The sequence below is a fragment of the Escherichia albertii genome (genome assembly GCF_028622335.1).
GTDB classification, from domain to species: domain Bacteria; phylum Pseudomonadota; class Gammaproteobacteria; order Enterobacterales; family Enterobacteriaceae; genus Escherichia; species Escherichia albertii.
Window position 1 is genome coordinate 57,672 of record NZ_CP117568.1, and the last position, 461,373, is coordinate 519,044.

At 49.2% G+C, this 461,373-nt stretch carries 428 protein-coding genes, 4 tRNA genes, 3 other RNA genes, 15 pseudogenes and 1 other annotated feature (1 of these 451 cut by a window edge); of the genes and pseudogenes, 271 read left to right on the forward strand and 179 right to left on the reverse strand.

All coding sequences use genetic code 11. The features are described 5' to 3' along the window. From ldtD to gloC, 3 genes are all read left to right on the forward strand, one after another. Nucleotides 1–94: the 3' end of a L,D-transpeptidase gene (gene ldtD, locus PS053_RS00280; protein ID WP_256879333.1), read on the forward strand. Its footprint begins 1,754 nt before the window's first position; 94 of the gene's 1,848 nt are visible here — the last part of the coding sequence; its start codon lies off the left edge, out of view; its stop codon occupies nucleotides 92–94. A gap of 180 nt (nucleotides 95–274) precedes the next feature. Further along, on the forward strand, nucleotides 275–823 hold the full coding sequence (gene mepK, locus PS053_RS00285; protein WP_002462368.1) for a peptidoglycan L,D-endopeptidase MepK: 549 nt from the start codon (nucleotides 275–277) through the stop codon (nucleotides 821–823). A gap of 26 nt (nucleotides 824–849) precedes the next feature. Next, nucleotides 850–1,497, forward strand: coding sequence for a hydroxyacylglutathione hydrolase GloC (gene gloC / locus PS053_RS00290; protein WP_001109461.1), 648 nt, complete (start codon nucleotides 850–852; stop codon nucleotides 1,495–1,497). 221 nt (nucleotides 1,498–1,718) lie between these two features. On the opposite strand, the gene aspC is transcribed toward gloC, so the two are convergent. The 4 genes from aspC to pncB form a co-directional block, all read right to left on the reverse strand. Next, nucleotides 1,719–2,909 carry an aspartate transaminase gene (gene aspC, locus PS053_RS00295; RefSeq protein ID WP_000462676.1) on the reverse strand — a complete coding sequence of 397 codons (1,191 nt, stop codon included), beginning with the start codon at nucleotides 2,907–2,909 and terminating at the stop codon, nucleotides 1,719–1,721. Nucleotides 2,910–3,093: 184 nt separating this feature from the next. Next, the gene (ompF, locus tag PS053_RS00300; protein WP_000977903.1) at nucleotides 3,094–4,164 is read right to left on the reverse strand and encodes a porin OmpF; all 1,071 of its coding nucleotides are present in this window, start codon (nucleotides 4,162–4,164) and stop codon (nucleotides 3,094–3,096) included. Between the two features lie 603 nt (nucleotides 4,165–4,767). Continuing rightward, a complete protein-coding gene (gene asnS, locus PS053_RS00305) occupies nucleotides 4,768–6,168 on the reverse strand; it encodes an asparagine--tRNA ligase (protein ID WP_000117893.1) in 1,401 nt (466 codons plus the stop codon). A 168-nt stretch (nucleotides 6,169–6,336) separates the two neighbouring features. Continuing rightward, nucleotides 6,337–7,539, reverse strand: a complete 1,203-nt coding sequence (gene pncB, locus PS053_RS00310) for a nicotinate phosphoribosyltransferase (RefSeq protein ID WP_256879332.1) — start codon at nucleotides 7,537–7,539, stop codon at nucleotides 6,337–6,339. A gap of 265 nt (nucleotides 7,540–7,804) precedes the next feature. On the opposite strand from pncB, the gene pepN reads away from it, so the two are divergent. From pepN to zapC, 3 genes are all read left to right on the forward strand, one after another. Beyond that, nucleotides 7,805–10,417 (forward strand): aminopeptidase N, encoded by a 2,613-nt coding sequence (gene pepN / locus PS053_RS00315; RefSeq protein WP_273774550.1) that lies wholly within the window; start codon nucleotides 7,805–7,807, stop codon nucleotides 10,415–10,417. A 413-nt stretch (nucleotides 10,418–10,830) separates the two neighbouring features. Continuing rightward, nucleotides 10,831–11,841, forward strand: a complete 1,011-nt coding sequence (gene pyrD, locus PS053_RS00320; protein WP_002462366.1) for a quinone-dependent dihydroorotate dehydrogenase — start codon at nucleotides 10,831–10,833, stop codon at nucleotides 11,839–11,841. Between the two features lie 173 nt (nucleotides 11,842–12,014). After that, a complete protein-coding gene (gene zapC / locus PS053_RS00325; RefSeq protein ID WP_001220656.1) occupies nucleotides 12,015–12,557 on the forward strand; it encodes a cell division protein ZapC in 543 nt (180 codons plus the stop codon). Here zapC and PS053_RS00330 read toward each other — a convergent pair. Further along, a complete protein-coding gene (locus PS053_RS00330; RefSeq protein ID WP_059276948.1) occupies nucleotides 12,554–13,663 on the reverse strand; it encodes a YcbX family protein in 1,110 nt (369 codons plus the stop codon). The two genes, zapC and PS053_RS00330, sit on opposite strands and share 4 nt — an antisense overlap. 243 nt (nucleotides 13,664–13,906) lie before the next feature. On the opposite strand from PS053_RS00330, the gene rlmKL reads away from it, so the two are divergent. The 6 genes from rlmKL to rmf all read left to right on the forward strand — a co-directional run bounded on the left by rlmKL (nucleotide 13,907) and on the right by rmf (nucleotide 22,017). Further along, nucleotides 13,907–16,015 (forward strand): bifunctional 23S rRNA (guanine(2069)-N(7))-methyltransferase RlmK/23S rRNA (guanine(2445)-N(2))-methyltransferase RlmL, encoded by a 2,109-nt coding sequence (rlmKL, locus tag PS053_RS00335; protein ID WP_059225157.1) that lies wholly within the window; start codon nucleotides 13,907–13,909, stop codon nucleotides 16,013–16,015. A gap of 11 nt (nucleotides 16,016–16,026) precedes the next feature. Then, the gene (locus PS053_RS00340) at nucleotides 16,027–17,934 is read left to right on the forward strand and encodes an ABC transporter ATP-binding protein (protein WP_107192564.1); all 1,908 of its coding nucleotides are present in this window, start codon (nucleotides 16,027–16,029) and stop codon (nucleotides 17,932–17,934) included. Nucleotides 17,935–18,134: 200 nt separating this feature from the next. Continuing rightward, on the forward strand, nucleotides 18,135–19,388 hold the full coding sequence (gene pqiA / locus PS053_RS00345; protein WP_025237262.1) for a membrane integrity-associated transporter subunit PqiA: 1,254 nt from the start codon (nucleotides 18,135–18,137) through the stop codon (nucleotides 19,386–19,388). A gap of 4 nt (nucleotides 19,389–19,392) precedes the next feature. Further along, nucleotides 19,393–21,030 carry an intermembrane transport protein PqiB gene (gene pqiB / locus PS053_RS00350; RefSeq protein ID WP_000444171.1) on the forward strand — a complete coding sequence of 546 codons (1,638 nt, stop codon included), beginning with the start codon at nucleotides 19,393–19,395 and terminating at the stop codon, nucleotides 21,028–21,030. Beyond that, nucleotides 21,030–21,593: a membrane integrity-associated transporter subunit PqiC gene (pqiC, locus tag PS053_RS00355; RefSeq protein WP_000759093.1), complete on the forward strand. Its 564-nt coding sequence runs from the start codon at nucleotides 21,030–21,032 to the stop codon at nucleotides 21,591–21,593. The genes pqiB and pqiC overlap by 1 nt, the downstream gene beginning before the upstream one ends. 256 nt (nucleotides 21,594–21,849) lie before the next feature. Next, nucleotides 21,850–22,017, forward strand: coding sequence for a ribosome modulation factor (rmf, locus tag PS053_RS00360; protein ID WP_000828648.1), 168 nt, complete (start codon nucleotides 21,850–21,852; stop codon nucleotides 22,015–22,017). 68 nt (nucleotides 22,018–22,085) lie between these two features. On the opposite strand, the gene fabA is transcribed toward rmf, so the two are convergent. Then, the gene (gene fabA / locus PS053_RS00365; RefSeq protein WP_002462364.1) at nucleotides 22,086–22,604 is read right to left on the reverse strand and encodes a bifunctional 3-hydroxydecanoyl-ACP dehydratase/trans-2-decenoyl-ACP isomerase; all 519 of its coding nucleotides are present in this window, start codon (nucleotides 22,602–22,604) and stop codon (nucleotides 22,086–22,088) included. Nucleotides 22,605–22,672: 68 nt separating this feature from the next. Beyond that, a complete protein-coding gene (locus tag PS053_RS00370) occupies nucleotides 22,673–24,433 on the reverse strand; it encodes an AAA family ATPase (RefSeq protein WP_000156442.1) in 1,761 nt (586 codons plus the stop codon). 185 nt (nucleotides 24,434–24,618) lie between these two features. On the opposite strand from PS053_RS00370, the gene matP reads away from it, so the two are divergent. Both matP and tnpA (PS053_RS00380) read left to right on the forward strand, forming a co-directional pair. Continuing rightward, complete coding sequence (gene matP, locus PS053_RS00375) at nucleotides 24,619–25,071, forward strand: macrodomain Ter protein MatP (RefSeq protein ID WP_000877164.1); 453 nt, start codon at nucleotides 24,619–24,621, stop codon at nucleotides 25,069–25,071. 207 nt (nucleotides 25,072–25,278) lie between these two features. Further along, nucleotides 25,279–25,737, forward strand: coding sequence for an IS200/IS605-like element IS200C family transposase (gene tnpA / locus PS053_RS00380; protein WP_000526135.1), 459 nt, complete (start codon nucleotides 25,279–25,281; stop codon nucleotides 25,735–25,737). A gap of 119 nt (nucleotides 25,738–25,856) precedes the next feature. Here the strand turns inward: tnpA (PS053_RS00380) and ompA are convergent, their stop codons facing one another. Next, on the reverse strand, nucleotides 25,857–26,909 hold the full coding sequence (ompA, locus tag PS053_RS00385; RefSeq protein WP_024164823.1) for a porin OmpA: 1,053 nt from the start codon (nucleotides 26,907–26,909) through the stop codon (nucleotides 25,857–25,859). Nucleotides 26,910–27,264: 355 nt separating this feature from the next. Then, a complete protein-coding gene (sulA, locus tag PS053_RS00390) occupies nucleotides 27,265–27,774 on the reverse strand; it encodes an SOS-induced cell division inhibitor SulA (protein ID WP_000288703.1) in 510 nt (169 codons plus the stop codon). 217 nt (nucleotides 27,775–27,991) lie between these two features. Here sulA and PS053_RS00395 point away from each other — a divergent pair, with 217 nt between their 5' ends. Then, entirely contained in the window at nucleotides 27,992–28,621 is a 630-nt protein-coding gene (locus tag PS053_RS00395) for a TfoX/Sxy family DNA transformation protein (RefSeq protein ID WP_256879330.1), read from the forward strand. Here PS053_RS00395 and yccS read toward each other — a convergent pair. Beyond that, a complete protein-coding gene (gene yccS, locus PS053_RS00400) occupies nucleotides 28,581–30,746 on the reverse strand; it encodes a YccS family putative transporter (RefSeq protein ID WP_072248637.1) in 2,166 nt (721 codons plus the stop codon). The genes PS053_RS00395 and yccS overlap by 41 nt on opposite strands. 9 nt (nucleotides 30,747–30,755) lie before the next feature. Next, nucleotides 30,756–31,202: a YccF domain-containing protein gene (locus PS053_RS00405; protein WP_001261228.1), complete on the reverse strand. Its 447-nt coding sequence runs from the start codon at nucleotides 31,200–31,202 to the stop codon at nucleotides 30,756–30,758. 122 nt (nucleotides 31,203–31,324) lie between these two features. Here PS053_RS00405 and helD point away from each other — a divergent pair, with 122 nt between their 5' ends. Further along, complete coding sequence (gene helD / locus PS053_RS00410) at nucleotides 31,325–33,379, forward strand: DNA helicase IV (RefSeq protein WP_256879338.1); 2,055 nt, start codon at nucleotides 31,325–31,327, stop codon at nucleotides 33,377–33,379. A gap of 31 nt (nucleotides 33,380–33,410) precedes the next feature. Here the strand turns inward: helD and mgsA are convergent, their stop codons facing one another. Together mgsA and PS053_RS00420 are read right to left on the reverse strand one after the other, a co-directional pair. Next, entirely contained in the window at nucleotides 33,411–33,869 is a 459-nt protein-coding gene (gene mgsA, locus PS053_RS00415) for a methylglyoxal synthase (protein ID WP_000424182.1), read from the reverse strand. A 95-nt stretch (nucleotides 33,870–33,964) separates the two neighbouring features. Further along, complete coding sequence (locus PS053_RS00420) at nucleotides 33,965–34,627, reverse strand: DUF2057 family protein (RefSeq protein ID WP_000847777.1); 663 nt, start codon at nucleotides 34,625–34,627, stop codon at nucleotides 33,965–33,967. Nucleotides 34,628–34,799: 172 nt separating this feature from the next. Between PS053_RS00420 and PS053_RS00425 the strand changes: the two genes are divergently transcribed. Continuing rightward, nucleotides 34,800–35,213 carry a CoA-binding protein gene (locus tag PS053_RS00425; RefSeq protein ID WP_002462360.1) on the forward strand — a complete coding sequence of 138 codons (414 nt, stop codon included), beginning with the start codon at nucleotides 34,800–34,802 and terminating at the stop codon, nucleotides 35,211–35,213. 44 nt (nucleotides 35,214–35,257) lie between these two features. Here PS053_RS00425 and hspQ read toward each other — a convergent pair whose 3' ends face one another. Together hspQ and rlmI are read right to left on the reverse strand one after the other, a co-directional pair. Further along, a complete protein-coding gene (hspQ, locus tag PS053_RS00430) occupies nucleotides 35,258–35,575 on the reverse strand; it encodes a heat shock protein HspQ (RefSeq protein ID WP_001295356.1) in 318 nt (105 codons plus the stop codon). Between the two features lie 57 nt (nucleotides 35,576–35,632). Continuing rightward, entirely contained in the window at nucleotides 35,633–36,823 is a 1,191-nt protein-coding gene (gene rlmI / locus PS053_RS00435) for a 23S rRNA (cytosine(1962)-C(5))-methyltransferase RlmI (RefSeq protein ID WP_000116313.1), read from the reverse strand. Nucleotides 36,824–36,916: 93 nt separating this feature from the next. Between rlmI and yccX the strand changes: the two genes are divergently transcribed. After that, nucleotides 36,917–37,195: an acylphosphatase gene (gene yccX, locus PS053_RS00440; protein ID WP_000048219.1), complete on the forward strand. Its 279-nt coding sequence runs from the start codon at nucleotides 36,917–36,919 to the stop codon at nucleotides 37,193–37,195. Here yccX and tusE read toward each other — a convergent pair. The 3 genes from tusE to PS053_RS00455 all read right to left on the reverse strand — a co-directional run bounded on the left by tusE (nucleotide 37,192) and on the right by PS053_RS00455 (nucleotide 38,567). After that, a complete protein-coding gene (gene tusE / locus PS053_RS00445; RefSeq protein WP_024164819.1) occupies nucleotides 37,192–37,521 on the reverse strand; it encodes a sulfurtransferase TusE in 330 nt (109 codons plus the stop codon). The two genes, yccX and tusE, sit on opposite strands and share 4 nt — an antisense overlap. Before the next feature lie 91 nt (nucleotides 37,522–37,612). Continuing rightward, the gene (gene yccA / locus PS053_RS00450) at nucleotides 37,613–38,272 is read right to left on the reverse strand and encodes an FtsH protease modulator YccA (protein ID WP_000375136.1); all 660 of its coding nucleotides are present in this window, start codon (nucleotides 38,270–38,272) and stop codon (nucleotides 37,613–37,615) included. 207 nt (nucleotides 38,273–38,479) lie between these two features. Continuing rightward, nucleotides 38,480–38,567, reverse strand: a tRNA-Ser gene (locus tag PS053_RS00455). Between the two features lie 441 nt (nucleotides 38,568–39,008). On the opposite strand from PS053_RS00455, the gene hyaA reads away from it, so the two are divergent. From hyaA to PS053_RS00505, 10 genes are all read left to right on the forward strand, one after another. After that, on the forward strand, nucleotides 39,009–40,127 hold the full coding sequence (gene hyaA, locus PS053_RS00460; RefSeq protein ID WP_059272123.1) for a hydrogenase 1 small subunit: 1,119 nt from the start codon (nucleotides 39,009–39,011) through the stop codon (nucleotides 40,125–40,127). Further along, the gene (gene hyaB, locus PS053_RS00465) at nucleotides 40,124–41,917 is read left to right on the forward strand and encodes a Ni/Fe-hydrogenase large subunit (protein WP_256879329.1); all 1,794 of its coding nucleotides are present in this window, start codon (nucleotides 40,124–40,126) and stop codon (nucleotides 41,915–41,917) included. Before hyaA ends, hyaB begins: the two co-directional genes overlap by 4 nt. An 18-nt stretch (nucleotides 41,918–41,935) precedes the next feature. Next, a complete protein-coding gene (hyaC, locus tag PS053_RS00470) occupies nucleotides 41,936–42,643 on the forward strand; it encodes a Ni/Fe-hydrogenase b-type cytochrome subunit (RefSeq protein WP_001156755.1) in 708 nt (235 codons plus the stop codon). After that, nucleotides 42,640–43,227: a hydrogenase 1 maturation protease gene (gene hyaD, locus PS053_RS00475; protein WP_000004153.1), complete on the forward strand. Its 588-nt coding sequence runs from the start codon at nucleotides 42,640–42,642 to the stop codon at nucleotides 43,225–43,227. Before hyaC ends, hyaD begins: the two co-directional genes overlap by 4 nt. Further along, the gene (gene hyaE / locus PS053_RS00480) at nucleotides 43,224–43,622 is read left to right on the forward strand and encodes a hydrogenase-1 operon protein HyaE (protein ID WP_098401497.1); all 399 of its coding nucleotides are present in this window, start codon (nucleotides 43,224–43,226) and stop codon (nucleotides 43,620–43,622) included. Before hyaD ends, hyaE begins: the two co-directional genes overlap by 4 nt. Further along, complete coding sequence (locus PS053_RS00485) at nucleotides 43,619–44,473, forward strand: hydrogenase expression/formation protein (protein ID WP_000004924.1); 855 nt, start codon at nucleotides 43,619–43,621, stop codon at nucleotides 44,471–44,473. The genes hyaE and PS053_RS00485 overlap by 4 nt, the downstream gene beginning before the upstream one ends. 138 nt (nucleotides 44,474–44,611) lie before the next feature. Then, complete coding sequence (gene appC / locus PS053_RS00490; RefSeq protein WP_059218542.1) at nucleotides 44,612–46,156, forward strand: cytochrome bd-II oxidase subunit 1; 1,545 nt, start codon at nucleotides 44,612–44,614, stop codon at nucleotides 46,154–46,156. Nucleotides 46,157–46,167: 11 nt separating this feature from the next. Further along, the gene (gene appB, locus PS053_RS00495) at nucleotides 46,168–47,304 is read left to right on the forward strand and encodes a cytochrome d ubiquinol oxidase subunit II (protein WP_256879328.1); all 1,137 of its coding nucleotides are present in this window, start codon (nucleotides 46,168–46,170) and stop codon (nucleotides 47,302–47,304) included. 12 nt (nucleotides 47,305–47,316) lie between these two features. After that, complete coding sequence (cbdX, locus tag PS053_RS00500; protein ID WP_000270307.1) at nucleotides 47,317–47,409, forward strand: cytochrome bd-II oxidase subunit CbdX; 93 nt, start codon at nucleotides 47,317–47,319, stop codon at nucleotides 47,407–47,409. A 76-nt stretch (nucleotides 47,410–47,485) separates the two neighbouring features. Then, nucleotides 47,486–48,784 (forward strand): AppA family phytase/histidine-type acid phosphatase, encoded by a 1,299-nt coding sequence (locus PS053_RS00505; RefSeq protein WP_256879327.1) that lies wholly within the window; start codon nucleotides 47,486–47,488, stop codon nucleotides 48,782–48,784. A gap of 167 nt (nucleotides 48,785–48,951) precedes the next feature. On the opposite strand, the gene etk is transcribed toward PS053_RS00505, so the two are convergent. From etk to cspH, 8 genes are all read right to left on the reverse strand, one after another. Next, entirely contained in the window at nucleotides 48,952–51,132 is a 2,181-nt protein-coding gene (gene etk / locus PS053_RS00510; protein ID WP_059227708.1) for a tyrosine-protein kinase, read from the reverse strand. 19 nt (nucleotides 51,133–51,151) lie between these two features. Further along, nucleotides 51,152–51,598: a protein-tyrosine-phosphatase Etp gene (etp, locus tag PS053_RS00515; protein WP_002461908.1), complete on the reverse strand. Its 447-nt coding sequence runs from the start codon at nucleotides 51,596–51,598 to the stop codon at nucleotides 51,152–51,154. Beyond that, nucleotides 51,586–52,725 (reverse strand): polysaccharide export protein, encoded by a 1,140-nt coding sequence (locus tag PS053_RS00520; RefSeq protein WP_002461910.1) that lies wholly within the window; start codon nucleotides 52,723–52,725, stop codon nucleotides 51,586–51,588. Before PS053_RS00520 ends, etp begins: the two co-directional genes overlap by 13 nt. Nucleotides 52,726–52,770: 45 nt before the next feature. Next, on the reverse strand, nucleotides 52,771–54,867 hold the full coding sequence (locus PS053_RS00525; RefSeq protein WP_059272114.1) for a YjbH domain-containing protein: 2,097 nt from the start codon (nucleotides 54,865–54,867) through the stop codon (nucleotides 52,771–52,773). Next, complete coding sequence (locus PS053_RS00530; protein WP_001038024.1) at nucleotides 54,867–55,613, reverse strand: capsule biosynthesis GfcC family protein; 747 nt, start codon at nucleotides 55,611–55,613, stop codon at nucleotides 54,867–54,869. Before PS053_RS00530 ends, PS053_RS00525 begins: the two co-directional genes overlap by 1 nt. After that, a complete protein-coding gene (gene gfcB, locus PS053_RS00535) occupies nucleotides 55,610–56,254 on the reverse strand; it encodes a lipoprotein GfcB (RefSeq protein ID WP_001247613.1) in 645 nt (214 codons plus the stop codon). Before gfcB ends, PS053_RS00530 begins: the two co-directional genes overlap by 4 nt. A 106-nt stretch (nucleotides 56,255–56,360) precedes the next feature. Continuing rightward, nucleotides 56,361–56,645: a hypothetical protein gene (locus PS053_RS00540; protein ID WP_054410917.1), complete on the reverse strand. Its 285-nt coding sequence runs from the start codon at nucleotides 56,643–56,645 to the stop codon at nucleotides 56,361–56,363. Nucleotides 56,646–57,084: 439 nt separating this feature from the next. Then, a complete protein-coding gene (cspH, locus tag PS053_RS00545; protein WP_000087766.1) occupies nucleotides 57,085–57,297 on the reverse strand; it encodes a cold shock-like protein CspH in 213 nt (70 codons plus the stop codon). Between the two features lie 285 nt (nucleotides 57,298–57,582). On the opposite strand from cspH, the gene cspG reads away from it, so the two are divergent. The 4 genes from cspG to PS053_RS00565 are packed head-to-tail and all read left to right on the forward strand — an operon-like array spanning nucleotide 57,583 to nucleotide 58,362. Continuing rightward, nucleotides 57,583–57,795, forward strand: a complete 213-nt coding sequence (gene cspG / locus PS053_RS00550) for a cold shock protein CspG (protein ID WP_025237210.1) — start codon at nucleotides 57,583–57,585, stop codon at nucleotides 57,793–57,795. Between the two features lie 10 nt (nucleotides 57,796–57,805). Next, nucleotides 57,806–57,994: a cold shock small protein YmcF gene (gene ymcF / locus PS053_RS00555; RefSeq protein WP_071825312.1), complete on the forward strand. Its 189-nt coding sequence runs from the start codon at nucleotides 57,806–57,808 to the stop codon at nucleotides 57,992–57,994. Then, nucleotides 57,963–58,199: a cold-shock protein gene (locus tag PS053_RS00560; RefSeq protein WP_032274943.1), complete on the forward strand. Its 237-nt coding sequence runs from the start codon at nucleotides 57,963–57,965 to the stop codon at nucleotides 58,197–58,199. The genes ymcF and PS053_RS00560 overlap by 32 nt, the downstream gene beginning before the upstream one ends. Beyond that, nucleotides 58,189–58,362: a GnsA/GnsB family addiction module toxin gene (locus PS053_RS00565; protein ID WP_001019203.1), complete on the forward strand. Its 174-nt coding sequence runs from the start codon at nucleotides 58,189–58,191 to the stop codon at nucleotides 58,360–58,362. Before PS053_RS00560 ends, PS053_RS00565 begins: the two co-directional genes overlap by 11 nt. Nucleotides 58,363–58,410: 48 nt before the next feature. Here PS053_RS00565 and PS053_RS00570 read toward each other — a convergent pair whose 3' ends face one another. Continuing rightward, nucleotides 58,411–59,484, reverse strand: coding sequence for a 4Fe-4S binding protein (locus PS053_RS00570; RefSeq protein WP_256879326.1), 1,074 nt, complete (start codon nucleotides 59,482–59,484; stop codon nucleotides 58,411–58,413). 71 nt (nucleotides 59,485–59,555) lie between these two features. Further along, nucleotides 59,556–62,300 carry a TMAO reductase system sensor histidine kinase/response regulator TorS gene (gene torS, locus PS053_RS00575; protein WP_256879325.1) on the reverse strand — a complete coding sequence of 915 codons (2,745 nt, stop codon included), beginning with the start codon at nucleotides 62,298–62,300 and terminating at the stop codon, nucleotides 59,556–59,558. Between the two features lie 82 nt (nucleotides 62,301–62,382). Between torS and torT the strand changes: the two genes are divergently transcribed. Then, nucleotides 62,383–63,411, forward strand: a complete 1,029-nt coding sequence (gene torT / locus PS053_RS00580; protein ID WP_256879324.1) for a TMAO reductase system periplasmic protein TorT — start codon at nucleotides 62,383–62,385, stop codon at nucleotides 63,409–63,411. Here the strand turns inward: torT and torR are convergent. Beyond that, entirely contained in the window at nucleotides 63,384–64,076 is a 693-nt protein-coding gene (gene torR, locus PS053_RS00585; protein ID WP_001120133.1) for a two-component system response regulator TorR, read from the reverse strand. The two genes, torT and torR, sit on opposite strands and share 28 nt — an antisense overlap. 129 nt (nucleotides 64,077–64,205) lie before the next feature. Between torR and torC the strand changes: the two genes are divergently transcribed. From torC to torD, 3 genes are read left to right on the forward strand one after another with little or no spacing between them, the layout of a single operon-like run. After that, a complete protein-coding gene (torC, locus tag PS053_RS00590; RefSeq protein ID WP_256879323.1) occupies nucleotides 64,206–65,378 on the forward strand; it encodes a pentaheme c-type cytochrome TorC in 1,173 nt (390 codons plus the stop codon). Continuing rightward, nucleotides 65,378–67,924 (forward strand): trimethylamine-N-oxide reductase TorA, encoded by a 2,547-nt coding sequence (torA, locus tag PS053_RS00595; protein ID WP_208625456.1) that lies wholly within the window; start codon nucleotides 65,378–65,380, stop codon nucleotides 67,922–67,924. The genes torC and torA overlap by 1 nt, the downstream gene beginning before the upstream one ends. Next, the gene (torD, locus tag PS053_RS00600) at nucleotides 67,921–68,535 is read left to right on the forward strand and encodes a molecular chaperone TorD (RefSeq protein WP_204628597.1); all 615 of its coding nucleotides are present in this window, start codon (nucleotides 67,921–67,923) and stop codon (nucleotides 68,533–68,535) included. The genes torA and torD overlap by 4 nt, the downstream gene beginning before the upstream one ends. 135 nt (nucleotides 68,536–68,670) lie before the next feature. Here torD and cbpM read toward each other — a convergent pair whose 3' ends face one another. After that, nucleotides 68,671–68,976, reverse strand: a complete 306-nt coding sequence (cbpM, locus tag PS053_RS00605) for a chaperone modulator CbpM (protein WP_000024570.1) — start codon at nucleotides 68,974–68,976, stop codon at nucleotides 68,671–68,673. Beyond that, the gene (cbpA, locus tag PS053_RS00610) at nucleotides 68,969–69,895 is read right to left on the reverse strand and encodes a curved DNA-binding protein (RefSeq protein WP_000420632.1); all 927 of its coding nucleotides are present in this window, start codon (nucleotides 69,893–69,895) and stop codon (nucleotides 68,969–68,971) included. The genes cbpM and cbpA overlap by 8 nt, the downstream gene beginning before the upstream one ends. Nucleotides 69,896–70,162: 267 nt before the next feature. Between cbpA and PS053_RS00615 the strand changes: the two genes are divergently transcribed. Together PS053_RS00615 and agp are read left to right on the forward strand one after the other, a co-directional pair. After that, entirely contained in the window at nucleotides 70,163–71,332 is a 1,170-nt protein-coding gene (locus PS053_RS00615; protein WP_237579948.1) for a hypothetical protein, read from the forward strand. Between the two features lie 230 nt (nucleotides 71,333–71,562). Next, on the forward strand, nucleotides 71,563–72,804 hold the full coding sequence (gene agp / locus PS053_RS00620) for a bifunctional glucose-1-phosphatase/inositol phosphatase (protein ID WP_131109410.1): 1,242 nt from the start codon (nucleotides 71,563–71,565) through the stop codon (nucleotides 72,802–72,804). 218 nt (nucleotides 72,805–73,022) lie between these two features. Here the strand turns inward: agp and PS053_RS00625 are convergent, their stop codons facing one another. Together PS053_RS00625 and wrbA are read right to left on the reverse strand one after the other, a co-directional pair. Then, a complete protein-coding gene (locus tag PS053_RS00625) occupies nucleotides 73,023–73,250 on the reverse strand; it encodes a YccJ family protein (RefSeq protein WP_001143117.1) in 228 nt (75 codons plus the stop codon). Between the two features lie 20 nt (nucleotides 73,251–73,270). Further along, complete coding sequence (wrbA, locus tag PS053_RS00630) at nucleotides 73,271–73,867, reverse strand: NAD(P)H:quinone oxidoreductase (protein ID WP_001151441.1); 597 nt, start codon at nucleotides 73,865–73,867, stop codon at nucleotides 73,271–73,273. A gap of 360 nt (nucleotides 73,868–74,227) precedes the next feature. Here wrbA and PS053_RS00635 point away from each other — a divergent pair, with 360 nt between their 5' ends. Then, entirely contained in the window at nucleotides 74,228–74,401 is a 174-nt protein-coding gene (locus tag PS053_RS00635; RefSeq protein ID WP_001273660.1) for a con-10 family general stress protein, read from the forward strand. 211 nt (nucleotides 74,402–74,612) lie between these two features. Beyond that, a complete protein-coding gene (rutR, locus tag PS053_RS00640) occupies nucleotides 74,613–75,251 on the forward strand; it encodes an HTH-type transcriptional regulator RutR (RefSeq protein ID WP_010342910.1) in 639 nt (212 codons plus the stop codon). A 39-nt stretch (nucleotides 75,252–75,290) separates the two neighbouring features. On the opposite strand, the gene putA is transcribed toward rutR, so the two are convergent. Further along, on the reverse strand, nucleotides 75,291–79,253 hold the full coding sequence (gene putA / locus PS053_RS00645; protein WP_256879322.1) for a trifunctional transcriptional regulator/proline dehydrogenase/L-glutamate gamma-semialdehyde dehydrogenase: 3,963 nt from the start codon (nucleotides 79,251–79,253) through the stop codon (nucleotides 75,291–75,293). Nucleotides 79,254–79,310: 57 nt separating this feature from the next. On the opposite strand from putA, the gene PS053_RS00650 reads away from it, so the two are divergent. From PS053_RS00650 to PS053_RS00740, 21 genes and pseudogenes are all read left to right on the forward strand, one after another. Then, nucleotides 79,311–79,514, forward strand: a complete 204-nt coding sequence (locus tag PS053_RS00650) for a hypothetical protein (RefSeq protein ID WP_256879321.1) — start codon at nucleotides 79,311–79,313, stop codon at nucleotides 79,512–79,514. Nucleotides 79,515–79,671: 157 nt separating this feature from the next. Next, nucleotides 79,672–81,180 carry a sodium/proline symporter PutP gene (gene putP / locus PS053_RS00655; RefSeq protein ID WP_044709679.1) on the forward strand — a complete coding sequence of 503 codons (1,509 nt, stop codon included), beginning with the start codon at nucleotides 79,672–79,674 and terminating at the stop codon, nucleotides 81,178–81,180. 219 nt (nucleotides 81,181–81,399) lie between these two features. Further along, on the forward strand, nucleotides 81,400–82,230 hold the full coding sequence (efeU, locus tag PS053_RS00660) for an iron uptake transporter permease EfeU (protein WP_000497962.1): 831 nt from the start codon (nucleotides 81,400–81,402) through the stop codon (nucleotides 82,228–82,230). A gap of 57 nt (nucleotides 82,231–82,287) precedes the next feature. Continuing rightward, nucleotides 82,288–83,415 carry an iron uptake system protein EfeO gene (efeO, locus tag PS053_RS00665; protein WP_059276929.1) on the forward strand — a complete coding sequence of 376 codons (1,128 nt, stop codon included), beginning with the start codon at nucleotides 82,288–82,290 and terminating at the stop codon, nucleotides 83,413–83,415. A 5-nt stretch (nucleotides 83,416–83,420) separates the two neighbouring features. Continuing rightward, on the forward strand, nucleotides 83,421–84,692 hold the full coding sequence (gene efeB / locus PS053_RS00670) for an iron uptake transporter deferrochelatase/peroxidase subunit (RefSeq protein WP_256879320.1): 1,272 nt from the start codon (nucleotides 83,421–83,423) through the stop codon (nucleotides 84,690–84,692). 1,348 nt (nucleotides 84,693–86,040) lie between these two features. Next, the gene (gene phoH / locus PS053_RS00675; RefSeq protein WP_000533535.1) at nucleotides 86,041–86,829 is read left to right on the forward strand and encodes a phosphate starvation-inducible protein PhoH; all 789 of its coding nucleotides are present in this window, start codon (nucleotides 86,041–86,043) and stop codon (nucleotides 86,827–86,829) included. 99 nt (nucleotides 86,830–86,928) lie between these two features. Continuing rightward, nucleotides 86,929–87,165, forward strand: a pseudogene (locus PS053_RS00680) (DUF2726 domain-containing protein); the annotation flags it as partial. Between the two features lie 779 nt (nucleotides 87,166–87,944). Further along, nucleotides 87,945–88,535, forward strand: a pseudogene (locus PS053_RS00685) (POTRA domain-containing protein); the annotation flags it as partial. Further along, nucleotides 88,518–89,597 (forward strand): ShlB/FhaC/HecB family hemolysin secretion/activation protein, encoded by a 1,080-nt coding sequence (locus tag PS053_RS00690; RefSeq protein ID WP_231932512.1) that lies wholly within the window; start codon nucleotides 88,518–88,520, stop codon nucleotides 89,595–89,597. The pseudogene PS053_RS00685 and the gene PS053_RS00690, both read left to right, overlap by 18 nt. Nucleotides 89,598–89,606: 9 nt before the next feature. Next, the gene (locus tag PS053_RS00695) at nucleotides 89,607–90,134 is read left to right on the forward strand and encodes a toxin-activating lysine-acyltransferase (protein ID WP_054410868.1); all 528 of its coding nucleotides are present in this window, start codon (nucleotides 89,607–89,609) and stop codon (nucleotides 90,132–90,134) included. 15 nt (nucleotides 90,135–90,149) lie between these two features. Further along, nucleotides 90,150–91,334, forward strand: a pseudogene (locus PS053_RS23110) (two-partner secretion domain-containing protein); the annotation flags it as partial. 78 nt (nucleotides 91,335–91,412) lie between these two features. Then, nucleotides 91,413–91,823, forward strand: a pseudogene (locus PS053_RS23115) (hypothetical protein); the annotation flags it as partial. 165 nt (nucleotides 91,824–91,988) lie between these two features. After that, on the forward strand, nucleotides 91,989–99,215 hold the full coding sequence (locus tag PS053_RS00700) for a hemagglutinin repeat-containing protein (protein ID WP_370649599.1): 7,227 nt from the start codon (nucleotides 91,989–91,991) through the stop codon (nucleotides 99,213–99,215). Nucleotides 99,216–99,220: 5 nt separating this feature from the next. Beyond that, complete coding sequence (locus PS053_RS00705) at nucleotides 99,221–99,595, forward strand: CDI toxin immunity protein (RefSeq protein ID WP_096931281.1); 375 nt, start codon at nucleotides 99,221–99,223, stop codon at nucleotides 99,593–99,595. 186 nt (nucleotides 99,596–99,781) lie between these two features. Then, entirely contained in the window at nucleotides 99,782–100,240 is a 459-nt protein-coding gene (tnpA, locus tag PS053_RS00710; RefSeq protein ID WP_000526135.1) for an IS200/IS605-like element IS200C family transposase, read from the forward strand. A gap of 264 nt (nucleotides 100,241–100,504) precedes the next feature. Further along, nucleotides 100,505–101,356 (forward strand): annotated as a pseudogene (locus PS053_RS00715) (VENN motif pre-toxin domain-containing protein); the annotation flags it as partial. Further along, entirely contained in the window at nucleotides 101,343–101,579 is a 237-nt protein-coding gene (locus tag PS053_RS00720; protein ID WP_256879501.1) for a hypothetical protein, read from the forward strand. The pseudogene PS053_RS00715 and the gene PS053_RS00720, both read left to right, overlap by 14 nt. A gap of 105 nt (nucleotides 101,580–101,684) precedes the next feature. Beyond that, a complete protein-coding gene (locus PS053_RS00725; protein WP_256879500.1) occupies nucleotides 101,685–102,227 on the forward strand; it encodes a DUF769 domain-containing protein in 543 nt (180 codons plus the stop codon). Between the two features lie 3 nt (nucleotides 102,228–102,230). After that, the gene (locus PS053_RS00730) at nucleotides 102,231–102,566 is read left to right on the forward strand and encodes a DUF596 domain-containing protein (protein WP_059236530.1); all 336 of its coding nucleotides are present in this window, start codon (nucleotides 102,231–102,233) and stop codon (nucleotides 102,564–102,566) included. A gap of 12 nt (nucleotides 102,567–102,578) precedes the next feature. Then, nucleotides 102,579–103,192 (forward strand): annotated as a pseudogene (locus PS053_RS00735) (polymorphic toxin type 25 domain-containing protein); the annotation flags it as partial. Nucleotides 103,193–104,020: 828 nt separating this feature from the next. Next, nucleotides 104,021–104,578 (forward strand): Ail/Lom family outer membrane beta-barrel protein, encoded by a 558-nt coding sequence (locus PS053_RS00740; RefSeq protein WP_054410856.1) that lies wholly within the window; start codon nucleotides 104,021–104,023, stop codon nucleotides 104,576–104,578. A gap of 747 nt (nucleotides 104,579–105,325) precedes the next feature. Here the strand turns inward: PS053_RS00740 and PS053_RS00745 are convergent. Beyond that, a tRNA-Ser gene (locus PS053_RS00745) sits at nucleotides 105,326–105,413 on the reverse strand. Nucleotides 105,414–105,646: 233 nt separating this feature from the next. Between PS053_RS00745 and ghrA the strand changes: the two genes are divergently transcribed. The 4 genes from ghrA to PS053_RS00765 all read left to right on the forward strand — a co-directional run bounded on the left by ghrA (nucleotide 105,647) and on the right by PS053_RS00765 (nucleotide 108,556). Next, nucleotides 105,647–106,585: a glyoxylate/hydroxypyruvate reductase GhrA gene (ghrA, locus tag PS053_RS00750; protein ID WP_105197711.1), complete on the forward strand. Its 939-nt coding sequence runs from the start codon at nucleotides 105,647–105,649 to the stop codon at nucleotides 106,583–106,585. Nucleotides 106,586–106,656: 71 nt separating this feature from the next. After that, nucleotides 106,657–107,394, forward strand: coding sequence for a phosphatase (locus PS053_RS00755; RefSeq protein ID WP_000283677.1), 738 nt, complete (start codon nucleotides 106,657–106,659; stop codon nucleotides 107,392–107,394). Between the two features lie 23 nt (nucleotides 107,395–107,417). After that, the gene (gene ycdY, locus PS053_RS00760; protein WP_256879499.1) at nucleotides 107,418–107,972 is read left to right on the forward strand and encodes a molecular chaperone YcdY; all 555 of its coding nucleotides are present in this window, start codon (nucleotides 107,418–107,420) and stop codon (nucleotides 107,970–107,972) included. A 101-nt stretch (nucleotides 107,973–108,073) separates the two neighbouring features. After that, complete coding sequence (locus PS053_RS00765) at nucleotides 108,074–108,556, forward strand: DUF1097 domain-containing protein (protein ID WP_010343298.1); 483 nt, start codon at nucleotides 108,074–108,076, stop codon at nucleotides 108,554–108,556. A 54-nt stretch (nucleotides 108,557–108,610) separates the two neighbouring features. On the opposite strand, the gene csgG is transcribed toward PS053_RS00765, so the two are convergent. From csgG to csgD, 4 genes are read right to left on the reverse strand one after another with little or no spacing between them, the layout of a single operon-like run. After that, nucleotides 108,611–109,444, reverse strand: coding sequence for a curli production assembly/transport protein CsgG (gene csgG / locus PS053_RS00770; RefSeq protein ID WP_001189335.1), 834 nt, complete (start codon nucleotides 109,442–109,444; stop codon nucleotides 108,611–108,613). Nucleotides 109,445–109,470: 26 nt separating this feature from the next. Continuing rightward, nucleotides 109,471–109,887, reverse strand: a complete 417-nt coding sequence (gene csgF / locus PS053_RS00775; protein WP_001264080.1) for a curli production assembly/transport protein CsgF — start codon at nucleotides 109,885–109,887, stop codon at nucleotides 109,471–109,473. Between the two features lie 23 nt (nucleotides 109,888–109,910). Then, nucleotides 109,911–110,300: a curli production assembly/transport protein CsgE gene (gene csgE / locus PS053_RS00780; protein ID WP_000833292.1), complete on the reverse strand. Its 390-nt coding sequence runs from the start codon at nucleotides 110,298–110,300 to the stop codon at nucleotides 109,911–109,913. A gap of 4 nt (nucleotides 110,301–110,304) precedes the next feature. After that, nucleotides 110,305–110,955: a biofilm master transcriptional regulator CsgD gene (gene csgD / locus PS053_RS00785; RefSeq protein WP_000481486.1), complete on the reverse strand. Its 651-nt coding sequence runs from the start codon at nucleotides 110,953–110,955 to the stop codon at nucleotides 110,305–110,307. Nucleotides 110,956–111,710: 755 nt separating this feature from the next. Here csgD and csgB point away from each other — a divergent pair. From csgB to PS053_RS00815, 6 genes are all read left to right on the forward strand, one after another. After that, the gene (csgB, locus tag PS053_RS00790; protein ID WP_002461943.1) at nucleotides 111,711–112,166 is read left to right on the forward strand and encodes a curli minor subunit CsgB; all 456 of its coding nucleotides are present in this window, start codon (nucleotides 111,711–111,713) and stop codon (nucleotides 112,164–112,166) included. A gap of 40 nt (nucleotides 112,167–112,206) precedes the next feature. Beyond that, nucleotides 112,207–112,662, forward strand: a complete 456-nt coding sequence (gene csgA, locus PS053_RS00795) for a curli major subunit CsgA (protein WP_000771425.1) — start codon at nucleotides 112,207–112,209, stop codon at nucleotides 112,660–112,662. A gap of 59 nt (nucleotides 112,663–112,721) precedes the next feature. Continuing rightward, the gene (csgC, locus tag PS053_RS00800; RefSeq protein WP_000992826.1) at nucleotides 112,722–113,054 is read left to right on the forward strand and encodes a curli assembly chaperone CsgC; all 333 of its coding nucleotides are present in this window, start codon (nucleotides 112,722–112,724) and stop codon (nucleotides 113,052–113,054) included. A gap of 119 nt (nucleotides 113,055–113,173) precedes the next feature. After that, nucleotides 113,174–113,485, forward strand: a complete 312-nt coding sequence (locus tag PS053_RS00805) for a type 1 fimbrial protein (RefSeq protein WP_044712961.1) — start codon at nucleotides 113,174–113,176, stop codon at nucleotides 113,483–113,485. 95 nt (nucleotides 113,486–113,580) lie between these two features. Beyond that, nucleotides 113,581–114,114, forward strand: coding sequence for an O-acetyl-ADP-ribose deacetylase (gene ymdB, locus PS053_RS00810; RefSeq protein ID WP_025237194.1), 534 nt, complete (start codon nucleotides 113,581–113,583; stop codon nucleotides 114,112–114,114). Continuing rightward, nucleotides 114,056–115,537 (forward strand): phospholipase D family protein, encoded by a 1,482-nt coding sequence (locus tag PS053_RS00815; protein WP_256879498.1) that lies wholly within the window; start codon nucleotides 114,056–114,058, stop codon nucleotides 115,535–115,537. Before ymdB ends, PS053_RS00815 begins: the two co-directional genes overlap by 59 nt. A 7-nt stretch (nucleotides 115,538–115,544) precedes the next feature. Here the strand turns inward: PS053_RS00815 and mdoC are convergent, their stop codons facing one another. Beyond that, nucleotides 115,545–116,702, reverse strand: a complete 1,158-nt coding sequence (gene mdoC, locus PS053_RS00820; RefSeq protein ID WP_256879497.1) for a glucans biosynthesis protein MdoC — start codon at nucleotides 116,700–116,702, stop codon at nucleotides 115,545–115,547. A 393-nt stretch (nucleotides 116,703–117,095) separates the two neighbouring features. On the opposite strand from mdoC, the gene mdoG reads away from it, so the two are divergent. Together mdoG and mdoH are read left to right on the forward strand one after the other, a co-directional pair. Next, nucleotides 117,096–118,631, forward strand: coding sequence for a glucans biosynthesis protein MdoG (gene mdoG / locus PS053_RS00825; protein ID WP_072243501.1), 1,536 nt, complete (start codon nucleotides 117,096–117,098; stop codon nucleotides 118,629–118,631). Beyond that, nucleotides 118,624–121,167 carry a glucans biosynthesis glucosyltransferase MdoH gene (gene mdoH, locus PS053_RS00830; RefSeq protein WP_204628581.1) on the forward strand — a complete coding sequence of 848 codons (2,544 nt, stop codon included), beginning with the start codon at nucleotides 118,624–118,626 and terminating at the stop codon, nucleotides 121,165–121,167. The genes mdoG and mdoH overlap by 8 nt, the downstream gene beginning before the upstream one ends. A 206-nt stretch (nucleotides 121,168–121,373) precedes the next feature. Here mdoH and tnpA (PS053_RS00835) read toward each other — a convergent pair whose 3' ends face one another. Then, the gene (tnpA, locus tag PS053_RS00835) at nucleotides 121,374–121,832 is read right to left on the reverse strand and encodes an IS200/IS605-like element IS200C family transposase (protein ID WP_000526135.1); all 459 of its coding nucleotides are present in this window, start codon (nucleotides 121,830–121,832) and stop codon (nucleotides 121,374–121,376) included. A 193-nt stretch (nucleotides 121,833–122,025) separates the two neighbouring features. Here tnpA (PS053_RS00835) and PS053_RS00840 point away from each other — a divergent pair, with 193 nt between their 5' ends. Beyond that, nucleotides 122,026–122,253, forward strand: coding sequence for a YceK/YidQ family lipoprotein (locus tag PS053_RS00840; RefSeq protein WP_001211108.1), 228 nt, complete (start codon nucleotides 122,026–122,028; stop codon nucleotides 122,251–122,253). On the opposite strand, the gene PS053_RS00845 is transcribed toward PS053_RS00840, so the two are convergent. From PS053_RS00845 to PS053_RS00855, 3 genes are all read right to left on the reverse strand, one after another. After that, nucleotides 122,254–122,628, reverse strand: a complete 375-nt coding sequence (locus tag PS053_RS00845) for a MysB family protein (RefSeq protein WP_000180066.1) — start codon at nucleotides 122,626–122,628, stop codon at nucleotides 122,254–122,256. Between the two features lie 82 nt (nucleotides 122,629–122,710). Next, nucleotides 122,711–123,937, reverse strand: coding sequence for a multidrug efflux MFS transporter MdtG (mdtG, locus tag PS053_RS00850; RefSeq protein WP_024165453.1), 1,227 nt, complete (start codon nucleotides 123,935–123,937; stop codon nucleotides 122,711–122,713). A 177-nt stretch (nucleotides 123,938–124,114) separates the two neighbouring features. After that, complete coding sequence (locus PS053_RS00855) at nucleotides 124,115–125,035, reverse strand: Kdo(2)-lipid IV(A) acyltransferase (RefSeq protein WP_059227680.1); 921 nt, start codon at nucleotides 125,033–125,035, stop codon at nucleotides 124,115–124,117. Nucleotides 125,036–125,259: 224 nt separating this feature from the next. On the opposite strand from PS053_RS00855, the gene trhO reads away from it, so the two are divergent. Next, the gene (gene trhO / locus PS053_RS00860; RefSeq protein WP_256879470.1) at nucleotides 125,260–126,312 is read left to right on the forward strand and encodes an oxygen-dependent tRNA uridine(34) hydroxylase TrhO; all 1,053 of its coding nucleotides are present in this window, start codon (nucleotides 125,260–125,262) and stop codon (nucleotides 126,310–126,312) included. A 212-nt stretch (nucleotides 126,313–126,524) separates the two neighbouring features. On the opposite strand, the gene PS053_RS00865 is transcribed toward trhO, so the two are convergent. The 7 genes from PS053_RS00865 to mdtH all read right to left on the reverse strand — a co-directional run bounded on the left by PS053_RS00865 (nucleotide 126,525) and on the right by mdtH (nucleotide 131,876). Further along, nucleotides 126,525–126,638 carry a YceO family protein gene (locus PS053_RS00865; protein ID WP_001253741.1) on the reverse strand — a complete coding sequence of 38 codons (114 nt, stop codon included), beginning with the start codon at nucleotides 126,636–126,638 and terminating at the stop codon, nucleotides 126,525–126,527. A 47-nt stretch (nucleotides 126,639–126,685) separates the two neighbouring features. Further along, on the reverse strand, nucleotides 126,686–127,804 hold the full coding sequence (solA, locus tag PS053_RS00870; RefSeq protein ID WP_000872746.1) for an N-methyl-L-tryptophan oxidase: 1,119 nt from the start codon (nucleotides 127,802–127,804) through the stop codon (nucleotides 126,686–126,688). Nucleotides 127,805–127,918: 114 nt separating this feature from the next. Further along, nucleotides 127,919–128,173 (reverse strand): biofilm formation regulator BssS, encoded by a 255-nt coding sequence (gene bssS / locus PS053_RS00875; protein WP_000414438.1) that lies wholly within the window; start codon nucleotides 128,171–128,173, stop codon nucleotides 127,919–127,921. A gap of 288 nt (nucleotides 128,174–128,461) precedes the next feature. Beyond that, nucleotides 128,462–128,707, reverse strand: a complete 246-nt coding sequence (gene dinI / locus PS053_RS00880) for a DNA damage-inducible protein I (RefSeq protein WP_001217770.1) — start codon at nucleotides 128,705–128,707, stop codon at nucleotides 128,462–128,464. Nucleotides 128,708–128,780: 73 nt separating this feature from the next. Further along, nucleotides 128,781–129,827: a dihydroorotase gene (gene pyrC / locus PS053_RS00885; RefSeq protein WP_105197727.1), complete on the reverse strand. Its 1,047-nt coding sequence runs from the start codon at nucleotides 129,825–129,827 to the stop codon at nucleotides 128,781–128,783. Between the two features lie 105 nt (nucleotides 129,828–129,932). After that, on the reverse strand, nucleotides 129,933–130,493 hold the full coding sequence (locus PS053_RS00890) for a lipoprotein (RefSeq protein WP_002461965.1): 561 nt from the start codon (nucleotides 130,491–130,493) through the stop codon (nucleotides 129,933–129,935). A gap of 174 nt (nucleotides 130,494–130,667) precedes the next feature. Continuing rightward, the gene (gene mdtH / locus PS053_RS00895) at nucleotides 130,668–131,876 is read right to left on the reverse strand and encodes a multidrug efflux MFS transporter MdtH (protein WP_000092181.1); all 1,209 of its coding nucleotides are present in this window, start codon (nucleotides 131,874–131,876) and stop codon (nucleotides 130,668–130,670) included. Nucleotides 131,877–132,111: 235 nt separating this feature from the next. Here mdtH and rimJ point away from each other — a divergent pair, with 235 nt between their 5' ends. The 4 genes from rimJ to murJ all read left to right on the forward strand — a co-directional run bounded on the left by rimJ (nucleotide 132,112) and on the right by murJ (nucleotide 135,927). Then, nucleotides 132,112–132,696 carry a ribosomal protein S5-alanine N-acetyltransferase gene (gene rimJ / locus PS053_RS00900; protein ID WP_000468186.1) on the forward strand — a complete coding sequence of 195 codons (585 nt, stop codon included), beginning with the start codon at nucleotides 132,112–132,114 and terminating at the stop codon, nucleotides 132,694–132,696. A gap of 10 nt (nucleotides 132,697–132,706) precedes the next feature. Further along, nucleotides 132,707–133,354, forward strand: coding sequence for a YceH family protein (locus PS053_RS00905; RefSeq protein ID WP_113622798.1), 648 nt, complete (start codon nucleotides 132,707–132,709; stop codon nucleotides 133,352–133,354). Between the two features lies 1 nt (nucleotide 133,355). After that, on the forward strand, nucleotides 133,356–134,279 hold the full coding sequence (locus PS053_RS00910) for a Gfo/Idh/MocA family protein (RefSeq protein WP_059227672.1): 924 nt from the start codon (nucleotides 133,356–133,358) through the stop codon (nucleotides 134,277–134,279). Nucleotides 134,280–134,388: 109 nt separating this feature from the next. After that, entirely contained in the window at nucleotides 134,389–135,927 is a 1,539-nt protein-coding gene (gene murJ / locus PS053_RS00915; RefSeq protein ID WP_001050659.1) for a murein biosynthesis integral membrane protein MurJ, read from the forward strand. A 39-nt stretch (nucleotides 135,928–135,966) separates the two neighbouring features. On the opposite strand, the gene flgN is transcribed toward murJ, so the two are convergent. The 3 genes from flgN to flgA all read right to left on the reverse strand — a co-directional run bounded on the left by flgN (nucleotide 135,967) and on the right by flgA (nucleotide 137,416). Continuing rightward, complete coding sequence (flgN, locus tag PS053_RS00920; RefSeq protein ID WP_256879469.1) at nucleotides 135,967–136,383, reverse strand: flagella biosynthesis chaperone FlgN; 417 nt, start codon at nucleotides 136,381–136,383, stop codon at nucleotides 135,967–135,969. 4 nt (nucleotides 136,384–136,387) lie between these two features. Further along, nucleotides 136,388–136,681 carry a flagellar biosynthesis anti-sigma factor FlgM gene (flgM, locus tag PS053_RS00925; RefSeq protein ID WP_256879468.1) on the reverse strand — a complete coding sequence of 98 codons (294 nt, stop codon included), beginning with the start codon at nucleotides 136,679–136,681 and terminating at the stop codon, nucleotides 136,388–136,390. 75 nt (nucleotides 136,682–136,756) lie between these two features. Next, a complete protein-coding gene (gene flgA / locus PS053_RS00930) occupies nucleotides 136,757–137,416 on the reverse strand; it encodes a flagellar basal body P-ring formation chaperone FlgA (RefSeq protein WP_256879467.1) in 660 nt (219 codons plus the stop codon). 154 nt (nucleotides 137,417–137,570) lie between these two features. Here flgA and flgB point away from each other — a divergent pair, with 154 nt between their 5' ends. The 11 genes from flgB to flgL all read left to right on the forward strand — a co-directional run bounded on the left by flgB (nucleotide 137,571) and on the right by flgL (nucleotide 147,520). Then, nucleotides 137,571–137,987, forward strand: coding sequence for a flagellar basal body rod protein FlgB (gene flgB / locus PS053_RS00935; RefSeq protein ID WP_000884709.1), 417 nt, complete (start codon nucleotides 137,571–137,573; stop codon nucleotides 137,985–137,987). A gap of 3 nt (nucleotides 137,988–137,990) precedes the next feature. Further along, on the forward strand, nucleotides 137,991–138,395 hold the full coding sequence (flgC, locus tag PS053_RS00940; RefSeq protein WP_059217619.1) for a flagellar basal body rod protein FlgC: 405 nt from the start codon (nucleotides 137,991–137,993) through the stop codon (nucleotides 138,393–138,395). Between the two features lie 11 nt (nucleotides 138,396–138,406). After that, nucleotides 138,407–139,102 (forward strand): flagellar hook assembly protein FlgD, encoded by a 696-nt coding sequence (flgD, locus tag PS053_RS00945; protein ID WP_059227667.1) that lies wholly within the window; start codon nucleotides 138,407–138,409, stop codon nucleotides 139,100–139,102. Nucleotides 139,103–139,126: 24 nt separating this feature from the next. Beyond that, the gene (gene flgE, locus PS053_RS00950; RefSeq protein WP_256879466.1) at nucleotides 139,127–140,332 is read left to right on the forward strand and encodes a flagellar hook protein FlgE; all 1,206 of its coding nucleotides are present in this window, start codon (nucleotides 139,127–139,129) and stop codon (nucleotides 140,330–140,332) included. A 19-nt stretch (nucleotides 140,333–140,351) separates the two neighbouring features. Continuing rightward, entirely contained in the window at nucleotides 140,352–141,107 is a 756-nt protein-coding gene (flgF, locus tag PS053_RS00955; RefSeq protein WP_256879465.1) for a flagellar basal-body rod protein FlgF, read from the forward strand. A 153-nt stretch (nucleotides 141,108–141,260) separates the two neighbouring features. After that, nucleotides 141,261–142,043, forward strand: a complete 783-nt coding sequence (gene flgG, locus PS053_RS00960; protein ID WP_059257962.1) for a flagellar basal-body rod protein FlgG — start codon at nucleotides 141,261–141,263, stop codon at nucleotides 142,041–142,043. Between the two features lie 54 nt (nucleotides 142,044–142,097). After that, the gene (gene flgH, locus PS053_RS00965; RefSeq protein WP_054410822.1) at nucleotides 142,098–142,796 is read left to right on the forward strand and encodes a flagellar basal body L-ring protein FlgH; all 699 of its coding nucleotides are present in this window, start codon (nucleotides 142,098–142,100) and stop codon (nucleotides 142,794–142,796) included. Between the two features lie 11 nt (nucleotides 142,797–142,807). After that, nucleotides 142,808–143,905 (forward strand): flagellar basal body P-ring protein FlgI, encoded by a 1,098-nt coding sequence (flgI, locus tag PS053_RS00970; RefSeq protein WP_059257964.1) that lies wholly within the window; start codon nucleotides 142,808–142,810, stop codon nucleotides 143,903–143,905. Then, entirely contained in the window at nucleotides 143,905–144,846 is a 942-nt protein-coding gene (gene flgJ, locus PS053_RS00975) for a flagellar assembly peptidoglycan hydrolase FlgJ (protein WP_059257966.1), read from the forward strand. The genes flgI and flgJ overlap by 1 nt, the downstream gene beginning before the upstream one ends. A gap of 65 nt (nucleotides 144,847–144,911) precedes the next feature. Then, nucleotides 144,912–146,555 (forward strand): flagellar hook-associated protein FlgK, encoded by a 1,644-nt coding sequence (flgK, locus tag PS053_RS00980; protein ID WP_059257968.1) that lies wholly within the window; start codon nucleotides 144,912–144,914, stop codon nucleotides 146,553–146,555. Between the two features lie 11 nt (nucleotides 146,556–146,566). Next, nucleotides 146,567–147,520 carry a flagellar hook-associated protein FlgL gene (gene flgL / locus PS053_RS00985; RefSeq protein ID WP_059224887.1) on the forward strand — a complete coding sequence of 318 codons (954 nt, stop codon included), beginning with the start codon at nucleotides 146,567–146,569 and terminating at the stop codon, nucleotides 147,518–147,520. A gap of 197 nt (nucleotides 147,521–147,717) precedes the next feature. On the opposite strand, the gene rne is transcribed toward flgL, so the two are convergent. After that, nucleotides 147,718–150,927, reverse strand: coding sequence for a ribonuclease E (rne, locus tag PS053_RS00990; RefSeq protein ID WP_149540906.1), 3,210 nt, complete (start codon nucleotides 150,925–150,927; stop codon nucleotides 147,718–147,720). 572 nt (nucleotides 150,928–151,499) lie between these two features. Between rne and rluC the strand changes: the two genes are divergently transcribed. Then, the gene (gene rluC / locus PS053_RS00995) at nucleotides 151,500–152,459 is read left to right on the forward strand and encodes a 23S rRNA pseudouridine(955/2504/2580) synthase RluC (RefSeq protein WP_044709314.1); all 960 of its coding nucleotides are present in this window, start codon (nucleotides 151,500–151,502) and stop codon (nucleotides 152,457–152,459) included. A gap of 69 nt (nucleotides 152,460–152,528) precedes the next feature. Here rluC and yceF read toward each other — a convergent pair whose 3' ends face one another. Beyond that, nucleotides 152,529–153,113, reverse strand: coding sequence for a 7-methyl-GTP pyrophosphatase (gene yceF / locus PS053_RS01000; protein WP_000040070.1), 585 nt, complete (start codon nucleotides 153,111–153,113; stop codon nucleotides 152,529–152,531). 197 nt (nucleotides 153,114–153,310) lie between these two features. On the opposite strand from yceF, the gene yceD reads away from it, so the two are divergent. The 23 genes from yceD to PS053_RS01115 all read left to right on the forward strand — a co-directional run bounded on the left by yceD (nucleotide 153,311) and on the right by PS053_RS01115 (nucleotide 172,380). Next, nucleotides 153,311–153,832: a 23S rRNA accumulation protein YceD gene (yceD, locus tag PS053_RS01005; protein ID WP_025237171.1), complete on the forward strand. Its 522-nt coding sequence runs from the start codon at nucleotides 153,311–153,313 to the stop codon at nucleotides 153,830–153,832. Nucleotides 153,833–153,883: 51 nt separating this feature from the next. Next, nucleotides 153,884–154,057, forward strand: coding sequence for a 50S ribosomal protein L32 (gene rpmF / locus PS053_RS01010; protein WP_000290727.1), 174 nt, complete (start codon nucleotides 153,884–153,886; stop codon nucleotides 154,055–154,057). A gap of 80 nt (nucleotides 154,058–154,137) precedes the next feature. Next, complete coding sequence (gene plsX, locus PS053_RS01015; RefSeq protein ID WP_256879464.1) at nucleotides 154,138–155,208, forward strand: phosphate acyltransferase PlsX; 1,071 nt, start codon at nucleotides 154,138–154,140, stop codon at nucleotides 155,206–155,208. A 68-nt stretch (nucleotides 155,209–155,276) separates the two neighbouring features. Continuing rightward, a complete protein-coding gene (gene fabH, locus PS053_RS01020; protein WP_000288126.1) occupies nucleotides 155,277–156,230 on the forward strand; it encodes a beta-ketoacyl-ACP synthase III in 954 nt (317 codons plus the stop codon). A gap of 15 nt (nucleotides 156,231–156,245) precedes the next feature. Next, nucleotides 156,246–157,175, forward strand: coding sequence for an ACP S-malonyltransferase (gene fabD, locus PS053_RS01025; RefSeq protein ID WP_256879463.1), 930 nt, complete (start codon nucleotides 156,246–156,248; stop codon nucleotides 157,173–157,175). Between the two features lie 12 nt (nucleotides 157,176–157,187). Then, nucleotides 157,188–157,922, forward strand: a complete 735-nt coding sequence (gene fabG, locus PS053_RS01030) for a 3-oxoacyl-ACP reductase FabG (protein WP_001008531.1) — start codon at nucleotides 157,188–157,190, stop codon at nucleotides 157,920–157,922. A gap of 210 nt (nucleotides 157,923–158,132) precedes the next feature. Continuing rightward, nucleotides 158,133–158,369, forward strand: coding sequence for an acyl carrier protein (acpP, locus tag PS053_RS01035; RefSeq protein WP_000103754.1), 237 nt, complete (start codon nucleotides 158,133–158,135; stop codon nucleotides 158,367–158,369). A gap of 88 nt (nucleotides 158,370–158,457) precedes the next feature. Then, nucleotides 158,458–159,699, forward strand: a complete 1,242-nt coding sequence (gene fabF, locus PS053_RS01040; protein WP_000044662.1) for a beta-ketoacyl-ACP synthase II — start codon at nucleotides 158,458–158,460, stop codon at nucleotides 159,697–159,699. Between the two features lie 119 nt (nucleotides 159,700–159,818). Then, nucleotides 159,819–160,628 carry an aminodeoxychorismate lyase gene (gene pabC / locus PS053_RS01045; RefSeq protein ID WP_256879462.1) on the forward strand — a complete coding sequence of 270 codons (810 nt, stop codon included), beginning with the start codon at nucleotides 159,819–159,821 and terminating at the stop codon, nucleotides 160,626–160,628. A 2-nt stretch (nucleotides 160,629–160,630) separates the two neighbouring features. Further along, nucleotides 160,631–161,653: a cell division protein YceG gene (gene yceG, locus PS053_RS01050; RefSeq protein WP_204619080.1), complete on the forward strand. Its 1,023-nt coding sequence runs from the start codon at nucleotides 160,631–160,633 to the stop codon at nucleotides 161,651–161,653. Further along, complete coding sequence (tmk, locus tag PS053_RS01055) at nucleotides 161,643–162,284, forward strand: dTMP kinase (RefSeq protein WP_001256994.1); 642 nt, start codon at nucleotides 161,643–161,645, stop codon at nucleotides 162,282–162,284. Before yceG ends, tmk begins: the two co-directional genes overlap by 11 nt. Further along, a complete protein-coding gene (gene holB / locus PS053_RS01060; RefSeq protein WP_256879461.1) occupies nucleotides 162,281–163,285 on the forward strand; it encodes a DNA polymerase III subunit delta' in 1,005 nt (334 codons plus the stop codon). The genes tmk and holB overlap by 4 nt, the downstream gene beginning before the upstream one ends. A 10-nt stretch (nucleotides 163,286–163,295) precedes the next feature. Beyond that, nucleotides 163,296–164,093: a metal-dependent hydrolase gene (locus PS053_RS01065; protein ID WP_000480241.1), complete on the forward strand. Its 798-nt coding sequence runs from the start codon at nucleotides 163,296–163,298 to the stop codon at nucleotides 164,091–164,093. Between the two features lie 294 nt (nucleotides 164,094–164,387). Then, entirely contained in the window at nucleotides 164,388–165,821 is a 1,434-nt protein-coding gene (gene ptsG / locus PS053_RS01070; RefSeq protein ID WP_000475697.1) for a PTS glucose transporter subunit IIBC, read from the forward strand. Nucleotides 165,822–165,854: 33 nt separating this feature from the next. Further along, nucleotides 165,855–166,124, forward strand: coding sequence for a hypothetical protein (locus tag PS053_RS01075; protein WP_059224893.1), 270 nt, complete (start codon nucleotides 165,855–165,857; stop codon nucleotides 166,122–166,124). After that, nucleotides 166,102–166,461: a purine nucleoside phosphoramidase gene (gene hinT / locus PS053_RS01080; RefSeq protein WP_002461978.1), complete on the forward strand. Its 360-nt coding sequence runs from the start codon at nucleotides 166,102–166,104 to the stop codon at nucleotides 166,459–166,461. Before PS053_RS01075 ends, hinT begins: the two co-directional genes overlap by 23 nt. Nucleotides 166,462–166,463: 2 nt before the next feature. Next, nucleotides 166,464–166,841, forward strand: a complete 378-nt coding sequence (locus PS053_RS01085) for a YcfL family putative periplasmic lipoprotein (protein ID WP_001225302.1) — start codon at nucleotides 166,464–166,466, stop codon at nucleotides 166,839–166,841. 13 nt (nucleotides 166,842–166,854) lie between these two features. After that, nucleotides 166,855–167,496, forward strand: a complete 642-nt coding sequence (gene lpoB, locus PS053_RS01090; protein WP_059270067.1) for a penicillin-binding protein activator LpoB — start codon at nucleotides 166,855–166,857, stop codon at nucleotides 167,494–167,496. Continuing rightward, complete coding sequence (thiK, locus tag PS053_RS01095; RefSeq protein ID WP_256879460.1) at nucleotides 167,477–168,301, forward strand: thiamine kinase; 825 nt, start codon at nucleotides 167,477–167,479, stop codon at nucleotides 168,299–168,301. The genes lpoB and thiK overlap by 20 nt, the downstream gene beginning before the upstream one ends. Before the next feature lie 10 nt (nucleotides 168,302–168,311). Next, nucleotides 168,312–169,337: a beta-N-acetylhexosaminidase gene (nagZ, locus tag PS053_RS01100; protein ID WP_025237163.1), complete on the forward strand. Its 1,026-nt coding sequence runs from the start codon at nucleotides 168,312–168,314 to the stop codon at nucleotides 169,335–169,337. A 22-nt stretch (nucleotides 169,338–169,359) separates the two neighbouring features. Next, on the forward strand, nucleotides 169,360–169,902 hold the full coding sequence (ycfP, locus tag PS053_RS01105) for an alpha/beta hydrolase YcfP (protein WP_000587933.1): 543 nt from the start codon (nucleotides 169,360–169,362) through the stop codon (nucleotides 169,900–169,902). A 407-nt stretch (nucleotides 169,903–170,309) separates the two neighbouring features. Continuing rightward, nucleotides 170,310–171,614, forward strand: coding sequence for an NADH-quinone dehydrogenase (ndh, locus tag PS053_RS01110; protein ID WP_010331835.1), 1,305 nt, complete (start codon nucleotides 170,310–170,312; stop codon nucleotides 171,612–171,614). A 226-nt stretch (nucleotides 171,615–171,840) separates the two neighbouring features. Next, nucleotides 171,841–172,380, forward strand: coding sequence for a glycine zipper 2TM domain-containing protein (locus PS053_RS01115; protein ID WP_002461985.1), 540 nt, complete (start codon nucleotides 171,841–171,843; stop codon nucleotides 172,378–172,380). Nucleotides 172,381–172,439: 59 nt separating this feature from the next. Here PS053_RS01115 and comR read toward each other — a convergent pair whose 3' ends face one another. Next, entirely contained in the window at nucleotides 172,440–173,072 is a 633-nt protein-coding gene (gene comR / locus PS053_RS01120; protein WP_000963395.1) for a TetR family copper-responsive transcriptional repressor ComR, read from the reverse strand. A gap of 240 nt (nucleotides 173,073–173,312) precedes the next feature. Here comR and bhsA point away from each other — a divergent pair, with 240 nt between their 5' ends. Together bhsA and tnpA (PS053_RS01130) are read left to right on the forward strand one after the other, a co-directional pair. Further along, nucleotides 173,313–173,570: a multiple stress resistance protein BhsA gene (gene bhsA, locus PS053_RS01125; RefSeq protein ID WP_000800162.1), complete on the forward strand. Its 258-nt coding sequence runs from the start codon at nucleotides 173,313–173,315 to the stop codon at nucleotides 173,568–173,570. Nucleotides 173,571–173,784: 214 nt separating this feature from the next. Next, nucleotides 173,785–174,243, forward strand: coding sequence for an IS200/IS605-like element IS200C family transposase (tnpA, locus tag PS053_RS01130; RefSeq protein ID WP_000526135.1), 459 nt, complete (start codon nucleotides 173,785–173,787; stop codon nucleotides 174,241–174,243). Between the two features lie 119 nt (nucleotides 174,244–174,362). On the opposite strand, the gene ldtC is transcribed toward tnpA (PS053_RS01130), so the two are convergent. Next, the gene (gene ldtC, locus PS053_RS01135; RefSeq protein WP_000594307.1) at nucleotides 174,363–175,325 is read right to left on the reverse strand and encodes a L,D-transpeptidase LdtC; all 963 of its coding nucleotides are present in this window, start codon (nucleotides 175,323–175,325) and stop codon (nucleotides 174,363–174,365) included. 252 nt (nucleotides 175,326–175,577) lie between these two features. Continuing rightward, nucleotides 175,578–179,024 carry a transcription-repair coupling factor gene (gene mfd / locus PS053_RS01140; protein WP_054410795.1) on the reverse strand — a complete coding sequence of 1,149 codons (3,447 nt, stop codon included), beginning with the start codon at nucleotides 179,022–179,024 and terminating at the stop codon, nucleotides 175,578–175,580. A gap of 321 nt (nucleotides 179,025–179,345) precedes the next feature. Between mfd and lolC the strand changes: the two genes are divergently transcribed. Genes lolC through cobB form a run of 5 tightly spaced genes read left to right on the forward strand, consistent with a single transcriptional unit; the run spans nucleotide 179,346 to nucleotide 184,259 of the window. Further along, nucleotides 179,346–180,545: a lipoprotein-releasing ABC transporter permease subunit LolC gene (gene lolC, locus PS053_RS01145; protein WP_000284708.1), complete on the forward strand. Its 1,200-nt coding sequence runs from the start codon at nucleotides 179,346–179,348 to the stop codon at nucleotides 180,543–180,545. After that, on the forward strand, nucleotides 180,538–181,239 hold the full coding sequence (gene lolD / locus PS053_RS01150) for a lipoprotein-releasing ABC transporter ATP-binding protein LolD (protein WP_001059716.1): 702 nt from the start codon (nucleotides 180,538–180,540) through the stop codon (nucleotides 181,237–181,239). Before lolC ends, lolD begins: the two co-directional genes overlap by 8 nt. Then, the gene (gene lolE / locus PS053_RS01155; protein WP_001251383.1) at nucleotides 181,239–182,483 is read left to right on the forward strand and encodes a lipoprotein-releasing ABC transporter permease subunit LolE; all 1,245 of its coding nucleotides are present in this window, start codon (nucleotides 181,239–181,241) and stop codon (nucleotides 182,481–182,483) included. Before lolD ends, lolE begins: the two co-directional genes overlap by 1 nt. 27 nt (nucleotides 182,484–182,510) lie before the next feature. Further along, nucleotides 182,511–183,422: an N-acetylglucosamine kinase gene (gene nagK, locus PS053_RS01160; protein WP_000291317.1), complete on the forward strand. Its 912-nt coding sequence runs from the start codon at nucleotides 182,511–182,513 to the stop codon at nucleotides 183,420–183,422. Nucleotides 183,423–183,437: 15 nt separating this feature from the next. After that, nucleotides 183,438–184,259: a Sir2 family NAD+-dependent deacetylase gene (cobB, locus tag PS053_RS01165; RefSeq protein WP_059227642.1), complete on the forward strand. Its 822-nt coding sequence runs from the start codon at nucleotides 183,438–183,440 to the stop codon at nucleotides 184,257–184,259. Between the two features lie 137 nt (nucleotides 184,260–184,396). On the opposite strand, the gene PS053_RS01170 is transcribed toward cobB, so the two are convergent. Genes PS053_RS01170 through potA form a run of 6 tightly spaced genes read right to left on the reverse strand, consistent with a single transcriptional unit; the run spans nucleotide 184,397 to nucleotide 189,512 of the window. Continuing rightward, nucleotides 184,397–185,185 carry a TPM domain-containing protein gene (locus PS053_RS01170; protein WP_000720231.1) on the reverse strand — a complete coding sequence of 263 codons (789 nt, stop codon included), beginning with the start codon at nucleotides 185,183–185,185 and terminating at the stop codon, nucleotides 184,397–184,399. Continuing rightward, nucleotides 185,182–185,643, reverse strand: coding sequence for a DUF3592 domain-containing protein (locus PS053_RS01175; protein WP_002461997.1), 462 nt, complete (start codon nucleotides 185,641–185,643; stop codon nucleotides 185,182–185,184). The genes PS053_RS01170 and PS053_RS01175 overlap by 4 nt, the downstream gene beginning before the upstream one ends. 57 nt (nucleotides 185,644–185,700) lie before the next feature. Next, a complete protein-coding gene (gene potD, locus PS053_RS01180; protein WP_000759312.1) occupies nucleotides 185,701–186,747 on the reverse strand; it encodes a spermidine/putrescine ABC transporter substrate-binding protein PotD in 1,047 nt (348 codons plus the stop codon). After that, nucleotides 186,744–187,538, reverse strand: a complete 795-nt coding sequence (gene potC, locus PS053_RS01185; protein ID WP_000580318.1) for a spermidine/putrescine ABC transporter permease PotC — start codon at nucleotides 187,536–187,538, stop codon at nucleotides 186,744–186,746. The genes potD and potC overlap by 4 nt, the downstream gene beginning before the upstream one ends. After that, the gene (potB, locus tag PS053_RS01190; protein WP_000799421.1) at nucleotides 187,535–188,392 is read right to left on the reverse strand and encodes a spermidine/putrescine ABC transporter permease PotB; all 858 of its coding nucleotides are present in this window, start codon (nucleotides 188,390–188,392) and stop codon (nucleotides 187,535–187,537) included. The genes potC and potB overlap by 4 nt, the downstream gene beginning before the upstream one ends. Beyond that, entirely contained in the window at nucleotides 188,376–189,512 is a 1,137-nt protein-coding gene (potA, locus tag PS053_RS01195; RefSeq protein ID WP_000531605.1) for a spermidine/putrescine ABC transporter ATP-binding protein PotA, read from the reverse strand. Before potA ends, potB begins: the two co-directional genes overlap by 17 nt. 249 nt (nucleotides 189,513–189,761) lie before the next feature. Here potA and pepT point away from each other — a divergent pair, with 249 nt between their 5' ends. After that, complete coding sequence (gene pepT, locus PS053_RS01200) at nucleotides 189,762–190,991, forward strand: peptidase T (protein ID WP_025237152.1); 1,230 nt, start codon at nucleotides 189,762–189,764, stop codon at nucleotides 190,989–190,991. Between the two features lie 125 nt (nucleotides 190,992–191,116). On the opposite strand, the gene roxA is transcribed toward pepT, so the two are convergent. The 8 genes from roxA to rluE all read right to left on the reverse strand — a co-directional run bounded on the left by roxA (nucleotide 191,117) and on the right by rluE (nucleotide 198,947). Next, complete coding sequence (gene roxA, locus PS053_RS01205; protein WP_105175824.1) at nucleotides 191,117–192,238, reverse strand: [50S ribosomal protein L16]-arginine 3-hydroxylase; 1,122 nt, start codon at nucleotides 192,236–192,238, stop codon at nucleotides 191,117–191,119. A 75-nt stretch (nucleotides 192,239–192,313) separates the two neighbouring features. Further along, the gene (gene phoQ, locus PS053_RS01210) at nucleotides 192,314–193,774 is read right to left on the reverse strand and encodes a two-component system sensor histidine kinase PhoQ (RefSeq protein ID WP_000735428.1); all 1,461 of its coding nucleotides are present in this window, start codon (nucleotides 193,772–193,774) and stop codon (nucleotides 192,314–192,316) included. After that, nucleotides 193,774–194,445, reverse strand: a complete 672-nt coding sequence (gene phoP, locus PS053_RS01215; protein WP_001265484.1) for a two-component system response regulator PhoP — start codon at nucleotides 194,443–194,445, stop codon at nucleotides 193,774–193,776. Before phoP ends, phoQ begins: the two co-directional genes overlap by 1 nt. Before the next feature lie 167 nt (nucleotides 194,446–194,612). Further along, on the reverse strand, nucleotides 194,613–195,983 hold the full coding sequence (gene purB, locus PS053_RS01220; RefSeq protein WP_025237149.1) for an adenylosuccinate lyase: 1,371 nt from the start codon (nucleotides 195,981–195,983) through the stop codon (nucleotides 194,613–194,615). Nucleotides 195,984–195,986: 3 nt separating this feature from the next. Continuing rightward, a complete protein-coding gene (gene hflD / locus PS053_RS01225; RefSeq protein ID WP_024164967.1) occupies nucleotides 195,987–196,628 on the reverse strand; it encodes a high frequency lysogenization protein HflD in 642 nt (213 codons plus the stop codon). Nucleotides 196,629–196,662: 34 nt separating this feature from the next. Further along, nucleotides 196,663–197,769, reverse strand: coding sequence for a tRNA 2-thiouridine(34) synthase MnmA (mnmA, locus tag PS053_RS01230; RefSeq protein ID WP_001353282.1), 1,107 nt, complete (start codon nucleotides 197,767–197,769; stop codon nucleotides 196,663–196,665). A gap of 53 nt (nucleotides 197,770–197,822) precedes the next feature. Next, nucleotides 197,823–198,284, reverse strand: a complete 462-nt coding sequence (gene nudJ, locus PS053_RS01235) for a phosphatase NudJ (protein WP_000476091.1) — start codon at nucleotides 198,282–198,284, stop codon at nucleotides 197,823–197,825. A gap of 9 nt (nucleotides 198,285–198,293) precedes the next feature. Then, nucleotides 198,294–198,947, reverse strand: coding sequence for a 23S rRNA pseudouridine(2457) synthase RluE (gene rluE / locus PS053_RS01240; protein ID WP_256879471.1), 654 nt, complete (start codon nucleotides 198,945–198,947; stop codon nucleotides 198,294–198,296). 170 nt (nucleotides 198,948–199,117) lie between these two features. Between rluE and icd the strand changes: the two genes are divergently transcribed. Then, nucleotides 199,118–200,368 (forward strand): NADP-dependent isocitrate dehydrogenase, encoded by a 1,251-nt coding sequence (gene icd, locus PS053_RS01245; protein WP_000444501.1) that lies wholly within the window; start codon nucleotides 199,118–199,120, stop codon nucleotides 200,366–200,368. A gap of 122 nt (nucleotides 200,369–200,490) precedes the next feature. Here the strand turns inward: icd and PS053_RS01250 are convergent, their stop codons facing one another. Beyond that, nucleotides 200,491–201,411: an alpha/beta hydrolase gene (locus PS053_RS01250; RefSeq protein WP_059216632.1), complete on the reverse strand. Its 921-nt coding sequence runs from the start codon at nucleotides 201,409–201,411 to the stop codon at nucleotides 200,491–200,493. Between the two features lie 137 nt (nucleotides 201,412–201,548). On the opposite strand from PS053_RS01250, the gene pgrR reads away from it, so the two are divergent. The 5 genes and pseudogenes from pgrR to PS053_RS01275 all read left to right on the forward strand — a co-directional run. Further along, complete coding sequence (pgrR, locus tag PS053_RS01255) at nucleotides 201,549–202,448, forward strand: DNA-binding transcriptional regulator PgrR (protein ID WP_000817715.1); 900 nt, start codon at nucleotides 201,549–201,551, stop codon at nucleotides 202,446–202,448. A gap of 209 nt (nucleotides 202,449–202,657) precedes the next feature. After that, nucleotides 202,658–202,822: a YcgJ family protein gene (locus tag PS053_RS01260; protein WP_419669172.1), complete on the forward strand. Its 165-nt coding sequence runs from the start codon at nucleotides 202,658–202,660 to the stop codon at nucleotides 202,820–202,822. Between the two features lie 30 nt (nucleotides 202,823–202,852). Beyond that, nucleotides 202,853–202,996, forward strand: a complete 144-nt coding sequence (locus PS053_RS01265) for a lysis system i-spanin subunit Rz (protein ID WP_095573847.1) — start codon at nucleotides 202,853–202,855, stop codon at nucleotides 202,994–202,996. Nucleotides 202,997–203,033: 37 nt separating this feature from the next. After that, entirely contained in the window at nucleotides 203,034–203,420 is a 387-nt protein-coding gene (locus PS053_RS01270; protein WP_054413128.1) for a DUF6979 family protein, read from the forward strand. Between the two features lie 39 nt (nucleotides 203,421–203,459). Continuing rightward, nucleotides 203,460–203,582: pseudogene (locus PS053_RS01275) on the forward strand (tail fiber assembly protein); the annotation flags it as partial. Between the two features lie 17 nt (nucleotides 203,583–203,599). Here PS053_RS01275 and PS053_RS01280 read toward each other — a convergent pair. Then, a complete protein-coding gene (locus PS053_RS01280) occupies nucleotides 203,600–204,142 on the reverse strand; it encodes a serine acetyltransferase (protein WP_000350439.1) in 543 nt (180 codons plus the stop codon). 489 nt (nucleotides 204,143–204,631) lie between these two features. On the opposite strand from PS053_RS01280, the gene PS053_RS01285 reads away from it, so the two are divergent. Together PS053_RS01285 and PS053_RS01290 are read left to right on the forward strand one after the other, a co-directional pair. Continuing rightward, entirely contained in the window at nucleotides 204,632–205,222 is a 591-nt protein-coding gene (locus tag PS053_RS01285; RefSeq protein ID WP_059241914.1) for a T3SS effector NleG family protein, read from the forward strand. Between the two features lie 246 nt (nucleotides 205,223–205,468). Beyond that, complete coding sequence (locus PS053_RS01290; RefSeq protein WP_059235805.1) at nucleotides 205,469–206,131, forward strand: epoxyqueuosine reductase QueH; 663 nt, start codon at nucleotides 205,469–205,471, stop codon at nucleotides 206,129–206,131. A 215-nt stretch (nucleotides 206,132–206,346) separates the two neighbouring features. Here the strand turns inward: PS053_RS01290 and PS053_RS01295 are convergent, their stop codons facing one another. Further along, nucleotides 206,347–207,294, reverse strand: coding sequence for an omptin family outer membrane protease (locus PS053_RS01295; RefSeq protein ID WP_001242395.1), 948 nt, complete (start codon nucleotides 207,292–207,294; stop codon nucleotides 206,347–206,349). Nucleotides 207,295–208,230: 936 nt separating this feature from the next. On the opposite strand from PS053_RS01295, the gene ymgF reads away from it, so the two are divergent. Then, nucleotides 208,231–208,449, forward strand: a complete 219-nt coding sequence (gene ymgF / locus PS053_RS01300; protein WP_001065864.1) for a cell division-associated protein YmgF — start codon at nucleotides 208,231–208,233, stop codon at nucleotides 208,447–208,449. 213 nt (nucleotides 208,450–208,662) lie between these two features. On the opposite strand, the gene PS053_RS01305 is transcribed toward ymgF, so the two are convergent. The 3 genes and pseudogenes from PS053_RS01305 to PS053_RS01315 form a co-directional block, all read right to left on the reverse strand. Further along, complete coding sequence (locus tag PS053_RS01305; RefSeq protein ID WP_000979973.1) at nucleotides 208,663–208,998, reverse strand: YmgD family protein; 336 nt, start codon at nucleotides 208,996–208,998, stop codon at nucleotides 208,663–208,665. Between the two features lie 3 nt (nucleotides 208,999–209,001). Next, on the reverse strand, nucleotides 209,002–209,346 hold the full coding sequence (locus PS053_RS01310; RefSeq protein WP_000725791.1) for a YMGG-like glycine zipper-containing protein: 345 nt from the start codon (nucleotides 209,344–209,346) through the stop codon (nucleotides 209,002–209,004). A gap of 1 nt (nucleotide 209,347) precedes the next feature. Further along, nucleotides 209,348–209,482 (reverse strand): annotated as a pseudogene (locus PS053_RS01315) (hypothetical protein); the annotation flags it as partial. Between the two features lie 297 nt (nucleotides 209,483–209,779). On the opposite strand from PS053_RS01315, the gene PS053_RS01320 reads away from it, so the two are divergent. The 3 genes from PS053_RS01320 (at nucleotide 209,780) to tnpA (PS053_RS01330) (ending at nucleotide 215,024) form a co-directional block, all read left to right on the forward strand. Beyond that, nucleotides 209,780–209,884, forward strand: a complete 105-nt coding sequence (locus PS053_RS01320) for a hypothetical protein (RefSeq protein WP_000455704.1) — start codon at nucleotides 209,780–209,782, stop codon at nucleotides 209,882–209,884. Nucleotides 209,885–209,949: 65 nt separating this feature from the next. Then, nucleotides 209,950–214,377, forward strand: coding sequence for an autotransporter outer membrane beta-barrel domain-containing protein (locus PS053_RS01325; protein WP_107192253.1), 4,428 nt, complete (start codon nucleotides 209,950–209,952; stop codon nucleotides 214,375–214,377). Nucleotides 214,378–214,565: 188 nt separating this feature from the next. After that, nucleotides 214,566–215,024 (forward strand): IS200/IS605-like element IS200C family transposase, encoded by a 459-nt coding sequence (tnpA, locus tag PS053_RS01330; RefSeq protein ID WP_000526135.1) that lies wholly within the window; start codon nucleotides 214,566–214,568, stop codon nucleotides 215,022–215,024. Between the two features lie 450 nt (nucleotides 215,025–215,474). Here tnpA (PS053_RS01330) and minE read toward each other — a convergent pair whose 3' ends face one another. From minE to minC, 3 genes are read right to left on the reverse strand one after another with little or no spacing between them, the layout of a single operon-like run. Beyond that, nucleotides 215,475–215,741, reverse strand: coding sequence for a cell division topological specificity factor MinE (gene minE, locus PS053_RS01335; protein ID WP_001185665.1), 267 nt, complete (start codon nucleotides 215,739–215,741; stop codon nucleotides 215,475–215,477). 3 nt (nucleotides 215,742–215,744) lie between these two features. Next, complete coding sequence (gene minD / locus PS053_RS01340) at nucleotides 215,745–216,557, reverse strand: septum site-determining protein MinD (protein ID WP_000101044.1); 813 nt, start codon at nucleotides 216,555–216,557, stop codon at nucleotides 215,745–215,747. Nucleotides 216,558–216,580: 23 nt separating this feature from the next. Beyond that, nucleotides 216,581–217,270: a septum site-determining protein MinC gene (minC, locus tag PS053_RS01345; protein WP_002462028.1), complete on the reverse strand. Its 690-nt coding sequence runs from the start codon at nucleotides 217,268–217,270 to the stop codon at nucleotides 216,581–216,583. A gap of 125 nt (nucleotides 217,271–217,395) precedes the next feature. Between minC and PS053_RS01350 the strand changes: the two genes are divergently transcribed. The 3 genes from PS053_RS01350 (at nucleotide 217,396) to PS053_RS01360 (ending at nucleotide 218,958) form a co-directional block, all read left to right on the forward strand. Then, nucleotides 217,396–217,689, forward strand: coding sequence for a YcgL domain-containing protein (locus PS053_RS01350; protein WP_024164782.1), 294 nt, complete (start codon nucleotides 217,396–217,398; stop codon nucleotides 217,687–217,689). Nucleotides 217,690–217,760: 71 nt separating this feature from the next. Continuing rightward, on the forward strand, nucleotides 217,761–218,420 hold the full coding sequence (locus PS053_RS01355) for a fumarylacetoacetate hydrolase family protein (RefSeq protein WP_044717099.1): 660 nt from the start codon (nucleotides 217,761–217,763) through the stop codon (nucleotides 218,418–218,420). 91 nt (nucleotides 218,421–218,511) lie between these two features. Further along, the gene (locus tag PS053_RS01360) at nucleotides 218,512–218,958 is read left to right on the forward strand and encodes a YcgN family cysteine cluster protein (protein WP_024164783.1); all 447 of its coding nucleotides are present in this window, start codon (nucleotides 218,512–218,514) and stop codon (nucleotides 218,956–218,958) included. A 481-nt stretch (nucleotides 218,959–219,439) separates the two neighbouring features. Here the strand turns inward: PS053_RS01360 and ompC (PS053_RS01365) are convergent, their stop codons facing one another. Then, complete coding sequence (gene ompC, locus PS053_RS01365) at nucleotides 219,440–220,537, reverse strand: porin OmpC (protein ID WP_000737250.1); 1,098 nt, start codon at nucleotides 220,535–220,537, stop codon at nucleotides 219,440–219,442. A gap of 1,028 nt (nucleotides 220,538–221,565) precedes the next feature. Here ompC (PS053_RS01365) and tnpA (PS053_RS01370) point away from each other — a divergent pair. Further along, the gene (gene tnpA, locus PS053_RS01370; RefSeq protein WP_000526135.1) at nucleotides 221,566–222,024 is read left to right on the forward strand and encodes an IS200/IS605-like element IS200C family transposase; all 459 of its coding nucleotides are present in this window, start codon (nucleotides 221,566–221,568) and stop codon (nucleotides 222,022–222,024) included. A gap of 104 nt (nucleotides 222,025–222,128) precedes the next feature. Here the strand turns inward: tnpA (PS053_RS01370) and iss are convergent, their stop codons facing one another. Next, nucleotides 222,129–222,422 (reverse strand): increased serum survival lipoprotein Iss, encoded by a 294-nt coding sequence (gene iss / locus PS053_RS01375; protein WP_000738417.1) that lies wholly within the window; start codon nucleotides 222,420–222,422, stop codon nucleotides 222,129–222,131. Nucleotides 222,423–222,642: 220 nt separating this feature from the next. Then, nucleotides 222,643–223,044: a g-type lysoyme inhibitor PliG gene (gene pliG / locus PS053_RS01380; RefSeq protein WP_256879168.1), complete on the reverse strand. Its 402-nt coding sequence runs from the start codon at nucleotides 223,042–223,044 to the stop codon at nucleotides 222,643–222,645. Nucleotides 223,045–223,639: 595 nt separating this feature from the next. Between pliG and PS053_RS01385 the strand changes: the two genes are divergently transcribed. Next, entirely contained in the window at nucleotides 223,640–224,254 is a 615-nt protein-coding gene (locus PS053_RS01385; protein WP_001019911.1) for a YagU family protein, read from the forward strand. A 222-nt stretch (nucleotides 224,255–224,476) separates the two neighbouring features. On the opposite strand, the gene dsbB is transcribed toward PS053_RS01385, so the two are convergent. Both dsbB and nhaB read right to left on the reverse strand, forming a co-directional pair. Continuing rightward, on the reverse strand, nucleotides 224,477–225,007 hold the full coding sequence (gene dsbB, locus PS053_RS01390; protein WP_059214767.1) for a disulfide bond formation protein DsbB: 531 nt from the start codon (nucleotides 225,005–225,007) through the stop codon (nucleotides 224,477–224,479). Between the two features lie 145 nt (nucleotides 225,008–225,152). Next, nucleotides 225,153–226,694 carry a Na(+)/H(+) antiporter NhaB gene (gene nhaB, locus PS053_RS01395; RefSeq protein ID WP_000406418.1) on the reverse strand — a complete coding sequence of 514 codons (1,542 nt, stop codon included), beginning with the start codon at nucleotides 226,692–226,694 and terminating at the stop codon, nucleotides 225,153–225,155. 221 nt (nucleotides 226,695–226,915) lie between these two features. Between nhaB and fadR the strand changes: the two genes are divergently transcribed. After that, nucleotides 226,916–227,635 (forward strand): fatty acid metabolism transcriptional regulator FadR, encoded by a 720-nt coding sequence (gene fadR, locus PS053_RS01400; RefSeq protein WP_000234823.1) that lies wholly within the window; start codon nucleotides 226,916–226,918, stop codon nucleotides 227,633–227,635. 150 nt (nucleotides 227,636–227,785) lie between these two features. On the opposite strand, the gene PS053_RS01405 is transcribed toward fadR, so the two are convergent. Next, complete coding sequence (locus PS053_RS01405; protein WP_044707922.1) at nucleotides 227,786–229,318, reverse strand: SpoVR family protein; 1,533 nt, start codon at nucleotides 229,316–229,318, stop codon at nucleotides 227,786–227,788. Nucleotides 229,319–229,647: 329 nt separating this feature from the next. Between PS053_RS01405 and dadA the strand changes: the two genes are divergently transcribed. After that, nucleotides 229,648–230,946 carry a D-amino acid dehydrogenase gene (gene dadA / locus PS053_RS01410; protein WP_001266890.1) on the forward strand — a complete coding sequence of 433 codons (1,299 nt, stop codon included), beginning with the start codon at nucleotides 229,648–229,650 and terminating at the stop codon, nucleotides 230,944–230,946. Nucleotides 230,947–230,955: 9 nt separating this feature from the next. Continuing rightward, nucleotides 230,956–232,026 carry a catabolic alanine racemase DadX gene (gene dadX / locus PS053_RS01415; RefSeq protein WP_256879167.1) on the forward strand — a complete coding sequence of 357 codons (1,071 nt, stop codon included), beginning with the start codon at nucleotides 230,956–230,958 and terminating at the stop codon, nucleotides 232,024–232,026. 58 nt (nucleotides 232,027–232,084) lie between these two features. Here dadX and PS053_RS01420 read toward each other — a convergent pair whose 3' ends face one another. Continuing rightward, nucleotides 232,085–233,821, reverse strand: coding sequence for a potassium/proton antiporter (locus tag PS053_RS01420; protein WP_000338384.1), 1,737 nt, complete (start codon nucleotides 233,819–233,821; stop codon nucleotides 232,085–232,087). A gap of 95 nt (nucleotides 233,822–233,916) precedes the next feature. Next, a complete protein-coding gene (ldcA, locus tag PS053_RS01425; protein ID WP_000051544.1) occupies nucleotides 233,917–234,831 on the reverse strand; it encodes a muramoyltetrapeptide carboxypeptidase in 915 nt (304 codons plus the stop codon). 99 nt (nucleotides 234,832–234,930) lie between these two features. Between ldcA and emtA the strand changes: the two genes are divergently transcribed. Then, a complete protein-coding gene (gene emtA / locus PS053_RS01430; protein ID WP_002462038.1) occupies nucleotides 234,931–235,542 on the forward strand; it encodes a membrane-bound lytic murein transglycosylase EmtA in 612 nt (203 codons plus the stop codon). 1 nt (nucleotide 235,543) lies between these two features. Here the strand turns inward: emtA and ycgR are convergent, their stop codons facing one another. After that, on the reverse strand, nucleotides 235,544–236,278 hold the full coding sequence (gene ycgR, locus PS053_RS01435; protein WP_059239232.1) for a flagellar brake protein YcgR: 735 nt from the start codon (nucleotides 236,276–236,278) through the stop codon (nucleotides 235,544–235,546). A 200-nt stretch (nucleotides 236,279–236,478) separates the two neighbouring features. On the opposite strand from ycgR, the gene PS053_RS01440 reads away from it, so the two are divergent. Then, complete coding sequence (locus tag PS053_RS01440) at nucleotides 236,479–236,733, forward strand: GlsB/YeaQ/YmgE family stress response membrane protein (RefSeq protein WP_000511318.1); 255 nt, start codon at nucleotides 236,479–236,481, stop codon at nucleotides 236,731–236,733. Nucleotides 236,734–236,782: 49 nt separating this feature from the next. Here PS053_RS01440 and PS053_RS01445 read toward each other — a convergent pair whose 3' ends face one another. The 6 genes from PS053_RS01445 to PS053_RS01470 are packed head-to-tail and all read right to left on the reverse strand — an operon-like array spanning nucleotide 236,783 to nucleotide 243,215. Then, nucleotides 236,783–238,753: a TonB-dependent receptor plug domain-containing protein gene (locus PS053_RS01445; RefSeq protein WP_256879166.1), complete on the reverse strand. Its 1,971-nt coding sequence runs from the start codon at nucleotides 238,751–238,753 to the stop codon at nucleotides 236,783–236,785. A gap of 25 nt (nucleotides 238,754–238,778) precedes the next feature. Further along, complete coding sequence (modD, locus tag PS053_RS01450; RefSeq protein WP_000576811.1) at nucleotides 238,779–239,633, reverse strand: ModD protein; 855 nt, start codon at nucleotides 239,631–239,633, stop codon at nucleotides 238,779–238,781. After that, nucleotides 239,630–240,442 carry a class I SAM-dependent methyltransferase gene (locus PS053_RS01455; RefSeq protein WP_000904005.1) on the reverse strand — a complete coding sequence of 271 codons (813 nt, stop codon included), beginning with the start codon at nucleotides 240,440–240,442 and terminating at the stop codon, nucleotides 239,630–239,632. Before PS053_RS01455 ends, modD begins: the two co-directional genes overlap by 4 nt. Nucleotides 240,443–240,451: 9 nt before the next feature. After that, the gene (locus PS053_RS01460; RefSeq protein ID WP_059235795.1) at nucleotides 240,452–241,210 is read right to left on the reverse strand and encodes an ABC transporter ATP-binding protein; all 759 of its coding nucleotides are present in this window, start codon (nucleotides 241,208–241,210) and stop codon (nucleotides 240,452–240,454) included. Beyond that, on the reverse strand, nucleotides 241,207–242,193 hold the full coding sequence (locus PS053_RS01465) for a FecCD family ABC transporter permease (protein WP_001258316.1): 987 nt from the start codon (nucleotides 242,191–242,193) through the stop codon (nucleotides 241,207–241,209). The genes PS053_RS01460 and PS053_RS01465 overlap by 4 nt, the downstream gene beginning before the upstream one ends. Continuing rightward, nucleotides 242,193–243,215 (reverse strand): iron ABC transporter substrate-binding protein, encoded by a 1,023-nt coding sequence (locus tag PS053_RS01470; RefSeq protein WP_059235793.1) that lies wholly within the window; start codon nucleotides 243,213–243,215, stop codon nucleotides 242,193–242,195. The genes PS053_RS01465 and PS053_RS01470 overlap by 1 nt, the downstream gene beginning before the upstream one ends. A 1,081-nt stretch (nucleotides 243,216–244,296) precedes the next feature. Here PS053_RS01470 and PS053_RS23055 point away from each other — a divergent pair. After that, complete coding sequence (locus PS053_RS23055) at nucleotides 244,297–244,698, forward strand: hypothetical protein (protein ID WP_306294497.1); 402 nt, start codon at nucleotides 244,297–244,299, stop codon at nucleotides 244,696–244,698. A 74-nt stretch (nucleotides 244,699–244,772) separates the two neighbouring features. On the opposite strand, the gene PS053_RS01480 is transcribed toward PS053_RS23055, so the two are convergent. Further along, nucleotides 244,773–246,464, reverse strand: a complete 1,692-nt coding sequence (locus PS053_RS01480; RefSeq protein WP_000543066.1) for an alpha,alpha-trehalase — start codon at nucleotides 246,462–246,464, stop codon at nucleotides 244,773–244,775. Between PS053_RS01480 and PS053_RS01485 the strand changes: the two genes are divergently transcribed. Together PS053_RS01485 and PS053_RS01490 are read left to right on the forward strand one after the other, a co-directional pair. Further along, nucleotides 246,455–246,643, forward strand: a complete 189-nt coding sequence (locus PS053_RS01485) for a hypothetical protein (protein WP_072243487.1) — start codon at nucleotides 246,455–246,457, stop codon at nucleotides 246,641–246,643. The two genes, PS053_RS01480 and PS053_RS01485, sit on opposite strands and share 10 nt — an antisense overlap. Before the next feature lie 14 nt (nucleotides 246,644–246,657). Further along, nucleotides 246,658–246,996, forward strand: a pseudogene (locus PS053_RS01490) (helix-turn-helix domain-containing protein); the annotation flags it as partial. Between the two features lie 160 nt (nucleotides 246,997–247,156). On the opposite strand, the gene ychF reads toward PS053_RS01490, so the two are convergent. Together ychF and pth are read right to left on the reverse strand one after the other, a co-directional pair. Further along, nucleotides 247,157–248,248 (reverse strand): redox-regulated ATPase YchF, encoded by a 1,092-nt coding sequence (gene ychF, locus PS053_RS01495; RefSeq protein WP_000505869.1) that lies wholly within the window; start codon nucleotides 248,246–248,248, stop codon nucleotides 247,157–247,159. Between the two features lie 116 nt (nucleotides 248,249–248,364). Continuing rightward, the gene (gene pth, locus PS053_RS01500; RefSeq protein WP_085456167.1) at nucleotides 248,365–248,949 is read right to left on the reverse strand and encodes an aminoacyl-tRNA hydrolase; all 585 of its coding nucleotides are present in this window, start codon (nucleotides 248,947–248,949) and stop codon (nucleotides 248,365–248,367) included. Nucleotides 248,950–249,226: 277 nt separating this feature from the next. On the opposite strand from pth, the gene ychH reads away from it, so the two are divergent. Beyond that, entirely contained in the window at nucleotides 249,227–249,505 is a 279-nt protein-coding gene (gene ychH / locus PS053_RS01505) for a stress-induced protein YchH (protein WP_000823885.1), read from the forward strand. A 58-nt stretch (nucleotides 249,506–249,563) separates the two neighbouring features. On the opposite strand, the gene dauA is transcribed toward ychH, so the two are convergent. The 4 genes from dauA to lolB all read right to left on the reverse strand — a co-directional run bounded on the left by dauA (nucleotide 249,564) and on the right by lolB (nucleotide 253,940). Next, on the reverse strand, nucleotides 249,564–251,243 hold the full coding sequence (dauA, locus tag PS053_RS01510; protein ID WP_072243827.1) for a C4-dicarboxylic acid transporter DauA: 1,680 nt from the start codon (nucleotides 251,241–251,243) through the stop codon (nucleotides 249,564–249,566). Between the two features lie 124 nt (nucleotides 251,244–251,367). Then, nucleotides 251,368–252,315 (reverse strand): ribose-phosphate diphosphokinase, encoded by a 948-nt coding sequence (prs, locus tag PS053_RS01515; RefSeq protein ID WP_001298109.1) that lies wholly within the window; start codon nucleotides 252,313–252,315, stop codon nucleotides 251,368–251,370. 150 nt (nucleotides 252,316–252,465) lie between these two features. Then, complete coding sequence (gene ispE / locus PS053_RS01520) at nucleotides 252,466–253,317, reverse strand: 4-(cytidine 5'-diphospho)-2-C-methyl-D-erythritol kinase (protein ID WP_001260352.1); 852 nt, start codon at nucleotides 253,315–253,317, stop codon at nucleotides 252,466–252,468. Continuing rightward, nucleotides 253,317–253,940 (reverse strand): lipoprotein insertase outer membrane protein LolB, encoded by a 624-nt coding sequence (gene lolB, locus PS053_RS01525; protein WP_001130712.1) that lies wholly within the window; start codon nucleotides 253,938–253,940, stop codon nucleotides 253,317–253,319. Before lolB ends, ispE begins: the two co-directional genes overlap by 1 nt. A 213-nt stretch (nucleotides 253,941–254,153) precedes the next feature. Here lolB and hemA point away from each other — a divergent pair, with 213 nt between their 5' ends. Genes hemA through kdsA form a run of 6 tightly spaced genes read left to right on the forward strand, consistent with a single transcriptional unit; the run spans nucleotide 254,154 to nucleotide 259,460 of the window. Further along, complete coding sequence (gene hemA / locus PS053_RS01530; protein ID WP_256879164.1) at nucleotides 254,154–255,410, forward strand: glutamyl-tRNA reductase; 1,257 nt, start codon at nucleotides 254,154–254,156, stop codon at nucleotides 255,408–255,410. Nucleotides 255,411–255,452: 42 nt separating this feature from the next. Next, on the forward strand, nucleotides 255,453–256,535 hold the full coding sequence (gene prfA / locus PS053_RS01535; protein WP_025237121.1) for a peptide chain release factor 1: 1,083 nt from the start codon (nucleotides 255,453–255,455) through the stop codon (nucleotides 256,533–256,535). Next, nucleotides 256,535–257,368 carry a peptide chain release factor N(5)-glutamine methyltransferase gene (prmC, locus tag PS053_RS01540; RefSeq protein ID WP_000456443.1) on the forward strand — a complete coding sequence of 278 codons (834 nt, stop codon included), beginning with the start codon at nucleotides 256,535–256,537 and terminating at the stop codon, nucleotides 257,366–257,368. Before prfA ends, prmC begins: the two co-directional genes overlap by 1 nt. Further along, the gene (sirB2, locus tag PS053_RS01545) at nucleotides 257,365–257,757 is read left to right on the forward strand and encodes an invasion regulator SirB2 (RefSeq protein ID WP_000202424.1); all 393 of its coding nucleotides are present in this window, start codon (nucleotides 257,365–257,367) and stop codon (nucleotides 257,755–257,757) included. Before prmC ends, sirB2 begins: the two co-directional genes overlap by 4 nt. A gap of 3 nt (nucleotides 257,758–257,760) precedes the next feature. After that, nucleotides 257,761–258,570 carry an invasion regulator SirB1 gene (sirB1, locus tag PS053_RS01550; RefSeq protein ID WP_001257036.1) on the forward strand — a complete coding sequence of 270 codons (810 nt, stop codon included), beginning with the start codon at nucleotides 257,761–257,763 and terminating at the stop codon, nucleotides 258,568–258,570. A gap of 35 nt (nucleotides 258,571–258,605) precedes the next feature. After that, the gene (gene kdsA, locus PS053_RS01555; protein ID WP_000811072.1) at nucleotides 258,606–259,460 is read left to right on the forward strand and encodes a 3-deoxy-8-phosphooctulonate synthase; all 855 of its coding nucleotides are present in this window, start codon (nucleotides 258,606–258,608) and stop codon (nucleotides 259,458–259,460) included. Between the two features lie 163 nt (nucleotides 259,461–259,623). On the opposite strand, the gene PS053_RS01560 is transcribed toward kdsA, so the two are convergent. After that, entirely contained in the window at nucleotides 259,624–260,754 is a 1,131-nt protein-coding gene (locus tag PS053_RS01560) for a hypothetical protein (protein ID WP_000105541.1), read from the reverse strand. A 132-nt stretch (nucleotides 260,755–260,886) separates the two neighbouring features. On the opposite strand from PS053_RS01560, the gene PS053_RS01565 reads away from it, so the two are divergent. From PS053_RS01565 to PS053_RS01590, 6 genes are all read left to right on the forward strand, one after another. Then, entirely contained in the window at nucleotides 260,887–262,443 is a 1,557-nt protein-coding gene (locus tag PS053_RS01565; RefSeq protein ID WP_000694056.1) for a bifunctional metallophosphatase/5'-nucleotidase, read from the forward strand. A gap of 168 nt (nucleotides 262,444–262,611) precedes the next feature. Next, nucleotides 262,612–264,180 carry a bifunctional metallophosphatase/5'-nucleotidase gene (locus PS053_RS01570; RefSeq protein ID WP_025237117.1) on the forward strand — a complete coding sequence of 523 codons (1,569 nt, stop codon included), beginning with the start codon at nucleotides 262,612–262,614 and terminating at the stop codon, nucleotides 264,178–264,180. Between the two features lie 89 nt (nucleotides 264,181–264,269). Beyond that, nucleotides 264,270–265,832, forward strand: a complete 1,563-nt coding sequence (locus PS053_RS01575) for a bifunctional metallophosphatase/5'-nucleotidase (protein WP_059253264.1) — start codon at nucleotides 264,270–264,272, stop codon at nucleotides 265,830–265,832. 146 nt (nucleotides 265,833–265,978) lie between these two features. Further along, nucleotides 265,979–266,860, forward strand: a complete 882-nt coding sequence (locus PS053_RS01580) for a nucleoside-specific channel-forming protein Tsx (protein ID WP_098401715.1) — start codon at nucleotides 265,979–265,981, stop codon at nucleotides 266,858–266,860. Nucleotides 266,861–266,882: 22 nt separating this feature from the next. Then, nucleotides 266,883–268,493: a bifunctional metallophosphatase/5'-nucleotidase gene (locus PS053_RS01585; protein WP_256879163.1), complete on the forward strand. Its 1,611-nt coding sequence runs from the start codon at nucleotides 266,883–266,885 to the stop codon at nucleotides 268,491–268,493. An 89-nt stretch (nucleotides 268,494–268,582) separates the two neighbouring features. Continuing rightward, nucleotides 268,583–269,620, forward strand: coding sequence for a radical SAM protein (locus PS053_RS01590; RefSeq protein ID WP_256879162.1), 1,038 nt, complete (start codon nucleotides 268,583–268,585; stop codon nucleotides 269,618–269,620). Between the two features lie 71 nt (nucleotides 269,621–269,691). Here PS053_RS01590 and chaA read toward each other — a convergent pair whose 3' ends face one another. Next, on the reverse strand, nucleotides 269,692–270,792 hold the full coding sequence (gene chaA / locus PS053_RS01595; RefSeq protein ID WP_002462059.1) for a sodium-potassium/proton antiporter ChaA: 1,101 nt from the start codon (nucleotides 270,790–270,792) through the stop codon (nucleotides 269,692–269,694). A 271-nt stretch (nucleotides 270,793–271,063) separates the two neighbouring features. Here chaA and chaB point away from each other — a divergent pair. Together chaB and chaC are read left to right on the forward strand one after the other, a co-directional pair. Beyond that, a pseudogene (gene chaB, locus PS053_RS01600) lies at nucleotides 271,064–271,141 on the forward strand (cation transport regulator); the annotation flags it as partial. A 164-nt stretch (nucleotides 271,142–271,305) separates the two neighbouring features. Beyond that, entirely contained in the window at nucleotides 271,306–272,001 is a 696-nt protein-coding gene (gene chaC / locus PS053_RS01605; RefSeq protein WP_256879161.1) for a glutathione-specific gamma-glutamylcyclotransferase, read from the forward strand. A gap of 165 nt (nucleotides 272,002–272,166) precedes the next feature. Here the strand turns inward: chaC and ychN are convergent, their stop codons facing one another. From ychN to narX, 3 genes are all read right to left on the reverse strand, one after another. Then, nucleotides 272,167–272,520, reverse strand: a complete 354-nt coding sequence (gene ychN / locus PS053_RS01610) for a DsrE/F sulfur relay family protein YchN (protein WP_001169668.1) — start codon at nucleotides 272,518–272,520, stop codon at nucleotides 272,167–272,169. 301 nt (nucleotides 272,521–272,821) lie between these two features. Further along, nucleotides 272,822–273,472, reverse strand: a complete 651-nt coding sequence (gene narL / locus PS053_RS01615; protein WP_001064592.1) for a two-component system response regulator NarL — start codon at nucleotides 273,470–273,472, stop codon at nucleotides 272,822–272,824. Next, nucleotides 273,465–275,261, reverse strand: coding sequence for a nitrate/nitrite two-component system sensor histidine kinase NarX (narX, locus tag PS053_RS01620; RefSeq protein ID WP_000918087.1), 1,797 nt, complete (start codon nucleotides 275,259–275,261; stop codon nucleotides 273,465–273,467). The genes narL and narX overlap by 8 nt, the downstream gene beginning before the upstream one ends. Nucleotides 275,262–275,599: 338 nt before the next feature. On the opposite strand from narX, the gene narK reads away from it, so the two are divergent. The 12 genes from narK to PS053_RS01680 all read left to right on the forward strand — a co-directional run bounded on the left by narK (nucleotide 275,600) and on the right by PS053_RS01680 (nucleotide 291,215). Next, the gene (narK, locus tag PS053_RS01625; RefSeq protein ID WP_000019811.1) at nucleotides 275,600–276,991 is read left to right on the forward strand and encodes a nitrate transporter NarK; all 1,392 of its coding nucleotides are present in this window, start codon (nucleotides 275,600–275,602) and stop codon (nucleotides 276,989–276,991) included. Nucleotides 276,992–277,384: 393 nt separating this feature from the next. Next, nucleotides 277,385–281,128 (forward strand): nitrate reductase subunit alpha, encoded by a 3,744-nt coding sequence (locus PS053_RS01630; protein ID WP_000032864.1) that lies wholly within the window; start codon nucleotides 277,385–277,387, stop codon nucleotides 281,126–281,128. Further along, entirely contained in the window at nucleotides 281,125–282,663 is a 1,539-nt protein-coding gene (gene narH / locus PS053_RS01635; protein ID WP_000702660.1) for a nitrate reductase subunit beta, read from the forward strand. Before PS053_RS01630 ends, narH begins: the two co-directional genes overlap by 4 nt. Further along, nucleotides 282,660–283,370, forward strand: coding sequence for a nitrate reductase molybdenum cofactor assembly chaperone (gene narJ / locus PS053_RS01640; protein WP_000571711.1), 711 nt, complete (start codon nucleotides 282,660–282,662; stop codon nucleotides 283,368–283,370). Before narH ends, narJ begins: the two co-directional genes overlap by 4 nt. Then, nucleotides 283,370–284,047 (forward strand): respiratory nitrate reductase subunit gamma, encoded by a 678-nt coding sequence (gene narI, locus PS053_RS01645; protein WP_001160123.1) that lies wholly within the window; start codon nucleotides 283,370–283,372, stop codon nucleotides 284,045–284,047. The genes narJ and narI overlap by 1 nt, the downstream gene beginning before the upstream one ends. Nucleotides 284,048–284,309: 262 nt before the next feature. Beyond that, nucleotides 284,310–285,317, forward strand: coding sequence for a 3-oxoacyl-[acyl-carrier-protein] synthase III C-terminal domain-containing protein (locus PS053_RS01650; RefSeq protein WP_149452122.1), 1,008 nt, complete (start codon nucleotides 284,310–284,312; stop codon nucleotides 285,315–285,317). Continuing rightward, nucleotides 285,314–286,330, forward strand: coding sequence for an NAD-dependent epimerase/dehydratase family protein (locus tag PS053_RS01655; RefSeq protein WP_256879160.1), 1,017 nt, complete (start codon nucleotides 285,314–285,316; stop codon nucleotides 286,328–286,330). Before PS053_RS01650 ends, PS053_RS01655 begins: the two co-directional genes overlap by 4 nt. Next, a complete protein-coding gene (locus tag PS053_RS01660; protein ID WP_059216608.1) occupies nucleotides 286,308–287,114 on the forward strand; it encodes an MBL fold metallo-hydrolase in 807 nt (268 codons plus the stop codon). The genes PS053_RS01655 and PS053_RS01660 overlap by 23 nt, the downstream gene beginning before the upstream one ends. Further along, nucleotides 287,111–288,397: a F390 synthetase-related protein gene (locus PS053_RS01665; RefSeq protein ID WP_137648509.1), complete on the forward strand. Its 1,287-nt coding sequence runs from the start codon at nucleotides 287,111–287,113 to the stop codon at nucleotides 288,395–288,397. Before PS053_RS01660 ends, PS053_RS01665 begins: the two co-directional genes overlap by 4 nt. Next, nucleotides 288,394–289,011 carry a phosphatase PAP2 family protein gene (locus tag PS053_RS01670; RefSeq protein WP_059218382.1) on the forward strand — a complete coding sequence of 206 codons (618 nt, stop codon included), beginning with the start codon at nucleotides 288,394–288,396 and terminating at the stop codon, nucleotides 289,009–289,011. Before PS053_RS01665 ends, PS053_RS01670 begins: the two co-directional genes overlap by 4 nt. After that, nucleotides 289,004–290,131, forward strand: a complete 1,128-nt coding sequence (locus PS053_RS01675; RefSeq protein ID WP_149540882.1) for a sterol desaturase family protein — start codon at nucleotides 289,004–289,006, stop codon at nucleotides 290,129–290,131. The genes PS053_RS01670 and PS053_RS01675 overlap by 8 nt, the downstream gene beginning before the upstream one ends. Continuing rightward, on the forward strand, nucleotides 290,118–291,215 hold the full coding sequence (locus PS053_RS01680; protein WP_059224754.1) for a fatty acid desaturase family protein: 1,098 nt from the start codon (nucleotides 290,118–290,120) through the stop codon (nucleotides 291,213–291,215). The genes PS053_RS01675 and PS053_RS01680 overlap by 14 nt, the downstream gene beginning before the upstream one ends. Nucleotides 291,216–291,231: 16 nt before the next feature. Here the strand turns inward: PS053_RS01680 and PS053_RS01685 are convergent. The 7 genes from PS053_RS01685 to PS053_RS01715 all read right to left on the reverse strand — a co-directional run bounded on the left by PS053_RS01685 (nucleotide 291,232) and on the right by PS053_RS01715 (nucleotide 293,477). Continuing rightward, a non-coding RNA gene (locus PS053_RS01685) (RtT sRNA) lies at nucleotides 291,232–291,363 on the reverse strand. Nucleotides 291,364–291,410: 47 nt separating this feature from the next. Beyond that, nucleotides 291,411–291,542, reverse strand: a non-coding RNA gene (locus tag PS053_RS01690) — RtT sRNA. 47 nt (nucleotides 291,543–291,589) lie between these two features. Beyond that, nucleotides 291,590–291,674 (reverse strand) — tRNA-Tyr (locus PS053_RS01695). A 34-nt stretch (nucleotides 291,675–291,708) separates the two neighbouring features. Continuing rightward, nucleotides 291,709–291,840: non-coding RNA, RtT sRNA (locus PS053_RS01700), on the reverse strand. Nucleotides 291,841–291,883: 43 nt separating this feature from the next. Continuing rightward, nucleotides 291,884–291,968, reverse strand: a tRNA-Tyr gene (locus PS053_RS01705). A gap of 158 nt (nucleotides 291,969–292,126) precedes the next feature. Then, nucleotides 292,127–292,969, reverse strand: coding sequence for a formyltetrahydrofolate deformylase (gene purU / locus PS053_RS01710; RefSeq protein WP_000555864.1), 843 nt, complete (start codon nucleotides 292,967–292,969; stop codon nucleotides 292,127–292,129). Nucleotides 292,970–293,018: 49 nt separating this feature from the next. Further along, a complete protein-coding gene (locus tag PS053_RS01715) occupies nucleotides 293,019–293,477 on the reverse strand; it encodes a YchJ family protein (protein WP_042326249.1) in 459 nt (152 codons plus the stop codon). A gap of 112 nt (nucleotides 293,478–293,589) precedes the next feature. Between PS053_RS01715 and rssA the strand changes: the two genes are divergently transcribed. The 3 genes from rssA to galU all read left to right on the forward strand — a co-directional run bounded on the left by rssA (nucleotide 293,590) and on the right by galU (nucleotide 296,710). After that, a complete protein-coding gene (gene rssA / locus PS053_RS01720) occupies nucleotides 293,590–294,495 on the forward strand; it encodes a patatin-like phospholipase RssA (RefSeq protein ID WP_010342443.1) in 906 nt (301 codons plus the stop codon). 91 nt (nucleotides 294,496–294,586) lie between these two features. Next, a complete protein-coding gene (gene rssB, locus PS053_RS01725) occupies nucleotides 294,587–295,600 on the forward strand; it encodes a two-component system response regulator RssB (RefSeq protein WP_000193404.1) in 1,014 nt (337 codons plus the stop codon). Nucleotides 295,601–295,801: 201 nt separating this feature from the next. Continuing rightward, nucleotides 295,802–296,710 (forward strand): UTP--glucose-1-phosphate uridylyltransferase GalU, encoded by a 909-nt coding sequence (gene galU / locus PS053_RS01730; RefSeq protein ID WP_000719005.1) that lies wholly within the window; start codon nucleotides 295,802–295,804, stop codon nucleotides 296,708–296,710. Between the two features lie 140 nt (nucleotides 296,711–296,850). Here the strand turns inward: galU and hns are convergent, their stop codons facing one another. Further along, the gene (hns, locus tag PS053_RS01735) at nucleotides 296,851–297,264 is read right to left on the reverse strand and encodes a histone-like nucleoid-structuring protein H-NS (protein WP_001287386.1); all 414 of its coding nucleotides are present in this window, start codon (nucleotides 297,262–297,264) and stop codon (nucleotides 296,851–296,853) included. A gap of 600 nt (nucleotides 297,265–297,864) precedes the next feature. Here hns and tdk point away from each other — a divergent pair. After that, nucleotides 297,865–298,482: a thymidine kinase gene (tdk, locus tag PS053_RS01740; protein WP_010342439.1), complete on the forward strand. Its 618-nt coding sequence runs from the start codon at nucleotides 297,865–297,867 to the stop codon at nucleotides 298,480–298,482. Nucleotides 298,483–298,808: 326 nt separating this feature from the next. On the opposite strand, the gene adhE is transcribed toward tdk, so the two are convergent. Next, nucleotides 298,809–301,481: a bifunctional acetaldehyde-CoA/alcohol dehydrogenase gene (adhE, locus tag PS053_RS01745; protein ID WP_000301633.1), complete on the reverse strand. Its 2,673-nt coding sequence runs from the start codon at nucleotides 301,479–301,481 to the stop codon at nucleotides 298,809–298,811. 393 nt (nucleotides 301,482–301,874) lie between these two features. Here adhE and PS053_RS01750 point away from each other — a divergent pair, with 393 nt between their 5' ends. From PS053_RS01750 to PS053_RS01785, 8 genes are all read left to right on the forward strand, one after another. Further along, on the forward strand, nucleotides 301,875–301,928 hold the full coding sequence (locus PS053_RS01750) for a hypothetical protein (RefSeq protein ID WP_212741659.1): 54 nt from the start codon (nucleotides 301,875–301,877) through the stop codon (nucleotides 301,926–301,928). Between the two features lie 30 nt (nucleotides 301,929–301,958). After that, a complete protein-coding gene (gene ychE / locus PS053_RS01755; RefSeq protein WP_000616768.1) occupies nucleotides 301,959–302,606 on the forward strand; it encodes an NAAT family transporter YchE in 648 nt (215 codons plus the stop codon). Between the two features lie 733 nt (nucleotides 302,607–303,339). Next, a complete protein-coding gene (gene oppA, locus PS053_RS01760) occupies nucleotides 303,340–304,971 on the forward strand; it encodes an oligopeptide ABC transporter substrate-binding protein OppA (protein WP_024164896.1) in 1,632 nt (543 codons plus the stop codon). Nucleotides 304,972–305,056: 85 nt separating this feature from the next. Beyond that, nucleotides 305,057–305,977, forward strand: coding sequence for an oligopeptide ABC transporter permease OppB (oppB, locus tag PS053_RS01765; RefSeq protein ID WP_000911115.1), 921 nt, complete (start codon nucleotides 305,057–305,059; stop codon nucleotides 305,975–305,977). A gap of 14 nt (nucleotides 305,978–305,991) precedes the next feature. After that, nucleotides 305,992–306,900: an oligopeptide ABC transporter permease OppC gene (gene oppC, locus PS053_RS01770; RefSeq protein ID WP_000979655.1), complete on the forward strand. Its 909-nt coding sequence runs from the start codon at nucleotides 305,992–305,994 to the stop codon at nucleotides 306,898–306,900. A gap of 11 nt (nucleotides 306,901–306,911) precedes the next feature. Beyond that, complete coding sequence (gene oppD, locus PS053_RS01775; RefSeq protein ID WP_000110973.1) at nucleotides 306,912–307,925, forward strand: murein tripeptide/oligopeptide ABC transporter ATP-binding protein OppD; 1,014 nt, start codon at nucleotides 306,912–306,914, stop codon at nucleotides 307,923–307,925. After that, complete coding sequence (gene oppF / locus PS053_RS01780) at nucleotides 307,922–308,926, forward strand: murein tripeptide/oligopeptide ABC transporter ATP-binding protein OppF (RefSeq protein ID WP_000127844.1); 1,005 nt, start codon at nucleotides 307,922–307,924, stop codon at nucleotides 308,924–308,926. Before oppD ends, oppF begins: the two co-directional genes overlap by 4 nt. 52 nt (nucleotides 308,927–308,978) lie before the next feature. After that, entirely contained in the window at nucleotides 308,979–309,821 is an 843-nt protein-coding gene (locus PS053_RS01785) for a potassium channel family protein (protein WP_000807277.1), read from the forward strand. A gap of 51 nt (nucleotides 309,822–309,872) precedes the next feature. Here PS053_RS01785 and PS053_RS01790 read toward each other — a convergent pair whose 3' ends face one another. After that, nucleotides 309,873–310,202 carry an HI1450 family dsDNA-mimic protein gene (locus PS053_RS01790; protein ID WP_000366956.1) on the reverse strand — a complete coding sequence of 110 codons (330 nt, stop codon included), beginning with the start codon at nucleotides 310,200–310,202 and terminating at the stop codon, nucleotides 309,873–309,875. A gap of 34 nt (nucleotides 310,203–310,236) precedes the next feature. Continuing rightward, complete coding sequence (cls, locus tag PS053_RS01795) at nucleotides 310,237–311,697, reverse strand: cardiolipin synthase (RefSeq protein WP_000214524.1); 1,461 nt, start codon at nucleotides 311,695–311,697, stop codon at nucleotides 310,237–310,239. A gap of 142 nt (nucleotides 311,698–311,839) precedes the next feature. Between cls and PS053_RS01800 the strand changes: the two genes are divergently transcribed. After that, complete coding sequence (locus tag PS053_RS01800) at nucleotides 311,840–312,013, forward strand: YciY family protein (protein ID WP_123057730.1); 174 nt, start codon at nucleotides 311,840–311,842, stop codon at nucleotides 312,011–312,013. Nucleotides 312,014–312,067: 54 nt separating this feature from the next. Here PS053_RS01800 and kch read toward each other — a convergent pair whose 3' ends face one another. Beyond that, nucleotides 312,068–313,321 carry a voltage-gated potassium channel protein gene (gene kch, locus PS053_RS01805; protein WP_000020075.1) on the reverse strand — a complete coding sequence of 418 codons (1,254 nt, stop codon included), beginning with the start codon at nucleotides 313,319–313,321 and terminating at the stop codon, nucleotides 312,068–312,070. A 308-nt stretch (nucleotides 313,322–313,629) separates the two neighbouring features. After that, the gene (locus tag PS053_RS01810; RefSeq protein WP_000967596.1) at nucleotides 313,630–313,926 is read right to left on the reverse strand and encodes a YciI family protein; all 297 of its coding nucleotides are present in this window, start codon (nucleotides 313,924–313,926) and stop codon (nucleotides 313,630–313,632) included. A gap of 223 nt (nucleotides 313,927–314,149) precedes the next feature. Between PS053_RS01810 and tonB the strand changes: the two genes are divergently transcribed. After that, complete coding sequence (gene tonB / locus PS053_RS01815; RefSeq protein WP_002462094.1) at nucleotides 314,150–314,866, forward strand: TonB system transport protein TonB; 717 nt, start codon at nucleotides 314,150–314,152, stop codon at nucleotides 314,864–314,866. Between the two features lie 294 nt (nucleotides 314,867–315,160). After that, nucleotides 315,161–316,219 carry a glycosyltransferase family 9 protein gene (locus tag PS053_RS01820; RefSeq protein ID WP_000603134.1) on the forward strand — a complete coding sequence of 353 codons (1,059 nt, stop codon included), beginning with the start codon at nucleotides 315,161–315,163 and terminating at the stop codon, nucleotides 316,217–316,219. An 85-nt stretch (nucleotides 316,220–316,304) separates the two neighbouring features. On the opposite strand, the gene yciA is transcribed toward PS053_RS01820, so the two are convergent. The 4 genes from yciA to PS053_RS01840 all read right to left on the reverse strand — a co-directional run bounded on the left by yciA (nucleotide 316,305) and on the right by PS053_RS01840 (nucleotide 318,553). After that, the gene (gene yciA, locus PS053_RS01825) at nucleotides 316,305–316,703 is read right to left on the reverse strand and encodes an acyl-CoA thioester hydrolase YciA (protein WP_000108163.1); all 399 of its coding nucleotides are present in this window, start codon (nucleotides 316,701–316,703) and stop codon (nucleotides 316,305–316,307) included. A gap of 104 nt (nucleotides 316,704–316,807) precedes the next feature. Continuing rightward, nucleotides 316,808–317,347 carry a septation protein A gene (locus PS053_RS01830; RefSeq protein ID WP_000808675.1) on the reverse strand — a complete coding sequence of 180 codons (540 nt, stop codon included), beginning with the start codon at nucleotides 317,345–317,347 and terminating at the stop codon, nucleotides 316,808–316,810. Nucleotides 317,348–317,377: 30 nt separating this feature from the next. Then, on the reverse strand, nucleotides 317,378–318,121 hold the full coding sequence (locus tag PS053_RS01835; protein ID WP_000028554.1) for a YciC family protein: 744 nt from the start codon (nucleotides 318,119–318,121) through the stop codon (nucleotides 317,378–317,380). Nucleotides 318,122–318,148: 27 nt separating this feature from the next. After that, entirely contained in the window at nucleotides 318,149–318,553 is a 405-nt protein-coding gene (locus tag PS053_RS01840) for a YkgJ family cysteine cluster protein (protein ID WP_256879158.1), read from the reverse strand. Nucleotides 318,554–318,835: 282 nt separating this feature from the next. Here PS053_RS01840 and ompW point away from each other — a divergent pair, with 282 nt between their 5' ends. Beyond that, nucleotides 318,836–319,489: an outer membrane protein OmpW gene (gene ompW / locus PS053_RS01845; RefSeq protein ID WP_000737212.1), complete on the forward strand. Its 654-nt coding sequence runs from the start codon at nucleotides 318,836–318,838 to the stop codon at nucleotides 319,487–319,489. 50 nt (nucleotides 319,490–319,539) lie between these two features. On the opposite strand, the gene trpA is transcribed toward ompW, so the two are convergent. The 6 genes from trpA to trpL all read right to left on the reverse strand — a co-directional run bounded on the left by trpA (nucleotide 319,540) and on the right by trpL (nucleotide 326,206). Beyond that, a complete protein-coding gene (gene trpA / locus PS053_RS01850; protein WP_054410452.1) occupies nucleotides 319,540–320,346 on the reverse strand; it encodes a tryptophan synthase subunit alpha in 807 nt (268 codons plus the stop codon). Further along, complete coding sequence (gene trpB, locus PS053_RS01855; protein WP_256879157.1) at nucleotides 320,346–321,539, reverse strand: tryptophan synthase subunit beta; 1,194 nt, start codon at nucleotides 321,537–321,539, stop codon at nucleotides 320,346–320,348. The genes trpA and trpB overlap by 1 nt, the downstream gene beginning before the upstream one ends. A gap of 11 nt (nucleotides 321,540–321,550) precedes the next feature. Beyond that, nucleotides 321,551–322,912: a bifunctional indole-3-glycerol-phosphate synthase TrpC/phosphoribosylanthranilate isomerase TrpF gene (trpCF, locus tag PS053_RS01860; RefSeq protein WP_256879156.1), complete on the reverse strand. Its 1,362-nt coding sequence runs from the start codon at nucleotides 322,910–322,912 to the stop codon at nucleotides 321,551–321,553. Next, the gene (trpD, locus tag PS053_RS01865) at nucleotides 322,913–324,508 is read right to left on the reverse strand and encodes a bifunctional anthranilate synthase glutamate amidotransferase component TrpG/anthranilate phosphoribosyltransferase TrpD (RefSeq protein WP_025237097.1); all 1,596 of its coding nucleotides are present in this window, start codon (nucleotides 324,506–324,508) and stop codon (nucleotides 322,913–322,915) included. Further along, nucleotides 324,508–326,070: an anthranilate synthase component I gene (gene trpE, locus PS053_RS01870; RefSeq protein ID WP_137650757.1), complete on the reverse strand. Its 1,563-nt coding sequence runs from the start codon at nucleotides 326,068–326,070 to the stop codon at nucleotides 324,508–324,510. The genes trpD and trpE overlap by 1 nt, the downstream gene beginning before the upstream one ends. Nucleotides 326,071–326,091: 21 nt before the next feature. Continuing rightward, nucleotides 326,092–326,185 (reverse strand) — a sequence feature (Trp leader region). Next, complete coding sequence (gene trpL / locus PS053_RS01875; protein WP_001700591.1) at nucleotides 326,162–326,206, reverse strand: trp operon leader peptide; 45 nt, start codon at nucleotides 326,204–326,206, stop codon at nucleotides 326,162–326,164. Its footprint overlaps the feature before it by 24 nt. 137 nt (nucleotides 326,207–326,343) lie before the next feature. Here trpL and rnm point away from each other — a divergent pair, with 137 nt between their 5' ends. The 5 genes from rnm to PS053_RS01900 all read left to right on the forward strand — a co-directional run bounded on the left by rnm (nucleotide 326,344) and on the right by PS053_RS01900 (nucleotide 330,328). Beyond that, nucleotides 326,344–327,225: an RNase RNM gene (gene rnm, locus PS053_RS01880; RefSeq protein WP_256879155.1), complete on the forward strand. Its 882-nt coding sequence runs from the start codon at nucleotides 326,344–326,346 to the stop codon at nucleotides 327,223–327,225. Continuing rightward, entirely contained in the window at nucleotides 327,222–327,842 is a 621-nt protein-coding gene (locus PS053_RS01885) for an L-threonylcarbamoyladenylate synthase (protein ID WP_159386371.1), read from the forward strand. Before rnm ends, PS053_RS01885 begins: the two co-directional genes overlap by 4 nt. A gap of 100 nt (nucleotides 327,843–327,942) precedes the next feature. Next, on the forward strand, nucleotides 327,943–328,818 hold the full coding sequence (gene rluB, locus PS053_RS01890; protein ID WP_256879154.1) for a 23S rRNA pseudouridine(2605) synthase RluB: 876 nt from the start codon (nucleotides 327,943–327,945) through the stop codon (nucleotides 328,816–328,818). A 169-nt stretch (nucleotides 328,819–328,987) separates the two neighbouring features. Beyond that, nucleotides 328,988–330,010, forward strand: a complete 1,023-nt coding sequence (locus tag PS053_RS01895; protein ID WP_256879153.1) for an ATP-binding protein — start codon at nucleotides 328,988–328,990, stop codon at nucleotides 330,008–330,010. Between the two features lie 9 nt (nucleotides 330,011–330,019). Beyond that, nucleotides 330,020–330,328 carry a hypothetical protein gene (locus PS053_RS01900; protein WP_001000706.1) on the forward strand — a complete coding sequence of 103 codons (309 nt, stop codon included), beginning with the start codon at nucleotides 330,020–330,022 and terminating at the stop codon, nucleotides 330,326–330,328. A gap of 54 nt (nucleotides 330,329–330,382) precedes the next feature. Here the strand turns inward: PS053_RS01900 and cobO are convergent, their stop codons facing one another. Both cobO and PS053_RS01910 read right to left on the reverse strand, forming a co-directional pair. Continuing rightward, nucleotides 330,383–330,973, reverse strand: coding sequence for a cob(I)yrinic acid a,c-diamide adenosyltransferase (cobO, locus tag PS053_RS01905; protein ID WP_149478927.1), 591 nt, complete (start codon nucleotides 330,971–330,973; stop codon nucleotides 330,383–330,385). Further along, nucleotides 330,970–331,728, reverse strand: a complete 759-nt coding sequence (locus PS053_RS01910; RefSeq protein ID WP_256879152.1) for a YciK family oxidoreductase — start codon at nucleotides 331,726–331,728, stop codon at nucleotides 330,970–330,972. Before PS053_RS01910 ends, cobO begins: the two co-directional genes overlap by 4 nt. A 218-nt stretch (nucleotides 331,729–331,946) precedes the next feature. On the opposite strand from PS053_RS01910, the gene sohB reads away from it, so the two are divergent. Next, nucleotides 331,947–332,996, forward strand: coding sequence for a protease SohB (gene sohB / locus PS053_RS01915; RefSeq protein WP_000422076.1), 1,050 nt, complete (start codon nucleotides 331,947–331,949; stop codon nucleotides 332,994–332,996). 34 nt (nucleotides 332,997–333,030) lie between these two features. On the opposite strand, the gene PS053_RS01920 is transcribed toward sohB, so the two are convergent. After that, complete coding sequence (locus tag PS053_RS01920; protein WP_001031530.1) at nucleotides 333,031–333,282, reverse strand: YciN family protein; 252 nt, start codon at nucleotides 333,280–333,282, stop codon at nucleotides 333,031–333,033. Nucleotides 333,283–333,662: 380 nt separating this feature from the next. On the opposite strand from PS053_RS01920, the gene topA reads away from it, so the two are divergent. From topA to acnA, 3 genes are all read left to right on the forward strand, one after another. Then, on the forward strand, nucleotides 333,663–336,260 hold the full coding sequence (gene topA, locus PS053_RS01925) for a type I DNA topoisomerase (RefSeq protein WP_025237092.1): 2,598 nt from the start codon (nucleotides 333,663–333,665) through the stop codon (nucleotides 336,258–336,260). A gap of 210 nt (nucleotides 336,261–336,470) precedes the next feature. Then, the gene (gene cysB / locus PS053_RS01930) at nucleotides 336,471–337,445 is read left to right on the forward strand and encodes an HTH-type transcriptional regulator CysB (RefSeq protein WP_000776257.1); all 975 of its coding nucleotides are present in this window, start codon (nucleotides 336,471–336,473) and stop codon (nucleotides 337,443–337,445) included. A 259-nt stretch (nucleotides 337,446–337,704) separates the two neighbouring features. Beyond that, entirely contained in the window at nucleotides 337,705–340,380 is a 2,676-nt protein-coding gene (gene acnA / locus PS053_RS01935; RefSeq protein WP_256879151.1) for an aconitate hydratase AcnA, read from the forward strand. Nucleotides 340,381–340,442: 62 nt separating this feature from the next. Here acnA and ribA read toward each other — a convergent pair whose 3' ends face one another. After that, entirely contained in the window at nucleotides 340,443–341,033 is a 591-nt protein-coding gene (gene ribA, locus PS053_RS01940; protein WP_001176300.1) for a GTP cyclohydrolase II, read from the reverse strand. A 169-nt stretch (nucleotides 341,034–341,202) separates the two neighbouring features. Between ribA and pgpB the strand changes: the two genes are divergently transcribed. The 5 genes from pgpB to yciH all read left to right on the forward strand — a co-directional run bounded on the left by pgpB (nucleotide 341,203) and on the right by yciH (nucleotide 344,854). Next, nucleotides 341,203–341,967, forward strand: coding sequence for a phosphatidylglycerophosphatase B (gene pgpB, locus PS053_RS01945; RefSeq protein ID WP_001256520.1), 765 nt, complete (start codon nucleotides 341,203–341,205; stop codon nucleotides 341,965–341,967). A 148-nt stretch (nucleotides 341,968–342,115) separates the two neighbouring features. Further along, nucleotides 342,116–342,424 (forward strand): lipopolysaccharide assembly protein LapA, encoded by a 309-nt coding sequence (lapA, locus tag PS053_RS01950; protein WP_000876304.1) that lies wholly within the window; start codon nucleotides 342,116–342,118, stop codon nucleotides 342,422–342,424. Between the two features lie 6 nt (nucleotides 342,425–342,430). Beyond that, entirely contained in the window at nucleotides 342,431–343,600 is a 1,170-nt protein-coding gene (gene lapB / locus PS053_RS01955) for a lipopolysaccharide assembly protein LapB (protein WP_103053519.1), read from the forward strand. Nucleotides 343,601–343,790: 190 nt separating this feature from the next. Next, nucleotides 343,791–344,528, forward strand: coding sequence for an orotidine-5'-phosphate decarboxylase (pyrF, locus tag PS053_RS01960; RefSeq protein ID WP_000175533.1), 738 nt, complete (start codon nucleotides 343,791–343,793; stop codon nucleotides 344,526–344,528). Further along, nucleotides 344,528–344,854, forward strand: a complete 327-nt coding sequence (yciH, locus tag PS053_RS01965; RefSeq protein WP_010332626.1) for a stress response translation initiation inhibitor YciH — start codon at nucleotides 344,528–344,530, stop codon at nucleotides 344,852–344,854. The genes pyrF and yciH overlap by 1 nt, the downstream gene beginning before the upstream one ends. Nucleotides 344,855–344,978: 124 nt before the next feature. On the opposite strand, the gene osmB is transcribed toward yciH, so the two are convergent. From osmB to pdeR, 4 genes are all read right to left on the reverse strand, one after another. Beyond that, the gene (gene osmB, locus PS053_RS01970) at nucleotides 344,979–345,197 is read right to left on the reverse strand and encodes an osmotically-inducible lipoprotein OsmB (protein WP_000471009.1); all 219 of its coding nucleotides are present in this window, start codon (nucleotides 345,195–345,197) and stop codon (nucleotides 344,979–344,981) included. A 267-nt stretch (nucleotides 345,198–345,464) separates the two neighbouring features. After that, nucleotides 345,465–346,214 (reverse strand): DNA-binding transcriptional regulator YciT, encoded by a 750-nt coding sequence (yciT, locus tag PS053_RS01975; protein ID WP_001088633.1) that lies wholly within the window; start codon nucleotides 346,212–346,214, stop codon nucleotides 345,465–345,467. 88 nt (nucleotides 346,215–346,302) lie between these two features. Further along, a complete protein-coding gene (locus PS053_RS01980) occupies nucleotides 346,303–346,476 on the reverse strand; it encodes a YciZ family protein (RefSeq protein ID WP_001288320.1) in 174 nt (57 codons plus the stop codon). A gap of 146 nt (nucleotides 346,477–346,622) precedes the next feature. Next, nucleotides 346,623–348,608 carry a cyclic di-GMP phosphodiesterase gene (gene pdeR, locus PS053_RS01985; protein ID WP_059224324.1) on the reverse strand — a complete coding sequence of 662 codons (1,986 nt, stop codon included), beginning with the start codon at nucleotides 348,606–348,608 and terminating at the stop codon, nucleotides 346,623–346,625. A gap of 54 nt (nucleotides 348,609–348,662) precedes the next feature. Between pdeR and PS053_RS01990 the strand changes: the two are divergent. Further along, nucleotides 348,663–348,731: pseudogene (locus tag PS053_RS01990) on the forward strand (hypothetical protein); the annotation flags it as partial. Nucleotides 348,732–348,843: 112 nt separating this feature from the next. Here the strand turns inward: PS053_RS01990 and PS053_RS01995 are convergent. From PS053_RS01995 to fabI, 3 genes are all read right to left on the reverse strand, one after another. Further along, entirely contained in the window at nucleotides 348,844–350,778 is a 1,935-nt protein-coding gene (locus PS053_RS01995; protein WP_000484957.1) for an exoribonuclease II, read from the reverse strand. 67 nt (nucleotides 350,779–350,845) lie between these two features. Beyond that, a complete protein-coding gene (locus tag PS053_RS02000) occupies nucleotides 350,846–351,973 on the reverse strand; it encodes a CMD domain-containing protein (RefSeq protein WP_256921761.1) in 1,128 nt (375 codons plus the stop codon). Between the two features lie 143 nt (nucleotides 351,974–352,116). Continuing rightward, nucleotides 352,117–352,905: an enoyl-ACP reductase FabI gene (gene fabI, locus PS053_RS02005; protein WP_000506483.1), complete on the reverse strand. Its 789-nt coding sequence runs from the start codon at nucleotides 352,903–352,905 to the stop codon at nucleotides 352,117–352,119. A gap of 523 nt (nucleotides 352,906–353,428) precedes the next feature. Between fabI and PS053_RS02010 the strand changes: the two genes are divergently transcribed. From PS053_RS02010 to PS053_RS02030, 5 genes are all read left to right on the forward strand, one after another. Continuing rightward, complete coding sequence (locus PS053_RS02010; protein ID WP_025237084.1) at nucleotides 353,429–353,995, forward strand: TetR/AcrR family transcriptional regulator; 567 nt, start codon at nucleotides 353,429–353,431, stop codon at nucleotides 353,993–353,995. A 147-nt stretch (nucleotides 353,996–354,142) separates the two neighbouring features. Next, entirely contained in the window at nucleotides 354,143–355,264 is a 1,122-nt protein-coding gene (locus PS053_RS02015) for an efflux RND transporter periplasmic adaptor subunit (RefSeq protein WP_256879149.1), read from the forward strand. Continuing rightward, entirely contained in the window at nucleotides 355,264–358,371 is a 3,108-nt protein-coding gene (locus PS053_RS02020) for an efflux RND transporter permease subunit (protein ID WP_256879148.1), read from the forward strand. Before PS053_RS02015 ends, PS053_RS02020 begins: the two co-directional genes overlap by 1 nt. Before the next feature lie 3 nt (nucleotides 358,372–358,374). After that, nucleotides 358,375–359,748 (forward strand): efflux transporter outer membrane subunit, encoded by a 1,374-nt coding sequence (locus tag PS053_RS02025; protein ID WP_059269993.1) that lies wholly within the window; start codon nucleotides 358,375–358,377, stop codon nucleotides 359,746–359,748. 8 nt (nucleotides 359,749–359,756) lie between these two features. Continuing rightward, nucleotides 359,757–360,929: a multidrug effflux MFS transporter gene (locus PS053_RS02030; protein WP_059228670.1), complete on the forward strand. Its 1,173-nt coding sequence runs from the start codon at nucleotides 359,757–359,759 to the stop codon at nucleotides 360,927–360,929. A gap of 54 nt (nucleotides 360,930–360,983) precedes the next feature. Here PS053_RS02030 and sapF read toward each other — a convergent pair whose 3' ends face one another. The 3 genes from sapF to sapC are packed head-to-tail and all read right to left on the reverse strand — an operon-like array spanning nucleotide 360,984 to nucleotide 363,674. After that, nucleotides 360,984–361,790 (reverse strand): peptide ABC transporter ATP-binding protein SapF, encoded by an 807-nt coding sequence (gene sapF, locus PS053_RS02035; RefSeq protein ID WP_000573416.1) that lies wholly within the window; start codon nucleotides 361,788–361,790, stop codon nucleotides 360,984–360,986. Nucleotide 361,791: 1 nt separating this feature from the next. Next, nucleotides 361,792–362,784, reverse strand: a complete 993-nt coding sequence (sapD, locus tag PS053_RS02040; protein ID WP_001128851.1) for a peptide ABC transporter ATP-binding protein SapD — start codon at nucleotides 362,782–362,784, stop codon at nucleotides 361,792–361,794. After that, complete coding sequence (sapC, locus tag PS053_RS02045; RefSeq protein WP_098402040.1) at nucleotides 362,784–363,674, reverse strand: peptide ABC transporter permease SapC; 891 nt, start codon at nucleotides 363,672–363,674, stop codon at nucleotides 362,784–362,786. The genes sapD and sapC overlap by 1 nt, the downstream gene beginning before the upstream one ends. A 175-nt stretch (nucleotides 363,675–363,849) precedes the next feature. Here sapC and PS053_RS02050 point away from each other — a divergent pair, with 175 nt between their 5' ends. The 4 genes from PS053_RS02050 (at nucleotide 363,850) to PS053_RS02065 (ending at nucleotide 367,202) form a co-directional block, all read left to right on the forward strand. Further along, complete coding sequence (locus PS053_RS02050) at nucleotides 363,850–365,037, forward strand: tyrosine-type recombinase/integrase (RefSeq protein WP_059214817.1); 1,188 nt, start codon at nucleotides 363,850–363,852, stop codon at nucleotides 365,035–365,037. Nucleotides 365,038–365,239: 202 nt separating this feature from the next. Further along, nucleotides 365,240–365,572: a multidrug efflux SMR transporter EmrE gene (emrE, locus tag PS053_RS02055; RefSeq protein WP_001070449.1), complete on the forward strand. Its 333-nt coding sequence runs from the start codon at nucleotides 365,240–365,242 to the stop codon at nucleotides 365,570–365,572. Nucleotides 365,573–365,843: 271 nt separating this feature from the next. Next, nucleotides 365,844–366,395 carry a kinase inhibitor gene (locus PS053_RS02060; RefSeq protein WP_000734034.1) on the forward strand — a complete coding sequence of 184 codons (552 nt, stop codon included), beginning with the start codon at nucleotides 365,844–365,846 and terminating at the stop codon, nucleotides 366,393–366,395. Between the two features lie 9 nt (nucleotides 366,396–366,404). After that, nucleotides 366,405–367,202 carry an AraC family transcriptional regulator gene (locus tag PS053_RS02065; RefSeq protein ID WP_025237076.1) on the forward strand — a complete coding sequence of 266 codons (798 nt, stop codon included), beginning with the start codon at nucleotides 366,405–366,407 and terminating at the stop codon, nucleotides 367,200–367,202. Nucleotides 367,203–367,429: 227 nt separating this feature from the next. Here PS053_RS02065 and PS053_RS02070 read toward each other — a convergent pair whose 3' ends face one another. Both PS053_RS02070 and PS053_RS02075 read right to left on the reverse strand, forming a co-directional pair. Further along, nucleotides 367,430–368,572, reverse strand: coding sequence for an NADH-dependent flavin oxidoreductase (locus tag PS053_RS02070; RefSeq protein ID WP_256879147.1), 1,143 nt, complete (start codon nucleotides 368,570–368,572; stop codon nucleotides 367,430–367,432). Nucleotides 368,573–368,769: 197 nt separating this feature from the next. Further along, complete coding sequence (locus PS053_RS02075) at nucleotides 368,770–369,690, reverse strand: alpha/beta hydrolase (RefSeq protein WP_000860019.1); 921 nt, start codon at nucleotides 369,688–369,690, stop codon at nucleotides 368,770–368,772. A 160-nt stretch (nucleotides 369,691–369,850) separates the two neighbouring features. Between PS053_RS02075 and PS053_RS02080 the strand changes: the two genes are divergently transcribed. Continuing rightward, nucleotides 369,851–370,780, forward strand: a complete 930-nt coding sequence (locus tag PS053_RS02080; RefSeq protein ID WP_054410433.1) for a LysR family transcriptional regulator — start codon at nucleotides 369,851–369,853, stop codon at nucleotides 370,778–370,780. Between the two features lie 107 nt (nucleotides 370,781–370,887). Here the strand turns inward: PS053_RS02080 and sapB are convergent, their stop codons facing one another. From sapB to puuA, 6 genes are all read right to left on the reverse strand, one after another. Further along, on the reverse strand, nucleotides 370,888–371,853 hold the full coding sequence (sapB, locus tag PS053_RS02085; RefSeq protein ID WP_000583259.1) for a putrescine export ABC transporter permease SapB: 966 nt from the start codon (nucleotides 371,851–371,853) through the stop codon (nucleotides 370,888–370,890). Further along, nucleotides 371,850–373,493: an ABC transporter substrate-binding protein SapA gene (gene sapA / locus PS053_RS02090; RefSeq protein ID WP_025237073.1), complete on the reverse strand. Its 1,644-nt coding sequence runs from the start codon at nucleotides 373,491–373,493 to the stop codon at nucleotides 371,850–371,852. Before sapA ends, sapB begins: the two co-directional genes overlap by 4 nt. Nucleotides 373,494–373,824: 331 nt before the next feature. Further along, nucleotides 373,825–374,070 carry a YmjA family protein gene (locus tag PS053_RS02095; RefSeq protein WP_054410430.1) on the reverse strand — a complete coding sequence of 82 codons (246 nt, stop codon included), beginning with the start codon at nucleotides 374,068–374,070 and terminating at the stop codon, nucleotides 373,825–373,827. 132 nt (nucleotides 374,071–374,202) lie between these two features. Continuing rightward, nucleotides 374,203–375,588 carry a putrescine/proton symporter PuuP gene (gene puuP, locus PS053_RS02100; RefSeq protein ID WP_002462204.1) on the reverse strand — a complete coding sequence of 462 codons (1,386 nt, stop codon included), beginning with the start codon at nucleotides 375,586–375,588 and terminating at the stop codon, nucleotides 374,203–374,205. Next, the gene (locus PS053_RS02105) at nucleotides 375,578–375,742 is read right to left on the reverse strand and encodes a YmjE family protein (protein WP_123057729.1); all 165 of its coding nucleotides are present in this window, start codon (nucleotides 375,740–375,742) and stop codon (nucleotides 375,578–375,580) included. The genes puuP and PS053_RS02105 overlap by 11 nt, the downstream gene beginning before the upstream one ends. 150 nt (nucleotides 375,743–375,892) lie before the next feature. Further along, nucleotides 375,893–377,311, reverse strand: coding sequence for a glutamate-putrescine ligase (puuA, locus tag PS053_RS02110; protein WP_256879146.1), 1,419 nt, complete (start codon nucleotides 377,309–377,311; stop codon nucleotides 375,893–375,895). A 212-nt stretch (nucleotides 377,312–377,523) separates the two neighbouring features. Between puuA and puuD the strand changes: the two genes are divergently transcribed. From puuD to puuE, 5 genes are all read left to right on the forward strand, one after another. Further along, a complete protein-coding gene (gene puuD, locus PS053_RS02115; protein WP_010335967.1) occupies nucleotides 377,524–378,288 on the forward strand; it encodes a gamma-glutamyl-gamma-aminobutyrate hydrolase in 765 nt (254 codons plus the stop codon). 25 nt (nucleotides 378,289–378,313) lie between these two features. Next, nucleotides 378,314–378,871: an HTH-type transcriptional regulator PuuR gene (puuR, locus tag PS053_RS02120; protein WP_001278727.1), complete on the forward strand. Its 558-nt coding sequence runs from the start codon at nucleotides 378,314–378,316 to the stop codon at nucleotides 378,869–378,871. A 149-nt stretch (nucleotides 378,872–379,020) separates the two neighbouring features. Further along, nucleotides 379,021–380,508: an aldehyde dehydrogenase PuuC gene (puuC, locus tag PS053_RS02125; RefSeq protein WP_256879145.1), complete on the forward strand. Its 1,488-nt coding sequence runs from the start codon at nucleotides 379,021–379,023 to the stop codon at nucleotides 380,506–380,508. Between the two features lies 1 nt (nucleotide 380,509). Continuing rightward, nucleotides 380,510–381,790 (forward strand): gamma-glutamylputrescine oxidase, encoded by a 1,281-nt coding sequence (puuB, locus tag PS053_RS02130; protein ID WP_256879144.1) that lies wholly within the window; start codon nucleotides 380,510–380,512, stop codon nucleotides 381,788–381,790. Nucleotides 381,791–381,827: 37 nt separating this feature from the next. Next, on the forward strand, nucleotides 381,828–383,093 hold the full coding sequence (gene puuE / locus PS053_RS02135; RefSeq protein WP_256879143.1) for a 4-aminobutyrate transaminase: 1,266 nt from the start codon (nucleotides 381,828–381,830) through the stop codon (nucleotides 383,091–383,093). Between the two features lie 117 nt (nucleotides 383,094–383,210). On the opposite strand, the gene pspF is transcribed toward puuE, so the two are convergent. Then, nucleotides 383,211–384,188 (reverse strand): phage shock protein operon transcriptional activator, encoded by a 978-nt coding sequence (pspF, locus tag PS053_RS02140; RefSeq protein ID WP_059235782.1) that lies wholly within the window; start codon nucleotides 384,186–384,188, stop codon nucleotides 383,211–383,213. 166 nt (nucleotides 384,189–384,354) lie between these two features. Between pspF and pspA the strand changes: the two genes are divergently transcribed. The 8 genes from pspA (at nucleotide 384,355) to tyrR (ending at nucleotide 390,541) form a co-directional block, all read left to right on the forward strand. Further along, nucleotides 384,355–385,023 carry a phage shock protein PspA gene (pspA, locus tag PS053_RS02145; protein ID WP_098402029.1) on the forward strand — a complete coding sequence of 223 codons (669 nt, stop codon included), beginning with the start codon at nucleotides 384,355–384,357 and terminating at the stop codon, nucleotides 385,021–385,023. A gap of 53 nt (nucleotides 385,024–385,076) precedes the next feature. Next, entirely contained in the window at nucleotides 385,077–385,301 is a 225-nt protein-coding gene (gene pspB / locus PS053_RS02150) for an envelope stress response membrane protein PspB (RefSeq protein WP_256879142.1), read from the forward strand. Continuing rightward, nucleotides 385,301–385,660 carry an envelope stress response membrane protein PspC gene (gene pspC, locus PS053_RS02155; protein ID WP_000907393.1) on the forward strand — a complete coding sequence of 120 codons (360 nt, stop codon included), beginning with the start codon at nucleotides 385,301–385,303 and terminating at the stop codon, nucleotides 385,658–385,660. Before pspB ends, pspC begins: the two co-directional genes overlap by 1 nt. 8 nt (nucleotides 385,661–385,668) lie before the next feature. Continuing rightward, nucleotides 385,669–385,890, forward strand: coding sequence for a phage shock protein PspD (gene pspD, locus PS053_RS02160; RefSeq protein ID WP_010335992.1), 222 nt, complete (start codon nucleotides 385,669–385,671; stop codon nucleotides 385,888–385,890). Nucleotides 385,891–385,964: 74 nt separating this feature from the next. Next, nucleotides 385,965–386,279, forward strand: a complete 315-nt coding sequence (pspE, locus tag PS053_RS02165) for a thiosulfate sulfurtransferase PspE (protein WP_000473123.1) — start codon at nucleotides 385,965–385,967, stop codon at nucleotides 386,277–386,279. A 120-nt stretch (nucleotides 386,280–386,399) separates the two neighbouring features. Further along, nucleotides 386,400–387,797 (forward strand): YcjX family GTP-binding protein, encoded by a 1,398-nt coding sequence (locus tag PS053_RS02170; protein ID WP_000825752.1) that lies wholly within the window; start codon nucleotides 386,400–386,402, stop codon nucleotides 387,795–387,797. After that, complete coding sequence (locus PS053_RS02175; RefSeq protein ID WP_256879141.1) at nucleotides 387,794–388,852, forward strand: YcjF family protein; 1,059 nt, start codon at nucleotides 387,794–387,796, stop codon at nucleotides 388,850–388,852. The genes PS053_RS02170 and PS053_RS02175 overlap by 4 nt, the downstream gene beginning before the upstream one ends. A 147-nt stretch (nucleotides 388,853–388,999) precedes the next feature. Beyond that, complete coding sequence (gene tyrR, locus PS053_RS02180; protein WP_002462194.1) at nucleotides 389,000–390,541, forward strand: transcriptional regulator TyrR; 1,542 nt, start codon at nucleotides 389,000–389,002, stop codon at nucleotides 390,539–390,541. Nucleotides 390,542–390,582: 41 nt separating this feature from the next. Here tyrR and tpx read toward each other — a convergent pair whose 3' ends face one another. Next, nucleotides 390,583–391,089, reverse strand: coding sequence for a thiol peroxidase (gene tpx / locus PS053_RS02185; RefSeq protein ID WP_000084396.1), 507 nt, complete (start codon nucleotides 391,087–391,089; stop codon nucleotides 390,583–390,585). Nucleotides 391,090–391,207: 118 nt separating this feature from the next. Here tpx and ycjG point away from each other — a divergent pair, with 118 nt between their 5' ends. Next, nucleotides 391,208–392,173 (forward strand): L-Ala-D/L-Glu epimerase, encoded by a 966-nt coding sequence (gene ycjG, locus PS053_RS02190; RefSeq protein ID WP_256879140.1) that lies wholly within the window; start codon nucleotides 391,208–391,210, stop codon nucleotides 392,171–392,173. Here ycjG and mpaA read toward each other — a convergent pair. Continuing rightward, nucleotides 392,148–392,876, reverse strand: coding sequence for a murein tripeptide amidase MpaA (gene mpaA, locus PS053_RS02195; protein ID WP_059224283.1), 729 nt, complete (start codon nucleotides 392,874–392,876; stop codon nucleotides 392,148–392,150). The two genes, ycjG and mpaA, sit on opposite strands and share 26 nt — an antisense overlap. Before the next feature lie 182 nt (nucleotides 392,877–393,058). On the opposite strand from mpaA, the gene mppA reads away from it, so the two are divergent. Beyond that, on the forward strand, nucleotides 393,059–394,672 hold the full coding sequence (mppA, locus tag PS053_RS02200) for a murein tripeptide ABC transporter substrate-binding protein MppA (protein ID WP_256879139.1): 1,614 nt from the start codon (nucleotides 393,059–393,061) through the stop codon (nucleotides 394,670–394,672). 48 nt (nucleotides 394,673–394,720) lie between these two features. Here mppA and ynaI read toward each other — a convergent pair whose 3' ends face one another. Next, nucleotides 394,721–395,752, reverse strand: a complete 1,032-nt coding sequence (gene ynaI / locus PS053_RS02205) for a low conductance mechanosensitive channel YnaI (protein ID WP_000559909.1) — start codon at nucleotides 395,750–395,752, stop codon at nucleotides 394,721–394,723. 243 nt (nucleotides 395,753–395,995) lie between these two features. On the opposite strand from ynaI, the gene PS053_RS02210 reads away from it, so the two are divergent. After that, complete coding sequence (locus tag PS053_RS02210; protein WP_002462192.1) at nucleotides 395,996–396,253, forward strand: DUF2534 family protein; 258 nt, start codon at nucleotides 395,996–395,998, stop codon at nucleotides 396,251–396,253. A gap of 38 nt (nucleotides 396,254–396,291) precedes the next feature. Here the strand turns inward: PS053_RS02210 and uspE are convergent, their stop codons facing one another. The 4 genes and pseudogenes from uspE to PS053_RS02230 all read right to left on the reverse strand — a co-directional run. Further along, the gene (gene uspE / locus PS053_RS02215) at nucleotides 396,292–397,242 is read right to left on the reverse strand and encodes a universal stress protein UspE (protein WP_256879138.1); all 951 of its coding nucleotides are present in this window, start codon (nucleotides 397,240–397,242) and stop codon (nucleotides 396,292–396,294) included. A gap of 151 nt (nucleotides 397,243–397,393) precedes the next feature. Next, nucleotides 397,394–398,146, reverse strand: a complete 753-nt coding sequence (gene fnr, locus PS053_RS02220) for a fumarate/nitrate reduction transcriptional regulator Fnr (RefSeq protein ID WP_000611911.1) — start codon at nucleotides 398,144–398,146, stop codon at nucleotides 397,394–397,396. A gap of 194 nt (nucleotides 398,147–398,340) precedes the next feature. Beyond that, nucleotides 398,341–398,856, reverse strand: coding sequence for a methylated-DNA--[protein]-cysteine S-methyltransferase (gene ogt, locus PS053_RS02225; RefSeq protein ID WP_000916043.1), 516 nt, complete (start codon nucleotides 398,854–398,856; stop codon nucleotides 398,341–398,343). 10 nt (nucleotides 398,857–398,866) lie between these two features. Next, nucleotides 398,867–398,997: pseudogene (locus PS053_RS02230) on the reverse strand (AbgT family transporter); the annotation flags it as partial. Between the two features lie 588 nt (nucleotides 398,998–399,585). On the opposite strand from PS053_RS02230, the gene smrA reads away from it, so the two are divergent. Next, nucleotides 399,586–400,149: a DNA endonuclease SmrA gene (gene smrA, locus PS053_RS02235; RefSeq protein ID WP_256879137.1), complete on the forward strand. Its 564-nt coding sequence runs from the start codon at nucleotides 399,586–399,588 to the stop codon at nucleotides 400,147–400,149. Between the two features lie 30 nt (nucleotides 400,150–400,179). Here smrA and PS053_RS02240 read toward each other — a convergent pair whose 3' ends face one another. Next, nucleotides 400,180–401,412 (reverse strand): sensor domain-containing diguanylate cyclase, encoded by a 1,233-nt coding sequence (locus tag PS053_RS02240; RefSeq protein WP_044712356.1) that lies wholly within the window; start codon nucleotides 401,410–401,412, stop codon nucleotides 400,180–400,182. Between the two features lie 194 nt (nucleotides 401,413–401,606). Between PS053_RS02240 and PS053_RS02245 the strand changes: the two genes are divergently transcribed. The 4 genes from PS053_RS02245 to dbpA all read left to right on the forward strand — a co-directional run bounded on the left by PS053_RS02245 (nucleotide 401,607) and on the right by dbpA (nucleotide 404,502). Continuing rightward, on the forward strand, nucleotides 401,607–401,654 hold the full coding sequence (locus PS053_RS02245) for a hypothetical protein (protein WP_212741658.1): 48 nt from the start codon (nucleotides 401,607–401,609) through the stop codon (nucleotides 401,652–401,654). Between the two features lie 13 nt (nucleotides 401,655–401,667). Beyond that, the gene (gene zntB, locus PS053_RS02250; RefSeq protein WP_000387364.1) at nucleotides 401,668–402,651 is read left to right on the forward strand and encodes a zinc transporter ZntB; all 984 of its coding nucleotides are present in this window, start codon (nucleotides 401,668–401,670) and stop codon (nucleotides 402,649–402,651) included. Between the two features lie 274 nt (nucleotides 402,652–402,925). Beyond that, on the forward strand, nucleotides 402,926–403,099 hold the full coding sequence (gene ynaL, locus PS053_RS02255; RefSeq protein WP_032275239.1) for a proline-rich small protein YnaL: 174 nt from the start codon (nucleotides 402,926–402,928) through the stop codon (nucleotides 403,097–403,099). A gap of 29 nt (nucleotides 403,100–403,128) precedes the next feature. Next, nucleotides 403,129–404,502, forward strand: a complete 1,374-nt coding sequence (gene dbpA / locus PS053_RS02260) for an ATP-dependent RNA helicase DbpA (RefSeq protein WP_054410409.1) — start codon at nucleotides 403,129–403,131, stop codon at nucleotides 404,500–404,502. 102 nt (nucleotides 404,503–404,604) lie between these two features. On the opposite strand, the gene ttcA is transcribed toward dbpA, so the two are convergent. Both ttcA and PS053_RS02270 read right to left on the reverse strand, forming a co-directional pair. Further along, nucleotides 404,605–405,540, reverse strand: coding sequence for a tRNA 2-thiocytidine(32) synthetase TtcA (gene ttcA, locus PS053_RS02265; protein WP_001157380.1), 936 nt, complete (start codon nucleotides 405,538–405,540; stop codon nucleotides 404,605–404,607). Nucleotides 405,541–405,591: 51 nt separating this feature from the next. Beyond that, nucleotides 405,592–405,951 (reverse strand): annotated as a pseudogene (locus PS053_RS02270) (tyrosine-type recombinase/integrase); the annotation flags it as partial. Between the two features lie 86 nt (nucleotides 405,952–406,037). Between PS053_RS02270 and PS053_RS02275 the strand changes: the two are divergent. The 4 genes and pseudogenes from PS053_RS02275 (at nucleotide 406,038) to PS053_RS02290 (ending at nucleotide 409,961) form a co-directional block, all read left to right on the forward strand. Next, nucleotides 406,038–406,673, forward strand: coding sequence for a T3SS effector NleG family protein (locus tag PS053_RS02275; protein WP_072244032.1), 636 nt, complete (start codon nucleotides 406,038–406,040; stop codon nucleotides 406,671–406,673). 470 nt (nucleotides 406,674–407,143) lie between these two features. Continuing rightward, nucleotides 407,144–407,779, forward strand: a pseudogene (locus tag PS053_RS02280) (T3SS effector NleG family protein). 458 nt (nucleotides 407,780–408,237) lie between these two features. Next, the gene (locus PS053_RS02285) at nucleotides 408,238–408,678 is read left to right on the forward strand and encodes a hypothetical protein (protein WP_010340759.1); all 441 of its coding nucleotides are present in this window, start codon (nucleotides 408,238–408,240) and stop codon (nucleotides 408,676–408,678) included. Between the two features lie 1,037 nt (nucleotides 408,679–409,715). Continuing rightward, complete coding sequence (locus PS053_RS02290; protein ID WP_010340761.1) at nucleotides 409,716–409,961, forward strand: hypothetical protein; 246 nt, start codon at nucleotides 409,716–409,718, stop codon at nucleotides 409,959–409,961. A gap of 3 nt (nucleotides 409,962–409,964) precedes the next feature. Here PS053_RS02290 and uspF read toward each other — a convergent pair whose 3' ends face one another. The 3 genes from uspF to nifJ form a co-directional block, all read right to left on the reverse strand. After that, nucleotides 409,965–410,399 carry a universal stress protein UspF gene (gene uspF / locus PS053_RS02295; RefSeq protein WP_010340763.1) on the reverse strand — a complete coding sequence of 145 codons (435 nt, stop codon included), beginning with the start codon at nucleotides 410,397–410,399 and terminating at the stop codon, nucleotides 409,965–409,967. A gap of 140 nt (nucleotides 410,400–410,539) precedes the next feature. Then, nucleotides 410,540–411,658 carry a porin OmpC gene (gene ompC, locus PS053_RS02300; RefSeq protein WP_000836970.1) on the reverse strand — a complete coding sequence of 373 codons (1,119 nt, stop codon included), beginning with the start codon at nucleotides 411,656–411,658 and terminating at the stop codon, nucleotides 410,540–410,542. A 359-nt stretch (nucleotides 411,659–412,017) separates the two neighbouring features. Further along, nucleotides 412,018–415,542, reverse strand: a complete 3,525-nt coding sequence (gene nifJ, locus PS053_RS02305) for a pyruvate:ferredoxin (flavodoxin) oxidoreductase (RefSeq protein WP_256879136.1) — start codon at nucleotides 415,540–415,542, stop codon at nucleotides 412,018–412,020. A gap of 273 nt (nucleotides 415,543–415,815) precedes the next feature. On the opposite strand from nifJ, the gene PS053_RS02310 reads away from it, so the two are divergent. Then, nucleotides 415,816–416,082 (forward strand): putative hemolysin, encoded by a 267-nt coding sequence (locus PS053_RS02310; RefSeq protein ID WP_001200699.1) that lies wholly within the window; start codon nucleotides 415,816–415,818, stop codon nucleotides 416,080–416,082. Here PS053_RS02310 and hslJ read toward each other — a convergent pair. Both hslJ and ldhA read right to left on the reverse strand, forming a co-directional pair. After that, nucleotides 416,079–416,501 carry a heat shock protein HslJ gene (hslJ, locus tag PS053_RS02315; protein WP_002462185.1) on the reverse strand — a complete coding sequence of 141 codons (423 nt, stop codon included), beginning with the start codon at nucleotides 416,499–416,501 and terminating at the stop codon, nucleotides 416,079–416,081. The genes PS053_RS02310 and hslJ overlap by 4 nt on opposite strands. Nucleotides 416,502–416,611: 110 nt before the next feature. After that, nucleotides 416,612–417,601: a D-lactate dehydrogenase gene (ldhA, locus tag PS053_RS02320; protein WP_000762222.1), complete on the reverse strand. Its 990-nt coding sequence runs from the start codon at nucleotides 417,599–417,601 to the stop codon at nucleotides 416,612–416,614. 206 nt (nucleotides 417,602–417,807) lie between these two features. On the opposite strand from ldhA, the gene PS053_RS02325 reads away from it, so the two are divergent. The 5 genes from PS053_RS02325 (at nucleotide 417,808) to PS053_RS02345 (ending at nucleotide 424,405) form a co-directional block, all read left to right on the forward strand. After that, nucleotides 417,808–420,447, forward strand: coding sequence for a YdbH family protein (locus PS053_RS02325; RefSeq protein WP_256879135.1), 2,640 nt, complete (start codon nucleotides 417,808–417,810; stop codon nucleotides 420,445–420,447). Next, nucleotides 420,444–420,629 carry a YnbE family lipoprotein gene (locus PS053_RS02330; protein WP_000706308.1) on the forward strand — a complete coding sequence of 62 codons (186 nt, stop codon included), beginning with the start codon at nucleotides 420,444–420,446 and terminating at the stop codon, nucleotides 420,627–420,629. The genes PS053_RS02325 and PS053_RS02330 overlap by 4 nt, the downstream gene beginning before the upstream one ends. A gap of 7 nt (nucleotides 420,630–420,636) precedes the next feature. Continuing rightward, complete coding sequence (locus PS053_RS02335) at nucleotides 420,637–420,960, forward strand: YdbL family probable chaperone protein (protein WP_000722592.1); 324 nt, start codon at nucleotides 420,637–420,639, stop codon at nucleotides 420,958–420,960. A gap of 222 nt (nucleotides 420,961–421,182) precedes the next feature. Next, entirely contained in the window at nucleotides 421,183–422,043 is an 861-nt protein-coding gene (locus PS053_RS02340; RefSeq protein WP_256879134.1) for an aldo/keto reductase family oxidoreductase, read from the forward strand. A 55-nt stretch (nucleotides 422,044–422,098) separates the two neighbouring features. Next, nucleotides 422,099–424,405, forward strand: coding sequence for a DUF2773 domain-containing bactofilin (locus tag PS053_RS02345; protein ID WP_256879133.1), 2,307 nt, complete (start codon nucleotides 422,099–422,101; stop codon nucleotides 424,403–424,405). A 181-nt stretch (nucleotides 424,406–424,586) separates the two neighbouring features. Here the strand turns inward: PS053_RS02345 and azoR are convergent, their stop codons facing one another. Beyond that, complete coding sequence (azoR, locus tag PS053_RS02350; protein ID WP_059225236.1) at nucleotides 424,587–425,192, reverse strand: FMN-dependent NADH-azoreductase; 606 nt, start codon at nucleotides 425,190–425,192, stop codon at nucleotides 424,587–424,589. Between the two features lie 200 nt (nucleotides 425,193–425,392). Here azoR and hrpA point away from each other — a divergent pair, with 200 nt between their 5' ends. From hrpA to ydcF, 6 genes are all read left to right on the forward strand, one after another. Further along, nucleotides 425,393–429,295 carry an ATP-dependent RNA helicase HrpA gene (hrpA, locus tag PS053_RS02355; RefSeq protein WP_256921762.1) on the forward strand — a complete coding sequence of 1,301 codons (3,903 nt, stop codon included), beginning with the start codon at nucleotides 425,393–425,395 and terminating at the stop codon, nucleotides 429,293–429,295. A 223-nt stretch (nucleotides 429,296–429,518) separates the two neighbouring features. Further along, nucleotides 429,519–430,376, forward strand: a complete 858-nt coding sequence (locus PS053_RS02360; protein ID WP_256879131.1) for a DUF2262 domain-containing protein — start codon at nucleotides 429,519–429,521, stop codon at nucleotides 430,374–430,376. 139 nt (nucleotides 430,377–430,515) lie between these two features. Beyond that, nucleotides 430,516–430,863: a hypothetical protein gene (locus PS053_RS02365; protein ID WP_256879130.1), complete on the forward strand. Its 348-nt coding sequence runs from the start codon at nucleotides 430,516–430,518 to the stop codon at nucleotides 430,861–430,863. Continuing rightward, the gene (locus tag PS053_RS02370) at nucleotides 430,853–431,299 is read left to right on the forward strand and encodes a hypothetical protein (RefSeq protein ID WP_207610563.1); all 447 of its coding nucleotides are present in this window, start codon (nucleotides 430,853–430,855) and stop codon (nucleotides 431,297–431,299) included. Before PS053_RS02365 ends, PS053_RS02370 begins: the two co-directional genes overlap by 11 nt. 77 nt (nucleotides 431,300–431,376) lie before the next feature. Beyond that, nucleotides 431,377–431,754, forward strand: coding sequence for a hypothetical protein (locus PS053_RS02375; protein ID WP_001001239.1), 378 nt, complete (start codon nucleotides 431,377–431,379; stop codon nucleotides 431,752–431,754). 112 nt (nucleotides 431,755–431,866) lie between these two features. Next, the gene (gene ydcF / locus PS053_RS02380; RefSeq protein ID WP_059238828.1) at nucleotides 431,867–432,667 is read left to right on the forward strand and encodes a DUF218 domain-containing protein YdcF; all 801 of its coding nucleotides are present in this window, start codon (nucleotides 431,867–431,869) and stop codon (nucleotides 432,665–432,667) included. A 49-nt stretch (nucleotides 432,668–432,716) separates the two neighbouring features. On the opposite strand, the gene gap is transcribed toward ydcF, so the two are convergent. Continuing rightward, nucleotides 432,717–433,718, reverse strand: coding sequence for a type I glyceraldehyde-3-phosphate dehydrogenase (gene gap, locus PS053_RS02385; RefSeq protein WP_001033374.1), 1,002 nt, complete (start codon nucleotides 433,716–433,718; stop codon nucleotides 432,717–432,719). 189 nt (nucleotides 433,719–433,907) lie between these two features. On the opposite strand from gap, the gene cybB reads away from it, so the two are divergent. Next, the gene (cybB, locus tag PS053_RS02390; RefSeq protein ID WP_000428996.1) at nucleotides 433,908–434,438 is read left to right on the forward strand and encodes a cytochrome b561; all 531 of its coding nucleotides are present in this window, start codon (nucleotides 433,908–433,910) and stop codon (nucleotides 434,436–434,438) included. A gap of 339 nt (nucleotides 434,439–434,777) precedes the next feature. Here cybB and PS053_RS02395 read toward each other — a convergent pair whose 3' ends face one another. Further along, the gene (locus PS053_RS02395; protein ID WP_059218338.1) at nucleotides 434,778–435,701 is read right to left on the reverse strand and encodes a LysR substrate-binding domain-containing protein; all 924 of its coding nucleotides are present in this window, start codon (nucleotides 435,699–435,701) and stop codon (nucleotides 434,778–434,780) included. Nucleotides 435,702–435,917: 216 nt separating this feature from the next. Here PS053_RS02395 and hglS point away from each other — a divergent pair, with 216 nt between their 5' ends. The 4 genes from hglS (at nucleotide 435,918) to rimL (ending at nucleotide 440,091) form a co-directional block, all read left to right on the forward strand. Continuing rightward, nucleotides 435,918–437,261, forward strand: a complete 1,344-nt coding sequence (hglS, locus tag PS053_RS02400) for a 2-oxoadipate dioxygenase/decarboxylase HglS (protein ID WP_000013820.1) — start codon at nucleotides 435,918–435,920, stop codon at nucleotides 437,259–437,261. Nucleotides 437,262–437,485: 224 nt separating this feature from the next. After that, nucleotides 437,486–439,141 (forward strand): glucan biosynthesis protein OpgD, encoded by a 1,656-nt coding sequence (opgD, locus tag PS053_RS02405; RefSeq protein WP_000375933.1) that lies wholly within the window; start codon nucleotides 437,486–437,488, stop codon nucleotides 439,139–439,141. Nucleotides 439,142–439,278: 137 nt separating this feature from the next. Beyond that, the gene (locus PS053_RS02410) at nucleotides 439,279–439,503 is read left to right on the forward strand and encodes an HP1242/YdcH family protein (protein WP_002462169.1); all 225 of its coding nucleotides are present in this window, start codon (nucleotides 439,279–439,281) and stop codon (nucleotides 439,501–439,503) included. Nucleotides 439,504–439,551: 48 nt separating this feature from the next. After that, nucleotides 439,552–440,091, forward strand: a complete 540-nt coding sequence (gene rimL / locus PS053_RS02415) for a 50S ribosomal protein L7/L12-serine acetyltransferase (protein WP_137646881.1) — start codon at nucleotides 439,552–439,554, stop codon at nucleotides 440,089–440,091. Here rimL and ydcK read toward each other — a convergent pair. Continuing rightward, a complete protein-coding gene (gene ydcK / locus PS053_RS02420; RefSeq protein WP_001234011.1) occupies nucleotides 440,083–441,063 on the reverse strand; it encodes a YdcK family protein in 981 nt (326 codons plus the stop codon). The two genes, rimL and ydcK, sit on opposite strands and share 9 nt — an antisense overlap. Nucleotides 441,064–441,186: 123 nt before the next feature. On the opposite strand from ydcK, the gene tehA reads away from it, so the two are divergent. The 4 genes from tehA (at nucleotide 441,187) to rlhA (ending at nucleotide 445,926) form a co-directional block, all read left to right on the forward strand. Further along, nucleotides 441,187–442,179, forward strand: a complete 993-nt coding sequence (tehA, locus tag PS053_RS02425) for a dicarboxylate transporter/tellurite-resistance protein TehA (RefSeq protein WP_125060737.1) — start codon at nucleotides 441,187–441,189, stop codon at nucleotides 442,177–442,179. Next, complete coding sequence (gene tehB / locus PS053_RS02430; protein ID WP_000636987.1) at nucleotides 442,176–442,769, forward strand: tellurite resistance methyltransferase TehB; 594 nt, start codon at nucleotides 442,176–442,178, stop codon at nucleotides 442,767–442,769. The genes tehA and tehB overlap by 4 nt, the downstream gene beginning before the upstream one ends. A gap of 301 nt (nucleotides 442,770–443,070) precedes the next feature. Continuing rightward, nucleotides 443,071–443,739, forward strand: coding sequence for a DUF3313 domain-containing protein (locus PS053_RS02435; protein ID WP_059215890.1), 669 nt, complete (start codon nucleotides 443,071–443,073; stop codon nucleotides 443,737–443,739). Between the two features lie 225 nt (nucleotides 443,740–443,964). After that, nucleotides 443,965–445,926: a 23S rRNA 5-hydroxycytidine C2501 synthase gene (gene rlhA / locus PS053_RS02440; RefSeq protein WP_059216576.1), complete on the forward strand. Its 1,962-nt coding sequence runs from the start codon at nucleotides 443,965–443,967 to the stop codon at nucleotides 445,924–445,926. 106 nt (nucleotides 445,927–446,032) lie between these two features. Here rlhA and PS053_RS02445 read toward each other — a convergent pair whose 3' ends face one another. Continuing rightward, a complete protein-coding gene (locus PS053_RS02445) occupies nucleotides 446,033–446,263 on the reverse strand; it encodes a DUF2554 family protein (RefSeq protein ID WP_000457425.1) in 231 nt (76 codons plus the stop codon). Between the two features lie 308 nt (nucleotides 446,264–446,571). Here PS053_RS02445 and PS053_RS02450 point away from each other — a divergent pair, with 308 nt between their 5' ends. The 7 genes from PS053_RS02450 (at nucleotide 446,572) to PS053_RS02480 (ending at nucleotide 457,467) form a co-directional block, all read left to right on the forward strand. After that, complete coding sequence (locus PS053_RS02450; RefSeq protein ID WP_000760706.1) at nucleotides 446,572–447,981, forward strand: aminotransferase-like domain-containing protein; 1,410 nt, start codon at nucleotides 446,572–446,574, stop codon at nucleotides 447,979–447,981. Nucleotides 447,982–448,222: 241 nt separating this feature from the next. Then, on the forward strand, nucleotides 448,223–449,368 hold the full coding sequence (gene ydcS, locus PS053_RS02455) for a putative ABC transporter substrate-binding protein YdcS (RefSeq protein ID WP_000047411.1): 1,146 nt from the start codon (nucleotides 448,223–448,225) through the stop codon (nucleotides 449,366–449,368). A gap of 17 nt (nucleotides 449,369–449,385) precedes the next feature. Continuing rightward, nucleotides 449,386–450,399 (forward strand): ABC transporter ATP-binding protein, encoded by a 1,014-nt coding sequence (locus PS053_RS02460; RefSeq protein ID WP_059235713.1) that lies wholly within the window; start codon nucleotides 449,386–449,388, stop codon nucleotides 450,397–450,399. Beyond that, on the forward strand, nucleotides 450,400–451,341 hold the full coding sequence (locus tag PS053_RS02465) for an ABC transporter permease (RefSeq protein ID WP_001251333.1): 942 nt from the start codon (nucleotides 450,400–450,402) through the stop codon (nucleotides 451,339–451,341). Further along, complete coding sequence (locus PS053_RS02470; RefSeq protein WP_000555488.1) at nucleotides 451,331–452,125, forward strand: ABC transporter permease; 795 nt, start codon at nucleotides 451,331–451,333, stop codon at nucleotides 452,123–452,125. The genes PS053_RS02465 and PS053_RS02470 overlap by 11 nt, the downstream gene beginning before the upstream one ends. 21 nt (nucleotides 452,126–452,146) lie before the next feature. Then, on the forward strand, nucleotides 452,147–453,571 hold the full coding sequence (gene patD / locus PS053_RS02475) for an aminobutyraldehyde dehydrogenase (protein ID WP_256879129.1): 1,425 nt from the start codon (nucleotides 452,147–452,149) through the stop codon (nucleotides 453,569–453,571). 344 nt (nucleotides 453,572–453,915) lie between these two features. Further along, the gene (locus PS053_RS02480; RefSeq protein WP_273774627.1) at nucleotides 453,916–457,467 is read left to right on the forward strand and encodes an inverse autotransporter beta domain-containing protein; all 3,552 of its coding nucleotides are present in this window, start codon (nucleotides 453,916–453,918) and stop codon (nucleotides 457,465–457,467) included. Between the two features lie 129 nt (nucleotides 457,468–457,596). On the opposite strand, the gene yncL is transcribed toward PS053_RS02480, so the two are convergent. Beyond that, nucleotides 457,597–457,692 (reverse strand): stress response membrane protein YncL, encoded by a 96-nt coding sequence (gene yncL / locus PS053_RS02485; protein ID WP_071825194.1) that lies wholly within the window; start codon nucleotides 457,690–457,692, stop codon nucleotides 457,597–457,599. Between the two features lie 192 nt (nucleotides 457,693–457,884). On the opposite strand from yncL, the gene PS053_RS02490 reads away from it, so the two are divergent. Both PS053_RS02490 and ydcY read left to right on the forward strand, forming a co-directional pair. Then, a complete protein-coding gene (locus PS053_RS02490) occupies nucleotides 457,885–458,058 on the forward strand; it encodes a GhoT/OrtT family toxin (RefSeq protein WP_032278646.1) in 174 nt (57 codons plus the stop codon). An 85-nt stretch (nucleotides 458,059–458,143) separates the two neighbouring features. Next, nucleotides 458,144–458,377 carry a DUF2526 family protein YdcY gene (gene ydcY, locus PS053_RS02495; RefSeq protein WP_000018715.1) on the forward strand — a complete coding sequence of 78 codons (234 nt, stop codon included), beginning with the start codon at nucleotides 458,144–458,146 and terminating at the stop codon, nucleotides 458,375–458,377. Here the strand turns inward: ydcY and PS053_RS02500 are convergent, their stop codons facing one another. Together PS053_RS02500 and PS053_RS02505 are read right to left on the reverse strand one after the other, a co-directional pair. Further along, nucleotides 458,378–458,827: a DMT family transporter gene (locus tag PS053_RS02500; RefSeq protein ID WP_001016707.1), complete on the reverse strand. Its 450-nt coding sequence runs from the start codon at nucleotides 458,825–458,827 to the stop codon at nucleotides 458,378–458,380. Further along, entirely contained in the window at nucleotides 458,824–459,342 is a 519-nt protein-coding gene (locus PS053_RS02505; protein ID WP_000027568.1) for a GNAT family N-acetyltransferase, read from the reverse strand. Before PS053_RS02505 ends, PS053_RS02500 begins: the two co-directional genes overlap by 4 nt. Nucleotides 459,343–459,526: 184 nt before the next feature. Between PS053_RS02505 and PS053_RS02510 the strand changes: the two genes are divergently transcribed. Continuing rightward, nucleotides 459,527–460,564 carry an NADP-dependent oxidoreductase gene (locus PS053_RS02510; RefSeq protein WP_000531439.1) on the forward strand — a complete coding sequence of 346 codons (1,038 nt, stop codon included), beginning with the start codon at nucleotides 459,527–459,529 and terminating at the stop codon, nucleotides 460,562–460,564. Between the two features lie 50 nt (nucleotides 460,565–460,614). On the opposite strand, the pseudogene PS053_RS02515 reads toward PS053_RS02510, so the two are convergent. Further along, nucleotides 460,615–461,070 (reverse strand): annotated as a pseudogene (locus tag PS053_RS02515) (TonB-dependent receptor domain-containing protein); the annotation flags it as partial. Nucleotides 461,071–461,373: the final 303 nt, after the last annotated feature.

A 461,373-nucleotide genomic window follows, 5' to 3' on the forward strand; every position in this document is an offset into this window, starting at 1 on the left:
TCGTACCCAGTATCGAACAGATATTTACAATTATGATCTGCCTGCGCGATCCAGCTCGCAAATCGTATCGAAAGCGGAACAATTAATCAGGTAAATGAAGTAGTTCGGGAAAATCAGTTGTCGTAATAATTAGCATGATCGGGGGGAATTCTCTGCAGCCCCCGTCACTGCTGGGGTTGAGGCATCTTGACGTCTGCTTTATGGGCGGTTAAGGTGCCTCTTGTGCGCCAGAAGTGCATATAAACGATAACATTGACCTGTAGACTTGATTATCATGGACAAATTCGACGCTAATCGCCGCAAACTGCTGGCGCTTGGTGGCGTTGCACTGAGTGCCGCCATCTTGCCGACACCTGCATTTGCGACGCTCTCTACCCCACGACCGCGTATCTTGACACTTAATAATCTCCATACCGGAGAGTCAATTAAAGCGGAGTTTTTCGATGGCAGAGGCTATATTCAGGAAGAATTGGCTAAACTAAACCATTTTTTCCGTGATTTCCGCGCGAACAAAATAAAGTCCATCGACCCTGGATTATTCGACCAGTTATATCGCCTACAAGGTCTGCTGGGCACCCGCAAACCGGTGCAACTGATTTCCGGTTATCGCTCCATTGATACCAATAATGAATTACGCGCTCATAGCCGTGGGGTAGCGAAGAAAAGCTATCACACTAAAGGCCAGGCAATGGATTTTCATATTGAAGGTATCGCATTAAGCAATATTCGCAAAGCCGCGTTATCTATGCGCGCAGGTGGTGTAGGATATTACCCACGCAGTAACTTTGTGCATATTGATACCGGGCCAGCACGGCACTGGTAACAATCGCTTAACGAAACAGGGGCAGTATGAATTATCGTATTATTCCGGTCACCGCATTCTCCCAGAACTGTTCATTGATCTGGTGTGAGCAAACTCGCCTGGCTGCGCTGGTCGATCCTGGCGGCGATGCAGAAAAAATCAAACAGGAAGTGGATGCCAGTGGTTTGACGCTAATGCAAATTCTGTTGACGCATGGTCATCTGGATCACGTTGGCGCCGCGGCGGAACTGGCGCAACATTATGGCGTGCCGGTACTTGGCCCGGAAAAAGAAGATGAGTTCTGGCTACAGGGCTTGCCGGCACAAAGCCGCATGTTTGGTCTGGATGAGTGTCAGCCACTGACGCCGGATCGTTGGCTGAGCGAAGGCGATACCATCAGTATCGGGAATGTAACTTTACAGGTGTTACATTGTCCGGGGCACACGCCGGGTCACGTGGTTTTCTTTGATAATCAGTCAAAACTTCTGATTTCTGGCGACGTACTTTTCAAAGGTGGAGTTGGGCGCAGTGATTTCCCGCGTGGCGATCACAAGCAACTAATTTCCTCTATTAAAGATAAACTGCTGCCGCTTGGCGATGACGTGACTTTTATTCCAGGACATGGACCATTATCCACTCTCGGTTACGAGCGGTTGCATAATCCCTTCCTGCAAGATGAAATGCCCGTCTGGTAAAGACGCATAGAAAAGCCCGCTTTCGAAGCGAGCATGGACTTCTGGCAACGTGCGTTTTGTTTATGCCGGATGCAGCGCGAGCGCCTTATCCGGCCTACAAAATCGTGCAAATTCAAAATATTGCAGGGAACGCGTAGGCCTGATAAGCGTAGCGCATCAGGCAATGTTGCGTTTGTCATCAGTCTCAGCCCGCTTTCGCGGGCTTCATTGTTTTTAACGCTTTACAGTACAGCCACAATCGCTTCGCACAATGGTGCCATGTTATCTGGCGTCATCCCGGCCACGTTCACGCGACCAGAAGCAACCGCATACACGCCAAACTCTTCACGCAGACGCAATACCTGCTCTTTAGTCAGACCGCTAAAGGAGAACATGCCATTCTGTTTGGTGATAAAGCTGAAGTCGCGGTTTGCGCCTTTCTCTTGCAACGTGTTGACGAATAACTGGCGCATACGCTGAATACGCTGGCGCATATCGGTCAACTCTTGTTCCCAAATAGCACGCAAAGCGTCGTTACTCAGGATGGCGGCAACGACAGAAGCGCCGTGCGCTGGTGGGTTAGAGTAGTTAGCGCGAATCGCCGCTTTCATCTGACTGAATGCGCGATCGACCGTTTCACTATCCGCAGCAACCAGGGTGCAGGCGCCAACGCGTTCATTGTACAAACCAAAGTTTTTTGAGTAGGAGCTGGCGACAATCAGCTCTTTATGTAGAGCAGCAAAAGCGCGCAAGCCTTCAGCATCTTCTTCCAGACCACGAGCAAATCCCTGGTAAGCGAAGTCAAACAGTGGCAACCAACCTTTCTCAACGGAAAGTTGTGCCAGTGTTTGCCATTGTTCTAACGTAGGGTCGATGCCGGTTGGGTTATGGCAGCAGCCGTGGAACAGGACCACGTCGCCAGCCTGAGCTTCGTTCAGGCTGTTAATTAGGGCGTCGAAGTCCAGAGTGTGGTTTTCCGCATCGTAGTAAGCGTATTCACGTACTTCCAGACCCGCAGCGTTAAAGACGCTCTTATGGTTCGGCCAGCTAGGGTTGCTTACCCATACACGCTTAACGCTGGTATTTTTCGCCAGGAAATCAGCGGCCACGCGTAGCGCGCCAGTACCCCCCGGGGTCTGGGCTGTGCGAGCACGTTTGTCGTTGATCAGGGCGCTACCTTTACCAAACAGTAGTTCCTGGGTACAGCGACCAAATTCAGGGATACCGTCAATGCCGAGGTAGTTTTTGGTGGTTTCATTTTCGAGCAGATACTGTTCAGCTTTTTTTACGCTGGTTAGCACCGGGGTTTTACCCGTTTCATCTTTATAAACACCAATCCCGAGGTTAATTTTGCCGGGACGTTCATCGGCACGAAATAGATCAGCCAGGCCCAGAATCGGGTCGGCAGGAGCGGCAGTTATGTTCTCAAACATGACGAGGTTCCATTATGGTTACAGAAGGGAAGTCCGCTATCAGGGTAACGGGAGATTTACAAAATTCCAACTATTACTGGTGAAAACGCAGGCTGTTTTTGCAAGACGTGAGATTGCTCTGGAAGGCATAAAAAAAACAGGACCAACGTCCTGTTTTTTAGGCATTTAACAAAGAGGTGTGCTATTAGAACTGGTAAACAATACCGACAGCAACAGTATCATCGGAACCGACACCCAGTTTGTTGTCAGAATCGATTTGGTTAATTGCGTAGTCAACGTAGGTGGACATATTTTTGTTGAAGTAGTAGGTTGCGCCAACTTCAACGTAGTTCACCAGATCAACATCGCCGATGCCTTCTACATCTTTCGCTTTAGATTTGGTATAAGCGATGGATGGGCGCAGACCAAAGTCGAACTGGTATTGTGCAACTAACAGAATATCTTGCGTCTTGTTAGCAAAACCGCCTTTGATAGGGGTTGCGTTACGAGTTTCGCCGTAGTTAGCCGCCAGGTAGACGTTGTTTGCATCATACTTCAGACCAGTTGCCCACTGCTCTGCCTTTTTACCCTGGCCGAGAGGCTGAGCTTCCTGCAAGTTGGTACGGTCAGCAGCACCATACGCTCCCACGATACCAAAGCCTTCGTATTCATAGCTGATGGAGCCGCCTACACCGTCACCGTTAGAACGTCTTGCGGTATCGCGCTCGTTTTTGCCCAGGTATTGAACAGCGAAGTTCAGACCATCAACCAGACCAAAGAAGTTGGAGTTACGGTAGGTTGCAACGCCGCCTACGCGACCCACGAAGAAGTCATCGCTGTATGCAGTGTCACCACCGAATTCTGGCAGCATATCGGTGTAGCCCAATGCATCATAAACCACACCGTAGTTACGACCGTAATCAATAGAACCAACGTCAGCGAATTTCAGACCAGCAAACGCCAGACGTGTTTTGTTGCCATTCTGAGCATCGCTACCTTCTGAGTTGTTACCCTGGAAATTATATTCCCACTGACCATAACCGGTCAGATCGGAATTGATTTGAGTTTCCCCTTTAAAACCAAGACGGGCATAGGTCATGTCGCCGTTGCCGCCGTAACTGTTTTCACCGTTACCCTTGGAAAAATAGTGCAGACCAACAGCCTTGCCGTACAGATCCAGTTTGTTGCCATCTTTGTTATAGATTTCTGCAGCGTTTGCAGTACCCGCTACTAACAGAGCAGGCACGATCACTGCCAGAATATTGCGCTTCATCATTATTTATTACCCTCATGGTTTTTTTTATGACACCTGCCACTGCCGCCAATAAGTTTCGTCAATAAAAATTTACGGAACTATTGATGAAAGTTTGGTGTCTTTATGTGTCTGCAGGCATCTTTCCATTCAAACTAACGTTTCGCTACCGTGAAAGTGCTACAAATATAAAGATATGGTTACAAAAAGAAAAAACATGTAACTAAAAGTAAAATTTAAGGAACTTTGTGAACACCATCATATTTCTATAGGAGAGTGATGGTATTTACAGTAATTGGTATTTATTTATATGATTTTATTGTGTTTTTTGTAGGTGAAATGAAATTTTCTTTCTGATGATATCTTTCTGTGATGCTGATGAAATACACGTTCAGACATCTGGAGTGCCAAATAAAAGTATAAAAATTGTGCTATCAGATAAGAAATTACTAATCCGCAATAAGAATGTGGGTTATTTTCTGTGCGAAAATGTTGCGGAGTAATATTCCGTAACAGGAAGGTGTTTTTGGAAAGGTTGTAAATAGATTGCTTGACTTAACACACAGATAATTTGACAGAAGAAAATAAAAAAAGAGCCAGCAGGCGCTGGCTCCAGGAAAGGCTAAATTAGAAACTGGCGTTACGCGGAGTACGCGGGAACGGAATAACGTCACGCACGTTCTGTACGCCAGTTACGTAGGCAATCAGACGTTCAAAGCCAAGGCCGAAACCGGAATGCGGAACAGTACCGTAGCGACGCAGATCGCGATACCACCAGTAATCTTCCTTCTTCAGGCCCATCTCCAGCATACGCTCGTCCAGCACGTCCAGACGTTCTTCACGCTGGGAACCGCCGATGATTTCACCGATGCCCGGCGCCAGAACGTCCATTGCCGCAACGGTTTTACCGTCTTCGTTAAGGCGCATGTAGAACGCTTTAATATCTTTCGGATAGTTTTTCACAACAACCGGTGCTTTAAAGTGCTCTTCAGCCAGATAACGTTCATGCTCGGAAGAGAGGTCAACGCCCCAGTAAACCGGGTTTTCAAATTTCTTACCGCAGTTTTCGAGGATGGTTACCGCGTCGGTGTAATCAACCTGAGCGAAGTCAGCTTCAATGAAGCGCTCCAGACGTGAAATTGCATCTTTATCTACGCGTTCAGCGAAGAATTTCATGTCGTCAGCACGTTCTTCAAGAACGGCTTTAAAGACATATTTCAGCATCGCTTCTGCCAGACCGGCGATATCGTTCAGGTTAGCAAACGCCACTTCTGGCTCCAGCATCCAGAATTCCGCCAGATGGCGGCTGGTGTTGGAGTTTTCAGCACGGAAGGTCGGGCCAAAGGTATAGATTTTGGACAGCGCACAGGCATAGGTTTCGCCGTTCAACTGGCCGGATACGGTCAGGAAGGACTCTTTGCCGAAGAAATCTTTGTCGAAATCAACTTTGCCCTGATCGTTACGCGGCAAGTTTTCCAGATCCAGCGTTGATACGCGGAACATTTCGCCAGCGCCTTCGGTATCGGACGCAGTAATCAGCGGAGTCGAAACCCAGAAAAAACCCTGTTCGTTAAAGAAGCGATGAAGCGCTTGTGCCAGCGTGTGGCGAACGCGCGCTACGGCGCCGATCAGGTTGGTACGTGGACGCAGGTGCGCCACTTCACGCAGATATTCAATGCTGTGGCGTTTTGCCGCCATCGGGTAAGTGTCTGGATCTTCAACCCAACCAGCCACTTCAACGCTGCTGGCCTGGATTTCAAATTGTTGTCCCTGGCCCGGCGACGCCACGACTTTACCCGTTACAATGACCGAGCAGCCGGTGGTCAGACGCAGCACGTCTTCATTGTAATTGGGCAGAGAATTATTGATGACAGCCTGTACAGGATCAAAGCAGGAACCGTCATAAACGGCGAGGAAGGAGATGCCAGCTTTTGAATCTCGGCGGGTACGCACCCATCCGCGCACGGTGACTTCGCTGTCAACGGCTACGCGGCCCTGGAGTACGTCGGCTACAGGCACAACGCTCATAATATTCTCTCTGTTAATAGTCGGAAAAAATAAACACTTGTCCACCCGTAAATGGGGGGATACCTATGTTACCTGGCATCTGCAATCAGACAAGCAGAATTCGCAGATGGGACAAAAGATTTCGGAATTAAAGGTAAAAAAAGGGAGCCGAATAGCTCCCTGATGATATTAACTGGCTTTTTTAATATGCGGAAGGTCAAACGCTTTGCGCAGTGCGCGGACAAACGCTTTGTCATGGCAGATAGTTTTGCCAGGGCTGTCAGAAAGTTTCGCCACCGGTTTACCATTACACTCCACCAGCTTAATCACGATGTTCAGTGGTTTTACCTGTGGAATGTCGCAGGTAAGACGTGTCCCGATGCCAAAACTCAGTTGCACCCGGGATGCGAAGTGGCGATACAGTTCGACCGCTTTGCGTAAATCGAGATTGTCAGAGAAAACCAACGTTTTGCTCTGCGGATCAATCCCCAGCTTCTCATAATGAGCGATAGCTTTTTCGCCCCATTCCAGCGGATCGCCAGAATCATGACGCAGCCCCTGGTAACGACTGGCAAATTCCACGCCGAAATCACGTAAGAATGCATCCATGGTAATGCAATCGGTTAATGCAATGCCAAGTTGATTGGGATATTCCTCCAGCCAGGCAGCGAGCGCGGCGCGCTGACTGTTGGCAAGATCCAGGCTGATTTGCTGATGTGCCTGGAACCATTCATGAGCCTGTGTTCCCATTGGCGTCAGGGAAAGGCGGCGCGCCAGATCATAGTTGCTGGTGCCAACAAACCAGGATTCCTGTTGCAGACGTTTAACGATAGCTTCCTGGACTTCGCGCGAAAAACGACGGCGAGTGCCGAAATCCATCAGATGAAAGCGTGACATATCGAGATCGGCGGTTAATGCCGAGAAATCGATTAATTTGCTTTCCAGTGTGTCGAGAGCTTGCGCGACGTCGACCTGCGGTGAGCGATAGCGGTGCACCAGTTCGCTGATTACCGCCAACAACGGAACCTCCCAGAGGATAACTTCACGCCATGGGCCGGTTAAGCGAATATTCAGTTTACCGTTATCGTTGGTGACAGTGACCTGTTCCGGGTTAAAACGGAAATCACGCAACCAGTTGAGATAATCGGTCTTAAAGAAAGGCAGTGCTGAGAGCCACTGGTATTCATCATCCTGCAGGCGCAGGTGTTGCATCGCCTGAACCTGTTCACGAATAGCATCGGCATAAATACCCAGCAAATCGTCACCACGGCAACGAAACTCCGCCGCGACATGCACATCGTAGTAGTGATGAAACACGGCTTGCTGCATATGCAACTTATAAGCATCTGTATCCAGCAACGAGTGCAGAACAGGAGAAGCGAATTGTGTCATAGGTGCGCAGTAGCGTCCTCGTACGGGAGCGTTTAGTACAATAAACATCATCAGGAACTGCTGGAGTATACCTTGTTTCGCAATTTATTGAACCCTGATCACACCATATGCCACCTTTATGGTCGAGGGCATTTTGTGCCACATGTTATAGATATGTAGCAAAAAAAGTGCTTGTGTCTGAAAAGATGATGATTCTGCATAGCGGGATTTACGCAACAGGAATAGACTGAACACCGGATTCTATAAAAGATGCGAAAGGTTCTTTATGACTCAACAGCCACAAGCCAAATACCGTCACGATTATCGTGCGCCGGATTACCAGATTACTGATATTGACTTGACCTTTGACCTGGATGCTGAAAAGACGGTGGTTACCGCTGTCAGCCAGGCTGTCCGTCATGGCGCATCTGATGCTCCGCTTCGTCTTGACGGTGAAGACCTTAAACTGGTTTCTGTTCATATTAATGATGAGCCGTGGACCGCCTGGCGAGAAGAAGAGGGCGTTCTGATCATTAATCAATTGCCGGAACGTTTTACGCTCAAAATTGTTAATGAAATTAGCCCTGCGGCAAACACTGCGCTGGAAGGGCTTTATCAATCGGGCGATGCGCTTTGTACTCAGTGTGAAGCCGAAGGATTCCGCCATATTACGTACTATCTCGATCGCCCGGACGTGCTGGCGCGCTTTACTACCAAAATTATTGCCGATAAAACCAAATACCCGTTCCTGCTTTCCAATGGTAACCGTGTTGCGCAGGGTGAGCTGGAAAACGGGCGTCACTGGGTGCAGTGGCAAGATCCATTCCCGAAACCGTGCTACCTGTTTGCGTTGGTGGCTGGCGATTTTGATGTACTGCGCGACACCTTCACCACTCGCTCTGGTCGCGAAGTCGCGTTGGAGTTGTATGTCGATCGCGGTAACCTGGACCGTGCGCCGTGGGCGATGACTTCGTTGAAAAACTCCATGAAATGGGATGAAGAGCGCTTCGGTCTGGAGTATGACCTCGACATCTATATGATTGTTGCGGTGGACTTCTTCAACATGGGCGCGATGGAGAATAAAGGTCTGAATATCTTTAACTCCAAATATGTGCTGGCGCGTACCGACACTGCCACCGATAAAGATTACCTTGATATTGAACGCGTTATCGGCCACGAATATTTCCACAACTGGACCGGTAACCGTGTGACTTGCCGTGACTGGTTCCAGCTCAGCCTGAAAGAAGGCTTAACCGTGTTCCGCGATCAGGAATTCAGCTCTGATCTCGGTTCCCGTGCGGTTAACCGCATTAATAATGTGCGCACCATGCGTGGATTACAGTTTGCAGAAGACGCCAGCCCAATGGCGCATCCGATCCGCCCGGACATGGTCATTGAAATGAACAACTTTTATACCCTGACCGTCTACGAGAAGGGCGCGGAAGTGATTCGTATGATCCATACTCTGCTGGGTGAAGAAAACTTCCAGAAAGGGATGCAGCTTTATTTCGAGCGTCATGACGGCAGCGCGGCGACTTGTGACGACTTCGTCCAGGCGATGGAAGATGCGTCGAATGTCGATCTTTCCCATTTCCGCCGTTGGTACAGCCAGTCTGGCACGCCAATTGTTAGTGTTAAAGATGACTACAATCCAGAAACCGAACAGTACACCCTGACCATCAGTCAACGTACGCCAGCTACGCCGGATCAGGCTGAAAAACAGCCATTGCATATTCCATTCGCTATCGAACTTTATGACAACGAAGGCAAGGTGATCCCGTTGCAGAAAGGGGGGCATCCGGTCAATTCGGTACTGAATGTTACCCAGGCGGAACAGACATTTGTTTTTGATAATGTCTACTTCCAGCCAGTGCCTGCGCTGTTGTGCGAATTCTCCGCACCGGTGAAACTGGAATATAAGTGGAGCGATCAGCAACTGACCTTCCTGATGCGTCATGCGCGTAATGATTTTTCTCGCTGGGATGCGGCACAAAGCCTGCTGGCAACCTATATCAAGTTAAACGTTGTTCGTCATCAGCAAGGGCAGCCGCTGTCTCTGCCAGCACATGTTGCCGATGCTTTCCGCGCAGTACTCCTTGATGAGCTGATTGATCCGGCGCTGGCGGCGGAGATCCTGACGCTGCCTTCCGTGAATGAAATGGCGGAACTGTTCGATATTATTGATTCAATAGCCATTGCCGAAGTACGCGAAGCACTTACCCGGACTCTGGCGACTGAACTGGCGGATGAACTGCTGGCTATTTATAACGCGAATTACCAGCGCGAGTACCATGTTGAACATGAAGACATTGCGAAACGCGCTCTGCGTAATGCCTGCCTGCGCTTCCTTGCTTTTGGTGAAACACACCTGGCTGATGTGCTGGTGAGTAAGCAGTTCCACGAAGCGAACAATATGACCGATGCGCTGGCGGCGCTTTCGGCGGCGGTTGCTGCACAGTTGCCATGCCGCGACGCGCTGATGCAGGAGTACGATGATAAGTGGCATCACGACGGTCTGGTGATGGATAAATGGTTTATTCTGCAAGCCACCAGCCCGGCAGCGAATGTACTGGAGACAGTGCGTGGTCTGTTGCAACATCGTTCATTTACCATGAGTAACCCAAACCGCATCCGTTCGTTGATTGGCGCATTTGCGGGCAGCAACCCAGCAGCATTCCATGCCGAAGATGGCAGTGGTTATCAGTTCCTGGTGGAAATGCTTACCGACCTGAACAGCCGGAACCCACAAGTAGCTTCGCGCCTGATTGAACCGCTGATTCGCCTGAAACGTTACGATGCCAAACGTCAGGATAAAATGCGGGCGGCGCTGGAGCAGTTGAAAGGCCTGGAAAATCTCTCTGGCGATCTGTACGAGAAGATTACCAAAGCACTGGCTTGATACGAGTGAGCCAAAATGCCGGATGTGACGCTGATACGTCTTATCAGACCTGCTAATCTGTTGAAATTGCGAGTCTTTGTGGGGCAGGTAAGATGTTCACGCCGCATCCGACATATTAATCATGACGCCGGACGGGTCGTTCAGGGCGTCCACGCTGCATCATCCGATGCAGCGTTTTCGATTCCAGTTCAGCTAGCTGAATTGATCCTAACATAGCGACGCACCATCTCCTGCTATCTGCATCAATATTACGAATGTCCGTGCCTGGCGCCACCAGAAAGAAAAGCTTAAAAAGTATAAAAAAAGCGCAATAAGAAAACGTTTGCTATTTATTGCCGCAGGTCAATTCCCTTTTGCTCTGAACTCGCACATAATACGCCCCCGGTTTGCATACCGGGAATCCAGGAGAGTTCATGTACTACCCCTTCGTTCGTAAAGCCCTTTTTCAGCTCGATCCAGAGCGCGCTCATGAGTTTACTTTTCAGCAGTTGCGTCGTATTACCGGAACGCCGCTGGAGGCATTAATCCGGCAAAACGTTCCGGCGAAACCGGTTAGCTGCATGGGCCTGACGTTTAAAAACCCGCTTGGTCTGGCTGCTGGCCTTGATAAAGATGGCGAATGTATTGATGCGCTGGGAGCAATGGGATTTGGATCGATCGAGATCGGCACTGTCACCCCGCGCCCTCAGCCAGGTAATGATAAACCGCGTCTCTTCCGTCTGGTTGATGCTGAAGGTTTGATCAACCGCATGGGCTTTAATAATCTCGGCGTTGATAACCTCGTTGAGAATGTTAAAAAAGCCCATTACGACGGTGTTTTAGGGATTAATATCGGCAAAAATAAAGATACGCCGGTAGAACAAGGCAAAGATGACTATCTGATTTGTATGGAAAAAATCTATGCCTACGCGGGATATATCGCCATCAATATTTCATCGCCAAATACCCCAGGCTTACGTACCCTGCAATATGGTGAAGCCCTGGATGATTTATTAACTGCAATTAAAAATAAGCAAAATGATCTGCAAGCGATCCATCATAAATATGTTCCGATTGCAGTGAAGATCGCGCCGGATCTTTCTGAAGAAGAATTGATCCAGGTTGCTGATAGTTTAGTTCGTCATAATATTGATGGCGTCATTGCGACTAATACTACACTCGATCGTTCTTTAGTTCAGGGGATGAAAAATTGTGATCAAACAGGTGGGTTAAGTGGTCGTCCGTTACAATTAAAAAGCACGGAAATTATTCGCCGCTTGTCGCAGGAATTAAATGGGCGCTTACCGATCATCGGTGTGGGCGGTATTGACTCGGTAATTGCAGCTCGTGAGAAGATTGCAGCGGGTGCTTCACTGGTGCAAATTTATTCTGGTTTTATTTTTAAAGGTCCGCCGCTGATTAAAGAAATCGTTACCCATATCTAATTATTCCTTTCAATTTCTCTTTATAAGATAATCAGGGCTTTATTTTCAGCCCTGGTTGTTTTATATTCATTGTTGTTGCTTATTTAGACATTTTGTACTTTTCTTGTTGAGGTTATTAATCGAAGCGACAATGGAATATGTGGCGGTGAATTTATAGAGTAGGAGAGAGGCATATGAGAATTAAACCAGATGATAACTGGCGTTGGTATTACGATGAAGAGCATGATCGTATGATGCTTGATTTAGCCAATGGTATGCTATTTCGCTCACGTTTTGCTCGTAAAATGTTGACGCCGGATGCCTTTGCTCCTGCGGGATTTTGCGTTGATGACGCCGCGCTCTATTTTTCCTTTGAGGAAAAATGCCGCGATTTAGATTTATCCAAAGAACAAAAAGCCGAACTGGTACTCAATGCGCTAGTGGCAATTCGATATCTCAAACCACAAATGCCGAAAAGTTGGCATTTTGTTTCTCATGGGGAAATGTGGGCGCCGATGCCAGGTGATGCCGCCTGTGTCTGGTTGAGCGACACCAACGAACAAGTTAATTTACTGGTCGTTGAATCTGGTGAAAATGCTGCGCTATGTCTACTGGCGCAACCTTGCATAGTTATCGCCGGGCGCGCTATGCAACTGGGTGATGCCATCAAAATTATGAATGACAGACTAAGACCGCATATGAGTTATGACAGTCTCAGCCTTGAGCAAGCCGTTTAACTTTTCAGTTTCAGCGTAGTTTTCGGTACACAACTGCAACAAAGAATAGTCCCGTCGTCGTCCATGGCTGATTTTTTCAGTGGCGTGACTTCGCCCTCTAAAAGCTGAATGCGGCAACTTCCGCAAATGCCCGCACGGCAAGAATAGGGTATGCGAATTCCCTGATTTTCTAATTGTTCCAGCAATACCTGTTGGTTATTACCGCGAAATATTTGTCCCTGCCAGTTGATATCTACGTTTGCATCTGGTTGCTGCGTAGTAACGACAGTATCGTCTGTAGCAGCCGTGCCGTAGGTTTTTGACGGGGTAGTCGCCAGGATTTCCACCTTATCGCCAACACGAATAACGCCACTATTGCGGGCAATTAAATTCTGACCAAAATCGACATCGCCGTTATCTTGTGCGGTGCGAAAAGATTGCAGCGTTTTTAACGGTTCGCCAGCCGGGTGCTTTTGTCCTTTTTCTGGACTGATAGTCGTGAAAATACAACGGCTGCAGGGTTTCACTACATCAAATACTACGTCGCCTATCCGAATGATTTTCCAGGTATCTTCTTCCCATGCTGCTACGCCGGATACCACCAGATTCGGACGGAACTGCTCCATTTTGACGCTTGCCGGACAGCGTTGTTGAACATCGCGCAATGAGGCTTCATTAGCGAGCAGATAGGGATAGCCATCGGCAAAGGAAAGGGGAACGCTATTGTGGCGTTTTACGCGCCGCGTCATTTGTGGTCCTACCCAGCGTAGTTGAACCTCGCGGGAGAAAAATCCGCTTAACCATTTGTTGATCGCATCTGGCGCAATTCGCGCGGTAAAATGATTGCCCCACACTTCGGTTGGCGAATCCTGTATGGAGAAATCAGCAAAACGAACCCATACGCTGCTGCCATCAGGCGCGGTAAGGTGCAGGCCGTCATGTACCGGGGAAGGGGTAAAACGCACCATCTGCGGAACCTGACGGGCGGTAATAAATGTACCGTCGGGTTCTGTGACCATAAAGATGCGATCGAAGGCCAGACCGCTGACATCTGCCAGGGCATGTGTAAGACCAATGCCGCGCATCGATTTAACTGGATGAATAAAAAGCCGGGTTAATGTCGCCACGGTGCGGTCCTCAAATGAAAATAAGCCCTCAACTTTATGACATGACGCGCTTATTAGCTATAATGCGCAACAATTTTCTTAGCGCCTGTCTCATTAGGCTATTTTATTTGTCAGTTTAGCCCAGGGCAGTGCTCGAAATCCTCACGTACTTGTGTACGCTCCGGTTTCTCCGCGCTGTCCATGTCCAAACTGACTGCAACAATTACGCCTACTGCGGTAGGCTCTTAGAGTAAAAGTGACGATATGAATTCTCTGTTTGCCAGTACGGCCCGTGGGCTGGAAGAGCTGTTAAAAACTGAACTGGAAAATCTGGGGGCCGTTGAATGCCAGGTAGTTCAGGGCGGGGTCCACTTCAAGGGCGACACGCGGCTTGTTTACCAGAGCCTGATGTGGAGCCGTCTGGCCTCGCGTATTATGTTGCCGCTGGGTGAGTGTAAAGTTTACAGCGATTTAGATCTCTATCTCGGCGTGCAGGCGATCAACTGGACAGAGATGTTTAATCCTGGCGCGACCTTTGCAGTCCACTTCAGTGGTCTGAACGACACCATCCGCAACAGCCAGTATGGCGCGATGAAAGTTAAAGATGCGATCGTGGATGCATTTACCCGCAAAAATCTGCCGCGCCCAAATGTTGATCGCGATGCGCCAGATATCCGCGTGAACGTCTGGCTGCATAAAGAAACCGCCAGTATTGCTCTCGATTTAAGTGGTGATGGTTTGCACCTGCGTGGTTACCGTGATCGCGCGGGAATTGCACCGATCAAGGAAACTCTGGCGGCGGCTATTGTGATGCGTTCCGGCTGGCAGCCAGGTACACCACTGCTCGATCCGATGTGTGGTTCCGGTACGTTGCTGATTGAAGCGGCGATGCTGGCGACCGATCGCGCACCAGGCTTACATCGTGGGCGCTGGGGCTTTAACGGTTGGGCGCAGCATGACGAAGCTATCTGGCAGGAAGTGAAAGCCGAAGCGCAAACTCGCGCCCGAAAAGGTCTGGCTGAGTACAATTCTCATTTTTATGGTTCCGATAGCGATGCTCGGGTGATTCAACGTGCGCGCACTAACGCCCGCCTTGCCGGGATTGGCGAACTGATCACCTTTGAGGTGAAAGATGTCGCGCAACTGACCAATCCGCTGCCGAAAGGGCCATACGGTACAGTGTTAAGCAACCCGCCATATGGGGAACGTCTGGACAGCGAACCGGCGCTGATTGCGCTGCATAGCCTGCTGGGCCGAATCATGAAAAACCAGTTCGGCGGCTGGAATCTCTCTTTGTTCAGTGCTTCGCCGGATCTGTTAAGTTGCCTGCAATTGCGCGCCGACAAACAGTACAAAGCGAAAAACGGTCCGCTGGATTGCGTGCAGAAAAATTATCACGTCGCTGAAAGCACGCCAGACAGCAAACCGGCAATGGTGGCGGAAGACTACGCCAATCGTCTGCGTAAGAACCTCAAAAAGTTCGAGAAGTGGGCGCGTCAGGAAGGGGTTGAATGTTACCGCCTGTATGACGCCGATCTACCAGAATATAACGTTGCCGTTGACCGTTATGCCGACTGGGTGGTGGTGCAAGAGTATGCGCCGCCGAAAACCATTGATGCACACAAAGCGCGTCAGCGTCTGTTCGATATTATCGCAGCAACCATTTCGGTGCTGGGGATTGCGCCAAACAAACTGGTGCTTAAAACCCGTGAACGCCAGAAGGGCAAAAATCAGTATCAAAAACTGGGCGAGAAAGGAGAGTTTCTCGAAGTTACCGAATATAACGCTCACTTGTGGGTGAACCTGACGGATTATCTTGATACCGGTCTGTTCCTCGATCACCGTATCGCCCGTCGTATGCTGGGTCAGATGAGCAAAGGCAAAGATTTCCTCAATCTGTTCTCTTATACCGGCAGCGCTACCGTGCATGCGGGATTGGGTGGCGCGCGCACCACCACCACGGTGGATATGTCGCGTACCTATCTGGAGTGGGCGGAACGCAACCTGCGTCTTAACGGCTTAACCGGACGCGCGCATCGCTTAATTCAGGCGGATTGCCTGGCGTGGTTGCGCGATGCGAAAGAGCAGTTCGATCTGATTTTTATCGATCCGCCAACTTTCTCTAACTCAAAACGAATGGAAGATGCGTTTGATGTACAGCGCGATCATCTGGCGCTGATGAAAGATTTGAAGCGTCTGCTGCGTGCAGGTGGGACTATCATGTTCTCGAACAACAAACGTGGCTTCCGCATGGATCTCGACGGTCTGGCAAAACTGGGACTGAAAGCACAAGAAATTACGCAAAAAACGCTCTCTCAGGATTTTGCCCGTAACCGCCAGATCCACAACTGCTGGCTGATTACCGCAGCCTGAAAGGAATAGTAATGTCATTAATCAGTATGCATGGCGCCTGGCTGTCGTTCAGCGACGCGCCGCTTCTCGATAACGCAGAACTGCACATCGAAGATAACGAACGTGTTTGTCTGGTGGGCCGTAATGGCGCGGGCAAATCGACGTTAATGAAGATCCTCAACCGTGAACAGGGGCTGGATGACGGGCGCATTATTTACGAGCAAGATTTAATCGTTGCTCGTCTGCAACAAGATCCGCCGCGTAACGTTGAGGGGAGCGTTTATGATTTCGTTGCCGAAGGTATTGAGGAACAAGCGGAATACCTGAAACGCTATCACGATATCTCGCAATGGGTAATGAACGACCCGAGCGAGAAGAATCTCAACGAACTGGCGAAAGTACAGGAATTGCTGGATCACCATAACCTGTGGCAACTGGAAAACCGCATCAATGAAGTGCTGGCACAGCTTGGGTTAGATCCTAACGTTGCGTTGTCGTCACTTTCTGGCGGCTGGTTGCGCAAAGCGGCATTGGGACGCGCGCTGGTGAGTAATCCGCGCGTATTGTTGCTCGATGAGCCGACTAACCATCTTGATATCGAAACCATCGACTGGCTGGAAGGGTTCCTCAAAACCTTCAATGGGACGATTATTTTCATCTCCCACGACCGTTCGTTTATCCGCAATATGGCGACGCGCATTGTCGATCTCGATCGCGGCAAACTGGTGACCTACCCGGGGAATTACGACCAGTATCTGCTGGAAAAAGAAGAAGCCCTGCGTGTGGAAGAATTACAAAATGCCGAGTTTGATCGCAAACTGGCGCAGGAAGAAGTGTGGATCCGTCAGGGGATCAAAGCACGCCGTACCCGTAATGAAGGCCGCGTGCGCGCCCTGAAAGCGATGCGCCGTGAACGTAGCCAGCGCCGTGAGGTAATGGGCACGGCGAAGATGCAGGTGGAAGAGGCCAGCCGCTCCGGTAAGATCGTTTTCGAAATGGAAGACGTTTGCTACCAGGTTGACGGCAAGCAACTGGTGAAAGATTTTTCCGCTCAGGTACAACGTGGCGACAAAATTGCGCTGATTGGCCCAAACGGCTGCGGCAAAACCACCTTGTTGAAATTGATGCTCGGACAGATTCAGGCAGACAGTGGACACATTCATGTCGGCACGAAACTGGAAGTGGCTTATTTCGATCAGCATCGTGCGGAGCTTGATCCCGATAAAACGGTGATGGATAACCTCGCTGAAGGTAAACAGGAGGTGATGGTTAACGGTAAGCCGCGTCATGTACTGGGTTATTTGCAGGACTTTCTGTTCCACCCGAAACGGGCGATGACGCCAGTACGTGCGCTTTCCGGCGGGGAGCGCAACCGTCTGCTGTTGGCACGTCTGTTCCTCAAGCCAAGCAACTTACTGATTCTCGACGAACCAACTAACGACCTTGATGTCGAAACGCTGGAGCTGCTTGAAGAGCTAATTGACAGCTATCAGGGTACGGTACTGCTGGTCAGCCACGATCGCCAGTTTGTTGATAACACCGTGACGGAGTGCTGGATCTTCGAAGGCAATGGGAAAATTGGTCGTTATGTCGGTGGTTATCACGACGCACGCGGTCAGCAAGAACAGCATGTGGCGCTGAAACAACTTGCGGTGAAGAAAACCGAAGAAGTTGTTGTGTCGAAAGCAGAAACTGCAAAACGTAGCAGTAGCAAACTAAGCTATAAATTGCAGCGCGAATTAGAACAGCTACCACAACTGCTTGAGGATTTAGAAGCCAAACTGGAAGCTTTGCAGACGCAGGTGGCAGATGCCTCCTTTTTTAGCCAACCTCATGAGCATACGCAAAAAGTACTCGCTGATATGGCTGCTGCTGAGCAGGAACTGGAGCAGGCTTTTGAACGCTGGGAGTATCTTGAAGCGTTAAAAAATGGTGGTTGATCGCTAATCAATTGATTGAACGAAAGACGGCTGACAAAGACCAAACTGCCTGATGCGCTACGCTTATCAGGTCTGGGGGAACATCGCTTTATCGCGTTTCCCCGTTCTCCCTGGGCGGATATGCAGTCGTGTCGCATTCGGCATGAGAAACGGGCATTTTGTCAGCAATCTGTAGAATAGCGCATCATTAAGGAGTACCAATGTGCGAACATCATCATGCCGCGAAGCATATTCTGTGCTCGCAGTGTGACATGCTGGTGGCTTTACCCAGCCTTGAGCATGGTCAGAAAGCGGCATGTCCCCGGTGTGGCACAACGTTAACTGTGGCATGGGATGCACCCCGACAGCGTCCCACCGCTTATGCGTTGGCTGCATTGTTCATGCTGTTGCTGTCCAACTTGTTCCCTTTTGTGAATATGAATGTTGCGGGTGTAACCAGTGAGATTACGTTACTGGAAATCCCGAACGTGTTGTTTTCTGAGGACTATGCCAGTCTCGGCACTTTCTTCCTGCTGTTTGTGCAATTGGTTCCCGCCTTTTGCCTGATTACCATTCTGCTACTGGTAAATCGCGTTGAATTACCTGTCCGCGTAAAAGAGCAACTGGCACGGGTGCTGTTTCAACTCAAAACCTGGGGAATGGCGGAGATTTTCCTCGCTGGTGTGCTGGTCAGTTTTGTCAAACTGATGGCCTACGGCAGCATTGGCGTGGGCAGCAGTTTTCTGCCCTGGTGTTTATTTTGTGTGCTGCAACTGCGCGCTTTCCAGTGTGTTGATCGTCGCTGGCTATGGGATGATATCGCCCCGATGCCAGTGCTTAATCAGCCGCTAAAAGCGGGCGTCACAGGGATACGTCAGGGGCTACGCTCCTGCTCATGTTGTACAGCCATTCTTCCTGCCGATGTTCCAGTGTGCCCACGTTGTGGCACCAAAGGCTACGTTCGGCGTAGAAATAGTCTGCAATGGACACTGGCGCTGCTTGTTACGTCGATCATGCTGTATCTCCCGGCGAATATTTTGCCCATCATGGTGACCGATTTATTAGGCTCGAAGATGCCGTCGACTATTCTCGCAGGGGTTATTTTATTGTGGAGTGAAGGTTCTTATCCCGTCGCTGCAGTTATCTTTCTGGCCAGTATTATGGTGCCGACGTTAAAGATGATTGCGATTGGCTGGTTGTGCTGGGATGCAAAAGGTCACGGCAAGCGTGACAGTGAAAGAATGCATTTGATTTACGAAGTTGTTGAGTTTGTAGGCCGCTGGTCAATGATTGACGTTTTTGTTATCGCGGTGCTCTCGGCGCTGGTGCGTATGGGAGGCTTAATGAGTATTTATCCGGCAATGGGTGCATTAATGTTTGCTTTAGTCGTCATAATGACAATGTTTTCTGCAATGACATTTGATCCGCGTTTATCGTGGGATCGTCAACCAGATCCAGAGCATGAGGAGTCCTGACAGTATGGAATCTAAGAATGGGGAAGCCAAAATCCAGAAAGTGAAGAACTGGTCTCCCGTGTGGATATTTCCTATCGTCACGGCGCTTATAGGGGCCTGGGTTCTTTTTTATCATTACAGTCATCAGGGGCCAGAAGTCACCCTGATTACCGCGAATGCGGAAGGGATAGAAGGGGGCAAGACAACCATTAAAAGCCGCAGCGTTGATGTTGGCGTGGTCGAAAGCGCTACGCTTGCTGATGATTTAACGCATGTTGAAATTAAAGCGCGCCTCAACGCCGGTATGGAAAAACTGCTGCATAAAGATACTGTCTTTTGGGTGGTGAAACCGCAAATTGGGCGTGAAGGTATTAGCGGCCTGGGTACGCTGCTCTCTGGGGTTTATATCGAACTACAACCGGGGGCGAAAGGCAGCAAAATGGACAAATATGATTTGCTTGATTCACCGCCGCTGGCGCCGCCGGATGCTAAAGGGATTCGAATCATACTCGACAGTAAAAAAGCCGGGCAACTCACTGCAGGAGATCCGGTGCTTTTTCGTGGCTACCGTGTAGGGTCGGTGGAGACCAGCACCTTTGATACGCAAAAACGTAGTATCAGTTATCAATTGTTCATCAATGCGCCTTATGACCGTTTGGTGACCAGCAACGTTCGCTTCTGGAAAGACAGCGGCATTGCGGTTGATCTGACGTCAGCGGGAATGCGCGTGGAGATGGGGTCGCTGACAACTTTGCTAAGTGGTGGCGTCAGTTTCGACGTGCCGGAAGGCCTGGAGCAGGGGCAGCCTGTCGCGCCGAAAACCGCATTCGTTTTGTATGATGATCAGAAGGGCATTCAGGATTCACTGTATACCGATCACATTGATTATCTGATGTTCTTTAAAGATTCTGTTCGCGGCTTGCAGCCGGGGGCGCCAGTAGAATTTCGTGGTATTCGCCTGGGAACAGTAAGTAAAGTGCCTTTCTTTGCGCCGAATATGCGTCAGACATTTAACGATGATTATCGTATTCCGGTGCTTGTTCGTATTGAACCTGAGCGACTGAAAATGCAGCTTGGGGAAAACAAAGATGTGGTTGAGCACCTTGGGGAGCTGTTGAAACGAGGTTTACGTGGTTCGCTGAAGACCGGAAATCTGGTCACAGGGGCATTGTATGTTGATCTCGATTTCTATCCGAATACACCAGCGATAACCGGGGTACGTGAATTCGATGGCTATCAGATCATTCCGACCGTTAGCGGCGGTCTGGCGCAAATCCAGCAACGTTTGATGGAAGCTCTGGATAAGATCAACAAGCTGCCATTGAATCCGATGATTGAGCAGGCGACCAGTACGCTGTCGGAAAGCCAGCGGACGATGAAAAATCTGCAAGCCACGCTGGATAGTATGAATAAAATCCTGGCAAGCCAGTCTATGCAGCAGTTGCCGACAGATATTCAGTCGACATTGCGTGAACTGAATCGCAGTATGCAGGGCTTCCAGCCGGGTTCTGCGGCTTACAACAAGATGGTGGCGGATATGCAGCGTCTTGATCAGGTATTGCGTGAACTGCAACCGGTGCTGAAAACGCTCAACGAGAAGAGCAACGCGCTGGTATTTGAAGCGAAGGATAAGAAAGATCCAGAGCCGAAGAGGGCGAAATAATGAAAAAATGGCTAGTGACGATAGCGGCACTATGGCTGGCCGGATGCAGCTCCGGTGAGATCAACAAAAACTACTACCAGTTACCTGTTGTACAGGGCGGTACGCAAAGTACCGCCAGCCAGGGCAACCGACTGTTATGGGTGGAGCAGGTTGCGGTTCCTGATTATCTGGCGGGAAATGGCGTGGTGTATCAGACCAGTGATGTGAAATACGTTATTGCCAATAACAATCTGTGGGCCAGCCCGCTGGACCAACAGTTACGCAATACGCTGGTTGCCAATCTGAGCACGCAATTACCCGGTTGGGTGGTTGCTTCACAACCTCTGGGCAGCGCTCAGGATACGCTCAACGTGACGGTCACGGAGTTTAATGGTCGTTATGATGGTAAGGTTATCGTCAGCGGTGAGTGGCTGTTGAACCATCAGGGGCAACTGATAAAACGTCCATTCCGTCTGGAAGGCGTACAAAATCAGGATGGCTACGATGAAATGGTCAAAGCCCTGGCCAGTGCCTGGAATCAGGAAGCGGCGGCGATGGCGCAAGAGATTAAGCGTCTTCCCTGATTATAAAGATTTGTAAATATAACCGTCTCTGGCATGTTGCCCGAGGCGGTTTTTTTTGTTTATTTTATGGGGAAAAACTTGTTCCGCTTCACATTTTTTGTACAACCGACATGCCCGTGTAGCTCACAAATATGACAGTGGCGTGAATTTTGCGCATTGACGACAGTTATGATTCGCGGTATTGCTTAACTGTGATTGCACATTTAGTAATCACTGTTTTCTTTTCCACCAGAAACCAGTATGAGGGAAACGAGGCATGAAGAGACAAAAACGAGATCGCCTGGAACGGGCACATCAACGTGGTTATCAGGCCGGCATCGCCGGACGCTCAAAAGAAATGTGTCCCTATCAGACGCTGAATCAAAGGTCACAATGGCTGGGAGGCTGGCGAGAAGCCATGGCGGACAGGGTAGTAATGGCCTGATTCTGTCTCTTTAAAAAGAAACCTCCGCAGTGCGGAGGTTTCGCCTTTTACACGCAGCCTGATTTTAATCAGAATGCAGAAGTGTCCTGGAACAGACCTACTTTCAGGTCGTTGGCTGTGTAGATCAAGCGACCATCAACCAGAACTTCACCATCGGCCAGACCCATGATCAAGCGACGGTTAACAATACGTTTAAAGTGGATACGATAGGTCACTTTTTTCGCCGTCGGCAGAACCTGACCGGTGAATTTCACTTCGCCTACGCCCAGAGCGCGGCCTTTACCTTCGCCGCCCAGCCAGCCGAGGTAGAACCCTACTAACTGCCACATGGCATCCAGGCCCAGACATCCCGGCATTACCGGATCGCCGATGAAGTGGCAGCCGAAGAACCACAGATCTGGATTGATATCCAGCTCTGCTTCAACATACCCTTTGTTGAAGTTACCGCCAGTCTCGGTCATTTTGACCACCCGGTCCATCATCAGCATGTTCGGCGCTGGCAATTGCGGGCCTTTCGCACCAAACAGTTCTCCGCGACCAGAGGCAAGAAGGTCTTCTTTCGTATAGGATTCGCGTTTATCTACCATGTTCTCTGTAAGCCTTATTTTATTGAAGCACGCAGGATAGCTAACACGTGTACGCTGAACAAGTCCGATCAGTTCGGAATAAACCCGTTCAGCCAACGTAATGGCCATGGAAAACGGTGACGTCCTTCCTGCTGCGATGCTTGCGCGATACGTTCCTGGATAGTTTGCATCAGCGTCGTCTGGCCTTCGCCATCCCACACCAGATTTAATAATAGAGGTAGTGCATCAGTGACATCATCCACTGCCCAGATAGTGAATTTACCTTCCTCTACCGCCTTCACAAGTTCATTGTGAAGACTTAGATGGCGAACGTTAGCGGTAGGGATAATCACGCCTTGTTTACCGGTTAACTCACGCTGTTGGCAGATAGCGAAGAAACCTTCAATTTTCTCATTCAGGCCACCGACTGGCTGGGCGCGTCCAAACTGATCCACCGACCCGGTAATAGCAATACTTTGATTGACCGGGACATCGGCGAGGGCGCTGATCAGGGCGCAGAGTTCAGCCATTGAGGCGCTGTCACCGTCCACTTCGCTATATGATTGCTCAAACGTCAGCGAGGCCGAGAAGGGAATTTGTTGTTCAAGCTGCAGTTCCGACATCAGGAATGCCTGCATGATCATCATCCCTTTAGCGTGAATATTGCCGCCGAGCTCTGCTTTCCGCTCAATATCGGTAAATTCACCGTCGCCAATGTGTACAACACAACTAATACGAGAAGGCTCGCCAAAAGCGCGCGGATGTCCCGGAAATTCAACAACTGACAGGGCATTGATCTGCCCGACGCGTTCGCCTTCGGTTTCGATCAGGATCTGCTCCTGAAGAATTTCGTCTTGCATACGCTCAGCGAGGAAACCTTCGCGCCACTGTCGCTGTTGTAGCATTAAGTTTAGCTGTTCGCCGGTAAAGGTATCGCCTTCACACAGAGACGCGACTTCTTTGCACTGGCGAAGGATCCACTGCAGACTAAGCGGCAGCGTTTCTTGCTCACCGGTATAGCGGGCGGCTTCGCGGATAAGCACTGGCCAGGCATCAGCACCGGGCGCAGGCAGTTGGTTATGTTTAGCGGTAAAAGCAACCCAGCGACACCACTGGTTTACTGACTCGGCATCGACAATCTGCAGGGTATCTTCAAATTCGCTATAAATGACCTGCTCAGACAGATCCGGCTCCATCGCCTGAAAATCGGCCAGCGACTCGCGCTCGCCAACCAGAATGACTTTTAGCTTCAATGGCATTGAAGGAACGGAGACGGGGAGGGGACGAGACTCATCAAACGCGACCCAATCGAAGCGTTCACGGCTGACAATATTTTTCAGGCGCATCCACAGCAGAGGTTGTGCCAGCAGCGTGCGCAAAGAGATGATCAGAATGCCGCCATTTGCCTGATGTACCAGTCCCGGCTGTAAAGTAATGGCTCCATTAAACTGGCGCAGGCAGCCAAAGAGTTGTTCTGCCTCTACCCAATCAGCAGTGACGACTTGCGTTAATGTTGCAAAATTATCGTCAGTACTAACGGCATTACGTAACCGGATGGTGTGGCCGGAGATCTCATAGTGACCGCCCATCAGTTGGCCAGAGTCACCTTGTAGCGCGCTTGCAGCATCGGCAATGAGACTCAGGTACTCGGGCTCTTCCGGCGCCTTCGCCAGCATAAAAGAGGATGAAGCTCGAGTGTGCAGTAACTGTTCCAGCGCAAATTGCAGCCGCGGTTGAGTTTCGCTGAATAAAGGATCGTTTTCGTCAATAAAATGTGGCTGTGCAAATACTTCCTGATAACTTTCGGTATCAGGGATTAAGTCACGCCATGCAAGTTTCGTAATGGTCAAAGTTGATGTTTTTTAGTCTGTTGTCAAAGGTGCGATTATACCGTAACCGGCACTGCAGCACACGTAGAAAGCGTCGACAAAAGTTTTTGTATGCGCGCTAAAGTGCACAGGATAGAGATTCTTTTCATCACGCAGGTAAAAAGCTGATATTCTGTAAAGAGTTACACGGTAACATTGAGATCGCTATGAAATATCAACAACTTGAAAATCTTGAAAGTGGTTGGAAATGGAAGTATCTGGTGAAGAAGCACCGTGAAGGTGAGCTTATCACCCGGTACATCGAAGCCAGTGCCGCCCAGGAAGCCGTCGATGTGTTGCTATCGCTGGAGAACGAACCTGTGCTCGTAAATGGCTGGATTGACCAGCATATGAACCCGGAGCTGATCAATCGCATGAAGCAGACCATTCGAGCCAGACGAAAACGCCACTTTAACGCAGAACATCAGCATACGCGCAAGAAATCTATCGATTTGGAATTCATGGTCTGGCAACGTCTGGCTGGTCTTGCACAACGCCGCGGTAAAACGCTTTCCGAAACGATTGTCCAGCTGATTGAAGATGCGGAAAACAAAGAGAAATATGCAAATAAAATGTCTTCGCTAAAGCAAGATTTGCAGGCTCTACTGGGTAAGGAATAACCGACGAAAGTTATTTACTTTACTAAAGATGAAAAAAAACCCCGCGACAGCGGGGTTTTTTATTGTGCACAGAAAACCCCCAGCTAGGCTGGGGGTTCTGGAAAGCTTTCAGCTTTGAGCCAGTTATTAAAACCCCTTTTGATTTGTTAAAACACCTTGCGGTCTGGCAACTGCAAGTGTCAAACAAGAAATCAAAAGGGGGTCCCAATGGGGAACGAAAAGAGCTTAGCGCACACCCGATGGAACTGTAAATATCACATAGTTTTTGCGCCAAAATACCGAAGACAGGTGTTCTACAGAGAGAAGCGTAGAGCAATAGGCAGTATTTTGAGAAAGCTGTGTGAGTGGAAAAGCGTACGGATTCTGGAAGCTGAATGCTGTGCAGATCATATCCATATGCTTGTGGAGATCCCGCCCAAAATGAGCGTATCCGGCTTTATGGGATATCTGAAAGGGAAAAGCAGTCTGATGCTTTACGAGCAGTTTGGGGATTTGAAATTCAAATACAGGAACAGGGAGTTCTGGTGCAGAGGGTACTACGTCGATACGGTGGGTAAGAACACGGCGAAGATACAGGATTACATAAAGCACCAGCTTGAAGAGGATAAAATGGGAGAGCAGTTATCGATTCCCTATCCGGGCAGCCCGTTTACGGGCCGTAAGTAAGGAAGTTGGATGCAAATGTCAGATCGTGTGCGCCTGTTAGGGCGCGGCTGGTAAGAGAGCCTTACAGGCGCATTTGAAAAACCTCCGGCTATGCCGGAGGATATTTATTAGACGAGAACTTAAGCCTGCGGCTGAGTTACAACGTCTTTGATGCCTTTAACTTCGATCTCTACGCGACGATCCGGAGCCAGGCAGTCGATCAGTGCAGCGCGCTGTTTCACGTTGTCACAGGTGTTGCCAGTAACCGGGTTGGATTCGCCCATACCACGTGCGGAGATCTTGTCAGATGGGATACCTTTAGAGATCAGGTAATCAACGACGGACTGAGCACGACGCTCGGACAGACCCTGGTTGTAAGCGTCAGAACCGATACGGTCGGTGTAACCCAGAACAACTACGGAACCGTCTTTCGGATCCAGGTTGCTCAGCTGGCTGTACAGCTGATCCAGAGCAGCCTGACCTTCCGGTTTCAGGGTTGCTTTGTTGAAGTTGAACAGAACGTCAGACTTCAGAGTGAAGTGCTTGGTCTGTACTTCTGGAGCTGGAGCCGGAGCCGGAGCAACTACCGGAGCTGCTTCGCCCTGACCGAAACGATAGGAAACACCCAAGCTCAGCAGGCCGTTGTCCGGGCGAGTGCCGATGGTGTGAGCGTCACCGATGTTGTTGGTCCACTGGTATTCCAGACGGGTAGCGATTTCAGGAGTGATCGCGTACTCAACACCGCCAGCGAAGACCGGAGAAACGCCGGTGTCGTGGTCTTTAAAGGAAGCGCCACCAGGTACGTTAGCCTTGGTGTCTGCACGCCATACCATACCACCCAGACGAGTGTAGACGTCCAGATCGTCAGTGATTGGGTAACCCAGTTTAGCGGTCAGCTGAACGCCCTGAGCTTTGTATGCGCCATTGATGTTGTCGCCTTTGTACGGCATACGACCTAACCAGTCGTAACCCATTTCAAAGCCAACATACGGGTTAACCTGGTAACCACCAAAAGCACCTGCACCCAGTTGGTTTTCGTGGGTCGGACCATTGTTGTCGATGAAACCAGTGTCATGGAACTGGGACCAGCCCAGTTTAGCACCAGTGTACCAGGTGTTATCTTTCGGAGCGGCCTGCGCTACGGTAGCGAAACCAGCCAGTGCCACTGCAATCGCGATAGCTGTCTTTTTCATTTTTTGCGCCTCGTTATCATCCAAAATACGCCATGAATATCTCCAACGAGATAACACGGTTAAATCCTTCACCGGGGATCTGCTCAATATTAACTCTACCGATATCTTCGGCTTATGCCGAGCACCCCTGGCGATGTAAAGTCTACAACGTAGTTGAAAACTTACAAGTGTGAACTCCGTCAGGCATATGAAAAAAAAGACTTGTATAAGGTGCGTTTAACCTATTTTGTAAAAGAGCCATTGAGAAGAAAAATCGCGGAAACCGCTTCAGACAAGCCTCCGCACGGAAAATTAGTCACGACAGAAAGCATCCAGTGTGTGATAAAAAAAGTTCCAGGATTAATCCTAAATTTACTTAATGATACAAATTAGAATGAATTTTTAACCCGGAAAGTTGTCTCGTGGCGTGAGAAGAGGCACTTATCGGACGCATAATAAACCCCATTGCATTACCTTCGTTGGCAGCATCAACCAGCTCAGCATGCTCTTCTTCGGTCAGATCATCTGACAACCAACCGATCACCACACTGTAATTTCCTGTACGTAAAGCGCGAACCATTGACTCCACGGTGTGGCAAGGGGCAAGCTGACTCATCTGCATCACTTTAGTTAAGGGTAATCCAGCGGACTGAAACCACTCACGGCTTAGTTTTTGTTGCGGAGTTAACCAGAGCTGCCAACGCGATTGCTGACCGAGCTGCTGTAATAATGGTAAAAGCAGGAGTTGTGTCATCATGGGCTGATCTTCGCGATAGACAACTTCACTGATAAGCCCGGCTGTAGTGTTTTCCGTAGAGACACGCGCAATTTTACTTGCTGCGGATGAGAACGACGAAGAACGATGTGCATAGCCTGAAGTGTACATAATCAATCCAGCCCTGTGAGTTACTGTATGAATATACAGTACATCCAGCGACAACAAAGATCAACCCTATTTTCGGAAAGAGCCTCGCAATTTTTGTCGATGGTGACCCGAAAACTTAAATTAATCTTGCCCCTTGAGAATAAGTTGCCTATTTTCGTACTTAACGGATCCGTTAACGTGAATTATTCGTTTATGTTATGATTTTAAAAGGAATTTTATGAAAAGCCTCTCCTATAAGCGGATCTATAAGTCACAAGAATACCTTGCAACGTTAGGCACCATTGAATATCGATCGCTGTTTGGCAGTTACAGTTTGACGGTTAACGATACGGTATTTGCGATGGTTGCTGATGGTGAGTTGTATCTACGGGCTTGTGAACAAAGCGTACAGTACTGTGTAAAATATCCGCCAGTCTGGCTGACATATAAAAAGTGCGGCCGACCCGTGACTCTCAATTACTACCGGGTTGATGAAAGTCTATGGCGTAACCAACAGAAATTAGTTCGCTTGTCGAAATATTCCCTGGATGCTGCGCTGAAAGAGAAATGTACGCGCAACAATCTCCAGCGACTGAAAGATTTGCCGAATATGTCTTATCACCTGGAGTCGATTCTCGGTGAAGTGGGGATCAAGGATGTGCGGACTTTACGGATCCTTGGCGCAAAGATGTGCTGGTTGCGACTACGTCAGCATAATAGCCAGGTGACGGAGAAGATCTTATTCATGCTTGAAGGCGCAATTATTGATATTCATGAAGCAGCGCTCCCGGTGGCACGCCGCCAGGAGCTTGCTGAATGGGCTGAATCTATTGTGCCGAAACCGGAGTTTCCGACGGAACCTGAGTAATCCTGCGCTGCAGGCGACCAATTTCTGGCAACAATGCAATCAATAATCCAATTTGCTGTATGACCAGAGGTTCCTTGCTGTCTGCCCGTGGTTCAAGTTGCAGCATACGCTGCTTCAGGCCAGCTAATGCCAGATTGACGCGTTCTTCATCGGCAGGCTGATGATGTAGCGCGTCATCAACGTAACATACCGCGTCATCAAGAAACGCGAGGATTTGAGGATTAGTTAACTGTTCACGGTGAGCGCCGAGGGCAGAAATGTAGCTGGTGAATGTATGGTTGAGGCACAGTAAACGGAACGCGGCCTCGCGGATTTGCGGTGTGGCGTTCGGTTCACTGGACATATTCGATACCACAGAAGCCAGTTCGGCATCACGATTGTGAGCATCACGACGGGCGATACGATACGCCAGACGGTTATCGCGTCCCTGATGATATTGCTCAAGAATAGCGTCAAGATAACGGCAGTTAGCGTCAGTCGCACGCTCGAGCATCCGCGGTAGATTACGAAAACGCCAGTCTGGCCAGATATAGCTCACTGCTGCCCAGGCTATGGCGCAACCGATCAGCGTATCAACCACGCGAGGCAGCGCAACTTCAAAACCTTCGCCCAACAGGTTGAAGCACAGCAGAACCAACAGGGTGATGAACATAGTTGCATGCGCATATTGCACGTTGCGGAAAGCAAAAAAGAGCACGCCTGTAATGACCAGTAGTACCAGTTGTCCTTCCAGCGACGGAACAAACCACAGCACCGGGATGCCGATCGCAATACCTACCAGCGTGCCGATAATCCTTAATTTCAGGCGATGGCGCGTAGCGTTATAGTTTGGCTGGCAGACGAACAGGCTGGTCAGCAGGATCCAGTAGCCGTGGTTTATTCCTGTTATTTGAATGATGGCGTAGCCGACGCATAAGACCAGTGACATCCTGACCGCGTGACGGAAGAGGGCGGATTCCGGCGTAAAGTTACGGCTAAGACGCAGCCAGATATCACTTAGCCCGTGCGGGCTGTCGTCAGCAAGCTGGTTATCGGTATCGTTATGCGGCATTGCCTGGGCTTGCTCTGATTCAATCGTCGCCAGTTGAGCATCAATGGCGCGTAAGTTTGTCAGCAGAAATCCCAGTGCTTTTAGCAAATCAATCGGCGCGCCGTTATTGCGCATCCGCTCAAGCGCGGCGTCAATATGAGTGAAGGCGCGTTCAAAATGCGGATCGTGTTGATAAGGCTGGCGTAGCAAAATACAGCGTGACAGTTGCTGGCAAGCCTGGCCCTGCATCGACATCAGTCGCTGAAAGCGAAACAATACATCGCTGTGGCGAAAATGTTCGCGCAGCGTCTGGTACTGAATATGCGAAGAGCTGGCGCGCTCGTGGATATCTTGCGCCACAAAGTAGTAATGCAGAGTGCGTCGTGTTCCCCGTTGACCACGATCGCCACGTAGTCGCGTCAACAACGAGAGCTTTGTCTGATTCAGCGTTGCCATTAGTTGCCCGTTGGCAAGCGCTAAATCGTACAATGGCGCCTGGCTTTCATCTTCAATATCTGGATCAAACATGCGCGACTTGAGTTCCAGATATCGCGCAAGTTGTTCATAGCAACGCGCCAGGTTGTCCTGCAGCGGGCGGACAGGGAACAGTAGGTGACCGATAAGCGTCAGAACGTTGTACCAGATGGCACCGGCAAGTAGATATATCGGCTGCTGATACCAGTGTTCATACAGCGACGTACCCAGCATCGTGTAAATGGCGATGAGCAATGCGCCAAAAGCGATAGTCGCGTAGCGTTGACCCAGACCCCCGAGCAAAATAAAGCCGCTGGTGGAGAGCGTTAAGCCGATGGCAAACAGCCAGGGCCAGGGAAAAAGGAGTTCTACCGAGGCCGAAGCGATAAAAAAGCAGAACAGCGTAATGATGAGGTTACGCAGACGCCCCGCCAGTCGGTCATCAAGGTCGGTCAATGCTGCTGCAACCATACCGAGTGTGAGCGGAATGGTCAGTTTTACATCACCCAGCCACCACGGAAACGCAGTAGTACCGCAAAGCGCGATAAAAATGCGTGCGTAATACAGCCAGGTGCTGTTCCAGGTGTAGCGTTTGAGCAAAGGACTTAGCATAAAGGCCATAACGTTAGATTATTCGAAACGACGACGCGCATTCGCTTCACGCGCAGCACGAGCGGTTTCAACAGAAACCACACGACGGCCTACAGGCCACAGTGCAATAGCCGCAATTTTAAAGTTAGCAATGCCGACGGGAATACCGATGATGGTGAGACATTGCGCAATACCAGAGGCAATGTGCATTAAGCATAACCACCAGCCGAAGAAAATCAGCCAGAAAATATTCAGTATGGTACCGCCGGTATTGAGCAGTACGTTTTTGCCTGCCGGGTTCAGTTCATCGACATGAATCGCTTCATTGCCGTAGGGCAACAAAGAAAGCTTTGTGATTTCCCAGCAAGAACGCGTCAGTGGTAGGGTAAAAATCAGCACAATACTGACCAGGGTTGCCAGCAGCCAGGCCAGAGTTGTGGCAAATCCACCAAGCACAAAGTTCAGAATGTTCAAAACGGTACGCATAAAACCTCACTGTACTGTGGTTTTCTGTAATGGGCGGCAATTGTAACGTTTTTTTGGGCTGGAGCACGTTTTCTCTGACGGTTACACTGATAAGAAATAACATCGTGTGGATCTACAGAGTCATGGAACTGAAAGCGACAACTCTTGGCAAACGTCTGGCACAGCACCCTTATGATCGGGCGGTGATCCTTAATGCCGGGATAAAAGTTTCCGGCGATCGTCACGAATATATTATTCCATTCAACCAATTACTGGCGATTCATTGTAAGCGCGGCCTGGTATGGGGCGAGCTGGAGTTTGTACTGCCTGATGAAAAAGTGGTGCGTCTGCACGGCACCGAATGGGGCGAAACGCAGCGTTTTTACCATCATCTTGATGCCCACTGGCGGCGTTGGAGCGAAGAGATGAGTGAAATTGCCGCCGACGTTTTACAGCAACAACTGGATCTTATCGCCACGCGCACCGGAGGAAATAAGTGGCTGACGCGAGAGCAAACGACTGGCGTGCAGCAACAAATCCGCCAGGCTTTGTCGGCGCTGCCGTTGCCGGTAAACCGACTGGAAGAGTTTGATAACTGCCGTGAAGCGTGGCGCAAATGTCAGATCTGGCTGAAAGATATTGAAGGCGGTCGGCTGCAGCATAATCAGACATATACCGAAGCCATGCTTAACGAACATGCGGACTTTTTTCGTCAGGTTGAGTCTTCACCGCTTAACCCCGCTCAGGCCCGTGCTGTTGTTAATGGTGAGCACGCCTTATTAGTGCTCGCGGGAGCGGGAAGTGGAAAAACGTCGGTGTTGGTGGCGCGTGCGGGCTGGCTACTGGCGCGCGGCGAGGCATCCCCAGAGCAAATTTTATTGCTGGCGTTTGGGCGAAAAGCTGCTGAAGAGATGGACGATCGCATTCGTGAGCGACTACATACCGACGATATTACCGCGCGCACATTTCATTCACTGGCCCTGCATATTATTCAGCAAGGCAGTAAGAAAGTGCCGACAGTCAGCAAACTGGAGAATGACACCGCAGCTCGCCATGAACTCTTTATTAATGAGTGGCGCAAGCAATGTAGTGAAAAGAAAACACAGGCGAAAGGCTGGCGACAATGGCTGACGGAAGAAATGCAGTGGTCGGTACCAGAAGGTAATTTCTGGGACGATGAAAAATTGCAACGTCGTCTCGCATCTCGTCTTGATCGTTGGGTTGCTCTGATGCGGATGCACGGCGGCGCACAGGCGGAAATGATTGCCAGCGCGCCTGAAGAGATCCGCGACGTGTTCAGTAAACGAATCAAATTGATGGCTCCGTTATTGAAAGCCTGGAAGAGCGCGTTGAAGGCAGATAACGCCGTTGATTTTTCCGGTTTGATTCATCAGGCGATTGTGATCCTCGAAAAAGGCCGCTTTATCAGTCCGTGGAAACATATTCTGGTTGATGAATTTCAGGATATCTCACCGCAGCGCGCAGCGCTGTTGGCGGCGTTGCGTAAGCAAAACAGTCAGACGACGTTGTTTGCCGTTGGTGATGACTGGCAGGCGATTTATCGCTTCAGCGGTGCGCAAATGTCACTCACCACCGCCTTCCATGAAAACTTTGGTGAGGGCGATCGCTGTGATTTAGAGACGACTTATCGTTTCAACAGCCGTATTGGTGAGGTCGCGAACCGTTTTATTCAACAGAATCCCAATCAGTTGAAAAAGCCGCTGAACAGTTTGACTCATGGCGACAAGAAAGCTGTAACGCTTCTTGAAGAGAGCCAGCTTGATGCTTTGCTGGATAAGCTCTCAGGTTATGCCAAACCGGATGAGCGCATTCTGGTACTGGCGCGTTATCATCATCTGAAACCTGCCAGTCTGGAAAAAGCAGCGACGCGCTGGCCGAAGTTGCAAATTGACTTTATGACCATTCACGCCAGCAAAGGGCAACAGGCGGATTACGTCATCATTGTTGGTTTACAGGAAGGGAGTGATGGCTTCCCGGCTGCGGCGCGTGAGTCGATTATAGAAGAGGCGCTCCTGCCGCAGGTTGAAGATTTCCCTGATGCCGAAGAACGGCGATTAATGTATGTTGCGTTGACTCGCGCACGCCATCGGGTATGGGCGCTGTTCAACAAAGAGAATCCTTCTTCCTTTGTGGAAGTCCTGAAAAAACTGAGTGTGCCGGTAGCGAGAAAACCGTAAGAAACAGGCGGCGAGTGCCGCCTGTGCGAATTTACTTCAGACGTTCAGCAAGATAACGCTGATAGTCCGGGATCAGGATGTCCACTGCATCGTTGAAATGGGGTGACTGAATCAGGAAATCAGCCGTTGCCACATTGGTTGCGACCGGAATATTCCACACCGTTGCCAGACGTAGCAATGCTTTGACGTCGGGATCGTGTGGCACGGCGTTCAGCGGATCCCAGAAGAAAATCAACACATCAATTTTTCCTTCTGAAATCAATGCGCCCACTTGCTGATCGCCGCCCATTGGGCCGCTTAGCATGGCGTTAACGTTCATTCCGGTGGTGCGGGAAATTAAGTTGCCTGTGGTGCCCGTCGCATACAGTACGTGCTGCTCCAGTAACGGCTGGTGCCGCTCCACCCAGCTCATGAGCATTTGTTTGCAGTGATCATGGGCCACCAACGCAATATGCTTACGCGCTGGCAATGTGCGAGTCGTCAATTCCATAATTTACTTCCGTAGTTAGCTTTCCTACAGATTACTGTAAGCGTTTACCGCTGCAAGAGAAAGACCAAAAAAGCCTGCGCGCAGGCACAAAAATATCAGGAAGGTGGTTGTTTTTCAGCCCATTGCAGGAAAGTATTGCGCGTTTGCGGATCGGCTAGCTTAAACCAATATTTCAGTCGCTGTTCAGTGAGCACCTGTGACTGCGGTGGAATGGCGTCCAGCTCGGAAACGCCAGAAAGTAACGTGCTGTCGTCCGCCATCATGGTGGCAAATTGCGGTAGCGACGCGCGTTTCGCGGATTTGTTATAGCGCTCGACCTCCACTTCATAATCGATTGTTTTTGTTGTTGAAGTAATGACCAGAATGTCCAGTTTTACCGGAATCGGCGTTGCATCGCCATCAAGTAATTCGAGACGAGGCGCAACATCAAAATGATTAGCTTCTCGTTCATTCTCCAGTCGGGGCAGGCGAAAATTTACCTGGCTGATGAGCTGGGTATTAAAACTGACCACCAGCGGTGGGGAAATATACAGTCTTTCTTCATTAGCAGAAAGGTTAATGGTTTTTTCAACGCGAAAGACTAATTGATGTGGTCCATTATCCAGCTCGATGCTGTCAGCGCCGCGGAGCAGAGAACTGGAAACCTTCTTACCATCAAGCACCAGAAGATCAACATCGCTGGATAGCCGTAGCGTGGTGGCAAAAACGGTCACCGGCAAACATAATGCGATCAAGGTGGTCAAAATGCCGGTTTTCATAGATAGCTCCTGTCTAATGACCGCCTGAATAATAATGTATCAAAATTTTTCTTTAATCATACTTACTAACATATAGACATGTTTTCCGCTTTTGCTCTCATACATTTGTATTAGCTACATGGTTGGCATGTTGGGTTTGTCGTACACTTTGGTAAATAGTCTGGAGGAAATGATGAAAGAGACCGATATTGCAGCCATTTTAACGTCCACTCACACTATTGCGCTGGTAGGGGCAAGTGACAAACCCGATCGTCCAAGTTATCGCGTGATGAAATACCTGCTTGATCAGGGCTATCACGTCATTCCGGTCTCGCCTAAAGTCGCCGGTAAAACGCTGCTGGGTCAGCAGGGCTATGGCACGCTGGCGGAAGTGCCTGAAAAAGTCGATATGGTCGATGTCTTCCGTAATTCAGAAGCTGCCTGGGGTGTGACGCAGGAAGCTATCGCCATTGGCGCTAAAACCGTATGGATGCAGTTAGGGGTGATTAATGAGCAAGCGGCAGTTCTGGCGCGTGATGCCGGGTTACAGGTCGTAATGGATCGTTGCCCGGCCATTGAGATCCCTCGGCTGGGGCTGGCTAAATAAAAAATCCCCGGAAGGCAAAAACCTTCCGGGGATTTTTATCAGGATTAGTTACGCAGACGCGGCGCCTGGAGTTGTTTGCGGATAGTCTGCGCTAGCTCATCCATTGACGGTTGCTCTGGATGTTCATCCTGTAATTCGCTACTTAGCTGGGCTTCAGCCAGGTAGGTATGAACCGGTAGGCCGTTGTCATCCTCCATCACCACGTGATACCACGGAGCGGCGCGAAGCTCATCGTTTACCGCCAGCTCATCAGGCGACGGTTCAGAGAGCGAATAAACCGGGTCGATATCCACGACCACTCCGAGATAACCTAACAGGGAATGGCGGACCTGCTGGCCGATACCGAATTTGCTGGCAATCATAGTCACCTCCCGGGAAATCTTTTCCTTTGATATAAGGGTAAAATTCCACATTTCAAGTTACATGACGCGACAGGCAAACCCTTTCAGATATAGCCCTTCCGGGTAGGTGGCGATCACCGGATGATCGGCGGCCTGGCGGAACTGCTCTATAAATTGTACATCACGACCGGCATCAATTGCGGCGTCAGCGATGATTTTCTGAAATAAGTCGCTGGTCATCAGGCCGGAACAGGAGAACGTCAACAATACGCCGCCTTCATTCAATAACTGAATTGCCAGCATATTGATATCCTTGTAACCCCGACAGGCCCCCATCAATTGACTTTTGTTTTCGACAAACTTCGGCGGATCCATCACGATAACGTCAAACTTTTCGCCGCGATCGCGATAGGTGCGCAGTAACTTAAATACGTCATCGCGGACAAACTCCGCTTTGCTGAGATCCAGTTTGTTTAATTCAACGTTTTGCCGTGCAATATCCAGCGCTTCCTGCGAGGTATCCACGCTGACTACCTGGCTACAGCCGCCCATCAAGGCGGATACGGCGAACCCACCGGTATAAGAGAAACAGTTCAGCACGCGTTTATTTTCAACGTAGCGGCGTGTTGCCAGACGGCTGTCGCGCTGATCCAGGTAATAGCCCGTTTTGTGCCCGTGTTGAATGTCTACCAGTAGCTTCATGCCGTGTTCTTCAATCGGTAGCAGGGCAGGCGGCAGTTCTCCAGTCACTGGCCCCTGGGTCAGTTCCATTCCCTCTTTTTTGCGTACCGCCACGTCGCTGCGATCGTAAATCGCACAGTCCGGGTACAGCGTTTGCAGGGCGCTAATTAATGCCGCACGTTGATACTCCGCACCAGCGCTTAGCAGTTGCAGCACCAAAAAATGACCAAAGCGATCGATAGTAATGCCGGGCAGGCCATCTGACTCACCAGCGATTAAACGATAGCTGTCGAGTCCATCTTTTTGCGCCAGCCAGTCGCGCCACTTTTGCGCCTGCTGCAAACGACGGGTGAAAAAGGCAATGTCGATGGATTCCGAAGGATCGAAAGTCCAGACGCGCGCGCGGATTTGCGACGCAGGCGAATAAGCGCCGCGTGCTAACCATTTTCCCTGATGATCAACAATATCGATGGTTTCACCGAGGCTGGCTTTACCTTCCATACGGGCCACAGCACCGGAAAAGACCCACGGATGGCGACGAAGTAATGATTTTTCGCGCCCTTTGGCTAACACTAAACGTACACTCATAATTTACTATTCTGTCGATGCAAAGAAATGGGCGCCATTGTCCGGAGTTTTTCCCGGATTTGCAACGCGCCTATAAGGATAAGGAGCGTGGTGATGTCGAAAGTATGCATAATTGCCTGGATTTATGGTCGGGTTCAGGGGGTAGGTTTTCGCTATACCACCCAATATGAAGCCAAAAGGCTGGGCTTAACCGGTTACGCCAAAAATCTTGACGACGGCAGCGTGGAAGTCGTGGCCTGCGGGGAAGAAGGGCAGGTGGAAAAATTGATGCAGTGGTTAAAAAGTGGCGGTCCGCGTTCAGCGCGTGTAGAGCGCGTACTTAGCGAACCGCATCATCCTTCCGGGGAATTAACCGATTTTCGTATCCGTTAAATACATTTCACGGGCTTTGGCAGGCCAGCAATTTTGGTGGCTTGCTTAGCTGGACCTTTTGGAAACAGTCGGTACAGATAGCGGCTGTTTCCTTTTTCTTCGCCAAATTTATTCGCCATTGCTTTTACCAGCATACGAATTGCCGGAGAGGTATTAAATTCCAGGTAGAAATCACGTACAAAACGCACCACTTCCCAGTGTTCCGGCGACAGCGTAATTCCTTCTTTTTCTGCTATCACCACTGCCAGAGGTTCGCTCCACTGGCTGCTTTCTTTGAGATAGCCTTCGGTATCCGTTTCTATCTCTTTACCTTCAAACATCAGCATAATCATTTACTACCTTAATCAGACTGGCGGCAGTGTAACAAAAAACAAAGCCTCGCATAAAGCGAGGCTCGGTAAGTAAACCCGGACGAAATTAATCGCGGCTGGCGAAGCCCAGGATGCTCAACAGGCTGACGAAGATGTTGTACAGCGACACATATAAGCTCACAGTGGCACGAATGTAGTTCGTTTCACCGCCGTGGATGATGTTGCTGGTTTCAAACAAAATTGCGCCAGAGGAGATCAGAATGAATACCGCGCTGATCGCCAGATGCAGAGCAGGCAGTTGCAGGAAGATATTCGCTACCATCCCGATCAGGACAACAACAATACCCGCCATCAGCATACCGCCGAGGAAAGACATATCTTTGCGGGTGGTCAGCACGTATGCAGAGCAGCAGAAGAATACCAATGCCGTACCGCCCAGCGCCATCGCAATCACATCGCCCATTCCGGCAGACAAATAAGTATTCAGAATCGGGCCGAGGATATAACCGAGAAAACCGGTAAAGGCGAATGCGGAAATAATTCCGGTCGGCTTGTTGGCAGTTTTATAGGTCAGGAACATCAGACCATACATACCCACCAGCGTCAGAATCAGTCCCGGAGATGGCAGCATCAGCACCGTACTGGCTGTCGCGGTAATCGCAGAAAAAGCCAGTGTCAGGCTCAGCAGAAAATAGGTATTACGCAGCACCTTATGGGTACTAAGTAATGATGTACGGTCATGTGAAGAACTAACTATACGATCCATTGAGTCACTCTCTATGACAGGTGTAATTAATCAAGCAGCATAATGATTATGTGGGAAGGTACACAGAGGTTTTACCCATCTTTACGCATTTGATCTGGAACAGGTTTCGCACAGAATGGTTAAACCATTGAGCATGCTACAACAGCATGGTGATTTTGGCAGACAAAAGAAAAAGGGGTTAGCATTTAGCTAACCCCTTATCTTATTTGGCGGAAGCGCAGAGATTCGAACTCTGGAACCCTTTCGGGTCGCCGGTTTTCAAGACCGGTGCCTTCAACCGCTCGGCCACACTTCCGGGATGACGCGCACTATAAACATCCCGATGCGGCGTGTAAACCCCTAATGTGTTCGTTTGCCTGAAAAACAGCCAAAACTGCATTGATAGCGTGAAATAACAGCAATTTGGCGATTGCGTAGCCATAAAAAGCGGTTGTTGCGATGCCAGACGTGAATTATCAGTACAGCAACCTTTACTCCCTTCAGAACACGCCTGAACGAAAATAAGGTCTATTTTTATCGCAAAAAGATAAATCCATACAAACTGTGTTGTTTTGCGCAAAAAATTCACTACGCTTTATTAACATTACTTTCTGGCGACGTGCGCCAGTGCAGAAGGATGAGCTTTCGTTTTCAGCATCTCACGTGAAGCGATGGTTTGCCTTGCTACAGGGACGTCGCTTGCCGACCATAAGCGCCCGGTGTTCTGCCGGTGTCGCAAGGAGAAGAGACGTGCGATATGAATAACGAGGAAACATTTTACCAGTCCATGCGGCGTCAGGGGGTCACCCGGCGAAGTTTTCTTAAATATTGCAGTTTGGCTGCCACGTCGCTGGGATTAGGCGCGGGGATGGCACCGAAGATTGCCTGGGCGCTGGAGAATAAACCGCGCATTCCAGTGGTGTGGATCCACGGTCTGGAATGTACCTGCTGTACCGAATCTTTTATCCGTTCCGCCCATCCGCTGGCGAAGGATGTCATTCTTTCCCTTATCTCCCTCGATTACGACGATACTTTGATGGCCGCCGCCGGAACCCAGGCGGAAGAAGTCTTTGAAGACATCATCACGCAATACGATGGCAAATACATCCTCGCAGTAGAAGGTAACCCGCCGCTGGGCGAGCAGGGGATGTTCTGTATCAGCAGTGGTCGGCCATTTATTGAGAAACTCAAACGCGCCGCTGCCGGAGCCAGTGCGATTATCGCATGGGGGACCTGTGCTTCCTGGGGCTGCGTGCAGGCCGCGCGCCCCAATCCGACGCAGGCAACGCCTATCGACAAAGTTATTACCGACAAACCCATTATCAAAGTACCTGGCTGCCCGCCAATCCCGGATGTGATGAGCGCCATCATTACCTACATGGTGACGTTCGATCGTCTGCCGGATGTCGACAGAATGGGGCGTCCGTTGATGTTCTATGGTCAGCGAATCCACGATAAATGCTATCGCCGTGCTCACTTCGACGCAGGAGAGTTCGTCCAGAGCTGGGATGATGACGCTGCCCGTAAAGGTTACTGCCTGTACAAAATGGGCTGCAAAGGGCCGACCACCTATAACGCCTGTTCCTCTACCCGCTGGAACGATGGCGTTTCTTTCCCGATCCAGTCTGGTCATGGCTGCCTGGGCTGTGCTGAAAATGGTTTCTGGGATCGCGGTTCGTTCTACAGCCGCGTGGTCGATATTCCGCAAATGGGTACCCATTCCACCGCCGATACCATTGGCTTAACCGCGCTTGGCGTGGTGGCTGCGGCTGTTGGCGTGCATGCAGTCGCCAGCGCCGTTGACCAGCGCAGACGTCATAACCAGCAACCTACAGAAACCGAACACCAGCCAGGCAATGAGGATAAACAGGCATGAGCACTCAGTACGAAACTCAGGGGTACACCATCAATAATGCCGGACGCCGCCTGGTGGTTGACCCGATCACGCGCATCGAAGGCCACATGCGCTGTGAAGTGAATATTAACGATCAGAATGTGATCACCAACGCGGTCTCCTGCGGCACCATGTTTCGCGGGCTGGAGATCATCCTGCAAGGGCGCGACCCGCGCGATGCGTGGGCGTTCGTTGAACGTATCTGCGGCGTCTGTACCGGCGTACACGCCCTGGCTTCGGTCTATGCCATCGAAGATGCCATCGGCATTAAAGTGCCGGACAACGCCAATATCATCCGCAACATTATGCTGGCAACGCTCTGGTGCCACGATCACCTGGTGCACTTCTATCAGCTTGCCGGGATGGACTGGATTGATGTGTTAGATGCGCTGAAAGCCGATCCGCGGAAAACCTCCGAACTGGCGCAAAGCCTCTCCTCATGGCCAAAATCCTCCCCTGGCTATTTCTTTGACGTGCAAAACCGACTGAAGAAATTTGTTGAAGGCGGGCAGTTGGGGATTTTCCGCAACGGCTACTGGGGCCATCCACAGTACAAACTGCCGCCGGAAGCTAATCTGATGGGCTTTGCCCACTATCTCGAAGCTCTCGATTTCCAGCGTGAAATTGTCAAAATCCACGCGGTCTTTGGCGGTAAAAACCCTCATCCAAACTGGATTGTCGGTGGGATGCCGTGCGCCATTAACATTGATGAAAGCGGCGCGGTTGGGGCGGTCAATATGGAACGCCTGAATCTGGTGCAGTCGATCATTACCCGCACGGCGGACTTCATTAATAACGTGATGATCCCCGACGCCTTAGCCATCGGTCAGTTCAATAAACCATGGAGTGAAATCGGCACGGGGCTTTCTGATAAATGCGTCCTCAGTTACGGCGCATTCCCGGATATTGCCAATGACTTTAGCGAGAAAAGTCTGCTGATGCCTGGTGGCGCGGTGATTAACGGCGACTTCAACAATGTGCTGCCAGTGGATTTGGTTGATCCGCAGCAGGTGCAGGAGTTTGTCGATCATGCCTGGTATCGTTATCCCAACGATCAGGTCGGGCGTCATCCGTTCGATGGCATTACCGACCCGTGGTACAACCCTGGCGATGTCAAAGGCAGCGATACCAACATTCAGCAACTGAATGAACAGGAACGCTACTCGTGGATCAAAGCGCCACGCTGGCGCGGTCATGCGATGGAAGTGGGGCCGCTGGCGCGCACGCTAATTGCCTACCATAAAGGCGATGCTGCGACCGTGGAGTCGGTCGAGCGCATGATGTCGGCGCTGAACCTGCCACTTTCCGGCATCCAGTCGACATTGGGTCGCATTTTGTGTCGCGCGCACGAAGCACAGTGGGCCGCAGGTCAGTTGCAATACTTCTTCGACAAACTGATGACCAACCTGAAAAACGGCAATCTCGCCACCGCCTCCACTGAAAAATGGGAACCTGCAACCTGGCCGACAGAGTGCCGTGGTGTCGGCTTTACCGAAGCGCCGCGCGGGGCGTTAGGCCACTGGGCCGCGATTCGCGATGGCAAGATTGATCTCTATCAGTGCGTGGTGCCGACCACCTGGAACGCCAGCCCGCGCGATCCGAAAGGGCAGATTGGCGCCTATGAGGCCGCGCTGATGAACACCAAAATGGCGATCCCCGAGCAACCGCTGGAGATCCTGCGTACCTTACACAGCTTCGATCCGTGTCTGGCTTGTTCAACGCATGTACTGGGCGACGACGGCAGCGAGCTTATCTCCGTGCAGGTGCGTTAACAGCGAAGGAGAATCATCATGCAAGAGAAAAGCGACAACGTTGTCAGTCACTATGTGTTTGAAGCGCCAGTGCGGATCTGGCACTGGCTGACAGTGTTATGCATGGCGGTGTTGATGGTCACCGGTTACTTTATCGGCAAGCCGCTACCTTCCGTCAGCGGCGAGGCGACGTATCTGTTCTATATGGGCTACATCAGGTTAATTCACTTCAGCGCCGGGATGATTTTTACCGTGGTCTTGCTGATGCGGATTTACTGGGCGTTTGTCGGTAATCGTTACTCCCGTGAGCTTTTTATCGTGCCGATATGGCGCAAAAGCTGGTGGCAGGGCGTGTGGTATGAAATCCGCTGGTATCTGTTTCTGGCAAAACGTCCGAGTGCCGATATAGGTCATAACCCCATCGCCCAGGCGGCGATGTTCGGCTATTTCCTGATGTCCGTCTTTATGATCATCACCGGCTTTGCGCTGTACAGCGAGCACAGCCAGTACGCCATTTTTACCCCGTTCCGTTATGTGGTGGAGTTTTTCTACTGGACGGGCGGCAACTCAATGGACATTCACAGTTGGCATCGGCTGGGGATGTGGTTGATTGGCGCGTTTGTGATTGGTCATGTCTACATGGCGCTGCGTGAAGACATCATGTCTGACGACACGGTGATCTCCACGATGGTTAATGGTTACCGCAGTCATAAATTTGGCAAAATGAGCAACAAGGAGCGTTCATGAGCGAACGACGCATCGTGGTAATGGGGCTGGGCAACTTGCTGTGGGCTGATGAAGGTTTCGGCGTGCGGGTGGCTGAACGGTTGTATGCCCATTACCGCTGGCCTGAAGAGGTAGAAATTGTCGATGGCGGTACTCAAGGGCTTAACCTGTTGGGCTATGTCGAAAGCGCCAGTCATTTGTTGATCCTCGATGCTATTGATTATGGTCTGGAGCCCGGGGCATTACGCACTTATGCCGGAGAGCGCATTCCTGCTTACCTTAGCGCGAAGAAAATGAGCCTGCATCAGAACAGCTTCTCCGAAGTGCTGGCGCTGGCGGATATTCGAGGTCATCTTCCTGCACAAATCGCCCTTATCGGATTGCAACCCGCGATGCTCGACGACTACGGCGGTAGCCTGAGCGAACTGGCACGGGCGCAACTGCCCGCCGCGGAACAAGCGGCGCTGGCGCAACTGGCTGAGTGGGGAGTTGTGCCACAACTGGCTGAAGAGTCGCGTTGTCTCAATTATGACTGTCTGTCGATGGAAAATTACGAAGGCGTTCGCTTGCGCCAGTATCGGATGACGCTGGAGGAGCAGGGATGAACAACAACACGCCATTTAATATGTTGTGGCAACGAATGCTGGCGCGCGGCTGGACGCCAGTCACTGGAACAAGCCTTGACGACTGGCTTATGCAAGCGCCAGACGGCGTGGTGTTATTAAGCAGCGATCCGAAACGCACGCCAGAGGTCAGCGATAACCCGGTAATGATTGGCGAATTACTGCGCGAGTTTCCCGACTATACATGGCAGGTGGCGATTGCTGACCTTGAGCAGAGCGAAGCCATCGGCGATCGCTTTGGCGTATTTCGTTTTCCCGCCACACTGGTGTTTACCGGTGGTAGCTATCGCGGCGTGCTGAATGGTATTCACCCGTGGGCAGAGTGGGTGAGCCTGATGAGCGGGCTTGTCGCACAGCAACAGGAGCAAGCCTCATGAGTGAAACTTTTTTTCATCTGCTGGGACCTGGAACGCAACCGAACGATGACAGTTTCAGCATGAACCCGCTGCCAATTACCTGCCAGGTGAATGATGAACCGAGCATGGCGGCGCTGGAACGGTGTTCGCATAGTCCGCGGGTCATTGCGCTGTTAAACGATTTGCAAAAACAGCTAAGTCAACGCCAGCCGCCGCAGGGTGAAGTGTTAGCCGTTAACCTGTTAAATCTCAACGCCGATGAGCGTCACTTCATTAATACGCTTCTCGGGGAAGGGGAAGTCTCGGTGCGTATTCAGCATGCTGACGGTAGCGAAAGTGAAATTCAGGAAGCGATCTTCTGCGGGTTCTGGCGCGTACGCAAACGTCGCGATGCTCGATTGCAGGAAGACAGGCTGGAGGTAGGTCGCGCGCCACTGGTGTTGTTGCAGGCGACAACACAAAATACGCTACCGACGGATTCACTATTACCTCCTCCCATCGACGGTCTGATGAATGGTCTGCCGCTGGCCCATGAACTGCTGGCGCATGTGCGTAACCCTGATACGCAGCCACACAGTATCAATCTGACACAGTTGCCCATCAGCGAGGCTGACCGGGTTTTCCTCTCGCGTCTGTGCGGGCCGGGGAATATTCAGATTCGCACCGTTGGCTATGGCGAAAGCTATATCAACGCCACCGGATTACGCCATGTCTGGCATTTACGTTGTCTGGATACCTTAAAGGGCCCGTTGCTTGAGAGCTATGAGATCTGCCCAATACCGGAAGTCGTGCTGGCAGCGCCAGAAGATCTGGTCGATTCTACGCAACGATTGGGTGAGGTCTGTCGGTGGCTGGCGGAAAGCGCGCCGTAGTGAAAAACGGCGGCAAATATCGCTTTCAGTTCTATGAATATCGAAATTAGCGAAGATAACTACCCACAAACTATAAGGATAAAAGAGGGGATCTACTATTAATAAGCTATTTCCCTCTCTTCGCTTACAGGAGTTCGCATGTGGGATGTTATTGATTTATCGCGTTGGCAGTTTGCTCTGACCGCGCTGTACCATTTTTTATTCGTGCCACTTACTCTGGGGCTGATTTTTTTGCTGGCTATCATGGAAACCATATACGTGGTCACTGGCAAGATTATCTACCGCGATATGACGCGCTTCTGGGGTAAGCTCTTCGGTATCAACTTTGCTCTTGGCGTGGCGACTGGCCTGACGATGGAGTTTCAGTTTGGTACTAACTGGTCATTTTATTCTAACTATGTGGGCGACATTTTCGGCGCGCCGCTGGCGATGGAAGCTCTAATGGCCTTCTTCCTCGAATCCACCTTTGTTGGCTTGTTTTTCTTCGGCTGGCAACGTCTCAATAAATATCAACATCTGCTGGTCACCTGGCTGGTGGCGTTCGGTTCCAATATCTCCGCATTGTGGATTTTGAATGCCAATGGCTGGATGCAGTTCCCGACCGGCGCTCATTTCGATATCGACACTCTGCGCATGGAGATGACCAGCTTTAGCGATCTGGTCTTTAACCCCGTCAGCCAGGTGAAGTTTGTGCACACGGTGATGGCGGGCTACGTGACAGGAGCGATGTTCATTATGGCAATTAGCGCCTGGTATTTACTGCGCGGGCGGGAGCGCGATGTGGCGTTACGCTCGTTTGCTATCGGTTCCGTCTTTGGCACTCTGGCGATAATTGGCGCGCTGCAACTTGGAGACAGCTCTGCGTTTGAAGTTGCTCGTGTACAGCCGGTAAAACTGGCAGCGATGGAAGGGGAGTGGCAGACAGAACCTGCGCCAGCGCCGTTTCATCTCATTGCCTGGCCGGAGCAGGATCAAGAGCGCAATACCTTTGCCATCAAAATCCCCGCGCTGCTAGGGATCCTCGCCACTCACTCATTAGATAAGCCCGTGCCGGGGCTGAAAAATTTAATGGCTGAAACCTATCCACGCTTACAACGCGGACGTATGGCCTGGCTGCTAATGCAGGAGATATCGCAAGGCAATCATGAGCCGCATGTGTTGCAGGCGTTTCGTGAACTGGAAAACGATCTCGGTTACGGCATGCTGCTCTCCCGCTATGCGCCGGATATGAATCATGTCACTGCCGCACAGTATCAGGCAGCGATGCGAGGCGCTATCCCGCAGGTTGCTCCGGTATTCTGGAGCTTCCGTATCATGGTGGGCTGCGGCTCGCTGCTGCTACTGGTAATGCTGATTGCGCTTGTTCAGACACTGCGTGGCAAAATTGACCAGCATCGCTGGGTGCTAAAAATGGCGCTCTGGAGTCTGCCGCTACCGTGGATTGCCATTGAGGCCGGGTGGTTTATGACCGAATTTGGCCGCCAGCCGTGGGCGATTCAGGACATTTTACCAACATATTCCGCGCACTCTGCATTAACTACGGGTCAGTTGGCTTTCTCACTGATCATGATCGTCGGGCTTTATACCCTGTTCCTTATCGCCGAAGTCTACCTGATGCAGAAATATGCTCGCCTGGGGCCGAGTGCGATGCAGAGTGAACAACCCGCGCAGCAACAGGGGTAAAGGAGGGAGTCATGTTTGATTATGAGACATTACGGTTCATCTGGTGGTTACTGATGGGCGTGATTCTGGTGGTCTTTATGATCACCGACGGATTTGATATGGGGATCGGCTGTCTGCTACCGCTGGTTGCACGTGACGATGATGAACGTCGGGTAGTCATAAACAGCGTTGGCGCGCACTGGGAAGGCAACCAGGTCTGGCTGATCCTCGTAGGCGGAGCATTATTTGCCGCCTGGCCCAGAGTCTATGCCGCGGCGTTTTCCGGCTTTTATGTGGCAATGATTCTGGTTCTGTGCTCGCTGTTTTTTCGCCCGTTGGCTTTTGATTATCGCGGCAAAATCGCCGATGTGCGTTGGCGTAAAATGTGGGATGCCGGTCTGGTTATTGGCAGTCTGGTGCCGCCTGCGGTCTTTGGGATCGCATTCGGTAACTTGTTACTCGGCGTGCCATTTGCCTTTACACCGCAATTACGCGTGGAGTATCTCGGTACTTTCTGGCAGTTGCTTACACCATTCCCATTGCTGTGCGGCTTGCTCAGTCTGGGTATGGTGATTTTGCAGGGAGGCGTCTGGCTGCAACTTAAGACCGTCGGCGTCATTCACCTGCGCTCGCAACTGGCGACCAAACGCGCAGCGTTGCTGGTGATGTTGTGCTTTTTACTGGCGGGTTACTGGCTATGGGTCGGTATTGATGGCTTTGTGTTGCTCGCTCAGGATGTTAATGGTCCGTCGAATCCGTTAATGAAAATGGTCGCTGTACTGCCAGGTGCCTGGATGAATAATTTCATCGAATCGCCAGTATTGTGGCTTTTCCCGTTGCTGGGGTTCTTCTGCCCGTTGTTGACGGTGATGGCGATTTATCGGGGGCGCCCAGGATGGGGATTTCTGATGGCTTCATTAATGCAATTTGGCGTGATTTTCACTGCGGGCATCACGTTGTTCCCGTTTGTCATGCCCTCAAGCATCAGTCCAGTATCCAGTCTGACATTGTGGGACAGCACTTCCAGCCAGATGACGCTGAGCATTATGTTGGTCATCGTGCTGATATTTTTGCCCATTGTGTTGCTCTATACATTATGGAGCTACTACAAAATGTGGGGGCGTATGACGACAGAAACTCTCCGCCATCACGAAAACGAGCTGTACTAAGGAGCAGGAACGATGTGGTATTTACTCTGGTTCGTCGGCATTTTGTTGATGTGTTCACTCTCCACCGTAGTGTTAGTATGGCTGGAGCCACGTCTAAAAGGTTAACGAGCGTAGGTCTGATGTGACGCATCAAGCGTCGCATCAGACCTTAATGCGAAATATGCAAAACGGGAACCTGGCGATGAAAGCGATTTTGCTCCCTTTTTTTTCTCTTCTGCTTCCGTTAACACTGTCGCCTGCATACGCTCAGAATGAGCCGGAGCTAAAGCTGGAAAGTGTGGTGATTGTTAGCCGTCATGGCGTGCGTGCGCCAACCAAAGCAACATCACTCATGCAGGATGTCACCCCCGATGCATGGCCAACCTGGCCAGTAAAACTGGGCTGGCTGACGCCGCGCGGCGGCGAGCTGGTCTCTTATCTTGGGCATTACCAACGTCAGCGTCTGGTGGCTGATGGTTTGCTGGCAAAAAAGGGATGCCCGAAACCGGGGCAGGTCGCGATTATTGCCGATATTGACGAACGCACCCGTAAAACGGGCGAAGCTTTTGCAGCCGGACTGGCGCCCGGCTGTGTTCTTCCCGTACACACTCTGCCAGACACTTCCCGTCCCGACCCGTTGTTTAATCCCCTTAAAACCGGTATTTGCCAACTGGATAAGGCAAAGGTGACCGGGGCTATTCTCAACAGGGCAGGGGGATCGATAGCCGGATTCACTGAGCATAGGCAAACGGCATTTCGCGAACTGGAGCGGGTTCTGAATTTTTCTCAATCACGCTTGTGCCTCAAACGAGAGGAACAAGGCGAAAGTTGTTCGCTGACCCAGGTATTACCATCGGAACTCAACGTGAGTAGCGACAATGTCTCATTAACCGGAGCGGTAAGCCTGGCATCAATGCTGACAGAGATTTTTCTCCTGCAACAAGCACAAGGAATGCCACAGCCGGGTTGGGGGCGAATTACCGATTCACAGCAGTGGAATACCTTGTTAAGTCTGCATAATGCGCAATTTTATCTGCTACAACGTACGCCAGAAGTTGCCCGTAGTCGCGCCACGCCATTACTGGATTTGGTCCTGACAGCGTTGACCGCGCATGGCCTGAAAAAACAGAGCCATGGCGTAATGCTTCCGACGTCACTGTTGTTTATTGTCGGACACGATACCAATCTGGCGAATCTGGGCGGCGCGTTAGGGCTTAACTGGACGCTGCCAGGCCAGCCAGATAACACGCCGCCGGGTGGTGAACTGGTGTTTGAACGCTGGCGTCGGCTAAGTGATAACAGCCAGTGGATTCAGGTTTCTTTCGTCTTTCAGACTTTACAGCAGATGCGCGATAAAACACCGCTATCACTGAAAATACGGCCTGGAGAAGTAAAACTAACTCTTGCCGGATGTAAGGAAATAAACGCGCAGGGTATGTGTTCGCTGGTGGGTTTTACGCAAATAGTGAACAAAATGCGCATACCTGCGTGCAGTTTGTAATGCACAAAAAAGAGCATTCAGTTACCTGAATGCTCTGAGGCCGATGATAAACGTAGAATTGCCTGATGTGCCATGCTTATCAGGCCTACGTAATTCTGCAATATATTGATATAGCATTATTTTGTAGGCCGGATAAGGCGTGAGCGAAACGCGCTTTGCCCTCAGTTTTACTCTTTATCAGAGTAGCTATAACCGTAATAGTTATAGCCATAACCGTAGGCGGTGCTGGCGCGTTTAACCACACCGTTGAGGATTGCACCTTTAATATTGACGCCCGCCTGTTCCAGACGTTGCATCGACAAGGCTACCTCTTTGGCGGTGTTCAACGCAAAACGAGCGACCAGCAGGCTGGTACCGACATAACGGCCCACGACTGCGGCATCACTTACCGCCAGCATCGGCGGCGTATCGACAATCACCATATCGTAATGCTCGTTAGCCCATTCCAGTAGCTGGCGCATCCGATCGCGCATCAGCAGTTCCGACGGATTAGGCGGCACCTGACCACGGGTGATTACATCGAATCCCCCTTTGCCGAAAGACTGAATTACCTTACCGATTTCATCTTTGCCTGTCAGATATTCAGATAAACCATGCTCATTACTCACGTTAAACAGGTTATGCGAATAACCACGACGTAAGTCAGCATCGATGAATAACACTTTTTGATCGGACTGGGCTATCACCGCGGCCAGGGTTGAACTGACGAATGTTTTACCGCTGTCAGGCGTCGCACCGGTAATCATCAGGACATTATTCGCCGACTCCATCATGGCGAAGTGCAGACTGGTACGTAACGCACGCACAGCTTCCACGGCGAAATCCGCCGGGTTATCCACCGCCAGAAAGGGGATATTTTTCGTACGGTGACGTTGCTGATTCGAGAACCAGCTCTTCTTGCGCAGGCGCATACGCTTATCCAGCCACTCAGACATTGGGATGGTGGCATAAACGCTGATACCTTGCTCTTCCAGCTGTTCCGGCGCTTCCACACCACGACGCAACATGGCGCGTGCGAGCACGGCACCGACTGAAATAAACAGGCCGAGAATAAAACCAAGCACCACATTCAACGCTTTTTTCGGTTTTACCGGCTGCGGCTGAGTCACTGCCGGGTCGATAATCCGCACGTTACCAATCGCACTGGATTTCGAAATGCTTAACTCCTGCTGGCGGTTAAGCAATTGCAGATATACCGCGCGGCCCGCTTCCACGTCACGGCTTAAACGCAGAACTTCCTGCTGAGTGGAAGGCATTGCCGATACGCGTTTATTCAGGCGTTTACGCTCCTGCTCCAGCGTCTGGCGTTTTTCCAACAGCGCACGATAGGTCGGGTGATCTTTCTTATACAGCTGGGAGATCTCTGCCTCACGGAAAGTCAGCTCGTTGAGTTGATTATCAACATTAACAATCTGCTCAAGAACGGCTTTAGCCTCCAGGTTCAGGTCGACCGAATCACGTTGCTGACGATAGGCGTTCAGCTTTTCTTCCGCCTGATCCAGCTCACTACGTACTTGTGGTAACTGACGCTGCAGGAACTCAAGACTTTGTGAATCCTGCGCGGCCTGGCGTGCGATATTCTGCTGCAAATAATTGTTAGCGATGCTGTTCAGAATATGAGTGATCAGTTGCGGATCATCACCGGTCATGGTGAGTTCCAGCATCCCGCTTTCTTTACTGCGCTCGCTAACGGTAAAGGTTTCCTGCAGGGCGTTAATCGCTTCCAGTTCCGTGCGCTGACTCAGGATAAACTTCGTCCCCGGCTCAGCCTTCATGTCTGCGACGGTAAGTGCAATGCCGTCTTTTTCCACACGCTGGCCGATTGTGCCATTAACGGTGAAATCTTCACCTTCCAGCGTATAGTGACCGTTTTCCCCAACAGTCAGCGTCAGTTTCTGGTCCTGACCATTCAGTTGCGGGATATGCATCCAACTGATAGCCAGTTCACCTGGCTTCTCTTTGGTTAATCTCGCCCAACCACGACCGACGATCGGAAAGTACTTCTGCTCAACAATGTCACGCAGATTAAGCTCCGCAATGGTTTTGCCCAGAATCATACGTGATTGCAGTAGCTGGATTTCCGGCGCCGATTCGGGCGAGGAATTAGGGATCATATCGCTCAGGCCGCTAAGAATAGCGTTACCTTGTTTTTGCTCGACCTGTACCAACGTGTCCGCCTGATAAATCGGCGTACTGAGTAGCGAATAAGCGACGGCGATCAGCGTGAACAACGTTGTTACGCTAATGATCAACTTACGGTGATCCCATAATTCGCCGACCAGACGAAGCAGATCGATCTCATTTTCCTGAGTGCTACCTGGCGGCGTATTCATATTTTTAGTTGTCATCGTATTTTATAAACTCAAATTACCGGCTGAGGCGCTTCGCCCATTCCTGACTGGCGCGCTCCAACATACCGTAAACATGTTCAAATGCGTCCTGGCTTTTACGATAGGGATCCGGGATCTCTTTCTGTTCCAGCCATTGCCCAAAAAGCATTGTCTTCCCGCGCACCTCGGGAGCTATTGCGGTAACCTGAGCAATATGCTCTGACTCCATTGCCAGAATCAGATCGTAATTACGAGCCATCTCAGCGGTTAGCTTACGTCCGGCGTGTCCTTCGAGCGACACGCCATGATTAGCGGCAACATCTGCCGCTGTCGCATCGGCAGGGTGTTTTACCAGACCATGAATGCCTGCCGATTTGACTTTTACGCCCGGTAAGCGTTTACGCAGCAACCGTTCGCCAATCGGCGAACGGCAAATGTTGCCAGTGCACACAACCAGGATAGAGTTAAATTTTAGTTGGGCCATGTTTGAATCCACCGTGAAGTCTCTGTCAGGTCATGCACCCCGGAAATCGTCGGTACCAGCAGAGAAATCACACGGTTCCAACGAGCCAGAGGGGCAGTAGTGACATAAACAATGTCGTAAGGTTCAAGCTGGAATTCCGTTCCGAGTATCATTGCTGATGCGTCCTTCGCATTCAGCTGATAAATATTGGCGATTTTGCCATTCTGCTTGTTTTGCGTTGCACGAATAACAAAAATTCCCGTCGCGTCGGCGACATCCTGATTCATACCCTCGGCGTTGCCTAAGGCTTCCGCCAGCGTCATACCGCTGCGATCCATTTTGAGCGTACTCTGTTTACCCACTTCGCCCATCACGAAGACTTTCAGGTCATCGTTGCGCGGAATAAACAAAATATCGCCTGGATGCAGCAGTTTGTTCTGACGCAAGTCGCCACGCTGCATTAGCGCGTAGAGGTTGATTTTGGTTTTAACGCCATTCTGGGTTAACACGACATTGCGCCAGTCAGCATCAGCAGTCAGGCCGCCCGCGGCGTTAATCGCATCCATAATGGTCAGCGGGATATTGGTAATCGGCTGCTGACCGGATTTAGTCACTTCGCCGGTAACGTACGCTTTCTGCGAACGGAACGCCGCGACACTGACATCCACCTGCGGACTTTCAATCACTGCATCCAGACGCGCGGTAATTTCATTACGGACTTGAGTAAGGGTTTTCCCCGCTACTTTCAAGCGACCAATGTAGGGGTAGAAAATCGCGCCATCGGCGTTAACCCAGTTACCCGTATCGCTGGCGCTACGATATTGACCCGCTGGCGTGGTGAGTTCCGGGTGATCCCAGACGGTGACCATCAATACGTCGCCAATGCCGATGCGATATTCATAGTTCGCGATTTGCTGCTCAAGCTCCGGGTTAGCCTGCGACATAATCGGCTTTGCGCGTAGTTGATCAATCAGTCCTGGTGTGACGGGATAGATATTGACCATTTTGTCCAGATCATACTGGTTGTCAGGTAATTCGATGACATCCTTATTACTGGTCGATAAATTCTGACCAGGAACAAGGGTACATGCTGTTAAAGACAGAACAGCTAATGTCAGTACCGAAAATTTAAAAATGTTCTTTTTCATTGGTTTATATTTATCAGTCAATGTAACGTTATGAATCGTTTCAGGTTATTGTCCAACCGGTACTTCTCGCTCTGCCGTCATTGGATAGAGCTGGTATTTCCGTGAGAGCATTTGTCCACCGTCACGCGTCAATGGCGTCCATGAAATCGTCGCACGGTTGCGGTTAGGTCCAATGGTCATCAAGTCGAACGGAATCGAGATATAAAAACCTTTACTAAAGCCGCCTTCGCCGTAGTCATCTTTCGACACGTTACTGAGCGCCGCCCAGACACCTACCGCCACGCCGCTGTCAAAGCGTTTTGCTACGTCAATCGTTGCCCCTTTATCCTTCGCCAGATACTGACCAACGCTGAGTTTCATCAGCACGCCGTTAAGCGTCGGCGGATTCCAGTACGCCGTCACAAAACCTGTTGGCGTGGAATAATCGGTGAAGCGCATCATGTTGTCCCAGTCACGCTGCTTCACGTAGTTAACATCTACACCCAGCGCCCAACTGGCATCGAGCGGACGATAAAGCAGCTCGGAACCGACACCGGCATACATGGTTTCCAGATAGCCGCCATATACCTGGCCGTAGAATCCATTGCCCAGATCGGCAAAGTAGTTCGTCTGTAAGTTGTTGAGATAGACATCATTACGTACGTAATCGCGGATATGCGTACGTACGCGGGGCAGGGTAGAGTCCGCAGGTAACAACGACGACTTAAATTTGTCGTAGTTGTTGTAAATATTGGTGAAAATGCCGCCATCAAGCAGCAAATGATCGGTAAACCAGTAACGAGCGCTGGACATCAGACCCAACTGGAACATATAGAAATCTTCCGGCCCGCCCAGTGACTGTGACAACGTTGGATTGAAAGAATAACTAAAGCGGTCTTCGCGAATACGGTAACCGCGACCAAAGGCAGAAAGATCGGCTGCCTCAACACGCTGTTGTTGCAGTTGCTCTGGTTTACCTGGCGCAGTACCTGCCAACTGTTTACGCAGGCTGGCAACGTCGGTTTCAGTCGTCACCATCGCCATATGCTCACGTTTTTGCGTCACACTAATCTTCTCGACGCCCTGCGGAAGGTTATTCACCAGAATTCGATTAGCGCGATCGACCGCCTCGCGTGAGTCGCGGTATTTGTACTGCTCGCCGGACATATACAGCGTCTTATCGTGCAGTTGGATTTCCGGCGCTTCAAAACCTGCGTTGTACTTCAGCGCGGTAAGTTGGTTCGCCACTGTGGTGTACTGCAATCCTTCAGACTCCGGCGCAGGTTGATACGCCGGTTTTGGCGTATCGCGCAGGGCAGGGCGCAGATCGTTGAAGTTGGTCCGTAACGTGAAGCCAAACATCAACGTGTTGCCACGCTCATAGCTAAGGTTGAGATCTGCCCAGTTAGCGGCACGATACACGGCGCCGAAATTGAAATGACTTGCCTGCGGCAATTTACCCGCAAAATCATTCTGGTAATTGTTGCCGTCGTATTCGAGTTTCAGACGCAGAGGATTCCACGGCGTTTGATACTCGATACCGCCAAAAACAGAGGCTGGACCACGAAAGATATCGCTAAAACTGATATCTCCCGCATCGTGAGACTCCGCGCGATGGCAATATTTATCGCTTATCCGACAAAACGGGTTGGTAATATTGCCCGCATTACCGGCATAACCCCAGGCCATACCGAGAGTGAAATCGAACGGACCCGCTTGTTTGCTGGCGACCAGATATTCACCGTCAAACAAACCCGTACCCGCGATATCGCGTTTACCAAATGCCACTTGCGGCAGCCAGTAACCTTCTTCCCACAGACGAAGTTTAAAATCGAACGATTTGTCTTTATACGACTGGTCGCCGCTGAAATCTTCCCATTGGCTATATTTGCGCGTACGGACATCCGTATAACGAATGGTTCCCTCCAGCCACGGAAATAGCGCCACAGAAGTGGAGTAGAAACGGTACTGGTCGTTATCCCGGTAGTTGATGCTGAATTCACCTTCCGGCGCGATACGGGCATTAGGCATTTGCAACAGCCCGGTGCCGCCAAAGTCCGATTGCGAAGGGCCCACCGGATCAGGATAGGTTAATACTTCAGCATGACAGGCACTGGAGACGGCAATGGCCAGGCAGCTTAAAAGATAAGAGTTCTTCTTCATCAGTCAGGAACACGTTGCGTTAAAACAGACACAATCTGGTTATTTAAATCAGCATATTTTTCTGGGAGAACGTGCGTGGAAAAGCCCAACCAAAGCTGACTGCCTGGCGGTGGCTCAACATGTCTTTTATTCCACAAGGCGACGGGCGCGACGACAGTCTTGCCCTCCGGCGTAATAACGAAGACGTTATTGCTGTCAGCGCCCGCCAGACGGGGGTGATGTTGCAGATAATCTGCAACGCTACGGCCCGCCCGCCAAGGTAATTGACCGGCCCCGGAGACAGCGCCCAATAAGGTGATTGTGCTCGGGCGCTGTACGGCATAGAGCGCATAGTCGCCGACCAGTGGGCGATTACTGTCCTCATCCACACGCACAAAGTCAGGATCCAGTTCGACCGATAAGCGGCCTGTGATATTGAGATTGGTCAGTTGCTGACGAACGAATTTAATCGTTGCAGCCACATCGTCATCGGCTTCCGCTTCCCAGGAAGCCAGTTGCGCCATGACATGCTGGTAATCTTTATCGGCTTTGGCTTTTGCCGCAGAATCAGTCAGCAGAGCGCCAGGCCACCAGAGGCGATCGCGCAATTGTGGTTGCGTCACCAGTTGAGCTACGTTTTCCACCGACTCGACAGATAACGCCTGTTTCTCGCCCGGCAGATAGACGGTTACCGAGCCCTGCGCGAAGGCATGGGGCGTTATCACGTAAAGGACGCTGGCAATAAAATACGACGGTAATTTATTCATGGTGCGGGTTTAAGAAATGTCATTTCTACGGGAATTACCCCTGCGCCTAACATTTGCCGACTTTGACGAACCTGGCCAGTGGCCGAATCGACCCAGAATGTATTTTGCCAATGTCTTTCTGGCTGTGCGGAAGTAACGTCTTCCTGCCAGACATTGCACAGTACATTGCGACCAGCAATATTCAGCGTCTCTAATCCAGCAAAGGAAAACGTGGAGCTGACGGTCGCAGAGCGAAAATGGTTATCTTCGCTCCAGAGAATATCACGCGTCCAGCTGCTGCCATCTTTTAATGCCAGCGCATTACGCAATGGGTCCTGCTGATAGTTTGTCACTTCCTGCAGATTATTATTAAGTTTGACGGTTTTTAACAGACGTCCATTGTGGGTAACCAGCATGGCGTTATCCTGGGATAACCATTTGCTTTGTTCTTGTTCTATATATCCCAGTACCACAAATATTCTTTGCCCATCATTCAGGCGTAAATACATGGTGGAATAAGGCAACGCCTGGATCTGCTGATCCGCGATAGTGATGTCCTGATTATCGAAAAGACCGGCACGAAATGTATCAACCATACTTTGTTGACTGTGAGTACATCCCGTCAGAAATAGTGCGAAAATCGATAAAATAAGCGGGCGCACCTTTAATCCTTGAAAGGTTGGTTAAAAAAATGCAAATCTCCAGAACCCGGTGCGAATATCGCAACCGGGTCTTATTTAACTCAGTTTTCGGCGATTTTAGTCAGAATTAACGTGTAGACGTCGTGGTTGAGGTATTGTGAGAACCGCCATCGCCACTGTCATTAGCGGCTACTACCGCCAGGGCCGCCACACCAACAGCCGTTGCCACACCGGCAACAGTTGCAGTACCGACAGCGCCAGCAGCCACGCCGCCAGTTGTCGCAGTCGTTGTTGCGCTGGTAGTGCCTGCTGTCGTGCTTGCTTCAGCCCCGGTATCTGCTCCCGGCGCAGCAAACGCAGCTGGGGTGGTCAACATGAAGGCCATAAGGATTGCAGAAAGCTTGTGTTTCATAACTTTTCCTTTATTCATCGCATGGACAATACGTACGCTTGAGATCAGGATTGTCAACTTTAAGTATAACATCCTTGCGGAATCTCCCTTTCCGCATACACTCGGTACAATAAACCGCGAGTGGGAAAGGTGCGCAGAGGGAAATATAAGTTTGTGTAAAATTTCCCTCTGGAAATACGACTTGTGAGGATAAGATAAATCTTAGCAAAATACAAATTTAAGATAGGAAAATTGTTAAGAAAGCCATTTATTATTGCTGTTGATATAGTTTCTGTCGGTATTATGGTGGTTTGTCAAATAGAGTTTATAACGATTAACTCCGACGTATTCGGTTTTTTCATGTTAATTTCATTGTGAAAATATAACTCGACAAATAATTTCATTGAAAATTAATAAGCCATTTTTACCGGACAGTCAGGTTAAAAATGAAAGTGTCTGTTTAAGAAAGATAAACATTTGCCGCAGTGGGGCCGCGTAGACCATTAACACGACAAAACTCTACACGCACTCCTGGAATGAGCGTTTCTGCGTCGCGGAGACTTAATGCTGAAATATGAACCTGGACTTCTTTACGGCCGTCGGAGGGGATGATGAATCCTTTACCGCTTTTGCGATCAAAGGTTTTGACAATTCCTGTCATTTTACGGGACAAACAAATTCCTTACTGATAAATCTGCGCTGCACTATACGGTGTTAATAAAATAAAGCCAGTGATATTTAAGACCGCCGGATGGCTAAAATAAAATTTGCTTAATCTCATTTATCATGCGTTAATAACGGCGTCGGTTTGAAAGACAGACAGCATACAAAGTAGTTTACTAAAGCAGTTCTCATTATCAGGCATTATCCCCTTCTTTTGAGTCTCTCTCCTGAACACTAAGTAGTCTCTGTATTAAAGCCCTGTTTGCCGAAAGGCCCAAAATGAAGGAAGTAAAATATGTCTAATAAAATGACTGGTTTAGTAAAATGGTTTAACGCAGATAAAGGTTTCGGCTTTATCTCCCCATCTGATGGCTGCAAGGATGTTTTTGTTCATTTCACCGCCATTCAGAGCAATGAATTCCGCACGCTGAATGAAAATCAGAAAGTAGAATTCAGCATTGAGCAGGGACCGCGTGGACCTGCGGCAGCGAACGTCGTTACGCTCTGAGGTTACTGTTATTACTCAACATCTCCATTTCCACTGCCCATGTTGTCATGGTTCACAGTACCGCACATCGGCGTTCGATGTGACGGAGCGAAACCCTTTTGGCGCTAAGTGTATTTTCTGTAAATCAACGATGCTCACTTTTGATAACGTCGCTTTGCAAATACGTACTGACCAGGCGTCACTGGACTGCACAAAATAATATCAGGCTCCCTCGTGGAGCCTTTTTTACATCTGCACTCTTTCCCTTCAGTTCTGTATGTATAATGAACGATAACCTGTTGATTATTGAATCTTTCGGGGAGATGGCTTATAACATTTCTTACCTGACCAGGGTACCGGTAACCAACACCTTACTGGCGTGTTGCTGTCTTTTAAGACCAGAAGAGGTTAACAGTGAATATTGAAGAGCTAAAAAAACAAACTGAAACGGAAATTGCCGATTTTATTGCGCAAAAAATCGCCGAGCTGAACAAGAACACAGGGAAAGAAGTCTCTGAGATTCGCTTTACCGCACGGGAGAAAATGACCGGGCTGGAAAGTTATGATGTCAAAATCAAAATAATGTGATTTTGTGAACATCACCCCGAGTGAGGTGATGTTCCGCTAGTCGCTATTTTAGTGACCAATCATTGGCGCTTGTGGAATTAAACGCAGATACAACTCTTCCGGCACCGGGCTTTGCCATACGCCCGCATACATCGCGTACCCCATCACCGCAAACATAATCCCCAGGACCAATAACGTCATTAACCAGCCAGACAACGCAAAGGCTTTTTTATTTGCCGCAGGTTTTTGTAGCGAAAAGGCCAGGGTTGAGGCTACCGGACATGACTCCACGCAGGTCATACATCCGGTACATTCCACCGTACGTACCTGAATTAATTTATCGACCGGGATCCGCGACGGACAATTTTTCGCGCATTTTCCGCAGTCGATACAGCTTTCGGCATTGCGACGAATCTTAAAGGGGGATAATAGCGAGACGAGCCCCATTAACGCGCCATATGGACAGAGATATCGGCACCACGCATGACGAATAAACAGACTGGCAATTAGCAAAGTGATCACGCTGATTAACGTTGCTGTGCTCATATGGCGAAAGAAATTGAGCATTTTAACGTCCATCACCACGCTGTAGGGTGACAGCATAAAGTAGTGAATAGCCTGGGCAGGCATTAATAACGCGATATAAAGAAAAAAACTCAACAGCAAATATTTTATTCCCCGGAGTGGAATATCCAGCCAGCGGGGAAGGGCGAATTGCCGTCCGAACAGTTTTTTACCCACATCACCGATCAATTCAGAGAGCGTACCAATCGGGCATAGCCACGAACAAAACGCTTTTTTCAGCAACAGGCTGGTGATTAGAAATGCCACAAGCAATAGCATTGCAGCGGCGTGCACGGACGGTAACTGACCTGTTTCAAGGCTATATTTCAGATTCATCAGTCCGGCAATGGGTAGCCAGCCTTCGATGCCGCCAGGTCTGGCGACAAAAGGCGTATTTCCGGCGGTTTCGTAATATCGCACCCAGAACCAGAATGTGATGGCAATATAGATATTAATTGCTAACAGTAATAATTGCGTCGCTTTACGCCATGTTGTGGCATTGCGCCAGTCATTCCACGGTAATTTACCGCCCGTCGTACCTGGCCGCCGCTGCCAGCGGGTTCTTTTTTTCTCTGCCATGATTTTGCCAGTTCGTTAAGTTGCATACTAAATGCCACTATTCTAATTATTCTGAACTGGCTGATATTGATTCATATCGATTTATGGTCTTTCTTGTCCAGCCATTGTTCCAGAGCCGCGACACTATGCACAATTTCTTCACGCAGGGGGAGGGCTGTAAAGGGCTTTAGCTCCAGTTGTGCGCACAACCGACTGGCATCACGCATACCCAGACTGGCGCAACTGCTTTTTAACTGGTGCGCTATCCGTTTGATTTTCTCACCATCCTGAGTGGCGCGAGCGGCGTCTATTTCATCAAGAAGTGGCAGGGAGTGTTGCTGAAATAAATTCAGCCATTCTTTTATTTTTTCTGCACCCATCAGGCGGACATCTTCCATTAATTGCGAAGTATCAAGCGGCTGTTCATTCGTGGTTTGGCAGTGGAGATAGTGCGCGAGCAGTTGCCCCAATACCTCGCGTGATACCGGTTTGGGGATAATACCGCGAAACAGGGAACTGGTCCGCTGACGCAATGTTTCATCGATGACGTGGGCGCTAAAGCCAATCAGCACTAATGACGGATATTTCTCCGTCAATTGTCGGGCAAGCGTAATACCATCGATATCCGGCAAATCAAAATCCACCAGTGCGGCAGTAAACGATTCACTATTTTGTAACGCTTCTATGGCCTGAGCTGCATTTTCCGCCGTAGCTACCTGTGCGCCACTCGTGGTTAACATCTCAAGCGTAATTCGCTGAGTAAGCGGGTTATCTTCAATTAACAGCAAACGTAAACCATCCAGGCGTATTGTCTGATTGACTATTTTGGGGGCGGGCGCAGTGGCAACACGTAACGGCAAATGTAAGCAAAAACAGCTCCCTGTACCCGGCATGCTGGTGGCGGTCAGTTTGCCGCCCATCGCCTGGGCCAGACTGCTACTGATAGTCAGCCCCAGCCCGGTGCCGCCGCGTTTGCCGCTTACCTGAACAAATGGCTGGAAGATGTCCGTCAGTTTTGCAGGATCAATACCACAGCCGCTGTCTTCTACTTCCACCAGCCATTGCTTGCCATCAGTGCGGCTACGCAAGGTAATCCGCCCGCGGTCAGTAAAGCGCAGGGCATTGCTCAACAGATTGGTCATCACCTGACGAATGCGCCGCGGATCGCCCATTAATACAGGTGGCACATCGTCGGCAATTTCCGTTGTTAGTCTAATCGGGCGCCCCTTCACCCGGCCGTTCATTAATTGCAGGGTACTTTCCAGTAGCGGACGCGGTTCAAAAGGTTCATCGCTGACCGAAACATTCTTGCCACCTGCTTCGATAGCCGAATAATCGAGAATATCGTTAAGGATGGTCAGCAACGATTCGCCAGAGTCGGTAATCGCGCGCAAATCATCACGCTGGGCGTTAAGCGTCGGATTATCCGCCAGCAACTGCGCGGTGCCGAGAATACCGTACAGCGGTGTGCGGATCTCATGACTCATCGCCGCCAGAAACGCCGATTTTGCCTGGCTGGCTTTTTCTGCTTCCGCCCGCGCCTGTCGGTGTTCTACTACCAGTTCCTGCAATTCGGCAGTGCGTGCTTTGACCTGCGCCGCCAGCTGTTCGCGGTGGCGATTCAGCGCATGAACGCTGCTGCGAAACGCATCCATCAGCCGCCCGATAGTGTCCAGCTCCCGCACGCCTGCGGTTTCCGGGAAAGGGGAGTCGATATCACCGTCCAGCAACCGTTGCAGCGCCTGCGTTTGTTCGGCAAGGGGACGCGTGACTGAGCGATAAACCACGCGCCAGAGGATCAAAATCAGTGCGCAAAGAGAAACGACGCCCAGCAATAACAGGCTGTATTGCCCGCGTGCGCTGGCTTTTTCCAGATGCGCCAGTCCGTGCTGGTTGCGCAGCTCAATAGTGTCGACCAGTTGACTGACTTCGCTACTAAACTGTGCGAACTGGGCGATGTTATTCTGGGCGAGTGTTTGCAGGCGATTGCTAATTTCATTGTCCTGCTGATAAAGCGTCAGCAAATCGCTATATCGGCTAACGGTAGTTAACGTTATTGCTACCTGAGTACGAACACCCGGATCTTCAATGCGTATTTGCCGACGTTGCAGAATTTTCACCGCATTATTGAGCTGCTTTTCCAATGTTGGCGCATTTTTCTGGATCTGTTCCAACCCCAGATTCATCACCATCTGCTGCACCCGCAGGGCGCTAAGGCGCAGTTCATTCATCTGGTTAACATACTCAAGATCGATATCAATCAGCCGATCGAGTGCACTTTCTGCGGCCTGACGCTGATGTTGTTCGATCAAATCGTAAATCCCGGCCTGGGTCGCTCCGGCGGAGGTTGCCGCATTATTCGCCTGACCTTGCGCCAGGCGTGCGATTTCATCGGCGGCGGCGACTATCTGCTGACTGAGTTGCTGTTGTTGCTGGCGCAGTTGCAAACGCTGCCCCACCAGCTCCCCTTGTTGACGTAACGAACGGGAGATCTCCTGCTCCTGTTGTTCAATTGCGGTGGTGTCAAAACCTTGTTCCCGTAACGCTTGCAGCAACGCATTAATCTTCAGGCTTTGTGCGGTGAGCATTCGCCCTTGCGCCTGCCACATCTTTTCGTTATCGGCACTGGTCAGATTCTGCGCGGCGAAAAGTTCCCAGGCGCTGGCCTCGCTTAACTGGCGCGCCATATTCATGGTAGGAATCAATGCCTGAGTATTGTCTTTTTCCACCTGGCTGATAAAGCGCAGGTTGTACCATCCCACCAGGGTACTGGTCAGGGTTAACAGCGCCATCAGGGCAAAGCCCATCCACAGTCTTCGGGTCAGGGTTAAATTCACGGTCGGTGCACTTAAGGTGAAAAATGTTGAGTCACAAAGCGGAATGCATCTAGCATAAAGCCTTATTATTGATGAGGCTATCATGCGCGTACTGCTATTGTTACTTTTTTCCCTTTTCATGTTGCCGGCATTTTCGGCTGATAACCTGTTGCGCTGGCATGATGCACAGCATTTCACGGTGCAACCTGCTACGCCGCTTAAAGCCAAACGCGCATGGAAACTGTGCGCGCTTTATCCCAGCCTGAAAGATTCATACTGGTTATCGTTAAACTATGGTATGCAGGAGGCTGCTCGCCGCTACGGTGTGGATTTAAAAGTGCTGGAGGCAGGCGGCTACAGCCAGTTGGCTACCCAGCAAGCACAAATCGACCAGTGTAAACAGTGGGGCGCAGAGGCCATTTTGCTCGGTAGTAGCACGACGTCATTTCCCGAGCTGCAAAAGCAGGTAGCAAGTCTGCCGGTGATTGAACTGGTAAATGCTATTGATGCTCCCCAGGTGAAAAGCCGTGTTGGTGTGCCCTGGTTTCAGATGGGCTATCAACCAGGGCGATATCTGGTGCAATGGAGCCACGGAAAACCACTGAACGTGCTGTTGATGCCCGGTCCTGATAACGCCGGGGGCAGTAAGGAGATGGTAGAGGGTTTCCGCGCAGCCATTGCCGGAAGCCCGGTGCGTATTGTCGATATTGCACTCGGCGACAACGATATTGAAATCCAGCGTAACCTGTTGCAGGAGATGCTGGAGCGCCATCCAGAAATCGACGTCGTTGCCGGAACGGCCATTGCGGCAGAGGCGGCAATGGGTGAAGGGCGTAACCTGAAAACGCCGCTGACCGTGGTGTCGTTTTATCTTTCACATCAGGTGTATCGCGGACTAAAGCGGGGAAGAGTGATTATGGCTGCCAGCGATCAAATGGTCTGGCAGGGGGAACTGGCGGTTGAGCAGGCCATCAGGCAATTACAAGGACAATCGGTGTCTGATAATGTCAGCCCGCCGATTTTAGTCCTGACGCCGAAAAATGCCGACCGTGAACATATCCGCCGCTCGTTGTCGCCAGGGGGATTTCGTCCGGTCTATTATTATCAGCACACATCAGCGGCTAAGAAATAACCTTCGCCATGTTGCGTCACCAGTAAATCCGCGCTGAGTTTATGGCGTAAACGACGAATTAACACATCGACGGTGCGCAGGTCAGGGTTTTCCACCCGACGCGCAGAAAGCATACGCAGCAGACGTTCACGGCTGAGAATTTCGCCCGGATTGGTCACAAACGCCACCAGCATTTCATACTCTGCGCGAGTCAGTTTAATCGGCTCGCCATCCCGTTCCAGCGTATGGCGCGACACATTCAGGCAATAACCCGCAAAGCGATAGCAGTTGTCCTGAGTGAGCGGTTGCGCCTGTCGCGCGAGGTCGATGCGCCAGAGCAAGTTTTTCACCCGCACCACCAGTTCGCGCAGTTCCAGCGGTTTGGTAACGTAATCGTCTGCGCCCATTTCCAGGCCGACAATACGGTCAATCCGATCGCTACGTCCGGTAACCAGAATAATGCCCACCGTCGAACGTTCCCTCAGGGCGCGGGTTAACATCAGGCCATTTTCGTCGGGCAGATTAATATCCAGCAGAATTAAATCTACCGGCTGATTCTGCATAATTTCCCGCAGTCCGGCACCGCTCGCCGTAACAGAAACGGTATACCCCTCCTGAGTGAAGTAGGTTTGTAATCGCGCCTGGGTAACCGGCTCATCTTCAACAATAACAATGTGATGTGGCATCAGAGGGTTTTACTCATTCTGTTCATATCTGTTCATATTCTGCCGTAAGCCGTTCATCCTGACCAGTGCCGCTGTTCATATTTACTCATTAAGATCGCTTCACTAAACCATAATTTTACAGGGGCTATTATGCGGAAACTCTGGAACGCGCTACGCCGACCCAGTGCTCGTTGGTCGGTACTGGCGCTGGTCGCTATTGGGATTGTGATTGGCATCGCGTTGATTGTGTTGCCTCACATTGGGATAAAAGTCACCAGCACAACCGAATTTTGTGTCAGTTGCCACAGTATGCAACCGGTATATGAAGAATATAAACAATCGGTGCATTTTCAGAACGCCTCCGGTGTGCGAGCTGAATGCCATGACTGCCATATCCCGCCAGATATTCCAGGCATGGTGAAGCGTAAACTGGAAGCGAGCAACGACATCTACCAGACCTTTATTGCCCACTCCATTGATACACCTGAGAAATTCGAAGCCAAACGCGCGGAACTTGCTGAGCGTGAATGGGCGCGAATGAAAGAAAACAACTCGGCAACCTGCCGCTCCTGCCATAACTACGATGCGATGGATCATGCGAAGCAGCACCCGGAAGCGGCGCGTCAGATGAAGGTAGCCGCGAAAGATAACCAATCCTGCATCGACTGTCATAAAGGTATTGCCCACCAGTTGCCGGATATGAGTAGCGGTTTCCGTAAGCAGTTCGACGAGCTGCGCGCCAGCGCTAATGATAGTGGTGACTCGCTGTACTCCATTGATATCAAACCGATTTATGCAGCGAAAGGCGATAAAGAGGCGTCTGGTTCTCTGCTGCCTGCTTCGGAAGTGAAAGTCCTTAAACGTGACGGCGACTGGTTGCAAATTGAAATCACTGGCTGGACGGAAAGCGCAGGACGTCAGCGTGTACTCACCCAGTTCCCTGGCAAACGCATCTTTGTTGCCTCGATTCGTGGTGATGTGCAGCAGCAGGTGAAAACGCTGGAGAAAACCACCGTTGCCGACACCAATACCGAGTGGAGCAAGTTGCAGGCCAGTGCGTGGATGAAGAAAGGCGACATGGTGAACGATATCAAACCGATCTGGGCTTATGCGGATTCGCTGTACAACGGCACCTGTAACCAGTGCCACGGCGCACCGGAAATCGCCCACTTCGACGCTAACGGTTGGATCGGCACGCTCAACGGCATGATTGGCTTTACCAGCCTCGATAAACGTGAAGAACGCACCTTGCTGAAATATCTGCAAATGAATGCATCTGATACCGCAGGTAAGGCTCACGGCGATAAGAAGGAAGAAAAATAATGAACAATAACGATCTCTTTCAGGCATCACGTCGGCGTTTTCTGGCACAACTCGGCGGCTTAACCGTCGCCGGGATGCTGGGGCCGTCACTGCTAACGCCGCGTCGCGCGAATGCGGCGTTAGCAGCGACTGAGGCCGTTACCTCGAAAGAGGGCATTCTGACCGGATCGCACTGGGGGGCTATCCGTGCGACGGTGAAGGATGGTCGCTTTGTGGCGGCAAAACCGTTCGAACTGGATAAATATCCGTCGAAAATGATCGCCGGATTGCCGGATCATGTACACAACGTGGCGCGTATTCGTTACCCGATGGTACGCGTGGACTGGCTACGTAAGCGCCATCTGAGCGACACTTCCCAACGCGGTGATAACCGTTTTGTGCGCGTGAGTTGGGATGAAGCCCTCGACATGTTCTATGAAGAGCTGGAACGCGTGCAGAAAACGCACGGCCCGAGTGCCTTGCTGACCGCCAGTGGTTGGCAGTCGACGGGGATGTTCCATAATGCGTCGGGGATGTTGGCGAAAGCTATTGCTTTGCATGGTAATAGCGTTGGTACGGGCGGAGATTACTCTACCGGTGCTGCGCAGGTGATCCTGCCGCGTGTGGTCGGCTCGATGGAAGTGTATGAACAGCAAACCTCCTGGCCGCTGGTATTGCAGAACAGCAAAACCATTGTGCTGTGGGGCTCCGATTTGCTGAAAAACCAGCAGGCGAACTGGTGGTGCCCGGATCACGATGTTTATGAATATTACGCGCAGCTAAAAGCGAAAGTCGCCGCCGGTGAAATTGAGGTCATCAGCATCGATCCGGTCGTGACGTCAACTCACGAGTATCTGGGGCGCGAGCATGTGCAGCACATTGCGGTTAACCCGCAAACTGACGTGCCGCTGCAACTGGCGCTGGCGCATACGCTGTACAGCGAAAACCTGTACGACAAAAACTTTCTCGCTAACTACTGTGTGGGTTTTGAGCAGTTCCTGCCGTATCTGCTGGGCGAGAAAGATGGTCAGCCGAAAGATGCCGCATGGGCTGAAAAACTGACCGGCATTGATGCCGAAACCATTCGTGCGCTGGCACGGCAGATGGCGGCGCACAGAACGCAGATTATTGCTGGCTGGTGCGTACAGCGTATGCAGCACGGCGAACAGTGGGCGTGGATGATTGTGGTTCTGGCAGCGATGCTGGGGCAAATTGGCCTGCCCGGTGGTGGCTTTGGTTTTGGCTGGCACTATAACGGCGCAGGCACGCCGGGGCGTAAAGGCGTTATTTTGAGTGGTTTCTCCGGTTCTACGTCGATTCCGCCTGTTCACGACAACAGCGACTATAAAGGCTACAGCAGCACCATTCCGATTGCCCGTTTTGTTGATGCGATCCTCGAACCGGGGAAAGTCATCAACTGGAACGGTAAATCGGTAAAACTGCCGCCGCTGAAAATGTGTATTTTTGCCGGAACTAACCCGTTCCATCGCCATCAGCAGATCAACCGCATTATCGAAGGCTGGCGCAAACTGGAAACGGTCATCGCTATAGATAACCAGTGGACCTCAACCTGTCGTTTTGCCGATATTGTGCTGCCAGCAACCACGCAGTTTGAGCGTAACGATCTCGACCAGTATGGCAACCACTCCAACCGTGGCATTATCGCCATGAAACAGGTCGTGCCGCCGCAGTTTGAGGCGCGCAATGACTTTGATATTTTCCGCGAACTGTGCCGTCGCTTTAATCGCGAAGAAGCCTTTACCGAAGGGCTGGACGAAATGGGCTGGCTGAAACGCATCTGGCAGGAAGGTGTACAACAGGGCAAAGGACGCGGCGTTCATCTGCCAGCGTTTGATGACTTCTGGAATAACAAAGAGTACGTCGAGTTTGACCATCCGCAGATGTTTGTTCGCCATCAGGCATTCCGCGAAGATCCAGATCTCGAACCGCTGGGCACGCCGAGTGGCCTGATTGAGATTTACTCGAAAACCATCGCCGATATGAACTACGACGATTGTCAGGGGCACCCGATGTGGTTTGAGAAAATCGAACGCTCCCACGGTGGGCCCGGCTCGCAGAAGTATCCGTTGCATCTGCAATCGGTACACCCGGATTTTCGACTTCACTCGCAGTTATGTGAGTCTGAAACCCTGCGTCAGCAATATACGGTAGCGGGTAAAGAGCCAGTATTTATTAGTCCGCAGGATGCCAGCGCGCGCGGTATTCGTAACGGTGATGTGGTGCGTGTCTTTAACGCTCGTGGTCAGGTGTTGGCAGGGGCAGTGGTTTCTGACCGCTATGCACCCGGCGTGGTGCGAATTCACGAAGGAGCATGGTATGACCCGGACAAAGGCGGCGAGCCAGGGGCGCTATGCAAATACGGTAACCCCAACGTGTTGACCATCGACATCGGCACTTCTCAGCTGGCGCAGGCCACCAGTGCGCACACCACGCTGGTGGAAATTGAAAAATACACTGGAACAGTGGATCAGGTGACGGCGTTTAGCGGGCCAATAGAGATGGTGGCGCAGTGCGAATATGTTCCGGCGTCGCAGGTGAAATCATGACCACGCTGACAACACAACAGGTTGCCTGTGTTTACGCCTGGCTGGCGCAGTTGTTCTCCCGTGAACTGGACGATGAGCAACTGACGCAAATCGCCAGTGCGCAGATGGCTGAATGGTTTTCTTTGCTGAAAAGCGAGCCGACGCTGACTGCGGCTGTAAACGAACAGGAAGCTAAAATTGCCGCATTGATAGTACGTGATGACGCCCGTCTGGAGCTGGCCGCCGACTTTTGCGGTCTGTTTCTGATGACCGACAAGCAAGCAGCGCTGCCGTATGCTTCGGCCTATAAACAGGATGAGCAAGAGATTAAACGCTTGCTCGTTGAGGCGGGGATGGAAACCAGCGGCAATTTCAACGAACCGGCAGATCATCTGGCAATCTATCTGGAGTTGTTGAGTCATCTGCATTTTTCGCGGGGAGAGGGAACCGTTCCTGCGCGAAGAATCGACAGTTTGCGGCAGAAAACGCTGGCGGCGTTGTGGTCATGGCTGCCGGAGTTTGTTACGCGTTGCCGACAGTATGACAGCTTTGGTTTTTACGCAGCACTGGGTCAATTGCTGTTGGTACTGGTGGCGTGCGATAAGCAGGAGTCTCGCAGTTTGTCGGCCTGATAAGACGCGGCAGTCGTTGCATCAGGCACACTGGCGCAGCCGCCGGATGCGGCGTGAACGCCTTATCCGGCCTACAGGAACAGTGCTCTTTGTCGGCCTGATAAGACGCGTTAAGCGTCGCATCAGGCAACAAACTCACGGGTGAGCAACAAATCGGGAAAGCCGCTGGCGCAGCAGGCGGTTTTCCTGTTTCAGGTGCGCAATATCATCCATTAATGTCAACGCTACCGCGATCCCCGGCCAGTCCAGCGCCAGTTCCTGACGCAGCCTTACTGCCCGTTGCACCACAATGGCCGCATGGTCGTCAAACACCCAGGTCGTAGCCTGAATCTCGCGCGGTTCAACCACGCCCAAACCGACAATTTCATTCAACTCCTCTTCAGAAACGCCGGTATGCAGGCAAAATTCGGTAATGGTAAAAGTCACCGTAACATTAGCCATTATGCTTTCCCCAATCTTTGCGTGGATCAAAAGACGACTGGGCGTCTGCCAGTTGTTGCCACAGGGCGGCAGTATTTTCATCCGGTTTCGGCGGCATGACGATTTTCAGTACCGCATATAAGTCACCAGTTTGTTTTTTGCTCACCAGACCTTTGCCTTTAATACGCAATCGTTGCCCGGCCTGACTTCCTGCTGGGATCGTCAATAAAATACTTTCCTTCAGCGTTGGAACTGTGACTTTACTCCCCAGCGCCGCTTCCCACGGGCTAACAGGCACCACAATTTCCAGATCCTGACCGACAATATCAAACAACGGATGCGGGGCTATATGAATCACCAGCCACAGATCGCCATTTGGACCGCCGTTTTCGCCCGGCGTCCCCTGGCCTTTCAGGCGGATACGTTGACCATTGCCGACGCCTGCGGGGATCTTCACATTCAGTGTTTTCGGGATTTCCTGTTCGATCATGCCAAAGGCGTTATAGACGGGGAGCTTATAGCTGATGGTGCGCTTGTGCTCGCTAAGCGTTTCTTCAAGGAACACTGCCACTTCGATTTCAATATCGTGACCACGTGTGGCGGGGCGCTGGCGGCCCTGGCGAGCATGCTGACTGAAAATTGACGAGAAAATATCTTCAAAATCTTCGGCATTAAAATTCTGACCATCGGCATGCTGGAACTGACGGTTGAATTGCGGATCGTTGCGATGTTGCCACATCTGATCATATTCAGCGCGACGTTGTTCATCACTCAACACTTCCCAGGCTTCAGCGACCTCTTTGAAACGGGCTTCGGCATCCGGCTCTTTGCTGACATCAGGATGGTATTTACGGGCCAGTCGACGATAGGCGGTCTTGATTGTCTTGAGATCGTCCGTCGGTTTTACGCCCATGATGGCGTAATAATCCTTTAATTCCATAGCGTTATCTCGCGTAAATCAATACAAAATGAAGGAACCCCTGTAAGGTAGCTTCTCTAAGTTTAGGGTAATCCTCAAATTTTCATATGCCAACCCAGAATATATTATCTAAATCAATGAATGAGCGCGTTTCAGGAGTTGGGGGGAGTACAGTTTCTGAGCCATGCATGAAGTCAGCGTATGGTCAAATGAGCGATTATTGATAGTCTGTATGGTGATTCAGGTGTCTATTATATCACTATAAATCACTGTATAGAGGCAGACTAAATGGCGGTAGATAATACTCATTACAGCAATCGTTTTACTCCTGTGGAAATAGGAACGTTCATTAACGATCATCAACGTTTCGAAAAAAAAGATAATAATGTTTTTACTATATTAGTGAAATTTTTCAAATGTTTGTTCTCGCATAATTATAAGGAGGGGGTTGAAAATAACGAGTTGGTAAGAAAACACTTTCTAACAATGACCCAGGTTCATAATAATACATATCAGAGTGGTAATTATTATAATCGACATGAGAGAAACAGTTTTTCACTTCATTACTCTCCGGGAAATGAAACATTGTTTATTGAAGTTAACAGAAATCTTGAAGAGATTCATTTAGAACCAGAACAATGGGAACAATTTAAAAATTATCTTCGCAATGATATTTCAGATAATCCAGAAGAGGATTATCCAGATTTATTTTGTTTTGAAAATCGTAAAAACAATGACGCCGGGATAAAAGGCGCAGAATGTGCTCAAATAAATAATAGAGTATGGCAAAATAAACCCGAAGAAATAGAAAAGACAAACATTGCGTCGAGAGAAAACTCATCCAGTCGAGGTAAAATTATCGCGGAGTTAAACGATAAAAATGTAGAGATTAATTTTAACCATATCGAGGTGACGGGGGATGGCTATTGTATGTTCAGAGCAATACTTGCCATTCTTGACAAAGATTCATCATGGGCAGATAAAAATGTAAAAACTTCATCTGAAGTATATGGTAGTTTTGCCTCTGATATAGCTAATCTGAATCAGATAGCTGTCAACGTTTGTGAGGAGCTGGAAGGAATGGAGTTCTTTTTATCTGACTATCCTTTATTAGAGGATTTTGAAGAGAATGTTGTTAAGAAATGCTTTCGAGACAATGAGTGTGTAATTTATTCACCAACAGGAATATTTAATGCATGTTCTGTATCGGAAATGTCTATAGATGATAATTATTCAGACTATCTTTCCATATGGGCGAGTAGTTTTGCAGCCAAACTATTAGAACATTATGGTATTGTGATTAAAAAAATAGCTGATGACGGTACAGAGTTTTGGGAGGATCAAGATAAGTTAAACCATATAGACAATGGCTACGTATTAAATGTTAATGGAAATCACTATAATGTGAGGCTGCCGTTGGATATATTTCATACTGAAACCTGTCAGGCTGGTTATTAAAGCGCCAGGTCAGAGGGTCTGTTAATCACTGCAGAATATCTTGTGATAGCTATTCTTTTTGATGACGTTAACTAAATTTAAGCATGAGGTTAAGGTCACCATTCTTCATATCTGGAATGTTTTAAATTCAGATACAGTGATCAATATCCTTCATTTTGCGAACCACTTCCCGGAAAAATATCCTGTTTCTGCCACACTCTTAACAATTGATAACAAAAGAGGTGTCGGGAATGAAAAAAACGCTAATCGCCGCAGCAGTGGCAGGGATGGTTTTACTCTCTTCGAATGCCCAGGCGCAGACCGTGCCGGAAGGCTATCAACTACAGCAAATACTAATGATGAGTCGCCATAATTTACGTGCGCCGTTGGCAAATAATGGCAGCGTGCTGGAGCAGTCCACACCGAATAAGTGGCCGGAGTGGGATGTGCCCGGCGGGCAGCTCACCACTAAAGGCGGCGTGCTGGAGGTGTATATGGGCCATTACATGCGTGAATGGTTGGCGGAGCAGGGGATGGTGAAATCGGGCGAATGCCCGCCGCCAGATACTGTATACGCCTATGCTAACAGCCTGCAACGTACCGTGGCCACCGCACAGTTCTTTATCACTGGCGCGTTTCCGGGGTGTGATATTCCGGTACATCATCAGCCCAAAATGGGGACTATGGACCCAACTTTTAACCCGGTAATCACTGATGACTCAGCCGCATTTAGCCAGCAGGCGGTAGCGGCGATGGAAAAAGAACTCAGTAAACTCCAGCTTGCCGACAGTTATCAGTTACTGGAAAAAATTGTTAACTATCAAGATTCCCCTGCCTGTAAAGAGAAACAGCAATGTTCGCTGGTAGAAGGCAAAAATACCTTTAGCGCGAAGTATCAACAAGAACCGGGCGTTTCCGGGCCGCTAAAAGTGGGTAATTCGCTGGTCGATGCGTTTACTTTGCAATACTACGAAGGTTTCCCGATGGAGCAGGTCGCGTGGGGAGAAATCAAATCTGATCAGCAGTGGAAAGTGTTGTCGAAGCTGAAAAACGGCTACCAGGACAGCCTGTTTACCTCACCGGAAGTGGCGCGCAATGTTGCAAAACCGCTGGTGAGCTATATCGATAAAGCGCTGGTCACCGATCGCGCCAGCGCGCCGAAAATCACCGTTCTGGTGGGCCATGACTCTAACATTGCCTCATTATTGACTGCGCTGGATTTTAAACCGTATCAACTGCATGACCAGAACGAACGCACACCTATTGGCGGCAAAATCGTTTTCCAGCGTTGGCATGACAGTAAAGCCAATCGCGACCTGATGAAAATTGAATATGTTTATCAGAGTGCGGAACAGTTGCGCAATGCCGAGGCGTTAACGTTGCTGTCTCCGGCTCAGCGCGTGACGCTGGAATTAACAGGTTGCCCGACAGACGCTAATGGTTTTTGCCCGATAGATAAGTTTGATAGCGTGTTGAATGAGGCGGTGAAATAATAGAAAACTCCTCCGTGAGAAACGGGGGAAATGAGATTGATAACAAACGTTAGATTGCCTGATGCGCTACGCTTATCAGGCCTACCTGAGAATTGCAATATATTGAATTTTCACGATTATGTAGGCCGGATAAGGCGTTCACGCCGCATCTGGCATGGACAAAGCGTACTTTGTCAACAGTTTGAAACCTCCCCCGTCAGTTGCGGGGGAGCCTCTGGTTAAACGTTTTTACGTTCGATGGTCTGTTCGCCCCAAAAAAGCGAATCTTTATCCGTTTTGGCAAAGGCTTTGACGAGTACCTCATCATTACCTTCTTCCCAAATTTTTTCCGCCGTTTTTTCGTCGTACCCGGCAATTTCAAAAATGGCCTCGGCTATTTCTGGCGACGTATTACGCAGAGATGCCCATTCACCTACGTGATGAGCTTTCGCTTCTTGAGTTGGCATGCGTATCCTCCTGTTGAAGATTAGCCGTTAAGTTTGACTGCCAGACCAGCAACATATTCCCCCTGATAACGTGCGATCGACAGCTCTTCCTGGCTGGGCTGGCGTGAACCGTCACCGCCTGCGATGGTGGTTGCGCCATATGGCGTTCCGCCGCGAACCTGCGAAACGTCAAATAACTCCTGGGCCGCGTAGCCAATAGGAACAATTATCATGCCGTGGTGAGCAAGGGTCGTCCAGGTTGAAGTAATGGTCTGTTCCTGGCCGCCGCCGGTGCCGGTAGAGCTAAAAACGCTCGCCAGTTTGCCGTATAGCGCACCGGAAGCCCACAGGCCGCCAGTCTGATCCAGGAAGGTACGCATCTGCCCTGACATATTGCCAAAGCGGGTCGGAGTACCAAAAATAATGGCATCGTAATCTGCCAGTTCTTGCGGAGTTGCAACGGGGGCAGTTTGCGTTTTACCGCCTGCTTTTTCGAATAATTGCGGCTGCATGGTTTCCGGTACACGCTTAACGACAACTTCCGCGCCATCAACTTTGCTTGCACCTTCAGCGACTGCGCGCGCCATCGTTTCAATATGTCCGTACATAGAATAATAAAGCACCAGAACTTTAGCCATTTCTAACGACTCCTCGTGTTATCTCTATTCGTAGCGATTCGCTACCACATATTTAAAGATAAGACGTCCTTCCCAGAGTGCAAATTTCACAACCACTTATTTGATTTATAACAATTTTCACAAGCACGTAATTTTGTCGCAAAATGATACATTTTTATCTTATAGCGTTTTTTTAATTATAAGAGCGGCTTATAGAAGAATATTGGAAATGATATCTATTCTCGTTAATAAGCTGTTGCAGGATATTACCAAACGCGGATCAGCTGGCATACGTTCACTAAGCTTAGTCCCACGTAGCGAAAATATGGCAGTCGCCATACGCCGCGTTTAATCCATGCACTATGATGACGGAGGTCAGTAATGGCAAACCATCGAGGCGGTTCAGGCAATTTTGCAGAAGACCGCGAAAGAGCATCAGAAGCAGGTAAAAAAGGTGGACAGCACAGCGGGGGGAATTTTAAAAATGACCCGCAGCGCGCATCTGAAGCAGGAAAAAAAGGCGGCAAAAGCAGCCACGGCAAAAGCGGTAATTAGCCGGTCTAATCCAGAATGAATGCGTTTTGTTTGAGGCGCATCATTAAGCCACCACCGCCGGTCACTCCGGCGGTTTTTCGTTCTCCTTGTATCCTCACGTTAATACTTTTTTGCTTATTCCATCATTATTCATTCGTACTGTGAATGTTGATGGTCGAGGCATCGTGCTGATTTTGCTATCCTGTTGCCCATCGACAAGAGGGGAGAGCGCATGACGCAAGGCGCAGTGAAAACAACGGGTAAACGCTCGCGCGCGGTGAGCGCGAAGAAAAAAGCGATTCTTAGCGCGGCACTGGACACTTTTTCGCAATTTGGTTTTCACGGCACAAGGCTGGAGCAGATCGCAGAGTTGGCTGGCGTGTCAAAGACCAATCTGCTGTATTACTTCCCGTCGAAAGAGGCACTGTATATTGCGGTGTTGCGACAAATTCTTGATGTCTGGCTGGCGCCGTTAAAGGCGTTTCGTGAAGATTTCGCTCCGCTGGCGGCGATCGAAGAGTACATTCGTCTGAAGCTGGAAGTCTCCCGCGATTATCCGCAGGCTTCACGTCTGTTTTGTATGGAGATGCTGGCGGGCGCGCCGCTGCTAATGGATGAACTGACGGGCGATTTGAAAGCGTTAATTGACGAGAAATCGGCGCTGATTGCCGGTTGGGTCAAAAGCGGCAAGCTTGCGCCGATTGACCCACAGCATTTGATTTTTATGATTTGGGCTTCCACCCAACATTACGCTGATTTTGCTCCCCAGGTGGAGGCGGTGACAGGCGCGACGCTGCGCGATGAGGTGTTTTTCAATCAAACGGTTGAAAACGTACAGCGAATTATTATTGAAGGAATTCGACCACGTTAATGATGCCGGAGGAGGTAACAACATCCTCCGGCTACCTGCTTAACCGATCGTCATCAAACTGGCGTTACCCCCGGCAGCAGCGGTATTCACACTCAGCGAACGCTCGATATACAGCCGTTCCAGAAGGATATTGCTTTCTCCACGGGCGAAACCCTGCACCGAAATAATTGCGCCATCTCGCGCGGCAACCGCTTCACACAATGCGCGAAGCTGATCCGAATCACCGTGGAAGATAACTGCATCAAACGGTTGAGCGGTTATATTTTCCGCTTTCGCCAGTTGAATACGTTCGCTGACTGCCGATGGCAATGCCTTCACTAGCTGACGATGCAACGCGTCATCCGGCCACAGTACCCGGCTGCCCACTGCCAGCACGGCGGCGAGCTGAGTTAATGCATCCTGTTCATCGTCCGCAATACACAACACGCACTCACGCGGCAGCAGCGTCCAGGTGTTGCGCTCACCCGTCGGCCCTGGCAGCAATCGCTGTGTTCCTGCCTGCGCCAGCTCGCTATATTGCGTACATAACGCCTGCAATTCTGGACGGTTTGCCGCCCATTCCCGCAGTGCATTCAGTGGCTGAGTCAATGCGGTTTTCAACTGCGCATCGACCGGATACTCTGCATCCTGACGCGCGAGCGTCACCGCCAGCGCGCTTGCCGGGCGATTCGCCAGCAGGCGGTAGAGATAAAGCGGACCGCCTGCTTTCGGCCCGGTGCCGGACAACCCTTCGCCGCCGAATGGCTGTACCCCAACCACTGCGCCCACCATATTACGGTTAACATACAGATTACCGACATGCGCCGAGCCAGTGACCTGGGCAATGGTTTCATCAATACGCGTATGGACGCCGAGCGTCAGGCCATAGCCGGAAGCGTTAATCTGCTCGATTAATTCTGGTAGTTGATTACGGTTGTAGCGCACCACATGCAGCACCGGACCAAAGACCTCTTTTTGCAATTCGGCAAAATCATCCAGTTCGATCAGCGTCGGGGCGACAAAAGTACCGCTTTGCCATTCACGGGCATCTTCGCTGTTTTCCCGTACCGCCTGGAACACCGGGCGGCCTTTGCTACGCATGGTCTGAATATGATGCTCAATATTGGCTTTCGCTTCGTTATCAATCACCGGACCGATATCGGTGGCCAGGCGCCCCGGATTACCCATTCGGCACTCAGCCATTGCGCCGCGTAGCATTTTTAACGTGTGGTCGGCAATTTCATCTTGCAGACACAGCACACGCAGTGCCGAACAACGCTGGCCTGCGCTGTCAAAGGCCGAGGCCAGTACATCGACGACGACCTGCTCAGTCAGGGCGGAGGAGTCAACAATCATCGCGTTCATGCCGCCGGTTTCAGCGATGAGCGGAACAGGGCGGCCCTGTGCGTCCAGACGGCTGGCGATATTGCGTTGCAGTAATGTGGCGACTTCGGTTGAACCGGTAAACATCACCCCGCGCACGCGCTCATCGCCCGTCAGTTGCGCGCCCACGGTTTCACCCCGACCTGGCAGCAACTGCACTACGCCCGGCGGTACACCCGCTTCCAGCAAAATGGCGATCCCTTGCGCAGCAATCAGTGGCGTTTGTTCTGCCGGTTTTGCCAGTACGCTGTTACCTGCTGCCAGTGCGGCGGCAATCTGCCCGGTGAAAATCGCCAGCGGGAAGTTCCACGGACTGATACATACCACAGGCCCTAAGGGGCGATGGGTTTCGTTAGCGAAATCATCCCGCACCTGTCCGGCGTAGTAGTGGAGAAAGTCGACCGCTTCGCGTACTTCGGCAATGGCGTTACTGAAGGTTTTTCCGGCTTCACGCACCAGAATACCAATCAATTGCTGCATCTGGCTTTCCATCAGCACGGCAGCGCGGTGCAAAATCGCCGCACGTTCAGCCGGAGGAGTGGCAAACCAGATTGGCGCGTTATTGACGGCATTTTCCAGCGCTTGATCCACTTCACGTGGTGTGGCTTCACGAACGTAGCCAACAATATCTTTCGGTTCCGCCGGATTGATAACGGGCGACATTTCACCTGCCGCGACCGGTCGTTCCAGCATTGGCAAGGCCTGCCATTTTTGTAGTGCACTATTGAGCAGGGCAGAGGAGAGCGAGGCCAGTCGGTGTTCATTGGCAAGATCCAGCCCTGTCGAGTTGTCGCGCCCGTGGCCGTAAAGATCGCGCGGCAGGGGAATTTTCGGATGCGGTAATCCAGTTTGCCCTTCCTGTTGTGCCATTTTTTCTACGGCTGCGACCGGATCGGCAACCAGTTCATCTAGTGGCAAAGATGTATCGGCAATACGGTTAACAAACGACGTGTTGGCGCCGTTTTCCAGCAAGCGACGCACCAGGTACGCCAGCAGAGTTTCATGTGTACCAACCGGGGCATAAATACGACATGGTCGGTTAAGTTTGCCGTCGGCAACTTTCCCGGTGACCTGCTCATACAGTGGCTCGCCCATACCGTGCAGGCACTGGAACTCGTACTGACCCGGATAGTAGTTCTGACCCGCCAGTTGATAAATCGCCGCCAGCGTATGGGCGTTGTGCGTCGCGAACTGCGGATAAATTAAATTCGGCACCGCCAACAGCTTTTTGGCACAGGCGAGATAAGAAACGTCGGTATACACCTTGCGGGTATAAACCGGATAGCCTTCGAGGCCGTCTATTTGCGCACGCTTAATTTCGCTGTCCCAGTACGCGCCTTTCACCAGGCGAATCATCAGACGGCGACGGCTGCGGGTGGCGAGATCAATCAGGTAATCAATCACCAGTGGGCAACGTTTCTGGTAAGCCTGAATAACAAAACCGATGCCGTTCCAGCCTGTCAGTTCAGGCTCGAAACAGAGTTTTTCCAGCAGATCGAGGGAGATCTCCAGACGATCGGCCTCTTCGGCGTCAATATTGATACCAATATCGTACTGACGCGCCAGCAGGGTTAATGACTTCAGACGTGGATAAAGCTCGTCCATTACCCGGTCATACTGGGCGCGGCTGTAGCGCGGATGCAGCGCCGACAGCTTGATTGAAATGCCCGGACCTTCATAGATACCGCGACCGTTGGACGCTTTACCAATGGCGTGAATCGCCTGCTGATAGGAAACCATATACGCCTGTGCGTCCGCTGCGGTCAGTGCGGCTTCGCCCAGCATATCGTATGAGTAACGGAAACCTTTCTCTTCCAGCTTGCGGGCGTTGGCTAATGCTTCCGCGATGGTTTCGCCCGTGACGAACTGCTCGCCCATCAGGCGCATTGCCATATCCACGCCTTTGCGGATCAGTGGTTCGCCGCTCTTACCGATAATGCGGTTCAGCGAGCGGGAGAGGCTGGCTTCGTTATGGGTAGAAACCAGTTTGCCGGTAAACAGCAGCCCCCAGGTGGCGGCATTAACAAACAGTGACGGGCTACGACCAATGTGTGACTGCCAGTTACCATTGCTGATTTTGTCGCGAATTAGGGCGTCGCGGGTGGCTTTGTCGGGAATACGCAGCAATGCTTCCGCCAGACACATCAGCGCCACGCCTTCCTGCGATGACAGCGAAAACTCCTGCAATAACCCCTGAACCATGCCTGCGCGACCGCTGGCGGTTTTTTGATTACGCAGTTTATCTGCCAGCTGATACGCCAGTTTATGCGCCTGTTCTGCAACGGGGTGTGGCAGGCGAGCTTGTTCCAGCAACATGGAAACGGCTTCTGTTTCCGGGCGGCGATAGGCAGCGGTGATGGCGGCGCGGGAAACCGACTGGGGCAATATTTGCTCGGCAAAGTCGAGAAAAGGCTGATGGGGTTCATCCGCCGGATTCGGCGCTTCATCGCTCTCATTAGCTGCACCAGAAAGCAGCGCAGGCAACTCTGGTAGCGCATTGCCGTTTTCCAGTTGTTCAAGATAAGAAAAAATCGCCTGCTTAATTAACCAGTGCGGTGTGCGATCGATTCGTATCGCGGCTGACTTAATACGCTCACGCGTTGCGTCGTCCAGCTTAACCCCCATGGTGGTGGTTCCCATGCCATTACTCCTGTTGTTCTTAAAGGTATAGCGAAGTGTTGTTATGAAATATCTATTATGTTGCAACTTTGTGCAACCTTGTTAAATGTGACCTGTATTGCAAGCTTAAAAATGAATGAAATGTTAATAAAAGAAATCGATATGACGGGGAATAAAAAAATAATGCAGACTTTTTCTCTGCGGCAGTTAACATTTTTGAAAGGTGCAACCACGAAAAATGTGATGGAGTGCAACCTGATGAAAAATAGTATCGCTGGTTAATAAAATTTGATGTAAATGATATGTTAAATCGATTGTGAATACCCCGAGCTTCCGGCAGGATACGGTCGCCCTGGCATAAATAACACCATTACCTCGTTCCGGTAATGGCTATAACGGCGTTTCGACATTGCCGATAATAATTTTTTGGAGACTTTAGATGGCTATTAGCACACCGATGTTGGTGACATTCTGTGTCTATATCTTTGGCATGATATTGATTGGGTTTATCGCCTGGCGATCAACCAAAAATTTTGACGACTATATTCTGGGAGGACGCAGCCTTGGGCCATTTGTGACGGCATTATCGGCGGGCGCGTCAGATATGAGCGGCTGGTTATTAATGGGTCTGCCTGGCGCGGTATTTCTTTCCGGGATTTCCGAAAGCTGGATTGCTATTGGCCTGACATTAGGCGCATGGATTAACTGGAAACTGGTAGCCGGGCGATTGCGTGTACATACCGAATACAACAATAACGCCTTAACGCTGCCAGATTATTTCACCGGACGTTTTGAAGATAAAAGCCGTATTTTGCGTATTATTTCTGCGCTGGTTATTTTGCTGTTCTTCACTATTTATTGTGCCTCGGGCATTGTGGCAGGCGCTCGCCTGTTTGAAAGCACTTTCGGCATGAGCTATGAAACCGCACTGTGGGCGGGCGCGGCGGCAACCATCCTGTATACCTTTATCGGTGGTTTCCTTGCCGTCAGTTGGACTGATACCGTACAGGCCAGCCTGATGATTTTCGCCCTGATCCTGACGCCGGTGATTGTGATTATCAGCGTCGGCGGCTTTGGCGATTCGCTGGAAGTCATCAAACAAAAGAATATTGAAAACGTCGATATGCTCAAAGGACTGAACTTTGTCGCCATTATTTCTCTGATGGGCTGGGGACTGGGCTATTTCGGGCAACCGCATATTCTGGCGCGTTTTATGGCGGCGGACTCTCACCACAGCATTGTCCATGCGCGTCGTATTAGTATGACCTGGATGATCCTCTGCCTGGCAGGTGCGGTGGCGGTCGGTTTCTTCGGCATTGCATACTTTAACAATAATCCAGCGGTTGCCGGGGCGGTAAATCAGAACTCTGAACGCGTGTTTATCGAACTGGCGCAAATATTGTTTAACCCGTGGATTGCCGGGATTTTGTTGTCGGCGATTCTGGCGGCAGTGATGTCAACCTTAAGCTGCCAGTTGCTGGTGTGCTCCAGCGCGATTACTGAAGATCTGTATAAAGCGTTTCTGCGTAAACATGCCAGCCAACAAGAGCTGGTGTGGGTAGGCCGTGCGATGGTGCTGGTGGTAGCGTTGGTGGCTATCGCTCTGGCGGCGAACCCGGAAAACCGCGTGCTGGGTCTGGTGAGCTATGCGTGGGCAGGTTTTGGCGCGGCGTTTGGTCCGGTGGTGCTGTTCTCGGTGATGTGGTCACGCATGACGCGCAACGGTGCGCTGGCGGGGATGATCATTGGCGCACTGACCGTTATCGTCTGGAAACAGTTCGGCTGGCTGGGCCTGTACGAAATTATCCCAGGCTTTATCTTCGGCAGCGTTGGGATTGTGGTATTTAGTTTGCTGGATAAAGCTCCGTCAGCGGCGATGCAAAAACGTTTTGCCGAAGCTGACGCGCACTATCATTCGGTGCCGCCGTCACGGTTGCAGGAAAGCTAAGGGACGGCGTGTTACCAAAAATTCCACGTCATAACAGGAAGCAGGCAGAGGGCAATCAGTGATTGCCCTCTGCGTTTTCTCTCAAAATATTTTTACATTTTCTCATCATTATCACTACATTCTGCTTGTATTTTTCTTCGCCGTAATGATAATCGCTATCACTGCGATTTACTTTTCTTTGCATTGATTGACTCAGAAAAACGTTTAAGGGTGGGTGGCATGTTTGTTCCGTTTCTTATTATGTTGCGCGAAGGACTTGAAGCCGCGCTGATTGTCAGTTTGATTGCCAGCTATCTTAAGCGTACCCAGCGAGGCCGATGGATTGGTGTCATGTGGATTGGCGTGTTGCTTGCCGCTGCGTTGTGCCTGGGCTTGGGCATCCTCATTAATGAAACCACCGGCGAATTCCCACAAAAAGAACAGGAGCTGTTTGAAGGTATCGTGGCAGTGATCGCCGTGGTGATCCTCACCTGGATGGTTTTCTGGATGCGCAAAGTGTCGCGCAATGTCAAAGTACAACTGGAGCAGGCGGTCGATAGTGCATTACAGCGTGGAAATCATCATGGCTGGGCGCTGGTGATGATGGTTTTTTTTGCCGTTGCAAGGGAAGGACTGGAGTCGGTCTTTTTCCTGCTGGCGGCATTTCAACAAGATGTCGGGATTTGGCCGCCGCTCGGCGCAATGCTCGGTCTTGCCACTGCCGTGGTGCTTGGCTTCCTGCTCTACTGGGGCGGTATTCGCCTCAATCTTGGTGCATTTTTTAAATGGACCAGCCTGTTTATTCTCTTCGTCGCCGCAGGGCTGGCGGCTGGCGCCATTCGTGCATTTCATGAAGCTGGCCTGTGGAACCACTTCCAGGAAATCGCTTTCGATATGAGCGCGGTGCTCTCGACTCACTCTCTGTTCGGTACGCTGATGGAAGGTATTTTTGGTTATCAGGAAGCGCCGAGCGTCAGCGAAGTCGCCGTCTGGTTTATTTATCTCATCCCGGCGCTGGTGGCATTTGCTATGCCGCCACGTGCAGGGGCAACAGCGTCTCGCTCCGCATAACGAATACGACGCAAACTCTTGCTTAGTTACAACATACTTTAAAGGGATAGTCTCGTCATGACCATTAACTTCCGCCGTAACGCATTGCAGTTGAGCGTGGCTTCGCTGTTCTCTTCTGCTTTTATGGCTAACGCCGCTGATATTCCGCAGGTCAAAGTCACTGTGACAGATAAACAGTGCGAACCGATGACCATTACGGTTAACGCCGGGAAAACGCAATTTATCATTCAGAACCACAGCCAGAAGGCGCTGGAGTGGGAGATCCTCAAAGGCGTGATGGTGGTGGAAGAGCGGGAAAATATCGCCCCCGGTTTTAGCCAGAAGATGACGGCGAATTTACAGCCTGGCGAATACGATATGACCTGTGGTCTGCTGACTAACCCGAAAGGGAAGTTGATTGTCAAAGGCGAGGCGACTGCCGATGCAGCGCAAAGCGATGCGTTGTTAAGTCTTGGTGGTGCAATTACTGCATATAAAGCCTATGTCATGGCGGAAACCACGCAGCTGGTGACCGACACTAAGGCCTTTACCGACGCCATCAACGCTGGCGATATCGAAAAAGCGAAAGCGCTGTATGCGCCGACACGCCAGCACTACGAGCGTATTGAACCGATCGCTGAACTGTTCTCCGATCTGGATGGCAGCATTGATGCCCGTGAAGATGATTACGAGCAGAAAGCCGCCGATCCAAAATTCACCGGTTTCCACCGTCTGGAAAAAGCCTTGTTTGGTGACAACACCACCAAAGGGATGGATAAGTACGCCGACCAGCTTTATACCGATGTGGTTGAGTTGCAAAAACGTATTAGCGAACTGGCTTTTCCCCCCTCAAAAGTGGTCGGCGGTGCTGCCGGGCTGATTGAAGAAGTAGCCGCCAGCAAAATCAGCGGTGAAGAAGATCGCTACAGCCACACCGATCTGTGGGACTTCCAGGCTAACGTTGAAGGCTCGCAGAAAATTGTCGATTTACTGCGTCCACAACTGCAAAAAGCCAACCCGGAACTGCTGGCAAAAGTCGATGCTAATTTCAAAAAGGTCGATACCATTCTGGCGAAATACCGTACCAAAGACGGTTTTGAGACCTACGACAAATTGACCGATGCCGATCGTAACGCGCTGAAAGGGCCGATTACCGTGCTGGCGGAAGAGCTGGCACAACTTCGTGGTGTGCTGGGGCTGGATTAAGTGTTATGCAGTATGAAGATGAAAACGGCGTGAATGAACCGTCACGCCGACGTTTGCTGAAAGGAATTGGGGCACTGGCACTGGCGGGAGGTTGCCCGGTCGCTCATGCACAAAAACCGCAAAGTGCGCCGGGGACGCTTTCGCCGGATGCTCGTAATGAGAAACAGCCGTTTTATGGCGAACATCAGGCAGGGATTCTGACGCCGCAGCAGGCCGCAATGATGCTGGTAGCGTTTGATGTGCTTGCCAGCGATAAAGCCGATCTTGAGCGACTATTTCGCTTGCTGACCCAGCGGGTTGCTTTTCTGACTCAGGGCGGAGCGGCGCCAGAAACGCCAAATCCGCGTCTGCCACCACTCGACTCCGGCATTCTCGGCGGCTACATTGCACCCGATAATCTCACTATTACGTTATCGGTAGGCCACTCGTTGTTCGATGAGCGCTTTGGCCTTGCGTCGCAGATGCCGAAAAAATTGCAGAAGATGACGCGTTTTCCTAACGATTCGCTGGATGCCACGCTGTGTCATGGCGATGTGTTGCTACAGATTTGCGCCAATACTCAGGACACGGTTATCCATGCGCTGCGCGATATCATCAAACACACCCCGGATTTACTTAGCGTGCGCTGGAAGCGGGAAGGGTTTATTTCCGACCACGCAGCGCGTAGTAAAGGCAAAGAGACGCCGATTAATTTGCTGGGCTTCAAAGACGGTACCGCCAATCCCGACAGCCAGAATGCGAAGCTGATGCAAAAAGTGGTGTGGGTCACAGCAGATCAGCAGGAACCTGCCTGGGCTATCGGTGGTAGTTACCAGGCTGTGCGTTTGATTCAGTTTCGCGTTGAGTTTTGGGACCGCACGCCGCTGAAAGAGCAGCAGACGATTTTTGGTCGTGATAAGCAAACTGGCGCGCCACTGGGGATGCAGCACGAACATGATGTGCCGGATTATGCCAGCGATCCAGAAGGGAAGGTGATTGCGTTGGACAGTCATATCCGGCTGGCGAATCCCCGCACGCCGGAGAGCGAGTCCAGTCTGATGCTACGCCGTGGCTACAGCTATTCGCTGGGAGTCACCAATTCGGGGCAACTGGATATGGGGCTACTGTTTGTCTGTTATCAACATGATCTGGAAAAGGGCTTCCTGACGGTGCAAAAAAGGCTGAACGGCGAAGCGCTGGAGGAGTACGTCAAACCCATCGGCGGCGGTTATTTCTTTGCGTTACCGGGAGTGAAGGATACTGACGATTATCTGGGAAGGACGCTATTGCAGGTTTAATGTTTTTAGGCGGATAAGGCGTTCGTGCGCTGATGCCTGATGCGACGCTTGCGTGTCTTATCATGCCTACAATGGGTACCGGATTGGTAGGCTGGATAAGGCGTTTACGCCGCATCCGGCGTTCGTGCTCCGGTGCCTGATGCGACGCTTGCGCGTCTTATCAGGCCTACAATGGGTAGCGGATTGGTAGGCCGGATAAGGCGTTCACGCCGCATCCGGCGTTCGTGCTCCGGTGCCTGATGCGATGCTTGCGCGTCTTATCAGGCCTACAATGGGTAGCGGATCGGTAGGCTGGATAAGGCGTTTACGCCGCATCCGGCGTGCGTGCTCCGGTGCCTGATGCGATGCCTGCGTGCCTTATCATGCCTACAATGGGTACCGGATTGGTAGGCAGGATAAGGCGTTTACGCCGCATCCGGCGTTTGTGCTCCGGTGCCTGGTGTGACGCTTGCGTGTCTTATCATGCCTGCAATGGGTACCGGATCGGTAGGCTGGATAAGGCGTTTACGCCGCATCCGGCGTTCGTGCTCCGGTGCCTGATGCGACGCTTGCGCGTCTTATCATGCCTATAATGGGTACCGGATTGGTAGGCTGGATAAGGCGTTTACGCCGCATCCGGCGTTCGTGCTCCGGTGCCTGATGCGACGCTTGCGCGTCTTATCAGGCCTACAATGGGTACCGGATTGGTAAGCAGGATAAGGCGTTTACGCCGCATCCGGCGTTTGTGCTCCGGTGCCTGGTGTGACGCTTGCGTGTCTTATCATGCCTGCAATGGGTACCGGATCGGTAGGCTGGATAAGGCGTTCACGCCGCATCCGGCGTTCGTGCTCCGGTGCCTGATGCCAGGGGGCTTGCACCCTGACTGTGGGCAGGAGCACACAGATTTCGCCCCAAATTGCTCGCCACTGTCATCACACTGTCATCTTTCCGATAGAAACTAATGTCACTAAATTGGTGTTTTATAGCTAAATATAGGTAAATATATTGTTGCAATGAATGTGAGATATGTTGTACTTATTTAAGTAACAGCGGTAGTTCCCGACAGTGATATTCAGTCACTATGGAGATCGCGAATGATAACGTCCTGTTCTGGACAGGTTTTTGACAATCAACGCTCCACGATACGCGGAGATTTCTCCTCCGGTAGCCACTTCGTCACTCTGTATTTTCACCCACTTCCTTTCTTTATCTGTGTTACCGACGCCGTAAACGGTGCGCGTAGCCGTTTTCGGTGTTATTTCCGAAAGAAAACTATGGCTTACAAGGAAGCCAACCCTCTGATGTTCGTGCGCATAATCGTGCCGTCAACGGCACGTGTGATGAATACAAACAACTCAAGGTGCTCTCCATGGGAAGACAAAAAGCAGTGATCAAAGCTCGTCGCGAGGCAAAACGTGTGCTGAGACGAGATTCGCGCAGCCATAAACAGCGTGAAGAAGAATCGGTCACCTCGCTTGTGCAGATGAGCGGTGTAGAAGCCATTGGCATGGCTCGCGACAGTCGCGATACTTCGCCCATCCTCGCGCGAAATGAAGCGCAATTGCACTATCTGAAGGCTATTGAGAGTAAGCAACTGATATTTGCTACAGGTGAAGCCGGATGCGGCAAAACCTGGATCAGTGCGGCAAAAGCAGCAGAGGCCCTGATACATAAGGATGTCGACAGGATTATCGTCACCCGTCCAGTTCTGCAAGCCGATGAAGATCTTGGCTTCTTACCTGGCGATATCGCAGAAAAGTTTGCCCCTTATTTTCGCCCGGTCTATGACGTGCTGGTTCGGCGCTTAGGGGCTTCCTTTATGCAGTATTGCCTGCGACCGGAGATAGGGAAGGTAGAAATTGCGCCGTTCGCTTATATGCGAGGACGCACCTTTGAAAATGCAGTTGTCATTCTTGACGAAGCGCAGAATGTGACAGCCGCGCAAATGAAAATGTTTTTAACCCGCCTCGGGGAGAACGTGACGGTTATCGTCAACGGTGATATCACGCAATGCGATTTACCTCGCGGGGTACGCTCCGGCTTAAGTGACGCGCTGGAACGCTTTGAGGAAGATGAGATGGTTGGGATCGTCCGATTTGGAAAAGATGATTGCGTGCGTTCGGCGCTGTGCCAGCGGACGCTACGCGCTTACAGTTAATAAGGACCCCGTCTTCAAGGCCCGGGAAACCGGGCTTTGTATTATTTTACTAACAGAGGTGATTTGCGTACCGGGTTACCACTCCAGGTAATCTGAATAAATGGTATGGCAATAGATTATGTTCTGTTTTCAAAGAAGGGCAATAAAATAGTCTGTGTTATTAAACTGGATGATCCGAGTCATGAAAGGGTAGAGCGTATTATTCGGGATCGTTGGTTGAATACAATTATGACTTTTGCCCAGATACTTTTTGGACACGCTTCTGTCACTAAATTGGCGGAAATGCTTCTTGTCTGGGCTTCTCATCACGGGGAGGCGAGCAGTCTTCCTGAATAAAATTCCCTCTTTACCCTCAACACTGGTTACGGTGACAAGTGCATTATGATCGCCTCTGTGCCGCTGGCTTACCTTCGATAAACATCTTCAAACATAGATTTTTATAATACTAACAATTAATTAAATTTTATGTGATATCTCTGAGGCAGTCAGGCAACATTTTTTCTGAAGCTTTTATTAATATTATGTTTTTTATGTATATTTTTATCTTGTGGTATTTTGTTTTGTGATGTTCATTATTCATTGTTAGCTTTTATTTTTTACCTTTTTTAAACGTTTCTAAATCATCACGTAACGTTATTTTCAATGATTGAAATCAAAAATCGCGCTTTTCTGTGCTAACAAACTGTATTAAAAGCATTCACAGGAATAATTTTCTACTAGTTTATATTAACTATAGTTATAAATTTTGCGATGTGCTGTTTTTTCAGTATTAATTGGGATAATGAGCTGATTATTACGTTTTTTTTGATCAATGTATCTGTGTAATTGTGTTATCTCAGGTTATTATTCCATGGCAATCAAAACTAACCTCTCCAGGAATCCGTCGCTCCTTCACTCAGCGCTCCGGCGCTGGTTGATGTGAGTGAATTTCGGGAGGGCGGTAGCGTGCCATTGTTAAATATGGCGTGAGACATCGTCAGGAGGCTGGCGGGTGATTGTTGGCATAGAATAAATAAAAGGTTTTTCATGTGGTTGGAAAATTATGTCGCAGGGGCGTGACATCTGAAGAGCAAAACGTATTTCGGTTCTGTCCGTCCTTTTTATCTCTGACACTGATGTCTGTTTTATTATTGCCTTCATATCTTCAGGCAGTTGATGTCCGGCGTAGTGGAGATGACGCATTTATCATTCAGCAGCAGCGTCAGGAAGCTCTTGAACAACAACTGACGCCTTCAGCCCCTGATGTTCGCCTTTCTGCTCCTGGCTCTTTTGCCCGTAAGATTAATTTTCCTGTTGAAACGCCCTGTTTTCAGATTAAACAGACGGAACTGGAGGGGGCTGATGCGTTACCACACTGGTTGCCTTTACAAAAAATCGCCAACGGGGCGGTCGGGCATTGCCTGGGGGCGAAAGGAATTAATCTGCTGATGAGTACATTGCAGAACCGTCTGGTCGATTATGGTTATGTCACCACCCGGGTTCTGGCACCTTCGCAGGATTTAAAAAACGGTATCCTCCGGCTGGTTATTATTCCCGGTGTTGTGCGACATGTGCGTCTGACACCGGACAGTGATGACTATATTCGGTTGTATTCCTCATTCCCGGCACACGAAGGCTCTCTGCTGGATTTACGGGACATTGAGCAGGGGCTGGAGAATATGCAGCGACTGCCGGGTGTGCAGGCTGATATGGAAATTGTGCCTGGCGAGCAGCCAGGGGAAAGCGACATTCTTATTACCCGCAAACAGGATAAATACTGGCGACTGGGATTTTCTCTTGATGATTCCGGCACCCGCAGCACAGGGCGTTATCTCGGCGGCATAACATTTTATCTGGATAATCCTTTTTCCCTGAGTGACCTGCTGTATGTTTCTGCCACCCACAATTTTCCACATTACGGGGGAAAGGGGAGTAAAAACTACACCGGTCATTACTCTGTGCCTTTCGGCTACTGGCAGTTTTCCGTCACCGCCAGTGATTACGATTATCATCAGACGATAGCCGGTGATGTTGAGGATTATCAGTACAGTGGCGAGAGTCAGAATCTGGGCGTACAACTGAGCCGGGTGTTGCACCGTAATGGGGCGCAGAAAACGGTGCTGACTTACGACATTCAGGCTCGCAGATCACGCAACTACATTAATGATACGGAAATTCAGGTGCAACGCCGACAGACAGCAGCCTGGCGGATTGGACTGCAGCACCGTCATTATATTTCGCAGGCCACGCTGGATGCCGGCGTCAGCTGGCAACGGGGAACCCGTTGGTTTGGCGCACAGCCGGCACCGGAAGAAACATTCGGTGAGGCAACGGCGCTCAGTAAGATTCTGCAGATGAATGCATCCTTTAATTTGCCATTTACACTGGCAGAACAACCTTTTCATTATTCCTTCCAGTATCAGCGCCAGCTAAGCAATACCTCACTTACCCCACAGGAACAGTTCGCTATCGGCAACCGCTGGACGGTTCGTGGTTTTGACGGAGAACGAACGCTGAATGCCAGTAACGGCTGGTATATCCGCAATGATCTGGCGTGGCGTACGCCACTGCCGGAGCAGGAATTATATCTGGGAATGGATTACGGCGAGGTGGGCGGAGCCGGCAGTGAGTATCTGGTGGGGCGTCATCTGGCCGGCGGCGTTGTGGGGATGAGAGGGCAGTTGTTCAGTACGGATTATGACGTTTTCATCGGTCGCCCGTTTTCAAAACCGGCGGGTTTTATGACGAGTGATGTGACAGCCGGTTTTAATCTGTTCTGGAATTTCTGAGGAAAGCTCATGCGTAACGGGAAATATGACGTTCTGAGCCCCCTGTATTCCAGTGAGCCGGTCAATGAGGCGGAAGTGCTGGGGGCGGCAGTGTGGCTATGGATGCATTCTCCCCTGCATCGTGATGCGCCACTGCATACTTTGCCGGACCTGCTGTTGCCGGTGATTAAGCACCGACAGTATGTGGTGGCAACAGAGCTGGGGCGACCGATTTTCTTCATGAGTTATGCATGGCTCAGCCAGGATGCAGAGGCGCGTTATCTTACGCAGCCGGCAATTCTCATGCCTCAGTATGACTGGAACAGCGGTGATCGGATGTGGATCTGTGACTGGATTGCGCCTTTTGGACATACGCCGGATATGTGTCGTCTTATCCGGCAGGATATTTTTCCCCGTCTGTGCTGGCGTTCGTTATATCACCGGGGGCAGCAGACCGGGTTACGGGTGATGAATTTCAGTGGTACGCAAGTCAGTCGTGAAGAGGCGCGACGGTGGCGTGCACAGCACCCGCTTGCCGTTGATGTGCCGGAGAGATAAGTCAGGTTTATCAGAATGAACAGAAATTGTTACCGCGTCATATTTAATAAAGCTCGGGGGATGCTGATGGTGGTGGCAGATATTGCCCGTTCCGGTCGTGCCGGTTCGTCACCGTCTTCCCGTACAGGATATCCACGCAGGCAACGCATCTGCCGTGTCACGCCGCTTACATTCTCTCTGTGGCTGGCCTCGGGGATAGTGCATTCTGTCAGTGCTGCAGGCATTGTGGCAGACCATAACGCACCGGGACATCAGCAGCCCACTATTATGCAGACGGCCAACGGCACTCCGCAGATTAATATTCAGACGCCTTCTGCAGGCGGGGTTTCACATAACACATACAGTCAGTTTGATGTCAGTAACCATGGCGTCATTCTGAATAACTCACATAAAAATGTGCAGACTCAACTGGGTGGGATGGTGGCCGGGAACCCATGGCTGGCTAAGGGCGAAGCCAGAATAATTCTTAATGAGGTGAACAGTCGCAATCCCAGCCAGTTGAACGGTTTTGTTGAGGTCGCCGGGAAAAAGGCACAGGTGGTGATCGCGAACCCGGCCGGCATCAGTTGCGACGGGTGCGGTTTTATTAACGCGAACCGGGCCACGCTGACCACGGGGCAGCCACAGATGAAAAACGGTAGCCTGACCGGGTTCAATGTTGAGCGTGGTGAGATTCGGGTTACGGGCAAAGGGATGGATGCCTCGCGCACGGATTATACCGATATCATTGCCCGGTCTGTGAAGATTAATGCCGGTATCTGGGCGCAGGACCTGAAAGTCACCACCGGACGTAACAATGTGGATATCGCGCACGGGCAGATTGAGAAAAAAGCCGCAGATATATCTTCAAAGTCTCAGGTGGCGCTGGATGTGTCCAGCCTTGGTGGAATGTATGCCGGAAAAATTCGTCTTGTCGGTACGGAAACGGGGGTGGGTGTACGTAACGCCGGTCATATTGGTGCGCAGGCAGGGGCGGTTACCCTGACGGCTGACGGACGTATTGAGAACAGTGGCAGTATCAGTGCGAAAACGGATGTGCATCTGGCGACAACCCGGGAGCTGCATAACAGTGGTTCTGTTTATGCGGGGCAGGATACGCAGATACAGAGTGATGGTGCATTCACCCACACCGGTTCAGTGGCATCCCGTCGTGATACCCGTATTCAGGCTGCGCGCCTGACAGGGAGTGAGCGGAGCCTGCTGGCTGCCGGTGTAAAAGATGACGGGCGCCTGGCAAAAACGGGAGAATTGGTCATCAGTGCCTCTGGCGAACTGGCGGCACATGGACAGCTCCTGGCTGGCGGAAATATGCATCTTAAGGGAAAGGGGCTGGATTTAAGCAGTAGCCGGATACAGGGACAACATACTGAGCTGGATGCGACCAGCGGAAACCTGTCCACACAAAATGCGCAACTGAGTGCCGGTATCCTCTCTGCCCGGACTGTTGGGCAGTTCAGCAATAATGGCGGTACGATAAATGCTGACACTCTGCAGATATCGGCACAGAGCCTGTCAAATCATAAAGGCAAGCTGATTCAGACGGGAGCGGGGGACTTTTCACTGAGCCTGCCGGGAAGCGTGGATAACCGGGAAGGGCTGCTTGCGGCAAATGGCACGGTGCATCTGGATGCCCGGAGCCTTGATAATCGCAAGGGGAAAGTACAGGCGGCGCAGTCAGGCAACCTGCAGGTGAAGACAACCGACGCCGTGAATAACCGCCAGGGAAGTCTGATCGCCAGCCGTGACGTCCGTATTAACACACAGACGCTGAGTAACGATAACGGGCTGATTTCAGCCTCCACCGGGACGGGCAGGATAAAAACACAGCAGACTGTCAGCAATATGGAGGGACGAATGGAGTCTGCCGGAAGACTGGATATTTCGGCAGGGAGTCTGAATAACCGCAAGGGTGCAGTGGTGTCTGGCGAACTGGCGGTGACGCTGGATGGTGCGCTGGATAATACGTCCGGCAGACTGCTTTCACAGAAAACACTATCTGTGTCGGGCACTGAACTGGCTTCTGATAACGGGCTGATTCAGTCCGGCAGTGACATGACGCTGGATGTACAGAACGGGCTACTCAGTAATCGCAACACGAAGACACGGGGTGGTATCAGTAGCGCCGGTACCCTCACGGTGCGGGCCGGTATCCTGAATAACCAGCAGGGATTTATGGCGGGTCAGAAGGATATGACCCTGAACGCCGGAACGCTCGATAATCGTCAGGGTGTGCTGGGAAGCCAGACGTCACTGCGGGTATCATCCGACACGTTGATGAACCAGAAAGGGACTCTGAAGGCCGGGACGGATATGTGGCTGAGTGGCGGCGATGTCAGGAATCAGGAAGGGACACTTGCCGCTGGCGGAAACCTGAATGCTCGCCTGAATGTCCTGGAAAATCAGCAGGGGACGATGGTCAGTAACGGTAACAGTAGCCTGGAGGTCACCCGGTTTGGTAATCAGAGTGGCAGACTTGTGGCGCGACAATCACTGGCATTCACCGCGAAAGATATCAGCAATGATGCCAGTGGGCTGATACAGAGCGGAGCATCGTTGAATCTCCGTGCTGACACGCTGAGTAACCGTAACAGTGGCGACCGGGGCGGGGTTATCAGTCAGGGCCCGATGACACTGAATGCCGGAACACTGGACAACACCGTCGGTGTGCTTTTATCGGGAGATGCTCTGTCTCTGACCGCAGGCGTTGTTAACAATACATCAGGTCAGGTAGTGGCGAACGGTCTGCTTGGCTGGAACAGCCTGGCGCTGAACAATCAGTCCGGTCTTATTCAGGGGAAGGGTATCAGCATTAATACCGCAGGCCAGACGCTGGATAACAGACACGGTACGCTGAACAGCCTGCAGGAACTGACCGTCAGTACCGGAGCAATGGATAACCGGGGCGGAACCGTGGGCGCGAAAACGACGGGCGACCTGAGCACCACCTCGCTGGATAACCGTGATGGTGGTCGGCTGGTCAGTGAAGGTGAACTCTGTCTGCATACGGGAGGCCTGCAGAATAGCCACGGACAGGTACAGTCTGTGGGCGACATGCTGCTCGACAGTGTGCGGGGCGTTGTAGATAACGTTTCTGGTCTGATTCGCAGTGGTTCTGCCATTACGCTGAACGCCCTGCAGTTTATCAACCGTCACACGCTGAATACCGATCAGGGACTGGAAGCGCAGACGATACGTATCACGACGCAGGACCTTGATAACCAGGAGGGCAGTATTCTGGCAGACAGGGCGCTTACGGTTATGGCAGACAGGACGCTCAGTAATAATGACGGCGTGCTCTCTTCCGGCGCGACATTGTCTGTCAGTGGCCGTCAGCTGGCGTTTTCGAACCGTGACGGTGTGGTTAAGGCCGGGCAGTCAGTATCTGTGGATGCCGGTCAGCTTGGTGGTGACGGGAAACTGCTTTCGCTGGGCGATATGACGCTGAAAAGTAACACAACGTTCAGCAACAGTGGTCAGACTATTGCGAACGGAAACCTTACGCTTTCCGTTAATGGAGATGTCACTAATACCGGCAGCCTGCTGGCGGGCGGGCGGCTTGACCTGAACAGCACCCGCCTTGAAAACACAGAGAAAGGTGAAATCAGTGCCGGACAGACCAGGCTTAAAGTGACGGACACACTGCTGAACCGTGGGCTGATAGACGGGAAATATACCCGTCTTCAGGCGAACACCCTGACGAATTCCGGTACCGGGCGAATCTACGGCGATGCTGTCGGTGTCAGTGCTGCCACATTTAATAATCTGGAAGAAAATGGTGTGGCGGCGACGCTGGCCGGGCGTGAGCGTGTGGATCTGGGCGTTCAGACGCTGAATAACCGGACGCACAGTCTGATTTATAGTGCGGGAGATATGCATATCGGTGGTGGACTTGATGCGAGCGGAGCAACCATCGGTAAGGCCGATGTACTGAATAACCACAGTGCCACCATTGAAGCTGCCGGAAACCTGGCGCTGAGTGCCGGGCACATTAATAACGTGAATGACCATTTCACCACAGAGCGCGTGGTGGTCTCCACTGAAAAGGTAACGGAATATCAACTCAGAGGTTCAGATAAACGCTGGAGCGCTGGTGAACCGGGCGTTTATGTGGGTAACGATTCCAGTAACTCACTGAAAAAGCTGCATACACCGGAAGGCGCCAGAGATAAATTCACGCAGTACGATTACACCCGTACCGTAGAAGAAACCCGGGTAAAAGAATCTGACCCGGGAAAAATTCTGTCCGGTGCCGGCATGACGATTGTGGCAGACAAACTGCTTAATGATAAAAGTCAGGTTGTTGCAGGTGGTCTGCTGAATATGCGGGCCGGTGATGTGGAAAACGTCAGTATTAGCGGAGAGCGACATATTACGGATTCAGGGACATCCACGTATTACTACCGTATAAAAAAGAAGGGAACGGATAAGCAGGGGAAGAAAACTTCTGAATACACGCCACCCACCGTGATTCAGACCATCACGCTGAGGCCGGGGGAACTCACCAGCCATGGACAGATTCAGGGCAGCCAGGTCACGCTTTCTCCGCTGAAGCCACAGGGGACAGATGTACAGACAGGACAAGCCGGAAATGTGGATGCGACGGTAGCCGGTACTGACCGGATACCGCTTCGTCCGGTGGTGTCAGCCGGTGAACCAGTCATTCTGTTACCGGGGCAGCAGTTTGAAGTCAGTACGCCTCAGGGCAGTATCCATGTTGCCGGGCCGGATATCCGCCTGCCGGACAACAGTCTGTTTAAAACGAATCCGGCAGTGAATGTGCCATATCTGGTTGAAACGGACCCGCGTTTTACGAACCAGAAAAAGTGGTTGGGCAGTGATTACATGCAAAAGGCGTTTTCTCAGAATGGAGATAATATGCTCAAACGTCTGGGTGACGGCTTCTACGAGCAGCGCCTGATTCGTGAGCAGGTTGTCAACCTGACCGGGCAACGGTTCCTGGACGGATACGGCAGTGATGAAGAGCAGTTTAAGGCATTAATGGATACGGGTATTGCATTTGGTAAGCAATACAACCTGAAACCTGGTGTAGCACTGACCGCAGAGCAGATGGCGTTACTGACCAGTGATATTGTCTGGCTGGTTAACACCACGGTGACATTGCCGGATGGTAGCACGCAGACGGTTCAGGTGCCTCAGGTGTATGCCCGTGTAAAACCCGGTGATGTGAACAGTGCCGGTGCGCTGATTGCGGGCCGGGATATGGTGATGAAGCTGGATGGTGATCTGTTTAACAGCGGTAAACTGGCCGGGAAACAGGCCGTGCAGCTCAGTGCAGATAATATTCACAACCAGGTCGGCACCATTCAGGGAGCAAATGTCAGCCTGACGGCACGGACGGATATTAACAGTAGTGGTGGACTGCTGCAGGCTACGGACAGCCTGCTGGCGATGGCCGGACGGGATATCAGTCTGACCACCACCACTCGTACGGCACAGAGTGACGCCGGACAGAACCATTTTGAACGTACCAGCATCGACAGTGTGGCTGGCGTATATGTGCAGAATGACCAGGGCAGACTGGTGCTGCAGGCCGGACGGGACATAAACCTGACGGCAGCAACGGTGGTGAACCAGGGTAAGGACAGTCTGACGCAACTCAGTGCCGGCAGGGATATGACACTCTCCACAGTGACCACATCCGCGCAGGACAATATTATCTGGGATAAAAATAATCGTCTGTCGCAGGGCGCCACGCAGAGTACGGGCAGTACGCTTGTCGGTAACGGCGATGTCACGCTGACCGCCGGACGGGATATGACATCACAGGCGGCATCGCTGTCGGCTCAGAAAGGCCTGACCCTGATGGCTGGCCATGACGTGACGCTGACTGGTGCACAGAATACCCGCTCACTGGATGAATACCATAAAGTGACCGGCAGCAGCGGGATGTTATCGAAAACCACCACAACCACGCATGATGTCATTGACCGCCGGACCGTGACGGGCAGTGAACTGAGCGGAGATACGATCAGTATCGGCGCCGGACATAATCTGAACGTCACGGGCAGCAGTGTGGCCGGGGATAACCGTGTCTCCCTGGCTGCCGGAAATAACCTGAATATCGGTACGCTGACAGAAAGCAACCGTGAAACACACCTGAAACAGGAGAAAAAATCCGGACTGATGAGCTCTGGAGGTGTGGGATTCAGCATGGGCAGTCAGAGTCTGAAAGTCACGGACACCGCAACAGACACTACACAGAAAGGCAGCACGGTGGGGAGTGTTCACGGTGATGTTTCCCTTCAGGCAGGTAACCGGTTGACCGTCAACGGCTCTGACCTGATTGCCGGCAGGGATATGGCACTCAGTGGTAAGGAGGTCAGCATTACCGCCGCCACAGACCAGCATGTGCAGACGCATACGGTGGAGCAAAAAACCTCCGGTCTGACGCTTGCCCTGTCCGGCTCAGCGGGCAGCGCCCTGAACACGACGGTGGAGAGTGTGCAGGCGGCGAAATCTGCCGGAAACAGCCGGCTTGAAGCTCTGCAGGGGGTGAAGGCCGCGCTCTCAGGCGCTCAGGCCGTGCAGGCCGGACGACTGGCTGAAGCGCAGGGAACCAATGCCGGAAATAATAACACAGTGGGCGTCAGCCTCTCTTACGGCAGTCAGTCTTCGAAATCAGAACAACGGGCAGAGCAGACGGTGGCGAAGGGCAGTGCCCTGACCGCAGGTAATAACCTCAGTATTCAGGCCACTGGCTCCGGCGTGAAGGGCGTGGATGGTGACCTGACGATACAGGGCAGTCAGATAAAGGCTGGGAACAACGTTCTGCTGCAGGCAAACCGTGACGTGAATCTGGTATCAGCAGAAAACACGTCAAAGCTGGAGGGAAAGAACACATCCAGTGGCAGCAGTGTGGGTGTCGGTATCGGTGTGGGGCCCGGGGGGCCGGGGCTCAGTCTGTCTGCCAGTGTGAATCAGGGTAAGGGCAGTGAAAAAGGCAACGGAACCACCCATACGGAAACCACGGTGGATGCGGGAAAACAGCTGACCATTATCAGCGGGCGGGACACCACGCTTACCGGAGCGCAGGCTGGCGGTGAAACGGTGAAAGTGGATGCCGGTCATCATCTGACACTGACCAGTGAGCAGGACAGTGACCGTTATGACAGTAAACAGCAGAATGCCAGCGCCGGAGGCAGCTTCACTTTCGGGTCCATGAGCGGTTCGGCGAGTGTGAACCTCAGCCGGGATAAAATGCACAGTAACTACGACAGTGTGCAGGAGCAGACGGGGATTTTTGCCGGCAGGGGCGGGTTTGATGTCACTACCGGACAGCATACGCAACTGAACGGTGCGGTGATTGCGTCCACGGCAACGGCAGATAAAAACAGGCTGGATACCGGCACACTGGGCTTCAGTGACATTGAAAACCGGGCTGACTTTAAAACGGAACATCAGAGTACAGGGCTCAGTACCGGTGGCAGTGTTGCTGGAAATTTCCTAGGGAACATGGCAAACAATCTGCTGGTCGGTGCAAATCATGAAGGCCATGCGGACAGTACCACGCAGTCGGCAGTGTCTGCCGGGAATATCACCATCCGGGATACGCAGAGCCAGAAACAGGATGTGGCAGACCTGAACCGTGACGCAGCACATGCAAACCAGACGCTGTCCCCCATCTTTGACAGGGAAAAAGAGCAGCAGCGACTGCAGCAGGCGCAACTCATTGGTGAGATTGGTAACCAGGTGGCAGATATTGCCAGAACGGAAGGACAGATAGCCGGTGAGAAAGCGAAGCGGGACCCGGCAGCACTGAACCAGGCCCGTGCAGAGCTTGAGGCAGCAGGAAAACCGTACACGGAACAGGATGTGGCACAGCGGGCCTACAATAACGGTATGGCGGCCTCAGGTTTTGGAACGGGAGGCAAATACCAGCAGGCGATACAGGCCGCAACGGCAGCAGTACAGGGGCTGGCCGGCGGTAATCTGAGTGCAGCCCTGGCAGGTGGTGCAGCACCGTATCTGGCTGAAGTGGTAAAAACCATGACCACAGACCCGGTTACGGGTGAGGTGAATAAGGCTGCAAATGTGGCCGCCCATGCCGTGGTGAATGCCGCACTGGCGGTGGCACAGGGAAATAACGCTCTTGCCGGTGCTGCAGGTGCAGCCACCGGCGAGGTGGTGGGAATGATAGCCACACAGATGTACGGTAAGCCGGTGAGTGAACTGAGCGAGGCAGAGAAGCAGACGGTCTCGACACTGGCAACGGTTGCTGCTGGTCTGGCCGGTGGCCTGGTGGGAGACTCAGGGGGGGCAGCGGTAGCCGGCGCACAGGCGGGTAAGACGACTGTTGAGAATAACTATCTGAGCAGTAAGCAGATAGATGCTTGGTCCGCTGAAATGAAGTCCTGTCAGGCGAAAGGCGGTGACTGCGGCGGTATTATCAAAAAGTACGAAGAGTTGAGTACGGCACAGCAAAAGCAACTGATCAGTGACTGTGCAGCCAGCCCGGCAACCTGCCAGCAGAAATACGGTGATGTACTGACTGACAGTCTGGCGGTGAAGCAGGCAATAGATCGTGCTCTGGGTGAAGATATCCCGATCAAAATGGTCTACGATCTGACGGCGACTTTTGCGCAGCAAATGCAGGCTGAAGGGGTTGTCGCGACCAACAAAGTCTCGGAAGCACTCCAAGAAGAATACGGTTTGGATGCAGTTCAGGCGGGAATAGTCGCGAGCGCTGCGGCGTCAGCATTTGGGGGAATTAGTAAGGTTAAAGGGAATTCCCAGCCTAAAATTGAACAAATCCTCAAGCCAGAGAAAAACTGGGAAACTGCTCGAAACAAGGCATTGGATCTTGTAGGTAATTTAGGAGCGGACTCTAAGCCAGTTATCGGACGTTTGGAAGTCAGCGCTGGTAATGGGAAAGTCATAGGGCGGCAATCCAGCGACGGAAAAGTTGGTTGGCGTGTTGATTATGATCCTGAAAAAGGCACACACATCAATATATGGGATTACTCGCAGGGTAAAGGCCCTGGAAAAGCGGTGAAGCAAGTCATACCTTTTGAAGGCAATGAAAAGTCTTTTGAAACAATATTGAAACAGCTAAACAGGTAGAGCAAATGACTTTATTTGATGAGTGTCGGGAAGCACTGAGTGCTGATTTTAATATAGTAGAGGGGCTGGCTCAGCAGGAGGCTCTGGGCATTTTAAATAAGTACCCTCTCGCGAAAGGAAGTGTTACTTGGTCAGAGATCTGGCATTCTGATTATGAGAGTTTTGATGAGCTATTGAGTGCAAACTCTGTAAAAAACGATGACATGTTTGTCTTTGCAGATGATGCAAGTATTCCAGTTTTTAGGTCAAATCTAAGATTAATCGCTGAAAATATCTATGACGTAACAGCTTTATCGCCCAAATTATTCATTTTTAATGATGAAGTGATAATACAACCTTTATTCCCAACTGATATGTTCCGTTTAGGAATCAAGAAATAGTGGGAAAGCTCGCAAATCCCGGCCATTATGCCGGTATTTTTTTGTGCACAGAAAACCCCCAGCTAGGCTGGGGGTTCTGGAAAGCTTTCAGCTTTGAGCCAGTTATTAAAACCCCTTTTGATTTGTTAAAACACCTTGCGGTCTGGCAACTGCAAGTGTCAAACAAGAAATCAAAAGGGGGTCCCAATGGGGAACGAAAAGAGCTTAGCGCACACCCGATGGAACTGTAAATATCACATAGTTTTTGCGCCAAAATACCGAAGACAGGTGTTCTACAGAGAGAAGCGTAGAGCAATAGGCAGTATTTTGAGAAAGCTGTGTGAGTGGAAAAGCGTACGGATTCTGGAAGCTGAATGCTGTGCAGATCATATCCATATGCTTGTGGAGATCCCGCCCAAAATGAGCGTATCCGGCTTTATGGGATATCTGAAAGGGAAAAGCAGTCTGATGCTTTACGAGCAGTTTGGGGATTTGAAATTCAAATACAGGAACAGGGAGTTCTGGTGCAGAGGGTACTACGTCGATACGGTGGGTAAGAACACGGCGAAGATACAGGATTACATAAAGCACCAGCTTGAAGAGGATAAAATGGGAGAGCAGTTATCGATTCCCTATCCGGGCAGCCCGTTTACGGGCCGTAAGTAAGGAAGTTGGATGCAAATGTCAGATCGTGTGCGCCTGTTAGGGCGCGGCTGGTAAGAGAGCCTTACAGGCGCATTTGAAAAACCTCCGGCTATGCCGGAGGATATTTATTTGCGCGTCATCTGTCACAGCTTTACACGGTTTTTCTCTCAACAGCGGGACAGGGTAACAACGCAAAAAAAGTCCGTGGAGAAAATGCAACAAGGAAAATGCTATTTAACTAACTGAAATAACAGGAAAAAACTGGGTTAATCGCAGCAGCCTGCGTCGGAAAAAGTTGTTGTTGAGAATAACTTTCTGGGAGCGACATCTTCTGACAAACTGGATAAAGCCATTGAGAAAATCAAGAACGGCGATAAGACATTAGCCACTGCTAATGAGCTGATTAAGCTGGAAAATGCAGATAAACGTAGTGATGCTCTGGTATCCAAATTTAATAAAGATCCTTCACAATTAAACAGCGCAGAACGTGCTGAACTGGCAGCTTACTTGCGTGTATATGCTTCAGAAATGGAAAAGGAGTACGGTACAGCGGTGGCACAGGAGCTTGTTACCGGGTTACTGTCAGGACAGGACTATATAAAACGTAACCCTGATACTGAAGCAATGGTAAAGGCTCAAAGCATTATGAATACCTGGGGGTATCATAAATCTAATGCAAGTATTGGTGATGCTCCTTTGTTGTTTGGGGGAAGCGTACTGGGATTAACAGTGAAAGGTATGGCGACTAATGCAGCAATTGGTATCAGCGTAAACTCAGTTGCTCAGCTTGCTGGAAAAGATCCATTCAGTTATGTGGATGCGATAATGGCTGGGGTGACAGCTGCAGCTACAACCGGTAAAGGCATCATCGTCTCAACTCCCATCAATATGGGCGGTGCTGCAATCGGTAGTAGTATCAAGGGAGAAGATCCAACTAACTCAGTTATTGGTGCTGGAGTTGGCTCGATCTTCGGCGGTGGTATTGGAAAAATTGCTACAAAACAACTGAAACCGGTTATTAAAGAAGGTAGTGCTGAGGTAATTGGGGCAGTTACGGGGGCTGTCTCAGGAGAAGTTACTGGCAACCAAGTAAAAGATAAACTGGACAAGGTAGGGAATAAAAATGGGAGCAATTAACATGAAAGATTTGGTTAAGCTTATTTTTTTATGCATAGGCTTGATGTTCGCTACTGTAGTAATGGCCTATTTATTAGCGTCAGTAATTGTTTATTTTAAAATAAACACATTTGATTTCAATTGGAGTGAGGCTCTTCCTGATGCCTTCAGAGTGGGTGGAGTTGGTGGGACAATCCTTGGTTTAGGTCTCTGGATAAAAGCAAAACTACAAGAAAGAAAATAAGATGATAAATAAGTCGATAACAATCTCAGCTTTTTGACTGGGGGGGGGTGAAAACAATATGCTGAACGTGATCAGAGTCGCGATGGTACCCGGGGACCGGGGCATGTGCTGAATGGCGACAATACAGACGAAAACAAACAGCCGAATCTGGGCAAAGACGTAGCGAGTGCTACGGATAAGGATAAAGCTGAGCTTGGTGGTGCAGGTGCAGGAACACCGGGGGGATGGGGACCAGATAATGAAGAAAAAGCCCGTCATCAGGAGGTTCAGCAACAACGATTTGATGAACTGAGTAAAATATATGATAAAAGTCACCCGGCCGGAGAGTTAACGGTGGATGGGCAGACTATCAGGCAGAGTTCGGTAAGTAACCGTTATGGTACGACGAAAGTGTTTGAAAGCCAGAATCTGACGGATAAACAGATCCATAATTACGCACAACAGCTGGCAGGAGATATACCGCTGAAAGAGGTTCGGCCGGGGATCTATACTGCAAAGCTGAATAACGGAACATCGATCACGTTGCGGAATTTATCGTCGTCCCAAGAACAAACAGGTGCCAGATGGACTATTGATATAAAAGGAAATCCTCAGTTAGGAGAGCTTGCTAATAAATATAAAACTGGTATTGAAATTAAATTTAGGTGAAATATGTTAAGTGAAAATGAATTTGCAGAACTAACAGAAGCTTTAGAAGGTCGTAACCTGCAGGCAAATTGGTGGGCAACTGAAAGCTTCACAAGCGATTTCAGTATTAGAAGAAAAATTTTCTTCTGGATATTTGAGCGCCTTCTGAAAGAAGGGCGTATCAAACTGGCCAAGCACGGTAAGTTTCTGGAAGGAAGTGTTGACGAGCAGGTTGAGCGTTTTCGACAGGCATTTCCGAAAACAGAAGAAGAGATGGAAGACGGTATCTGGTTTTTTGATGAGAGCTGTCCGGGAGGAGCTGTCTGGGTGCTTGAAGATGGCTCTCTCGAATGGACCTGATAAGCAGACTAGCTGGTCGGTGCAAATCATGAAGTCTATGCAGACAACACCACACAGTCGGCAGTGTCTGCCGGGAATATCACCATCCGTGATACGCAGAGCCAGAAACAGGATGTGGCAGCCCATGCCGTGGTGAATGCTGCACTGGTGGTGGTCTGGTGGGCGACTCGGGGGCTTCAGCGGTAGCCGGAGCACAGTCGGGTAAGGCGACGGTTGAGAATAATGCGCTGTCTGAGCTTGTACCGCTTCGCGTACAGCAGGATACTTCTCTGGCTTTTGATCTCAGTGGTAAAGGGAGCGCTAACGATGAAATTAACAATGCGATAAATGTTTCTCATATTGGACCTTCATGGGGAACAACATATAAAGTACACCCGGTTGTTCAAGCTGGCGGTGATGTTTCTATCGGTACATATGGACATACTTATGCGATCAGTGCTGATGATAATCATGTGTCTATTAATGTCGGGGCAGGTGTCACATCATGGGGAGTATCAGGTAGTAAAGATGGCATAGGATTTTCATTTGGTGTTGGGCCATTTTGGGGGATCTGCGCGACTAAATTTGGTGACGTTGATGTTAATGGTAACACCACAGAGGAGTTATACCATCATGACTTCAACTGATTTCTATTTTTATGTGCTTCTATTTGTTTCTATATTTTTCATGTTTGTGTTTTTTGCTTTTTTTGTAAATTTTATATATAAAAAACTAGGGGGCGTTAAAGTAGGTCGGGATTCATTCCTGTTTTTCGATTATATGTTATTGGGTTCAGGGTGGAGATCTGATATTCCCTGTATATCAATGTTTCTCATTTTTCTTACTGGGGTGGCACAAGATTACATAAAAAACTATAGCCTTGAAAATCTGTATATAAACTCCTTGGTTTTTTTTGCTATTGTTCTATTTTTTTTATGGGGGATTTTTATCTGGGATAAGTTATAATAATGGAAAAAAGTAATGTTTTTTAGAGAACTTCTCTGGGGCGGGGGGATTGCTCCACGTTTTATAGCGTTATGGTTATCTCGATTATTATAAAAGGTAATAAAATATATATATGGTTGAGAATAACTCGCTCGGAGATGGATTTAAGTTGCCAAAATGACTGAGAAATTATGCTGCTGCAGCACAATCCTGGAATCAGTATACAGAAGCAAGTGCTCTGACACTGGAACAGAAGCTAGCAGAGCTGGATAAGCTGGCAAAAGGTGAGTTGCCAGATGATGGAGTTATCGCAGAAACAACCAGCGGAATATACCAATAGTTTGAGCCGGGCCAACCAGGCAATGAGAACAAAAACAGGGACAAGAAAAGTTATGTCAGAGCAACACATATTTTCATGGAATAAGTGTGCCCAATCATAGCGACTTCAGTCAGTGTGATTGAAGTCTGATAGTAGAAATATTAGCATTATTTTCATCAAAATAACTCTCATTAACAATGGAGATAATAAAATGAAAAAACTGTCTGTTATTTCAGCCATTATATTATCTGTGGCAAGCGGCTCTGTGCTGGCTGATAATCACTCATTTTCTGTCGGTTATGCACAGAGTAAAATTCAGGACTTCAAAAATATCAGAGGTGTAAACCTACAGTATCGGTATGAATGGGACTCTCCGATCAGTATTATGGGGAGCTTTTCCTGGATGAAGGGAGATGGCAATCAGCAATATCATTCATATGGTGATTCAATTAAAAACCAGGTTGACGCAAAATATTATTCATTGCTGACAGGACCTGTATATCGTATTAACGATTACGTGTCACTGTATGCAGCTGGCGGTGTAGCCCATGTTAAAGCTGACGGTAAGACATTATGGACAAATGTTGATGGTTATTTTGCCAGAGAAAATATTTCGGAAAAATCCACATCTTTTGCTTATAGTGCCGGCGTGATGATTAATCCGACAAATAATATTACAATTAATGCCGGATATGAAGGAACCAGAGCAAAACTGGGTGATAATTACTCAATTAATGGGTTCAATATTGGCGTGGGGTATCGCTTTTAATAAAGTAGTATGAACATGATAATGTTCATATCTGTTTTCTAATTATCAACCGATACATTACAGATAAAACGAAAATGTATCGGTTGTCATAATTTTTCTGTAATAAACTAATGTCGTCTATGACGGAACATCGTTATGAGAGTAATGTTTCGGGAAATCCACCTTGATATGTTCTTAGTGCGTGTCAGTGATGGCGTATGTAGCCTCAGACAATTACGCTTTGCTGTTTCCAGAAGACTCATTACCTGTGCCTCGCATTTTCCTGCCATCAGTGTACTGGTAAACACACTATCTGTCCCATAACAACCGGGCGGATGACGCGCTTCCATACATTGTTATCCAGGTAATGGAATATCATCCTCAGATTTTGATAATGTCAGTATTCGGTGAGGGGGGGGATTGACTCGCTTCGCTCGCCCTGCGGGCAGCCTGTTCACTGCGTTCGCGGTCTGTCCAACTGGCTGTCGCCAGTTGTCGAACCCCGGTCGGAGCTTCTCATCCCCCCGGATGTGTGCAACATGCGAAAAAAAAGCCCGTACTTTCGCACGAGCTTTTCTTTAGAAAATGGCGGTGAGGGGGGGATTGACTCGCTTCGCTCGCCCTGCGGGCAGCCCGTTCACTGCGTTCGCGGTCTGTCCAACTGGCTGTCGCCAGTTGTCGAACCCCGGTCGGAGCTTCTCATCCCCTCGGATGTGTGCAACATGCGAAAAAAAGCCCGTACTTTCGTACGAGCTCTTCTTTAGAAGATGGCGGTGAGGGGGGGATTCGAACCCCCGATACGTTGCCGTATACACACTTTCCAGGCGTGCTCCTTCAGCCACTCGGACACCTCACCATATTGTCGTTCCAGTGTCGCTGGAACGGGCGCTAATTTAGGGAAATCGTGCCCCAAGGTCAACTAACTTTTTCAAAAAATCGCGCGTTTATTCAAACTTCAATCAATATGTGGATTAAATAAACTAAATCTGCTTTTTTTGCCACCGGCAGGGGATTTGTTATGCTGGAGATCTTTGTAGATCATAACGATAAGTGCGAATAAATTTCGCGCAACGCTTCTCAGGAGTCAGTATGGATATCATCTTTTATCACCCAACGTTTGATACCCAATGGTGGGTTGATGCGCTGGGCAAAGCTATTCCTCAGGCAAAAGTCAGAGCATGGAAAAGTGGAGATAATGAATCTGCCGATTATGCTCTGGTCTGGCATCCTCCTGTTGAAATGCTGGCTGGGCGTGATCTTAAAGCGGTGTTCGCCCTCGGCGCAGGTGTTGATTCCATTTTGAGCAAGTTACAGGTACATCCTGAAATGCTGAAACCGTCAGTTCCGCTTTTCCGTCTGGAAGATACCGGTATGGGCGAGCAAATGCAGGAATATGCAGTCAGTCAGGTGCTTCATTGGTTCCGACGTTTTGACGATTATCGAATCCAGCAAAATTCTTCACATTGGCAACCTCTGCCTGAATATCATCGGGAAGATTTTACCATTGGCATCATGGGCGCAGGTGTGTTGGGCAGTAAAGTGGCACGGAGCTTACAAGTCTGGCGCTTTCCGTTGCGTTGCTGGAGTCGTAGCCATAAATCGTGGCCCGGTGTGCGAAGCTTTGCCGGACGTGATGAACTGGAGGCGTTTCTGAGCCAGTGCCGTGTGCTGATAAATCTGTTACCAAATACCCCTGAAACAGTTGGCATTATTAATCGACAATTATTAAATCAGTTACCGGATGGCGCGTATCTTCTCAATCTGGCTCGTGGCGTCCATGTTGTGGAAGATGACCTGATTGCAGCGTTGGATAGCGGTAAGATTAGGGGAGCAATGCTGGATGTTTTTAATCGAGAACCTTTACCGGCTGAAAGCCCGCTTTGGCAACATCCACGAGTGACGATAACGCCGCATGTTGCAGCTATAACCCGGCCCGCAGAAGCGGTGGCGTATATTTCACGCACTATTGTGCAGCTCGAAAGAGGAGAGGCGGTTAGCGGACAGGTCGACCGCGCCCGAGGCTATTAATCACGCCTTTCAACTAATAAAGCACCAGGATTCCTGCTATCCTTGGCGGGAATTGAACACAGGAGAGAGTTATGTATCCCGTCGACCTTCATATGCATACCGTTGCCAGTACACATGCATATAGTACATTAAGTGATTATATTGCCCAGGCCAAACAGAAGGGCATTAAACTTTTTGCGATTACCGATCATGGCCCGGATATGGAAGATGCGCCGCATCACTGGCATTTCATTAATATGCGTATCTGGCCGCGAGTGGTTGATGGGGTGGGGATCCTGCGTGGTATTGAAGCCAACATTAAAAATGTTGATGGTGAAATTGACTGTAGTGGCAAGATGTTTGAGTCGCTGGATCTGATTATCGCTGGTTTTCATGAACCGGTTTTCGCGCCACATGATAAAGCCACCAATACCCGGGCTATGATTGCGGCTATGGCTAGCGGGCATGTGCACATGGTCAGCCATCCAGGAAATCCAAAGTATCCGGTTGATTTTAAAGCTATTGCTGAGGCCGCTGCGGAATATCAGGTGGCGCTGGAAATCAATAATTCTTCATTCTTACATTCGCGTAAGGGGAGTGAGGATAACTGCCGTGCGGTTGCTGCTGCTGTACGCGATGCCGGGGGCTGGGTGGCATTAGGATCGGATTCTCACACTGCATTTACGATGGGGGAATTTGAAGAGTGCCGTAAAATTCTTGACGCAGTAGATTTTCCACAAGAGCGCATTTTGAATGTTTCTCCGCGCCGCTTGCTGAGTTTCCTTGAATCTCGCGGTATGTCGCCGATTGCGGAATTTGCTGACTTTTAATTGTTATTAACGGAAATATATTAATGAACGAGTTTTCTATCCTGTGTCGTGTGCTGGGGTCACTCTATTATCGCCAACCGCAGGACCCTTTGCTGGTTCCTCTGTTTACCCTGATTCGTGAGGGAAAACTGGCTGCGAACTGGCCGCTGGAACAGGATGAGTTACTGGCGCGTTTGCAGAAAAGCTGTGATATGACACAAATTTCTGCCGATTATAACGCGTTGTTTATCAGTGATGAATGCGCAGTACCTCCTTATCGCAGTGCATGGGTTGAAGGCGCGACGGAAGCGGAAGTACGTACGTTCCTTTCTGAGCGCGGAATGCCGTTAGCAGATACGCCGGCTGATCACATCGGTACCTTATTGCTTGCCGCTTCATGGTTGGAAGATCAGTCAACGGAAGATGAGAGCGAAGCTCTGGAAACGCTGTTCAGTGAGTATCTGTTGCCCTGGTGCGGCTCATTTCTTGGTAAAGTTGAGGCTCATGCGACTTCACCATTCTGGCGGACTATGGCGCCGCTGACTCGCGATGCCATCAGCGCAATGTGGGATGAGCTTGAGGAAGAATCAGTGGAGTGAATGTGATCTATGTCACTCATAATTGCAACTTATAATTAGCTGTTGCACAAAATGTGTGTTCGCTCTCATTCATAGCCGCGTTTTCTGCTATCATGCGCGGCATGAACATTCTTCTTTCTATTGCAATCACAACAGGCATTCTCTCCGGTATTTGGGGATGGGTGGCTGTTTCCCTGGGCTTACTAAGCTGGGCTGGCTTTCTGGGCTGTACTGCCTACTTTGCTTGCCCGCAAGGCGGCCTGAAAGGGCTGGCGATCTCCGCTGCAACGCTGCTCAGCGGCGTGGTGTGGGCGATGGTCATTATTTACGGTAGCGCGCAGGCTCCCCATCTGGAAATCCTCGGTTATGTTATAACCGGTATCGTGGCTTTTCTGATGTGTATTCAGGCCAAACAAACGTTACTGTCATTTGTTCCGGGCACTTTTATTGGCGCGTGTGCGACTTTCGCCGGACAGGGGGACTGGAAACTGGTGCTCTCTTCTCTGGCGCTTGGTCTGCTGTTTGGTTACGCGATGAAAAACAGCGGCCTTTGGCTGGCTGCGCGTAGTGCTAAGCCCGATCAGCAAATAAAAAATAAAGCGTGAGGGGCTCTCACGCTTTAGTTTGAAAAGCCGGATTAAAATTCCGGCTTTTTTGTATCAGGATTCTGGTGGTACTGACATATGGCGGTATTTCACAAGAATGTCATTTTGCCGTTCTGCTTTGTTCTGCAAATCCCACAGGCCGCGGTCGATACCGTCGTTAATCAGGAAAATAACACCCGTTTCGATAGCCGACATCAGGCAGAGCATAACCGGTTCATTAGAGGTATAACCCACTTCACCTTCCAGCAACCGCTGGTAGTCGATAAAGCGGAAGACTCCCGCCTGAACTTCATAAGAAAGAATCGTTTTACTGGTGTTCACCGAAGAGAGGACCTCTCCGGTACTCACATTGACGACGCGCAGGTTCACCGCAATCTGATCAAGTTGGTATTGCGTGTCGGCACCGATACCAAAATATCTTGCCCCAACGCCACCGGACTTAACGTTGCTTTCATAACCAATAATCGAACCTTCAACCATGATATTCGCTGCCGTCAGAGATTGAAGGGGGATGCGGTTATTGACAGCAACGGTGCCATTTTCTTGTGCTGCACGAATAATCTTGCGTTCGTTAAGCAGGTTTTGTAAGCCCTGACGCTCCAGCGGTATAAACCAGCGAGAATCTTTCAACGCCGTTACCAGCATTGCTGTGGCACTTTGTGGAACGGCAGTGGAGAAGTTACTCGCCGGGTAGGGTTTAAATTGCCCGGTTTCGTCCTGAATATTGTATACCGAGACAAAGATCTTACCTGTTGGCGCTGGCAAGTGGGTTAAATCTTTGTAGCTCTGAGCCCGTGGCATTAATGTTGGTTTGGCGGCTTCTTTTGGTGGGGCGGTTAAGCATCCGCTCAGCAACATGACTGCAACCAAAACAAATAAGCGCTGCATGATTATTTTCCTTATGAAGCTGGGGCTTAAAAATCGGTTGAGTTATTTTGTAAACCCGAAACCTGAATGGTCGAAGTTTTTCCGGTCTTACGATCTGTCACATTCAACTGTAATTGACCATCCCGGTTGGCAATGTCGACAATATAATCATTGGTCACCATGCGCCCCGGCTTGCCGGTATTAATATTGGACAGCAGTCCACCTAAAATTTGTGACTGAATGGCCTGAGTAAAGTTGTCTAATGCCGATGGCGTTTCGATGCCATAGTCATCGTTATAGCTCGGATCTTTGTACGAGTTCTGCGCCTGGGCGCTATTTAGTAAAAAAGCACCGTTATTCGGGTTACCACCAAAATTGGGATTACGGAACTGGAAGGTCATATTTCCTGCCCAACTTAATGGCGAAATAAGCATGAGTAGAACTACTGCATGTTTGACACGCATTGCAGCCTCCGAACAATTTTTATTTAAAATTCATCGTGCGCCAAATCGCCCGTGCTCAATAACGCCTGATTAATCTGGCGACGATTTAGTGCTTCTTCAGTTTGCGCCAGTGCAAAGACAACAGTTTTCTCGAAGTCTCTTTTCAACGGGAATAAAAATGTCTGGAAAATAACGTCCTGATTCACCGTTATTGTGATCCAACTTCCCCATCGTGCACTGGGTCTTTCGTTAATCGTTAAATTACCGGTGTAGTTACTTTCCCATTTATCACTAAAGGCACGATAAAAATCGTGGCCAATAGATGAAACAGTATGGTCAGTTAACAACCCCGGTACTTCCACCTCTACGGCGTGAAGATTCCCAGCGGCAAACAGAAATTCTGCTGCCACAATCCAGCGTAAATAACGTTTCATGGCTTTATCGCCTGAGGTTATCGTTTGCCCATGAGACCGCCTGAGTCCGGTTTTTTACAGCTATCTTCTTGAAAAGATTATAAAGATGTGTTTTTACCGTATTTTCACTAATGAACAATGAACGAGCGATCTCGTTATTAGAAGCGCCGATACGCAGCTTATTCAGGATCTCTTTTTCCCTATGAGTAAGGAGGGCTGATTCCGTGCTGTTATAACGATAGTTACCGGAGTGTGTAATCAGGTAACTGGCAAGCTTTTGCGTAAAGTAGCATTCACCGCGTAAGACGCCTTGCAACCCATTGACTACGCGTTCTTCATCTTCCATGGCATAAAAAACACCGTTGATATGAGGCCAGTTTTCAATGTCACGGTACGGGTAATCGTCCGGTGTGTTTAACAACAATGTTTTGATATTGTTGTTTTTTCTGCTTAACGTATCCTGCCAGTAATGGATGAGTTTTTTATCCGCTTCCATCATATCCAGCAGAATAATGCAACCAGAAGATATATCGTCCAGAGAACGTTGAATATTATGTAGTTTTCCTGCGATTGCCAGCGATTGTTTCAAATGCTGCAATAATGCTGTCGCCTGCAAGGATGGTTTAGTAATTAACAATAATGTATGACCATGAATACTATGGACTTCATTAAACATGATGAAACCCCGCTTTTTATTGATCGCACATCTGACAGCTACCCCTATAAAATAGAGGTACCAGAAGTACTGACAGATGCTGCACTGCTGTGTGTAGTAATAAATCAGCCCTAAATGGGTAAAATATAAAACTAATGGATTACATCTGATTTCAATCTAGCCATTACAAATCTTAAAGCAAGTGTTAAACGTGTAACAAAATGTAATCTCATATATTAAAATGTTAACAGTAAGGTTTTGTTGAGTTTAGAAATGATAGAAAAGTTGTACATTCTGATTTTACTGCACAATTTTAAAAAGTCATACAAATGATGCTAAGTTACTAATTATGCATGTTAAAATTATTTATTTATAGTTCTTCCGTTGCACAGTAATTTTTTATTTTTCCCTATGGCTCCCATGGATAAATTTTTGCTGTAAAAAGACGATGTTTGTCACGGCTTGTCAGAGAAACATATCAGACTCACCTTTGTAGACCACGAGGTGAGCCTGTCTGTTGATTTTTCGGCGCCAAGAAACCGGGATTTAAAAGTAAGCGAAATATTTTTTGCGTAAATAACAGCGTATTTACGCGATATTTAATACTTTGGTATGAACAATAAAATCAAAATACAACTTGTTGGTGAGTTATTTAAAATATTTCCGCAGACATACTTTCCATCGTAACGCGGCGTTAACAAAAAACGTTTTGCGTTAACAACCAAGTTGAAATGATTTAATTTTCTTAAATGTACGACCAGGTCCAGGGTGACAACATGAAAAACAAATTGTTATTTATGATGTTAACAATACTGGGTGCGCCTGGGATTGCAGCCGCAGCAGGTTATGATCTGGCTAACTCAGAATATAACTTTGCGGTAAATGAATTGAGCAAGTCTTCATTTAATCAGGCAGCCATAATTGGTCAAACTGGTGCTAATAATAGTGCACAGTTGCGGCAGGGAGGTTCCAAACTTTTGTCGGTTGTTTCGCAAGAAGGTAATAGCAACCGGGCAAAGATTGACCAAACAGGAGATTATAACTTTGCATATATTGATCAGGCGGGCAATGCCAACGATGCCAGTATTTCGCAAGGTGCATATGGTAATACTGCAATGATTATCCAGAAAGGTTCTGGTAATAAAGCAAATATTACTCAGTATGGTACTCAAAAAACGGCAATTGTAGTGCAGAGACAGTCGCAAATGGCTATTCGCGTGATACAACGTTAATTTCCATACGACTTTTAAATCAATCCGATGGGGGTTTTACATGAAACTTTTAAAAGTAGCAGCAATTGCAGCAATCGTATTCTCTGGTAGCGCTCTGGCAGGTTCTATTCCTCAGTACGGCGGCGGCGGCAACCACGGCGGTGGCGGTAATAACAGCGGCCCGAATTCAGAGTTGAATATTTATCAGTACGGTGGCGGTAACTCTGCTGTTGCTCTGCAAGCTGATGCCAGAAATTCCGATCTGACCATTACCCAGCACGGCGGCGGTAACGGTGCAGATGTTGGACAAGGTTCTGATGACAGCTCAATCGATCTGACTCAGCGTGGTTTCGGTAACAGCGCGACTCTTGATCAGTGGAATGGTAAAGATTCTACTATGACCGTTAAACAGTTCGGTGGCGGTAACGGTGCTGCTGTTGACCAGACTGCATCTAACTCCAGCGTTAACGTAACCCAGGTTGGCTTTGGCAACAACGCGACTGCCCATCAGTACTAATACAAAATTTGTATGACAGAAAACAGGGCGGAAGCCCTGTTTTTTTTCGGGAGAAGAAGATGAACGCGTTATTACTCCTTGCGGCACTTTCCAGCCAGATTACCTTTAATACGACCCAGCAAGGCGACATGTACACCATTGTTCCTGAAGTTACACTGACACAGTCTTGCTTGTGTCGGGTACAAATCATGTCTTTACGTGAAGGCAGTTCTGGACAAAGTCAGACGAAGCAAGAAAAGACCCTCTCATTGCCCGCTAATCAACCCATTGCTCTGACGAAGTTGAGTTTAAATATTTCCCCGGACGATCGCGTGAAAATTGTCGTGACGGTGTCCGATGGACAGTCGCTTCATTTATCACAACAATGGCCGCCCTCTTCAGGATCGTCTTAATACCCTGATATAGTGGATATTAAGTAAACTGGAAGAGAATGGTCTAATGCGAATCGGACAATCTGAATGCATGGACAACACAGCCTCAAGGATGATTAATCATTGAGGAAATATAAAAAATGTACAGATCGTTCTTAAATACCCTTATTCTCGGTAGCCTGTTTTTCTCTTTCTTTACAATCGCTGGTAACAATGTGCAAGGTGGTGTTATCTATTTTCGCGGCGAAATAGTGGAGCCCGCATGTGAACTCAGCGCTATGCATGTCCCCGTAAAAATAACCTGTATGCAGAATGGGGTCGTTCATACTCAATCTTATTCCGGTAAGGAACTTATGAGCGGCAAAGTTAAAAATGCACAAATTGCCTCGGTGAAAATGCAATACATTGATGAGCAAAAAAAGCTGGCGGTGATGAGCATCGAATATCACTAAGTTCCTGAACAACTCATGCTTACTGACAAGAAAAATGCGATTTCTCTAAAGCCCCTGCTATACACTTAAGAAACAAGAGAGTGTAAGGAGGCGTTATGAAATCGCGTATCCATGTTGTGCAGGGCGATATTACCAAACTTACCGTTGATGTTATTGTTAATGCGGCGAACCCATCATTAATGGGGGGCGGCGGCGTTGATGGCGCTATTCATCGTGCTGCCGGTCCTGCGTTGTTGGATGCCTGTTTAAAAGTACGCCAACTACAGGGCGATTGCCCTACGGGGCATGCAGTCATTACTCTTGCAGGCAGTCTTCCCGCTAAAGCTGTGGTGCATACCGTTGGACCTGTCTGGCGCGGCGGCGAACAAAATGAAGATCAACTATTGCAGGATGCTTATCTTAATAGTCTGCGGCTGGTAGCGGCGAATGGCTATGCGTCAGTGGCTTTTCCTGCCATTAGCACAGGGGTATACGGTTACCCACGCGCTGCGGCGGCTGAAATAGCCGTAAAAACTGTTGCGGAATTTATGAACCGTCACGCTTTACCTGAGCAGGTATACTTTGTCTGTTATGATGCTGAAAATGCCCACCTCTACGAAAGACTCCTTACCCAACAAGGCGATGAATGATTTACCCCGGCTAGCAAGTGCGGTGTTGCCACTGTGTTCGCAACATCCTGGACTGTGTGGCATTCTCCCCCTTGATAAAAGTCTGGATGCATTTGCTGCACGATATCGCCTCGCAGAGTTGGCGGAACATACGCTGGATGTTCAGTATTACATCTGGCAGGACGATATGTCGGGAAGGCTGCTATTTTCCGCTCTGTTGGCTGCGGCGAAGCGTGGCGTTCGCGTCCGTTTGTTGCTGGATGATAACAATACGCCGGGGCTTGATGGCATTTTACGTTTACTCGATAGCCACCCGCGCATTGAAGTCCGGCTTTTCAATCCTTTTTCGTTTCGTTTATTGCGTCCGCTTGGTTATCTCACTGACTTCTCTCGCCTCAATCGCCGTATGCACAATAAAAGCTTTACTGTTGATGGCGTGGTGACGCTGGTGGGCGGACGAAATATTGGTGATGCCTATTTTGGCGCAGGGGAAGAGCTCCTTTTTTCTGATTTAGATGTCATGGCTATAGGTCCGGTCGTAGAGGACGTTGCGGATGATTTTGTCCGTTACTGGTATTGCAAGTCAGTTTCACCACTGCAGCAGGTTCTGGATGTTGCCGAAGGTGAAATGGCGGATCGTATAGAACTGCCTGCATCCTGGAACAATGATCCCATCACGCAGCGTTATTTATGCAAACTGAGATCCAGCCCGTTAATGAATCAACTGGTTGAAGGAACTTTGCCGCTAATTTGGGCAAAAACGCGTTTGTTAAGCGATGATCCAGCAAAAGGAGAAGGTAAGGCAAAGCGCCATTCACTACTGCCGCAGCGCCTGTTTGATATCATGGGCTCACCCAGTGAACGCATCGATATTATTTCGGCCTATTTTGTGCCGACGCGCGCAGGCGTGGCGCAGTTACTACGAATGGTCAGAAGAGGAGTGAAAATTGCCATTTTAACTAACTCGCTGGCCGCCAATGACGTCGCGGTGGTACATGCCGGATACGCGCGCTGGCGTAAAAAACTGCTTCGCTATGGCGTTGAATTGTATGAACTTAAGCCAACGAGAGAACAAATCGGCACATTGCACGATCGCGGCATAACCGGTAATTCCGGTGCCAGCCTGCATGCTAAGACGTTTAGTATCGATGGCAAGACGGTGTTTATTGGTTCATTCAATTTCGACCCGCGTTCAACTTTGCTCAATACTGAAATGGGTTTTGTGATAGAGAGCGGGACACTGGCGCAATTAATCGATAAACGCTTTATTCAGAGTCAGTATGATGTGGCATGGCAGCTTCGTCTGGACCGTTGGGGGCGGATCAACTGGGTCGATCGTCATGGGAAGGAAGAGATTATCCTCAAAAAAGAACCCGCCACCGGTTTCTGGAAGCGGGTTATGGTCCGACTGGCGTCAATATTGCCCGTTGAATGGTTGTTGTAAGCGTTGCTTATTGGGCTGGCGCTTTATCATTTTCACGCTTCACGATCGGCTTGCCTGAGAACAAAAACTTCAACAATGGGATGCGTAAATGAATTTCGTACAGAATTATCGCAAGCCCCACCACGAATACCAGACCACAGAGAAAACCCAGCAGATTTGATGTGATATGCGGAGTAATGTATGCACCGAAAAACAGCGTTAATGGGTGGTGAACCAGGTAAATAAACAGCGATGCGTTTACAAAATAGGTTACTCGTGCCGACTGAAAATTAAGCAATCGGTGTCCAAAGGAGAAGACCACATTTACCATCCACAGGCCAAGTACCATCGTGATCACTGATTCGGTTTCATACATCCAGGCGTCGCCGCTGCCGTAGCGCTGGTTGAGTAAATAAGCGGCAAACGCCAATGCTGCAGCGAGTGTGCAGCCACGAGATGGCGTGGTAAACAAGGATTTAAGATTAGGGAAAATAAAAGCCAGAGCTCCCAAAATAAAGAATGGCAAATAAAATAACGTTTGCATGACAATAAAATTGAACATGCCGTCACTTAAAATAGGTGGATAAACAATAAAAATCGTTCTTCTTATTGCCGCATAACTGATTCCGAGGAATAAAAAAAGCAACGAAAGATTAATCATCGAGAATTTTTTATTCGCTTTATCAGATTTTTCTAAATTATTTCTGATGCGTTTAAATATCCATACGCAAATTGTCGTCATGACGACCAGAACTAACAAAAACCATAGGTGAGAAATTAATTCCCAGGCCAGCGTATTATATTTGTCATACAAGGATAGTTCGGGCCAGGTTTCCGCTTTGCCTTTGACATATTGCAACATAATGAATTGTGGCAAAGTGAGCAGGGGAATGGCCGTTAACATTGGGATTCCTACACGTTCGACACGTACTTTCCACCATTTTTTCAATGGGTAGCGTAAAAATAGCATGTAGGAAAAATATCCAGAAATAACGAAAAATACCTGCATGCGGAACGCGTGGATGAAGTCATTAAAAAGAGTCAGCCACCATGACGGTTCTGCGCTATTCACATGCCAGGTATGGCTTGAATAGATTAAAGAAATATGAAAAGGGATCCCTAACAACATCAGCCAGGCGCGGATGGAGTCGAGGAAATATTCACGCTGCGCGGGTACTGGGTTCATATATGGTTAACTAATCTCGGATTTTTCGTCTTATCCCTGTCGGGTAATGCCTTTAGGATTTTTACCACAAGAGAGCCAGCCTGACCGCACGCGGCGCGAGCTTCATGGCTGTTCTGCATGGCATAACCACTACCACTAACCAGAATGGGAGCGTTTGTAAGACGGTAGATAAATAAATTTGCTGGCAAACCCTACACGAACTCGTCGCTTCTGTCTTTAGGAGAAGCACGGAAAGTGAAAATGGTTGTGACCAGGTGTTTAATCCATGAGCCAGTGCGCTGAACAATACCGGGATTCTGTTGTCGGAATGGCTGGTTATCCATTAAAATAGATCGGATCGATATAAGCACACAAAGGGGGAAGTGCTTACTAATTATGAAACATAAACTACAAATGATGAAAATGCGTTGGTTGAGTGCTGCAGTAATGTTAACCCTGTATACATCTTCAAGCTGGGCATTCAGCATTGACGATGTCGCTAAGCAAGCTCAATCCTTAGCCGGGAAAGGCTATGAGGCGCCGAAAAGCAACTTGCCCTCCGTCTTCCGTGATATGAAATACGCGGACTATCAGCAGATCCAGTTTAACCATGATAAAGCTTATTGGAATAATCTGAAGACCCCATTCAAGCTCGAGTTCTACCATCAGGGTATGTACTTCGATACACCGGTCAAAATAAATGAAGTCACTGCAACCGCAGTAAAACGAATCAAATACAGCCCGGATTATTTCACTTTCGGCGATGTTCAGCATGACAAAGACACGGTAAAAGACCTTGGTTTCGCCGGTTTTAAAGTGCTTTACCCGATCAACAGCAAAGATAAAAACGATGAAATCGTCAGCATGCTCGGGGCTAGCTATTTCCGCGTCATTGGCGCAGGGCAGGTTTACGGCCTTTCCGCTCGAGGTCTGGCAATTGATACCGCGTTGCCATCTGGTGAAGAATTTCCACGTTTTAAAGAGTTCTGGATTGAGCGTCCAAAACCAACTGACAAACGTTTAACAATCTATGCATTGCTGGACTCTCCACGTGCGGCAGGGGCTTATAAGTTTGTTGTCATGCCGGGGCGTGACACGGTTGTCGATGTGCAGTCGAAAATTTACCTGCGCGATAAAGTCGGCAAATTGGGCGTTGCGCCGTTAACCAGTATGTTCCTGTTCGGGCCAAATCAACCGTCTCCGACAACCAACTACCGCCCGGAATTGCACGATTCTAACGGCTTATCTATCCACGCCGGCAACGGTGAGTGGATCTGGCGTCCGCTGAATAACCCGAAACATCTGGCGGTCAGCAGCTTCGCCATGGAGAATCCGCAAGGTTTCGGTTTGTTGCAGCGTGGACGCGATTTCTCGCGCTTTGAAGATCTCGACGATCGTTACGATTTGCGCCCTAGCGCCTGGGTAACCCCGAAAGGGGAGTGGGGCAAAGGTAGCGTTGAGCTGGTAGAAATTCCGACCAACGATGAAACTAACGATAACATCGTTGCTTACTGGACACCGGACCAACTGCCGGAACCTGGCAAGGAGATGAATTTTAAATACACCATCACCTTCAGTCGTGACGAAGACAAACTACACGCGCCTGATAATGCCTGGGTGCAGCAGACTCGTCGTTCAACGGGCGATGTTAAACAGTCAAACCTGATTCGCCAGCCTGACGGCACTATCGCCTTTGTGGTCGATTTTACTGGCGCTGAAATGAAAAAGCTGCCAGAGGATACTCCAGTCACGGCACAGACCAGCATTGGTGATAATGGTGAGATTGTAGAAAGTACGGTGCGTTATAACCCAGTGACTAAAGGCTGGCGTCTGGTAATGCGTGTGAAAGTGAAAGATGCCAAGAAAACCACCGAAATGCGTGCTGCCCTGGTTAATGCCGATCAGACGTTGAGTGAAACCTGGAGCTACCAGTTACCTGCCAATGAATAAGACAACTGAGTACATTGACGCAATGCTTGTCTCCGCAAGCGAGAAAGCGGCATTGCCGAAGACTGATATCCGCGCTGTTCATCAGGCGCTGGATGCCGAACATCGTATCTATGCGCGGGAGGATGACTCCCCGCAAGGATCGGTAAAGGCACGTCTTGAACAAGCCTGGCCGGATTCTCTCGCTGACGGGCAATTAGTCAAAGACGATGAGGGGCGTGACCAACTTAAGGCAATGCCGAAAGCAAAACGCTCTTCTATGTTTCCCGATCCATGGCGTACTAACCCGGTAGGACGCTTCTGGGATCGTTTGCGTGGACGCGACGTTACGCCACGTTATCTGGCGCGATTGACCAAAGAAGAGCAGGAGAGTGAGCAAAAGTGGCGTACCGTCGGGACAATCCGCCGTTACATCCTGCTGGTCCTGACGCTGGCACAAACCGTTGTCGCGACCTGGTATATGAAGACTATCCTCCCGTATCAGGGCTGGGCGTTGATTAACCCGGTTGATATGGTCGGTCAGGATCTGTGGGTTTCCTTTATGCAGCTTCTGCCTTATATGCTGCAAACCGGTATCCTGATCCTCTTCGCGGTACTGTTTTGCTGGGTGTCCGCCGGTTTCTGGACGGCGTTGATGGGCTTCCTGCAACTGCTTATTGGTCGCGATAAATACAGTATCTCCGCCTCAACCGTGGGTGATGAACCGCTAAACCCGGAGCACCGTACGGCATTGATCATGCCTATCTGCAACGAAGACGTGAGCCGCGTTTTTGCAGGTCTGCGTGCGACGTGGGAGTCAGTGAAAGCGACAGGTAATGCCAAACATTTTGATGTTTATATTCTGAGCGATAGTTACAACCCGGACATCTGTGTGGCGGAACAAAAAGCCTGGATGGAACTGATCGCCGAAGTGCAGGGCGAAGGGCAGATTTTCTATCGCCGTCGCCGCCGCCGCGTGAAGCGTAAAAGCGGCAATATTGATGATTTCTGCCGCCGCTGGGGCAGCCAGTACAGCTACATGGTGGTGCTGGATGCTGACTCGGTGATGACCGGCGATTGTCTGTGCGGCCTGGTGCGTCTGATGGAAGCCAACCCAAATGCCGGGATTATCCAGTCATCGCCGAAAGCGTCCGGTATGGATACGCTGTATGCGCGCTGCCAGCAGTTTGCGACCCGTGTATATGGGCCACTGTTCACTGCCGGTTTGCATTTCTGGCAACTGGGTGAGTCGCACTACTGGGGACATAACGCGATTATCCGCGTGAAACCGTTTATTGAGCACTGTGCGCTGGCGCCGCTGCCAGGCGAGGGATCTTTTGCTGGTTCCATTCTGTCACACGACTTCGTGGAAGCCGCGCTGATGCGCCGTGCAGGTTGGGGTGTATGGATTGCTTACGATCTCCCTGGTTCTTATGAAGAACTGCCGCCTAACCTGCTTGATGAGCTAAAACGCGATCGTCGCTGGTGCCACGGTAACCTGATGAACTTCCGTCTGTTCCTGGTTAAAGGGATGCATCCGGTTCACCGCGCGGTGTTCCTGACAGGCGTAATGTCTTATCTTTCCGCGCCGCTGTGGTTTATGTTCCTGGCGCTCTCTACCGCATTGCAGGTGGTGCACGCGCTGACTGAACCGCAATACTTCCTGCAACCCCGGCAGTTATTTCCGGTCTGGCCGCAGTGGCGTCCCGAACTGGCGATTGCCCTGTTTGCCTCAACGATGGTACTGCTGTTCCTGCCGAAGTTGTTGAGTATTCTGCTTATCTGGTGCAAAGGAACGAAAGAATATGGCGGCTTCTGGCGCGTTACGTTATCGCTGCTGCTGGAAGTGTTGTTCTCAGTGCTGTTGGCGCCAGTTCGTATGCTGTTCCATACCGTATTCGTGGTCAGCGCTTTCCTCGGTTGGGAAGTTGTATGGAATTCACCGCAACGCGATGATGACTCCACCTCCTGGGGGGAAGCATTCAAACGTCATGGCTCACAGTTGCTGTTGGGATTAGTGTGGGCAGTCGGCATGGCATGGCTGGATCTGCGATTCCTGTTCTGGCTGGCGCCAATTGTCTTCTCGTTGATCCTGTCACCGTTTGTTTCGGTGATCTCCAGCCGGACAACCGTGGGGCTGCGTACCAAACGCTGGAAGTTGTTCCTGATCCCGGAAGAGTATTCGCCGCCGCAGGTGCTGGTCGACACGGACCGTTTCCTGGAAATGAACCGACAACGCGCACTGGATGATGGGTTTATGCATGCCGTGTTTAATCCGTCATTTAACGCTCTGGCAACGGCAATGGCAACTGCGCGTCACCGGGTCAGTAAAGTACTGGAAATTGCTCGCGATCGTCATGTCGAACAGGCGCTGAACGAGACACCAGAGAAGCTGAATCGCGATCGTCGTTTGGTGTTGTTGAGCGATCCAGTGACCATGGCGCGCCTGCATTTCCGGGTGTGGAACTCCCCGGAGAAGTATTCGTCATGGGTGAGTTACTATGAAGGGATAACGTTGAATCCGCTGGCATTGCGTAAACCTGATGCAACTTCGCAGTGAAGGTCTGGATGCCTGATGTGCTACGCTTCAGACCGCGATGTTTGTGACGCTGATAAGACGGTCGTGCATCCAGCGAAACAACGAGCACTTTTCCAGCAATAAATATCCTCCGGCATAGCCGGAGGTTTTTCAAATGCGCCTGTAAGGCTCTCTTACCAGCCGCGCCCTAACAGGCGCACACGATCTGACATTTGCATCCAACTTCCTTACTTACGGCCCGTAAACGGGCTGCCCGGATAGGGAATCGATAACTGCTCTCCCATTTTATCCTCTTCAAGCTGGTGCTTTATGTAATCCTGTATCTTCGCCGTGTTCTTACCCACCGTATCGACGTAGTACCCTCTGCACCAGAACTCCCTGTTCCTGTATTTGAATTTCAAATCCCCAAACTGCTCGTAAAGCATCAGACTGCTTTTCCCTTTCAGATATCCCATAAAGCCGGATACGCTCATTTTGGGCGGGATCTCCACAAGCATATGGATATGATCTGCACAGCATTCAGCTTCCAGAATCCGTACGCTTTTCCACTCACACAGCTTTCTCAAAATACTGCCTATTGCTCTACGCTTCTCTCTGTAGAACACCTGTCTTCGGTATTTTGGCGCAAAAACTATGTGATATTTACAGTTCCATCGGGTGTGCGCTAAGCTCTTTTCGTTCCCCATTGGGACCCCCTTTTGATTTCTTTTTTGACACTTGCAGTTGCCAGACCGCAAGGTGTTTTAACAAATCAAAAGGGGTTTTAATAACTGGCTCAAAGCTGAAAGCTTTCCAGAACCCCCAGCCTAGCTGGGGGTTTTCTGTGCACAATAAAAATACCGGCGTAATGCCGGTATTTTTTTACGAAAGGGGTATCAAATGCGTTTCATTGTAGTCGGCATCATGGTCGCCCTGCTTAGCGGATGCGGCAGTATCATTAGCCGCACCATGCCAGGGCAGGGGCATGGCAACCAATATTATCCTGGGGTGCAATGGGACGTTCGTGATTCTGCATGGCGCTATGTCACGATCCTCGATCTGCCGTTTTCTCTGGTTATTGATACTTTACTGCTACCGATTGATATTCATCACGGCCCGTACGAATAATTAACGCTCATCCCACTCATCGGCAGCGGTGCGTCCTTCTTCGGTATCCAGAGGCGGCTCAAGCTGGAATTCACCTTCATCCCATTCATGCAGTGTATTCTCTTCCTGCCACTCCTGGCGAAGCTCTATCTCATCATAATCGCCGTCAAAGACGCTTTGTGCGGCCTCACCGCTGAGCACAGGCAGGCATTCACCTTCCTCGCCTTCTTCAGCAAAAAACTCAACTTGCCACATGATGTCGCCGTCTTGCAGAACATATTTCTGCATATTGAACTGCTGTACATTCGCATCTTCAGCCTCGAGGCCTGGATTATCAGCAAGAAACTCCTCGCGAGCGGCATCAATGGCTTCTTCAAGCGTTGCGTACATAGTCATCACGATTCTCCCTTTGATTTGATGAGGATTCAGGGAAAAGAATAGCTGATTCTCCGCTTTTGCAAGTATGAAAGGCGAAAAATCAGTTCGATACTTGAGGTAATCGGCGACGGCGTAAACTGTTCCACGAATAGATTGCGTTGAACAGAACAACACTGGCGGTAACCAGAAATACGGCACGGAAACCATAATTTGCTGAGATAGCCGCGCCCATCAACGGTCCCGTGACGTTGCCAATGTCGCGAAATGACTGGTTGTAGCTGAAAATGCGTCCGGCGATTTGGTTGGACGAATTATAAACCAGCAGTGTTTGCACGGCGGGAAGCAGCGCACCGTCGGCAGCACCGAGTAGAAAACGTAAAATGCCCAATTGCAGTGGCGTTTGCACGTAAGACATAGGGATCAACAACAGCACGGAAAAGATCAACGCGGTAATCAGGATCTTTTCTGGTCCGATACGATCGCCAAGTTTGCCGAGTCGTGGTGCACTAAGTAGCGCAGCAACACCGGGAACAGAAGCGATCATACCGCTGATAAAAGCAATGTTACTGACGCTGCCCGCCAGTTCACGGACATAGAGTGTCAGGATTGGCGCGATAGAACCGGTCGCCACCTGGATTATTAACGTTGTGACAAACAGGCTAAGTACCAGTTTCGGATTTTTAAGCGAGGTCACCACTTCTCGCATGTGGAGCATCTCTTTTTTGCTAACTGGCTTGAATTTCTCTTTGATAAAAAAGAGGGTGACGAAGAAGCAGAGTATCAATACGCTGGCAGTGATAAAGAAAACGGGACGTAAGCCATAGTTATCTGCAAGCAGTCCGCCAGCCATTGGACCGAGCAGCGCGCCGCTGACGCCACCGGTGGAAAGCGTACCCAGCGCCCAGCCGCTTTTATTGCGTGGAACCTGAGTGGCGATTAAGGCGTTAGCGTTGGGAACAAATCCGCCAAGCAAACCAAGCAGCGCACGCAGGATCAAAAACTGCCAGATATTTTGCGCCAGCCCCATCAGCACCATCACGATGCCCATGCCGAGAGCTGAGCGCAATAGCATGATTTTCCTGCCTTTACGGTCGGCAAGTCCCCCCCAGAACGGCGAGGCGATGGCGGAGAATAAAAAGGTAATACTGAAGACTATGCCGGACCACATATTCAGGGCCGAGTGGCCTGTAACGCCAAGTTGCTCAACGTAGAGGGGTAAGAATGGCATTACCAGACTGAAGGCGGCACCAGTGAGAAAACAGCCTAGCCAGGCAACGATCAGGTTTCGTTTCCAGTTTATGGGGGTGTCATTATCGGAAGGTGACATAGCAATCCGCTGTTGATGCGCCGGAGCGCGGTGACCAGGAGAATAAAAGATAAGCACGCTAATTATGCGCCTGACTTATAGGTGGCGCAATGGAGAGAGCTTTTATCGCTAAATCAGCCGTGGGTATTGTTGCCGGATGTGATGTCGGCACATCTTATCCGGCTTATCTGAGAAGGATTAATAACGTGAAGGGACGCCTTCCGGGCGTGTTTTAAAGCGGCGATGCAGCCACATATATTGCTCTGGCGCCATCATGATGCATTTTTCGATCACTTTATTCATCCATGCCGCGGTGGTTTCAGCGTTATCCAGCGGCGGTGAACACTCTGGCGGCAGTATGATCAACTGATAGCCTTTGCCGTCCGGCTTACGACGTGGAACGAACGGCACCAGACACGCGCCAGATGTTCGTGCCAACATCCAGGTGCCGGTTGTGGTTGCCGCCTGTTCAACGGCAAATAATGGTACAAAAACACTTGAACGTGGGCCGTAATCATGATCCGGCGCATACCAGACCATTTCGCCTTTCTTTAGTGCTTTGATTATTCCTTTTAAATCTTTGCGATCCAGCATCGATTTATTTGAGCGCAGGCGACCCCAGGTCTGCAACCAATCAAGCAGTGGATTATCGTTAGGACGATAGACGCCAATACCCGGTGTTTTCATACCAAATTGTCGTGCGCCCAGTTCCAGCGTCAGAAAATGGATTCCGATTAACAGGATGCCGCGTTTTTGCGCCCGTATATCACGAATATTTTCTAAGCCGATTATTTCCGTCCAGCGGGCAATACGGCGGTTCGGCCAGAACCATGCCATGCCGGTTTCCATGAGTCCCATGCCAACGGATTCGAAATTCTTTACTATCATCTCATGGCGTTCTTGCTCGCTCATCTCCGGGAAGCACAACTCCAGATTGCGATATGCAATTTGGGCGCGTCGTTTCATAAAGCGTAACGCCAGACGCCCTAATACACAGCCGAGGCGATAGATAACCGGGTAAGGCAATTGCACGGCCAACCAAAGTACGCCAATACCCAACCAGGTTAACCAATAACGCGGGTGAAGCAGTGCGGTGGAGAACTTGGGGAGATTCGTCATATCAATCCTGTCTTTCAACCTATACGGATAATTGTATGTATTGTCGCATTTTTTCTCCCTCAACCAAAATTTGAGACTGGAGATTGGGTTAAATGGATATGAGTGTAAATAATTAATAATTTTTAATGCGTAAATGTAGCGTAAAATATGTGGATGTTAATTATCGATAATTGCTATATCATGCGCCGGATTTTATCTCCCCCACCTTGCAGGAATCGTACACCATGCCAGTGTTACACAACCGCATTGCCAACGACGCGCTGAAAGCCAGAATGCTGGCCGAAAACGAACCTCGCACTACCATTTCGTTCTATAAATATTTTCACATCGCCGACCCAAAAGTGACTCGCGATGCCTTATACCAGTTATTTACTGCGCTAAATATTTTTGGTCGGGTCTATCTGGCGCATGAAGGGATCAACGCGCAAATCAGCGTACCTGCGAGCTATGTTGAAACATTTCGCGCACAGTTATATGCCTTCGATCCCGCTTTCGAAGGGTTACGGTTTAATATTGCGCTGGATGATGACGGGAAATCCTTCTGGGTACTGCGCATGAAGGTGCGCGACCGAATTGTCGCCGACGGTATTAATGATCCCCGGTTTGACGCCAGTAACGTAGGGGAGTATCTGCAAGCGGCAGAAGTTAACGCTTTGCTTGACGATCCCAATGCGTTGTTCATAGATATGCGTAATCACTACGAATATGAGGTCGGGCATTTTGAAAATGCGCTGGAAATTCCGGCTGACACTTTCCGCGAGCAGTTACCGAAAGCCATAGAGATGATGCAGGCGCATAAAGATAAAAAAATCGTGATGTATTGCACGGGAGGTATTCGTTGTGAAAAAGCCAGTGCCTGGATGAAGCATAACGGATTCAATAAAGTCTGGCATATTGAAGGCGGTATTATTGAATACGCTCGTAAGGCGCGAGAGCAAGGCTTGCCGGTGCGTTTTGTTGGCAAAAATTTTGTTTTTGACGAGCGGATGGGCGAGCGTATCTCTGACGAAATTATTGCGCATTGCCATCAGTGCGGCGCACTTTGCGACAATCATACAAACTGTAAAAATGATGGTTGCCATCTGTTATTTATCCAGTGTCCGGCGTGTGCCGAGAAATTCAACGGTTGTTGTAGTGAGATTTGCGATGAAGAGAGCACGTTACCGGCAGAGGAACAGCGACGGCGCCGTGCTGGGCGTGAGAATGGTAATAAAATCTTTAATAAGTCCCGTGGACGTCTGAACGCAACGTTGAGAATATCAGAGTCAGAGAAATAAGGCGCTTTGCTCTTGAGCAATCGCTGTTGCTTCCAGTGTTATGAATGATATTTATTTCAATGATTTTGATTCAGTAGTGAAAAAATCATCGTGAGTTTAGTCGGTTCAGGTTGCTAATGATGGGAGACGACTGGCGGTACAAATTTGTCTATTCACGTGCGCTAAATGAAAGATAAATTAAATCTTTGTCAATTTGCTTCACTGAACGTTGATTAAAAATAAAACACGTAGATAAGATCCATAATCGCCAGTACCCCCCAGAGAAAAAGATAAAGCATGAGATGCTCGCGAATATTATTAATGAGATAGTTCACCAGCCGGCGCATTAAAATCTCCTGTAAAAACGGCCTCATGATTGAGGCCGTTTAGATGATTATTGGAAACGGGAAAGTCTAAAAGGTGTTAAATCAAAATCGTTGTTTTTACCTTGCGCAAAGTTGGCGGCTATTTCCCCTAATACTGAAGCAAATTTAAAACCATGCCCGCTCAGACCGGTAATCAGCAGCGTATTGTCGTGACCTGGCAGGGTATCAATAATAAAATCGTCATCCGGCGAATTATCATAAGTGCAGGCCGCGCCGTACAGGCAGCAGCCGATACCGGGTAATACCTGGCGTAAGAACGGGAAGGCTTCTGAACCATCGCTGGCAATTTCTGCAAACGGAACACGTTCATCTGGGGAGTGGATCAATTGACCGCCGTTATGTTTACCAATCTTCAGGGCATCGTTTTCGGCAGGAAAACCGTAGTATTGATCACCATTGGGTAGTTCACCGGTAAAGGCCGGGAATTTATTTTTTACGCTATAACGACCATCAGCCTGGTACCAGGCGAACACTTTACGTACCGGCTGTACAGGTAGTTCAGGCAGCAGGTCTTTCACCCATGTTCCCGCGCAAACAACCGCTTTCTTCGCCTGATACTCGCCGTCAGGCGTTTCAATCGTGACGCCGTTGTCGTCATGACGAATTGCGGTGACCGGGCAGTTAAACAGTTGCGCGCAACCTGCTTCATTCGCCAGCTTGATCCAGGTTTTTATCGCCAGTTCACTGCGCAAAAAGCCGGAATCAGCCTCAAATAAGCCGATGTAATTATCCGGGACGCGTATTTCCGGCCAACGGGACATAATGGCTTGCGCATCCAGTTTTTCAACGTTGAGTTGCCACTGTTCGGCGCTGTGGGCGACATTAGCGAGAAATTTGGAATCGGCTGGGCCAAGGTTGATAACGCCGGAACGAACAAAAATGGGATCATCTTCGTTGTGACGGGAGAGCTCATCCCACAAGATTTGTGCGCGAAGAACCAGCGGGACATACTTTTCTCCCTCACCATAAGCATGGCGAATTAATCGCGTATCACCATGGTGACTGCCGTGTTGATGTGGCGGCATATGGGCATCGGTCATCAGCACTTTCAAACCAGCCTGGGTGGCATAATACCCGGCGGCGGCGCCTACAGAACCGCTGCCAATAATGATGAGATCGTATTTCATTTTTTTCTCTCTGCTCTCATGGTTTAAGCAGAGTAATTAACTGAATGCAGATATACAACACAGAAATGATAAAGGCACCGTTCAGGTGCCTTTAGGGTGGATGGTCATGTCATGTTAATGACGCCGATACTCGTTTACCTGGAAATCACCAGATTCAATTTTGGCGATTCCTGCTTCTAATATTGAAATAAATTGTCTGGCAACATCAGTGGTTAACCAGAGCGTTTGACCAACTTCAGTCCCTTCCTGCTCGGATTTATTTGGGGTCTGGTAGTGCAAACGCAACATCAGCGCATCATAGCTATCAACGGTGCTGATGTCCCACCCAACGAGCGGATGAGTCTGAATGACTTCATTATTTTTTTCCATCATGGCCCCCTAATTCGTGTTACTAGACAACGTTATTCGAGGTTCAATGCGTTTTTATCTGAAGCAACTTCAGTATACCAATAAGTAAGGGTATTCACCGAATTTTTAAAGGGGGAAGAAGATAATTTTTTGCCTTTAAGATTTATATGAACAATAAAACAGCATGTCATTCATATTTTTTTAGCATATTGTGCAATTATTTTGAGGAAGTGTAGGCATTTTGTACACGTCGCTATTAAGTAAAATAAAAAAGCCGGGGCGACCCGGCAAAACAAACATCACTGCATATTATTCGCTGACAAACCAATCATCGGCGCTTTCCCACGTTTCTTGTAGAATTTCGCTAATGCGCTGTTTATCTTCTTTTACCGCGCCAATAACTGATAAGTTATTCGCCGCCGCATAACGTACCGAAACGTGAGTGTCATCGTCTGGAAACGCATATTGAATACGGCGAGAAAGTTCACCCGCCAGAGCATCAATGGCTCCAGTGGGTAGTGGCGATGTTTTCGCTATGGTGACTTCAATTCGCATAATAGCCCCCTGTTGAATATACTGGTTATTTATACAGGTAAAATAACCTAAAGACAACAGGCAGCTATATATTTTATTGCTTAACAGACCAGCGTACCGTTTCCCCAGCCAGGAAAGGCACCAGTGTGTCATCCGTCAGGGCAATACTCTCAACAACTTGTTGCTCTTCGCGTACCAGTTCAATAAATGACTCATTGATCGGCAGCCCGTAGAATTTCGGCCCGTTTAAGGAGCAAAATGCTTCAAAGTGTTGCAGCGCATTCATCTCTTCAAAGACGGTGGCGTAACTGCTCAGCGCCGTAGGCGCATTAAAACAGCCCGCACAGCCGCAGCTACTCTCTTTGCGATGACGCGCATGCGGCGCAGAATCGGTACCGAGAAACACGCGTTCAAAACCACTGGCGACCAGTTCACGCAGTGCTTGCTGATGCACGTTTCGTTTGAGAATCGGCAGGCAGTACAGGTGAGGACGCACGCCGCCAACCAGCATATGGTTACGGTTAAACATCAGATGCTGGGGAGTGATGGTAGCAGCCAGTCGTTCATTTCCGTCACGAACATAGTCGGCAGCGTCTTTGGTGGTGATGTGCTCAAAAACGACTTTCAGCGCGGTCAGACGCTGGCGCAGCGGTTCCATCACGCTTTCAATAAAGCGCGCTTCACGATCAAAAATGTCGATATCTGCATGTGTCACTTCACCATGCACCAGTAGCGGCATACCGATTTTTTCCATGCGCTCAAGTACCGGCATAATTGCGTCAACCGATGTCACACCGTGGCTGGAGTTGGTGGTTGCGTTTGCCGGGTAAAGTTTTGCAGCGGTGAACACGCCTTCGTTAAATCCACGCTCCAGCTCATTAGGATCCAGCGAATCGGTTAAATAACAGGTCATCAGCGGGGTGAAATTGTGCCCGGCAGGTACGGCGTCAAGGATACGCTGGCGATATGCCACGGCAGCCTCAACGGTCGTTACGGGCGGAGCCAAATTGGGCATTATGATGGCCCGACCATAGGTTTGGCTGGTATATGGCACGACAGTTTTTAACATGTCGCCATCGCGGAGGTGAAGGTGCCAGTCGTCTGGGCGGCGGATCTTTAATACCTGGGATGGTGCTGTCATTAATCTCTATGCTCCGGCTGAAGGGATGTTTTTGCCGGACACAAAGGATAAGCGGAAACGTTTTCCTTTGCACGAAAAATAAAGGGCGCGAATGCGCCCTCGTGATTAATCAGTGAATGGAATGACTATCTCGCCTGGTTTCACCTCAATACCTTTCGCCAGTTTTTTCGCCATTGCTTCACCTTTGCTGCCATCTTCGCGCAGGATGTAAGCTGGTTGCTGGTTAAAGTAGTTGCGTAATGCCTGATTTAAATAGGGAAGCAGCGTTTGCATCACCGTCTGCATTTTCTCCGGTTGTACCGCTGAGCTGACCACTTCCATCTCTTTCAGGAAGATAGCGCCTTTTTCTTTATCAAACACAGGCAGTGCTTTCAGCTTCAGTTTCATGGTTGCTTTCTGGCTGCCGAACAGAGAGTTCATATTCAGATTGGCATCCCCGGTTAGAGTAATCTTGTTCGGTTCTTCGCGCCCAATCTGACTGGCCAGGTTCGTCAGGACGATATGTACATCCGCCACGCCGGGCAAACCAATATCTTTTGAAAACTGATTATGTTTCTCAAGCGACTGGTTAATTTCTTGTTCACTAATGGTGTACTGGGTGAGTTGATTACAGCCAACGAGCAGGCCGCTGATGATGAGTGCAGCGGCAAATAAAAATTTGTTCATGGTAATCCTCGACATGAAATCTGCGTCAATATCCTGACACAACGCAGCATGTGCTACCAGCGTTAATCCCGCCAGCAGAAAAAACTTAAAACTGAGACAGTCCGCGCCAGACTGGTCAGGATGACATCGCTATTGATGATAGCAAATTGAATGACGCTTGTTTGACGGTATTTTTCAGGCATCGCGTTCCAGTAACCGACGCGCGGCGCGTTTTTGGCTAAATTGCCAACCCAGCGCAAGAAAAGTGATGATGCCAATGATGCCCAACATCATCCACGGTAGTTCCGGCTGTTGCGCCGATTTTCCCAGATCAAATAACCAACCGCCGCCGATATAACCGATAGCGCCGCCAATTGCCAGCCCCAGACGACTAAATCCCATATAGCTACCGCGTGCCCGGGCATCAGCCAGTGAGGCGCTAAGGGTTTCACGTGCAGGTTCGGCAATGATCGATCCGATATAAAACAGGCAAATCAGGGTGAAGAGTTGTTGCAGGCTGCTGACCATGCCGACTGGCATCATGCTTAACGACATTACCAGTAGCCCGGCCATCAGTCGGTGCTCCAGGCGAAAACGTTTTTCGCTCCAGCGGGCGATAGGGTAGAGCAACGTTAACGACAGACATGCTTCAATAGCATACATCCATTTAACAGCAGAAGGCGCTCCGGCGACGTCGTTAACCATAATCGGCAGCATTAACATCACCTGAACGGCCAGCATATAGTAGCCCGCCAGCGTCAGGACATAGGTAACAAAACGTTTATCGCGCATTACGCACGCCATCCCTTCACGGACCGGTGTGCGCACGGTGGAGAGTTTCCAGGCGGGTAATAACCAGGCGTTAAATGCCGCACACAGTACAAACAAAATCGCCCCTGTGGCGCAGACCAGACGAAAGTCATATTGCAACAACCAACTGCCCAACAAGGCACCAATGACCGCACCAGCACTGTCTTGCATCATCAACAGGGAGAAAAAACGACCGCGTTGCTCTGGGCGGATCAGTTTGACCACCAGCGCTGAACGAGGGGGATCAAACAACGTGCCGCCAAGGCCCGAGAGAAAGCAGGAAAACCACAGCAGCCAGGGTTCGTGGGCGATCCCCATCGTGGCGAATCCGGCGGCACGCATCAGCATACCAGTAACAATCATTGGTTTTGCACCAAAACGGTCGGCGATAGCGCCGCCGAAAATACCCAGACCTTGCTGAATAAACTGACGCAGGCCGAGGGCAATACCGACCATGACGGCGGCCCAACCCATTTGATCCACGAAGCGGATAGAGATCAGCGGGAAGACAACAAAGAACCCCAACACAACCAGCATGTTATCAATGAGGAGGAAATATTTACCCAGGTTCCTCGCCTGCGACACGCGCGACATTTCCCCTCCCGGGAAATAAAAGATGAGCACTTTCTATTCTGCATTGATGTTAAGACTTTTCCCATCGGTTCGGGGACAATATTTTTTTATCAAAACGCCGCTTTGATAGAGAGTTTTTATCAAATATGTGAATAATGCAGAAAATGCTCTTTTGGACTTTTCACAGGGTCTGGTTGTGCAGGTATAGTAATACTTACAGCGTATTAAAGACGTTACGGGAAGGAGTAGGTATAGAATGTTTGGCTATCGCAGTAACGTGCCAAAAGTGCGCTTAACCACGGACCGACTGGTCGTGCGTCTGGTGCATGATCGTGATGCCTGGCGTCTGGCGGATTATTACGCAGAGAATCGTCATTTTCTCAAGCCCTGGGAGCCGGTGCGCGACGAAAGCCACTGCTATCCTTCTGGCTGGCAGGCCAGGCTAGGTATGATCAACGAATTTCATAAACAAGGTTCTGCATTCTACTTTGGCTTATTTGATCCTGACGAGAAAGAGATTATAGGCGTAGCTAATTTTTCGAATGTTGTACGCGGATCTTTTCACGCCTGCTATCTCGGTTATTCGATCGGGCAAAAATGGCAGGGTAAAGGGCTAATGTTTGAAGCCCTCACCGCCGCCATTCGCTATATGCAGCGTACCCAACATATTCATCGCATTATGGCCAACTACATGCCGCACAATAAACGCAGCGGTGATTTACTGGCGCGGCTGGGATTTGAAAAAGAAGGCTATGCGAAAGATTATCTGTTGATTGATGGGCAATGGCGCGATCACGTGCTGACTGCATTAACCACCCCAGACTGGACGCCTGGCCGCTAAGGAGAATTTCATGAAGTATCAACTTACTGCACTGGAAGCCCGCGTGATTGGTTGTTTATTAGAAAAACAGGTGACGACGCCGGAGCAGTACCCTCTCTCCGTGAATGGCGTAGTGACGGCCTGTAATCAGAAAACGAACCGCGAACCGGTAATGAACCTGAGTGAATCCGAGGTGCAGGAGCAACTGGATAATCTGGTGAAACGTCATTACCTGCGTACAGTGAGTGGTTTTGGTAATCGGGTTACCAAATATGAACAGCGTTTCTGCAACTCGGAGTTTGGCGACCTGAAACTGAGCGCGGCGGAAGTGGCGTTGGTAACCACGTTGTTGCTACGCGGTGCCCAGACGCCAGGCGAGCTGCGCAGCCGTGCCGCGCGGATGTATGAATTCAGCGACATGGCGGAAGTGGAGTCCACGCTGGAACAACTGGCGAATCGCGAAGAGGGGCCTTTTGTGGTCCGCCTGGCTCGTGAACCAGGTAAGCGCGAAAGCCGCTATATGCATCTTTTCAGTGGCGAGGTGGATGATAATCCTGTGGTAACGGAAACGTCGAAAGCGGTTGACGGTGATTTACAGGCCCGCGTCGAAGCCCTGGAAATCGAAGTGGCAGAACTGAAACAGCGTCTTGATTCGTTGCTGGTCCATCCGGGAGATTAACGTGAAAAAAATACGTATCGGCGTGGTGGGATTAGGCGGTATCGCACAAAAAGCGTGGTTGCCGGTGTTGGCGGCTGCGTCTGACTGGACGTTGCAAGGTGCGTGGTCGCCAACGCGTGAGAAAGCCCTGCCAATTTGTGAAAGCTGGCGTATTCCTTATGCCGATTCGTTATCCAGCGTTGCCGCCTGTTGTGATGCGGTTTTTGTGCATTCCAGTACTGCCAGCCACTTTGCGGTGGTTAGCGCACTATTAAACGCGGGCGTACATGTTTGTGTCGATAAACCGCTGGCGGAAAATTTGCGCGATGCTGAGCGCCTGGTGGAGCTGGCCGCACGGAAAAAACTGACGCTAATGGTCGGCTTTAACCGTCGTTTCGCTCCGCTCTATTGTGAGTTAAAAACACAACTTACGACTGCCGCCTCGCTAAGAATGGATAAACATCGCGCCGATAACGTCGGGCCACACGATCTGTATTTCACATTGCTGGATGATTATCTGCATGTGGTGGATACCGCGCTGTGGCTATCTGGTGGCAAAGCTGTCCTGGATGGTGGCACGCTACTGACTAACGACGCGGGTGAAATGCTGTTTGCTGAGCATCATTTTTCAGCAGGCCCTTTGCAGATCACCACCTGTATGCATCGCCGTGCGGGAAGTCAGCGCGAAGCCATGCTGGCCGTGACTGACGGTGCGCTTATCGACATTACGGATATGCGCGAGTGGCGTGAGGAGCGCGGGCAGGGCGTGGTGCATAAACCGATTCCAGGCTGGCAGAGCACCCTCGAGCAGCGAGGATTTGTCGGTTGTGCACGGCACTTCATCGAATGTGTGCAAAATCAAACAGTTCCGCAAACTGCTGGAGAACAAGCGGTGCTGGCGCAACGCGTTGTTGACAGGATCTGGCGCGACGCAATGAGCGAATAAACCCTGTAACATCTGACGGTAGCAATTCATCATAATCCAGGTAGACTATTCGCCTCTTTCAGCGTCTGCGTTGCAGGCGTTTTGCCCGAGGGTCTGGATTAGAACACCGATGAATTTATTAAAATCGCTGGCTGCCGTCAGCTCGATGACCATGTTTTCTCGCGTGCTTGGCTTTGCACGTGACGCAATTGTCGCCAGAATATTTGGCGCAGGGATGGCAACCGACGCCTTCTTCGTTGCTTTTAAACTTCCTAATTTACTGCGTCGTATTTTTGCCGAAGGGGCTTTCTCCCAGGCATTTGTGCCTATTCTGGCGGAATATAAAAGTAAGCAGGGTGAAGATGCCTCGCGAGTCTTTGTCTCTTATATCTCCGGTCTTCTGACGCTGGCGCTGGCAGTTGTAACGGTCGCAGGTATGCTCGCTGCGCCATGGGTTATCCTGGCGACTTCGCCCGGTTGGTATCATACCGACCCGGGAAAATTTGCGCTGACCGTACAACTTTTACGCATTACTTTCCCCTATATCTTGCTAATCTCTCTGGCGTCGCTGGTGGGGGCGATTCTGAATACCTGGAACCGTTTCTCGATTCCGGCATTTGCTCCGACGTTACTTAACATCAGCATGATTGGTTTTGCGCTATTTGCTGCGCCGTACTTTAATCCGCCGGTGCTGGCGCTGGCGTGGGCCGTTACGGTCGGCGGTATCCTGCAACTGGTGTATCAGCTACCGCACCTGAAGAAAATTGGTATGCTGGTTCTGCCGCGTATTAACTTCCGTGATGCCGGGGCGATGCGCGTGGTGAAACAGATGGGGCCGGCGATTCTTGGCGTCTCTGTGAGCCAGATTTCTTTAATCATCAACACCATATTTGCCTCGTTTCTTGCCTCTGGTTCCGTATCGTGGATGTACTACGCCGACCGTTTAATGGAGTTCCCGTCTGGCGTGCTGGGCGTGGCGCTGGGGACCATTTTGCTGCCATCGCTGTCGAAAAGTTTTGCCAGCGGTAATCACGATGAATACAACCGTTTGATGGACTGGGGCCTGCGTCTTTGTTTTCTGCTGGCGCTGCCAAGTGCTGTGGCATTGGGTATCCTTTCCGGTCCGTTGACCGTTTCACTGTTCCAGTACGGCAAATTTACTGCCTTTGACGCGTTGATGACCCAGCGGGCGTTGATTGCTTATTCGGTGGGGTTGATTGGTCTGATTGTGGTGAAAGTGCTGGCGCCGGGCTTTTATTCTCGCCAGGACATTAAAACGCCGGTGAAAATTGCCATCGTCACGCTGATTTTGACGCAATTGATGAACCTTGCGTTTATCGGGCCGTTGAAACATGCCGGACTGTCGCTGTCCATTGGTCTGGCAGCTTGTTTGAATGCTTCGTTGCTTTACTGGCAATTGCGTAAGCAGAAAATCTTTACCCCGCAACCCGGCTGGATAGCGTTTCTGTTGCGTCTGGTGGTGGCCGTTCTGGTTATGTCTGGCGTGCTTTTAGGTATGTTGCACATCATGCCGGACTGGTCATTGGGCTCCATGCTCTGGCGATTACTGCGTCTGATGGCAGTTGTTATTGCAGGGGCAGCCGCGTACTTTGCCGCGCTGGCGGTGCTGGGCTTTAAAGTCAAAGAGTTTGCTCGTCGTACGGCTTAATACTGAATTCCGGCCTGCATTGCAGGCCGGAGAAAATCTTCAGATAGAAATCTTTTTACCGCCGCGGTGGGACGTTGAGGTTTGACCGTTTGCCCCGTACAGCGTGGGTTCCTGATGTGGTTTCAACATTTCCAGCGCCTGTTTATTGCGCTCAATCTGTCCTTCCAGTAACCAGCCGTTATGTTGATTTAACTGGCGCAGTTGCTGTGTTTTCTCAGTCATTTCCTGCCAGCGTTGTGTCGTATCAACGCTATTTCCTGCATTCGATTCCTGCTTGCGTAACTGTTCGAGATAATCCAGCGTCGCCAACAGCGAGCTTTTTTGTTCTGTTATCCATTGCAACTGGCTGCCGTTGATTTGCCCCATAGAGAGATGTTGCTGCTCTTGATCCATTACCGTTTTGAGATCATTAAGCACAGCGAACATCTGATTGAGGATCTCTGCAAGACGCGTCATATAATCAGTTACTCAGCAAGTCTTGCTGTGCTTCGCTGATCAGCGCATCGGCAATTTTGCCGGTGTCCATTTTTAGCTCACCATTATGAATCGCCAGTTTTAACGCTTCGACACGTTCAAGATTGATATCACTGCAGCCGGGCTGCATCAGTTTTGCTTGTGCATCGCTTAACGTCACACTGGTGCTGGTGGCGGCAGTCGTTTTTGCCGCGCGGGTATTCGTTACCGGCGTGTCAGTGGTTTCGCGTGGCTGAACGGTACTTATGGGCTTCAGAGGGGAAGTGCGGTCAATACTCATGGTTTATTCCTCATTGAGGGCGCTTTTATCATATGTTGCTTATTTATCGGCAAAGGGCGGGCAATCTTTAACTGCTTACAGGTTTATAAGAATATTCCCATCTGCATCAACAACGCCACTGACCACCCGGCCTGAAACCATGCGTACCCGCGCATTTTGCGCGACGCCGGCATTGTTCAGCGCCTGACCCTCGGCATTGGCGCTAAACCCATCGCCGCTGGCGATGACGTTGACGCGTTGTCCCGCTTTTACCCGCCAGACCTGGCGCAACAGGGGGAGCTGTATAGGCTGATCGGGCGACAGATCGCGCAGACTGACGGCATCAGCTAATTGATTTACATCTAGCACGGTGCGCGGCGGTAGGGTGTCCAGCCGCCCGCGCTTCAATTTGACGCTACCGGCTTCTAACTTCCCGCCCCGCATAATCGGCATCGCGGCGATCACATAATTCCCCGTAGCCTGCACATTGACTTGCAAATATCGCCTGTCGTTACCGCAACGTGCCAGCACATTCACATTGCCCCACAGGCGGGCATGATTGAGCAGGGAAAGCGACGGTTGCTCGCATGGCGGCAGTAGATTTGGCGCCGTGCGAATGGACACTCGTACTTCATCACTCAAGCCTGCCAGTTGTGCTGCAAAAAAGGTTTGCAATTGCGATGTGAGATTGCCCGCCGTACTCCACGGACTGAACAGCATCGCGATGATTGCCACGCCACGCCTGATTGTCAGCATCTTTGCCTCCAGCCATTTTGACCGACTGAATTGTACCTGTGTGCAATGACCATCAACGGCATAAATAGCGAGCTATTTTGCGTTTATTCTGCCGATAACACGCGCGTAAAGGCATTTAATCTGATGGCAGAATTTTGATACCTGCGGAGGAGATATGCTCGATAAACTCGACGCCGCCTTACGTTTTCAACAAGAGGCGCTCAATCTGCGCGCCCAGCGTCAGGAAGTGCTGGCGGCAAATATCGCCAATGCCGATACCCCCGGTTATCAGGCGCGCGATATCGATTTTGCCAGTGAACTTAAAAGAGTCATGCAACGTGGACGGGATGAAACCCGCGTGGTCGCCCTGACGTTGACTTCGACGCAGCACATTCCGGCGCAGGTGCTGACGCCTCCTTCTGCAGAATTGCAATACCGGATCCCGGACCAGCCTTCTCTGGACGGTAATACCGTTGATATGGATCGCGAACGTACCCAGTTTGCCGATAACAGCCTGCAATACCAGATGAGCCTTAGCGCGTTGAGTAGCCAAATCAAAGGCGTGATGAATGTTTTACAGAGCGGAAATTAACGGATGGCACTGCTGAATATTTTTGATATTGCCGGGTCGGCGTTAACCGCCCAGTCTCAGCGTCTGAACGTGGCGGCCAGTAATCTGGCGAATGCCGATAGCGTGACTGGTCCCGATGGTCAACCGTATCGGGCAAAACAGGTGGTGTTTCAGGTGAACGCCGCTCCAGGGGCTGCGACAGGCGGCGTTAAAGTGGCTGGCGTGATTGAAAGTCAGGCACCAGACAAATGGGTCTATGAACCGGGTAATCCGCTGGCGGATGCGAAGGGCTACGTGAAAATGCCAAACGTCGATGTGGTAGGCGAGATGGTTAATACCATGTCGGCGTCGCGCAGCTATCAGGCTAACGTTGAAGTGCTTAATACGGTGAAAAGCATGATGCTGAAAACCCTCACGCTCGGTCAATAAAGGAGAAAGTCATGTCCATTGCGGTGACCACCACCGATCCGACAAATATCGGCGTCAGCACCACCAGCAGTAGTTCGATTACGGGCAGCAATTCTGCGGATTTACAAAGCAGTTTTCTGACGTTGCTGGTGGCGCAACTGAAAAACCAGGACCCAACCAATCCAATGGAAAACAATGAGCTGACATCGCAACTGGCGCAAATTAGCACGGTCAGCGGAATTGAAAAGCTCAACACCACACTTGGTTCGATTTCCGGGCAGATTGATAACAGCCAGTCGCTACAGGCCAGCAACCTGATTGGTCACGGCGTCATGATCCCCGGTACCACCGTTCTTGTTGGAACCGGCAGTGACGAAGGGGCCGTGACGACCACCACGCCGTTTGGCGTTGAACTGCAACAGGCCGCGGATAAAGTGACCGCCACCATCACCGATAAAAACGGCGCAGTTGTCCGTACTATCGATATCGGTGAACTGAGTGCTGGAGTCCACAGCTTTACCTGGGATGGCACGTTGACCGACGGCGCCACTGCGCCAAACGGTGCTTATAACGTCGCGATCAGCGCCAGTAACGGCGGCACACAACGGGTTGTTCAGCCACTGCAGTTTGCTCTGGTGCAGGGGGTGATCCGCGACAATAACGGTAACACGCTGGATCTCGGCACTTACGGTACTACCCCCCTCGACGAAGTACGGCAGATCATTTAAGCCTTCACATTTCAGGAGTCAGTCATGGCCTTTTCTCAAGCGGTGAGTGGATTAAACGCTGCCGCCACCAACCTCGATGTTATTGGCAACAATATCGCCAACTCCGCCACTTATGGCTTTAAATCCGGCACGGCCTCTTTTGCTGATATGTTTGCCGGTTCTAAAGTCGGTCTGGGGGTAAAGGTTGCCGGAATTACCCAGGATTTTACCGATGGCACCACCACCAACACCGGGCGTGGTCTGGACGTGGCTATCAGCCAGAACGGTTTTTTCCGTCTGGTAGACAGCAACGGTTCGGTGTTTTACAGCCGTAACGGGCAGTTCAAACTTGATGAAAACCGCAACCTGGTGAATATGCAAGGTTTGCAGTTGACGGGATATCCGGCAACCGGCACGCCGCCGACTATTCAGCAAGGCGTGAATCCAACCAATATTTCGATTCCGAATACACTCATGGCGGCAAAAAACACCACCACGGCGTCAATGCAGATTAACCTGAACTCCAGCGATCTGCTTCCCACCGTTAAAACGTTCGATGTCACGAATGCCGATAGCTATAACAAAAAAGGCTCGGTGACGGTTTTCGATAGCCAGGGCAATGCTCATGATATGAGAATCTACTTTGTGAAGACCGGGGATAATAACTGGGATGTTTACACTCAGGATAGCAGCGATACAGCAAGCAAAGCAGATCTGGCGACCACGCTGGAATTTAATGCCAATGGCGTATTAGTTAAGGGAGAGATAGCAAATATCAAGACTGGCGCTATTAATGGTGCCGATCCTGCAATATTCTCCCTTAGCTTCCTCAACTCCATGCAGCAAAACACCGGTGCTAACAACATTGTGGCAACCACCCAGAACGGCTACAAACCGGGCGATCTGGTGAGTTACCAAATCAATGATGATGGCGCCGTGGTAGGCAACTATTCCAACGAACAAACCCAACTGCTGGGGCAGATTGTGCTGGCTAATTTCGCCAACAATGAAGGCCTGGCATCAGAAGGTGACAACGTCTGGTCTGCGACGCAATCTTCTGGCGTGGCGCTATTGGGAACTGCAGGAACCGGCAATTTTGGCGCGTTGACCAATGGTGCGCTGGAAGCGTCTAACGTCGATCTCAGTAAAGAGCTGGTCAATATGATCGTTGCCCAACGTAACTATCAGTCTAACGCCCAGACCATCAAAACGCAGGACCAGATCCTTAACACACTGGTTAACTTACGCTAATCGCTGACGGGATAGCTTAATGGATCACGCAATCTATACCGCGATGGGCGCTGCCAGCCAGACGTTGAATCAACAGGCGGTGACTGCCAGTAATCTGGCCAATGCCTCCACGCCCGGTTTTCGCGCCCAGTTAAACGCCTTGCGTGCAGTGCCCGTTGAAGGGCTTTCCCTGCCGACGCGCACGCTGGTGACGGCCTCTACGCCGGGAGCAGATATGACGCCCGGCAAGATGGATTACACCTCGCGTCCGCTGGATGTCGCATTACAGCAGGACGGCTGGCTGGTCGTGCAGACCGCCGAGGGTAGCGAGGGGTATACGCGTAACGGCAATATTCAGGTTGATCCTGGCGGCCAACTGACGATTCAGGGGCATCCGGTAATTGGCGAGGCAGGCCCGATTGCTGTGCCGGAAGGGGCAGAAATCACCATCGCGGCCGATGGTACCATTTCGGCGCTCAATCCGGGCGACCCGGCAAATACCGTCGCGCCAGTCGGAAAATTAAAACTGGTGAAAGCCCAGGGCAGTGAAGTGCAGCGTGGTGATGACGGGATGTTCCGTTTAAGCGTGGAAAGTCAGGTCACGCGTGGATCTGTGCTGCAGGCTGACCCGACGTTACGGGTAATATCGGGCGTGCTGGAAGGTAGCAACGTCAATGCCGTTTCGGCGATGAGCGACATGATTGCCAGTGCGCGGCGTTTTGAAATGCAGATGAAGGTAATAAGCAGCGTCGATGATAACGCAAGCCGCGCCAACCAACTGCTGTCGATGAGTTAATTGCAAGGATAAATGACAAACATACGTTGCCCGATGCGCAAGCTTATCGGGCCTACAGGTTGCGTCGCAATATATTGAGTTTACAAGACATTGTAGGCCGTATCCGGCAAGAAGACATATGCACTTTGTCAGCACTCCACAACAGGACACTTTATGAACAGTTCATTATGGATCGCCAAAACGGGTCTTGACGCCCAGCAAACCAATATGGACGTCATTGCCAATAATCTGGCAAACGTCAGTACCAACGGTTTTAAGCGCCAGCGAGCGGTGTTTGAAGATTTGCTTTATCAAACTATTCGCCAGCCTGGGGCGCAGTCTTCCGAACAAACCACTTTACCCTCCGGGTTACAAATTGGTACGGGGGTGCGTCCGGTCGCCACTGAACGCTTACACAGTCAGGGCAACCTGTCGCAAACCAATAACAGCAAAGATGTGGCAATTAAAGGACAGGGCTTTTTCCAGGTGATGCTGCCGGATGGTTCATCGGCCTATACCCGCGATGGATCTTTCCAGGTGGATCAAAATGGGCAACTGGTGACGGCGGGCGGTTTTCAGGTGCAACCAGCAATCACCATTCCGGCGAATGCGTTAAGCATTACCATTGGTCGTGATGGCGTGGTCAGCGTTACCCAGCAAGGCCAGGCCGCTCCGGTTCAGGTCGGGCAGCTCAATCTCACCACTTTTATGAATGATACCGGGCTGGAGAGCATTGGCGAAAATCTCTACAGCGAAACGCAATCCTCCGGCGCGCCGAATGAAAGCACACCGGGCCTGAACGGCGCGGGGCTGTTGTATCAAGGGTATGTTGAAACGTCTAACGTCAACGTGGCGGAAGAGCTGGTCAACATGATCCAGGTACAGCGTGCTTACGAAATCAACAGTAAAGCGGTATCTACCACCGATCAGATGCTGCAAAAACTGACGCAACTCTAAGGCATAACCGGTGGAAAGTTCCCACCGGATTACTGATTTTTGAAGATGATAGCCATGCATAAAAACGCTGCGCGCGTATACGCCATTTCCAGCTTGTTGGCGCTCTCTCTGTCCGGTTGTGCCTGGATACCGTCCACGCCGCTGGTACAGGGGCCGACCAGTGCACAACCGGTGCCCGGTCCGACGCCCATCGCCAACGGCTCCATTTTTCAGTCTGCTCAGCCGATTAACTATGGCTATCAACCTCTGTTTGAAGATCGTCGACCCCGCAATATCGGTGACACACTGACTATCGTGTTGCAGGAAAACGTTAGCGCCAGTAAAAGCTCGTCCGCTAATGCCAGTCGCGATGGCAAAACCAGTTTCGGCTTTGATACCGTGCCGCGCTATTTGCAGGGCCTGTTTGGCAATGCCCGCGCTGATGTTGATGCATCCGGGGGCAATAGCTTCAACGGTAAAGGCGGCGCCAATGCCAGTAATACTTTTAGCGGTACGTTGACCGTAACCGTGGATCAAGTGCTGGTTAACGGCAATCTGCATGTGGTGGGTGAAAAACAGATCGCCATTAATCAGGGCACTGAATTTATTCGTTTTTCTGGTGTTGTTAATCCGCGCACCATCAGCGGCAGCAACACTGTGCCGTCTACTCAGGTGGCGGATGCGCGCATTGAATACGTAGGTAATGGCTACATTAACGAAGCGCAAAATATGGGCTGGTTGCAGCGTTTCTTCCTTAACCTGTCGCCAATGTAAGTGAGGCTGTGGTGATTAAATTTCTCTCTGCATTCATTCTTCTGCTGACGGCGACAGTGGTACAGGCCGATCGGATCCGCGATCTCACCAGCGTACAGGGAGTACGGCAAAACTCGCTAATTGGTTACGGGCTGGTGGTGGGGCTGGACGGTACGGGTGACCAGACAACCCAGACGCCGTTTACGACCCAAACGCTTAATAACATGCTTTCACAGTTGGGTATTACTGTTCCAGCTGGCACCAATATGCAGTTAAAAAACGTCGCAGCGGTAATGGTGACAGCATCACTTCCACCATTTGGACGTCAGGGGCAAACCATTGACGTGGTGGTCTCTTCCATGGGAAATGCCAAAAGTCTGCGTGGCGGTACGTTGCTGATGACGCCGCTTAAGGGTGTCGATAGCCAGGTATATGCGCTGGCGCAGGGCAATATTCTGGTTGGCGGCGCAGGGGCATCTGCAGGGGGAAGCAGTGTCCAGGTTAACCAGCTTAACGGTGGACGGATCACCAACGGTGCGGTTATCGAGCGTGAATTGCCCAGCCAGTTTGGCGTTGGGAATACCCTCAATTTGCAGCTTAATGACGAAGATTTCACGATGGCGCAACAAATCGCTGACATCATCAACCGTGTGCGCGGCTATGGCAGCGCTATGGCGTTAGATGCGCGTACTGTTCAGGTGCGCGTGCCGAGTGGTAACAGCTCCCAGGTGCGTTTCCTTGCTGATATTCAGAATATGCCGGTTAATGTCACCCCACAGGACGCCAAAGTGATTATTAACTCGCGCACCGGATCGGTGGTAATGAATCGCGAAGTGACCCTCGACAGTTGCGCAGTAGCGCAGGGCAATCTCTCGGTTACGGTAAACCGTCAGGCTAATGTCAGCCAGCCAGATACACCGTTTGGCGGCGGGCAGACCGTGGTGACTCCACAAACCCAGATCGATTTACGCCAGAGCGGCGGTTCGCTGCAAAGTGTACGTTCCAGCGCCAGTCTTAATAATGTAGTGCGTGCGCTTAATGCGCTCGGCGCTACGCCGATGGATCTGATGTCTATTTTGCAATCAATGCAAAGCGCAGGATGTCTGCGGGCAAAACTGGAAATCATCTGATGATTAGCGACGGCAAACTACTGGCGAGTGCCGCCTGGGATGCACAATCGCTCAACGAACTGAAAGCGAAAGCAGGCGAAGATCCAGCGGCGAATATTCGTCCGGTCGCTCGCCAGGTGGAAGGGATGTTCGTGCAGATGATGCTGAAAAGCATGCGTGAAGCCTTGCCAAAGGAGGGGCTGTTCAGTAGCGAACACACTCGCCTTTACACCAGCATGTATGATCAACAGATTGCCCAGCAGATGACGGCAGGTAAAGGTCTGGGACTGGCGGAGATGATGGTTGAACAGATGACTCCGGCACAACCATTGCCAGATGAAGCACAACCCGCGGCACCGATGAAATTCTCGCTCGAAACCGTGGCGCGTTATCAAAATCAGATGTTTTCGCAGTTGGTGCAAAAGGCCGTACCGCGTAATTACGATGATTCGCTGCCGGGCGATAGTAAAGCGTTTCTCGCGCAACTCTCGTTACCCGCCCAACTGGCAAGCCAGCAAAGCGGTGTGCCGCATCATTTGATTCTTGCCCAGGCTGCGCTGGAATCTGGCTGGGGTCAACGGCAAATCCGCCGTGAAAACGGTGAGCCGAGCTACAACCTGTTTGGCGTCAAAGCCTCTGGCAACTGGAAAGGGCCAGTTACTGAAATCACCACGACTGAATATGAAAACGGCGAAGCGAAGAAAGTAAAAGCGAAGTTTCGGGTTTACCGCTCGTATCTTGAAGCATTGTCGGATTACGTTGGGCTATTAACACGTAACCCGCGCTACGCCGCCGTGACGACCGCCGCGAGTGCTGAACAGGGGGCACAGGCCCTACAGGACGCGGGCTATGCCACCGATCCCCACTATGCCCGTAAACTCACCAATATGATCCAGCAGATGAAATCGATAAGCGACAAGGTGAGCAAAACCTACAGTATGAATATTGATAATCTGTTCTGATCAGCTCAAGTCCGGCGAGTGGCTGCCGATAATACTCTGTAATTAAAGGCTTATAAGGAACCTCCATGTCCAGCTTGATCAATAACGCCATGAGCGGACTGAACGCGGCCCAGGCGGCGTTAAATACGGCAAGTAATAATATCTCCAGCTATAACGTTGCCGGATATACCCGCCAGACGACTATTATGGCGCAGGCTAAAAGCACTCTCGGCGCTGGCGGCTGGGTTGGCAATGGCGTCTACGTTTCTGGCGTACAGCGTGAATATGATGCGTTTATTACCAACCAGTTACATGCGGCGCAGACTCAAAGTAGCGGTCTGACTTCCCGCTATGAGCAGATGTCGAAAATCGACAATATGCTCTCTGGCAGCACCTCTTCGCTGGCAACGCAAATGCAGGATTTCTTCACCAGCCTGCAAACGCTGGTGAGTAACGCGGAAGATCCGGCGGCGCGTCAGGCGCTGATTGGTAAAGCAGAAGGACTGGTGAATCAGTTTAAAACCACAGATCAGTATCTGCGTGACCAGGACAAACAGGTTAATATCGCGATAGGCGCCAGCGTTAGCCAGGTCAATAATTACGCCAAACAAATCGCCAGTCTGAACGATCAAATCTCCCGTTTAACAGGCGTGGGGGCAGGGGCGTCTCCTGACGCTCTGCTGGATCAACGCGATCAGCTGGTGAGCGAATTAAACCAGATTGTTGGTGTTGAGGTCAGCGTTCAGGACAGCGGCACTTACAATATCACTATGGCCAATGGTTACTCGTTGGTTCAGGGCAGCACAGCTCGCCAGCTAGCGGCAGTACCTTCCAGCACCGATCCGTCTCGCACTACGATCGCGTATGTCGATGCGAGCGCGGGAGATATCGAAATACCGGATAAACTCCTGACGAGCGGGTCGCTGGGCGGCATTCTGACATTCCGTTCTCAGGATCTCGACCAGACGCGTAATACGCTTGGGCAACTGGCGTTGGCATTTGCTGAGGCTTTCAATACCCAACATAACAAGGGATTTGATGCCAATGGTAAGGAAGGGGGGAATTTCTTTGCCATCGGCAAGCCTGCGGTTCTGCAAAACAGTAATAACAAAGGCAATAGCGCACTCAGTGCCACGGTGACTGAAGGTTCAGCGGTGCTGGCTACTGATTATAAAATCTCATTTAGCAATAACCAGTGGCAGGTCACCCGCCTTGCCAGCAATACCTCTTTTACAGTGATGCCTGATGCTAACGGTAAAGTCTCGTTTGATGGTATGGAGTTAACGTTCACTGGAACGCCCAAAGCCAATGATAGTTTCACGCTGAAACCAGTAAGCGATGCCATCGTCAATATGGATGTATTAATCACTGATGAAGCGAAAATTGCGATGGCAAGTGATAAAGAAGCGGGGGAAAGCGACAATCGTAACGGTCAGGCCCTGCTGGATCTGCAAAACAACAGTAAAACAGTGGGCGGAACGAAATCGTTTAATGATGCCTACGCCATACTGGTTAGCGATATCGGTAATAAAACTGCCACGTTGAAAACCAGCAGTACCTCGCAGGGTAATGTGGTAACGCAACTTTCTAATCAGCAGCAGTCTATTTCTGGCGTCAATCTCGACGAAGAGTACGGCAACCTGCAACGTTTTCAGCAGTATTACCTGGCCAATGCACAGGTTCTGCAGACGGCGAATGCTATTTTTGATGCGCTGATTAACATTCGCTAAGGGGAGATAAGATGCGTTTCAGTACCCAGATGATGTACCAGCAAAATATGCACGGTATCACCAGTTCTCAGGCGGAATGGATGAAGTACGGCGAACAGATGTCGACGGGTAAGCGAGTCGTTAACCCTTCTGACGATCCTGTTGCTGCATCACAAGCTGTCGTGCTCTCCCAGGCGCAGGCGCAAAACAGCCAGTATACGCTGGCGCGAACTTTCGCCACTCAAAAAGTGTCACTGGAGGAGAGTGTGCTTGGCCAGGTTACCACCGCAATCCAGAGCGCGCAGGAAAAAATTGTCTACGCCAGCAACGGCACTTTGAGTGACGATGACCGGGCATCGTTAGCAACGGATATTCAGGGGATCCGCGACCAGTTGTTGAATCTGGCGAATACCACTGACGGTAACGGACGCTACATTTTTGCCGGTTATAAAACAGAATCTGCGCCGTTTAGCGAAGCGGATGGCGAATATATCGGTGGAAAAGAAAGTATTAAGCAACAGGTCGATGCTTCGCGTTCGATGGTGATAGGGCATACCGGCGACAAAATTTTCAACAACATTACCAGCAATGCGGTGAAGGAACCGGACGGTAGCAGTTCTGAAACCAATCTTTTTGCCATGCTGGATAGCGCCATCGCGGCGCTGAAAATACCGGTCGCGGAGAGCGAAGTAGATAAAGAAACCGCCGCAGCGGCATTGGATAAAACCAACCGTGGACTGAAAAATTCGCTGAATAATGTCCTGACTGTACGCGCAGAATTAGGCACGCAGCTAAATGAACTGGAGTCGCTGGATTCATTAGGTAGCGATCGCGCCTTAGGACAAACGCAGCAGATGAGTGATTTGGTTGATGTAGACTGGAACGCGACCATTTCATCTTACGTGATGCAGCAAACGGCGCTCCAGGCATCGTACAAAGCGTTTACCGATATGCAGGGGTTGTCTCTATTTCAGCTTAATAAATAAGCGTCTGTCAGAACATTCCATGAAGCCTGGGATGTTTTGTCTGCCTGCTCCGGGGATTGCCGGAGTAGGCTTTTTTTGTCTTATTTTTGAGTGGTTAGGTAACAAGAATGCCATTGGATGAATTTGAATATTTTTATTTATACCTGAAATAAAAAAGCCCCAGCGATTGCCAGGGCTTGATCTCTTTGAGCTAATGATTACTCAACAGGCTGCGGACGCGCAGGAGCGGCAGAAGCATGATGCGTTGCCGTATGACCACCTGCGGCACCTTTACCTTCGAAAGCAAAGGTCGGGCGCTGCCAGTCACTGTGACGCGGTGCTTCTGGAACATATTCCGGCGCCGGAGCGCGAGTCATCGGCGCGGTAGCGTGATTATGCTCAACGACTACCTCAGGGACAACAGGGGCTACCGTTTCCACTTTCGCCGCGACTTCAGCGACGATCGGTGCAGCAAGTTGAGCAACGGCTTCAGGTTCAGCAGGTTGAGCAACGACTTCCGGTTCAGCAACCATAACCTCAGTTGTTTCGTCGACATCTGCAATAGCTACCGTCTCTTCTTGCGGTTCGATAACCGGTTCCGCGTGTTCTGCGACTTCCTGCGCTACGGCAACATCAGCTTCGGTAATCACCTGCGGTTGTTCAGTTACTTCGGCGGCAATCACTTCAGAATGCGTCGTTTCGATAACTTCCGGTTGCGGTTGGGCAATCTGAACGGGAGCTTCTATGACTTCAGCCGCTTCTTCAACAACCGGCTCGCTAACAACAGGTTCGATAGCGGCAGCAACAGGGACTTCAGTCACTATCGGTTGCACCTGCATTTCTTCCTGCTCACGCGGCTCTTCAATCTGTACATCTTGCGAACGAACAACCGGGTAACGGATCCAGACTTTGCCAGAAGCCAGTTCTGGAGACGCACAGGCGACGGTTAACGGCATTGGCGACTGGGCCGGATAACGTTCATCACGATAGCGGCGACGGCGTTGACCGCTGACGCGCAGGTGACGCGGCGAGCGGCGAGAACGACGCGGCATGCCACCATTATCACGGTTATCTGTATTGTTCTCTTCTTGCTGTTCCGGCACAGCTGGTGTAACTACCGGCAGAGGTACTTTCACCAGTTCAGTACGTGGGGCAGGCGCTTCCTGTTCAACGACAGGTTCTGCCGCAACAGTTTCTTCAACCACCGGTGCGGTTGCCACTTCTTCCGCAACGTTTTGCTCATAACGTACTTTCTGGCTTAGTTGACGCTGTTTACGACGTGGCTGAACCGGACGTGCACGCTCTTCCTGTTCGGTTTCCTGTACAGACTGCTCTTCAACATTCAGCGCTTTCGCTTCCTGTTGCGCCTGACGTTTATCATCGTTACGGCGGCGGCTACGTTCGCGACGCGGTGTTTGCTGTTCGTCGGTGGTACGTGCTTTTTCCGTTACATCAGCTTGCTGACGGCTCTCACGAGTCTCGGCTGTCTGCTGCTGCGCCTGGCGACGGTTACGGCGGTTATCTTCGCGGTTATCGCCACCTTCTGTACGTTCGCCTCGGGTGTCGCGACGTTCATTACGGTCACGGCGGTTGTTCTGACGAGGCTTACGGCGATCCTGTTGACGCTCAGGTTTCGCTTCTGTTTTGGGTGCTGACTGTTCAGCAGGTTTCGCTTCTTCACTGCTGCTGAACAGGGATTTTAGTGCACCGAAGAAGCGACTTAACAGACCTGGTTGTGCAGGTGTTGCCGGAGCGGCGGCTTTGGGTGAAGGCGTCGCTGCCTGAACTGCTGGTTCTGCCGGGGCTGGCGCTGGTGGAACATCAGGCATGGCAAACGTTGCCAGCGCAGGTTGTTCTGGGCGCTTACGCTCGGCGAACTCTTCTTCAGACGGCAATGCCATCGCTTCTTCATGCAGCTTCGGCAGCATGTAGCTTAAGGTTGGCGTTTCTTCGCCTTTACGCACGCGCAGTACGTGATAGTGCGGGGTTTCCATCTGATCATTTGGCACAATCACACAGCGCACGCCGTCCTGACGCGTTTCAATGGCATTCACCGCAGAACGTTTTTCGTTCAGCAGGTAAGAAGCGATTGGCACAGGAACGATCGCGTGGACTTCCTGAGTGTTCTCTTTCAGCGCTTCTTCTTCAATCAGGCGCAGAATAGAGAGTGACAGGGACTCGTTGTCACGTACGGTGCCAGTACCAGAGCAACGCGGACAGACGTGATGGCTGGATTCACCGAGTGACGGGCTCAGGCGCTGACGGGACATCTCCAGCAGGCCGAAGCGAGAAATATGGCTGATTTGAATACGCGCACGGTCCTGGCGTACCGCTTCACGCAGACGGTTTTCTACCGCACGCTGGTGGCGTACTGGCGTCATGTCGATGAAGTCGATAACAATCAGACCGCCGAGGTCTCGCAGACGCAACTGGCGAGCAATTTCATCGGCCGCTTCGAGGTTGGTGTTAAACGCCGTTTCTTCGATATCGCCGCCGCGGGTTGCGCGTGCAGAGTTGATGTCGATGGCGGTTAATGCCTCGGTGCTGTCGATAACGATGGAACCACCTGATGGCAGACGGACTTCACGCTGGAAGGCCGACTCGATCTGCGATTCGATTTGATAGTGGCTGAACAACGGAATTTCACCGGTGTACAGTTTGATTTTGCTGCTGAAATCCGGGCGACCCAGCGCGGCGATATGCTGGCGCGCCAGTTCGAGTACTTTCGGGTTATCGATCAGGATTTCGCCAATGTCCTGACGCAGGTAGTCACGGAAAGCACGCACAATTACGTTGCTCTCCTGGTGGATCAGGAACGGAGCAGGGCGGCTTTCTGCGGCTTTTTTGATGGCTTCCCAGTGTTTCAGGCGGAAGCTTAAATCCCATTGCAGTGCTTCGGCAGATTTGCCGACGCCGGCAGTACGCACGATAAGCCCCATGCCTTCAGGCAGTTCAAGGCTTGCCAGCGCTTCCTTTAATTCGGTACGGTCATCACCCTCAATACGGCGAGAAATGCCGCCCGCGCGCGGGTTGTTCGGCATCAAAACCAGATAACTACCTGCCAGACTGATAAAGGTGGTGAGTGCTGCGCCTTTGTTGCCGCGCTCTTCTTTATCGATCTGAACAATGACTTCCTGGCCTTCACGTAACACATCTTTAATGTTCGGGCGACCATGAGCGCTATAGTTAGCAGGGAAATATTCGCGGGCAATTTCTTTTAATGGGAGGAAACCGTGACGTTCAGCGCCGTAATCAACAAAAGCAGCTTCCAGACTCGGTTCAATGCGGGTGATTTTACCTTTATAGATATTTGCCTTTTTCTGTTCATGCCCTGGACTTTCGATATCCAGGTCATACAGACGCTGCCCGTCTACAAGGGCAACGCGCAACTCTTCCTGCTGAGTTGCGTTGATTAACATTCTTTTCATCGTAACTTACTCATTATTCTTACATTGACGACTAAGCTGCGGGCAAAGTAACGCCTTGCCGGGTGTGAACCGATGGCCTCGTGTCTAGTCGCGTCGCCAACCTCACGGTTATCGTCAGCTCAAAGAGGCGCAGAGTGTCGGTTGCCCGTTTTTCATGCGGAAAAACAGCGCAATTATCAGAGAAACAGACTGGGTGTTACTCTCCAGAAATATTTCCATCTACCGGTAAGGACTGCAACCCGCAGCCCGCTAACTGCCTGAAAGATCAATACGTCTTACGCCATTGCTGCGTTGATGATCGGTCGGGCAAAATGGGTTATTCCGTAAAATTTCTTGTTTTAACAAGGTTGGACACGGAAACGGTCTCATTATTCCACTGCAAGCCTTGTTATAGCAAGATGACTTTTACCATTTATCACCCGCTTACTCACAGTTTTTTCACTTCTTGCTGGTGATTGGTTTAATAACCATCAATAAAGTGATCACGTAATGAAGTAATAAGGTGCAAAACTAAATATAAGCATAGAAAAATGAGTGGCGCGAATCCTGCTGGCTAATTAGAATCGCCCACCATGAAAACAGAGACTCCATCCGTAAAAATCGTTGCTATCACCGCCGATGAAGCGGGGCAACGTATCGACAACTTTTTGCGTACCCAACTGAAAGGTGTGCCAAAAAGTATGATCTACCGTATTTTGCGTAAAGGTGAAGTACGGGTGAATAAAAAACGTATTAAGCCTGAATATAAACTCGAAGCTGGCGATGAAGTGCGTATCCCTCCGGTTCGTGTTGCCGAACGAGAAGAAGACGCCGTTTCGCCGCATCTGCAAAAAGTGGCGGCGCTGGCCGATGTCATCTTATATGAAGATGATCATATTCTGGTGCTGAATAAACCGTCCGGCACGGCAGTGCATGGCGGTAGCGGTTTAAGTTTTGGCGTTATTGAAGGGCTGCGAGCGTTGCGCCCGGAAGCGCGTTTTCTTGAACTGGTGCATCGACTCGATCGGGACACTTCAGGCGTACTGTTGGTGGCGAAAAAACGCTCGGCGTTGCGTTCTCTGCATGAGCAGTTGCGTGAAAAAGGCATGCAAAAAGATTATCTGGCGCTAGTGCGTGGTCAGTGGCAGTCGCATGTCAAGAGCGTGCAAGCGCCGTTGCTGAAAAACATTCTGCAAAGCGGCGAGCGTATTGTGCGTGTGAGTCAGGAAGGTAAACCGTCAGAAACGCGCTTTAAAGTGGAAGAACGCTATGCGTTTGCCACGCTGGTTCGTTGCAGCCCGGTTACCGGACGTACCCACCAGATCCGTGTGCATACGCAGTATGCCGGTCATCCGATTGCCTTTGATGATCGCTACGGCGACCGTGAATTTGACAAACAGCTCACTGAAGCGGGAACGGGATTAAATCGCTTATTCCTGCACGCGGCAGCGTTGAAGTTTACCCATCCGGGAACGGGTGAGGTGATGCGCATTGAAGCACCGATGGATGAGGGTTTGAAGCGTTGTTTGCAGAAGTTGCGTAACGCACGTTAATATGAATATATAAGCCTGTAATGGGTGGTAGGCCAGATAAGGCGTAAATGCCTTATCTGGTAGATAAAACTATCCCATCAGCGGATTTTTTCCTTCCCGACGTAGCATCTGACAGAGCGCGATTAGTGGCAAACCTACCAGCGTGTTAGGGTCGCGCCCTTCTAAACGCTCAAACAGCGTAATGCCAAATCCTTCACTCTTAAAGCTTCCTGCACAGTGCAGGGGATGCTCCTTGCGCACATAATTATCAATCTCCGCCTCGCTCAGGTGACGGAAATGGACGTCAAAAGGTTCTACTTCTGTTTGCAAATGTCCATTGGCGGAATTATACAGTGCCAGCCCAGTATAGAAGGTGACAATATTGCCGCTGGCTTTGCGTAATTGTAGACGGGCATTTTCTTCCGTTAATGGTTTTCCGGTGATCTCTCCATCCAGTACACACACTTGATCTGAACCGATAATTAAATGTTTCGGATAACGTGACGCCAGGGATTGCGCTTTTTCTTGCGCCAGCCGAAGTACCAGTTGGCGTGGTGATTCATCGTTGCGTGGGGTTTCATCGACTTCCGGCGCTGCACATTCAAAAGCAATTTGCAGTTTTTCAAGTAGAGCGCGGCGCCAGGGCGAGGTGGAGGCTAAAATAAGTTTAGACATATTTTTTCCATCAGATATAGCGTATTGATGATAGCCATTTTAAACTATGCGCTTCGTTTTGCAGTTTGATGTTCGTTGTCAGCACTGAACGAAAATAAAGCAGTAACCCGCAATGTGTGCGAATTATTGGCAAAAGGCAACCACAGGCTGCCTTTTTCTTTGACTCTATGACGTTACAAAGTTAATATGCGCGCCCTATGCAAAAGGTAAAATTACCCCTGACTCTCGATCCGGTTCGTACGGCTCAAAAACGCCTTGATTACCAGGGTATTTATACTCCTGATCAAGTCGAGCGCGTCGCCGAATCTGTAGTCAGTGTGGACAGTGATGTGGAATGCTCCATGTCGTTCGCTATCGATAACCAACGTCTCGCAGTGTTAAACGGCGATGCGAAGGTGACGGTAACGCTCGAGTGTCAGCGTTGCGGGAAGCCGTTTTCTCATCAGGTCTACACAACGTATTGTTTTAGTCCTGTACGTTCAGACGAACAGGCTGAAGCACTGCCGGAAGCGTATGAACCGATTGAGGTTAACGAATTCGGTGAAATCGATCTGCTTGCAATGGTGGAAGATGAAATCATCCTCGCCTTGCCGGTAGTTCCGGTGCATGATTCTGAACACTGTGAAGTGTCCGAAGCGGACATGGTCTTTGGTGAACTGCCTGAAGAAGCGCAAAAACCAAACCCATTTGCCGTATTAGCCAGCTTAAAGCGTAAGTAATTGGTGCTCCCCGTTGGATCGGGGATAAACCGTAATTGAGGAGTAAGGTCCATGGCCGTACAACAGAATAAACCAACCCGTTCCAAACGTGGCATGCGTCGTTCCCATGACGCGCTGACCGCAGTCACCAGCCTGTCTGTAGACAAAACTTCTGGTGAAAAACACCTGCGTCACCACATCACTGCCGACGGTTACTACCGCGGCCGCAAGGTCATCGCTAAGTAATCACGCGTTTGCGTGATGAAGCTTAGTGAGGATTTTCCCCAGGCAACTGGGGAAAGACCAAACCGGGCGGCGACGATACCTTGACACGTCTAACCCTGGCGTTAGATGTCATGGGGGGCGATTTTGGTCCTTCTGTGACAGTGCCTGCTGCATTGCAGGCACTGAATTCTAATTCGCAACTCACTCTTCTTTTGGTCGGCAATCCCGACGCCATCACGCCATTACTTGCTAAAGCTGACTTTGAACAACGTTCGCGTCTGCAGGTTATTCCTGCGCAGTCAGTTATCGCCAGTGATGCCCGACCTTCGCAAGCTATCCGCGCCAGTCGCGGTAGCTCAATGCGCGTGGCGCTGGAATTGGTAAAAGAAGGTCGAGCACAGGCCTGTGTCAGCGCGGGTAATACCGGTGCGCTGATGGGGCTGGCAAAATTATTACTCAAGCCCCTTGAGGGGATTGAGCGCCCTGCGTTGGTGACGGTACTGCCGCATCAGCAAAAGGGCAAAACGGTAGTCCTTGATTTGGGGGCTAACGTCGATTGTGACAGCACTATGTTGGTGCAATTCGCCATTATGGGTTCTGTTCTGGCAGAAGAGGTGGTGGAAATCCCTAATCCTCGCGTGGCGTTGCTCAATATTGGTGAAGAGGAAGTAAAGGGGCTGGACAGTATTCGGGATGCCTCTGCTGTGCTTAAAAAAATCCCTTCCATCAATTACATCGGCTATCTTGAAGCCAATGAGTTATTAACTGGCAAGACGGATGTGCTGGTTTGCGACGGATTTACAGGAAATGTCACATTAAAGACGATGGAAGGTGTTGTCAGGATGTTCCTTTCTCTGCTGAAATCTCAGGGAGAAGGGAAAAAACGGTCGTGGTGGCTACTGTTATTAAAGCGTTGGCTACAAAAGAGCCTGATGAGGCGATTCAGTCACCTCAACCCCGACCAGTATAACGGCGCCTGTCTGTTAGGATTGCGCGGCACGGTGATAAAAAGCCATGGTGCGGCCAATCAGCGAGCTTTTGCGGTCGCGATTGAACAGGCAGTGCAGGCGGTGCAGCGACAAGTTCCTCAGCGAATTGCCGCTCGCCTGAAATCTGTATACCCAGCTGGTTTTGAACTGCTGGACGGTGGCAAAAGCGGAACTCTGCGGTAGCAGGACGCTGCCAGCGCCACTCGCAGTTTGCAAGTGACGGTATATAACCGAAAAGTGACTGAGCGTACATGTATACGAAGATTATTGGTACTGGCAGCTATCTGCCCGAACAAGTGCGGACAAACGCCGATCTGGAAAAAATGGTGGATACCTCTGACGAGTGGATTGTCACGCGCACCGGTATTCGTGAACGCCATATTGCAGCGCCAAATGAAACCGTTTCTACTATGGGATTCGAAGCGGCGACGCGTGCAATTGAAATGGCGGGCATCGATAAAGACCAGATTGGACTGATCGTTGTGGCGACGACTTCTGCCACGCACGCCTTTCCGAGCGCGGCATGTCAGATTCAAAGCATGCTGGGTATTAAAGGTTGCCCGGCGTTTGACGTTGCCGCAGCCTGCGCGGGTTTCACCTACGCACTGAGCGTGGCCGATCAATACGTGAAATCTGGCGCGGTTAAGTATGCTCTGGTCGTCGGTTCCGATGTACTGGCGCGCACCTGCGATCCAGCAGATCGCGGAACAATTATCATTTTTGGCGATGGCGCGGGCGCTGCAGTGCTGGCTGCCTCTGAAGAGCCAGGAATCATCTCCACTCATCTTCATGCCGACGGCAGCTATGGTGAATTGTTGACGTTACCTAATGCTGACCGTATAAATCCAGAGAATTCAATTTATCTGACCATGGCGGGCAACGAAGTCTTCAAAGTTGCGGTAACGGAGCTGGCGCACATCGTTGATGAGACGCTGGAAGCAAATAATCTTGACCGTTCCCAACTGGACTGGCTGGTTCCGCATCAGGCGAACCTGCGTATTATCAGCGCCACGGCGAAAAAACTCGGTATGTCGATGGACAATGTCGTCGTGACGCTGGACCGCCACGGTAATACATCTGCCGCGTCTGTACCGTGCGCGCTGGATGAAGCCGTACGCGACGGGCGTATTAAGCCGGGGCAGTTGGTTCTGCTTGAAGCCTTTGGCGGTGGATTCACCTGGGGCTCCGCGCTGGTTCGTTTCTAGGATAAGGATTAAAACATGACGCAATTTGCATTTGTGTTCCCTGGTCAGGGTTCTCAAACCGTTGGAATGCTGGCTGATATGGCGGCGAGCTATCCAATTGTCGAAGAAACCTTTGCTGAAGCTTCTGCCGCGCTGGGCTATGACCTGTGGGCGTTGACCCAACAGGGGCCAGCCGAAGAACTGAATAAAACCTGGCAAACCCAGCCAGCATTGTTGACTGCATCCGTTGCACTGTACCGCGTATGGCAGCAACAGGGCGGCAAAGCACCGGCAATGATGGCTGGTCATAGCCTGGGGGAATACTCCGCGCTGGTTTGCGCTGGGGTGATTGATTTTGCTGATGCGGTGCGTCTGGTTGAGATGCGCGGCAAGTTCATGCAGGAAGCTGTACCGGAAGGGACTGGCGCAATGGCGGCAATCATCGGTCTGGATGATGCGTCTATTGCCAAAGCGTGTGAAGAGGCGGCAGAAGGTCAGGTCGTTTCTCCGGTTAACTTCAACTCTCCGGGCCAGGTGGTTATTGCGGGTCATAAAGAAGCTGTTGAGCGTGCAGGCGCCGCTTGTAAAGCAGCAGGTGCAAAACGTGCACTGCCGTTGCCGGTGAGCGTACCTTCTCACTGTGCGCTGATGAAGCCCGCGGCGGACAAGCTGGCGGTAGAATTAGCGAAAATCATCTTTAACGCTCCGACCATTCCAGTGGTGAACAACGTTGATGTGAAATGCGAAACCAATGGTGATGCCATCCGTGACGCATTGGTACGTCAGTTGTATAACCCGGTTCAGTGGACGAAGTCCGTTGAATACATGGCAGCACAAGGTGTAGAACACCTTTATGAAGTTGGCCCGGGCAAAGTGCTGACTGGCCTGACGAAACGCATTGTCGACACCCTGACCGCCTCGGCGCTGAACGAACCTTCAGCGATGGCAGCGGCGCTCGAGCTTTAAAAGAGGAACAACATGAATTTTGAAGGAAAAATCGCACTGGTAACCGGTGCAAGCCGCGGGATTGGCCGCGCAATCGCTGAAACGCTCGCAGCTCGTGGCGCGAAAGTTATCGGTACTGCGACCAGTGAAAACGGCGCACAGGCGATCAGTGATTATTTAGGTGCTAACGGCAAAGGTCTGATGTTGAATGTGACCGACCCGGCATCTATTGAATCTGTTCTGGAAAAAATTCGCGCAGAATTTGGTGAAGTCGATATCCTGGTCAATAATGCCGGTATCACTCGTGATAACCTGTTAATGCGAATGAAAGATGATGAGTGGAACGATATCATCGAAACCAACCTTTCATCTGTTTTCCGTCTGTCAAAAGCGGTAATGCGCGCTATGATGAAAAAGCGTCATGGTCGTATTATCACTATCGGTTCTGTGGTTGGTACCATGGGAAATGGCGGTCAGGCTAACTACGCTGCGGCGAAAGCTGGCTTGATCGGCTTCAGTAAATCACTGGCGCGTGAAGTTGCGTCACGCGGTATTACTGTAAACGTTGTTGCTCCGGGTTTTATTGAAACGGACATGACACGTGCGCTGAGCGATGACCAGCGTGCGGGTATCCTGGCGCAGGTTCCTGCGGGTCGCCTCGGCGGCGCACAGGAGATCGCCAACGCGGTTGCATTCCTGGCATCCGACGAAGCAGCTTACATCACGGGTGAAACTTTGCATGTGAACGGCGGGATGTACATGGTCTGATCGTGATTTGCACAAAATGCTCATGTTGCGCGCAGTCTGCGTGGTTATGAGTAATTATTAGTGCAAAATGATTTGCGTTATTGGGGGGTAAGGCCTCAAAATAACGTAAAATCGTGGTAAGACCTGCCGGGATTTAGTTGCAAATTTTTCAACATTTTATACACTACGAAAACCATCGCGAAAGCGAGTTTTGATAGGAAATTTAAGAGTATGAGCACTATCGAAGAACGCGTTAAGAAAATTATCGGCGAACAGCTGGGCGTTAAGCAGGAAGAAGTTACCAACAATGCTTCTTTCGTTGAAGACCTGGGCGCGGATTCTCTTGACACCGTTGAGCTGGTAATGGCTCTGGAAGAAGAGTTTGATACTGAGATTCCGGACGAAGAAGCTGAGAAAATCACCACCGTTCAGGCTGCCATTGATTACATCAACGGCCACCAGGCGTAAGTGAACATCTCCAGGCGGTCGTTCGACCGCCTGAGTTTTTTCTTTTTTGTCCCACTAGAATCATTTTTTCCCTCCCTGGAGGACAAACGTGTCTAAGCGTCGTGTAGTTGTGACCGGACTGGGCATGTTGTCTCCTGTCGGCAATACCGTAGAGTCTACCTGGAAAGCTCTGCTTGCCGGTCAGAGTGGCATCAGCCTAATCGACCATTTCGATACTAGCGCCTATGCAACGAAATTTGCTGGCTTAGTAAAGGATTTTAACTGTGATGACATCATCTCGCGCAAAGAACAGCGCAAGATGGATGCCTTCATTCAATATGGAATTGTCGCTGGCGTTCAGGCCATGCAGGATTCTGGCCTTGAAATAACGGAAGAGAACGCAACCCGTGTTGGTGCTGCTATTGGCTCCGGGATTGGCGGACTTGGATTGATCGAAGAAAACCACTCATCTTTGATGAATGGTGGTCCACGTAAGATCAGCCCGTTCTTCGTTCCGTCAACGATTGTGAACATGGTGGCAGGTCACCTGACTATCATGTATGGCCTGCGTGGCCCAAGCATCTCTATCGCGACCGCCTGTACTTCTGGCGTGCACAACATTGGTCATGCTGCGCGTATTATCGCGTATGGCGATGCTGACGTGATGGTTGCAGGCGGCGCAGAGAAAGCCAGTACGCCGCTTGGCGTTGGTGGTTTCGGCGCAGCACGTGCATTATCTACCCGCAATGATAACCCGCAAGCGGCCAGCCGCCCGTGGGATAAAGATCGTGATGGCTTTGTACTGGGTGACGGTGCCGGTATGCTGGTGCTCGAAGAGTACGAACACGCGAAAAAACGCGGTGCGAAAATTTACGCTGAAGTTGTCGGTTTTGGTATGAGCAGCGATGCTTACCATATGACGTCGCCGCCGGAAAACGGCGCAGGCGCGGCACTGGCAATGGCGAATGCTCTGCGTGACGCAGGTATTGAGCCGGGCCAGATTGGCTACGTTAACGCGCACGGTACGTCGACGCCGGCAGGCGATAAGGCGGAAGCGCAGGCCGTGAAAACTATCTTCGGTGAAGCTGCAAGCCGCGTGCTGGTAAGCTCCACGAAATCCATGACCGGTCACCTGTTAGGTGCTGCTGGTGCAGTAGAGTCTATCTACTCCATCCTGGCGTTGCGCGATCAGGCTGTTCCGCCGACCATCAACCTGGATAACCCGGATGAAGGTTGCGACCTGGATTTCGTGCCGCACGAAGCGCGTCAGGTTAGCGGAATGGAGTATACCTTGTGTAACTCCTTCGGCTTTGGTGGCACTAACGGTTCTTTGATCTTTAAAAAGATCTAAGTTGCTGTTTTACACCTCTATAAAAGGTCCGCTTGCGGGCCTTTTTTCTTGACTCTGACCCAGACTTGTTCTGCGGTGAACATACTGCGACACTAACAATACTCTTATAAGGAGCTGCTATGTTCTTAATTAACGGTCATAAACAGGAATCGCTGGCAGCAAGCGATCGAGCAACGCAGTTTGGCGATGGCTGTTTCACGACAGCCAGAATTATTGACGGTAGAGTTAGCTTGTTATCCGCGCACACGCAGCGGCTACAGGAAGCCTGCCAACGCTTAATGATCGCCTGTGATTTCTGGTTGCAGCTTGAACAAGAAATGAAATACCTGGCAGCAAAGCAGCAAAACGGCGTGCTGAAGGTGATGATTAGCCGCGGTTGTGGTGGAAGAGGGTACAGTACGTTAAATAGCGGACCGGCAACGCGCATTCTCTCGGTTGCGGCTTATCCTGCGCATTACGACCGCTTACGTAATGAGGGAGCGACGTTGGCGTTAAGCCCGATTCGCCTGGGACGTAATCCTCACCTTGCGGGGATTAAACACCTTAACCGTCTGGAGCAGGTGTTGATTCGCTCTCATCTTGAGCAGACAAACGCCGATGAGGCGCTGGTTCTTGACAGCGAAGGGTGGGTTACGGAATGCTGTGCGGCTAATTTGTTCTGGCGCAAAGGCGATGTGGTCTACACGCCGCGTCTGGATCAGGCTGGAGTTAACGGCATTATGCGACAATTCTGTATCCGTTTACTGGCACAATCTTCTTATCAGGTTGTCGAAGTACAAGCCGTACTGGAAGAAGCGATGCAGGCGGATGAGATGATTGTTTGTAATGCGTTGATGCCGGTTATTCCCGTACGTGCCTGTGGCGATATCTCCTTTTCGTCAACAACGCTATATGAATATTTAGCCCCACTTTGTGAGCACCCGAATTAGTCATGAAAAAAGTGTTATCGATTGTTTTGTTATTGTTGGTGGTACTGGGTATTGCCGCCGGTGCGGGCGTCTGGAAGGTTCGCCATTTTGGCGATAGCAAATTACTCATTAAAGAAGAGACCATTTTCACTCTGAAACCAGGGACCGGGCGACTGGCACTTGGTGAACAGCTTTACGCCGACAAAATCATCAATCGACCCCGTGTCTTTCAGTGGCTATTGCGTGTGGAGCCGGATCTTTCTCACTTTAAAGCCGGGACTTACCGCTTTACACCGCAGATGACCGTGCGCGAAATGCTGCAACTGTTGGAAAGTGGTAAAGAAGCGCAGTTCCCTCTTCGGCTGGTGGAAGGGATGCGCCTGAGCGATTACCTCAAGCAATTACGTGAAGCGCCGTATATCAAACACACGCTGAGCGACGATAAGTACGCTACCGTGGCGCAGGCACTGGAACTTGAAAACCCGCAGTGGATTGAAGGTTGGTTTTGGCCAGACACCTGGATGTATACCGCTAATACCACTGATGTTGCGTTGCTTAAGCGAGCGCATAAGAAAATGGTGAAAGCGGTTGATAGTGTCTGGGAAGGGCGTGTGGACGGACTGCCGTACAAAGATAAAAATCAACTGGTAACCATGGCATCGATTATCGAAAAAGAGACTGCCGTTGCCAGCGAGCGCGCTCAGGTTGCCTCGGTATTTATTAACCGGTTACGTATTGGCATGCGCCTACAGACTGACCCGACGGTGATTTACGGGATGGGGGAGCGTTATAATGGCAAGCTTTCTCGTGCTGATCTTGAGACGCCGACAGCGTATAACACCTATACCATTACCGGCCTGCCGCCGGGGGCAATTGCCACGCCGGGAGAAGATTCGCTGAAGGCTGCCGCACATCCGGCAAAAACACCGTATCTCTATTTTGTGGCCGATGGTAAAGGCGGACACACGTTTAATACCAATCTTGCCAGCCATAACAAGTCTGTGCAGGATTATCTGAAAGTGCTTAAGGAAAAAAATGCGCAGTAAGTATATCGTCATTGAAGGGCTGGAAGGCGCAGGCAAAACCACGGCACGTAACGTGGTGGTCGAGACGCTTGAGCAACTGGGTATCCACGATATGGTTTTCACTCGTGAACCTGGCGGTACGCAACTTGCCGAGAAGTTAAGAAGCCTGGTGCTGGATATCAAATCGGTAGGCGACGAAGTTATTACTGATAAAGCCGAAGTGCTGATGTTTTATGCCGCGCGTGTTCAATTGGTAGAAACGGTTATCAAACCGGCGCTGGCTAACGGCACCTGGGTGATTGGCGATCGTCACGATCTCTCTACTCAGGCGTATCAGGGGGGGGGACGTGGTATTGATCAACATATGCTGGCAACGCTACGTGATGCTGTTTTGGGCGATTTTCGTCCTGACTTAACGCTCTATCTCGATGTTACCCCGGAAGTTGGCTTAAAACGCGCTCGCGCACGTGGAGAGTTGGATCGTATTGAGCAAGAGTCATTCGATTTCTTTAATCGCACTCGCGCCCGCTATCTGGAACTGGCCGCACAAGATAGAAGCATTCACACCATTGACGCTACCCAGCCGCTGGATGCCGTCATGGACGCAATTCGTACCACCGTGACCAATTGGGTTAAGGAGCAGGGCGCATGAGATGGTATCCATGGTTACGACCTGATTTCGAAAAACTGGTAGCCAGCTATCAGGCAGGAAGAGGTCACCATGCGCTACTTATTCAGGCGTTACCAGGTATGGGCGATGATGCCTTAATCTACGCTCTGAGCCGTTTTTTACTCTGCCAACAACCGCAGGGTCACAAAAGTTGCGGTCACTGCCGTGGATGTCAGTTGATGCAGGCTGGCACGCATCCCGATTATTACACCCTGATTCCCGAAAAAGGGAAGAACGCGCTGGGCATTGATGCAGTACGGGAAGTTACCGAAAAGCTAAATGAGCACGCACGTTTAGGCGGTGCAAAAGTTGTCTGGGTAACCGATGCTGCTTTGCTGACCGACGCCGCAGCTAACGCATTGCTGAAGACACTGGAAGAGCCGCCAGCAGAAACCTGGTTTTTCCTCGCTACCCGAGAGCCTGAACGTTTACTGGCGACATTACGTAGCCGTTGTCGGTTACATTACCTCGCGCCGCCGCCAGAACAGTACGCTGTGACCTGGCTTTCACGTGAAGTGACAATGTCACAAGAGACGTTGCTTGCCGCACTGCGCTTAAGCGCCGGTTCGCCCGGCGCGGCATTGGCGCTGTTTCAGGGAGATACCTGGCAGGCCCGCGAAACACTTTGTCAGGCGCTGGCATACAGTGTGCAATCTGGCGACTGGTATTCGATGTTAGCGGCGCTTAATCATGAGCAAGCTCCGGCGCGCCTGCACTGGCTGGCAACGTTGTTGATGGATGCGCTAAAACGCCATCATGGCGCTTCGCAAGTTACCAATGTTGATGTTCCGGGTGTCGTTATCTCGCTGGCAAATCGTCTTTCTCCCTCGCGCCTGCAAACTATGCTGGGGGATGTTTGCCACAGTCGCGAGCAGTTAATTTCTGTTACAGGCGTAAACCGCGAACTTCTTATCACCGATCTTTTACTGCGTATTGAGCATTACCTGCAACCGGGCGTTGTGTTACCGGTTCCTCATCTTTAAGAGAGACATCATGTTTTTAGTCGACTCACACTGCCATCTCGATGGTCTGGATTATGAATCTTTGCATAAGGACGTAGATGACGTTCTGGCAAAAGCCGCTGCGCGCGATGTGAAATTTTGTCTGGCGGTCGCCACGACATTACCTGGTTATCTGCATATGCGGGATCTGGTAGGAGAACGCGATAACGTCGTATTTTCTTGCGGTGTGCATCCGCTCAACCAGAATGATCCCTACGATGTAGAAGATTTACGCCGTCTGGCGGCGGAAGAGGGGGTTGTTGCGCTGGGAGAAACCGGGCTGGATTATTATTACACGCCGGAAACTAAGGTTCGTCAGCAAGAGTCCTTCATCCATCATATTCAGATTGGTCGTGAACTGAACAAACCGGTTATCGTTCATACCCGTGACGCTCGTGCCGACACGTTGGCAATTCTGCGCGAAGAAAAAGTGACGGATTGCGGTGGCGTACTACACTGTTTTACAGAGGACAAAGAAACGGCGGGCAAATTACTGGATCTTGGATTTTATATCTCTTTCTCTGGTATTGTGACCTTCCGTAATGCTGAACAATTGCGTGATGCCGCGCGTTATGTACCTCTGGATCGGTTGCTGGTCGAAACGGATTCTCCTTATCTGGCGCCAGTGCCGCATCGAGGAAAAGAGAATCAACCTGCGATGGTTCGTGACGTTGCAGAATACATGGCTGTGTTGAAAGGTGTTGCCGTTGAAGAACTGGCGCAGGTAACCACCGATAACTTCGCCCGTCTGTTTCACATCGATGCTTCCCGCCTTCAATCCATCCGTTGAATGAGTTTTTTTAAAGCTCGTAATTAATAGATAAAACGAGTAAAGTTCACCGCCGCAAACTGGGCGGTGAATAACCATGTTTGAAATATTGTGACATCTATTTTGTCAATATGTGCAACTTCGCTAAAGATCTGAAGTTGAAACGTGATAGCCGTCAAACAAATCGATACTGAATTATTTTACTCTGTGTAATAAATAAAGGGCGCTTAGATGCCCTGTACATGGCGAGGCTCTCCCCCCTTGCTACGCGTGAGAACGTAAAAAAAGCACCCATACTCAGGAGCACTCTCAATTATGTTTAAGAATGCATTTGCTAACCTGCAAAAGGTCGGTAAATCGCTGATGCTGCCAGTATCCGTACTGCCTATCGCAGGTATTCTGCTGGGCGTCGGTTCCGCGAATTTCAGCTGGCTGCCCGCCGTTGTGTCGCATGTCATGGCAGAAGCAGGCGGTTCCGTCTTTGCAAACATGCCACTGATTTTTGCTATCGGTGTCGCCCTTGGCTTCACCAATAACGATGGCGTTTCTGCGCTGGCCGCGGTTGTTGCTTATGGCATCATGGTGAAAACCATGGCCGTGGTCGCACCGCTGGTACTACATTTACCTGCTGAAGAAATCGCCGCTAAGCATCTGGCGGATACGGGCGTACTCGGGGGGATTATCTCCGGTGCGATTGCAGCGTACATGTTTAACCGTTTCTACCGTATTAAGCTGCCTGAGTATCTTGGCTTCTTTGCCGGTAAACGCTTTGTGCCGATCATTTCAGGTCTGGCTGCCATCTTTACCGGCGTTGTGCTGTCCTTCATTTGGCCGCCGATTGGTTCCGCAATCCAGACGTTCTCCCAGTGGGCTGCTTATCAGAACCCGGTAGTTGCGTTTGGTATCTACGGTTTCATCGAACGTTGTCTGGTGCCGTTTGGTCTGCATCATATCTGGAACGTACCTTTCCAGATGCAGATTGGTGAGTACACCAACGCGGCTGGTCAGGTATTCCATGGCGACATTCCGCGTTATATGGCAGGCGACCCGACGGCGGGTAAACTGTCTGGCGGCTTCCTGTTCAAAATGTACGGTCTGCCGGCTGCCGCGATTGCTATCTGGCACTCTGCTAAACCAGAAAACCGCGCTAAAGTGGGCGGTATCATGATCTCCGCAGCGTTGACCTCGTTCCTGACCGGTATCACCGAGCCGATCGAGTTCTCCTTCATGTTCGTTGCGCCGATCCTGTACATCATCCACGCGATTCTGGCTGGTCTGGCATTCCCGATCTGTATTTTGCTGGGGATGCGTGATGGCACCTCGTTCTCGCACGGTCTGATCGACTTTATCGTTCTTTCTGGCAACAGCAGCAAGCTGTGGCTGTTCCCGATTGTCGGTATCGGTTATGCGATTGTTTACTACACCATCTTCCGCGTGTTGATTAAAGCACTGGATCTGAAAACGCCGGGGCGTGAAGATGCGACCGAAGATGCAAAAGCCGCAGGTACCAGCGAAATGGCGCCGGCACTGGTTGCTGCATTTGGTGGTAAAGAAAACATCACTAACCTCGACGCATGTATTACTCGTCTGCGCGTCAGCGTCGCTGATGTGTCCAAAGTGGATCAGGCTGGCCTGAAGAAACTGGGCGCAGCGGGCGTAGTGGTTGCTGGTTCTGGTGTTCAGGCAATTTTCGGTACTAAATCCGATAACCTGAAAACCGAAATGGATGAATACATCCGTAACCACTAATCCGTAAGAAGTTGGGGAGACTAAGGCAGCCAAATGGCTGCCTTTTTTACAGGTGTGTTGATCAACGTTATCCTGCTCGACATGAAAGGAGCCACCTTGTCTGCTCATTCGCATGTAGAAATGGGAAAATGGCGATGTATGCGGCAGCAAAACGATTTTTTGCTTAATAAATCGTGGGTTAAGGTTGAAAGAGCAGGTTTAACTCGACCATACTCTATACTCGCAGTGTGGTGCGGCGTAGCATGGCGCAACGCATGGCTATTTGAAAAAGGAAAATGTCGTGGCAGAAGAAACTATTTTTAGCAAAATTATTCGTCGTGAGATCCCCTCCGATATCGTCTACCAGGATGAGCTGGTAACGGCGTTTCGCGATATTTCGCCGCAAGCGCCAACGCATATACTGATTATCCCAAATACCCTCATTCCGACCGTCAATGATGTGTCTGCCGAACACGAGCAGGCGCTGGGGCGCATGATTACCGTCGCGGCAAAAATCGCCAGGCAAGAAGGTATTGCCGAAGATGGCTATCGTTTGATCATGAATACCAATCGTCATGGTGGACAAGAGGTGTATCACATCCATATGCACCTGCTGGGAGGCCGTCCGCTGGGCCCAATGCTGGCGCATAAAGGTTTGTAACGATGAGAAAAGGATGCTTTAGGCTGGCGTCACTGATGTTGTTATTGTTGGTGGGGTGTCGCTCACACCCGGAAATTCCGGTGAATGATGAGCAATCGCTGGTGATGGAGTCATCTCTGTTGGCTGCAGGCATTAGCGCAGAAAAGCCCGTTCTTTCGACGTCTGATATTCAGCCTTCAGCATCCTCGACGCTTTATAACGAAAGGCAAGAACCCGTTACCGTTCATTATCGTTTTTATTGGTATGACGCCAGAGGGTTGGAGATGCATCCTCTGGAAACGCCACGCAGTGTCACTATTCCTGCACGTTCAGCGGTGACCTTGTACGGCAGCGCCAATTTTCTGGGGGCGCATAAAGTCAGACTTTATCTTTATTTGTAAGGGGTGAATCTTGATGACAAAAATGAGTCGCTACGCCTTAATCACCGCGCTGGCGATGTTTCTCGCCGGGTGTGTGGCGCAACGTGAGCCTGCGCCAGTAGAAGAGGTGAAACCTGTTCCAGAGCAACCAACCGAGCAGCAACAGCCGGTACCGACCGTACCAACAGTGCCGACGATCCCGCAGCAGCCGGGGCCGATTGAGCATGAAGATCAAACCGCACCGCCTGCGCCGCATGTTCGCCATTATGACTGGAATGGCGCGATGCAGCCGATGGTCAGTAAGATGCTCGCGGCTGATGGCGTGACGGCGGGTAGCGTTCTGTTGGTGGATAGCGTCAATAACCGTACCAACGGTTCGCTGAATGCAGGGGAAGCGACAGAAACGCTACGTAATGCGCTGGCTAATAACGGCAAGTTTACCCTCGTTTCTGCCCAGCAGCTTTCAATGGCCAAGCAGCAGTTAGGTTTGTCGCCGCAGGACAGCTTAGGCACTCGCAGTAAAGCCATCGGTATTGCCCGCAACGTGGGCGCTCATTATGTGCTGTACTCCAGCGCCTCTGGTAATGTGAATACGCCAACCCTGCAAATGCAACTGATGCTGGTCCAGACTGGCGAAATTATCTGGTCAGGTAAAGGTGCCGTTCAGCAACAATAATCCCATTACGCGCGACAAATTACTGTCGCGTTATTTCCCGCAGTATCACCCCGTCGCGACGTTTAATCGTGGACTTAGCGGCGGGAGTTTTCTCATAGAGCATCAGGATCAACGTTTTGTTGTGCGCCAGCCGCATGATCCTGATGCGCCGCAGTTCGCGTTTTTGCGCCAGTATCGGGCTTTATCGCAATTACCCGCCAGCCTTGCGCCAAAGCCGCGTTTATATCTTCGCGGCTGGATGGTCGTTGACTATTTGCCTGGCGAAGTAAAAACGCAATTGCCGGATACCGACGAACTGGCATGCTTGCTGTATTATCTGCATCAGCAACCACGTTTTGGCTGGCGAATAGCGCTGCTACCGTTGCTGGAACAATACTGGCAACAAAGCGATCCGGCACGGCGGACTCCGGGCTGGTTACGGCAGTTAAAACGTCTGCGCAAAATACGTGAACCGCAGCCATTACGCTTAAGCCCGTTGCATATGGATGTCCACGCTGGAAATTTGGTCCATAGCGTGTCTGGGCTGAAACTTATCGACTGGGAGTATGCCGGCGATGGGGATATTGCGCTGGAACTGGCGGCAGTGTGGGTGGAAAATACTGACCAGCACCGACGGTTGGTTAATGACTATGCCGCGCAGGCGAAGATTGACCCGACGCGATTATGGCATCAGATCAGGCGTTGGTTTCCCTGGCTGCTGATGCTGAAAGCAGGATGGTTTGAGTACCGCTGGCGACAAACCGGCGATCAACAATTTATCAGGCTGGCCGATGACACCTGGCGGCAGCTATCAATAAGACAATAAGGAGAGCAGTGTGGGTCCAGTAATGTTGGATGTCGAAGGTTACGAACTGGACGCGGAAGAGCGTGAAATTCTGGCGCATCCGCTGGTAGGAGGGCTGATTCTCTTTACGCGTAACTATCACGATCCGGCGCAGTTACGTGAGCTGGTGCGCCAGATCCGCGCAGCTTCCCGCAATCATCTGGTGGTGGCGGTGGATCAGGAAGGTGGTCGCGTGCAACGCTTTCGTGAAGGTTTTACCCGTTTACCAGCGGCGCAATCTTTTGCCGCGCTGTTGGGGATGGAAGAGGGCGGAAAACTGGCGCAAGAAGCAGGTTGGCTCATGGCCAGCGAGATGATTGCCATGGATATTGATATCAGTTTTGCGCCCGTGCTGGACGTAGGGCATATCAGCGCGGCGATTGGCGAGCGTTCTTATCATGCCGATCCCGAAAAAGCGCTGGCAATCGCCAGCCGGTTTATTGATGGTATGCATGAAGCCGGAATGAAGACCACCGGCAAGCACTTCCCGGGTCATGGCGCAGTCACGGCAGACTCACATAAAGAAACGCCGTGCGACCCTCGCCCACAAGCGGAAATTCGCGCTAAAGATATGTCGGTCTTCAGTCGCTTAATCCGCGAAAATAAACTCGATGCCATTATGCCTGCGCATGTGATCTACAGCGATGTTGACCCGCGTCCGGCGAGCGGTTCTCCCTACTGGCTGAAGACCGTTTTACGCCAGGAGTTGGGTTTTGACGGCGTCATTTTCTCTGACGATTTGTCGATGGAAGGCGCGGCGATTATGGGCAGTTACGCTGAACGAGGTCAGGCTTCTCTGGATGCGGGTTGCGATATGATCCTGGTCTGCAATAATCGTAAAGGGGCCGTCAGCGTGTTAGATAATCTGTCACCGATCAAAGCAGAACGTGTTACAAGTTTGTATCATAAAGGTTCATTTTCGCGACAGGAACTGATGGACTCGGCTCGCTGGAAAGAGGTCAGCGCCCGTCTGAATCAGTTACATGAACGCTGGCAGGAAGAGAAAGCAGGTCACTAACCCTGACTTATGTGAGGAAGCGATGATTATCTATTTACACGGTTTTGACTCTAACAGTCCGGGTAACCACGAGAAAGTTTTGCAACTACAGTTTATTGACCCGGATGTACGGCTGATAAGCTACAGTACGCGACATCCGAAACACGATATGCAGCATTTACTCAAAGAAGTGGACAAAATGCTGCAACTCAATGTTGACGAGCGTCCGCTGATTTGTGGCGTTGGGCTGGGCGGTTACTGGGCCGAGCGAATTGGTTTTCTCTGTGATATCCGCCAGGTGATCTTCAACCCTAATTTATTCCCGTATGAGAATATGGAAGGGAAGATTGATCGCCCGGAAGAGTACGCTGATATCGCCACTAAGTGTGTGACTAACTTCCGCGAGAAAAATCGCGATCGTTGTCTGGTGATTTTATCGCGTAACGATGAAGCCCTTAACAGCCAGCGGACATCGGAAGAATTGCATCATTATTACGAGATTGTATGGGACGAAGAGCAGACCCACAAATTCAAAAATATCTCCCCGCATCTGCAACGCATTAAAGCGTTCAAAACCCTCGGATAAATGCCCTCGTCGCATCAGGTAACCTTGCCGATACCTGATGCGCTCCAGATTCTGTAAGTCGGAAAAGGCGTTCACGCCGCATCCGACAGTCAAGCATCAATGCCTGATGCGATGCTACGCATCTTGTCAGGCCTACCAAACGCCCTCCATACCCTACTCACGCTATATCACTCTCAAAAATTCGCTCAAATAACAAACAATGAACTCTGTTTTTTGATCTCACCCGGTAAAATCGCCTATCTTTCCAGCAACAAAACTTGATTCACATCAATTTTGGTATGACCAATGCACCATTCATGTTATTCTCAACAACGAAAAACATTTTCATGGCTGTAACCTGTTGTTAATTAAGAGCTATATCAATAACTATTACTTAACAATTGGTTAATAAATTTAAGGGGGTCACGTTGACTACGCCATTGAAAAAAATTGTGATTGTCGGCGGCGGTGCTGGTGGGCTGGAAATGGCGACACAGCTTGGACATAAGTTGGGGCGCAAGAAAAAAGCCAAAATCACGCTGGTCGATCGTAACCACAGCCACCTGTGGAAACCGTTGCTGCATGAAGTAGCGACTGGCTCGCTCGATGAAGGCGTTGATGCGCTGAGCTATCTGGCACACGCGCGTAATCATGGTTTCGAGTTCCAGCTAGGTTCTGTGGTTGATATCGATCGTGAAGCGAAAACAATCACTATTGCTGAGCTGCGCGACGAAAAAGGCGAGCTACTGGTGCCGGAACGCAAGATCGCGTACGACACGCTGGTAATGGCGCTGGGCAGCACCTCTAACGATTTCAATACGCCGGGTGTAAAAGAGAACTGTATTTTCCTTGATAACCCGCATCAGGCGCGCCGTTTCCATCAGGAGATGCTGAATCTGTTCCTCAAGTACTCAGCTAACCTGGGCGCGAATGGCAAGGTAAATATTGCTATTGTCGGTGGCGGCGCAACGGGAGTGGAACTTTCTGCTGAGTTGCACAATGCTGTGAAACAACTGCACAGCTATGGCTATAAAGGGCTGACCAACGAAGCCCTGAATGTGACGCTGGTGGAAGCGGGCGAACGCATTTTACCAGCGTTGCCGCCGCGTATTTCTGCTGCGGCTCACAGTGAGTTGACGAAATTGGGCGTTCGCGTACTGACGCAAACTATGGTTACCAGTGCTGATGAAGGCGGCCTGCACACTAAAGACGGCGAATATATTGAGGCCGATCTGATGGTGTGGGCGGCCGGGATCAAAGCGCCGGATTTCCTGAAAGATATTGGCGGCCTGGAAACCAACCGTATTAACCAACTGGTGGTGGAACCAACGCTACAGACTACGCGCGATCCTGACATTTATGCCATTGGCGACTGCGCGTCATGTCCGCGCCCGGAAGGGGGCTTTGTCCCGCCGCGCGCTCAGGCTGCGCACCAGATGGCTACCTGCGCAATGAACAATATTCTGGCGCAGATGAGCGGTAAGCCGCTGAAAAATTATCAGTATAAAGATCATGGATCGCTGGTATCACTGTCTAACTTCTCAACCGTCGGTAGTCTGATGGGTAACCTGACGCGTGGTTCAATGATGATTGAAGGGCGTATTGCGCGCTTTGTGTACATCTCGCTGTACCGAATGCATCAGATTGCGCTGCATGGCTACTTTAAAACCGGATTAATGATGCTGGTGGGGAGTATCAACCGCGTTATTCGTCCGCGTCTGAAACTGCATTAATCGGCGCACACTGGCGGATGCGGCTTAAATGCCCTATCCGCCCTTGAGGAACAGTGCTAACTGTAGGCCTGATAAGACGTGGTAAGTGTCGCATCAGGCATCCTTTCAGACTCCTCTGAATCCCTCAGTTTTTCCTGTTATTCCCCCGCTTTTCATCTTCTGTCTGATGGTCGTTTCACCTCTTCGCTTGCATGATTGGCATAACTGCAAAGAAGGAGGTGTTCCCGTGAATAAATCTATGTTGGCGGGTATTGGCATTGGTGTGGCGGCTGCGCTTGGCGTAGCAGCGGTGGCCAGTCTGAATGTGTTTGAACGCGGTCCGCAATATGCTCAGGTTGTTTCTGCAACCCCAATCAAGGAAACCATTAAAACGCCGCGCCAGGAATGTCGTAATGTCACGGTGACCCATCGCCGTCCGGTACAGGATGAAAACCGTATTACCGGTTCTGTTCTTGGAGCGGTAGCTGGCGGGGTGATAGGGCATCAGTTTGGCGGTGGTCGTGGTAGAGACGTTGCTACGGTGGTTGGGGCGCTCGGCGGCGGGTATGCCGGTAACCAGATTCAGGGATCTCTGCAGGAAAGCGATACTTACACGACTACCCAACAACGTTGTAAAACCGTGTATGACAAATCAGAAAAAATGCTCGGTTATGACGTAACCTACAAGATTGGCGATCAGCAAGGCAAAATCCGCATGGATCATGATCCAGGCACGCAGATCCCGTTGGATGGCAATGGGCAATTAATTCTGAATAACAAAGTATAAAAAAGCTGCGTTTTGCAATTTAGCCCCTCATTCGCTCAGGTTGAGGGGCTTTTTTTACGCTACTTCACCAACTCTGGCCATAAGCGCAACGTTGTCTGAGCAATCTGCATTAGTTTTTCCAGCGATGCGCCTTCACGGGCGCTAATCGACATTCCCTGAATAATGCAATTAAGAAATTCGGCGAGATGCGCCACGTCACAGTGAGGGGGGATTTCACCACGAGTCTGCCGTTGATGTAAAAACTGCTGCAGGGTGCGTTCTTGCATGGCATGACGTGATTTTAGTGTATGGGCGATATCACCTGAATCTGGAGAGAGCGTGGTGCAATTGTTGATCATAAAGCAGCCAGCCGGGGTGTCTTTACTGGTAAAGCAGCTGGCGATGGCAGCAAAATAGTCAGCCAGCGCAGACTCCACGCTTTTCTCTTCACAAAACAGCTGTGCTTTATGCTTAGCGGCAAAACGATCGATATAGCGGTCGAGAACGGCGCGGAATAACCCCTCTTTGTTGGTAAATTCCGCGTATAGCGTCGGCGCTTTGGCTCCGGTCGCTTCGACGAGGTCCGCAAGAGAAGTCGCTTCATAACCATGTTGCCAGAACAATTTCATGGCCTTATCAAGTGCGGCGTCCCTGTCGAACACTTTTGGGCGGCCACGACTTTTTTTTACACAAGGTGTTGAGTCAATTGCCATGATGCCGTTGTACCTGGTGACTGTGAATGAAAAGTTATTATAAAAATAATCACCTCCGTTCACCAGTCTGGTGATCAGAAAAATAATCATTTGCTATTTGTATGAAATTTATAGTCTTTTAAATTAATTAATGATTGTTATAAAAAACTTCTTGTATGTGATCCAGATCACATCTATCATTTAGTTATCGATCGTTAAGTAATTGCTTGCGACGCCATTCACCTGCATAAGGCCACTATTATGAAAAACGTAAAAACCCTCATCACTGCTGCTATTTTAAGCGCTATATCATTCGCCAGCTTTGCGGCCGTCGAAGTTCAGGCTACACCAGAAGGTCAACAGAAAGTGGGGACGATTAGTGCTAACGCAGGGACTAATCTGGGATCGCTGGAAGAGCAGTTAGCGCAAAAAGCGGATGAGATGGGCGCAAAATCTTTCCGTATTACTTCTGTAACCGGTCCGAATACCCTCCATGGAACAGCAGTAATTTATAAATAAGCATTAACCCTCATTAATGCCTGCTACTGCTGATTTTTTTCCCCGCGACATGCCGTGTCGCGGGGATTTTTGTGCACAGAAAACCCCCAGCTAGGCTGGGGGTTCTGGAAAGCTTTCAGCTTTGAGCCAGTTATTAAAACCCCTTTTGATTTGTTAAAACACCTTGCGGTCTGGCAACTGCAAGTGTCAAACAAGAAATCAAAAGGGGGTCCCAATGGGGAACGAAAAGAGCTTAGCGCACACCCGATGGAACTGTAAATATCACATAGTTTTTGCGCCAAAATACCGAAGACAGGTGTTCTACAGAGAGAAGCGTAGAGCAATAGGCAGTATTTTGAGAAAGCTGTGTGAGTGGAAAAGCGTACGGATTCTGGAAGCTGAATGCTGTGCAGATCATATCCATATGCTTGTGGAGATCCCGCCCAAAATGAGCGTATCCGGCTTTATGGGATATCTGAAAGGGAAAAGCAGTCTGATGCTTTACGAGCAGTTTGGGGATTTGAAATTCAAATACAGGAACAGGGAGTTCTGGTGCAGAGGGTACTACGTCGATACGGTGGGTAAGAACACGGCGAAGATACAGGATTACATAAAGCACCAGCTTGAAGAGGATAAAATGGGAGAGCAGTTATCGATTCCCTATCCGGGCAGCCCGTTTACGGGCCGTAAGTAAGGAAGTTGGATGCAAATGTCAGATCGTGTGCGCCTGTTAGGGCGCGGCTGGTAAGAGAGCCTTACAGGCGCATTTGAAAAACCTCCGGCTATGCCGGAGGATATTTATTTATTCGGGATTTACAGCGCTTGTTGGTTCACTTGATGATGACGACGCACGTCCACCGGCATCCCGGAGCGTACATCCATCGCATGCTGCATCACTTCCGCGTCAGTTTGCGCCGCATCTTTAAATGCCTGCATTGCGTTGTTGAGCGTAATCGGCAGCAATTGTGGATCGTCATCAATCTTCTCTGATAAAGGCTGATGCACTTCTACCAGGCGTGCGCCGTTTGGTTCCGCCGATACTTTTATTGGCGTATTGATAATATTCACTTTGGTGCCAGGGGTAACCTGGTTAAAAAGTGTTTTGATATCATCATCGCGCAGGCGGATACAGCCAGAACTTACTCGCATACCAATACCGAAATCGGCGTTTGTACCGTGCAGTAAATAGACGCCGCCATAGGCCGCCAGACGAATCGCATGATGACCCATCGGGTTATCTGGCCCCGCCGGAACCACTGCTGGAAGTTCGATGCCCTGGGCTTTATAACGGGCGCGGATGTTTGCGGTAGGCGTCCAGGTCGGGTTAGCGCGCTTGTCTGAAACAGTGGTTACCATCGTTGGCGTAAGCGTATCGCCACCCAACTGACCAATGCCAATCGGATATACAGTTACTGCGTTTTTACCCGGAGGGTAGTAATAGAGACGCAATTCCGCAATGTTGATAACAATACCTTCGCGTGGCGCATCAGGCAGTAAAGTTTGCAATGGAATGGTTAATACGCTACCCGCACGAGGCACATACGGATCCACGCCGGGATTAGCCTGCAACAGCGCCAGAAAACCGACGTTATATTTTTTGGCGATGGCTTCCAGCGAACCGCCATCATTTTCCACCACATGAAATTTGTTTTCGCCAACCAGACGACTGCCCGCTGGCGGCAGCGGCCAGGTATTGGCTTTTGCCGGTAGCGCCAGCGTTATGGCTGCGGCGAGCGTAAAAAACGTCAACCAGCGAGAAAAACGCATTTTGATCATCACCAAAATCCATAAAAAATAGCAGGTTATTGGAATAAAAGATAAGTATGGATTATGGATGTAGGCTGTGTCGGATAGTGCAGGGAAGTGCAAAGAATTTGTAAATGTTGGGGGGGGGCAGAGATGCCATTTCATGCCGGATGTGGCATGAACGCCTTATCCGACCTACAAATGCAACACATGGTGCATCCTGTGTAGGCCGGATAAGTGCAGCGCATCAGGTAATTTGGCGAAACGCCCCCCGATTAGCCATTAAGCGATCGCGTTCTCTTCCAGCTCTCGCATAAACTGACGTACCCATTCGATACGCGTTTTCCGCTCGCTCAAATCCTGAATAAACTTCAGGCGCGTCGGGCCATCAAGTCGATAATGCTGCGGTTGTTTTTGCAACAGACCAATTAACCAGGCTGGATTCACGTGATTCTTCTCGGCAAATTCGATCACGCCGCCTTTCTCATTACCTTCCAGCTTCCTGATCCCCAGTTTCTGCGCTTGCTGGCGCAGACGGGCAATATCCAGCAGGGTACGCGCCGGATCCGGCAGCAGGCCGAAGCGATCGATAAGTTCGACTTTGATCTCTTCCAGCTCGTTTTCCGTTTTGGCACTGGCAATACGTTTATAGAACGACAGACGCGTATTCACGTCAGGGATGAAGTCATCCGGCAACAGCGACGGCATTCGCAGTTCGACTTCCGTTTGCTGGCTGGTGAGATCTTCCAGCGACGGCTCGCGTCCGGCTTTCAGCGCATCGACGGCATTTTCCAGCAACTCCATATACAGCGAGAAGCCGATGGTTTCCATCGAACCGCTTTGTTCTTCGCCAAGCAGTTCGCCCGCACCGCGGATCTCCAGGTCGTGCGTTGCCAGCGCAAAACCTGCACCAAGATCTTCCAGCGAGGCAATTGCTTCGAGACGTTTTTGCGCATCGGTAGTCATCGCTTTTGGATGCGGCGTCAGCAGCCATGCATATGCCTGATGATGCGAACGTCCGACACGACCGCGCAACTGGTGTAATTGTGCCAGACCGAAGTGATCCGCGCGTTCAATAATAATGGTGTTAGCGGTTGGGATGTCGATCCCGGTTTCGATAATCGTAGTACAAACCAGCACGTTGAAACGCTGATGGTGGAAATCATTCATCACCCGTTCCAGTTCGCGTTCGCGCATCTGTCCGTGACCGATGGCTATCCGCGCTTCCGGTACCAGTTCCGCCAGTCGTTCTGCGGCTTTCTGGATGTTTTCCACGTCATTGTAGAGATAGTAAACCTGCCCCCCGCGTAGAATTTCACGCAGGATAGCTTCTCTGACCACCAGACTGTCGTATTCACGGACAAACGTTTTGACCGCCAGACGACGGGCGGGGGGGGTTGCGATAATCGACAGATCGCGCATTCCACTCATCGCCATATTCAGCGTACGTGGAATTGGCGTCGCGGTGAGCGTCAGGATGTCAACGTTCGCGCGCATTGCTTTAATACGCTCTTTATGACGCACCCCGAAGCGGTGTTCTTCATCGACAATCAACAGCCCCAAATCTTTAAACTTGACGTCGCTTTGCAGCAGTTTGTGCGTACCGATCAGAATATCGATTTTCCCTTCCGCCACTTCCGTAAGGATTTGCGTCTGTTCTTTGGCGCTGCGGAAACGGGAGATCATTTCGATACGTACCGGCCAGTTGGCGAAACGGTCGCGGAAGTTATCGTAATGCTGTTGCGCGAGAAGGGTGGTAGGCACCAGCACCGCCACCTGCTTGTGGTTTTCCACCGCCAGGAAAGCGGCTCGCATCGCGACTTCCGTTTTACCAAAGCCAACATCGCCGCACACCAGACGATCCATTGCCAGCGGCTGACACATGTCACTAAGCACTGCATTAATGGCTTGCGCCTGATCCGGCGTGGTTTCAAACGGGAAGCTGTCGCAGAACAATTGATACTGCTCACGATCGTGTTTAAACGCGAAGCCCTCTTTGGCGGCGCGTTGCGCGTAGATATCCAGCAATTCCGCCGCCACATCACGCACTTTTTCCGCCGCTTTCTGCCGCGCGCGTGACCACGCATCGCCGCCAAGTTTATGCAGCGGGGCATTTTCTTCCGCGCCACCTGCGTAACGGCTAATCAGATGCAGCGACGACACGGGAACATACAATTTGGCGTCGTTAGCGTAGGTGAGCATCAGATACTCGCCAGTAATGCCGCCTGCTTCCAGCGTAGTCATTCCGGCATAGCGTCCGACACCGTGCTCCAGATGGACCACCGGCTGACCAATATGCAGTTCCGCGAGGTTGCGGATTAGCGTGTCGGGGTTGATGGCGCGCCGTGAGTCCTGGCGGCGACGGGCAACGCGTTCACCGAGCAGATCGCTTTCGCAAATCAGCGCCAGATTACGCACTGTATCGACAAAACCATGTTCGGCAGCGCCAATCATCAGATAACGCCCACGGTCGCAGGCTTCATCAAGACGCATAATGCGTTGCGGAGCAATTTTGATTCGGGCGAGCAGTTCACCCAGCGCTTCACGGCGGCCTTCACTTTCTACCGAGAACACCACCGGACCGTCGAAAGACTCAAGAAATTTACGTAGTGCATCCAGCGGCGCTTTTTGTTGCGCCTGAACGGCCAGATCTGGCAGTTTCTGGAAACCTAAATTGGCATTTGCTGCTTTCGCCGGTAAATGTTCGGTTTTCAACTGCACGCGGGGCCAGTTTTTTAGCTCTGAGAAGAACTCGTCTACCCGCAACCAGAGCGATTGTGGCGGCAATAGCGGCCGCATTGGATCGACGCCGCGATTTTCAAAACGCGTCAGCGTATCGGCCTGGAAACGCTCGGCGCTGTTTTCCAGATCGCCAGTATTTACCAGCAATGTGTTTGCAGGGAAATAACTGAACAGTGGCGGCAGCGGTTCGCTGAAGAACAATGGCTGCCAGTACTCGATTCCGGCAGGCAATGTGCCTTTACTGACTTGCTGATAAATGTGCTCAGGATCACGCTTTACTTCGAAGGTGTCGCGCCACTGACTGCGGAACAGTTCAATCGCCGCTTTATCGGTCGGGAATTCGTGGGCGGGCAACAGATTGATGGCTTCGACTTCTTCCAGCGTACGCTGGCTGTCGACGTCAAACACCCGCAGGCTGTCAATTTCGTCATCAAAGAAATCAAGACGATAAGGGAGTTCGCTGCCCATCGGGAAGAGATCCAGCAGCGCACCGCGCGTAGCGTATTCGCCGTGTTCCATCACCTGATCAACATGGCGATATCCGGCGCTGTCCAGTTGTGCGCGCAGAGTGTCGCGCGACAAACGCTGGCCTTTTTTCATTACCAGCGCATGACCGTGGAGAAAACTGTGCGGACAGACACGCTGCATAAGCGTATTCACCGGAACAATCAGTACGCCACGCTGCATCGATGGCAACTGGTAAAGGGTCGAAAGGCGTGAGGAGATAATGTCCTGATGAGGCGAAAAACTGTCGTAGGGGAGAGTTTCCCAATCTGCCAGATTCATCACCATCTGGTCAGTGAACTGGCTGATTTCGTCTTGCAAACGCAAGGCATTTTGCATGTCTGGCGCAATAAGCACCACTGGTCCAGCGTGACGTTCGGCAATTTCCGCTACCAGCGTCGCGCAGGCAGCGCCGGTTAACTCGCCCAGCAGACGTTGCTCACCCGCTTTGACGGGCAGCGTATAACGATATTGTTCAGGCATAACGGTTGTCAGATTCTCGTTAGGATATGCCTCAACATATGGGGGCATATCTCCTATAAGCAATGCCGTTCATTATCCGTAATCAACATGGTTTGGCAAATTGAATCGCCCCTGCCGGGGAGAGGGGGGCGGGAACCCGGATATTTGGCTTTTTTCCGCTAACGTTCAGCCCGGAGAAGTGATAAAAACACAGTTTGCTAGCTAATTGATTTACGACTGCTTTTCAGATTAACCCTGACGATCACTTACAGTTCAGACGTTTACCCATTCCACTTTCGCTTATATACTCGTGTCTTTGCTAACAGCAACCAGACGGATTTCATGTACCAACCTGTCGCTCTATTTATTGGCCTGCGTTACATGCGTGGGCGTGCAGCGGATCGCTTCGGTCGTTTCGTCTCCTGGCTTTCTACCATTGGCATCACCCTCGGAGTGATGGCGCTGGTCACAGTATTGTCAGTGATGAATGGCTTTGAGCGCGAGCTGCAAAACAACATCCTTGGCCTGATGCCACAGGCAATTCTCTCTTCTGAGCATGGCTCACTTAACCCGCAGCAACTCCCGGAAACGGCAGTCAAACTGGACGGCGTAAATCGCGTCGCGCCGATAACCACTGGTGATGTGGTACTGCAAAGCGCACGTAGCGTGGCAGTCGGCGTCATGCTGGGTATCGATCCTGCGCAAAAAGATCCTTTAACGCCTTATCTGGTCAATGTGAAACAAGCCGACCTTGAACCGGGGAAATATAATGTCATTCTCGGGGAGCAGCTTGCCTCACAGCTGGGCGTGAATCGCGGTGATCAAATCCGTGTGATGGTCCCTTCCGCCAGCCAGTTTACGCCAATGGGGCGTATACCCAGCCAGCGCCTGTTTAACGTGATTGGCACTTTTGCCGCCAACAGTGAGGTCGACGGCTATGAAATGCTGGTGAATATTGAGGATGCCTCGCGTCTGATGCGTTATCCGGCGGGCAATATTACCGGCTGGCGTTTATGGCTGGATGAGCCGCTGAAAGTCGACTCTTTAAGCCAGCAAAAATTGCCTGAAGGCAGCAAATGGCAGGACTGGCGTGACCGTAAAGGCGAGCTGTTCCAGGCCGTACGCATGGAAAAAAATATGATGGGCTTGCTGCTGAGTCTGATTGTCGCCGTTGCAGCCTTTAACATTATTACATCGCTGGGGCTGATGGTGATGGAGAAGCAGGGCGAAGTGGCGATCCTGCAAACGCAAGGCCTAACTCCGCGACAAATCATGATGGTCTTTATGGTTCAGGGAGCCAGCGCCGGAATTATCGGTGCAATACTCGGAGCCGCGCTTGGCGCGTTGCTTGCCAGCCAGTTGAATAATCTGATGCCGATAATTGGCGTCCTGCTTGATGGCGCGGCGCTGCCGGTGGCTATCGAACCATTGCAGGTCATTGTGATTGCGCTGGTGGCGATGGCTATCGCGCTGTTGTCTACGCTTTATCCTTCCTGGCGCGCTGCCGCCACTCAACCCGCTGAGGCTTTACGTTATGAATAATATCCTGTTGCAATGCGACAACCTGTGCAAACGCTATCAGGAAGGCAGTGTGCAAACCGATGTGCTGCACAATGTCAGTTTCAGCGTGGGCGAAGGTGAAATGATGGCGATCGTCGGCAGCTCTGGTTCTGGTAAAAGTACCTTGCTGCACTTGTTGGGCGGGTTGGATACGCCAACCTCCGGCGATGTCATTTTTAATGGTCAGCCAATGAGCAAATTGTCGTCGGCGGCGAAAGCGGAACTACGTAACCAGAAACTGGGCTTTATTTATCAGTTTCACCACTTGCTACCAGACTTTACTGCGCTGGAAAACGTGGCTATGCCGCTGCTGATTGGCAAGAAAAAGCCCGCTGAAATCAACAGCCGAGCGTTGGAAATGCTCAAAGCCGTGGGGCTGGAGCATCGCGCGAATCACCGTCCTTCAGAGCTTTCCGGCGGCGAACGTCAACGTGTGGCGATTGCTCGTGCGCTGGTGAATAACCCGCGTCTGGTGCTGGCGGATGAACCGACTGGCAACCTTGATGCGCGTAACGCAGACAGTATTTTCCAGTTGCTTGGGGAACTCAATCGTTTGCAGGGAACTGCCTTTTTAGTCGTGACGCACGATCTGCAACTGGCGAAACGTATGAGCCGTCAACTGGAAATGCGTGATGGACGGCTGACGGCGGAACTGAGCCTGATGGGGGCAGAGTAATGGCGATGCCTTTATCGTTATTAATTGGCCTGCGCTTTAGTCGCGGACGGCGACGCGGCGGCATGGTGTCGCTGATCTCCGTTATTTCTACCATTGGCATTGCACTTGGCGTAGCTGTTTTGATCGTCGGCTTAAGTGCGATGAACGGCTTTGAACGCGAACTGAATAACCGCATTCTGGCGGTGGTGCCGCATGGTGAAATCGAAGCGGTTAACCAGCCGTGGACCAACTGGCAAGAAGCACTGGATAAGGTGCAGAAAGTGCCAGGTATTGCCGCCGCTGCGCCATATATCAATTTCACCGGACTGGTAGAAAGCGGTACGAATCTGCGCGCTCTGCAGGTGAAAGGTGTTGATCCACAGCAGGAACAGCAACTTAGCGCGCTGCCTTCGTTTGTTCAGGGAGATGCCTGGAACCATTTTAAAGCCGGTGAGCAGCAGATTATCATCGGCAAAGGCGTGGCGGATGCGCTGAAAGTGAAGCAGGGCGATTGGGTATCGATCATGATCCCAAACTCGAATCCCGAGCATAAACTGATGCAGCCGAAACGCGTGCGCTTGCACATTGCTGGTATTTTGCAGTTGAGCGGTCAACTCGATCACAGTTTTGCCATGATCCCACTGGCAGATGCCCAGCAATATCTTGATATGGGCTCCAGCGTGTCAGGTATTGCCCTTAAAATGACCGATGTTTTTAACGCCAACAAACTGGTACGCGATGCGGGTGAAGTGACCAACAGCTATGTTTATATTAAGAGTTGGATCGGTACTTACGGCTACATGTATCGTGATATCCAGATGATCCGCGCCATTATGTATCTGGCAATGGTGTTAGTGATTGGCGTAGCGTGTTTCAACATCGTCTCCACTTTAGTGATGGCGGTGAAAGACAAGAGTGGCGATATCGCAGTATTAAGAACGCTGGGCGCGAAAGATGGTTTAATCCGCGCTATTTTCGTCTGGTATGGATTGCTGGCGGGGTTGCTTGGCAGCCTGTGTGGTGTCGTTATCGGCGTCGTGGTTTCGCTTAAACTTACCTCGATTATTGATTGGATTGAAAAGCTGATTGGTCATCAGTTCCTTTCCAGCGATATCTATTTTATTGACTTCCTGCCATCAGAATTACATTGGCTGGATGTTTTCTACGTACTGGTCACAGCATTGTTGCTGAGTCTTTTGGCAAGTTGGTATCCGGCGCGGCGCGCCAGTAATATTGACCCTGCGCGAGTCCTTAGCGGCCAGTAAAGGCAGTACATTAAACAAGGAGCGGCAATGTATTACGGGTTTGATATTGGCGGAACGAAAATTGCGCTGGGCGTGTTCGACAGCTCCCGGCAGTTGCAGTGGGAAAAGCGGGTGCCGACGCCGAGTGACAGCTATGACGCATTTTTAGATGCAGTGTGTGAGCTGGTTAGCGAAGCTGACCAGCGTTTTGGCAGTAAAGGTTCTGTTGGCATCGGCATTCCGGGAATGCCGGAAACAGAAGATGGCACGCTGTATGCCGCCAATGTCCCCGCCGCCAGCGGTAAACCGCTGCGTGCCGACCTGAGCGCACGTCTGGAGCGGGACGTCCGTCTGGATAATGATGCCAACTGTTTTGCCCTTTCTGAGGCCTGGGACGATGAGTTTACCCAATATCCGCTGGTGATGGGGTTGATTCTTGGTACAGGCGTTGGTGGTGGGCTGGTGTTCAACGGGAAACCGATTACCGGCAAAAGCTACATCACGGGTGAGTTTGGTCATATGCGTTTGCCTGTTGATGCATTAACGTTGATGGGGCTGGATTTTCCGTTACGCCGCTGCGGCTGTGGTCAGCATGGCTGTATTGAAAACTATCTGTCTGGTCGTGGCTTTGCATGGCTGTATCAACACTATTATCATCAACCGTTGCAGGCTCCCGAGATCATTGCGCTTTATGATCAAGGCGATGAGCAGGCAAGGGCGCATGTTGAGCGTTATCTGGATTTATTAGCGGTTTGTCTGGGAAATATTCTGACCATTATTGACCCGGATTTGGTGGTCATTGGCGGCGGATTATCCAATTTCCCGGCAATCACATCGCAACTGGCGGAAAGGTTGCCTCGTCATCTCTTACCTGTAGCTCGTGTCCCGCGTATTGAACGCGCACGCCACGGAGATGCGGGAGGAATGCGTGGTGCTGCCTTCCTACATCTAACCGATTAAACATCAGAGGTTGTTATGCTGTCGCGTCGGGGTCATCGGTTAAGTCGTTTTCGTAAAAATAAACGTCGCCTGCGCGAGCGTTTGCGTCAGCGTATTTTTTTCAGAGATAAAGTGGTGTCGGAAGCAATGGAAAAACCAAGAGTACTCGTACTGACTGGGGCAGGGATTTCTGCGGAATCAGGTATTCGTACCTTTCGCGCCGCAGATGGTCTGTGGGAAGAACATCGGGTAGAAGATGTGGCTACACCAGAAGGTTTTGATCGCGATCCTGAGCTGGTACAGGCATTCTATAATGCTCGCCGCCGTCAGTTACAGCAGCCAGAAATTCAACCTAACGCCGCGCATCTTGCGCTGGCAAAACTGCAAGAAGCTCTCGGCGATCGCTTTTTGCTGGTGACGCAGAATATCGATAACCTGCATGAACGTGCGGGCAATACCAATGTGATTCATATGCATGGGGAATTGTTGAAAGTGCGTTGTACTCGAAGCGGGCAAATTCTCGACTGGACGGGTGACGTCACGCCGGAAGACAAATGCCACTGCTGTCAGTTCCCGGCGCCGCTGCGCCCGCATGTCGTGTGGTTTGGCGAAATGCCGCTCGGTATGGATGAAATTTATACGGCTTTATCAATGGCTGATATTTTCATTGCCATTGGCACGTCCGGGCATGTTTATCCGGCGGCTGGTTTTGTCCATGAAGCAAAATTGCATGGCGCGCATACTGTTGAACTCAATCTTGAACCGAGTCAGGTCGGTAATGAATTTGCCGAGAAACATTACGGCCCGGCGAGTCAGGTTGTGCCGGAGTTTGTTGAGACGTTGCTGAAGGGCTTATAAAGCAGGAAGCATTGCCTGATGCGCTACGCTTATCAGGCCTACAAGGGGACGCAATTAATTGAATTTGCGGGTTTTGTGGGCCAGATAAGGCGTTCGCGTCGCATCCGGCATAATAGACGCACACTTTACTGCCTCTTTTACCGTTTACTCGTCAATAACAACGCGGCAAGAAACGTACAGACACCTACCAGTCCCGCCCAGAGCAGCGATATTCTGGTAATTGCAAAGCTATTATCGATGTACAAACATAAAGACTGATAACCCATATTGGCGATAGTCATAGCCACAGCAAACTTTAACGCATAATAAAAGCGCGTCGTGTAATTAAAAATGACAGCAAAGATGATGAACGTAGCGGCCCAAGTGAAAAATCCTAAAGTTGTGGTACTGCCGGGAGGATCATTTTCATGGCTTTGCCCGGAATGTGGATAATACGTTAGCGGCGGCGTAGGCTGGTTTAATATCTGTGCTTGTAGAATATTTAGCGCATTATTGATTCCCTGATACCAAAGATCGGCATGTAAATAAGCCAGCGTGTGATTTTCTATCAGAAGGCCGAGATGTTTATCGTCCAGACCGCTTTCAACCTTGCCGTTGGTTATTACAATTAACCGTGGCTCGCGGGTAGTAAAGAGTAACAGAACACGTCCTTTTACATCACTCAATGAAGATGACGCATGTGCCAGCATCGCTTTACCATTTTGCCTGAGACTGGCTTCATTATTTATGTCGGGTAAAACCACAATAAACGGTGCAACTCCGGTTTGCTGCCGGAAAAGCTCGGCTTTACGCGCGATCTCCTCAGCATCCGGTACAGTACCTGTAACATCCGTAAAAAGAGTCTTCATTATCGGAATTAGGGGTTTACTGGTTACCGTCAGAGGCAGAAGTATCAGTAAACTGAGCAGTATTATGATTTTTTTCATGGGCGGGGCTTCCGTTTCCTGCGTGACTTTTTGGCAGAGGGGACCCTGATTATCAGACCGATACCACTGAAAATAATGCCGGCTATGCCTACAAAGCCCCATTTAAAAAAATTAACCCAGGGATTGTTTATTTCGGCCTCTTCTGGATGCCCTGGCGGATAATAGACATTGACTCTGTCGCCTTCGCTCTCTTCATAAAAATCACTACCGATAGTTGAATTAAAAATCAGCGTGTAATCTGGCGTAGGGCGAAAGGCAACGACTGGATACCAGGAACCATTATCTCCGACCCTGTGTGAATGATCGTTGTGCCAGACGGCATCGACAATGATCCCTTCAGTATGAACGGCGCTTTTGGTAAAGGTAAAATGGTAATAAAAGATAACTGCAGAAATAAGGATCAGTATCAGGCCGATACCGAGGAAAGCGCGGGATAAAACTCTACTGTCCTGACTCATAAGCACATCCTTGCTAAATAAAAAAGTGGGCGGTAGTTCCTCCGCCCACTTGCTGAATTAACGTCCTGCTTTCAGCTTCTGATAATACTCTTCGTAAATGCTGCTGGCGGAACCAACATCGCTCTGCCATTCGCCATTTTTAATGGTTTCTGCATCAGGGTAGAGTGTTTTGTCGTTCGCCATTTCCGGGCTTAACAGCTTACGTGCGGCCAGGTTCGGCGTCGGATAACCAATGGTTTCCGCAACCTGTTTTGCCACATCCGGGCGCAGAAGGAAGTTAATCAGCTTCAGCGCGCCTTCTTTGTTTTTGGCATTTGCCGGGATTGCCAGGCTGTCCATCCAGAAAATACCGCCTTCTTTCGGCCAGATCACGTCAATTGGCGTGCCTGCCTGACGTGCGACGAAAGCAGAACCATTCCAGATCATACCGAGGTTAACTTCGCCTTCCATATACGGGTTCGCCGGGTTATCGGAGTTAAACGCCGCTACGTTTGGCATCAACTTTTTCAGCTCGTTATATGCGGCTTCAATCTCTTTCGGATCGGTAGTGTTACCGGAATAACCCAGTTTACGCAGCGCCATCTGGAACACTTCACGGGCATCGTCGGTCAGCAGTAAGCTGCCTTTGTATTCAGGTTTCCACAGATCGGCCCAACTGGTAATCGATTTCGGATCAACCGCATCGCCGTTAACACCAATAGCAGTGGCACCCCAGATATATGGAATGGAGTAGTCATTGTTCGGGTCAAACGGCTTGTTGAGCATTTCTGGATCGAGGTTGCTGAAGTTGCTTAACTTCGACTTGTCGATCTTCTGGATCATCCCTTCTTTACGCATTTTATCCACGTAATAGGTCGAAGGAACAACTAAGTCGTAGGCACCATCTTTGTACGTTTTCAATTTGGCGTACATGGTTTCGTTCGACTCGTAAGTCGAATAGATAACCTTAATGCCGGTTTCTTTGGTGAACTGTTCCAGCAGGCCTGGCGGCACGTACTCGGTCCAGTTATAGAAGTACAATGTGTTGTTGTCATCAGCGTGAGCGGCGCTCATGCCCAGTGCCAGAGCACCCGCCGCGAGCAGGTGGCGTGACCATTTTTTCATTTAACGTCCCCTGTGTTACCTTTCGTTTTATCACGAGCAATAAGCTGGCTGGCAATGACCATCACCAGCGACAGTACCAGTAAAATGGTTGCCAGCGCGTTAACTTCCGGCGATACGCCGACTTTGACCATCGAATAAATTTTTAACGGCAGAATTTCATAGCTCGGTCCGGTGACGAACGACGATACCACCACATCATCCATCGACAGGGTAAAGCTTAATACCCAGCCTGCCGCCACCGCCGGCATTGCCAGCGGCAGAATGATTTTTCGTAGAATGGTCAGCTCGCTGGCGCCGAGATCTTTCGCCGCTTCCAGCATCCGCACATCAAATCCTTTCAGACGTGAATAAACGGTCACCACCACAAAGGGTAGACAGAAGGTAATGTGCGAAAACAGTAATGACCAGAAGCCAAGCTGGATCCCCAACAGCATAAACAGAACCAGCAGAGATATCGCCATCACAATATCTGGCGACATCATCACCACAAACAGCATTCCGCTAACGAACGGCTTACCGCGAAAGCGATAACGGTACAGCGCAACCGCCGTCAGTGAGCCGATAAGCGTAGCAAACGTCGCCGAAAACACCGCCATCGTCAGTGAATGTTGCGCTGCCTGTAGCAGGCTATCGTTGTTCATCAGCAGGCTATACCATTTGGTGGTAAAACCCTGCCAGTTGATGCCAAAGCGCGAGCTGTTAAAGGAGTTCACAATCAAAATAATGATTGGAATATACAGGTACGCGTAGATGGCGGTCATAAAACCGCCGCGAAGCAGTCGACCGATCATTCGAGTTCCACCTTCTTATTCAGCAAACGAGACGCGCGCCAGTAAACCAGCAACATCAGGCCCATGATGATAGTCAGCGTAATGCTGGTGGCAGCGCCAAACGGCCAGTCACGAATATTGAGGAACTGCACCTTGATGACGTTGCCAATAAGCAGGTTTTTCGCGCCGCCCATCAGATCGGAAACATAGAACAGACCCATCGCTGGCAGCATTACCAGCAAACAGCCAGCAATAATTCCTGGCATGGTCAGCGGGATGATGATGCGGATAAAGGTCTGCAACTTGTTGGCGCCGAGATCGCGCGCCGCTTCCAGCAAAGGCTTATCTAGCTTTTCGATGCTGGAGTAGAGCGGCATCACCATAAATGGCAGCAAAATGTAAACCAGACCAATAATCACCGCGCTGGGGGTGAACATGATGCGTATCGGCGTGTCGATAACGCCCAGCCACAGCAGGAACTCATTGAGATAGCCTTTAGTGCTAAGAAAAATTTTCAGGCCATAAATACGAATCAATGAGTTGGTCCAGAACGGAACGATCAGCAAAAACAGCAGCAACGGGCGCACTTTGTGCGGCAGTTTCGCCAGAAACCAGGCAAATGGATAACCCAGTACCAGGCAGGCGAGGGTGGCGATCAGTGCCATATTCAGCGAGTGCAACAGCACTTCAAAATAGAGCGGATCGAGCAGACGTGCGTAGTTCTCCAGCGTAAAGACCATTTTGACGAAACTGACGTCGTCGCGGGTCAAAAAGCTGGTGCCAATGATCATCAGGTTGGGGAGAAAGACGAACAACACAAGCCAACCGACAATAGTGACAATCACTACATTCTGGAACTTACTTGTGTTCTTCATCAGCCAGTACGACCTCCCAGCTTTCTACCCAATTAATGGCCATTTTCTGGTCGAGAGAGTGGTCAAAGTCAGGATCGTCTTCATTGAAGAATTCGTTGACCATCACCATTTTGCCATTTTCCAGTTCAACAACCGACTCCAGCGTCATGCCTTTATAGTTACGTTCGCGAACGTAACCAATCAGTCCTTCGGCGTGGTTGTCGTCGTTAATCTCTTCAACACGCAAGTCTTCCGGGCGCAGCAGAACATGCAGTTTTTGCCCTGGTTCAACGGCAAAGTTAACGTAGATATTACACTCGCGGCCTTCGACGTTGGCCCGCACGCGTTGCTCGTCAAGACGCTCAATCACCGTAGCGTTGAACATATTGATTTCACCAATGAATCCGGCGACGAACAGGTTTTTCGGCTCTTCGTAGATTTCGCGTGGAGTGCCGTCTTGTTCAATACGACCATCGCGCATCACCACAATCCGGTCAGACATCGTGAGTGCTTCTTCCTGATCGTGAGTGACGAAAACAAAGGTAATGCCAAGCTTACGCTGTAACGCTTTCAGCTCGTTTTGCATCTGTTTGCGCAGTTTATAATCCAGCGCTGACAGCGACTCATCAAGCAGCAGCAGGCGAGGTTTGTTTACCACCGCGCGGGCAATTGCGACGCGTTGCTGTTGACCGCCTGAGAGTTGATGCGGTTTGCGTTGGGCAAAGCTTTCCAGTTGCACCATCCGCAGGGCTTCCATAACGCGAGGCGTAATTTCAGCTGCGGGGGTTTTTTGCATGCGCAGACCAAAAGCCACATTCTCGAAAACGGTCATGTGGGGGAATAGTGCATAGCTTTGGAAAACTGTATTCACATAGCGGTTTTCCGCCGGAACGTGGGTGATGTCTTCGTTATCCAGCATGATTTGCCCGGAATCAACAGTTTCCAGACCAGCGATCAGGCGAAGAACGGTTGTTTTACCGCAGCCAGAAGGGCCAAGCAGCGTGAGAAACTCGCCATTGTTGATGGTCAGATCCAGCTGGGGGATGACTTCTTTACCATCAAAGCATTTGCGAATTCCCGCCAATTGCACCAGCGGTGAAAGCGAAGTCGGTTGTTTGTTCAATTTTTTACTCTGTCCCATGTAAACGCAACGGATGGCTTACCGATGCGGGGTTTGTGGTTAACCACCTTGGTGACTCTTAATGAGGGCGGTAATTCTACGGCAAACCACTGGAATCGCCAATCCTTGTTGTGAATTACTGGCTTAGCTTTATATTCATTAAGGTAACGTTGATAAATATTCCTGCTTGCAGGGGTAAAAGTGACCTGACGCAATATTTGTCTTTTCTCGCTTCTTAATAATGTTGTCACAAAAAGTGAGGGTGACTACATGGATAAACTACTTGAACGTTTTTTGAACTACGTGTCTCTGGATACCCAATCAAAAGCGGGTGTGAGACAAGTTCCCAGCACGGAAGGCCAGTGGAAGTTATTACATTTGTTGAAAGCTCAGCTTGAAGAGATGGGGCTTATCAATGTGACTTTAAGTGAGAAAGGGACGTTGATGGCGACGTTGCCGGCGAACGTTGCAGGCGATATCCCGGCGATTGGCTTTATTTCTCATGTGGATACCTCACCCGATTGTAGTGGTAAAAATGTCAATCCGCAGATTGTTGAAAACTATCGCGGCGGTGATATTGCGCTGGGGATTGGCGACGAAGTCTTGTCTCCGGTGATGTTCCCTGTCCTGCATCAATTGTTGGGGCAGACGCTGATCACCACCGATGGCAAAACGCTGTTGGGCGCGGATGACAAAGCCGGTATTGCTGAAATTATGACGGCGCTGGCGGTATTGCAGCAGAAAAACATTCCGCATGGTGATATTCGTGTTGCCTTTACGCCAGATGAAGAAGTGGGTAAAGGGGCGAAACATTTTGATGTTGAAGCCTTTGATGCGCGCTGGGCTTACACCGTTGATGGCGGTGGTGTAGGTGAACTGGAATTTGAAAACTTCAACGCCGCGTCGGTGAATATCAAAATTGTCGGCAATAATGTTCACCCGGGTACTGCGAAAGGCGTGATGGTTAACGCGCTGTCGCTGGCTGCTCGCATTCATGCGGAAGTCCCGGCGGATGAAAGCCCGGAAACGACAGAAGGTTATGAAGGCTTCTATCACCTGACAAGCATGAAGGGTACTGTTGAGCGCGCCGATATGCACTACATCATTCGTGATTTCGACCGTAAACAGTTTGAAGCGCGTAAACGTAAGATGATGGAAATTGCCAAGAAAGTGGGCAAAGGGTTACACCCGGATTGCTACATTGAACTGGTGATTGAAGACAGTTACTACAACATGCGCGAGAAAGTCGTTGAGCATCCGCATATTCTTGATATCGCCCAGCAGGCGATGCGCGATTGTGATATTGAACCTGATCTGAAACCGATCCGCGGCGGTACTGACGGTGCGCAGTTGTCGTTTATGGGATTACCGTGTCCGAACCTGTTCACCGGTGGTTACAACTACCATGGTAAACATGAGTTTGTCACGTTGGAAGGAATGGAAAAAGCAGTGCAGGTGATTGTGCGTATTGCCGAGTTAACAGCGCAACGGAAATTGTGATTGCCTGATGTATATGTGGACGGCTAATTACCGGGATGAAATCCGTTATATTGATGCTGGTCCACATACTTATCGTGCCTATAGGCGTTCAGCGCGTGTAGGCACGATAAGTCACAAATTCAAATTTACCCTTCGAAGAACCAATATCCGCTATTGACCAGCGCCGCAAGCATCGCAAGGAATGACGGGTCTTCCAGCGCATCGCCAAAATTATCGGCGGTCAGCGCAATATTGCTGGCGAGTGCATTCAGCGCCGGACGATGCGGGGAATCTATCTTCTCGCCATTGGCATACACATCGTCGCCAATGCGCAATACGCGCAGCCCCCCCAGACGCATCAACACATCACCTTGTTTCAACGCATCGTAAATTTCATCTGGCTGATACGGCGGTTCCGGCGGAGCGATATCCAGTTCATGACGCGATTGCGAGATAAACTCGCCAAACCACTGTTTAAAGTGTTCCGGCTGGTTGATTAACTCAAGCATCATTTCACGCAGTTTATCCATCTCCTGCGGCAAAACGTCCGCCGGGTGGGCGCGAGGAGGGACATCAGGATCGCTGTAGTAATTACCGCCCAGTTCATGCTGCAGCACGTAATCGGCAAATCCGCTAATCAGTTCCCGCGTATTGGGCGCGCGAAAACCAACAGAATAGTTCATCGCATTTTCCAGCGCGTAACCTTCGTGCGGGAATCCCGGCGGAATATAGAGAATATCGCCAGGCTCCAGCTCTTCATCGATAATCGCTTCGAACGGCTCGACCTGTAACAGATCCGGGTGTGGGCAGTGCTGCTTCATTTGCCGTTTTTCACCCACCCGCCAGCGACGGCGACCGGTGCCCTGAATAATAAACACATCATACTGATCGAGATGTGGACCAACTCCGCCGCCAGGCACGGAAAACGAGATCATCAGGTCGTCAATGCGCCAGTCCGGCAGTTCACGAAACGGACGCATCAGAGCGGCAGTCGGCTCATGCCAGTGATCAACGGCCTGGACCAGCAATGACCAGTTGGTTTCACCGAGATGATCGTAGCTTTCGAATGGTCCGTGGCTGACTTGCCATTTTCCATCCTGATGGCTGACCAGCCGACTATCGACTTCGCTTTCCATCGCCAGACCTGCCAGCTCGTCAGGAGAGAGCGGGTCAATAAAATTATTAAAGCCGCGTTTCAACACCACCGGACGTTTCTGCCAGTGGCGTTCAAGAAAATCGGGCCAGTTAAGAGTGAGTTGGTATTCCATGTTAAGCATCCGCAGGCTGGTATCTGAGTCCGATTATAACGGATGGTTAACGTAATGCGCGCAGAAAGGGCATATTTATTCATCCTTTGGCGCAGAATGCTGGCGGCCAAAAATAACCTCCATGCGTGCGCCGCCGAGCATACTCTCTCCGGCGATAATTTTTCCGTCATATTGTTCGGTGATTTCGCGGGCGACAGCCAGACCAACGCCTTGCCCAGGACGTAACGTATCAATACGTTGACCGCGATCGAATATTACCTCACGTTTGCTTAATGGGATCCCCGGCCCATCATCTTCAACCATAATATAAAGATGATCGTCAGTTTGTCTGGCTGAAATTTCGACAAATTCGAGGCAATATTTACAAGCATTATCCAACACGTTGCCCATCACCTCGACAAAATCATTCTGCTCACCAACAAAGCTGATTTCCGGTGAGATATCGAGGGAAATATTGACCCCTTTGCGCTGATAAACTTTGTTTAGCGCTGACGTGAGATTGTCGAGCAGTGGGGCGACAGGGTGCAATTCGCGGCTAAGCAGCGTGCCCCCGCGCATGTTGGCTCGATGCAGGTAGTAGCCGATTTGTTGCGAGATGCGGCTAATTTGCTCCAGCATTACCGGCTCGGCTTCGTTGACGTTCATCTTCTCACTACGCAGTGAACGCAGTGTACTTTGCAGCACCGCCAGAGGCGTTTTCAGGCTGTGAGTCAGGTCGGTGAGCGTGGTGCGATACTTGTCGTAACGTTCACGTTCACTCTTCAGTAGCCGGTTCAGGTTGCGCACCAGACTGGTCAACTCCCGGGTAGTCGTGGGGTTAAGCTGTTCGCGATGATGTTCTTCCAGTTCGCGAACTTCCCTTGCCAGCGCTTCAATGGGACGTAAACTCCACCAGGCTGCGACCCACAGCAAAGGAATTACTAACAATAGATTGGCCGAGAGCACATAAATAAACCAGCTCCAGACCATATATGAACTTTTAAGCTCAATGGGTATAGTATCAACCACCACGATGGTTAACTTCGGCATCTGCGACGTTGGCGGGTAGACATTCACCGCCACCGAGTGGGTCATCTCAGCATCGTCGTCATCTTCCCGTACTTCCTGTAACTGCCGTTGTATCGAATGATCCTCACTAAGCAGGATACTGGTAGCGTTAACATCTGCCTCTATTTCATGAAAACCATTAGATTTTAGCCAGTCAGGCTGAATCATCTTCAACAACCAGGGAACGTCGCGTTGTGCCCATAAAAGTTGCCCGTTCTCATTATAAATCAGCGTTATTGTGGGGCTTTGCTTATCGATATTTTCTGGCAATTCGACATGCAACTTATTGTTTTCCCATTTCGCCAGCGTATAGAACAGATTGCTCTCGCCGCGTAACAGACGAAACGTTGTCTTATCGAAACTGACGCTATAGCCAATCAGTGCGACTACTCCGTAAGCAAGCGAAAGCACTAATACGACAGCCGCCGTAGCCAATAAAAAACGCACTCGCAGTGAGAGCGGAAAAATAAGACGCAGTAATTTTTTCATCAGCGTAATTCGAAAAGATAACCCTGGCCGCGAACGGTGGTAATGACTTCGTGCGGATATTGCGCCTGAATTTTTTTGCGCAGTCGGCCCATTAATACATCAATGGTGTGACTTTCCCGCAGTTCAGCATCCGGGTAGAGCTGCAACATAAGGGAATCTTTACTGACGACTTTGCCGTTATTACGGATCAGCGTTTCCATAATGGTATATTCAAACGCCGTTAGTTTAATCACTTCCTCATTGATCGATAATTCACGGCGAGAGAGATCAACCTGAAACGGCGGCAGTGAAATAACCTGTGAAGCCAGACCGCTATTGCGGCGCATCAACGCCTGCATCCGCGCCATGACCTCTTCAATATGAAACGGTTTGGTTACGTAATCATCGGCCCCGGCGCTTAATACTTCAACTTTGTCCTGCCAACTTTCCCGGGCGGTTAATACCAGAATAGGTAGCGAAACATCATTACTGCGCCAGCGGCGGATTAAGGACAGACCATCTTCGTCGGGTAGCCCAAGATCGACGATTGCGATATCCGGTAAATGTTCATTGAGATAATAATCCGCCTCTTTGGCATCTTCCGCGTCATCGACCTGATGACCCGCGTCCTGAATCTGGACTTTAAGGTGATGACGTAACAAAGCATTGTCTTCGACAACCAGTACGCGCATTTTTATTTCTCCCTGTCTTAATTATAAAAATAGTGTAACGCGATTATGTATTTATGGGGCTAAACATTAAATAAACCAGCGGGGCAGGGAGGTAAAGAGAAAAAAGAAAAGCGGATTATCTTAATAAATGTGCCGGACAGCATTGCCATCCGGCACAGGAGTGAGGCTTACTTCAGCTCATCAACCATCGTGATGGCGCGGCCAATATAGTTGGCGGGAGTCATTGCTTTCAGACGCGCTTTCTCTTCTTCCGGCAACGCCAGGCCGTCAATAAATTGCTTCATGCCTTCGGCATCAACGCGTTTACCGCGAGTCAGCTCTTTCAACTTCTCGTACGGTTTCTCGATACCGTAGCGACGCATGACTGTCTGGATCGGCTCTGCCAGCACTTCCCAGTTGTGATCCAGTTCATCCAGCAGATGGTCACGGTTCACTTCCAGTTTGCTCACGCCTTTCAGAGTGGACTGGTAGGCGATCAGCGCATAACCAATACCTACGCCAAGATTACGCAGAACGGTAGAGTCGGTCAGGTCACGCTGCCAGCGGGAGACCGGTAGTTTGCTTGCCAGATGCTGCAATACTGCGTTAGAAAGCCCCAGGTTACCTTCGGAGTTTTCAAAGTCGATTGGGTTCACCTTGTGCGGCATAGTGGAAGAACCAATCTCTCCAGCGATAGTTTTTTGTTTGAAGTGGTTAAGGGCGATGTAACCCCAGACGTCACGGTCGAAGTCGATCAGAATGGTGTTAAAACGTGCAATACAATCAAACAGTTCGGCAATGTAGTCGTGCGGTTCAATTTGAGTGGTGTATGGGTTCCACTGAATGCCCAGCGAGGTGACGAACTCTTCGCTGAACTGATGCCAGTCAACTTCCGGGTAAGCGGCGATGTGGGCGTTATAGTTACCGACCGCGCCATTGATTTTACCGAGAATTTCCACCTGGTTAAGCTGGCGGAACTGGCGTTCCATACGGTAAGCGACGTTCGCCATCTCTTTACCGATGGTTGACGGTGTCGCAGGCTGCCCGTGGGTGCGAGATAACAGTGGAATATCGCGATACTGAACGGCGAGATCTTTAATACCGTCAATCAGTTGACGCCAGTACGGCAGAATAACTTCATCACGGGCGGTTTTCAGCATCAACGCGTGGGAGAGGTTGTTGATATCTTCCGAAGTGCAGGCAAAGTGAATGAATTCAGAAACTGCGTGTAGTTCCGGGATCGCCGCCACTTTTTCTTTCAGGAAATACTCAACCGCTTTGACGTCGTGGTTAGTGGTACGCTCGATGGTTTTGATTCGCGTCGCATCTTCTTCACTGAACCTGGCGACGATTGCATCAAGGTAACCGATTGCGTCGGCAGAAAAAGCAGGAACTTCCTTGATCGCTGCGTGCGCGGCCAGCTTTTGCAGCCAACGTACTTCAACTTGTACACGGAATTTCAGCAAACCATATTCGCTGAAAATCCCGCGCAGCGCGCTGACTTTATCGCCGTAGCGTCCATCGACAGGGGAAACGGCGGTCAGTGAGGATAATTCCATAGATCACAACTCCGGGGTTAAATGAGCAAGAATTTGTTTTGCCTGAGTGGTCAGGCGATTACGAGAAAACATCAGTTGCAGACGTCCACCGCCAACCTGGTGCCAGAGCACGGCAGCACGAATGCCAGCCAACAGAGTAGCGCGAACTTTTGCCTGCACCTGCGGGCTTTGCAGCACGGCAGGGGAACCAGTGACCTGAATGCGCGGGCCAAGCGGGCTGATAACATCAACATAAATAGCAGCCATCGCACTCATCAGCGTTTCGGACTGTAAATCGAAATGTTCAAGCTGACGTTGCAGGCCGTTAATCCGGTTACCCAGGGTATCAAGCGCGCCTTTGGCAGACGAGAGCTTACGCTCAAGCACCATCAGACTCAGGGTGTAGCGGGTTAACTCTGCGTTTAGGCCCTGACGACTGCTGGCATTGAGCACGCCAAGCAATGTTTCCAGCCCGACGCGCAGGTTGGCTTCGCTGCCGCCAAAAACCCCCAACGTGGAGCTGGGGTTCATATCAATAATACTGTTAAGTGAGACGTGTAGCGCATCGGCATCACAATGCCCCTGGTGAGCGAGTTGTTGCACCAGGCGTGCCGACTGACAAATACCGGCCAGGGCGAGGGTGATGTCATAGTAATTCTTTGCCACGTTCACTGCTTCCTTGTTTAAGTAAAGATAATAATCAGACCGGCAGCGGCAGACGCTGCTCGATAATACCGCCACCGAGGCACACTTCACCGTTATAGAAGACGGCAGACTGGCCCGGCGTCACGGCGGCAACGGGTTCATCAAAAATCACTTCAATGCGATCATCGTCCAGCGCCTTGACGGTGCACGGGATGTCGGTCTGGCGATAGCGAGTTTTTACTGTGCAACGCATAGTGCCTGTGAAGGGCTCACGATCGACCCAGTGCAGCTGCTGGGCAATCAGACCGACAGACATCAGACGCGGGTGTTCATGGCCCTGCGCAACAATCAGAATGTTGTTTTCGACGTCTTTATCGACCACATACCACGGTTCTTCGGTGCCTTCTTTGGTGCCACCGATACCCAGACCTTTACGCTGGCCAAGAGTGTGATACATCAGCCCCTGGTGCTCACCAATTTCATCGCCATCGACGGTAATGATTTTGCCCGGTTGCGCCGGGAGATAACGGCCCAGGAACTCGCGGAATTTACGTTCGCCAATAAAGCAAATGCCGGTAGAGTCTTTTTTCTTCGCGGTAACCAGACCGAGATCTTCTGCAATCTTACGCACCTGCGGTTTTTCCAGTTCGCCGACCGGGAACAGGCTTTGCGCAATCTGCTCATGGCTGAGCGTATAAAGGAAGTAGCTCTGGTCTTTATTGCTGTCCAGACCACGCAGCAGGCGGCTCTTACCATCGACATCGGCACGACGAACGTAATGACCGGTAGCGATATAATCGGCACCTAAATCTTCGGCGGCAAATTCGAGGAAAGCTTTAAATTTGATCTCTTTGTTGCACAGAATATCCGGGTTCGGCGTGCGACCGGCTTTATATTCGGCAAGGAACAGTTCAAAGACGTTGTCCCAGTACTCGGCAGCAAAGTTGACGGTGTGCAGTTCAATGCCGAGCTTGTCGCAGACAGCCTGGGCATCAGCCAGATCCGCTGCCGCCGTGCAATATTCCTCACCGTCGTCTTCTTCCCAGTTCTTCATAAACAGGCCTTCGACCTGATATCCCTGTTGTTGCAACAGCCAGGCAGAAACGGAGGAATCGACACCGCCGGACATACCGACGATCACTTTTTTTGCGGTTTCAGACATTGGATTACTCACGACATTGAACTTCAAGGCGGCGTATTCTATCACGCAGCCCCTTAGATGGCACCCTTTGTAAAAGGCCAGTTAAACTCGCCAATCATCTCCAGCGGGTAGCGTTGCCCGCTTTGATAACAACGAATACTTTCCGCCACTAACGGCGAGCGCAGATTGGGCGCCTGTAAAATTTCTTCGGCGCTGACCCACCGGCAGCAATCGATATCACTATCATGTGGTTGTGTCGGGCATATTTGCTCAAGTTCAATGGCAAACAGGAAACGCAAAAACGGTGTTTTATCCGGTGCAATCCACTGATGCATACGAATAAAGTGCTGTGGTTGCGCGCTGATGCCAGTTTCTTCCCACAACTCACGGGCAGCGGCTTCCACTAAGGTTTCATCCGCTTCCAGATGCCCGGCGGGTTGGTTCCATAACGCTTTACCATTAATCGTTTCTTCAACAACTAAAAATTTGCCCTCAGCGTGTACCACGCAGGCTACGGTAACGTGCGGTTTAAACATTGTGCATCCTTATTCTGTTGCTTCTCGCCATTCGCCGTTAGCGAGATTATCCAAAGAGTAATCACCCATCGCATAGCGAATCAGTCGCAGCGTGGGAAAACCAACATGGGCGGTCATGCGGCGCACCTGGCGATTACGTCCTTCATATAAGGTGATCTTAAGCCACGAGGTAGGAATACTTTTGCGTTCACGAATTGGCGGATTACGCGACCATAACCACTCTGGTTCGGCAACTAATTCCACGCCAGCGGGCAGGGTTGGGCCATCATTTAAGGTTACGCCATTGCGCAAGGCTTCCAGCGCGTCTTGTGTGGGAATTCCTTCCACTTGTACATAATAGATTTTCCCGGTGCGTTTGCCCGGCTGGGTTAAACGTGCCTGCAATGCGCCATTATTAGTGAGCACCAGTAACCCCTCGCTATCCCGGTCGAGTCGGCCCGCTGCATAAACGCCCTGAACCGGGATGAATTCTTTTAATGTTTTGCGTCCGGCTTCATCGGTGAACTGCGGAAGAACATCGTAGGGTTTATTGAACAGGATCACACGCGTCGGTTGGTTTTCAGGCTTGCGTCTGGAAGAGCGCTGCGAGCTGAATCGCTTAACCTGGTGATTTCTAAAAGAAGTTTTTTGCATGGTATTTTCAGAGATTATGAATTGCCGCATTATAGCCTAATAACGCGCATCTTTCATGACGGCAAACAATAGGGTAGTATTGACAAGCTAATTACAAATCATTAACAAAAATTGCTCTAACGCATCCGTATAGCAGGGCGCAAACGCATATGCAACGTGGTGGCAGACGAGCAAACCAGTAGCGCTCGAAGGAGAGGTGAATGGAAAGTAAAGTAGTTGTTCCGGCACAAGGCAAGAAGATCACCCTGCAAAACGGCAAACTCAACGTTCCTGAAAATCCGATTATCCCTTACATTGAAGGTGATGGAATCGGTGTAGATGTAACTCCGACCATGCTGAAAGTGGTCGATGCTGCCGTCGAGAAAGCCTATAAAGGTGAGCGTAAAATCTCCTGGATGGAAATTTACACCGGTGAAAAATCCACACAGGTTTATGGTCAGGACGTTTGGCTGCCTGCTGAAACCCTTGATCTGATTCGTGAATATCGCGTTGCTATCAAAGGCCCTCTGACCACTCCGGTTGGCGGCGGTATTCGTTCTCTTAACGTTGCCCTGCGTCAGGAGCTGGATCTTTACATCTGCCTGCGTCCGGTACGTTACTACCAGGGCACCCCAAGCCCGGTTAAACACCCTGAACTGACCGATATGGTTATCTTCCGTGAAAACTCGGAAGACATTTATGCGGGTATCGAATGGAAAGCTGACTCTGCCGACGCTGAGAAAGTGATCAAATTCCTGCGTGAAGAGATGGGCGTGAAGAAAATTCGTTTCCCGGAACATTGCGGTATCGGCATTAAACCGTGTTCTGAAGAAGGCACCAAACGTTTGGTTCGTGCAGCGATCGAATACGCAATTGCTAATGATCGTGACTCAGTGACCCTGGTGCACAAAGGCAACATCATGAAATTCACCGAAGGTGCGTTTAAAGACTGGGGCTACCAGTTAGCGCGTGAAGAGTTTGGCGGTGAATTGATCGACGGCGGCCCGTGGCTGAAAGTCAAAAACCCGAACACCGGCAAAGAGATCGTCATTAAAGACGTGATCGCTGATGCGTTCCTGCAACAGATTCTGCTGCGTCCGGCTGAATATGATGTTATCGCCTGTATGAACCTGAACGGTGACTACATTTCTGACGCCCTGGCAGCGCAGGTTGGTGGTATCGGTATCGCCCCTGGCGCAAACATCGGTGACGAATGCGCCCTGTTTGAAGCCACCCACGGTACTGCGCCGAAATATGCCGGACAGGACAAAGTAAACCCAGGCTCTATTATTCTCTCCGCTGAGATGATGCTGCGCCATATGGGCTGGACTGAAGCCGCAGACCTGATTGTTAAAGGTATGGAAGGTGCAATCAACGCCAAGACCGTAACCTATGACTTCGAACGTCTGATGGAAGGCGCTAAACTGCTGAAATGTTCAGAGTTTGGTGATGCGATCATCGAAAATATGTAATTACCACATGTGTTAAATATTATAACGGGCGTATAACACGCCCGTTGTTTTATGATGATGTAAAATCTTCCCCAAAACTGGCTATTTTCTATGCTGTTTTGATATATACGATAACCCGGTATTTACAGAGTTTCCTCAAAGAATGGAGCTAATACTGAAATCGCTTCAGCCACATAGGCTTTGCCGTCATAGAGGTCCATATGGTTAGCGCCTTCAACAATGTGATAGCGTTTATCCTGACTTGATGCTCGATCGTACAGGTCGTCACTCATCCATTTACTTCCTGCCAGACTGCCCGCCACAATCTGCATCGGCTGAGTCAGGTACACTTCCGCCATATGGTAAGCATCATAGGTAATCATCTGGTTAAGGCTGCGCAAAGTAGCGTAACCCGGTGCTGTTGGATACTGCGCGCGAGAGGTGTGGTAATACTCCCAGGCCTGACGCAGTTCTTCGTTCGGCGCATCGGCCTCCTTCATTGGCGCCAGTGGCATAATAGCGTATTCTCCGCTGCTAATATCGCTGGTTCGGGCGTTTGAACCCGCTTCAATGTGTGGCAGAGCATCAATAGATTTCACATTGTTTTCCCAACCATTGCGGAACATCGAACCAATATTGACCGCACTAACGGTGCCGATAGCCTTGATGCGGCGATCCTGAATTGCAGCATTGGCTGTATATCCTGCACCAGCACAAATTCCCATCGCACCAATTCGGGCATTGTCGACATAAGAAAGTGTTGTCAGGTAATCAATTACGGCACTGACGTCTTCAGTACGAATGTATGGGTTTTCTAACTGACGCGGCTCGCCGCCGCTTTCACCTTGATAAGATGCGTCATAAGCAATAGTGACAAATCCCTTTTCCGCCAGTTTTTCGGCATAGGTTCCGGCCGTTTGCTCTTTAACGCCCCCACCAGGGTGAGATACCACAATTGCCGGATACTGACGGGTTTCATCAAATTGGGGAGGGAAATAGATCACAGCAGACAAAGAGATGGTTGGATTATTGCTGTTAGTGAAGCTGACTTTATTATTCATCATTCCGTTCCTCATGGCGTTGCCGGTTCGTTTTAACGGCTGGTGATATCACTATAGATATTGATCATTAAGTTGATTAGACCCAAAATCATGATTGGACCTATCATTTAAATGATTAATAGATTGTATAGAGATACTGAATGAAGCGTGAAGAAATCGCTGATCTGATGGCATTCGTCGTCGTTGCAGAGGAGCGTAGCTTCACTCGCGCAGCAGTCCGCCTGGGCATGGCGCAGTCAGCTTTAAGCCAGATAGTGCGTCGTATAGAAGAACGATTGGGATTGCGGCTCCTGACGCGAACCACGCGTAGCGTTGTGCCAACTGAAGCGGGCGAACATCTTTTATCTGTTCTTGGCCCGATGTTGCATGACATAGATTCAGCCCTGTCATCCCTGAGTGAGCTGCAGAATCGCCCATCCGGGACAATACGTATTACTACAGTAGAACATGCAGCAAAGACGATACTGCTACCAGCCATGCGCACATTCCTGAAATCGCATCCTGAAATTGATATTCAGCTTACCATTGATTATGGTTTGACCGATGTCGTTTCTGAACGTTTTGATGCAGGTGTCCGTCTGGGAGGGGAGGTGGATAAAGATATGATTGCCATTCGAATCGGGCCTGATATACCAATGGCTATTGTTGGCTCACCGGATTATTTTTCCCGCCGAAGCGTTCCAACGTCAGTGTCACAATTAATAGACCATCAGGCCATTAATTTGTATCTTCCCACATCGGGTACAGCGAATCGCTGGCGATTAATACGTGGTGGACGTGAGGTTCGTGTTCGCATGGAAGGTCAGCTTTTACTGAATACGATAGATCTGATCATTGATGCTGCAATTGATGGGCACGGATTAGCGTATCTACCTCATGATCAGGTTGAGCGGGCGATTAAAGAAAAAAAACTGATACGTGTTCTGGATAAATTCACACCAGACTTACCCGGTTATCACCTGTACTATCCACACCGTCGGCATGCTGGCTCGGCATTCTCCTTATTTATAGATAGGCTGAAGTATAAAGGCGCTGTTTAGTTTTGCTTGATGATACGTTGATTTCATTTTTCCCTTAACGTGTTCACAGTTCCTTTCGACGTTTTAGTTATTTTTTCTTCTTCATACAATGGCGGCAATTACTTTCTTTTATTTTTATTATCGTGGATGTTAATACCAGAACTTCTGACCCTACGATGCATGTTTTTTGTATATTATCTGTATCAGGCAAAGAGTGGCGCAAATTGTGGATGGTGGGGGAGTATAACCCGGAAGAGTTTACATTTTTGAACGGTATTTTTTGTAATGTAAAGGAAAATCTGTGTCGGAATGATCGCTATTTGGGTGCAGATGGCAGAAGGAGTGGGGAAATAAATAATAATTCTACGATGATATTATTTGGTTGTATCGGTTAGTGATGAACTCAGGTCGCCAGATGCTGCACTATCTCCGGCGTGGATGATGCTTTCAGTCTCAGACTTACTGACATCGCTCAATGGGATTCTTTCGTCCTCAGTGAGCGCATCGAAACCATAACTAACCAATTGAATAGCCTGCAAGAGTATGTGAGATCACAGTGTTCATATTAGAAAAGTCTTATCATAAGATTTTTTATATGGATGCATTATGTCTCAATACGCTCGTGCCGCTTTAATTGCTTATAATTTGGTTGCCGATAAATCAATGTCTCCTCGTGAGGCTTGGGACGCCGCTGTTGCTAAGGTTACAAAAAGCGAATCCTCAAGAAAGAAGGGATGCCCAAGGGCAACGTTTCTCGCCTTGGCGGATTGCGGTTATCTGAAGAATGTAGAACCACAGTATGGGGAGAAAAAAGGCGGTAAGTTGTACCAAAGGGCGGTTGAAGTTGCGAATCTGATTCTTGATTTACCCGGAATTAGCAAAGCTGAGTTAGTTGATAAAACTTGCTATAAAGACGGGCAAGGGTCTTATGACATTGTGCTAACACTCGCTCAGTGCGGATTTCTCCAACGCCCTCAGCAAGATATTAAGTGATTTATGGCCTCGCTGTTAGCGGGGTTTTTTCATATCTGAATCTCACCACCGGATGCACTGACTGGCTTCGTGGCTGTTTTCAACAGTGAGGAGGCATCGTGGCATCTCGTTGAAGACCCGCGGGGTAAGACTGTCAGTGGCGTGGCTTCAGGTAATGCGCTATCCCTTTAAAAGGGAGGTTATACCTCCCTTTCTTTGCAAACGTTAACTTTCTTAGTATAGCAAATCGAATTTGAGGGTATATCCTTATTTACAAATGTAAAAGCACCAATTTTTACATTATCACCTATAGTAATGTTATCTGCGATAATACAGGAGTTCGCTCCAATATTTACATTGTCACCAATGCTAATTCTATTAGTATTGTTGTTTTTTAAGCCAATTGTTGTGTTTTGCCTTATATTGAAGTTTCTACCAATTGTGGCATATCTTGTAATAACAATTCCACTATAATGGCCGATATATAATCCTGGGGCAATTGAAGCGCCTAATTCAATATCTGTATTATATTTAAAAAATAGATTTCTATTTATTTTCTTTCCAATTTTTTTTAGATATTTATTGTCCATATCATATAGATAAGATGCAATACGCCACCAAAAAAGAAATCTACGTTTAGGCTGCCGCCAGGCATGACGGATAGCACGAGACCATGAGAACCGTTTATCTATCCCGCCAATAACTTCAATTAGAAGGCATTCTTTAAGAAAATCGATATCCATGTTTTTCCTTGGTTTTTTATGAAATATCCTGAATTCTTTTTAAGAAGAGTATAAAAAATACAATAGTTGTTGGCAATCTATCATCAAAGGCGTTCGTGTTATTGTACTCAGGAGTTGGTGGAAACTTATTGTGAAAGGGTACACCTATTGCCCATGATGTTACTTTATTGGCTCTTTACATTGGCTCTTTACTGCAGGTTTCCTGCAGGAGACGAATAAAACCGTAGTACGTCGTGTACAAGCATGTGCCACAACTGGTTGATGGATGCTCTAAACTCGACAAATTCACAAAAATTGGAGTTCACCTCAGATTTTTTGTTGCCATATCAGAGTGATGTTTGTTAAGTAAAAAGAGGAGCTCATTCAACAGAGAGATAAATTAATGCCGATAAATCTGGTATCTCATTTGGGAGCTGCAGGGGCTGAACGTTGCCCCGGAAGTCGTGTTTTCTAATATTTGAGAGCCTGGTTCTGTTGGGGAAACTAAATATGCCCTTGATAACATCCAATCTTTCATCAAATGCTGCGTTGCAGAGTATTGAAATATTACGTGAAGCTGTCAGACAAAATCTGGTTACAGATGGCATTACTATAAATGGTCATAAAATAGGCATTCATTATTGTCATCGCCCTGACGTTTTCCTTGTCTCTGGCTGTAAGGACGGAATGTTAAAAATGTTATTAGAGCTAGGACTAAATGGTAGCAATGAGTCAGTAAAAAGACTCCGCACATGGCAACTTTCCGCTGTAATTGATTCTCAGCTGAGTTTTTTACCATTAGGGGTATGTTATAAAATACTTTCAAATTCTTTTTCTGTACAGGCTGAAGAGTGTTTTTTTTCAAAAGAACATCTCAGATGTCCAATAATATTAGACACTCCAGATAGTGGTGTGTTTATAAAGAATTCTGTGATTTCAAATATTTGTAACCTGTATGATAAGAATTCAATGTTAAAATTAGTTATATCTGGTTCTCCACATCCATTAAGTAGGGAACCAATAACAGAAGCAATGATTATAGGAAAAAATGAGTGTTATTTTGACCAGGGCAGAGGGAATTTCATGTTAAAAGAAAATTAATAACATAAGATGTTTATCTCAAAAGAATTAACCTATCTGTATTCGGTATAAAAACACAGCCATGTCATACGTAAGAGCATGTCTGTGGTTATTAGGTGGTTTTAATACTTCTCTTAGCCATTCACAGTTCTGCTCGACACTGTGGCTATTTTTTTTGCTCAATGTCAACAATTGTGTTCTCTTAATTTTATTATAGTTGATATTGATGCTAGAATTCATGACCCATTATTGTCAACAAATACATTTATGAATAACGCTGATTTTAAACGTCCACAATTAACGTTGCCGAATGGAGCAAACAAACTGCTGTTACACTCATGCTGTGCCCCTTGTTCTGGAGCGATTATGGAGGCGATTGAAGCCTCGGGAATTGATTACACTATATTCTTTTATAATCCTAATATTCACCCGCAGAAGGAATACCTTATTCGTAAGGAAGAGAATATTCGTTTTGCTGAAAAACATGGTGTGCCTTTTGTTGATGCTGATTATGACACCGAAAACTGGTTTGAACGTGCTAAAGGAATGGAATGGGAACCTGAACGTGGTGTTCGTTGCACAATGTGTTTTGATATGCGCCTTGAACGCACAGCATTGTATGCCGCGGAACATGGGTTCAGCGTGATTAGCAGTTCGCTTGGAATTTCTCGTTGGAAGAACCTGCAACAGGTTAATGATAGTGGCCGACGAGCTGCTGCGCGTTATCCGGGAATGGTGTACTGGGATTACAACTGGCGTAAGCAGGGCGGCTCATCGCGTATGATCGAGATTAGCAAGCGTGAGCAGTTTTATCAGCAGGAGTACTGCGGCTGCGTCTATTCACTGCGTGATGCCAATATGTATCGTAAATCGCAGGGCAGGCCGCTCATTAAACTCGGCAAGCTTTACTATGGTAAGGAAGACAAATAATGCTACCGCGTGTGTATTTCTTGCTATGAAGGAATTTATAGTACAAAGGTGACACAAAACTGAAACGCATAATGCCTCGCAATGGTCTGCGAGGTTTCACCTGCATTGAGTTATTAGGGAAATGTTCAGAATCTGGTAACGCGATCATCAAAAACATGTAATGCAGTAATTTGTTAAATTCATTAACGGGAGCGTAATGCTCCCGTTGTTTTTACTTAAAAAGTATATTTGAGTCCTACTGTGGTCATAAAGTTGTAATTTTCAATTCCCGCAATATTCTTGCTATAGTCGGAGGCACCGGTATTTTTGTCATATACCGCTGTATCGCCTTTCTTGTTGGTGATGCGATTCCATGAGCCTTCTACAAATACTTTTGCATGTGGAGTTACATAGTAACCAGCATTCGCTGCAATGGAATAATAATTCTGGTTTTTAACTTTGCTGCGGAATGTAATCGCGCGAGCATAGTGCTCGTCGTTATCACTGGCTTCGACCCATCCACTATACTTAAATGAACCGCCAAATTCGAAGTTATCATAACGATAGCTACCGATAAAGCCGATATAAGGCATTTTAAAGCGCTGTTTGTATCCTATTCCTCTTTCGCCATCAGGGAATGACCCCATTTCGTTACGGAAACCGCCGTTCTCGCTATAAATGTATGTGCCCCCTGTAGCATTAAAGCTATAGCGACTCTCCTGATAACCAGCCATAACGCCGAGTTGATATTCTGGCTCATTTAAGATCCAGCCTTTGATATTTAAATCGAATTCATTAGCATAGTTTAGACGAGTATTTGGATGTTTGCTTTCGTCCGTCCATGTCCCGACGTTATGAGGATCCAACCAGTCTTTATCAACCATATTAGAACCGCGGCTATCAATGGTGCTCCACCCATTAGCACCAAGGGATAGCCATGGCATCAGATCCCAATTAATTGCACCTTTAATAATTGCAGCGTTGCTGAATTTCCAGTCGAGTTGACTGACTTTCCGCCCTCCTTCGTCTGGATTATAGACCCGTTCTTTTGTTTTTCCGCTTAGAGTCCCAAGGCTAATGTCTGTACTTATGTTGTCAGGAGTAAATGATATAGCCCCGGTGGAAGCAAAAGAGCTGAGCGCAACAGGAGCGGTCAGAACTATTCCAAGAAGTTTCATTCGCATAAAAAAGACTCCATTCAATCGTGTTTAATGATCAAATGTATATTTTTTATATCTAAGCCAACGAGTCAATTGCATATTATTCTACTGTTTATAATGTGTTTAAGTTTGAATTATTGTCGTAATATAGCGCCTCCAATGTAGTTGAATTATCTAATTATCATGTTTTATATAGTTTATATATTTGCATAGCGTTATGATGTTGGTGTTTTTCTCTGCTTTATTGTGGCGATATTATAAATTATGGTGGAAGACATCTAACGAAAAACCATCATTATGGTAGGTATATCAACAGTATCATTTGGTGTTTTGAACATTCTTTTTTGCTATGTAGAGCTCAGACTATTGCGTATCATCTGGGGGGAAACGATAGATTTAATTGTTAAAGATATAAGAGGCGCCAATTTTTTTTGAAATATTTAATGTTTGTGGCTTAATTATAAAGAATATGTAATCACTACGTATTTTAAATATCGCAACGGGCGCATGGCATACTCGTGGTTTATGTCGCGCAAAATCTTTCCTTTCTATGCTGTCCAGGTGTTTACAATAATGCCGACCGAGGTCGCAACACAGGAAGCACAGAGCAAGCTTCAGGGCTTCACCGTGAAATTTGGGCGAGCGGTATTTAGGGTTTTCTGTTAGTTGATTTTTGAGGTCTTTCAATAAGAGCGTATCGTCTGAAGAGGACTATCAGCGGGCTATTCATAATGGTTAAATAGCATCTTTTTATCAACCAGGAATAAACGACCGGGAAGGGATACTGCGAAGCGTTGGTTTCATCTATGGTTATAGCAGTGTGTGGCTAAAAAATGCTCAATAAATTTACAGTTGGTGCAATTATAGGCAAATAATAAGCCCGTTGCTTCTTGTTACTATTGTTCATTATTTTGTTTGCTATAATTGTCTGAAATTTTAGACGGGATCAACAGTAGTTGCATGAACAATAGTAATAATCTGGATTATTTCACTCTGTATATCATATTCTCAATTGCATTTATGCTACTCACTCTTCTGGTTATCCTTGTCGCAAAACCCAGTACCTGGTTAGGAGAAGTGCTTGTTACCATAAATTTAATCAATGCGCTTATCTGGCTGGCGATAAATCTGGTTAATCGAGTAAGAGGAAAGTTCGTTAGTCACAGGGATCAGCATTAACCCTTCTTTTATGCTGCTACTCTATATGACGGGAAGTATTGTTTTTAATGTTGGTTAAACGACTTTGCGTATCGTGGCGAAGGGCTGGTTGACGAAAGCAATGCTACATTACGCATATTTATTGCATAAGTATTTTTAGTTGAACAGGTGATGAAGTCCATATCTATATAAAAACACCGCGCCGAATATATCGGCGCGGTATTGTATCAACGATTATTTTTTGCCAATGGCACGCATAGTGTCATCAATTGCAGTGATTAACAGCATCTGCGGATCTTTAGCACAAGTCTGATTCAGCTTCTCTACTACTTTTGCACTCAATTCTGGAGATTGTTCGATTTTTAAATCGCGGCTGGCGACACTGGCGTTACCCATCACCGCAACGATATCCGCAACGTGTGCGCTGTCAGTTTTAGCCATTTCATTGGCTTCAGCACAGGTGATATAAGTTTCTGCTGGTAAACCATTTTTAATGTTGTAGTCCTGTGCCCAGCTCATCGGGGCAAAAACAAAAAGACCAGCCAGTAATGCAAATTTTTTCATCATCATTCCTTATTTCATTTTACCCAGGATAGCACCGCCCGTACCGCCAATCACGGCACCTTTGATAGCCCCTTCAAGGCCATTGCCGGTCAGAACGCCAGTGACCGCACCAACGGCGGCGCCGACTTTTGCGCCTTTACGGGCATTTTTACCATCCCGGCCTTTTTCTGTTACCGCACCAACGCCTGCGCCTACAGCTGCACCTTTCAGTACGCCATTAACACCATTGCCAGTCAGTAAACCAACGCCAGCTCCCAACAGAGCACCTTTCGTGGTGCGATTCATATCCGCCATTGCTGGCGCGGAGCAGAACAATATTGAGATAAGCCCGAAGGCGAGTGCTTTTTTCTTCACCTTAGTTGTCCGGTATTAAGTCAGTTGCACACACAATAGTTTCATCTTCAATTAAGATCTGCTTAACTAAAGAACGCTCGCTGTTATTCAGATAATTCAAAAGGAGCGTGCGGGTGATGATAGGATTCATTGTTTTTCATGAAATAAGATAAGTCTTAAATATTTATTAACCGATTGAATGTTGGATTTTTTTTGAGTTCCGTTGCTGCCTGTTAAAGTGTGGTTGCACGAGTGGAAATTTATAAAGATAGTTATGTGATTTATGTGTAAATTGGTGATATTCATCAGAAACGATGATGTAAGATAATTTTAGGGGAAATATATATTATATAAAGGAAATTGCTCATCTGTATTGTTGAAACTGTTCAGATTTTTAGTTTGCCATTTATTTCATCTACCAGACAAACATTACGCTTAAAAAACGCTTTAAGATATGGAATATCATCATTTCATCATGATGTCTGCCAGTTGTAGTGAACACAATACGTTAGCGCTGTCTCTTCAGGATGAATCCCCTGGTCTGTTTCCCGCGGGCTGATGCTACAGCCGGAGTGAAGATCTCTTTAACGTCATTTAGTTTTCACTTTTCAGAGGATGAAATTTATGAACAGGAACAGACCGTATATTTTTCGCCGCACTCTTCTTTCTTTGTTAATACCCTCGTTGATATATTCGGTGCAGGGAAGAGCATATACCCAATACGTCTATGATTCAGTCAGTGATGAGTTCGTTACGGGTCAACAGACTGTTCGTCCGGGGGGAACTACGACGAATAACATTATTTATAGTAGCGGTATTCAATATGTTGAAGGCGGTGCCGCTATTGGGAGTATTCTGCAAGGGGGAGAACAGATTGTACGGCAGGAGGGAGAGGTATATGGAACTATCATTGAGAATGGCGGGACACAGCGTGTAGAGTTTGGTGGTGATAATGTTAGTATTGATAATACGACCATAAATCGCGGAGGCACACAAGTTGTAGGAAATACGGGTAGCGTTGTAACAAATACTCACATTAATTCTGCTGGTGAGCAAAAAGTATATGGTAACGGGAGAGCAGAAAAGACAGACATAAATGGTGGAAAACAGACTCTGGAATTCTCAACGGCTTATGATACGACAATTCAAAACGGTGGAATGCAGTCAGTATTCAGAGAGAGTAGTGCTGAGAAAACGACGATTAATGCAGGTGGAGTGCAAGATGTTCGGGAAACTGGTAGCAAAGCTGTTGATACAATAATTAATTCAAACGGGGTGCAGGAAATACATGATGGTGGAGAAGCACTAACTACTCATATATATGGTGGTGCACAATATATTGATGGGGGTATCGCGGACGATACATATATACACAGCGGCACTCAAAATATAGACCGGGGAGGGAAAGCTACAAATACGTATATTTATAATGGAAAACAGATTGTCAGAGAGAGAGGGACGGCAATAAATACAACAATTCACCAGGGAGGAGAACAAGAGATATATGGTACTGCAAGTAATACAAATATCTATGGTACGCAGTATGTTAATAATGGTGCAATCGCAGATATAACAGTTATTAATAATGGGGGAAAACAACTGGTTAAAACCGGAGGAAAAGCTTTAAATACCACTATTAGTAGCGGCGGTGTGCTGGAGGTCTATGATGGCGCGATAGCGAATGATGTTGACCAAAAATCTGGGGGAGCGCTGATTACGTCGACGAATAGCTCCATCAGCGGTAAAAACAGTAATGGTAAATCATTTTCTGTTAACGCAGGGCACGCAGATTCAGTTGTGCTGGAAAATTCAGGTTTATTGACCGTTAAGGCTACGGGTAACGCTACCAATACGACGATAGGTAGCGGTGGACAGATGACAGTCGAAAATCGGGGGGCAGCAGATAAAACCGCGATCCAGAATGGCGGAGTGTTGAAGATTGATGGGGGAGGAACAGCCACTGGTATTACTCAGGAAGCTGGAGGCGCATTAATAGCTTCTACCGGAACAGGTGTTAACGTCCGTGGTAAAAACAGTACAGGCGATTTCGTTATTGATAATTTTCATGCGGAAAATGCTGTGCTGGAAAATACCGGGACATTGACGGTGATTGCGGGAACGTATGCTGAAAATACGACTATTAATAATAAAGGTGCAATGACTGTTCTGGGGCATGCTGATAATACCGTCATTAATAATGGTGGCTCTCAGGAGATAAAAAATGGTGGTCAGGCCGTAGATACCAAAATATCAGGCGGAACACAAACGATTAATACAGGTGGGTATGCTCGTACTACCACGATTGATACTGGAGGTATGCAAATTGTTAAAGGTGGAAACTCCAGTAATACCTATATATCAGGCGGCTCACAAAAAATTGAGCAAAATGGTATAGCCTACAACACTGAGATTCATAGTGGTGCGCAAATCGTTTACAGCGGTGGAGTTGCAACAGACTCAACGATATTTGAGGACGGTATAGTAGAAATTCAGGCAGGCGGTTCTGCTACAGGAATAAAACAGAATACCAACAGTGTATTAATTGCTACTACGGATGCTAAGCAAATTGATGGTCTCTGGAATGATGATATTCATTTTAGTATTTCTGGCGGGAAAGCAGATCATATTGTACTGGAGAATGGGGGCAAATTAACTGTTGAATCCGGGACATCATCGGCTGACACTTTGGTCGGAATTGGTGGCACGGAGACAGTTAAGACAAATGCGACCGCTACTGGTACGACGCTCAATGGCGGTGTGCAGACCGTTGAAGGTATGGCGGATGGGACGCATGTCAATATGGGAGGGATACAAACTGTTTCTTCAGGCGGCACGGCGACTGACGCCATCGTTAATGGCGGCACGCAAACCGTTGAAGGTACGGCACATGGAACTCTTGTTAACGCCGGGGGAATACAGACGGTATCTGCTCACGGAGTGGCAGACAGTTCCATAATTAAGAGTGGCGCTATGCTGGAGGTGAAAGCCAATGGCACGGCGACAAATGTGGAGCAAAGCAGCGGTGCAGCGCTGAAAACGAGCACAGATAAGACCATCAATATTATTGGTCGCAATGAATACGGTGATTTCCATATTTCCGCTGGGATGGCAGACAACCTTTTGCTGGAAAATGGCGGTAGTTTGTCTGTTTTAGCCGCGACAGAAGCTATTGACACCACCGTTGGCGACGGAGGGATGATGCAATCCCTGGGCAATGACCGCGGGACCACCGTTACTACAGGAGGTCGCTATGCTCTCGGTCGTTCACAGGACGGGGAAACGATAACGTTTGAGTCTCTGGCCCGGGCAGAAGATTTGGATATTGTAGGCGGTTTAGCTACGGTCTATGCAGGAAGTCTGACGGGAGCGACCGTCAGTGGGGCGAAGGGGAGCCTGGTCATCATGAGTCCACAGGATGAGGTGACGCCAGTAACTCTTGCAGGAGCGATTCAGGTCTCGGATCAGGCGCATTTGACAATGGGCTATGGTGCAAACACGTCAGCCGCCGATTTGAGTGTTAGTCGTCGGGGAAGTGCATGGCTCAACAGCGATAAAGCCTGCAGTGGTTCCAGTAATTGCGCTTATACCCTCAACAGCCTGTTGTTGAGTGATGGCGATATCTATTTGTCACAGGCGGCTGCCAGCCAGTCAGGAACGGAAGATATATACAATACCCTGACTACCAATGAACTGTCTGGCAGTGGTAATTTCTATATGCATACCGACGTTGCCAGTTTGCGAAGCGACCAACTAAAAGTGACTGGCGATGCCACAGGGAATTTTAATGTTTTTGTGGCTAATACAGGGGTAAGTCCAAAAACGGGTGATCCGCTGATGCTGGTGACGACTGGGGGCGGAGATGCCGCTTTTACGTTGGGGAATACCGGGGGATTAGTCGACCTCGGGACCTATGAATATGCACTCAAAAGTGATGGCAACCATAACTGGAGCCTGACTAGCGATCTCAATCCCGATCCGAAGCCAGACCCAGACCCGAAACCCAATCCCGATCCGAAGCCAGACCCGGACCCGAAACCCAATCCTGATCCGAAACCAGACCCGGACCCGAAACCCAACCCCGATCCGAAGCCAGACCCGGATCCGAAACCTGATCCAACTCCGGTACCCCATGAGAAACGTATCACGCCTTCAACAGCAGCGGTATTGAACATGGCGGCCACGCTACCGCTGGTATTTGATGCCGAACTGGATAGTGTTCGTGAAAGGCTGAATCTGATGAGGGCGACGGGATATAGCAACAATATATGGGGAACCACCTATACCACTCGTAATAATGTTACGACGGATGCTGGTGCTGGATTTGAGCAAACGTTAACTGGTATGACGTTGGGCATGGACAACCGCTATGCGATAACCGAAGGCGTGGCGACGCTGGGTGTCTTTGTGGGGTATTCGCATTCGAAAGTCGCTTATGATCGTGGTGGCCATGGCAATGTGGACAGTTATGCTCTGGGCGGGTATGCCGCCTGGGAACATGAAAGTGGTTTTTATCTGGACAGCATTGTGAAGCTGAACCGCTTTGAGAGTACGGTAGCGGGGCGGATGAGTGGTGGCGAGTCAGTCAACGGTAGTTTTAACAGCAATGGATTCGGGGGGCATGTTGAAACCGGGATTCGGTTCACTGATGGTAACTGGAACCTGACGCCGTATGTGTCGTTGAGTGGACTCACGGCTGATAACCCAGAATATCGATTGTCTAATGGCATGGAGGCGAAACCGGGTGACACCCGCAGTGTATATCGCGAACTGGGGGCTACGTTGAGTTATACCATGCGCCTGAGGAATGGCGTGGAAGTCGAACCGTGGTTGAAGGCGGCAGCCCGCAAAGAGTTTATCGATGATAACCGGGTGAAAGTGAATAATGACGGTGATTTTGTCAATGATTTGTCGGGCAAACGCGGAGTGTATCAGGCGGGCATTAAAGCCTCATTCAGTAATACACTAAGTGGTCATTTAGGGATAAGTTATGGCAATGGTGCAGGTGTAGAGTCTCCGTGGAACGCGGTGGCAGGGATGAGCTGGTCGTTCTGATAATCCCCTCTCGTAATAGAACTGCGCTTCGGCGCAGTTCTTGTTGTGCACAGAAAACCCCCAGCTAGGCTGGGGGTTCTGGAAAGCTTTCAGCTTTGAGCCAGTTATTAAAACCCCTTTTGATTTGTTAAAACACCTTGCGGTCTGGCAACTGCAAGTGTCAAACAAGAAATCAAAAGGGGGTCCCAATGGGGAACGAAAAGAGCTTAGCGCACACCCGATGGAACTGTAAATATCACATAGTTTTTGCGCCAAAATACCGAAGACAGGTGTTCTACAGAGAGAAGCGTAGAGCAATAGGCAGTATTTTGAGAAAGCTGTGTGAGTGGAAAAGCGTACGGATTCTGGAAGCTGAATGCTGTGCAGATCATATCCATATGCTTGTGGAGATCCCGCCCAAAATGAGCGTATCCGGCTTTATGGGATATCTGAAAGGGAAAAGCAGTCTGATGCTTTACGAGCAGTTTGGGGATTTGAAATTCAAATACAGGAACAGGGAGTTCTGGTGCAGAGGGTACTACGTCGATACGGTGGGTAAGAACACGGCGAAGATACAGGATTACATAAAGCACCAGCTTGAAGAGGATAAAATGGGAGAGCAGTTATCGATTCCCTATCCGGGCAGCCCGTTTACGGGCCGTAAGTAAGGAAGTTGGATGCAAATGTCAGATCGTGTGCGCCTGTTAGGGCGCGGCTGGTAAGAGAGCCTTACAGGCGCATTTGAAAAACCTCCGGCTATGCCGGAGGATATTTATTTTATTTCACGTAAGGTACAACGTCCGGGAAAGAGAAGCTAAAAAAACCCCGCCAGTTACGGCGGGAAACCTCATCCTATGGGAGAACAATGAATAATGAAATTGCGGGTATATCATTACGCAGAATGCCCACTTTCACCATAAGGTTAATTACTCAGGCTACCCTAAATGCTCTGTTTTGTTCAGGAGTCGGGAAGAGCATCAATTGATACAAAGAGGGGAGGATGATGACAGAAAAATATAATTTAATATGATTAATAACATTTGATAATCAAAAGAATATAAAAATAAAAAAGGCAGAAGTCATTCTGCCTTTTTTATGAGTCTCATTTTATAGCGCGTTTATTTCAGTTCTTCTGCTTCCGGCAAGGTCACATTAAGCTCAAGAATAGAAATATCGCCATCTTTTTGCTCAAGTTGCACCGTCACCATCTCGGGATCAATTTGTACGTATTTACAAATGACCTCAAGAATATCTTTGCGCAACTGCGGAAGATAGTGTGGCTCCGCATCGCTACGACGGCGTTCAGCGACAATAATTTGTAGCCGTTCTTTGGCAATGTTGGCCGTATTCTTTTTTCGCGAGAGAAAGAAATCGAGTAATGCCATGACTTATCCTCCGAACAAGCGTTTGAGGAAGCCTTTCTTTTCTTCTTCAACGAAGCGGAAAGGACGTTCTTCTCCCAACAGACGCTCTACGGTATCTGCATAGGCTTTACCCGCGTCGGCGTTGATGTCGAGAATTACCGGTTCACCCTGGTTAGAGGCGCGCAATACTGATTGATCTTCCGGGATCACGCCGACGAGTTTGATGCGCAGGATCTCCAGCACATCTTCCATGCTCAGCATGTCCCCTCTGCTCACGCGGCCTGGATTGTAGCGCGTCAACAGCAGATGCTCTTTAATCGGCTCTTCACCGTTTTCAGCACGGCGTGATTTCGATGCCAGAATGCCTAAAATACGGTCGGAGTCGCGGACGGAAGAGACTTCCGGGTTGGTGGTAATAATAGCCTCGTCAGCAAAATAGAGCGCCATTAACGCACCGGTTTCAATACCCGCCGGGGAGTCACAAACGATAAATTCAAAATCCATCGCTTTCAGATCATCAAGAACTTTAGCGACGCCTTCGCGAGTAAGGGCATCTTTATCGCGTGTTTGCGATGCCGGAAGAATGTAGAGATTATCAGTACGCTTATCTTTAATTAGCGCCTGATTTAGCGTTGCATCGCCCTGGATGACGTTGACGAAATCGTAAACGACCCGACGCTCACAACCCATAATCAGGTCGAGGTTACGCAAGCCGATATCAAAATCTATCACGACAGTTTTCTTTCCCTTCTGGGCCAAACCAGTGGCGATGGCCGCGCTGGAGGTTGTCTTGCCAACGCCCCCTTTGCCCGAAGTAACAACAATAATGCGTGCCATAGAAATTCCTTGTTAAAAAGGGATCAATTTAACGATTGAACAGTCAAAGCGTTTTCGACTAATTGCAGTCGTGCCGCTTTGCCATAAAATTCTGCTGGGATTTTATCACTCAGCCAGTATTCACCTGCGATAGACACCAGTTCTGCCATCAGGTTCGTACAAAATATTTGCGCTTCCCGATCGCCGCTCGCCCCGGCCAGTGCACGACCGCGCATCATGCCATAGACATGAATATTACCATCGGCGATCAGCTCTGCGCCTGCACTCACATGGCTTGTAACAATCAGATCACATTGTGGAGCATAAATGCGTTGACCGGAACGCACCGGAGTGTCTATTAAGCGCGTTTTTGTGATCGGAGTTGTGTTTTGCGTTGATGCCTGAGGGGTAGGGCGCGGTGCTTTCTCCTTTCCTTCAGTCAGGATTGGCAGCCCCATTTTTTCGATTTCTGCTTTCAGTTGTGCATCTTTGCAGCCACTGACGCCAATGATCCGTAAGCCCGTTGCTGAGACAGCCTTATGCATAGCTGACCAGTTTACTTTTTCCTCAAGAGCACTGACGTTGAGTACGATGGGAGCATGCTTTAAAAATGCGGGAGCCTGAGCGATTTTGTCTTCCAGCGCCTGATGAATAACCTTAGGTTCTGCCTCATGCAGATGAACCACAGATAAGGTGAAGCTACTACCTTTAAGCTCGATTGGCGTGTTTGACATCCTGGCCTTACTCAATTAGCTATTTATCATCGCCAGCGCGCGATGATATTCCGAAGACGATAAGGCATGTTATAGTCTGGATTATATTGAGGCAAGTCACCCCCCCATTTATTCAGAGTAAAATTATGTTTTGTGTGATCTATCGAAGCAGCAAACGCGACCAAACCTATTTATATGTCGAAAAAAAAGACGATTTTTCACGTGTTCCAGAAGAACTGATGAAAGGTTTTGGTCAGCCCCAATTAGTGATGATTCTGCCGTTGGATGGACGGAAGAAACTGGTGAATGCCGATATTGAGAAAGTCAAACAGGCATTAACTGAGCAAGGCTATTATCTTCAGTTACCGCCCCCGCCCGAAGATTTGCTTAAGCAGCATCTTTCCGTTATGGGACACAATATAGACAACACTGACAAATAACCGGACTCCGGCGGCGGCATTATATTTGTCGGTATGAGGCGTAATATCTACGATAAGGTGAGGGAAGCGTTATGTATCAGCATCACAACTGGCAAGGCGCGCTGCTGGATTATCCAGTGAGTAAAGTGATATGTGTAGGTAGTAACTATGCCAGACATATCAAGGAAATGGGCAGTGAAGTGCCCGAAGAACCCGTGTTATTCATTAAACCGGAAACTGCGCTGTGTGATTTGCGCCAACCGTTGGCGATCCCATCTGATTTCGGTGCAGTTCATCATGAAGTCGAACTGGCTGTGTTGATTGGTGCGACGCTTCGCCAGGCCACGGAAGAGCATGTGTGTAAAGCCATTGCCGGTTACGGCGTGGCGCTTGATCTGACATTGCGTGATATTCAGGGCAAAATGAAGAAAGCTGGGCAGCCATGGGAAAAGGCAAAAGGATTTGACAACTCTTGCCCACTTTCTGGGTTTATTCCCGCCGCTGAGTTTACGGGCGACCCACAAAACACGTCGCTGGGCCTTAGCGTGAACGGGATAGTTCGTCAACAAGGCACAACGGCGGACATGATCCACAAAATCGTGCCGCTGATTGCTTATATGAGTAAGTTCTTTACCCTCAAGGCCGGGGACGTTGTACTAACAGGCACGCCTGACGGCGTCGGCCCTTTACAGAGCGGTGATGAACTGACGGTCACTTTCGATGGGCATTCTGTGACAACTCGCGTTTTGTAATACTTTTTGCCGCCGGAAAGGGGCGGCAAAACTTGCATCGAGGTGCCAGACTGGTTATAAGGTGCGTTTTAACGTAATGGCGGAGCACCTGATGAGCGATGTACCTTTCTGGCAAAGTAAGACCCTGGATGAAATGAGCGATGCGGAATGGGAATCGTTATGTGATGGTTGCGGTCAGTGCTGCCTGCATAAATTAATGGATGAAGACACTGACGAAATTTACTTCACTAATGTCGCCTGTCGTCAGCTTAATATAAAAACTTGTCAATGCCGGAATTACGCACGTCGTTTCGAATTCGAGCCGGATTGCATTAAATTAACCCGTGAAAATCTCCCTACGTTTGAATGGCTGCCGATGACCTGTGCTTATCGTTTGCTGGCAGAGGGGAAAGATTTACCCGCGTGGCATCCATTACTTACCGGTTCAAAAGCAGCCATGCATGGCGAACGCATTTCAGTGCGTCATATCGCGGTGAAAGAGTCGGAAGTGATTGACTGGCAGGACCATATCTTAAATAAGCCTGACTGGGCGCGGTGAGCGCCTGAAACAAAAGCGATGACTGGTTAATCGTTTTGTGTATGGGGCATCGTCGGACATCAGAACTGAAATTTGCCTTCGGAATTGCCTGTTGATTACCATTGCTGTCCGGCCTCTCTTTTCTGTAGATGTTATGAACCCTCCGGGCAAAAATATGCCCCATTGATATCGTAATGAAGTTTGGGGTCACCATGATTCATTCGTTTTACAATGGTTCATATCTACTATTTTTTATTAGTGGATTATTATGCTATCAGGATGGTTTTTATGTTTGGACGAATAAACACAATTCTTTTGCTGGATATATTGGCAGCAGAATCAAAAATGGGGCGTAGAAACGCCCCCTAAAATAAAAGGTAATATATAACAGAAGGTTTATGTAGTTAGAAGCAAGATAATGCTTCTTAAGAAAGTGGCTTAAGGGAGCCACTCATATGTTGGGGAGGTTAGACCTCCCACAACATATCTTTTAGTAACCAGATTAGAACTGGTATACCATACCTACAGCTACGATGTCGTCAGTGCTTACACCGAGTGCTTTAGTGAAGTTGTTTTCATCGAGCAGATTGATTTTGTAATCAACAAAAGTGGACATGTTTTTGTTGAAGTAATAGGTAGCGCCGACATCAACATATTTGACTAAGTCTTGATCGCCCCATACTCCAAGATCTTTACCCTTAGATTGCAGGTAAGCAACAGACGGGCGCAGGCCGAAGTCGAACTGATATTGTGCAACTGCTTCGAAGTTTTGTGCTTTATTAGCAACAAAGCGATCTGCAAAAACGGTCATGTTCTGGGTTTCAGAATAGGTCGTCGCCAGATAAACGTTGTTTGCATCATATTTCAGGCCGGCAGCCCAAACTTCTGCATTTTTGCCGGAAGCAAATACTTCAGGGAGAAGTTTTCCTGCGTTGACTTGCGTGTCAGTACGATCGGATTTTGCATAAGCTGCACCAACGCCAAAGCCTTCGTATTCATAAGTTGCAGAGAAACCGAAGCCATCGCCGTTACCTTTGGTGTAGTTATCTGCACCATTACGATCATTCTTACCCTGGTACTGTGCAGCAAAATTCAGACCATCAACCAGACCAAAGAAGTCATTGTTACGATAAGTTGCAACACCAGTTGCACGCTGAGTCATGAAAACGTCAGTTTGAGTCCAGGTGTCACCACCGAATTCAGGCAGCACGTCAGTCCACGCACCGATATCGTAAGCCACACCGTAGTTACGGCCATAATCGATAGAACCGTAATCGCCGAATTTCAGACCTGCGAATGCAAGACGTGTTTTATCTTTGGAAGAACCTTGTGATTCAGCGCGATTGCCCTTGAATTCATATTCCCACTGACCAAAACCAGTCAATTGGTCGTTGATTTGAGTTTCGCCTTTGAAACCCAGACGAGCATAAGTTGTGTCGCCATCATCTGCATCGTTAGAGGAGAAGTAATGCTTGGCATTAACTTTCCCGTATAGATCCAGTTTGTTGCTATCTTTGTTATAAATCTCTGCTGCCTGTGCAGACATCGCCATCAGAATTGATGCAGCTACAGCAGAAATTGCCACTGTTAGTTTTTTCATTGTGAGTCCTTTTTTTGAACTATTTTTTTAAATGGTGCCACTGCATGCCAATATTCATCTAATCAATATGGGTATTTCAAGAACCAGGTTTTATCTGGTGATTTAAATTGTGAATTTGATCTCCATTTTTTTGCTCATAATTTTCTCTTTCTGTTATATAAGCCTATTTTTTAGACGGGGGGGATCGCTAGCACGGATATATTAATTGCAGGTATTTATGCTCTTGTTATAGTTTTTTAGCATAATTTTAATATGATAAAAATAACGACAGAAATTATTTGTTGGTTATTTATCGGGTTTTAAAATTTGTGTCTGAGTGTTTTTTATACGCGTGATATCCACTCCGTGCTGTACGATAAATGTGCAGATGAAAAAAGTAAAAAAGAATACAGACGCGAAATACGTTGGAGACAGGGCTTGTCAGTTGGCGATGGATTCGATAGTGAAAAGAAGCGCGGCTGTCGGATTGGAGCCGCGGGACAAGGTCCAAAATTTTCCAAGAGTTGTTGAATTTCCCAGCTTTTTGAAAGCTGTGTGTATCTTACTAATAAGTAAAAGAGGTTTAAACTAAATAATTAACCGTATTTTTGGGTAAGGCTTATCGACATTTCATTACAACATTTTCTTCACATTTTTATGTTGCTCAAATTAAAGGCATCTACAGGGGCTTTGTACTTCGCTGATACAATTATGGGGGCTGGGGAAAAAGAGCGGACAGGAACTCCGGTAACTTGATGTTGAGCCAGGCAAAATTTAAACAAACGGTTAGAAAAGGTTGGTGACTCGTTGGGATATGAGGCGTGAAGCCTGTTTGCAGAAGCAAAGATGGACAGATTAACCGACAGAATGTGTTGCCCATATTGATGGGCAACACATTCTTTTATTGTGCACAGAAAACCCCCAGCTAGGCTGGGGGTTCTGGAAAGCTTTCAGCTTTGAGCCAGTTATTAAAACCCCTTTTGATTTGTTAAAACACCTTGCGGTCTGGCAACTGCAAGTGTCAAACAAGAAATCAAAAGGGGGTCCCAATGGGGAACGAAAAGAGCTTAGCGCACACCCGATGGAACTGTAAATATCACATAGTTTTTGCGCCAAAATACCGAAGACAGGTGTTCTACAGAGAGAAGCGTAGAGCAATAGGCAGTATTTTGAGAAAGCTGTGTGAGTGGAAAAGCGTACGGATTCTGGAAGCTGAATGCTGTGCAGATCATATCCATATGCTTGTGGAGATCCCGCCCAAAATGAGCGTATCCGGCTTTATGGGATATCTGAAAGGGAAAAGCAGTCTGATGCTTTACGAGCAGTTTGGGGATTTGAAATTCAAATACAGGAACAGGGAGTTCTGGTGCAGAGGGTACTACGTCGATACGGTGGGTAAGAACACGGCGAAGATACAGGATTACATAAAGCACCAGCTTGAAGAGGATAAAATGGGAGAGCAGTTATCGATTCCCTATCCGGGCAGCCCGTTTACGGGCCGTAAGTAAGGAAGTTGGATGCAAATGTCAGATCGTGTGCGCCTGTTAGGGCGCGGCTGGTAAGAGAGCCTTACAGGCGCATTTGAAAAACCTCCGGCTATGCCGGAGGATATTTATTGCGAACAATATACCCGAGCTTCCAGCGGTGTATAAATGCCAAAGGTGATAAACCCGAGCAGACCATTCATGAATGTTTGCTGGGTTTCTGTTTTAACGACATTTTCTGCGCCGCCGCAAATTTTTGCCGCATCAACAGTTTTCTCTTGTCCAATTCCTGAAACGAAGAAATGATGTGTGATGGTTGCTTTTGGCGTTACCGCTGTAGGTTTGTTTCCAACAGTAAATGTCTGTTGAGCACATCCTGTTATAAGCATTGCCAGAGCGGCAGAGAACAACATTTTTTTCATCTTATTATCCCAGTGTTGTCAAAAACGGCAGAATCCTATGTGACAATAACTAAACAGTAGTTAAATGGATCGGTAAAAATTAAATTCATAAAGATGATTGAGCAAGTTAACGAAGGGAGTAGAGCTACGGGGATTTTCCCCGCGCCAGCATCTGTCTACTTCTGCCGGTATGTTTTGATATTGAGAAGATAATGACGGGGATACCCCCGTCAGCTTCTGTTTACTTAATCTGTATGTTGACGTTATATTTTTTAGCTTTGTTTTTACGCGCGTCATTACGCGTTTGAAGAACTCTCAGTTCATATTTACCAGTCGCGGGAAGGGTGTACTGACCGTTGTCATCAAGTTCAGGAGAATATCTGGACAAATCAACAGAGTCGCTAATGCCTGGTCCGAAGAGGACAATATCAGCACCCTCATTAGAGATACTTACGTGTACCCTTTGGTCTTTATGGGCATAAAAATGATATGTGTCGTAATCATATCCTTTTATCTCACCCGAGTACTGAGCGCTGCTGTGGCCTTTCTTGAACTCGACATTTATATCCTTACCAGCAGCAAAGCCCGTTGAGGTTAGCAGTGCAAAAAGAAAAACGGCTTTAGTTATACCCTTGATTTTCATATGTGATCTCCTCTGTCAGGGGGATAAAGACGAGTTGTTATAATATAACAATATCTCGCTGCGCTTTTCCAGGAACTTTTCCGGTAATCCGGCTGGAGTTGCGGTAGTTCTCAAAGCTAATAATGAATCATGACATCTTGTTGAAGGCTATCGGAGGAATCGGTATATGATGCGGCTTCCGGGGCGTTGCTATTTATTACACTTTCAGGAGAATATCGCCTTGTTATCCCTAAGGAAATGATAAATAACTTAATGAATATTTAATATGGAGGAGAAAGTTTCACTTCTCATTATTGGGAGAAGAATTATGTGTTGCTGCAAATACCTCTTTGGTTTCGGAATTTGAATACTCTGTTTTGTCTGAATAAAAAAGCCCGCTGGTGGAGCGGGCAGAAGAATGATTAATTATTTTTAATAGGAACATTGTGTTTCCTCTAAAACGTATACTACAAAAATATGGAGAAATTATGGAGTAGCTGTCAGGTGGCTACAGAATCGCCAGGTGTCAATACAAAACAATACATTTCTTTACATAGTTGTTTTTTTATGAATACTACTAAGGGAGGATTAACGAAATGAAATAAGCAGGGTATGTATGAATATATTTGAGCAAACACCACCGAACCGTAGACGTTACGGCCTTGCAGCATTTATCGGGCTGATTGCCGGTATTGTCTCAGCATTTGTTAAGTGGGGGGCTGAAGTTCCGTTGCCACCTCGCAGTCCTGTAGATATGTTTACCGCAGCATGTGGTCCTGAATCATTAATCAGGGCAGCCGGGCAAATTGATTGCTCGCGTAATTTTCTCAATCCACCATATATTTTTCTTCGGGATTGGTTAGGGCTGGCAGACCCAAATTCGGCTGTTTATACCTTCGCCGGACATATTTTTAACTGGGTTGGTGTAACGCACATAATCTTTTCGATAGTTTTTGCTGTTGGTTATTGTGTGGTAGCCGAAGTCTTTCCCAAAATTAAACTTTGGCAGGGCTTGTTGGCGGGCGCTTTAGCTCAACTTTTTGTTCATATGATTTCTTTCCCTCTCATGGGACTTACTCCACCGCTGTTTGATCTTCCGTGGTATGAGAATGTATCTGAAATTTTTGGACATTTAGTATGGTTCTGGTCCATTGAAATTATTCGTAGGGATCTGAGAAACAGAATTACTCATGAGCCTGATCCAGAAATACCTCTGGGGACAGCAAGATAACAAGTCTCTCACTTAACTAAATGGCGCAAATTCTGCGCCATTTTTTTATACTGAAGCCAGAGATATCGTGTGCTGAGCGGCGTTTCAAACAGACATTCTTGAATTTGCGACGGTGATTGCACTGCGCTATACAACGTGAAGTTATGATTTACTGCGGGTCAAGGGCGAATCGTTATTAGCGGGAAAAACAACACTGGCGCTCCAGGAGGAGCGCCAGATAAATTACCGACCAAACAGGTCGCGTTTTTTCGCTTTAAACAACTGGGAGATGACTACCAGTATAGCGACAATCAGGTAGGCAACAAAAATACCGAGCAGCCACTGTGGCATTTCCAGCCCTAAAAACTCCCATTGACGTTCGGCGCAATCGCCAGAGGCGACAAACACTTGCGGTACCCATTTATCCAGTGGCAGCCAGTCCGGGAAACGAACCATAAAGTCACAGGTCATAAACGGTGAAGGATAGAGCTGGAGCATGGTGTGCTCGTAAGTTAACTGCACGCCGCGAAATGCGCTATACAGCCAGATAATCATCGCAACATAACGTAGTGGAGTTTTAGGGGCGATAGCGCCAATCAACGCGGCACCCAGAACGCCGAATAACGCGCAGCGTTCATAAATACAGAGCACGCAAGGTTTTAGTAACATCACATGCTGGAACCACAGCGCCGTCAGTTCCAGCGCCAGAGCAGTAAACGCCATCAACAGCCACGCACCCCGGCCCTGTGAACATTGGTTCAAAAATCGCAACATAATAATTTCCCTGCAATATGCATAGAGTGCGCAGTTTAAACCAATTCATTCGTTGCGCCACCAGGGGGAATTAAAAATAGAGCGTAATTGAACAATTATCGGACGAAAAAAACAACCGGGCATAAATATACCCGGTAAGTTGTTATCAAAGCGTTGCTATCCAACCCAATTGCATAAACCATTCGGTTACAGGTGCAAGCGTAAACTCAACGCAAAACAGCCCGACGAGGGTCAGTACGAGGGTATAAGGCAGGGCCATCCACACCATGCGACCATAAGAGAGGCGAATCAATGGCGCAAGTGCCGAAGTCAGCAGGAACAGGAATGCCGCCTGTCCGTTTGGCGTGGCGACAGAGGGCAGATTGGTCCCGGTGTTAATAGCAACTGCCAGCAGTTCATATTGTTTCAGCGTAATTGCACCGCTCTCCATAGCTGCTTTTGCTTCGTTGATATAAATCGTCCCTACGAAGACGTTATCCGAAATGGATGACAGCAGACCGTTGAAAATATAGAACAACGACAGTTGCGCATGTTCCGATGCCTGCAAGACAAACTGGATAATCGGCGAGAATAATTGCTGGTCGATAATGACTGCGACGACCGAGAAAAAAACCGTCAACAGTGCGGTGAAGGGCAGAGATTCAGTGAAGGCTTTGCCGATAGCATGTTCATCGGTTACACCGGTCAATGATGTCGCCAGAATAATTACCGACAAACCAATCAGGCCAACTTCCGCCAGGTGCAATGCCAGCGCAATCACCAGCCAGACGCCGATAATCGCCTGAACAATCAGACGAATTTTATCCTGACGTGTACGCTGTTGGCGGCTTTGATCGTCAAATTGCTGCAGTACCTCGCGAACTTTCTCCGGCAGCGTTTCGCCATAGCCAAACCAACGCAGTTTCTCTACCAACAGGCACGTTAACAGACCGCAAATCAGAACCGGAACGGTCACTGGAGACATGCGCAGGAAGAAATCGCCAAAATGCCAGCCAGCAGCTTTGGCGATAATCAGATTTTGCGGTTCGCCCACCATGGTCATCACACCGCCTAATGCGGTACCGACGCCTGCGTGCATCATCAGACTACGCAGAAAACCACGGAACTGTTCCAGAACAACTTTGTAATGTTTGTCGATATGGCTATCGTCTTGCAAGTCGGTATCTTCAGGGCGGGAAGAGACCACACGGTGATAAATACCATAAAACCCGACCGCGACGCTGATTACCACTGCTACTACGGTCAGGGCATCAAGGAATGCAGAGAGAAACGCCGCAGCCATACAAAAAGAGAGTGATAACAGCATCTTGGAGCGGATGCTAAGCAGCAAGCGAGTAAAAATAAACAGCAATAGCTGCTTCATAAAATAGATGCCTGCCACCATAAACATCAGCAGTAGCAAGACTTCAAGATTCGCCGCCACCTCTTCGCGGACATGCCCCGCGCTGGTCATGCCGATGAATACGGCTTCGATAGCCAACAAACCGCCGGGTAGCAGTGGGTAGCATTTCAGGGCCATCGCCAGCGTAAAAATAAATTCTGCTACCAGCAGCCATCCTGCAACAAAAGGGCTGATGAAGAAAATTAACGGGTTAATAATTAAAAAAACGATGAGGGCAAGTTTGTACCAGTCAGGTGACTGACCCAAAAAATTGCGCCATAACGCGCGGCCCCAGGAGATCTCCATGATGGTTTCCCTTACCTTAGAAATAATCAATGATGTTTTTATGTTAGAACACAAAGCTTAACGGTCAGGGGGGAGTGAGGCAAGTCTTGATGGTCTGGAGAAAAGAGATGCAGAAAATGAAGCCTTGATCCCTTTTTTCTTCTTTTTGTCTGCTATCAGCGTGATTAGCCCTCTGGTATGATGAGTACAACTTTGTTTTGCTGTGTTATGGAAATATCACTATGGTCATTAAGGCGCAAAGCCCGGCGGGTTTCGCGGAAGAGTACATTATTGAAAGTATCTGGAATAATCGCTTCCCACCCGGGACTATTTTGCCCGCAGAACGTGAACTTTCAGAATTAATTGGCGTAACGCGTACGACGTTGCGTGAAGTGTTGCAGCGTCTGGCACGAGACGGCTGGTTGACTATTCAACATGGTAAGCCGACGAAGGTGAATAATTTCTGGGAAACCTCAGGGCTTAATATTCTTGAGACGCTGGCGCGACTCGATCACGAAAGTGTGCCGCAGCTTATTGATAATTTGTTGTCAGTGCGTACCAATATTTCGACTATTTTTATTCGTACTGCGTTCCGTCAGCATCCCGATAAAGCGCAGGAAGTACTGGCGACGGCCAATGAAGTGGCCGATCACGCTGATGCTTTTGCCGAGCTGGATTACAACATTTTCCGCGGTCTGGCATTTGCTTCCGGTAACCCGATTTACGGCCTGATCCTCAACGGGATGAAAGGGCTGTATACACGTATTGGTCGTCACTATTTCGCTAATCCAGAAGCGCGTAGTCTGGCGCTGGGCTTCTACCACAAGCTTTCGGCATTGTGTAGTGAAGGCGCGCACGATCAGGTGTATGAAACAGTGCGTCGCTATGGACATGAGAGTGGCGAGATTTGGCACCGGATGCAGAAAAATCTGCCGGGTGATTTAGCCATTCAGGGGCGATAATCTTTCCATACTGATGACAAACGCATAATTGCCTGATGCGCCTGGCTTATCAGGCCTACAATATATTGCATTTGCGATACTTTGCAGGCCGGACAAGGCGTTTACGCCGCATCCGGCCAAAATGAACCCTCCTCAAATGAGGAGGTTTTTTTACAGATTGCCCATTCTCGGCGGGCAACGTTCCAGCAACTCTACGCTACCGTCTTCGTTTTGCTGTTCCAGCATCACGTCAAATCCCCACAGGCGATGCACATGCTTCAGCACCTCTTTACGCCCCCGATCCAGCGGTGCGCGGTTATGCGGAATGTAACGCAGCGTCAGCGAACGGTCGCCGCGCAAATCCACATTCCAGATCTGAATATTCGGCTCCACATTGCTTAAGTTATATTGCGACGATAAACGGTTGCGGATCTCCCGATATCCTTCTTCATTATGAATAGCGGAAATTTCCAGATAATTATGCCGATCGTCATCCAGCACGGTGAAGAAGCGGAAATCACGCATGACCTTTGGCGACAGGAACTGGCTGATAAAACTCTCATCTTTGAAATCACGCATCGCGAAATGCAGCGTCTCCAGCCAGTCGGAACCGGCGATATCCGGGAACCAGTATTTGTCTTCTTCCGTCGGCGACTGACAAATCCGCTTAATATCCTGAAACATCGCGAAACCGAGAGCATACGGGTTAATGCCGCTGTACCACGGACTGTTGTAAGGCGGCTGGAAGACCACATTGGTATGGCTGTGCAAGAACTCCAGCATAAAACGTTCGGTTACTTTCCCTTCATCATACAGATGGTTAAGGATGGTGTAGTGCCAGAAGGTTGCCCAACCTTCGTTCATCACCTGGGTCTGTTTTTGCGGATAAAAATACTGGCTTACTTTACGCACAATGCGCAGGATTTCACGCTGCCATGATTCCAGTAGCGGCGCATTTTTTTCCATAAAATAGAGCAGATTTTCCTGCGGTTCGGACGGATAGCGGCGCGCTTCAGCAACCGTTTTCTCTTCCTCGCGCTTCGGCAGGGTACGCCACAGCATATTGACCTGACTTTGCAGATACTCTTCGCGACTTTTCTGCCGGGCTTTCTCCTCCTGGAGAGAGATTTTTTGCGGGCGTTTATACCGATCCACGCCGTAGTTCATCAGCGCATGACAGGAGTCCAGCAGTCTTTCGACTTCATCAACGCCATAACGCTCTTCGCATTCGGTAATGTATTTACGGGCAAAAATCAGGTAATCGACAATCGAGCTGGCGTCGGTCCAGCTACGGAATAAGTAGTTGTTTTTGAAGAAAGAGTTGTGGCCATAACAGGCATGTGCCATCACCAGCGCCTGCATGGTGATGGTGTTTTCTTCCATCAGGTAAGCGATACACGGGTTAGAGTTAATGACGATTTCATAGGCCAGCCCTTGCTGACCGTGTTTATACAGACGCTCGGTTTCAATAAATTTTTTGCCGAACGACCAGTGCGGATAGTTAATCGGCATCCCGACGCTGGAGTAAGCATCCATCATCTGTTCTGAGGTGATGACTTCAATCTGGTGCGGGTAGGTATCCAGCCGATAGAGTTTCGCCACCCGGTCTATTTCTGCCAGATAAACATCCAGCAGGTCGAACGTCCAGTCAGGACCATCGCTCAAACGCGTGGTGTCCTTATTCATAGAATCGATCGTCGCCATACGCGCACCTCATTGTTGTCGGTACTCTCTGTGTGGAGGACCTCATTTCAAGCATAGAACACGGGTTAAAAACCGCGTCGCAGGAGAATTTTTTTCTTTGCGATTTCTTATTATCGGAGTGCCAATAATCCGCTCCAGAGTGGAATTTTCTGCTGGATAAAAAGCGCGTTTAGCAGGAGATACTAAAGACGCTATATTCCCGCAGCGTCAGGGAGGTGTGAGCCAGCTCACCATAAAAAACCTCTATGTTGAATAATATTTTCATCTAAGTTATCAAGATGTAATTAGGTTATTGTTCTTTTACTGTATCTACCGTTATCGGAGTGGCTATGCGAGTTGTCATACTGGGAAGTGGTGTGGTGGGCGTTGCCAGCGCCTGGTATTTAAATCAGGCCGGACATGAGGTTACCGTAATTGATCGGGAACCCGGAGCTGCTCTGGAAACCAGCGCCGCAAATGCCGGGCAAATCTCCCCCGGATATGCTGCGCCGTGGGCGGCGCCAGGTGTGCCGCTGAAAGCGATTAAATGGATGTTTCAACGTCATGCGCCGCTGGCTGTTCGTCTTGATGGCACGCAATTTCAGTTGAAATGGATGTGGCAAATGTTACGTAACTGCGATACCAGCCACTATATGGAAAACAAAGGGCGAATGGTTCGCCTGGCAGAGTACAGTCGTGATTGTCTGAAAGCGCTACGCGCTGAAACCAACATTCAGTACGAAGGACGGCAGGGCGGGACGCTGCAGCTGTTTCGTACTGAACAACAGTATGAAAATGCCACTCGCGATATCGCTGTACTGGAAGATGCCGGCGTGCCGTATAAATTACTGGAATCCAGCCGCCTGGCTGAAGTGGAACCGGCACTGGCAGAGGTCGCGCACAAACTGACGGGCGGTCTGCAACTTCCCAATGATGAAACCGGTGACTGCCAGCTCTTTACCCAGAATTTAGCGCGGATGGCGGAGCTGGCGGGGGTTAAATTCCGCTTTAATACGTCTGTGGAGCAATTGATTTGCGACGGCGAACAAATCTATGGTGTGAAGTGTGGCGATGAAGTGATTAAGGCCGATGCGTATGTGATGGCATTTGGTTCTTACTCGACGGCGATGCTCAAAGGCATTGTTGATATTCCTGTCTATCCGCTGAAAGGCTACTCCCTGACGATTCCGATTGCGGATGAAGAGGGGGCGCCAGTGTCCACCGTTCTTGATGAAACTTACAAAATCGCCATTACTCGCTTTGATAATCGCATTCGCGTCGGCGGAATGGCGGAAATCGTTGGTTTTAATACCGAATTGCTGCAACCACGCCGTGAAACGCTGGAGATGGTGGTTCGCGATCTCTATCCGCGTGGTGGTCATGTCGAACAGGCCGTCTTCTGGAGCGGTTTGCGTCCGATGACGCCAGACGGTACACCGATTGTCGGTCGTACACGCTTTAAAAATTTATGGCTGAATACGGGTCATGGCACGCTCGGCTGGACCATGGCCTGTGGTTCCGGGCAGCTATTGAGCGATTTGTTATCAGGCCGCACGCCAGCGATCCCGTATGAGGACTTAAGCGTAGCGCGCTACAGCCGCGGATTTACGCCATCACGTCCGGGCCATTTACATGGCGCGCACAGCTAAGGATGCGAGATGACCCGTCCTATACAGGCCAGCCTCGATCTGCGGGCATTAAAACAAAATCTGACCATTGTTCGCCAGGCCGCGCCGCATGCACGCGTCTGGTCGGTGGTAAAAGCCAACGCTTACGGGCACGGTATTGAGCGTATCTGGAGTGCGCTCGGGGCAACCGATGGCTTTGCATTACTTAACCTGGAAGAAGCGATAACGTTACGTGAACGCGGCTGGAAAGGGCCGATCCTGATGCTGGAGGGGTTTTTCCATGCACAGGATCTGGAAATTTATGATCAGTACAGGCTGACGACCTGCGTACACAGCAACTGGCAGCTCAAAGCACTGCAAAATGCGCGCTTAAAAGCACCGCTGGATATTTATCTTAAAGTGAACAGCGGGATGAATCGGTTGGGGTTCTCGCCCGAGCGCGTACTCACTGTCTGGCAACAACTGCGGGCGATGACGAATGTGGGGGAAATGACGCTGATGTCGCATTTTGCCGGTGCAGAGCATCCTGACGGGATTACGGACGCTATGGCGCGTATTGACCAGGCAGCGGAAGGGCTGGCGTGCCGTCGCTCGTTGTCCAACTCGGCGGCGACGTTGTGGCACCCGGAGGCACATTTTGACTGGGTTCGTCCGGGAATTATTCTTTATGGCGCGTCGCCGTCCGGTCAGTGGCGGGATATCGCCAATACCGGGTTGCGTCCGGTGATGACATTAAGCAGTGAGATCATCGGTATCCAGACGTTAAAGGCAGGGGACCAGGTGGGGTATGGCGGACGTTACACCGCACCCGATGAGCAACGAATCGGCATTGTTGCCGCCGGATACGCTGACGGTTATCCGCGCCACGCGCCAACGGGCCCCCCCGTTTTAGTGGATGGTGTGCGTACCATGACGGTGGGAACGGTATCGATGGATATGCTGGCGGTTGATTTAACACCTTGCCCGCAGGCGGGGATTGGTACGCCGGTCGAACTGTGGGGCAAAGAGATTAAAATCGATGATGTTGCCGCCGCTGCCGGAACCGTGGGGTATGAGTTGATGTGCGCACTGGCGTTACGTGTACCCGTTGTGACGGTGTAACTCATCAGTATGCCGGATACAACCCGCGTCGTATCCGGCAATACAGGCCGTAGCAAATTTAAGATTCAGCTTCTTCTTCTGCCACCCGGACGCCAATCTTTAACACTTCGTTGTCTTCTTTTTCGGCTACCGTCCAGACCATCCCGGCAAACTCTACCTGGTCGCCGACAACCGGCGCCGCGCCTAATAATTGCTGGACAATTTCTCCCAGTGTTCGTTGCTTATCGCGATACTCCAGTCCGTCTTCCAGACCATATATCAGCGCCACATCAGCATATTTCGCACTGGCTTCGAGAATGAAGTCACCAAAGAAGCGTTGATCCAGCGCGACCGGCGGCGACTGGCTGAATAGCTTACCGAGAGCAGGGAGATCGCGCTCCCGACCAATCACACACAAGACGTCGCCTTCGCGCAGACGAGTGCTGCCGCTGGGGTGAAGCAACTGATTATCACGAAACAGTGCAGCAATGCGCGTCTCTTTTGGCATATGCAGATCGCGTAGCGCCGCACCCACGCACCATTTATCGGCACTCAACTGATAAACAAACTGTTCCCACGGATTTTCTGGATGAATATCCAGGCCAACGCGCGACACCGGACGTCCCACTGGGGGAACCACTACTTTGGCTTTTTTAGCCGCCCATGAGAGCGATGTTCCTTGCAACACGAGCGAAACCAGAACCACGAAGAAGGCGACATTAAAGAACAGACGCGCATTCTCCAGACCCGCCATCATCGGGAATACGGCCAGAATAATTGGTACCGCGCCGCGCAATCCGACCCAACTGATAAATACCCGCTCACGCAGATTAAAACCGCGGAATGGTAGCAATCCGACAAATACTGAAAGGGGACGAGCAAAGAAAATCATCCATGCAGACAGAATGAGCGCCGGAAGGGCGATAGGCAGCAGATCGCTGGGGTTAACCAATAACCCCAGTACCAGGAACATGGCAATTTGCGCCAGCCACGCGAGGCCGTCGAAATTTTGCAAAATGCCATAGCGATTGCGAATCGGTCTGTTACCCAGCAGAAAACCACACAGATAAACCGCCAGAATACCGCTGCCTTCCAGCGCCGTCGTTAACGCAAAAATCAGGATACCGCCGCTTAGTGCCAGTAATGGATAGAGTCCCGCGGGAAGAGCGATACGGTTAATCATTTGCAGCAGTAAATAACCCCCACCAAGTCCGATGATAATTCCCAGACCAAATTGCTGAAGAATATCAATCACGAACATCCAGCTAATACTGCTTTCGTGATGCTGAATCATCGCAATCAGGGTTATTGTCAAGAAGACCGCCATTGGATCATTACTGCCGGACTCTATCTCCAGCGTCGAACCAACACGTTCGTTAAGTCCCTTGCCGCCGAGCAGAGAAAAGACCGCTGCGGCATCTGTGGAGCCGACAATCGCGCCGATCAATAAGCCTTCAATCACATTGAGATTAAACAGCCACGCCGCCATCATACCCGTTAAGCCGGAGGTAATAAGCACGCCGACCGTTGCCAGCGACAGCGCTGGACCTAATGCAACCCGAAAGGAGCTGGCCTGAGTACGCATCCCGCCGTCGAGCAGGATGATCGCCAGCGCCAGGTTACTCACCATATAGGCAAAGGGATAATTATCGAACGGAATACCGCCGATACCATCCACGCCCGCCAGCATGCCGATAGCCAGAAAAATGACCAGAATCGGAATGCCAAGCCGTGAAGAAAATGAACTAAGTAAAATACTGCTGGTGACAAGAATGGAGCCTAAGATGAAAAGGCTAATAATTGTTGCGGCATCCAACGGTCGGTTACTCCTGATTACGCTGTCTCGAATGTAAACCCTACCATATTCGTGGCAGAAACAGCGTTTTACTTAGCTCTGAACCGTAATTTTTTTTACACTTTAAGAACAGGATGGCCACTTATCGTCAACTGAGTACCTGCTTTAGCGTTATTCAGAATGGCATGAGCGCCTAACGGCAGTGTGACCGTGCGTTGTTCATGTCCAAAATCAAGCCCGGTAATTAATGGGATCGACAGACGAGAACGTAAAAAGGCATAGACGGATTCAAGGTTGTAACCCGCGTCATAATCATTTGGCGTACTGCCGCTGAAGCTACCGAGGATAATCGCGTTCTGGCGATGCAAAATACCGGCATGATAGAGCTGCAAAAGCATTCGTTCGACGCGGAAAGGATGCTCGTTGATATCTTCCAGCACCAGAATACCGTGCTCAATTTGCGGCATCCATGGTGTGCCGATAAGCGTATTCAGCATTGCGAGATTACCTCCCCACAATGTCCCTTCGGTCTGGCATACCGGGCCTTCTCCTTGCCATTCAATAGTGAACGTTTCATTGCGCAGCGCCAGCCAGAAATGGTGTTCGGTAAAGGTGTTCAGCTCATCCGCGCCAAAATTCGCCACCAGCATTGGTCCGCTAAAGGTGATGATATTGCCCAATGCCAGCAGACCACACTGGATCGCCGTAAAATCGCTGTGCCCACAGATGAGTAACGGATTATGTTGCTGACGGTCAATCAGCGATTGCCAGTCAATATCTGCCAGCAAGCGACTGGCGCCATAACCACCGCGTACTGCCAGCACGATAGTGTTGGGCGAAGTCAGTCTGGCAAGGGAATTAATATCTTCCAGACGCTCCGTTTCCGTACCCGCAAAGCGCTCACTGCGACGGGCGATAACCTCTACGTTATTGACCTGATGCCCCGCGTCAGTCAGGCGCTGGATAGCCCGCAACGCAGCGTGTTGTTTAATACAGTAGCCCGACGGGGCGATTAAATGAAACAGAGACATGGCAATTCCTTGCTGACAACAGAAACGAAATGTATATCATGCCGCTTAGGTATGCCGTTGTCACCTCAACGGCGATTCCAGGCTATAAGGATAGATGAAGTGAAATTGAGATGGTTTGCCTTTTTGGTTGTGCTATTAGCAGGTTGTTCATCAAAACATGACTACACAAACCCGCCGTGGAATGCAAAAGTCCCGGTACAACGCGCGATGCAGTGGATGCCAATAAGCCAGAAAGCTGGGGCTGCCTGGGGCGTCGATCCACAGTTAATTACCGCGATTATCGCCATCGAATCGGGCGGTAATCCGAACGCGGTCAGTAAGTCGAATGCCATTGGCCTGATGCAGTTGAAAGCGTCCACGTCCGGGCGCGATGTTTATCGCCGCATGGGCTGGAGTGGCGAGCCAACCACCAGCGAGCTGAAAAATCCAGAACGCAATATTTCAATGGGGGCGGCTTACCTGAACATTCTGGAAACCGGCCCGCTGGCAGGTATTGAGGATCCGAAGGTGCTGCAATATGCGCTGGTGGTGTCGTACGCCAACGGGGCTGGCGCGTTGCTACGGACTTTCTCGTCAGACAGGAAAAAGGCGATCAGTAAAATTAACGATCTGGATGCCGACGAATTCCTCGACCATGTTGCGAAAAATCACCCCGCGCCGCAGGCGCCTCGCTATATCTACAAACTTGAGCAGGCGCTGAACGCAATGTAACTCAGTTGCGCACTTTGTCTGCTTTCTCCCGGGCTTTTCGCTCGAGAGAGAAAATAATCTGCTGTAACTGCCGCTCCACCGTCGGGCTGACGTTCAGAAAACGAAAGCTCAGGCGGGGAGTGGAAATAGTCTCATTTTTGCCATCGATGATTTTGTGTTCGCTGATGGTGAGTAACTGAGCGTCAAAATGAAAGACTCCCCATTGCCCCATATCGACTTCAATCTGCGCGAAGTGCATGCCTTCGCGCAATCCAGTTGGTTTTGCTGTTTCCAGTAATGCCCCCATGCCGCCTAATGACAAATCATACAGACGAAAACGTAACGTCCTGTTATCAGGTAATCGGGTCTGACAGTAGTAGGGGGGATGGCACGGGGCGGAGATGCGGAAATATCTGCGCCGTTGCACGAACCATAAGGCGGGAGGGGGCGCGGTGATGAATGCCGGAAGCTGTAAATATTCACTCTGCTGCAATTGCTCAAGAGCAAATTCAACTTTGGCGCCCTGCGTTTCGGCGGTAATGGTGATTTGCCGCGCCTCAAGCACTGCAATGTTATCTTCATACTGGCTACCGTAATCCAGCACCAGTTTATCTGGGCTTATCGTCAGTATTTTGCTGATCAACTGACCGCCTGACCAACTGATACGTAAGGGAACTGCGGTTTTATGCAAATCGCGTAAAACGCCAAGGACTGCTAATGGATTTTGTTTCAGGAACTGCTCATGGTAATGACTCACGCGGAAAAACTCCTGACCGACAAACTGTCTTTGGTTTATCGGCAATGTTTAACAAACCTTAATACAAATGCGTGAATATTTTTTACAACTTATCGCCAATTCAGTCGTCAGCTTCCCACTATTGATCCAGCCCTTGCCTATACTTAGAGCGTTGACGTAAGTATTTCTTGCGTCCGATTCATCGAAACGAGGGCCTGAACATGGGAATTATTGCCTGGATTATTTTTGGCCTGATAGCGGGCGTTATCGCCAAGCTGATCATGCCGGGACGTGATGGTGGAGGATTTATCCTGACCTGTATTCTCGGGATAGTCGGTGCGGTCGTCGGCGGCTGGCTGGCGACCATGTTTGGCATTGGCGGTACCATCAGCGGTTTTAATTTACACAGCTTCCTGGTGGCGGTGGTCGGCGCTATCCTGGTTCTGGGGGTATTTCGCCTCCTGCGAAGAGAATAGGATTTTCATACAACGGATAGCAGCCTCGACGCCGCTATCCGTTTTCAAATCAGAATGTATATTCTACGCCTGCCCAGAAATTACGTCCTTCTTCAATGAATCCTTCACTGTAGGCATATTTGGTGTCGAACAGGTTATTGACGGATGCATTGACGCTAAAGCCGTGCCCTAATGCGTAATCGGCGCGAATATGAGTAACCGCAAAACCGGCTGCTTTTTGTGAACCGTCGCTGTTGCTGTAGCTGGAAGAACGCGCTTCTTCGGAAAGCGTTACGCTTAACGGTTCCCACGGTTTTAACGTCATCCAGGCAGTCAATGTTTGCGTTGGCAGATCGGTTATCTTGCCGATGTCTTTGCGTTTGGCATCGGCATGGATCAGGCCGTAACTGGCGCCAATATCCAGCATATTGCTGATTTTCCCTTTAATACCCGCATCCAGACCGCTGTAATCCACCGTGCCGCTGTTCTGATTCTGCACGGTATCGGCATTGATATTGTGCGAGAGGATGGCATTACTCACCCGGTTATAGTAAACGCTGACTTCAAATCCCCAGTCGGGCGTGAAGGAACCATTCCAGGTTAAATCTACGCCGCGAGCGCGTTCCGGCTTGAGTTGCGGGTTAACAATGGCTATCTGGTTATAAGCTGGTTTGGACGTGGTATAACGTTCTTTCAGCGTTGGGAAGCGTGTGCGGTCATAGTACGAGAGCGCCAGTGTGTCCTCATTTGCAAAGTGGTATTTGCCCATTACCTGCCAGTTAAAGGCGGACTGATTGTTGTCGTCATAGTGAGTGACACTGCCGTCTTTTTCATGTTTTTTCGCTTCTACGCTATCACGCCAGTCGTAGCTGATCCCGGCAACGACATCCACATTATCAGCCGCAGCCCATTGATATTCACTGGCGAGCGACCAGGTTCGGTCTTCATAGCGATCATAAGAAGCGTGCGGTGCGCCTTTTTCCCGATGCACATCATCCTTCCAGTTGACGGCAAACGACAGTAGATCGTTTTCACGCATATCGGCCGCTAACTGTAACCCTGCACCATCGCTGTAATCGGAATAGTGGCTGTAGCTGCCGCTTTTATTTTTCAGATCCGCCAGCGAGTTGTACATTATCAGCGTATTTTCAAAGGTGTCGCGATAAAGCCGACTTTTCAACGTAAAACGATCGCTGAGCTGTGTGGTTCCCTGATAGTAAAAACTTTCTTTATCGTACTCCGGCCACTGCCAGTAGCGTGATTTCTGACTGCTGGTTCCGTTATAAGGCGGGTTATCTTTTTCGCCATCCTGTTTAATATAAGTCAGCGTGTATTCGTCATTTTCGCGCGGCGTAAAGCCGAGCTTCACTATGCCGCGTTTATCATTGGCGGATGAGTTAATCATCTTGCCGTTTTTGCCTACAATATCATTATTGACGCCATGTGGCAGACCGAGGAAATCCTGTTTCAGTTGGCTGCCGCTGACTTGCAAATATCCCAGATCGCTGCTGGCGGCAAGTGAGGCGTGCATATCGTAGGCGTTGTCCTGACTACGGCTCCATCCCTGACGGTATCCCAGACTGGCTTCCAGTGGTTTAGTCGGTTTTTGCGTGGTGATGTTAATAGCCCCACCCATCTGGTTGGGGCCCTGAAGTAGCGATGAATACCCTTTGGAGACTTCGACTGCCCCCAGATTGTTGGTCAGGATCCTCGCCAGATCGAGGTTACCGTCATAGGGAACATAAATAGGTACGCCATCAAAATAAACCGGCACCTGACGGCTATCGAAACCGCGTACTTTGACTTGTTGTTCATTGCGTCCTCCCGATTTTTGCAGCACAACTCCGGGGATTACGCTTAACGCCTGGGCGACATTTTGTTTGTCCAGCGCCTTCATGGTGGGCTGATCGAGAATAGTGGTGGTCGTCGCAGACACGGGGCTGGACCATATGGTCATCGTCTCGTTTTCTTGAGCCGCAACTGCTTGCTGAGTGAGGGCGAGTGATAATGCTGTACAGAGATAACGTTTTTTAAGTCTCATAGAATAAATTCCGTTTATCAATGGGTTAAAAAGAGTCTTCGGGCTTCAGTTTGACTTTGATGTCAGCGGGGGACGCGTAATAAGGCGCAGAGGTAATAAAAAGGCGGATGCCGCAGTCGAGGTAATTTTTGAGTGTCAGTAAATTAATTCCACCGGTCAGCGCCAGCGTACAGTTCGGCGCCAGCGACGGCGCTATTTGCGCAATTTCAACGGCCTGAGCTGGACTAAATTTGTCTAGCTGAAGTACATCTGGTTGTGCGCGTAATGCAGCAAGTGCTTCCTCTGGCGTGTCGGCTTCAACAACTATTTTTTTCTCTGGCGCGTGGCGACGTAACTGGTCGATAGCGCCCGACCAGTCCTGATTATCGGCCAGAAAACGACGATGATTGGCGAACAGCAATACGGTTTCCGCGCACCCTGCGCGATGAATCAGTCCGCCAGCAGCAATGACAGCCTGTGTCGCCAGTAAACGGGTTCCGGGAATGGCTTTTCGTGTGCAGGCGATATTGCCATCAGGATAACGAGCACGCAGCTGTATCAACATTTGAGCGAGATAATCAGAAACGCCGCAACTCCACTCCAGCACGTTCTGAACGGCTTTCCATCCCTGATGAAGCGCAGCAGCGTTGCCGTGGGCATGAATTAAACGTTGACCCGCATCCGCTTGTGAACCGTCGCTGACCGCGTCATCAATGGTCAGCCCCAGCGTGGTTAACATCTTACACGCCACGGCGACTCCGCTGACACAGCCGCCCTGGCGGTGAAAAAACTCAATAGCGCCGGGCTGTTTGCCGATACCTAATGCTCGTGTGGTCAGATCTCCACCCTGGATATCTTCCAGAAGTAATGCATCAATTTGCGCTTGAGAGAGAAAAATCATCGCAGCATCTCCTGCGGCACACTGTCCCACCAAATGAGTGCCCAGTCGCGACTGGCTGGGGCGATAGTGCGGGCATCCTGTTGGTGATACCAGCGATGTAACCGCTCGCGTTCATCGTCATTGAGTGCGCCAAGACTCCAGCTAACGTTCTGCTCAAAACGCTCCCATGTGCTGTTATCCTGTTGGCAATTTTGCCCACGAATAAAATCAACATGAGCATAAATTCCCATCTGATACAGGATGTTGAGCGCAAAGATATAGTTGGGTAATTCGATCACCTCCCGACCTGCCGCCCGCTGAATGGCGGGGGAGACGAATGAGGTGCTGACAAGATGAGTGGTGTAGACGCGCAGTCGAGCCTGATTATTGAGTTTGGTCATTGCCTGGCGCATATCGGCTACCAGTGTGGAACGCGAGGCCACGGCAATATCGCAGCGTGGCAGGTCGCTCCAGCTCTCTTCCCAGGCGCGTTGAACCCAGTGCACATTGTCAGCCTTCAACGCGGCAGCGCGGCGTGCGGCAACGTTCAGCATTCCCTGACTGTAATCAACGCCGTAAACCGTCGTGAGTTTGTCTGCCAGCGCCAGTGATACGGTGCCCGGCCCACAGCCCATATCAAATAGTGACTCTGCGCCTTGTAGATCAATTTTGGCGACCAGTTGTTGTAAATAGCTGTCTGTTGGCGAGGCACAATTCTCGGCCATTTTCTCTGCCCGTTGATCCCAGTGATCCGGCGTCTTTTCTGTGCGGTGGGCCAGTTTGAGTTGCTGAAGATAAAGGTCTGCAAAATCAATATCGTCAATGAGCATGATTTTTCCTTAGTGTTTAATTGCAGATAGGTGATGGTGAATTTGGTCGGCAGAAACCCGGTACAGCGTTGCCAGTTTGTCTGTTGTCAGTTGCTCAGTTGGTAAGCCTTGAGAAACATGACCATCTGTTTCAATTCGGATAACGCTATCCGCAATGGCGTTGGCATGCAGAGGGTGATGGGTCGACATTAACATGGTCATGCCGCCGCTTTTTAGCTGGGTCAGCGTGTCCAGTAGTTGTATCTGATGACCGAAATCGAGGCTGGATGCGGGTTCATCCAGTAACAATAAGCGAGGCTGTTGGACCAACGCGCGGGCGATCAACGCTAACTGACGCTCACCGCCGCTAAGGGTATTCCAACGTCTTGCCGCCAGATGCGAAATCCCCATTTTGTCCAGTTGCTCAGTGGCAATCACTCGTTCCCGCTTCCCGGGAACAGCAAAAGCGCCCATGGCTGGCGCCAGTCCCATCAGCACCATATCCAGAACGCTAAAGGCAAAAATACCATCCTGGGCTTGAGGCACCCAGGCAATGGACTGCGCGCGCTGGCGAGGGTTCATTTTCTGAATGGATATGCCATCCAACAAAATCTCGCCGCTTAACAAAGGGATAGCACCAAGAATGGTGCGCATCAGCGTTGTTTTCCCGCAACCATTGGCACCTAACAGACAGCAAATTGATCCCTGTGACAAGCTGAAAGAAATACCGTGTAGTACCGGTTGACGGAAATAACCCAGCGAGGCGTGACGGACGGTAAGCAAAGTCACTGGCGACCTCCGCGTAGCAACAGAAGCAGAAAAAAGGGGGCGCCCACAAAAGCCGTCAGAATGCCAAGTGGGATTTCGGTTGTCCCGATACTCCGTGCGAGTGTGTCGGTGAGCAGGAGCAGTATCGCGCCAGTCCCCATCGCGACAGGCAGAAGCTGCTGGTGGTTGTGTCCGATCAACAAGCGAGCAATATGCGGAACGACCAGACCGACCCAACCGATGATCCCCGCAATCGCGACCGTACTGGCAGTAATCAACGTGGCGCAAATAATCAATGCTAAGCGCAGGCGTAGTACATTCAGGCCCAGCGACCTGGCTTCATCGTCGGAAAGCGTGAGTAAATTCATGCGCCAGCGGAGGAAAAGCAGGGGCAGAGTTCCCGCCAGGATGAGCGGTGCCGCATAGCAGAGATCACGTAGAGTCACGGTAGACAACCCGCCCAGTAACCAGAACGTAATTGAAGGCAGTTGGGTATAGGGATCGGCTAACGTTTTAATCAGCGAAATGCCGGCACCGCATAATGTCCCCAGAGCAATGCCGACCAGCACCAGGGTTAATACCGGATCGTGGCGAGTAACCCGACGTGTAATCAACCAGACACCCGCGACCACCAACAGACCGCCGCAAAATGCATATAGCTGGATGTAAACCGTGGGCTGGCCGAACAGTATTGCCGCGCAGGCGCCCAGCCCCGCCCCGGCAGAAACTCCCAGAATATCCGGTGACACTAAGGGATTACGAAACATTCCCTGATAGGTCGTTCCGGCCCCAGCCAGTGCAGCACCCAGCAACAGGGCAGCCAGAATGCGTGGAACGCGGATCTGCCAGAAAACGATTTGCTCGCGCAACGGCACATCGCTATGACGGAGAATGACCGCCAGCAGTTGCTGTAGATCAAGATGATAAGCGCCGCTGGCGGCGGCGAAAATAATGCTCGTGATAGCCAGAAGCAAAAGCAAAACAGATCTGGTTGCGGTTCTCATCAGCTTGCCACCATTTTTTGATAGTTGGTGTCACTGAGAGTGCAATGCCAGAACAGTCTGGCGTAATGTTGCATGTCATTTTTAAACTGGCTGTTAACTGCGGGATCAAGCCAGGCATGGAGCCTGCGCAATCCCAAAAGACGGTTGATACCCGGTGGGGCGTCCAGCCAGCCGAAAGGTAACCCGCTTAGAAACAGGATCCTTTTTTCTACAACCGCCTTTACTCCCTGCCAGAGCGGATCGTTACGGATAAAGTCAGCGGTGACGCTATCCTGAACCAGAATAATGTCCGGTTGCCAGCGTAGCAGATTCTCCATGGAAACCTGTGTCAGTCCGTGGCGATCGGCTATTTGCGCCACATTGTGTAAGCCTAATAATTCTGCCGCTTCGGTATGCAATGATCCTTGCAGGCCGGTCTCCAGACCTCGCGCACCGCGTGCGGCGTAAAAGCGAATATGAGCGGCTGGCGAAGCGGCGAATGCTTGCGCATCACTCACAAAACGACGGGCAAGATCGGCTTGTTCAGCGGCGCGCTTTTCTTCGCCTAACATTTTTCCAAGCGTCTCTATCTGTTCTGCTGACTGTTCCAGTTTACCGCTGAGCAATAACCAGGGGATTTGCGTCTGTTCACTCATCTGGCGAGCCTGGGATACCCAGGTTTCGTCGGTATTGCCGCAATCAATTATTAAATCGGGACGTAACGCCATAAGTCCTTCCAGTGAGAGCGTGCTGGCACGTCCGGCGAGCCGCCCGAGTTTAGGCAACTGGCGAATGGCGTCAGGCAATGGAATTGATGCCTGGCGGGCAAAATCAAAAGAGGAAAAACCAACCAGTTTTTCTGGTGCGACAGTCAGCAACAGCAGATCGGCGGGCGCGCCAGCACTGACAATGCGCGTAATGGTTTTTGCTTCAGGAAGCGTCAGCGAAGCCCAAAATTTAACAGATTGTGCAAAGGACGGTAGAGGGTGTAGAAGCAAAGTGGACGCAAGAGCCTGCGCAAATGTCCGTCTGGTTAGTGACATAGGTAACATCCTGAAAAGCAAAATCGCTATATATTTACATATACAGCGTAAAAAATCATGTCCCATATCAAAGTTTATCTAATGAAAACATAGCGATGTCACAGCTTCAGAAAGGTCGATAAAACTGTCGGCAATAACCATGGGGATAAATATATTTAAATAAATTAATAATTCATGGCTGAATAATGTTTTTTTATCTCTTGCTGTTACGTGATATTGAAGTTATCTGTTTTTATAATGAGCGATTTTTGATATCTCACAGAGAAGAATATCAGCATCCTCCCGTTTCATCGTAGTGAATATACTGTTAACGGAGGTGAAAAGAATGCGGAGGGTTATTCAAAGCCTATGTTGTAGCCGTACAGACTCACCACTTGCGGATAGTAAGCAACATAATAGAAAATTTCAACGACAAGATTTTGAGCATTTTAAGAAAGACATTATTAGCGTCATCAACAACAATGAAAACATTTATTGTCTGAGGGATGGGAATTTACTGGGTGTGTTTATCAAAACATGCAGCAAAAGTGACGATAATAGCTACAAAAACATGATGTTTACTCTTTTTTTTGATAGTGATGTGTATGGTAACCGAATTATTAAAGCATCGCCGAACGACGATGAGTTGCAACTATTAAGTGCAGGGTGTAGTAACGATAATATTCTCCATTTTATCAATGCATTTCTCGTTCAGGTCAAATTCCCTGTGATTGGGCGAGTGAAACCAGAACTATTGCCGAAAAACGAACTTTCTCAAGGGATAAGTTCGTTGCGATGGACAACGACAGGGCTTGCTGCAAGCCAATTGTTCCAACAGCGGCAATTTGGGAAGCAACAACAGCAGGAAGGAAGTACAGAATATAATACACAACATCCTGATGAACATATCACGCTTGCACCTCCTGTTCGTTGTGTCGAAACCTTGCATCATCAACGACTCTTACCGCTTCGGAGTTGGCTAAACGATTTCCTTAGCGAAATAACCCACTTTCCTGAAACAACGAAAGAATCGTTTTTTCATCATTGCCTCATTATATTTAGGGTAGTTCAAAAAATAGATGTGTTGGGCTGTAGTCATTTACTGACTAACAGCGACCATAATAGCGAAATTGGGTTATCTTCGCTAATTGATTACCTGGAGTTGATAAGCCCTTATTCCAGATTAACCCAAAGCCCTACGCGGGCGATTCAACAATTATCTGAAGATGAATGGACTGACTTTTTCTGTTGGTTGCTAAATTCTTTGGCGTGTCTGGATTATGTCATTATTAATTTAACACCAGAAACCAAAAAGATGTTAATGAACGATCATAGTAATAATATTCAGGAAGCGATCGATGCTTTGTATAGCCAACGCAGATGTAAAACAACGACACAGTATAATGAAACTTTTACTCGAAGAAATGATGCTATCTTCGGCAATCATGTGTGGCAGACTTTTGGCCAATTTTTCCCGCCGGGAGTTGAAAAACCCTCCGTGTAGAAAAAGGGGAGAGGCCGTCGTATTCATCCTGATAACATCATCCAGAGGTATGACGTTATCAGGAGAAAAGACCGTTAATGTGCGGATCTTGCCGCTTTAGTTGTGGACTGTTGTGTTGATTCATGGAGCGGTCTTGCCGGAACATTGTCACACGGTTGCTCTTTTGGGCAGATCAAATCCAGCATTTTCAGCGTCACACCGTTGGTCCAGCCAAAACCATCCTGCAATGGATATTCACCGCCGCCACCACCTGTTCCGGTGGTACTGACATCATATTTCTCCACCAGTTTTTTCTCCCGATCATAAGTGTGCTGAACATTGCTCAGAAAACGCCAGCTAATGTCCATTGCTACCTCTTTCTGTCCATAGTTTTGCAATCCTTCTGTGGCAACCCATTGCAACGGTGCCCAGCCATTTGGCGCATCCCATTGCTGTCCACTTTTCACCGACGTGGTGTTCAGTCCACCGGGTTGCAGCAGATGCGTCCTGGTTGCGGTTGCCATTTTGTCGGCACGATCTTTTGCCGCGACATTGACATAAAGCGGGAACAGAGCGGCGGCGGTTAATTGATTGCGAACTTTATTACTCTTCAGATCGTAATCGGCATACCAGCCTTGTTGGGCGTTCCACAGATATTTTTCGATCCCTTTCTGGCGGGCATGAGCGAGAGTGTCATACTGGCTGGCTAGCGCGCTATCTCCGGCAGCTTTGCTGGCGCGGGCAAGGATTTTCTCCATTTTATACATCAGACTATTGAGATCGACGGGTACGATGCTGGTGGTGCGTAAAGTATTTAGCTGCTGCGGATTGTCCATCCAGCGAGAACTGAAATCCCAGCCAGATGCGGCAGCAGAGCGCAGGTCACGGTAGATTTCCGGGGCAGGGCGGTTCGGATTACTTTTGGCTGTGGCAATATCTTCTACCCATGACTCTGGACGCGGTGTATCACGATCATCCCAGTAGCGGTTAAGGATGGTGCCGTCTTTAAGTTTTACCGCCCGTTTTTCCTGTTGTCCGGCTTGCAGGTCTTCAATACCGTCCATCCACCAGGCATACTCTTTTTGCAGTTGCGGCAGATATTGTTTTAATACAGTGTCACCGTCATGTTGTGCCAGTAACTCCACCATCAGCGCAAAGAACGGTGGTTGTGAACGGCTCAAATAGTAGCTACGGTTGCCGTTTGGAATGTGCCCATACGTATCAATTTCATAACCGAAATTCGCCACCATGTCGGCCACTTTATCCCAGTGGCCGCTTTCGGCAAGGCCCAGCATGGTGAAGTAACTGTCCCAGTAATACACTTCCCGAAAACGACCTCCCGGCACGACATAGGGGTGTGGCAACGGTAGAAGAGAATCCCATTTGTCGGTATTTTCGGTTGAATGAGTTAACACCGACCATAATCCATTGATGTGTGCACGTAATGATTGTCCTTTCGGGGGAACATATTTTTCCCCTTCTTTTGGCAGGGTGAAGTTGACGTTAACGAAATGGCGTAGATCAAATCCGCTTTGATTTTGCTGCATCCGATAATCGGCGAGGATCATTAACGGATCGCTGTTTGGCACGGCGTCGGCAAACGTTTTTTGATCGGGAAAAAGTTTGGCGTTTTGCACATCATTAAACAGCGGTCCCAACAAAATATCAGGAGGTTGCGGGGTAACTGCAATTTCTTCTGCCTGCGCCGGGAACGCAGATAAACATAATAAAATGCTGGCAGAAATTAACGCTATTTTTTGTGGGTGAGGAGGGGCAAGTGCGTGCATCAATCATTTCTCCTTTGGCGATACCGAACAAAACGGTATTCAAGCATCAGAAAACCTTAGTTCAGGATCGCCGTAAGAGCATGATTGAAAGCTTATTCTGCGAACTGGCAGACAAATCTGATCGAGAAACCGATTTAACGCTGATGCCTGAATTGTTGCGCTTTTACATCCAGTGTTAATGTCTCTTCCGGTTGTATCTCGCCTGGTTTCCTGTGCATGGCCTGGCAACGATTTTGAGCTTTATAGCGTCATCGAGAATCTTGCGCTGAGTAGCGATAACGGGCGCATTCGTGTCAGTGATTTGCCTGAACATCTGTTTACCGAGCAGGCGACAGAGGATGTCAGCGCGACACACCTTTCCACCAGTCTGTCATTTGCGGAAATCGAAAAGGAGGCGATTATTAACGCAGCACAGGTCACAGGCGGTCGTATTCAGGAAATGTCGGCTTTACTTGAGATCGGCCGTACGACCCTGTGGCGAAAAATGAAGCAGCACGGCATTGATGTCAGTCAGTTTAAGCGAAGGAGATAGCGGGGGAGTCATTACCCTCTAACTATAACAGGGTAATAAATGCCGTCTTTTACTGAATGTCAGAACTGCATAATGCATTGTTATCGCTACAAAAAAGCCATTATGTGCAGTACACATAATGGCTAATGAATAGCGATATTCCCGAGATAACGGGCGGCTATTAGACGTTGAACAGGAAGTTCATTACATCGCCGTCTTTTACGATGTACTCTTTACCTTCTGCCCGCATTTTGCCTGCTTCTTTCGCGCCTTGTTCACCTTTGTAAGTGATGAAATCTTCAAACGAGATGGTTTGTGCGCGGATAAAGCCTTTTTCAAAATCGGTGTGGATTTTGCCAGCAGCCTGCGGTGCGGTTGCGCCAACCGGAATAGTCCATGCACGTACTTCTTTCACCCCAGCAGTGAAGTAGGTCTGCAGGTTCAGTAGTTTATAACCGGCACGAATCACGCGGTTCAGCCCCGGCTCTTCCAATCCCAGCTCTTGCATAAACTCTTCGCGTTCTTCGTCGTCCAGTTCAGCAATGTCTGCTTCAACCGCAGCACAAACCGGAACGACAACGGAACCTTCTTTCGCAGCGATTTCACGTACCTGATCGAGATACGGGTTGTTTTCAAAACCGTCTTCGTTGACGTTGGCGATGTACATCGTTGGTTTCAGCGTCAGGAAGCTCAAATAACGAATAGCCGCTTTTTCTTCTGCGCTTAAATCCAGTGCGCGCAACATGCCTGCGTTTTCCAGTTGCGGCAGGCATTTTTCCAGTACCGCCAGTTCGGCTTTCGCGTCTTTATCGCCGCCTTTGGCTTTCTTCTGTACGCGGTGAATCGCGCGTTCACAGGTGTCGAGATCCGCCAGTGCCAGCTCGGTATTGATAACTTCAATATCATCTGCCGGATTAACTTTGCCGGAAACGTGAATGATGTTGTCATTTTCAAAGCAGCGAACAACGTGACCGATCGCTTCGGTTTCACGAATGTTTGTCAGGAACTGGTTACCCAGACCTTCACCTTTCGAGGCGCCTTTTACCAGACCGGCGATATCGACAAATTCCATGGTAGTGGGAAGCGTACGCTGCGGTTTTACGATTTCAGCCAGTTGATCCAGGCGTGGGTCGGGCATTGGCACGACGCCTGTGTTCGGCTCGATAGTGCAGAATGGAAAGTTGGCCGCTTCAATACCGGCTTTGGTCAGCGCGTTGAACAGGGTGGATTTCCCGACGTTGGGCAAACCGACGATACCGCATTTGAATCCCATGATTTAAATCACCTTAATATCTTAATAATCAACCTGTTATTGTAAACAGATTGCAGAAATGGAAATAACTTTGCCTATTATACACGGCACTCGGCAAAAATGCCGCAGACAACGACTTATTGCGCCTTAAAGGCGTGCAATCGGTTCGTTGCTTTGGTCAAACCCTCTGTAAACCACATTTCGGTACAACGTGCCGCTTCGTCGATGGCTTCATCAATTAACTTCTGTTCACTAACAGGCGGTTTGCCCAGGACAAAACCGACAACTTTGTTTTTATCGCCCGGATGACCAATTCCGATGCGTAAACGGTGAAAGTTAGGGTTATTACCCAATTTACTGATGATGTCCTTCAGTCCATTGTGACCACCATGGCCGCCGCCCAATTTAAATTTGGCAACGCCAGGGGGCAAATCCAGTTCGTCGTGCGCAACCAAAATTTCATCCGGGTTGATACGGAAGAAACTGGCCATCGCAGTGACGGCTTTGCCGCTGAGATTCATAAATGTGGTCGGAACTAACAGGCGGACATCTTCACCTCCGAGAGTGACTCGTGAGGTATAACCGAAGAATTTAGCTTCTTCCCGTAAGGGGGCGCGTAAGCGCTCTGCCAGTAAGTCAACGAACCAGGCGCCAGCATTATGTCGCGTTGCGGCGTATTCAGCGCCGGGGTTCGCCAGTCCGACAATCAATTTAATCGTCACGTTTTTTGTCCTGAGTGAGTACATAACTGGCGCGTAGTTTACTGGTTGTGGCCCCGCTTGACAAAAAACAGCGAGTTAAACGCAGATAACGAAATAATTGCTTTTATAGATTATTAGAAAGTCAGGGTGTTCAGACAGTTATTTGTAAAGTTTTGTTGAAATAAGGGTTGTAATTGTGATCACGAGCGCACATAAGCCTCAGAGGGTTGCCTATACTTTACTCATAAGGATGAGGGGGAAGTCCCTGTTACAACCCAGAAAGTTCCGGAGGTGACATATGAAACGCAAAAACGCTTCGCTGCTCGGTAACGTGCTTATGGGGTTGGGTCTGGTGGTCATGGTGGTCGGTGTGGGATATTCAATTCTCAACCAGCTACCGCAGTTTAATATGCCACAGTATTTTGCACATGGCGCAGTGCTGAGTATTTTCGTCGGTGCCATTCTCTGGCTGGCGGGTGCCCGTGTCGGTGGGCATGAACAGGTGTGCGATCGTTACTGGTGGGTTCGCCACTATGACAAACGTTGCCGCCGTAGTGACAATCGCCGTCATAGTTAGCAAGTAATGCAGTTTTCTGACCAGTCAGTTTGCGCTGACTGGTCAACTTCATACCTTTTTACAAATCAGCCATTGCCGCACTGCGATTCGGGAAGAATGTCAGACGTCCCGGAATCGGTTGAATACCGGCGCGAGCCATTGTACGCAGCGGCTGGAATTCTACATTACAAACGCGTAGTTCACATCCTTGCGGCAGGCGTTTCACAAAGCGCTGGAACGCATCAAGTCCCCCGGCATCCAGAACCGGCACCGCATCCCATTTCAAAATAACAACGCGCTTACCTTCAATGCGAGATTCTAAGTCAGTGAATAAACCTTCAGCCGCAGCGAAAAACAGCGGACCGATAACGCGCAATACCAGCACATCATCAGGAACATCTGCAGCTATCGGCGCCAGGCGCGTCATGCGGGCGATGCGGCGCATAAACAACAGCGATGCCAGAACAATTCCCACGCTGATAGCGATAACCATATCAAACAGCACGGTTAACGACATACATAACAGCATGACGATAATGTCATCTTTCGGTGCATGGCGTAGCAAATCGATCACTTTATGCGCTTCACTCATATTCCACGCTACCATCAACAGCAGGGCAGCCATTGCAGAAAGTGGTAGCCAGGAGAGCAGCGGAGCCAGTACCAGCAGGGCGAGAATAACCAGAATAGAGTGAATCACCGCCGAGATTGGCGAGGTCGCACCGGCGCGAACGTTAGCGGCAGAACGAGCGATTGCAGCAGTAGCGGTGATGCCGCCAAAGAACGGGGCGATAATATTCCCCAGTCCCTGACCGACCAGTTCGCTGTTCGCTTTGTGCTTAGTTCCGGTCATACCATCCAGTACCACGGCGCAGAGCAGAGATTCGATCGCTCCGAGCATTGCCATGGAAAATGCCGCAGGCAGCAGAGTACGAATGGAGTTCCAGCTTAGCGTGAATTCTGAATTAGGGAGGTCCCACGGCAGTACCAGTTGTGGCAGTAGTTGCGGGATCCCGTTACCCTGGGAACCATCGGCCAGTACGTAGTGGAATTGTGAACCGATAGTGGCAACGTGTCCGCCAAGTAGATTAACAATCCCCATGACCGCGCAACCCGCCAGCAATGCCGGAAGATGGCCCGGTAAACGAATGCCCAGGCGCGGCCAGAAAACCAGAACCCCAAGCGTTACGACCCCAATGGCCGCATCGCCCACGTTAATGGTCGGTAGCGCCATAAATAATGCCCCGACTTTCTGGAGATAATGTTCCGGGACATGGGCCATTTGCAGACCGAGAAAATCTTTAATCTGCATAGTACCGATGGTGATCCCGATACCCGAGGTGAAACCTAAGGTGACGGAAACCGGAATATACTCAATCAGGCGACCGAAGCGTGCCAGCCCCATCAGAATCAAAAAGATCCCTGACAGTAACGTCGCAACCAGGAGTCCTGCCAGGCCAAACTGTTGCGAAACGGGATAGAGAATGACCACAAATGCCGCAGTCGGACCGGAGACGCTAAAGCGCGACCCGCCTGTCAGAGCAATAACAATCCCCGCAACAGCGGCGGTATATAAACCGTACTGCGGAGCAACGCCACTGCCAATTGCCAACGCCATTGCCAGCGGGATAGCAATAATCCCGACGGTTATCCCGGCTATCAGGTCACGGGTAAAGCGTGCAGCGGTATATTTTTCTTTCCAGCAAGCGTCGATGAGAGCGCGGAAAGGCATCACATGTGGAGAGAATATTTTGTTCACAATAATGTTTCATCCGTGAGCGCATCATCTGTCAACTGAATGGCAGGTGAAGGAGGCATAGGTCATACAAATGGATATTACAGACAAAAAAACCCGCCGCAGCGGGTCTTTGAGCCGGGTTCGATTAGTGTTCGAACATAGCAGAAATCGATTCTTCGTTGCTGATACGACGAATCGCTTCGGCCAGCATACCTGACAGAGTCAGAGTACGCACGTTCGGCAGTGATTTGATTTCATCGCTCAGCGGAATGGTATCGCAGACAACGACTTCATCAATTACAGAGTTACGCAGATTGTTCGCTGCATTGCCAGAGAAGATCGGGTGTGTCGCGTACGCAAATACACGTTTAGCACCACGTTCTTTCAGGGCTTCAGCAGCTTTACACAGCGTACCGCCAGTGTCGATCATGTCATCGACCAGTACGCAGTCACGACCTGCAACGTCACCGATGATATGCATCACCTGAGAAACGTTCGCACGTGGACGACGTTTATCGATGATTGCCATATCGGTATCGTTCAGTAGCTTAGCGATAGCGCGGGCACGCACAACGCCGCCGATGTCTGGAGAAACCACAATCGGGTTATCCAGATTCAGCTGCAGCATGTCTTCCAGCAGGATCGGGCTACCAAATACGTTATCAACAGGAACGTCGAAGAAACCCTGAATCTGCTCAGCGTGCAGATCCACAGTCAGCACACGGTCAACACCGACGCTGGAGAGGAAATCTGCAACCACTTTCGCAGTGATTGGTACACGAGCGGAGCGGACGCGGCGGTCCTGGCGCGCATAGCCAAAGTAGGGGATAACAGCGGTGATACGACCTGCGGAAGCACGACGCAGGGCATCAACCATAACGACTAATTCCATCAGGTTGTCGTTAGTAGGGGCACAAGTGGACTGGATGATGAAAATATCACCACCGCGTACATTTTCGTTGATTTGTACGCTGACTTCGCCGTCGCTAAAGCGACCTACAGCGGCGTCGCCGAGTGAAGTGTACAGGCGGTTGGCAATACGTTGTGCTAGTTCCGGGGTGGCGTTACCAGCAAAAAGCTTCATATCAGGCACGAGAAGAACCTCAGGCATGCGTCCATTGGTGGAAAGAATCTGCCGAAAACTGTGCGGGCCAGGCAGTACTCTTTCCAGGCGGTGTATTAAAGAGCGCGATGCAACGTCTGGAACAAGGTGACGTTGTCACCGAAACTCAGCTTGCCCGGCTTAAAGCATGGCTTTGTGCAATGGGGAAAGATTTGCACCTTTCGCCACAAAGGCATTGAGCCATTCCGGGACTTGCTCTAGCACCTGGCGGGCTTCAGACTCTGTATCAAATTCAGCAAAGACACAGGCCCCTGTCCCAGTCAGGCGCGACGGGGCGTATTCTAACAGCCAGGAAAGCGCCGCATCAACCTCGCGAAAACGTTTTCTTGCGATAACCTCGCAATCATTGCTGAATTCACATTTTAGCAACGTTTCTATTGACCTTTTTGGCGTGTTGCGGGGGAGTTCAGGATCTTTAAAAATCACTGGCGTAGGAATACTCACACCAGGGTGCGCTACCAGATACCACTTCTCTGGCGGATTCGCCGGCGTTAAAATTTCGCCAACCCCTTCGGCAAAAGCAGCATGTCCGCGGACAAACACGGGTACATCCGCGCCCAGCGTCAGGCCGATTTCTGCCAGCTCATCAACGCTTAGCCCACACTGCCAGAGCTGATTCAGCGCCACCAGAACGGTGGCTGCATTAGACGAGCCGCCGCCCAGACCGCCGCCCATTGGCAAACGTTTTTCAATGCTGATATTTGCACCGCTTCCCGCCGGAAGTCGCCCGCTGGCAGCCGCTGTTTTCATCAGCAACCGCGCTGCTCGCACGATCAGGTTATCTTCATCCGCCACTCCCGCAACGGGTGTTAACAGGCGAATCTCTCCGTCGTAGCGAGGTTCAATACTGATAGTGTCGCCGTAATCAAGAAATTGAAATAACGTCTGCAGCGTGTGGTAACCGTCCGCACGCTGACCGGTAATGTATAAAAACAGATTGAGTTTTGCCGGAGAGGGCCACTGAGTCCGCATTATTTCACTATCCAGTTATCCATTTTTAATTTGATGCGCTGACCGCCTTCAGTCAGTTCCATATTGGCTGGCATTGCTGGTTGCGTTTTGGTGTCATAACCGCCGTACACAACTTTCCAGTTTTTGCCATTCTGGCTATAGGTAATTTCACTCAGACGATATTGATCGTCCAGTTTGTAGTCGGTCGCATCGCCGGGTAAACCCAGGATCCACTGCCGCAGACTGTTAAGCGGAATCGGCATTCCGGTGAGTTTGCCAATCATTTCTTCGGCGTCATCAGCGGTATAACGCTGACCTTTATTGTCGACTAACTGTACATTACCCGGTTGCGCATTCAGCTCCAGTTCGGTGCTGCCCAATGGGTTAGTCAGCAGCAGACGGTAGCGATCCTGACCAGTTTGTTGCCAGAAGAAGCGGGCATACACTTTCTGCTGGTCGGAAATATACGCAAATGCACCGCGCGTCTGATATTGATTAAGATTACGTACTTCTTGCTGATGCTGACGCCACTGTGGTGAATCCGGGCTTTTACCGGGACCTTTTGGCGTAGTAACGGAACAGGCGGTGAGCACAAGAGCCGCCAGCGGCAGCAGGCGGATAAGGCGAAATTCGGGCAGGGGCATAATGATGACAAGTCCTTGAGATTCGTTGCAGTTATAACTCTTAATGCTAGCGTTACCGCCCGCTATCGTCTATGTTCAAGTTGTCTTAATTACCAGAATCTAACGGGTTTAGGTAATTACTCCAAAAGGAGGCGCTCTCTTTTATTGATCTCGCGCATCCTGTATGATGCGAGCAGACTAACCCTATCAACGTTGGTATTATTTCCCGCAGACATGACCCTTTTAGCACTTGGTATCAACCATAAAACGGCACCTGTATCGCTGCGAGAACGTGTTTCGTTTTCGCCGGACAAGCTCGATGAGGCGCTGGACAGCCTGCTCGCGCAGCCGATGGTGCAGGGCGGCGTGGTGCTTTCAACGTGTAACCGCACAGAACTTTATCTTAGCGTTGAAGAGCAGGATAACCTGCAAGAGGTGCTGATTCGTTGGTTATGCGATTACCATAATCTCAACGAAGAAGATCTGCGCAACAGTCTCTACTGGCATCAGGATAACGACGCAGTCAGTCATTTGATGCGCGTAGCCAGTGGTCTGGATTCTCTGGTTCTTGGTGAACCGCAAATTCTTGGTCAGGTGAAAAAAGCCTTTGCTGATTCACATAAAGGCCATCTGAACGCCAGCGCTCTGGAGCGCATGTTCCAGAAATCATTCTCTGTGGCGAAACGCGTCCGTACTGAAACGGATATTGGCGCCAGCGCCGTTTCTGTTGCGTTTGCCGCTTGTACGCTGGCGCGACAGATTTTTGAATCGCTTTCTACGGTCACAGTATTACTGGTTGGCGCGGGCGAAACCATCGAGCTGGTGGCGCGTCATCTGCGTGAACACAAAGTGCAGAAGATGATTATCGCCAACCGCACTCGCGAACGTGCGCAGATTCTGGCAGATGAAGTCGGTGCAGAAGTGATTGCCTTGAGTGATATTGATGAGCGTCTGCGTGAAGCCGATATCATCATTAGTTCCACTGCCAGCCCATTACCGATTATTGGTAAAGGTATGGTCGAGCGTGCCTTAAAAAGTCGTCGCAACCAACCGATGTTGCTGGTGGATATTGCCGTTCCGCGCGATGTTGAGCCGGAAGTCGGCAAACTGGCGAATGCCTACCTTTACAGCGTTGATGATCTACAAAGCATTATTTCGCACAATCTGGCGCAACGGAAAGCGGCTGCCGTGGAGGCGGAGACTATCGTCGCCCAGGAGGCCAGCGAATTTATGGCGTGGTTGCGTTCACAAAGCGCCAGTGAAACCATTCGCGAGTATCGCAGCCAGGCAGAACAGGTTCGTGATGAGTTAACCGCTAAAGCGCTAGCGGCCCTTGAACAGGGCGGTGATGCGCAAACCATTATGCAGGATCTGGCATGGAAACTGACTAACCGCCTGATCCATGCACCAACGAAATCACTTCAACAGGCCGCCCGTGACGGGGATAACGAACGCCTGAATATTCTGCGCGACAGCCTCGGGCTGGAGTAGCAGCACACCATTTTCTTTTTTTTACAGGGTGCATTTACGCCTATGAAGCCTTCTATCGTTGCCAAACTGGAAGCCCTGCATGAACGCCATGAAGAAGTTCAGGCGCTGCTGGGTGATGCGCAAACCATCGCCGACCAGGATCGTTTTCGCGCGTTATCACGTGAATATGCGCAGTTAAGTGATGTTTCACGTTGTTTTACCGACTGGCAACAGGTTCAGGAAGATATCGAAACCGCACAGATGATGCTCGACGATCCTGAAATGCGTGAGATGGCGCAGGATGAACTGCGTGAAGCGAAAGAGAAAAGCGAACAACTGGAGCAACAGTTACAGGTTCTTCTGCTGCCGAAAGATCCTGATGACGAACGCGATGCTTTTCTTGAAGTACGCGCCGGAACCGGCGGTGATGAAGCCGCGCTGTTTGCTGGCGATCTGTTTCGGATGTACAGCCGCTATGCGGAAACTCGTCGCTGGCGAGTAGAAATTATGAGCGCCAGTGAAGGCGAACATGGTGGTTATAAAGAGATCATCGCCAAAATCAGCGGCGACGGTGTGTATGGCCGCCTGAAATTTGAATCTGGCGGTCATCGCGTGCAGCGTGTTCCGGCCACAGAATCACAGGGGCGTATTCACACTTCCGCCTGTACTGTCGCGGTGATGCCGGAACTGCCCGAAGCGGAACTGCCGGATATTAACCCGGCGGATTTGCGCATTGATACCTTCCGTTCTTCGGGAGCGGGGGGGCAGCACGTTAACACCACCGATTCGGCAATCCGTATTACTCACTTGCCGACCGGCATTGTTGTTGAGTGTCAGGATGAACGTTCGCAGCACAAAAACAAAGCTAAAGCGCTTTCAGTGCTGGGGGCACGTATTCATGCGGCAGAAATGGCGAAACGCCAGCAGGCGGAAGCATCTACCCGTCGTAACCTGTTGGGCAGCGGCGATCGCAGCGATCGTAACCGGACATACAACTTTCCGCAGGGGCGCGTCACCGATCACCGCATCAACCTGACGCTCTACCGACTGGATGAAGTGATGGAAGGTAAGCTGGATATGCTGATTGAGCCAATTGTCCAGGAACATCAGGCCGACCAACTGGCGGCATTGTCTGAGCAGGAATAATGGAATATCAACACTGGTTACGTGAAGCGATAAATCAACTTCAGTCGAGCGAGAGTCCGCGGCGCGACGCTGAAATTTTGCTGGAACATGTTACCGGCAAAGGGCGTACCTGGATTCTTGCCTTTGGCGAAACGCAACTGACTGACGCTCAGCGTGAGCAACTGGACGTGTTGTTAGCCCGTCGTCGTGCCGGTGAACCTGTTGCCCATTTAACCGGTGTGCGTGAGTTCTGGTCGTTGCCGCTATTTGTTTCGCCAGCGACCTTAATTCCACGCCCGGATACTGAATGTCTGGTAGAACAGGCGCTGGTACGCTTGCCTGAGCAGCCTTGTCGCATTCTCGATCTCGGTACAGGCACCGGGGCGATTGCCCTGGCACTGGCCAGCGAGCGCACGGATTGTGATATTACGGCGGTTGATCGAATGCCGGATGCCGTCGAGCTTGCAAAGCGCAATGCCCGGCATCTGACGATCAAAAATATCCACATTCTGCAAAGCGACTGGTTTAGCGCGCTTGTTGGGCAGCAGTTTGCAATGATTGTCAGTAATCCTCCGTACATTGATGAGCAAGACCCTCATCTTCAACAAGGCGATGTTCGCTTTGAGCCGTTGTCGGCGCTGGTTGCAGCGGATAGTGGAATGGCGGATATCGTACACATCATTGAACAGTCACGTAATGCGCTGGTATCCGGCGGATTTCTGCTACTGGAACACGGTTGGCAGCAGGGTGAAGCGGTGCGACAGGCATTTATTCGGGCGGGATATTGTGAAGTTGAAACCTGTCGTGACTACGGTGGTAACGAGCGCGTGACGCTTGGTCGCTATTATCGATGACAAGTCTCATCACGTTGCCAGGCGTTCATCTTATTAGCATCGTGCTTTCTGTTGGACTTCTGGCCCTGCGCTTCTGGCTACGTTATTCTGAGCATCCTCAAGCCTGTGCTCGCTGGACCCGTATTGTGCCGCCGGTTGTTGACACGCTGTTATTGCTTAGCGGCATCGCGTTGATGGCTAAAGCGCACATCCTGCCATTTTCCGGGCAGGCTGAATGGCTGACTGAAAAGCTGTTTGGAGTTATCATTTACATCGTTTTGGGTTTTATTGCACTCGATTACCGTCGGGTGCGCAGTCAGCAGGTGCGCATCATTGCCTTCCCGCTGGCGCTGGTGGTGCTGTACATCATCATTAAACTCGCCACCACAAAAGTACCGTTACTGGGGTAAGTCATGAGATCGTTAGCTGATTTCGAATTTAACAAAGCACCGTTGTGCGAAGGCATGATCCTGGCTTGCGAAGCAATTCGCCGCGATTTTCCCTCGCAAGATGTTTACGACGAACTGGAGCGTCTCGTTAGTCTGGCGAAGGAAGAAATTAGCCCGCTTCTGCCTTTAGAAGAGCAGATGGAAAAACTGATTGCGCTGTTTTACGGCGAGTGGGGGTTTAAAGCCTCGCGCGGGGTTTATCGTCTCTCCGATGCATTATGGCTGGACCAGGTGCTTAAAAATCGGCAGGGCAGTGCGGTATCATTAGGCGCTATTTTATTGTGGGTCGCTAATTGTCTCGATTTGCCTTTATTGCCGGTAATTTTCCCAACGCAGCTTATATTGCGCATTGAATGCCCGGACGGTGAAATCTGGCTGATTAACCCTTTCAACGGTGAATCATTAAGCGAGCATATGCTGGATGTATGGCTGAAGGGAAATATTAGCCCGTCCGCAGAGCTGTTTTATGAAGACCTTGATGAAGCCGATAATATTGAGGTAATCCGCAAATTGCTGGATACACTCAAAGCATCGCTGATGGAAGAAAATCAGATGGAGCTGGCGCTACGTACCAGCGAAGCTTTATTACAATTTAACCCGGAAGATCCGTATGAAATACGCGATCGCGGGTTGATTTACGCGCAACTGGATTGCGAACACGTTGCGTTGAATGACTTAAGTTATTTCGTTGAACAATGTCCAGAAGACCCGATCAGCGAAATGATTCGCGCGCAAATTAATAACATCGCGCATAAACATATTGTGCTGCATTAATTAATCGACATTTTACTCAAGATTAAGGCGATCCTATGAAACAAAAAGTGGTTAGCATTGGCGACATCAACGTAGCAAATGACCTGCCGTTTGTGCTGTTTGGCGGTATGAACGTGCTGGAGTCTCGCGATCTGGCGATGCGCATTTGCGAACACTACGTAACCGTGACCCAGAAACTGGGTATCCCTTACGTGTTCAAAGCCTCTTTTGACAAAGCCAACCGTTCCTCCATCCACTCTTATCGTGGACCAGGACTGGAGGAAGGGATGAAAATCTTCCAGGAGCTGAAACAAACGTTTGGTGTGAAAATTATTACTGACGTTCACGAACCAAGCCAGGCGCAACCTGTTGCTGATGTGGTTGACGTGATCCAGCTTCCGGCGTTTCTGGCTCGCCAGACTGACCTGGTAGAAGCTATGGCTAAAACTGGTGCGGTAATTAACGTTAAGAAACCGCAGTTTGTCAGCCCTGGCCAGGTGGGTAACATTGTTGATAAATTCAAAGAAGGCGGCAACGAAAAAGTGATTCTTTGCGATCGTGGTGCTAACTTCGGCTACGACAACCTGGTTGTAGACATGCTGGGCTTTAGCGTGATGAAAAAAGTATCCGGTAACGCCCCGGTAATTTTCGACGTTACCCACGCGCTGCAATGCCGCGATCCGTTTGGTGCCGCTTCCGGCGGTCGTCGTGCGCAGGTTGCCGAACTGGCGCGCGCGGGGATGGCTGTGGGACTGGCTGGTCTGTTCATTGAAGCGCATCCCGACCCGGATCACGCGAAATGTGACGGCCCATCCGCGCTGCCATTAGCAAAACTGGAACCATTCCTCAAGCAAATGAAAGCGATTGACGAACTGGTTAAAGGCTTCGAAGAGCTGGATACCAGCAAGTAATTTCTTGCTTTGAAATCAAAAGCCTTACCGCTATTTGGTAGGGCTTTTTTATGTCTGTCAGATACAGAAAGGCCGTAAGTTGTCATTACGGTAGCCTGATGTTCGTTTTCGCGTTACACGAACGTAGATCGGGGCCTTATTGCAGAGGAGATTAAGGCGAATATTAATGACCAGAAGTTGTTGCTGTAAGTTTACTGTTGTAACTCTGTACCAGGGAAAACAGTATTTGCGTTACATGCCCTGCAGATAATTGAGCGTTGTGGGTAAGCGCTGTTTGCATCGTGTGGATAAAGCGCCTGCTGGCTGCTAAAGAGAGCGTTTTAGCATTATTATTATCTCCGCCTGTTAATGGGCAGGTCATTTTACGATTCTTTTCTTGCACCCATAGTTGCCACTGATTTTTCCACCAGCCATGATACGTTATTCCCTGAAAATACCAGGGCGTATAAATGTCACTGTCATTTATCTCCTCTTCTACAAACCAAAGCTCCCCCTGCCGTTGGCGAAATTGCTCTGCCCAGGCAGTAATGGCTGCGCCTCTAAGAAAGCATTCATGCGAAATGACGTGTATCTTCACCTCTGGATAGAGGATACTCAGTAAACGAAAATGCCCATGCGTAGCGATAACCGGACGCAGAATCGCACCTCTGGCATTGCGTTTGAGCACCGCACTTCCATACTGAATTTCATCGAACTGGCTGCGGTTTAGAAATTGCGTATTGCGCATATCAACGCGTTGTACGATGTCACTATGATGCAAATCAGGCTCAACATGTCCTTTCCAGCAATAACGCAACGTTTCCCCGATCGGATGCTGAGTAAAATTAGTGGAGAGGTGAAGAATATTGCCACGTGTGGTATCAAAGGTGAGCAGAACATACAGTTTCTGGCCCGCGCTCTCTCCTTGAAAAGGCACAATAAGAGGAACCGTTTCAATTCGTTCTGGTGGTGCTATTTCTCTTTGTAAAAGCTGTTTGGGCGTCCAGACTTTTTTGCAGACGCGACACTGAACGCGCTGTGTTCCCTGTGGATTATGACCATAGCAAATAATTTCTTTGCTGTAACAGACGGGACAAAAAAGACCGGTTTTACAAGCATATGCAGTTAAGTATGCCGATAGCCAGTCACGAAATTGTTGCCCATCAAACAGGGGAGGGTAACTTCCACATGCCTGGCAGTGCAATGCTGGATATCCCAGCCTGTAGTCTGGCCAACTGTAATCAGCAGATGTTGGTAACCCTAAATTGCGACAACCAAACGTTTTGCAGGTATTAATTGTAAATAGTGTCGACATAAGCCACCAACGATTTCAAGAGGTCGTTGATTCTGCCCTGTAACTCTTGATAGGTAGTGTGAGCAGACTCACATAAAGAAACTTTTCAAAACGTAAAGTAACAAATCTTTATATAACTGAAAGGAACGGGTTATGAAGATAAAAATAATTACTGTGGGTATTCTGTTGGCATTACCATTTTGGGCCTGTGCAAAGGATGTCACGATTATTTATACCAATGATCTCCATGCGCATGTGGAACCTTATAAAGTGCCATGGATTGCTGATGGCAAACGGGATATTGGTGGTTGGGCAAACATCACTACTCTGGTAAAACAGGAAAAAGCAAAAAATAAGGCAACATGGTTTTTGGATGCCGGGGATTATTTTACCGGACCGTATATTAGTAGCCTCACTAAGGGCAAAGCAATTATTGATATCATGAATACCATGCCATTTGATGCTGTGACAATGGGAAATCATGAATTCGATCATGGCTGGGACAATACGTTATTACAGCTTAGTCAGGCGAAATTCCCAATTGTGCAGGGAAATATATTTTATCAGAACAGCAGCAAAACATTGTGGGATAAACCTTATACCATTATTGAGAAAGATGGTGTGAAAATTGGTGTAATAGGTTTACACGGCGTATTTGCATTTAATGATACTGTTTCCGCCGCGACACGCGTAGGTATTGAAGCCAGAGATGAAATTAAATGGCTGCAACATTATATCGACGAACTAAAAGGTAACGTTGATTTGACCGTGCTGCTGGTCCATGAGGGCGTGCCAGCTCGTCAATCCAGTATGGGGAGTACTGATGTACGTCGTGCGCTGGATAAAGATATTCAGACTGCAGGACAGGTAAAAGGATTGGATATTCTGATTACCGGACATGCGCACGTTGGTACACCGGAACCGATTAAAGTCGGTAATACATTAATTCTGTCAACCGACAGTGGTGGTATTGATGTTGGAAAACTGGTACTGGATTACAAAGATAAACCGCATCACTTTACGGTGAAAAATTTTGAGCTGAAAACCATTTATGCAGATGAGTGGAAACCTGACCCACAAACGAAGTCAGTTATTGATGGCTGGAATAAGAAACTCGATGAAATTGTGCAACAAACTGTAGCGCAGTCGCCGGTTGAATTAACGCGCGCTTATGGTGAATCCGCGTCACTGGGGAACCTGGCAGCGGATGCTTTGCTGGCAGCAGCAGGTAAAGATACACAATTAGCGTTAACCAACTCTGGCGGTATCCGCAATGAGATCCCCGCGGGTGCAATTACGATGGGAGGCGTCATCAGTACGTTTCCGTTCCCTAATGAACTGACTACGATGGATCTCACTGGTAAACAATTACGTAGTTTGATGGAGCACGGAGCCAGCCTGAGTAATGGGATTTTGCAAGTATCTAAAGGCATGGAAATGAAGTACGACAGCAGTAAACCAATCGGTCAACGTGTCGTCGAGCTTACGCTTAATAATAAGCCGATTGAGGATGCAACGATTTACCATATTGCTACCCAAAGCTTCCTTGCTGATGGCGGCGATGGTTTTACCACGTTTACTGAGGGTAAAGCGCGCAACACAACGGGGGGTTATTATGTCTACCATGCAGTGGTTGATTATTTCAAGGCGGGTAATGCCATTACGGACGAACAACTTAACGGTATGCGTGTTGCTGATGTGAAGAAATAAATACGCTTGATGTACTGCGTTCTGTATTACAGTAACTTATTAATAGATAGGGCTCACAGGATATTTATTATCTTTAGAGATGATTTTTAAATAAATTTATTATTATCCCTTCACCACCTCCAGAGGAGGTGGTGGCAGGTATTATTTTAAATAAAAAAGGTATCTATAATGCGTAGAAAATTACTAATACCAGTAATATCTTCTCTGTTTTTTGCACAAGGCTTATTTGCGGAAGAAATTACTCTTTTTTATACTAACGACTTACATGCGCATGTTAATCCATGGATCAACACCGTTGTGGACAAAAGTCGTCCCGTTGGGGGATTTGCAACTATTGCTGGTATTGTCAATCAAGCAAAACAAAATGATAAAAATGTTTTCTTCTTTGATGCCGGAGATTACTTTACAGGACCATATATTAGTATATTAACGAAAGGCGAAGCTATCGTCGATATATTAAACACTATGCCCTATGATGCAGTCTCTGTGGGTAATCATGAGTTTGATCATGGTACACCTAACATGGTTGCTCAATTAGCTAAAATCACGAATTTCCCCGTATTGTTGAATAATGTTTATTATAAAAATAGCGATAAGCGGGTCATTGATAGACCGTGGACGATCATTGAGAAAAACAATTTAAAAATTGGCGTTATTGGCATGCATAGCCGGTTTGCTTTTTACGATACCATTGCGGCAAAAATGATTGAAGATGTTGAAGCCAGGGATGAAGTACCAGAGTTAAAACAATCTATTGCAGAGTTAAAAGCAAAACATGTTGATCTAATTGTATTACTTGCTCACGAAGGTGTTCCGGGTAGACAATCGAGTTTTGGTAATAGTGATGTTGCTCGTTTACTTCAGGCTGATATTGATACTGCTAAAAAAGTTGATGGCATAGACGTACTCATCACTGGTCACGCACATGTTGGTACACCTGTACCGCTTAAAGCTAATAATACTTTAATCGTGTCTACCGATGCTTATGCAACTGATTTGGGTAAATTAGTACTGAACTTTAATCCCGAAACGAAAAAAATCGAAAGTTATAACGGTAAATTAATTACGCTTTTTGCTGATCAATATAAACCAGATCCTAATGTACAAAAAGAAATTGATAAGTGGGAGAAAAAACTTAAAACAATTACCAGCCAGGTTATTGGTCACTCAGCGAATGTACTGACACGCTCTTATGGGGAATCATCCCCGCTTGGAAACCTGATGCTGGATGCGACAATGGCACAATCGACTGATGCTGTTGTAGGTTTCCAGAATAGTGGTGGCCTCCGCGCTGATATACCTAAAGGGGAAGTTACGTTTGGGGATGTAATCAGCACTTATCCATTCAATGATGAACTGGTTGAGATGGATCTAACGGGTAAAGATTTAATATCTCTCATGATTCATGCAACTAATCTTACAAACGGCGCTTTGCAGGTTTCTAAAAATGTAAAAGTGACTTACAGCAGCAAAAAGCCGCTAAATGAAAGAATCATTTCATTTACTATCGATGGGAAATCGATTCAGGACAGCAAAACATATCGCGTCGTCACAAACTCTTTTTGTGCCAGTGGAGGAGATGGATACCAGGCTTTTGTCACGGGCAAAAATCGTAAAACAATACCTGGAAGCTCTAATTCTGGAGCATTGATTAGTTATTTTAAAGAACATGATATTGTCACTCCTGATGAAACTAAACGTGTTACAGATATTGCAAATACGAATAGTAAAAATTGAGTTATAGATAAAATAAAAAAGGGCCTATATACCCATATAAGCCCTTTAATAAAACACTGTGTTTTTCATAAAACCGAAAGGGATTGGTTATGAAGATAAAAACAAAGTTCAGTCTGATTACATTATGTTTGTCCACCGTGTTAGTTTCGCCAATTAATGCGAAGGATGTGACTATCTATTATACCAATGATTTACATGCTCATGTTTCTCCCGGAAAGCTCCCCTTCGTTGATAAGGAACGTGCAGTAGGTGGCTTTGCTAATATTGCAACCATCGTGAATGATGCCAGGAAAAAGAGCAAAGATGTGTTTTTCTTTGATGCGGGAGATTACTTTACCGGGCCATATATCAGCACCCTGACCAAAGGTGAAGCAATTATTGACATTATGAATACCATGCCTTTTGATGCGGTGTCGGTGGGGAACCATGAATTTGACCATGGCGTCGATAATATGGTTAAGCAGTTATCAAAAGCGAACTTCCCGGTTTTGTTGGGTAATGTTTTTTATACCAACAGTAACAAACCTGTCTGGAATAAACCCTGGACGATTGTCGAAAGAAATGGCACAAAAATTGGTGTAATTGGAATACACCAAAAATTTGCATTTTATGACACTGTTGCGGCTAAGGCTTACGCTGGTTCAGAAGCGCGTGATGAAGTGCCTTATATTCAAAAAGGGCTTGATGCGTTAAAGGGTAAAGTTGATATCATCGTGCTGCTTATCCACGAAGGTACGCCTGCACGGCAATCAAGCTATGGAAATAAAGATGTCGCCAGAATGCTGCAAGCCGATATCGATACCGCAAAGAAATTTAAGGGTATTGATGTTTTAATCACAGGACATGCTCATGTGGGGACGCCAGAGCCAATTAAAGTTAATGATACACTCGTTGTTTCAACGGATGCGTATGGTACTGATATTGGTAAATTAGTATTAGATTTTAATCCTAAGACTAAAAAAATTGATGGCTATGACGGTAAATTAATCACTGTATTTGCTGACGAATATAAACCCGATCCTAAAGTTCAGGCCAGAATTGATAAGTGGAATGCTAAGTTGAAAAGTATCACTGATCAGGTTATTGGGACAACAATGGCGCCATTTACTCGTTCTTATGGTGAATCATCGCCTGTTGGTAATTTAGTCCTTGATGCCATGATGGCTAAAGCTCCAGATGCTGTTATAGGATTACAAAACAGTGGCGGGTTGCGTGCTGATTTCCCTCAAGGGAATTTAACGTATGGTGATGTAATTACTACCTTCCCATTTAATAATGAACTTGTTGAGATGGATCTTACCGGAAAGGAACTTATCGATTTAATGGTTCACGCAACTAATCTCACTAATGGAATTTTACAAGTATCAAAAAGCGTTCATGTTGAATACGATAGTAAAAAACCTTTAGGGGAACGGATTATTAAATTCACTATTAATAATCAACCAATAGATCCAACGAAAACATATCGTGTTGCTACACACTCATTTTGTGCGACAGGTGGCGATGGATTTGAGACCTTCTTAAAAGGAACGAATGTCAAAACTATTAGCAGCACCACCTCTGCAGAATCGATTATTGATTATATTAAGGCGCATAGTCCATTAAAACCTGATCTTGAAATGAGGGTAGTTGATGTAAGCGCAGCTAAATAGGCTCAATGAATTAGCAGTAACATCAGTTATGGTTGAGATATTAATATATCTCAATCATATAATAGCAAAGTATTAAAGAACGTGATGTGTGTTATTTATTACAGGAATAGTATTTTTAATAAGCCTCAGTGGAAGGAGTTATACGTATGCAAAAAATAAAATATCTTTTATCAGGAGCATTTATATTGTTGCCCGTGGTAACATTTGCCGATTCTGGAGATAATGAATATTTGTCTGGCTGGTGGCATCAAAGTATTAATATAGTAGGAAGTAATTCTACTCGCTTTGGGCCACAGAAAAGATCAGATCTATATCCAGAATATCGCGCATGGGCTCATGTGGATTGGTTTGATTTCTATGGTTATGCGGATTTACCTAAATTTTTTGGTTTAGGAAATGATAATGACATTGGTATTTGGGATAACGGCTCACCATTTTTTATGGAAATAGAGCCGCGTTTTAGTATCGACAAATTAACGGGATTAGACTTAAGTTTTGGTCCATTTAAAGAATGGTATTTTGCTAATAATTATATCTACGATGCAGGAACGAATGAAGGGCAGCGTCAGAGTACCTGGTACATGGGATTAGGGACTGATATTGATACAGGGCTACCGATGATGTTGTCTGCAAACATCTATGCTAAATATCAAGGAAACAATTATAATGCTGCTAATGAGAATGAATGGGATGGTTATCGTTTCAAAGTAAAATATGTTGTTCCGATTACTACCGTTTGGGGTGGTAAATTAAATTATGTCGGTTTTACTAATTTCGATTTTGGTTCGGACTTAAAAGAAGAATCAGGTGGTAAACAACAGTTTTATTCTCGTACAAATAACTCAATAGTTTCCACACATGTACTCAGTCTGGTTTATTCTCACTGGAGTTATGGCGCAACTCTTCGCTATTTTTATCATGGCGGGCAATTTGATGAAGGGAGTAACGCATTTAATAGTAAAGGAGAAATGACCACAATAGATTCAACAGGATGGGCATATTATTTAACTGTCGGGTATACTTTTTAAATAACTTTGAAAGGGATTGGTTATGAAAATAAAAAATATTGCTGCGGGTATCCTGCTGACACTACCACTCTGGGCTTGTGCAAAAGAGGTTACTATTATTTATACTAACGATCTCCATGCTCATGTTGATACATACAAACTCCCGTATGTTGCAGACGGTAAACGAGCAATCGGTGGATTCGCTAATATAACAACATTAGTAAAACAAGAAAAATCAAAAAATAAAGCTACCTTTTATTTTGATGCGGGTGACTATTTTACCGGTCCATATATCAGTAGTCTGACAAAGGGGCAGGCAATAATCGATATTATGAATACCATGCCCTTTGATGTGGTATCCATTGGTAATCATGAATTCGACCATGGTTGGGATAACCTTCTCCGACAGTTAAGTAAGGCAAACTTCCCCGTTTTATTGGGAAATGTCTTCCATAAGGACAGTGAAATACCGTTCTGGAATAAACCATACACTATTCTGGAAAAGGACGGTGTAAAGATTGGCGTTATTGGACTGCACGGTGTGTTTGCATTTAATGACACAATTTCAGAGCTCTCAATCCAGGGACTCGATAACGATAACAACAATCGCTTTGATAAATCAGCGGCCAGTCTCAAGAATCAGGGGATTGAGTCTCGCGATGAGGTGAAATATCTGCAGCATTATCTGGATGAACTACGAGGGAAAGTTGACATTACGGTCGCTCTCATCCACGAAGGTGTTCCGGCGCGTCAGTCCAGTATCGGTAACACCGATGTCAGGCGTGCGCTGGATACAGATATTCAGACTGCAAGTAAGGTCAAAGGCCTTGATATTCTCATTACCGGACATGCCCATGTAGGAACACCTGAACCTATCAAAGTGGGAAATACATTAATCCTTTCGACCGACAGCGGCGGTATTGATGTAGGAAAATTGGTGCTCAATGTAGATCCTGCCGCCCATACCCATAAAGTGAAAAGCTTTGAGTTGAAAACACTTTATGCGGATGAATGGAAACCTGATCCGACAACTCAGAAAGTTATTGATGGCTGGAATAAAAAACTGGCAGATATCGTGCGCCAGCCGGTCGGTGAATCACCTGTCACGTTAACGCGTGCCTATGGTGAATCATCACAACTTGGCAACCTGTTTACGGATGCAATGCTTGTTGCTGCACCGAATGCGCAGATTGCACTGATCAATTCCGGCAGTTTACGTGCGGATATCAATGCTGGCCCCATTACCTTTGGTGATATTACCAGCACATTTCCCTTTAAGAATGAACTTACGGAAATGGATCTCAGCGGCAAAGATCTGCGTAACCTGATGGAACATGGTGCATCGCTCACCAACGGCATATTACAGATGTCAAAGGGAGCTGAAATGCATTATATCCCGCAAAAACCAGTAGGTCAGAGAATAGAATCTTTCACAATCAACGGTAAAGCGGTTGTGGATACAGAGACTTATCATGTTGCAACAACGACGTTTCTTGCACTGGGTGGCGATGGTTTTCTGGCATTTAAGGAAGGAAAAAATGTACAAGTTCGTGCTGGACATAATATGTCCGATGTTGTGATTGATTATTTGAAATCAGGGCACAAAATAGTTCCGGCACAGATTAATGAAATGCGAGTTAACGCCAGTAAATAATAAAAAATCAATCTTGATGATGCAATTCATTTTGTGGATTGCATCATTCCCTTACGCATTATAAAACAAACAGAAACAGGACCATAAGAATGATAATGAAATGTGCCAGTACATCCTGTAATTTACGTTGTTCGTATTGCTATTTCGATAAGGTCCAGTCCTGCTCTGAATGTACAACGTGCAATTCAGATGATGAGACGTTACAGTTATTTATTCGTCAGAAAATCAATGCTCATAAAACGGGTAATGTGATATTTTTCTGGCAAATTCAGGAACTAACACCTGACAAGCTTAACTTCTTTAAGCGAGTCATTAAGTTACAACAGCAAGTTGTACAAGGTAAGAAAATTATTAATATCGTACTGATCAATGGTGTTCTGTTGGATGACAGTTGGTGTGAATTTTTCAAAAGATATCAGTTTATTATTAGCATTTCAGTGAATGTTAATACTTCGTTGCATAATAATCTCTGCGACACGATTTCTGATAAACCAACGGCTCGCCAGATTGAAGCGGCGGTGAGATTGCTGCGAAAACATGATGTTGAATTTAGCACTCTGACCGTTATTAACGCTATAAATAGCCAGCAACCTCTGCAGATATATCACTATCTTAAAAATCTGGGCAGTCGCCATATGCAGTTTATCCCTCTGCTTGAACCGCTTGCTCAAGAAGGGGGAGATACGCACAGCCTTGCGCCAGCAGCATTAGGGATCTTTTTGAAAACGATTTTTTACACCTGGGTTCGTCTGGATATTGGAACGATAAAAATCCCTGTTTTTGAGCACGCTTTTGCGTCGTGGTGTGGATTACCTGCGCCGAATTGTGTTTTCGCATCATTTGATGTTAGTGCGTTCACAACGCGGAAAAGTACAAAGAATCAAATAGTCGAACAGTGTAAACCGCTACTGGCAGCGGAGTGTATGAGTTGTAATATAGAATTCGCCTGTCACGGCGGTTGTCCGAAACAGCGTATCGCGTTTTCCCGAAACGGCCTTCCAGCCCTCAATTATTTTTGCGAAAGCTATCAGTCTTTTTTCTCTTATGTTGAACCTTATATGTTGATGATGAGGGCCCTGTGGGAACAAAATTATGCGCCTTCCGATATTCGCCAGTATTTGGCCTGATACAGCTCTCTGTATGAGGGGGAGGGGAGAAAAACTTCCCCCGATTTTCGTCATCGGGGGAAAGGCCGTCGTCAGGCAAATATCGTCATTAAATAGGCGATAAACAGTGCCAGGTGCGCCGCGCCGTTGAGCACGTTAGTACGTCCGGTGGAAAAGGAGATATGGCATAGCACTAAGGAGGCCACCATTACGACCATCTCTGGAGCGCCAAGAGCAAACTGCAATTCGTTGCCTGTCATAAAGGCAATCAGCGTCACGACAGGTACGGTAAGTGAAATTGTTGCTAACACGGAGCCAAAGAACAGATTCATCGCGCGCTGAACCTGATTGTTTAAAACCGCTTTTAACGCGCCTAAACCTTCCGGTGACAGAATTAACAGCGCCACCAGAAAACCGGTAAAGGCCACTGGCGCATTCATGCTGGTGAGTAATGTTTCCAGCGGACTGGCGTTCATTTTGGTGACCGCAATAACGGCAACCAGATGGATAACCAGCCAGACGGCATGCCACAGGCTACTGTGAGCAGATGGTTTTCCATGATGTGGATCGTCATCATCGCTGTCATCTTCATGCTCATAGACAAACAAACTCTGATGCGTTTTAGTCTGAATCAGCAAGAATACGCCGTACATCGCGGCAGAAATTAATGCGACCAACATCGCCTGGCCGGTAGAAAAATTCGCGGCAGGCAGCGCCATGGGAAATACCAGAACAATAATTGCCAGCGGAAACAGGGCAATCAAATACTGCTTAATGCCAAACAAGTTCATATATTGAGTGGCAAATTTACGCCCACCCAGCAGTAATGAAAAACCAACCAGTCCGCCGGTAACAATCATAATAATTGAATAGAGCGTATCGCGCATTAATGTCGGTGCGGCATCGCCGGTCGCCATTAAGGCTGAAATCAAACTGACTTCAAGAATCACAACAGAAAGGCTAAGGATGAGCGAGCCGTAAGGTTCACCCAGACGATGGGCTAATACGTCCGCATGACGGACAACGCTGAAGGCACTGCTTAAAATACCAATAAGCGCAAGAAGATTGATGCCAATGACCACTGGTAGTGACTGACTGCTTCCCCACAGGAACAGCACCACCAGCGCCAGGGCCGGGAAAATAAGCGAGGTCTCCTTGTGGCGGGTCTTTACCGCCTCATGAGCGTTTGTCATTATGATTATTCCTTTGCAGGTGAATTTGGTGAAAATGTAATAAATAGGTAGAAAAAATAACAGAAAGTGTCCAGATATCGGTAACATTTTACGAATTTTTACCCCATTGCCGTTTTTTTACTCTGTGAGGCATGGAAATAATCAATATGTTTAGGCAATGTTTGTATTAGCGTTGCTTAAGAAAATTCTAACGTGAAAATTCAGATAAGCTGGCATGTGTGGATATTGTTAGCCACGCTTAGCGTTCACATTTAAAAAAAAGAAGCCAATAGTGCCGTATAAAACGAAAAATTTTCTGCCGGAAAGAGTAAAACACGTACTACCGTCCCATTATCTGAATATCTATAAAATTTTTTACCTGTGGGTTAATCCAGACGATTCGTGCGGCGTTACCTTGCAAGTGGTCTGATAAATGCATATTGTCCCGATAGTGATTTCAAAATGAGCAGTAAAAATGTTCGGAAGACACCAGAAAAGTGATCGCAGGGAAGTAGGCAGTGGCGGAGGTGTAAGGTGATAACTCGTGATTTCTTGATGAATGCCGATTGTAAAACGGCATTTGGCGCCATTGAAGACTCACTTTTATGGTCGGCAGAACAACGGGCGGCCTCGCTGGCGGCTACGCTGGCTTGTCGCCCTGATGAGAGGCCAGTGTGGATCTTCGGTTATGGATCGTTGATGTGGAATCCGGCGCTGGAGTTTACCGAGTCCTGTACCGGTACACTTGTTGGGTGGCATCGTGCGTTCTGTCTGCGCCTGACTGCCGGGCGGGGAACCGCGCACCAGCCGGGACGGATGCTTGCACTGAAAGAAGGCGGGCGCACCACGGGCGTGGCATATCGCCTGCCGGAAGAGACGCTGGAACAGGAACTGACCTTGCTGTGGAAGCGAGAGATGATTACCGGCTGCTATCTGCCAACCTGGTGTCAGCTTAATCTTGATGATGGGCGCACAGTTAATGCGTTGGTGTTCATTATGGACCCGCGTCATCCAGAATATGAATCTGATACCCGCGCTCAGGTGATTGCTCCGTTAATTGCTGCGGCGAGCGGCCCGCAGGGAAGCAACGCACAATACCTGTTTTCTCTGGAGCAGGAGCTTATCAAACTGGGGATGCAGGATGATGGCCTGAATGATTTGCTGGCGTCAGTGAAAAGGCTGGTAGCGGATAATTTCCCTGATGGCGTGTTACGACCTGGTTTTTCTTGATAGATATCAGTCCGGCAGTAAATTGCAACATATTGAGTCTGCAAAACGTCGTCGGTCAGAGAAGATGTTGGCGTCGCATCTGATATCAACGACGCACGCTTTTTCAATAATCTGACCTTTGTGGCAACAGGGCGTCAGTGTGAGCTCAAACGCCCCATTCAGGTATTAAAACGTGAGCACTTTATCGGCTGCCAGCGTCCATTGCGCCAGTTCCACCAGGGTGCCAATTTCCACGCCATCAATCAGCGGGAGTGTGCTGATCCCGCGTCCATCAGTACAGGTTTTACACAATTTCACGGGGACATTCTGGGCGGTGAGGATCTCCAGCATTTGCTGAATGTTGTAGCCTTCCCCAGGTTTTTGTCCGCGCAACCCGGCAGTGACGGCATCGGACATCAGAAACAGGCGTAGATCCAGATTGCTCTCCTGCTCTCGTAACGCAATGGCCAGCCGCAAACTGTTAAATAAGGATTCGCTCCCGTAGGGCGCGCCATTGGCAACAATCACGATTTTTTGCATTATTTACTCCTGTATTCAGGGAATTAGACATTTATCTTCTATCTTACTGCTTCTGCGCCGTCTGACCAATCGGTCACATTTTTAAGGACTTGTCTGAAAGCTGAAGAGAGTACGACAAAAATGCTCTGTCATCACGCTGCTTTAACACTGCGGTTATTCATTTTTTGGGAGGAGAAGGGGCAATCAATCGCTGGCGATTGTCGGTGATGGAAGGCAGCGTGTCTCCTCCAATGAGATCACGCTAATGTTTGTTGTACTTTTCGGCGTAATGCCGAATGGCGAACCGCGCCGGGAACCGTAATCAGAAAATGCGTTCCTGATGTACCCATACCGCGGCTTCCACACGAGATTTGAGCTTCATTTTTTTCAGCATGTGCTTTACGTGCACCTTTACTGTGCTTTCTGTGATATCCAGGCGGCGGGCGATCATCTTATTTGGCAAGCCCTGGGCGATCAGCTTCAGAATATCGCGCTCGCGCGGAGTTAACTGGTTTACATCGCGTTCCGTTGTGGAGCGGTTAGCACGCAGACTGGCGGCGAGAACCGGTGTTAATGCTTCGCTCAATACCATTTCGCCTGCAGCGGCCTGATGCAGCGCTTTTAGCAGATCTTCGGGTTCCATATCTTTTAACAGATAGCCATCTGCGCCGCGTTTCAGCGCAGTGACCACATCTTCTTCGTGGTTAGAGACGCTGAACACCACAATGCGGCCGGAAAGTGACTTCTCGCGCAGTTTATCCAGAGTTTCCAGACCGTTCATACCGGGCATATTTAGATCCAACAAGATCAGATCAGGATCGAGTGATTCGGCCAGCTCAATACCCTGTTCGCCATTGCTCGCTTCACCCACCACCGTGATATCGGGGGCCATGCTGATAAGCTGTTTCACACCAGTTCGCAACATCGGATGATCGTCGATCAACAGGATAGTAGCCGGTTCCTGATTATTCATGGGTATCTCCTTGGACTTCTGTGAAAGTTTTTTCGGGAATAAAGGTGACTACCACCTCGGTGCCACCTGATTCACGACGGCGAACGCGGCAGTCGCCACGCAGACTTTGCGCTCGGTCGCGCATAATGATCATGCCGTAGTGATTGCTGCGGATGGTGTTTTCAGACACTCCGCAGCCGTTATCCTGGACGGTCAGTTTGACCTGATTATCGTTTTGCGCCACCGTAACAATGACTTCACTGGCTTGCGAATGCTTGAGAGCGTTACTTAAGGCTTCTCGGGCGATTTGCAACAGATGAATTGCCTGATGCGAAGGTACCAGGCGCGGTGGAAGCTGATAATCCAGTTTTACCGGGAAGCCGAATTTGCCACTGTACTCTTCGCAACTGGCTTCCAGCGCTGGACGCAATCCGGGTTCTGTGAGCTGCAAACGGAACGTGGTAAGCAGTTCTCGTAACTGCACCCAGGAGGCATTCAGTTCGTTACGGATCTGGCTTAACAGCTCACGACTGCTTTCTGGCAGAGCGTCGCCCTGCATCTGTAAACAACTGATCTGCATCTTCATACAAGAGAGTGATTGAGCAATAGAATCATGCAGTTCGCGCGCAATGGTGGCACGCTCTTCCATCACAATCAACTGCTGCTGATGTTCCTGATGGCGATCAAGCGCCAGAGTGGCGGTGAGTTGTTCAACCAGCGTATCCACCAGTTGTTGTTGATCGCGGCTGAGATGACGGCCTTGTGGCAGAGTCGCAAGCAAAATGCCGTACTGCGTATGAGAATCAGCCAGTCGCCATTTCAGGGTTGTACCGCGATCGCCAATGGGTAATATCCCGCGCGGGCAAAGTTGACATCCTTTATCGTCACAGCTCATATCTGGCTGGCAGGTAAATTCCTGATGGTTCTCTTCATCATCTGTGTCATACACCCGCAGTTCGATATTACGCAGCAACGTTAAATTTTGTAGACCATTGAGCACTGGCGATAAACGTTCACACAGCGGCGCGCGGGAATGCAGTCGGCGGTTAGCCTGCCACAAAAAAGAGAGGATCTGATTTTTATGTTCCAGACCGGCAGTTTTTTCCTGTACCCGCTGCTCAAGGATGGCGTAACTTTCTGCCAGTTCCGCAGACATATTGTTCAGCGCTGTTCCTAACATCGCCATTTCATTGCGGCCGCTGATATGGGCTCGTTGGCTGAAATCACGGTGACTTACCGCGCTCGCCATCGCTAACAATTGTCGCCACGGTTGTAGCAATCGAGCTCGTAGCCAGATGATAGTGAAGACCAGTAATAGCGCCATAAACACCGCCATCCCTCGATGGACCATCACAACTGTCTCAATACGCATTTCCGTTGTACGGTCGAAACCAGAGACCAGGTGATCAAGTCCGGCAACAAACTGACTGACGTCTGCTGACACTGCTTCTCGGTTTTGTGCATGTAGCAGACCCGGCACCAGAGTATTACGCCAGTAATTTTGCAAACCTTGCAATTGCGCTTGTTGTCCATCACGTTCGGCGGCACGGCTTAATTCGGGGCTAAAGGCAGTTTGTTCCATCTCCTGCAGCAATGGCTTGTCTTTCTCGCTTAATGGCACCGCCGCCAGTAGGCGATAGCTTTGCATTCGTAGCGATCCCGCTTTGTTGATGGCATGTGCGCTGCCTTGTACACCTTGTACCAGCCAGCCGGAAACCGCCATCCCCGCCAGTCCAATGGCGGTGGAAAGCAAAACGATAAGCGCAACCTGATTAACCAGGGTGAGCGGAGAGAGACAACGTTTAAGCATGTAAACCTCTTCCTGCAGGCTTTGAATAAGCAATAACCTTAATGAATATGACGATAAATAGTGGAATGGGAGTATTCTCGGTTATTGGTTGAAGTATACCCATACCCGGAAAGAGTTACTCCTTATTTGCCGTGTGGTTAGGTGTTTTATATCAGTAAGAGTATGGGGTTTACAGTGCCGTGAAAAGACTCATAATTTTTATAAAGCGACCGTACTCACTATGGGTAATGATAAATATCAATGATAGATAAAGTTATCTTATTATTTGATTTATATCAAATTACCTTTGGCTACAGCCTCTAAGGTGGCAGACATCGAAATGAATATCAGAGGTGTCTATGAGTCACTCATCTGCCCCCGAAAGGGCTACTGGAGCTGTCATTACAGATTGGCGACCGGAAGATCCTGCGTTCTGGCAACAACGTGGTCAACGTATTGCCAGCCGCAACCTGTGGATTTCCGTTCCCTGTCTGCTGCTGGCATTTTGCGTATGGATGCTGTTCAGTGCTGTTGCGGTAAACTTACCAAAAGTCGGCTTTAATTTTACGACCGATCAGCTCTTTCTGCTGACGGCGCTCCCTTCGGTTTCCGGGGCGCTATTACGTGTTCCATACTCCTTTATGGTTCCAATCTTCGGTGGTCGTCGCTGGACGGCGTTTAGTACCGGTATTCTGATTATTCCTTGCGTCTGGCTGGGTTTTGCCGTGCAGGATACCTCCACGCCATATAGCGTTTTCATTATCATTTCTCTGCTGTGCGGCTTTGCTGGCGCTAACTTTGCATCCAGTATGGCAAACATCAGTTTCTTCTTTCCGAAGCAGAAGCAGGGTGGTGCGCTGGGTCTGAATGGCGGCCTGGGTAACATGGGCGTCAGCGTTATGCAACTGGTTGCCCCGCTGGTGGTATCACTGTCTATTTTCGCTGCGTTTGGTAGCCAGGGTGTAACACAACCGGATGGCACCGAGCTGTATCTGGCTAACGCATCCTGGGTGTGGGTGCCGTTCCTTGCCATCTTCACCATTGCCGCATGGTTTGGCATGAACGACCTTGCTACCTCGAAAGCGTCCATCAAAGAGCAGTTGCCGGTACTCAAACGTGGGCATCTGTGGATTATGAGCCTGCTGTATCTGGCCACCTTCGGTTCCTTTATCGGCTTCTCCGCGGGCTTTGCTATGCTGTCGAAAACGCAGTTCCCGGATGTGCAAATTCTGCAATACGCGTTTTTCGGACCGTTTATTGGCGCACTGGCACGTTCCGCAGGGGGCGCATTGTCTGACCGTCTGGGCGGTACACGCGTAACTCTGGTGAACTTTGTGCTGATGGCGATTTTCAGTGGGCTGCTATTCCTCACTCTGCCGACTGACGGGCAAGGCGGAAGCTTTATGGCGTTCTTCGCAGTCTTCCTGGCGTTGTTCCTGACGGCAGGGCTGGGTAGCGGTTCCACCTTCCAGATGATTTCCGTGATCTTCCGTAAACTGACGATGGATCGCGTGAAAGCTGAAGGGGGATCTGACGAACGTGCAATGCGCGAAGCGGCAACCGATACCGCAGCGGCACTGGGCTTTATCTCTGCGATTGGCGCTATTGGCGGCTTCTTCATCCCGAAAGCTTTCGGTAGCTCGTTGGCATTGACAGGTTCGCCAGTCGGCGCAATGAAAGTATTTTTGATTTTCTATATCGCCTGCGTGGTGATCACCTGGGCGGTATATGGTCGGCATTCTAAAAAATAAATCGTAATATTTGATTATCCTTTGCGCGGCGTAATGCCGCGCCTTTTTTATTGTTGTGTTAGTTACAACATCCTTAAAAAGCGTGATTTATTTTTAACGGATTTAAATAAGCGCTATTTATATATCATCCCAGGGGGATACTCCCTAATACCCAACTGTATAAAAATCTGAAACCATAAAATAAACGAGAAGAAAATATCCTTTATATAACATGCTATTAGGTTAACTTTATCTGTTATCCGAAAGGAGTATCTTAGGAATTTACTTTATTTTTCATCCCCATCACTCTTGATCGTTATCAATTCTCACGCCGTTTCAGAGCGTTACCTTCACATTAAACATTAGCAATGTCGATTTATCAGAGAGCCGACAGGCTCCCACAGGAGAAAACCGATGAGTAAATTCCTGGACCGGTTTCGCTACTTCAAACAGAAGGGTGAAACTTTTGCCGATGGGCATGGCCAGCTTCTCGATACCAACCGGGACTGGGAGGATGGATATCGCCAGCGTTGGCAACATGACAAAATTGTCCGTTCTACCCACGGGGTAAACTGCACCGGCTCCTGTAGCTGGAAAATCTACGTTAAAAACGGTCTGGTCACCTGGGAAACCCAGCAGACTGACTATCCGCGTACCCGCCCGGATCTCCCCAACCATGAACCTCGTGGCTGCCCGCGCGGCGCCAGCTATTCCTGGTATCTCTACAGCGCCAACCGTCTGAAATATCCAATGATGCGCAAGCGCCTGATGAAAATGTGGCGTGAAGCAAAAGCGCAGCATAGCGATCCGGTTGAGGCGTGGGCTTCCATCATTGAAGACGCCGATAAAGCGAAAAGCTTTAAGCAGGCGCGTGGACGCGGTGGTTTTGTTCGTTCTTCCTGGCAGGAAGTGAACGAACTGATCGCCGCATCTAACGTTTACACCATCAAAAACTACGGTCCGGACCGTGTCGCTGGCTTCTCGCCAATTCCGGCAATGTCGATGGTTTCTTACGCATCAGGTGCCCGTTATCTTTCTCTGATTGGTGGTACTTGCTTGAGTTTTTATGACTGGTATTGCGACTTGCCGCCAGCGTCTCCGCAAACCTGGGGCGAGCAGACTGACGTACCAGAATCTGCTGACTGGTATAACTCCAGCTACATCATCGCCTGGGGTTCTAACGTTCCGCAAACTCGTACCCCGGACGCTCACTTCTTTACCGAAGTGCGTTACAAAGGGACTAAAACTGTTGCCGTAACGCCGGACTATGCTGAAATCGCTAAACTGTGCGATCTGTGGCTGGCGCCGAAACAAGGCACCGACGCGGCGATGGCGCTGGCCATGGGCCACGTGATGTTGCGTGAATTCCACCTCGATAATCCAAGCCAGTATTTCACTGACTATGTGCGTCGCTACACCGACATGCCAATGCTGGTGATGCTGGAAGAACGCGACGGCTACTATGCAGCAGGCCGTATGCTGCGCGCTGCCGATCTGGTTGATGCGCTGGGCCAGGAAAACAACCCGGAATGGAAAACTGTCGCCTTTAATACCAATGGCGAAATGGTTGCGCCGAACGGTTCTATTGGCTTCCGCTGGGGCGAGAAGGGTAAATGGAACCTTGAGCAGCGCGACGGTAAAACTGGTGAAGAAACCGAGCTGCAACTGAGTCTTCTCGGTAGCCAGGACGAAATCGCTGAAGTGGGCTTCCCGTATTTTGGCGGCGACGGCACTGAGCACTTCAACAAAGTGGAACTGGAAAACGTGCTGCTGCACAAGCTGCCGGTGAAACGCCTGCAACTGGCTGATGGTAGCTCCGCCCTGGTGACCACTGTTTATGATCTGACGCTGGCGAACTATGGTCTGGAACGCGGCCTGAACGATGTTAACTGCGCGACCAGCTATGACGACGTGAAAGCCTACACCCCGGCGTGGGCCGAGCAGATCACCGGCGTTTCTCGCAGCCAGATTATCCGCATTGCCCGTGAATTTGCTGACAACGCCGATAAAACTCATGGTCGTTCGATGATTATCGTCGGTGCGGGCCTGAACCACTGGTATCACCTCGATATGAACTATCGCGGTCTGATCAACATGCTGATTTTCTGTGGCTGTGTCGGTCAGAGCGGTGGCGGCTGGGCGCACTATGTAGGTCAGGAAAAACTGCGTCCGCAAACCGGCTGGCAGCCGCTGGCGTTTGCCCTTGACTGGCAGCGTCCGGCGCGTCACATGAACAGCACCTCTTATTTCTATAACCACTCCAGCCAGTGGCGTTATGAAACCGTGACTGCGGAAGAGCTGCTGTCGCCGATGGCGGATAAATCCCGCTACACAGGGCATTTGATCGACTTCAACGTCCGTGCGGAACGTATGGGCTGGTTGCCGTCTGCGCCGCAGTTAGGCACTAACCCGCTGACTATTGCTCGCGAAGCAGAAAAAGCCGGGATGAATCCGGTGGATTACACCGTCAAGTCACTGAAAGAAGGTTCAATTCGCTTTGCGGCAGAACAGCCGGAAAACGGTAAAAACCACCCGCGTAACTTGTTCATCTGGCGTTCCAACCTGCTGGGTTCTTCCGGTAAAGGTCATGAGTTTATGCTCAAGTATTTGCTGGGGACGGAACACGGTATCCAGGGCAAAGATCTGGGACAGCAGGGCGGCGTGAAGCCGGAAGAAGTGGACTGGCAGGACAACGGTCTGGAAGGCAAGCTGGATCTGGTGGTGACGCTGGATTTCCGTCTGTCGAGCACCTGTCTCTATTCTGACATCATTTTGCCGACCGCGACCTGGTACGAAAAAGACGATATGAATACTTCGGATATGCATCCGTTTATTCATCCGCTGTCTGCGGCGGTCGATCCGGCCTGGGAAGCGAAAAGCGACTGGGAAATCTACAAAGCCATCGCGAAGAAATTCTCCGAGGTGTGCGTTGGTCATCTGGGTAAAGAAACCGACATCGTCACGCTGCCAATCCAGCACGACTCTGCCGCTGAACTGGCGCAGCCGCTGGATGTGAAAGACTGGAAAAAAGGTGAATGTGACCTGATCCCAGGTAAAACCGCACCGCACATTATGGTGGTGGAACGTGATTATCCGGCAACTTACGAACGCTTTACCTCTATCGGCCCGCTGATGGAGAAAATCGGTAACGGCGGTAAAGGGATTGCCTGGAACACCCAGAGCGAGATGGATCTGCTGCGTAAGCTTAACTACACCAAGGCAGAGGGTCCGGCGAAAGGCCAGCCGATGCTCAACACCGCAATTGATGCCGCAGAGATGATCCTGACGCTGGCGCCAGAAACCAACGGTCAGGTGGCAGTGAAAGCGTGGGCGGCGCTGAGCGAGTTTACGGGGCGCGACCATACACATCTGGCGCGGCATAAAGAGGACGAAAAGATCCGCTTCCGCGATATTCAGGCGCAGCCGCGCAAAATTATCTCCAGCCCGACCTGGTCAGGTCTGGAAGATGAACACGTTTCTTACAACGCCGGTTACACCAACGTTCATGAGCTGATCCCATGGCGTACGCTCTCTGGCCGTCAGCAGTTGTATCAGGATCATCAGTGGATGCGTGATTTCGGTGAAAGCCTGCTGGTTTATCGTCCGCCGATCGACACCCGTTCGGTGAAAGAGGTGATGGGACAGAAATCCAACGGTAACCCGGAAAAAGCGCTGAACTTCCTGACGCCGCACCAGAAGTGGGGGATCCACTCCACTTACAGCGACAACCTGCTGATGCTGACTCTGGGTCGAGGCGGTCCGGTGGTCTGGCTGAGCGAAGCTGATGCCAAAGAGCTGGGGATTGCCGACAACGACTGGATTGAAGTCTTCAACAGCAACGGTGCGCTGACTGCCCGTGCAGTTGTCAGCCAGCGTGTTCCGGCAGGGATGACCATGATGTACCACGCGCAGGAACGTATCGTTAACCTGCCAGGTTCGGAAATCACGCAACAGCGTGGCGGTATCCATAACTCGGTCACCCGTATCACGCCGAAACCGACGCATATGATCGGTGGCTATGCCCACCTGGCATACGGCTTTAACTACTACGGCACCGTAGGTTCTAACCGCGATGAGTTTGTTGTAGTGCGTAAGATGAAGAACATTGATTGGTTAGATGGCGAAGGCAATGACCAGGTACAGGAGAGCGTAAAATGAAAATTCGTTCACAAGTCGGCATGGTGCTGAATCTCGATAAGTGCATCGGCTGTCACACCTGTTCAGTGACCTGTAAAAACGTCTGGACCAGCCGTGAAGGCGTGGAGTACGCGTGGTTCAATAACGTTGAAACCAAGCCGGGCCAGGGTTTCCCTACTGACTGGGAAAACCAGGAAAAATACAAAGGCGGCTGGATCCGTAAAATCAATGGCAAGCTGCAACCGCGCATGGGTAACCGTGCCATGTTGCTGGGTAAAATCTTCGCTAACCCGCATCTGCCGGGAATCGACGATTATTACGAGCCGTTTGATTTTGACTATCAAAATCTGCATACCGCGCCGGAAGGCAGCAAATCGCAGCCGATTGCTCGTCCACGTTCGCTGATTACCGGCGAACGGATGGCGAAAATTGAAAAAGGGCCGAACTGGGAAGATGACCTGGGCGGTGAGTTTGACAAACTGGCGAAAGACAAGAACTTCGACAACATTCAGAAGGCGATGTATAGCCAGTTTGAAAACACCTTCATGATGTATTTGCCGCGCCTGTGCGAACACTGTCTGAACCCGGCATGTGTGGCGACCTGCCCGAGCGGTGCGATTTACAAGCGTGAAGAAGATGGCATCGTACTGATCGATCAGGACAAATGTCGTGGCTGGCGTATGTGCATCACCGGATGCCCGTACAAAAAAATCTACTTCAACTGGAAGAGTGGTAAGTCAGAGAAATGTATCTTCTGCTACCCGCGTATTGAAGCCGGTCAGCCGACGGTGTGTTCAGAAACCTGTGTCGGTCGTATCCGTTATCTCGGCGTGCTGCTGTACGATGCTGACGCCATTGAACGTGCGGCCAGCACCGAGAACGAGAAAGATCTCTACCAGCGTCAACTGGAAGTGTTCCTCGATCCGAACGATCCGAAAGTCATCGAGCAGGCGATCAAAGACGGTATTCCGCTGAGCGTTATTGAAGCCGCCCAGCAGTCGCCGGTCTATAAAATGGCGATGGAATGGAAACTGGCGCTGCCGCTGCACCCGGAATATCGCACACTGCCGATGGTCTGGTACGTGCCGCCTCTGTCTCCGATTCAATCTGCGGCAGATGCGGGCGAGTTGGGCAGCAACGGTATTCTGCCGGACGTCGAAAGTCTGCGTATTCCGGTACAGTATCTGGCAAACCTGTTGACCGCAGGGGATACCAAACCGGTACTGCGCGCGCTGAAACGCATGCTGGCGATGCGTCATTACAAACGTGCTGAAACCGTTGACGGCAAGGTTGATACCCGTGCGCTGGAAGAGGTTGGCCTGACCGAAGCTCAGGCTCAGGAGATGTATCGCTATCTGGCGATTGCTAACTACGAAGATCGCTTTGTGGTGCCGAGCAGCCATCGCGAACTGGCGCGTGAAGCTTTCCCGGAGAAAAATGGCTGCGGCTTTACTTTTGGCGACGGCTGCCACGGTTCAGATACGAAGTTCAATCTGTTCAATAGCCGCCGTATCGACGCCATTGATGTGACCAGCAAAACGGAGCCGCATCCATGATCGAACTCGTGATTGTTTCACGTCTCCTTGAATACCCGGATGCTGCCTTGTGGCAGCATCAACAAGAGGTGTTCGAGGCTATTGCCGGAGCGGAAAATTTGTCGAAAGAAGATGCCCATGCACTGGGCATTTTCCTGCGCGATTTAACGGCCATGGATCCGCTGGATGCTCAGGCGCAGTACAGTGAACTGTTTGATCGCGGTCGCGCAACGTCGCTGCTGTTGTTCGAGCATGTTCACGGCGAATCTCGCGATCGCGGTCAGGCGATGGTGGATTTACTGGCGCAGTACGAACAGCACGGCTTGCAGTTAAACAGCCGTGAACTGCCGGACCATCTGCCACTGTATCTGGAGTATCTGGCGCAGTTGCCGAAAAGCGAAGCGATAAGCGGCTTACAGGATATCGCGCCGATTCTGGCGTTGCTGTGTGCGCGCCTGCAACAGCGTGAAAGCCGCTATGCAGTGTTGTTCGAGCTGTTGCTCAAACTGGCGAATACCGCTATCGACAGCGATAAAGTGGCGGAAAAAATTGCTGACGAAGCACGCGATGACACACCGCAGGCGCTGGATGCCGTCTGGGAAGAAGAGCAGGTCAAGTTCTTTGCTGACAAAGGCTGCGCTGATTCGGCAATCACTGCCCATCAACGTCGCTTTGCGGGTGCCGTCGCGCCGCAATATCTGAATATCACCACCGGAGGACAGCACTAATGCAATTCCTGAATATGTTCTTCTTTGATATCTACCCGTACATTGCCGGGGCGGTCTTCCTGATTGGTAGCTGGCTGCGCTATGACTACGGGCAGTACACCTGGCGTGCGGCTTCGAGCCAGATGCTGGATCGTAAAGGGATGAACCTGGCGTCTAACCTGTTCCATATCGGGATTTTGGGGATTTTCGTCGGTCACTTCCTCGGTATGTTGACGCCTCACTGGGTTTACGAAGCGTGGCTGCCGATTGAAGTGAAACAAAAAATGGCCATGTTTGCGGGCGGCGCCAGCGGCGTGCTGTGCCTGATTGGCGGCGTACTGCTGCTGAAACGTCGTTTGACCAGCCCACGCGTGCGTGCAACGACTACTGGGGCAGATATTCTGATCCTGACGCTGCTCGTTATCCAGTGCGCGCTGGGTCTGCTGACCATCCCGTTCTCCGCCCAGCATATGGACGGTAGCGAGATGATGAAGCTGGTTGGTTGGGCGCAGGCCGTCGTGACATTCCACGGTGGCGCTTCACAACACCTTGATGGCGTCGCGTTTATCTTCCGTTTGCATCTGGTGCTGGGGATGACGCTGTTCCTGTTGTTCCCGTTCTCTCGTCTGGTGCACATCTGGAGCGTGCCGGTTGAGTATCTGACGCGTAAGTATCAACTGGTGCGTGCTCGCCACTAAGTCTGGAAAATCAGTCGTCTGGCGCGAAACACCAACGCGCCAGATGCGCTACGCTTATCTGGCCTACAGAATTCTGCAATGTATTTAATTAGCAAATTTTTGTAGGCCGGATAAGGCGTTCACGCCGCATCCGGCATAACGCAACGTACATTGTCAGCCTGCTGAAATTGCCGGTTACACACTGCCGATTTTTCGGATTGTAGGGAAACGCACCTCATCTATATGATTGGTCCACCTCTGGAGCAGTGAAGGGGCACTGACCGTGGATCTACCAAATCAACCGACGATCTCCACAGCATTAAAAATAATTGCCACGGGGATCGCCTTACCCCCTGATAAAATCACCTCACAACAACTGGATGTTCGGTTAAATAAACCTGCGGGATATGTTGAACGACGTTCCGGCATTTGCTGGCGCTATTTTGCCAGTAACGACGCCAGTCAGGCCGAACTGGCGGCAGACGCTTTGCATAATGCGTTGTCTGCCGCTGCATTAAACCCCGGTGATATTGACTTGTTAATTTGCGCGTCAGCGATTGCCGTACAAGCATTGCCCTGTAGCGCAATTCATATTCTTAAAGCGGCTAAAATGCCAGCGGGTGTTGCCGGATTCGATATCAACAGCAGTTGCGTCAGTTTTATCTCCGCTCTGGAAGTCGCTGCCGGGTTATTAAACTGCGGGGCGTATCGACGAATTGCTATCGTCTCAGCGGATATCTCTTCACGTGGTATCGACTGGAATCATGAAGAGTCGTCATTAATTTTTGGTGATGGCGCAGCGTGCGCGATTGTCGAGCAGGGCAATGGTCGCAGCGGGATTATCGCCAGTCTGATTGAAATGTATCCCGAAGGCAGCGAACTGTGTGAAATTCGTGCTGGCGGCACGCGGTGTAATCCTCGTTCAGGCGTCAGTGATAGCGACTTCCTTTTTCATATGCAGGGGAAGCCGCTGTTTCGCTTTGCCTCTTCGCTTATCGAAGACTATTTTTCTCGCTTGCTGCAAAAAAGTGGCCTGCAACTGGCTGATATCGGCACGGTTGTCCCGCATCAGGCCAGTCATCTTTCCCTTGAACATATGCGTAAACGGCTGCGAGTGCCTGAGTTTGCGCTCATTGATATCTACCGTTTCTACGGTAATCAGGTTGCTGCATCTATACCCACGGCGCTGCATGAAGCGGTGATTAGCGGTCGTTTCACTGCGGATAAACCTGCGATGTTGATTGGCACGGCGGCGGGATTAACGCTGGCAGGCATGGTGCTTTTACCGTGAAAATCTTCGTGACGGGGGCGACCAGCGGCCTGGGGCGCAATGCCGTACAATTCTTGCTGGAATCGGGTGTTTCGGTGGTGGCAACAGGGCGAAATCGTGAGGTTGGCGAAAGCCTGACAAGCGCAGGCGCGAAATTTGTGGCTCTCGATTTAACTCAGGCTTTTGAGGAAGATTGCGCCCGGTTGATGGAAGGCTGCGATGCCGTCTGGCACTGTGCGGCAAAGTCCTCGCCCTGGGGGGATAAAACCACATTTTGGCAAGCTAACGTCAGGGCCACGAACATGCTGGCACAGACAGCAGGCAGGTTGCGTATTCCCCGGTTTATCCATATCTCCACGCCCGCGGTGTATTTTGATTTTCAGCATCATTATGACCTGCAAGAAACGTATCTTGCCCGGGCATTCTCCAGCTATTACGCCAGCAGCAAATACGCTGCTGAGCAGGCTATTGCCGGGGTGGTATCTCAATATCCGACCACAACGTTTATTCTTTTACGTCCGCGCGGTCTTTTTGGTCCGTATGACAATGTGATTGTTCCTCGTTTGATGCGGCAGCTGCAACAAGGCGGCGGCCTTCTACGTTTACCGCGCGGTGGTGAAGCGTTATTGGATCTCACGTTCGTGCAAAACGTGGTGTATGCCATGCAACTGGCAACGCAAGTTGAAGGATTACGCTCGGGCAGTATTTACAACATCAGCAATCATCAGCCGCAGCCGTTATCTGTGATGCTTGACGCCTTGCTGCGCCAGCAACTGGGCTTGAGTTACCACATTGCTGCCGTTCCCTGGCCGTTGCTTTCTCTGGTCGCGCGCAGCCTGGAACTGTACGGGAAATGTGTTAATCAGGAGCCTGTGATCACGCGTTACAGTGCCGGAACACTCTGTTTTGATATGACGCTGAGCGCGCAAAAGGCCATTGCAGAGCTGGGATATCGTCCGCGTTTTTCGATGGAGCAAGGTATTGCAATCACAGGACAGTGGCTGAGGGAACATGGCAAAAATAACCGTATTTGAAACGGGCTGGTGCACCCATATTGGCTGTATTGCGCTGAAAGGGGCAGGGCTGAAGGTGTGTAAATTCCCCGCCCGCGCCTGGCTGCTGGAAGTGGGGGAGAAACGCTGGCTGTGGGACAGCGGCTATTCTTCGTGGTTCGAACATTACACACAATCCGGCGTATTTCGTCTTTATCGCCAGATCACACCAGTTCATTTTGAACCGCAACAGGCGCTGGTGCGGCAACTTTTTGCGCATGGTCTCGCAGCGAAAGATATTGATGCGATTATTCTGTCGCATTTTCATGCCGATCATATTGCTGGTCTGCGCGATTTCCCTGATGTCGCCTGCATCTGTTCTGCTGAAGGCTGGCGGCAAGTAAGCACTCTGCGCGGCATCTCTGCGCTGCGCCAGGCCTTTGTGCCAGCGCTGCTCCCGGAGAATTTCGCGTCCTCATTGCGCTTTATTGAACGTTTCGCATCGGTGAATTTGCCCTCTGAACTGGCACCGTTTGAGCGCGGCTATTTGCTGCCAGAAAGCCATGGCGAAATTATCCTCGTACCGCTTCCTGGCCATGCTGCCGGACATATTGGCGCGTTTGTGCAGACAGATGACGGCTGGGTTTTACTGGCTGGCGATGCCGCATGGGCGCCGGCTAACTACCAGGAACTACGCGGACCTTCACCGCTGGCGCATCTGGTTATGTCGGACAGCCACGCTTACTACCACACGCTTGGCCAATTACATCAGCTTTGGCAAAACGGCGCGGTAGAGATTCGATTGTGCCACGAGGGGGATTTATGATCCCGTTGACGCTGCTCTGGCGCTACTTTCGTACCCGCAGGCTGCATTTCTCCGATCGTCAGGCGCTGGAAAACTGGCAGGCCAAAAGGTTGCATCTATTTCGGCAAAACGTCTTATCTCAAAGTCCGTGGTTTCAGCGTTATCTGGCGTTGCCCTTTAACCAGTGGCCGTTGATGGGTAAAGCGTTAATGATGACGCATTTCGATGAGATGAATACCGCAGGTTTAAAGCGCGACGAACTTCTCGCGTGTGCAATGCGCAGTGAGCAGAGCCGTGATTTCAAACCTTGCATCGGCAAGTTCAGCGTCGGGCTTTCATCAGGGACATCCGGGTGTCGCGGACTTTTTGTTGTGAGCCCGCATGAGCAACAAATTTGGGCCGTGGGTGTGCTGGCAAAAGTGTTGCCCGACGGTTTATTTGCCAGAGAGCGGGTGGCACTATTTTTGCGTGCGGACAACAACCTCTATCAACGTGTGAATAATCGCTGGTTAAGTCTCGATTTTTACGATCTGCTAGCGCCATTTCAGGCGCAACTCAAACGTCTGCAACAGCAGACGCCCACGATTATTGTCGCACCTGCCCAGGTATTACGCGCGCTGGCGCTGGCGGTGATGGCCGGCGAATTGACGCTAAAGGTCAAAAAAGTGATTTCGGTGGCGGAAGTTCTGGAGCCGCAGGATCGGGAATTATTGCGCAACGTGTTCCACAATGTGGGGGAAATTTATCAGGCGACAGAAGGCTTTCTTGCGTCCACCTGCCGCTGTGGAACGTTACATCTCAACGAAGAGTTTGTTCACATTGAACCGCAATGGCTGGATGAACGCCGTTTCGTGCCAGTCATCACTGACTTTACCCGCACCACACAGCCGATAGTGCGTTATCGACTGGATGATGTGCTGGTGGCAAGCGAACAACCATGCCCCTGTGGCAGTGCAACAATGGCGATTGCGCGTATCGAAGGGCGGCAGGATGACCAACTGCAACTACCAACAAGATCCGGCGATATTCAGACCGTTTTTGCCGATGCCTGTAGTCGTGTGCTGGCAATGACACTGCCGCTAACGACGGATTATCGCCTGCTACAAACCGGGGCAACGCAGTTGACGTTAATAGCAGATTGCGAACGGGATATGCTGGAACATTGCCGGGAGGCGTTGAATGTTTTGTTTATGCGCCAGAATATCGCTGTTGAGCAATTGATATGGTCGCTGGAATCGCAACCAGTTCCAGTCGCTTTTGCAGCCAAGCGGCGGCGGATTGTGCGTCAGTGGGGGCGGGCATGAGCAATCTACTGCTACGCCTGAAACAGATGCTGCTGGGCTGGGGAACTGTAGGGGTTATCTACAACTTTAGCGACTATCTGCAAGGTGAGGGATATCAATTAACGCCTTCCGTAATTGATAATTTAATTGCGTTTTCACCCTCTGCCGTGTGGCTGTATCTCTCGTTTTTTTTCATTGTGCCATTAGGTTATTTATCCACGCCACTTTGCCACCTGCGCTGGCTGGCCCGTTCAATGCAAATTTCCGCACTGGTGGCAGGCGTATTTTATCTTCTCTGGCCCACAACCATGCATTATCCCTCGTTTGATCAGATGGGGATATCCGCGGGCGCACTCAACAGGCTGATCGCCATTGACTCAAGCCAGAACTGTTTTCCCTCCTTACACGCGGCGCTAACGCTGTTGGCGGTATGGGCGATTGCTAAAAAGGGGAACCGTTGGCTGACGCTGATGAGCGTGGTCTGGGCGATAGCCATCGCCTTTTCGATTCTGCAATTACGCAGACATTTATTTATCGATTTAGTAGGCGGCGCGTTGCTGGCGTCGGGTTGCGGTTGGATAGCTGCGCGGCTGGATATGCGCAACAAGCAGGAAAGGAAAACGAATCATGAGTGATTTATTAATTCCCATCATCCTGATGGTGTTATTTGTGTTAGCCGAAGCAGGCGTGTTGCAATTTACCGGACGGCAAAAAATTGACTGGCTGGACGTTATTTTTAATATCAACTCGGGACAGATGATGCTGTGGTTATTTCGTTGCCTGGAAGTGCTCTGTTATAGCCTGGTGATTAATCATTTCAGCTTTGGGATTTTTGATCATGCTCCGGTGATTTTGTTGTGGCTATTTACTCTGCTGGCGTGGGATTTCGGCTTTTACTGGCTGCATCGCTGGCATCACGAAATGCGCCCGCTGTGGGCGGTACATGTGGTGCATCATCAGGGGGAACATTATAACCTGTCATTAGGCGTGCGTAATTCGTGGTACTCCTCGCTAACCTCAATCCCGTTTTTTATGCTGCTGGCGGTGCTTGGTGTGCCGTTGCAGGTTTTTTTGACGGTTTCTATTATTCACTACAGTTGGCAATTTTTTAATCATAACGCGCTAACGCCGAAACTGGGCTGGCTGGAGAAAGTGCTGATCACGCCTTCGCATCATCGGATTCATCACCTGAATGAAAAGCAATACGCAGACACTAATTACGGCGGTACCTTTTTGTGGTGGGATAAACTTTTCGGATCGTTTAGCACTGGACCGGATTATGCCAGTGTTGCTTTCGGTGTGAAGAATAGTCATTTGTCATGTAATCCGATGCGTGAAAGCAATTTGCCCTTTTTACGCTTAATGGGCTTACGCTCTTTTGGTCAGGTTATTGAACGCCAATATCAGAGTTCACCGTGGGCCGTTGGGGGCGGGGTGATTCTGCTGTTTATGTTGGTGCTTGGGTATATTCAGCAATATGGCTACGCTATTGAATTTATAACCAGGGAACAGGTCGTATTATTTTTGTTGCTGGTAGTGGGGTCGGTGGCATTAGGCGGCATCAGTGATGGGCAGCGTTGGGGGATGATTCTTTGGGTATCTGTGACGTTGTCACTACTTTATTTTGTTCTTTATATGTGCTCATGGAGCACTTTACTCTGGAAGGGCGTCGCGGGCGTTTTGCTGGTGCATTGCGTGTTATTTGTGGCTGGTATAGGCCGTAAGCCGCTAAGGAAACGCTATGAACCTGTTTAATCCCGACAGGTTAATCATTTTTCCTGCCGATGATCCGCAGCTGGTGAAACAGCTGCAAAACGATACGAAAGTTTATCTGGCGAAATCAGGCGATCATCGGTATGCCGACGGCTGGGCATTCACCAAAATGGCGGTGCTGGTTATTGCTTGTTTCTCCTGTTATTTACTGGCGTTGTCTCAGCATCAGTGGGGACTGTATTTATTGTGGTATCTGGCGATGATGTTTTGCGCTATGTTGCTGGCAGTAAATGTTGTACACGACGCTTCGCACGATGCGTTTCTGCGCGGTAAAAAGGCCAATGTCTGGCTTAACCGATTGGTTGCGTTCCCGATAGGGCTTGATCCTGACTGCTGGCGGGTGCGCCATGTTCGCTTTCATCACGGCTTTACTAATATTGAATTTTACGATCCTGACACCGCAGAAAATGGCATTCTTCGCCAGACTCCGTGGCAACGGTGGCGACCGTTTATGCGTCAGCAACATCGCTACTGGCCGCTGGTCGCGGCGCTCACCTTTCCCTGGTATATATGGGTGGTGGACTGGTTCGATCGCGCAGGCGTTACGCCGGTAACGCGTCATCTGTCTCTGCGTGGTTTTGCTGGCTGGTGGTATTTTTTAGTCGGTAAGCTGGCGCATGGAGCAATGTGTTTGATACTACCTTTTTGGCTGCTGTCTGGTGTATTCAACTTTATGACCATTTTGCTGACGTATCTGCTAAGTCAAATGCTCTCTTCACTGGTCTTCGTCATGTTGATTATTGGTACGCACTGGGCGAAGGGATATACGCAATTACCGCCTGATACAGGCAAAATGGCGAAAGGGCGGCTGGCGCATACTTTCTCCACGACCTTTGACTGGACGCCACATCCAGCATGGCTTGGCTACTGGCTGGGCGGGATTAATTTGCATCTTACTCATCATCTTTTCCCTCACTGGCATCATCGCCATTACCCTGCGTTAAGTCGCATTATTGCAGGTATCGCCCGGCAAAAAGGGCTGGATTATCGGTTGTTAACGTTAGCGGATTTGTTGAGGCTACAGCAGCAGTTTTTACGGCGAATGGGGGAAAAGCCGAAGGAGTGAGAATGGAATCAAGTAATGGTGGTGGGGGAAGGATGACTCAGCGCTGCGCGCTTCGCCCTGCGGGTCGTTGCCTGCGGCAACGCTCTCTCGCTGGCGCTCGAGTCGAACCTTAGTCGAAGCTTCTCGTCCTTCCCCGCATAGGCAGAATATTCAATTACGGATTTGTTTGGGAAATTCAGGGATTTTTGAAAATGATGGTGGTGGGGGAAGGATGACTCAGCGCTGCGCGCTTCGCCCTGCGGGTCGTTGCCTGCGGCAACGCTCTCTCGCTGGCGCTCGAGTCGAACCTTAGTCGAAGCTTCTCATCCTTCCCCGTATAGGCAGAATATTCAATTACGGATTTGTTTGGGAAATTCAGGGATTTTTGAAAGTGATGGTGGTGGGGGAAGGATTCGAACCTTCGAAGTCGATGACGGCAGATTTACAGTCTGCTCCCTTTGGCCGCTCGGGAACCCCACCAGGGGTAATTCAAATTTTGAGATAATGCTTGAGATGGTGGTGGGGGAAGGATTATTCGTCGCTTCGCACCTCACCCTTCGGGCCGTTGCCTGCGGCAACGTTCTCTCGCTTTTGCTCGAGTCGAACCTTAATCGAAGGTTCTCACCCTTCCCCGATGAGTGCAAACTTTAACAATCTCACCGAAGTTACCACATCGCTGTGATGAATAATGGTGGTGGGGGAAGGATTCGAACCTTCGAAGTCTGTGACGGCAGATTTACAGTCTGCTCCCTTTGGCCGCTCGGGAACCCCACCACGGGGTAATGCTTTTATTGGCCTGCTCCCTTAGCGGGAAGCGGGGCGCATCATATCAAATGACACGCCCCTGTAAAGTGTTACGTTGAGAAAAATGAACTGGTTGCGTAATTTTCATCCGTAACGGATTAAAGGCAACCAGTTCTTTTTGCTGGTGATTAAAGAATAATCGTCCGGTTGCCGTAAACAAAGACCCGCTGTGCCAGTACCTGGTAAAGCGCGCGGCTTAATACGTTTTTCTCGACGTCACGACCTGCGCGCATCATGTCTTCAGCGGTGTAGGTGTGATCAACGTGAATAACGTCCTGCATAATGATTGGGCCTTCATCCAGATTATCATTCACATAGTGAGCCGTGGCGCCAATGATCTTAACGCCGCGCTCATACGCTTGGTGATACGGACGTGCGCCGATAAATGCTGGCAGGAATGAATGGTGAATATTGATAATTTTATTCGGGAAGCGTGCCACGAATTCCGGCGTTAATACACGCATATACTTCGCCAGCACCACGTAGTCAGGTTGATAAGCGTCGATAGCATCCGCCATCTTCTGATCGTGTTCGTTGCGGCTTAATCCTTCATGACTCACCAGTTCAAACGGAATATCAAAACGTTCCACCAAAGAGCGTAAAGTATCGTGGTTACCAATAACTGCCGCGATTTCCACATCCAGTCCGCCATAATTGGCTTTCATCAGCAAATCACCAAGGCAATGCGCTTCTTTCGTGACCAGGATAACAATTCGACGACGGCCAGCGGGAGTCAGCTCCCGAACGGAACCTTCCGGCAGTGCGCTATCGAGATCCGCTAACAACGTGGTGTCATTAAAAATACCTTCCAGTTCCGTACGCATAAAAAAGCGCCCGGTACGATGATCAACAAATTCATTGTTCTGCACGATATTTAACTCGTGCTTGTAGCAAATATTGGTAATACGCGCGATCAGACCTTTTTGATCCGGGCAAATAGTACGTAAAACTTTTCGTTGGAGTGAATGCATTGCTGGAAAAACCTTGTTGAGAGTGTTTGCTTAACCGTACTGTCAACCATTATTGGCCGCAGCACTTTTTAAATTTTTTACCTGAACCACAAGGGCAGGGGTCGTTGCGGCCAAATTGCGGACGTGTACCGTCAATATAGTACCATTGACCGTTTTCTTTCAAAAATCGCGAGCGCTCAATGATTGCGCCGCTTTTACCCCGCTCGGCAAAACGTGCGACAAAACTGACATATCCCACGTTATCGCCTTCGTGGTATGAATGCTCAAATACGGCTAACCCCAGCCATTCGGTATGTGCAAATCCTGCCATTAATTCGGCACGTAACGCTGCCGCGCCACAGGATGGATGCCAGGTTTTAATTAAATAATCTGCGTCCTGCATCACAAAAGCGCAGTAACGCGAACGCATGAGATGTTCTGGATCAGGTGCGACCTTTTCACCAGACACATAAGGGTGGCAACATAGGCTATACTCGACAGCACTACCACAGGGACAAAGCTGAGACACAAATAATCTCCCTGGAAACAATAACGGCGCATTAACGGCCTGAGTTGCATTATGTTAACCGAGCAGTAGCGATGTGGCTACGGCTGCATTCCAGGGGAAGCCTTCAGGAACAATGAGAAAGATAAAAATAGGGCTGGCGCTAGGATCTGGCGCCGCGCGAGGATGGTCGCATATTGGCGTCATTAACGCGCTAAAAAAAATGGGCATTGAAATTGATATTGTCGCAGGATGTTCAATCGGTTCACTCGTGGGCGCAGCCTATGCATGTGATCGCTTATCCGCGCTGGAAGAGTGGGTAACCTCTTTTAGCTATTGGGATGTTTTACGGTTGATGGATCTCTCCTGGCAGCGTGGTGGTTTGTTGCGCGGTGAACGCGTATTTAATCAGTACCGCGAAATTATGCCCGTAACAGAGATCGAAAATTGCTCACGTCGCTTCGCTGCTGTCGCCACTAATTTAAGTACGGGGCGAGAATTATGGTTTACTGAGGGCGATCTCCATCTTGCGATTCGCGCATCATGCAGTATTCCTGGTCTGATGGCTCCTGTCGCTCATAACGGCTACTGGCTGGTTGATGGGGCTGTTGTTAATCCGATTCCTATTTCCCTCACGCGTGCGATGGGCGCTGATATCGTGATTGCGGTCGATCTTCAGCACGATGCTCATTTAATGCAACAAGATCTCCTTTCATTTAATGTCAGTGAAGATAACGGCGAGAGTGAAGACTCTCTTCCGTGGCACGCGCGTCTGAAAGAAAAATTAAGCAGTATTACGACGCGTCGGGCAGTGACAGCACCAACCGCAACAGAGATTATGACTACCTCTATCCAGGTGCTGGAGAATCGCCTGAAAAGAAATCGCATGGCGGGGGATCCGCCAGACATACTGATTCAACCTGTTTGTCCACAGATTTCTACGCTCGATTTTCATCGTGCACATGCAGCCATCACTGCGGGACAACAAGCGGTTGAGAAGAAAATGGATGAGCTTTTACCGCTGGTGCGAACCAACGTTTAACCTGATTTTTTATCTACACTTAAGTTAATTCTGACAGGCACTGATGGCAATAGCATGCCACTATTGATAAAAGCCAGTCAGGGGAGAGAACATGACGCAGCCATTGATCGGAAAACAAATCCTCATTGTTGAGGATGAGCCAGTCTTTCGCTCGCTTCTGGATTCATGGTTTTCCTCTTTGGGAGCAACAACAGTACTGGCATCTGATGGGGTGGATGCCCTGGAAATGTTAGGTGATTTCACGCCCGATCTGATGGTATGTGATATCGCGATGCCAAGAATGAATGGTCTTAAACTTCTGGAACATATACGCAGCCGGGGCGATCAAACGCCTGTTCTGGTGATATCCGCAACGGAAAATATGGCGGATATTGCCAGAGCGTTACGTCTGGGAGTGGAAGATGTTTTGCTGAAACCGGTTAAAGATCTGAATCGCCTGCGCGAGATGGTTTTTGCTTGCCTTTATCCCAGTATGTTTAATTCCAGAGTTGAAGAAGAAGAACGCCTTTTTCGTGACTGGGATGCCATGGTTGATAACCCCACGGCTGCCGCGAAATTACTGCAAGAATTACAACCGCCGGTCCAGCAGGTGATTTCCCATTGCCGTGTTAATTATCGCCAACTTGTCGCGGCAGATAAACCGGGGCTGGTGCTTGATATTGCACCACTTTCGGACAATGATTTGGCGTTTTATTGTCTTGATGTGACTCGTGCAGGGCATAACGGTGTCCTTGCCGCCTTATTATTACGTGCACTGTTTAATGGCTTATTACAGGAACAACTTACGCACCAAAATCAGCGATTGCCTGAGTTGGGGGCGTTATTGAAGCAGGTAAACCATTTACTGCGTCAGGCCAATCTACCGGGTCAGTTTCCGCTATTAGTCGGCTATTATCATCGGGAACTGAAAAATCTCATTCTGGTTTCCGCAGGGCTGAATGCAACGTTAAATACGGGCGAACACCAGGTGCAAATCAGTAACGGCGTACCTTTAGGAACATTAGGTAACACCTATCTGAATCAATTAAGCCAGCGCAGTGAGGCCTGGCAATGCCAAATTTGGGGAACGGGCGGTCGGCTACGACTGATGTTGTCTGCAGAATGAGCAAACGAATGGGTTGTCTAAAAATGCCTTACCTGCTATTGACCGCTGGTGGTACTATCGTCGCCATTCGTTTAAGTATTTGTCTTATTTATGCTAACTCGTATTCATTTCAGGGCTTAGCTCAGTTGCGGTACTGATATACTCGAATACGATAAAGATATATGAACACGTTCAATACTCGAACAGTCCAGGAGAATTTAAATGGCTGCCATTAATACAAAAGTCAGAAAAGCCGTTATCCCCGTAGCGGGATTAGGAACCAGGATGTTGCCGGCGACTAAAGCTATCCCGAAAGAGATGCTGCCGCTTGTCGATAAGCCATTAATTCAATACGTCGTAAACGAATGCATTGCTGCTGGCATTACGGAAATAGTGCTGGTTACTCACTCGTCTAAAAATTCTATTGAAAACCACTTCGATACCAGTTTTGAACTGGAAGCTATGCTGGAAAAACGTGTAAAACGCCAGTTGCTTGATGAAGTACAGTCTATTTGTCCTCCGCATGTCACTATTATGCAAGTTCGTCAGGGACTGGCTAAAGGTCTGGGACATGCGGTATTGTGCGCGCATCCTGTTGTTGGCGACGAACCTGTGGCTGTTATTTTGCCTGACGTTATTCTGGATGAATATGAATCTGATTTGTCGCAGGATAATCTTGCCGAGATGATTCGCCGCTTTGATGAAACCGGGAATAGCCAGATTATGGTAGAACCCGTTGCTGATGTGACTGCTTATGGTGTAGTGGATTGCAAAGGTGTTGATTTAGCGCCGGGTGAAAGCGTGCCGATGGTGGGTGTTGTAGAAAAACCGAAAGCAGATGTGGCACCGTCTAATCTTGCTATTGTTGGTCGTTATGTCCTTAGCGCCCAAATCTGGCCTCTGCTGGCAAAAACGCCTCCGGGAGCTGGTGATGAAATTCAGCTCACCGATGCAATTGATATGCTGATCGAAAAAGAAACGGTCGAAGCCTATCATATGAAAGGGAAGAGCCATGATTGCGGCAATAAATTAGGTTACATGCAAGCCTTTGTCGAATACGGTATTCGACATAATACGCTGGGTACTGAATTTAAAGCCTGGCTTGAAGAAGAGATGGGCATTAAGAAGTAAACCCATTACAGCATTTTACGTAACGGCATTGAGCAATCGATGCCGTTTTTTTATAGTTTATTCTTATTGAATTGTCTTAAAGCGGACAATAAAAAATCCCGCCAATGGCGGGATTTTAAGCGGTTGCAATCTAAAAAAGATTATTGCTGGATCAGGAAATCGTCGAGAGATTTACCTTGCTCGTCCATTGCTTTTTTGATTACTGCCGGAGTACGGCCCTGGCCGGTCCAGGTTTTAGTTTCGCCGTTTTCGTCAACGTAGCTATATTTCGCCGGACGTTGTGCACGTTTAGCTTTAGTGCCAGATTTAACAGCAGCCATGCTATTCAGCAGTTCGTTCGGGTCAATACCGTCAGCGATCAGCATTTCACGATATTGCTGCAGTTTACGAGTACGTTCTTCAACTTCAGCAGCCGCCGCGCTTTCTTCTTCGCGACGCTCGTTAACAACGACTTCTAATTTTTCCAGCATTTCTTCCAGCGTTTCAAGCGTACATTCTCTTGCCTGTGCACGAAGAGTACGGATGTTGTTCAGAATTTTAAGTGCTTCGCTCATTGTAGTAATCTCAAACTTATATTGGGGTGGTTTGTTGAGGTAATAATAGAGCCTTAAATTCAGTTGTGCAATAGCCAGGAATGTAATGAATTCAAAATTGTTCTTTATTTTGTGCCTGCAATTAATATCTCATCTTAAAATTAGTCAGAAAACATGCGGCATAAAGCCCTATTTGTCCTGGCGATTACTCATCATCTCAGGTTTAAACTTCCTGATTCATGTCACATTTTATGGGGCATTAACATCCATTGACTGCTGTTTGGCCTTCTGTATTAGTCGTGTTTACAAAAATCGCCTATTAAGCGAAAGCTGAAAAGTAGAGCAGTCACAATAAGCGCAGGGATTTCGTTTTGCTGTATCCGGGAACTCTATGGGGAGCTATTACTTGCGCAACAGGTTAAAGATTGTGAATAGTTACCTGGAGTCATTTACGCGTTTATAACAAGAGGAAACGCCGTAATGATAGCTCCGAAGGATTATGCCAGCCTTCTTAAAGGATGATGTATATACCACTTCTGTGCGCACTGTTGATCTGTAAAACTGACGAATTATGATAAACTCCCGCCAACTTTATTTCATATCGTTGAGGGTCTGTGGCTGATGGCACAGCTATATTTTTACTATTCCGCAATGAACGCGGGTAAGTCTACGGCATTGTTGCAATCTTCATACAATTATCAGGAACGCGGCATGCGTACTGTCGTATATACGGCGGAAATTGATGACCGTTTTGGGGCAGGAAAAGTCAGCTCGCGTATAGGATTGTCATCACCTGCAAAACTATTTAACCAAAATTCATCATTATTTAATGAGATTCGTGCTGAACATGAGCGGCAGGCAATTCATTGTGTTCTGGTTGATGAATGCCAGTTTTTAACCAGACAACAAGTATATGAATTATCGGAGGTTGTCGATCAACTCGATATACCCGTACTTTGTTATGGCTTACGTACTGATTTCCGCGGTGAATTATTTACTGGCAGTCAATACTTACTGGCCTGGTCTGACAAACTGGTTGAATTAAAAACTATCTGTTTTTGTGGCCGCAAAGCGAGCATGGTGTTGCGACTCGATCAGGAGGGAAGACCATATAACGAAGGCGAGCAGGTCGTTATTGGTGGTAATGAGCGTTACGTGTCAGTATGTCGAAAACATTATAAAGAGGCGCTAAACATTGGCTCTTTGACGGCTATTCAGGAAAATCATCGTCACGCCTAATTAACTCCTCATTACTGGCAGGGTAAATGATGCGCTCTTATCCTGCCAGCCTGTTCTACTAACTTCTTCCGAAACTCAATCCGTTTACCCCGCTTAATCACTCCCAAAAGCGATACTGAGTGCTTTTAGCGTTACGAAACCTGGTTACCGACGAATCAGGGGGAGTTGCAGGATATTGCTATAAATGGGCTTTATTTATCTTCTCAGACATGATGGATGCTAATGCTGTCTGATCTTTTGCTTTTGAATGGCCCAACGATGTAGCGTATGCCAGAAATGAAAAACGGCCCAAAAGGGCCGTTTGTAATGTTTTACAGTGTTACTGATTAAGCGGATTTTTTCGCTTTTTTCTCAGCTTTAGCCGGAGCTGCTTCTTTGGCTACTGTTGCACCTTCTACATAATCACGACCATAGTAGGTATCCAGCAGGATCTGTTTCAGCTCGGAGATCAGCGGGTAACGCGGGTTAGCGCCGGTGCACTGATCATCGAATGCATCTTCAGACAGTTTATCAACGTTAGCCAGGAAGTCCGCTTCCTGAACGCCAGCTTCACGGATAGATTTCGGAATACCCAGTTCAGCTTTCAGCGTTTCCAGCCATGCCAGCAGTTTTTCGATCTTAGCAGCAGTACGGTCGCCCGGTGCGCTCAGACCCAGATGGTCTGCAATTTCAGCATAACGACGGCGTGCTTGCGGACGGTCGTACTGACTGAATGCAGTCTGCTTAGTCGGGTTATCGTTCGCATTGTAGCGAATGACGTTACAAATCAGCAGGGCGTTCGCCAGACCGTGCGGAATGTGGAACTGGGAGCCCAGTTTGTGCGCCATTGAGTGACATACACCCAGGAAGGCGTTCGCGAACGCGATACCCGCGATAGTTGCCGCACTGTGAACACGCTCACGTGCTACCGGGTTTTTAGACCCTTCGTGGTAAGACGCTGGCAGATATTCTTTCAGCAGTTTCAGAGCCTGCAGCGCCTGACCATCAGAGAACTCAGAAGCCAGTACAGAAACATAAGCTTCCATGGCGTGGGTTACTGCGTCCAGACCACCGAAAGCACACAGAGACTTCGGCATATCCATAACCAGGTTGGCATCAACAATTGCCATATCCGGGGTCAGTGCATAGTCTGCCAGCGGATATTTCTGACCCGTTGCGTCGTCAGTTACAACGGCAAATGGAGTTACTTCAGAACCAGTACCGGAAGTGGTAGTGACGGCGATCATTTTCGCTTTCACACCCATTTTCGGGAACTTGTAGATACGTTTACGGATATCCATAAAGCGCAGCGCCAGTTCTTCGAAGTGAGTTTCAGGATGTTCGTACATAACCCACATAATCTTCGCGGCATCCATCGGGGAACCACCACCCAGCGCGATAATTACGTCTGGTTTGAAGGAGTTCGCCAGCTCTGCGCCTTTACGCACGATGCTCAGAGTCGGGTCAGCTTCTACTTCGAAGAAGACTTCAGTTTCAACGCCAGCCGCTTTCAGTACGGAAGTGATCTGGTCAGCATAACCGTTGTTGAACAGGAAGCGGTCAGTCACGATGAGCGCACGTTTGTGGCCATCAGTAATCACTTCATCCAGCGCGATTGGCAGAGAGCCACGGCGGAAGTAGATAGATTTCGGAAGTTTATGCCACAACATGTTTTCAGCTCGCTTAGCAACGGTTTTCTTGTTGATCAGGTGTTTTGGACCAACGTTTTCAGAGATGGAGTTACCACCCCAGGAACCACAACCCAGAGTCAGGGAAGGTGCGAGTTTGAAGTTATACAGGTCACCGATACCACCCTGAGAAGCTGGGGTGTTGATCAGGATACGGGCAGTTTTCATTTTCTGACCGAAGTAGGCAACGCGTGCCGGCTGGTTATCCTGGTCGGTGTACAGGCAAGAGGTATGACCGATACCGCCCATAGCAACCAGTTTCTCTGCTTTCTCTACCGCGTCTTCGAAATCTTTCGCACGGTACATTGCCAGCGTTGGGGACAGTTTTTCATGTGCGAACGGTTCGCTTTCATCAACAACGGTCACTTCACCAATCAGAATCTTGGTGTTTTCTGGTACAGAGAAGCCTGCCAGTTCAGCAATTTTATATGCTGGCTGACCAACGATAGCCGCATTCAGCGCGCCGTTTTTCAGGATAACGTCCTGAACCGCTTTCAGCTCTTTGCCCTGTAAAATGTAGCCGCCGTGAGTTGCAAAACGTTCACGTACTGCGTCATAGACAGAATCAACGACAACAACAGACTGTTCAGAAGCACAGATTACGCCGTTGTCGAAGGTTTTGGACATCAGTACGGATGCAACAGCACGTTTGATATCAGCGGTTTCATCGATAACAACCGGAGTGTTACCTGCGCCTACGCCGATTGCTGGTTTACCGGAGCTGTATGCTGCTTTAACCATGCCAGGACCACCGGTCGCGAGGATCAGGTTGATATCTGGGTGGTGCATCAGCGCATTGGACAGTTCAACGGAAGGTTGATCGATCCAGCCGATCAGATCTTTCGGCGCGCCGGCAGCGATAGCAGCCTGCAAAACGATATCAGCCGCTTTGTTGGTGGCATCTTTTGCACGCGGGTGCGGGGAGAAGATAATGGCGTTACGAGTCTTCAGGCTGATCAGCGATTTGAAGATAGCGGTTGAAGTTGGGTTAGTGGTCGGAACGATACCGCAGATAATACCGATGGGTTCAGCGATGGTGATAGTACCGAAAGTGTCGTCTTCAGACAGAACACCGCAGGTTTTTTCATCTTTATAGGCGTTGTAGATATATTCAGAAGCGAAGTGGTTTTTAATCACTTTATCTTCAACAATACCCATGCCGGATTCGGCAACAGCCATTTTCGCGAGTGGGATTCGAGCATCTGCAGCAGCCAGAGCGGCGGCACGGAAGATTTTGTCTACTTGCTCTTGAGTGAAACTGGCATATTCACGCTGGGCTTTTTTTACACGCTCTACGAGTGCGTTAAGTTCAGCGACATTAGTAACAGCCATAATGCTCTCCTGATAATGTTAAACTTTTTTAGTAAATCATCTGCTCGAATACGAGAGTATAGTCAGTGCGATGATGATTTGCTTAACTGATGAAAATCAAAAGCTTACTCGCGCTCACACTCACTGTGATTTACTAAAAGAGTTTAAACATTAGAGACATTCATCTCTAATGCGTCACTTCCAGGTGGCGTACGCAAGATTACTCACTTCTGGGTACTTATTACGTGATCTAAATCAAATTTCCGCAAAGCTGACACCTTTCAGCTCCGCTTTTAGCCATAATAGCTAACAGTTAATAAATTGTAGTATTTATTGTTGGCTACATTAGCATGTTTTGCACAACTAGATAACAATAATGAATGATAGCAATTTTAAGTAGTTAGGAGGTGAAAAATGCTGTCAAAAGGCGTATTGTCAGCGCGTATTTTTACCCTTTTTTATGGCTAACATTATCCGGCTTTCGCTTCGGAGCTAACCGTGATTCAGACCCTTTTTGATTTTCCCGTTTACTTTAAGTTTTTCATCGGGTTATTTGCGCTGGTCAACCCGGTAGGGATTATCCCTGTATTTATTAGTATGACCAGCTATCAGACGGCGGCAGCGCGAAACAAAACCAATTTGACGGCCAACCTGTCGGTAGCGATTATTTTGTGGATATCGCTTTTTCTTGGCGACACGATTCTGCAGCTTTTTGGTATTTCGATTGATTCGTTCCGCATCGCCGGCGGCATCCTGGTCGTGACAATTGCGATGTCGATGATCAGCGGTAAGCTCGGCGAGGACAAACAGAACAAGCAAGAAAAATCAGAAACAGCGATCCGGGAGAACATTGGCGTGGTGCCATTGGCGCTGCCTTTAATGGCGGGGCCGGGAGCGATCAGCTCAACCATCGTTTGGGGGACTCGTTATCACAGCATTAGCTATCTGTTTGGTTTCTTTGTGGCAATAGCGCTGTTCGCTCTATGTTGCTGGGGATTATTTCGTATGGCGCCGTGGCTGGTTCGGGTTTTGCGTCAGACAGGTATCAACGTGATTACGCGTATTATGGGGTTGTTGTTGATGGCGTTGGGTATTGAATTTATCGTCACAGGCATAAAGGGGATTTTTCCCGGTCTTCTCAATTAATTCCTTTCGAATGAAAAACGGAGCCATTGTGCTCCGTTTTTTTCGTCATTATTTTTACTTTTACGTGAATTTTTTATCGAAAACAAAAGGAATGGATAACTAAATTTTTCCTGTTTTACATATAGTTATAAGACTATCCTTACCTGATGACTTTCGTCATCATGTTATTTTCAACACATCATAATCTTGGGCTTGCTGAAGAATAATTGAAATGATATTAGTAATTCCATTGTCGTTGGCAGAGGAAAGTGCTAAACAATAATTAATTGTTAAATTATTGTGTATTTTCTGTCAAGGTGGTAACCAGAGAAAACACCACGGCTTGTTGAGTTCATAGTGTGCTGATTCAAAAGAGTTTTTACTAAGATTCTCCTGCGCGTATAGATTCTGGTTCTATCAAAAAAGAGAAATGCTTAACAATTTTGTAGAATGTATTGGCGAGCAAGATGTGCTTTTGGTAATTTTCGGCCAATCATCTGGCGACAATTTATTGTTAATGAGAATAATTAACAATAAAGGTCGTTGAAAAAATAATGCGTCTCGACAGGGGAGGCGCGTAAGAATCGACATAAGGTGATCATCTGAATCACCAGAATAAATAAAGTCGGTGATAGCAATCTGTAACAATAAAACAACCTGGCAGCGAAAGTCTCCGAGTCTGTACAGGGATCCCAATTCGGGATTACACATGCTGGTAAAAGCCAGTAATTATAATGAGGGAGTCCAAAAAACAATGACCAACATTACCAAGAGAAGTTTAGTGGCGGCAGGCGTTATGGCTGCGCTTATGGCAGGGAATGTCGCACTGGCGGCTGATGTACCCGCAGGTGTAACGCTGGCGGAAAAACAAACTCTGGTGCGCAACAACGGTTCTGAAGTGCAGTCGTTGGATCCGCACAAAATTGAAGGTGTACCGGAATCAAATATTAGCCGTGACTTGTTTGAAGGTTTGCTGGTAAGCGATCTCGATGGTCACCCGGCGCCAGGCGTTGCAGAATCCTGGGATAATAAGGATGCTAAAGTCTGGACGTTCCATCTACGCAAAGATGCGAAATGGTCCGATGGTACGCCAGTTACAGCACAAGACTTTGTATATAGCTGGCAACGTTCTGTTGATCCAAATACGGCGTCTCCCTACGCAAGCTACCTGCAATATGGTCACATCGCCAATATCGATGACATTCTTGAAGGGAAAAAACCAATTACCGATCTCGGCGTAAAAGCTGTCGATGACCACACATTAGAAGTCACCTTAAGTGAACCGGTTCCGTACTTCTATAAGTTGCTTGTTCACCCATCAACGTCTCCGGTGCCAAAAGCCGCTATTGAGAAATATGGCGAAAAATGGACTCAACCTGGCAATATCGTCACCAACGGCGCCTATATATTAAAAGATTGGGTTGTTAACGAACGTATCGTTCTTGAGCGCAGCCCGACTTACTGGAACAATGCGAAAACGGTAATTAACCAGGTGACCTATTTACCGATTGCTTCTGAAGTTACCGATGTTAACCGCTACCGTAGTGGCGAAATCGACATGACTTATAACAACATGCCGATCGAACTGTTCCAGAAACTGAAAAAAGAGATCCCCAACGAAGTTCACGTTGATCCGTATTTGTGCACCTACTATTACGAAATTAACAACCAGAAGCCGCCATTTAATGATGTGCGTGTGCGTACCGCACTGAAACTGGGTATCGACCGCGATATCATCGTTAATAAAGTCAAAGCACAGGGCGATATGCCTGCTTATGGTTACACCCCGCCATATACTGATGGCGCAAAATTGACTCAACCGGAATGGTTTGGCTGGAGCCAGGAAAAACGTAACGAAGAAGCGAAAAAACTGCTGGCTGAAGCGGGTTATACCGCAGATAAACCGTTAACGATTAACCTGCTGTATAACACATCAGATTTGCACAAAAAATTGGCTATTGCCGCCTCTTCTCTGTGGAAGAAAAACATTGGCGTGAACGTCAAGCTGGTTAATCAGGAGTGGAAAACCTTCCTCGACACCCGTCACCAGGGAACTTTTGATGTGGCCCGTGCTGGCTGGTGTGCCGACTATAACGAACCGACTTCCTTCCTGAATACCATGCTGTCTAACAGTTCAATGAATACCGCGCATTATAAGAGCCCGGCGTTTGACAGTATTATGGCGGAAACGTTGAAAGCTACTGACGAAGCGCAACGTACGGCGCTGTACACGAAAGCAGAACAACAACTGGATAAAGACTCGGCCATTGTTCCTGTTTATTACTATGTGAACGCGCGTCTGGTGAAACCGTGGGTTGGTGGTTATACCGGTAAAGATCCATTGGATAACACCTACACCCGAAATATGTACATTGTGAAACACTAATGGCAATACGTGGGGCAGGAGAGTCCTGCTCCACGGTGTCTGATTTTTATCGCATTACAGAAGGCACAGGCCAGAAGGTAGGGCAATGTTAAAATTTATTCTACGTCGCTGTCTGGAAGCGATTCCGACGCTATTTATCCTCATTACTATTTCGTTCTTTATGATGCGTCTCGCTCCGGGAAGTCCTTTTACCGGAGAACGTACATTACCGCCAGAAGTGATGGCCAATATTGAAGCGAAATATCACCTAAATGATCCGATCATGACGCAGTATTTCAGTTATCTGAAACAACTGGCGCATGGCGATTTTGGCCCTTCTTTTAAATATAAAGATTATTCGGTCAATGATCTGGTTGCATCCAGTTTCCCGGTTTCCGCAAAACTCGGGGCCGCTGCATTTTTCCTTGCGGTGGTACTGGGCGTTAGCGCAGGTGTTATTGCCGCTTTAAATCAAAATACTAAATGGGATTACACGGTCATGGGACTGGCGATGACTGGGGTGGTTATCCCCAGTTTTGTAGTTGCGCCATTATTAGTGATGATATTTGCGATCATTTTGCACTGGTTACCCGGCGGTGGCTGGAACGGCGGGGCGCTGAAATTCATGATCCTGCCGATGGTCGCTTTATCACTGGCTTATATCGCCAGTATTGCGCGTATTACCCGTGGTTCAATGATCGAAGTTTTACACTCTAACTTCATTCGTACCGCACGCGCGAAAGGCTTACCTATGCGACGCATTATTTTCCGTCATGCATTAAAGCCTGCGTTGTTGCCCGTGCTCTCTTATATGGGACCCGCATTCGTCGGCATTATTACCGGCTCTATGGTGATTGAAACCATTTATGGTCTACCGGGTATCGGGCAGTTGTTTGTTAATGGCGCATTGAACCGTGATTATTCGTTGGTCTTAAGCCTGACCATTCTGGTTGGGGCGTTGACCATTCTGTTCAATGCCATTGTCGATGTACTGTATGCGGTTATCGACCCGAAAATTCGTTACTGATACTGGAGCTCGCGATGATGTTAAGTAAGAAAAACAGCGAGACGCTGGAAAATTTCAGTGAAAAGCTGGAGGTCGAAGGCCGCAGTTTATGGCAGGACGCGCGTCGACGTTTTATGCATAACCGCGCAGCTGTCGCCAGTCTGATTGTGCTGGTGCTTATCGCGCTGTTTGTGATTCTGGCGCCAATGCTTTCACAGTTTGCCTATGACGACACCGACTGGGCGATGATGTCCAGCGCCCCGGATATAGAGTCCGGTCACTATTTTGGTACTGACTCTTCTGGCCGCGATCTGCTGGTACGCGTAGCAATTGGTGGTCGTATCTCATTAATGGTCGGTGTTGCTGCAGCGCTGGTGGCAGTGGTCGTCGGTACGCTTTATGGTTCACTTTCTGGCTATCTTGGCGGCAAGGTGGACTCAGTGATGATGCGTTTGCTGGAGATCCTGAACTCTTTCCCGTTCATGTTCTTCGTCATTCTGCTGGTTACATTCTTTGGTCAAAACATTCTGTTGATCTTCGTGGCTATTGGCATGGTTTCCTGGCTTGATATGGCGCGTATTGTACGCGGGCAGACACTTAGTCTGAAACGTAAGGAATTTATCGAAGCGGCGCAGGTCGGCGGTGTATCTACCAGTGGTATCGTCATTCGTCACATTGTCCCTAACGTGCTCGGCGTCGTGGTGGTTTACGCATCGCTGCTGGTGCCAAGCATGATTCTCTTTGAATCATTTCTTAGCTTCCTTGGACTGGGCACACAGGAGCCGTTAAGTAGCTGGGGCGCATTGCTTAGCGATGGCGCGAATTCGATGGAAGTCTCGCCATGGTTGCTGCTGTTTCCGGCGGGTTTCCTTGTAGTGACGCTGTTTTGTTTCAACTTTATCGGCGATGGCTTGCGTGATGCCCTCGACCCGAAAGATCGCTAAGGAGTGCAACTATGAGCGTAATTGAAACGGTAACTGTACCGCTCGCACAGCAACAGACTGATGCACTGCTGAACGTGAAAGATTTACGCGTCACTTTTAGTACGCCGGATGGTGACGTAACGGCAGTCAATGATTTGAATTTTTCTCTGCGCGCCGGAGAAACGCTGGGGATCGTCGGAGAGTCAGGTTCAGGGAAATCGCAAACTGCATTTGCCTTAATGGGGCTGTTAGCCGCTAACGGGCGGATAGGGGGATCAGCAACTTTTAATGGTCGCGAGATCCTCAATTTGCCTGAACGTGAGCTCAACAAACTGCGGGCTGAACAAATCTCAATGATTTTTCAGGATCCGATGACCTCGTTAAACCCGTATATGCGCGTCGGCGAGCAGTTGATGGAAGTGTTGATGCTGCATAAGAGCATGAGTAAGGCTGAAGCGTTTGAAGAGTCGGTACGAATGCTTGATGCGGTGAAAATGCCGGAAGCGCGTAAACGTATGAAGATGTTTCCCCACGAATTTTCTGGTGGTATGCGTCAGCGTGTAATGATTGCGATGGCGCTGTTATGTCGACCTAAATTGCTGATTGCCGATGAGCCGACAACTGCGCTGGATGTGACCGTACAGGCACAGATCATGACCCTGTTGAACGAACTGAAACGGGAATTTAATACTGCCATCATTATGATCACCCACGATCTGGGCGTGGTGGCGGGTATCTGTGACAAAGTACTGGTGATGTACGCCGGGCGAACGATGGAATATGGCAACGCTCGTGATGTCTTTTATCAGCCCGTTCACCCTTATTCTATCGGTTTGCTTAATGCCGTACCGCGTCTTGATGCGGAAGGTGAAACGATGTTGACCATTCCGGGTAATCCGCCAAACCTGCTTCGTTTACCAAAAGGATGCCCGTTCCAGCCGCGTTGTCCGCATGCGATGGAAATTTGTAATAGTGCGCCGGCGCTGGAAGAGTTCACTCCTGGCCGTCTGCGTGCCTGCTTTAAATCGGTGGAGGAACTGTTATGACTGCTGTTACTGAAGGACGAAAAGTCCTCCTCGAAATCGCCGACCTGAAAGTGCACTTTGAAATTAAAGATGGCAAACAATGGTTCTGGCAACCGGCGAAAACGCTGAAAGCAGTCGATGGCGTGACGCTTCGGCTGTATGAAGGGGAAACATTAGGCGTCGTAGGGGAATCCGGTTGCGGTAAATCTACCTTTGCTCGCGCTATTATCGGTCTGGTTAAAGCCACCGATGGTCGTGTTGCGTGGTTAGGTAAAGAGCTGTTGGGGATGAAGCCTGATGAATGGCGAGCCGTTCGCAGCGATATCCAGATGATTTTCCAGGACCCGTTGGCGTCGCTGAACCCACGTATGACCATTGGTGAAATCATCGCAGAACCGTTGCGTACTTATCATCCCAAAATGTCGGGCCAGGAAGTCCGCGATCGCGTGAAGGCGATGATGATGAAAGTCGGTTTGTTACCCAACCTGATAAACCGCTATCCACATGAATTTTCCGGCGGTCAATGTCAGCGTATCGGTATCGCACGTGCACTTATTCTTGAACCAAAACTGATTATTTGCGATGAACCCGTTTCGGCGCTGGATGTTTCGATTCAGGCGCAAGTGGTGAATTTGCTACAGCAATTGCAGCGTGAAATGGGGCTGTCGCTGATCTTTATTGCCCACGATCTGGCAGTGGTAAAACATATTTCCGATCGTGTACTGGTCATGTATCTCGGCCATGCGGTGGAGCTGGGGACGTATGATGAGGTTTACCACAATCCTCTGCATCCCTACACCAAAGCGTTGATGTCGGCAGTGCCGATCCCTGACCCGGATCTGGAAAAGAACAAAACTATCCAGTTGCTGGAAGGGGAATTACCCTCGCCAATTAATCCGCCATCTGGATGTGTGTTCCGCACCCGTTGCCCGATTGCCGGACCTGAATGTGCCAAAACGCGTCCGGTGCTGGAGGGAAGCTTCAGACATGCCGTCTCGTGTCTGAAAGTTGACCCGTTGTAATACACCGACAGGCCGGCATGTTGCTGGCCTTTTTTTACCAGGGAGGGTATCAGTGGCAGAGTTCATTGCAGGCTATCGGCAACGGGTTTACCATTTTCTTTTTGATCAGCACACAACAAGCGGACGACGCAGCGAGATTATTTTTGGGCTTCTTGCACTGCTTAGTGTTGGCGTGGTGTTTATCGAATCGGGGACAGGAATGCAGAATCCTTTACCCTATGAAGAATGGCATATTTATGTCTGGTCAGAACTATTCTTCACTTTCGTTTTTACTGTCGAGTATTTTCTGCGTGTTTTTAGTTTTCCAGCTCCAGTACGGTATATTTTCAGTTTTTGGGGATTTATCGATCTGGCTACTATTCTTCCGTTGTATGTTCTATGGTTTTGGCCGGAAATTGGCGCTAATTATTTGTTCGCCTGGCGTGCAATGCGCGCGATACGTGCGTTGCGTATCCTGAGGCTTTTACGTTTTATGCCCGCATTAAACAGCTTGTGGGTGGCAATATATAACGCCCGACACCAGTTGATTCTGTTTTATTCTTTCATTGCTATTGTTCTGATTGTCGCCGGCACATTAATGTATGCCGTTGAAGGTGCGACAAACGGGTTTAACTCACTTGGCACATCTGTTTACTGGGCTATTGTGACGGTCACTACGGTGGGATATGGCGATATTACGCCGCATACCGATGCGGGCCGGATAGTGGCATCGATGTTAATTTTGATTGGTTACTCTGTGATTGCTATTCCAACCGGCATTATTGCCGCCCAGTTAACCAGCGAACTGGAACAGAGTAAGAAGCAACGACGTTGTTCAAAGTGCAATACGCAGCATCATGCGCTGGACGCCAGATATTGTCGGATATGCGGAAATTCACTGATGACGGAAAAATAAAGACCAGGAAAGCCGGATGGTGTCGATAACGCCACCATCCGTAAGCAAAGATTACTTTCGCCAGATGATATGACAGAGTTTGTGATCTTTTTCGCGACACAACAGAATGCGGGCGAAAATATTGTTAATTTCGCCATCTTCACTGTCCGCCAGACCAATGACCACTTCAGCAAAAAAATCTGGATTCAGGTCAAAATCAACATGCTCTTGCCAGTCTTCCGCCGGATCAAACAACTCTGCACCGCCGCGTTCCTCAAACTGAAGATTGAACAGCAGAATATCTGCCGGATCGAGATTATCTGCGGCCAGCTCGAGAAAAATATCGTAGGCCTGCTCAAGCGTTTCATCTTCAGTCAGGCGATTATTTAAGTCCATATCCATAGTCACTACCTGTTTAACATCTGTTGGGCACGTTTTACAGCAACGGGCTGAAGAAGTAAAACAGTCGTTCGGCAACGCGCTGCCAGAGTGGTCGTTTTACCCACAACCGCGCGTCGAGTAAACGTGAGCGTGAAATATAATCGTCCTGAACGGCGGCCAGATCGGCGCCAAAACCTTTATCGTCGATCGCCAGCGTGATTTCAAAGTTTAACCACAGGCTGCGCATATCAAGGTTAACGGTGCCGACCAGACTTAACTCGCCATCGACCAACACGCTCTTGGTATGCAATAACCCACCTTCAAACTGGTAAATTTTAACCCCTGCGGCCAGCAGTTCAGTAAAGAACGCGCGACTTGCCCAGCCGACCAACATTGAGTCATTTTTGCGCGGCAGGATGATACTGACATCCACTCCACGTTGCGCGGCTGTGCAAATCGCATGAAGCAAGTCATCGCTGGGAACGAAGTAGGGGGTTGTCATGATTAAGTATTCACGCGCCGAATAGGCGGCAGTCAGCAACGCCTGGTGAATCAGGTCTTCCGGGAAGCCCGGGCCGGAAGCGATGGTATGAATCGTATGACCGCTGACCTGCTCAAACGGCATAATATTGACATCTGGTGGTGGCGGTAGAATACGTTTCCCTGTCTCAATCTCCCAGTCGCAAGAGTAAATAATCCCCATCGCAGTAGCGATAGGGCCTTCCATGCGCGCCATCAGGTCGATCCATTGCCCTACGCCGGCATCCTGTTTGAAGAAGCGCGGATCGACCATATTCATGCTACCGGTATAGGCGATGTAGTTATCGATCATGATCATCTTGCGGTGCTGGCGCAGGTCCATGCGGCGTAAAAATACGCGCATCAGATTAACTTTTAAAGCCTCGACCACTTCGATACCTGCATTACGCATTAGCTCAGGCCATGGACTGCGAAAGAAAGCCACACTACCGGCGGAGTCGAGCATGAGCCGACAATGAATGCCACGTCGTGCGGCGGCCATCAAGGATTCGGCCACCTGATCCGCCATGCCGCCGGGCTGCCAAATATAGAACACCATCTCAATATTATGGCGCGCGAGTTGAATGTCGCGGATGAGCGCCTGCATCACATCATCAGACTCGGTCATCAGCTGTAATTGGTTGCCCTTTACACCCGCGATCCCCTGACGGCGTTCGCACAGTTTAAATAGTGGACCGGCGACGCTGCTATTTTCTTCGGCGAAAATATGCTTACAGGCTTTAAGGTCGTTAAGCCATTTTGCCGTGGATGGCCACATCGCTCTGGCGCGTTCGGCACGGCGTTTGCCCAAGTGGAGTTCACCAACAGCAAGATAGGCGATAATCCCGACCAACGGCAGAATGTAAATGATTAACAGCCAGGCCATTGCGGAGGGAACTGCGCGTCGTTTCATTAGAATGCGTAATGTTACGCCTGCAATGAGCAACCAGTATCCCAGAATGGCCAACCAACTCACCAACGTATAAACGGTTGTCATAGATTAGAAATCCTTTTGAAAGCGCATTGTTATGAGTTTACGCATATGGATTCATCTGGCAAATAAAAACGCGGGAAAAGCACTGGTCTGCATCGGGGGCGGGGGTATAATGACCACTCTGTTGTTGCATAGAGTAGTTAACATGAAGCGGAGTAGAACGGAAGTGGGGCGCTGGCGTATGCAGCGTCAGGCTAGCCGACGTAGATCGCGTTGGCTTGAGGGGCAATCGCGCCGAAATATGCGTATCCACAGCATCAGGAAGTGCATTCTGAACAAACAGCGTAACTCGCTATTGTTTGCAATCTACAATATCTGAATGATCCGGGCACCTTTCTGGTGCCCAATAAAATTGTCTGTCGCTCATTCTTCTCTATTGTTGATTATTTGCATTATTCACTGTGTTGCTGTCATCGTCGCCTTTTTCACTGAATATTCCGTGCCCGGAGTTAAGCAACATGGAGACGAGCATATCATTGTTAATCTCTTCGCCATTTAAAATACGCGCCAGAATTTCGCTGCCAAATAATTGCGGCGAAAGGATAATATCAGGGTGCACCATCTTAATCTTATTCAGGTTTTTGCTATCACTGACGGCAAGAACTGTTTTGACATCACTACTCATATCTTTTGCAGACAGTACCACAAACGCGTTATCGGCATCGTTATCGCTTAATGCCAGAATAGCGCGACAGTGATTAATGCCCGCTTTTTTTAACACTGAACTATCATTGCTGTCACCAGGGATAACATCGGCATTATCGCCCAATCGTTGTTCAAGTTGTTTAATATCATCTTCTGGCAAATTACTGATAACAGTGACATTTTGTCCGCGTTGATTCAGTTGCAGAATGGTGTTGATTGCCAGAATCGAATGTCCGCAAACGATAAAATGATCTTTACGATGCATCGTATGATTGTTTCCTTTTACAAGTTTGTTGAATCCACCGCGGATAAGCGGACCAAAAATAGAGGTCATGGAAGTTGCAAAAACGGTAATGCCGGAAATAATGACCGAAATAGTAAACAGGCGAGCTGTCTCAGAAACAGGGACGATATCGCCATAACCGACAGTCGACATGGTTTCTATTGAAAAATAGAATGCCGTCATCAGACTCTCTATTCTTGGATTAAAACCCTCACTTAAATAAAGTGCGCCGTAGGTAGAGTAAAACAATAACGTCGTGAAACTAATAAAGGCAAAAATGGTCCCGGCCGCCGCACTGCTGTGAGAGAAATCTTTGCGTAGTACCAGCAAAATCACCAGCGTAAAAATGCAAAAACCGATACTGAACTTCAACCAGGGATAGAAGTGCAGGGTGTAGATGAGTGTGATCAGCAATAAAATAATACTGATCGCCCACGCCAGTTTTGCCCGAAATAACAAGCCGATCGAGTTCAGAACGAGAAAAACACCGAGCATAAACAACGGTGCATTAGCCAGCAGAGAGAGGTCAAGCTCAGAAAATGCCTGAATATGGAAAACATCAAGCAGATTGACCGACATACCATAAATTGTTTTGAAAATAAGCAAGCCGTTCAGCAACACGGCCAGTGCGATAATATCGTGCCGCAGGGCCACCCATAAATTTATCGCTGTTTGTTTGAATGTAGCCCAGTGACTCACTGATACCTCTGTAACTGCAATTGTGTTTAATCACCTTTACGCATACATGATGCGATCTAACATGCAATGCGTGAATCTGTTAAACCATAGTAGATGACTTTATCCGCTGTAATCAAAAGATTTGCCGGGGCGATGTCATGTCAGGAACGTGCATTATGTATTTTTTTCCTGAATATGCCGACGTTATACAGGGCGATACAGATAAAGTTATTATCTGCTGGTTGCTGCGGGGGGAGCCACATTCGCGCATATAAAGAATAAACAAGGGCGTGGTTTTATAACCACGCCCTGGAACCCGGAGAGTATTTTCAGAATACTTTTTTGAACGGTTTTACCGATACTTGCTCATATACTCCAGCCGCAACGTACGGGTCGGCATCTGCCCAGGCTTGCGCCGCTTCCAGCGACTCAAATTCAGCAATGACGGTTGAGCCAGTAAAGCCTGCAGCGCCTGGATCGTTGCTATCTACTGCAGGCATAGGGCCAGCGGTCAACAGACGACCTTCATCATGCAGTAATTGCAAACGCGCTAAATGCGCCGGGCGAACGGAAAGGCGTTTTTCGAGACTATCTGCTTTGTCTTGGGCGTAAATAACATACAACACAGGCACAACTCCTTGTTTGGAAAGGTTGTAAAGTACGTTATTTGAAAGGGCGAAAATCTGCAATGGAAAGATGATGTCTTTGCTATACGCACTCTTAAAGTAGGGTTAATTACGTCAAAAATTGCGTTTTCACTGATCCTGATCGCCTTGCCTTATTGAATATGATTGCTATTTGCATTTAAAATCGAGGCCTGTTTTTTCTACTGAAACGATTATGACTTCAATGACCTTTGATGATTTACCTCGCCGCTTCCCCTGGCCGACATTACTTTCGGTCTGCATTCATGGTGCAGTTGTTGCGGGGCTTCTCTATACCTCGGTACATCAGGTTATTGAATTACCTGCGCCAGCGCAGCCAATTTCCGTCACCATGGTTGCGCCAGCCGATCTTGAACCACCGCAAGCCGTTCAGCCGCCGCCGGAACCCGTGGTAGAACCCGAACCGGAACCCATCCCGGAACCGCCAAAAGAAGCGCCTGTGGTTATCGAAAAACCAAAGCCGAAACCGAAGCCAAAACCTAAACCGGTGAAAAAGGTGCAGGAACAGCCAAAACGTGATGCCAAACCGGCAGAGTCTCGTCCGGCGTCGCCGTTTGAAAGTACCGCTCCGGCGCGTCCGACAAGCAGTACGGCGACGGCTGCAACCAGCAAACCAGTCACGAGTGTGGCATCTGGTCCGCGTGCATTAAGCCGAAATCAACCGTTGTATCCGCCGCGGGCGCAGGCATTACGTATTGAAGGGCAGGTCAAAGTGAAATTTGATGTCACGCCTGATGGTCGTGTGGATAACGTACAGATCCTTTCCGCTAAACCTGCCAACATGTTTGAGCGAGAAGTGAAAAATGCGATGCGCAGATGGCGTTATGAACCCGGTAAGCCAGGCACTGGCATAGTGGTTAACATTGTGTTTCGCATCAATGGCACCACTGAGATTCAATAGTGACAACGTTCTGGCCTCCTGGTCAGGACGTTGATCTCATCCGGTTTGTATAAAAAATGGACTTACCATCATGTAAGCGTACTTTCTTTCGCAGCAGGAGCCACTTGTAAATTTCATCTTCAGTGAGCGAAGCCTTCCGGCATTCGTGTTGCGCAAAAGCATCTGTAGTCGTTGTCGTTAGCTATTTTTTTTAATCTCACAAAACAACGGATAGAAGTATGACGTCGATGGCGTCTGAATCTGATAATCTACGCTAAAATTTAGCCTTTTGATCGACAAGGATTGTATGACGCAATGATATTGCAAACGATGTTCAGGAATATTATATATAAAATTTATGATTATAAGGCACAAAATATTCATGCTGATGATATAAAATTTGTCGTCATTCATATCCCTGATCAAATAGGGGATGCAATGGCTATTTATCCACTTATACGTGCATTAGAAAAACATCCGATAGCGCATCTTATAATTGTTGCATCCTCAATTAATCAACCCGTTTTCGATGCCCTTGAGTTAAATCAAACAAAACTCACCGTCATGAGTATGACGATGCAGGATCATGCCAGTGTCGATGAGATTAAAAAAGTCGCAAAAACAATAAAAGAACAATACGGTACGCCAGATCTTTGCATTGAGGCAATGCGCAAAAAAAACTTTAAGGCGATGATTTTTATCAGCACATTAAAAGCCAGAGTCAATTTTCAGGTAGTGGGATTGTCTCAGAAATGCTACTCCCCAGTGTGCCGAATAGCGTCCAGAATGGATCAGTCTCTGAGGGCGCCGGTCCCCATGACCTGGGCGACATTAATGAGAGAGGCGGGTTTTCCCTGCGTCCCGGCAAGATATGAATTTCCTTTAAGCGAAGAGGTATTAACAGAAGTCCGCCGTGAGACTTTTGTATTAGGGCGTTATATCGCGTTAAATTTAGAAGGCAGCATCGCTGCGAGAACCTTTTCATATTCTGTTGCTCAGAACCTTATTACGATAATTCAACAGGAATGTGACATGCCAATTGTTATTGTGCATGGTCCTAAAGGTGTGGATAGCGCTATAAAATTAACGGAGCTATGCAGTAATGTTTTCCGACTCTCATTGTCACCCTCGCTAATGCGTTCCGCGGCGGTTATTAAAGATGCTTATCTGGCTATTACACCTGATACCTCAATACTGCATATGACCAGTGCTTACAATACGCCTGCTATTGCCGTTTACGCGGATTATAAGACGCGTTGGCCGTCAATGCAGGACATCGCAGAAAATATTGTGGTAGGGCGAAATATAGATTGCATCAATCTTAAAGAGTTTGAAGCAACGCTAAGACGTATCCTGTCGAGGATCAACGGGTAATTGAGTTTGCTGAGCTGACCTGAAACATAGAAAAGCAAGGAGTCCACTGGACAGCACCTTACTCAGATGCTGTCCAACTTTGAGATTACAGAACCGGGAGTGGACGCGGTTTCCCCTCCGGGTTTACGGCGACATACTTAAATAACGCTTCCGTCGCTTTGTAGCGCTGTCCGATAGGTTCTGACGCCACTTTTTTCACCCACACTTCGATATTGATACTGACCGATGTCGTCCCTTTTTGGACACAGCGCGCATAGCAGCACACCACATCACCGACTGCCACAGGGCGCAGGAAGGTCATGCCTTCCACCCGTACAGTCACGACACGACCGTGAGCAATTTCTTTTGCCAGAATGGCGCCACCAATATCCATTTGCGACATTAACCAACCGCCAAAAATATCGCCATTGGCATTGGTATCGGCAGGCATAGCTAAAGTTCGTAAAACCAGATCGCCCTGGGGGACGTTATGTGTTGTTGACATGGTAAAACCGACTAAAAAGGAAAATCACAGGCGCGATGCTACTATGATTTTCCTGAGGAGAACAGAGGGGATGCAGCGCCAGCCCCGAAGGACTGGCAGGCTGGTTATGATTTATCTTCCTGTGGCATATGGCGGTAAATATAGATACCGCTTAACAGTGTGAAGATTAAGGTGAGGGCGGTCAGACCAAATACTTTAAAATTGACCCAGATATTTTGCGGTAGCCAGAATGCGATGTAGATATTCGCCAGGCCGCAAAGAATAAAGAAGACTGCCCAGGCCAGATTCAGCTTCGACCATACCGGCTGCGGCAGAGTGAGCTCTTTACCCAACATACGTTGAATCAGCGGCTTTTTCATTACCCATTGACTTACCAGCAACGCACCGGCAAACAGGGCGTAAATGACAGTCACCTTCCATTTAATAAACTCATCGTTGTGGAAAAACAGGGTCAGGCTACCGAAGACGACCACCAGAACAAAGGTGATCAAGGCCATCTTTTCAACCTTACGAAAGCGAACCCAGCTATAAATAAGCACGATCGCCGTGGCGACGATTAGCGCCGCAGTTGCCGCATAGATGTCGTAAATCTTGTAGAACGCGAAGAAGACAACCAGCGGTAAAAAATCAAGAAACTGCTTCATTTTACGATTCCGTAATCAAATGCTTCAGGGTTATTGGCGAATCAACATATACAGGCGGAACAAATAGATGAGCAACACGGCTGAAATCAGGTTGCTCAATGTGTTCGCCAGGACTGCGCCAATTTCTGGGGTTAGTGCGGCGAATGAAGAGGCAAACAGCAGCAATAGCGTTTTTGCCAGTAACCAGCTCATTACCGCTGGCGCCACCAGACGCATGTTCGCCCATGCCATCCGCATACTACTGCGCATGGAAGTAAAGACGCTCATTTTGTCCTGTACCAGCATCACTGGCGCCAGCGCCAGCAAGATAGCCATGATAATACCAGGAATGACCACCAGCATGATGCCAATTTGTACAATTAGCGTCGTCAGGAAGATCAACAAGAATAACTTCGGTAATACCGGAGCACTTGCGCCAATAGCGCGTAATGCGCTAACCCGGTGGCCCGCAGAAACGAGTTGAATAATTAATAATATGCCTCCCGCGAGAATGGCGTTACCGATTAATCCTGAAAAAGTAGAAGCGGCTGACGCACGGAGCAAAATTTGCTGCTGCTCGGGGGACATATTTTGTACCAGATCGAACAGCCCGCTACTGCCGCTGACGGGCACGCCGTCATTGAGTTGCGCAAGCTGTGCGTCACTGGGTGAGAAAACATGCCCTAACACCACTGTGATAAACGCACATAGCAACGATACCAACAAAATGGTCATAAATTGATTACGGAAGAAATTTCCGGTGTCACGGTATACGGACTGCGCCGTGATAGACATGCACTCTCCTTGAGTTTTATGCAGGTGTTAATTAGCGGGCAATTGTACCCTGGTTAAGTCCTCAGTGGCAGCATCGGGCCTTGTATGGAAAAGCATATCTTTGTAAAGCGGAGGTAATCCGTAGTGGGCACGGGCACGATTGCAGGCTTCATTGATTTCTCCCGCTTCGCCAGATACGCCAAATTCCCGGCACGTTGAAGGCCTGTTTGCATAAATACTGCAACTCACCGATTCTCCAAGCGTGCCTTTGAGGGCAATACAGCGGCAAGATTTTTGATTCGTTCCTGCCATACAACGTAAAAACGGGTTGACTTGCTCTGTGAGTTTGACGGGAACACAACCGCCAGCGTCTTCACCTTCTGCCCAGTAAAAAGAGACACGAAAAAAAGCACAACAGGCTCCGCATGTCATGCACGGATTGAGATCGCTCATGAATTCACCTGTAACAAGAAAACGTATCAAGTAATCACGTAGGAAAATAAATTAACCAGCTCGTCGCTCAAGGGCAAGAGGTTGTGGGGAGAATATTTTCGTTGCGTAAATATATTAAAATTGACCTGAGTCGGATTAACCAGGATTTCCAATACAACTTATAAATTAATCCAGATCAAAAAAGAGTGTTTTAGCGAATGCAATGTGATCTGTGTAGGATCATTTGTTACCCCAATGTAGGTATATTCGTCACGTTTTTATAACCATAACGACGGAGCGGATATGAAAAAGTTAACAGTGGCGGCTTTGGCAGTAACAACTCTTCTCTCTGGCAATGCCTTTGCGCATGAAGCAGGCGAGTTTTTCATTCGTGCAGGTTCGGCGACAGTACGTCCAACGGAAGGTGCGGGGGGAACACTGGGAAGCCTGGGGGGATTTAGTGTGACTAATAACACCCAACTGGGCCTGACCTTCACTTATATGGCGACCGATAACATTGGTGTTGAACTACTGGCGGCATCGCCGTTCCGCCATAAAGTTGGTACAGCCACAACCGGGGATATTGCAACAGTTCATCATTTACCACCGACATTGATGGCACAATGGTATTTTGGCGATTCCAGCAGTAAATTCCGTCCTTACGTCGGGGCCGGTATTAACTACACCACCTTCTTTGATAATGGCTTCAATGACACCGGTAAAAGTCTTGGATTATCTGACCTTAGTCTGAAAGACTCCTGGGGAATGGCGGGACAGGTGGGCGTGGACTACCTGATTAATCGTGACTGGCTGCTGAATATGTCGGTCTGGTACATGGATATTGATACCGACGTGAAATATAAATCCAACGGCGCAGTGCTGCCAGCCGGGCATTATTCTGACAATGTCCGCCTCGATCCGTGGGTATTTATGTTCTCTGCAGGGTATCGGTTCTAATTTTTTGTCATTAATAAACCGCCAGATATTTTCTGGCGGTTTGTCCCATATTAACCGCGCGTGGCTTCTTTCATGGGGCGTACAAAGGTTTTCAGTTCGGTTAGCATTTTTTCTGGCTGATTCAGATTCTGCTCGATGATTTTCACAATCGCAGAACCAGAAATCGCGCCTGCTGCACCCGCATCAATCGCTGCTTTAACCTGTTCCGCGGTGGAAATACCAAATCCCTGCAATGGAGGCGCAGCGTTGTACTCTTTCAGTTTCGTGACCAGATGGTTAAGCGGTAATGCCGCGCGGTTTTCAGCTCCGGTCACGCCCGCACGCGACAACAAATAGGTGTAACCGCGACCATAAGAGGCTATCTGGCGCAGTAAATCGTCATCGGCATTCGGCGGGCAGATAAAGATAGGGGCGACGTTATGGCGCAATGCGGCCTGACGGAAGGGCGCAGACTCTTCTACGGGCACATCGGCAACCAGCACCGAATCGATGCCGACTTTCTCGCACTGGGCATAAAACTCATCAATACCTTTGTTAAACACCAGATTAGCGTACATCAACAGGCCGATGGGGATAGCTGGATGCTTTTGGCGAATCAGTGTCAGCATTTCAAAACATTGTGCCGGGGTCACACCCGCCGCAAAAGCACGCAATGTGGCGTTTTGAATGGTTGGACCATCGGCCAGCGGGTCAGAGAAGGGGATGCCTAACTCCAGCGCATCGGCACCGGCTTCGATCAATGCATCGATAATTTTCAGTGACTGCTCAACGCCCGGATCGCCGAGGGTGACGAAAGGGACAAATGCGCCTTCTTTGCGCTTCTTCAACTGGGCAAACAGAGTTTCATAGCGTTCCATCAGATTTCCCCTCGTGCTTTCAAAATATCGTGAACGGTGAAGATGTCTTTATCGCCGCGACCGGAAAGGTTAACTACCAGCAGTTGCTCTTTTTCCGGGTTTTCGCGCATCATTTTCAGTGCATGGGCCAGGGCATGGGAGGATTCCAGCGCCGGGATAATCCCTTCGTGCAGGCATAGTGTTTTGAAGGCTTCCAGGGCTTCATCATCGGTAATCGACACGTAATCAGCACGGCCGATGCTGTTGAGATACGCATGTTGTGGACCAACGGACGGGAAATCCAGCCCGGCAGAAATCGAGTAAGACTCTTCAATTTGCCCGTCTTCAGTCTGCATCATCGGCGCTTTCATACCGAAATAGATGCCCACGCGACCATGTTTTAGCGGTGCGCCGTGCTCGCCAGTTTCGATGCCGTGACCGCCTGGCTCTACGCCAATCAGCCCGACTTCGGTTTCGTTGATGAAATCAGCAAACATGCCGATAGCATTCGAACCGCCGCCAACACAGGCGATAACAGCATCCGGCAGGCGACCTTCTCTTTCCAGAATCTGCGCTTTCGTTTCTTCGCCAATCATCCGCTGAAACTCACGCACAATGGTCGGGTAAGGATGCGGGCCAGCTGCGGTACCCAGCATATAGTGCGCGGTTTCATAACTGCCGGACCAGTCGCGCAGCGCCTCATTACAGGCATCTTTCAGCGTTGCGGAACCGCTATGTACTGGGATCACTTCCGCACCCATTAAGCGCATACGAAAAACGTTAGGCGACTGGCGTTCAACGTCTTTGGCACCCATATAAATACGGCATTTCAGGCCGAGCAGGGCGCTGGCAAGTGCTGAGGCTACGCCATGCTGACCGGCACCGGTTTCGGCGATGATTTCGGTTTTACCCATCCGCTTCGCCAGCAAAGCCTGCCCCAGTACCTGGTTGGTTTTATGCGCGCCGCCGTGCAGCAAATCTTCGCGCTTCAGATACAGCGTGGTGTTCGTCCCGGCTGTAATGTTCTGGCATTTGGTCAGCGCGGTTGGGCGCCCGGCATAGTTTTTCAGCAGGTCGTTGAACTGGGCCTGAAATTCAGGATCTTTTTGCGCGCTGACAAAAGCTTCTTCCAGTTGGCGCAGAGCAGGCATCAGGATTTGTGGCACGTACATGCCGCCAAACTCACCAAAATACGGGTTAAGTAATGTTGTCATTGTTCCTTTCCTTAATATGCGCGCAGCGTCTGGAAAACCGAGGCCAAAAGACGTGCGTCTTTGATGCCCGGTTGCGACTCTACAGCAGAATTAAAATCAAGCCCGGCGCAGCCGGTGTGTGCCGCTTCCACGCAGTTATCTGCGCCTAAGCCACCCGCCAGCAGAACGTTGCCAAGCGATTGACCGTTTAACAGTGACCAGTCGAAACGTTGTCCGCTCCCGCCATGGCCGTTGTCGAAAACATATTTATCAACGTGCTCAAAATCACGCACGGGAAGAGTTTCACCGACGCTTAATGCTTTCCAGATGGCAATATTTTCAGGCAGCGCGTCACGCAGTTCGTCGATATATTGCTGGTCTTCACTGCCATGGAGTTGTACGGCTGCCAGCGCCAGGGTATTCGCTTTATCAACGACCTCACTGATATCATGGTTGCGGAACACGCCGACATATTGCAACGGTGCCGCAGCCATCACTTCCTGCGCCTGTTCAACGCTGACGCAACGGGGTGACGTTGTAACAAATATCAATCCACCGTAAATCGCGCCCGCGTCATAAGCTGCTTTAGCATCTTGCCCACGCGTCAGACCACACACTTTATTCTCACCCAGCAACACCCGGCACACGGCGGCGTTCAAATCATCGTGGGCCATTAGCGCCGAACCAATCAGAAAGCCGTTAGCGAAGTGGCTTAACTCACGCACCTGGGCGTAAGTATTGATGCCGGATTCGCTGATTACCGTCACGTTGTGCCCCAGTTTCGGCGCAAGCTCGCGGGTACGGTTAAGATCAATCGACAAATCACGCAGATCGCGGTTGTTGATGCCAACGACTTTTGCTCCCAATGCAATGGCGCGCTCCAGCTCCTCTTCATTACTGACTTCGGTCAGCACGCCCATCTCCAGACTGTGGGCGACAGCAGCGAGCTGGCGATACTGATCGTCGTCCAGCACCGACAGCATTAATAAACAGGCATCGGCCTGGTAATAGCGCGCCAGATAGATCTGGTAAGGGTCGATAATAAAGTCTTTACATAAAATCGGTTGCGGGGCGATTTGGCTGACGATGGGGAGGAAATCAAAGCTCCCCTGGAAATATTTCTCATCAGTCAGTACCGAAATTGCCGAAGCGTAATGTTTATAAATGGCGGCAATGCGTGCCGGATCGAAATCATCACGGATCACGCCTTTTGACGGCGACGCTTTCTTGCATTCCAGAATAAACGCCGTGCGCGCACCCTGTAGCGCATCATAAAAATGTCGCGGGCTCGGCTGCACCTCATTCTGGAAACTGGTCAGCGGTTGCTGCTGTTTGCGAGCTTCTACCCAAATAGTCTTGTCTGCGACGATTTTCGCTAAAACGGTTTGCATCATTTACCCTCGTGCCGCCAGTGCGGTGACTCTGTCGTAAGCGGAACCACTGCGCAGCACTTCAAGAACGGTTTGCGCATTGGCTTGCAGATCTTCATGGCCATGCAGGCGCATTAACATGGCGACATTCGCCGCGACGGCTGCCTCATGGGCGGCGTCGCCTTTACCTTGTAACAAGCGTGTTAAAATGTCACGGTTTTCTTCCGGTGTACCGCCTGCCAGTTGTTCCTGGTGGTAGGGCGTCAGGCCAAAATCTTCAGCAGTCAGTTGATAACTTTTGATTTCCCCATTATGCAGTTCGGCAACAATCGTCGGCGCGTGTAAGGAAACTTCATCCATTCCACCGCTATGCACAACCGCCGCTCGTTGATACCCCAGTACGCGCAGCGTTTCGGCAATCGGCAGCACCAGCTCCGGGCTATAAACACCAATTAACGCCAGCGGTGGATGTGCCGGATTAATCAATGGCCCCAGTACGTTGAATAGCGTTCGGGTTTTCAGTTGTTGACGAACCGGCATCGCGTGGCGGAATCCGGTGTGATACTTCGGCGCAAAGAGAAAGCAGACGCCTAATTCGTCGAGCGCCTGGCGCGATTTATCGGCATTCATATCCAGGTTAATGCCAAACGCCGCCAGCAGATCTGACGAGCCGGATTTACTGGAGACGCTGCGGTTGCCGTGCTTAGCTACTTTCAGGCCACAAGCCGCAGCGACAAATGCGCTGGCGGTGGAAATGTTGATACTGTTGCTGCCGTCACCGCCAGTACCGACGATATCGGCAAAAAGATAATCAGGGCGCGGGAATGGCGCGGCGTTTTCCAGCAGGGCAGTCGCTGCTCCGGCGATTTCATTCGGGTGTTCGCCGCGGATTTTCATACTGACCAGCGCCGCCGCCAGTTGTTCGGGCTTCAGCTCGCCACGCACCACTGCTGAAAATAGCTGGTGGCTTTCCTGCTGGCTAAGCGTCTGCGCCTGATACAGTTTTTCCAGAATTGGTTGCAGTGTATTGGTGGGCTCCAGTTTCTGTTGCGCCCACGCCAGTGTTTGCTCCAGCAGGCGAGCGCCCTGGGTAGTGAGGATAGATTCTGGATGGAACTGGAAACCGCAAACGCGATCCGTATCATGACGTACCGCCATCACCATGCCATTAAAATGGGCGTTAATGGTTAAACCGGCCGGAATGTTACTGCCAACTAACGAGTGATAACGCGCAACCGGTAGTGGGTTTGTTAATCCGGCAAACATCGCCTGGCCGTCATGTTCAATGCTGGACGCTTTTCCGTGAAGAATTTCGCCCGCCTGACCGACATAACCACCGTAAGCTTCGACAATCGCCTGATGACCGAGGCAAATGCCAATAATTGGCAGCTTGCCGCGCAGGCGGGTGAGGAGTTCCGGCATACAACCCGCTTCGCTCGGCACACCGGGGCCAGGAGAAAGCATCAGCACCGGATTGCTCATCGTCGCCAGGCGCTCAATTAAGGTCTGCGCCGGAATATGGTTGCGGTAAATCACCACGTTATGACCATTGCTGCGCAACTGATCTGCCAGGTTATAAGTAAAAGAGTCGATATTATCGAGCAGCAGAATGTCAGCCATCAGAAAGTCTCCTGTGCATGATGCGCGGTGGCGATAGCGCGCAGTACAGCGCGGGCTTTATTACGGGTTTCGTCGGCTTCCGACTGCGGAACAGAATCAAGGACCACGCCTGCACCGGCCTGCACGGTGGCGATACCGTTTTCTACCAGCGCCGAGCGGATCACAATGCAGGTGTCGAGATCGCCGTGCGCGGTGAAATAACCTACTGCGCCGCCGTAGCTGCCGCGTCGACAACCTTCCGCTTCGGCAATTAACTGCATGGCGCGTACTTTTGGCGCACCGCTTAACGTGCCCATATTCATACAGGCGCGGTAAGCGTGCAGGGCGTCGAGATCGTGACGCAGTTCGCCGACCACGCGAGAAACGAGGTGCATGACATAGGAGTAACGGTCAACTTTAGTGAGATCGGCGACGTAGCGGCTGCCCGGAGTACAAATGCGTGCCAGATCATTACGGGCGAGATCCACCAGCATCAGATGCTCGGAAAGCTCTTTATGATCGGTTCGCATTTCCAGTTCGATGCGGCTGTCGAGGTCTCTGTCCAGTGAACCATCGGCGCGCCGACCGCGTGGGCGTGTTCCGGCAATCGGGTAGATCTCAATCTGGCGATTGGTGGCATCATACTTGAGCGAGCTTTCCGGCGACGCGCCAAACAGGGTGAAATCATTATCCTGCATAAAAAACATGTACGGGCTGGGATTACTCTTTTTCAGCACGTAATAGGCCGCCAGCGGTGACGGGCAGGGCAGCGAGAAACGGCGAGATGGTACGACCTGGAAAATTTCTCCGGCGCGAATCGCTTTTTGCAGCGAACGCACCACGCCACCAAACTCTTCATCACTCTGATTACATTCACAACGCATATGCGGCACGGAAACCACCGGCAGCGGTGGCGCGGCTTCGGTCAGTTGTTGACGAAGTTCTGCAAGGCGTGCTGTGAGACGCTGTTTTTCTTCTTCATTTTGACTAAACAGGCTGGCCTGAATACGGGTGCTTTTCTTCTGATGGTCAATTACCATCAGCGTTTCAGCGAGATAAAAACAGAAATCAGGGCAGTTATTTTCCGCTGCCAGTTGCGGCAAATCTTCAAATCCTGCCACCAGATCATAAGAGAACAGGCCACCGAAGAACATCGCTTCCCGTTCTTCCTTCGGTACATTCAGCAGATCCTGCAACAAGCGAAAAGCGTCAAAAACCGAAAGGGAGCATAAGCGGGCGTCTTCATCCAGCAGTGGACTGACAGGGGGGAAGCGCAGCACGCGGCAATTTGGTAATTGTTCATTTTCCACGCCCGCAGGCAGAGCCTTATCCAGCAATGTCAGCAAAGTCGCGCCATTTGGGGTGAGAGCGTTAATTGTGACGGTGTCACCTAATGCTGTAATGCGCAGCGCACTGTCCGCCAGCAGCAGGCTTTTTAAATCATCTTTGCTGTCGATATCTGCGGACTCCAGCAGCAGCGTTGCCGGACGATCCCCACACAACTGGTGAAAAAGCGCGGTCGGATTGTCGTGATAAGCGCCTTCGCAGGTTAACAGTTCGAGAGTCGGTTTTTGTGTTTGCATTGTTATTCTCTAATTTTGTTCAAAAAAAAGCCCGCTCATTAGGCGGGCTGGGTATCTGATTGCTTTACGCATGGTGAATACACTGCCCGTTTCAGGAAGTGCGCCACCAACCTTTCAGTACGAAAATCGCTTTCATTGTCGATACCCTTTTTACGTGAACTTTCGTACTAGTTAACTAGTTCGATGGTTGATTGTCAACAGCTCATTTCAGAATATTTGCCAGAACCGTTATGATGTCGGCGCAATAAACATTATCCAAAACGGGAGTGCGCCTTGAGCGACACGAATTACGCAGTGATTTACGACCTGCACAGCCATACCACAGCTTCCGATGGCTGCCTGACGCCAGAAGCATTGGTGCACCGTGCAGTCGAGATGCGCGTCGGCACCCTGGCAATCACCGACCATGACACCACAGCTGCAATCGCACCAGCAAGAGAGGAAATTTCACGTTCGGGACTGGCGCTGAATCTTATTCCCGGCGTGGAAATTTCCACGGTCTGGGAAAATCATGAAATTCATATTGTCGGGCTGAATATTGATATTGTGCATCCGGCAATGTGCGCGTTTCTGGCGCAGCAGACTGAACGGCGTAATCAACGAGCGCAGTTGATCGCCGAAAGACTGGAAAAAGCGCAAATACCCGGTGCGCTGGAAGGCGCACAACGACTGGTGCAGGGCGGGGCGGTTACGCGCGGCCATTTTGCGCGTTTCCTTGTGGAGTGCGGAAAAGCCAATTCAATAGCGGATGTCTTTAAAAAATATCTGGCGCGTGGGAAAACCGGATACGTTCCGCCACAGTGGTGTACAATAGAACAAGCTATTGATGTCATTCATCATTCTGGCGGTAAGGCGGTGCTGGCTCATCCAGGGCGGTACAATCTTAGTGCTAAATGGCTGAAAAGATTGGTTGCACATTTTGCCGAACATCACGGCGACGCGATGGAAGTCGCGCAGTGCCAGCAATCGCCCAATGAACGTACCCAACTGGCGACGCTTGCCCGCCAGCACCATTTATGGGCATCACAAGGATCTGATTTTCATCAACCGTGCCCGTGGATCGAACTGGGTCGTAAACTCTGGCTGCCCGCAGGCGTTGAAGGCGTCTGGCAGCTATGGGAGCAGCCGCAGAACACCACAGAGAGGGAATTATGAGCCAGTTTTTTTATATTCATCCTGAAAACCCGCAACAGCGCCTGATTAATCAGGCGGTGGAGATTGTGCGTAAAGGCGGGGTGATTGTCTATCCAACCGATTCCGGCTATGCGCTCGGTTGTAAAATTGAAGATAAAAACGCGATGGAGCGCATTTGTCGTATTCGTCAGCTGCCGGACGGTCACAACTTTACTCTGATGTGTCGCGATCTTTCTGAGCTTTCGACCTATTCGTTTGTCGATAACGTCGCGTTTCGTCTGATGAAAAACAATACGCCGGGCAATTACACGTTCATCCTGAAAGGAACGAAAGAGGTACCTCGCCGTCTGTTGCAGGAAAAACGCAAAACTATTGGGATGCGCGTGCCGTCTAACCCCATTGCTCAGGCGCTGCTTGAAGTACTAGGTGAACCGATGCTCTCCACTTCGTTGATGTTGCCTGGCAGCGAATTTACCGAATCCGATCCCGAAGAGATCAAAGACAGGTTGGAAAAACAGGTGGATTTGATTATCCACGGCGGCTATCTCGGGCAGAAACCGACGACGGTTATCGATCTTACCGATAATACGCCAGTGGTGGTGCGTGAAGGCGTAGGTGATGTGAAGCCTTTCTTATAAGCGCGTAACTCTGTATACTACGCGACCTTAAAATGGCGCCATAAGGCGCCGTTGATTCTCCTGTTCGACGCCTGTGAAGGCGACACCTGAAGGAAGCTCTATGAGCGAAAAATTACAGAAAGTGCTGGCGCGTGCTGGCCACGGTTCTCGCCGTGAAATTGAATCTATCATTGAAGCCGGTCGCGTCAGTGTTGATGGCAAAATTGCTAAACTTGGCGATCGCGTTGAAGTTACCCTTGGACTGAAAATTCGTATTGATGGTCACCTGGTTTCGGTGCGCGAGTCAGTCGAACAAATTTGTCGTGTTCTGGCTTATTACAAACCGGAAGGTGAGTTGTGTACTCGTAATGACCCGGAAGGGCGTCCAACCGTTTTCGATCGTTTGCCGAAATTACGTGGCGCACGCTGGATTGCCGTAGGTCGTCTCGATGTTAACACTTGCGGCCTGTTGTTGTTCACCACTGACGGTGAACTGGCAAACCGCCTCATGCACCCAAGCCGTGAAGTTGAACGTGAATATGCTGTACGCGTGTTTGGTCAGGTTGATGATGCGAAACTGCGCGATTTAAGTCGTGGAGTTCAACTGGAAGATGGTCCGGCAGCATTTAAAACGATCAAATTCAGTGGCGGCGAAGGCATTAACCAGTGGTATAACGTGACCCTGACTGAAGGACGTAATCGTGAAGTTCGTCGTCTGTGGGAAGCGGTTGGTGTGCAGGTGAGCCGTCTGATCCGTGTACGTTATGGCGACATTCCGCTGCCAAAAGGGCTGCCGCGCGGCGGCTGGACTGAACTTGATCTTGCTCAGACTAACTATCTGCGTGAGCTGGTGGAACTTCCGCCGGAAACCAGTTCTAAAGTGGCTGTTGAGAAAGACCGTCGTCGCATGAAGGCGAATCAGATTCGTCGTGCAGTTAAGCGTCACAGTCAGATGAGCGGCGGGCGCCGTTCTGGTGGACGTAATAATAACGGTTAATTTGAGTTAAGTATAAAATAAAGGCCCTGCGGGGCCTTTTCTTCATTTGAAGCATGATAAATAGTCGCAGTATTTTAATTTAATTTCATACTTGCTTATGAATAATGTTCGGAAATAGCCACATTACTATTTAATTATCTGAGATAAACTCAACGCCAAGAGGTGGGTTATGATTAGATATAGTGGAGTATTTCTATCGCTGTTAATGCTTTCTGGCTGTGCGACAGAAGCATTAAGGAATGAACAAGCTGAGTCTGTTATTACCGCAGGGAACAAGGCAGTAACGGCGAATGCAAGTTTCTTTAAACAATACTACGCTTCTCGTGAAAACTTCCTTGTTAATTTTTATGCGACTAATCCAGACTGTGCTCCGCGACCTGATTATGAAACTATTATAGAAAATAACGTCAACAAAGAGTCATTATGTTTGCAATCTGAGAAAGGGGCTAATGCATCGCATAAAGATATTAATAAAATACGATTGGTGGTAACAGAAAAACAAAAGCTATTGGCTTCACTTGAAATTATTAACAGTATGAGTGCCTACGTGGAACTGTTGACTGAAAATATGGATGTTAAGGATAGTGAACAAATTATATTGCTAAACCAGGCGCTCGATCATGCTAATAATGCCCAAAAATTACTGGGTCTTTCAGAAAATGAAGAGTTAACTAAATCTGCCGTGGCAGTTAAAGATCTTGTGCAATATTTCAATGGATTATATAAGGAAAAAATTAAGGCGGAAAACATAGGTAAAACGGTAAGTAGTGACTGGCCCAGGTTGCAAAAGAATCTACAAAACTTACTTGATGACATAGCGACGAAACAGCAGCAAATGAAATGGCAGACCTTTGCCACCATTAGTGATAACTTTTATTACTATAATAAATCACAAAAAAACATGAAGAATACAGAGTTTAATACGTTAAAGAACAGACAAGAATTCTTAAGTGCAGTAATTAGTCTTAATGAAAGTAGACTGCGTTCAACTGAGCCGGCAGTTCCAGCAATACAAGCTATTAATGCCTTCATGGACAAAGGGAATCATTTACAAGATTTATACTCTAATAAATCGCTCTCAAAAGCCGATTTAAAGCGTAAGAATGAGATCCTTCGGACCCAGGTTATCAGTGGATTACAGGCGTCAGAGGAGCTGGCAAAACTTCTTATTGCCAGCGGAGTCATGTTATAGGAGGTCATTATGAACGATGTACAAAATCGACGAATACTGGCGTTGTTTAATATGCTGTACTATGCGTTAGGAAATCGAACAACCTGCGATATATGTCACAAATATTTTATTCTGGTTTTGTCAGTAATGAATAACCTGACAATTAATTATGGCGCGCAAACATCACCAGAACTAACTAACATTAGTTATGAAGATGCTAATGATTTGATTACGGAATTACTTCTATTTATTGAAGATGTTGATGTGGATAATGATGCGGCATATCCTGCTCACTTCAATAAGATTAAAACTCTGCTGGGTTTCGTTGTGACTAATTAGCTCGTCTGGTATCTAAAATTAGCACCTCAAAAATTATTTTTGAGGTGCTTTTACCTAATAATCAATCCCTATCTGCGCCTTTACACCCGCATCAAATGCATGTTTGACCGGGCGTAACTCACTCACCGTATCTGCCAGTTCGAGAATATCCCGATGGCAGCCACGTCCCGTGATAATCACTGTCTGCTGATATGGACGATCATTTAACGCCTGTAATACCTCTTCCAGCGGCAAATAATCATACGCCACCATATAGGTCAACTCATCAAGCAAAACCATATCCAGCGAAGGATCTGCCAGCATTCTTTTTGCATGTTGCCAGACTTCGCGGCAGGCGGCAGTATCAGATTCGCGGTTCTGTGTATCCCAGGTAAATCCGGTCGCCATCACCTGAAATTCGACACCGTGTGGTTCCAGCAGATTCCGCTCGCCGTTAGGCCAGGTGCCTTTAATAAACTGCACAACGCCTACCTTTTTACCATGACCTACCGCGCGAGTTGCTGTTCCAAATGCGGCAGTAGTTTTGCCTTTACCGTTGCCAGTAAAGACGATGATAATGCCGCGTTCATCCTGTGCCTGCGCCACACGGGCATCCACTTTATCTTTAACGCGTTGCTGACGCTGTTGATAGCGTTCTTCGCTCATTGAGAGATTCCTGGTTTACGGCCCGGTTGGGCGTCAAAGGTCATGCCGGTTTTACGGCGGCTGTCATCGCCCATCAGCCAGAGGTACAGTGGCATGATATCTGCGGGCGTTTTGAGTTTTTGTGGATCTTCAGTCGGGAATGCGCAGGCACGCATAGCGGTGCGTGTTCCACCCGGATTAATGCAGTTGACGCGCAGGCGATGCTGATATTCATCAGCCAGTACCTGCATCATCCCTTCGGTGGCAAATTTCGACGCTGCATAAGCGCCCCAATTGGCTCGTCCATGACGCCCAACGCTTGATGAAGTAAAGACCAGAGAACCTGCGTCTGATTTGAGTAATAAAGGAAGCAGCGCCTGGGTGAGCATAAAAGTGGCATTCACGTTAACCTGCATGACGTCCTGCCAGACCTGTGGATTTTGTTCGCTTATTGGACAAATATCGCCGAGTAATCCGGCATTATGCAGAACGCCGTCCAGACGCGGATAGTTAACCGCAATTCTTTGCGCCAGTTGCTGGCAATCCTCGGGAGTGCAGGTCAGTAAATCGAGAATGAACCATTGCGCCGGGCGATGCGTTTCATCGGCAATCTTCTGGGCGACCTGACGTAATTTTTCTTCGTTTCGGCCCAGTAAAATCACCGTTGCACCATAGTGCGCATAAGTCAGCGCGGCTTCACGACCAATTCCGTCGCTGGCGCCCGTCACCAGGATAATACGATCATTGAGCAAATCTTGTTTTGGTTGGTAATGCATGGCTACTCCTCGACGACATGATCAGCCGCGTTGCCAGTGTATTTTATGACTTTGGGGCTTTATGCCTTAAACCGAGGGGTATTTCAATCGGTCCGGGGCGATAACGCCGCAAAATGAATACCTTGTCATACTTTTGCAGCAATAACATCTCTACGAGACGGCTTAACATGCCTGTTGTAAACTGTGAATCAAAGCATTGTTTAACCAAGGTGGGACTTGTGGAATTGTTGTCTGAATATGGTTTGTTTTTGGCGAAAATCGTCACCGTTGTTGTGGCGATTGCGGTTATTGCCGTCATTATTGTTAATGTTGCCCAGCGTAATAAACGCCAGCGCGGCGAGTTACGAGTCAACAATCTCAGCGAACAATATAAGGAGATGAAAGAAGAACTGGCGGCGGCGCTGATGGATCCGCATCAGCAAAAACAATGGCACAAAGCGCAGAAGAAAAAGCATAAGCAAGAGGCGAAAGCTGCAAAAGCAAAAGCTAAATTGGGCGAAGTACTGACTGAAGGCAAGCCCCGCGTCTGGGTGCTGGATTTCAAAGGAAGTATGGACGCGCATGAAGTGAATTCACTGCGTGAAGAGATCACCGCAGTGTTAGCGGCATTTAAGCCGCAAGATCAGGTGGTCCTGCGTCTGGAAAGTCCCGGCGGCGTGGTGCATGGCTACGGTCTGGCCGCCTCGCAGTTGCAACGTTTGCGCGATAAAAAGATTCCGTTAACTGTCACGGTAGACAAAGTGGCTGCCAGCGGCGGTTATATGATGGCCTGCGTGGCGGATAAAATTGTTTCCGCACCGTTTGCCATTGTCGGTTCCATTGGCGTTGTGGCGCAAATGCCCAACTTCAACCGTTTCCTGAAAAACAAAGATATTGATATCGAACTGCATACTGCCGGGCAATATAAGCGCACATTGACGTTCTTAGGGGAAAATACCGAAGAAGGGCGCGAGAAATTCCGTGAAGAACTGAACGAAACACATCAGTTGTTTAAGGATTTTGTGAAGCGTATGCGTCCGTCTCTGGATATTGAGCAGGTGGCAACCGGTGAACACTGGTATGGACAACAGGCCGTAGAGAAAGGGTTAGTTGACGAAATTAATACCAGTGATGATGTTATTCTTAACCTGATGGAAGGTCGCGAAGTGGTCAATGTGCGCTATATGCAGCGTAAACGGTTAATCGATCGATTTACCGGTAGTGCGGCGGAGAGCGCCGATCGCTTGTTGTTACGCTGGTGGCAACGTGGGCAAAAGCCTTTAATGTAAAAGAGAAACGCGAGGCCCGGGCCTCGCGTTTTACTTAATCAACCAGATGATATTTTTCTGAGAGCACATGGGCCAGGTGTTTGAACATATTAAACACTGCAGTGCTTTTCGCTGTCGGCAATCCTTGTTCATCTAAAAAGTAATCGCCGGTAAACACCAGCACGCCATTACGCTGCGTGACGCCGGTGGCTTCAATCCCCGCAAGCGTGTCCTCATGCTCACGAATGATTTTGTTGGCCTCTTTCAACAGCGTTTCGCGGTCGATGGGTTGTGTCTCTTTGTTCATTATTTACTCCTTAAACAAGGACATTAGTCTACGCCAGACATGGCTTACAGACAAATATACCACGCGGGTGTCAAGAGTGTCTTACTGGCAACTTTGGATTTTGCATGCTAATAAAGTTGCGTAACGAATTTTATCAGGTACAGTGTGACGCTTTCGTCAATCTGGCAATAGATTTGCTTGACATTCGACCAAAATTCCGTCGTGCTATAGCGCCTGTAGGCCAAGACCTGTTAACTCAGTCACCTGAATTTTTCGTGAACAGAGTCACGACAAGGGGTTGATATCCGCAGAGAGCGAGTCCATATCGGTAACTCGTTGCCAGCGGAAGGTTTATCAACGTGCGACGCATTCCTGGAAGAATCAAATTAGGTAAGGTGAATATGGGTAAAGCTCTTGTCATCGTTGAGTCCCCGGCAAAAGCCAAAACGATCAACAAGTATCTGGGTAGTGACTACGTGGTGAAATCCAGCGTTGGTCACATCCGCGATTTGCCGACCAGTGGCTCAGCAGCCAAAAAGAGTGCCGACTCTACCTCCACCAAGACGGCTAAAAAGCCTAAAAAGGATGAACGTGGCGCTCTCGTCAACCGTATGGGGGTTGACCCGTGGCACAATTGGGAGGCGCACTATGAAGTGTTGCCAGGTAAAGAGAAGGTCGTCTCTGAACTGAAACAACTGGCTGAAAAAGCCGATCACATCTATCTCGCAACCGACCTTGACCGCGAAGGGGAAGCCATTGCATGGCACCTGCGGGAAGTTATTGGCGGCGATGATGCGCGCTATAGCCGGGTGGTGTTTAACGAAATTACTAAAAACGCGATCCGCCAGGCATTTAACCAACCAGGCGAACTGAATATCGATCGTGTTAATGCCCAACAAGCGCGTCGCTTTATGGACCGGGTGGTGGGATATATGGTTTCGCCGCTGTTGTGGAAAAAAATTGCGCGCGGTCTTTCTGCTGGGCGAGTGCAGTCGGTGGCTGTCCGCCTGGTCGTCGAGCGTGAACGTGAAATCAAAGCGTTCGTCCCGGAAGAGTTCTGGGAAGTGGACGCCAGCACGACGACGCCATCAGGCGAGGCTTTGGCCTTGCAGGTGACCCATCAGAACGACAAACCTTTCCGTCCGGTCAATAAAGAACAGACTCTGGCAGCGGTGAGTCTACTGGAAAAAGCGCGCTATAGCGTACTGGAACGTGAAGACAAACCGACTACCAGCAAGCCAGGCGCTCCTTTTATTACCTCTACGCTGCAACAGGCCGCCAGTACCCGCCTTGGTTTTGGCGTGAAAAAAACCATGATGATGGCGCAGCGTTTGTATGAAGCTGGCTACATCACTTACATGCGTACCGACTCAACTAACCTGAGTCAGGATGCGGTGAATATGGTGCGTGGCTATATCAGCGATAATTTCGGTAAGAAATATCTGCCGGAAAGTCCGAATCAATACGCCAGTAAAGAAAATTCACAGGAAGCGCATGAAGCGATTCGTCCTTCTGACGTCAATGTGATGGCAGAATCATTGAAGGATATGGAAGCGGATGCTCAGAAGCTGTACCAGTTAATCTGGCGTCAGTTTGTGGCCTGCCAAATGACCCCGGCTAAATATGATTCCACCACGTTGACCGTTGGCGCTGGAGATTTCCGTCTGAAAGCGCGTGGACGTATTCTGCGTTTCGACGGCTGGACGAAAGTGATGCCGGCACTGCGTAAAGGCGATGAAGACCGCATTTTACCGCCAGTTGATAAAGGCGACTCTCTGACGTTAGTTGAATTGACGCCAGCCCAGCACTTTACCAAACCGCCAGCCCGTTTCAGCGAAGCCTCGCTGGTTAAAGAGCTGGAAAAACGCGGCATTGGTCGTCCGTCAACCTATGCGTCGATCATTTCGACCATTCAGGATCGCGGCTATGTGCGTGTGGAAAACCGTCGGTTCTATGCGGAAAAAATGGGGGAGATCGTTACCGATCGCCTGGAAGAAAATTTCCGCGAATTAATGAACTACGACTTTACCGCGCAGATGGAAAACAGTCTGGACCAGGTGGCAAATCACGAAGCAGAGTGGAAAGCCGTTTTGGACCACTTCTTCTCAGATTTCACCCAGCAGCTTGATAAAGCTGAAAAAGATCCAGAAGAGGGCGGTATGCGCCCGAACCAGATGGTTCTGACCAGCATTGACTGCCCGACCTGTGGTCGCAAAATGGGGATTCGCACTGCCAGCACCGGGGTTTTCCTGGGCTGTTCCGGCTATGCGCTACCGCCAAAAGAGCGTTGCAAAACCACCATTAACCTGGTGCCGGAAAACGAAGTGCTTAACGTGCTGGAAGGCGAAGACGCTGAAACCAACGCTCTGCGCGCCAAGCGTCGTTGCCCGAAATGTGGTACGGCGATGGACAGCTATCTCATCGATCCGAAACGTAAATTGCATGTCTGCGGTAATAACCCAACCTGCGATGGTTACGAAATCGAAGAAGGCGAATTCCGCATTAAAGGTTATGACGGCCCGATCGTTGAGTGTGAAAAATGCGGTTCTGAGATGCACCTGAAAATGGGGCGTTTTGGTAAATACATGGCCTGCACCAACGAAGAGTGTAAAAACACGCGTAAGATTTTGCGTAGCGGCGAAGTCGCGCCACCAAAAGAAGATCCGGTTCCACTGCCAGAATTACCGTGCGAAAAATCGGATGCTTATTTTGTGCTTCGTGACGGTGCTGCCGGGGTATTTCTTGCCGCAAATACTTTCCCGAAATCACGTGAAACCCGCGCTCCGCTGGTGGAAGAACTTTATCGTTTCCGCGATCGTCTGCCGGAAAAATTGCGTTATCTGGCCGATGCGCCGCAGCAGGATCCAGAAGGCAATAAGACAATGGTTCGCTTTAGCCGTAAAACGAAGCAGCAATATGTTTCTTCTGAAAAAGATGGAAAGGCAACCGGCTGGTCAGCATTTTATGTTGATGGCAAATGGGTTGAAGGTAAAAAATAACCTTTAATTCTGTCTGTTTTTTAAAGGTGAAGGGTCGCGAAAGCGGCCCTTTTTGCGTTTTATATTATTTTTTCCTCACACCTATACACTAAAGCTATAAATGATATAGTGGTTATAGTTAACACTTTTTTTATTATTAAATCGTATTAGCCATATTTCAGGAATGGCTAAAAAACGATGTACTGATGGCGTCTAAGTGGATGGTTTAACATGAAATTACAGCAGCTTCGCTATATTGTTGAGGTGGTCAATCACAATCTGAATGTCTCATCAACAGCTGAAGGACTTTATACATCACAACCTGGGATCAGTAAGCAAGTCAGAATGCTGGAAGATGAGTTGGGCATCCAAATCTTTTCCCGCAGCGGTAAGCATTTGACTCAGGTAACCCCAGCGGGGCAGGAAATTATCCGCATCGCTCGTGAAGTTCTGTCAAAAGTGGACGCCATTAAATCTGTTGCCGGAGAGCACACCTGGCCGGATAAAGGTTCGCTGTATATCGCTACCACTCATACCCAGGCACGCTACGCGTTGCCAAACGTCATCAAAGGTTTTATTGAGCGTTATCCCCGCGTTTCTTTGCATATGCATCAGGGGTCGCCGACGCAAATTGCCGATGCTGTCTCTAAAGGCAATGCCGATTTTGCTATCGCCACGGAAGCTCTTCATTTATATGAAGATTTAGTGATGCTGCCATGCTATCACTGGAACCGGGCTATTGTCGTTACTCCAGACCATCCGCTCGCGGGAAAAAATGCCATCACAATTGAAGAACTGGCGCAGTATCCGTTGGTGACATATACCTTTGGTTTTACCGGACGCTCCGAACTGGATACAGCCTTTAATCGCGCAGGGCTGACGCCGCGAATTGTCTTTACGGCAACAGATGCCGATGTCATTAAAACGTATGTCCGGTTAGGTCTGGGGGTAGGGGTGATTGCCAGCATGGCCGTTGATCCGGTTTCTGATCCTGATTTAGTTCGTGTCGATGCACATGATATTTTCAGCCATAGCACAACTAAAATTGGTTTTCGTCGCAGTACATTTTTACGCAGCTATATGTATGATTTTATTCAGCGTTTTGCACCGCATTTAACGCGAGATGTCGTCGATGCCGCTGTGGCGCTGCGTTCCAATGAAGAAATTGAGGCCATGTTTAAAGATATCAAATTGCCGGAGAAATAATTATTGGCATTATTTCCGGCGTTTTTATATGAGTTTCGTTGGGATTTGTCTCATCTTTTTATCAATCATATCAATCGCTTTACCTCTCTTACTCGTTTCTGACCTCGCTACGGCGAGGTTTTCTTTTTTATCTCCGCAAGGTTTCTTCTCTTTTATCAATTTGAGTTGTTATCAAATCGTTACGTGATGTTTGTGTTATCTTTAATATTCACCCTGAAGAGAATCAGGGCATCGCAAACCCTGTCATTAAGGAGGAGCTATGTCGTTAACCCTACGAGAAGCCAGTAAGGACACGTTGCAGGTCAAAGATAAAACTTACCACTACTACAGCCTGCCGCTTGCTGCTAAATCACTGGGCGATATCGCCCGTCTGCCGAAGTCACTCAAAGTACTGCTTGAAAACCTGTTGCGCTGGCAGGACGGCAATTCCGTTACCGGAAAAGATATTCAGGCGTTGGCCGGATGGTTGAAAAACGCCCATGCCAATCGTGAAATTGCTTACCGTCCGGCAAGAGTGCTGATGCAGGACTTTACTGGCGTACCTGCTGTCGTTGATCTTGCGGCGATGCGCGAAGCGGTAAAACGTCTTGGTGGCGATACAGCGAAGGTGAATCCGCTTTCACCAGTCGATCTGATTATCGATCACTCGGTGACCGTTGATCGCTTTGGCGATGATGAAGCATTCGAGGAGAACGTTCGCCTGGAAATGGAGCGTAATCACGAGCGTTATGTCTTCCTGAAATGGGGCCAGCAGGCATTCAGCCGCTTCAGTGTTGTGCCGCCCGGTACAGGGATTTGCCATCAGGTTAACCTCGAATATCTCGGCAAGGCGGTGTGGAGTGAACAACAGAACGGTGAATGGATTGCTTATCCAGATACGCTGGTCGGTACTGACTCGCACACAACTATGATTAACGGTCTTGGCGTGCTGGGATGGGGCGTTGGCGGGATCGAGGCGGAAGCAGCGATGTTAGGCCAGCCGATTTCTATGCTTATTCCTGATGTGGTGGGGTTTAAACTCACGGGTAAATTACGTGAAGGTATCACTGCCACGGACCTTGTTCTCACCGTTACACAAATGCTGCGCAAACACGGTGTGGTCGGTAAATTTGTCGAATTTTATGGCGATGGCCTGGATTCGCTACCACTGGCGGATCGCGCAACGATTGCCAACATGTCGCCAGAATATGGTGCAACCTGCGGCTTTTTCCCAATCGATGCGATCACCCTTGATTACATGCGTTTAAGTGGTCGCAGTGAAGAGCAGGTCGAACTGGTTGAAAAATACGCCAAAGCGCAAGGTCTGTGGCGTAATCCGGGAGATGAACCGATTTTTACCAGTACGTTAGAACTGGATATGAATGACGTTGAAGCGAGTCTTGCCGGACCAAAACGTCCACAGGATCGTGTTGCGTTGCCCGATGTACCAAAAGCATTTGCCGCCAGTAACGAACTGGAAGTGAATGCCGTGCAGAAAGATCGCCAGCCCGTTGATTATGTTATGAACGGTCATCAGTATCAATTGCCTGATGGCGCAGTCGTCATCGCTGCGATAACGTCTTGCACCAATACTTCCAACCCCGGAGTACTGATGGCGGCTGGTTTGTTGGCGAAAAAAGCCGTAACTTTGGGCCTGAAGCAGCAACCGTGGGTCAAAGCGTCACTGGCACCCGGCTCAAAAGTTGTTTCTGACTATCTGGCAAAAGCCAAACTGACACCGTATCTTGATGAGCTTGGCTTTAACCTCGTGGGATATGGCTGTACTACTTGTATCGGTAACTCTGGTCCGCTGCCTGAACCTATCGAAACCGCCATCAAAAAAGGGGATTTAACCGTAGGGGCGGTGCTGTCTGGCAACCGTAACTTTGAGGGACGTATTCATCCGCTGGTTAAAACTAACTGGCTGGCTTCGCCGCCGCTGGTGGTAGCTTATGCGCTGGCGGGCAATATGAATATCAACCTGACTACCGATCCTCTCGGCCACGATCGTAAAGGCGATCCGGTTTATCTGAAAGATATCTGGCCATCGGCTCAAGAAATTGCCCGTGCGGTAGAGCAAGTCTCTACAGAAATGTTCCGTAAAGAGTACGCGGAAGTTTTTGAAGGGACAGCGGAGTGGAAAGAGATTAATGTTGCGCGATCCGATACCTACGGTTGGCAGGATGACTCAACCTACATTCGGTTATCCCCCTTCTTTGATGAAATGCAGGCTACGCCAGTTCCACCAGAAGATATTCACGGCGCGCGTATTCTGGCGATGTTGGGAGATTCGGTTACCACTGATCATATCTCTCCAGCAGGAAGTATTAAGCCAGACAGTCCGGCAGGACGATATCTTCAAAGTCGTGGCGTTGAGCGCAAAGATTTTAACTCCTACGGTTCGCGGCGTGGCAACCATGAAGTAATGATGCGCGGCACATTCGCCAATATTCGCATTCGGAACGAAATGGTGCCGGGTATTGAGGGCGGCATGACGCGCCATTTACCCGGCAACGATGTTATCTCTATTTATGATGCTGCAATGCGCTATCAGCAAGAGAAAACGCCGCTGGCAGTGATTGCCGGGAAAGAGTATGGCTCAGGCTCCAGCCGTGACTGGGCGGCAAAGGGGCCACGCCTGCTTGGTATTCGCGTGGTTATTGCTGAATCGTTTGAACGTATTCACCGTTCTAATTTAATCGGGATGGGGATTTTGCCGTTGGAATTTCCGCAAGGCGTAACGCGTAAAACGCTCGGGCTGACTGGTGAAGAGACGATTGATATTGTCGATCTGCAAAATTTGCAACCGGGGGCAACGGTTCCGGTGATGCTAATGCGAAATGATGGGCGACAGGAAGTGGTGCCGTGTCGCTGCCGCATCGACACGGCGACAGAATTAACCTATTACCAGAACGATGGCATTTTGCATTATGTCATTCGTAATATGTTGAAGTGACAGGCCTGTGCTTGCCGGATGTGAGCATCCGACAAGCATATTAAGTCTGTATCAAGCGAGGGTTATTTATTGAATAAATGCCCCATTTTCTCGGCTTTAGTATCGAGATAATGTTCGTTATTTGGGTTGCGACCGACAATCAACGGAACACGTTCAACAATGTTAATTCCTGCTTCGGTCAGAATTTCGACTTTTTTCGGGTTATTGGTTAGAAGGCGAACCTCATTGACGCCGAGTAACTTGAACATATCGGCGCAAAGAGTGAAATCGCGCTCATCAGCGGCAAAACCTAACTGGTGGTTGGCTTCGACAGTATCGTAACCTTGATCCTGTAAAGCGTAAGCGCGAATTTTATTCAGCAGGCCAATGTTACGACCTTCCTGACGGTGATACAGCAAAATACCACGGCCTTCCTCGGCAATTTGCGCCAGCGCCGCTTCGAGCTGGAAGCCACAATCGCAGCGCAAGCTGAACAGGGCGTCACCGGTCAGACATTCGGAATGGACGCGCGCAAGCACCGGGACATGCCCGGAAATATCGCCATAGACTAGCGCGACATGATCGTGTCCGGTTGCCAGTTCTTCAAATCCCACCATCAGGAAATCGCCCCATGGGGTTGGCAGTTTGGCTTCTGCCACACGTTTAAGCTGCATGAAATTCTCCAGATAATGCTGGTTCTGTATTGGCTTATTTTGCCATAACGCGGAGGTGTTCACCTAATTACGACGTATCAATGATTCACGGAATGGCACAAATCTGTCAATTTTTCCTGGAACAGACATTTTCAGTTATGATTGTGAGGCTTATAGAAAAGGAGAGCCCATGCGTTCGATTGCCAGACGTACCGCTGCAGGAGCGGCACTATTACTGATTATGCCGATAGCGGTATGGATTTCTGGTTGGCGTTGGCAACCAGGGGAGCAAAGTGGGTTGCTGAAAATGGCCTTTTGGGTCACGGAAACGGTCACTCAGCCCTGGGGCGTCATTACGCACCTGATTTTATTCGGCTGGTTTCTCTGGTGTCTGCGTTTTCGCATCAAAGCGGCAATGATGTTGTTTGCTCTTCTTGCTGCGGCGATCCTTACAGGACAGGGGATAAAATCCTGGATTAAAGACAGCGTTCAGGAACCACGGCCTTTTGTTATCTGGCTGGAAAAAACACATCATATTCCGGTTGATGAGTTCTACACTTTAAAGCGTGCAGAACGTGGAAATTTAGTGAAAGAACAGTTGGCTGAAGAGAAAATGATCCCGGACTATTTGCGCACTCACTGGCAGAAAGAGACGGGGTTTGCTTTCCCTTCCGGTCACACAATGTTCGCTGCCAGTTGGGCGCTAATGGCCGTTGGCTTGCTGTGGCCGCGCCGTCGTACTGTAACTATTGCGCTATTGTTGGTTTGGGCGACCGGAGTGATGGGGAGCCGTCTGGTGCTCGGGATGCATTGGCCGCGTGATTTAGTGGTAGCTACGTTAATTTCGTGGGCGCTGGTAGCGGTGGCGACCTGGCTTGCGCAGCGTATTTGTGGGCCATTAACACCACCGCCGGACGAAAATCGCGAAATAGCGCAACGAGAACGGGAAAGTTAACGCTGGTTGATTTTCCGAATTTAGCCCTTAAATCATCAACAATACACGTGGATACCATTTCGCAGACGGCGCGAAAATGGTACTTTAAAGGGCTATTGCGGTAAGTTGACCATAATTTATTCGCTTTAACCACATAACGGGAAGTAATGTGAAATATTTACTCATTTTCTTATTGGTGTTGGCGATTTTCGTGATTTCGGTCACATTAGGTGCGCAGAACGATCAACAGGTAACGTTTAATTATCTGTTAGCGCAAGGGGAATATCGGGTCTCCACATTGCTGGCGGTATTGTTTGCTGCGGGTTTTGCTATTGGTTGGTTGATTTGCGGCCTGTTCTGGTTGCGAGTTCGTGTTTCTCTGGCGCGCGCTGAACGTAAAATAAAGCGACTGGAAAACCAGCTTTCACCCGCGACTGATGTGGCGGCGGCGCCTCATTCGTCAGTGGCGAAGGAATAACTTCCTATGCTGGAGTTGTTGTTTCTGCTTTTGCCTGTCGCCGCTGCCTATGGCTGGTATATGGGCCGCAGAAGTGCGCAACAAAACAAGCAAGATGAAGCCAACCGCCTGTCGCGTGATTACGTTGCGGGGGTTAACTTCCTGCTTAGTAACCAACAGGATAAAGCGGTAGACCTGTTTCTTGATATGCTCAAAGAGGACACAGGCACCGTTGAAGCTCACCTTACGCTCGGAAATCTGTTCCGTTCGCGCGGCGAAGTCGATCGCGCCATTCGTATTCATCAAACCTTAATGGAAAGTGCTTCGCTGACCTATGAACAGCGCCTGTTGGCAATTCAGCAACTGGGGCGTGATTACATGGCTGCCGGGTTGTACGATCGTGCGGAAGATATGTTCAATCAACTGACTGATGAAACTGACTTCCGTGTTGGCGCATTGCAACAGCTTTTGCAAATCTATCAATCCACCAGCGAATGGCAGAAAGCGATTGATGTCGCAGAACGACTGGTGAAGTTGGGTAAAGATAAACAGCGCGTCGAAATTGCCCATTTTTATTGCGAATTGGCTCTGCAGCACATGGCCAGCGACGATTTTGATCGTGCAATGACCTTACTGAAAAAAGGGGCCGCAACCGACAAAAACAGCGCTCGCGTGTCCATCATGATGGGGCGTGTCTTTATGGCGAAGGGGGAATACGCAAAAGCGGTTGAAAGCCTGCAACGCGTCATCTCCCAGGACCGGGAACTGGTCAGCGAAACACTGGAAATGCTGCAAACCTGTTATCAGCAGTTGGGTAAAACAGCTGAATGGGCCGAGTTTCTCCAGCGTGCGGTGGAAGAAAATACCGGTGCCGATGCTGAACTGATGCTTGCTGACATCATCGAAGCGCGCGATGGTAGTGAAGCCGCGCAGGTCTATATTACACGCCAGCTACAACGTCATCCGACGATGCGCGTATTCCATAAATTGATGGATTACCATCTTAACGAAGCGGAAGAAGGGCGCGCCAAAGAGAGTTTGATGGTTCTGCGCGACATGGTGGGCGAGAAGGTGCGTAGTAAGCCGCGTTATCGCTGCCAGAAGTGTGGTTTTACCGCTTACACGCTCTACTGGCATTGTCCGTCTTGTCGGGCATGGTCGACCATTAAACCAATTCGTGGCCTTGATGGTCTTTAATTTTTAAAAAGTTCCGAATTTAGTTACAACATACTAAAGTTTATTTTTACGATTTGCTTCGGTAACACCTGAGTGAAAAAGCCTGACAGGGGAGTAATCGCACCTGTTAATTTTTTATTTCCACGGGTAGAATGCACGCCGTTTACCTGTTTGCGCCACTTCCGGTGCCCATCATCAAGAAGGTCTGGTCATGACGTTATCTGCTTCATCTTCTTCCTGTGCTGTGACGAACTCTCCTGTCGTTGTTGCCCTCGATTATAATAATCGTGATGCTGCGTTAGCATTTGTCGACAAGATTGACCCACGCGATTGTCGCCTGAAAGTAGGCAAAGAGATGTTTACGCTGTTTGGACCGCAGTTTGTTCGTGAACTGCAACAGCGCGGTTTTGATATTTTCCTCGACCTGAAATTCCACGATATTCCTAACACTGCGGCGCATGCCGTGGCTGCCGCCGCCGATTTAGGCGTGTGGATGGTGAACGTTCATGCCTCTGGCGGTGCGCGGATGATGACCGCGGCACGAGAAGCGCTGGTTCCATTTGGTAAAGATGCGCCGTTGTTAATAGCGGTAACCGTGCTGACCAGTATGGAAGCCAGCGATCTGGCTGATCTTGGCGTGACACTGTCACCTGCAGATTACGCAGAACGCCTGGCAGCGCTGACGCAAAAATGTGGTCTTGATGGTGTAGTTTGTTCGGCTCAGGAAGCGGTACGTTTTAAACAAGCATTTGGTCAGGATTTCAAACTTGTTACCCCTGGTATTCGCCCGCAGGGGAGTGATGTTGGCGACCAGCGCCGTATTATGACGCCAGAACAGGCACTGGCTGCCGGAGTTGATTATATGGTAATCGGGCGCCCGGTTACTCAATCAGTAGATCCAGAGCAAACGCTGAAAGCGATCAACGCTTCATTACAACGGAGTGCATGATGAGTGATTCCAATAGCCGTCTGGTCTATTCAACAGAGACTGGACGTATCGACGAACCGAAAGCCGCACCTGTGCGCCCTAAAGGCGACGGCGTAGTGCGTATTCAGCGTCAGACCAGTGGACGTAAAGGTAAGGGCGTTTGTCTTATAACGGGTATCGATCTCGATGATACTGAACTGACGAAGCTGGCGGCAGAACTGAAGAAAAAATGCGGCTGTGGCGGGGCAGTAAAAGACGGGATTATCGAAATCCAGGGCGATAAGCGTGATTTATTAAAATCATTGCTTGAAGCCAAAGGGATGAAAGTTAAACTTGCTGGCGGTTAACAAAAAAGCCACGGATGTTCTCCGTGGCTCGATTTAATTTATCGTATGTATTATTCGATTCTTTTGCTCTGAGTAGAGTAAAGCGTATTATAATTACGAGTTGTTAACCGTTATTTATTTACAGTTATTTACCAACCTGATGACCGATAATACCACCGACTGCTGCACCGCCTAACGTACCCAGCGTGCTGCCATTAGTCAGTACTGCACCGCCTAAAGCCCCTGCGCCCGCGCCGATCGCGGTGTTGCGGTCTCGTTTAGACCAGTTGGAACAGGCACTCAGAGACATAGCCAGCGTAATCGCCAGAACAGCCGCGGTCATTTTTTTGCTCGTTATAAACATAATACTCTCTCCTGAATTTATGATTCACGGAAGTAAGCTCTCTTTAACTATAATAGTTAAGACGCCGTCTGATAAAGTTATTTCCGTGAAATCCTCTCGCGCAGGGTTATATCACGCAAAGTGATAGTTACTTCCTGTTATATCGCTAATATTAATTTTACAACCTTGAGGTATTTGCGACAGGTAAATAGTCTTAATTAACAGCCAGGAATCATCTTAGAGCGGATGATTTGCGAAAAAGCAAATCATCCGTGGGGAAAGAAAAAATTAAATATCGACGATGTGAACCGTCAGTTTACTGCGTTCAAGATGCATAAAATCGCTGGCGCGAATATTCGAATCGGTTATGATCCGATTGAATTTCTCCACCGGGCCGATAGAGTATGAGTGTACGGCGCCAAACTTGGAGCTGTCAGTCAGGATTATTGCTTCACACTCTTTTTCCAGCACCGCATTAACCACATCGGTACGCATCATGTCACGGCCAGTAAATCCGGTTTCAGGCTGCCAGCCGTCAATACCAATAAAAGCCTTACTGAAATGAACCTGTTGAATACACTGACGTGTCAAGGGGCCAACCATACTTTCGCTTTTTTTCTGATACACGCCGCCAAGTAAGATGACTTCACAGGGGGCGTCTTTCAGTAAATGCGCAATGTAACTACTCACAGTAATGATGGTGACATTTTTCTTCTGCTCACCCAACGTACGGGCCAGAAGGGCATTGCTGCTGCCATTTTCGATGAAGATGGTTTCGCCCGGTTGAACCAATGAAGCGGCAAACTCGGCAAGTTGACGTTTCAGAGGGAAGTTACTCATCATTCGGGTTTCAACGTCATCGCTATCAAGCGATACGGCGAAACCATGCGCGCGGCGCAGATAGCTAAGTTTTTCGAGAGTGTTGAGATCCTGGCGAATGGTAACTTCAGAAACTCCGGTGGCTTTTGCCAGTTCGGTTACGCTAACCTGCCCCTGGTCAATGACCATCTGTAGAATTGTTTGTTGTCGGGAATTCATCGCTGTAATTCTTATAACGTTATAATACTCAATAAAAAATGCTGACGCGCCGGGCATCCTTAAAGAGGGAAACCTGAAAGCACGATTGTTAAATCTCCCACGGTGCTTTCGGAATGTCTGGCGTAGATGCAGCAACCTGGCGCAAGAGTTCTGCTTTAAGTATCTCGAGATTATGGATCGCAGAGTGGTAATCGCCTGCCACAAGGATATCTAACACGATATCAATACGTTCGGCAATGTGCTGGGCAGCAAATTCAGACATCAAGGGCATCCTTATGGCAAAAGATGAAAATGAATAATGCAAAAATTGCCGTTAAAAGAGAAGTGATTAACGGCAAGGCATAATTATCATTTGCGGATACGATATGTGGCGAGATTATATATCGTTAAGTAGATGAGTTCGTCTTTTTATACACGTTTCAGATAACGTTTATACCAGCGTTCAAAAGCGACAGCGGGCATCGGTTTTGCAAACAAGAAACCTTGCCTCTCATTGATGCCATTTTTGGTTAAAAAGGCGTCTTCTTTTGCGCTTTCTACCCCCTCCGCAATCACCTGAAGATTCAGCGCCTGGGCTACGGCAACGATCGCACGTACCAGCGATTGCGAAACCGGCTGTTTGTGAATATCACGGACAAAAATCTGATCGAGTTTTATGGCGTCGATAGGGAAGCGCGCCAGTTGAGAAAGCGAAGAGTAGCCGGTGCCGAAATCATCCAGATGTACTTGCGCCCCTAACTGGCTAAATTGCTGAATAACGGACAGCGCCAGTTCATCATTTTCAATCAGACAACTTTCGGTTAGCTCGACATCAATAGGGCAGTATTCAAATTTAAGTTCCTGAAGGACCTGTTTAAGGTCGGTGAAAATGGTTTGATCGGCAAGTTGCCGCGCAGAGATGTTCACCGCTACTCGCAGGTTGATGCCTTTATCCCGCCACTTCGCCACCTGGCGTACGACATCAAGAATAACCCAGCGGCCTAAAGGGACAATTAGCCCGGACTCTTCGGCGTAGGAAATAAAGTCCAGCGGTGGAATCAATCCACGTTCGGGCGATTGCCAGCGCACCAATGCTTCCAGACTTCGTACTTCACCGCGCCAGGTGATTTTGGGTTGATAGTGAATGACTAACTGATTGTTTTCCAGAGCTTTACGCAGGTTGGTATCCAGCCAGAGATATTCAAATACTCGTTGATTCATTTCTGGAGAAAAAACGCAAAACTGCCCACGGCCACCTTCCTTCGCCGTGTACATTGCCGTATCGGCATGGCGAATAATGGCTGCACTATCCATACCATGTTGCGGAGAAAGTGAAATGCCGACTGAACAGCCAGTATAGACTTCAATTAAACCAATACTGAAGGGCTGGCGAAGACGGGTTAAAATGCGCGACGCCATCGCTTCTAACGCGCTTTGCGAGGTGTTTGGCGCGAGTATCAGAAATTCATCGCCGCCTGGGCGTGCCAGTACCTGATCCTGCTCAAGGCAGCTTAAAATAGCTAGTGAAACCTCGCGTAATAACTGATCGCCAAACACGTGTCCGTAGGCATCATTCACCTTTTTAAAATTGTCTAAATCAAGATAAACCACACCAACTTTGTTGCCGTCCGCCTGCTTAATGGCGTTATCGATCAACTCCTGCATTGCGTTACGATTCGGCAATCCGGTGATGCTATCAGTGTTAGCCAGAATTCGCAGTCGTTCCTGGGCACGGCGCTCTTCGGTGATATCGGTGCCGGAGCAGATCAAATAGATTTCATTTTTACCGCTACCGCTATGTACGAATTTGTTGCGGAACAGAAACAATCGCTGGCCTTTACGCGTCTGTACCCAGCGTTCCACTTCATAAGCGTTGCCGCTACGGAAAAAACCACTGTTGTTACGCCGTGAGATAGCAGCCTCGCGGCGATTCATAAACAATTTAAACACGCTTTGTCCAATGACATCGTGCTCTTTTAGTCCGGTATATTCTTCGCATAACCGATTAAAACGTTGGATATTTCCCCGGCTGTCCAGAATCACAATTGCAGAATGCGCTTCAGAAACCACTTGTTCAGCAAAGGATAGTCCGTGCGATAAATCGCGGGCTACCGCAGGTGTGTCATGCCATGCAGACGCATTCCCGGCCCATTCACGCTTATTGATCTTACGGCCTACCAGATGAACAGAGAGGTCGCTCTCCTCGACGACTAAGTTCATCATCAAACCAGACGTGATGACCGTCATTTCCCTGATACGTGCAGCCTGTTCCGCAGATAACAGCAGAGTCCGCTCTGGTTCCGTTGCTTCGTTACAGGAGAAACGTAAAACATCACTATTTTCCGACAAACGCCAGTATGGGTTGTGCGATCCGAGAAAGTTGTACAACGTTGTAGACTCCCTAACGGTTTTCATGATGCCTCCCCTCGGGTTAACCGCGGTCCCCCGCAATTAAATGAAAGGTCCAACATGACTTACATAAAATTAACGGCGGCTAAACGCATTGTTTTTTTTATATATTTATTTGTAATCCAGTTTTGAAAAAACGCCAGTTTTCAAACGAAAGTCCGTTAAAAAAGTTGGGGATAAAAGAATGCAGGGGAGAGTAAAACAAACGGCCCATCTGTAATGAATGGGCCGCGAAAGGGGGTTATGCTACCGGGCGAGCAATAATGCTGCGGGTTTCTATGCGGACTTCGGCAATAGTGACGTCGATAACGTCAGTCACCTTGTAAACCGTTTCACCTTTGATTTGTACGGTGCCGTTCTCCTGGCTGCAAACCAATTCGTCGCGTACAGCGTGTAAGAATGGTGCCGGAATAAAGGCAATAGCGCCATTGTCGATCAGACGCACACGCATACCACCACGGCTGATATCGACGATTTCCGCCGCAAAACGAGTATCAGTCCCCGCCTTGTCTTTCAGGAAACGAGCGTACAGCCAATCACCGACATCACGCTCCGCCATTCGGTTGAGACGACGACGCTCTGCCATTTGGACAGTGATCTCATCCTGCGGACGCGTCGCCGTTTCACCTTTAATGACGGCTTTCAGCAGACGATGGTTGATCATATCGCCATACTTACGAATCGGCGAAGTCCAGGTGGCATATGCTTCCAGACCGAGGCCAAAGTGAGGACCAGGTTCGGTACTGATTTCTGCAAAAGACTGGAAACGACGGATGCGGCTGTCGAGGAAACCGGTCGGTTGTGCATCCAGTTCACGACGTAGTTTACAGAAACCATCCAGCGTAAGCACTTCTTCAGCATCGACATGCAGGCCGTGCGTTTTCAGCAGCGCTGCCAGCGCGTCGGCATTAGCTGGATCGAAGCCCATATGCACGTTATAGATGCCAAAGCCGAGTTTATCGCGCAGTACGCGGGCCGCACAAATATTGGCGGCGATCATCGCTTCTTCGACGATACGATTAGCAATACGACGTGGTTCGGCAACGATATCCAGTACTTCACCTTTTTCACCGAGGATAAAACGGTAATCCGGGCGATCTTTAAATACCAGCGCGTGGTTATGACGCCATTCGCCGCGGCGCTGGCAAATTTGCGCTAATAGGCGAATTTGTTCAGCAATTGCGTCGCTTTCTGGCTGCCAGTCACCGGTGTTTTCCAGCCAGTCAGAAACCTGGTCATAAACCAGTTTGGCTTTGGATTCGATAGTAGCGGCAAAAAACTCGATGTCATCTTCAATACTGCCATCAGCGGACAGCGTCATCCGACATGCCAGTGCCGGACGTACCTCATTGGCACGCAATGAGCAGAGATCGTCAGAAAGCTCACGCGGCAGCATTGGAATGTTGAAGCCCGGCAGGTAGTTGGTGAATGCGCGAATTTTCGCGGCTTTATCCAGCTTGCTGCCTTCCGCAATCCACGCGGTTGGGTCGGCGATCGCCACAATCAGTTGCAGCTTGTTATCCGGCAATGTCCTGGCGAAGAGGGCGTCATCCATATCTTCCGTACTGGCGCTGTCGATGGTGACAAAATCCAGCGAGGTCAGATCTTCACGCACCAGACCTTCATCCAGCATTTCGGTAGCAACACCATCTGGCGCTTCTTTTTCCAGATTATGGCGTGCCAGGGTGACCCACCACGGCACAAAATGGTCGTCGCCGAAGGTGATATATTGCGTCAATTCCGCATAGAAGGAACGATCGCCTTTTAGCGGATGGCGGCGCATTTCAGCAACCGCCCAGTCGCCTTCTTTAAACTCGTGAGTCAGACCACGGGCCGCACGGCAAGGAATAGCATCTTTCAATAATGGATGATCAGGGACGATGGCCAGGCGGTCATTCTTGCCCTGAATTTTACCGACGAAGCGGGTCAAAAATGGTTCAACCAGTTCTTCTGGTTCTGCGGATTCACGATCTTTTTCGCTGTGGATCACCGCGATAATTCTGTCGCCATGCATGACTTTTTTCATTTGCGGCGGCGGAATGAAATAACTTTTTTGCGCGTCGACTTCCAGGAAGCCAAAGCCTTTTTCTGTGGCTTTTACCACCCCTTCAGCGCGGGGCGTCTGGGAATGCAGTTGCTGTTTAAGCTGCGCTAGCAGCGGGTTGTCCTGAAACATAATTGTCTATTTTGGTGGCCATTAGAGCGGCTGACAGTTTTACGCGAATCTGTCTGACGCGGCAAGGTTAATCTGTCTCACCCAACGCGATTTTTAAGCGATTTATCCAGCCACAAAGCCCGCTCCATACCAGCAGATTAATAACCTGCGTTGATGACGTTTTTTGTTCGAGTAATAGGCTGAACTGGGCGGCGCTAAAGCGATCGGGTGCTCGGGTCAGCCATTGTATCGCCTGAATGGCGGTGCGCTCAACAGGATGGCGGTCAGTCCACTGGTTAATTTCGTTTTCGCTCTTACGCAGGACGGCGATAGCTTCTTTATATTCAACAGCTGAATAGGCAATAGTGTTAAAACAATCGACGCTGCCATTAATTCGTGCACTTAATAACGCGGCAAGCTGGTGGCCAGACTTTTCGTTGGCCAACGTGCTGGAGAGTAGCTTTCCTAACAGAGAAAGTGAAGCAGGTTGGAGATTCAGTGTTTCGGCCAGTCGATGAAGTTCTGTTGTCGTCTGTATCTCTCGCACTTCAGATGCGTCCTCTATTTTGTAGCAGGTACGCCAGCGAGTTGATACGTCAGCAAAAAGTGACGCGTCGGCGTAGTTTTGTAGCTCCAGACCGGGTAACCGACGAACGGTTTCCCCGAGGCTGGCCTGAAAAGTAGCAATTGCCCGCGCCTGAAAACCGATAAAACCAATAATCTGATTAATGGACACACAGTCCCATGCTGTCAGCCCGACATCGTTAAGATGCTGGCGAGAACGTTCATCAATAATGGATGGAGAACCAGCTAACTGACGGGCATATTGTGTAATTTGCGCCAGTCGGCGATTGCTTTCTCTTGAGGAGTCTGGCCCCGGAATCGGCGTCAGCCGCGCGGAATAGTAGCTGCACAATCGCTGGACGCCGCAGACCTGGGCAACTGTCAGAGCGGTCGACAGGCGTTCATAGGCGGTAAAAGTTTGTGGGTGAGTCACTGCAAGTTGGTCAGGAAACAACTTCACCGCAAGAGCACGTGCGGGCGTCAGCCATGAATGAAAGGGAATTAACGTTTCTTCCTCGAGGATCACGTCGAGCAGAAAAGGATCGCTTACTTTTGCCGCGCCTGGCACCAGCGGCTGAACGTCGTATTCCAGAGTGCTGGATTGGGTTTCGTGATACCAGTGGCTTTTGCCTGAACTGCGGCGCTGTTCCATGGGCGTTCCTTGGTCATAACGGAAATCGTTATCCTGACGCAAGGCGGGCAGGGGAGAAAGATTGATCGGCGATAACAAAGATCAGAAAGGTATAACAGAGAAAACGGGCGACAGAGCGCCGCCCGAAGAGACGAAAAGAACGATTATTTCAGTTCCAGTTCGTTCATTGCCGCGATGCTGAAACCGCCGTCAACGTGAACCACTTCGCCGGAGATACCTGCAGAGAGATCGGAGCACAGGAATGCGGCGGAGTTACCCACATCTTCAATGGTAACGGTACGACGAATCGGCGTAACCGCTTCGCAATGCGCCAGCATTTTACGGAAGTCTTTGATGCCGGAAGCGGCCAGAGTACGGATAGGACCAGCAGAAATAGCGTTAACACGCACGCCTTCCGGGCCCATTGCATTAGCCATATAACGCACGTTTGCTTCCAGAGACGCTTTCGCCAGGCCCATCACGTTGTAGTTCGGGATAGCGCGTTCAGCGCCCAGGTAGGACAGGGTCAGCAGGGCAGACCCCGGATTCAGCATGGAACGGCAAGCTTTTGCCATCGCAACGAAGCTGTAAGAGCTGATGTCGTGGGCAATTTTAAAGCCTTCACGGGTAACGGCGTTTACATAGTCGCCATCAAGCTGATCGCCCGGCGCAAAACCAATGGAGTGTACAAAACCGTCAAATTTCGGCCAAACTTTACCCAACTCAGCGAACATGGTGTCAATGCTGGCATCTTCGGCAACATCGCACTGCAGAACGATGTCAGAACCCAGTTGAGCGGCAAATTCTTCTACGCGGCCTTTCAGTTTATCGTTCTGGTAGGTGAATGCCAGTTCCGCTCCTTCGCGGTGCATCGCCTGAGCGATACCGTAGGCGATGGACAGTTTGCTGGCAACACCGGTTATCAGAATGCGCTTACCGGAAAGAAAACCCATAGCTTTAATCCTTATTGTTGATGCTTGTCGTGCCTGAAAATCAGGCGATTCGTCGTTTTAGTAAACAGTACGAACAGATAAACGGTTATTATAATCAACCTGGCTGTAGGTGGCTATAGTTGCTCTTTCAGTACAGGAGAAGAAGTCGCGCTACAGAACATTTTGCTTTATCTGACTTTGGTGCCAGCATGGTCAGATTGTGGAAATATCCCATGAAATCTGAAGAACTATTCAGCAATGTATATATATGACATCCGGCAAACTAAACAGTTTTATCTGTCCCGGAATTTGTTGCGTCAAGGTGATTAATTATCTGGCGACAACAGGTCGCTATTAATTTTTTCTCACGAACAGACATGAATTTAATATTGTCAACCATCTTCACAGAATCTCCATAATCTCTTCATTATCAGAATATGCGCCATGAATAAGATAAAAATACTTTCCATTGCTTTGGAGAAACGTATAATTAGCTAAAAATGAGAACGATCATTCTCATCAGATAAAAGGCCAGGAGATAAAGATGACCAGTAAGCTGGAGATACGTCATAAACAGCGTCAGGATGAAATCATCAACGCCGCCCGTCGGTGCTTTCGTCGCTATGGTTTTCATGCCGCCAGTATGTCGCAAATTGCCAGCGAAGCTCAGCTTAGCGTTGGGCAGATTTACCGTTACTTCGCTAATAAAGATGCCATCATTGAAGAGATGGTCCGCCGTATCATCGACTTTCGTATTGCCCAGATGGATATTGACGCACGTACCGATCACTTCCCGGAAGTCCTTGCCTGGCGGAAATCCTTAAACGAAGACGATGACGCCTTAATGCTGGAAGTGGCCGCAGAGGCAACACGTAACCCGCGGGTGATGGCAATGCTCGAAGAGGCGGATGCCAGAATGTTCGCTAATGGCTGTGCTCACATGAAAAGAATGCATCCCCATCTTAGCGATGAACACATTGGTTGCTGTGTGGAGGTGCTTGCCACCATGATGGAAGGTACGGTTTATCGTCGCTTGACGCCGCAAAAAAGCGATCCTCAACATTTGCAGGAAATATATCAGGGTATTATTAGTATGTTGATAAACAAATAAGAACAGAATTAACCGATAATGGGGGATATTAATCCCCTGACTTCATTACGGAATTTATTTCGTGATGTAGATTCGTCATATCTGAATATACCTGAAAATTCCTCATTCATTTTTATGGGGAGGGTATTATTCACCCTGGAGAAAATAATGAAGTATATAGCAACAACTGTAGTGGCAGTGCTGCTCTTATCGGGTTGTGATAATACGCAAAGCAACAATACATCTGTGGCGGAAACAGAAGTGGGGGTTGTGACGCTCAAACCACAGCCGATTTCAGTGATCAGTGAATTAACCGGGCGTACCAGTGCCGCACTCAGCGCCGAAGTACGTCCGCAGGTTGGGGGAATTATCCAGAAACGCCTGTTTAATGAGGGCGATTTGGTTAAGGCTGGACAACCGCTCTATCAGATTGATTCAGCCAGTTATCGTGCGGCATGGAATGAAGCTCGCGCGGCATTACAACAGGCACAAGCACTGGTAAAAGCCGATTGCCAGAAAGCGCAGCGCTATGCCAGGCTGGTGAAAGAGAACGGTGTGTCACAACAGGATGCTGATGATGCTCAGTCTGTCTGTGCACAAGATAAAGCCAGTGTAGAGGCGAAAAAAGCCGCGCTGGAAACGGCGCGCATTAATCTTGACTGGACTACGGTAACCGCACCGATTTCGGGGCGTATTGGCATTTCGTCGGTAACCCCTGGCGCACTGGTGACCGCGTCGCAGGATACGGCGTTAACGACTATTCGGGGTCTGGATACAATGTATGTTGACCTCACTCGCGCCAGTGTCGATTTATTGCGTCTGCGCAAACAGTCGCTGGCGACCAACAGCGACACCCTGAGCGTCTCACTTATTCTGGAAGATGGCACAACCTACAGCGAAAAAGGGCGCCTGGAGCTCACCGAGGTGGCTGTGGATGAATCTACCGGTTCGGTGACATTACGGGCGATTTTTCCTAATCCACAACAGCAGTTGTTACCCGGCATGTTTGTTCGCGCCCGAGTCGATGAAGGCGTGATGGAAGACGCTATTCTTGCGCCTCAACAGGGCGTTACGCGCGATGCTAAAGGCAATGCTACTGCGCTGGTGGTGAATAAAGACAATAAAGTAGAGCAGCGAATGCTCGAAACGGGAGAAACGTATGGTGATAAATGGCTGGTGCTAAACGGCCTGCACAACGGCGACCGATTGATTGTTGAAGGTTCCGCCAAAGTCACTTCAGGGCAGACCGTCAAGGCTGTTGAAGTTCAGGCTGATGGAGGCAACGCCTGATGTTTTCGCGCTTTTTTGTCCGCCGCCCGGTCTTTGCCTGGGTTATCGCCATTTTGATTATGCTGGCGGGTATTCTGGCGATTCGTACATTACCCGTCGCGCAATATCCTGACGTTGCGCCGCCGACCATTAGAATTTCTGCTACCTATACCGGAGCCTCCGCCGAAACGCTGGAAAACAGTGTAACGCAGGTTATTGAGCAACAGCTCACCGGGCTGGATAATTTGCTCTATTTCAGTTCAACCAGTAGTTCTGATGGTTCGGTCAGCATTAATGTGACCTTTGAACAAGGTACCGATCCCGATACTGCACAGGTTCAGGTACAAAATAAAATTCAGCAGGCAGAGTCGCGCCTACCGAGTGAGGTCCAGCAAACAGGCGTCACGGTGGAGAAATCACAAAGCAACTTTCTGCTGATTGCTGCCGTTTATGACACCACTGACAAAGCGACCAGTTCAGATATTGCCGACTGGCTGGTCAGTAATGTTCAGGATCCGCTGGCGCGCGTTGAAGGGGTCGGGAGTCTGCAAGTTTTTGGCGCAGAATATGCTATGCGCATCTGGCTTGATCCGGCCAAACTAGCGTCTTACTCGCTGATGCCATCAGACGTACAAAGCGCCATTGAAGCGCAAAACGTGCAGGTGACAGCCGGGAAAATCGGTGCATTGCCTTCGCCAAATACCCAGCAACTGACGGCAACGGTGCGTGCGCAGTCTCGTTTGCAGACCGTGGATCAGTTCAAAAATATTATCGTAAAAAGTCAGTCAGACGGCGCGGTTGTTCGCATCAGGGATGTGGCTCGCGTAGAGATGGGCAGTGAAGACTATAATGCCATTGGCAAACTGAACGGTCATCCGTCGGCCGGGGTGGCGGTGATGCTGTCGCCTGGTGCGAATGCGCTGAATACGGCGACGTTGGTCAAGGATAAGATCGCAGAATTCCAGCGAAATATGCCACAGGGATATGACATCGCATACCCGAAAGACAGCACGGAATTCATTAAAATTTCAGTAGAGGATGTGATTCAGACGCTGTTTGAAGCCATCGTATTGGTGGTTTGCGTGATGTATTTATTCCTGCAAAACCTGCGTGCCACACTGATTCCGGCGTTAGCGGTGCCCGTCGTTTTGCTGGGCACATTCGGCGTTCTTGCGTTGTTTGGCTATTCGATTAATACCCTGACGTTGTTTGCAATGGTGCTGGCGATCGGCTTGTTGGTGGACGATGCCATTGTGGTGGTGGAGAACGTCGAACGCATTATGCGTGACGAAGGGTTGCCCGCGCGTGAAGCCACGGAAAAATCCATGGGCGAGATCTCTGGCGCACTGGTTGCCATTGCGCTGGTGTTGTCAGCCGTATTCCTGCCGATGGCCTTCTTTGGGGGATCTACGGGCGTAATTTATCGTCAGTTCTCCATCACCATCATCTCCGCAATGCTGCTTTCCGTGGTGGTGGCATTGACCTTAACGCCAGCGCTGTGCGGTTCTGTTCTCCAGCATGTTCCACCGCATAAAAAAGGCTTCTTTGGTGCATTTAACCGTTTCTACCGTCGTACAGAAGTACGCTATCAACATGGCGTGCTTTATGTTCTGCAGCGTGCTGCCCGAACGATAGGCGTTTATGTTGTGTTGGGCGGCGGAATGGCCCTGATGATGTGGAAACTGCCGGGCAGTTTCTTACCCACTGAAGACCAGGGCGAAATCATGGTGCAGTACACGCTGCCTGCCGGGGCAACCGCAGCGCGTACTGCAGAAGTCAATCGCCAGATCGTTGACTGGTTCCTGGTAAACGAGAAAGCAAATACCGATGTTATTTTTACCGTTGATGGTTTTAGTTTTAGCGGCAGCGGACAGAACACCGGGATGGCGTTTGTTTCGTTGAAAAACTGGTCACAACGTAAAGGGGCAGAAAATACTGCGCAAGCCATCGCCTTACGGGCAACCAAAGAGCTGGGCACAATCCGTGATGCCACGGTATTTGCGATGACGCCGCCAGCCGTTGATGGACTGGGGCAAAGCAACGGCTTTACGTTTGAATTAATGGCAAGTGGCGCTACTGACCGTGAAACCTTGCTTAAAATGCGTAATCAGTTAATTGAACAGGCGAATCAAAGCTCTGAATTGATTTCTGTGCGCGCCAATGACCTGCCGCAAATGCCGCAATTGCAGGTAGATATTGATAACAATAAGGCCGTGTCGCTGGGGTTGAGCTTAAGCGATATCACCAACACGCTGGCCAGCGCGTGGGGGGGGACTTATGTGAATGACTTTATTGATCGTGGTCGTGTCAAGAAAGTCTACCTTCAGGGCGACAGTGAATTTCGTTCCGCGCCGTCAGATTTAGGGAAATGGTTTGTGCGTGGTAGCGATAACGCCATGACGCCGTTCTCTGCTTTTGCCACTACGCGTTGGATCTATGGCCCGGAAAAACTGGTGCGCTACAACGGTTCTGCGGCTTATGAAATTCAGGGGGAAAACGCGAGCGGTTTTAGTTCTGGCGATGCGATGGCAAAAATGGAAGCCCTGGCGAACAACCTTCCGGCAGGAACAAGCTGGGCCTGGAGTGGTTTGTCATTGCAGGAGAAACTCGCCAGCGGACAGGCGATGAGTCTGTATGCGGTGTCTATTCTGGTGGTTTTCCTCTGCCTTGCCGCACTGTACGAAAGCTGGTCAGTCCCGTTCTCGGTCATTCTGGTGATCCCGCTGGGGCTTCTCGGCGCGGCGCTGGCGGCCTGGATGCGCGATTTAAACAACGACGTTTACTTCCAGGTGGCGCTATTAACCACTATCGGTTTGTCGTCGAAAAACGCCATTCTGATTGTAGAGTTTGCTGAAGCGGCGGTTGCTGAGGGCTATTCCCTGAGCCGGGCGGCATTACGCGCGGCGCAGACACGTCTGCGTCCAATCATCATGACCTCACTGGCGTTTATTGCCGGGGTAATGCCACTTGCAATGGCTACCGGCGCGGGCGCGAACAGCCGCATCGCCATTGGTACCGGCATTATTGGCGGTACGTTGACCGCCACGCTACTGGCAATCTTTTTTGTCCCTCTCTTTTTTGTACTGGTGAAACGTTTGTTTGCCGGTAAACCGCGCCGTCAGGAGTAAGTTATGTTGCGTCGTTCTCTTATTTTTCTGGTGCTGTTGAGTGCGGGATGTGTGTCGCTCGATCCTCACTACAGTACACCTGAATCCCCAATCCCGGTGACGCTGCCGGGAACACAGAGCCAGGGGAAAGCAATCAGTCATGAGTGGCAGCAAGTGATCCACGATCCCCGATTGCAGCAGGTGGTGACTATTGCACTGAACAGTAACCGCGATGTGCAAAAAGCGATTGCGGATATTGATTCTGCGCGGGCGCTATATGGGCAAACCAATGCGTCGTTATTCCCGACGGTGAATGCGGCTTTAAGTTCGACCCGCAACCGTACGCTGACGAGCGGAACCGCTACCAGTGCTGAAGCGGACGGTTCTGTCTCCAGTTTTGAGCTGGACCTGTTTGGTCGCAATCAGAGTTTGTCGCGGGCAGCACGGGAAACCTGGCTTGCCAGCGAATTTACGGCGCAGAACACCCGCTTAACGCTGATTGCCGAAATCAGCACCGCCTGGCTGACGCTGGCTGCCGATAACAGCAATCTGGCGCTGGCAAAAGATACGATGGCCAGTGCAGAGCACTCGCTGAAAATTATCCAGCGCCAGCAGCAGGTTGGCACTGCGGCAGCGACGGATGTCAGTGAGGCGATGAGTGTTTATCAGCAGGCGCGCGCCAGCGTTGCCAGTTATCAGACACAAGTGATGCAGGATAAAAACGCCCTGAACTTACTCGCCGGAACCACGCTTGCGGAAAATCTGCTACCGGGAACACTGGAAAGCCTGCCGGAACAGATGATAAGCCTGGTTCCTGCGGGAGTGTCATCTGACGTTCTGCTGCGTCGCCCGGATATCCAGGAAGCGGAACATAACCTGAAGAGCGCCAATGCTGATATTGGCGCAGCGCGGGCAAACTTCTTCCCGACGATTTCGCTGACTGCCAGTGCCGGCGTTGGCAGTGATGCATTGTCATCGCTGTTCAGCCACGGAATGCAGGTCTGGTCGTTTGCGCCCTCGGTGACATTACCGCTGTTCACTGGGGGCAGTAATCTGGCGCAACTTCGCTACGCGGAAGCGCAAAAGCGCGGACTCATTGCCACTTATGAAAAAACAGTCCAGAGCGCCTTCAAGGATGTCGCCGATGCGTTGGCCCGCCGGACAACACTGGAAGAACAACGGGATGCCCAGCGCCAGTATGTCAACGCCGAACAACAAACGGTCGATATTGGCCTGCGTCGTTATCAGGCCGGCGTTGGCGATTATCTGACTGTGTTGACGGCCCAGCGCAACTTGTGGAGCGCACAGCAGGAATTACTGGCGTTGCAACTCACTGATTTTACAAACCGAATCACGCTCTGGCAGTCGCTGGGCGGCGGTATGTCATCACTCAAGTAAGGAGCAGTATGAGCAGAGTCTCTCTTTCATGGGCATTAATTCTCGGTCTTTTAGCCGGGATTGGCCCAATGTGTACCGACCTTTACTTGCCTGCGTTGCCTGAGATGTCGAAACAACTGGCGGCGACCACGACCATAACGCAATTAACGCTGACCGCGTCACTGATTGGCCTTGGTGTCGGGCAACTGCTGTTCGGCCCTTTGAGCGACAAAATCGGGCGCAAGCGCCCGTTAATCTTGTCGTTGCTATTGTTTATTGTCTCCTCCGTTTTGTGTGCGACAACCAACAATATTTACTGGCTGGTGGTTTGGCGTTTTATGCAGGGGATTGCGGGGGCAGGTGGTTCGGTGCTTTCTCGTTCCATTGCTCGTGACAAATATCAGGGCGTAACGCTGACCCAATTTTTCGCGTTGTTGATGACGGTGAATGGACTGGCGCCTGTGTTATCGCCAGTGTTGGGCGGTTATATCGTCAGCACCTTTGACTGGCGCATTTTATTCTGGGTTATGGCTGAGATTGGTACCGTACTCTTGTTGGGGTGTCTGTTATTTATTCATGAGACCTTACCGGAAAATAACAGGGGCTCATCATTGCTATTAACCGGGCGAAGTGTGTTACAGAATCGCCGTTTTATGCGCTTTTGTCTGATTCAAAGTTTTATGTTGGCAGGGTTGTTTGCTTATATCGGCTCTTCGTCTTTCGTGTTGCAGAAAGAATTTGGCTTTAGTCCAATGCAATTTAGCCTGGTATTTGGCCTTAACGGCATTGGACTTATCATCGCTTCCTGGATTTTTTCACGTCTGGCCCGACGATTTAATGCGATGAAATTGTTGCGAGTTGGCCTGATTGCGGCAATTTTGTGTGCATTGCTCACATTCTTATGTGCATGGCGGCAACTGCCCATCCCGGCACTGGCGGCATTGTTTTTCACCATCGCATTTTGTAGCGGCATTGGCACCGTTAGTGGGGCAGAGGCAATGAGTGCTGTAAGAACACAAGAATCTGGAATGGCGTCTGCGCTAATGGGGATGAGCATGTTTGTTTTCGGCGGTATAGCCGCGCCGTTGTCGGGATTAGGTGGGGAAACGCTGTTAAAAATGAGTTTGGCGATTACGGTGTGTTATACGCTGGCACTCCTGGTTGCGCTCATCGGAACGGGTAATCAGAAGGTGGAAGATTAACGAGTTGTTCATTCTGACAGAGATTATCTCCCTGTCAGAATGCTGTTTAAGAGATCAGCGATCCTTGCGCCAGGCATCTGCCGTCAACGCTTCGCCAAAATGCCCGGAAATTAGCCGCCTGGTAAGCTCATGCAGCGGTGAGGCCAGCACATCCGCGGTACTCCCACGCTCGACGACCTCGCCCTGGTGCATCACCAGAACCTGGTCGCTGATGTGCTTCATCATTCCGATATGTTGAGTCACATAGATATAAGAGATGCCTTGTTTCTCTTGTAACTCCAGCATCAGATTAATTAACTGCGAACGCATCGACATATCCAGCGAGGCGAGGGCTTCATCGGCGATGATCACTTTTGGTCGCAATATTAGCGCGCGCGCCAGCCCCAGACGCTGTTTTTGACCCGGTGCTAACATATGCGGGTAATAGCTAACGTGATCAGGCAGTAGCCCAACCATACGCATCGTTTCAATTATCTGTTTCCGTCGTTGTTCCGGCTCCAGATCGGTGTTTAAACGCAGAGGAAAATCCAGGATTTGCGAGATACGCTGACGCGGGTTCAACGAAGTGGACGGATCCTGGAAAATCATGCGAATACGCTGACTGCGGAAAGAATAATCGCCAAAATGCAGCGGATGATCGTCAATCAATAACTCGCCGCTGGTAGGTTCAACCATTCCCGCCAGCATCTTTGCCAGTGTTGACTTACCGGAACCATTTTCGCCGATGATCGCCAGTGTCTGGCGTTCACGCAATGTAAAACTCAAGGGTTTTACCGCTTCCACCGTTTGACGACGAAACCACCCGGTCCGGTAGCGGAACGTTTTGCTTAAATTACGTACTTCGAGCAACGTTTCGATCATCTCACTCTTTCTCCATGTTCAGCGGGAAATGACAGGCATAGAGATGATTTTTTACGCCCGTCAAACGCGGCGTCACAATACATTCACGTTGCGCATACGGACAGCGAGGACCAAGACGGCACCCAATTGGTAATTGCTCCAGAAGTGGGATTGCACCAGGTAGCGTATTGAGGCGGCTTTTATGCGGCATCGCACTGCCGAAATCAGGTATCGCGCGGATCAGCGCCTGAGTATAAGGATGATGTGGCATCGTGACTAAATCCTTACTTGGCGCGCTTTCCACCGTCTGACCACAATAAAGCACGTTAATTTTATCCGCCCACTGGCTAAGCATTTGTAAGTCATGGCTGATAAGCAAAATGGTGGTATTGCTGTTTTGATTCAGCCGCGTTAACAGGCGGAAAATTTGCGCCTGCGTTGTTGGCTCCATCGAGTTTGTCGGTTCGTCAGCAATCAGCAGACGCGGTTGATTCGCCAGTGCAATAGCAATCATCACTTTCTGGCATTCACCTTCGGTCAACTCGTAAGGAAAGCTGCGCATCGCATCTTTATGATCTTTAATCCCCACGCGGTGCAGCAACTCAATGGCGCGGCGTTTGCGCCAGCCGAAACGCTGCCACCAACGGCCTTTATAGGTCCAGGCAGGGATGTTTTGCATCAACTGGCGACCAACGCGCTCTGACGGATCGAGACACGATTGCGGTTCCTGAAAAATCATCGACACGTTGTGCCCAACCAGCTTGCGCCGTTCTCGTGCGGAGAGGCGCAGTAAATCGATATCATCAAAACGCATGCGATCAGCGGTGACGCGCCAGTTATCTTTATTAACGCCGCAAATCGCTTTCGCAATCAGGCTTTTACCCGATCCTGATTCACCAACCAGACCACGGATTTCACCTTCGTTTAAGGTCATGCTGACGCGGTCAACGGCTTTTACCCACTCATCACCGGTTTTGAATTCAATGGTCAGGTTGCGAATATCCAGTAATGGCATTATTCCACCCCCGCAATAATCGCGCGACGTACGCCATCACCCAGCAGATTCACCAGCAATACGCTGATCATGATTGCCGCACCAGGCAGCATGACGGTCCACGGGGCGACATAAATCAGTTCCAGCGCATCGCCGAGCATTGCTCCCCATTCCGGTGAGGGCAGTTGTGCGCCGAGATCGAGAAAACCGAGCGCGGCGATATCGAGGATCGCCATCGATAGAGCACGGGTAATTTCGGTGACCAGTCCGGCGGTGATATTAGGTAATACGGCAAACCAGAGAATATTCAGCGTTGTTGCGCCATCCAGCCGGGCGGCAATAACGTACTCCTTTTCCAGCTCGTCATGCACCATGCTATAGATTGAACGCACCATACGCGGCAGCAGCGCCAGCCAGACGGCAAACATGGCGTGTGACAAACTTGGCCCGGCAAATGCTACGACAATAATCGCCAGTAGCAACGAAGGAATCGCCAGCAAAGTATCCAAAATATGGTTAAGAACGGCTGAACGTAGGCCATGTGTCGCACCGGCGAAGGTGCCGAGCACCAGACCGCAGATCGTCGCGGAAAATGTCACGACAAATGCGCCGCCAACGGTGGGCGCAGCACCGCTCAATAATCGACTTAACACGTCGCGCCCGAGATCGTCCGTACCGAGGAAGAAAGAAACTTCGCCATAACGCGACCATGATGGCGGCAGTAGCTGATAACCGAGAAACTGCTGATCGATGCCATAAGGCGCAAACCAGCCGCCAAAAATACACAGCACAGTCAGCCCCGCGCAACCGTACAAGCCGACCATCGCAGAGGCATCACTGTAGAATTTGCGCCAGGCGGTACGTAGCGTACCTGGCGGACGTTTCTCGCTGTATACGCTATCGTAAGGCATATGGACTCACTTTAATATTATTAACCATGCTTTGGTTCCCTTTTTTTTCCTTGAATATCAATACGTTTATCGTCGTTTTTATTCTGATTTTGTTTAGTTTGCTTCGATTTTATAGTATCAATTTAAGCAAAATGTGTACACTAATGTGTATACGCTGGCTCGTGGAGTGTACACATTGCTTACCGATACAAAATTAAGAAAAGCACTAGGCAAAAAGCGAGACAAAATTGAAGTCGTTTCTGACGCTATGGGCCTGAACGTTCGGCTGTCTACTTCCGGCAGTATAACATTCTTTTACCGTTACCGATGGAACGGTAAAGCCGCTCAATTGGCAATCGGGAATTACCCGACCGTATCGTTATCTCACGCACGCAAACGCAGGCAGCAATTCAGAGCATGGTTAACTGAAGGACTTGATCCGCGATGTCAGGTTGCTCTGGAAAAGCAGAAAAAAGCCGAAGCACTCACAGTGAGCGAAGCATTTGATTATTGGGAAAAGAACTATTGCATTCCCGAAGGATTAAGAAAGGTAAAGGTTAACCGGAGGGATTTTAATAACCATATCGCGCCAGTTCTTGGAAATAAGGTTGTTGATCAGACAACGAAAGAGCAGTGGCTTAGCCTGTTTGACTCTATGGGAAGAAGGGTAGTTACAGGCCAGATGCTGGGGTTAATGCAGCGGACGTTTCGGTTTTGCTCAAACAGGGGAGTGATTAATACAAATCCAGTTGAGACCTTAAGGCGCTCGGATGTTGGTCTTACTGCTGCATCTAAGGACAGAATATTAAGCGATGAGGAAATCAAAATAGTCTGGTCTACGCTGCCTGAATTGGCGCACAGGCAAATGATGATCGTTAAATTTTTGCTGATGACAGGATGCCGAAGTGCAGAGATAAGAACTGCAAAGTGGGAGTGGTTCGATTTCAACGAGGGGACATGGACTATTCCAGCAAGCGATTACAAAACCGGGAAATCAGTAAGGCGAGCACTGCCTGTTGCTGCGGTAAGGATGATGGAATCAATAAAAGCAACATCCGTGTCAAAGCATGTTGTTACACTGTCACGCTATAAGGGGCCAGAAGATGACAGGCCGCCACAGCAGCCCAATATTGCTTTATTGTCCGCTCAGATAGTTGCCAAAACAGGGATGAAAACCTGGTCGCTTCATGATCTGAGAAGAACGGTTGCAACCCGACTTTCTGAACTGGGGGCTCCACCACATGTGATCGGAAAGTTGCTAGGACATCATATGTCAGGTGTTATGGCGCGTTACAACCTTCACGATTATCTTGATGACCAAAAGTACTGGCTTTCTGTGTGGCAAGATTATCTTGAGAAGTTGATTGGGCGCCCTTTGTTTTGACTCCTGTATTCGCCTATTCTTATTTCAGCAAATACATGTCGAAACAGTACAACGACAAGCCTCCAGCTCTGGAGGGGAAGCCCTGTGAACTGTGCGCAGGCGGTATATAAAAAACGGCAATGATGACACCGGGATAACCCCGGTGAATTTAGGCCAATTTGTAGTAGAATACGCTTCGGAATTATCAGGAAAAGAATATGCTATGAACCCTTATATTTATCTTGGCGGTGCAATACTTGCAGAGGTTATTGGAACAACCTTGATGAAGTTTTCAGAAGGCTTTACACGGTTATGGCCTTCTGTAGGTACAATCATTTGTTATTGTGCATCATTTTGGTTATTAGCGCAGACACTGGCTTATATTCCAACGGGAATTGCTTATGCTATCTGGTCAGGTGTTGGTATCGTTCTGATTAGCTTACTGTCCTGGGGGATTTTCGGTCAACGATTAGATCTTCCTGCCATTATAGGTATGATGTTGATTTGTGCCGGAGTGTTGGTCATTAACTTGTTGTCACGAAGTGCGACACATTAAATAAAATATAATTTCACTTCATCGAGTAAAAAGCTTGCCCGCATTTTTATGTGGGCAATTTTTTAAGCTTAACGTGGTAGACATTCGTTTGAGCAACTAAAAGTATCGCCGGTTTTTTTAGATAAAATCAATGTAATCTATGCATATAATGGCTCATGAAACATATCATTTCGCAATCATGATTGTTTTTGCATTAACGTTGCGCCTTTCTGCATAAAGAGCCAAAGCAATATCCAATAAAATAACGATAGGTCATAACAAAGAGGTTTTTATGAAAAAACTTATCGTTTCAAGTGTCTTGGCATTAATAACATTCTCGGCGCAGGCGGCACCATTTCAGGTCACAAGTAGCGAAATCAAAAATGGAGAGTCGCTTTCAAAGGCACATGTATTTTCGGGATTTGGTTGTGAGGGAGAGAATATATCACCTTCATTAAGCTGGTCTGGTGCGCCTCAGGGAACGAAAAGTTTTGCTGTGACGGTTTATGATCCAGATGCACCGACTGGTAGCGGATGGTGGCACTGGACCGTAGCCAATATTCCAGCAACAGTAACATCTTTGCCTGTTGATGCCGGGCGGCGTGATGGTACAAAACTTCCCGCCGGGGCTGTTCAGGGGCGAAATGATTTTGGTTATGCGGGATTCGGTGGGGCATGTCCTCCTGCAGGAGATAAGCCACACCATTATCAGTTTAAAGTCTGGGCGCTTAAAACGGATAAAATTCCTGTTGATTCTCATTCCAGTGGAGCATTAGTTGGCTATATGCTTAACGCGAATAAAATAGCAACCGCTGAAATAACTCCTGTTTATGAGATAAAGTAAGGTAAAAGTATGCTGGCAAAAGGTAGGGCTAACCTGAAAATTGAAGAAATACGGATGCATAAACGTCACGAAATTCATAGAGTTAAGCCCATTATGCCAGCTTTATGTCGTATCCGTCAGGGGACGAAAATCATCAATTGGGAAACACATAGTTTAACTGTTGATAATAATCAAATGGTATTATTCCCCAGCGGATACGAATTTTATATTGCGAATTATCCAGAAGCCGGTCTTTATCTTGCAGAAATGCTTTACTTTCCCATAGACCTGATGGAAAGATTCCGAAATATTTACGCGGTAACCCCTCTGGCGCGTCACACAACCGGACTCTGTATACCTCAGAATCCCGAGTTGATCTATTGCTGGGAGCAGCTAAGAACATCTGTTTCCCGAGGTTTTTCAACTCAACTTCAGGAACACTTAGCAATGGGTGTTCTCCTTTCATTAGGCGTAAATAATGTTAACTATTTATTTTTATCAGATAGTAAACAACCATTAATTAACCGTTGCTATAACTTGCTTGTATCTGATCCAGGCGCAAAATGGACCGCAGACAAAGTTGCGCGACATCTCTATATTTCTGTATCCACATTACATCGTCGTCTGGCAAACGAGGGCGTAAGTTTTCAAAGTATACTGGACGATGTGAGATTAAATAATGCTCTGTCTACTATACAAACCACGTTGAAACCAATTAGTGAGATAGCCAGAGAAAATGGTTATAAATGTCCTTCACGTTTTACTGAAAGGTTTCATAACCGTTTTAAAATAACCCCAAGAGAACTAAGAAAAGCGGCCAAAGAATAAAATAATTTCATTAAGACTATGCGATAGTGCCGATTTTTTTAAAGCGTTCCAGCATAATCATACCACCGGAGTCTGAACAACTCCGGTGGCTTCTGTGTTAAATTGCACAGTTCACTACCAATCGATTGGTATCGTTGATAGTAATGGTTAAGTTAACTACTTGCTAAAATATCCAGCTCTGAACTGTGTCCGTAGCGAATATTCCTGATGTCAGAGAGAATAGATATTTAATCACTTAATGGAAACCAGCCAGTTCCCCTGGAGGCCTGAATTTCATCCCATAATTTATCCGGGATTGTTAATTCAGGAACCTGCTTTGGATTAAGTGCTGTTTTAATTTCATGACTTCTCCCTGTTTCAGCTAAAGTAACCCATTCCGGGTTAATGACCAGCCCCTTACCGATCGCAACAAGCGGCAGACCAACGGAAATTGCTTCCTGAGCCTGATTCGGCGTACGTATTTTACCCGCTGCGATCACTGGTACTCTTCCTGCGATGTGATCTAAAATCAGCTCAATTATTCGTGGCCCGTTTGGTGACTCAATAGGGCGGCTTTCGTTAACACTGACCAGTGAGGTATGTATATACGAAATACTCGACGAGATTAATCGATCCAGTAGTTTATAAGTATCCTCAATCCGCAGACCACCTTTTGCGGATTCTTCAGGAGATATTCTGTATCCTATGGCAAAGGGTTTTGTCGCATATTCGTATACAGTATTTTTTACTTCCTGTAACACAGCCAGAGGGAAACGCATACGCCCTTCGAGATCTCCGCCCCAACGGTCAGTACGCTGGTTAAATAGAGGAGAAAAGAAATTCTGAAGCAGAAACCCATGTGCGCCATGAAGCTCAACGCCATCAAAGCCTGCTTTAATAGCCCTTTTTGTGACGTCTCCGAATGCCCTGATAGTTTCCAGAATCTCGTTTTCAGTCATTTCCCTGCTTTGGACTTCTTTCTTCATAAAGTCACCAGACTTGATGTTTGATGCACTGGCACTAATGACATCATTATTCGGTACAAGCTCTGGAATAGCTTTATTACCGGCATGAAAAATCTGTAGGATAGCCGGAGCTCCACCACTTTTTGCCGCTGTCGCCAGTTCTTCAAGACTTTTCATGAAACGATCATCATATGCGGCAAATTCATTAGTAAATCCAATACCGCCTGGAGTGACATAGGTACATCCTGTTATTACCAGACCAATATTTTGTGAGCGACGTTTATAAAATTCCAGTTCTTGCTGAGATATAGTTCCATCAGGATTAGCTGACCAGGTCGTCATCGGCGCCATAACGATACGATTACGTAACTTGATTTTATCTGTCAGCATAAAAGGTGAAAACAGTGATGAATATTTATTTGTCATAACAATACCTCAGAGATGCTTACCTGATTTTTTGATGTGTTTATTTGATATGATTAACGTTATCTTTGTATCGTTTTATTTTGATAATACATCGAGTGTCAGTGAGAAATTTAGCTGCTGGTTCTAATGTCAGTGTTTTTGCATCTTATAGCAGTGGATTGAAAATCAGGGAGATAATCAATCTCCCTGTAGTATTCTTACAAATGTGTTTTATAAAAAGGAATTAATTTATCAAGTGCTTGTTTTACGGGTTCTGGCTTATCATACAGGTCGTAATGTGAATAACCTTCAACAACAACCAGCTCTTTATGTTTTGACGCTGCCCGACCAATAATTTCACAGCCGTCGCGATATGCACCAAAAGCGCCCACTCTATCTCCCACAACAACCATCAAGGGTTGAGTTAATAGCACTTCTGCAAGATGGAATGCATCCCATCCAACGGCAACAGTCTGGTGAGAAAATAGCGAACGATTTACCCCATTCGGTGCACAGCCTCGTGGTGAACGATAATATTCTGTGGCTTCAAAAAGATCTATTTCCGTTAATCCCGCTTCAAGCGCAGCATTCGGAGAGGAGGGGAGTAAATCATCTACGCGAAGTTTAGCGCCGTTAGCTTCATCTGTTCTTTGCTGCGCCATTGTTTCGAGCGCGCCAATAGGATTAAATGCCGTAAACCCTTCACGCATAAGACGCCCGTAGTTTGCGCCAGTGACAGTACCGATGGCTTTAATTCGACGTTCTGTCATTGCGGCATTAATGGCATATCCACCGCCACCGCAAATACCCAGTACGCCAATACGCCCGGCATCAACGTAAGGTAAGGTTGTGAGGTAATCAACGACAATGCTGAAGTCTTTTACCCGCATTGTTGGATCTTCCAGATAACGTGGTTCTCCGCCACTGCTTCCCTGAAAACTGGCGTCGAAAGCAATTACGATAAAGCCCGCTTTTGCTAATGCGGCACCATAGACGCTACCTGATGTCTGTTCCTTGCAGCTTCCAATTGGATGAGCGCTGATTATTGCGGGATATTTTTTTTCGCTATCGAAATCATCAGGGAAATAGATATCAGCCGCTATATCCCAGTAGGTGTGTTTTATTGAAACAGTTTTCATTTCAAGCTCCGGGGATTTGCCTAAACAGGTTTAAATATCGTTGCTATTTTCTACAACAGGCATTCGTGCTTATATCGCGAACGGCATAATAGTATGGCTTGTATTGGTTATCATCAATGGTCTAATATCTATCACAGTGTTAAGCTAAGGTTTACAATGAATGAAAATAGAACCTTCAATTCTGCCTTCTCTCGCCTGGTTCGCACTGATTGTTCGGGCCGGGAGTTTCTCCAGAGCTGCTTCTGAAATGGGGATCACACGGGCCGCGTTGTCCCAGAATTTAAAATCTCTTGAGGAACGTCTGAACACAAAACTGATTTACCGCACGACGCGTAATATGTCGCTTACCGAGGAGGGACAGCGTTTGTATGACGTGCTGGTGTCGGCTTTTGGGCAGATTGATGATGCTCTGAAAGATGTCGGTGATACCCAACTTGAACCAACAGGTCTACTAAGAATAAACTCTTCCCGTGTTGCAGCAAGGATGCTTGTTGAGCCTCATATCTGCGAGTTTCTTACTCGTTATCCAAAAACTAAAATAGAACTCATTATGGATGATGGCTTGTCTAACATTATTGCTGAGGGCTGTGATGCGGGGATTCGTCCTGGACAGGGGCTGGATGAACATATGACAGCCGTTCCTGTCTCTCCTCTTATTAAACTGATTACCGTAGCATCTCCAGATTATTTAAGGAAATACGGTATTCCTGAAACGCCTTACGAATTGAGTAACCATAATTGCCTTCGATTACGGCATAAAACGAGTGGCGCACTCTCACCGTGGGAGTTTTCTTATATTAGCGGAAATAATGAAAAGTTCGAAATTGAGGCATCAGGTAGGTATATTGCTAATGATGATGAAAGCATGATTCGGATGGCTATTAATGGGGCAGGCATCATTCAGCATCTCGATTTTGCAATAGCTGAACAAATCGATGCGGGTAAATTACAGCCGATTCTTCAGGACTGGTCCGTTTCATTTCCTGGGTTTTATATTTATGTCTCTTCGCGAGTGAGGATGCCTTCTAAAGTCCGCGCTTTTATAGATTTTATGGTTGAGAAAAGATTAAGCCTCAAGAGTAATAGTTGATTATTAATGGCCCCGCCCGGAGAAGGGCGGGGTTTTTACAATCTGATTGATATGTGTATAAAAATCAGATTGTCTCATTTAGCTAATGATTTCTGTTTATGCGTGAGTTAGCGTAAGGCATACCACTCCTTATGTTTCAGAGGATTAGCCATAGCCCCTAAAATATCAGAAATAACGTTAACAATAATAACCAGCGAACCACACACCATTACACCGGCGGAAATTGCCGCGTAATCCTGCTGGCGAATAGCGTTAATTAACCAGCGCCCCAGACCGGGCCAGCTAAAGACCATTTCGGTGATCATCGCCAGGGTCAGCATGGTGGAAAACTGAAGCCCCAGACGGGGGATGACGGGCGGCAACGCGTTATGCAGTACATGGCGACGTAGAATGGTAAAACGTGACAAACCGCGAGTTGCCGCCGCTTTAACATAGTTCTGGTCATACACTTCGATAGTGCTGATACGCATCAGGCGGATCACTTCGGTGGTTGGCGCTACCGACAGAGTTATCACCGGCAGCACCATATGGCGAAATGCGCTCATAATCATTTCATCACGCCACGGGGAGTGTGAAAGCCATGCATCAATCAGCGCAAAACCGGTGACAGGTTTCACTTCATAAAGCAGGTCGAAGCGACCTGAAACCGGCAGCCAGCCCAGCGTAAGGGAGCAAAACAGCGTCAACAGCAGCGCCAGCCAGAAAACCGGAATTGAAAAACCCAGCAGGGCGATGGCGTTGATCAAGTTATCCTGCCACTTATGCCGCATAATCCCTGCAATCATCCCTACCGGGATCCCAACAATCAGTGCAAACCCAAAAGCGAGAATGCACAGTTCCATTGTCGCCGGAAAAACCTCTTTTAGCTGTTCGGCAATAGACTGACCATTAATGCTGGAAACACCGAAATCCCAGTGAATCAAACCGTTAAACCAGAATATCCAGGCATTCCACAAGGAAGCGCCCTGTAGCGGCGCATGTGGCGTGAAATAACTCAAACTGAAACCGACAAAGGTCAGTAAGAATAAAGTCACGATCAATAATAAAATACGACGTAAGGTGAAGATAATCATGGTTTTTTCACCTCATTCTGTTTCTCTCGATATACCCCTGCGAAGGAGGCGTTACCGAACGGGCTAAGTACCAGACCTTTGATATCGTAACGGTAGGCCTGTAAGCGTAATGACGAGGCTAATGGCAAAACAGGCAGTTCCTGCGCCAGAATGTTTTGCGCTTCATCATAAGCTTCTATACGTGCCGCCAGTTGCTGTGAGGAAAGCGCCTTACGCAACACGCTGTCGAATTTCGGATCGCACCAGTGAGCAAGGTTGGTCTGTGAGTGGATTGCCGCGCAGCTAAGTAATGGACGGAAGAAGCTGTCCGGGTCATTACTGTCCGTCGCCCAACCGGATAATGTCAGATCATGACTCATATCCATTAATCGCGCCTCCTGAAAACGGCCTTCTACTGGCACAATTACTACTTTTACGCCGACTTGCGCCATATCCGCCTGAATCAGTTCGGCGGTCTTCAGCGGACTGGGGTTCCACGCCTGCGAGCGTGTTGGCACCCACAGTTTTAGCGTTAAGTTTTCCAGCCCTAACGCTTTCAGTTGTTCGCGCGATTTTGCCGGATTGTATTCGGTAATCTTAGCCTCATTATCATAAGCCCATGAGGCGCGCGGCAAAATGGAGGCCGCAGTTTCAGCCGTACCGTAATAGATAGATTGCATCAAACGTTGATTATTGATCGACAATGCCAGCGCGTGGCGTACTGCCGGGTTATTCAACGGCGGTTTGGCGGTATTAAAAGCCAGATAGGCGATGTTCATTCCCGGGCGTAGCGTTAAACGCAGGCGTGGGTCGTCGCGCAAAATAGATAACTGGCTGGCGGCTGGCCATGCCAGTACGTCACATTCGCCGGTTAATAATTTCGACAAACGTCCGGTACCGCCAGAACCTAAATCCACCACCACCTGGGGCATCAACGGTTTGCCTCGCCAGAACTCATCATGACGTTGTAAGCGAATATATTGCCCGGCGCGATTTTCCGACAGTTTATACGGTCCGGTGCCGACTGGCTGGCGGTCGAGCAGCTCCTGGCGATCTTCTTTTTCCAGCTTTCCGGCGTATTCCGCGGACATCACCGACGCATAATGGGTTGCCAGATGCCACAAAAAGGAAGCGTCCGGCTGTGCCAGACGAAACTCAACGGTATAGTTATCCAGCTTGCGCACGCTTTTTACGTTATCGGCAAATTGCAGGCTGTCGAAATAGGGGAAGTTACTGCCGTTGACGTTATGCCACGGGTTATTGCGATCAAAAATCCGCTGGAAGGTAAATACCACATCATCGGCATTCATTTTGCGGCTGGGGGTAAACCATGCGGTTTGTTGAAACGGTACATCGCGACGTAAGTGGAAGCGATAGGTTGCGCCGTTGTCGAGCACTTCCCAGCTTTCGGCAAGCTCCGGCATCAGACGATAAGTGTAGGGATCGACATCCAATAGCCGATCATAGAATTGGGCGGCAAGGGTATCGACAATTAACCCACTGCTCGCTTTGGATGGGTTAAAGGTGTTGACCTGTCCACTAACGCAATAGACAAAACCGCTGTCGCGGATATCAGCATGCGGGGTGGGCTCAGGTGCTGCTATTGCCTGACTACTCACAAGTCCAGCAATCACCAAAAGAGACGATAATACCTGGCGCATAATATTAAGAAATTTTATGTAAAGAAGCTATCTTACTAATATTTAATGACATTTGCCATTACCGTTTGTGTTCAGGGGTATCTACGAAGACCGTGTGATTGGTCGTTGCACAGGTGGCGTCGCCGATTGTTCAACATTCGTACCCATGATTTCTTTATAACTATAACTCACAGAATAATTTAGCGGGACACAGTACGGTACGGATCGTAAGAAACCAATTAGAACTGGCTCATATTGTCGACAACGTGTGTCTCATTTTTAGCCGGATGCGGCGTGATGATGAACGGTTTATCTGGCTTACAATACTGACTGAGCATCCGCAATTAAACGATTACTCATTACCCCATTGATTCAAAAACTCTGCGATCTCATCAATGCGAGAGGGATGAATCCCCGCTTCAGTAGCCATTTCATGCTGGGCTTCTTCGCTGATCTCTTCATTATTCATTAATCGGGTGAGCAGTAACTGGAAGTAGTGGGCCAGCGCTGTGCGTTCAGAGTCTGAGACAGGTTTGACGCATTCGGTCGCGTACTCATCGGCAATATCAAAATATTTCAGTGGGATATCGTGGTTCATTGTTTGCCCCTGGGGTTAATGCGCTAAGCACAGGGGCGGATGATAGCACTCGTGATCCGGGTCATACATCTTTTTATCGATAATGACGCGGCGCATTGCCTCTGGCAGGACAATGCGTCGCGTATCCACGCATTACGTCTCGCTAACCGGCGTTCTGTCGCCATCATACAATGGTACTTTGCGATAGCGGCGGATCAGGTACCACAAATATGCGCCGCCTAACGAGGCCCACACCAGGCCCAGCGTTAGCGATGTCGACTCCAGATTTACCCACAACACGCCCACTGTCAGTGCGCCAACCAGCGGCATTAATAAATAGTGGAAGTGTTCCTTCCAGCTTTTATTCATCCCTTTACGCCGCCAGAAGTGGTTGAATACCGATAAATTAACGAAGGTAAACGCCACCAATGCGCCAAAATTAATCAACGCCGTGGCGGTGACTAAATCAAAGAACAGCGCCGACAACGCCACAATCCCGACCATAATGACGTTCAGTGCCGGAGTCCGCCATTTCGGATGAACGTAGCCAAATATGCGTTCAGGGAACACATTGTCACGCCCCATCACATACAACAGGCGCGATACGCTGGCATGTGACGCCAGGCCAGACGCTAATGTATTCACAAAGGTCGTGCAGAGGAAAATTGACTGGAACAGCTTGCCGCCGACGTACAGTGCAATCTCCGGCAGTGCGGCATCCGGGTCTTTAAAGCGACTGATATCCGGGAAGAAAAGCTGCATAAAGAAAGATGCCGCAATGAAGATAATCCCGCCGTAAACCGCCGTCAGGAAAATAGCTTTCGGGATCACGCGCGCGGCGTCCGGCGTTTCTTCCGAAAGCGTCGTCACCGCATCGAAACCGAGGAACGAGAAGCAGACAATCGTCGCGCCGGTAATAATCGGGATCAGATGCGCGTTCTCGCTGATAAATGGCTGTAGCGACCAGACAGTGCCAACGCCTTCACCTTTATGCAGCCCCTGAACCACCAGGAAGATGAACACCACCATAATGGAGATTTGTACCAGGACAAACAGGGTATTGAAATTGGCGACCAGGTTAACGCTCTTCAGATTCGCGGCGGTTAAAATCGTTACGAACGTCACCACCCACACCCACGGCGGCACTTCCGGGAAGAGGGCGGAAAGATAGATCTTTGCTAATAATACGTTGATCATCGGCAAAAAAAGGTAATCCAGCAATGATGACCAGCCGACCATAAAGCCGACGTGCGGATTAATCGATTTTTGCGCATAGGTGTAAGCTGAACCGGCTTCCGGGAACTGACGAACCAATTTGCCGTAGCTGATAGCGGTAAACAGCACGCCTGCCAACGCCAGTAAATAAGATGCCGGGACATGACCGTCGCTGATGCCGGATACAATGCCAAAAGTATCAAATACGGTCATCGGTGTGAGATAAGCCAGCCCCATCATCACCACCTGCCACAATTTCAGCGATTTTCGCAGGCGGGTTTTGCCGGGTTGCGCAGCAATATCAAATGGTGAATTAATAGCCATAATTGCTGCCTCCACTGCGTAATAAGGTTTGCGGTCGTATCGACCTGAAATCAAACCTGTTTAGCAGGGGAAGCAAAGGGGGCGGGGTACACTCGGTCGTGGGGAGGGCGCATACGCAGCCTCCCTCGCCATGCGGGAATTTCATCATTGGCATCATCTCATTTCCTCGTCATTGTCTTAATCGTTAACGGAAGCCCGTTGCCGCCTGCGCTCCATAACGCGACATCCGGGAAATGTCTGGATTACCAGCAAATGTCAGACCTGGCTCCGCTCAGGTCGGTGATACAAGCCCCGCAAGGGGCCACTACGCGTTTTTCAACATCCACTCAATTTCTGTTTCTGTGATGAAACGCTCAAATTGCAATAACTCATCGTTTTTGCAAGCGTGATACACATGGCAGAAACGCTCACCTAAATAGCGGCGCAGGTGATCATTCTCGATAAACTCCCACAGCGCGTCGCTCTGACGAATCGGGAAGGGTAAGCCTTCCTGTTCCAGCCCGTTGCCTTCCACTTCTTCCTGTAATGGCAGCTCATTATCTAAACCGTGCAAAATACCGGCGAAAATCGCCGCCATCACCAGATATGGGTTAGCATCCGCCCCCGCCACGCGGTATTCCACGCGGTGGTTATGACGGTCGCCGCACGGGATCCGCAGGGCGACGGTGCGGTTGTTATGGCCCCATGATGCCTGTGTCGGCACATACATACCCGGCTGGAAGCGACGATATGAATTTACGTTCGGCGCCAGCAACGCCATCGACGAAGGCATCAGGTCGATCATTCCAGCGAGCATCTTTTTCAGCAGCGGCGAATCTTCGCCTTCCGCGTCAGACAACACGTTTTCGCCACGGTTATTTTGCATGCTGATATGGATATGCATCCCACTGCCCGCATGCTCTTCATACGGCTTGGCCATAAAAGTGGCGTGCATCTTATGCTTTTCTGCCATCAGACGCACCAGACGTTTTAACGCCAGCGCATCATCGCAGGCTTCCAGCACGTTATCGGTATGGTAAAGGTTGATTTCAAACTGACCCGGCGAGGCTTCGGCAACCGCGCCATCTGCGGGAATTAGCTGTAATTGCGCCAGTTCATCAATATCATTAAGTACATCAGCGAAGTGGTTGAGGTTATCGACAGAATAGACCTGGCTTTGAGTGTTGCGATCATCGGTGCCGGGCGCGCAGGGCGGTTGCAAATATCCTTCGGCGTCGCGCTGGCGATCCAGTAAATAGAACTCCAGCTCTACCGCTACGACCGGGAACAGCCCGCGCTGGCGAAGCTGCTGCCACAGGCGGTTGAGTACGTTCCGCGGCTCAACGTCAAAGGGAGCGCCATCTTCATCGACCATGGTCAGGAGCATCTGACCGATATATTCCGGGTCTGCGGCAGAAGGGGTTAAGGAACCGAGAACAGGAACACAGGTACGATCCGGCTCGCCCATATCCTGACCCAGACCTGCCTCTTCTACTACGTTGCCCAGAATATCCATCGCAAAGACGGAGGCCGGGAAGTAGCATCCTTTTTCCAGCTTCATCAGACTTGACACCGGAACGCGCTTTCCGCGAAAGCTGCCATTCAGATCCGTAAGCAGTACATCAACATATTGTGTCTTCGGGTTGCGCTCCAGGTAGCGTTTCACTTCCTGCGTAAAGGCGCTACCCCGTCTCTCTTCTGACTGCTGAACAAAGTTCTCTACTTCAACGATATTGGTTTCCATGATTCTTCGCCTTTGGTTTTGTTTTCCGCTTGTGATGAAAGCGTAAAATATAATGACCACTCTTCGAATCTGTATGCAAACTAAATGTTTGTCAAATGTTAAATTGAGTTTGCAAAAAAGAAAACTCACTGCTAGATTGAAAAAATATTGAACATAAAGGTCATTTAAACCGCAGCAATGGCGATAATTTATTCCACTTTGTGAGATTGAGCATGGAAAATATAATGAACAATCCTGTTATCGGTGTCGTAATGTGCAGGAACAGGCTTAAGGGTCATGCGACCCAGACTCTGCAAGAAAAGTACCTGAATGCCATTATTTACGCGGGTGGTTTGCCGATTGCGCTGCCACATGCGCTGGCGGAGCCCGCATTACTTGAAGAACTTTTGCCGAAACTCGATGGCATTTATCTTCCTGGTAGTCCCAGCAATGTGCAGCCGCACCTATATGGTGAAAACGGCGATGAGCCTGACGCCGATCCCGGGCGTGATCTTCTGAGCATGGCGTTAATTAATGCTGCACTCGAAAGGCGTATCCCCATTTTCGCCATCTGCCGAGGGTTACAGGAACTGGTGGTGGCAACCGGAGGTTCGCTGCATCGCAAGCTGTGCGAACAGCCTGAATTGCTGGAACATCGTGAAGATCCCGAACTGCCGGTTGAGCAGCAATATGCGCCGTCGCACGAAGTTCAGGTTGAAGAGGGGGGATTACTGTCTGCACTGTTACCTGAATGTAGCAACTTTTGGGTAAACTCTCTGCATGGACAAGGGGCGAAGGTCGTCAGCCCGCGATTACGCGTTGAGGCTCGTTCGCCGGATGGCCTGGTTGAGGCGGTAAGCGTCATCAATCATCCTTTCGCGCTGGGCGTACAGTGGCACCCGGAATGGAACAGTAGCGAGTACGCGCTTTCGCGTATATTGTTCGAGGGCTTTATCACCGCTTGTCAGAACCATATCGCTGAAAAACAGCGGCTCTGACCACTACAGTTAAGGAAATGCAAATATGAGTGATGAGGGACTGGCGCCAGGAAAACGCTTGTCGGAAATCCGCCAGCAGCAGGGGCTTTCACAACGTCGTGCCGCCGAACTCTCTGGGCTGACGCACAGTGCTATCAGTACGATAGAACAGGATAAAGTCAGTCCCGCCATCAGTACGTTGCAAAAACTACTGAAGGTGTATGGATTGTCACTCTCGGAATTCTTTTCCGAGCCGGAAAAACCTGATGAGCCGCAGGTCGTCATTAATCAGGACGACTTGATTGAAATGGGCAGTCAGGGTGTGTCGATGAAGTTAGTGCATAACGGTAATCCGAATCGCACGCTGGCGATGATATTTGAAACTTACCAGCCGGGAACAACCACTGGAGAAAGAATTAAGCATCAGGGTGAGGAAATAGGCACTGTACTGGAAGGTGAAATTGTTCTGACCATTAATGGTCAGGATTACCACCTCGTCGCGGGGCAAAGTTATGCCATTAATACTGGCATCCCGCACAGCTTCAGTAATACGTCGGCAGGCATTTGCCGAATTATCAGCGCCCATACGCCCACCACGTTTTAATCTTTTTGTCCTGTAAGCCGGGTAAGCGCAATGCGCCCGGCAATCCATAAAGAATGTCGCCGGAAATAAACGGGCTTATGGCCTGGGGATCTCTGCGCCCTGACGTTCGCAAACGGCATATATCTGATAGACGTGAAACAGGAGTCATAATGAATTTTCATCATCTGGCTTACTGGCAGGATAAAGCGTTAAGTCTCGCCATTGAAACCCGTTTATTTATTAACGGTGAATATACCGCTGCGGCGGAAAATGAAACTTTCGAAACATCTGATCCAGTCACTCAGGCACCGCTGGCGAATATTGCGCGCGGCAAGAGCGCCGATATCGACCGTGCGGTGAGTGCGGCGCGTAGCGTATTTGAACGCGGCGACTGGTCGCAGGCCGCCCCGGCAAAACGTAAAGCGGTGCTGAATAAACTCGCCGATTTAATGGAAGCCCACGCCGAAGAACTGGCGCTGCTGGAAACCCTCGACACCGGTAAACCGATTCGTCACAGCCTGCGTGATGATATTCCCGGCGCGGCACGCGCCATTCGCTGGTACGCCGAAGCAATTGATAAAGTGTATGGCGAAGTGGCCACCACCAGTAGCCATGAACTGGCGATGATCGTGCGCGAACCGGTCGGCGTGATTGCTGCCATCGTACCGTGGAACTTCCCGCTGCTGCTGACCTGCTGGAAACTCGGTCCGGCGCTGGCGGCGGGGAACAGCGTTGTCCTGAAACCGTCAGAAAAATCACCGCTCAGTGCGATTCGTCTCGCGGGCCTGGCGAAAGACGCGGGTCTTCCTGACGGCGTGCTTAACGTGGTAACCGGTTTGGGTCATGAAGCGGGCCAGGCGCTGTCGCGTCATAACGATATCGATGTTATCGCCTTTACCGGCTCGACTCGTACCGGGAAACAGCTGCTGAAAGATGCGGGCGACAGCAACATGAAACGCGTCTGGCTGGAAGCAGGCGGCAAAAGCGCCAACATCGTTTTCGCTGACTGCCCGGATTTGCAAAAAGCGGCGAGCGCGACAGCCGCAGGTATCTTCTACAACCAGGGCCAGGTGTGCATCGCTGGAACGCGCCTGTTACTGGAAGAGAGCATTGCCGATGAATTCTTAGCCCTGTTAAAACAGCAGGCGCAAAACTGGCTGCCGGGCCACCCGCTTGATCCCGCAACCTCCATGGGCACCTTAATCGACTGCGCCCACGCCGATTCGGTACACAGCTTTATTCGCGAAGGTGAAGAAAAAGGGCAACTGCTGCTGGATGGTCGCAACGCTGGGCTGGCTGCCGCCATCGGCCCGACCATCTTTGTGGATGTAGACCCTAATGCGTCCTTAAGTCGCGAAGAAATTTTCGGCCCGGTACTGGTGGTTACCCGTTTCACATCAGAAGAGCAGGCGCTACAGCTTGCCAACGACAGCCAGTACGGCCTCGGTGCAGCGATATGGACGCGCGATCTCTCCCGCGCGCACCGCATGAGCCGCCGCCTGAAAGCCGGGTCCGTCTTCGTCAATAACTACAACGACGGCGATATGACCGTGCCGTTTGGCGGTTACAAGCAGAGCGGCAACGGTCGCGACAAATCCCTGCATGCCCTTGAAAAATTCACCGAACTGAAAACCATCTGGATAAGCCTGGAGGCCTGAAATGACCGAACATACCAGCAGTTACTATGCCGCCAGTGCGAATAAATACGCGCCATTCGACACGCTGAATGAGTCAATCACCTGTGATGTTTGCGTGGTTGGCGGCGGTTATACCGGGCTTTCCTCCGCGCTGCATCTGGCAGAAGCGGGATTTAACGTGGTGGTGCTGGAGGCCTCACGCATCGGCTTCGGCGCCAGCGGGCGCAACGGCGGGCAGCTTGTAAACTCCTACAGCCGCGACATCGACGTTATCGAAAAAAGCTACGGCATAGACACCGCCCGTATGCTTGGCAGCATGATGTTTGAGGGCGGCGAGATCATCCGCGAGCGCATCAAACGTTATCAGATTGATTGCGACTACCGCCCCGGCGGCCTGTTTGTGGCGATGAATGATAAACAGCTCGCGACTCTGGAAGAGCAGAAAGAGAACTGGGAACGCTACGGTAATAAACAGCTGGAACTGCTGGACGCCGACGCCATTCGCCGCGAGGTCGCCAGCGATCGCTACACAGGGGCGCTGCTGGATCACAGTGGTGGGCATATCCACCCGTTGAATCTCGCCATTGGCGAAGCCGATGCCATCCGCCTGAACGGCGGGCGCGTGTATGAGCTTTCTGCGGTGACGCAGATCCAGCACAGCACGCCAGCGGTGGTGCGTACAGCCAAAGGCCAGGTGACGGCGAAGTATGTCATTGTCGCCGGGAATGCGTATCTGGGCGATAAAGTGGAGCCGGAACTGGCGAAGCGCAGTATGCCGTGCGGCACCCAGGTGATCACCACTGAGCGGCTTTCCGACGATTTAGCTCGTTCGCTGATCCCGAAAAACTATTGCGTGGAAGACTGTAATTATCTGCTCGATTACTACCGTCTTACCGCCGACAACCGCCTGCTGTACGGCGGCGGCGTGGTGTACGGTGCGCGCGACCCGGACGACGTTGAGCGCCTTGTGGTGCCGAAACTGCTGAAAACTTTCCCGCAGCTAAAGGGCGTGAAAATTGATTATCGCTGGACGGGCAACTTCCTGCTGACTCTATCGCGCATGCCGCAGTTTGGTCGCCTCGATACCAACATCTATTACATGCAGGGCTACAGCGGACACGGCGTCACCTGTACCCATCTTGCCGGGCGTTTGATTGCTGAACTGCTGCGCGGCGACGCCGAACGTTTCGATGCCTTCGCCAATCTGCCGCATTACCCGTTCCCCGGCGGGCGCACGCTGCGCGTGCCGTTTACCGCGATGGGCGCGGCTTATTACAGCCTGCGCGATCGTCTGGGCGTTTAATTTCCGATTAACCGTGAAGAGTCAAAAGGTGTGAAACATGAGCAACAATGAATTCCATCAGCGTCGTCTTTCTGCCACCCCACGCGGGGTTGGCGTGATGTGTAACTTCTTCGCCCAGTCGGCTGAAAACGCCACGCTGAAGGATGTTGAGGGCAATGAGTACATCGATTTCGCCGCAGGTATTGCGGTGCTGAATACCGGGCATCGCCACCCTGAACTGGTGGCGGCGGTGGAGCAGCAGCTGCAACAGTTTACCCACACCGCGTACCAGATTGTGCCGTATGAAAGCTACGTCATCCTGGCGGAGAAAATCAACGCCCTTGCCCCGGTGAGCGGGCAGGCCAAAACCGCGTTCTTCACCACCGGTGCGGAAGCGGTTGAGAACGCGGTGAAAATCGCCCGCGCCCATACCGGACGCCCTGGCGTGATTGCGTTTAGCGGCGGCTTTCACGGTCGCACGTATATGACCATGGCGCTGACCGGAAAAGTCGCGCCGTATAAAATCGGCTTCGGCCCGTTCCCTGGTTCGGTGTATCACGTGCCGTATCCGTCAGATTCACAGGACATTTCGACGCAAGATTCTCTCGATGCTATCGAACGCTTGTTTAAATCAGACATCGAAGCGAAGCAGGTCGCCGCCATTATTTTCGAACCGGTGCAGGGCGAGGGCGGTTTTAACGTGGCGCCAAAAGAGCTGGTTTCTGCGATTCGCCGCCTGTGCGATGAGCACGGCATCGTGATGATTGCTGATGAAGTGCAAAGCGGTTTTGCGCGTACGGGTAAACTGTTTGCCATGGATCATTACGCCGATAAGCCGGATTTAATGACTATGGCGAAAAGTCTGGCAGGCGGGATGCCGCTTTCAGGCGTGGTGGGTAACGCGAATATTATGGACGCGCCCGCGCCGGGCGGGCTTGGCGGCACCTACGCCGGGAATCCGCTGGCGGTGGCTGCCGCGCATGCGGTGCTCAACATTATCGACAAAGAATCACTTTGCGAACGCGCGAATCAACTGGGCCAGCGTCTGACACAAACGTTGATTGCAGCTAAAGAAAGCGCTCCGTCTATTGCTGCGGTACGCGGTCTGGGTTCGATGATTGCGGCAGAATTTAACGACCCGCAAACGGGCGAACCGTCAGCCGCCATTGCGCAGAAAATTCAGCAACGGGCGCTGGCGCAGGGCTTGCTATTGCTGACCTGCGGCGCGTATGGCAACGTGATTCGTTTCCTGTATCCACTGACTATCCCGGATGCACAGTTCGATGCGGCAATGACAATTTTGCAGAATGCGCTGAGAAATTAATACGCAGAATCGGAGGCCGCCGCATTAATGCCTGATGCGCTGCGCTTATCAGGCCTACAAACGGCATATTGATAAGACGTTCACGCCGCATCTGGCAAGCTACGTTGCCTGACGCCGCTAAATTTGATGCTTTTTCAGCAACGCGCGGAACTGATGATAGGTTAACCCCAGCAATTCAGCCGCGCGTTTCTGGTTAAATTTTCCCTGTTGCAAACTGAGTTGCAGCAACTCTTTTTCCTGTTGCATCTGAAACTCACGTAAATTCAGCGGCAATTCTGGAAGTGATGTGTTTTCAGGGACTGCGAGTGTTTCTTTGGAAGAACGCTGCTTAAAGGGATCAATGATGATGTCATTGAGCGGATAATCGCTGGTGCCGTGGCGATACACTGAACGTTCCACTACGTTTTTCAATTCACGAATATTCCCTGGCCAGCGATAGTTCAACAATGTTTCTCTGGCGCGTTCCGTAAAACCCGGGAATAAAGGCAGCTTGATTTCCCGACACATCTGGATGGCAAAGTGTTCCGCCATCAACATAATGTCGCTTTCGCGCTCGCGCAGTGGCGGCAGTTGCACAACATCGAATGCCAGGCGGTCGAGCAGGTCAGCGCGAAATGTCCCTTCATTGACCATTGCCGGAAGATCGGCATTCGTTGCACATACCAACCGCACATTCACCTGCAATGGCTGACTGCCGCCAACGCGCTCCAGTTCACCGTATTCGATCACGCGCAATAATTTTTCTTGCACCATCATCGGTGCCGTCGCGAGTTCATCAAGAAATAAGGTACCGCCGTCGGCACGTTCAAATCGTCCGGGATGACGTTTTTGCGCACCGGTAAACGCGCCAGCTTCGTGACCAAACAGTTCGGAATCCAGCAAATTTTCATTTAGCGCCGCGCAGTTAAGAGAAATAAACGGTCCTTGCCAACGGGAGGAGAGATAATGCAGGCGGCTGGCGATCAGCTCTTTACCGGTACCGCGCTCGCCGATGATGAGCACCGGTTTGTCCAGCGGTGCGAGATGCGAAACCTGTTCTAACACCTCGAGAAAGCGGTTTGCTTCGCCAAGTAAGTTATCTTTGTATTCTGCCATGATGAAATTCGCCACTTGTTAGTGTAATTCGCTAATTCATCCTGGCATGTTGCTGTTGATTCTTCAATCAGATCTTTATAAATCAAAAAGATAAAAAATTGGCACGCAAATTGTATTAACAGTTCAGCAGGACAATCCTGAACGAAGAAATCAAGAGGACAACATTATGGGTATTTTTTCTCGCTTTGCCGACATCGTGAATGCCAACATCAACGCTCTGTTAGAGAAAGCGGAAGATCCGCAGAAACTGGTGCGTCTGATGATCCAGGAAATGGAAGATACGTTGGTTGAAGTGCGTTCCACCTCGGCGCGTGCGTTGGCGGAAAAGAAACAGTTGACTCGCCGTATTGAGCAAGCGTCGGCGCGCGAAGTTGAATGGCAGGAAAAAGCTGAGCTGGCGCTGATGAAAGACAGAGAGGATCTGGCGCGTGCGGCGTTAATTGAAAAACAGAAACTGACCGACCTGATTAAGTCTCTGGAACACGAAGTGACGTTGGTGGACGATACGCTGGCGCGCATGAAGAAAGAGATCGGCGAGCTGGAAAATAAATTGAGTGAAACGCGTGCTCGTCAACAGGCATTAATGTTGCGTCACCAGGCGGCGAACTCTTCGCGTGATGTGCGTCGTCAACTGGATAGCGGCAAACTGGATGAAGCGATGGCCCGTTTCGAATCTTTCGAGCGTCGCATCGACCAGATGGAAGCAGAAGCGGAAAGTCACAGCTTCGGTAAACAAAGATCGTTGGATGAGCAATTTGCCGAGCTGAAAGCTGATGATGCCATCAGCGAGCAACTGGCGAAATTAAAAGCCAAAATGAAGCAAAACAATCAATAATAACACCCAGGCGGCGTCCGAACGCGCCGCCGCTCATCCCTTAAGGAGTACTTATGAGCGCGCTATTTCTGGCTATTCCGTTAACCATTTTTGTACTGTTTGTTTTGCCGATCTGGTTATGGCTGCATTACAGCAACCGTTCCGGTCGCGGTGAATTGTCGCAAAGTGAACAGCAGCGATTAGCGCAACTGGCTGATGAGACAAAACGGATGCGCGAGCGTATTCAGGCGCTGGAATCCATTCTTGATGCTGAACATCCGAACTGGAGGGATCGTTAATGGCAGGCATTAATCTCAATAAAAAATTATGGCGCATTCCGCAACAGGGCATGGTACGCGGTGTTTGTGCGGGGATTGCCAGCTATTTTGATGTGCCCGTGAAACTGGTGCGTATCCTCGTGGTGCTGTCGATTTTCTTCGGCCTGGCGCTGTTTACTCTGGTGGCCTATATCATTTTGTCATTTGCGCTTGATCCGATGCCGGACAATATGGCGTTTGGTGAGCAACAACCTTCCAGCAGCGATCTGTTGGATCAGGTCGATCGTGAGCTGGCGGCCAGTGAAACACGCTTACGTGAAATGGAGCGCTATGTCACTTCCGACACCTTCACATTACGAAGCCGCTTCCGTCAATTGTGAGGAAAGTGATGAATACTCGCTGGCAACATGTCGGGCAAAAGGTGAAGCCTGGCTTCAAATTAGCAGGCAAGCTGGTACTTCTTACTGCACTGCGCTATGGCCCGGCGGGTGTCGCTGGCTGGGCGGTAAAATCCGTCGCCCGCCGACCGCTGAAAATGTTATTGGCTGTAGCGCTGGAACCGTTATTAAGCCGGGCGGCCAATAAACTGGCGCGGCGGTATAAAAGGTGAGGGTAGTTTCGCAAAAATTGTTAAATCTAAGGCGTATAATGAATGGCAATTTTCATTCACAGAAGGACGCTTGCATGTTTAAAAAAGGGCTACTTGCGCTGACACTGGTATTTTCACTGCCTGTTTTTGCTGCTGAACACTGGATCGACGTCCGCGTTCCAGAACAATATCAGCAAGAGCACGTTCAGGGGGCCATCAATATTCCTCTGAAAGAAGTGAAAGAGCGTATTGCCGCCGCTGTTCCAGATAAAAGCGATACTGTTAAAGTGTATTGCAATGCCGGACGTCAGTCAGGGCAGGCAAAAGAGATCCTCAACAAAATGGGATATACCCATGTTGAAAACGCCGGTGGTCTGAAAGATATTGAGATGCCGAAGGTTAAAGGTTAATAACTTTACTTATTATGCGGCGTAAATAGCGCCGCTTGTTCATTTGATAAATCAAAATCAACCCACATTATTACCACCTGTATCTCATCTTTTTCTTCAGCTTTCTGGCACAGGACAGCAATGAAGCGACTTAAAAATGAAATTAATGCGCTGGTGAATCGGGGTGTCGACAGACATCTCCGACTGGCCGTAACCGGGCTTAGCCGCAGCGGGAAAACGGCATTTATCACCGCGATGGTCAATCAGTTGCTCAATATTCACGCCGGAGCACGCTTACCACTGTTAAGCGCGGTGCGTGAAGAGCGCCTGTTGGGGGTAAAACGTATTCCCCAGCGTGATTTTGGTATTCCGCGTTTCACCTACGATGAAGGTCTGGCGCAGTTGTACGGCGATCCTCCCGCCTGGCCGACGCCAACGCGCGGTGTCAGCGAAATTCGCCTGGCATTGCGTTATAAATCGAATGACTCGTTGTTGCGTCATTTCAAGGATACCTCCACGCTATATCTGGAGATTGTCGATTATCCCGGAGAGTGGTTACTCGACCTGCCAATGTTGGCGCAGGATTATTTAAGCTGGTCGCGGCAGATGACGGGCCTACTCAATGGTCAACGTGGCGAATGGTCGGCAAAATGGCGAATGATGTGCGAAGGTCTGGACCCATTAGCGCCTGCCGACGAAAACCGACTGGCGGATATTGCCACCGCGTGGACCGATTATCTCCATCATTGCAAACAGCAGGGGCTGCACTTTATTCAGCCAGGTCGCTTTGTTTTGCCGGGAGATATGGCGGGAGCGCCAGCGCTGCAATTTTTCCCATGGCCGGATGTTGATGCCTGGGGCGAGTCAAAACTGGCGCAGGCCGATAAGCATACCAATGCCGGGATGCTGCGCGAGCGCTTTAATTATTACTGCGAGAAAGTGGTGAAAGGGTTCTATAAAAATCACTTTCTGCGTTTTGATCGCCAGATTGTGCTGGTGGATTGCCTGCAACCGCTCAACAGTGGGCCGCAAGCGTTTAATGATATGCGCCTGGCGCTGACGCAACTGATGCAAAGTTTCCACTACGGGCAGCGTACGCTTTTCCGGCGCTTGTTTTCACCGGTTATCGACAAGCTATTGTTTGCCGCCACTAAAGCGGACCATGTGACCATCGATCAACACGCCAATATGGTTTCATTGCTGCAACAACTGATTCAGGACGCCTGGCAAAATGCGGCATTCGAGGGAATCAGCATGGATTGTCTGGGACTGGCTTCGGTTCAGGCAACCACCAGCGGTATTATCGACGTCAACGGCGAGAAAATCCCTGCTCTGCGCGGCAATCGACTCAGCGATGGGGCGCCGCTGACGGTTTATCCCGGTGAAGTTCCTGCCCGTTTACCTGGTCAGGCATTCTGGGATAAACAGGGCTTCCAGTTTGAAGCGTTTCGCCCACAGGTGATGGATGTCGATAAACCGTTGCCGCATATTCGCCTTGATGCCGCGCTGGAATTTTTAATTGGAGATAAATTGCGATGACCGAACCGTTAAAACCACGTATTGATTTCGACGGTCCGCTCGAGGTCGATCAGAATCCTAAATTCAGGGCGCAACAAACTTTTGACGAAAATCAGGCACAAAATTTTGCTCCGGCAACACGCGATGAAGTGCAGGAAGAAGGGCAAGTTGAAGCGGTAGTAGATGCCGCATTGCGTCCGAAACGCAGTCTGTGGCGCAAAATGGTGATGGGCGGGCTGGCGCTGTTTGGCGCAAGCGTGGTTGGTCAGGGCGTACAGTGGACAATAAATGCCTGGCAAACCCAGGACTGGGTCGCGCTGGGAGGCTGTGCCGCTGGAGCGTTGATTATCGGCGCGGGCGTTGGCTCTGTGGTGACTGAATGGCGGCGCTTATGGCGCTTGCGTCAGCGTGCGCACGAACGCGACGAAGCGCGCGATTTGTTGCACAGTCATGGCACGGGCAAAGGGCGTGCGTTTTGCGAAAAACTGGCCCAGCAAGCCGGAATTGATCAGTCTCATCCGGCGCTGCAACGCTGGTATGCCTCAATCCACGAAACGCAAAACGATCGTGAAGTGGTCAGTTTGTATGCTCACCTGGTCCAGCCGGTGCTGGATGCGCAGGCGCGCCGTGAAATTAGCCGTTCGGCAGCAGAATCAGCATTGATGATTGCCGTCAGCCCGTTGGCGCTGGTGGATATGGCGTTTATCGCCTGGCGCAATCTGCGGCTGATTAATCGCATCGCCACGCTGTATGGCATTGAACTGGGGTATTACAGCCGCCTGCGCCTGTTTAAACTGGTATTGCTGAATATTGCTTTTGCAGGCGCCAGTGAGCTGGTGCGTGAAGTGGGAATGGACTGGATGTCACAGGATTTGGCTGCCCGATTATCGACGCGTGCGGCTCAGGGGATTGGTGCTGGCCTACTGACTGCGCGTCTGGGAATTAAAGCCATGGAACTTTGCCGTCCACTGCCGTGGATTGATGATGATAAACCTCGCCTGGGGGATTTCCGTCGCCAGCTTATTGGACAGGTAAAAGAGACGTTGCAAAAAAGCAAAAAAACAGTCGAAAAATAATACAATCTCGGATGCTGACCGGATATCTTTACGGCAAAGCGCCCGTTTTTCCGTCTTTGTGTCAATGTTTGTTGACAGAAATCTTCCTGCCATTCGAATAGTGTCATATCATCATATTAATTGTTCTTTTTTCAGGTGAAGGTTCCCATGCGTCTGGAAGTCTTTTGTGAAGACCGACTCGGTCTGACCCGCGAATTACTCGATCTACTGGTGCTACGCGGCATCGATTTGCGCGGTATTGAGATTGATCCCATCGGGCGAATCTACCTCAATTTTGCCGAACTGGAGTTTGACAGTTTTAGTAGTCTGATGGCGGAAATCCGCCGTATTGCAGGCGTTACCGATGTGCGCACGGTGCCGTGGATGCCTTCCGAGCGTGAACATCTGGCGTTGAGTGCATTGCTGGAAGCGTTGCCTGAACCCGTGCTTTCAGTCGATATGAAAAGTAAAGTGGATATGGCGAACCCGGCGAGTTGTCAGTTATTTGGGCAAAAACTCGATCGCCTGCGCAATCATACCGCAGCGCAATTAATTAACGGATTTAATTTTTTACGTTGGCTGGAAAGCGAACCGCAAGATTCCCATAACGAGCATGTCGTGATTAACGGGCAAAATTTCTTGATGGAGATAACGCCAGTTTATCTTCAGGATGAGAATGATCAGCACGTCCTGACCGGTGCGGTGGTCATGCTACGCTCGACGATTCGTATGGGGCGTCAGTTGCAAAATGTAGCTGCGCAGGATGTCAGCGCTTTCAGTCAGATTGTTGCCGTTAGTCCGAAAATGAAGCATGTCGTCGAGCAGGCGCAAAAGCTGGCGATGTTAAGCGCGCCGTTGTTGATCTCAGGTGATACCGGCACAGGCAAAGATCTCTTCGCATATGCCTGTCATCAGGCCAGCCCGCGCGCAGGTAAACCGTATCTGGCACTTAACTGCGCGTCTATACCGGAAGATGCAGTAGAGAGCGAATTGTTTGGTCATGCACCGGAAGGAAAAAAAGGCTTCTTTGAGCAGGCGAACGGTGGTTCGGTATTGCTGGATGAAATTGGTGAGATGTCGCCGCGAATGCAGGCCAAACTGCTGCGTTTTCTTAATGACGGGACTTTCCGCCGGGTCGGCGAAGACCATGAGGTGCATGTCGATGTGCGGGTGATTTGCGCAACGCAGAAAAATCTGGTTGAGCTGGTGCAAAAAGGCGCTTTCCGGGAAGATCTCTATTATCGCCTGAATGTGCTGACGCTGAATTTGCCTCCGCTTCGTGACTGTCCGCAAGATATCATGCCGTTAACCGAATTGTTTGTTGCGCGTTTTGCCGATGAGCAAGGATTGCCGCGTCCCAAATTGGCTGCCGATCTGAATACCGTGCTGACGCGTTATGGGTGGCCGGGTAACGTGCGGCAGTTGAAAAATGCAATTTACCGGGCATTGACGCAACTGGATGGCTATGAGCTGCGTCCACAAGACATCTTGCTGCCAGATTATGACGCCACAACGGTGGCTGTGGGTGAAGATGCGATGGAAGGTTCGCTGGATGAAATTACCAGTCGATTTGAACGTTCGGTATTAACTCAGCTTTATCGCAATTATCCCAGCACGCGCAAACTGGCAAAACGTCTGGGCGTTTCACATACCGCGATTGCCAATAAATTGCGGGAATATGGCCTGAGTCAGAAGAAGAACGAAGAGTAAATGCAAAACGCCTGATGGCGTAAGACCATCAGGCATTGTTCTTACGCTTTCAGTACAGCCAGCGCTGCGTCGTAATCCGGCTCGGTGGTGATTTCATTCACCAACTGACTGAAAATCACATTGTCATTTTCATCAATGACGACAACTGCGCGGGCAGCCAGACCTTTCAGCGGACCTTCAGCGATCTCAACACCGTAATTCTGCAGGAATTCAGCGTTACGGAAAGTGGAGAGCGTGATAACGTTATTCAGACCTTCTGCGCCACAGAAGCGAGATTGCGCAAACGGCAGATCGGCAGAAATACATAGCACAACGGTGTTGTCGATTTCTGTCGCTAGCTGGTTAAACTTACGTACTGATGTGGCGCAAACACCGGTATCAATACTCGGGAAAATGTTCAGCACTTTGCGTTTACCCGCAAACTGACCAAGAGTGACGTCAGACAGATCTTTTGCCACGAGAGTAAAAGTCTGCGCTTTACTACCCACTTGTGGGATGGAATTGGCGACTGTAACCGGGTTGCCCTGGAAATGAACGGTTTGTGACATGATTATTTTTCCTGTTTACATATAGTTAACGTCATACCTAGTTTATGCTAACTGTCAATAACACAGCAAACGCTATTTGCGCTTAATCTGCAGACCAGCGCGGCAACAAGGAGTATAGATGAGAACCGTAAAGGTATTTGAGGAAGCCTGGCCGTTACATACCCCGTTTGTTATTGCGCGAGGCAGTCGCAGTGAAGCGAGAGTAGTGGTCGTTGAACTGGATGAAGATGGTGTAAAAGGTACGGGCGAATGTACGCCTTATCCGCGCTATGGGGAGAGCGATGCTTCGGTAATGGCACAAATAACGAGCGTTGTGCCGCAACTGGAAAAAGGTTTATCTCGCGCAGAGTTACAAAAAATTCTGCCTGCCGGCGCGGCGCGTAATGCGCTGGACTGCGCGTTGTGGGATCTCTCGGCTCGTAAACAGCAGCAAACGTTAGCTGAATTTATCGGCATAACGCTTCCCGATAATATTACTACCGCGCAGACGGTGGTTATTGGTACGTCTGAGCAGATGGCCAGCAGTGCAGCGGCACTATGGCGAGCAGGGGCAAAGTTGCTGAAAGTGAAGCTGGATAATCATCTTATCAGCGAGCGAATGGTTGCGATCCGTGCCGCAGTGCCGGATGCAACTTTAATTGTTGACGCTAATGAATCCTGGCGCGCGGAAGGACTGGCGGCACGTTGTCAGTTACTGGCCGATTTAGGCGTCGCGATGCTGGAGCAACCGCTCTCGGCGCAGGACGATGCGGCGCTGGAGAATTTTGTTCATCCGTTACCGATTTGCGCTGATGAAAGTTGCCATACCCGCAGTAACCTGAAGGCACTGAAAGGGCGTTATGAGATGGTTAATATCAAACTTGATAAAACCGGGGGACTGACGGAAGCGCTGGCGCTGGCGAATGAAGCGCGCGCGCAAGGTTTCAGTTTGATGTTGGGCTGCATGTTATGTACCTCACGCGCTATTCGCGCCGCGCTACCTCTGGTGCCGCAGGTCAGTTTCGCCGATCTCGACGGACCGACCTGGCTGGCGGTGGATGTAGAACGGGCGCTTCAGTTCACGACCGGAGAATTGCATCTTTAGGATGCCAGCGCAGCAAGTTGGCCATTGCAAAGAGATATTTTTCGCTGGCTTCATCAGAAGAGATGGGCGGGAATTCAGCAGTGATACAATGCAAATTCAGATCTGCACACCAGCTGCCGAATGAACCGGGTGTTTCATAACCGACGCTGGTTACCAATGGTAATTCAAACGCCTGAGCCAGCCATTCGCCTAATTCGCTGTGTCTGGGATCTTCAATACAGGCCAGTGGATCGTGGAAAGAGACCACCCAGGCAGGTTGAATACGGTGTATGAGTTGGCACAGCGCCTGGGTTTCTGGTTCGGAGCCGGGTTGATCTCCGGCTAGCAATACCACGTCACGTTCGTTAGCGGCGCTGTTCCAGCGGTAGACCGTTTCACCTTCCTTCCAGTTTGCTGCCGGAAAGTTTCTGTTTAAATCCACTCCATTGGCATTAGCCCGTAAACCTAACTGACAGCCGTCAGGATTTATGCAGAGCACCACATGATGACGGCGCAATGAAGGCGTCAATGTGCGTAGCGCGCAGGAGAGGGTGACAACCGAAGAGTTTTCATCACCGTGCGTGCCAGCCAGAATTAAACCACTTTCACTGCTGGCGGCAGATGCTGGAAACCAGAGCAACGGCGCTCCCAATACAGAGCGTCCGTAATGCTCGGTGCCTGGCGGGAAAGCGCCTCGTTCGGCGCGTGGGCGGGTTACGGTCATAATTGTCTCTGAAAGAAGAAGTATTACAGGCAGTGTTGTGCAAATTTTGCGGATTATCAAATCCTTTTCGATAACGATATGCTATCGATCTTTTATCACTTTTTTGCCGGAAGTTATTTGCATTTCTTTAAGGCGAAACAAATAATTACGCATCAATGTTAACGTCAGTTTGAGGGTATCTTATGAAGCACTCTGTTTCAGTCACGTGTTGTGCGCTGTTAGTCAGCAGCATTTCTCTTTCGTATGCTGCAGATGTTCCGAGCGGCACAGTACTGGCAGAGAAGCAGGAGCTGGTACGTCACATTAAAGATGAGCCAGCGTCATTAGATCCCGCTAAAGCGGTGGGGCTGCCAGAGATTCAGGTTATTCGCGATCTGTTTGAAGGTCTGGTGAATCAGAATGAGAAAGGGGAGATTGTTCCCGGTGTGGCTACGGCGTGGAAAAGTAATGATAACCGCATCTGGACTTTTACTTTGCGCGATAACGCAAAATGGGCTGATGGCACGCCTGTAACGGCACAAGATTTTGTTTATAGCTGGCAGCGTCTGGTTGATCCAAAAACGCTTTCTCCATTTGCCTGGTTTGCTGCACTGGCAGGAATCAGCAACGCCCAGGCGATTATTGATGGTAAAGTTACACCGGACCAGCTTGGCGTTACCGCGGTTGATGCCCATACTCTGAAAATCCAGCTTGATAAGCCATTGCCGTGGTTTGTGAATTTAACGGCTAATTTTGCCTTCTTCCCGGTGCAAAAAGCGAATGTTGAAAGCGGGAAAGAGTGGACGAAGCCCGGAAATCTGATCGGTAATGGCGCTTATGTCCTTAAAGAGCGCGTGGTCAATGAAAAGCTGGTCGTCGTACCGAATACCCATTATTGGGATAACGCTAAAACGGTACTGCAAAAAGTCACTTTCCTGCCGATTAATCAGGAATCTGCGGCTACTAAACGTTACCTCGCGGGTGATATTGATATCACCGAATCTTTCCCGAAAAATATGTATCAGAAGCTGTTGAAAGATATTCCGGGGCAGGTTTATACGCCGCCGCAGTTGGGGACTTATTATTATGCGTTTAACACGCAAAAAGGACCGACGGCAGATCAACGCGTCCGTCTGGCATTAAGTATGACCATCGATCGACATCTGATGACGGAAAAAGTGTTGGGCACAGGTGAAAAACCGGCCTGGCATTTCACTCCAGATGTTACCGCTGGATTTACGCCGGAACCTTCGCCGTTTGAACAAATGAGCCAGGAAGAACTGAATGCGCAAGCAAAAACATTGTTGAGTGCCGCGGGTTATGGTCCACAAAAACCTCTGAAGCTGACGCTTTTGTATAATACCTCGGAAAACCATCAGAAAATTGCCATTGCCGTGGCGTCGATGTGGAAAAAGAATCTTGGCGTAGATGTCAAACTGCAAAATCAGGAGTGGAAAACGTATATCGATAGCCGCAATACCGGTAATTTTGATGTTATCCGCGCCTCGTGGGTTGGCGATTATAATGAACCGTCAACTTTCCTGACGCTGCTAACGTCAACGCACTCAGGAAATATTTCACGCTTTAACAACCCAGCTTACGACAAGATACTGACTCAGGCATCGATTGAAAATACTGTGCAGGCGCGTAATGCTGATTACAATGCAGCAGAGAAAATTCTGATGGAGCAGGCACCGATTGCACCGATTTATCAATATACCAATGGTCGGTTAATAAAACCGTGGCTAAAAGGTTATCCGATTAATAATCCAGAAGATGTGGCCTATAGTCGGACAATGTATATTGTGAAGCATTAATGTAGATGAACTGGCGTTATCTTATTGATAACGCCAGCGATGAGCGAATTACCTGGTCTGATCCGGTGGCGTATTATTCTCCATATACAGTGTCTGGCTTGGGAAAGCAAAGTCCGCACCGTGCGACTGTACAATATCGATAATCTTTAAATAGACATCCTGTTGGGCCGCAAGCCATTCGGCCCAGACCGTAGTTTTGGTAAAGCAATAAACCATAATATTCAGCGACGAATCAGCAAACTGGTTGAAATAAACCAGTAAGGTTTGGCGCTGGTCAATGGCAGGATGATTTTTCAGCATTTCGCGAACAGCTTCAACTATTTCTCCTACTTTCGCTGCATCCTGGTAGCGCAAACCAATGGTTGTGGTAATGCGTCGGTTAGTCATTCGCCCAGGGTTTTCTACGCTAATAGACGAGAAAAGCGAGTTTGGCACGTACAGCGGACGATTATCAAATGTCGTGATTTTCGTAATTCGCCAGCCAATTTCCGATACCGTACCTTCGATATTTCTGTCCGGGGAACGGATCCAGTCACCGATGCTAAAGGGACGGTCGAAATAGAGCATAATTCCAGAAAAGAAGTTACTAAGAATATCTTTACCAGCCATACCGACGGCAAGGCCACCAATGCCACCGAAGGTCAGCAACCCGGAAAGACTCATGCCGAAATGTTCACCATAGAGTAGAACAATCACCACGATTATGCAGATCTTGATGATGCGTGACATAATTCGTGCACTGGTGATATCACGGCCTTTCTTTATCTGTTGTTTTTCAAACTGATTAATCAGAAGAAATAACTTAGCTGTCAAAATAAGCGCAATCAGAGATGTGCAGATAAAATCGATAACGCTTGGGGTGATAAATTTGAGCTTATAATTCTCAATAACATAATTAGTGATGCTGCCGACAGCACTGATAATTATGGTGTAGATTAAAAATTGAATCGCATGGAATAAGAATCCTTTCCTTTTGTGATTTCCACTGCGAAACCAAAAGCTCATCAGAATTAATGCTGCGCAGCTACCGAAAATAATGACCAGATTAAGCGCATTATTTGTAAACAGTTCAGCGATCATTGTGTTATCAGGCTCCTCCAGATTATTGACGTCATGCCGGAAACCTCTGGCGGGAGTATTTTACCGCGACAAATCGTTTAGATCATCAATCGTCAGGAAAGGAAGCCGCAGCATTGGCCAGCTCATCAATATATTGGTTGAAAACCCAGCTAAGATGCATGGCTTTCAGGGCAGACAAAAACAGAATGTCATGGTATTGTTGCATGTAAGTAAAAAAATATTTATTGGTACAAGGATTACATGATGATCATGACGAAACTGAAGTCCGCGAAGGGGAAGAAATTTCTCTTTGGTTTATTGGCAGTTTTCATTATTGCGGCGTCGGTAGTGACTCGCGCAACCATCGGCGGTGTTATTGAACAGTACAATATTCCACTGTCTGAGTGGACGGCTTCAATGTATGTGATCCAGTCATCGATGATTTTTGTTTACAGTCTGGTCTTTACTGTGTTGTTGGCGATCCCGCTGGGAATTTATTTCCTCGGCGGCGATGAAAAGTAAGGAAAAGAAAGGCCCGAATAATCGGGCCCAGGAAGCAATTAATCGTCTTCTTCATCATCCAGTTCGACAGGTGTCTGGTACTGATCGGGTTTAATCACCAACAGGTCACAGCGAAGGTGATCAATTACCTGTTCCGCGGTATTTCCGAGGAACGCCGCTGAAATGCCCGTACGTCCCACGGTGCCAAGAACGACAATCCCCGCTTGTAAATGTTCGGCAAGGTCAGGAATGACTTCTTCTGGCAGACCTTTTTCAACATGCGTCATTTTTTCATCAATGCTGAATTTCTGTCGCAGGGCTTTCATTGCGACTAAATGTTGCCCCCGAATCGCATCGTTATAAACACTTGGGTCAAATTCCGGCAGTTCGATAGCAATATTAATTGGCGTCACCGGGTAGGCGCCAACCAGATGCACTTCGGTATGGTTGACCTGTTCCGCTAATTCGATGGTCTCTTTTACCAGTTTTTCATTGAGTGCATTATGATACGGCTCTTCGCTGGCAAGATTCACCGCAACCAGCGCCTTACCGCCTTTCGGCCATGGTTGATCTTTTACCATCCATACCGGGCTTGGGCATTTGCGTAACAGGTGCCAGTCAGTTGGGGTAAAGATAACCGCTTCCAGGCGGTCATGTTGGTGCGCCATTTTTAGCACCAGATCATGTCCACCGTTGACCACTTCCTGAATGATGGCTTCGAAAGGACGGTTATGCCAGACCACTTTGATTTCAATAGGAACGCCAGCGTTAAGATAATATTTCGCCTGCTCATGGATCCACGCGGTGCGTTGGCTGATAACGCCCTGACGCATAGCGGTACGCTCGTCGGGAGAGAGCAGGGTAGTCATTTCGTATGAGAAATCATAGATCGGCAAAAAGGCTTTAATTTTGCCACCAATCCGTTGATGTAAATAAACAGCTCGCCGTAATGCCGGTTGATCGTCCTGATGAGGATCGATAACAACGAGCATGTTCTGATACATAGCCATACAGGGTCTCCTTACAACAACTGTCAATGCAGTTTGTAATTAAAAGATTAACCCATATCTGGCGAATGAAACAGTGATGAACCTTCTGCCAGATCAATAAATCAGAAAAATTTAATGATATGACAGAAGGATAGTCAATTATGCGGAAAAATCAGGCGACGTTGCGCGTATGACCGGCAAGTTGAGCCAGCGCATCGTTATTTTCGATAGTGATGTATTTACCTTTAACTGCCAGCATACCGCTTTTCTGAAAGCGACCCAGCAGGCGGCTGATGGTTTCCACCGTCAGGCCCAGATAATTACCGATATCGCCACGAGTCATTGTCAGGCGGAATTCACGAGGAGAGAAGCCGCGTTGGGCAAAACGACGGGACAGATTGTAGATAAATGCAGCCAGACGTTCTTCTGCGTTTTTCTTCGACAATAGCAGGATCATATCCTGATCGCCTTTAATTTCACCGCTCATCAAACGCATCATCTGCTGACGCAAATTCGGCATTTTACCGGACAGATCGTCCAGCGTTTCGAACGGGATTTCACATACCATTGACGTTTCAAGCGCCTGGGCAAAGCTCGGATGATGGCCACTGCCAATAGCGTCAAAACCTACCAGATCGCCTGCTAAATGGAAGCCAGTAATTTGCTCATCGCCTTGCTCTGTAATGGTATAACTTTTAATCGTACCGGAGCGGATGGCATAAAGCGATTTAAGTTCATCACCAGCCTTAAATAGCGTCTGGCCTTTCTGAATAGGCTTCTTTCGCTCAATGATATTATCAAGCTGATCAAGCTCATGTTCGTTGAGTGTGAACGGGATGCAAAGCTGGCTGATGCTGCAATCCTGGCAATGGATAGCACAACCGCCAGACTGAATGCGCCGTATAATTCGCTTTTCCGGGATCATAGGTCTGCTCAAGCCGTAATTGATATTTGTCAATTTTAACATCTTTTTAGGGAGCAAGTAAGTCCGGGCAATCCTTAACAGCGGAGAATTCCGATATTAGATGTAAAGTTATTTCTATCTGTTTGAAAAATATTAAATTATTAAGGGTAACTTTACGTGAAAATGTGAACAAGTTGGCACATTTTGTTTAAGGCTTACAGTAACAGATAGCCTTCATGGCGTAATAACCACTCTTTTCGCTGCACGCCGCCTGCATATCCGGTCATGGTGCCATTTCGTCCAATAACCCGGTGGCAGGGTACAACAATACTGATCGGATTAGCGCCATTTGCCGCGCCTACGGCTCGCGCCGCGCCAGGACGACCCAGTTGTTCGGCAAGTTGACCGTAATGCATCACCTGGCCGCAGGGTATTGTGCGCAATGTTTTCCACACTTCCCGTTGAAATGGCGTACCGTTTGTGGCGGTGGGAAGAGAATCAATAATACTAAGATTACCGGCAAAGTAATCACGTAGTTTATCGCTAAGTCCGCCTGGGTTAGTTGCGGAAATACGCTCATAACCTTCTTTGCGATAGTGGATGTCCAGCAACTGCGTCATGCGATCGCTGTATTCCTCCCATTCCACCGCCCGCAGGCGAAATTGTTCATCGCAAATCACCCACAGCGGACCCAGTGGCGTGGCAATTTTTTCTTCAAGTAATTTCAGCATCCGTACCCTCTTAAGATAAATGCGGGTAAATTCCCGAACCAATTGGTAGAACGACAAGATACCACGCCAGCAATATCATCAGCCATACCACTAAAAAAATAAGCGAATAAGATAAGAAACTAACGAATAATAAGTACCCATGTGTTTGACGTTCTCAGCATGTATCAGTCAGGCGGCTTTATATATTGCCCGAAGAAATGGGCTGCGTTCCATTACATGGGCAGGGCGATGTGGTTATCTTCAGAGCCGGAAAACGTATAAAAAATAGAGTCTGTCGACATCCGCCAGACTCTACAGTACACACAGCAGTGCATCCGCGTCTTCATTCCGGCCTTGGTTCCTGTCTGCCGGTGACAGTGTTATAACGGTTTTGCCACTCAGTTGCCAATTTTCTTCAGTGACTGAATTCACGAAAATATAAGTCAATGCGTCCATTAGGTTAATGAATAATCATACCGCATTAATTGGCTGTTGAATTTATCGAGTGAATATCAGAATGGCAGACAATCAATAAAATGATTGCACCCAATTGATGTCACGGGCGGTGTAAACATGGCATGTTCGGATGCCTGCGTTAAGTTAAACCATGTCTAAATTGTTCGATACTGTAACCTGGCCAGGTTAAAATGCACCGCCTGCTGAAATACAAGCAGGTGTCAGATATATGAACAATTCGATAGCCGGATCCCCCGTCTGAACCACGAGGTGTAAAGGTGCACAGGAGGTTACATGAACCTTGACGACAAATCGCTGTTTCTTGACGCCATGGAAGATGTCCAACCACTGAAATGCGCAACTGATGTCCACTGGCATCCAACGCGTAACCAACGTGTGCCACAGCGTATTGATACGCTTCAGCTTGATAATTTTCTCACCACTGGATTTCTCAATATCGTCCCGCTCAACCAGCCGCTGGAATTTCGCCGGGAAGGATTGCAACATGGAGTGCTTGATAAGCTACGCAGTGGCAAATATCCGCAACAGGCCAGCCTGAATTTGTTGCGCCAGTCGGTAGAAGAGTGTCGCAAAATGGTGTTCAGTTTTATTCATCAGGCACTGGCGGATGGCTTACGTAATGTACTTATTATTCATGGCAAAGGTCGGGAAGATAAATCACACGCCAATATTGTTCGTAGCTATGTAGCACGCTGGCTGACAGAGCTCGAAGATGTGCAAGCCTATTGTACCGCGCTACCGCATCATGGCGGCAGCGGGGCGTGTTACGTCGCACTGCGTAAAACAGTACAGGCGAAGCTGGACAACTGGGAACGCCACGCGAAGCGTAGTCGATAGGCAGGTGACGTCGCCGCGTGGTTGAGGAGATCAGGCTGCCAGCACGCGGTTGCGTCCATCATTTTTCGCCCGGTACAACGCGTCATCTACGCGCTTAAACAGTTCATCGATGCTTTCATTGCCTTCGTGATGCGCCACGCCAATACTGACGGTAAAGCGCGGTAAGCCAGAAATACTCACTTTTGCCACGCTCAAGCGGATAGCTTCAGCCAACGAAAGCGCGGTATCCAGTGGTGTTCTGGGTAATAACAAGACGAACTCCTCACCGCCCCAACGAAACACTAAATCGCTTTTGCGTGCGCAGTTTTTGAGTGTGTGGGCCAGCGTGCATAACACCTCATCACCTTTCTGGTGACCGTAGAGATCATTGATATGTTTAAAGCGATCGGTGTCAATGAGCAACAAACTGTAATCCTGAGCAATCGCTAAATGTTGCATCTGACCTTGTTCGGTAATGTGATAAAACTGTCGTCGGTTAAGCAATCCCGTTAACGCGTCATGATGGGCAGCGTGTTCCAGTTGTTCTTCCAGTCGTTTTTGTTCGGTAATATCGTGCACGATGCATAACATTAACCTGTCACCATAAATCTCAATGGGGCCGGCATACGTTTGCACATGTCGGGTGGAACCATCCGCCAGTTTATGGACAAAGTTAAGAGGTTTATGGCCCCCGGGCAAACGCGAAATTTCATGCATGACGGGCATTACATTACGCCCGAGCATATTAATTTCCCAGGTGTGTTTCTGACACATTGTTTCGTGGTTATAGCCATAGAAATTGAGCGCGGCCAGATTGGCATCGACGATTTGCCCATCACGCGAAGGATCTATCAACAACATTGGCGCGGAGTTTGTCAGGAAAAAACGTGCATAGAATCCTTGTTTTTTACGCTGATAATTCGCCGAACGGCTGGCTTTTAGCCCCAGAGTTGCGGGTGTTTCCATCCCTTCAAAGATAATTACTTCTCCAGCCCCACTCATCTCTTTGAGGGTCAACCGACAGCTTAATGCCGTCTCTTCGCCATTACGCTGGACAGTGAGAATTTCTACAATATCAAGTTGGTTATGCAGATCTGCGAGGTATTTAGGTAGTTCATTTTGGGAGGAGATGGAATAGAGACCGGTTCGAAGCTGACTAAATGTGAGTTCTTGCATCAACTGCCGTGCTGCACTATTGGCATAAATTAACTGTTCCTCGAAGGGCGAAACAATCCAGACAGGACTGGTTAATAAGTCCAGGGTATTGAAGTTGTGCGTAGTCATTGAAATCCCGTTATTTTTATCAATTTTTATTGCTACCCGATCGAAAAAAAGCCACGACAAGTGATCAGATAATTCTGATAATGATAGACGTTATTTAACGCTTTACACGTTTTCAAATCAGGAAAAGTATTTTGCTTTCTGTATTTAATTTAGACAGGATTTTATTAAGCATTTCAGGACTATGGGGTGATGAGATGTTGCGTAACAGGAGCAGAAGGCTAGACTACAAAATAATGCGTTGATGATGGAGGCACTGTGGAAGCGATTAAGGGAGCGGACGTAAATGTCCCGGATGCAGTATTTGCCTGGATGCTGAATGGTAAAGGCGGCGTTAAACCGCTGGAAGATACAGATAAGATAGATGAGGCGCATCCCTGCTGGCTCCACCTCAATTATGTGCATCATGACAGCGCCCAATGGCTGGCGACGACGCCATTGCTGCCAAATAACGTGCGCGATGCGCTGTCAGGGGAAAGTACGCGACCCAGAGTGAGTCGTCTTGGAGAAGGGACGCTGATTACTCTGCGCTGCATTAATGGTAGTACGGATGAACGCCCCGATCAGTTAGTCGCCATGCGGGTTTACATGGACGGACGGTTAATTGTCTCGACCCGACAACGTAAAGTGCTGGCACTGGATGATGTGGTCAGCGATTTGGAAGAGGGCACAGGCCCAACCGATTGCGGTGGCTGGTTGGTGGATGTGTGTGACGCGTTGACCGATCATTCCAGTGAGTTTATTGAACAACTGCACGATAAAATTATCGATCTGGAAGATAACCTGCTCGATCAGCAAATTCCACCACGCGGATTTCTGGCATTATTGCGTAAGCAATTGATTGTTATGCGTCGTTATATGGCGCCGCAGCGTGATGTCTATGCTCGTCTTGCCAGTGAGCGTTTGCCGTGGATGAATGATGATCAACGTCGTCGAATGCAGGATATTGCCGATCGTCTGGGGCGTGGGTTGGACGAAATCGACGCTTGTATAGCACGGACTGGCGTGATGGCAGATGAAATCGCCCAGGTAATGCAGGAAAATTTAGCGCGCCGCACTTACACAATGTCATTGATGGCAATGGTATTTTTACCCAGCACTTTTTTAACCGGTTTATTTGGCGTTAACCTTGGCGGTATACCCGGCGGAGGATGGCAATTTGGTTTTTCACTTTTTTGTATTCTGTTAGTCGTTCTTATTGGTGGTGTTGCTTTATGGTTGCATCGTAGTAAATGGTTGTAACAAAAGCAATTTTTCCAGGGTTCTGTATACAAAAACACCGTAAAGTTTGAGCGAAGTCAATAAACTCCCTACCTATTCAGGGCAATATCTCTCCCGCAGGTGAATGCAACGTCAAGCGATGGGCGTTGCGCTCCATATTGTCTTACTTCCTTTTTTGAATTACTGCATAGCACAATTGATTCGTACGACGCCGACTTAGATGAGTCGGCTTTTTTTTGCTTGTTATTCCTCAACGTCTACCCTTTAAGAGTCAACGCAATGATCGGAGGGAAATATGACGACGCTCATTTATTTGCAACTTCCTTATCCTGACCCGATACCTGGTGATTCTGTTCCGGTTCCCGACCCCATCCCTCGTCCACAACCCATGCCCGACCCGTCGCCGGATGAAGAGCCGATTAAATTGTCGCATCGTGAGCGGAGATCTGCGAGGATACGCGCCTGCTGACTTTGCGTCGATGACCATGAGAATAGATTGTGACCGCTTTTTCTACCCTTAACGTTTTGCCTCCTGCCCAGCTCGCTAACCTTAATGAGTTGGGTTATTTAACCATGACGCCGGTGCAGGCCGCCGCACTTCCTGCGATTCTGGCCGGAAGAGATGTTCGCGTGCAGGCGAAAACCGGCAGCGGCAAAACGGCGGCGTTTGGCCTGGGGTTATTACAGCATGTTGATGTCACATTGTTTCAGACTCAGGCCTTAGTGCTGTGCCCGACTCGTGAACTGGCGGATCAGGTCGCAGGGGAGTTGCGTCGGCTGGCTCGTTTTCTGCCGAATACCAAAATTCTGACCTTATGCGGCGGCCAGCCGTTCGGCATTCAGCGTGATTCACTACAGCATGCGCCACATATTATCGTGGCTACGCCGGGTCGTTTGCTGGATCACCTACAAAAGGGCACTGTGACGCTGGATGCCCTGAATACATTGGTCATGGATGAAGCCGATCGTATGCTGGATATGGGATTTAGCGATGCGATTGATGACGTGATTCGCTTTGCGCCAGCTTCTCGCCAGACGCTCTTATTTTCAGCGACCTGGCCGGAAGCCATTGCCGCGATAAGCGGACGTGTTCAGCGCAACCCTTTAGCTATTGAAATAGATACGACAGAAGCTTTGCCCCCCATTGAACAACAATTTTATGAGACTTCTGCCCAGGGCAAAATTCCATTATTGAAACGACTATTAAGTCTGCATCAGCCATCGTCTTGTGTTGTGTTTTGTAATACCAAAAAAGATTGTCAGGCTGTTTACGATGCCTTGAATGAGGCAGGGCAAAGTGCTCTGGCGTTACATGGCGATCTGGAGCAGCGTGAGCGGGATCAGACTCTGGTGCGTTTTTCTAACGGCAGCGCTCGTGTTCTGGTGGCGACCGATGTCGCTGCGCGTGGTCTGGATATTAAATCTCTTGAGCTGGTGGTGAATTTTGAGCTGGCGTGGGACCCTGAAGTTCATGTGCATCGCATCGGGCGTACGGCTCGCGCAGGAAATAGCGGTCTGGCGATCAGTTTTTGTGCACCGGAAGAGGCGCAGCGGGCCAATATCCTCTCAGATATGTTGCAGATAAAACTTAACTGGCAAACACCGCCAGCCAGCAGCGCCGTTGTGCCGCTGGAAGCTGAAATGGCGACGCTGTGCATTGATGGTGGGAAAAAAGCCAAAATGCGCCCTGGTGATGTGCTGGGGGCGCTGACTGGTGATATCGGCCTGGAGGGGGCGGATATTGGAAAAATAGTCATACATCCGGCGCATGCGTATGTCGCAGTGCGACAGGCAGTTGCTCATAAGGCATGGAAGCAGTTACAGAGCGGGAAGATTAAAGGAAAAACGTGTCGTGTACGGTTGTTGAAATAACGAAATGTTGTATTGCCGGATGCAACACGGGTGTCCTGTCGGGCCTACAAAAGAGTGGAAACAGTGTAGGCCCGATAAACTTGCGCATCGGGCAATGTATTGTTACTTAACTTCAACCACATTCAGCCGTAATTCATCCAGCTGATGGTCATCTTCTTCAGGCTGCCAGCCAGCAGGTTGTAGCGGGATCTCTTCGCGATCGAACGCCAGATCGCCGCCATTAACCACTTCTGAATCATGGTTAATACCTTTGAAATCAAAAAGATTGGTATCACACAGATGTGAAGGCACCACATTCTGCATGGCGCTGAACATCGTCTCAATACGTCCGGGATAACGCTTATCCCAGTCACGCAGCATATCAGCAATGACCTGACGTTGTAGATTAGGCTGCGAGCCGCACAGATTACACGGGATAATCGGGAACGCTTTTGCATCGGCAAAGCGTTGAATGTCTTTTTCGCGGCAGTAAGCCAGCGGACGAATCACGATATGTTTGCCATCATCGCTCATCAGCTTCGGTGGCATACCTTTCATCTTGCCGCCGTAGAACATGTTTAAGAACAGTGTTTGCAGGATATCATCACGATGGTGACCCAGTGCGATTTTCGTTGCGCCCAGTTCTGTTGCTGTACGGTAAAGAATGCCGCGACGCAGACGAGAGCAGAGTGAACAGGTTGTTTTGCCTTCAGGGATCTTCTCTTTTACGATCCCGTAAGTGTTTTCTTCGACAATCTTGTACTCAACGCCCAGCTTTTCGAGGTACTCCGGTAGAACATGTTCAGGGAACCCCGGCTGTTTTTGATCAAGGTTAACGGCCACCAATGAGAAACTGATTGGCGCGCTTTGCTGCAAATTGCGCAGAATCTCCAGCATGGTATAGCTGTCCTTTCCCCCGGAAAGGCAGACCATAATACGGTCGCCATCTTCAATCATATTGAAGTCAGCAATGGCTTCGCCTACGTTGCGGCGCAGGCGTTTTTGCAATTTGTTGAGATTGTATTGTTCTTTCTTCGTATTCTTTTGATTTTCTTGCATTATTTCGATTCTCTGGTACTCAATGGGGCAAATTGGGGGCAAACTTTGCAACTACGATAACCGCGCATTCAACATGGCTACCTGTTCGTCGTTCATGTCATCAATCCACATACCGTAAATTTCATACACCATCTGCGCAGTTTCATGCCCCATCTGGCTGGCTATAAATGCCGGGTTCGCTCCTGCCGTCAACAGTCAGCAGGCAAAAGTATGCCGCGTATGGTACGGATTACGGCGGCGAATGCCAGCACGTTTTACTGGTGGATCTCATCTTGCCCTTAAACTGCTTACCCGGTAATAAGGTTTCTGCCGTTCGGTTCCGCCATACTCCCGATGATAAAAAGTGATTTCGCTTATTCGATGATGCCCTGTCAGTTTGTCTTGCTTCTTTAGTATCTCTGGCCGAAGCAAGGGAAGGCGCTTCAGTTTTTTGTTGTCATGCACTTATGATATTTGTTAAGTAAATAGGGGAGTTAATTCAATAGAGAAACAAATTAATGCCGATAAATCTAACATCTTATTTGAATTCTGCAGGACTATTGGAAACTGTCCCAGAAGATGTACTTTTTAATATACGTGAGCAAAGCTCTGCTGGAGGTGCTCAAATACAATTAGGAAATGTGATGGTTTCGATACAACCTATATCAACGGGAGATTACTTTACCGGACGGGTTAGCCGCGAGGGGCTTTCTGAGGGAGCATTTTATACGGCATTGAGTAATGTTGAATACCTTGAGCTGGAACTTAATGATGGACTCTCAAGCCGTGAGGTTGAGATGTTGGAACGTTTATCAACCATTTTCATTAATAAATCAGGATCATTACTAGACAAAATTGAAGAATGCTCTTTTGATGTAATGCATGCTGCTCTAAGAGGCACAGAGGAGTCAAGAACATGCCCTGTAACATTATGTGAGCCAGAGACAGGAGTCTTTATGAAGAACGCTCTGAGTTCAGATGTGTGTTCACTATATGAAAAAGAAGCATTGGTACAGCTTGTTAAAACGGCGTCTCCTCATCCGCTGAGTAGAGAAAATATAGATGTGTCAATGATTGTATCAAGAGAATCATGCTATTTTGATAATCAATCTGGAAATTTCAAATGTGTTAATGGGAATGTAACCTATCTATAAAAAATTATTCACTGATGAATCTATTGATTCAAATGTTTTATTGATGTGTTAAATATAGTAATATGCCCGCTATAAAAGTGGGCAAAATATTTATGAAAATATATGTGCAATTTTTTGCCAGATGTGATTTTTTCTGTGCCAGAAAGGTCTTTCTGATTGAGTATAATATAGAACTGTTATTCAAGTTATATTCTGAAAACTTAGGTTGTCTGTAATATTTGTTAAGTAAATAGGGGAGTTAATTCAACAGGAGGATGAATTACCGACACCATTGTCATCGCCAGATAACCTTAACTGTTTATAGATTGATGTATCGGTAAAGGTGTTTAGCGGAAACATTAAAGAATGCATATTATATTAATAATAAAGATATTATTATGCATGGAATGTAGTTAATATTTTATTTTTATCATTTTTCTACAGTATTGTGCGAAGTTTTCACAAGCTGAAGCGATTTATTGTGAGTTTTTATGCCAGTTACGACTCTGAATATATCTAGTATACCTCAACTATCTCATGCTGATATATTGGCTTTATAGCAAGCGGCCAGGCGAGAAAGTGAAATAAGAGTATTTATCGGTAGTGGACAATATTCTATCCATCATATCTTGATGCCAGACTGGTTTTCAGTGGAGCCTCTCAGAGGAGGGATACTGGATAGATTATTAAGGCGTGAACATAGAATGGAGGATAGAGCATTTGTGCTGGAATGGCAGCTAAATCATATCCGGGCTTCTATTGATATATCTGGTAATTATATTCAGGATGCATTTTCTGGTTGCAGAGAAAGAAACTCTGATGTCATTAAGTTACAAAGCAAATTAACCTCTTGTATGTTTAGTCTGAATTCTGCAGGCTTTTCTTGTCCAGAGTCTTTTCTGACATGTCCTATAACATTATGTGTACCTGAAGTCGGTGTTTTTATGAAAAATTCTCGAGACTCCAATATATGTAGTTTGTATGATAAAGAATCACTATCGTATCTTATTAAAACCAGTGCACCTCATCCATTGAGTAGAGAAGTAATAACAGAGTCGATGATTGTAGGAAAATATGAGTGTCGTTTTGAACCAGTCAGAGGAAACTTTATTTTAAAGAACAAGTAATAATACAATGAAGTGAAAAGGTTTATCTCAAAATAACGTTAACTCGCTTGTATTCTGAGTAATAAAACCACAGGTATGCCATATATAAGAGCATGCCTGCGGTTACCTGATGGGCTTTCGATAGTGTGCGCTATCGAAAGCCTGTTGTTGCTGGCTATTCGATTCTTATTACAAATGACAGAGTAAAATTGAGATAAATGAAGCCTTGTGGTAACTTGCCAGACTTCACAGGTTATTAATAAAATGTATTTTACTGTTCTTAATCTATAAAATAACTTTTTGTTGTTTTACTGCATTGGTTTTAAAATTAATTTTTATTTAATAAAATTCAATTTAATAAAAACAAATATATTAATCACTCTGATTTTACATTACTTTACAGATGAGCGTTATGCATCCCGTTGTAACTATCTTGTGATATGTGTTATTCATTCTTTGCAATATGGATGTGTATAATTATGAGCAGTGATTTAGATATGCCAGTTACTACTTTAAATTTTTCTCGTGTTTCTCAATTGCCCGCTACCGCAGTACAGTCCTTGCAGGATATAGCCAGAAGAGAAGATAAAGTAAATCTCTCTGCCAGAGGAAGACTTTATTGTATTCACTATGTCGAGATGTTGGATGGCTTTACTGTAGAACTTGTTAAAGGTAGTTTTCTGGACAAGCTACTGAGGCGTGAATATAGAATGGCTGAGATTGTCATTGAACTGGAAAGGCAGCTTAATGGTGGAAATACTTTCCTTGAAGCATACTTTGCTTTTTCACAAAGAGAATTGTCCAGTGCTGATTGGAAGAAACGGACGGATCTTGCTGCGCAAGAAAAAATACCTTGCCGATCTTTCAATGTTAATCCCGGAGATTTCTCTTGTTCAAAAGGTGTTTTGACATGTCAATGATGCCCGATACACCGGGAAAAGGTGTGTTTATGAAATATACCGGAGCACTGCCATTTTTTTAGTTTGCCATGAAGGGCAACTATCACTTGGTTAAAATGTCGGTATCTTAGCCTCTGAGTTGAAGGCAGAAGATTGCAGAACTGATGATAACAAAAGGAGTTTTGTCCAGACGTATTCAGAATACCTCAGGAAGAGTTCATATCTTCTGATATCTTTTGGTTATATAGTGGCCATGAAATATGGCCACTGCCAGTCAAATGAGCATCAGCAGCTTAAATTAACGATACCCTATAAACTCCCGATCACGATCAAAGGCTTAATTGATCTCATCATTCTCGCCAGATATAAACGCATATGTGCTACTCTCTTATATATCGTTATTAAGAGATAGCGTAAATTGCAAGTCAGGTAAAGAAAAATCTATTTTTACACAGAGAATAGATTTATTTTCAGCAACATATTTTTGCTTGTTTAACATGTAAGTATAAAAAGCGCCATGAAAAATCTTCATGGCGGAGTACATGTCTGCACAAACTATGATGAAAGTAGAGTGGCATATGCCACATCATTAATTTACACAGATGATAAACAAATGTAAACATGATTTTCAGAGAGAGCACGATGATATCTATAATAACAACTTTACAAAGTAGTTGAATCTGGATAGATATTTTAAATAAAAAATTTAAAACAAATTTTTGTGCTAAAATATCAAAACAAATCAGTGAAAACGTAATGTTAAGAATATAATTTATTTTTTTGTGGGTAAATATTGATAGCAACGTTAACATTTTCCACGATAGAACTGAATTCTCTTATATTCAATAAACCTCCGGTATTTTTTGATTTTAATTGAATTGCTTTATTACTTTAGAGATATTCGCGGGAGTAACAATGGCGTTGTTTTTATGATGTTTGCTTCTCGCCCCATGCATTGACAAACCGGGACGTGGATTCTGGAGCTATTGACAATCTAATAAAAGCCGCGGCACGTCGTATGCAAGAATGTGCCGCGGCAGGCTGGGAAACTTTCGATAGTGCGAGTATTGAATGGTTTCCAGCCGAAATTGATTCTATTAAAAAACATTCTGAACACGCAATTTACAATTCGCCAATTGAACGGTTTTAAGATTTTTCTTGATGGTGAAAATGAGGTTCCAAAACGCAGGTTATCGTTGTTTATTGTCGGTGCAGATGATTTCTGGCGTTTTGAAATATTGGCGGGAAAACGTCAGCACATTTGCGAAGTGAATCAAAAAGCCCGCAGCGATGTGCGGGCGTGAGGGTTAGCGTACAACCAGTACGGAGCACTCAGCGTGACGCACTACGGCGGCGGCGTTAGAGCCGAGCAGATAGGTGGTGATGTCTGGCCGATGGGAGGCGATGATGATCATATGAGCAGAGAGCTTTTTCGCCATTTCCAGAATACGATCTTTTGGTGAGCCTTCTTCGGCATGGATGTGAACTCTGTCGGTCGGGAGTTTGAACTTTTTAACGATTTCTTCAAGTTGCGATTTAGCTTCCGCTTTCAGGTCTTCCATTGCCGGTAATTCTGCGGAATACGCTAAACCCAGAGAGGCATAGTAGGGCAGGGAAGGTATTACCGTCAGGAAATGAACCTTTGCATCATCAATCTTTGCCTCAGCTTCAACGTGGCTAATCACGCGTTGAGTTAATTCTGAATCAGAAATATCAATAGGGACAAGAATCGTTCTGTGCATAAAACCTCCTGTTTTAGTATCCGCATAAAGTGTAACGCCAGATGACACTTTTTGTGTAATGACGGAGTTCACATTTTTAATTTAGATCAAGGGAGGTGTCATAAGCAGAAAAAGCCCGCCACAGAGGCGGGCTGGCAGGATTAGAACTGGTATACCAGACCTAAAGCAACGATATCATCGGTAGAAATACCGTTTGCTGAGTAGAAGTTATCATCGTCATCAAGCAGGTTGATTTTATAATCAACATAGGTAGACATATTTTTGTTGAAATAATAAGTTGCGCCAACATCTGCGTATTTAACCAGATCTTTATCACCGTCAGTTCCGGTTAAGTCTTTGCCTTTAGACATCAGGAAAGAAACCGTCGGGCGCAGGCCAAAATCAAACTGATACTGGGCGGTAACTTCAAAGTTTTGGGTTTTGTTAGCGATGGTGTTTGCTGAGTTACCGTATGGCGTCATATTGCGGGTTTCGGAGTACATGGTTGCCAGATAGATGTTGTTAGCATCGTATTTTGCCCCGGCGGTCCAGGCATCAGCTTTATCGCCTTCTGCTGTAGAGTATTCGACTTGTTGATTGGTACGGTCAGAACTGGTATAGGCGCCACCAAGGCTAATGCCCATACCTAAATTATAGGTAGAAGAGATACCGAAGCCGTCGCCATTGGCGTTTTTGATATTGCGATCGCCACCGTTTGTCGTGCCTTCTTGCTCATGAGTGACCTGGTTTTCATTCGAGCCCTGATACTGCACCGCAAAGTTCAGACCATCAACTAAACCGAAGAAATCTGTATTACGGTAGGTCGCCACGCCGTTTGCACGACCGGTCATATAGTTGTCAGCTTTGGTGTAAGAGTCACCGCCGAATTCCGGCAGCATGTCTGTCCAGCCTTCAATATCGTACATCACGCCATAATTACGACCGTAGTCAAATGAACCGAAATTGCCATATTTCAGTCCGGCAAAGCCCAGACGTGTCCAGGAATCGCCTTTATCACCTTCGCTACCATTTGCCTGAACGTTATATTCCCACTGACCATAGCCGGTTAGTTGATCAGTAATTTGTGTTTCGCCTTTAAAACCAAAACGTACATAACTCTGATCACCATCGCTATTGGTATTATCGGAAAAATAATGCAGACCATCGACTTTGCCATACAGATCTAATTTATTGCCGTCTTTGTTATAAATTTCTGCTGCATGTGCGGCACCTGCAGAGAGCAGTGCGGGAATTAAGAGCGCCAGTATTTTGCTTTTCATTGAAAAAATCCTTTAGTTATTTTATTTGCCTTTCTCTCCCCATTGGGGAAGTGAAAACATCCTAAAGGAGAAGTTCCATTAGATGATAAATGTTATTTGTTACGCCTTAAGTAAAACCTTAATTAAATAATTCCTGCGAAATGATAATAAGTTTGATGAATGATTTAATGGTGATATATACAAAATAAAAATTATACTTTTAAAAACTGATACGTTATTCTTCGTCCGTTATATGCCTTTATTGTCACAGATATTATTTTCTGTTGGGCCATTGTTACTGACTTTCCAACAAATAAAAAGACAAGCCCGAACTTTCATTCGGGCTTTTTTTCGTTCAGGAGAATCCTTATCCTGTTACTTTACTCCGTTCCACTTTTATCTGCTTTTCCAGCCAGTTGCGCCAGGAAGTCATAACGTTTTTGCAGATCGGCTGCGGCATCTTTCCACAACTGTTTCGCCACTTCCGGTTGTTGTGCGTTCAGGCGGCGAAAACGTTGTTCGTGAAGAAGTGTTTCCTCTAATGCTTCTGATGGCGGGCGCGAGTCCAGCGCCAGCGGCAGTTTACCTTCATCGGCGCGACGCGGATCAAAACGATACAAAGGCCAGAAACCTGTTGCGGTAAGTTGTCGCATTTGATCGTGACTTAATGCCAGATCGTAGCCGTGTTCTTCACAGGGACTGTAAGCGATAATTAGCGATGGCCCCGGGTACGCCTCCGCTTCCTGAATCGCTTTTACCGTCTGGTTTAACTGCGCGCCAAGAGAAATCTGCGCTACGTAAACATGACCGTACATCATCATGCTGACGCCGAGATCTTTACGCGCTTTACGTTTGCCGTGCTCACCAAACTTAGTTACCGCGCCAAGCGGGGTTGCTTTCGACGCCTGACCGCCGGTATTGGAATAACATTGCGTATCCAGTACCAGAATGTTGACGTTTTCCGTCAGACTTAAGACATGATCCAGACCGCCAAAACCGATGTCATAAGCCCAACCGTCACCACCAATCAACCAGATTGATTTCTCTACCAGAGCATCAGCGTCACGCAGCAATTCATGCGCTTCAGGCACATTGTTGAGTTGCTGGCGCAATGCAGCGACCTGTTCACGACGAACTTCTGGCGTGGCATCGGATTTGAGCGCAGCCAGTAAATCAGCGGGGATTTTATCGGTAAATTGATCCAGCAGACGCAGCACGCGTGCTCGATGTTGATCAACTGTCAGGCGGAAACCAAGACCGAATTCAGCATTGTCTTCAAACAGCGAGTTTGCCCAGGCCGGACCGCGGCCATTGGCATCAGTGGTATAAGGCGTGGAGGGCAGGTTACCGCCGTAAATTGATGAACATCCGGTGGCGTTAGCAATCAACATTCGGTCGCCATACAACTGGGTAAGCAGTTTGATATACGGCGTTTCTCCACAACCAGAGCAGGCACCAGAATATTCAAACAGCGGGGTGATCAACTGTGATGTACGAATATCAATACGCTCCAGTTTAGTACGGTCGATTTCTGGCAGGCTGAGGAAGAAGTCGTAATTGATTTTCTCTTCTTCTACGTGTTCCAGTCGCGACATCATATTGATGGCTTTAATTTCTGGATCCTGTCTGTCTTTCGCCGGGCAAACTTCAACGCACAGGTTGCAGCCGGTGCAATCTTCCGGCGCGACTTGCAACACATATTTCTGCCCGCGCATATCACGCGATTTTACGTCCAGCGAATGCAGGCTGGCAGGGGCGTTTTCCATCGCTTCAGGCGGCACGACTTTCGCGCGAATAGCGGAGTGCGGGCAAGCGGCGACACAGTGGTTGCATTGGGTACAGAGTTCTTCTTTCCAGATGGGGATCTCTTCGGCGATATTGCGTTTTTCCCATCGTGTAGTACCCATCGGCCAGGTGCCGTCTGGCGGCAACGCGGAAACGGGGAGGGCGTCGCCAAGCCCGGCGAGCATTGCGGCGGTGACGGTTTTCACGAAATCAGGAGCGGCATCGGAAACCACAGGTGGACGATTTGCACTGTGCGGATTTACCGGCTGTAGCGGTACTTCTTCAATAGATTCACGCGCCAGCGCCAGAGCCTGCCAGTTGCGCTCCACCAGCTCCTGACCTTTACTGCTGTAGCTTTTGGCAATCGCGCCTTGCAATTCTGCCTGTGCGCTGTCGCCTGGCAGAATTTGTGTTAAATGGAAAAACGCCATCTGCATAACGGTATTGATACGTGCCGCCAGACCACATTCACGGGCGATTTTCGCCGCGTTAATCACATAGAAGCGCGCTTTTTTCTGGTTCAACACGGCCTGAACTTCCTGCGGTAGTCGCGACCACACTTCGTCGGCGCTATACGGCGTATTGAGCAGGAAAATGCCGCCGGGTTTCAGACGTTCGGCCATCTGATATTTGTCGATAAACTGTAACTGGTGGCAGCCAACAAAATCAGCCTGGGAAATGAGATAAGCGGAACGAATTGGTTGCTCGCTTACGCGCAGGTGTGAAACCGTCAGGCCACCCGCTTTTTTGGAGTCGTAAACAAAATAACCCTGTGCGTACCACGGCGTGGAATTACCGATAATCTTGATATTGTTTTTGGTCGCGGAAACGCTGCCATCACTACCAAGACCATAAAACAAGGCTTCCAGTTTCGCCGAGTTTGGCAGGGTGTTTTCCGGCAACGGCAGTGACAGATTGGTCACATCATCGTAAATCCCGACAGTAAAACGTGCTTTCGGTTTATCCGCGTTGAGTTCGGCAAATACAGCCAGTACGCAGTCCGGGCCAAACTCTTTTGACGAAAGGCCATAGCGACCACCAATCACTCGGGGGAGTGTTTCACGCTCGCCATTATTAAAGGCTTCTGCCAGTGCGGTCATTACATCAAGGTACAATGGTTCCGCCTGCGCGCCGGGTTCTTTGGTGCGATCCAGCACCGCCACGGTACGCACGGATTCTGGCAATGCTTGCAGCAGATGTCTGGCAGAGAACGGACGGTATAAACGAACTTTCAGTACCCCGACTTTTTCGCCGCGAGTCAGCAACTCGTCTACCACTTCTTCACAGGTGCCGATAGCAGATCCCATCAGGATAATTACCCGCTCTGCCTGTGGATGTCCGTAATATTCAAATGGTTGATACTGGCGGCCCGTCGCGGCAGCGAAATCCTTCATCGCCTGTTCAACATGTTTATAAACCGCGTTGTACCACGGGTTAGTGGCTTCACGTGACTGGAAGTAAGTGTCCGGGTTCGCCGAGGTGCCGCGAATGACTGGATGTTCTGGATTCAGCGCGCGGGCGCGATGGGCATCGATTTCTGCCTGCGGCATCAATTCGAGAATTGTGTCATCGGTCAGAGGGACAATTTTGTTGATTTCGTGGGAGGTACGGAAACCATCGAAGAAATGAATAAATGGGATGCGGCTTTTCAGCGTAGCTATTTGCGCAATGAGAGCAAAGTCTTGCGCTTCCTGAACGTTTGCGGCGCAGAGCATGGCACAACCGGTCTGACGCACAGCCATCACGTCAGAATGATCGCCAAAAATGGAGAGCGCATAAGTAGCAACGGTACGTGCCGCAACATGCAGTACAAACGGCGTTAACTCGCCCGCCAGTTTGTACAGAGTTGGGATCATCAGCAGCAGCCCCTGCGATGATGTAAATGATGTTGAGAGCGCGCCTGTTTGCAAAGCGCCATGCACCGTTGCGATAGCGCCCGCTTCGGACTGCATTTCAACCACGCGAGGGATATCTCCCCAGACGTTTTTCAGGCCGTTTCCGGCCCAGGCATCAGCCTGTTCCGCCATCGTGGAACTGGGGGTAATAGGGTAAATGGCGATAACTTCGCTGGTACGAAACGCTACTGAAGCGACCGCGCCATTTCCGTCAATTGTGATCATACGACACCCTTACATTGCGCAAATGAGGGGCGCGCGAAATAGCTGCGCACCCAGTAATTATCTCTCAATTTTAGCAAATGGCTTTCCGTCGCATTTTCGCTTTTGTGTCCCCCATATCAGCGTAATGAATGTTTTGATTAAACAGAGGGTAAAAAAATAGCCACAAAAAAGTAAAAATGCGTGGCAACACGCACAGAGACTCTCGACGCCGTCGCCTGGTCTGCCTATTATTTAGGGCGGTATCGTTTGGCTTTAAGATCAGAGGAGGAGTAAATGCGAGCAGCGTTGTGGGTGGGTTGTGCCGCTTTATTGTTATCGGCGTGTAGTAGCGAACCTGTTCAGCAGGCAACGGCGGCACATGTTGCGCCAGGTTTAAAAGCATCAATGTCCAGTAGTGGAGAAGCAAATTGCGCAATGATTGGCGGTTCGCTTTCCGTTGCCCGTCAACTGGATGGAACGACCATTGGGATGTGTGCATTACCCAACGGCAAACGCTGTAGCGAGCAGTCGCTTGCCGCCGGAAGTTGTGGCAGCTATTAATTGACCAAATCGGCCAGCTTATAGATTAATGTCTGTTTTGCGGTCGCCAGCGTTAATTGGTTCGCGGTCAGATCTACTTGCGCACCTTCTTTCAGCATTTCGCTGATGGTATTGTCGAGTTCGTTAAGCTGTGGATTCGCGCACATCATACGGGTCATTGCCAGCGTTTTAACTTTCAGCTCGCCATTAGAAAGTTTACCTTCACCGCTAAAGCGGTTACACATGCTGCCGGAAATCATCATTTTTTCACCAAAACTGATTTCTGGCGGATTTTTATCGCTGGTGACAGGCTGACCATTTACATTTTCCAGAACAAAGCGATGATGCTGCAATTGCTCAGGCGTCACAGCAATTTTATCATTACTTACACATCCCGCCATCAGCAGGCTTATCGCAACGAGCGCGGCTACTTTCTTCATTGTGATTCTCAATTATAGTTTCTGATTCAGGAATATTTTAAGAATAGAAGATGAAAGGTCTTTGAGGATTATCTGAATAAGCTCCCCTGCAGGACAGGGGAGCGGTGAAATTAAACCAGTTCGTTAGGGCAAGGTTCGCCTTTCTCCAGATGACTTAAGTTTTGTAGCGTGGTCTGGGAGATACTGGTCAGAGCCTCCGCGGTCAGGAATGCCTGATGCCCGGTAAACAGCACGTTATGGCAGGCAGACAGACGACGGAATACGTCATCCTGAATCACGTCGTTGGATTTGTCTTCAAAGAACAGATCGCGTTCGTTTTCATACACGTCCATCCCCAACGAGCCGATTTTCTGGTTTTTCAGCGCTTCAATCGCGGCCTGAGAGTCAATCAGAGCGCCGCGGCTGGTGTTAATCACCATTACACCGTCTTTCATTTGCTCAAATGCAGTTTCATTAAGCAGATGGTAGTTCTCCGGCGTCAGCGGGCAGTGCAGGGAGATAACGTCAGATTCAGCGAACAGCGTCGGCAAATCGACATATTCTACGCCGAGCTCCAGCGCCGCCGCACTTGGATACGGATCGAATGCCAGTAGGCGCATGCCGAACCCTTTCAGAATGCGTAGCATAGCTACACCGATTTTACCCGTGCCGATAACGCCTGCCGTTTTGCCATACATCGTAAAACCCGTCAGACCTTCCAGAGAAAAGTTGGCGTCACGAGTGCGCTGATAGGCACGGTGAATTCGACGGTTTAGCGTCATCATCATGCCGATAGCATGTTCAGCGACGGCTTCCGGGTCGTAGGCTGGAACGCGCACCACTTTCAGGCCCAACTCTTTTGCAGCGTCGAGATCGACGTTATTAAAACCGGCACAGCGCAGGGCAATATATTTCACGCCATGCTTTTTCAGCTCTTCCAGCACCGGGCGGCTGCCGTCATCATTAACGAAAATACACACTGCTTCACAGCCATTGGCGGTTTTTGCGGTTTTTTCCGTCAGCAGAAAGTCAAAAAATTCCAGCTCAAAGCCAAAGGACTCGTTCACCTGTTGCAGGTACTTTTTGTCGTACTGTTTTGTGCTATAAACGGCGAGTTTCATAAGACTTTCTCCAGTGATGTTGAATCACATTTAAGCTACTAAAAATATTTTACAAAATTTCAAATATAATTGAAAGGTGGAGTTATATTGAAAACTTCAGAAACATCTATGCTTAGTGTAGGCGCAACCTTCAACTGAACGGTTAAACATGCCAAAATACTGCATTGACTGCTTAATTTTTCGCTAAATCAGGATATTAACTACCCATGCTGGGTAAATATAAAGCCGTTCTCGCGCTGCTATTGTTGATCATTCTTGTGCCATTGACGTTGCTGATGACGCTGGGTCTGTGGGTTCCCACGCTGGCGGGCATCTGGCTTCCTCTTGGTACTCGCATTGCGTTAGATGAAAGCCCTCGCATTACGCGTAATGGTCTGGTCATTCCTGATCTCCGTTATCTGGTGGCGGATTGCCAGTTGGCGCATATCACCGATGCTCGTCTTTCTCATCCCAGCCGCTGGTCGCTTAATGTCGGCACCGTGGAACTTGATTCCGCGTGTCTGGCGAAATTACCGCAGACGGAACAATCGCCCGCAGCGCCGAAAACCCTTGCGGAATGGCAGGCTATGCTGCCCAACACCTGGATCAACATTGATAAGGTTATTCTTTCTCCCTGGCAGGAGTGGCAGGGAAAATTATCTTTAGCGTTGACGTCAGATATCCAGCAACTTCGTTATCAGGGCGAAAAAGTTAAATTTCAAGGCCGGTTAAAAGGGCAAACTCTGACGATTAACGAGCTGGCTGTTTCTGCGTTTGAAAATCAGCCGCCTGTCAAACTGGTCGGTGAATTCACCATGCCGCTGGTGCCGGATGGCCTGCCTGTGAGCGGTCATGTCACGGCGACATTGAATTTGCCGCAGGAACCCAAACTGGTGGATGCTGAACTGGAGTGGCGAGAGAACAGTGGACAACTCATCGTGATGGCGCGAGGTAACGACGAGCCGTTGCTCGATTTGCCATGGGAGATTACCCGCCAGCAACTGACCATCAGTGATGGACGCTGGATCTGGCCTTATGAAGGTTTTCCACTGAGCGGGCGTCTGGGGATAAAAGTTGAAAACTGGCAAGCGGGACTCGAAAACGCACAGATTAGCGGGCGCCTGAGCGTGCTGACGCAAGGGCAAGCAGGTAAGGGCAACGCGGTGCTCAATTTCGGCCCAGGAAAACTGAGCATGGATAACAACCAGATGCCACTGCAACTGACTGGCGAGGCAAAGCAGGCGGATCTTATTTTGTATGCACGGTTGCCCGCACAGTTAAGTGGAAGTCTGACCGATCCCTTGCTGGTCTTTGAACCGGGCGCGCTATTACGTTCAAAGGGAAGAGTTATTGATTCACTGGACATCGATGAAATTCGCTGGCCTTTGGCTGGCGTTAAAGTGACGCAACGTGGTGTCGATGGTCGTTTGCAGGCTATTTTGCAAGCTCATGAAAACGAGTTAGGCGATTTTGTGCTGCATATGGATGGGCAGGCCAAAGATTTCTTGCCTGATGCTGGTCGCTGGCAGTGGCGTTACTGGGGGAAAGGCAGTTTTACGCCAATGCACGCGACATGGGACGTTGCGGGAACGGGGGAGTGGCATGACAACACGATCACGCTGACCGATCTCTCAACCGGCTTCGACCAGTTGCAATATGGCACCATGAAGGTGGAAACGCCACGTTTGATCCTCGAGAAGCCCATTGTCTGGATACGCGATCCACAGAATCCATCTTTTAGCGGCGCATTGTCACTGGACGCCGGACAAACGCTTTTTACTGGTGGCAGTGTGTTACCGCCATCAACGTTAAAATTTAGTGTCGATGGGCGCGATCCGACTTATTTTCTCTTCAACGGAGATTTGCATGCCGGAGCGATCGGGCCGGTTCGTGTAAATGGTCGCTGGGATGGCATTCGCCTGCGCGGCAATGCCTGGTGGCCCAAACAATCATTGACTGTATTCCAGCCGTTAGTCCCGCCAGACTGGAAGATGAAATTGCGTGAAGGCGAATTGTATGCCCAGGTTGCATTTTCAGCTGCGCCCGATCAAGGCTTCCGTGCGGGAGGGCATGGCGTGTTGAAAGGCGGCAGTGCCTGGATGCCGGACAATCAGGTCAATGGCGTCGATTTTGTTTTGCCGTTCCGTTTTGGTGACGGAGCATGGCATTTGGGAACACGGCGACCAGTATCACTCCGTATAGCTGAAATTGTTAACCTGGTGACGGCGAAAAATATTACAGCCGATCTTCAGGGGCGTTATCCGTGGACTGAGGAAGAACCGTTATTGTTAAGCAATGTTAGCGTCGATGTATTGGGCGGTAACGTACTGATGAAACAATTACGTATGCCACAGCACGATCCGGCGTTGTTGCGTCTGAATAATCTCTCGTCCAGCGAACTGGTCAGCGCCGTTAACCCGAAACAATTCGCCATGTCTGGCGCATTCAACGGCGCGCTGCCTTTATGGCTGAACAATGACAAATGGATTGTCAAAGACGGCTGGCTGGCAAATGCAGGCCCCATGACTTTACGTCTGGACAAAGACACGGCGGATGCAGTGGCAAAAGACAATGTGACTGCGGGAACGGCAATTAACTGGTTGCGCTATATGGAAATCAGTCGTTCATCGACAAAAATTAATTTAGATAATCTCGGCGTGTTAACCATGCAGGCAACAATCACCGGTAATAGTCGTGTCGATGGTAAAACCGGTACGGTAAATCTCAACTACAGCCATGAAGAAAATATTTTCACGCTGTGGCGCAGTTTACGCTTTGGCGATAATCTCCAGGCATGGCTGGAACAGAATGCCCGATTCCCGGAAACTGGCTGCCCATCAGGAAAAGAGTGTGAGGAAAAACAATGAAAATAGTGATAGCCGCGTTCGCGTCCTCTTTTATGTTAGCTGGTTGCACGCCGCGCATAGAAGTGGCTGCACCGAAAGAACCCATCACCATTAATATGAACGTTAAAATTGAGCATGAGATCATCATCAAGGCGGATAAAGATGTTGAAGACTTGCTCAAAACCCGTAGCGATCTTTTTTGAGGCGATGATGAAGAAAATATTACTGGTAGTGGTATGGATTATTAGCCTGATGAGCAGCAACGTTATGGCACTAACTCTGGACGAAGCCAGATCTCAGGGGCGGGTCGGTGAAACGCTTAATGGCTATCTGGTGGCGCTGAAAACGGATGCCGAGACGCAGACATTAGTAAAAGATATTAATGAAGCTCGTAACCGTAGCTATCAACAACTGGCAAAGCAAAATAATGTATCAACTGAAGATATCGCTAAACTGGCAGGGCAAAAACTGGTAGAGCGTGCTAAGCCGGGGGAGTTTGTGCAGGGCATTAATGGAAAATGGTTACGAAAATAACTTACGGGGAATGCTCAGAATTTTGCATCACGTTAAAAACTCTACAGCGAAACAATATTAATTATTCTGTTACCGGGTAGTACAGATATCCGGGCAAATTCATGTTGTTTTTTGTCAGGCTAACACATTTTTTTACGCATCTGTATTCAATATCCATTTCTTCGCTTGCCGTTCATTTCTATACTGATTTTTCTTAATCCGCTTTTTACAGGGCAGGGTGTTATGAGCAGCAACGTATTTATTCTTGGTACAAAATCCGTCAAGCGCCTGGGTTATGGCGCGATGCAACTGGCTGGCCCTGGCGTCTTTGGGCCGCCAAAAGATCGCCATGTTGCTATTACGGTATTACGCGAGGCGCTGGCGCTGGGCGTCAATCATATCGACACCAGTGATTTTTACGGTCCTCACGTGACTAACCAAATCATCCGTGAAGCATTGCATCCTTATCCCGACGATTTGACGATCGTGACCAAAATTGGCGCACGTCGTGGTGATGACGCCTCCTGGCTTCCGGCATTTTCGCCTGCGGAGCTTAGACAGGCAGTACACGATAACCTGCGTAACCTGGGGCTGGACGTGCTGGATATTGTTAATCTACGCGTGATGATTGGCGATGGTCACGGTCCGGCGGAAGGATCGATTGAAGCTAGCCTGACTGTGCTCGCAGAAATGCAGCAACAAGGTCTGGTGAAACATATTGGCCTGAGCAACGTGACACCGACGCAGGTGGCTGAAGCACGTAAGATCACTGAAATCGTCTGTGTGCAGAACGAATACAACATTGCACATCGTGCCGATGACGCGCTGATTGATGCGCTGGCTGACGATGGTATCGCTTATGTGCCGTTCTTCCCGCTTGGCGGCTTTACGCCACTACAATCAACAACGCTCTCTGACGTGGCTGCAAGCCTTGGTGCCACACCAATGCAGGTGGCCCTGGCATGGTTGTTACAGCGTTCACCGAATATTTTATTGATCCCTGGGACATCTTCTGTCGAACATTTGCGGGAAAATATGGCTGCCGCAAAATTGCAGCTTTCTGCGGAAGTATTGACAACTCTGGATGGCATTTCGCGAGAGTAATAATATTAACGAAAGGGAGGCTCTTAGTTTCCCTTTTTAACGGCATGGAGCGCATATGCTTAAGGCAAGGATTTGCGGCTGGATACTCTTACTTCCTCTCTTTGTTCTGAGTCTTCCCGCACAGTCGGAATTACGATGTGTCGCAAATGCGGTTGATATCAGGCCGCTCTTTTCCGCTGTAACGACTGAAGACAGGAAGCGTATTGAAGGAACCATCAATAATAGCGTTAATCTTGCCACCTTCGATTTATCCGCAACAGACTGGACAGTACATCGCGGTGATCTGGTGGTGGATGGTGACATCGAGAGTGATGGAAAGCTGATTGTTCTCGGTAATTTGACTATCAAAGGAGACCTTTCAACTGACTCACTCATTGAACCCTGGATTGTTCTTGGCAACGTCACAGCAGACAATATTTTTACTGGTTCGCCCCTGTTAATTACCGGTTCGATTAACGCTAAAGGGTTAGTATTTATTAACTCATATTACGATAATCCTTCGACAATAAAAGGGAGTATCAATGCCCGCGGAATATTTATTGATGATACCACAGCGCCTGTTTTATTCTCATCAGCAAATAGTGAATTCATTGTCCGAGCCAGTGACAAACAAGAGACTAAAAATGTAAAAAAAGCACTGACATTAATGAACCCCGAAGCATATTACTGGCGGGTAGTTAATGATGAAGATGTATTGAATGATTTTTTTAAACGAAGTAATTCTCGCATAGCGGGTAATGTATGCAAACAGATGAAGCAACATGCGTTATTTCGCTCTAATCCCTCTCCAGATTTGGCGCAAGAGTTACAAATGCTGGATGAAGGGAAGGTTGCCGCATTTGAAGGACGTGATATTGCTACATTTGATCTTGCCGTATTGCGAACACTGCCAACGATTAAAGGCATTTCGGCAAAATTACGTAAACAACTTATTAATAGTAATGATGAACAAACGATCGAGAATATGGCTCGGTATATGCCCGATCATGAAATTCTGGAGTTGACCGATCAGCAATTGGGTTACCAACCTGTTGTTCTTGGTTTGCTCGACCGTGAACCACTCTCTGTCGAAATAATGACGCGAATGAGTCATCTACCTGATGGTGTCGGGCCATTGAATCTTGCGGTACGTGAAGATCTCCCTCTGGATATCGTCATGACTCTGGCGAAAAGAGACTGGGACATGATCATTCAGGATCTTTATAAAGATGCGTGGTTACTGCCCGAATCCATAATAGATGGCTACATACGCAGTGATAATCCTGATATTCGCCGTGTCGGTGCCAATGGACAGCTCACCTATCTCCAGGCGATGCTGTTGGCAAAAGATTCATCAAATGATGTTCGCTCGAGTTTAGCTTCTAACCTGGCAGATATGAAACACCATGGTCAATTGTTGCGGATGACGCCAGAAGAGAGTGACAAAATTGCAGCATATTTATACCAAAAATTCGAGAGTGACGATGATTTAACCGACACGTTATTTTTAGCATTGCCAGATAACTTACAGTTTAAGTTTGTTAAAAGGATGGAGAAAAAAATCCCTGATTACTTTTGTTGTCGGGGCATGCAGATAATTCATTCTGATGCCGCTTTACAACGGCTATTGACACGTTTCAACAATCCTGAGGGTTGGAGTAATCTGGCAAAAAATCAGTATCTGAGTACGGCGATGAAACAAAAAATTTGGCAACGTGTTTTATGGCATCGAAAACATCATCCTGAAGCAGATTCTGCCGCATATGAAACCAGCGCTGATATGATTTTATCTGAGTTGATTAGCCGCGGTGAAGTTGATGACCAGATGCTATTGAATGCCACCTCCCTGATACGTCAGGGGAACTGGGACTATTTAGAAAGTGCATTGTTTAGTTGGGGAAATTTACCTGCTGTTGTTCTCAAGGAATTACAGCAAAACACGCCACGTAACGATAGTTGGGCGAAGCTATTTCTGAGTCAGGAAAACAGTACCCGTGCGCAGGTTAACGAAGCATTACGTGTTTATTATGCCTCTGACCCTGATGTAATAACGCAACTGGATAAGCTGGCAAAACAGCCGGATCGTATTTGGTGGAGTACGCTTGCGAAAAGCAAGCGGACATATTTCAAATTGGGTGCACTTAATAATCGCCATACACCGCCTGCGGCACTGGCGGCAGAAACCGATTCGGAGTGGTGGATTGTGGCGATGAATAATCCCTATTTTCCTGCTGACGTTCTGAAAGTCAGGCTGAAACGTGATCCTTTGCTGGCATTGGAATTGGCTAATCCCGACCCGCAATTAATTCGTCAACTGGCGCGGCAAGGTAAAACACGAACTATTCGGGAACAGGCAATGAAGAAGTTGGATATGATTTATTGACTCTTTTTTATCCGCAGGAATTAGCGATATTCAAGTCAAAAGCTCGCAGATTATATTAACAACGAAACATAAAGAAATGTTGCGAACGTGGTCGAAGAGTGTTGCTAAAGTTGGTGTATAACGGGCATGTGTGGACTGCACGCTTTAGCCGCGCAATCCACATCAATATTTGGCAGTCCGGTTATGCAGCAACAATGCTGTCAATCGCTGCTTTTGCGTCAGACTGCGCTTTCGCTGCCATTTCCGGGCCGTACGCGATCCCTTCGGCGAAGACAAATTTCACATCGGTAATGCCGATAAAGCCCAGGAACGTGTTCAGGTACGGAGTAACCAGATCCGTTGGCCCATCTTTATGGATGCCGCCGCGGCTGGTAATAACGACGGCTTTTTTACCGGTTATCAGACCTTCCGGGCCCTTGTCGGTGTAGCGGAAGGTAACGCCAGCGCGTGCCACCAGGTCAAAATAGTTTTTTAACTGAGTTGAGATGTTGAAGTTGTACATCGGTGCCGCAATAACGATCACGTCGTGGGCTTTCAGCTCGGCAATCAGCTCATCAGAAAGAGCAAGGGCTTCTTTTTGACGCGGGGTCAGCGGGGAATCGCTCGGACGCAGCGCACCAACCAGTTCGCCATCCAGTACCGGAATCGGGTTAGCCGCCAGGTCGCGAACGGTAATTTCATCCGCAGAATGTTTTTCACGCCACTGTTCAACAAAATAGTCAGACAACTGACCAGACTGAGAGTACCCTGCCAGAATGCTGGATTTGAGAACTAATACCTTGCTCATGGTGTTTCCTTTTAGATGTTTGAATGGGCATTGCCCCGTTGCTTGTTGACACTCTATTCACAATCCTGCCACAGAGATAGCGCAATATATCGAAGCCTATGTTCGAATTTATTGAACAACACATAGAAAGCCGCGATGTGGTACTCTATATCTATCATTTAAAAGAAATTTAATCAGGCATCTCACTGCCCACTAACGTTATGACAGAACAACAGAAATTGACTTTTAACGCCCTTCAGCAACGCCTGGATTCGTTAATGTTGCGTGACAGACTGCGTTTTTCTCGCCGTCTGCATGGGGTGAAAAAGGTTAAAAATCCTGATGCACAACAGGCCATTTTCCAGGAGATGGCGAAAGAAATTGACCTGGCGGCAGGGAAAGTTCTGCTACGAGAAGCGGCACGCCCGGAAATTACTTATCCAGATAATTTGCCGGTGAGTCAGAAAAAACAGGACATTCTGGACGCTGTGCGTGATAACCAGGTCGTGATTGTCGCTGGGGAAACAGGGTCTGGTAAAACCACTCAGTTGCCGAAAATCTGTATGGAACTGGGGCGCGGAATTAAAGGTCTGATCGGACATACCCAACCTCGTCGTCTGGCGGCACGTACCGTGGCGAACCGTATTGCGGAAGAGTTGCAAACAGAGCCGGGCGGCTGCATCGGTTATAAAGTCCGTTTTAGCGATCACGTCAGTGATAACACGATGGTCAAGCTGATGACTGACGGTATTCTGCTGGCGGAAATCCAGCAGGATCGGCTGCTGATGCAATACGACACTATCATCATCGATGAAGCGCACGAACGTAGCCTGAATATCGATTTTCTGCTCGGCTATTTGAAAGAGCTGTTGCCGCATCGCCCGGATCTGAAAGTGATCATCACCTCAGCAACTATCGATCCAGAACGATTCTCACGCCATTTTAATAATGCGCCAATTATTGAAGTCTCCGGTCGCACTTATCCGGTGGAAGTGCGCTATCGCCCGATTGTTGAAGAAGCCGATGACACCGAGCGCGACCAGTTGCAGGCGATTTTTGACGCCGTAGATGAACTGAGCCAGGAAAGCCCTGGCGACATTCTGATCTTTATGAGCGGTGAGCGGGAAATTCGCGATACCGCCGATGCGTTGAATAAGTTGAATTTGCATCATACGGAAATTCTGCCGCTCTATGCACGACTGTCTAACAGCGAACAGAATAGGGTGTTCCAGTCGCACAGCGGACGGCGCATTGTACTGGCGACCAACGTCGCGGAAACCTCGCTGACCGTACCGGGTATTAAATACGTTATCGACCCTGGCACAGCGCGTATCAGTCGTTATAGCTATCGCACCAAAGTGCAGCGTTTGCCTATTGAGCCCATTTCGCAGGCTTCTGCTAATCAGCGTAAAGGCCGCTGCGGACGTGTGTCAGAAGGGATCTGTATTCGTCTCTATTCCGAAGACGATTTCCTCTCGCGCCCGGAGTTTACCGACCCGGAGATTCTGCGTACCAACCTGGCCTCGGTTATTTTGCAGATGACCGCGCTGGGACTGGGCGATATCGCCGCGTTCCCGTTTGTCGAAGCGCCAGATAAACGCAATATTCAGGATGGCGTGCGTCTGCTCGAAGAATTAGGCGCGATCACCACTGATGAACAGGCCAGCGCCTATAAACTGACGCCGCTTGGTCGCCAGCTTTCACAACTGCCTGTCGACCCACGTCTGGCGCGTATGGTGCTGGAAGCGCAGAAACATGGCTGCGTGCGTGAGGCGATGATTATCACGTCCGCGCTCTCCATTCAGGACCCACGTGAGCGTCCGATGGACAAACAGCAGGCATCGGACGAAAAACATCGTCGTTTCCACGACAAAGAATCCGACTTCCTGGCGTTTGTAAATCTGTGGAATTATCTTGGCGAGCAGCAAAAGGCGCTTTCTTCAAACGCCTTCCGTCGCCTGTGTCGTACTGATTATCTCAACTATCTGCGCGTGCGCGAATGGCAGGATATCTACACCCAGTTGCGCCAGGTGGTGAAAGAACTTGGCATTCCGGTTAACAGCGAACCGGCGGATTATCGCGAAATTCACATTGCGTTGCTGACCGGTTTGCTTTCGCATATCGGCATGAAAGATGCCGATAAACAAGAATATACCGGCGCACGTAACGCGCGTTTCTCCATCTTCCCCGGTTCTGGTTTATTCAAAAAGCCGCCGAAATGGGTAATGGTGGCGGAACTGGTAGAAACCAGCCGCCTGTGGGGGCGCATTGCGGCACGCATCGATCCTGAATGGGTAGAGCCAGTTGCTCAGCATTTAATCAAACGCACCTACAGCGAACCGCACTGGGAACGGGCGCAGGGCGCGGTGATGGCAACCGAAAAAGTCACCGTTTACGGGCTGCCGATTGTTGCTGCGCGTAAGGTCAACTACAGCCAGATCGATCCGGCGTTATGTCGTGAACTCTTTATTCGCCACGCGCTGGTGGAAGGTGACTGGCAGACGCGTCACGCATTCTTCCGCGAAAATCTGAAACTGCGGGCCGAAGTGGAAGAACTGGAACACAAATCACGTCGCCGCGATATTCTGGTGGATGACGAAACGTTGTTTGAGTTTTACGACCAGCGCATCAGCCACGATGTGATCTCCGCACGCCACTTCGACAGCTGGTGGAAAAAAGTTAGCCGCGAAACGCCTGATTTGCTCAACTTTGAAAAGAGCATGTTGATCAAAGAAGGTGCGGAAAAAATCAGCAAGCTGGATTATCCGAACTTCTGGCATCAGGGCAATCTCAAGCTGCGTTTGAGCTATCAGTTTGAGCCGGGGGCGGATGCTGACGGCGTGACCGTGCATATTCCGCTGCCGTTACTTAACCAGGTTGAGGAGAGCGGATTTGAATGGCAGATCCCAGGCCTGCGTCGTGAGCTGGTTATTGCACTGATAAAATCGCTGCCGAAACCGGTACGGCGTAATTTTGTACCCGCGCCAAACTACGCCGAAGCGTTTTTAGGCCGCGTCACACCGCTGGAGCTGCCGTTGCTCGATAGCCTGGAGCGCGAGCTACGGCGGATGACAGGCGTTACCGTTGACCGCGAAGACTGGCACTGGGATCAGGTGCCCGATCACCTGAAAATTACCTTCCGCGTGGTGGACGACAAAAATAAGAAGCTAAAAGAAGGGCGCTCATTACAGGATCTGAAAGACGCCCTGAAAGGCAAAGTACAGGAAACGCTGTCCGCAGTGGCGGATGACGGTATCGAGCAGAGCGGCCTGCATATCTGGAGCTTTGGTCAACTGCCGGAAAGCTACGAACAGAAACGCGGCAACTACAAAGTGAAGGCGTGGCCGGCGCTGGTGGATGAGCGCGACAGCGTGGCGATCAAACTGTTTGATAACCCGCTCGAACAAAAGCAGGCGATGTGGAACGGTCTTCGCCGTTTACTGCTGCTGAATATTCCATCGCCGATTAAGTATCTGCATGAGAAGTTACCAAACAAAGCCAAGCTGGGTCTGTACTTTAACCCGTATGGCAAAGTGCTGGAGCTGATCGATGACTGTATCTCCTGTGGTGTGGATAAATTAATCGACGCCAACGGCGGTCCGGTCTGGACCGAAGAGGGGTTTGCGGCGCTGCATGAAAAAGTGCGTGCCGAACTGAACGATACGGTGGTGGATATTGCGAAGCAGGTCGAGCAAATCCTTACGGCAGTGTTCAATATCAACAAACGCCTGAAAGGGCGCGTTGATATGACCATGGCGCTGGGGCTTTCTGATATCAAAGCGCAGATGGGCGGGCTGGTGTATCGCGGTTTTGTCACTGGCAACGGCTTCAAACGCCTGGGCGATACCTTGCGTTATTTGCAAGCGATTGAGAAACGGCTGGAAAAACTGGCGGTCGATCCGCATCGTGATCGCGCCCAGATGCTGAAAGTCGAAAACGTCCAGCAGACGTGGCAGCGATGGATCAACAAGCTGCCTCCCGCGCGCCGTGAAGACGAAGACGTAAAAGAGATACGCTGGATGATTGAGGAGTTGCGCGTTAGTTACTTCGCTCAACAACTTGGCACGCCTTATCCGATTTCGGATAAGCGTATTTTGCAAGCGATGGAGCAGATTACCGCCTGACGTCTTTTCTGCCGTCTCCCTCTCCATAACCCGGTTAGCGCAAGCTGCCGGGTTTCTTTCTTTATAAATTCCGAAAAAGTCGCTACGCAATAGGGTAAGTCCGAGGAGAAGAGTAACCTTTTCGCGTGCAGATAAATCAATCCGGGTGGGGCGGTAGCGTGTCATGTGCCGATTGGATAAGGTGTAGGACAGGACGTAATTCTAAATGAAAAGGAGTCTCAAGATGGTTGTTAATTCAACTGAATATAAATATGTTATGCAGCAGTATCAAAGTAATGACGAAGAAATACTGGTGCTTTTTAGCGATACCGGCGGTGGCGCCGGGCGAATTAAAGGTGCGCATCTGTGGACGGCGAGCGCTAACTTTATTGCGTATAAAAACCTTGCTACAGGTGAAATCAGTACGGAAGATGGGCGGATTGAGTGGTTGCTCAGTGACGAAGATATCAAATTACACGGCTCTACATATCCGTTCCATTTTAAAAAAGGCGGTATATATCGTTTACGCGTGCGATCACTTATTGATAAAACTGTCGCTGAAGATAAATCCCCCGCATTTTATAATCGCTTTTTTGTGCTTGATATAATTGAAGAAAACACACTCTGTGATGCGCTAAGCGACATTTTGGCTGAATATCGAAAGCCTGTACTATTGCAGGATGAATTACTTGGACAATTCACGCTGGATAAAGACTATTCTCACTTTTCTGGTAAAATAACGTGGCTGAATAATAATGTTTTTGTGCATTTAAATATCGATAAAGCGAATAAAAGTAGTTGGCAGGCTGCGTTGGGTCATTTGCGGTATCTCTATGATCACCAGCAAGAAAAAGACAGTGAATTTCGCCAGTTTGCAGCGGAGGAACTTACTGAGCTCGCCAATGACTGGCTGGATGATGAGGATGCTGATGAAATTACAGAAACCTCTTTTGCGGAAAGAATGACGCTTTGTGAGCTGGTTATTGAAGCTGATGGCGATTTTACCGTCTATTGCAGTGATGATGATATGTTTTATGGTCATTCTATCGACGTCTCGGGCAATATTGCATATGGTGCAACTAGCGCAAATATTGTCGGATAAATGAAAGATTATCGGTGATAAATATAAAGCAACAGTATTAACTTGATTTTTGATTAATGTAAAAATTATTTGTCAACACAGTCAGATAAGGAAAAGATGACACACCCTCTACTGTAAAATAACAAACTGAGTTAATAATATGAAAAATGATATTGAAATTGTAGATGAAATGATATGGCATGATGGTGTTTTACTGGAAACCAGAACAATATGTCATCATGCAGAGTATAATTTCATATTGATAATGGAAGTATATACTGATAACTCTACATCAGGTAGACAACAAAAAATAATTGAGTTTATGGGCGTTGAGCATTTCTCGCAGATTATGGATGCCACTGAACTTATTGATAATCAAAGTGCGGGTAATATCAAAGATGCAATTATTTTATATAAGAAGAAAAAATATAAAATAATGATTAATTTATTTGGTGGTTTTTTGAGTTTTTCATTCAGAAAGTTGAGAGTTATTGGCAATGAATGCTAACGGTTATGAAGATGACAGGTTTCTTTTTTATGAAGAAAAACTCCGCTGGCGAATGAGTCGGCAAATTTATAATGCAAACACAATATTTTATGAAAACCAGAAAGATAGCGTTCAGCAAATTTTAAAAAAATATACAAAACGTATACCTGTTCTTGTTTTTTGGGGAAATGAACGCAGATGGACAATTGTTAACGGTCTGGAAGTGGTGAGTGTCTTTGATGAACATCTCCATTACATCTATCTTAATGAGATAAATAAAGAGATAAGACCTGATTTCTCACACAAAAAAAGCTTATATTTTAAATGTGAGTTAAAATTTATTCTTTTGGGGCGTGACAGGATTAAAATATGGGTTCCTGAGGGGAGGTTATATTTTGCATTAATGAATGTGTTGCAAATGTTCCCCCTGAAAAACCCGCTTTCAACAAGGAATTAATGCAACAACTACAAAATAATGAACTTAATTAATGTGTCCGCTATAGATTGCAGTCTTATATATTAAAAGGTGTCAATGTGAATGAATGTTTTATAAATATTACACCGGATTTTTTATCTTTTAAAAATGCCGGTTTGTCAGACTTACAGTATCGAAATGCAAAACTTACAATTTCATTGATTTGTCCGCCGATTAAGTCAGAAATCAACATATCTTTTGACTGGATACACTCATTTCGTGTCACCGATGAAGGGGATTTATTAGGGATGCTGGGAGCGTATGGTATTAATCAAACAGGGATTTATCGGGTAGCAAATTCAACTTACCTGGCATGGTTTACTAAGCAAAGTATCGGTATTCATGAAAATAAAATGATTGAGCATTATGTCATTGCAACGTCTAATGATGTTGTTGATGTCCTGTCTGTGGTTTCTCCGAAAATAGTGTATAAGTAAAGAATTAAGTCTTGTGAAGACGATAAAGAAAATTCGACTTCTTCCTTTCAGAGTGCTCCACTTCTCTTTATTATCTCACGCAGTATTCTTAAGGGAACGAGAAGGAGGAACCATGAATATTACCCCGTTTCCGACGCTTTCAGCGAAAACTATTGATGCCATAAACGTTATCGGGCAGTGGCTGGCACAGGATGATTTCTCTAATGAGGCTCTGTATCCGGCTGATTGCGTGATCCTTGCGGGTAACGCGGTTATTCCCACTATCGACGCGGCATGCAAGATTGCCAGAGATCGGCAAATCCCTTTATTGATCAGCGGTGGTATCGGTCATTCGACAACGTTTTTATATAGCGCTATTGCACAGCATCCGCACTATAACACCATCCGCACCACGGGCAGGGCGGAAGCGAGCATCCTTGCGGATATCGCCCACCAGTTCTGGCATATTCCCCATGAAAAAATCTGGATTGAAGACCAGTCTACGAATTGCGGGGAAAATGCACGCTTTAGCGTTGCGCTTCTGAACCAGGCCACGGAGCGAATTCATACCGCCATCATCATTCAGGACCCAACAATGCAGCGCCGAACCATGGCAACGTTCCATCGCATAACAGAGGATAATCCCGATGCGCCTCGCTGGTTAAGCTATCCGGGATTCATCCCCCAACTGGAGAATAGGGCAGGCGCTGTTGCGTTTGTTAATCAACTGGAAGGATTATGGTCGGTCGAACGTTATCTGTCGTTACTCACTGGCGAGTTGCCTCGCTTGCAGGATGATTGTGATGGCTATGGTCCACGCGGGCGTGATTTTATCGTTCACGTTGATTTTCCTACAGAAGTCACCATGGCGTGGCAAACATTGAAACGAGACGCTGTGCTTATCGAGACGATGGCGAGTCGTTCATTACGTTAATCATTGTGCCGTTTGCGAAGAGGCGGAGGTTTTCCTCCGCCTGCGTCTGTCAGAGTTTGGCAAATTTTTCCAGAGTGCGAATAAGTTGGGTGACGAATCCATACTCGTTATCATACCAGGCGACGGTTTTCACCAGTTGCAAATCGCCCACGGCGGTGATTTCCGTCTGGGTCGCATCAAACACCGAACCAAAATGGCTGCCAATGATATCGGAAGAGACAATTTCTTCGTCGGTATAGCCAAATGACTCGTTATTGGTCGTTGCTTTTTTAAGTGCGTTGTTCACCTCTTCAGCAGTCACTTTCTTACCAAGAATGGATACCAGCTCGGTTACTGAGCCCGTTTTCACTGGCACACGTTGCGCATGGCCTTTCAGTTTGCCGCTAAGCTCCGGGATCACCAGACCAATGGCTTTTGCTGCACCCGTGGTGTGAGGGATGATATTTTCTGCCGCAGCACGTGATGCACGTAAATCCTTACCACGCGGACCATCAACCAGTGATTGCGTACCGGTGTAGGCATGAATTGTCGTCATCGTTCCCACTTCTATACCAAAACTGTCATGTAATGCTTTAGCCATTGGCGCGAGACAGTTCGTGGTGCATGACGCCACAGAAACAATAGTGTCGTTGCTATCCAGAGTATCGTCATTAACGTTATAAACGATGGTTTTCATTTCACCAGCCGGAGCGGAAATCAGTACTTTCTTTGCCCCGGCATCCAGATGTGCCTGCGATTTTTCTGCGGAAGTATAAAATCCAGTGCACTCAACAACAATTTGTGCATCTTTCGCTTTCCACGGGATATTTTTCGCCTCTTTTTCGGCGTACACCGCAATACTTTTCCCATCGACGATAAGTGAATCTTCCGTGAAGTCAACGCTCCAGGGGAACGGACCGTAGTTTGAATCATGTTTCAGCAGGTAGGCGAGAATTTTTGGCGAGGTGAGATCATTGATCGCAACAACTTCTATGTCACTTTTGACCTCAAGTAGTCGACGCAACACCAGACGACCGATACGACCAAAACCGTTAATACCAATTTTATTCATGGTTTTCTCCTGTCAGGAACACTCGGATGGAAATTGATCCTTTCCAGGCTTAGACCAGGATAGCTGGATGAGCAATCTACATTCTTGCGGCCAAATGTAACGTACTGAAAATGACGGGAACAATATTTAATGAAATTTTAAGAAAAGCTCGTTATGTTAACGTGGAATTGTTTAAAATAGGGAAATGTTATGGAGAATAAGTACTCAAGGTTACAAATCGGTATTCACTGGCTGGTCTTTTTGCTGGTTATTGCAGCATATTGCACAATGGAATTTCGTGGATTTTTTCCACGTAGCGCCCGGCCAGTAATCAACATGATCCATGTCTCCTGTGGCATATCGATTCTCGTACTGATGGTGCTCCGTCTTGTGCTAAGGCTGAAATATCCAACTCCGCCAATTGTGCCTAAACCGAAACCCATGATGACGGGACTTGCTCATCTTGGGCATCTGGTCATTTATTTGCTGTTTATCGCGCTGCCTCTGATTGGTCTGATAATGATGTATTACCGTGGTAATCCCTGGTTTGCGTTTGGCATGACGATGCCTTATGCACCAGAGGCCAACTTTGATTTGGTCGATACCTTAAAATCGTTGCACGAAACGTTGGCAAATCTGGGATATTTCATCATTGGGCTGCATGCTGCCGCAGCATTAGCACATCACTATTTCTGGAAGGACAACACGCTTTTGCGCATGATGCCGCGTAAGCATTCCTGACGACATTAAAAGAAAACGCCTGTACTAAACCAGACCCGTGGTACAGGCGAAGAATACGGGCCTACATCGGAAGCGCTTATTATATTTATTTGTATGACAAATAAAACCATAAGTTTTCCAGAATCTCTCTCAGTGTGCCTTCCGGGACATAATCTTTTACAAATCCATTAATTGCAGTCGCCAGTAATCTCTTACCGCCATGAATGCGGCAAAAATGTGATTGGAATGTTATGCCTGAAAACGCAAACGTTGTCCGTGGATCCACAAAATGCAGGGATTAAGACGACTTTGGCAACGGTGTAATAATATGGACAAGGGATCGAAAGGTCCCTTTTCCTTTTAGAAGGGCATCGATTTACGAATAGTGTTAATGAATAACTGACAACCGGAGGAGAACGTCGCATCAACGCGAGTAAGGATCCCAATTGGTTCGCCCGCTCCATGTCCCGGAACAGGCAACGCCACCAGCGCGGCATGCCGTAGATCATCTTTTACGGCGCCCGAAGGAACAAACCATACATAGTCATAATCCACGGTGAGTTGGCGTGAAAGCGATGCGGAAAGCGTTTCGATACATCCTGAAGGAATTTTACAGCCCTGACTTTGTACCAGTGCTTCGGAATGTTGCCGTGGCGCGGTGCCTTCCGGTGAAACGACAACGGGCCATTGCAGAACCCGGCTTAGCGTCACATTCTCCTGAAGCAGAGGGTGGTTGGGGCGAACAACCAGCTTCAGCGATTCGAGAAACAGCAACTCGTAATTAAGTCCGGTCATCAATTCAGGATCTGACATCCGACCCACGCCGATATCAATTTCCCCCGTTTTTAATCCTGCCAGAATCATCGTGTTACTCATCGTTGCAACTTGCAGGGTGGTCTCTCTTTGTTGTTGATGAAACTGACCGATAACAGAAGGTAATATCCCCAACGCGGCAGTAGGTAGCGCTCCCACTCTTATAATGTCATTGTTCAATCCCTCTTTACGATTCAGCGACTGACCGGCAGTGTTGATAGCATCAAGCACTTTGACTGCGTGAGTTAAAAATTGTTCGCCAGGTAAGGTGAGTTGCGCGCCTTGCCGTCCACGATCAAACAAGCGAGCACCTGTTAATTGTTCCAGTTCATTCAGGGTCTTAGAGAGCGCAGGTTGACTTAAATTAAGGGTTTCAGCCGCGCGCCCCAAAGTTCCTTGTTGTGCGACAGCGACGAATGTATGAAGGTGGCGCAAACGAATGCGCTGACTAAACAGACTATTTTTTTCCATAAGCGATGTTAAAAACGAAACGATGTTGCTGACAAGTGATGTTGTTTAATTATGATAACTTGATTGCAAAATATTATTAACATTTTAATGTGATTTTATTACGCCGGATATGCAGCATTGCTGATTTCGCAGCGAGATCACAGTTTGTAAATTCTTCCCACCAGAGTGAATGCGATTACCTACACTCCAGATAATTGATCACTGGGGGCGGGCATTATGGCGAACAGCATCACGGCGGATGAGATCCGGGAACAATTTTCGCAGGCAATGTCAGCCATGTATCAGCAAGAGGTTCCACAGTACGGTACGTTGCTGGAGCTGGTAGCTGATGTGAATCTGGCTGTGTTGGAAAACAATCCCCAACTGCATGAAAAAATGGTGAATGCGGATGAACTGACGCGGCTTAACGTTGAACGTCATGGCGCGATTCGTGTTGGAACCGCGCAGGAACTTGCTACTTTGCGGCGAATGTTTGCCATTATGGGGATGTATCCGGTGAGCTATTATGATCTCTCGCAGGCAGGCGTGCCGGTTCATTCCACGGCCTTTCGTCCTGTCGACGATGCCTCACTGGCGCATAATCCATTTCGTGTTTTTACGTCATTACTTCGTCTTGAGCTTATTGAAAACGAAACGTTGCGCCAGAAGGCGGCGGAGATTTTACAGCGGCGCGATATCTTTACCCCGCGTTGCCGGCAATTGTTAGATGAATATGATCAGGCTGGTCGTTTTAACGAAGTACAAACGCGAGAGTTTGTGCAGGAAGCGCTGGAGACATTTCGCTGGCATCAGTCGGCAACGGTGGATAAAGAAACCTATCATGCATTACATGATGAACATCGACTGATTGCTGATGTGGTCTGTTTCCCCGGCTGTCATATTAACCACCTGACGCCACGTACTCTGGATATAGACAGAGTTCAGTCAATGATGCCTGAGTGCGGTATTGAACCGAAAATTCTCATTGAAGGACCGCCGCGTCGTGAGGTTCCCATTTTATTGCGCCAGACCAGCTTTAAGGCACTGGAAGAGGTTGTCCAGTTTGTGGGGCAAAAGCAGGGGACGCATACCGCCCGCTTTGGTGAAATAGAGCAACGTGGCGCGGCATTAACCCGGAAAGGGCGGCGGTTGTATGACGATTTACTGCGTAAGGCTGGAACCGGGCAGGATAATCTTACGCATCAGTTGCATCTACAAGAAACTTTTCGCGCTTTTCCTGACAGCGAGTTTTTGATGCGTCAGCAGGGACTGGCATGGTTTCGCTATCGCCTGACGCCGTCAGGTGAAGCGCATCGTCAGGCGATTCATCCTGGTGACGATCCACAACCCTTAATTGAACGAGGTTGGGTGGTTGCGCAACCTATTACCTATGAAGATTTTTTGCCTGTTAGTGCGGCGGGGATCTTCCAGTCAAATCTGGGTGATGAAATACAGGCACGCAGTCACGGCAATGCCAGTCGTGAAGCCTTTGAACAGGCGTTGGGCTGCCCGGTTTTTGATGAGTTCCGGCTCTATCAGGAAGCGGAAGAACGCAGTAAACGCCGCTGCGGTTTGCTTTAAATTCGCCCCCTCCGGCTTTGCAAAAATTTGCCTGATTTTACAAACGAATCAGGCTCTTCCCATCGACATAAAAAATTTGCCGATTTGTGCAGATTCTCTGTGTTCAACAATTGGATTATTAATAAATATTGTCTAGAGTGAGCGGTCACAAATAAGCATTTTCTTGCCGCTGAAAACGACCAGCGCGGGACCATTCACTACACCAGAAGGACTCACTTTCAGGTATGGATCGTAGACGATTTATTAAAGGTTCAATGGCTATGGCCGCCGTGTGCGGTACCAGCGGCATTGCTTCTCTTTTTTCTCAGGCTGCGTTCGCAGCAGATTCGGACATTGCCGACGGGCAAAGCCAGCGTTTTGATTTTTCTATTTTACAATCGATGGCGCATGATTTAGCGCGAAAACCGTGGCGTGGCGCTCCGCGTCCGTTACCCGATACTCTGGCGACAATGACGCCGCAGGCCTATAACAGCATTCAATATGACGCTGAGAAATCGCTCTGGCATAACGTCGAAAACCGTCAACTGGATGCTCAATTCTTTCATATGGGCATGGGGTTCCGCCGCCGCGTACGGATGTTTTCTGTTGATCCGGCAACGCATCTGGCGCGTGAAATTCACTTCCGCCCGGAGTTGTTCAAGTACAACGATACGGGGATTGATACCAAACAACTTGAAGGGCAAAGCGATCTCGGTTTTGCAGGTTTTCGCGTGTTTAAAGCTCCAGAACTGGCGCGCCGTGATGTGGTGTCGTTCCTCGGCGCGAGTTATTTCCGTGCCGTTGATGACACTTATCAATACGGTTTGTCGGCGCGTGGTCTGGCGATTGATACGTACACCGATAGCAAAGAAGAGTTCCCGGACTTTACCGCTTTTTGGTTCGATACTGTACAACCCGGGGCGACAACTTTCACTGTTTACGCGTTGCTTGATAGCGCAAGCATCACCGGAGCTTACAAGTTCACCATTCATTGTGAGAAGAGTCAGGTGATTATGGATGTTGAAAACCACCTGTATGCACGCAAAGATATAAAACAGTTGGGGATCGCGCCGATGACCAGCATGTTTAGCTGCGGCACCAATGAGCGCCGGATGTGCGACACCATTCATCCACAAATCCATGACTCCGACCGTCTTTCCATGTGGCGAGGCAACGGCGAGTGGATTTGTCGTCCACTGAATAATCCGCAGAAATTGCAATTCAATGCCTATACCGACAATAACCCGAAAGGATTTGGCTTACTGCAACTGGATCGCGATTTCTCTCATTATCAGGACATTATGGGCTGGTACAACAAACGCCCAAGCCTGTGGGTGGAGCCGCGTAATAAATGGGGCAAAGGTACAATCGGTCTGATGGAGATCCCAACCACCGGTGAAACGCTGGATAATATCGTCTGTTTTTGGCAGCCAGAAAAAGCAGTAAAAGCCGGTGATGAGTTTGCATTCCAGTATCGTCTGTACTGGAGTGCTCTGCCTCCCGTTCATTGCCCGTTGGCACGTGTTCTGGCAACACGTACCGGGATGGGTGGTTTCCCGGAAGGCTGGGCGCCAGGCGAACATTATCCAGAAAAATGGGCCCGTCGTTTTGCTGTTGATTTTGTCGGCGGCGATCTGAAAGCGGCTGCGCCGAAAGGCATTGAACCCGTCATTACGCTTTCCAGTGGTGAGGCGAAGCAGATCGAAATTCTCTACATCGAACCGATTGATGGATATCGTATTCAGTTCGACTGGTATCCGACTTCGGACTCCACTGACCCGGTCGATATGCGGATGTATCTACGTTGCCAGGGGGATGCCATCAGCGAAACCTGGCTGTATCAATATTTCCCGCCAGCACCGGATAAACGTCGGTACGTTGACGATCGCGTGATGAATTAATTGCCATTTTTTCGGCGCCTTCTACTGGAGGCGCCGTCTGACTAAACACGATCCCGCTCGCATTTTTCCCTACGTTAAATGAGTAATCTGATGGTGCGTATTACATACACTTTGTCAGCCACTAACAGGGAGTGCGTATGTTTCCAGAATACCGAGATTTAATATCCCGTCTGAAAAACGAGAATCCTCGCTTTATTTCCTTGTTCGATAAACATAATAAGCTTGATCATGAAATTGCCAGGATGGAAGGTTCTGATGGGCGAGGATACAACGCGGAAGTGGTCCGCATGAAAAAACAGAAGTTACAGTTGAAAGATGAGATGCTTAAAATCCTGCAACAGGAGAGTGTCAAAGAGGTATAAACTTTCTAAGCCGCCAGTAAGGCGGCTTTTTAAACTGATGCAAGAATTATGACCGAGACGATTAAAGTTAGTGAATCACTTGAATTACGTGCAGTTGAAGAAAGCCATGTCATGCCGCTCTATCAGTTAACCTGTAAAAATAAAACCTGGCTGCAACAATCGCTAAACTGGCCGCAGTTTGTTCACAGCGAAGAGGACACGTGGAAAACGGTGCAGGGCAATATGATGTTGCATCAACGTGGCTACGCCAAAATGTTCATGATTTACCGGGAGGATGAACTTGTCGGCGTTATCTCATTTAATCGCATAGAGCCTCTGAATAAAACCGCTGAAATTGGTTACTGGCTGGACGAATCCTGTCAGGGACTGGGGATTATGTCTCAGGCATTGCAGGCGTTTATTCACCATTATGCTCAGCGTGGTGAGTTAAGACGTTTTGTGATCAAATGCCGGGTGGATAATCTACAAAGCAATCAGGTGGCGTTGCGTAATGGTTTTGTACTGGAAGGTTGCTTGAAACAGGCTGAATTTCTCAACGGTGCTTATGATGATGTGAATATATACGCACGTATCATCGATTCACAATAACCCCGCCAGCGGCGTTCGCGTAATGTGTTCCTCACCGTTAATGACTTTTGGGCCACGCAAATAAACAGTATCGTTATCAAGGGATTCGACGACTGCGTGGTCGGTCACTTCAATATGGTTTTCCATGATGACCGCTCCCGTAATGCGACTGTTACCCTGAATGATGATGTGCTCGTCGAGTAACACCGGGCCACCGCGTACAACAGCATTACCGCCGACCAGAACATGCTGTTTTAACACGCAGTTTCCTTCAACAATGGCATGTTCTGCAACCTGAGAGCTGTAGTGAAGCGTGGGAATAGCATCTTCCTCCATCCCGGCGATCACTTGCCCGTGACCGTAGACTTTTGCGCAATCGCAAAGCCAGACGTTGTTCTCTTCATTGCCTTCGATACAGGCAAAATCAAAAACCTCGGCACGATGCTCAATAAACGCATGCCGGACGACCGCGTTACCGTAAATTTGCGCCTGGTGAACAATTCGTGAGGCGCTGATTCTGGCGTGATCATAGATTTGTAGCAAAAGATGGTGGTCGGGGGTTAACCCTTGCGCGGCGACGATCATTGAATGCTGGTCGATATGGGCGTGACCAAAAATCCGGCATTGACCGCAAATGAGTGAATCTTTGATTGTGACGTTGTCACTTATTCTGGCGCCCTGACTGATTTCGGCGTTATCAATCCAGACGTTATTTGTGACATAAACGTCTCCCCATAACACGCAACTCCTGGTAATGCGCGTATTCCCGGTTATCACCGTTCCGGCAAACGCGATGGCATTCTGGTCGTAAATCCAGCAATTTCCTTCTTGTGCCAGCACAGTTTCGTCATCGATCCAACCACCTGCTGTTCCGGCTATCACATCGTTAAAATCAGTAACAGCAATAATTTGCCGCAATAACACACTCTTTTTGCAGCCATCTTTCTGATAACTAAAGGTTCGTTGTTCTTCATTAAGACGATATTTGCGCATAGCGTTTTCCCGCAGGTGGCTTACTATAACCGTAGCAAATTCTACGACTCTGGCTATGGTCGGGAAAATTCCATAAAATGCATTTCAAATATACTTTATAAATTAAACAAAATGAGTAATAAGATGCAGAGCGATAAAGTGCTCAATTTACCCGCAGGTTACTTTGGTATTGTGTTGGGGACGATAGGGATGGGATTCGCCTGGCGCTATGCCAGCCAGGTTTGGCAAGTCAGCCACTGGTTGGGGGATGGACTGGTAATTCTGGCGATGATCACCTGGGGATTATTGACCGTAGCATTTATTACCCGACTGGTACGCTTTCCACACAGCGTTCTTGCGGAAGTACGTCATCCCGTGATGAGCAGTTTTGTCAGCCTGTTCCCGGCAACCACCATGCTGGTGGCGATTGGTTTTGTTCCGTGGTTTCGCCCACTGGCTGTATGCATGTTCAGTATTGGCGTTGTGGTTCAACTGGTTTATGCCGCCTGGCAAACTGCGGGATTATGGCGAGGATCTCATCCAGAAGAAGCTACCACGCCGGGGCTTTATCTGCCGACAGTTGCGAACAACTTTATTAGCGCAATGGCCTGCGGCGCACTGGGTTATACCGATGCGGGTCTGGTGTTTTTAGGCGCTGGTGTTTTTTCCTGGCTAAGTCTTGAACCCGTCATTTTGCAGCGTCTGCGCAGTTCAGGAGAGTTACCGACGGCACTGCGTACATCGCTGGGAATTCAACTGGCGCCTGCGCTTGTCGCGTGCAGTGCTTGGCTGAGCGTTAATGGCGGCGAGGGTGACACGCTGGCAAAAATGCTTTTCGGTTACGGGCTGCTGCAACTGCTGTTTATGCTGCGTCTGATGCCGTGGTATCTCTCACAACCATTTAATGCCTCATTCTGGAGCTTCTCGTTCGGCGTATCCGCACTGGCTACTACCGGCTTGCATCTTGGCAGCGGCAACGATAATGGTTTTTTCCATACGCTGGCGGTGCCGTTATTTATCTTTACCAATTTTATTATCGCATTACTGCTCATTCGTACTTTCGCGCTTCTGATGCAGGGGAAATTGTTAATCAGAACTGAGCGCGCCGTTTTAATGAAATCCGAGGACAAAGAATGATCGTTCGTGACGAAAACTATTTTACTGACAAATATGAATTAACCCGCACACACTCAGAAGTTCTGGAAGCGGTAAAAGTCATTAAACCGGGTAAAACGCTGGATCTGGGCTGTGGTAATGGTCGTAACAGCCTTTATCTGGCAGCCAATGGATATGATGTCGACGCATGGGATAAAAATGCCATGAGCATTGCCAACGTCGAGCGTATTAAATCTATTGAAAAACTGAATAATTTACGCACTCAGATCGTCGATCTTAATAACCTTACTTTTGACGGGCAATATGACTTCATCCTTTCCACCGTTGTGCTGATGTTCCTGGAGGCAAAAACGATTCCAGGGCTTATCGGCAATATGCAGCGTTGCACAAAACCGGGGGGGTATAACCTGATTGTGGCGGCGATGGATACCGCGGATTTCCCATGTACTGTTGGTTTTCCGTTTGCCTTTAAAGAAGGGGAGCTACGCCGTTATTACGAAGGCTGGGAAATGGTGAAATACAATGAAGACGTCGGTGAACTGCACCGCACCGACGCCAACGGTAATCGTATTAAACTGCGTTTTGCGACTATGCTGGCGCGTAAAAAATAACTGGACACAGACAATTTGCATGAAAATGATCCGCGATGAGATGTTGAAGCGCTGTTCTTTTTTGAGAGCACATTTTTGATCAAAGTGATGTGAAATGAATCACAGTGGGTGACGTTTTTTATCAACTTAACCCACTGAAATTTAACTACTGATAATTGACTTTGCCCCTTTTTCGTCATTGACTATATCGTCAGAAAAGGGGCTGGAAATTTATTTTCACCAACACTTTTTTTGCCACAACACGAAGCGGCGCTTTTTGCTATAACTTAAAAACTCATATAATCAATTCAGGAAACTATTCATGCAAATTTCATCCATTGCAAAAGCTGCAGCTTTATGCGGTTTGTTGGCTCTGTCCGGGTGTGCTTCTAAAATCACTCAGCCGGACAAATACTCCGGTTTTTTAAACAATTACTCCAATTTAAAAGAAGCAACGTCAGCAACGGGTAAACCTGTTTTACGTTGGGTTGAGCCTGGTTTTGATCAAAGTAAATATGACAGCATTGTCTGGAATCCAATTACCTATTATCCAGTACCTAAACCATCCACTCAGGTAGGGCAGAAAGTTCTGGATAAAATTTTGAGTTATACCAACACCAAAATGAAAGATGCGATTGCACAGCGTAAACCACTGGTTACCACCGCTGGACCTCGCAGTCTGATTTTCCGTGGTGCAATTACCGGTGTTGATACCAGCAAAGAAGGGTTACAGTTCTACGAAGTTGTTCCTGTTGCATTAGTGGTTGCGGGGACACAAATGGCGACGGGGCACCGTACCATGGATACCCGCCTGTATTTTGAAGGTGAACTGATTGATGCGGCAACCAACAAACCGGTTGTCAAAGTTGTACGTCAGGGCCAGGGTAAAGATCTGAATAACGAAAACACGCCAATGGCTTTCGAAAACATTAAGCAAGTTATTGATGATATGGCGACTGATGCCACCATGTTTGACGTCAACAAAAAGTAATTCCAGTCGCGCCGTCAGAAGACGGCGCTTCTTTAATCTGTTTCTTGTGACGATAAAAAGGCGCTCATTTGCCGGGATGTTACTCATTTCTGTCACAACCGCGGCACTCAGACGGCGCATTTTCATTCGCTAATCCATTACCCGCGCAGTTAAGCGGGAAAACTATTTCGCAACGTCACGCTTGTGGCTAAAATAGCCGCCATTTTTCAGCTACTGGATAAGAAAGTGACCGTATCTTCTCATCATCTTGAACTGTTAAGCCCGGCACGCGATGCCGCCATTGCCCGCGAAGCTATTTTGCACGGCGCCGATGCCGTTTATATCGGTGGCCCTGGTTTTGGTGCACGACATAACGCCAGTAATAGCCTGAAAGATATTGCCGATCTGGTGCCGTTTGCTCATCGCTATGGCGCAAAAATTTTTGTTACGCTGAATACCATCTTGCATGATAACGAACTGGAACCCGCGCGGCGGCTGATCACCGATCTTTACCAGGTTGGTGTCGATGCGTTAATCGTGCAGGATATGGGGATCCTTGAGCTCGATATTCCCCCCATTGAACTGCATGCCAGTACGCAGTGTGATATTCGCACAGTTGAAAAAGCGAAGTTTCTTTCTGATGTTGGCTTCACCCAGATTGTACTGGCGCGTGAACTGAATCTGGAGCAGATCCGCGCGATCCATCAGGCCACGGACGCAACCATAGAATTCTTCATTCATGGCGCATTATGCGTGGCCTATTCCGGTCAGTGCTACATCTCTCATGCGCAAACGGGCCGTAGTGCCAACCGTGGCGATTGCTCGCAGGCGTGCCGCTTGCCGTATACCTTGAAAGATGATCAGGGGCGGGTGGTTTCTTATGAGAAACATCTGCTGTCGATGAAAGATAACGATCAGACCGCTAACCTGGGGGCGTTGATTGATGCCGGTGTTCGTTCCTTCAAGATCGAAGGGCGGTATAAAGATATGAGCTACGTGAAGAATATCACTGCGCATTATCGACAAATGTTGGACGCCATTATTGAAGAACGCGGCGATCTGGCGCGGGCTTCATCCGGTCGAACTGAACACTTCTTTGTACCTTCGACGGAAAAAACCTTCCATCGCGGTAGTACCGACTATTTTGTTAACGCACGTAAAGGTGATATTGGCGCATTTGATTCGCCGAAATTTATCGGCCTGCCGGTGGGCGAAGTGCTGAACGTAGCGAAAGATCATCTGGATGTTGAAGTTACGGAACCGCTGGCTAATGGCGATGGTCTTAACGTGCTGGTAAAACGAGAAGTGGTTGGTTTTCGTGCCAATACGGTTGAAAAAACGGGACAAAATCGTTACCGCGTCTGGCCGAATGAGATGCCCGCAGAACTGCATAAAATTCGCCCGCATCATCCTCTGAACCGTAACCTCGACCATAACTGGCAACAGGCGTTAACCAAAACTTCCAGCGAGCGTCGGGTCGCGGTGGATATCGAACTTGGCGGCTGGCAAGAACAACTCATCCTGACGCTGACCAGCGAAGAGGGCGTGAGTATCACACATACGCTGGATGGGCAATTCGACGAGGCCAATAATGCCGAAAAGGCACTCAATAACCTGAAAGACGGATTGTCGAAGCTGGGACAGACGGTTTATTACGCCCGTAATGTGCAAATTAACTTACCGGGGGCATTGTTTGTGCCAAACGGACTGTTAAATCAATTCCGCCGTGAAGCCGCCGAAATGCTGGATACTGCGCGTCTCGCCAGTTACCAGCGCGGCAGTCGTAAACCGGTTGCTGAACCTGCGCCGGTTTATCCACAAACGCATTTGACCTTCCTGGCAAATGTCTACAACCAGAAAGCGAGAGAGTTTTATCACCGCTATGGCGTACAACTGATTGATGCAGCTTATGAAGCGCATGAGGAGAAGGGGGAAGTGCCGGTGATGATCACCAAACATTGTCTGCGCTTTGCTTTTAATCTGTGTCCGAAACAGGCGAAAGGTAATATCAAAAGCTGGAAGGCAACGCCAATGCAACTGGTTAACGGCGATGAAGTGTTAACCCTGAAATTCGATTGTCGCCCGTGTGAAATGCACGTTATCGGCAAGATTAAAAACCACATTCTGAAAATGCCGTTGCCAGGAAGCGTCGTCGCATCCATCAGCCCGGATGAGCTGCTGAAAACATTACCGAAGCGCAAAGGGTAACCCTCTACGTAAAATAGCCCGATATGTGAAATTATCGGGCTATTTGCAATTCATTGAATCTTAATGAGGTACGTTGCATCCGGCAAGAAAGATAGAGCGTATCTGATTAATTCTGGTCCGCTTCCGGTTTGCGCGACTTTTGCCAGTAGAAGTGCTCGCGCAAGCCTTCTGCTGATTCTTCTGCTACGGCGCGCAGTTCATCGCTATCCGCTTCATGTCGCAATTGATGCTCCACACTCTTCACCCACAAAAACTCATGTCCCTTGTGTCCCGCCATTAACTGACCTGAGAACAATGTGCAGACCAGCAACATTATCGATAACGCTTTTGCAAACATCCCGCCACCTTTTCCTTAACTTTTGCCGCTATGATGCCAATTGCTTTTTTAGGTTGTTATTCGGTTTTGCAAATTAGCGCAAAGAAATTCTGCAATACGCCTTCCTGATTTTGCACCACTTTCTGTTGCTACGGCTATATCCCATCACTCTTACACCCGTGCCGGAAGGCGGTTATGTGGTTCTTTTGTGGTGCACCATGCAACAAAAATTGACGCTGGTGATGGTATAATTACAGTTAATGAAACGTTGTGATTTTTAACAACTGATATAGACTGCCGGAACACCTGTATCGCATAACGATTCGATAATGAAAAAATATCAGCGTCTGGCAGAACAATTACGCGAACAAATTGTGTCAGATATCTGGCAGCCCGGCGATCGTCTGCCTTCGCTACGTGAGCAAGTGGCGCTCTCTGGCATGAGTTTTATGACTGTCAGCCATGCATACCAGTTGCTGGAAAGTCAGGGATATATTATTGCGCGGCCACAGTCAGGTTATTACGTAGCGCCGCGTACGGTAAAATCACCATTGCCACTCGCGGTTCCAGTAACACGCGATGAAACGGTCGATATCAATACCTATATTTTTGAGATGTTGCAGGCCAGTCGCGATCCGTCGGTAGTGCCGTTTGCTTCAGCCTTTCCCGATCCGCGGCTTTTCCCGCTTCAACAATTGAATCGCTCATTAGCGCAGGTAAGTAAAACCGCCACTGCGATGAGCGTAATTGAAAACCTGCCGCCGGGAAACGCCGGGCTGCGTCAGGCCATCGCTCGTCGCTATGCTTTACAGGGCATCACCATTTCACCCGATGAGATTGTCATCACTGCCGGAGCGTTAGAGGCATTAAACCTCTGTTTACAAGCGGTAACCGAACCTGGTGATTGGGTAATAGTCGAAAATCCTTGTTTTTACGGCGCGTTGCAGGCGCTGGAACGATTACGGCTTAAGGCGTTATCGGTGGCGACGGATGTTAACGAAGGGATCGACCTTCAGGCGCTGGAACTTGCGTTGCAGGCGTGCCCGGTAAAAGCGTGCTGGTTAATGACGAATAGCCAGAATCCGCTCGGTTTTACTTTAACGCCGCAGAAAAAAGCGCGACTGGTGGCGTTGCTCAATCAGTACAACGTGATGTTGATTGAAGATGACGTTTACAGCGAGCTTTATTTTGGCCGGGAAAAACCCTTGCCCGCGAAAGCGTGGGATCGTCACGATGGCGTTCTGCATTGCTCCTCGTTTTCGAAATGCCTGGTACCTGGTTTTCGTATCGGTTGGGTTGCAGCAGGAAAACATGCGCGAAAAATTCAACGTTTGCAGTTGATGAGTACGCTTTCCACCAGCTCACCGATGCAGCTTGCGTTGGTGGATTATCTTTCCACACGCCGTTACGACGCCCATCTTCGGCGCCTGCGTCGCCAGCTTGCGGAACGTAAACAGCGTGCCTGGCAGGCGCTACTGCGTTATCTACCCGCAGAAGTGAAAATACACCGCAATGACAGCGGTTATTTTCTGTGGCTTGAACTTCCCGAACCGTTGGATGCGGGTGAATTAAGTCTTCAGAGTCTGGAACACCAGATCAGCATTGCGCCTGGCAAAATGTTTTCCACTGGCGAAAACTGGTCACGTTTTTTCCGCTTTAATACTGCATGGCAGTGGGGAGAGCGTGAAGAACAGGCGGTAAAACAATTAGGCAAACTTATTCAAGAACGTCTGAAATAGCGTTTAATTTAATTCCTCTCAGGTTGGGTAATATGAAATTCGAATAGAAGCCATATTTTCTAACTCCTTGTCTATACTCCAGAAGATAGCTTCTCCGGCAGCATAATGCGTGGTAGCTCACAACCTGATTAAATTTTCTCAGGGGGGAAGGTGCGCCTGCAAGCCGCCGTCTATGGTTAAACGAGGAGATATTTTAACGGCACGGCTGCTGAACAATTAATTACGACAGGAGTAAGACCTTATGAGCAAGACATTTGCCCGCAGCAGCCTGTGTGCACTCAGCATGTCATTAATGACTGCCTATGCCGCAGAACCTCCGACCCATTTAGATAACCCTGAAGGACGACTGGATATTATCGCCTGGCCTGGATACATCGAACGCGGACAAACCGATAAACAATACGACTGGGTTACGCAATTCGAAAAAGAAACAGGCTGTGCGGTGAATGTGAAAACCGCCGCCACTTCCGATGAAATGGTTAGCCTGATGGCCAAAGGGGGGTACGATTTGGTCACGGCATCCGGCGATGCCTCGCTACGCCTGATTATGGGGAAACGCGTACAGCCGATTAACACCGCGCTGATCCCCAACTGGAAAACGATCGATCCACGGGTTGTAAAAGGCGACTGGTTTAACGTTGGCGGCAAAGTTTATGGCACACCGTATCAGTGGGGGCCGAATTTGCTGATGTACAACACTAAAACCTTCCCGACGCCGCCAGATAGCTGGCAAGTGGTTTTTGTGGAACAAAATTTGCCAGACGGCAAAAGCAATAAAGGTCGCGTACAAGCCTATGATGGCCCTATTTATATTGCCGATGCAGCATTGTTCGTCAAAGCTACACAACCGCAGCTGGGCATCAGCGATCCGTACCAACTCACCGAAAAACAATATCAGGCAGTGCTGAAAGTACTGCGCGATCAACATGGTTTGATCCATCGCTACTGGCATGACACCACTGTGCAAATGAGCGATTTCAAAAACGAGGGGGTAGTGGCTTCCAGCGCCTGGCCGTATCAGGCCAACGCACTGAAAGGCGAAGGTCAACCGATAGCCACTGTCTTCCCGAAAGAGGGCGTCACCGGATGGGCAGACACCACTATGCTGCATAGCGAAGCGAAACATCCAGTTTGCGCCTATAAATGGATGAACTGGTCATTAACACCAAAAGTGCAGGGCGATGTGGCAGCCTGGTTTGGCTCGCTGCCCGTGGTGCCGGAAGGCTGTAAAGCCAGTCCGTTATTAGGCGATAAAGGTTGTGAAACCAACGGCTTTAACTACTTCGATAAAATTGCCTTCTGGAAAACGCCTATTGCGGAAGGGGGAAAATTTGTTCCCTACAGTCGCTGGACACAGGATTACATTGCCATTATGGGCGGTCGCTAACTTCGCTGGGGTGTTTTATGACGTACGCAGTGGAGTTTGACAATGTCTCGCGACTGTACGGTGAGGTGCGCGCGGTCGATGGCGTCAGTGTTGCGATAAAAGATGGCGAGTTCTTCTCAATGCTGGGGCCATCCGGCTCCGGCAAAACTACGTGCCTGCGGCTTATTGCCGGATTCGAACAACTTTCCGGCGGGGCTATCTCTATCTTTGGTAAGCCTGCCAGTAATCTGCCGCCCTGGGATCGGGACGTGAATACCGTCTTCCAGGACTATGCGCTGTTCCCCCATATGTCGATTCTTGACAATGTGGCCTACGGGCTGATGGTCAAAGGCGTGGATAAAAAACAGCGCTACACCATGGCGCAAGAAGCACTGGAGAAAGTGGCGCTGGGGTTTGTGCAGCAACGTAAACCCGCGCAACTTTCTGGCGGTCAGCGCCAGCGTGTCGCCATCGCCAGAGCTCTGGTGAACGAACCGCGCGTGTTATTGCTGGATGAACCGCTCGGCGCGCTGGATCTCAAATTGCGTGAGCAGATGCAACTGGAACTGAAAAAGCTACAACAGTCGCTCGGTATCACTTTTATCTTCGTTACGCACGATCAGGGTGAAGCGTTATCAATGTCCGATCGCGTGGCAGTATTCAACAATGGCTGCATTGAGCAGGTAGATTCGCCGCGCGATCTCTATATGCGCCCACGCACGCCGTTTGTCGCCGGATTTGTCGGTACATCTAACGTATTTGATTCGCTGATGGCTGAGAAAATCTGCGGCATGATGGGGAGTTATGCATTACGACCGGAACATATTCGCCTGAATACGCCCGGCGAAGTACAGGCCAGCGGTACTATTCAGGCCGTGCAGTATCAGGGCGCTGCAACGCGCTTTGAACTGAAACTGAGCGGCGGTGAAAAACTGCTGGTCAGTCAGGCCAATATGACGGGCGATGAATTGCCTGCCACGCTTACCCCCGGTCAACAGGTGATGGCTTCCTGGTCGCGTAACGTGATGGTGCCACTGGTTGAGGAGAGGTGAATGGCGATGAATGTATTGCAGTCACCTTCACGCCCGGGCATGGGTAAGGTATCAGGATTTTTCTGGCGTAAACCGGGGCTGGGGCTGTTTTTACTGCTGCTCGGCCCGCTGATGTGGTTTGGTATCGTCTATTTTGGCTCGCTGCTGACGCTGTTATGGCAGGGCTTTTATACTTTTGATGATTTCACCATGTCGGTGACGCCGGAACTGACGCTGGCAAATCTCCGCGCGCTGTTTAACCCGGCAAATTACGACATCATTATTCGCACGCTGACGATGGCTGTGGTAGTGACTATTGCCAGCGCTATTCTTGCCTTTCCAATGGCGTGGTATATGGCACGTTACACCAGCGGAAAAATGAAAGCGTTTTTTTATATCGCAGTGATGTTGCCGATGTGGGCGAGTTACATTGTAAAAGCCTATGCCTGGACCTTATTGCTGGCAAAAGATGGCGTGGCGCAGTGGTTTTTGCAACATCTGGGGCTGGAACCGCTTCTGACTGCGTTCCTTACGCTACCGGCAGTGGGCGGCAATACGTTATCAACTTCCGGGCTGGGTCGCTTTCTGGTATTTCTCTATATCTGGCTGCCGTTTATGATTTTGCCCGTGCAGGCGGCACTGGAGCGTTTACCGCCGTCATTATTACAGGCGTCGGCAGATCTCGGCGCGCGCCCTCGACAAACCTTCCGCTATGTCGTGTTGCCGCTGGCGATCCCGGGGATTGCCGCAGGTTCTATTTTTACCTTCTCACTTACGCTGGGGGATTTTATTGTCCCGCAACTGGTCGGTCCCCCGGGATATTTTATCGGCAATATGGTGTATTCCCAGCAGGGGGCGATTGGTAATATGCCGATGGCAGCCGCTTTCACCCTGGTGCCGATTGTTCTTATCTCACTCTATCTGGCGTTTGTGAAACGCCTGGGAGCGTTCGATGCACTCTGAACGCGCACCGTTATTCCTCAAGCTGGCAGCCTGGGGCGGCGTAGTTTTTCTCCACTTTCCCATCCTGATTATCGCGGCCTATGCTTTTAATACTGAAGAGGCGGCATTTAGCTTTCCCCCGCAAGGCCTGACGCTGCGCTGGTTTAGTGTGGCAGCACAGCGTAGCGATATTCTTGAATCAGTGACACTGTCACTTAAAGTGGCGACACTGGCGACATTTATCGCGCTGGTGTTAGGGACGCTGGCGGCTGCGGCGCTTTGGCGACGAGATTTTTTCGGTAAAAACGCTATTTCGCTGTTATTGCTGTTGCCCATTGCCCTGCCGGGCATTGTGACGGGGCTGGCGCTGTTAACCGCGTTTAAAACTATCAATCTGGAGCCCGGTTTTTTCACCATCGTGATCGGCCATGCGACCTTTTGCGTCGTGGTGGTTTTCAATAATGTCATCGCCCGTTTTCGCCGTACCTCGTGGAGTCTGGTTGAGGCGTCAATGGATCTTGGGGCCAATGGCTGGCAAACCTTCCGCTACGTAGTGTTGCCGAATCTCAGTTCGGCGCTACTGGCAGGAGGAATGCTGGCGTTTGCATTGTCGTTCGATGAAATCATCGTTACGACCTTTACGGCAGGTCATGAACGAACGTTACCGTTGTGGTTGCTCAATCAACTTGGGCGACCGCGTGATGTACCGGTAACTAACGTGGTGGCTCTGCTGGTTATGTTGGTAACAACCTTGCCGATCCTGGGGGCCTGGTGGCTAACCCGCGAAGGCGACAATGGTCAATAACCACTGATACAGGAATATGCTATGCAACATAAGTTACTGATTAATGGAGAACTGGTTAGCGGCGAAGGGGAAAAACAGCCTGTCTATAACCCGGCAACGGGGGAAGTTTTACTGGAGATTACAGAAGCATCGGCAGAGCAGGTTGATGCAGCTGTCCACGCGGCAGAGGCAGCATTTGCGCAGTGGGGACAAACCACACCGAAAACTCGCGCGGAATGTCTCCTGAAACTGGCGGATGTTATCGAAGAGAACGGTCAGGTTTTCGCCGAACTGGAGTCCCGTAACTGTGGCAAACCGCTGCATAGTGCGTTCAATGATGAAATTCCGGCGATTGTCGATGTCTTTCGCTTTTTCGCCGGTGCGGCACGCTGTCTGAATGGTCTGGCGGCGGGTGAATATCTCGAAGGACATACTTCGATGATCCGCCGCGATCCGATCGGCGTCGTGGCCTCTATTGCGCCATGGAATTACCCATTGATGATGGCGGCCTGGAAACTGGCCCCGGCGCTGGCGGCAGGGAACTGTGTAGTGCTTAAGCCATCAGAAATTACCCCGCTGACCGCGTTGAAACTGGCAGAACTGGCAAAAGATATCTTCCCGGCTGGCGTAATTAATGTGCTGTTTGGCAGAGGCAAAACAGTGGGAGATCCGCTGACCGGACATCCCAAAGTACGGATGGTGTCGCTGACGGGCTCTATCGCCACTGGGGAACACATCATCAGCCATACCGCACCGTCCATTAAGCGCACCCACATGGAACTTGGCGGCAAAGCGCCAGTGATTGTTTTTGATGATGCCGATATTGAAGCTGTGGTTGAAGGTGTACGCACCTTTGGTTATTACAACGCGGGTCAGGACTGCACCGCAGCCTGCCGTATCTACGCGCAAAGAGAGATTTACGATACGCTGGTGGAAAAACTTGGTTCTGCAGTTGCGACACTTAAATCCGGCGCGCCGGATGACGAATCCACAGAGCTTGGTCCATTGAGTTCACTGGCGCACCTGGAGCGCGTCAGCAAAGCGGTAGAAGAGGCGAAAGCGACAGGGCATATCAAAGTGATCACTGGCGGCGAGAAACGTAAAGGTAATGGTTACTACTATGCACCGACGGTACTGGCTGGCGCGTTACAGGAAGATGCCATCGTTCAAAGAGAGGTATTTGGTCCGGTCGTGACCATCACTGTATTCGATAACGAAGAACAGGTGCTTCACTGGGCAAATGACAGCCTGTACGGACTGGCCTCTTCAGTATGGACAAAAGATGTTGGTCGGGCGCATCGCGTCAGTGCTCGCCTGCAATATGGTTGTACATGGGTTAATACGCATTTCATGCTGGTCAGCGAAATGCCGCACGGCGGGCAGAAACTCTCTGGTTATGGCAAGGACATGTCACTTTATGGCCTGGAAGATTATACGGTGGTCCGTCATGTGATGGTTAAACATTAACAAGATATAAGCTGGAATATTTACGTTGTATTCCAGCTATTTTTACTGAGAATAAAAAACCAGAAAGTTCAGTTTTAAATTAACACTTCACTTAACTGCATCTGATACATCTTATTGATTAACTCTTTATGGTGATATCTACGTTTACCATAAGCAAAACCATTTTTATTAATAGAGTGGTTTTCCTTTTTTTAACTGAGAAATAATCAAACCATAACAAACATACGATAACTAAACTTACTCGTATATATATATTGTGTTTTTGGCGAAATTGTGTATATTTCCCGCCGCTTGTCGTACCAGTTGGTTTTTTTGATTATTTTAAGCACATATAAGTAATACAAATGACTATGGTGAATAAGAAACTAAGACGAAAGGCTTCCTGCGCAGTAACATGGTCGGTAATAGCTACTCAGATATTATCCCCAGTTACATTTACCCTGATCCCGGCAAACAGCTTTGCCTCTTCAGCTAATACTGAGAGTGCACAAACTAATGCTAATGATGAGTATGCAAATGAGCTGGCTTCATTAGCGGCAAATGCGGGGCAGAGTCTGGCGAATAATACCGCCGGGCGTTTTGCTGTAGATACATTGTCGGCTCAGGCAACAAAAGAAGTTGTTGATTGGCTACAACAATATGGCAATGCGCGCATTAAACTGAACGTTGATGAGTCCTTTACTTTAAAGGATGCTGCATTTGATTTCTTATATCCCTGGATGGATAGTAAAGATTATGTTTTGTTCAGCCAGACATCATTGCATCGCACAGATGACCGTAATCAGGCCAATATTGGCTTAGGTTTACGTCACTTTACAACTGACAACGCCATGTTGGGCGCAAATATTTTTTACGATTATGACCTGAGCCGTCACCATTCTCGTGCGGGGGTGGGCGTTGAATACTGGCGCGATTATATGCGTTTTGGTGCGAATACCTATTTTGGTCTTTCTGACTGGAAAGACAGTCGCGATATTGATGATTATCTTGAGCGCCCGGCAAATGGCTGGGATGTTTCTGCTGAAGGCTGGCTACCAGTATATCCACAATTAGGCGCATCTCTTCAGTTCGAAAAATACTATGGTAAGAATGTCGGCTTATTTGGTAGCGATAATCTCCAGGAAAATCCTTATGCGGTAACTGGGGAAATTTCTTATACCCCGGTTCCTTTAGTTAAACTTTCTGCTCAACATAAGCAGGGGCAGAGTAATAACCACGATACTCGTTTTGGCGTTGAAATTAATTATCGTCCTGGTGTCCCGTTAGCTAAACAACTGGACAGCGAAAATGTTGCGGTGATGCGCGAAGTGCAGAATCGACGCTACGATTTTGTTGAGCGTAATAATAATATTGTTCTGGAGTATAAAAAGAAAAGCGCATTGCGTATTCGCCTGCCTGACGCTATTGAAGGCCAGGGAGGAACGACGCTTCCTGTTACGTTGAATGTCTCTAATGCCAGCAGTGGTATTGAGTCTGTTCAGTGGTCTGACAGTGCATTTGTTGCTGCCGGAGGCAAAATCACCGGTAGTGGCACGTCGTGGCAGTTTACGTTGCCGGCTTATCAATATGGCGGGGTTAACTCCTGGACCGTTGGGGCAACCGCTCGCGATCATAAAGGCCATGTGTCCAACTATGCGGTAATGAATATTAGCGTCATCAGCAGCGAAGTTTCTGTCAACGATTCGTCCTTCACCCTGAATGGCAGCAACAATGCGCAAATTGTTGCGGATGGACAATCAAACTATCCGGTTGTATTGAGTCTGAAAGACGCTAAAGGGCAGCCACTCACTGGTTTGGCAAAGGACATCCAGATGTCGCTGGAGTTTACGGCTAATAATGCTCAACGCAGCAGAAACCTTACCGAACCACAGTTGAGCGAAGTTCAGGAAGTTTCGGCAGGTGTATACCGTGCGGTTCTTACCGCAGGTTCGCAAGAGGGTACCGTTCGGGTAACTGCCAAAGTACTGAATAAATCGTTTACGTTAACGGTTAAGCAAACTGCGAAGACAGAGTCTGAAGCCGAGCCTGATACGGGGTTAACCGTGGCGCCTGCGCAGCAGGTTGTGGGTTATAACGTCAATTTGCAGATGGCAGCAAAAGATGCGGAAGGAAAGCCAATCACAGGTGATAAATCACTGCATTTTTATGCTATCAACGGAACAAATGATGTGCAGTTCGGTGCAGTAACTGAAAAAGACGGTGTCTATAGCTCAACGGTTACCACAAAACGAGCGGGTAAAATTCGCATTGGTGTAAAATCCGATCGTCACTCTTTCTCTGGCGTTGAGAAAGAAATTTCATTCATTGAGGATAGAACTCAGCCGGTATTCTCTCGCTTTGAAGCCGTTCAGAATAATGTTCTGGCAGATGGCAAGCAGCAGAATAAAGTGAAAGTACAACTTACAGACCCAACCGGGAATGCGATTCCTGATTATGCGGTGACTTTGTCATTACCTTCTGGTGTGACTCAGGTTGGCGGCGAACATGCTGTATCGACTGATGCAAACGGTAATGCGACGTTCGCCCTGGTGAGTTCAACACCTGGCTCTTACGTCGTTAAAGCTCAGGCGGGGAATCAGGTCTCTCCTGAACTTACCCTGACGTTTGCATCGAATATGGCTGGTGCATCATTGACGCTGACACCTGAAAATAGCAGCGCGGTTACCAATATTCCTGCTAATGGAAAAAGTGCAGCCGTTTTGAATGTTCAGCTAACTAATAGCAACAATACATCAGTGAATGGGCAAAAAATCGAGCTCATTACATCATCTGCTGATTTGTCTATTCCGGCCAATATCATAACTGATGGCACGGGGCGTGTTTCCGTTCCGATCACGACGGTTAAAGCTGGTGAGTATACGGTGAAAGCGCGAGTCACTGATGGCTCTCATCGTATTGAATCTGATGTTGTGAAGGTTACTTTTGTCCCGGATCTTGCCACGGCTAAATTTACTATGGAGATATCAAAACCGCAGATAGTCGCTGATGGCAAAGAGAGTTCAGCAGTTAATATTCAATTGGTTGATGCCAATAACAATATCTTCGCAGGCAATGTCGCGCTCTCTGTTTCACCGTCTTCAGGCGCGTCATTAGCCAGTAAGTTGCTGCAACTCGATGCCAGTGGGCGAGCAAAAACGCAGTTTACAGCGGCGAAAGCGGGGCAGTATACGATTGAGGCTGCATATGAGCAGAATGGAACGCGAATTACCTCCAGCCAACGCATTGATGCGGTGACTGATGCCAGGAACGCGGTTTTGACGATCTCGCCAAGCGCGTCTTCCGTAGTGGTCAGTGATACCGACAACCTGACATTTACGCTCTCGCTCAAAAGTGAATCAGGAGAAGCGTTAAGTAATCGGGTATTGAGTATTAAAACGACGGGGCCATCTGATAAGGGGGCATTAGTTGTCGATCACACATCAGTAACCACAGGTTCGGATGGTAAGGCGACCGTCAATGTTCATGGCAGAACCGCAGGAGCATACAAAATGATCGTCGCCATGGACGAACTGGGGAGTAACACTAGTGCAGAACAGTCATTTTCATTGTATGCGGATGCTGATAATGGCGTTCTGACAGTCAATAGTGATTTTGGCTATGTTACTGATGATGGAGAACCTTTTGGTTTCATTGCCAGACTGACCGATAGTTTTGGTAACCCATTGTCAGGAGTTGCTGAATTTACTGCTGGCAGTGAGGATTATCCAGACAATGGCAACATTACTATGACGCCAGCAAAAGCGAGGCTGACCTGGACCGGGCATGCAAGTTCTGAGCTGAGAACCTATGTCGCCGGTGTTGTTTGGGTAAAAGTCGTTGTGGATACAGGGAAGAAAAAGTACGAGAAAACAGAGACGACTTACGTGTCAAAATTGCCCAAGCCAGATGAAAAATAAATAGATAAATAAGAGGGAGGCGAGAGTCTCCCTCTATTTTTGTAAATCAGGAAAGAGGGAGATAACTTAATCCACAGTCAGAGAGTGGGTATCCCTCTGACTGTGGATGCTGCATGCAAAATCAACAGATCAAATAAACCAACCAAATCTCATAGAGATAAGAGTAAACAAACCAACAGCAGCAAAGACATTTATCAGTACTACTGTTTTACTGGAAACGTTCATTTTTGCCACCTTTTATCATAGCCCCTATGGGTATAGTACGGGTTAAGTAAATTCGCAATAATACTCATTCTGAAGACAGGAAGGGCAAGTCGTTGTTTGTTGCTTTTTCCTCAAACGGGCAAAAAATTTGATACACATCAAAAAATGACGCATATTCGTGCGCATTTTATTTATCTGGCTGGACGTCTGTACATGTCTCTCTTTCAATACATACTTATTTTTTATGCTGTTATGGCAGTTATCGCATTTATTATTACCTGGTTTCTTTCTTACGATAAAAAGAGCATTCGCTTTCTGAGCGCTTTCCTTGTGGGGGTGACATGGCCAATAAGCTTCCCGGTGGCGCTGCTATTTTCTCTGTTTTAATTCTTACTCGTTAGCTTGACGGCACTGCGCAGACTTATATCATTTGGGTGAGTCGATATTTTTCACAAGTGGCTAAGGAGAAAGTATGTCGCATCTGGAAGAGGTCATCGCGCGCGTGGATGCCGCGATTGATGAGAGCGTCATTGCCCATATGAACGAACTATTAATCGCCCTGAGTGATGACGCGGAATTAAGTCGGGAAGATCGCTATACCCAGCAACAGCGTCTGCGTACTGCAATTGCCCATCACGGACGCAAACATAAAGAAGATATGGAAGCGCGCCACGAACAGTTAACAAAAGGTGGCACGATCCTTTGATTAAAATGAGCGTCTGGCAACCAGCCAGGCGCCAATAACGAGCAGAATCGCTCCGCAAATCGGGCCAGCCAACGCGCGCAGAGGTACGTCATGACTGCGGAAAATATCCAATACCAAACCACCAATTAATTGGCTGGCAACCAGTACGGCAATGGTGGTTGCCGCGCCAACGTTTTGATATCCACTGATACTGGCAAAGACAAAAAATGATCCCAGTAAACCGGGGATCAGCGTCCACCAACGCACGCTGGAGACCAGTTCGCCAAACCCCGCCATCCCTTGTTTAAACCACAAAATAGACACGAATAGCACGATCCCTACCAGTGAATTCAGCAACATCGCGATGAGGATCGTGGAGGTGGTTTGGGTGATGCGTACCATCAGCGTATTTTGCACTACCAGACCAATCCCGGCGGCGATCAGAAAAGCAAGGGTGAGCGAGTGGTTCATCTGAGCGCGTCCGGTTCGCTGCGATCGTCGAGTTGTAATTGCATAAAAGTGAGGTCCAGCCAGCGTCCAAATTTAGTGCCCACTTGCGGCATTTGTGCCGTAGTCACAAACCCCAGAGACTGATGCAGATGCAGCGAGGCCTGATTTTGCGATTCAATCCCGGCGACCATCACGTGTTTGCCACAGCCTCGTGCTTCATCAATTAAGCGGCTTAACAATTTGCGCCCAAGACCTTTACCTTGATGATCGGGATGAACATATACCGAATGTTCCACGGTATGGCGAAAACCGTCAAAACTGCGCCAGTCGCCAAATGAGGCATACCCCGTGATGACGCCATCCTCTTCGCTCACCAGCACCGGATAACCCGATAAAGTCCGTGCTTCAAACCAGGCAATACGGTTGTCTGCATCCACGGTTTGATCGTTCCAGATAGCCGCCGTATACAACACAGCGTGGTTATAAATTTCCGCAATCGCAGCACAATCGGCTTTGCGGGCAAAACGGATGGACATGTCTGGCCTCAATTAAACGACGAATAATGATGATGCTATGAATACTATCGAAAATGACCCGAAGCAACGGATTCCTTGATGAAATTATTGCGTGTTGTAGCAGCGGTGTGATGGCTGCAAATAAAACCAATCCCGTGAGCCTGCTACTATTGAGAGATTCATGCTAAAAGCACAGGAGAGCATTATGGGACAACAAAAGCAGCGTAATCGCCGTTGGGTTCTGGCTTCGCGACCACATGGCGCGCCGGTTCTGGATAATTTTCGTCTGGAGGAAGACGCGCTCGCCACACCCGGTGAGGGACAGGTGTTATTACGCACAATCTATCTGTCGCTGGACCCATATATGCGCGGGCGCATGAGCGATGAACCGTCTTATTCACCGCCAGTTGAAATTGGCAGTGTGATGGTGGGTGGTACGGTAAGTCGAGTGGTGGAATCGAATCATCCTGATTATCAGCCTGGTGACTGGGTTCTTAGTTACAACGGCTGGCAGGATTACGCGATTTCCAGTGGCGATGAGTTGGTCAAACTGGGCGATCATCCGCAAAATCCATCGTGGTCGCTGGGAATTCTGGGGATGCCCGGGTTTACTGCTTATATGGGGCTGCTGGATATCGGACAGCCAAAAGAGGGCGAAACACTGGTGGTTGCCGCGGCGACCGGACCCGTTGGCGCAACGGTAGGGCAAATTGGCAAACTAAAAGGCTGCCGGATCGTGGGGGTTGCTGGCGGCGCAGAAAAATGCCGCCATGCAACCGAGGTGTTGGGTTTTGATGTTTGCCTTGATCACCACGCAGATGATTTTGCCGAACAGTTAGCGAAAGCCTGTCCGAAAGGCATTGATATTTATTATGAGAATGTTGGTGGTAACGTGTTTGATGCGGTGTTGCCGCTCCTCAATACCTCTGCGCGGATCCCGGTATGCGGGTTAGTCAGCGGCTATAACGCCACGGAACTGCCTTCCGGGCCGGATCGTTTACCATTGTTAATGGCGACGGTGTTGAAAAAACGAATTCGTTTGCAAGGCTTTATTATCAGCCAGGACTACGGCCACCGGATCCATGAATTTCAACGGGAGATGGGACAATGGGTAAAAGAGGGAAAAATTCACTATCGCGAGCACATGACCGATGGTTTAGAGAATGCCCCGCAGACCTTTATCGGCCTGTTAGAAGGTAAAAACTTCGGCAAAGTCGTTATCCGCGTGGCGGAGGATGATTAATAAAGTGGGTGGCGACATTATGCCGCCACAAATTAATTTTATTCAAAACGTCAGGCGAGATTCATGTCGATACCATAATTTCGCCCCGGCGCAGGTTCGTAATAACGCCCATTTGATTCATTGACAATAACGGAACCGATATATTCTTTATCAAACAAATTATCGACACGGTCAAATACATCAACAGTCATATTTTGGTAATTAAACTTGTACCCGGTAAACAGACCGACGCGTGTATAAGAGGGCACTTTTGCCGTATTTTCATCATCCGCCATGATATCGCCCATATAACGTACTTCTGTACCTGTATATCCGCCTTCTTCCGGTACATAACCTAAAGACGCAAAGCTCATATTGCGAGAGATACCGGGCATCCGATTACCGTTACAAACATTGCTACGATACGTTGCGTCAAGCCACGTCCACGACGCTTTCATACGAAAATTTTCGGCGAAACGTTGATCCCATGCCCGTTCAGTCCCCTGACGACGCACCTCTTCACCATTAACCACGCTCACTGCTACCGATGTGTCCAGTTCCGAAACTACCTGCGGCGCGGTACTGACAATCATCATTTGTTCATCAGTACGGCGGCAAAAGCGGAAGCGGAAAGGGCAATCAGTGCAGGTAAAACAGTTTCCCGGACGGAAAAAATCTTCATGAAAAAAAGCCAGGTTAAGAATAGAAAGACGCCGTTATGGCAATTGGTTTGTAAAACAAAAGAAAACAAAATGGCGCAAAATGTTAATTTATTGGGGTAATTGTAGCCGTAACAGCAAGAAAAGCTCCACATTTGAAGAAATAATGAT

Coding starts and splice junctions, on each gene's coding strand:
- mepK (WP_002462368.1), top strand. CDS start 275: ATGGACAAATTCGACGCTAATCGCCGCAAACTGCTGGCGCTTGGTGGC.
- gloC (WP_001109461.1), top strand. CDS start 850: ATGAATTATCGTATTATTCCGGTCACCGCATTCTCCCAGAACTGTTCA.
- aspC (WP_000462676.1), bottom strand. CDS start 2,909: ATGTTTGAGAACATAACTGCCGCTCCTGCCGACCCGATTCTGGGCCTG.
- ompF (WP_000977903.1), bottom strand. CDS start 4,164: ATGATGAAGCGCAATATTCTGGCAGTGATCGTGCCTGCTCTGTTAGTA.
- asnS (WP_000117893.1), bottom strand. CDS start 6,168: ATGAGCGTTGTGCCTGTAGCCGACGTACTCCAGGGCCGCGTAGCCGTT.
- pncB (WP_256879332.1), bottom strand. CDS start 7,539: ATGACACAATTCGCTTCTCCTGTTCTGCACTCGTTGCTGGATACAGAT.
- pepN (WP_273774550.1), top strand. CDS start 7,805: ATGACTCAACAGCCACAAGCCAAATACCGTCACGATTATCGTGCGCCG.
- pyrD (WP_002462366.1), top strand. CDS start 10,831: ATGTACTACCCCTTCGTTCGTAAAGCCCTTTTTCAGCTCGATCCAGAG.
- zapC (WP_001220656.1), top strand. CDS start 12,015: ATGAGAATTAAACCAGATGATAACTGGCGTTGGTATTACGATGAAGAG.
- rlmKL (WP_059225157.1), top strand. CDS start 13,907: ATGAATTCTCTGTTTGCCAGTACGGCCCGTGGGCTGGAAGAGCTGTTA.
- PS053_RS00340 (WP_107192564.1), top strand. CDS start 16,027: ATGTCATTAATCAGTATGCATGGCGCCTGGCTGTCGTTCAGCGACGCG.
- pqiA (WP_025237262.1), top strand. CDS start 18,135: ATGTGCGAACATCATCATGCCGCGAAGCATATTCTGTGCTCGCAGTGT.
- pqiB (WP_000444171.1), top strand. CDS start 19,393: ATGGAATCTAAGAATGGGGAAGCCAAAATCCAGAAAGTGAAGAACTGG.
- pqiC (WP_000759093.1), top strand. CDS start 21,030: ATGAAAAAATGGCTAGTGACGATAGCGGCACTATGGCTGGCCGGATGC.
- rmf (WP_000828648.1), top strand. CDS start 21,850: ATGAAGAGACAAAAACGAGATCGCCTGGAACGGGCACATCAACGTGGT.
- fabA (WP_002462364.1), bottom strand. CDS start 22,604: ATGGTAGATAAACGCGAATCCTATACGAAAGAAGACCTTCTTGCCTCT.
- matP (WP_000877164.1), top strand. CDS start 24,619: ATGAAATATCAACAACTTGAAAATCTTGAAAGTGGTTGGAAATGGAAG.
- tnpA (WP_000526135.1), top strand. CDS start 25,279: ATGGGGAACGAAAAGAGCTTAGCGCACACCCGATGGAACTGTAAATAT.
- ompA (WP_024164823.1), bottom strand. CDS start 26,909: ATGAAAAAGACAGCTATCGCGATTGCAGTGGCACTGGCTGGTTTCGCT.
- sulA (WP_000288703.1), bottom strand. CDS start 27,774: ATGTACACTTCAGGCTATGCACATCGTTCTTCGTCGTTCTCATCCGCA.
- PS053_RS00395 (WP_256879330.1), top strand. CDS start 27,992: ATGAAAAGCCTCTCCTATAAGCGGATCTATAAGTCACAAGAATACCTT.
- yccS (WP_072248637.1), bottom strand. CDS start 30,746: ATGGCCTTTATGCTAAGTCCTTTGCTCAAACGCTACACCTGGAACAGC.
- PS053_RS00405 (WP_001261228.1), bottom strand. CDS start 31,202: ATGCGTACCGTTTTGAACATTCTGAACTTTGTGCTTGGTGGATTTGCC.
- helD (WP_256879338.1), top strand. CDS start 31,325: ATGGAACTGAAAGCGACAACTCTTGGCAAACGTCTGGCACAGCACCCT.
- mgsA (WP_000424182.1), bottom strand. CDS start 33,869: ATGGAATTGACGACTCGCACATTGCCAGCGCGTAAGCATATTGCGTTG.
- PS053_RS00420 (WP_000847777.1), bottom strand. CDS start 34,627: ATGAAAACCGGCATTTTGACCACCTTGATCGCATTATGTTTGCCGGTG.
- PS053_RS00425 (WP_002462360.1), top strand. CDS start 34,800: ATGAAAGAGACCGATATTGCAGCCATTTTAACGTCCACTCACACTATT.
- hspQ (WP_001295356.1), bottom strand. CDS start 35,575: ATGATTGCCAGCAAATTCGGTATCGGCCAGCAGGTCCGCCATTCCCTG.
- rlmI (WP_000116313.1), bottom strand. CDS start 36,823: ATGAGTGTACGTTTAGTGTTAGCCAAAGGGCGCGAAAAATCATTACTT.
- yccX (WP_000048219.1), top strand. CDS start 36,917: ATGTCGAAAGTATGCATAATTGCCTGGATTTATGGTCGGGTTCAGGGG.
- tusE (WP_024164819.1), bottom strand. CDS start 37,521: ATGCTGATGTTTGAAGGTAAAGAGATAGAAACGGATACCGAAGGCTAT.
- yccA (WP_000375136.1), bottom strand. CDS start 38,272: ATGGATCGTATAGTTAGTTCTTCACATGACCGTACATCATTACTTAGT.
- hyaA (WP_059272123.1), top strand. CDS start 39,009: ATGAATAACGAGGAAACATTTTACCAGTCCATGCGGCGTCAGGGGGTC.
- hyaB (WP_256879329.1), top strand. CDS start 40,124: ATGAGCACTCAGTACGAAACTCAGGGGTACACCATCAATAATGCCGGA.
- hyaC (WP_001156755.1), top strand. CDS start 41,936: ATGCAAGAGAAAAGCGACAACGTTGTCAGTCACTATGTGTTTGAAGCG.
- hyaD (WP_000004153.1), top strand. CDS start 42,640: ATGAGCGAACGACGCATCGTGGTAATGGGGCTGGGCAACTTGCTGTGG.
- hyaE (WP_098401497.1), top strand. CDS start 43,224: ATGAACAACAACACGCCATTTAATATGTTGTGGCAACGAATGCTGGCG.
- PS053_RS00485 (WP_000004924.1), top strand. CDS start 43,619: ATGAGTGAAACTTTTTTTCATCTGCTGGGACCTGGAACGCAACCGAAC.
- appC (WP_059218542.1), top strand. CDS start 44,612: ATGTGGGATGTTATTGATTTATCGCGTTGGCAGTTTGCTCTGACCGCG.
- appB (WP_256879328.1), top strand. CDS start 46,168: ATGTTTGATTATGAGACATTACGGTTCATCTGGTGGTTACTGATGGGC.
- cbdX (WP_000270307.1), top strand. CDS start 47,317: ATGTGGTATTTACTCTGGTTCGTCGGCATTTTGTTGATGTGTTCACTC.
- PS053_RS00505 (WP_256879327.1), top strand. CDS start 47,486: ATGAAAGCGATTTTGCTCCCTTTTTTTTCTCTTCTGCTTCCGTTAACA.
- etk (WP_059227708.1), bottom strand. CDS start 51,132: ATGACAACTAAAAATATGAATACGCCGCCAGGTAGCACTCAGGAAAAT.
- etp (WP_002461908.1), bottom strand. CDS start 51,598: ATGGCCCAACTAAAATTTAACTCTATCCTGGTTGTGTGCACTGGCAAC.
- PS053_RS00520 (WP_002461910.1), bottom strand. CDS start 52,725: ATGAAAAAGAACATTTTTAAATTTTCGGTACTGACATTAGCTGTTCTG.
- PS053_RS00525 (WP_059272114.1), bottom strand. CDS start 54,867: ATGAAGAAGAACTCTTATCTTTTAAGCTGCCTGGCCATTGCCGTCTCC.
- PS053_RS00530 (WP_001038024.1), bottom strand. CDS start 55,613: ATGAATAAATTACCGTCGTATTTTATTGCCAGCGTCCTTTACGTGATA.
- PS053_RS00540 (WP_054410917.1), bottom strand. CDS start 56,645: ATGAAACACAAGCTTTCTGCAATCCTTATGGCCTTCATGTTGACCACC.
- cspG (WP_025237210.1), top strand. CDS start 57,583: ATGTCTAATAAAATGACTGGTTTAGTAAAATGGTTTAACGCAGATAAA.
- PS053_RS00570 (WP_256879326.1), bottom strand. CDS start 59,484: ATGGCAGAGAAAAAAAGAACCCGCTGGCAGCGGCGGCCAGGTACGACG.
- torT (WP_256879324.1), top strand. CDS start 62,383: ATGCGCGTACTGCTATTGTTACTTTTTTCCCTTTTCATGTTGCCGGCA.
- torR (WP_001120133.1), bottom strand. CDS start 64,076: ATGCCACATCACATTGTTATTGTTGAAGATGAGCCGGTTACCCAGGCG.
- torC (WP_256879323.1), top strand. CDS start 64,206: ATGCGGAAACTCTGGAACGCGCTACGCCGACCCAGTGCTCGTTGGTCG.
- torA (WP_208625456.1), top strand. CDS start 65,378: ATGAACAATAACGATCTCTTTCAGGCATCACGTCGGCGTTTTCTGGCA.
- torD (WP_204628597.1), top strand. CDS start 67,921: ATGACCACGCTGACAACACAACAGGTTGCCTGTGTTTACGCCTGGCTG.
- cbpM (WP_000024570.1), bottom strand. CDS start 68,976: ATGGCTAATGTTACGGTGACTTTTACCATTACCGAATTTTGCCTGCAT.
- cbpA (WP_000420632.1), bottom strand. CDS start 69,895: ATGGAATTAAAGGATTATTACGCCATCATGGGCGTAAAACCGACGGAC.
- PS053_RS00615 (WP_237579948.1), top strand. CDS start 70,163: ATGGCGGTAGATAATACTCATTACAGCAATCGTTTTACTCCTGTGGAA.
- agp (WP_131109410.1), top strand. CDS start 71,563: ATGAAAAAAACGCTAATCGCCGCAGCAGTGGCAGGGATGGTTTTACTC.
- PS053_RS00625 (WP_001143117.1), bottom strand. CDS start 73,250: ATGCCAACTCAAGAAGCGAAAGCTCATCACGTAGGTGAATGGGCATCT.
- wrbA (WP_001151441.1), bottom strand. CDS start 73,867: ATGGCTAAAGTTCTGGTGCTTTATTATTCTATGTACGGACATATTGAA.
- PS053_RS00635 (WP_001273660.1), top strand. CDS start 74,228: ATGGCAAACCATCGAGGCGGTTCAGGCAATTTTGCAGAAGACCGCGAA.
- rutR (WP_010342910.1), top strand. CDS start 74,613: ATGACGCAAGGCGCAGTGAAAACAACGGGTAAACGCTCGCGCGCGGTG.
- putA (WP_256879322.1), bottom strand. CDS start 79,253: ATGGGAACCACCACCATGGGGGTTAAGCTGGACGACGCAACGCGTGAG.
- PS053_RS00650 (WP_256879321.1), top strand. CDS start 79,311: ATGTTGCAACTTTGTGCAACCTTGTTAAATGTGACCTGTATTGCAAGC.
- putP (WP_044709679.1), top strand. CDS start 79,672: ATGGCTATTAGCACACCGATGTTGGTGACATTCTGTGTCTATATCTTT.
- efeU (WP_000497962.1), top strand. CDS start 81,400: ATGTTTGTTCCGTTTCTTATTATGTTGCGCGAAGGACTTGAAGCCGCG.
- efeO (WP_059276929.1), top strand. CDS start 82,288: ATGACCATTAACTTCCGCCGTAACGCATTGCAGTTGAGCGTGGCTTCG.
- efeB (WP_256879320.1), top strand. CDS start 83,421: ATGCAGTATGAAGATGAAAACGGCGTGAATGAACCGTCACGCCGACGT.
- phoH (WP_000533535.1), top strand. CDS start 86,041: ATGGGAAGACAAAAAGCAGTGATCAAAGCTCGTCGCGAGGCAAAACGT.
- PS053_RS00690 (WP_231932512.1), top strand. CDS start 88,518: ATGGAAATTGTGCCTGGCGAGCAGCCAGGGGAAAGCGACATTCTTATT.
- PS053_RS00695 (WP_054410868.1), top strand. CDS start 89,607: ATGCGTAACGGGAAATATGACGTTCTGAGCCCCCTGTATTCCAGTGAG.
- PS053_RS00700 (WP_370649599.1), top strand. CDS start 91,989: ATGGAGTCTGCCGGAAGACTGGATATTTCGGCAGGGAGTCTGAATAAC.
- PS053_RS00705 (WP_096931281.1), top strand. CDS start 99,221: ATGACTTTATTTGATGAGTGTCGGGAAGCACTGAGTGCTGATTTTAAT.
- tnpA (WP_000526135.1), top strand. CDS start 99,782: ATGGGGAACGAAAAGAGCTTAGCGCACACCCGATGGAACTGTAAATAT.
- PS053_RS00720 (WP_256879501.1), top strand. CDS start 101,343: ATGGGAGCAATTAACATGAAAGATTTGGTTAAGCTTATTTTTTTATGC.
- PS053_RS00730 (WP_059236530.1), top strand. CDS start 102,231: ATGTTAAGTGAAAATGAATTTGCAGAACTAACAGAAGCTTTAGAAGGT.
- PS053_RS00740 (WP_054410856.1), top strand. CDS start 104,021: ATGAAAAAACTGTCTGTTATTTCAGCCATTATATTATCTGTGGCAAGC.
- ghrA (WP_105197711.1), top strand. CDS start 105,647: ATGGATATCATCTTTTATCACCCAACGTTTGATACCCAATGGTGGGTT.
- PS053_RS00755 (WP_000283677.1), top strand. CDS start 106,657: ATGTATCCCGTCGACCTTCATATGCATACCGTTGCCAGTACACATGCA.
- ycdY (WP_256879499.1), top strand. CDS start 107,418: ATGAACGAGTTTTCTATCCTGTGTCGTGTGCTGGGGTCACTCTATTAT.
- PS053_RS00765 (WP_010343298.1), top strand. CDS start 108,074: ATGAACATTCTTCTTTCTATTGCAATCACAACAGGCATTCTCTCCGGT.
- csgG (WP_001189335.1), bottom strand. CDS start 109,444: ATGCAGCGCTTATTTGTTTTGGTTGCAGTCATGTTGCTGAGCGGATGC.
- csgF (WP_001264080.1), bottom strand. CDS start 109,887: ATGCGTGTCAAACATGCAGTAGTTCTACTCATGCTTATTTCGCCATTA.
- csgE (WP_000833292.1), bottom strand. CDS start 110,300: ATGAAACGTTATTTACGCTGGATTGTGGCAGCAGAATTTCTGTTTGCC.
- csgD (WP_000481486.1), bottom strand. CDS start 110,955: ATGTTTAATGAAGTCCATAGTATTCATGGTCATACATTATTGTTAATT.
- csgB (WP_002461943.1), top strand. CDS start 111,711: ATGAAAAACAAATTGTTATTTATGATGTTAACAATACTGGGTGCGCCT.
- csgA (WP_000771425.1), top strand. CDS start 112,207: ATGAAACTTTTAAAAGTAGCAGCAATTGCAGCAATCGTATTCTCTGGT.
- csgC (WP_000992826.1), top strand. CDS start 112,722: ATGAACGCGTTATTACTCCTTGCGGCACTTTCCAGCCAGATTACCTTT.
- PS053_RS00805 (WP_044712961.1), top strand. CDS start 113,174: ATGTACAGATCGTTCTTAAATACCCTTATTCTCGGTAGCCTGTTTTTC.
- ymdB (WP_025237194.1), top strand. CDS start 113,581: ATGAAATCGCGTATCCATGTTGTGCAGGGCGATATTACCAAACTTACC.
- PS053_RS00815 (WP_256879498.1), top strand. CDS start 114,056: ATGATGCTGAAAATGCCCACCTCTACGAAAGACTCCTTACCCAACAAG.
- mdoC (WP_256879497.1), bottom strand. CDS start 116,702: ATGAACCCAGTACCCGCGCAGCGTGAATATTTCCTCGACTCCATCCGC.
- mdoG (WP_072243501.1), top strand. CDS start 117,096: ATGATGAAAATGCGTTGGTTGAGTGCTGCAGTAATGTTAACCCTGTAT.
- mdoH (WP_204628581.1), top strand. CDS start 118,624: ATGAATAAGACAACTGAGTACATTGACGCAATGCTTGTCTCCGCAAGC.
- tnpA (WP_000526135.1), bottom strand. CDS start 121,832: ATGGGGAACGAAAAGAGCTTAGCGCACACCCGATGGAACTGTAAATAT.
- PS053_RS00840 (WP_001211108.1), top strand. CDS start 122,026: ATGCGTTTCATTGTAGTCGGCATCATGGTCGCCCTGCTTAGCGGATGC.
- PS053_RS00845 (WP_000180066.1), bottom strand. CDS start 122,628: ATGACTATGTACGCAACGCTTGAAGAAGCCATTGATGCCGCTCGCGAG.
- mdtG (WP_024165453.1), bottom strand. CDS start 123,937: ATGTCACCTTCCGATAATGACACCCCCATAAACTGGAAACGAAACCTG.
- PS053_RS00855 (WP_059227680.1), bottom strand. CDS start 125,035: ATGACGAATCTCCCCAAGTTCTCCACCGCACTGCTTCACCCGCGTTAT.
- trhO (WP_256879470.1), top strand. CDS start 125,260: ATGCCAGTGTTACACAACCGCATTGCCAACGACGCGCTGAAAGCCAGA.
- PS053_RS00865 (WP_001253741.1), bottom strand. CDS start 126,638: ATGCGCCGGCTGGTGAACTATCTCATTAATAATATTCGCGAGCATCTC.
- solA (WP_000872746.1), bottom strand. CDS start 127,804: ATGAAATACGATCTCATCATTATTGGCAGCGGTTCTGTAGGCGCCGCC.
- bssS (WP_000414438.1), bottom strand. CDS start 128,173: ATGGAAAAAAATAATGAAGTCATTCAGACTCATCCGCTCGTTGGGTGG.
- dinI (WP_001217770.1), bottom strand. CDS start 128,707: ATGCGAATTGAAGTCACCATAGCGAAAACATCGCCACTACCCACTGGA.
- pyrC (WP_105197727.1), bottom strand. CDS start 129,827: ATGACAGCACCATCCCAGGTATTAAAGATCCGCCGCCCAGACGACTGG.
- PS053_RS00890 (WP_002461965.1), bottom strand. CDS start 130,493: ATGAACAAATTTTTATTTGCCGCTGCACTCATCATCAGCGGCCTGCTC.
- mdtH (WP_000092181.1), bottom strand. CDS start 131,876: ATGTCGCGCGTGTCGCAGGCGAGGAACCTGGGTAAATATTTCCTCCTC.
- rimJ (WP_000468186.1), top strand. CDS start 132,112: ATGTTTGGCTATCGCAGTAACGTGCCAAAAGTGCGCTTAACCACGGAC.
- PS053_RS00905 (WP_113622798.1), top strand. CDS start 132,707: ATGAAGTATCAACTTACTGCACTGGAAGCCCGCGTGATTGGTTGTTTA.
- murJ (WP_001050659.1), top strand. CDS start 134,389: ATGAATTTATTAAAATCGCTGGCTGCCGTCAGCTCGATGACCATGTTT.
- flgN (WP_256879469.1), bottom strand. CDS start 136,383: ATGACGCGTCTTGCAGAGATCCTCAATCAGATGTTCGCTGTGCTTAAT.
- flgM (WP_256879468.1), bottom strand. CDS start 136,681: ATGAGTATTGACCGCACTTCCCCTCTGAAGCCCATAAGTACCGTTCAG.
- flgA (WP_256879467.1), bottom strand. CDS start 137,416: ATGCTGACAATCAGGCGTGGCGTGGCAATCATCGCGATGCTGTTCAGT.
- flgB (WP_000884709.1), top strand. CDS start 137,571: ATGCTCGATAAACTCGACGCCGCCTTACGTTTTCAACAAGAGGCGCTC.
- flgC (WP_059217619.1), top strand. CDS start 137,991: ATGGCACTGCTGAATATTTTTGATATTGCCGGGTCGGCGTTAACCGCC.
- flgD (WP_059227667.1), top strand. CDS start 138,407: ATGTCCATTGCGGTGACCACCACCGATCCGACAAATATCGGCGTCAGC.
- flgE (WP_256879466.1), top strand. CDS start 139,127: ATGGCCTTTTCTCAAGCGGTGAGTGGATTAAACGCTGCCGCCACCAAC.
- flgF (WP_256879465.1), top strand. CDS start 140,352: ATGGATCACGCAATCTATACCGCGATGGGCGCTGCCAGCCAGACGTTG.
- flgG (WP_059257962.1), top strand. CDS start 141,261: ATGAACAGTTCATTATGGATCGCCAAAACGGGTCTTGACGCCCAGCAA.
- flgH (WP_054410822.1), top strand. CDS start 142,098: ATGCATAAAAACGCTGCGCGCGTATACGCCATTTCCAGCTTGTTGGCG.
- flgJ (WP_059257966.1), top strand. CDS start 143,905: ATGATTAGCGACGGCAAACTACTGGCGAGTGCCGCCTGGGATGCACAA.
- flgK (WP_059257968.1), top strand. CDS start 144,912: ATGTCCAGCTTGATCAATAACGCCATGAGCGGACTGAACGCGGCCCAG.
- flgL (WP_059224887.1), top strand. CDS start 146,567: ATGCGTTTCAGTACCCAGATGATGTACCAGCAAAATATGCACGGTATC.
- rne (WP_149540906.1), bottom strand. CDS start 150,927: ATGAAAAGAATGTTAATCAACGCAACTCAGCAGGAAGAGTTGCGCGTT.
- rluC (WP_044709314.1), top strand. CDS start 151,500: ATGAAAACAGAGACTCCATCCGTAAAAATCGTTGCTATCACCGCCGAT.
- yceF (WP_000040070.1), bottom strand. CDS start 153,113: ATGTCTAAACTTATTTTAGCCTCCACCTCGCCCTGGCGCCGCGCTCTA.
- yceD (WP_025237171.1), top strand. CDS start 153,311: ATGCAAAAGGTAAAATTACCCCTGACTCTCGATCCGGTTCGTACGGCT.
- rpmF (WP_000290727.1), top strand. CDS start 153,884: ATGGCCGTACAACAGAATAAACCAACCCGTTCCAAACGTGGCATGCGT.
- fabH (WP_000288126.1), top strand. CDS start 155,277: ATGTATACGAAGATTATTGGTACTGGCAGCTATCTGCCCGAACAAGTG.
- fabD (WP_256879463.1), top strand. CDS start 156,246: ATGACGCAATTTGCATTTGTGTTCCCTGGTCAGGGTTCTCAAACCGTT.
- fabG (WP_001008531.1), top strand. CDS start 157,188: ATGAATTTTGAAGGAAAAATCGCACTGGTAACCGGTGCAAGCCGCGGG.
- acpP (WP_000103754.1), top strand. CDS start 158,133: ATGAGCACTATCGAAGAACGCGTTAAGAAAATTATCGGCGAACAGCTG.
- pabC (WP_256879462.1), top strand. CDS start 159,819: ATGTTCTTAATTAACGGTCATAAACAGGAATCGCTGGCAGCAAGCGAT.
- yceG (WP_204619080.1), top strand. CDS start 160,631: ATGAAAAAAGTGTTATCGATTGTTTTGTTATTGTTGGTGGTACTGGGT.
- tmk (WP_001256994.1), top strand. CDS start 161,643: ATGCGCAGTAAGTATATCGTCATTGAAGGGCTGGAAGGCGCAGGCAAA.
- holB (WP_256879461.1), top strand. CDS start 162,281: ATGAGATGGTATCCATGGTTACGACCTGATTTCGAAAAACTGGTAGCC.
- PS053_RS01065 (WP_000480241.1), top strand. CDS start 163,296: ATGTTTTTAGTCGACTCACACTGCCATCTCGATGGTCTGGATTATGAA.
- ptsG (WP_000475697.1), top strand. CDS start 164,388: ATGTTTAAGAATGCATTTGCTAACCTGCAAAAGGTCGGTAAATCGCTG.
- PS053_RS01075 (WP_059224893.1), top strand. CDS start 165,855: ATGGCTGCCTTTTTTACAGGTGTGTTGATCAACGTTATCCTGCTCGAC.
- PS053_RS01085 (WP_001225302.1), top strand. CDS start 166,464: ATGAGAAAAGGATGCTTTAGGCTGGCGTCACTGATGTTGTTATTGTTG.
- lpoB (WP_059270067.1), top strand. CDS start 166,855: ATGACAAAAATGAGTCGCTACGCCTTAATCACCGCGCTGGCGATGTTT.
- ycfP (WP_000587933.1), top strand. CDS start 169,360: ATGATTATCTATTTACACGGTTTTGACTCTAACAGTCCGGGTAACCAC.
- comR (WP_000963395.1), bottom strand. CDS start 173,072: ATGGCAATTGACTCAACACCTTGTGTAAAAAAAAGTCGTGGCCGCCCA.
- bhsA (WP_000800162.1), top strand. CDS start 173,313: ATGAAAAACGTAAAAACCCTCATCACTGCTGCTATTTTAAGCGCTATA.
- tnpA (WP_000526135.1), top strand. CDS start 173,785: ATGGGGAACGAAAAGAGCTTAGCGCACACCCGATGGAACTGTAAATAT.
- ldtC (WP_000594307.1), bottom strand. CDS start 175,325: ATGATCAAAATGCGTTTTTCTCGCTGGTTGACGTTTTTTACGCTCGCC.
- mfd (WP_054410795.1), bottom strand. CDS start 179,024: ATGCCTGAACAATATCGTTATACGCTGCCCGTCAAAGCGGGTGAGCAA.
- lolC (WP_000284708.1), top strand. CDS start 179,346: ATGTACCAACCTGTCGCTCTATTTATTGGCCTGCGTTACATGCGTGGG.
- lolD (WP_001059716.1), top strand. CDS start 180,538: ATGAATAATATCCTGTTGCAATGCGACAACCTGTGCAAACGCTATCAG.
- lolE (WP_001251383.1), top strand. CDS start 181,239: ATGGCGATGCCTTTATCGTTATTAATTGGCCTGCGCTTTAGTCGCGGA.
- nagK (WP_000291317.1), top strand. CDS start 182,511: ATGTATTACGGGTTTGATATTGGCGGAACGAAAATTGCGCTGGGCGTG.
- cobB (WP_059227642.1), top strand. CDS start 183,438: ATGCTGTCGCGTCGGGGTCATCGGTTAAGTCGTTTTCGTAAAAATAAA.
- PS053_RS01170 (WP_000720231.1), bottom strand. CDS start 185,185: ATGAAAAAAATCATAATACTGCTCAGTTTACTGATACTTCTGCCTCTG.
- PS053_RS01175 (WP_002461997.1), bottom strand. CDS start 185,643: ATGAGTCAGGACAGTAGAGTTTTATCCCGCGCTTTCCTCGGTATCGGC.
- potD (WP_000759312.1), bottom strand. CDS start 186,747: ATGAAAAAATGGTCACGCCACCTGCTCGCGGCGGGTGCTCTGGCACTG.
- potC (WP_000580318.1), bottom strand. CDS start 187,538: ATGATCGGTCGACTGCTTCGCGGCGGTTTTATGACCGCCATCTACGCG.
- potB (WP_000799421.1), bottom strand. CDS start 188,392: ATGAAGAACACAAGTAAGTTCCAGAATGTAGTGATTGTCACTATTGTC.
- potA (WP_000531605.1), bottom strand. CDS start 189,512: ATGGGACAGAGTAAAAAATTGAACAAACAACCGACTTCGCTTTCACCG.
- pepT (WP_025237152.1), top strand. CDS start 189,762: ATGGATAAACTACTTGAACGTTTTTTGAACTACGTGTCTCTGGATACC.
- roxA (WP_105175824.1), bottom strand. CDS start 192,238: ATGGAATACCAACTCACTCTTAACTGGCCCGATTTTCTTGAACGCCAC.
- phoQ (WP_000735428.1), bottom strand. CDS start 193,774: ATGAAAAAATTACTGCGTCTTATTTTTCCGCTCTCACTGCGAGTGCGT.
- phoP (WP_001265484.1), bottom strand. CDS start 194,445: ATGCGCGTACTGGTTGTCGAAGACAATGCTTTGTTACGTCATCACCTT.
- purB (WP_025237149.1), bottom strand. CDS start 195,983: ATGGAATTATCCTCACTGACCGCCGTTTCCCCTGTCGATGGACGCTAC.
- mnmA (WP_001353282.1), bottom strand. CDS start 197,769: ATGTCTGAAACCGCAAAAAAAGTGATCGTCGGTATGTCCGGCGGTGTC.
- nudJ (WP_000476091.1), bottom strand. CDS start 198,284: ATGTTTAAACCGCACGTTACCGTAGCCTGCGTGGTACACGCTGAGGGC.
- rluE (WP_256879471.1), bottom strand. CDS start 198,947: ATGCGGCAATTCATAATCTCTGAAAATACCATGCAAAAAACTTCTTTT.
- icd (WP_000444501.1), top strand. CDS start 199,118: ATGGAAAGTAAAGTAGTTGTTCCGGCACAAGGCAAGAAGATCACCCTG.
- PS053_RS01250 (WP_059216632.1), bottom strand. CDS start 201,411: ATGATGAATAATAAAGTCAGCTTCACTAACAGCAATAATCCAACCATC.
- pgrR (WP_000817715.1), top strand. CDS start 201,549: ATGAAGCGTGAAGAAATCGCTGATCTGATGGCATTCGTCGTCGTTGCA.
- PS053_RS01260 (WP_419669172.1), top strand. CDS start 202,658: ATGGTGGGGGAGTATAACCCGGAAGAGTTTACATTTTTGAACGGTATT.
- PS053_RS01270 (WP_054413128.1), top strand. CDS start 203,034: ATGTCTCAATACGCTCGTGCCGCTTTAATTGCTTATAATTTGGTTGCC.
- PS053_RS01280 (WP_000350439.1), bottom strand. CDS start 204,142: ATGGATATCGATTTTCTTAAAGAATGCCTTCTAATTGAAGTTATTGGC.
- PS053_RS01285 (WP_059241914.1), top strand. CDS start 204,632: ATGCCCTTGATAACATCCAATCTTTCATCAAATGCTGCGTTGCAGAGT.
- PS053_RS01290 (WP_059235805.1), top strand. CDS start 205,469: ATGAATAACGCTGATTTTAAACGTCCACAATTAACGTTGCCGAATGGA.
- PS053_RS01295 (WP_001242395.1), bottom strand. CDS start 207,294: ATGCGAATGAAACTTCTTGGAATAGTTCTGACCGCTCCTGTTGCGCTC.
- ymgF (WP_001065864.1), top strand. CDS start 208,231: ATGAACAATAGTAATAATCTGGATTATTTCACTCTGTATATCATATTC.
- PS053_RS01305 (WP_000979973.1), bottom strand. CDS start 208,998: ATGATGATGAAAAAATTTGCATTACTGGCTGGTCTTTTTGTTTTTGCC.
- PS053_RS01320 (WP_000455704.1), top strand. CDS start 209,780: ATGGAATATCATCATTTCATCATGATGTCTGCCAGTTGTAGTGAACAC.
- PS053_RS01325 (WP_107192253.1), top strand. CDS start 209,950: ATGAACAGGAACAGACCGTATATTTTTCGCCGCACTCTTCTTTCTTTG.
- tnpA (WP_000526135.1), top strand. CDS start 214,566: ATGGGGAACGAAAAGAGCTTAGCGCACACCCGATGGAACTGTAAATAT.
- minE (WP_001185665.1), bottom strand. CDS start 215,741: ATGGCATTACTCGATTTCTTTCTCTCGCGAAAAAAGAATACGGCCAAC.
- minD (WP_000101044.1), bottom strand. CDS start 216,557: ATGGCACGCATTATTGTTGTTACTTCGGGCAAAGGGGGCGTTGGCAAG.
- minC (WP_002462028.1), bottom strand. CDS start 217,270: ATGTCAAACACGCCAATCGAGCTTAAAGGTAGTAGCTTCACCTTATCT.
- PS053_RS01350 (WP_024164782.1), top strand. CDS start 217,396: ATGTTTTGTGTGATCTATCGAAGCAGCAAACGCGACCAAACCTATTTA.
- PS053_RS01355 (WP_044717099.1), top strand. CDS start 217,761: ATGTATCAGCATCACAACTGGCAAGGCGCGCTGCTGGATTATCCAGTG.
- PS053_RS01360 (WP_024164783.1), top strand. CDS start 218,512: ATGAGCGATGTACCTTTCTGGCAAAGTAAGACCCTGGATGAAATGAGC.
- ompC (WP_000737250.1), bottom strand. CDS start 220,537: ATGAAAAAACTAACAGTGGCAATTTCTGCTGTAGCTGCATCAATTCTG.
- tnpA (WP_000526135.1), top strand. CDS start 221,566: ATGGGGAACGAAAAGAGCTTAGCGCACACCCGATGGAACTGTAAATAT.
- iss (WP_000738417.1), bottom strand. CDS start 222,422: ATGAAAAAAATGTTGTTCTCTGCCGCTCTGGCAATGCTTATAACAGGA.
- pliG (WP_256879168.1), bottom strand. CDS start 223,044: ATGAAAATCAAGGGTATAACTAAAGCCGTTTTTCTTTTTGCACTGCTA.
- PS053_RS01385 (WP_001019911.1), top strand. CDS start 223,640: ATGAATATATTTGAGCAAACACCACCGAACCGTAGACGTTACGGCCTT.
- dsbB (WP_059214767.1), bottom strand. CDS start 225,007: ATGTTGCGATTTTTGAACCAATGTTCACAGGGCCGGGGTGCGTGGCTG.
- nhaB (WP_000406418.1), bottom strand. CDS start 226,694: ATGGAGATCTCCTGGGGCCGCGCGTTATGGCGCAATTTTTTGGGTCAG.
- fadR (WP_000234823.1), top strand. CDS start 226,916: ATGGTCATTAAGGCGCAAAGCCCGGCGGGTTTCGCGGAAGAGTACATT.
- PS053_RS01405 (WP_044707922.1), bottom strand. CDS start 229,318: ATGGCGACGATCGATTCTATGAATAAGGACACCACGCGTTTGAGCGAT.
- dadA (WP_001266890.1), top strand. CDS start 229,648: ATGCGAGTTGTCATACTGGGAAGTGGTGTGGTGGGCGTTGCCAGCGCC.
- dadX (WP_256879167.1), top strand. CDS start 230,956: ATGACCCGTCCTATACAGGCCAGCCTCGATCTGCGGGCATTAAAACAA.
- ldcA (WP_000051544.1), bottom strand. CDS start 234,831: ATGTCTCTGTTTCATTTAATCGCCCCGTCGGGCTACTGTATTAAACAA.
- PS053_RS01440 (WP_000511318.1), top strand. CDS start 236,479: ATGGGAATTATTGCCTGGATTATTTTTGGCCTGATAGCGGGCGTTATC.
- PS053_RS01445 (WP_256879166.1), bottom strand. CDS start 238,753: ATGAGACTTAAAAAACGTTATCTCTGTACAGCATTATCACTCGCCCTC.
- modD (WP_000576811.1), bottom strand. CDS start 239,633: ATGATTTTTCTCTCTCAAGCGCAAATTGATGCATTACTTCTGGAAGAT.
- PS053_RS01455 (WP_000904005.1), bottom strand. CDS start 240,442: ATGCTCATTGACGATATTGATTTTGCAGACCTTTATCTTCAGCAACTC.
- PS053_RS01465 (WP_001258316.1), bottom strand. CDS start 242,193: ATGAGAACCGCAACCAGATCTGTTTTGCTTTTGCTTCTGGCTATCACG.
- PS053_RS01470 (WP_059235793.1), bottom strand. CDS start 243,215: ATGTCACTAACCAGACGGACATTTGCGCAGGCTCTTGCGTCCACTTTG.
- PS053_RS01480 (WP_000543066.1), bottom strand. CDS start 246,464: ATGCACGCACTTGCCCCTCCTCACCCACAAAAAATAGCGTTAATTTCT.
- ychF (WP_000505869.1), bottom strand. CDS start 248,248: ATGGGATTCAAATGCGGTATCGTCGGTTTGCCCAACGTCGGGAAATCC.
- ychH (WP_000823885.1), top strand. CDS start 249,227: ATGAAACGCAAAAACGCTTCGCTGCTCGGTAACGTGCTTATGGGGTTG.
- ispE (WP_001260352.1), bottom strand. CDS start 253,317: ATGCGGACTCAGTGGCCCTCTCCGGCAAAACTCAATCTGTTTTTATAC.
- lolB (WP_001130712.1), bottom strand. CDS start 253,940: ATGCCCCTGCCCGAATTTCGCCTTATCCGCCTGCTGCCGCTGGCGGCT.
- hemA (WP_256879164.1), top strand. CDS start 254,154: ATGACCCTTTTAGCACTTGGTATCAACCATAAAACGGCACCTGTATCG.
- prfA (WP_025237121.1), top strand. CDS start 255,453: ATGAAGCCTTCTATCGTTGCCAAACTGGAAGCCCTGCATGAACGCCAT.
- prmC (WP_000456443.1), top strand. CDS start 256,535: ATGGAATATCAACACTGGTTACGTGAAGCGATAAATCAACTTCAGTCG.
- sirB2 (WP_000202424.1), top strand. CDS start 257,365: ATGACAAGTCTCATCACGTTGCCAGGCGTTCATCTTATTAGCATCGTG.
- sirB1 (WP_001257036.1), top strand. CDS start 257,761: ATGAGATCGTTAGCTGATTTCGAATTTAACAAAGCACCGTTGTGCGAA.
- kdsA (WP_000811072.1), top strand. CDS start 258,606: ATGAAACAAAAAGTGGTTAGCATTGGCGACATCAACGTAGCAAATGAC.
- PS053_RS01560 (WP_000105541.1), bottom strand. CDS start 260,754: ATGTCGACACTATTTACAATTAATACCTGCAAAACGTTTGGTTGTCGC.
- PS053_RS01565 (WP_000694056.1), top strand. CDS start 260,887: ATGAAGATAAAAATAATTACTGTGGGTATTCTGTTGGCATTACCATTT.
- PS053_RS01570 (WP_025237117.1), top strand. CDS start 262,612: ATGCGTAGAAAATTACTAATACCAGTAATATCTTCTCTGTTTTTTGCA.
- PS053_RS01575 (WP_059253264.1), top strand. CDS start 264,270: ATGAAGATAAAAACAAAGTTCAGTCTGATTACATTATGTTTGTCCACC.
- PS053_RS01580 (WP_098401715.1), top strand. CDS start 265,979: ATGCAAAAAATAAAATATCTTTTATCAGGAGCATTTATATTGTTGCCC.
- PS053_RS01585 (WP_256879163.1), top strand. CDS start 266,883: ATGAAAATAAAAAATATTGCTGCGGGTATCCTGCTGACACTACCACTC.
- PS053_RS01590 (WP_256879162.1), top strand. CDS start 268,583: ATGATAATGAAATGTGCCAGTACATCCTGTAATTTACGTTGTTCGTAT.
- chaA (WP_002462059.1), bottom strand. CDS start 270,792: ATGACAAACGCTCATGAGGCGGTAAAGACCCGCCACAAGGAGACCTCG.
- ychN (WP_001169668.1), bottom strand. CDS start 272,520: ATGCAAAAAATCGTGATTGTTGCCAATGGCGCGCCCTACGGGAGCGAA.
- narL (WP_001064592.1), bottom strand. CDS start 273,472: ATGAATAATCAGGAACCGGCTACTATCCTGTTGATCGACGATCATCCG.
- narX (WP_000918087.1), bottom strand. CDS start 275,261: ATGCTTAAACGTTGTCTCTCTCCGCTCACCCTGGTTAATCAGGTTGCG.
- narK (WP_000019811.1), top strand. CDS start 275,600: ATGAGTCACTCATCTGCCCCCGAAAGGGCTACTGGAGCTGTCATTACA.
- PS053_RS01630 (WP_000032864.1), top strand. CDS start 277,385: ATGAGTAAATTCCTGGACCGGTTTCGCTACTTCAAACAGAAGGGTGAA.
- narH (WP_000702660.1), top strand. CDS start 281,125: ATGAAAATTCGTTCACAAGTCGGCATGGTGCTGAATCTCGATAAGTGC.
- narJ (WP_000571711.1), top strand. CDS start 282,660: ATGATCGAACTCGTGATTGTTTCACGTCTCCTTGAATACCCGGATGCT.
- narI (WP_001160123.1), top strand. CDS start 283,370: ATGCAATTCCTGAATATGTTCTTCTTTGATATCTACCCGTACATTGCC.
- PS053_RS01660 (WP_059216608.1), top strand. CDS start 286,308: ATGGCAAAAATAACCGTATTTGAAACGGGCTGGTGCACCCATATTGGC.
- PS053_RS01665 (WP_137648509.1), top strand. CDS start 287,111: ATGATCCCGTTGACGCTGCTCTGGCGCTACTTTCGTACCCGCAGGCTG.
- PS053_RS01670 (WP_059218382.1), top strand. CDS start 288,394: ATGAGCAATCTACTGCTACGCCTGAAACAGATGCTGCTGGGCTGGGGA.
- PS053_RS01675 (WP_149540882.1), top strand. CDS start 289,004: ATGAGTGATTTATTAATTCCCATCATCCTGATGGTGTTATTTGTGTTA.
- PS053_RS01680 (WP_059224754.1), top strand. CDS start 290,118: ATGAACCTGTTTAATCCCGACAGGTTAATCATTTTTCCTGCCGATGAT.
- purU (WP_000555864.1), bottom strand. CDS start 292,969: ATGCATTCACTCCAACGAAAAGTTTTACGTACTATTTGCCCGGATCAA.
- rssA (WP_010342443.1), top strand. CDS start 293,590: ATGAGAAAGATAAAAATAGGGCTGGCGCTAGGATCTGGCGCCGCGCGA.
- rssB (WP_000193404.1), top strand. CDS start 294,587: ATGACGCAGCCATTGATCGGAAAACAAATCCTCATTGTTGAGGATGAG.
- galU (WP_000719005.1), top strand. CDS start 295,802: ATGGCTGCCATTAATACAAAAGTCAGAAAAGCCGTTATCCCCGTAGCG.
- hns (WP_001287386.1), bottom strand. CDS start 297,264: ATGAGCGAAGCACTTAAAATTCTGAACAACATCCGTACTCTTCGTGCA.
- tdk (WP_010342439.1), top strand. CDS start 297,865: ATGGCACAGCTATATTTTTACTATTCCGCAATGAACGCGGGTAAGTCT.
- adhE (WP_000301633.1), bottom strand. CDS start 301,481: ATGGCTGTTACTAATGTCGCTGAACTTAACGCACTCGTAGAGCGTGTA.
- oppA (WP_024164896.1), top strand. CDS start 303,340: ATGACCAACATTACCAAGAGAAGTTTAGTGGCGGCAGGCGTTATGGCT.
- oppB (WP_000911115.1), top strand. CDS start 305,057: ATGTTAAAATTTATTCTACGTCGCTGTCTGGAAGCGATTCCGACGCTA.
- oppC (WP_000979655.1), top strand. CDS start 305,992: ATGATGTTAAGTAAGAAAAACAGCGAGACGCTGGAAAATTTCAGTGAA.
- oppD (WP_000110973.1), top strand. CDS start 306,912: ATGAGCGTAATTGAAACGGTAACTGTACCGCTCGCACAGCAACAGACT.
- oppF (WP_000127844.1), top strand. CDS start 307,922: ATGACTGCTGTTACTGAAGGACGAAAAGTCCTCCTCGAAATCGCCGAC.
- PS053_RS01790 (WP_000366956.1), bottom strand. CDS start 310,202: ATGGATATGGACTTAAATAATCGCCTGACTGAAGATGAAACGCTTGAG.
- cls (WP_000214524.1), bottom strand. CDS start 311,697: ATGACAACCGTTTATACGTTGGTGAGTTGGTTGGCCATTCTGGGATAC.
- PS053_RS01800 (WP_123057730.1), top strand. CDS start 311,840: ATGAAGCGGAGTAGAACGGAAGTGGGGCGCTGGCGTATGCAGCGTCAG.
- tonB (WP_002462094.1), top strand. CDS start 314,150: ATGACCTTTGATGATTTACCTCGCCGCTTCCCCTGGCCGACATTACTT.
- PS053_RS01820 (WP_000603134.1), top strand. CDS start 315,161: ATGATATTGCAAACGATGTTCAGGAATATTATATATAAAATTTATGAT.
- yciA (WP_000108163.1), bottom strand. CDS start 316,703: ATGTCAACAACACATAACGTCCCCCAGGGCGATCTGGTTTTACGAACT.
- PS053_RS01830 (WP_000808675.1), bottom strand. CDS start 317,347: ATGAAGCAGTTTCTTGATTTTTTACCGCTGGTTGTCTTCTTCGCGTTC.
- PS053_RS01835 (WP_000028554.1), bottom strand. CDS start 318,121: ATGTCTATCACGGCGCAGTCCGTATACCGTGACACCGGAAATTTCTTC.
- PS053_RS01840 (WP_256879158.1), bottom strand. CDS start 318,553: ATGAGCGATCTCAATCCGTGCATGACATGCGGAGCCTGTTGTGCTTTT.
- ompW (WP_000737212.1), top strand. CDS start 318,836: ATGAAAAAGTTAACAGTGGCGGCTTTGGCAGTAACAACTCTTCTCTCT.
- trpA (WP_054410452.1), bottom strand. CDS start 320,346: ATGGAACGCTATGAAACTCTGTTTGCCCAGTTGAAGAAGCGCAAAGAA.
- trpB (WP_256879157.1), bottom strand. CDS start 321,539: ATGACAACATTACTTAACCCGTATTTTGGTGAGTTTGGCGGCATGTAC.
- trpCF (WP_256879156.1), bottom strand. CDS start 322,912: ATGATGCAAACCGTTTTAGCGAAAATCGTCGCAGACAAGACTATTTGG.
- trpD (WP_025237097.1), bottom strand. CDS start 324,508: ATGGCTGACATTCTGCTGCTCGATAATATCGACTCTTTTACTTATAAC.
- trpE (WP_137650757.1), bottom strand. CDS start 326,070: ATGCAAACACAAAAACCGACTCTCGAACTGTTAACCTGCGAAGGCGCT.
- PS053_RS01885 (WP_159386371.1), top strand. CDS start 327,222: ATGAGCCAGTTTTTTTATATTCATCCTGAAAACCCGCAACAGCGCCTG.
- rluB (WP_256879154.1), top strand. CDS start 327,943: ATGAGCGAAAAATTACAGAAAGTGCTGGCGCGTGCTGGCCACGGTTCT.
- PS053_RS01895 (WP_256879153.1), top strand. CDS start 328,988: ATGATTAGATATAGTGGAGTATTTCTATCGCTGTTAATGCTTTCTGGC.
- PS053_RS01900 (WP_001000706.1), top strand. CDS start 330,020: ATGAACGATGTACAAAATCGACGAATACTGGCGTTGTTTAATATGCTG.
- cobO (WP_149478927.1), bottom strand. CDS start 330,973: ATGAGCGAAGAACGCTATCAACAGCGTCAGCAACGCGTTAAAGATAAA.
- PS053_RS01910 (WP_256879152.1), bottom strand. CDS start 331,728: ATGCATTACCAACCAAAACAAGATTTGCTCAATGATCGTATTATCCTG.
- PS053_RS01920 (WP_001031530.1), bottom strand. CDS start 333,282: ATGAACAAAGAGACACAACCCATCGACCGCGAAACGCTGTTGAAAGAG.
- topA (WP_025237092.1), top strand. CDS start 333,663: ATGGGTAAAGCTCTTGTCATCGTTGAGTCCCCGGCAAAAGCCAAAACG.
- cysB (WP_000776257.1), top strand. CDS start 336,471: ATGAAATTACAGCAGCTTCGCTATATTGTTGAGGTGGTCAATCACAAT.
- acnA (WP_256879151.1), top strand. CDS start 337,705: ATGTCGTTAACCCTACGAGAAGCCAGTAAGGACACGTTGCAGGTCAAA.
- ribA (WP_001176300.1), bottom strand. CDS start 341,033: ATGCAGCTTAAACGTGTGGCAGAAGCCAAACTGCCAACCCCATGGGGC.
- pgpB (WP_001256520.1), top strand. CDS start 341,203: ATGCGTTCGATTGCCAGACGTACCGCTGCAGGAGCGGCACTATTACTG.
- lapB (WP_103053519.1), top strand. CDS start 342,431: ATGCTGGAGTTGTTGTTTCTGCTTTTGCCTGTCGCCGCTGCCTATGGC.
- pyrF (WP_000175533.1), top strand. CDS start 343,791: ATGACGTTATCTGCTTCATCTTCTTCCTGTGCTGTGACGAACTCTCCT.
- yciH (WP_010332626.1), top strand. CDS start 344,528: ATGAGTGATTCCAATAGCCGTCTGGTCTATTCAACAGAGACTGGACGT.
- osmB (WP_000471009.1), bottom strand. CDS start 345,197: ATGTTTATAACGAGCAAAAAAATGACCGCGGCTGTTCTGGCGATTACG.
- yciT (WP_001088633.1), bottom strand. CDS start 346,214: ATGAATTCCCGACAACAAACAATTCTACAGATGGTCATTGACCAGGGG.
- PS053_RS01980 (WP_001288320.1), bottom strand. CDS start 346,476: ATGTCTGAATTTGCTGCCCAGCACATTGCCGAACGTATTGATATCGTG.
- pdeR (WP_059224324.1), bottom strand. CDS start 348,608: ATGAAAACCGTTAGGGAGTCTACAACGTTGTACAACTTTCTCGGATCG.
- PS053_RS01995 (WP_000484957.1), bottom strand. CDS start 350,778: ATGTTTCAGGACAACCCGCTGCTAGCGCAGCTTAAACAGCAACTGCAT.
- PS053_RS02000 (WP_256921761.1), bottom strand. CDS start 351,973: ATGGAACAGCGCCGCAGTTCAGGCAAAAGCCACTGGTATCACGAAACC.
- fabI (WP_000506483.1), bottom strand. CDS start 352,905: ATGGGTTTTCTTTCCGGTAAGCGCATTCTGATAACCGGTGTTGCCAGC.
- PS053_RS02010 (WP_025237084.1), top strand. CDS start 353,429: ATGACCAGTAAGCTGGAGATACGTCATAAACAGCGTCAGGATGAAATC.
- PS053_RS02015 (WP_256879149.1), top strand. CDS start 354,143: ATGAAGTATATAGCAACAACTGTAGTGGCAGTGCTGCTCTTATCGGGT.
- PS053_RS02020 (WP_256879148.1), top strand. CDS start 355,264: ATGTTTTCGCGCTTTTTTGTCCGCCGCCCGGTCTTTGCCTGGGTTATC.
- PS053_RS02025 (WP_059269993.1), top strand. CDS start 358,375: ATGTTGCGTCGTTCTCTTATTTTTCTGGTGCTGTTGAGTGCGGGATGT.
- PS053_RS02030 (WP_059228670.1), top strand. CDS start 359,757: ATGAGCAGAGTCTCTCTTTCATGGGCATTAATTCTCGGTCTTTTAGCC.
- sapF (WP_000573416.1), bottom strand. CDS start 361,790: ATGATCGAAACGTTGCTCGAAGTACGTAATTTAAGCAAAACGTTCCGC.
- sapD (WP_001128851.1), bottom strand. CDS start 362,784: ATGCCATTACTGGATATTCGCAACCTGACCATTGAATTCAAAACCGGT.
- sapC (WP_098402040.1), bottom strand. CDS start 363,674: ATGCCTTACGATAGCGTATACAGCGAGAAACGTCCGCCAGGTACGCTA.
- emrE (WP_001070449.1), top strand. CDS start 365,240: ATGAACCCTTATATTTATCTTGGCGGTGCAATACTTGCAGAGGTTATT.
- PS053_RS02060 (WP_000734034.1), top strand. CDS start 365,844: ATGAAAAAACTTATCGTTTCAAGTGTCTTGGCATTAATAACATTCTCG.
- PS053_RS02065 (WP_025237076.1), top strand. CDS start 366,405: ATGCTGGCAAAAGGTAGGGCTAACCTGAAAATTGAAGAAATACGGATG.
- PS053_RS02070 (WP_256879147.1), bottom strand. CDS start 368,572: ATGACAAATAAATATTCATCACTGTTTTCACCTTTTATGCTGACAGAT.
- PS053_RS02075 (WP_000860019.1), bottom strand. CDS start 369,690: ATGAAAACTGTTTCAATAAAACACACCTACTGGGATATAGCGGCTGAT.
- PS053_RS02080 (WP_054410433.1), top strand. CDS start 369,851: ATGAAAATAGAACCTTCAATTCTGCCTTCTCTCGCCTGGTTCGCACTG.
- sapB (WP_000583259.1), bottom strand. CDS start 371,853: ATGATTATCTTCACCTTACGTCGTATTTTATTATTGATCGTGACTTTA.
- sapA (WP_025237073.1), bottom strand. CDS start 373,493: ATGCGCCAGGTATTATCGTCTCTTTTGGTGATTGCTGGACTTGTGAGT.
- PS053_RS02095 (WP_054410430.1), bottom strand. CDS start 374,070: ATGAACCACGATATCCCACTGAAATATTTTGATATTGCCGATGAGTAC.
- puuP (WP_002462204.1), bottom strand. CDS start 375,588: ATGGCTATTAATTCACCATTTGATATTGCTGCGCAACCCGGCAAAACC.
- PS053_RS02105 (WP_123057729.1), bottom strand. CDS start 375,742: ATGCCAATGATGAAATTCCCGCATGGCGAGGGAGGCTGCGTATGCGCC.
- puuA (WP_256879146.1), bottom strand. CDS start 377,311: ATGGAAACCAATATCGTTGAAGTAGAGAACTTTGTTCAGCAGTCAGAA.
- puuD (WP_010335967.1), top strand. CDS start 377,524: ATGGAAAATATAATGAACAATCCTGTTATCGGTGTCGTAATGTGCAGG.
- puuR (WP_001278727.1), top strand. CDS start 378,314: ATGAGTGATGAGGGACTGGCGCCAGGAAAACGCTTGTCGGAAATCCGC.
- puuC (WP_256879145.1), top strand. CDS start 379,021: ATGAATTTTCATCATCTGGCTTACTGGCAGGATAAAGCGTTAAGTCTC.
- puuB (WP_256879144.1), top strand. CDS start 380,510: ATGACCGAACATACCAGCAGTTACTATGCCGCCAGTGCGAATAAATAC.
- puuE (WP_256879143.1), top strand. CDS start 381,828: ATGAGCAACAATGAATTCCATCAGCGTCGTCTTTCTGCCACCCCACGC.
- pspF (WP_059235782.1), bottom strand. CDS start 384,188: ATGGCAGAATACAAAGATAACTTACTTGGCGAAGCAAACCGCTTTCTC.
- pspA (WP_098402029.1), top strand. CDS start 384,355: ATGGGTATTTTTTCTCGCTTTGCCGACATCGTGAATGCCAACATCAAC.
- pspB (WP_256879142.1), top strand. CDS start 385,077: ATGAGCGCGCTATTTCTGGCTATTCCGTTAACCATTTTTGTACTGTTT.
- pspC (WP_000907393.1), top strand. CDS start 385,301: ATGGCAGGCATTAATCTCAATAAAAAATTATGGCGCATTCCGCAACAG.
- pspD (WP_010335992.1), top strand. CDS start 385,669: ATGAATACTCGCTGGCAACATGTCGGGCAAAAGGTGAAGCCTGGCTTC.
- pspE (WP_000473123.1), top strand. CDS start 385,965: ATGTTTAAAAAAGGGCTACTTGCGCTGACACTGGTATTTTCACTGCCT.
- PS053_RS02170 (WP_000825752.1), top strand. CDS start 386,400: ATGAAGCGACTTAAAAATGAAATTAATGCGCTGGTGAATCGGGGTGTC.
- PS053_RS02175 (WP_256879141.1), top strand. CDS start 387,794: ATGACCGAACCGTTAAAACCACGTATTGATTTCGACGGTCCGCTCGAG.
- tyrR (WP_002462194.1), top strand. CDS start 389,000: ATGCGTCTGGAAGTCTTTTGTGAAGACCGACTCGGTCTGACCCGCGAA.
- tpx (WP_000084396.1), bottom strand. CDS start 391,089: ATGTCACAAACCGTTCATTTCCAGGGCAACCCGGTTACAGTCGCCAAT.
- ycjG (WP_256879140.1), top strand. CDS start 391,208: ATGAGAACCGTAAAGGTATTTGAGGAAGCCTGGCCGTTACATACCCCG.
- mpaA (WP_059224283.1), bottom strand. CDS start 392,876: ATGACCGTAACCCGCCCACGCGCCGAACGAGGCGCTTTCCCGCCAGGC.
- mppA (WP_256879139.1), top strand. CDS start 393,059: ATGAAGCACTCTGTTTCAGTCACGTGTTGTGCGCTGTTAGTCAGCAGC.
- ynaI (WP_000559909.1), bottom strand. CDS start 395,752: ATGATCGCTGAACTGTTTACAAATAATGCGCTTAATCTGGTCATTATT.
- PS053_RS02210 (WP_002462192.1), top strand. CDS start 395,996: ATGATCATGACGAAACTGAAGTCCGCGAAGGGGAAGAAATTTCTCTTT.
- uspE (WP_256879138.1), bottom strand. CDS start 397,242: ATGGCTATGTATCAGAACATGCTCGTTGTTATCGATCCTCATCAGGAC.
- fnr (WP_000611911.1), bottom strand. CDS start 398,146: ATGATCCCGGAAAAGCGAATTATACGGCGCATTCAGTCTGGCGGTTGT.
- ogt (WP_000916043.1), bottom strand. CDS start 398,856: ATGCTGAAATTACTTGAAGAAAAAATTGCCACGCCACTGGGTCCGCTG.
- smrA (WP_256879137.1), top strand. CDS start 399,586: ATGAACCTTGACGACAAATCGCTGTTTCTTGACGCCATGGAAGATGTC.
- PS053_RS02240 (WP_044712356.1), bottom strand. CDS start 401,412: ATGACTACGCACAACTTCAATACCCTGGACTTATTAACCAGTCCTGTC.
- ynaL (WP_032275239.1), top strand. CDS start 402,926: ATGACGACGCTCATTTATTTGCAACTTCCTTATCCTGACCCGATACCT.
- ttcA (WP_001157380.1), bottom strand. CDS start 405,540: ATGCAAGAAAATCAAAAGAATACGAAGAAAGAACAATACAATCTCAAC.
- PS053_RS02275 (WP_072244032.1), top strand. CDS start 406,038: ATGCCGATAAATCTAACATCTTATTTGAATTCTGCAGGACTATTGGAA.
- PS053_RS02285 (WP_010340759.1), top strand. CDS start 408,238: ATGAGCAGTGATTTAGATATGCCAGTTACTACTTTAAATTTTTCTCGT.
- uspF (WP_010340763.1), bottom strand. CDS start 410,399: ATGCACAGAACGATTCTTGTCCCTATTGATATTTCTGATTCAGAATTA.
- ompC (WP_000836970.1), bottom strand. CDS start 411,658: ATGAAAAGCAAAATACTGGCGCTCTTAATTCCCGCACTGCTCTCTGCA.
- nifJ (WP_256879136.1), bottom strand. CDS start 415,542: ATGATCACAATTGACGGAAATGGCGCGGTCGCTTCAGTAGCGTTTCGT.
- PS053_RS02310 (WP_001200699.1), top strand. CDS start 415,816: ATGCGAGCAGCGTTGTGGGTGGGTTGTGCCGCTTTATTGTTATCGGCG.
- hslJ (WP_002462185.1), bottom strand. CDS start 416,501: ATGAAGAAAGTAGCCGCGCTCGTTGCGATAAGCCTGCTGATGGCGGGA.
- ldhA (WP_000762222.1), bottom strand. CDS start 417,601: ATGAAACTCGCCGTTTATAGCACAAAACAGTACGACAAAAAGTACCTG.
- PS053_RS02325 (WP_256879135.1), top strand. CDS start 417,808: ATGCTGGGTAAATATAAAGCCGTTCTCGCGCTGCTATTGTTGATCATT.
- PS053_RS02330 (WP_000706308.1), top strand. CDS start 420,444: ATGAAAATAGTGATAGCCGCGTTCGCGTCCTCTTTTATGTTAGCTGGT.
- PS053_RS02335 (WP_000722592.1), top strand. CDS start 420,637: ATGAAGAAAATATTACTGGTAGTGGTATGGATTATTAGCCTGATGAGC.
- PS053_RS02340 (WP_256879134.1), top strand. CDS start 421,183: ATGAGCAGCAACGTATTTATTCTTGGTACAAAATCCGTCAAGCGCCTG.
- PS053_RS02345 (WP_256879133.1), top strand. CDS start 422,099: ATGCTTAAGGCAAGGATTTGCGGCTGGATACTCTTACTTCCTCTCTTT.
- azoR (WP_059225236.1), bottom strand. CDS start 425,192: ATGAGCAAGGTATTAGTTCTCAAATCCAGCATTCTGGCAGGGTACTCT.
- hrpA (WP_256921762.1), top strand. CDS start 425,393: ATGACAGAACAACAGAAATTGACTTTTAACGCCCTTCAGCAACGCCTG.
- PS053_RS02360 (WP_256879131.1), top strand. CDS start 429,519: ATGGTTGTTAATTCAACTGAATATAAATATGTTATGCAGCAGTATCAA.
- PS053_RS02365 (WP_256879130.1), top strand. CDS start 430,516: ATGAAAAATGATATTGAAATTGTAGATGAAATGATATGGCATGATGGT.
- PS053_RS02370 (WP_207610563.1), top strand. CDS start 430,853: ATGAATGCTAACGGTTATGAAGATGACAGGTTTCTTTTTTATGAAGAA.
- ydcF (WP_059238828.1), top strand. CDS start 431,867: ATGAATATTACCCCGTTTCCGACGCTTTCAGCGAAAACTATTGATGCC.
- gap (WP_001033374.1), bottom strand. CDS start 433,718: ATGAATAAAATTGGTATTAACGGTTTTGGTCGTATCGGTCGTCTGGTG.
- cybB (WP_000428996.1), top strand. CDS start 433,908: ATGGAGAATAAGTACTCAAGGTTACAAATCGGTATTCACTGGCTGGTC.
- PS053_RS02395 (WP_059218338.1), bottom strand. CDS start 435,701: ATGGAAAAAAATAGTCTGTTTAGTCAGCGCATTCGTTTGCGCCACCTT.
- hglS (WP_000013820.1), top strand. CDS start 435,918: ATGGCGAACAGCATCACGGCGGATGAGATCCGGGAACAATTTTCGCAG.
- opgD (WP_000375933.1), top strand. CDS start 437,486: ATGGATCGTAGACGATTTATTAAAGGTTCAATGGCTATGGCCGCCGTG.
- PS053_RS02410 (WP_002462169.1), top strand. CDS start 439,279: ATGTTTCCAGAATACCGAGATTTAATATCCCGTCTGAAAAACGAGAAT.
- rimL (WP_137646881.1), top strand. CDS start 439,552: ATGACCGAGACGATTAAAGTTAGTGAATCACTTGAATTACGTGCAGTT.
- ydcK (WP_001234011.1), bottom strand. CDS start 441,063: ATGCGCAAATATCGTCTTAATGAAGAACAACGAACCTTTAGTTATCAG.
- tehA (WP_125060737.1), top strand. CDS start 441,187: ATGCAGAGCGATAAAGTGCTCAATTTACCCGCAGGTTACTTTGGTATT.
- tehB (WP_000636987.1), top strand. CDS start 442,176: ATGATCGTTCGTGACGAAAACTATTTTACTGACAAATATGAATTAACC.
- PS053_RS02435 (WP_059215890.1), top strand. CDS start 443,071: ATGCAAATTTCATCCATTGCAAAAGCTGCAGCTTTATGCGGTTTGTTG.
- PS053_RS02445 (WP_000457425.1), bottom strand. CDS start 446,263: ATGTTTGCAAAAGCGTTATCGATAATGTTGCTGGTCTGCACATTGTTC.
- PS053_RS02450 (WP_000760706.1), top strand. CDS start 446,572: ATGAAAAAATATCAGCGTCTGGCAGAACAATTACGCGAACAAATTGTG.
- ydcS (WP_000047411.1), top strand. CDS start 448,223: ATGAGCAAGACATTTGCCCGCAGCAGCCTGTGTGCACTCAGCATGTCA.
- PS053_RS02460 (WP_059235713.1), top strand. CDS start 449,386: ATGACGTACGCAGTGGAGTTTGACAATGTCTCGCGACTGTACGGTGAG.
- PS053_RS02465 (WP_001251333.1), top strand. CDS start 450,400: ATGGCGATGAATGTATTGCAGTCACCTTCACGCCCGGGCATGGGTAAG.
- PS053_RS02470 (WP_000555488.1), top strand. CDS start 451,331: ATGCACTCTGAACGCGCACCGTTATTCCTCAAGCTGGCAGCCTGGGGC.
- patD (WP_256879129.1), top strand. CDS start 452,147: ATGCAACATAAGTTACTGATTAATGGAGAACTGGTTAGCGGCGAAGGG.
- PS053_RS02480 (WP_273774627.1), top strand. CDS start 453,916: ATGACTATGGTGAATAAGAAACTAAGACGAAAGGCTTCCTGCGCAGTA.
- yncL (WP_071825194.1), bottom strand. CDS start 457,692: ATGAACGTTTCCAGTAAAACAGTAGTACTGATAAATGTCTTTGCTGCT.
- PS053_RS02490 (WP_032278646.1), top strand. CDS start 457,885: ATGTCTCTCTTTCAATACATACTTATTTTTTATGCTGTTATGGCAGTT.
- ydcY (WP_000018715.1), top strand. CDS start 458,144: ATGTCGCATCTGGAAGAGGTCATCGCGCGCGTGGATGCCGCGATTGAT.
- PS053_RS02500 (WP_001016707.1), bottom strand. CDS start 458,827: ATGAACCACTCGCTCACCCTTGCTTTTCTGATCGCCGCCGGGATTGGT.
- PS053_RS02505 (WP_000027568.1), bottom strand. CDS start 459,342: ATGTCCATCCGTTTTGCCCGCAAAGCCGATTGTGCTGCGATTGCGGAA.
- PS053_RS02510 (WP_000531439.1), top strand. CDS start 459,527: ATGGGACAACAAAAGCAGCGTAATCGCCGTTGGGTTCTGGCTTCGCGA.